The organism is Chelativorans sp. AA-79 (assembly GCF_029457495.1).
Lineage (GTDB): Bacteria > Pseudomonadota > Alphaproteobacteria > Rhizobiales > Rhizobiaceae > Chelativorans.
This window is the reverse complement of the sequence record NZ_CP120361.1, coordinates 3,354,792-3,802,399: the sequence shown is the minus strand read 5'-3', so window position 1 is coordinate 3,802,399 and position 447,608 is coordinate 3,354,792. Positions and strand designations below refer to the sequence as shown.

The window sequence follows — 447,608 nt, the reverse complement described above, 5'->3', positions numbered from 1 at the left end:
CAAGGCGATCTTTGAAGCACGCAACAAGTAAGCCGTGCAGATGGGGCCTTTGACCACGGACCGCGTATTGGGGGGAGCCGCCGTGTTGTTCGGCGCCGTCCTCCTCCTCTACGCCATACCCGCCAATGTGAGAATGATCCCGGGGGCATTGCCGTATCCGGCACTGTTCCCGCAGATCGCGGCCTGGCTCTTCATCGCTCTTGGCCTGATCCAGGTGTTCTTCGTCAATGCCCAGGTTCAGGTGCCGAGCGCGAGGCGGATTCTCTTCTTCGGGCTTGCGGCGGTCCTGACGCTTGCAGCGCTGCTCCTCGTGGATCGGTTGGGCTATCTGCCCGTCATGATCGCGCTGATGGCCGGGGTCGTCTGGATGGTGCGCGAGCGCCGCTGGGCCTGGGTCGCGGTGGTCGTTCTAGGGCTTCCGGTGGGCATCTGGCTGTTGTTCGAACAGGTCCTGCAGCGGCCGCTGCCCTGACCAGCAAAGAGATGGGAAATGCCTGACATAGCAACCATCCTTACGGGGCTGATGGACGCCTTCACGCTCGGCAACCTGTTCTACATCGTGCTTGGCGTGATGTTGGGGCAGATCGTCGGCGCGATCCCCGGTCTCAGCATTCTGATGGCGCTCGCCATCGCCATCCCGCTCACCTATTCGCTCGACACGCTCACGGCCATTTCGTTCCTCATTTCGATAAACAAGGGCGGAACCGTGGGCGGCGCCGTGCCGGCGATCCTGCTCAACACCCCCGGCACGCCGGAATCGGCCGCAACCGCGCTCGATGGCCACCCGATGGCCCAGAAGGGGCAGGGCGGCAAGGCGATGAAATACTCACTCTACTATTCCGTCTTCGGCGACGTCTCCAGCGATATCGTCCTGATCACCGTCTCCGCGCCCTTGGCGCTGGTCGCCCTGAAGATGGGGCCGATCGAGATCATGACGCTGATGATCCTCGCCTTCACCGTCATCGCCGGGCTTGTCGGCAGTTCGATGGTCAAGGGGCTGATCTCGGTCGCGCTCGGCTTCCTCCTCGCCTCCGTCGGCATCGACCCGGCAATGGGGTCGGCGCGCTTCACCTTCGGCATCGTCGACCTTCTCGACGGGATTCCGCTCACCGCGCTTGCCGTCGGCATGCTGGCGGTGAGCGAGATCTTCATCCAGATTTCCGAACATGCCAGCCGCGACAAGGGCGCGGCGAGCGAAAGCGCGCAGTCCTTTCTCGATGCGAAAAGCCAGCGCGTCAGTTTCAAGGAGCTCTGGGCCAACCGGATGGTGGCGTTCCGTGCGTTCCTGATCGGAACCGTCATCGGTGCCATTCCAGGCCTGGGGTCCACGACAGCCGGTTTCCTCTCCTATTCGATCACCAAGCAGTCGGCCAAGGACCCGGAAGCGCTCGGGACCGGCGATCCACGCGGCATCGCCGCCTCCGAGGCCGCGAACTCCGCGGTGGTGGGCGCCAACCTCATTCCGCTTCTCACCCTCGGCATTCCCGGCAATATCGCGGCCGCACTGCTGGTCAGCGCCTTCATCATTCACGGCGTGCAACCCGGGCCGCTTCTCTTCGAGCAGCAGGGCGCGCTGATCTATGCGCTGTTCGGCGCCATGCTGATCGCCAATGCCGCCAACCTCGTCGTCGGCCAGTTCGGGATGCGGCTTTGGGCTTTCGTGGTGACGGCACCGGCGACGGTCGTCTATCCCGGCGCCCTGCTGCTCTGCATCACCGGCATGTACTTCGCCGCCGGCGGCGTGCTCGGTATCGTCATCATGTTGGCGGCTTCGGTGCTGGGCTATTTCATGCGCATCTTCGGCTATTCGATCATTGCCTTCATCGTGGCCTTCGTGCTGACCCCGCAGCTCGAGCGCTCGATCAACCAGACGATGTTGCTGACCCAGGGGGACCTGACGGCGCTGATCAATCACCCGATCGCGATTGCGCTCCTGGTGCTGTCGGCCATTGCGCTGGTCTATCTGGGGCCGGGCAAACGCGGCAAGGCGCTGGAAGCCTAGCGCAGGAAATCATCCATGCTGGCGAGCAGGTTGGCCCGGCCGCGCTCGGGCCTGTCGAGCAACACATAGTGGGTGGTGTTCTTCTCCGCCCACAGCACCACCTCCTCCGCATGCACCAGGTCCCTCATGAACACCTCCATGTCGGTCATCCGGCACAGGCTGTCGAACTCCGGCTTGACGATCATCACCTTGCAGTAGATCTGGCTGGCGTGGACCAGCTTCTCGCCATTGCAGCCCATGCGGTAAAGGTCTTCGAGCATGCCGTTGGGGCTGCGATAGGCGGGCGGGTCGCGATCCTTCGCGGTGGGATCGCCATCGATGAGCGCCTGCCGGAAAGCCTCGAACATGGCGGAATCGCGCCAGGCGTCCTTGTCCTCGATCGGGATCTGCTCGTTCCAGTGCTTGTCCAGGAGTTCCAGCGAATTGAAAGCGTAGTTGCCGAAGCGCTTCTGGTTGAACTGGCCAGGATTGTCGGGATCGTCCCAGACCGAGCCGATGGTGAATTGGGGATGGTCTCCCGCTCCGCCATAGATCATTGTGTAGAGTACGATGTGGCTGACCTTTTCCGGCCAGAGAGCCGCATACATCGCGCAGCAGGTGCCACCGACGCCCCAGCCGAACAGGCCTACTTTCTTCTGGCCGGTCGCGGCGATCAGGTGATTGGCCGCCGCATCGATGTCGCGGGTGATCTCGATGGTGCGCACCAGAGGGTCGGCGCCGGGCACGGGCGGCCGCTCCATCGCCGCCGGGCGCTGCGAGCGCCCGAAGCCACGCGCGTCGACGATGTAGACCACGTGCCCCTTGGCAGCCAGGTCGGCGGCGAGCGAACCGTTTTCCACCGGAAGGTCGAACTCGCTGAGCCCTGGGATGCGCGTGCCGTGCATGAGGATCATCGGCACCCGGTCGGTCCGTTCCGAACGGACTTCGCGAATGGCGATCCTGTAGCCGTCCACTGTCTCGATGTGAAAGTCGCTGCGGGCAATGTCAGGCATGGGCCGGATCCCTTCGGTGATGAAAACGGGCGTGAGTTGCGGCGGTTCAGTCTTCCTCGACGAAGACCTCGTTGCGCTTTTTGCTGACCGCCGGGAACGCAACGACGATGAGGACGATCGCGGCCGTCGCCAGCAGCAGGGCACTCAAGGGGCGGGTGAGGAACACCGTCGGGTCCCCATGCGAAATCAGCATTGCCCGCCGGAAATGCTCCTCCAGCATCGGCCCGAGCACGAATCCCAGGATGAAGGGCGGCACCTCGCATTCGAGCTTGGTCAGAGCGTAGCCGATGATCCCCGCAAGCGCGATCTGGTAGATGCCGAAGGGCGAATTGGTCATCGAATAGGTGCCGATGCAGCAGAAGGCGACGATCACGGGAAAGAGCACGTTGTAGGGCACCTGCAACAGGCGCACCCACAGCCCGATCAGCGGCAGGTTGAGCATCAAAAGCATCGCATTGCCCACCCACATCGAAGCGATGATGCCCCAGAAGAGCGTGGGATTGTTGTTGATGACGCCCGGTCCGGGAACGACGCCCTGGATGATCAGCGCGCCGATCATCAGCGCCATCACGACATTGGAGGGAATGCCGAGCGAGAGCATGGGAATGAACGAGGTCTGCGCGCCGGCATTGTTGGCGGCCTCGGGCGCAGTGACGCCTTCGATGGCGCCGTGGCCGAACTCCTTGGCGTTCGGAGACACGTTCTTCTCGATATTGTAGGCGACGAAGGACGAGAGAAGCGCGCCGCCGCCCGGCAGGATACCCAGAAACGAGCCGATGACCGTGCCACGCACCATCGGTGCGACCATGCGCTTGAGATCGTCCTTGCTCGGTATGATGCGACCGATCCTGGCGATGGTTGCCGTGCGGGTGTTCGAATGCTCGAGATTGCGCATGATCTCGGATATGCCGAACAGCCCCACGGCGATGGCGACGAAGTCGAGTCCGTCCAGGAGCTCGCGTGTTCCGAAGGTGAAGCGGCGCGCGCCGGTATAGATGTCGGTTCCGGTAAGCCCGAGCAGTAGCCCCAGGACGATCATGCCGACGGCCTTGGCCACCGAGCCGGAGGCCAGCGCTATGGAGGAGATCAGCCCCACCAGCATGAGCGAGAAATACTCCGCCGGCCCGAAGCTGAACGCGAGCCGGGTGAGGGGGACGGCAGCGAGCGCAATCAGAAAAGTCGCCGCCGTGCCGGCGAAGAACGACCCGATGCCGGCGGCGGCAAGCGCCGGCCCGGCGCGGCCCTTCTTCGCCATTTCGTGGCCGTCGATCGTCGTGACGGCCGACGCGGCTTCGCCGGGAAGCTTCAGAAGGATCGCGGTGGTCGAGCCGCCATATTGCGAGCCGTAATAGATGCCCGCGAGCATGATGAGCGAACCTTCCGGCGAGAGACCGAAGGTGATGGGCAGGAGCAGCGCGATGGTCGCCAGCGGTCCGATGCCCGGCAGGACGCCGATCACCGTGCCCAGCAGCGCACCGATGAAGCAATACATCAGGTTGATGGGCTGCAGGACGACGGAGAAGCCAAGGCCGAGATTGTTGAAGATGTCCATCCGTCGCGCTCTCTAACCGCCGAACCAGCTGCCGAAGATCGGCAACGGCACATGCAGGCCGACCGTGAAGACGAGGGTGCAGAAGACCCCGATGCCGGCGGCGACGGCCAAGGCTTTCGGCGGTGTCATCGTGCGGCTGGCGGCGCTCGATATGAGGCCGGCGACGAACGTGCCGGGCAGCATTCCCAAGCTCTCAGCCGTTGCCGCAAAGACGACGATGGCGATGGTGAGGAAGATGATCGCGCGCCAGGCGATCTCGCCGAACGGAGTCTCGGCCGTTCTTAGGAAGCTGCGCGCCATCAGGAACAATGCGATGAGCAGCAGAACGCCGCTCAGCATGGCGGGAAAGAAGCCGGGACCCATGCGCACAGGCGTGCCGACCTGCATGGTGGTCAGCGACATGAAGCCGTAGATCAGCGCGAAAACCGCGAAAATCGCCCCTGTTGCGAAGTCTTTCCGATTGAACGACATCGGCCCTCCCCTGCCTCGTGCCTGAAAAACGACCCGCTCATGGACCCCTGCCTCCCGGTGCCCGCCTGGCCGGCTCGATGGCGTTGGGCGAAGTCATCATCTTCAGGCTTGGACCGTCGACTGCTTCCTTGTGGGATTTCATATGGTGAAACCGCGAGAATCCCCGATGTCGCATCACGGGCGAGGGGCTCTAGGTTCGCATCACAATGATGTGGAAGGGATCAGGGGAGCATGGCCGCAGTGCAGATGCAGGAACAAAGGCAGTTTACGGCACGGCTGCGTGCGGGCGAATCTCTGTTCGGGACCTTCGTGAAAATGCCGACCTATCACGCGACGGAAATCCTCGCTTCCGCGGGGTACGACTTCATCGTCATCGATGAGGAGCACGCTCCGATCAACCGCGAATCCATCGATGCGATCATCCTGGCTGCCCGGGCGCGCGGGGTCGCGCCCCTGGTGCGCATCGGCGAGCCCACCGACTTCAACATCATGGCGCAGCTCGATGCCGGCGCTGCGGGCGTCTTCGTCCCGCATGTGAACTCGGTGGAAAAGGCGAGCCGGATAGCCGCAGCTTGCCGCTACGCGGGAGGGCGGCGCGGGTTCTCCAAGACCGGCCGCGCCGGCGATTATGGTGCGGCCGACACCGATGCGCATCTGGCCCATCAGGACGTCCACACGCTCTGTATTCCCATGATCGAGGACCCCGAGGCCATCGATGTGATCGACGAGATCGTGGCGGTCGAGGGCGTTGCCGCACTCTTTGTCGGGCGGGGGGACCTGTCGGTTGCCATGGGCGAGCGCAGCCAGACGGCAAAGCCCGTGCTGGAGGCCACCGACAAGGTGATTGCCGCGGCCAGGAACGCAGGCAAGCCCGTTCTCATGCTCGCCGCCGGCGAAGAGGACCAGGCCGCACTGATGAGAGCCGGTGTCAGGACGTTTCTGACCGGATCGGATCAGGCCTTTCTGCGCCGGGCCGCCGCTTCGGCGCTCGGCACCTGCAGGGCCGTGGCCGCACGCAGTATTTCATCTTGAGGAACGAGACCATGTATGTTGCTTCCGACCCGCGCTCGGCACTGACGCAAACGGCCGGAGACAAGAAGCCGCCCGCCGCCCCGGTCGCGCCGGCGGGCTATTTCGTCTTCGATGAGAGCCACCCTTTCGACGAGGCGGACGGGGTGAAGACCTGGTATGCGCAGGCCGAAAACTTCGTGATTGCCTATTCCGATGCCCGCGCCGGCAGCAGGCTGGTCCGTGCAGAGCAGGCCGACGAATACATGGTCATCCTGCCCGAGCGGGACACGCGGATCACCATCTCCTGGAACGGCACCGAGACCGAGGTCGAGGGCTACTCGATCGTCTTCGTGCCTGGCGGGCCGAGCACGATGACGGTCACGGCCGCGGGGCCCGTCGTGCGGTTCCTGACCCGGAAGGCGGCCGATATCGTCGCGCGTTGCGAGGCGCTGCTGCCTCCTTATGTGCCCGACAAGAACGTTCCCCCGCTGCAACCCTGGCCGGATCCCAGGGGCGGGTTCGAGGTCAGGGCCTATTCGCTCGACGTGCCGCAGGAGCAGGGTCGGTTCGGGCGGATTTTCCGCTCGACCAATTTCATGGTCAATTTCGTCTACCCGCGCCAGGGGCCGCGCGACCGCACGCAACTGTCGCCACACAAGCACGACGATTTCCAGCAGTGCTCGCTCTGTGTCGCCGGGACCTTCATCCACCACATCCGCTGGCCATGGGAGACCGACGCCAACACCTGGCGCGAGGACGATCATGTGACCTGCGGCGCACCCTCGGTGGCGATCATTCCGGCAGTCGCGCTGCACACGTCGGAAGCTGTCGGCAAGGGCGTCAACCAGCTGGTCGATGTCTTCTGTCCGCCTCGCAAGGACTTCTCGGTCCAGCCGGGATGGGTGCTCAATGCGGCAGACTATCCTGCACCGGATGGGCAGGGCGAGTAGCGGAACCTAGGGAGACAAGAAATGCCGGAATTCGAAGCGCCGCCGCGGCCTGCCTTCAATCCTGAGGTCGAGAAGCTCCTGGAAGGGGCGGTCGACCTGCACTGTCACAGCGGGCCGGCCGCGATGCCGCGCATTCTGGACCACCACGACCAGATGATGGAGGCAGGGGAGGCCAGGTTCAAGGCGGTCGTGTTCAAGGACCACTACTATCTCGGCACGCCCCATTCGATCCTGCTGGAAAAGCTGTTTCCGGAGACCGGCGTCCGCCTTTTCTCGGGAATCGTCCTCAACAACGCTTCGGGCGGCATCAATCCATTTGCAGTCGACCATGCCGTCCGGCTGGGCGGCAAGATCGTCTGGATGCCCACCTTCTCGGCCGCCAATCACATCAGCAAGGTGGCGACGGAGGCCAAAGGTTTCCCGAAGGTAGCCGGCGCTCCCGATCCCATACCGCTTTCGGTGCTCGACGCGAACGGCAAGGTGACCGACGAAACCAAGCACGTGCTCGATATCATCGCTGCGGGGGACATCATCCTGGCGGGCGGGCATCTCGGGGTCGATGAGCAGATCCCGATGTTCGAGGAGGCCAGGGCGCGCGGGGTGAAGAAGATGCTCGTCAATCACCCGACCTATCTGATCGGCTGTGAGGATGCCCATATCCGCCAGCTCGTCGGCCTGGGGGTGATGATGGAGCATTCGATCACCCAGTTCATCGAAGGGCGGGGCAAGAAGCACGATCCCGAATTCGCCGTGCACCTGATCGAGGTGGCGGGGGTGGAGAACACCATCTTCAGCTCCGATCTGGGCCTCAAGGGTGCAGCGCGGCCGGTGGACGGCTACCGCATGCTGATCGCGGACCTGCTGCGGCTCAATATGGCGGAGGACGACATCCGCACCATGTTCGGCCGGAACGGCGCCCGGCTCCTCAACCTCGATTGAACACAGGGTCTTCCAACGTCCTTTTCATATTCTGAAACGGCCAAACAAATGATGAGCGGCACTCCCTCGTCGCCCCTATGAAGGATGGTCTACAAGGGAGGGTCATATGAAACCGTTCAGCAAGATCGCCTCGGCGATCGCTGTTGGCGCCATGATGGTGGCAGCCGCCGTTACCGGGGCCGCAGCCGCCTACCCCGAGCGCCAGATCAAGATCATCATCGGCTTTCCGCCCGGCGGAGCCGACACCTTCACCCGCATGATCGCGGAATACATGCAGAACAAGCTCGGCGTGCCCGTGGTCGTCGAAAACGTTCCCGGCGCATCGGGCACCATCGGGGCGACCCAGGTCGTGGACGCGCCGGCCGACGGCTATACGCTGTTCTTCGCCACCAACGGACCGGGCGCCAATGCCAAACTGCTTTATCCCGATCTGCCTTATGACCCGCTGGTCGATCTCGATCCGGTCATCCGGCTCGGCGAATCCACCATGGTCATCACCGCCAATGCCGACCAGCCCTACAGCAATCTCGAAGAGATGATCGCCTATGCCAAGGAGCACCCGGGGGAAATCTCGGTTGCCCATCCGGGCTATGGCGGGCTCGGCCACGTGGCGATGGAATATATCAAGCGTGAAGCCGGGATCGATGTGAACATCGTGCCCTATACGGGGTCGGGCACGCTCATCCCGGACCTTCTCGCCAATCACGTGCAAACGTCGAGCGACTCCCTGCCATCCTATATGCAGCATGTGGAGGCGGGCACCATCAAGTTCCTCGCGCAGCTCGGCCCGAAGCGCAATCCAATGATCCCCGACGTGCCGACCGTGCGCGAAAGCGGCCTCGATATGGAATCCTTCATCTGGTACGGCATCTTCGCCCCCAAGGGCACGCCGGAAGAGGCGGTGAAGGTGCTGAACACCGTCATCACCGAATATCTCCAGACCGACGAAGCCAAGGAGAAGCTCGCGGCGATGCGCATCATCGCGGACCCTACCACGCCGGAAGTGTTGCGCCAGACCCAGACCGACGAGATCGAGCAATGGGGGCCGGTGGTCAAGGATCTCGGCATCGTCATCAAGTAAGATACTCCCACGGCGGACCGTGCGGCGGGGCTTACACCCCGCCGCTTTTTTGATCAGGTGAAGAAGAACCTGAGCGGTGTGCGGCCGGTGATGCAATGGCGCATGGCTGGATCCGGCACCCATTCGGCAAGCTTGGCGAGCGTCTCGGCATAGGTGACCTTGTGCTCGAAGCCGGCGAACGGCCAGTCGCTCGCCCACATCACCCGGTCCCAGCCGCCGGCGGCGACCAGTTCCCTGGCCACCTGGTCGGCAAGCCCGGGCTTCTTGAAGCGGAAGCCGCCGGACATCTTCACCCAGGTCTTGCCGCGGTCCATGGCTGCGAGCGCCGCCTTGAAGCCCGGATCGTTGACACCCTCGTCGGTGTCGATCAACACCATGTGATCGAGCACCACATTGGCGCCGGCATTCTCGATCGCCGCGATGGTGTGGGCGATGCGCTCGGGACGCTCGGTCAAGTGGACGTGCCAGCCGAGATCGGCGCAGCGGCGCAGGATGCGCCGGTAGGGCTCGGAATTGATGTCTGGCGTCGTCTCCTTGGGCCGCCACAGGAGCCGGATGCCGAGAAAGCCCTCGTCCCGGTATTGCTCCAGAATGCGGATGTCCCAGTCGAGATCCGGCATGAGCGTGGCGCGCAGCCGCTTGTGCTTCTTGAGGGCAGCGCGGACGTAATCATTATATGTGCCGTAGATGCTGGCCGCCGAGATGACGCCGAAGGTCACCCCGTTGGCGTCGAGCATCGCGAGGCAACGCTCGATCGAAGCGTCTTCGCCCGGATGGTGCCAGGCGCCGTCGGCAATCGGCATGTCCCGGGTGTAGATATGAAGGTGCGAATCCACCAGCGGTGCGTCCACCTGGGCCGTCATTGTCATTTGTCTCCGATGTCGAGGCCGGTGAGGCGTGCGGCGTTTCGAGATAACATAAGCTGCAGGTCCGCCTCCGAGAAGCCGAGTGAGAGGCAAAGCCGGATCAGCGCCCTCAGGCCCTCCGCCGGCTTGAGGTTGTGCGCCTGCCCAAGCCCGGAGCTGAGGACGACCCGCGACCGGCCGGCGGCGGAGACCACGGCTTGCAGTTCCTCGCCCGTATGGTGCCGGTCCGGGCCGTCGATGAAGGCGGCGGCCGTCAACTCGATGAAGGCCCCGCTTTCCGCAAGCTCATCGAGATCGGCGAGTGTCGCGCCGGCATAGCGGACGGGCTGATTGACCAGGAGCCGCCGCACGCCTGCCTGCCGTGCCGCGGCGAACAGCGGGAGAACCTCGCTGACATGCAGGTGGCCGGAAGCCAGGACCGCGTCGTGTTCGGCAATCAGTTCGAGGATTTCCCTGGCGGGCTCGGTGATCGCGCCTTTCGCATCGATCACGCCCAACGCCTCGCGCGGCCGCATGCGCGCGTCCGCGTCCGAAGGCACGTCCCGATAGGATCGGCGGATATGGTTGGCGGCGGAAATCGTCGGCATCCAGACGATGCGCCCGCCAAGCATCAGCTCGTGCTCCACCGCATAAGGATTGAGCCCGCCGACATAATTGTTGAGCACCACACCGGACAAAAGCTTTACCGGCAGATCGGCGAAGACCGTCTTTTCGAGCGTGCGGGCGACCGGCGTGGTGGGATAATAATCATCGCGGAAGGCGAGGGCGGCTTGGCCCGCTGCCGCGGCTTCCTCCGCCGCTAGATCGTGGGTCAGATGCCGCGCATGGATTGAAGGTCCGCTGCGGCAGTCGAGATCGATCGCTCCGCGCATCAGCGCGTCGACCCGGCTTTCGCTTGCTCCGTCCGTCTCAAGCATACGCCACTCGCTCAAGGATGGAGACCGGCGGGCGGATCGATCCCGATCAGCCGGCAGGCATTGGTAGAGGTCATGGTGCGGATTTCCTCGAACGTGAAGCCGAGGTCGAGACAGAGCTCGATGGCAGCGCGGAAACCCGGCACAGGCCGGGGATTGAAGGTCTGCCCCAGATCGGACCCGATGATCGTATGCTCCAGCCCCGCCGCATCCACATAGGCGCGCAACTGCTCGAATGGGAATTTGCGCGACGGCCCCTCGATCAGCATGCAGGCGCAGTGCTCGAGATAGACGCCCATCTCCGAGAGCTCCTTGAGGTCGTCGATCCTGGCCTCGATCCAATAGGTGGGATGGCTGACCAGCATGCGCGCCACGCCGCGCGCCTTCGCCTCGGCGAAGAGCGGGAACATCTCGCTCACATGCAGATGCCCGCCGCAGAGGACCGCATCATGCGCCGCGATCAGGTCGAGGATGTCCCTGACCTCGGGAAGCAGCCTGCCTTTCGCATCCAGCACGGAAAGGCGGGTCGGTTCGCGCAGCCCCAGCCTTCCATGCAGGTCGTAGCGGAAGGCCGTGGTCAGGTGGTTGTGGGCGCAAAGGGTCGGCATCCAGACCATCCTCGCCCCGAGCATCAGCCCGTGTTCCACCGCGAAGGGATTGAGGCCGCCGAGCTGGTTGTTGAGGGGGACGCCGGACAGGAGGGTAAGGCGCCGCTTCTCATCCCGAAAGCGCTCCAGAACCCGCATGACCGGCGTGTTGGAGTAGAAATGGTCCTTGAAGAGCACGGCATGGAAGCCGGCCTCCTCGGCATCTCTGATCTCCTCCATATGGTCGAGCTTGCGTTCCATGACCGACGGCCCGCTGTGGCAGTGCAGGTCCACCGCACCCTTGAGCAGCGCATCGACGGTTTCCGCGCGGATATCCCTGGCCCGTTGCTGGACGGCCATGTCTGTCCTCCCCTGGCACGAAGCCAACGAAACAGGCCGAAGGCCTCGATGCATCGCCTATCTGATTTCATTTCACATCGTGAAATCCGTTCACAAAGCCGGCCCTCGATTCCTGCGACTTGGTTAGCCTTCGCCAACTTTCCGGGAGGACAGGGGCCGTTATGAGCACAACCGCCACAAAGCTGCGTTACGACGAACATGCCAGGTTGGTCGAACGGCTGGCCGATGCCGAACCCTCCACCCTGCTGATGGTCCTGGTGCAGCTGACCGGCGACATGGCGCTGCTCGATCGCTACGGGCCCATGCTGGCGAAACCGGGCGAATTCAACCACCGGATTCCCGAAGCCGACCTGCGCGAGCTCCTGAGCCGGCTGGCGGGCGTGCTGATGGACGAAACCCATGTGGCGCCCGAGATCGGGCCGACCGAACTGCACGGGATGATGAACGCCTTTTGCCGCGAAGAGGTGTCGGAACGCTATTTGCCGATGCTGTTCGAGGACCTTGGCTTCAAATCGTCTCCCAAGCACATGGAAAACGCCAGCCCAAAGGCGAAGGCCCAGGTGAAGGAGTTCAACGTGCTGGTGATCGGGGCAGGGGCCTCGGGCATCAATGCCGGTATCCAGCTTACCGAAGCCGGTATCCCCTATCAGATCGTGGAACGGCATGACGATGTCGGCGGGGTCTGGCACGAGAACACCTACCCCGACTGCGGCGTCGACAGCGCCAATCACCTCTACTGCTATTCCTTCGCGCTCAACCACAATTGGTCGCGCTATTATGTGCGCCAGGCCGAGTTGAAAGCGTATTTGAAGGACTGCGCCACCCGTTACGGCGTCATGGAGCATATCCGCTTCAGGCAGGAGGTGCTGTCCGTCCGCTTCGACACCACCGACAATCTCTGGCACTGCATCATCCGCATGCCCGACGGCAGCGAACGTGCGGCGACGGCCAATGCAATCATCTGCTCGGTGGGGCAGCTCAACCAGCCCATGATCCCCAAAATAAAGGGGCTGGAGGATTACAAGGGCGAGCAGATGCACACCGCCCGATGGAATCATAGCTACGATTTTGCCGGCAAGAACGCGGCGATGATCGGCACCGGCGCCAGCGGCATGCAGGCGGGACCGGCGCTGGCCAGAATTGCCCGGCACCTGACTATTTTCCAGCGCGGCGCGCCTTGGGTGCTCCCGCGCCACAACTACCACAACCTCGTCGCGGACAACGTCAAATGGGTGCTGGCCAATGTGCCCCATTATGCCCGCTGGTACCGCTTCCTGCTGTTCTGGGCCTATGGCGACGGCATCCACGACGCTCTGATCCGCGACCCCACTTGGAAGGGCGGCAAGCTGGCGATCTCGGAACGCTCCGAAGCCATCCGCAAGCTCTGGACACAGTATATCGACGAGGTCATGGCCGACCGGCCTGACCTCCGCGCCAAGGTACTGCCCGACTACGCCCCCTTCGGCAAGCGTTCGCTCCGTGACAATGGCTGGTTCGAAACGCTGAAGCGCGACAATGTGGAGCTCAACACCGACGGGATCGACCACATTGCGGCAGACGCCATCGTCGACAAGACCGGCAAACGCCATCCGGTCGATGCGATCGTCTGGGCGACCGGCTTTCACGCGAGCCGCATGGTCTATCCGATGGATGTGATCGGCGCGAACGGCAAATCCCTGCGCGAACTGTGGGGCGACGACGACCCGCGCGCCTATCTGGGCATCTGCGTGCCGGGCTTCCCGAATTTCTTCATGACCTACGGACCAAACACGAACCTCGCCCACGGCGGAAGCATCATCTTCCAGGCCGAGTGCCAGGTCCATTACATCCTCAAATGCCTGGAAACACTGTTCGAGACGGGCAAGGCGGCGATGGACTGCACACAAGCCGCTCACGACGCATACAACGAAAAGCTGGACAAGGCGCTGAGCCGGATGGTCTGGACCAACGAGGGCGTGACCAACTGGTATCAGAACAAGCGCGGCCGGGTGACCACGAATTCGCCGTGGCGGCTGGTCGAATACTGGGAACTGACCCGCAAGCCCGATCCCGCAGCCTTCAACTTCATCGGCGAGAGTAACTGACAAATGCAGGAAGAGCCCGACAAGTCCTATATGCTGATCGGCGTATGGAAGCTCGTCAACATCACCAACCGCGACGCCGAGGGCAATATCCTGCGCTCGTCCTACGGGCCGAGGAAGATGGGCCTCATCACCTTCAACGACGATCACCGCATGATGGTGGTGATCTCCGACGGGCGGGAACATCTGCCTTCCAGGCGCGAGCGCGAATATTCGTCCTATGCCGGCACCTATCGTTTCGACGGCACGACATTGGTCACGCGCGTCGACTGTTCCACCGTGCCGGACCGGATGGGGACCGACCAGGTGCGTCCCGCGCGGCTGGACGGCGTGTGGCTGATCCTGACCGCGCCACCGGCGGAAATCGAGGGTGTCATTAACTATCGCGACCTGACGTGGGAAAAGATACACTGAAGGTGACCCGAATGAACCGGAAGACTTGATGCACCCAGGATCGGGAGGCCGGGCACGGGAGATTGGGAGGAAGCATGACATCCTATACGCCGGTTAATTCGGTTCTGCGCACGCTCGAGGTTCTGAAGATCCTCAACCGGCAACGGGTCTCCTCGGTGGATCATATTCACCGGGTGACGGGCCTGCCCAAGCCGACCATCGTGCGCCTGCTCGAAACGCTGATCGCGGCGGGCTACGTCTCCAAGGAGGAGCGCGACAAGGGCTACCGGATCACCTCCCAGGTCACCGCGCTTAGCTGCGGATTTCACGGTGCGCCGCTGGCGGTTGAAACGGGCCGGCCCTGGGCCAAGGAATTGACCCGTGTGCACCGGTGGCCCGTCGCGATCGCGGTGCCGGACGGGAACGCGGTCGTCGTCTGCGACACGACCTGCAGGGACAGCCCGATGGCCCCCTATCACGCGCTCATCTACAAGCGGCTGGGGCTCGTGACCATGGCGCTGGGTCTGGCCTATCTCGCCTTCTGCCCGGCAGAGGAACGCCGGTTGACCATGCGGCTGCTTGAAACCTCCTCGCATCCCGATTCCAAGATCATGCAGTCGCCCGGCATGGTCGAACAGCTCATTCGGACCGCCCAGCAAACGCAATTCGCGGAACGCTCCGGTTCGATGACGTCGGACGCGTCTTCAAGCGTTGCCGTGCCGATCTACGAATACGGCAAGAGCAATATCCTCGCGACCATCGGTATGACCTACTACACCAGCGCCGTGCGCCGTGACGACGTGATCGAGCGTTACGTGCCCCATCTCCAGATGGCATCGGCCGCCATCAGCGAGAGTGTCGTTCGCATGAAAAGGGCACTCGAGGCCGAGAAGGCTGCGTGGTCCGAGGAAGGCAAGGACTGTCCAAAGGCAGCACGCGCCCAGAAGAGCGTGACCGAGCGCGTTTGAAACAGCAACGACGTTCCTGGCGGCGAGCAGATTGCCGGCACGTATCTGCGCTACGGCCAATTCGCGCCTGCGGGTTGTGTGCGCGGCGACCTGTGGGCGCAGGTGGTCGCGAGCCGCAACGCAGAAGCGCAGCGTCAGGACGACGGCGCGATGCAGGACGCCTGATTTGGAGTGCCCTCTGCGCCGTTCGAGCGGATCTACTGATCGAGCCCGACCCGTCTCGCCGCCTTGCGGAACAGTATTTCGGCATCGGCTTCGAACGTGAACGTTGCAAGGAAGTCGTCGACCCGGAAGTTCGGTTTCGACTGCCGGATCAGGGCGGCGAACGTCTTTCCTTCCTCGATGCGTCCGGCCAGAGCCAGGCAGTGCGCCGCGATCGCCAAAATGATGATATGCGCATTGGGGCGCGCAGCGGCCTTGATCGCCCAGTCCGCCGCTTCGTCGAATTGCCCCAGCCTGACATGTGCCATGGCGCGTGCGCCCAGCATTCCGAACAGCAACGGGTCGAACGGGCTCAGGCTGCGCGAATGATCAGAAGATGCTATGGCGGCGGCAGGATCGCCGGATTGCGACTGAACGAAGGACAGAGCGTAGTGACCGAGCGCGAAATTTGGACTGAGGTCGACGGCGCGTTCGAGTTCCGCCACGGCCTGCTCGGGACGCCGGCGCAACCACAGCGCGCGTCCCATCGCCCAATGCGCGGCCGGATCGTGATCGTCGACCATGAGGCTGCGCCCCGCTGCCTCGAAAGCCAGGTCCGTCTCGCCTTCGCGATTCGCCCATTGCTGAAAGGCATTCTGCCAGTGGGTGAAGGAAAGGCCGGCATACGCTCTGGCGAACGTCGGATCGATTTCGCTTGACTGTCTGAAGAATTGCTGGGCGATCTCGTTGTCCGCTTTGGTGAAGCGGTACATGTGCCAGAGTCCCCTGTGATAGGCTTCCCAGGCGTTGAGCGAGTTCGGCGGCTTGAGGATGGCGCGGTTTCTCTCGGCCGTCTCGATTTCGTTGGCGATCGAGGCCACGATCATGTCACCGATGTCATCAAGGACGAGAAAGGCTTCGTCCTGTCCGAGCAGGAACTCTTCCGACCAGACAATGCGGGCCGTGCGGGTTTCGACCAGTTCGATCGCCACCTGCGATTTCCCCCCAAGCTGCCTGAGCACGCCGCTGGCAAAATAATCCACATTCAGTCGCCTTGCGGCGTCTTCGGGTGCAACGCCCTGTTCGGTCAGGGCAAAGACGGATCCGCGCGCGATGACGAACAGGCTTCTCAACTTAGCCAATCGCGTGATGATGTCGTGAGTCAGCCCGTCCGCCAGCCGATTTCCAGCGGCCTCACTGTCCGGCGCCGCGAATGGCAGCACCGCGAGCGAGGCGCGACGGGGTCCCTCGAGAACGCCTTTCGGATCGGGTGCGAATTCTTCCGCCGACACGATGACTTGCCTAGCCGCCGCCTCGGTTGTCGCCGGCGCGACCGTTCCGCTTCGCATTTCCTTCCACGCCTTACGAATCGGACCGATGTCCATTTTCTCGGACTCGAAAAGGCGTGCGATCGCGGCGAGATGATGCTCCGCTTCGTTGGGCAGACCGCATGCGAGCAGCGTTCGCAGGAGGAGAATCTGGGATCGTGGGTCGAAAGGTGAAAGCTCGACCCACTGTTCGGCATAGGGCCGGAGATCGCGCGGGTCGTGCGGCAGGAGGTCGATCAACCGCTCCAGCAGCGCGATATGGCAAGCCCGATAGCGACGGCGCTGGGTTGCCAGCCAGTGATCGAGCTGGGGACTCCGACTAAGATCGAGACCTTCCAGGAAGTCGCCCACGACAAGACCGCAGAGGTCGCGCAGTCGGTCGATGTCCAGCATCTCAAGCCCGGTGCGCATTGCCGCATCGACCGTCAGCGCGTCGACCACGCAGTCGCCGAGGTCGAGCGTGATCAGGTCGTCTCTTGCCGAGATGCGGCTCCGACCAGGTTCGTCGAGGATGGTGCGCAGCTTGCTCAGGCACCAGCGCAGTTCGCCACGGGGGTCGTTGGGAACGTCGCCGAGAAGTTCGCAGAGGCGGCTGCGGCCTACGGGGCGCGGGGCGAGAGCGAGATATGCAAGCAGGGCGCGCACCTTTCGCGAAGGCGGCAGATCCGCAGCCTTGCCGTTCCGGATCACGGCAAGACGGCCGAACATCCGCACAGTGAGCGAGATGGGCGCAGCTTGTTCAAGGGGTTCGGGAATTTCCATGCGCGTTTCCACGCTTCCAACAACGCCTCCACCCTTATCCGGATACTACCACTGCCCATGGCCGATGGCATCATTGCAGTTGATTCATCGGATATCCCGACTCCGTGCACCGGCACGGATCGAGACAGGTGATCAGGGAGGATATGATGACCTCAGACCACTGCCGCGCACTTTCGGCGATCGTCGGCGCCGCATCGGCACCCGAAGGAAGAGCACGTTGCCGTCGTTTCCGGCGGGTTTGGCATGCCCCTGAGCGAAGAATTCGATCGTGACGGCGCAGCTGTTATGGCGCCCGGTACGTTCATCCAGAGAGGCCCATTTCGCCTGGACCGAGGAGGAGACGGTCGTGCAGATCAATGCCGTGGGGCCGTTCGGCGTCGAACATGTCGATCCCAGGGACGATCCGCGCATCAACTGAACGATGCGACCGGGCAGCCAGGGTCAAGCTGTCCGGTCGTCACCCAAACACCCGTTAGGAGATCAGAAATGAAAAGCAGTGAGAACATACGGACCACCGCCGGCAGAGGACGGCTGTTCGACAGCATTCTCGACACGGTCGGCGACACTCCGACCGTCAGGATCAACAATCTCGGCGTCGATCACGCCACCATCTACGTCAAGGCGGAATTCTTCAATCCGGCTGGCTCGGTCAAGGACCGCCTTGCACTCAACATCATCGAAGACGCCGAGCGTCGCGGTCTCCTGAAACCAGGACAGACCGTGGTCGAGGCGACAAGCGGCAACACCGGAATCGGGCTCGCCATCGTCTGTGCGCAGAAAGGCTATCCGCTGGTCGTGACCATGGCGGACAGCTTTTCCATAGAGCGGCGCAGGCTGATGCGGATGCTGGGAGCCAAGGTCGTGTTGACCCCGCGTGCCCTGAAGGGCTTCGGCATGTACCATAAGGCTGTCGAACTGGCCGAGGCCAATGGCTGGTTTCTTGCCCGACAGTTCGAGACCGCGGCCAACGCGGCCATCCACGAGGCAACGACAGCGCGCGAGATCATCAACGATTTTGCCGGTTCCCGCCTCGATTTCTTCGTCACCGGCTATGGAACGGGCGGCACAGTTGCAGGTGTCGGACGTGTCCTTCGACGCGAGCGCCCACAGATCCGGATCGTGCTGAGCGAGCCGGCGAACGCGCAGCTTCTGGGCAGTGGCCAAGCCCAGTCGCGCGGGCCGGACGGTGCGCCCGCGGCCACCCATCCCGCCTTCGAGCCGCATCCCATTCAGGGCTGGACACCGGACTTCATCCCCAATGTGCTCCAGGAAGCCGTCGACAAGCATCTCTATGACGAGGTGGTGCCGATCGCCGGACCCGAGGCGATCAGATGGACCCGGGATCTGGCGAGCAAGGAAGGAATCTTTGCCGGGATATCCGGAGGGGCGACATTCGCCGTGGCCCGTCAGGTCGCAGAACGAGCGCCTGCGGGGTCGGTGATCCTGTGCATGCTTCCCGACACCGGCGAGCGTTACCTTTCGACGCCGCTGTTCGAAGGCATAGAAGCCGAAATGGACGAGGAGGAACTTGCCCTTTCACGTTCGACTCCAGGCTTCCAGTTCGCCGCCTGAGGCGGCACGTACGAGGCATGCCATGGACGAGAAGCGCCAGTCCGCGCCAGTGGTCGTCGAAGAAACACTCGATCCGGATGATTGGCTGGATGTGACGCGCCTCGCCCACCGCGTCGTGGACGATGCCGTCGCCCATCTGCGACATGTGCGTCAGCGGCCCGTCTGGCAGGAGATGCCGAGAGGCGTTCGGTCCCGCTTCAACGAGCCGCTGCCGCGCGATCCCCAGCCGCTCGAAGCGGTGCTGCGGACGGTGGCGGCGGACGTCATGCCCTATCCGATGGGCAACGTGCATCCGCGCTTCTGGGCCTGGTATATGGGTTCCGGCAACGTGACCGGGGCGCTCGCGGACTTCCTGGCAGCGATACAGGGTTCCAATCTGGGCGGCGGCAATCATGCCGCCGCCCTCGTCGATCGTCAGGTGGTCGACTGGTGCAAGGAAATGGTCGGGTTTCCGACGACGGCGAGCGGCACGCTGACAAGCGGCGGGTCTGTCGCCAATCTGATCGGCTTGACGGTCGCGCGCAACGTCAAGGCGGGAATCGATGTTCGCGGACTCGGCGTCGCGGCGATCGAGAAGCCGTTGCGCTTCTATGGTTCCGATCAGATCCACAGCTGTCATCGCAAGGCCGTGGAGACGCTTGGACTGGGAAATCGGGCATTGCGGCGCATCATCACCGATGCCGACTTTTGCATCGACGTCTTCGCACTGCGGAAAGCGATCGCCGAAGATCGCGCGAAAGGCTTTCAGCCTGCGTGCATCATTGCCAATGCCGGTTCGGTCAATACTGGGGCGATCGACGATCTCGAGGCGCTCGCTGCCTTGGCAGCCGAGGAGGGAACCTGGTTGCACGTAGATGGATGCATCGGGGCGCTGATCGCCATCGCGCCGCGAAATCGGTCGCTCGTGGCCGGGCTGGAACGCGCAGACTCTCTGGCCCTAGACCCGCACAAATGGCTCCATGCGCCGTTCGACGTTGGCTGCTGTCTGGTGAAGGACGCGGCGGCGCACCGCGACTCCTTCGCTACGATATCCGAATATCTGGAATCGACGTCGCGTGGTCTGGCCTCGGCCGAATGGCTGCATGAACTCGGCCTTCAGACGTCGCGCAGCTTCCGCGCCCTCAAGGTCTGGATGGCAATGAAGGAGCATGGTGTCGACAAGTTCGGCCGGTTGATCGACCAGAACATCGACCAGGCACGTCACCTCTCGCTCTTGGTCGAGGCAACTCCGAACCTTTCGCTGATGGCGCCGACATCGATCAACATCGTCTGCTTCCGCTTCGATCCGGGCGGCCTGGACGAAGCGGCCCTCAAGACCCTCAACACGGAAATCATGCTCCGGCTCCAGGAGGACGGGGTGGCCGTACTCTCGGACACGACGTTGCGCGGCCGGCACTGCCTGCGCGCGGCAATCTGCAATCACCGAACGCGATACGACGATGTCGAGCTTCTCGTTGCGGAAATCGTGCGGCGTGGAAACCTGCTGGTGGGAATGCGCTGACGAGCCGCCAGTCGGGCGGCTCACGCTCAGTCGCTACGACAACCGGATATAGCGGAAGCAGGCCATGCTTAGAGTTGCCCGGCCTCCTCCAGAATCTTGCGAGCGATGCGGAAGCACTCGACTCCGCAGGGGACACCACCGTAGATCGCGACGATGTGGATGGCGGCGCGGATCTGTTCCTTGGTGACGCCATTGCGCAAGGCGCCGCGGCAATGGGTCTCCCATTCATGCCAGCGGCCGAGCGCCCCGAGCATCGCGAGATTCATGAGGCTGCGCGTCTTCGGGTCGATCGCATCGTCGCCCCATCCAAAACCCCAGCACCACGCTGTCATCGCCTCCTGAAACGGAAGGCTAAAATCATCCGCCGAAGCGAGGTTCTTCTCGACATATTCCGCACCGAGCGTCGCCTTGCGCTGTGCCAATCCCTTGTCGAACAGTTTCTGGTCCATCTGACTCTTCACCTTCCTGATAATGCCTCGTCGGCTATGGTGCCCGTTTTCGTGCCATGCGGGACGGCGGTCCCCATGACGGATTGCCTCGTGTCGATGCGAGGCAATCTTGCCTCCCGCCACGCCGGACGCGGTGGGGGTATTCTCGCGGCGCACAAGCACGCTGCCGGCGCCGATGCGATCTTTCAGGCAAGCCCGCAGTCACTTTCCGAGAGCGGCGCGGGCACGCTCCACGTAGGCCTCGCCGTCGAAGCCGAGCTCCCGAGCCCGGTCGTAGAAGGACTGGTAAGCGGCCTCGGCATATTCCGGGGCGGTGACGCGGTTCACCTCGCTCTGCGGCGCGGTCCAGTATTCGATGCCCGCGGCTTCCATCTCGGCGACGGCAGCGTTGACGTAATCATAGAAGTTGTAGAGCGCCTCGTGCTCGAGATCGTCCATCTCCGCCTGGATTGCCGTGCGCAGGTTCTCGGGGATCGATTCCCATGCATCCTTGTTGATGATGACGACCCAGCCGGTGATCGGCCCGATCTGCCAGTTCTGCACGTTCTCGGCCAGACGCCAGTATTCCTGGCCATTGCCGTAGCAGGTGGAAGTGAACACACCGTCGATGACACCGCGTTCGAGCGCAGGCGGTATCTCCGAGAGCGGCAGCGGTGCCGGCTCCGCCCCGATCGCCTCCATCAGCGCGGCCGTCTGGGGATTGTGGACCCTGAGCACCTTGCCGCGGAAGTCCTCCAGCGTGCGGATCGGCTCCTTCGAGAACAACGCCTGGCTGCACCAGGCTCCTTCGGCCAGAACGACCGCGTTCCAGTTCTCCTCCCACAGCCGCTCCACGTCCTCGCACCAGAAGGCCTCGCAGAGATAGGTGTATTCGGCCATGTTGTTGACGAGGCCAGGCAGGTTGAACAGACCCATGCGCGGGTCGTCGCCCGCCAGATAGGTGTGCAATGCGCCGGACATCGGCACGCGTCCGTCACGCACCGCCGCGGTGATCTGTGTGCCGCCGACCAGCGAATCGTTGAGTGTGACCTGGACCTTCCCGTCGGTCGCCTTGGAAACGCGCTCGGGCACCTGCTCCATCATGGCCGTGTAGAGCGAGTTCGGAGACGCAAGCACGCCCATCGTCAGATCGAAGTCCTGGGCGACGGTCTGTGAGGGCAGGGCCAGCACGGCGGAAAACGCGAAACCGAACGCGACCGAGCGTGCCGCCACGCCGCCGATCAGCCATGCGGATCCGCCGGAACCCGCCTTGTCGAGCTTCCTCGTCATGCTTTTCCTCCCTGTTTTGGTAGAAGGGCGAGCCGGACTGCCCTCCGCTGAAATCGGACGTGATGACAATAATACAATCACACAGGAGATTGCAACGGTTGAAAGCCGATGCTAGCTTCGGTAGGTGTCCCCGCCTGCCGCGCGGCCCCGGCATAAGTATGCGGCTTTGTCGTGTGTTGGCGAAGGGAGCCTGAGCGGGAGGATTTCAGATGCAGCACGCGGAGAAGCGCGCGGACGCGCGCCCGGCATATTCGGGCGAGCCTTCATCTGCCGTCACCCTCATAGACCGCGTCAGCGACGCGACGGGGTATCTCAGCGCGCTCGCGCTCATCGTGATGACCTCGATCGTCTGCTTCGAGATCTTTTCGCGATATGTGCTCAACGATCCCACCTACTGGGGTACGGACATCGCCACCTACATCTTGATCGGCATGACCTTTCTGGGGCTCGCCCAGGCGCAGAAGGCGGGCGACCATGTGCAGGTGGAACTCGTACTCGCCAATCTGGCGGCGGACTGGCGCCGCGTCTTCGAGATCTTCGCCAACTGGCTCGGACTCGTCTTCGTTCTCTTCACCGGCTGGCAGATGGTGATCTTCAATTACCAGGAGTATGTGAACGACACCCGCGACTGGGGGCTGCTGGGCACCCCGCAATGGATCCCGCAGGTTCCCGTCTCCATCGGCTATGCCGCCTTTGCGCTCGCCATCTTCGGGGACATCCTCAGGAGCAGCAAGCCGCACCGTTTCTTTCCCGTGCTGGCGCCGGTGCTTGCGCTCGGCCTTCTCCTGTTCCTTTTCTGGCTAGGCACCAGGCCGGTGGTCCCGCCCGGCTGGCGGCTCGATTACGGTTCGATCGCAATCGTGGGGATGGCGCTGGCCGGCGTGCTCCTCGTCAACGGCCCCAGGATGCTCATGGCAGTGGGGGGCGCGATCGGCGCTTTCGGCCTCCTCTACTGGACGGCCAAAGGAGCGGCCCTGCCTCTGATCGGCCTTCTCCTCGTCGCCACACTTCTCGGCCTGCTGCTCATCGGCGTGCGCGTGGCGCTCACGCTCGGCATCGTCGGGCTGCTCGGGCTGCTCTTCCTCCTGCCGAACCCGCTGCTTTCGGTCCTGGCGGAGCGCTCCTGGAACAGCGTCAACACATTCACGCTCACCGCCGTGCCGATGTTCGTTCTCATGGGCGCGCTGCTCATCCGCAGCGGGGTGACCAGCGAGATGTTCGACGCGCTGACGCGCTGGTTCGGCCGCACGCCAGGCGGGGTGGCGCATGCCACGGTCGGCGCCTCGGCTGTGTTCGCCGCCGTATCCGGCTCAAGCCTGGCCACGGCTGCCACCATGGGCAAGGTCGCCTGCCCCGAGATGACCAAGCGCGGCTACAGCCAGAGACTTACCTTCGGGGTGGTGGCGGCAGGAGCCACGCTCGGCATATTGATCCCGCCCAGCATCGCCATGATCATTTACGGCACGACGGTCGGCGTACCCGTCACCCAACTCTTCGTCGGCGGCATCTTTCCGGGCATGTTGCTGAGCCTCGGCTTCATGGGCGGCGTGGCGGCCTGGTCCGTCCTGCGGCCCACGGCGACGCCGCGCGGCGAGAGCTTCACGCTTGCGGAGAAGCTGAAGGGCACGGCCTCCGTCCTGCCGTTTGCCGTCATCATCCTGATGGTGCTGGGCTCGCTCTATCTCGGCATCGCCACGCCGAGTGAAGCGGGTGCGGTCGGGGTGGCCGCATCCTTCCTCATCTCCCTCCTGCGCCGCATGATTACGATGCGGGCGATGGCGGAGATCGCGCTGGAGACGGTTCGCGTCACGTCCTTCCTGCTGATGATCGTCGTCGGCGCGGCGATCATGAGCTGGGTCTTCGATTTCCTGCGCATCCCGCGCACGCTGGTGAGCTATGTCGAGGCGACCGAGCTTGCGCCATGGATGATCATGCTGGTGATCGCAGTGATCTATGTGGTGCTCGGCATGTTCATCGAATCCATTTCCATGATGCTGATGACGTTGCCGGTCACCTTCCCCATCATCATGTCGCTGGGGCTCGATCCGCTCTGGTTCGGCGTGGCGCTCGTGATCATGATCGAGGTCGGGCTCGTCACGCCGCCGGTCGGCATCATCCTGTTCATACTGCGTGGCGTCGCCGGCAACGTGCCCTTGCGCGAGATCGTCTATGGCGTCCTGCCTTTCGTAGGCATCATGCTGGGGTTCCAAGTCCTTATCTATGCCTATCCAGAGATCGTGACCTGGCTGCCGGAGCGGATGAAATGACGACAGCGGAGCCTCCAGAGACGGGTGCGCTGCGCGGAAAAAACAGGTAATACGGTAAGACAATCCTGTTGCGGCCGGCGAGCGTTCCCCTTTATCGTGCCCAAGGCAATCAGGAAGTACATATGGAAAAGCCGCTCGAAGACTGGATCGGGAAGTCGGAAACGCGCCGTGACGTCCTCACCGTGGATACTGTCGCACGTTTCCTCGCGATGCTTGACCGCGACGATCTCCCGCTTGGCGAGGGCGAACCTGCGCCCCCGCTTTCCCATTGGCTCGCCTTCCTGCCGCGCGAAAAGCAGTCGGAGCTGGGACCGGACGGCCACGCCAAGCGGGGCGGCTTCCTGCCGCCGGTCCATCATCTGCCGCGGCGGATGTGGGCAGGAAGCAGGCTCGATTTTCGGGGCGCCCTGCCGGTGGGAGCGGTGCTCGAGCGCCGTTCGACCATCGCCTCCGTAGAGCGGAAGGAGGGGCGGGGGGGCGAACTCGTCTTCGTCACCGTCCGCCACGAGATCGGCAGGCCCGACGGTCCCGTTCTCGTTACCGACGAGCACGACATCGTCTATCGCGGCCTGCTGCAGGCGGCAGCCGCGCCTGCACAGGAGAACCGGGAGCCGGGTGAATGGCGCCGTTCTCTGATGCCGGATCCGGTCCTGCTCTTCCGCTATTCCGCGCTTACCTTCAATGGGCATCGAATCCATTACGACCGGCCCTACGTCACCGATGTGGAAGGTTATCCCGGTCTCGTCGTCCATGGCCCACTGACGGCCACGCTGCTGCTTGATCTCGTCCGTCGCAGGCTGCCGGCCGCGCGGGTCGAGACATTCAGTTTCCGCGCCGTTTCGCCTCTCTTCGACGGCCGTGAGATGCATCTCAACGGCAATCCGCCGGACGCGGAAGGCAAGGTCGATCTCTGGGCCACGAATGCCGAGGGAGGCCTGGCGATGACGGCGACCGCCTTGGTGGAAGCATGACGCGCCCGCTCGACGGAATTCTCATCGTGAGCCTGGAGCAGGCCATCGCCGCGCCCTATGCGACCCGGCTGCTCGCCGACCAGGGCGCCCGCGTGATCAAGGTTGAACGGCCGGACGGCGGCGACTTCGCGCGCCAGTACGATAAACGCGCGCGGGGGGAGGCCAGTCACTTCGTGTGGACGAACCGCTCCAAGGAGAGCCTGACGCTCGACCTGAAGAAACCAGAGGCAATCACCGCGCTCAAGCGGCTTACGAAGAGGGCTGACGTCTTCGTGCAGAACCTGGCGCCCGGTGCGGTCGACCGCCTTGGACTTGGCCATGAGACGCTGCGCACGGAAAACGAAAGGCTGATCACCTGCGCGATCTCCGGATATGGACAAAGCGGCCCCTACGGCGGGAAGAAGGCCTATGACCTCCTGATCCAGGCCGAGGCCGGTTTCCTTTCCGTCACGGGCACGCCGGAGACGCCGGCCAAGGCGGGAATCTCGATCGCCGACACCGCGGCCGGCGTCTCGGCCTACAGCACTATCCTCGCCGCGCTCCTGAACCGTCACAGGACCGGCAAGGGCGACCACATCGAGATCTCCATGCTGGAGGCCATGGCGGAATGGATGGGCTATGCCATGTATTTCGCAACCGACGGGGCCGAGCCGCCGCCGCGCGCGGGAGCCGGCCACGCGACCATATTTCCTTACGGCCCCTATAATACATCCGACGGCACGGTATTGTTCGGCCTGCAGAACGACCGCGAATGGCAGGCCTTCTGTCGCCTCGTGCTGGAGCGGGAGGATCTCGCGGCGGATGGGCGCTTCAAGGGGAATGCGGGTCGTGCGGCGCACAGAGAGTTGCTCGATCCGCAGATCCGTTCGGCCCTGGCCGGGCTGACGACGGCGGAGGCGATATCGCGGCTCGAGACAGCCAAAATAGGCACGGCGAGCGTCAACGACATGGCTGCGCTGTGGGCACATCCGCAGCTTGCCGCGCGCGGGCGATGGCAGGATGTCGGCCTGCCTGGCGGCATCATCCCGGCCCTTCGGCCATTCTCCGGCGCAGCCTGGCAGCCCCGGCTCGACCCTGTTCCCGCTCTTGGTGAGCATACCACTGCCATTCTCCGCGAGATCGGATTGGGTGAGGAGGAGATTGCCGTGCTGGCAAGCCAAGGAAGCGCATCGTCATGAAAACCCCGCTGGACGAATATCAAGACCTTCGCGAAGCGCTGCGTGCGCTTTGCTCCGAGTTCCCGCCGGAATACCACCGCAGGCACGGCGCCGATCAGACCTATCCGGAGGAATTCGTCGACGCACTGACCAAAGCTGGCTGGCTCGCGGCCATGATCCCAGAAGAATATGGCGGCTCCGGGCTGGGGCTCGTGGAGGCCTCCATCGTCATGGAGGAGATCAACCGGGCAGGCGGCAATGCGGGCCATTGCCACGGCCAGATGTACAATATGGGCACGCTGTTGCGTCACGGTTCTGACGCACAGAAGGAGAACTATCTGCCGAAGATCGCCTCCGGAGAGCTGCGCCTGCAATCCATGGGCGTCACCGAGCCGACGACCGGAACCGATACCACGAAGCTGAAGACCACGGCGGTGAAGAAAGGCGACCGCTATGTGGTCAACGGCCAGAAGGTCTGGATCTCGCGCATCCAGCATTCCGACCTGATGATCCTGCTCGCCCGCACGACACCGCTTGCCGAGGTGAGGAAGAAATCCGAAGGTCTTTCCATCTTTCTGGTCGATCTCAGGGGAGCGATAGGCAAGGGGCTGACGGTGAAGCCAGTCCGCAACATGGTGGGTCACGAGACGAACGAACTGTTTTTCGATGATCTGGAGATTCCCGCCGACAACCTGATCGGCGAGGAGGGCAGGGGGTTCCGGTATATTCTTGATGGACTCAACGCGGAGCGGACCCTGATCGCCGCCGAATGTATCGGCGACGGTTACTGGTTCACCGATAGGGCGGTAACCTACGCGAAGGAGCGGCGGGTCTTCGACCGCCCGATCGGACAGAACCAGGGGGTACAGTTTCCGATCGCTCGCGCCTATGTGAACATAGAGGCGGCGAACCTGATGCGTTTCAAGGCGGCGCGGAGGTTCGACGCGGGGGAGGACTGCGGCGCGGAGGCCAACATGGCCAAGCTGCTGGCGGCGGATGCCTCCTGGGAGGCCGCCAATGTCTGCCTGCAGACTTATGGCGGATTCGGCTTCGCAGAAGAATATGACGTGGAGCGGAAGTTCCGCGAGACCCGGCTTTACCAGGTCGCCCCGATCTCGACGAACTTCATCCTCTCCTATGTGGCGGAGCATGTGCTCGGCCTCCCGCGTTCCTTCTGAAGGACTTGAACCATGGGCGAACGCAATCCGCTTCTTGGGACGGCAAAAGGCACGGAGACAGCGGATCTGGCCGCCTTCGCGGCAGGGGTCGGCTATGAAGCCATTCCCGGTGACGTGATCGCTCGCATCACCGAGCTTTTCGTGGACTGGGTGGGGTCCGCGCTCTCCGGCAAAGGACAGCGGCCGATCCTCGCGCTTGAGCGCTATGCAGACGCAATGGGACCTGCGGACGGCCCGGCGGAGATCCTGACGAGCGGTCGGAGAACCTCGCCCGTTTTCGCGGCCACCGTCAACGCCGCCGCCAGTCACATCTCTGAGCAGGATGATGTTCACAACGGCTCTGTCTTCCATCCGGCCGCCGTCGTGTTTCCAGCGGCGCTCGCGACTGCGCAGGCACTCGGCGCGTCGGGCCGGGATCTCCTCACGGCTTCGGTTGCGGGCTATGAGGTCGGCGTTCGGGTTGGGGAATTCCTCGGCCGTTCGCATTACACGGTCTTCCACACCACAGGCACGGCCGGCGCCCTTGCCGCGGCCGCAGCCACGGGGCGGCTGCTGGGGCTTGACGCGGCGGCCATGCTCCATGCCTTCGGCTCTGCCGGTACACAGGCGGCTGGGCTCTGGGAATTCCTGCGCGATGCCGCCGATTCCAAGCAGCTGCATACGGCCAAGGCCGCAGAGAACGGCCTGATAGCGGCCTGGCTCGCCAAAGATGGCTTTACGGGCGCGAAAAGAATTCTGGAGGGAAAGCAGGGTCTTGCTGCCGGGACGTCGAGTGATGCCGATCCCTTACGGCTTCTCGACCGCCTGGGTGTGCGCTGGGCGGTGACGGAAACGTCTTTCAAGTTCCACGCCTCCTGCCGGCATACGCATCCCACCGCCGATGCGCTGCTTCGGGTGATCGAGCGGCACGATCTCAAACCGGCAGACATCGCCGGCATCGTCGCGCATGTGCACCAGGGCGCAATCGATGTCCTCGGCGCCGTTTCGAAGCCGCGGTCCGTGCATCAGGCGAAGTTCTCGATGGGCGCCACACTCGGCCTCGTGGCGGTGCGCCGGTGCGCCGGACTGGCGGAATTCGCGCAGGTGCTCGAGGACGATGAAGCGCTTTCCTTCATCGAGCGCACGAGAATGGTGCTCGACCCGGAGGTGGACAGCGCCTATCCCGCGCGTTGGATTGGCAAGGTCACCGTATCGACGATCGATGGCCGCGAGCTTCGCGGTCGCGTGGACGAGCCGAAGGGCGATCCGGGGAATACGCTTTCGCGAGACGAAATCGAGACGAAATTCCGCTCGCTCGCTCTTTCCGGCGACGCCGTGCGTGAGCGGGAACTCGGTCCGCTGCTCGATGGGCTCTGGCGAATCGGGAAGATCGAGCGCGTCGAAACCTTGTTGTCTTCACACATGGAAGCATCAAAAACCGCGTGACGTATCGCGCGACTTCCTTGGCCGCCAGAGGCAGGTATGGCGGCCCCGACCGCGGGCGGCCGGGGGGTGTCCCCACCGGCCGCCAATCAGCCGAGGCACGCCGCGCGCGCCTCGGCATGCGTGGTCATTCGCTCGGCCAGCGCGGCTCGGCCACGGCCAATTCTTCCGGGAACACCGTGACCGGTACACCGTCCTGCCACTGGATGATGGTCAGGCTCGCGCCCTCGCGGCGCCCCTTTTCGTCGAAGCTGATCGTGCCGCCGGGATAGTACTCGCTGGGACCACCATCGAGATTGCGCAGCGCTTCGGCCACCGCTTCGCGGTCGCGGCTGCAAGCTTCCTCGAGCGCGGCCTTGAAGATCCAGATGTCGCCGTAGGTGGAGATGGCGTTCTGGGTCATCCAGGGTTCCCCATAGCGCTCGTTGAGCCGCTGGATCAGCTCTTCCTGGCCTTTCACGCCCCAATTGGCGACGGCCGACATCACGCCTTCCAGAAGCTCAGGATCCATCACGTTCAGAACTTCCGGCTCCGCGATGGCGATGCCGAAGGAGATGGTCGGCACATCAACACGAAACTCCTGCATCTTCTGAAGAATGAGATTGGCGTCGGAGATCACGGTCGGCAGGAAGAAGAGGAGATCGGGCCGGCTCGTGCGCACGCGCTGCACCAGCGACGAGGCGTCGGCCAGCGGCGGCGTGAAGACTTCCTCCATGACCACCTCGAGCCCGAGATCGTCGAGCAGGCCGCCCTTCATGCGCTCCACTGACGAGAGCGACGCTGCTGTGTTGTCGGTGATGATCGCCACCGTTTGCGGGCGCTCGCCCGTTTCCCTTTCCGCCAGGTCCATGATGATCGGCAGGGCGATCGAGGCCTGTGCGCCCGCCGTCGCCGAGGTCTGGAAGACATTCTGGAATCCGCGCTCGGTGATCAGGTCCGAATAGGACAGCGTCAGGATCGGCAGGTTTGCCCGCTCCGTCACCTCTGTGACCGCCAGTGTGAACGAGCTGAGATAGGCGCCGGTGGCACCGACCAGGTTCGGGTATTCGGCAACCATACGCTGGGCGGCGTTTGTCGCCTTCTCGACACTGTCGCCGCTATCGATCACGACCAGTTCGAGCTGCGCGCCGTCGAGGCAGGAGATGCCTCCGGCGGCGTTCACGTCCTCGATCCCGAGTTCGGCACCCATCTGCATCACCTGGCCGGGACGGGCATAGATCCCCGAGACGGGAGCGATGAGGCCGATCTGCACCGGCTCCGGCCCGTCCTGGCCTGTAGCAGCCCCGGCCAGCGCCAGGGCGGTAAGCGGCGCAGCCGCGCTCGCAAGAAGAAGCTTTCGCAGGATATGCATTTTCATTCCTCCCTTTCTGCATTCGGGCAGTTACATGCCCAGATAGGCTTGCCGGATGCGGTCGTCGGCCCGAAGGGCTTGGCTGTCGCCTTCGAGGACGACGCGTCCTGTCTCCAGCACATAGCCGTGGTCGGCGAACTGCAGGGCCTCGGCGACACGCTGCTCGACAAGTAGAATGGTCAATCCCGTGTCCTTGCGGATCTCGATGAGCTTGTCGAAAACGAAATCGGCGATGGCAGGCGCCAGACCCATCGAAGGCTCGTCGAGCATCAGGAGCTTTGGCGCTGATGCCAGGCCGCGGCCGATCGCCAGCATCTGCTGCTCGCCACCGGAGAGCGTGCCGGCGAGCTGGTCCGCACGCTCGCGCAGGACGGGCAGCCAGGCGAATATCTTCTCGATGTTCGCCTTCCAAGATTTCCGGCCGGCTTCCGTGAAGGCACCCATTTCCAGATTCTCCAGAACCGTCAGCGAGGCGAATACTTGGCGTCCCTCCGGGACATGGGCGATGCCGAGATGCGGGCGAGCCGACGGGGAGACCTTGAGGAGGTCGTCGCCCTCGAAGCGGATGGTGCCGCCCATCGCGGAGACGGTCCCCGAAATGGTCTTGAAGAGGGTGGTCTTGCCCGCACCGTTCGGCCCGACGATCGAGACGAACTGGCCTGCACCGACGGAGATCGAAACCTCCCGCAGCACCGGTACCTCGGAATAGCCCGATGTGAGCTTGCTGATCTCAAGCATTGGCGGCCCACTTCGCTCCAAGATATGCCTCGATCACGCGCGGGTCCCGGGTGATCTCCTGTGGCTCGCCCTCGGTGAGGAGCTGCCCGTGATCCAGCACCAGGAACCGGTCTACGAGCTGCACCATGGCCTGCATGGTGTGCTCGATGATGACGATGGTGAACCCCGTGGCGGCGAGCTCGCGGATGACCTCGACCACCTCTTTGGCCTCATCGCTGCCGAGCCCTGCGAGCGTTTCGTCCAACAGGAGGATTTCCGGCTGTCCGGCAATCGCGCGCGCAAGTTCCATCAGGCGCAGCTCCTTGGTGGTAAGCGCGGAGGCCACGCGATCGGAGATCGGGGCAAGCCCCACGCGCCTGACGGCCTCACGTGCGATCCGCTCCGCATGCTCCTCGTCCTTCGCCTTCACATAGGCACCGACCTTGACGTTGTTGGCCACGCTCCAGCGCTTGAACGGCCGCATGATCTGGAAGGTGCGCCCGATGCCCGCCTTGCAGACATAATGGGGCTTGCGGCCGGCGAGATCCTCCCCGTGTAGCAGAACCTGGCCGCTGTCCGGCCTTTGGAAGCCGTTCAGCAGGTTGAAGAGCGTCGTCTTGCCTGCGCCGTTCGGGCCGATGATGCCGAGGATCTCCCCCTTGCGCACGGTGAAGCTCACGTCCTGGACGGCCTTCAAGCCACCGAAGCTCTTGGAGACGTTGCGCACGTCGAGCACGATCTCGTCCGACACCCTGCGCGTCGACGCTTGAGCTATGCCTCCGCGGTCTACGATTCCCCCCGTCGCTTGCTCGGAGTCGGGGGCAGAAGAGGAGGGGCGCCATGCGCGAAACAGGTCGCGACCTTTCCAGAAGACGCCCTCCGGCGCGGCGATGATGAGAACGATGATGGCAAGGCCGTAGACGACGCCCTGGATCCCCGGCAGATAGGAGCCGAGCTCGGCATGCAGCACTTCGGCGATCGGGATCAGGAAGGCAGCCCCGATGATCGGCCCCCAGACGGTACCCACGCCGCCAAACATGGCGACCGTCAGCGCCTGCGCGGAGACCAGCATTCCGAAGACGGAATTGGGCGTGATGACGAGGATCACCACCGCATAGAACGAGCCGACGGCGCCGGCAATGGCGCCGCTGAGTGCGATCGCCCTCAATTTCCAGCGCAGCACGTCCACCCCCGCGGCGTCCGCGGCCGCCTCGTTCTGCTTGATTGCGACCAGCGACATGCCGAAGCGCGAGCGCTCGACCCACCGGCTGACGACGACGACGATCGCAAGCAGGCCGAGGGCCAGCACGGTGTAGACCCGGCCGTCCCGGAACTGCATGTAGGCTGCCGGGTTCTCGAGCACGCGCGGGATGGTGATTTCCGGATAGCCGAGCCACTGGAACACGTAATACATGGCGAGCGGATAGGCGAGCATGGACAGCGCGAAATAGTGGCCGCGCAGGCGGAAGGTCGGCAGGCCTATGAGGATGCCCGCAAGCGCCCCGATGAGTGCAGAAGCCGGCAGCATGATCCAGGGAGACAGACCCAGACTGATCTGCGCCAGCACGGTCGCGAATGCGCCCAGCCCGAAGAACGAAGCATGGCCGAACGAGATCAGCCCCGTATAGCCGCTCAGCATGTTCCAGGAGAGCCCGAAGCTCGCCCATACGAGCACAAGGGTTATGATGAGCTGGTGGTACGAATTCGTCACGAGCATCGCTATGACGAGATAGACCGCCGCGAAGACGAAGAACGGTACGAGAGAGCGCACAAAGGCCATCACGTACGCTCCGAGACGCGGCCGAAGAAGCCCTGCGGACGCCAGATCACGATCAGGAGAAAGAAGACGAAGATCGTGGCGTTCTGCAGCTGGGTCGGCAGCACGAGAATGGAAAGCTGCTGCACCAGCCCGATCGCCATGCCGCCCCAGAAGGCGCCTATGATGCTTCCGATCCCGCCGAGCACGACGCCGGCATACATGATGATGACGTATTCAAGGCCGACGAAGGGATGGAAAGGATAGTTGGTGGCGAGCAGGCCGCCGGCTGCCGCCGTCACCGCCGTACCGAGGGCAAAGGCGATGCGGTGGGCGTGATCGACATTGATGCCCATATAGGTCGAGGCTTCCGGATTGTCGGCCGCCGCCCGCAGCGACTTGCCGAGCCGCGAGCGCGAAATCATCAGCCAGAGCGCGAAAATGATGACGGCCGAGATCAGCGCCGCCACGACGCGCGCCTTGTTGAAGAAGACGGCCATCACGTCTCCAAGCGGCAGCATCCACGCGTCGCCCGTGAGCGGTGTCCTCACCGATATGAGCTGTGCTCCGAACAGGATCATGGCGCCGTTCTGAAGCACGAGAGCGATGCCGAGGGTCAGAATGAGCTGGGCATAGTGACCTTCTGCCTCCATTTCCGCCGTACGGATGCCGGTGACCTGACTGATAAGAAGCCGGTGGACGCCATAGCCGAATGCGAAAAGCAGGGGAGCGGCGACGATCACCGCGACATAGGGGCCGACCACGCTGCCGAACAGCGCCTGCACGCCGAAGGTCACGAGCAGATAATAGGCGGCATACATGCCCAGCATCATGAAATCGCCTTGGGCGAAGTTGATGACCCGCATGATGCCGAAGATCATGGCGAGGCCCACGCACATCAGCCCGTAGATCGCGCCCACGAGGATGCCGGTCGCCAGGGCCTGCAGTATGCTTTCGGTAAGTATCTGCGCGTCTGTCATGGCCAGGGCACCTGGACGGTTGTCGCATGGCCGCGACCCTGCCGGCCTTGCGCAGTCTGCAGGGAGAGATGCGCATGGCGTCGCGTGGCCACCGCCCGCCCGTCTTCCCGATACGCCCCTCGTGCCTTTCCTGCCATTCGGCTGCTTCCTCCCATTGCGGCGCGTATATCGACCGTCAACGAACCCAAATCCGCTTCCGCAACTTGCCTCTTTGCCTGCTGCGGTGGGCCTGCGCCCTGTATGCCGCTCTCCCAGGCCAGTTGGCGTCCCGTCCAGTCCGTGCAGCCTCAGGGGCCGGTGATCGTCATGCCGGAATCGATCTTCAGCGTGACCCCGGTGATGCTCTTCGCCTCATCCGATGCCAGGAATACCGCGGCATCCGCGATCTCCTCGGCAGTCGGCAGGCGCTTCAACACGGATTTCCCGGCGCGGCTTTTCCACCCGCTCGCATCGATGACGGAATTGGCGCCAGGGGTCGGCACCGAGCCTGGCGCCAGCGCGTTGACGCGGATCCCGTGCGGCCCGAGTTCGGCCGCCTGTTGGCGGGTGAGGGCGTCGATGGCGCCCTTGATCGAGGTGTAGACGGCGGCGTTCGGAATTGCCATGGACACCGCGATGGAGGACAGGTTGATGATGCAGCCCCCGCCGCGCCGGATCAGGTGCGGCGTGGCCGCCTGAAAGCACCAGTAGACGCCCTTGATACCGACATCGAGCATCTGCGAAGCAATGTCCTCGGGAAATTCGGCCAACGGCGCGTAGTGGAATCGGACTGCATTGTTGACCAGTATGTCGAGCCCGCCGGATGCTTCCGCATGCGCATCGACGGCGTGCCGGACCGCCATGCGGTCCGCGACGTTGCATTCATAGGCGTGGATGTCGAGGCCTTTCGCATCGTCGATCGCCCTCCCCAGAAGGTCGGCATTGATGTCGGCCACGCCGACCCGGGCACCCTCCCGAGCCATGGCAAGCGCAATCGCAAGACCGATGCCACCGGCGGCGCCCGTGACAAATGCGGCCCTCCCCTGAAGGCGACCCATAGCTCCTCCCCATACTGCTTACAGCACCAAGTCACCGGTTGAAGTACTACGATAATACAATCATATTCTGAAAGCGCAACTGGCTTTCCTGCGCCGCGAACACATCCGGACCGGTGGGGAACGGCGCGGGGAGGAATCCGCCGCGCCATGCAGGCTCACCGGATGATGAACGGATTGGCGACGGAGGTCTCGGTGGCGATCCAGACGGACTTCACCTGAAGATATTCCTTGATGGCTTCCAGTCCGCTTTCGCGTCCGATTCCGCTGCGCTTGTAACCGCCGAAGGGCGAGGTGTAGCTGACGGCCCGGTACGTATTGACCCAAATGGTGCCCGCCCGCAGTCGCTCCGACATCTTGAGCGCCCTCGCCATATCCCTGGTCCAGACACCGGCGGCGAGACCGAACTGTATATCGTTGGCGATGCGAACGGCATCCTCGTCGTCCTCGAAGGGGATGACCGCCAGTACCGGGCCGAACACCTCCTCCTGGGCAATGCGCATCCTGTTCGTCACGTCGGTGAAGATCGTCGGCTCCACGAACTGTCCTCCGGGCGCATCGGCAACGGGCTTTCCGCCGAGCACGCAGCGCGCGCCTTCCTCGCGCGCGATGGCAATGTAGTCGAGCACCTTCTTGAACTGGGCCGGCGTGGTGACCGGGCCGACATTGGTATCGGACAGCATTGGGTCGCCGATCTTGGCCGCCCGGGCGACCTCGAGCAGCCGCTCCATGAACCTATCGTGGATCGAGCGTTGCAGGAGCAGGCGCGAGCCCGCGATGCAGGTCTGTCCGGTCGCGGCGAAGATGCCCGAAATGGCGCCCATCACCGCCGCCTCCATGTCCGCATCCTCGAAGACGATGTTGGGCGACTTTCCGCCGAGCTCCAGCGACACGTCCTTGATCTGGCGGGCCGCCGATTCGTAGACCTTCTGGCCGCCGACATCGGAGCCGGTGAAGGCGATCTTCGCGACGTCCGGATGTTCGACCAGTGCCGCCCCGGCATCCGCGCCAAAGCCGGTCACCGTGTTGACGACGCCGGCCGGAAACTCTGCTTTCTCGAACAGAGTCATGAATTCCAGCGTGGAGGCAGAGGTGTGTTCGGACGGTTTGATCACCGCCGTATTGCCCGCCGCAAGCGCTGCCGCCAGTTTCCAGGAAAGCAGGAGCAGCGGGGAGTTCCACGGCGTGATCATGCCGACCACGCCGAGCGGCTCGTAACGAGTGAAGTTGAAGATGCCCGCCTTGTCCGACGGGATGACTGCGCCTTCCACCTTGTCGGCGAGGCCGCCATAATAGCGGTACCATTCGGCCAGGTAGCGGGTCTGCGACAGCATTTCGGCATAGAGCTTGCCGTTGTCGCGCACCTCGATCTCGGCCAAGTGCTCGGCCTTCTCCTCTATCATATCGGCCAGTCGGTAGAGCGTCTTGCCCCGGGTCGACGGCTTGAGCGCGCTCCAGGTCTCGAATGCTTCGCGCGCCGCCGATACCGCCCGGTCGATGTCCTGTTTCGAGCCGCGGGCAATCTTTGCCCAAGGCTGGCCGGTATAGGGGTTGACGGTTTCGAAAAAGTCGCCGGAGGCCGGATCCGTAAATGCGCCCGCGATGAAGTGACCGTAGCGTTCCATGTTTGCCTGCCCTTCGCGATGATTGTGAGTTCGGCAGGGTGGCAGAAAACGCAAAAATCGTCTACCGTATGATTGTATTATTACTTCTTGACTGCGCCCGGCGGGAAGAGGAAACTTCGGGCGAAAGAATGGGAGGAAAAGTCATGAAGTTCGATAAGAACGAATCCAACAAGGCGGCTGCTGTGCAAGAGCGGCAGGCCGGCCTCAGGCCCAATCGCCGCACGGTGTTGGCCACCGGCGCGGCGATCCTCGCAACGCCTTACATTTCGCGGCTGGCGCGAGCGCAGGACGGCATCAATGTGGGCGTGGTGGTCCCGCTGTCCGGCGCCAATGCCCAGTTCGGTGTCAACTCGCGCAACGGTATCGAGATGGTCGCCGAGCAGATCAACGCCAATGGCGGCATCAAGGCGCTTGGCGGCGCGAAGATCAACCTGATCGTTGCCGATTCAACCTCAACGCCGACGACGGCGGCCACCGTCGGGCAGCGCATGATCACGCAGAACAATGTGGTGGCGATCCTCGGCGCCTACGCCTCCTCGCTGACGCTGGCCCTGTCGGAGGTGACGGAGCGGCGGCGCATCCCCCTCATGACCATGTCCTTCTCCGATCAGATCACCGGGCGCGGCTTCCGCTACGTCTTCCAGGTCATCAACAAGGCCTCCACGCTGGGGGCGGCGCAACTGGAGGGAACGGCGAAGATCGCCGGCAGTGCGGGACAGGAGCTCCAGAGCATCGCCATCATGTACGAGGACACCGCCTATGGGAGTTCGCAGGCGGCCGGCCTCCGCGACACGGCGGCGAAGCTCGGCATCAAGGTGATGATGGACGAGGCATATCCGCTCGGCATCACCGACGTCACGCCGCTCATCAACCAGCTGCGCGCCACCGACGCGCAGGCCGTCTTCCCCTGCTCCTATTTGAATGACGGGCTGCAGATCATCCGCTCCATGCGCCAGCAGGACATCAATCTTCCGGTGATCGGCGGCGCCGGCGGCTATGTCATCCCGGATTTCAAGGAAGCGCTGGGAGAGTTCGCCGAGGACGTGATGTCCATCGCGCCGGGCAACTACGATCAGGCACCCGAACTCACGGATGCCTTCAGAGAACGCTACGGTTACTTCATGGTGCATGAGGCGCTCGAGCACGCCGTCTGCCTCGACGTTCTGGCCCAGGCGCTCGAGGTCGCGGGGGAGGCCGATCCGGAGGCCGTGCGCGAGGCGCTTTCGAACACGCGCTTCGAGGGTGGATGGTGTGAGGCCATGCCGAACGATGCGGTGGATTTCGACGAGACAGGCCTCAACACGCTGGCGCGCCCCTTGATGGTGCAATGGCGAGGCGAGGATCTCGTCACCGTCTGGCCGGAAGATCTGGCCAAGGGCGAAGCCGTCTGGACCGGCGCTTGATCCAGCCCGAACGCAGCGATCAGCTCCCGCGCGCCCGGCGCGGGAGCGGTTGCGTACGACAATCGAACTTCGTCGTCTTCGGAGTGTTTCGGTGACCTTCGTTCAAGCTGTAATCGACGGGCTGATGATCGGCGGCGTCTACGCCGTCATCTCCATAGGCCTCACCCTCGTCTTCGGCGTGATGGGCATCATCAATTTCGCCCAGGCCGAGTTCCTCATGCTCGGTATGTTCATCGCCTATTTCGCCTGGCAGTTGCTCGGGCTCGATCCCCTTATTGGCTCCTTTCTTTCTTTCGCGCTGATCTTCGGCTTGGGCGTTCTGGTGCAACGGACCCTCATTCAGCGTGTGCTCAACGCACCGCCGCTGGCCCAGATCTTCGTGACGGTGGGTCTCCTCATCGTCATAGAGAATCTTGCCCTGATCGCCTTCGGCTCGGATTTCCGCTCCGTTTCGACGGCGTATCAGACGATGGCGCTGCGGGTAGGTCCGCTTTTCATCAGTGCGCCGTATCTCGCGGCCTTCCTGATGTCTCTCCTGTGCGGTGTCGCGCTCTGGCTCTTCACCAACAGGACCTGGTATGGGCGCGCCATGCGGGCGACCGCCCAGGATCCGATGGCAGCCCACCTGATGGGCATCAACGCCGACCGGATGCGCCAGATCGCCTTCGGTCTCGGCGTGGGGCTGACGGCTTTTGGCGGTGCAGTGATCCTGCCCTACTTCACCGTGCATCCGACGGTCGGCCAGCAATTTGTGGTGCTGATGTTCACGGTGGTGGTGCTGGGAGGCCTCGGCAGCGTGGCGGGCGCGGTCGTGGGCGGGTTGACGGTTGGCGTTATCCAGTCGGTCTCGACGCTGTTCTTCCCGATCCAGCTCCAGAACCTGGTGCTCTTCATCGTCTTCATCACAATGCTGGCGCTGCGTCCGAACGGCCTTCTCGGAGATGTCCGATGAGGTGGTGGATCGCCGGAGTGGCGGCGGTCGCGGTGGCTGCCGCCGTGCCACTCTTTCTCGACCCGTTCGGCTATGCGATCCGGGTGCTGACGCTGGCGCTGCTCTTTGCGGCATTGGGCCAGGCCTGGAACATCGTCGGCGGACTGGCCAACCAGATTTCGCTCGGCCATGCGGCCTTCTTCGGCCTGGGTGCCTACACGTCAACGCTGCTGCTGATCCATTTCAGCGTCTCGCCATGGCTCGGCATGTTCGCGGGGGCGTTGGTCGCGGCGATTGCCGCCTATCTGCTGAGCTTCCCGACCATGCGCCTGCGAGGACACTATTTCGCGCTCGCCACCCTTGCCTTCGGCGAGGTGCTGCGCATCATCGCGATCTCCTGGTCAGATGTGACGGGCGGTCCTGTCGGCCTCTCGGTGCCCTTCGCGATGGAGGATAGCTTCGCGCTCCTCCAGTTCAGGAGCACCTTGCCCTACTACTACATCATTCTCGGGGCGCTCGTGCTCATCTCCTGCGTCTTTCTTGCCATCCGCCACAGCGCGCTCGGCTACCGGCTCCGGGCGGTAAAGGAGAATGTCGAGGCGGCCGAAGTCATCGGCGTCGACACGACGCGAGTGAAGATCATCGCAGCAGTCGTCTCGGCCGCGCTGACAGCGGTCCTCGGCACGCTCTACGCGCAGTTCAATTACTTCTTCGATCCGGATGCCGTATTCGGGATCGTACCGGTCTCCATCCGTGCGGCGATCGTGACGATTCTTGGCGGCACGGGGACGGTAATGGGGCCCATCGTCGGCGCTTTCTTCATCATCCCCGTCGAGGAACTCGCCAACAGCTATCTTTCCTCCCAGATGGCGGGCCTGTCCCAACTTGCCTTCGGTCTTGTGCTGATTGTTGTGATCCTGATTCAGCCACGCGGCATTCTGGTGCTGATCAGGGACGGAGCGGCACGCTTCAGAAAAGGCGGCGGGGCATGAGCGGACCAATCCTAGAGATTCGCGGGATCAGTAAGCGCTTCGGCGGGCTGCATGCGCTGGACGACGTTTCCTTCGACGTCGCGAAGGGGGAAATTGTCGGGCTGATCGGTCCAAACGGGGCAGGCAAGTCTACGCTCTTCAACACGCTCGTCGGCCTGCATAAACCCACGGCCGGTACCGTGCGCCTGGAGGACGAGAACATCACGGGCCTCAAGCCGCATCGCATAGCTGAGCGCGGCATGACCAAGACCTTCCAGAACGTCGCGCTCTTTGCGGAGACCTCGGTGCTCGACAACGTGTTGATCGGGGCCCTTCTGCGCGAGAACGTCACCGACGCCCGTGCCATCGCGCGAACCTGCCTGGAGCGGGTGGGGCTTGCCGGCGTGGCGGAGAAGGCGGCGAGCGATCTTTCCTTTCCCGAGCGCGCCCGAGTCGAGGTGGCGCGCAGCCTTGCGACGCGCCCGAAGGTCCTGCTGCTCGACGAGGTGATGGCCGCGCTCAACCGCGTTGAAATGGAGGAGATCATGGCACTCATCCGCTCGCTGCGGGAGGACGGCCTGACCGTGGTCGTGGTGGAGCACCATATGCACGCCATCATGTCGCTGTGCGAGCGCATCGTGGTCCTGACTTTCGGCAGGAAAATCGCCGAAGGCTCGCCGGAGGAGATATCTCGGAATCAGGAAGTCGTTCGCGCTTATCTGGGCCGAGAATACGCATGAGGGAGGTTAGGCACGTGCCGGGCGAGCCGCTGCTTTCTATAGAGGACCTTTACGCCGGCTATGACGGTGAGGTGCTGCACGGGATTTCGCTGGAGGTGAGGGAAGGGGAGTTCGTCTGCGTCATCGGCGCCAACACGGCGGGCAAGAGCACGCTCCTGCGCACCATCTCGCGCCTGGTCCCGCGCTCGCGCGGCAGGATCGTCTTCGGCGGAACCGATCTCATGCAGCTCCAGCCTTACGAGGTGCCGAAGCTCGGCATCGCCCATGTTCCCGAAAGCCGCCATCTCTTCCCGGATATGACCGTCGAGGAGAACCTCATGCTTGGAGCCTACCCGGTGCGGCGCGATCCCGGACACGCGCGGCGGCTGGAGGAATGCTTCGATCTCTTCCCGCGCCTGAAGGAAAGACGAAACCAGCGCGCAGGGACACTCTCCGGCGGCGAGCAGCAGATGGTCGCACTTGGTCGCGCGATGATGCTCGGCATGCGGATGCTCATCCTTGACGAGCCGAGCCATGGCCTCGCTCCCATTGTCGTTGACCAGGTGCACGATGCGCTGGTGAAGATTCACGAGAGCGGCACTTCCATCCTGCTGGTGGAGCAAAACACTGCGCTCGCGCTGTCCGTAGCATCACGCGGCTATGTACTGGAATCCGGCCGGATCGTGCTGAGCGATACGTCCCAGGCCCTGCGGGAAAACCCGAAGGTCCGCGAGGCCTATCTGGGCCTATAGGGGAGACTCGACGGCGGTTGGGCGCGGCATTTGGGTTGGATGCCGCGCTTTCTGCTTAGGCGTTCGGATCGGCGTCGAGCCGTACCACCACGCCTTCGAGCCCTTGGGCGGCGGCGGGATAGCGGTCGAGGATGATGGGATCATGGCCCGGAATCACGTTCGACCGATCGCTGGCCAGTTCCCACAGCCGTTCATAGCCTTCGAGCGTGTTGGCTAGGCTGTGCATGATGGGAAACGCACGGCCTTGTTCCATATTGGCGTAGAAATGGCTGGCGTCCGAAGCCACGACGAGCCAGCCGCGCCGGGTCCACACGCGCACGACCTGCAGCCCCTTGCTGTGGCCACCGACATGATGAACCGAAATGCCCGGAGCAAGCTCCGCGGCGCCGTCATGAAATTTGACGCGGCCGGCAAAGACCTTCCGGACCATGGCGACGACGTCCTCTTCCTCGAACGGCGCCTTCAATGCCGAATGGCACATGCACCGGCCGGTGCAATAAGCCATTTCAATATCTTGAAGATGATATTTCGCGTTCGGGAAGAGGTTGTAATTGCCACAATGGTCGTAGTGCATGTGCGTGAGGATCACGTCCTCGATCGAATCGGGGTTGATGCCGATGGCCTTCAGGCCTTCGCCCGGAGAACGCAGGAAATCCCGCTGGCGCTTCCTCGCCATCGCCTCGTCGAACCCCGTATCGACGATGAAAGTGCGCCCGTTGCCCCTGATCGCCCAGACGAAATAATCGAGGGGCATTGGCACGTCATGCGGGTCTCCGCCGACGAAATTGTGGGCTGACCGCGCTGCCGGGTTGTGCGCATAGCGGACGGCGAAGACTTCATAGGGTTCAGGCGACATAGCGTTCCCTCCGTCTGATGTTTCGGCAGCCTGACATGCGGCAACGATCGGGAGGTGTTGTTGTGCGGCAGGGTCGCCGCGTGGCGGAACTCCGCTGCCCCGATCGTGTCCGCCAGTCAGTCGGCTGCCATGAAGTCGAGCTCCGGCATCAGATATGTGCGGAAGAGCTCATAATTTTCGATCATCGGAAAATGCCCGATATTCTCCATTTCCGTATAGCGGCAGCCGCGGATCTCCTTGGCGACGGCCTCGGTCATGGCGGGCGTGCAGGAATAGTCGTAACTGCCCGTGAGCAGGCTTACCTTGCACTTGGACGTATCTATTCCCCTGATGTGCTCGCGCGCGTCGAAATCGAAACTGTAGAACATGACGTCACCGCGATACACCCCGGGGCCAGACTGGGCATAGTACCACCAGTTGTCGCGCTTGCCCGCCTCCGGGCTCTGAGGCGCGTTGAGACCCCACGTGTAGGTTGCCACCAGCTCGCCTCCATGGACGGCCGGGTGATGGAGAAACTCGTTGTAGCGTCCAGGCGCATAGGCTGCACTTTCCAATCCGATGACGCCGCGGATCTCGTCCTGGAACTCGCTTGCGACCCTCAGCATGATCGCGCCGCCCATCGAACAGCCCATGAAGACCGGACGCTCGACCCCGAGCGCCCGCCATACAGCTTCGATCGCCGCCAGGTAATCCTCCGTCGTCAACTCGTAGGCCTGCAGCCACCACCCGGTCGGCGGATCGGAGCGGCCGTGCCACGGCATGTCGAAGCAGATGACGCGGAAGCGGTCCGTCACCTCCTTGTCGTTCATGAGATGGCGGTACTGCCGGCTGTCAGCGCCAGCCGTGTGCAGGCAGATCAGCGGAATTCCCTGGCCCGCCTCCTCGACGAAGACGCGATGCTCCTTTCCTTTGATCGACACCTTCATATAGCGGCCGGTGATGGGCTCGAATTCAGGCATGTTGCTTCCCCACGCTGCGCATCAGGCTCATCATCCGGTGCAACGCTCGCGCGTTCTGCATGGCGACCAGCGTGTCGCCCTCCAGCACGAATTCCGGCACGCGCATGATCATGGCGAAGATATCGTGATAAAGCGGCGGCGGCGTCTCGGAGAGAAAACGCTTCCAAAGATCCATCGGGCCCCTTATCTGGAACTGCGTGCGCGTGTCGAAGCGAGGCGAGGGGATGATTTCCTCGATCCGGCCCTTGCGCACCCGCAGGGCATAGCGACGTTCGCCGAAAGTAAGGCCCATATCCACGTCGAACCACTTGCTGATGACGGCAAGCTCCGGATCCCGGCCCACGGTCTCCCTGAAGGCTTCCATCCAGCCTTCGTCCGGAAAGTTCGTCATTGCTCCTCCTCGCACGCAGCTCGCCGCACTTACCTGCCCCGCAGCACCTCCCCCGCTAGCCAGACCGCCCTGCACATCGACCGAAGAGCGCCCGTGCGATCCGGGCGCTGGGCTGTGCTGCGGCGGACGCGGCAGGCTCAGCCGCCGGCATATTGCTCGTCGGTGACGTGCTCCAGCCACTCCACCACGAACCCGTCATGGCCCTCCTGCATGGATATGTGCGTCATCATGTTGTCGGGGGCCGCACCGTGCCAGTGCTTTTCACCAGGCGGGATCCAGACCACGTCGCCTGCCTTGATTTCCCGGATCGGGCCGCCCCACGCCTGGATCCGCCCCATACCCGCCGTCACGAAAAGCGTCTGGCCCATCGGATGCGTGTGCCACGCCGTGCGTGCCCCCGGCTCGAAGGTGACCACATTCGATTTCAACAACGCCGGCTCGGGTGCTTCTATGACCGGATCCTGCCAGACAGTGCCGGTGAAGGCGCTCGCGGGAGCGCGCCGTGATGGCCTGGAGCCACAGGGTATGATTTCCATATTTCTCTCCTCAGTCTTCCGCCCGATCGCCACGCACGGCGCAACACGCCACCGCATTGCCCAGTCAACAGGCCGGTTGCGCATGTGCATTGGCCGCGCAGTTGGCGCTGAGCCAACGGGAAGGATCGCGCTTCCGTCGGTATGCATCACGAGCAGCTTGCTGCGCGGCACGACATTTTCCGCGCAAAATGCAGTCGCTGAACTTCACCACGCAGCCCGGATGAAGTCAATATGATTGTATTACGAGAACGCGGATCAGTCGTTCCCGCCCGAGCGGTCCCTGATCTCGACCCCGTATTTCTCCTCCTCGAGGGTGACGATCCTGGTGAAATCGGAGTCCGGACCGAGCTCGTCGACGGCCTTCTGCCAAGCGTCAAGCACGGTCCTGCAGGCCTCTAGCGACAGGCCCATGCGCTCCGCTTCCTGCATGAAGAGCTGCACATCCTTGTGCATCAGCCCTGTCGCGAAGCCATAATCGAAAGTGCGCGGCAGGATGGAGTTCGGAAACTTCTGCATGGTGGCGGTATTGCGCCCGCTGCCGGCATTGATGACGTCAACCATGATCTTCGGGTCGAGGCCTGCTTTCGCTCCCATGACGATTGCTTCGGAACTGAGCACCATGGCGGCCGCCGAAAGCATGTTGTTGACGAGCTTCATGGTCTGGGCGAGCCCCGGCGTGTCGCTCACATAGAAGGGCTTGCCGATCGCCTCGAGCACGGGCGTGAGCTCGCTGTAGTCCTCATGCGAGCCGGAGAACATGACCGCCACCGTCCCTGCCCTGGCGCCGCCGACGCCGCCGCTGATGGGCGAGTCAATCCAACGGATTCCGCGTTCCTTCAGCCGCTCCGCGATGCTCGCGGCCATCTTGGGGCCGGTCGTGGAAAGGTCCACCACCCGCTTGATGCTGCTGCCCGAGGCGATCCCGTTCTCGCCGAGCGCCACGGCCTCGACGATCGGCGGGGTCGGCAGGGAAAGGAAAATGGTCTCGACGGTGGAAGCAAGCTCGGACGGCGAGGCAGCGGACTTGGCGCCCTGCTTCACGAAGCCCTCCACCGCGCTCTCCCGTGCGTCGTGGACGATGATGGAAAAGCCGGCCTTCATGATATTCTGGGCCATGGGGCTTCCCATATTGCCCAAGCCGATGAATCCGAGTGTCTCGCTCACAGTTACCTCCAGATTGCGCAATCCCGTCACTCGCCTCACCGCGATACCGCTGGTGGACGCGCCGGAAGCGGGGCAGGCGGGAAGATCGGCGGCCGATCCGGGCAGCAGGAGGTGACTTGTGCCTCTTGCGGCCGCGCCGGCGCCGCAACCCGAAGCGAGAATAGCGATTATGTTACGATAATACAATCCCGCTGCGGACGGATTCGCGCATGGTCATGCCGCTGGCGCAAGCCGGCAAGGGGACGGCCCTTCGAGGGGACGGATGCGTGTCAGGCTGCCGACCCCTGCTTCTTGCTCTGGCGGGCATCCATCGAGAAGGTATGCATGGCCGCGGCTGCTGCCCGGCGCACATGGTTGACGGCAAGTGAGCGTGCCTTCTCCGCGTCGCGCTCGTCGAGCGCCGCAACCAGAGCCTCCAGCTCCTTCAGGCTTTGGTTCCAGCGGTTCGGCGCCTGGAGGGACTGCGCGCGCAGCAGCATGGTGCGCGCGTTCAGGAGGTACAGGGTCTTGCCGAGCGCCTCATTTCCGGTACCCGCGACGAGGCACTCGTAGAATTTGTTCTTCAGGGCGATCCGCTTGGCAGCGGCATCCGCCCGCTTGACTTCTGTGAAGGCTGCATGCAGCGCCTGCCGATCCTCGACCGAGGCATGCTCCGCGAAGAGCTGGGCAGCAAGCCCCTCCAGCACCTCGCGCACCTGGTACACGCCGATTGCCTGGGCGGCGGTGATGCGGGAGACGACCGGCCCCTTGTGCGCGATCACTTCGATCAGGCCTTCCGATTCAAGCTGCCGCAGGGCCTCGCGCACCAAGGTCCTGCTGACGCCGGTCAGCTGGCAGAGATCCCGCTCGGGCATTCTTTCCCCGGGCCTGAACCGCCCAGCCGCGATCGCTTGGCGTATGCTCTCCGTCACACCATGACGCAGAGTCGCAGCGGGCCGGGGGACGAGAAACTCCTGATCGGACGCTTTCACTCCAGTCATGCTCTCTGCAGGCCTTTCCGTATCCGTGACGTCAGGCAGATGCCGACAGACAATTCGGCTATCCTGTTCAAGTTCCGTTTGCCGATTATTCCCCACAGGCATAGGCCTGTCCAGCATAATGGATTTCGTCGTATCGTCATACTCCTTGGGCGCTTTTCTGTGCAAGAGACGTGAGATCATGGTGCAGGTCGCTGGCCGACCCGGCATTCCGATAGGCTTCGTCACGTCTGTCCCATCCTCCTTTTTTCGATGAGTTCTCGTGAGTGCGCGAGCTGCTCTCCCTCCTGCCTCCGCCAGTACTGGCTCGTCGCGGTGGGGGCCTCCGACCGGCATATCGCCTCGCGCCGGCACGAGGCAAAGCTGCGCCTAGCGTATGATTGTATTATCTGAATATTGACAGACAAGCATGCATCGTTAGGGTAAAGCGGCTTACCGGGACAACCGGCAGGCCATCCAGGGAACCATACGGAAACGGGTCGGGAGGAGGTCGTGGATATGCATAGAGTCGACCTGCTGTGCGGTGTCGGGCTGGTTCTTTTCGGGTTCCTCCTCATCTTCCTGGTCATTCCGATGGCGACCGAGGATGGGATGCATTTCGGTTTGCCGCCGACATTCTTTCCGACGCTTCTGTCGACGGGAATGGTGGTCTGCGCGGCCGGGCTGGCGATCCATGCGGCTTACCGCATACGTAGCGGGGCCGAGCGGCGGCCGGTCCCGATTACCGGCTGGAACCTTCTGATGTTCGCTTCCTCCATGGCGCTGGTTGTGACCGGCGTGATCATCATCGATCTGCTCAACATCATCGTCGGCGGCCCGTTGCTGATAGCCGGGTTCATGGTCTTTCTCGGCGAGCGCAATCTCCTGCGCATCCTCGCGACCTCGACCCTGCCGGTAGCGGCCGTTTACTTCCTCGCGATCCATGTATTGCGCACGCCGCTTCCGTGACTGAGCCGCCATGATCGACAACATCACCGTTGCCATTTCCGAGACGCTCACGTTCCTTGTTTTCGCCTATGTGCTGCTCGGGGTGCTGCTGGGCTATCTCGTGGGCGCCCTGCCGGGGATGAACCGGACGACGGCGATCGCTGTGGCCATTCCCTTCACCTTCGCCATGTCGCCGGCCATGGCGCTCTCCTTCCTGATAGGCATCAACAAGGGGGGTGCGGCCGGCTCGGCCGTGTCGGCCATTCTGCTCAACGTGCCGGGCGAGCCATCCTCGGTGGTCACCACCTATGACGGCTATCCGATGAGCCGCAAGGGAGAGGCCAGGAAGGCGCTGAACATCGCCGTCTATGCCTCGGTCGCCGGCGACGTCTTCGCCACGCTGATACTGATCGCGCTCGCCCAACCGATGGCCCGCTTCGCCATCGGGCTCGGCCCGATCGAACTGGCATCGATTCTCATATTCTCCATCACCTTCATTGCGGCCGTCTCCGGCGATTCCTTCTTCAAGGCGCTGATCGCCGGTTTTTTGGGGTTGCTTCTTTCCGCGCCGGGTATCGATTCGGAGACCGGCTTGCCCCGGCTTACTTTCGGCATGGTGGAGCTTTATGACGGGATTCCGCTCCTGGCGGTGGCGATCGGCACTCTCGCGCTTTCGGAAATCCTGATCCAGATCGACAATGGCTGGCGCGGGTCCCATGCCGTACCGCGGGCGAGGCTGGACGCCGAGCGGGCCGCCGGCTCGAAAATGTCGCGACCTGAGCTGAAGCGTGTTTCCGGCGCCGTGATGCGCGGCTCGCTGGTGGGCACCGGCATCGGCCTTCTGCCTGGCCTGGGCGCGACGCTCGCCTCGTTCCTGTCCTATACCTGGGTGCGCAACGGCTCGCGCAATCCGGAGCTTTTCGGCCACGGCGCGCCGGAAGGCGTCGCCGCGTCCGAGGCCGCCGACAATGCAACGGTTCCCGCCGCCCTCATCCCAGTCTTCGCGATCGGCGTGCCGGGAAGCCTGTCGACGGCGCTTCTCATGGGCGCTTTCATGATGCACGGGCTGACGCCCGGTCCGTTCCTCTTCCGCGAGAACGGCGAGATCGTTTTCTCGATCTATATCGGCATGATCATGGCCGCGGTCGCGCTGCTCTTCGTCGGGCTCTCCGGCCAGTATCTGTTCCGGATGATCATCCGGGTGCGCGAGACCGTCATCTACCCCGTTATCATCTTTCTGTGCATCGTCGGCGCCTATATGGAAGGCGGCGGCATGTTCGGCGTCTATCTGATGCTGGTGTTCGGCTTCTTTGGATATTTCATGAAGAAGCTGGACTTCTCCTTCGTCACCTTCGTCGTCGGTTACGTTCTCGGCCCGATGGCCGAGCTGACGATCCGGCAGTCGCTTATTCTTTCCGGCGGCAATGCGGCGATCCTGCTCGACCATCCGATCGCGATCGCCTTCCTGCTGCTGTCCGTTTTTTCCATCTGGCGCTTCACTGTGAAAGGTTTGCGCTCGATGGGAAGGAGCCAGCCGGATACCGGCTGAAGAAACCATCAAGAAACTTGGAAGGGAGGAATGCCCGATGATCGGAATGACAAGACGAACGAATCTCATCGCCATGGCAGCAGCGGCGGGTGCGGGCGTGTTTGCGCTCGCCTCGTCGTGGACGGTACCGGCCGAGGCGCAGGAATGGCCCCAGGACGACATCACCATCGTAGTCGCTTACCCTGCTGGAGGCGGCACGGACTCCGCCATCCGCGCCATGACCGAGATTCTCAGCCGCGAGCTCGGCCAGAACATCCTCGTGCAGAATGTCGGCGGCGCAGGCGGTGGCGTGGCGGCGACGCAGGTGATGAGCCGGGATGCGGATGGCTATACGCTGCTCGCCACGAACTCCACTTCCATCACCTTGGCGCCGCTCGTGGAAAGAACCGCCTACGACATCGACGATTTCGAGCACGTCGCCATTTTGGGTGAGTTCCAGAACGCCGTCTTCGCCAACAAGGACATGCCCTTCGGCACGCTCGACGAGTTGGTCGACCTCGTCAAGAACGAGAACCGGCCGATGACCTATGCCAGCCAGCTGGCCATCGACCGCCTCCTGATGCAGTACATCGCCAAGGAACGGGGAATAGAACTGCTGCCGCTGCCCGTCAGCGGCGGGAACGGCGCCGTCCAGGCCGTGCTGTCGGGCGATGTCGACGTCTCCTTCTCCGGCGGTTCCTGGGCCCCGCTCGTCAATGCCGGCGACGCGAAGGCCCTGTTCGCGGCCTCGCATGGCCGGCTGAAGGTTGCGCCAGACTTGATTTCCATGGGCGACATGGGCTTTCCCTTCGGTGTGACCAGCCATATCTCGCTGCATGCGCCGGCGGGTACGCCTGAGGAGGTGCTGGAGAAGATCTCCGCCGCCTTCGAGCCCGCTGTCGCAGGCGAGCAGGCCCAGAATGTCGGCGAGACGCGGTTCATGGACATGACCTTCCGCGGGCTCGCCGAGGCGCGCGAGGTGATCCGGAAGGAACGCGAGACCTACCAGGCCATTCTCGATAGCCTGGAGCAGGAAGAAACGAGCGAGCAATAGCCGCCGCCATTCTTGGCCGGGCGCGCTGCCGCGCCCGGCCGGCTTTTGCATTCCGCCAGACGCCGGCTCCGCCTCAGAACAGGAAGGAAAGCGTGAGGGCGAGACCGAGTGTGGCCACGAGGATGCGCATCGGCGTCTCAGGCAGATACCCGCTCAGCCACCCGCCGCAATAGCCGCCCACCAGTCCCCCGGCAAGCACGCTCAGGGCCGCCGGAAGGTCGACAAGCCCTGACAGGAAATAGGGCACGATGGAGGTCGTGTTGATGAAGAAGGCGCTCAGATTCTTCTCCGCATTGGCGCTGCGGATCGACGTCACACCCGACATGGTCAGGACGGTGATGAGAAAGAAGCCGAGCCCGGCGGCGAAATAGCCTCCATAGAACCCGGTGAGAAACATGAGAAGGATCGTCAGCAGGCCGCGGCCGCGGTGGCCCACCACCAGACGGCTCACCAGCAGCGCCAGGCGATTTCCAAGCGCAATCGCCACCACCGCCAATACCAGCAGAAACGGCACCACCGCAAGAAAGGCGTCCTGCGGGGACAGGATCAGCGCAAACGAACCCATCAGTGCTCCCACAAGCGCAGGGGCGAGGCGGCGGAGGAAGATCAGCGCGCGCCCGGCGAAGAGGTGCCGGTAGAGCCAGGCGGCCGGAAGCTGTGCCGGCCAAAGGGCCACCGTGCTCGTGGCATTGGCGACCACCGGCGGCAGGCCCGAGGCCATGAGCAGAGGAAAGATGAACAGCTTGGCGCCGCCCGCCAGTGCATTGACGGCACCGCCGAGAAGGCCGGCGAGGATGAACAACGCCAGGTCCGGCATGGTCAGGCCGCGCCTGCTGCGGTGCGGCCGCCCGGCCGGCCACCGCCTGCTTCCTTGACCCGTGCGGACGCACGCATCCTCTCGTGCCGCGGCGGTTCCGCGGTCCGGCTACACGTCATGGACCGATTCCGTCCTCCAGTCCCCGGCACCCGATGCGTCCCGCTGCATATCGGCGGAACGCATACATCTAGCCCTGCTTCCGCCCCTCCTGCTTCTGCAACACGCGCATAGCGACAATGCTGGCGGATTCGATGTGCCTGATGCAGGCGCGCTCGGCGCGCTCGGGATCGCGTGCCGCTATTGCATTGCGGATTTCCTCGATCTCGGCGAGGCTCTCATGGACGCGGCCAGGCTGGTTCATGGTGGTCAGCCGCAAGAGCATGATCCGGTTGTGCAGGGTCGTGAGCAGCTTCTCGATGAAGACATTGCGGCTGCCGCGCATCAGGACCGCATAGAAGCGCGACTTGGCGCCGAGCATGTTCGGACCGAAATCGTCCTTCCCGATATCGGCTTTTAGGGCGTCGACCGCCTCGCTGAGTTCCTTGATCTCCTCGTCCGTCGCGTTGCGCGCGAACTCCCTTCCGGCATAACCTTCGAGCAGTGCCCTCACCGCATAGAGCTGCCGGGCCTCCTCCAGGTCGATGACTGCCACGACCGGGCCGCGCTGCGAGACCGTGTCGACGATCCCTTCGGCCTCGAGTTGGCGCAACGCCTCGCGTATGGAGGTGCGGCTGACACCGATCAGCTCGCACAGTTCCCGCTCGACCAGTCTCTGGCCAGGCTGGAAGCGGCCGCGGAGGATCGCAGTGCGTAACCGGTCCTCCACCATGCGCCGCAGCGTCGTCGGCTGGCTTGTGATCTGCAGGTTCTGGTCGTCCATGGCAAAATCAGCTTTTCGGATCCGGCTCTTCATAGTGCACATCTCGGCGCTATGCCACCTGTGACGGACCGTGATCTCCTTGCACTCGATTTCAAGCCTCTCCCGGCACCGACGCATCGACCAGCGCGCCGGCGCTCGGCAGTTCCGCGATCGCCCAGCATTGGCCGAGCAGACGCTCGACGTCCTCGGCGGAAAGGAGGCGGCATGCCTGGTCGCGGAATTTCTCCTCGAGCTGGGCATTGGAAAGGGGCCGCGCCAGATTGCCGAGCGAATGGGTGAGCGTCTTGGTGAGCACCCGGCCGTCCTGGAATTCTACCGTCATGGCGACCCCGTCCTCGGAGATTGCCGCATCCCCCTCGGCCACTGCGCTTTCGCGCACGCGGCGGATCTCCGGGTCGTTGACCGCCTCATCGGTATATTCCTGCAGGCCCGCCTTGCCGCGCACGAGACCGACCGCCGCGCCGTGCACGACGGAGAATTTGCCTTGCAGCCCCTTTGTGATGTCGCGCTTGCCGCAGAGGTCCATGACAAGCGGCGCCACGCGCAGCCTCACGGCCTTGACCGAACCCGGCGCCAGGCGGTGCTCGTGGTGGAGCTGGATAGCCGCGTCTATCGCCGGGTGGTTGACGATGCCGCAGGGAAACGGCTTGTAGGTATTCTCGCGCAGATCGAAGTCGCGGCCGAGGCCGTCCGTCAGCTTGGAAAGATCATAGCTGGCCGATTGCACCGCGGCGAAGCCGCGCGGCCCTTCGAGCGGATGGATGCCGGAGGTGAAGCCGTTCTGCGCGAGAAGAGCGGCCACGTAGCCGTTCTGCGCCGCACGGCCGGGATGGAAAGGCTTGCCCATGGAGCCGAACATCTCGCGCAGACCCGCTGCCTGCGTGGCGGCAAGCCCGATCGCGTGGATCATCTGCCCGGAATCCAGGCCGAGCAGCTTGCCGATGGCGACGGCGGCGCCAAAGACGCCGCATGTTCCGGTGCTGTGCCAGCCCGCATCATAGTGGGCCGGATACGTCGCATTGCCGACGCGCGACGTCACCTCGAAGCCGAGGATGAAGGCGTGCAGGAAATCCCGTCCCGAGACGGGATTGGCGCTCGCATAGGCAAAGAGCGCGGAGGCGACCGGAGAACTGGCGTGGATATAGTTTTTCGGCGTCGTGTCGTCATAGTCGTGGAAATGCGAGGTGATGCCGTTCATGAGCGCGGCATGAAGAGGGTCCGCCTTCTCCCGCCGGCCAACAATCGCGGCCGTCGGTTTGCCGAAGAACGGGGAGAAGGTCGCGATGGCGATATCGGTCCCTTCCTCCGGCGCACCGCCCATTGCGCAGCCGACGATATTCACGATCGCCCGCCGCGCCTCCGCAACAACATCCTCCGGCAGATCCTCGAATCGGCTGCCAACGATATAGTCCGCCATCTCTTTGGTTACATGCACTCGTCGGCTCCTCCTGGCTGGCAGTTTTGCCTTTCGACGCTGTCGGATGAAACATGCGCGGCAAGCACATCTATCCCAGGATATTATTGACAGTCAACATGATTGTATGATAGTATGCTTAGTGTGATAGCGGGACACATCCTCCAACGATCACACACTGCCCGAGGATCGCAACGGCGCCTTTGACGCGCCAGGGGACGGAAATCGGCACCATGGACAATGATAGAATCCCGGTGGCGCTAATCACTGGCGCCAGCCGCGGCCTCGGCAGGGCGATCGTGCTGAACTTTGCGGCAGCGGGCTACCGCGTGGCGCTCGCCGCCAGGGACAGGGCGGCGCTCGAGGATGTGGCAGGGCGAGCCGAAAGAACAGGCGCGCCCGAAAGCCTTGCGATCACCGTCGACCTGGCCCGGCCTGTTGCGCCGCAGGAGATGGTGAAAGAGACGGTCGGCCGGTTCGGCCGCCTCGACGTGCTCGTCAACAATGCCGGGGACACCAAACGCGGCGATTTTCTGGAGCTCTCCGACGAGGATCACCTTTCGGGCTTCGCGCTGAAATACCACGGCATGGTGCGCAGCTGCCGCAGTGCCTGGCCGCATCTGGAAAAAAGCGGTGGAGCGATCATCAACATCTCCGGCGTCGGCGCACAGACGCCCGAGCCTGCCTTCACCATCGGCGGTCCGGTCAATGCGGCCATCATCAATTTCTCCAAGGCCCTTGCCAAGCGATCGCGCGACGGGCGTCCGCGCGTCAACGTCGTCTGCCCCGGACACATCGTGACCGACCGTTTGCGCAAGCGCATCGCGGCCGTGGCCGAGCGCGAGGGGATCGGCCTGGAGGAGGCGCAGGAAAGGCTGCGCCAGTCGCTGGACATTGCGCGTTTCGGCGAGCCGGACGACATTGCCCGCATGGTCCGCTTTCTGGCGTCCAGCGAGGCGGCCTATGTGCACGGCGCGACCATAGTCGTGGACGGCGGCGCCACGCCCGGCATCTGACGGCATCGGTCACCAACGGAGAAGGTATTCATGGGACAGGCAATCTACGGGTTCGTGGGGCTCGGCAATATGGGCCGGCCGATGGCGCTCAACATTCTGCGGGCAGGCCATGATCTCGTGGTCCACGATCCGAACGACGATGCTGTGGCAGAGCTCGTCCGGGCAGGTGCCAGGCATGCATCCTCGGTTGCCGAACTCGGCGCGGAGGCAGATGCCGTGTTCCTGTCGCTCCCCACGCCCGAGGTGGTCCGGCAGGTCTGTTTGGGCGACGGAGGCCTTTCCGCGGCGAAGCGGACGCGTATCATCGTCGATCTCTCCACCACCGGTTCCGAAACCGAGGCGCAAGTGGCGGCCGGGCTTGCGGCAAAAGGCAAGATCCTGGTCGATTGCCCCGTGAGCGGCGGTGTCTCCGGGGCGGAGGCCGGCCGGCTCGCCCTTATGGCGGCCGGAGAGGCGGAGGCGGTCGAGGCGCTGAGGCCGGTGCTGGAGCTTCTGGGAAAGCTCTTCGTCGTCGGCACGGAGCCGGGCATGGGCCAGTCCATGAAGGTCATCAACAATCTCATGTCGACAACAGCGCTCACCATCTCCAGCGAGGCGCTGGTGCTGGGCGTGAAGTGCGGGCTCGACCCCGACCGCATGATCGAGGTGCTGAATGCCGGCAGCGGCCGTAACAGCGCGACGGAAAGGAAGATTCCCGACAACGTTCTGCCGCGTTCATTCGACTTCGGCTTCGCCATCGGCCTGTCTGCCAAGGATGCGCGCCTGTGCATCGAGGAGGCCGAGCGCCGCGGCGTCGACATGAAGGTGGGCAGAGCCGTCCAGCAGGTGCTGAACGCAACGCGTGACACGCTGGGCGCGGACGCGGACCTCACCACGGTGATCAAACTGGTCGAGGCACAGGCGGGCGTGGAGGTGCGCGGCGCGGCCGCGGGGGAGGGCAAGTAGATGGCTGAGATCGAGAGCGACATCGAGGAGACTCTCGCTCGGTTCGTGACCGGCCTTGCCTATGAGGACATTCCGGAGGCGGTGCGCCATCAGGCCCGGCGCGCCCTCGTCAACATTCTGGCCACCGGTTTCGCCGGCTGCCGCGAGGCGGCAATTGAAAAAGCATTCAAGGTGCTCTCCTCGTACAGCCCGCCCGGAAATGCCGTCCTGGTCGGCCGGGCGGAAAGATGCGATCCGCTGCTCGCCGCCTTTCTGAATGCCATGGCGGCCAATATCCACGACTACGACGACACCCATCCGCGCACGGTGATGCACCCTTCCGCGCCCGTCGTGCCGGCCTTGATGGCGCTGGCGCAGGAACAAAGGACGAGCGGGCGCGCCTTCCTGACGGCCTTCGTTGCGGGCGCCGAGGCCGAATGCCGGATCGGCAACGCCGTCTCGCCCGCCCACTATGCGCGCGGCTGGCACATCACCTCCACCTGCGGCGTGATCGGCAGCGCAATCGCGGCAAGCGCGCTGCTGCGCCTCGACAAGAGGGCGGCGGTCTCCGCGATCGGCAATGCGGCGGTGCAGGCCTGCGGCATGGTGCAGGCGTTGGGGACGATGTCGAAGAGCATCAGCGTCGGCAACGCCGCGCGGAACGGGCTGATTTCCGCGCATCTTGCACGGGAGGGGTTCACCGGGCCGGCGGACGTGCTGGACGGCGAGTTCGGCTTCATCAGACTCTACAGCGACACGCCGAACCCGGAGGAAGTGACAGAGGGGCTCGGCGAGCGCTGGGAATTCGCCTCCAACACCTATAAGCCCTACCCAGTCGGTGTGGTGCTCAACCCGGTGGTGGATGCCGCGCTCGAGTTGCGCGAGCAGGGTCTTGCCGATCCCGCCGCCGTCGAGAGGGTCACCATCCACGCTCATCCGCTTCTGCGCGAGCGCACGGACCGGCCGGACGTCGAAAGCGGCCGGCTTTCTCAGGTGAGCGCTCAGCACGCCTTCTCGATCGCCGTCTTGAAGGGAAGAGCGGGCGTGGCCGAGTTTTCCGATGGCGCCGTCGCCGAGACAAAGGGGCGCCGACCGCAGATCCGCTTCGTCGACGAGGCGGAGCGCGACATCTATTCCATCCAAATGCGGGTGGAAATGAACGACGGGAAGGTGTTCACCGCCGCGGTCGACGGCGCGCGCGGCTCCGCCGCCAATCCTATGAGCGACGATGATCTCTCGGAAAAGTTCCGCAGGCACGCCGAGTCCGTCGGCCTGCGCAACGTGGACAGCCTGCTCGAACGCTTTTGGCGCATCGACGAGAGCGAGGATTGCGGACGTATCTTCGCCGATTGCAGCGCGGAGGTGCGCGCATGACCGCACCCGTGTTGCAGGGTAGACGAGCGCTCGTCACCGGTTCGGTGTCCGGCCTCGGTTTCGCAATCGCAGCAAGGCTGGCCGAGGAGGGTGCCGATGTGGTCCTCCACGGGTTGGTGTCCCCGCGGGAAGGGCAGGTGAAGGTCGACCGGCTCTCGGAACAAACGGGCCGACGGGTCATCTTCGACGGAACGGATCTGGCGGACCCGAACGGCATAGAGCGTATGGTGGAGCGCATCCGCGCTGGGTTTGGCGATCCCGACATCCTGGTCAACAATGCCGTGGTGCGCCATTTCCACGCCATCGAGGACTTCCCCGGGACCGACTGGGAGCGCTCCATGGCCGTGAACGTCAATGCAGCCTTTCACCTGATCAGGCTCACGCTTGCCGCCATGAAGGCGAAAGGCTGGGGAAGGATAGTCAATCTCTCCTCGATCTATGGCAGCCGCGGCGCGGCTGAGCGCATCGACTACGTGACCAGCAAAACCGCGCTCCTCGGCATCACCCGGGCCGTGGCCATCGAGACAGCCGAGACCGGCGTGACCTGCAACGCCGTCTGCCCCGGGTCCGTGCTTTCGGAGCCGATTGCTGAAAAGATCGCCGCCATTGCCAGGCATGAAGGCGTCGCCGAGGCGGAGGCGCAGCGCGCCTATATCCGCAAACGCCACCCGACGGGACGTTTCGTCGAAGCGGAGAATGTGGGTGCCCTGATCGCCTTTCTCTGCGGCCCCCATTCCGCCGACCTCACCGGCGCCACTTTGCCCATGGACGGCGGCTGGCACGTGGCCTGAGCAATTCCAGCGAGGGAACAGCGGCCGCATCGGTGCTCCGTGCGAGCCGTTGTCCGACATCACGTGCTCGATACGGATGCCCGGCTCTGCAAGAATAGGCGCTGGCCGGCTTCAAGGAGACGCCAGCGCTCTCCTTCCCCTGGGGCGGGCATGACCTGGACGAAAGCGACGGGCGAGGCATCGCCCAACGCGGCGGAAACGCAGCTTTGCAGCCGCCTTCTCAGGCGGGAGTGTCCGCGTCGGTACGCGGAATGCGAAACCATCTGTAGTCGTAGCCTCCCACCTCGATGGTGACGGTTCCATCCTTCTCGACGGCAAAGCTGCCGTCGCCGAAGAGATCGACGAGACCGTGCGAGGCAACCTGACCGGGATTGAAAGAGATCCGGTGGGATTTGCCGCTCAGATTGTGGATCGTGAGGACGGAGCGCTCTCCCCAATCATGCCGCAGCGCCAGGATCGCGGCTTGGGGCACCGGCACCAGGCTCCAGGCCCCGAAGACGATCTCCGGCGTTTCGCGTCGCCGGCGGATCAGGTGCTCCATCCAGTTCAGGAGCGAATCGCCGTCGCGCTGCTGGTCGGCGACGTTGACCTTGGGCGGACCCCACCGTTTGCTCTCGACCACGGGCCGGCACAGCTCGTCGGGTGGCGCTGTTGAAAACCCGCCATTTGGGCCCGTCGTCCACTGCATCGGCGCGCGCACGCTCATGCGGCCGGGAATCTCCAGGTTTTCCGCCATGCCGATTTCCTCGCCATAGAACAGAACCGGCGCTCCCGGCAGCGCAAAGGCCAAGCTGTAGGCCATACGTATGCGCGCCTGATTGCCGTTTAGCATTGTCGGAAGCCGGCGGCGGAGGCCTCGGCCGAAAAGCTGCATATCCTCCTTCGGGCCGAACGCGCGGAAGACCTCCTGCCGTTCCGCCTCCGTCAGTTTGTCAAGCGACCACTCGTCATGATTGCGGATGAAGTTGGCCCATGCCGCGTCGGCTGGTAGCGACGGCATGGCCCGCAAATTATGGACCAGCGCCCCCGCATCCTCGCGCACGAGCGCCAGCGCCTGGTTGAGGTTGAAGTTGAGGCACATGTGCAGTTCGTCGCCGCTCTCGTCTCCGAAGAAGCGGCGCACGGCTTCATATTCGAGATTGACCTCGCCCAAGAGTACGGCATCGCCGCGCCGGCGCCCGAGAAAGCTGCGAAGATCGCGCAGCCAGTCGTGTGGCGCGATCTCCATCGGGCGCTCTATCCCCGAGGTCTCGAGGAGAAAGGGGACTGCATCGACGCGAAAGCCGGAAAGGCCGATCTCGAGCCAGAAGCCGACAATCCTGCGGATCTCCTCGCGCACCTTGGGATTGGCGATGTTGAGGTCCGGCTGGTGCTTGTAGAAGCGATGCAGGTAATATTGGCCCGCCTCCTCGTCCCATTCCCAATTGCTGTTTTCCTTGTCGGGGAAGACGAGGTCGCTGGGGCCGCCCTCGGGGATCTCGTCGCTCCAGATGTACCAGTCCCGGTAGGGTGAGTTGCGGTCCGATCGCGCGGACTTGAACCATGGATGTTCCTTGGACGTGTGGTTCACCACCAGGTCCGCGATCACGCGCATGCCACGGTCGCGCGCGGTGCGTACGAATTCAACGAACTCGCCCATGTTGCCCAGAAGCGGATCGACCGAATAATAGTCGATGATGTCGTAGCCATCGTCGCGGTTCGGGCTGGGATAGAACGGCATCAGCCAGAGGCAGGTGACCCCGAGACCGGCCAGATAGTCGACCTGCCTCGCCAGCCCCACGAAGTCGCCGATGCCGTCTCCGTTCCCGTCCTGGAAGGTCTCTACGTCCAGGCAATAGAAGACCGCGTTCTTCCACCAGACGTCGCTCGTGCGGCTGATATCCATCGACGTTCATCCCTTGGCGAAGGCGGGAAGCACCCGGGAACCGAACTCTTCGATGAAATCCCGCTGCTCCACGCCGACGTGGTGGAGGTAAATCCCGTCGAAGCCGAGATCGGCGAAGCCGCCGATCCAATCGACGAAGCGGTTCGGATCCGACGAGATCAAGACGCTCCCACGCATGTCTTCCTTTCGCACGAAGCGCGAGGCTTCGTCGAAATGCTGCGGCAGTTCCAAGTCCCAGCAGACCGGTGGCGCAAAGATGTTCGAACGCCACTGCTCGTAGGCAAGGTCGAGCGCTGCATTCTCGCTGTGGGCATAGGCGAGGTGGACCTGGAGGTAGAGAGGTTTCCCCTCTCCGCCGCCCTCGTGGAATGCGTCGATCATTCGTTGCAGATGCTCGTGCGACTGGTTGACGGTGATCAGACCATCGGCCCAGCTCGCGGCCCATCGCGCGGTCTCCACGCTTACGGCTGCGCCTATCAGCCGGGGCGTCTCGTCTGGCAGGCTCCAGAGCCTGGCTCGGTCCACTTTGATGAGCCCATCATGGCTCACGGTCTCACCTGCGAACAATGCACGCATGACCGCGACGCATTCGGCCAGTCGGTCATTGCGGACGGGCTTTGGAGGCCAACGGTCTCCCGTGATGTGCTCGTTCGAGGCTTCACCGGTGCCGCATGCCAGCCAAAAGCGGCCGGGGAACATCTGGCACAGTGTGGCGGCGGCCTGAGCAACGATCGCCGGATGGTAACGCTGGCCAGGCGCGGTGACCACGCCGAAAGACAGGGATGTGGCTTGCAAACCGGCACCAAGCCAGGACCAGGCGAAGCCGGACTGGCCCTGTCGCTCGCTCCAGGGCGAGAAGTGATCCGACGACATCGCAGCGCGGAAGCCCGCGGACTCTGCCAGCTTAACCGCATCGAGCAGTGACTTCGGGTCGATCTGCTCATGCGAGGCGTGAAAGCCGATAACGGGCATTGACCCTCCGACACATGTTGCCCATCGCCTATGGATGGCGAACGGTGCGCCGCTACTTCGACAAAAACTGCTGGTGCAAGAACGATGACGGCCAAAGTCGGTTCCGGAAGCCGAACACTTGTGCTCGCAGCCCCAGCAATTCTGCTTATGCGTTGACTGCAGGTTGGCGGCGATGCGAGCCTTCCGGATGGTGGGCAGTTTCGGTCTCGCCGCGAGCTGCGGTGAGCTTGGCGATTCCTGGCCGGGTGCCCCTGCTGTTGTGCGATTGCCGTTCGTATCCCTGCTAGTACAACACCGCCTTGAATGGTGCGACGGCGGCGCCGAGAGCGGAAGCATCCCCTTTGATCTCGCTGACGATGAGCTTCGGAAAGGGGCGCGGCACGCCATAGCGGGGGCTGCCGAAAATCCGCGTGCGTGCGATCAGCATATGGGCGAGATCGGGCGGCACCTGCCCCCCGAAGACGATCGCCTGCGGATCGAAGATCGCGTAAATGGCATTGATCAGCCGGATATAGGCCGGTGTGACCTCATCCACCCATTGCGCAACACCCGGCCAGTTGGCCTCGAAATGCTGCCGCATATAGCTGATCGAAGGCACGTCCACGCCGTTCTCGCGCAGGCGCTCGATCAGATATTGCAGCGCCGGCCGGCGTTTGTTTTCCTCCTCGTCATAGATGCCGCTGAACTCACCGGCATTGCCGTTGCCGCCCAGAAGCAGTTCTCCCTCGTGGATCAACCCGCCGCCGAAGCCGTAATTGAAGGAGAGATAGGCAAGGTGCCGCACGTGGCGGCCCGCCCCGAACATGGCTTCGGCGATCGCTCCCGTATTGGCGCCGTTGTGCACCCACACGGGCTTGCCGAAGCGCTCGGCAAGCAGCGGCCCAAGCTCGATCAGAGACCATTCATGGAGGGGGAGGGGGGCGTTGTAGCGCGTGCCGCCCACATGATAGCCGGCAATGGCGAAGCCGACGCCAAGCCAGGCCTCACGGGTGAGGCCGAGTTTTCGCCGCTGCTCGGTCACGTGCTCGTGCACTCGGTCGAGCGACTGGCCCATCGGCTCGCCGGCGAGCGGCACCGTGCTTTGCGCCAGAACGCTCCCGGCCATGTCGATGAGGCAGATGCCGATGATGTCGGTGTTGACTGAAATGCCCACCGAGTAGGCAAAGGCGCCATTGGGCCGGAGTGTAGGGCTGGGCTGCCCGCGGCCGGGCTTCGGCGCTCCCAGCAGCAGCATCCCGCGTTCCGTCAGCTGGTCGATGATGCGGTAGACAGACTGCTGTGTGAGGTCCACATGGGCCGTAATCTCGGAGCGGGAAATGCCAGGATTGCGCCAGATGAGGCGCAGGATGGCCCGCTCATTGGGGGAGGCCACCCCGTTTTCGGTTTCGCGCAGGAAGTGCCGCGCGATCAGCGCCTCGGGATCGTAGCTCATGCGTCGCCTCCATCATGGCCCGGATAGTTACTGGGAGTGTGTAGTAATTTCCAGCTTCGCGGCGATTATGCACTTCTGATGAAGCTCCTCTGAGAAGTCGATGTCGTCGTCCGTCACATATTTGTTACACGTAAAGTGTAAGTAGTGACGTGCGTCATCTGCAGACGCCAGAATTTCGGCTTATCCCCCTTCTGAGGAACAGGAGAACGAAATGCCATTCCCGAAAACCGCGGTCCTCTCGGCCGCACTCATGACGGCTGCCGGCCTGGCGCATGGGGCCGAGATCGAATTCTGGTACGGCAACACGGGCAATGTCGAGACGGCCATTCTCGACGCCTGCGAGGCTTTCAACGCTGCCCAGAGCGAGCACGAGGTGATCTGCGTCGGCCAGGGAGGCTACGAGGTGGGCATGCAGAAGGCGATTGCCGCCTACCGTTCAGGCCAGCACCCCCTGCTCATCCAGTTCTTCGACGCCGGCACGCTTGACCTGATGCTCTCCGGTGCGGTGGTGCCCGTAGAGGAACTCATGCCCGACATCGACTGGGACGGCTACATCGCCGGCGCCCGTGCCTATTACGAAACCTCTGACGGGCGGCTGTTTTCGCAGCCCTATAATTCCTCCACGCTTCTCTTCTACACCAACAAGACCCAACTCGAAGAAGCCGGCATCAACGAGACGCCGAGCACCTGGGAGGAGGTGATCGCCGCCGCCCGCAAGCTCAAGGAGGCGGGGCATGATTGCCCTTTCGTAACCGACGCCCATCCCTGGCGCGTGCTTGAGCAGTTCGCCGCCCGCCACGGTCTGCCCATCGCGTCGAAGCACAACGGCTATGACGGGCTCGACGCCGAATACATCTTCAACCGGGGACTCATTGCCGAACATCTGACCAATCTCGCCTCATGGCGCGGGGAGGGGCTGGTCAGGCTCAATCCCGACACCAAGGCTGGCGACTATGCTGCGGCGTTCAATTCCGGCGAATGCGCGATGATGGAAGGGTCGTCCGGTTCCTATGCGGCGGCCAAGGCGGCTTTCGGCGATCAGTACGAGATTACGGTCACCATGGCGCCGATGTATGAGGGCCACGACCGTCACAACACGCTGGTCGGCGGCGCCTCGATCTGGGTGATGAAGGGCCATGAGGAAGCCGAAATCGAGGCGGCCAAAGCCTTCCTCGATTTCCTTCGCCAGCCTGAACAGCAACTCGCCTTCACCGCGGCCACCGGCTACGTTCCGGTCACCCTCGATGCGCTTGAGGCACTCAAGGCCAGCGGCAAAGCCGACGCGCCGGAATTCGCCACTGCCTCGGTCGGCATCGACACGATGAACCAGCCGGCGACCGAGGACAGCCGCGGCATCCGCCTCGGATTCTATGTGCAATTCCGCGACATCTTCATGGAAGAGGCCCAGAAGGCGTTCAACGGCGACCAGACGATGCAGGAAGCGCTCGACCGCGCCAAGGCGCGCGGCGATGAACTTCTGCGCCGTTTCGAGCAGACCTACCAAGGCGCCAGCCTGAACTGAGCACGCGACTCCCTGGCCGGCGCGCCCGCGCCGGCCACCTTCTTGAGGGGCACTGGATGAGAAATGCCTTCTTCCGCAATCGCTGGCTGCCTTTCTGGCTGGCGAGCCCGCAATTGCTGGTCATGTTTCTCTTTTTCTACCTGCCGGTTTTCCTGGCCTTCTTCTGGTCCTTTCATCTGGAGCGTCCGTTCGGCGGGGGCTCGCAATTCGTGGGCTGGGCGAATTTCCAGCGCGTTCTGGCGGATCAGGAATTCTGGGGCGCACTGCGGCGCACGGTGGTGTACATGCTGCTCGCCTCCGGCAGTTCGATCCTTGTGGCCCTGATCCTCGCACTGGCTGCTGACCGGGCGGTGCGTCTTTCCCCGCTGGCACGCAATCTCCTGATCTGGCCCAAGGCCGTGGCAACCGCTTCGGTGGGCGTGATCTTCCTGTTCATCTTCAACCCGTTCCTGGGCTTGCTTGCGCCCCTGAACGAGGTCTTTCCGGGTATCTGGAACCCGCGCATCAATCCGATGCACACATGGATCATGATCTATATCGCCAACATCTGGTCGGCGATCCCCTTCACCTTCATCATCCTGCTGACGGGCCTGCAGGCCATGCCCGAGACGTTGCACAAGGCGGCGGCGATGGACGGCGCCGGCCCGTGGCGGCGGCTTTGGGACATCCAGCTACCGCTTCTGACGCCGCAACTCTTCGTCGCGCTGGTGCTGGAGGTGGCCGACAGCCTGTCCGGCTCTTTCGGCCTCATCGACACCATGACCCAGGGCGGACCGGGCGGTGCCACCAACATGCTGGTCTACAAGATCTATGTGGACGGCTTCAAAGCCTACGATCTTTCAGGCGCGGCAACGCAAACGGCGATGCTGATGGTCGTCGTCGCCGGTATCACCGCCCTGCAATATCTCCTTCTCGAAAAACGCGTGCAATACGAGCGCTAAATTGATGATTGAAAACACGCGTTCGATCGATCGTGCCGCGACGATCCTGCTCCTCCTGGGTTCGGTGTTCGTGCTTCTGCCGCTGGCCTTCGTGGCGATCACCGCCACCCAGAGCTACCAGGACTTCCTGCGCAACAATTTCTCGCTGCGGCCGGGACTTCACTTGTGGGACAACGTGGCCGCCGTCTGGTCGCTGACGGACCTGCCCCGGCAGATCATGAACAGCGTGATCGTGGCGACGCTGGTCTCGGGCGGCAAATGCTTTCTCGCCTTCACCACCGCCTATGCGGTCGTCTTCTTCAGGACGCGATACGTGCCGCTGGTCTATGCGGCGGTCGTCGCCTCGATCATGTTGCCGATCGAACTGAGGGTTATCACCGTCTATCAGGTGGCATCCAACGTGGCTCTGCCGCTGAACGCGGTCGCCAATATGGGCGGGCTCTGGACCGTACTCTTCGGTACGCCGCTTGACCTGCAACTGAATGCGCTGGACAGCTATGCGGGCATCGCCCTGCCGTTGATGGCGCAGGGCGCCGGCACGCTGATCCTGGTGCAGTTCTTCAAGACGCTGCCGCGTGATCTCGCCCGGGCGGCGACGATGGATGGGGCAGGACCGCTGCGCTTCATGACGGACATGCTCCTGCCGCTGTCGAAGGGCCCCCTCGTGAGCCTCTTCATCTATTTCTTCATCGGCGGATGGGTGGATTACATGTGGCCGCTGGTGGCTGCCTCCTCGCCCGAGATGCAGACGGCCGTCGTCGGCCTGGCGCGGCTGGGACCGGGCATGGAGGAAGACATTCCCAACTACCCCCTCGAAATGACCGGCGCGATCATGGTCACCGTGATCCCGCTGGTGCTGATCGCCCTGACCCAGCGCCGGATCGTGCGCGGCCTGGCCCTTTCGGAGAAATGAGAATGGCGCAAGCATCTCGTGCGGCCGGCATATCGCTCGCCGGATTGACCAAGTCCTATGACGGCACGGTTGTCATTCCCGAATTGAGCGCCGAGATGGCGGGCGGCGAGTTCACTGTGATCCTCGGCCCGTCGGGCTGCGGCAAATCCACGCTCCTGAACATGATCGCGGGCCTGGAGCCCGTGAGCGGGGGCACCATCCGCTTCGGCGAACGTGAGGTGCAGGACTTGGAGCCCAAGCATCGCGGCTGCGCCATGGTTTTCCAGAACTATGCGCTCTATCCGCATATGAGCGTCTTCAGGAATATTGCCTACAGCCTCAAGGTTGCCGGTCTCTCCGAGGTCGAGCAGAGCGAGCGTGTCGGGCGCGTGGCCAAGATGCTCGGGCTTACCGACCTGCTCGACCGCAAGCCGAGCCAGCTTTCGGGCGGCCAGCGCCAGCGCGTGGCCATCGGCCGGGCCATCGTGCGCGAGCCCTCGGTGCTGCTTTTCGACGAGCCGCTCAGCAATCTCGACGCGCAATTGCGCCATGACATGCGCATTGAGCTTGCCGAGCTGCACCGGCGGATCGGCGCAACGACCGTGTTCGTCACGCACGATCAGGTCGAGGCCATGACCCTGGCCGACCGCATTCTTGTCCTGAACAAGGGCCGCATCGAGCAATTCGACACGCCGAGGGAGATCTATCATCGCCCCGCTTCCGAGTTCGTCGCGCGGTTCATAGGCGCCCCGCCCATGAACATCCTGTCCGTCACCGGCAACGGCACCGGGCTCCGGGTGCCCGATGGGCCGCTGCTTGTCCCCTCATCCCGGCGTGGTGACTTCCGCTTGGGGATCCGCCCCGAGGACGTCACGCTTGGCGCCCGCCTCCCGGACGGCATCCCCGTCACGCTCGTCCATCGCGAGGACCTGGGTTCGCACAATGTCGTCACCGTGCGCCTGGACGGCGGGGCTGAGCTGCGCGTCACCCTGCCTTTCGGCAGCGATCTCGACGAGAGCCGCCATCTCTTCATCGTCCTGCCGCGCCACCGCCTGCATCTTTTCGAGCCCGGAAGCGGCCGGGCCATTCGCAATGCCTTCGAGGATATCGGGGCAAGAAAGGAAGAACATGTCTGACTACGTCGACTTCATCGCTGATCCCAAGCGGGGATGCGCCATCGCGGCCCATCGCGGCGCGTGGCATGCCGCATCCGAAAACAGCGTTGAGGCCATCGAGAATGCCATTGCGGCGGGTTATGAGATTGTCGAGATCGACGTCAGGCAAAGCGCCGACGGGCACCTGTTCCTGATGCATGACGAGACGCTCGAGCGCATGGCGGGCCGCGCAGAGGTGGCCGAACGCCTCGGGATCGCGGAGCTGAAGGCCATCCGCCTGCGCGAGGCCGATGGTGGGGAAGGGCGGGCGACGACGAGTGCCACCATCCCGACTTTGCGCGAGGCGCTGGAGGTCGCGCGAGGGCGCATCTTCGTGGATCTGGATTTGAAGGACCGCGATCTGATGCCGCGCGTCATAACAGACGTGGTGGATATGGGCATGGGGTCCCAGGTGGACGTCAAGGCGCGCGTGGACAGCTCCGAGGCGCGGCAATGGCTCGCCGGGATGGGGGACATGCGCGGCGTGCCTTTCATGGCCATGGCGCGCTTTGCGAACGGCAACGCGGCGGAGCTGACCGACGTGCTTGAGGCCATGGCGCCCTTCATGTGCGAAACCAAGTTCGACAGGATCGAAACCATTGCCGAGCGCAAACTGCGCTTTGCCGATGCCCGCATCGCGATCTGGGTCAACACGCTCGATCCGGTTTCCTGCTGCGGCTTGACGGACAGTGCTGCTCTTGCCGATCCTACCCAAGTTTGGGGGCGACTCATTGATGCGGGCGTCAGCGTCATCCAGACCGACGCGCCCGAGGCGCTTCAGTCCTATCTTCGGGAGACCGGCCGTTGACGCCAATTTCCGATGCAGACCTGGAATCGGTGATGGCCGACATGCGGGCGGCGGCGCTCGAGGAGGTACTGCCTCGGTTCCTGAGGCTTCAAAGCGGTGAGGTGCGAGCCAAGACGACCGCCGACGACCTGGTGACGGATGCTGATCTCGGTGCCGAGCGCATGCTTTCGGAGGCGCTTGCCCGTCGCTTCCCCGGCGCGACCGTGATCGGCGAGGAAGCTGTTTCTTCCGATCCGGATCGGCTTGGCCGGATCGGTGCAGCCCCGCTTGCGATCGTCATCGATCCGGTCGACGGCACGTGGAACTTTGCCAATGGCCTACCGATCTTCGGCATGATGGTTGGCTTGGTGGTGGGCGATGAACCGATTGCCGGCCTCATCCACTATCCCTTGACCGCCGATTTCATCCTCGCGCGGCGTGGCGGCGGAGCCTGGCATGTCGCCCCGGATGGCGCACGCCGCCGGCTGGAAGTTGCTCCGCCGCGGCCGATTGCCGACATGTCGGGCGTGGTCTGCCTGCCGCAGCTGGCACCGCATGAGCAGGCCGTGATCGCACCCAACCTGCCGGCCTTTCGGCGGGTGACGAACTACCGGTGTTCGGCCTACGAATACCGGCTTCTGGCCCAGGGGAGCATCGACTTCGTCATGAACGCTTCGCTGCAACCGTGGGATCATGTGGCCGGCCATCTCATTCATCAGGAGGCAGGCGGTCACGCCGCCATCCTGCCAGGGATTGGCTATCGTCCATCGATGACCGAGGGGCGGCTTCTGCTGGCTGCCAGCGAGGTGAGCTGGCGCGAGATAGGCCGCACTCTCGGCCTGTTGCCAGCCATTTCGGGAGGAGCATTTGCGCCTTTGAAGGCATGATCGATGCCGTAGACGGCTCCGCCTGCAAAAAGCTCCATGCGCGATCCGCGAACAAGCGTGCCGCGTTGAATTCGCCGGTGTCCAGGAAGGTTTCGAGCACGTCCCGACAAGGCCCGATATCGATGTCGTTCTGCTTCAACCAGTCCGAGTCGTACTAGAGCGGTTCCGGTTGTGTCTGAATCGAAGGGGGATTCCGATTTCGGAGGTTTTGTGATTCAAGATGCTGGCTGGAGTGGAGGCCAGCATGGGATGACGCGACCTCTTTCGAATGATCTGCGTGAACGTGTTGTTGGGGCGGTCGAGGCCGGCGAGAGCTGCCGGTCGGTGGCGGCTCGTTTCGGCGTTGCCGTCTCGTCGGCGGTGAAGTGGTCTCAGCGCTACCGTGCGAGCGGGTCTGTGGCGCCGGGCAAGATGGGCGGGCACCGCAAGCGCGTGCTGGAGCCGCACCGTGCCTTCATCGCCGAGCGGATCAGCCAGACGCCGCATCTGTCGCTGCACAAGCTGAAGGAAGAGCTGGCGGCGCGCGGCGTGAAGGTGTCGCACGATACGGTGTGGCGGTTCCTGCGCCGCGAGGGGCTTCGGTTCAAAAAACGCTGTTCGCCCTTGAGCAGGCTCGTGCCGACATCGCCCGCCGGCGGCAACGCTGGCGTTCTTGGCAGTCCGGTCTCGATCCGACACGGCTGGTGTTCATCGACGAGACCTGGATCAAGACCAACATGGCGCCGCTGCGGGGCTGGGGACCACGCGGCAAGCGCCTGCGCGGCTTTGCCCCGCACGGCCACTGGCGCACGCTGACCTTCCTCGGCGCTTTGCGCCATGACCGGCTGACGGCGCCTTGCGTCTTCGATGGACCGATCAACGGCCAGTGCTTCCGCGCCTATGTCGAGCAGCAGCTCGTGCCGGTGCTTGAACCGGGCGACATCGTCGTCATGGACAATCTCGGCTCGCACAAGTCGGCCGCCGTCCGGCAGATGATCAAAGCCGCCGGCGCAAGGCTCTGGTATCTGCCCCCATACTCGCCCGACCTCAATCCGATCGAGCAGGCCTTCGCCAAGATCAAGCATTGGATGCGCGCGGCTCAGAAGCGGACCATCGAGGAGACATGGCGGCACATCGGCGGCCTCGTCTCCTTAATCCAGCCCAGTGAATGCAGCAACTACTTCGTCAATGCAGGATACGCTTCCGTCAAAACCTGAAAGGCTCTAGGTGGAGGAGTAGCGGTTTTGTCACGAGGTCCACCATATCGTCACCCGCCCGAAGGCTTTGTCGTATTCGACGATGCTGCAATCATTCTGTCATGGAGCGGTGGCAGAGAACCGCCATGATCGATATTCGGCTTGAAGAAATGACGCGCCGTTTCGGAAGAACGGTCGCGCTCGACGACATCTCCCTCGATTTCCCGGCGGGCTCGTTCACCTCCCTGCTTGGCCCTTCGGGATGCGGCAAGACAACGCTGCTGCGCCTGGTGGCAGGATTCGAGCCGCCCGATGGGGGGCGCGTGATGTTCGATGGCGAGACGATCGCGGATCCTTCGAGCCAGGTGCCGCCGGAAAGGCGTGGTGTGGGTGTGGTGTTCCAGTCCTATGCGCTATGGCCGCATATGGATGTCGAGGGTAATGTCGCCTATGCGTTGACCGCCAGAGGAGTCGCGAGATCCGAGCGGGGGAGGCGGGTTCGTGACGTGCTGGCGACCGTCGGGCTTGATGGGTACGGGACACGGCGCATCGAAGAGCTTTCGGGAGGTCAGCGACAGCGCGTCGCCCTTGCACGGTGCCTGATCGCGGAATCGAAGATCATCCTGTTCGATGAGCCGCTTGCCAATCTGGACATGCATCTGCGCGCCGCAATGGTGGAGGTGTTTCGCGGCATCCATCGCAGAACGGGCGCGACGATGATCTACGTCACCCACGACCAGGCCGAAGCGCTCGCACTTTCGGATCGCATCGCCGTCATGGATGGCGGGCGCATCCTCCAGATCGCACCGCCGACGGAGATCTACGGTTCCCCGGTGCACGAGAAGGTAGCGGGTTTCGTTGGCCGCAGCACCATTCTCGAAGGTGAGTTGGTGGGGACGTCCGGTGGTCTGGCGATGCTGGAGGTTGCCGGACACCGGTTTGCCGCCCGCACCACCGACACGGCGCGAAGGGGGCGCGCGTGTGTGCTTTTGCGCCCGGAAGGGCTGAAGCTTGCCGCCGAAGGCATGCAGGCGAGGGTGATTTCGTCGATCTATCGAGGGCCTGTCCACGAAGTGCGTCTGCAGATATCCGGATCAGATCACAGTGTGGTCCTCGATTGCGTGGATGCGCCGCCGGTCGGTTGCATGATGCATGTGGCAGTCACCGACGCATGGGTCGTCCCGGCGCCATAGCTCAGCGCCAGGGCAGCACGCCTGACGGCAGTCTGCCCGCGAGCCTGTCGAGCGCCGCGAGAAGAGCGACGACCACCACGACGGTCGCGACCGCTATCGCAGCCGCATGGGTGGCGAGGCCGGCTTCTTCCAGGCTGAAGAGAACGACCCCGAGCGTCTCGTTGCCGCTGGACCACAACAGGGCTGAGACGGTCAGTTCATTGAACGCGCTCATGAACACAAGCAGTGCACCGGCTACTGCCGCGGGCGCCGCCAGCGGGGCGCTGATGGAAAGGATCCGGCGAAGCGGTGACGCGCCGAAGACGGCTGCCGCTTCGTCGAGTTCCGGAGGGATCTGTGCAACTGCGCTCGCAACCGGCTTCATGGCAAGAATCAGGAACCGCATCAGATATGCGATCAGGATGATCCATGCTGTCGCATAAAGACTGCCGATGAGCGGCAGGGGGCGCAGGAAAAGGAGGATGCAGGCGATCGCCAGCACGACACCGGGCAGCGCGTAGGGCAATTCGGCGGTCGCGTGAAGGAGCTTGCGGTTGCGTGTGCTGAAGCGCTCCATCACCATGGCCACGGGTATTGTGCCCAGCGAGAGGATAAGGGCGGCGGCGCCGGCAAGCGAAGCGGAATTCCGGAATGCGCGCATTGTCGAGGCCTGCCGCATCAGCACTTCTTCGAAATTGACGAGCGTGAAGGTCTGGAATGTCAGCGGAACGCCGAAGGCCGGCACGACGGAAGTCGTCACCAGTGCCAACCCCGGCAGCAGGAGTATCGCCGTCAGCATCGCCCAACAGACGGCGGTCAGCGGAACGCGCCAGCGACCGAGCGCAAACCGTGTCGCCTTGCCGGTGGCGTAGCGTGCGCGATGCCCTCGCAAAGCGACACCCTGCATGGCGATGCCCACCAGCGCCAGCATGGCGATCAGCACTGAAAGGCTCGCCATCTGCGGAAGCACGCCCGGGCCGAAGCTCGACATCTGGCGATAGATCAGCGTCGAAAGGGTCAGGTAGTTTACCGGTAAGCCGAGCAGCGCGGGGATGCCGAAATTCCCGATCCCGGACACGAAGGCGAGCGCTCCGGCCGCGGCCAGCCAGGGCCGCATGAGCGGCGCGACAATTGTCAGAAAAGCCCTCGTCGCTCCCGCGCCGGATGCCCGGGCCGCCTCGACCAGATCACCAGGGATGCCGACGAGGCCGGCGCGCAGCGTCACAAAGACGATGGGTGCGTGCTGTATGCCGTAAAGAAGGATGATGCCGCCTCGGCCGAGCATCGGGTTGGGGGTTCCGGGGGGAGGTGCCACACCGAGAAGGTTCAGAAGCGTGCTTGAAGGGCCGGTCAGGTGCAGCCACGAAAGTGCCATGACCTGTGGCGCGATGATGAGCGGCAGCAGGAGCAGGAAACCCAATGTCTTTCGCGACGGCAGATCGGTAAGTGCGACGGCGACGGCGAATGGTGCGCCGATCGCGACGGCGAGCACGGCTCCCAGGAATGCAGTGTCGAGCGTGTTCCAGGCCGCCCGGAGCGTGGAGGGTTTCCCCAGCCTGTCCAGGAAGGTGGTGAGATCCAGCTCGCCGCCGGGTGCGATGGCCGCGAGAAGCAGCCTTCCGGTCGGCAGCAGGCTCAACAGCGCGATCACCGCGATCACCACCAGACCTGCCAAGCCTGGCCCTGCGGTTCTCCACGAGCGTGTGCCCCGCAACCTGCTCAAAGGCTGGAATGCGGGGCGCCCTGGAAGAGAGTCGGGAAGCGAAGACATTCACAATGCCGGCGGCGGTGGACCGCCGAGGCTTCCTACTGGCCCATCACGTCGGTGAAGCGTTCCTTGTTGGCCATGTCGTCCTTGAGGGCAGCCTCGGCATCGTAATCAAGCACTTTGATCGCCGAGCGATCCGGGTAGCCTTCCGGCAGGCCCGCATCGGCGCGCGCCGGAATATAACCCTGCCCCACGGCGAGCTTCTGCCCTTCCTCGGAGAGGAGAAAGTTCACGAAGGCCTTGGCGGCTTCCGGATTCTTGGCGGTGGAGAGGATCGCGACCGGCTCGGTGACGGCTGAGACGCCTTCCTTCGGGAACACGAACTCGACAGGGGCCCCCTTTGCCTTTTCGCGGATCGGCATGAAGTCCACGATCATGCCGTAGAGTTTCTCGCCCCCGCTGACCGCCTTCAGCACGTCGCCATTGCCGCCGGACGCCTGAGCACCGTTTTCGGCGAGCGCGGCGTAGTAGTCCCAGCCCTCCTCGAGATTGCTGGTCAGCGTCACGGTATGGATCATCGCGGCGCCCGACGTCAGCGGGCTGGGCATCGCCAGCAGACCCTTCGTCTCCGGCTTGGTCAGGTCGAGCCAACTCGTCGGCACAAGCGGAGCATTGGTGTGGTAGACGATCCCGGTCGTGATCAGCTTGGTCGGGAAGTAGGTCCTGTCCGTGTCGACCAGAGTCTCGTCGATACCCTCGATTTCGGCTTCCGGAAAAGGAAGCAGCCGGCCTTCGGCCTTGAGACCCTCCATTGTGACGATGTCTGCGATCAGGAGCACATCGGGTTGCGGATCTCCCGCTTCGATCTCCGCGGCGAGCTTGGCCATGATGCGTGGCGTGCCGTCACGCACCCACTCCACCGTCACGCCGGGATATTTCGTCATGAAGGCGTCGGCGGTCTGCTGTGCGTCGGTGTTGGGCTGGCTGGTGTAGAGAACGAGCGTTCCGTCCAGCGCGAAGGCCGGCGTCATGCCTGCCGCAACGAGCAGGGCGGTGAGAAGAGCGCGCATTGTGAAACCTCTTGGTAGTTGTGTGACGGCTATCAGCCGCGCTGAATGCGGCGAAGAGGGCTTCCTAGTCTGCTCTCGTAACGGCCGCATGACAGTGTTCCGAGAACCGCGGGGAGAGGATCGTCCACCGCAAGAACGCGCGACAGCCACAGCAGCCGGCCCGGCGATGCGGCATTGAATGCGGATTGGGCGCTCGCCACGACGAGATGATTGCGCTCCCCCTCGGCCAGAAGAGTTGATACACCGCAGAAGTCGTTAACCGGTCATTCAGCGCGCCTGCTTCAGTTTGCGCTAAATGCGAAGCAAGCTGGTCATCAATGATTGCCCGGAAAGACTCTCTCGAAGCCAGGATCCTCCATGATCAGTTTGCTGATCTGAGGAGCGGTCTCTTCGTGTCGATGCCGATAAGCGTCGCATTGTCGAGCCTGATCCTGATTGTGCAGGTTCTTTCCGGCGACACGTTTTCCGCTGCAATCTGGTTTTTGGTCGTGAATGGCATAAACGGCGCGCGGATCGTGCTCGCGCTGTCTCGGCCGGAGGAGGGGAACGCAAATTTCGAAGGCGGCCTGAAGTCGGTTTCACGGCGGCTTCGCCTGTACAGCATCCTCGCACTTCTGTCCGGGTTTGCCTGGTCGTTTCTCGCCGTCCTGACAAACGGCTATGCGATGCCGCAGTCGTCGCTCCACCTCATCATCCTCGCCGGAATTTCGGCCGGCGCTGTCACCTATGGCAATTCCTATGCCAAGCTGTCGATCAACTTCATTACGCCGCCACTCCTGATCCTTGCAGGTTGCCTGTTGGCCAGGGGAAGTTTCGAGAACTACATTCTGACCTTTGCGGTGCTCCTCTTTCTGGGAGGTCTGGTTCGCGGCTCGCTTATCGGGCAAGCCCGTTTTCGCGAGGCGAGTCGTCTCAAGCACGAGGCGGAGCAAGCCGCGATGGAAATGGAACGGATTTCCAGGGAGGATCACCTTACCGGTCTCCTCAACCGGCGGGGTCTCGAACATGCCATCGAGCGGCTTCAGAAGACCGACGGCCCCTTTGTCGCCATGTTGATCGACCTGGATGGCTTCAAGTCCGTGAATGATACTTATGGCCATAAGGTCGGAGATGAACTGCTCGTCAGCATTGCTTATCGAATAAAGGGGAAGGCACCCGCCAAAGCGACATTGGCGCGTATCGGCGGCGACGAGTTCGTGCTTCTGTTTTCGTTGGGGGCACAATCGGTTTCTCCCGCTGCTCTTGCCTCCGCGATCATATCGAGCATCGCCGAACCCTATCCCGGTGCTGGCTCGGTCCAGATTGGCGCATCCATGGGCATCTACCAGTCTGCCCAGCCGGAACTGACGCGGATGCTGTCGCGAGCCGATGTTGCCCTCTATGCGGCCAAACGGCGGGGAAGGAACGAGTATTGTTTCTTCGACAGTCATCTTGAGCGCGAACTCGAGCGCCGGCAATCCATCGAACGTGATCTGCGGTCCGCGATAGAGGCGGGAGACCTCCGCCCCTGGTTCCAGCCCATCATAAATATCGAGACCGAAATCGTGATCGGTTTCGAAGCTTTGCTGAGGTGGTCGCATCCGGTGCACGGTGCCATCTCTCCACCTGAGATCGTGGCGGCAGCACGCGAGACCGGAACTCTGCATCTGCTCACCGAGACCGTCTTTGCGGGCTGTTGCGCTCTCATCGATGGTTTGGCGGCTTCTGGCCGTCGTGAAATTCGTGTCGCCATGAATGTATCCCCACGCGAACTGGACGCAGGCCATATCGATGACATGATACTGGATGGCCTGAAGGCGAGGGGCCTCCCTGCGGCGATGTTCGAGATTGAGATCACTGAAGAGGCCCCGGTAGACAGGGAAAGGGCGGACGAGAAGCTGGGGCGCCTCTCACACGCTGGTATTTCAATCGCGCTCGACGACTTCGGTACCGGCTTCTCCACCTTGGCGTCGCTCAAGGACCGACGGATAAGCAAGGTCAAAATCGACAAGGAATTCGTTTGTGGCCTGGCTGAATCCCGGGAGGATCAACTCTTGGTCAAGGCGGTGATCGACGTTGGAAGAGCACTTGGGATAGACGTTGTCGCCGAGGGCGTGGAGAGAAAGGCCGACCAACAGTTGCTGCGGGCGCTCGGCTGCAAGACGGCGCAGGGCTTCCTGTTTTCCAAAGCGATACCTGCGGAACAGGCGGTCGGCTTTGCAACGATACGCGACTGCTCAGAGCCGCTGTTGCTGTCCCGGGGTTGATGAGGCTGGGGTATGCCCGCCAGCCGGTAGAAGGCTCAAACCCGCAGCGCCACGGCTTCCGGATCCAAACCGAACGCGACGTTGCCCGTCGAGAATGCCTGCCACTGGCTCATGATGCTTTGGGTTCCGTGCTCCACTTGCAGATCGCCAAAGCGATGGCCTTGGTGCAGGCCACGAGGTCTTCGACCGACACACGCTCGTTCGGCTGATGCGCCTGGGTCGGATCGCCTGGCCCAAAGTTGACCGTCGGCGTCTGGCCGAGTGTCGTGGGAAGGCCGATATCGCTGTGGGCGCCGAACCCGGACAGTTTTGGCGAAAGGGAGACATCGGCAACCGCCTGCTGGAAGGTCTCGACAAAGGGATGGTCGGCGGAAACCTCCGCGCAGTCGGCATCGAGAATCCATTCGACCCGAGCCGGGTGCTCGCGCAGATAGGGATCGGCCTGGCAGACGAACGCGACGTGCTCCTCCACCTCCCGCTTGACGTTGCCGCCAAGGCCGAGTGCATCCTTTTCGCTCGGCAGATACTGCACGTCGATGATGATCTCGGCGCGGCCGGCCATGGATGAAGGGTGCTCGCCGGCATTGACCTGGGTGACGATGATCTGGTTCGGAAGGTCCATCAGCGGGTGGTTCTTCCTGGGATCGAACTGCCAGCGTCGGTTGAGGATGTCTATGCCGCCGAGCATCTGTCGGCACAGTTGAACCGCATCGACCGGTCCGCTGGAATACCATGCATTGGGCGTGAGCTCGGCATGTCCGCCGATGCCGTCGATGATGATCCTGCCCCAGAGGATGCCGTGGCAGAGTGGCGCGATGCGGTTCGCGGTCGGTTCCGTCATGATGCCGGCATCGGCCTTGAAGCCGCGATCGACCATGGCGAGCGAACCCATGCCGCCGATCTCCTCGTCGACGACGGTCGTGAAGACCACGTCGCCGGCAAGCTCCACGCCCATTTCCCCGAGCAGTTCCACGGCCATCAGCATCGAGGCCACACCGCCTTTCATGTCCACGGCGCCGCGCCCGCGCACGAAGCCGTCGATCACTTCCGGCCTGAACGGATCGGTGCGCCAATGCTCCCGAGGGCCGGGGGGTACGACATCGATATGACCCGTGAGCATGATCGAGCGCCCGCCGCCGGTACCGCGCAGAATGCCGCCGAGATTGGGGCGACCCTCGAACGTCCTGCCCTTGTTGGCGCCGGGGCGGCCGGCATATTTCTCGTAGAGGGCGGGGCCGTCGGGTTCCCACAGGTCGGTTTCCATGCCGATCTTCTTCAAGCGCTTTTCCAGATAGAGCTGGCAGTCTCGTTCGCCGGGACCGGCCTTGGTCGGATCGCTCATGACGATCGACGGGAAGGAAATGAGGTCACAGAGCGTTTCGACAATCCGCTGCGCATTGTCTTCGACATAGCGGGCAATCTTCTGAGCGTCAGGCATTTCTACCCCCGGGTTTGAGACAAGCGGTCGGCGAGCAGGACCAGGATGAGGAGCAGACCCACGACGCCGACCTGCAGCACCGTGTTGAAGCCCATCTGCAGCATGGCGGTCTTGAGTGTGACCAGAAGGACCACCGCGGCGAAAACGCCGAACACATGGCCCCTTCCGCCGAAGATGGCGACGCCGCCGAGCATTGCGGCTGTCAGCGACTCCAGTTCGAGATTGACGCCGACATTGGGCCGGGCACTGCCGAGCCAAGCCAGAGAGATGAGTGCGGCAAGCCCACTGAGCATGCCGCCCAGCGTGTAGAGCAGCACGCGGACGCGATCGACCGGAATCCCGACGAGGCGTGCGGAGCGCTCGTTGAACCCCATGGCGTATATCCAGCGGCCCCACGAGGTGAAGGACAAGACCAGGAATGCCAGGAGGAAGCCGGGCAGCACGAGCGTCAGGAAAGGCCATGGGACTGGTCCCAGGGAGCCGCGCCCCCAGGGCAGGGACCATGCGGGCACTCCGGGAATGGCGGCGCCGCCGGTGAGCGCCAGCGCGACGCCGGAATAGACGTAAAAAGTACCCAGCGTCACGATCAGTGGGTAGAAGCCGAGTCGCGTGACCAGGATGCCGTTGGCAAGGCCCAGCGCACCGCCGATTGCCACGCACAGCGCCGGCATCCAGGCACCGTCGAGGCCACCAGCGATCGCCATCATCGTCAGAACGGCGGACAGCGACACGTTGCCGCCGACCGAAAGGTCGATGCCTGCGCCGCCGGCCAGGATGATGAGGGACTGGCCGAGCGACACCAGCGCCAGGATGGACGCGAATTGAAGGATGCTGGTGAAGGTATGGGAATTCAGAATCTGCGGCTGAAGGAGTGCGATCGCCGCAAGCAGCACCACCCACAGGAGGGCGAGGACGACCAGCACGGGCTGGGCGCGCCAGGTTGTGAGGAACACGCTCATGCGGGCCTCCGTCCGGGGACCGGGAGGCTCAGCCGCCCGGAAAAGGCATCGAGGCACAGGACCGCGAGGAGCAGCCCGCCGGTCACCACGGTCTGCCAAAGCGACGGGACGCCGACGAGAAGGAGCCCGTTCTGGAGAATGCGGATGAGGAGGACGCCGAGGACCGTGCCGACAAGGCTGCAGCGGCCGCCCAGGATGCTCGTTCCTCCGAGCACCACTGCAGCGATGGCCTCAAGCGCCAGAGTGCTTCCGATCGTCATTTCCACATTGCGATAGGTTGCGACATAGAAAGTGGCCGCAAGCCCGCAGAGGGCTCCGCTGATCACGAAGGCGGAGAATTGGACTTTTCTGACCGATATGCCGGAGAGTCGCGCCTTGGCTTCAGAGTTTCCGATCGCCAGGAGGTGCGGTCCGAAAGGCGTGCGCCGCAGCGCAAACCAGGTGGCCAGATAGGCTGCCGCTATGATCCACGCGGTCAGCGGAACACCAAGGATGTGGGTGGATACCAGCGCGGTGAGGTCCGTCGGCAGGCCGGAGAGCCATTGTCCGCCGAGCCAGAGAAAAATCGCTGTCCGGAAGACGCCGAACAGGCCGAGGGTCGCGACGATGGGCGGTATGCGGCCAAGCACGACCACGGAAGCGGTGATGATGCCGAGGGCTGCTCCGGTCAAAGGACCCGCAAGTGCGGCCGCCGCCGTCGGGCCATTGCCCGCGAGCACCTGGCCGACGGCGATGGCGGCGAGCCCCATGGCCACCCCGACAGACACGTCGATGCCACCCATCGCCAGCAGAAGTGTCATGCCGAGCCCGATCAGCAGGAGTTCCACGCTGTTGCGCAGGATCGTGGACAGGTTGGCAACCGTTCCGAAGTGAGGCGAAACGAGCCAGAAGATCAGGATGGCCGCCAAACATGCAGCCGCGAGGGTGACTTCGCGGCTGCTGAGCGCGGGCATGCTGCGCAGGTTCATCTCAGGCGCTTCAGAAGTCGAAATTGTCGACGTTCTCCGCCGTGAAGACGGCCGGAGCGCCCAGGAGGAGAACGCCCGTCTCGGCGTCGTAGGTAACCGGCTCGTCAAAGCCAGGAACCGTATTCTCCGCCTCGAAGCCCTTTCCGTCGATGAGCTGCTTGCCCGCCCAGACCGTGAGATAGCCGAGCTGTGCGGGATCCCACAGGACGGAGAAGCCGAAAGCACCGCTCTTGATGTAGGAGCGGGCGGTGTTCGGGCTGCAATAGCCGGTACCCACGACCTCGCCGATCTTGTTGGAGGTCTCGATGGCCTGCGCAACGCCGGGGCAGGTGGTGGAGGCGACGGCGACGATGCCCTTCAGGTCCGGGTTGGAGGCCATCATGTCCGTCGCGATCTGAGCCGCACGCTGGGCGGTGCCGCCGGCGAATTGCGGCTCGAGCAGCGTCACGTTCGGGTAGCGCTCGGCCACCCGTTCCTGCATGAAGCCGATCCAGGCATTGAGGTTGGAAGCCGTCGCCTCGCCGGATACGATGCCGATCTTCGCGTCCTCGTCGACGCGCGACACGAGCTCGTCGATGATCGTATAGCCGAGACCCTGGTCGGTCGCTTGTGCCACGTAGACGGCGCGTCCGCTGTCGGGCGCATCGCTGTCGCTGGTGTAGATATGGATGTTCTGCTGCCGCGCCTGCTCAACGACCGGCGCGATGCTCGATGCATCCAGCACGCTGACGGAGATCGCCTCCACGCCCTGCGCGATCAGGTTTTGAACGATTTGCAACTGGTCGATCGGGTTGGTGTCGACGGGGCCGGAATAGATGAACTCGACGCCGAGTTCTTCGGCAGCCCGGTTGCCGCCTTCTTCCATGGCATTGAAGTAGGGGATGCCCACGAGCTGCGGTACGAAGGCGACGCGCGGCTTGTCCTGGGCGAGGGCGCCGGTCGAAAGAACGGCAAGGGCGGAGGCCGAGACCAGTATTTTCAGGAACTTCAACATCACTGCGGTTACTCCTCTGAGGTTTGACGCACGCTTATTGATTGGCTTGTTCGAGCGCCCGTACGTCAGGATGCGCGCCCGTTATGAAGGAGACGATCTCCTCGGGATTCGTCGCCGCGCGCTCGCGCTCGGCGATCTTCCGGCCACGCCTGAAGACGACCATCCGGTCGGCGACCTCGAAGACATCGGAGATATTGTGGCTGATGAGCACGACCGCGCATCCGCGCTCGGCGAGCCGCCGCGTGAGCGCGAGTACCTTGCGGGTCTCGGCCACGGCGAGCGCGGCCGTCGGCTCGTCCATGATGACGAGCTTGGCATTGAGATTGAGCGCCCGACAGATCGCCACGGCCTGCCTTTGGCCGCCGGAGAGCGACCCGACGGGCGCGGTCGGGTCGGAAATATGCGCGTCGAGTTCCTCGAGCAGTTCGGCGACGCGTTCGCGCATGGCGCGGCGGCGCAGCATCGGAAGGCCGACAACGCGGTGGGTCAGCTCACGCCCGAGAAACACGTTCTCTGAGATGGAGAGGTTTTCCGAAAGCGCAAGCTCCTGGAAGATCGTGGCGATACCTGCTTCCGCCGCATCCTTGGGGGAGGAGAAGGAGACGAGCCGCCCTTCCATGCGCAGTTCTCCCTCCGTCTGCGTGTGGGCGCCGGCAAGGATCTTGATGAAGGTCGATTTTCCCGCTCCGTTGTCACCGAGGAGGGCGAGGACCTCACCGGCCCTGATGTCGAGATCGACACTCTGCAGAGCCGTGAGCGCCCCGAAACGCTTGGTGATGTCGCGCGCGGTGAGGAGGGGAGCAGGCAAGGGCTTCTCCTTCGATCAGCGGGTGCCGCTCTCGGAGGAAGCCGTCAGCCAGGACAGGCAGTTCCTCCAGAAGATGCCGTAGCCGGCCCAGTTTCTGAAATCCTCCGGCAGCCAGTGGTGGCCAATATCGGACATCCAGGCGAGCGTTCGCCCCTTGCCGAACCGGCCGGTGACGAGCAGCGGGTGTCCGCCTTCTTCATCGGGCAGGGTCGCCAGGACCTCGACACCGTCCGACTGCTTCACCACCACTTCATTGGCGCCCAGCAGAAGCGGCCATTCACCCTCGAGCCCGGCCAGGATCGGGTGATCCGCCTTCAGGATTTTCGCGCGATAGCCTTCAGGAACCTCGAGGCGGTCGTCATAGGGAAGGCATTCCACCGGCAGGGCCTCTTCTACCGGTGTCCTGCGCCAGCGCGCTTTCCCGTCGATGCCCTGGAAGCTGAGATAGCCGCCGATCATCATGAGACCGCCGCCATTGCGCGTCCATTCGCGGATCAGCTTCAGCCTGTTGGGAACCGGCTTGCCGTGGAGCCAGACATCGGGGTGCAGGAGCAGCGAATTGGCCCCGATGTCGGAGATCATGATCGCATCAAAGGCGTCGAGGCTGCTCATCTCGAAGGGCAGCTTTTCGGCTGCGTCGTGGCTTGGCATGTAAGTCAGCTCGAACTCAGTGCCTTCGAGCGATTTCACGAGATCCTCGGCGCCCAGATGGAAGGTCACGCTGCCGAACTGGTCGAACCCCTTGTAGTGCGTGGCTGACGTCATCCAGCTCTCGCCGAGCAGCAGCACCTTCTTTGTCATTTCGAAACTCCTCTTCACCTGTTCGGCCGGACTTGGGGACCGGCCTGATACTTCACATTCACGCCCTGCGCGGCGCCGCAACCGAGGCCCGTTCGACCAGCCGCACGGGCAGACGTTCGGTCGCGATCTCGACGCTTTCTCCTGTGATCGCGGCTGCCAAACGCTCGAAGGCCTTTCGCCCGATCTCGGCCGTGGGTTGCCTGATCGCGGTGACGGGCGGGTCCAGAAGATGGAGCAGGCCCACATCGTCGAAGGTCACCAGCGACAAGTCGCACGCAACGCGCAGCCCGTGCTCCCGCAAGACCTCGAGAACGCCGAGCGTGATCTCGTCGCTGCCGGCGAAGACCGCGGTCACATCGCGGTGATGCGCGATGATCTCTGCCATGGCTGCGCGGCCGTGCTCTCGCGTATAGTCGTGCTCCAGGCAGCAGACGAGGCGCGCATCGCTGGAGGCGGAAATCGCGTTCGACAGCCCTTGTCGCCTCTCGACCGTGCTCATGAGCTTCGGAGGGCCGCCGATATAGGCGATCGCCCTGTGGCCGGCAGCGAGAATGTGGCTGCCCGCGAGAAAGCCACCTTGCTCATTGTCGGAGAAAACTTTCGCCACTCTGGCGCCTGGTACATCCTCATCGACCAGAACGATGTTGCTGTCGGCCGTGTTGATCGCTTCGGCAAGCGTTCCATCGTCGGCATGGTTGGTGGCAAGCAGGAGCCCGTCGAAGAAGCGGCGCCGGAGCCGTTCGATGAAATCCAGTTCCCTTGCCGTCTTGTTCGCGGTGGAACATAGAAGCAGGCTCAGGTTCTGCTCCTCGGCACAACGGTCCACTGCTGAGGCAAGCTGCGAGAAGAACGCGTTCTGGATGTCCGGAATCGCAAGGGCGAGCATGTCTGTTCGCCCTCGGCTCAAGCTGCGCGCATAGGGATTGGGCCGGTATCCAAGCTCCGCGATTGCCGAGCGGATGCGTTCGGCCGTGGCAGGCGGCAATTCGATCCCGCCGTTGAGAAACCGGGAAACGGTCGCCGGCGCCAAGCCTGCGGCCTTGGCGACATCGCCTAGCTTGGGTGTTTTTCTCGTTACGCCCATATCAACAGGCTGACATACTAAAGCGCTTTAGTAAAGCGATTTAGTATAAGGATGAGACTCAAAAATAGTCAATCTCGTGTTGCGGGGTTTGCCAGGCTGCGGCCTTTCGCGATCGGGCATCGGCCATCCTGCCGAACTCTTCCGTCGCTCAGCAGGAGCGGCAAGTGCGGGGGCGTGGCTGGACTGAAGAGATGAAGCCGAGATGAGGCGTGTGTCACTCTACGGCGGCTTCGGCATCCTCGACTTATAGCGCACATTGACCGTGTCTTCCGACATCTCTTCCTCCGACATTGCATTCGACCGGAAGATTGGCTAGCGGAATTCGTTATCGATTTTCGTTTATAGAATGCAAGACGCGATGGAACACCGTGACCTGCTGTCGGGACTGGTGAGGCTGCATGTCCTCCACCATGCGGCCGAACACGAAATCTACGGCCAATGGATGATCGAGGAACTGGCCAGCCACGGCTACCGGCTGTCGCCGGGCACCCTCTATCCCATGCTGCACAAGATGCAGCGCGACGGCTATCTCACCTGCCGCGAAGAGCGGCGCGGCCGTTCAGTACGCAAGCTCTACCGCATCACTGATCTGGGACGCGAGGGCCTTGAATTGGCGAAGGCGCGGGTTCGGGAGTTCACGGGCGAGGCAATGACCAATGGATGAGACGAGGGTGGAGGCACCTGCACGCACGAAGAATCAGAGGGGTAGTCCCGGCGAGGTCTTTGCCGCCTTCCTGAAGCTGGGGCTGACCTCCTTCGGGGGCCCGATCGCGCATCTCGGTTACTTCCGCGACGAACTGGTCGTTCGTCGGCGTTGGATCGATGAGAAGGGATACGCCGATCTCGTCGCCCTGTGCCAGTTTCTGCCCGGCCCGGCATCCAGCCAGGTCGGTTTTGCGCTCGGGCTTCTGCGCGGCGGCCCGTTGGGCGCCGCGGCCGCATGGACAGCCTTCACGCTGCCCTCGGCCATCCTGCTGGTGCTTTTCGCGCTAGGTGCGGCTGCCTTTGGCGGGCCGGTCGGCTCCGGCATCATCCATGGCCTGAAGGTGGTCGCCGTCGCCATAGTCGCCCAGGCTGTCTGGGGCATGGCCAGAACCCTGTGCCCGGATCGGGCGCGCGCCAGCATCGCGCTCGCCGCCGTGCTCATCATCGTCGTCGTCTCGGGCTCGATCGGTCAGATCACCGCGATCGTGGCCGGCGGTTTGGCGGGGCTATGGCTGTGCCGGTCCAAAGCCGAGGCGATTTCCGGGCACATGACCTTCCCGGTCTCGCATGCGGTGGGGACGATTGCGCTCGTTCTGTTCTTCGCCCTGCTTTTCGGACTACCCGCGCTCGTCGCCGCCACGGATGCGCAGGGGATGGCCGTCTTCGATTCCTTCTACAGAGCCGGATCACTCGTATTCGGTGGAGGGCATGTCGTCTTGCCGCTGCTCGAGACGGAGACTGTTCGAACGGGTTGGGTCTCTGCGGATCAGTTCCTTGCAGGTTATGGTGCCGCGCAGGCCGTACCGGGCCCGCTCTTCACCTTCGCGGCCTACCTCGGCACGGTGCTCGGCCCGGAACCCAACGGGCTTGTGGGCGCGGCGATCGCCCTTGTCGCCATCTTCCTCCCTGGCTTCCTGCTGCTGATCGGTGTCATCCCGTACTGGGATGCCTTCCGTTCGCGCCCGACCGCGCAGGCGCTCATGCGCGGCGCAAACGCGGCCGTCGTCGGTATCCTTGGGGCGGCGCTCTATCAGCCCGTCTGGACCGGCGCGATTCTCGGGCCATATGAGTTTGCGCTGGCACTGACCTGCTTTGTGCTTCTGATGGCATGGAAGGCTCCGCCATGGATCGTGGTCATCGTCGCCGCGACCGGCGGCGTGCTGATCGGGCTTGCCTGAGGTTGAAGCATGGTGGATATCTGCTCCTCCCGATGCCTGGCATGCGCTTCCCGCCGGAGATCAAGGCCGGTCAACCTTGTTGGGAGCCGTTATCGACGATCGATGGCGTAGGCATGGCGCGCTTGATCGCATTATGTCACCAAACCGTTAAACGGCCCGGCTACATGGGGGCAATGGTTTGGCGCATGCCAGACGAAACCCAGCAATATAGCCAGGAGAAAGCGATGACAGAGATCGACCCCGCCACCTTGTCCGCCGATGAGTGGGACGAGCTGAAATTCCCGCGCTCCAAGGAACAGGAGTTCGACCGCGTTGTCGAACGCGCGATTTCTCGCCGTGGGTTTCCTGGGCGGCGTGCTTGCCTTCGGGTCCGGTGCGGCCGTGATGGGAATGGGCCTGCTGGACTCCACCTCCGCGCTGGCTCAACAGACCAGCCGTTTTGCCTTCAAGCCGATCCCCACTTTCACGGACCACACCGTGCATGTGCCCGAGGGCTATTCCTGGAGCAGGCTTGTGAGCTGGGGCGACCCTCTCTTCGCCGAGGCCGAAGGCGATTTCAACAACGAGACCGGCGGCAGCGTCGAGATGGCCGACAAGGTGTTCGGCGAGAACACCGACGGCATGGAACTGTTCGTGGTCGACGGCAACCGCCAGGTGATCGCCGTCAACCATGAATACGTCAACAGCAAGATCAACCTGCCGCAGACCGAAGACGGCGTGCCCACCAGCGCCGATGAGGTGCGCAAGCTCCAGAACCTTCAGGGCGTGGCCGTAATGGAAGTGCGCGAGGGGGAGAATGGCTGGGAAGTCGTCAAGGACAGCCCCTTCAACCGCCGCATCACCCACAACACGCCGATGCGCATTTCCGGCCCCGCCGCCGGGCACGATCTGATGAAGACCGAGGCCGACCCAAGCGGGACCGAGAGCCTGGGCACGTTCAACAATTGCGGCGCCGGCAAGACGCCATGGGGCACCTATCTGACGTGCGAGGAGAACTTCAACGGCTATTTCGGCGCCACCGGCGAGATGCCGACGGACGAGAAGGTCGCCGCGGGCTACAAGCGCTATGGCATCAGCGATGAAGGGCAATACGCCTACGAGAGGTTCGACGAGCGCTTCGATGTCAGCAAGAATCCGAACGAGCCGCACCGCGCCGGCTGGATCGTGGAGATCGACCCTGCGGATCCGTCCTCGACACCGGTGAAGCGCACCGCGCTCGGCCGCTTCAAGCACGAGAACGCCGCCTGCACCCTGGCGCCCGATGGCCGTGTGGTCGTTTATATGGGCGACGACGAGCGAGGCGAGTTCCTCTACAAGTGGGTGTCGCGCGACGTCTATGTGCCGGGCGGCGACACCTCGACCCTGCTCGACGAGGGCACGCTCTACGTCGCCAAGTTTAATGAGGACCAGACCGGCTCCTGGCTCGCGCTCACGCCTGAAGCGACCGGCATGTCTGCGGCCGAGATCTCGATCTTCACCCGCACGGCGGCATCGAATGTGGGCGCCACGACGATGGACCGCCCCGAGTGGGTGGCCGTGAACCCGATGGCGACCGAGGCCTATTGCTGCCTCACCAACAACAGCCGCCGCGGCGCGAAGAGCGACGACGGCTCGATCCGCACCAATGCGGGCGGAGACGCCATGACGGTCAACGCGGTGAACCCGCGCGAGACCAACGAATACGGCCAGATCGTCCGCTGGCGGCCGGGTGGCAACAACCACGCCTCGTCGATCTTCGAATGGGACCTCTACGTCATGGCCGGCAATCCCTCCGTCCACAGCGAGGGCCCCTATGCAGGAAGCCCGAACATCAACACCGGCAACATGTTCAACTCGCCCGACGGCATGGTGATGGATACGACCGGTCTGCTCTGGATCCAGACGGATGGCGACGACAGCAACGAGGGTGACTTTGCCGGCCAGGGCAATAACCAGATGCTCGTTGGCGATCCCGTGACCGGCGAGATCCAGCGCTTCCTCACTGGCCCTTACGGTAGCGAGGTGACGGGGCTCTGCTGGTCGGCCGACCGCCGCACTTTGTTCGTCGGCATCCAGCACCCGGATGCACCCTTTCCGGACGGTGAGGGCAAGCTGCCACGCTCTTCGATCATCGCGATCAAGCGTGATGACAATGCCCTTCTGGGCTAAGAAGGACGCGGATCGCTCCGATTGGACGTACCGTATCTTGCACAGGCGCAAGGTCGCCGATGCGCCGAGTTCGGTCGTTCATCGGTCGTTCAAGTCCAAGGAATACAGCGCCGTCCCATAGACGGACAAGCGGCCGCCGCACCATCGGGCAGCGGCCGTCACTTGTATGCTTCCGTCGCAGCGCCGCCCGCGCCGGACCGCTCGCACGCTCCACTGGCACTCGTAACAAACCCCGGTCGCCTCGTCGATCTGGCGGATGACCGCCAATCGGCTGGAAACCGAGGCCGGGCCGTCGCGGGCCCATATCAGTTCTGTGTAGTGTGCCGATTTGCTCCCCCTACATCCGCACGCCCTCGCATCGGAGTTTACACATCCGGCCTCTCGTGCTATGCACATCATGAATCGGGAACCACAGATATATGGAAAAGAGATTTGCTCTCGCCGCCTTGTCGGCGCTCGGCCAGGAAACCCGGCTCGAAATCTTTCGACTCCTGGTCAGGACAGGGACGGAGGGAATTCCCGCGGGCGAGATTGCCGCGCGGCTGGACGTTGTGCAGAACACGATGTCGACGCACCTGAAGATCCTCACCCATGCGGGGCTGGTGCGGGCTGAGCGCGAGGGCAGGGTCATCCGGTACTTCGCCGACATGACCGGCTTCCGCGACCTTCTCGCTTACCTGATGGAAGACTGCTGCAATGGCGCGCCGGAGCTTTGTCGCCCGGCAATCGAGGCGGTGACATGCGAATGCTAGGAGGTGGTTCCGTGAATGATAGAGTTTACAACGTCCTGTTTCTGTGCACGCACAATTCAGCCCGGTCGATCATCGCCGAATGCCTCTTGAACCGGCATGGTGAAGGCCGCTTCAAGGCCTTCAGCGCCGGCAGCCAGCCCCGCGGCAAGGTGCATCCCTACGCGCTCGATCTGCTGCGCCAGCGGGGCTATCAGACCGCCGGGCTGCGCTCGAAATCCTGGGACGAGTTTGCGAAGCCAGGCGCGCCGAAGCTCGATTTCGTCTTCACCGTCTGCGACGACGCCGCCAACGAAACCTGCCCGGTCTGGCCCGGCCAGCCGATGACGGCCCATTGGGGCGTTCCCGATCCATCCGCTGCAACGGGTACCGAGGCGGAGCAGCGCTTTGCCTTTGCCGATACGATGCGCATGATGCGGCAGCGGATCTCGATTTTCGTCAATCTGCCGGTGGCCAGCCTCGACAGGCTCAGCCTGCAAAATCGGCTGGACGAGATCGGCCGCGACATGCCGAAAGCCGGCTGAAACAAAGACAAGGATCATTATGACCGATCACGTGATCGAGACCGGAGAGGTTGCTCCGGCAGGCATCAGCTTTTTCGAGAAGTACCTGACCATCTGGGTGGCGCTGTGCATCGTTGCCGGCATCGCCCTTGGCCATTTGCTGCCCGGCGTCTTCGGCATCATCGCCGCTGCCGAGGTCGCCCAGGTGAACCTCCCGGTCGCTGTGCTGATCTGGCTGATGATCGTGCCGATGCTGCTCAAGGTCGACTTCGCCTCGCTCGCCCGGATCGGCAACTACTGGCGCGGCATCAGCGTCACGCTGTTCGTCAACTGGGCGGTGAAGCCCTTTTCCATGGCTTTGCTCGGATGGCTGTTCATCGGCTGGCTCTTCCGGCCGCTCCTGCCGGCGGACCAGATCGAGTCCTATATTGCCGGCCTGATCATCCTGGCCGCCGCTCCCTGCACGGCGATGGTCTTCGTCTGGTCGAACCTGACGCGCGGCGAGCCGAACTTCACGCTCTCCCAGGTGGCGCTCAACGATGCCATCATGATCGTCGCCTTCGCGCCCATCGTCGGTCTCCTGCTCGGCCTTTCTGCGATCACCGTGCCGTGGGAGACGCTTCTTCTGTCCGTGGTCCTTTATATCCTGCTGCCGGTCGTCGTGGCACAGGTGCTGCGCAGAAGGCTGCTGGCGACCGGCGGTCAGGCCGGGCTGGACGAGTTTCTCGCGAAACTGCAGCCGCTCTCACTGATGGCGCTGCTTGCCACGCTGGTCTTGCTCTTCGGCTTCCAGGGCGAGCAGATCATCTCCCAGCCGCTGGTGATCGCGCTTCTGGCGGTGCCGATCCTGATCCAGGTCTATTTCAACTCGGGCCTTGCCTATCTGCTCAACCGCCTGTCCGGCGAACAGCATTGTGTCGCCGGCCCCTCCGCGCTGATCGGGGCATCGAATTTCTTCGAGCTTGCCGTCGCCGCGGCCATCGTGCTGTTCGGGTTGAACTCCGGGGCGGCCCTTGCCACGGTGGTGGGCGTGCTCGTGGAAGTGCCGGTCATGCTTTCGGTGGTGTGGATCGTGAACCGCAGCAAGGGCTGGTACGAGCGCGGCGGGACGGTTCGGGCGAAGGCTTGATGCGGCCGCCGCGACGTCGGCATACCTGCTGCGGTGCTCGGCTGGAGCGTCGGGACATGTCTCGGGTGAATGACCATTCACCAGCAGTGAATGGTCATGACCTCCCGGAGCCTGGATCGAGCGGCCGCCAAAACGGTTTTGCCGCCTCATCGATAACCTCCTGTCGCGTTAGGCCGAAGTCGGCGAGGATATGGTCATCCAGTTCCGAAAGATGTCGCCGGTCCGACACGCGTTGCCGCCACTGGCGAAACAGTCTCGGAAAAGTCAGAAATGATGTGAGCGCAGCTAATGTGAGCCTGGATTTGCGGTCAATCCCTGGGGCCACCGTCTCCCGCACTCTCGACGAAACATATGTCATCTTCAGCCTCCTTTGGCGCAACTTCACTCTGCCGGTGCGCCAAGCTGTTCTTCTGCAACAGTGCTAGACCAATTGAGACTTGCATCACAAACGACGATTTCTCAGAATTCGGATGAGGTGATTTTATGCGAGAGAATGAATGGCCAGACGTCTTCCGCCACTCAACGCCCTGCGGGCCTTCGAGGCCGCGGCGCGCCACTTGTCCTTCACCAAGGCGGCCGAAGAACTGTTCGTGACTCAGGCTGCCGTCAGCCACCAGATCAAGGCTCTGGAGGAGATGCTGGGGGTGCGGTTGTTCCAACGCTACAATCGCAGGCTCGAGCTGACGCAGGCCGGCCGCGGTTATCTGCCCCCCCTGTGCGATGCCTTCGACATGATGGCGGCCGAAACAAGCCGGCTTCGGCCTGCCGAGGAGTCCGGCCAGTTGAAGATAAGCACGGTGCAGTCCTTTGCCACCAAATGGCTAATCCCGCGTCTCACGCGCTTCCGTGAAGCTCACCCGGACATCGACCCGATGATCTCGACGAGCCATCGCCTCGTCGACATTGAGTCGGAAGAGTTTGACCTCGCCATTCGTGACGGACAGGGTGCCTATCCCCGCCTGCATGTCGTGCCGTTGATGGACGACCGCGCTTTTCCGGTCTGTTCGCCGCGCCTCCTGAAGGGCTCACACGTCCTGCGCGAGCCGGCTGATCTTAGCCGCCATGTGCTCCTTCACGACCTTCTGGTATCGCGCGAGGAGGACGGACCCAATTGGCGCAATTGGCTGAAGCACGCGCAAGTGGCGGGTGTCGACGCCGAAAAGGGGCCGGCCTACAACGACACGGCCATGGCGCTTCAAGCCGCCGTGGCTGGCCAAGGGGTGGCCCTTGCGCGACAATCCCTCGTGGTCGACGACCTAAGGGCCGGCCTGCTGATCTGCCCATTCGGTCCCGAGATGCCGACACGGTCTTCCTGGTATTTCGTCTGCGCGCCATCGAGCACTGAACAGCCCAAGGTCAGCGTATTCCTGCGGTGGCTGCAGGACGAGGTCGCCCGCGATTTTGGCGAGGGTCGCGGAAGTGTTTGATCCCGGGTTTTGATGGTGCATTGTTTCCAACCGATGGAAGGATGCGCTATGGGCCAGGTTCACCATGGGAGCGCCACAACGACAGCGGCGGTCCGTCGAGCGACACAGCATAGTTCAAGAGAGCCTGAGAGTGCTGGCAAAGCGCTACGGCATCAATCAGAAGACAGTTGCGAAGTGGAAGAAGCGGACCTCGGTCACCGAACTGTCAAACATCGCCAGATACAGTGAGATATACCTGCGGCACAGCACAACAGCTCACGTCGTACGCGGCGCCAGAGGGCAGGATCATGCGGCTTGCGGCCTACAATGTTGAGAATCTGTTCGACCGCGCCAAGGCGATGAACCTCGACACATGGGAGGAGGGCAAGCCAATCTTGGAGGCTTTCGCGGCGCTTAACGCGCTCCTGGGCGAGAGCACCTATCCGGCCGCACGCAAACGCAAAATGGCCGAACTCATGCTCGACCTTGGCCTTGAAAAGTCCGACACCGGACCGTTCGTCATTCTGCGCCGCAACCGCGGCGGCCTGGTGAAGAGGCCCAAAGCCGGCGGCATCGAGATCATCGCCGAGGGGAGGGCGGACTGGGTCGGCTCTCTGGAACTGCGCGATGAGCCGATAACGAGCATGCCATGCACAACACCGCGCGGGTCATGATCGACGTGAAAGCCGATGTCCTGGGCGTGGTGGAGGCGGAAAGCCGTCCGGTCCTCGCTGCTTTCAACAAGGAAATCATAGGCGCCATGGGTGGTACACCGTTCCGCCACGTCATGGTGATCGACGGCAATGACGAGCGCAGCATTGACGTCGGGCTTGTCACACGCGACGGCTATCCCATCGGGATGATGCGCAGTCATGTGGACGACCAGGACGAGAAGGGGAATCCGCTCTTTTCCCGGGATTGCCCCGTCTTCTTCATCACGACGCCGACTGGCAATCCGCTCGTCGTGCTGGTGAATCATCTGAAGAGCAAGGGCTATGGCAGCGTCACCGCCAACAATGCCAAGAGACGGACACAGGCCGAGCGGATCAAGTCGATCTATGAGGAACTGATCGCCGACGGCCAGGAGAACATTGCCGTGATAGGCGACCTCAACGACACGCCGGAGAGTGCCCCGCTGATGCCGCTTCTGACCGACAGCGACCTCAAGGATGCCTTCGCGCATCCGGCCTTCGATGATGGTGGCTGGCCCGGCACCTATGGCTTGTGCAATGCGTCGAACAAGATCGACTATCTCCTTCTGTCTCCCGCGCTCTTCGAACGGATCGAGAAGGGTGGTCTCTTCCGGCGGGGCATGTGGCCCGGCTCACGACCCGTCCGGTGGGAGGTCTATGAGGAACTGAAACGCAAGCAGGACGCGGGCTCCGACCACGCTGCCATCTGGGTCGACATCGACATTTGACCGAATGCGTGAGCGCCAAAGGTGAGCGCAAGACGCGGGATTGACGATCGCACATTATGGCATCTTCGGGGTGGCCTGCGCGTTGCTGATGCTGCACCCGCGCTTTCGGCCGACCGGCATTTCGTGCTCCCGCATGACGATCGGCTTTCTACTCGGAGGTGTCGGCTATGTCGGCAATTTCGTGAGTGCCGCCTTTGCCGTCAAACTGGCAGGAGCCGCGCTCCCGCCACTCATCATCGGCACCATGCCGGTATTTCTCGCAACCGTCGCCAACATGCGGGGTCGTTCAGCACCCTGGCTCGCGCTCGAGCTTCCGCTTGCCTTGAACACGTTTGACGTGGGGGTGGTAAACACTGCAGCGATCAGCGCCGCGAAATCGAGGATAGGCGCGCGATCCTGCTCGGCATTCTGTCGGCGGTCAGCGCACTCGCCTTCTGGATCGTCTACGGCCTGGTGAACGCGTTCGTCATGCGCGCCGGCGATTCTCCTGACGGCCTCCAATGGACGGGTTTGCAAGGGATGGGTGCGGCTTTGGGATGCTGGCTGCCCCGGTTGCCGATACGCGGCGGCTTCTCGCTCGCTTGATCAGCAATTTCGGCCCCACACACGTCATTTGAACGTACCGCACAGTGCGACGATAAAACATGATGGCAATTGTCAACTTATCTTGATCAAAACCGCATAAGTGCTAAACATCAGCCGGCGCGTCTCTCGCGAGATGGTAGGCGCGCATTCATGTTCCTCGTTCTCGCTTCCAGGCGGTCTTGTCCTCGCAGGACGGTGATCGACAAGCGGAACACCAGTCTGTCGGTGACACGTCCATAGGGCATCTCTCATGACTACTTTCGCTTCAACTCCCCCGCGCCGCCCCAATCTTCCGGAATGGAAGTTCACCGTCGTCGAGTCGCTCGACGTCGCGCCGCGCATGCGCCGTGTGGTGCTCACCGCCGACAATCTCGACACGTTCGACTACAAGCCCGGGCAGGCGTTGGTGATGCAGGTGCCGCTGGCGGATGGAGAGACCGGACGCCGTGACTACACGATCCGGTCATTCGACAAGGCTGCGAAGCGGCTGGCCGTCGATTTCGTCCTTCATGGCACGACACCCGCTCCGACCTGGGCGTGCAACGCAAAGGCCGGCGACGAGATCGTCGCACGCGGCCCACGCGGCCGTACGGTGTTCAACCCGTCCGCCGACTGGCATGTGCTTTGCGGCGACGAAACCTGCATTCCGGCGATCCTGCATATCATCGAAGACATGCCGGCAGGCACGCGCGCCTTCGCCTTCATCGAGGTGTCTGGCGCCGAGGACGAACAGGAATTGACGACGCAGGCCGACGCGAAGATCGAATGGATCCACCGCAACGGGGTCCATGCTGGCCCGAGTTCGATCATGCTCGACCGCATCGCCGGATTCGAGTTTCCCGAAGGCGACGGTTATGCCTACCTTATCGGCGAGACCAGCAATGTGCGGGCCCAACGCCACCATCTGATCGGACGCGGGTTCACTCGCGACAGGATTTCTTCTGAAGGCTACTGGCGGCCCGGTCGCATCGGTGGCCACGACCACGTCGAGGACTGAGTGCGCCTCCGTCTCCTCGCTCCAGCTCCGGTCTAGTGTTCATGCTGTGCCGTATGGGCAGACACCAGAGTGCCGGGCACGGCCATCAGAATAAAAAGGTGCAAGTATGGGATCGCGGCATCTGACCATCGGCCTCAGCCTGACGGCCACATGGCGCAAGGGCATCCGCCCGCTTGATGAGGCGGACGCGGAAGCCTCGAAGAAGGGAAGCATCGGCTTCAATGTCGAACTGGCGAAGATGGCGGAGAACGCCAAGCTCGACTTCGTGTTCAAGCCGGACTTTACCGGCGGTGCGCCCTCGGGCGGCAAGGATCGAGCCGACGGTGCCAGGCCTCGTCCGGCAGCCGACAGGCCGGAAAACGCGGCTGTCGGGCTCGACCCCCTGTTGATGCTCGCCGCGCTTTCACAGCAGACAGAAAGGATCGGCCTCGTCACCACCGCGTCGACCACCTTCAATCCGCCCTACCAGGTTGCGCGCCAGCTTCAGTCGCTCAACTGGATGAGCAATGGTCGTGCGGGCTGGAACATCGTCACCTCGATGGATGGCGCACAGAATTTCGGCGATGAGCCGATGCCCACACCCGAAGTGCGCTACCGGCGCGCAGCGGAGTTCACCGACGTCGTGCGCGATCTGTGGAACAGCAACCAGTTCGACGGCGAATCCACACCCATCAACCACAAGGGCGAGTTATTCGCTGTGCGTGGGCCGCTCAGCATTCCGGCGCACCCGGCAGGGCGAATCCCTCTGTTTCAGGCGGGGGCGTCGGATGCGGGTCGCGATTTCGCGGCGTCCGTCGCCGACGCGATCTTCGGCGCGATTCCTGACCTTGCGGCAGGCATCGAACTGCGCGCCGATCTGCGTCGTCGTGCCGAGGCAAAAGGCCGCTCGCCTGACGATATTCGCGTGCTGCCGGGGCTGTATTTTTTCCTGGCGAAGACGCGGGAAGAAGCGCGCGAGCTGCATCGACTGGGCCACGCCCATCTCGGTCGCGACAAGCGCGTCGAATCCGTCAAGTCGATCATCGGGCTCGATGTCAGCGAACTGGATGACACGGATCGTGTAACGGCGTCCATGCTGCCCGATCCGCAGATGAAGGTGCGCAGCCGGACCCATGCGGACCTGCTGCACCGTTTCATCGGCGAGAACGAGCCGACCGTGGAAGAACTGCTGACGCGGCCGGAAGTGGTCGGTTCGGCGCACTGGGTGTCGGTCGGAACAGTCGACGACGTCATCCGCGAGATCGTCACATGGCATGAGGCAGGCGCGCTCGACGGTTTCATTGCGCTTCCGGGCGGCTCATGGGGCTCGATGCGGCTATTCTTTGACGAACTGATGCCGCGCCTGAGTGAAATGGGATTGTTCCGCAAGGAATACGAGGGCTCATCCCTCGGTGCGCATCTCGGCATCAGCCGGGAAGTGTGACCAGCTTACACTGCACCGCCGCACTCCCTTGAAGCCGCTTTGGCGGCTTCAAGCAGTAGCGCGAAGTGGTCTTCGGAACGCGCCGCATCGATGAGGGACACCGTTGTGACCACACAGGCGATCTCTCCCTGGGCGTCGAAAACCGCAGCCGCTTTGCCGGTCAGGGACGAAAACAGATGCTCGCTGAGTTCGGCTGCACCCGCCTGGCGGATGACATCGAGCGCCGCGGTGTCTGGCGGTTCGCCGCGGAAGTTCACGGGTTGCTGGCGGCGCGCGGCATCCACCTTTCCAGGCGGCATGAAGGCCTGAAAAACCAGTCCACAGGCGGTATTGTCCACTGGAAGGACATCGCCCAGCATCACCGTGCTGATCGAGAAGTACGCGCTGCGATACCAGCGCACGAGCGTTGGCCCACGCTCTGTCCAGATTGCAACCCCGGCGCTTGCCGCGAGCGACCCCGAGAGCTTCTTCATATATCCGGCCGCGACCTCCACCGGCTCGATCCGGCGCAGCGCACCGATGCCGACGCTGAGCGCGGCAGAACCGAGGTCGTAGCGGCCGCTTTCCGGATCCTGCGTGGCAAACCCCTCGGCGATCAGGCTCCGAAGATAGCGATGCGCGGTCGATGCGCTCATGCCGGTTTCTCTGGAAACCTCGCCCAGCGTCATCGGCCCTTTCGCGCTGGCAAGCACCTTGAGAAACCGGCCGGCAATAGCCACGGACCGGATCACGCCCGAACGTTCCGAAGGTTGCGGTGTGTCAGCGGTGATCGGCGGTTGGCTGATCAAGGGTGCCAATCCCTCGCTGCCTGCTCTCCAAGCAGAGAACGGGCCGATCGGCCCGAGGGCATCATCATCTCAAACGGCAACCGACTCTTCCCTGCTTCCCATCATTCCATCGCCATAGCACGCGCCGCCAGCCATCAAAACTGTTGCACAGCGGGTACATTTGTCAGGTCGCCATCTGGGATGGCGGCTAAAAGTTGACTTTTAGAATCCATTTTGCAATGTGGAAGAACAATGAGTTCTGCAAGCCAAGGTCCCTCCCCAGCCAGCTTCTCCAGCCGACTTTTTGGGGGCTTCATGTCGACTACCTCTTCAAATGGCCTTCTGCGCAGCGCCAGCGCGTTGACGATTCTCGTCGCTTCAACCTTGTCCACATCCGCGCAGGACCAGCGGAACGCGACGGTGCTTGAAACAATCACGGTCACCGGCGAGAACATCATACGCAGCATTTTCGAGACCGCTTCCTCGGTCACTGTGGTCACAGAGGAGGAACTTGAGAAGAATGTACAGGAGAACACCGCCAAGGACGTGTTGAACGATGTGCCGAATGTGTTCGTGCCGAACACGGTCGGAGCTGGGACGATTCGTGGGCAGGCTATCGAAGGGCCAAATACGGGTGCAACGGCGTTCTACGGCGGTACGGTTCCGCGCGCGACGATCAATGTCGATGGTCACTATATCAGCTTCAACGAACTCTATTTCGGCGACACCTCGGTGTGGGACGTCAGTTCGATGGAGGTGTTCCGCGGGCCGCAAACGACGTCACAAGGCGCAAACAGCATCGCAGGTGCGATAATCATCAACACAAACGATCCCACCTGGACACCGGAGGCGTCCGTTCAGGGCAGTGTCAGCAGCAACAAGGGACGACGCTTGTCGCTAATGGCCTCGGGGCCGCTGATCCAAGATGAACTTGCAGGTCGTATCGCGCTCGACTTCTATGGGCGCGACAGCATTATCGACTTCGTCAATCCTGCCTTCGACCCGGGCGATGCAGACCCCAATTTCTCGGTGAAGAACGGCAGGGCGAAGCTGTTGTGGACGCCGTCGGCGCTGCCGGGCTTCGAAGCGAAGCTCACCTACAATCATGCCGAGTCGACGGGACCTCAGTCGGAGTCTATTGCTTACCCGTTCCGCGGTTTCGAGAGCGATTCGACTGCCATTCCCAGTTGGGACAATAGGTCAGACACAGGCATTCTCGACCTCAGCTACGAGATGGAGAACGGCGTCAAGCTGTTCAATCAGACGCAGTATACGGCGACCGATATCCGCCGTCTCTACAATCCTTCCGGCAATGGTGCTGCGGAGATCGATCAAACTGATTTTTCGAACGAAACCCGCGCCACTTTCGAGGCAATGGATGGTCGTTTGACCGGTGTCGCCGGCCTGTTCTATCGCATCGTCGAGGCGGACGAGGCGTTGCACTTCCTCGGCGGCATTGACTTCCGCGACAGCAAAGAGAGCCTCGGCATCTATTCCGAGATGACCTACCGGCTGACTGACAGGTGGTCTGTTACGGGAGGGCTGCGCTATCAGCGCGATTCTATGACCCGTACCGGGAACTACGCAGGGACGCCTGTCGCATTCGAGGGGACGTTCGACGATATCTTGCCGAAAGTATCGATCGCCTACGACATCACACCGGATGTGACCGTGGGCGCCCTCGTCAACCGCGGCTATAACCCCGGCGGCGTGTCACTCGACACCACGCGCGAAATGTTCGTCCCGTTCCGCAAGGAAACGGTCTGGAACTATGAACTGTTCGGTCGTGCCAGCCTGCTCGACGGCGACTTGGTTCTTACCGGAAACCTCTTCTACAGTGACTTCCGTGATGCACATCGCTATTCACGCACGTATATTCCGGAGATCGACCTGGAGACGAGCGCAACGCTCAATGCGGATCGCGCCCATTCCTACGGCGTCGAACTGGGGGCAAGCTGGAGCGTTTTAAGCAATCTACGTCTCAACGGTTCGCTCGGCTTGCTGCACACTAAAATTACGAGGTTTACCGATTCGACTGCCGACTTCGAGGGCAACGAGTTTGCCAAATCGCCGGGATACATGATCGGCTTCGGTTTCGACTGGGATATCAGCGAGCAGTGGAACCTCGGCGGCAACATCCGTCACGTCGACGGTTATTTCTCCGATGATGCCAACACCATCGGTTATGCCGTTGATCCGTATACAGTTGCCAACGTCAACGTTTCTTATCAGCCATCCGACAACGTCAAGATCTTCGGCTATGTGAAGAACATCTTCGACGAAAGAGCAGCAACGTCGATCGGCGGTCGCGCCAGCGTCATCAGCGCCAGCATCGTGCAACCGCGCACTTTTGGTGCCGGTATGCGCGTCAACTTCTAGGCCGCCCGACGCTACGTTGCGGCCCGAGTGGATGAGAAGTTCGGTTCGGGCTGCGACCTCCAGCTTGCTCGGGATGACAGGCTCAGCCTGACAGGCTTTCGGGTCGAGAATCTTGAGTGCGCCATCATGGAACGGCATGACTGCCGGAATTCGCGGGATTTATCGTGTCCCTTCTTGCTTGCAATGATCTGACTGTATCCTATTCGCCTGCCGCCCGGCCGGTGCTTAACGGCGTCTCGGTCAAGTTTTCCGCCAGACGCTTCACAGCACTGGTCGGGCCGAATGGCTGCGGGAAGTCGACGCTCATCAAGACGATCATGGGCTTCCTTCCGACATCGTCCGGAACGGTCTCGCTGGACGGCAAACCTGTGCTTGGCACCGGCCGCAAGGAACTGGCGAAGCGGGTGGCCTATCTTCCGCAGGAAAATTATTGCCCCGATTACATCACGCTTGGCGAACTCGTCGAGCTGGGCGCCTACGCGCGCTATTCGCTGTTCGGGGGACCCGATGAAAAAGACCGGGCACTATTCGCAGACGCGCTTGCCACTGTCGGGCTGGAGGACATGGCGTCGAAGCCGGTAAACGCTTTATCCGGCGGACAGCGCCAGCGTGCATGGATAGCGATGATCCTCGCGCAGGATTCGGACGTGATCCTGCTCGACGAGCCGGTCAATCATCTGGACGTGCGCTATCAGTATTCGATCCTCACGCTGATCCGGTCGCTGACGCAGCGCGGCAAGACCATCGTTGCGGTGCTGCACGACCTCAACCTGACGGCAGCATTCTCCGACGAGGTGGTAATGATGTGCGAGGGCAGGATAATCGCGCATGGCACCACGTCCGAGTCCATAACCTCCAGCAATGTCCGCCGCGTCTTCGATTTCGATGCCGACATTTTCCGGCGCGGCGAGCGGCTGGTCTGCCTGCCGCAAAGCGTGGACACAGCCGTCTCATGACGCGGCTCCGCTATCCCGCAATCGCGGGCACGCTGTTCATCGTGGTCGCGGCGCTGCTTGCGAACCTTTCCTTTGGTCCGTCGAAAATCGACCTCATCAGCGTTGTCACGGCGCTCGTTGCGTTCGATGCCGACGATTACGATCACTTTGTCGTCGCCTACCAGCGGTTACCGCGTGCGCTCATCGCAGTCTTCCTCGGCGCGATGATGGCCTGCGGCGGCGCTGTGCTTCAGGGGCTAACCCGCAACCCACTGGCGTCTCCGGGCATTCTGGGCATCAATTCTGGCGCGATGCTGTTCGTCATCGTCGGGGCTTTCATCTTCAACCTGCCGCCCGAATGGCAGGGCGTCGCCGCCATCGCGGGCGGTTTCTTCGGCTTCATCAGTTGTCTGTTCGTTACTCGCATGACCGGCATGTCGAAGGATCCGCGCGGGCTGGCCCTCATCCTGTCCGGTGCCGTGCTGTCGATGCTCTACAGCAGCGTCGCCAATGCGATCATGCTGGCAAGCCCTTCGCGCCGCAGTGATTTTCTGAGCTGGGCATCGGGCAATATCAACCACGTCTATGTGGAGCGGCTGATCGATTTCTGGTGGCTCGGCGTGCTCGGGCTCGGCGTCCTGATGATGTTTGCCCGGCCGCTGACGCTGGTGACGCTCGGCCGCGAAAAAGCGGCTTCCGCTGGCGTGGACGTTTCGCGCGTCACCTGGATATCGGTCTGCGTCGTGGTGGTCTCTGTCAGTTCCGCTGTCGCCATCTGCGGTCCTATCGGATTCGTCGGGCTGGTGACACCACATATCGTGCGCCCGCTCGTCGGTGCCTCCTTCACCCATGCCCTGCCTGCGAACGCCCTGCTCGGCGCCGCGATCTGCCTGCTTGCCGACCTGACGGCACGGACGGTCTTCGCACCGCACGTCCTGCACACCGGCATCATGATGGACCTGTTCGGCGGGCTCACCTTCGCCATCATCGTTAAGCGCTACTACCTGTCGCCCGGCGTGCGGGAGGCCAGCCGATGATCGTCACCAGAGCACTCGACGGCCGCCGTGTCGTGCTCTTCGAAAGCGGGCTGAAGGTCCGCGTCGGTGATCTGGCGGCGCTTGGCGGCCTTCTCACTGCCATTCTCGCTGCTGCGATCGTCTCGCTGACGACCGGCACCACGCCGATTACGCTCGGCGATGCCGCAGCCTCGCTGTGGCGGGGGCCGGATAGCGGCGACCTGTCCTTCGCGATCTGGGACGTGCGCCTGCCGCGGATCCTGATGGGCGTGATGGTCGGCGGCTCGATCGCGTTGACCGGCGCGATGCTGCAATCGCTGTCGCAGAACCCGCTGGCCGATCCTGGCCTGCTCGGCCTCAGCCAGGGCTCGATGACGGCGCTGATGGTGATCTTCGTCCTGTTTCCGGCGACACCGCAAGGTGTTCTGCCGTTGGCTGCGCTCGGTGGCGGGCTTGCGGTCGGCGCGCTGCTGATCTTTCTTGTCGGGCGCGGCAATGCCGGCGGCATGGCGATCCTGTTGATGGGCATCGCGGTCGAGACATCACTGTCGTCGATGACATCAATCCTCGTTCTCTACACCCCGCCGGAAGTGTCGCTGGCGCTGGCCGAGTGGATGGCCGGGTCGCTGTTCCGCTCGTCGTGGGACAGCCTAGCCACCTTCACGCCGTGGTTCGCGCTCGGCGTCCCGGCCATCCTGTTACTCGGCCGTTCGCTGCGCAGCTACGACATGGGCGACCAGGTGGCGATGTCCCTGGGTGAGAACCTGCCTTTCTCCAAGCCGATCATCCTCGTCACCGCCGTTCTGCTGACCTCAGCGGCCGTCTCCGCCGTCGGCCCGCTCGCCTTCCTCGGCGTGATGGCGCCGCATCTCGCCAATTTCATCAGCCCGACATCGGGACGGGCCCGGCTGATGCTGTCGGTAGCCGTTGGCGCACTGCTGGTCGTCTGCGCCGACATGATGACGCGCGGATTCGCCGGAGACATCCCGCTGCCGACCGGCCTCGCCATCGTCATGCTCGGCGTGCCGATGTTCATCGTCACGCTGCGACTGCGCGCCATGCGCCGCATGCGCGGTCAGTAAAAGGAAACGGATATGAGAAAGCTCGTCACAACCATGGCCGTCATGCTGCTGGCCACCACTGCGGCATTCGCTCAGACCCGTGAGGTCATCGACGACGCCGGGCGGACGGTGCAGATACCTGAAAAGCCGCAGCGCATCATCGCCATGCACGAGGCACTCATCGCCTTGCCCTTGATCGAACTGGGATTCGATGTGATCGGCGTCTATGGCCGTGCCGACGATGGCGCCAGCATCTACGATGTCGATTTCATCAAAAGCGTGTTCGGCGACGATCCGTCGCTGCAAATCGGCGGCATCGGACCGGTCGGCGATATCGATCTGGAGAAGCTGCGCGCCCTGAAACCCGATCTGATCGTCGGCATGGGGCGGCAGTTGGCACAATCGGAAATTCTCTCGGCAATCGCCCCCGTCTATCTTCAGACGACGATGGCGGGAAGCGAGTCGGGCTTTTCCATCGAGGAGCAACTGGCGAAAGCGTTCGGCCGCACCGCGGTGTTTGATGTCAAGCGTGCGTCCTATCTGGAGCGTGTCGAGGAAGTCCGCGCAAGCCTGCCCGAGGATCCACGTGGAAAAACCTATCTCGCCATTATAGTCTTTGACCAGATCAGCGCCGTACGCGACGTCTCAGGGGCGATCCAGGCGATCCGCGATCTCGGCTACGAGCCGTATGACTGGGCCAATCGCGTCACCAACGAGCCGGCGAAGAGCCGCGGCTTCGCGGTGCCGTTAAGCTCCGAGGAGTTCGCCCTTCTCGACCCCGATCTTCTGGTCATCATGAACAGCTATATGAGCGCCGATCATAGCGAGGGCGGCATTCGCGCCCGTCTCGACGCCATTGCGCCGGGCTGGAGCCGTTTCATGCGAGCGGCGAAAGAAGACCAGATCGTTTTCCTCAATTCCGCCGAGGTCGCGACGCCCACCATTCGGAGCGCGCTGCACACGCTTGCCGCGTTCGAGGAATGGGGTAGGTGATAGGGCTCCCCCATCGCCGCACGTTCGCAAATACGGCACGGCCTGAGGCTGTCACACCGGAGCTACCAGCCCCACCTCGATTGCTTTTGCCAACATCGGCGCTCGATATCGAGACGGAGCGTGCGATCCAGCACGGGACTATCCGGAATTTTGCGCGTGAGGCCAAGCGATTGCAATTCATGTCATTTTGAAATTGAACTGGTTAATTAATGCTAGTATTGTATTGATATGGATATACGAGACCTCGAGATTTTTCTGGCGGTGGCAGAAAGCGGCAGTATAACGCGAGCGGCCGAGATGCTCGGCTGCTCGCAACCGCACGTCACGCGCACCATCCAGCATCTTGAGGTCGAGCTGGGTCTGGCGTTGCTGGAACGCGTCGGCCGCCGGGTCGTCTTGTCGGACGAGGGATTGGCCTTCGAGGGCGAGGCCCGGCGCATGGTGCAGGCTTTCGTCGGCCTGGCGGACAGGGTGCGCGATGCGGCCGCGGGGTCCGGCAGGGTGCTTCGCATCGCGGCGATCCCCGCTATTTGTTCGACCCTGTTGCCGCTTGCACTGGCTCGTCTTGCGATTGAGACTTTGCCGGAAATCCACCTCGTGCAGGTGCCGGCGAACGGCGTTGCCAAGCAGGTGCGCGACGGCATGGCCGAGATCGGCCTGTCGAGCCTACCTCTCGATACGCCTGGGCTGAAGCTCGTGAAGCACTACACCGCCCCCGCGGCGGCCGTGCTGCACCAGGACGATCCCCTTGCTGGGCAAACGCAGGTGAAGCTGGACGACTTTGCCGGACGGCGCCAAGTTACAATGCTTGACCCGATGCGCTTCCAGCGGCAGGTCGGTCTGGCCTTTGCCGCGCGCGGCGTGACCGGCGCCGGCTATGTGCGTACCAACGCGGCATCAAACGCGATCCAGGTGGTGCGAAGCATGAAGGCGATCGCGCTGCTGGACCCGATCAGCGCGTGGACGGTCGACAACTCCGACCTTGCCGTAAAGCCGGTGGATAGGGAGGTTCCTTATCACTGGGGCGTCGTTGCCGATCCGCAGCGGCCGCTTCATCCGCTCGTCGAGGAACTTCTCGATCACCTCGAGGCCATCGCGCGGGAGCGTATCCCGGCTTTCGTCTCCTTCGATCCCGACGACGACAGCGCCGACGCAGGCCCGCCGCCCGCGAGACAGGAAGATTAAGGAGCCTGCCCTCATGAAGCGCAATCAGGACGGGCTGGCCGCGCTCGCCGGACGGCTGGCCGAAGACATGGAACTGCTGGAGCTGCCCGGCAAGCCGTGGGTGCCGCGCAGAAACGGAGTGCACGACGTCGTCGTAATCGGCGCCGGCATGTGCGGCCTTGCTGCGCTCGCGCGGCTGCGCCTCGGCGGCATAGACAACGTCGTCGCGCTCGATGCGGCACCGGAAGGGCTGGAAGGTCCGTGGGTCACCTTCGCGCGGATGCAGACGCTGCGCTCGCCGAAGCAGCTCGCCGGCCCGGCGCTGGGCCTGCCTGCATTGACCTTCCGCGCCTGGTACACCGCTGCCTATGGCGGCGAGCCGTGGCAGGCACTCGATAAGATCCCGCGCGATATCTGGATGGATTATCTCATCTGGTTCCGTCGTGTGCTGGCACTTCCGATCCTCAACGAGCACCGCATGACCGGCATCGCCTTCGACGGGGATCTCATTGTCCTGGACGTGGCCACGCCATCAGAGCGGAAGCGCTTCCTCTGCCGGCATCTGGTACTTGCGACAGGGCGGTCGGGTCTCGGCGGGGCCATTGTGCCGGAGTTCCTGGAAGACATCGACCGTCGCTTCTGGTCTCATTCGGCAGACCCGATCGACTTCGATGCGCTGAACGGGCGCCGCATTGCCGTCATCGGTGCCGGAGCCTCCGCCATGGACAATGCGGCCACGGCGCTGGAGGCGGGGGCGGCAAGCGTCGACATGCTGATCCGCCGCCGCGAGATGCCGCGCATCAACAAGATGACGGGCATCGGCAGCCAGGGTGTCGTACACGGTATGCACATGCTGCCGGACGCGTGGAAATGGCGTTTCTTCGACTACACCGCAACGACCCAGACGCCTCCGCCGCGTTCCTCTACATTGCGCGTTTCCCGCCACTCGAACGCCGCCTTCTATCTGGGTTGCGCCATCGATTCGGCCCGTGTCGAGGGCGAGGAACTGGTCTTGAACACCAGTCTCGGCGAGCGGCGCTACGATTTCCTGATCGCGGCGACCGGATTCGGCAACGATTTCACCGGCCGGCCGGAATTCGATGCGATCGCGCCCCACATCAGGACATGGTCTGACGGGCGCTATTCGCCCGATATGGGCCCGCCGCGCGGCAGCATGATGGAAGCCCCCGATCTCGGTCCGGGATTCGAGTTCCGCGAGAAGGTCGCCGGCGCGTGCCCGGGACTGGCGCGGATTCACTGTTTCAACGACGCGGCGATGCTGACGCACGGAAAGGTGTCGGGCGACATACCGGCCGTCAGCGCGGGCGCCGATCGACTGGTTCGGCATATCACGGCGGCACTGTTCGAGGCCGATGCCGAAAGGCACTTCGCCAATTTGCAAGCCTATGACATTCCGGAACTTCAGGGTGACGAGTGGGTGGATTCCTCACCCGCCATGACCCGGGCGCGAGAGGAGGTGCCCCAGCCATGACGGGCGATGCGATCGATTTGGCCCTTGGCTTGGCGCCGGGCAGCCACCTCTATGAACTGCGCATGCTTCGTCCGGAGTTCGTGAGCGGTGCGGAGGCCTGCCGTGCGGCGGTTCTCAATCCGGCGACCACTCACGGGCTTGTGCCGGAACTGCGCGCAGCGCTCGCCGCTCGAATGGCCCGCGCGAATGCCGACGCAACGCTGACGGCACAATACGACGCGCTTACCGCTCCCGCATTAGAGGCATTGGCTGCGGGCGCTCCGCCGGAAATGTTGAACGAGCCGGAAGCGAGCATGGCCAGACATGCCGATCTCGTCACCGGTACGCCTGCCGTCGCGATGGCGGCAGACCTTGAGCGGCTTTCGGCCGTTGGTCTCGACAATGCGCAGATCGTCGCGCTCAGTGAACTGATCGCCTTTGTCAATTTCCAGACCCGGATCACGCAGGGTCTGCGCCTGCTTGGAAGCCCGTGATGATGCCAACCATTCGCATTCGCCAGCTCGTATGGCACCCCCATATTACGCCCGTCGAGATCGATGAAGCCACACCCGAGCAGCTCGAGGCGATGAAGGTGACGCCCTCTGCCAAGAAGGTCTCGCCCTATGTGCGCACGCTGGCGCATGATCCCGAGAGCTATGTCGCCCGCACGGTTCTGTTCAACGCGATCATGTACGCGGAAGGCGGCCTGCCGCGCCCTGAGCGCGAGCTGGGCGCGCTGGGAGCCTCGGTGGTGAACGGGTGCAAATACTGCGCCATGATCCATGGCAGGCAGCACGCAAAGCTGACCGGAAGCGACGATGTCGTCACCGCACTTTGGTACGGACGGGTCGATCTGCTTTCTGTCCGCGACCGCGCGATCTGGGAGTTCGCCGTTGCGCTATCACGCACACCGTCGCAAGCGACGGCCGATCACGTTGCGGCGTTGCGCGAAACCGGGATGGGCGATGCCGAGATCGTCGATCTCATTCACGCCGTGTCGATCTTCGGATGGGCTAATCGGCTGATGCATATTCTCGGTCACGCCGTCCTGCCGGAAAAGGCATGAAAAAGCCCCGATGCAGCGCTGCACCGGGGCTAAAAAGGAACCCCCGTCGCTTACTGCGCGGCTGGCCTCATATCAAAAGCACGAACCCAGTCGTCGCCCCGCGCGTCCCATTCGATGCGGTTTGACACGCCGAATGTGGCGGGCATCAGGTAGAGGAAGAGCGCGGCCGCTTCATCGCACATCAACTTTGTGGCATCGGCATAGAGCGCGTCGCGCTTTTCTTTGTCAGTAGTGACGCGGGCCTCGTCGAGGATCTTGCCGAATTCGGCATTGTTCCAGTAGTCGTAAACGTTACCTGGAGCGAACATCGTCAACATTCCGTCGGCATCGATGGTCGGCCATGCCAGTCCCTGAACGGCTATCTGAGCGAGATCACGCGCACGAAGCTGCTTGTTCATGAAGGCGCCGAATTCAATCTCGGTGATCTTCATGTTCAATCCGACTTCCTGAAGCTGCGCTGCAATGATTTGGGTAACCTCATCGCCCTGCAGGTAAGTGGCGGTCGGCACCTCGATCTCGATTTCCTGGCTCAGGTCAACGCCAGACTCCTGCAGCAGTTCACGCGCCTTTTCCGGGTCGTACGGGTAACCCTCGAGGTTCGGATTGTAACCGACATACGGTTCGGACAGGAGCTGACAGGCCGACACGGTAGCCTTACCATCGAAGATCGCGTCAACGATGCCCTGCTTGTCGACGGCATAGTTGAGGGCTTGGCGGAAGGCCCGGTTTTCCATCGGCGCCTTTTGATGGTTGATCTTACCCAACATCATCCGGATCGAGTCGATCGCGTCAGCCGTGGCCACGCCTGAGCCGTTGACCCGGTCCAATTCGGTCGTAGGAATACCGGTAACGAGGTCGATCTCGCCTGCCAGCAGCGCGGCAATGCGGCTGCCTGTCTCCGGAATCGTGCGGAAGATCACGGTTTCGAAAGCCGGCGCTTCACCCCAGTAGTCCGGATTGATCTCCAGCGTGATGTGGTCGCCCGGCACGTTTTCGGCGACCTTGTAAGGACCGCCCGACATGGTTTCCGTAGCCGGATTGTGGGTCTGCGCCCATTCCGGCGGCAGCAGGAAGAACATCGAGAGCTGGTCGGCGAATGCCGGATAGGGCTCCGACGTCTTGACATCGATGGTCAGGTCATCAACGACGATGGCCTCCGACACAAGGGAGAACCAGCCGGCGATGCGGGCGCCGACCGCCTCGTCGAGGACCCGGTCAAGGTTCCACTTGACGGCTGCAGCATCGATCTTCTCGCCATTTGCAAAGGTCGCACGGGGTGTCAGCTTGAAACGCCAGGTGGTATCGTCGACCATTTCCCACGATTGCGCCACGGATGGCTGCAGCTTCAGGTCCGGGCCGCGCAGGATCAGCGCCGGATAAATGTGGCTCAGCACGCTAAGGTCAGATCCGACAGATGCGGACATGTGCGGATCGAGCGTATTGACCGCGACGCGCAGGGCGATCGTCACCGTGTCGGCGTCCTGGGCGTTCGCCAGAGGCATGGACATGAAGAGGCCGGCGGCGCCGGCCAGCAGAAATGTACGCGTTTGGTGAAGCATTGGCATGTCTCGCTTTGGGTGAAGGTTACGGGTGATGTCGGCTCATGAAAGGACAAGATGGTCGGGTGAGACCTCGCGCAGTGCCTGCTCGGGCTTCGGGCCGTGAACGGCGAGATTGAACTTGACATGGCGGCGCTGCCGCTCGATGCGTGGATCGGGTACCGGGATCGCGCTGAGCAACGCCTGTGTGTAGGGATGGCGCGGATCCTCGAAAAGCTGCTCCGCCGGCGCCATTTCCACGATGCGTCCGCGCAGCATGACGGCGACGCGATGGCAGAGATAGCGCACCATCGACAGGTCGTGCGCGACGAACAGGTAGGCCAATCCCATCTGTTCCTGGAGGTCCTGGAAAAGATTGATGATCTGTGCCTGGATGGATACGTCGAGCGCGGTGATCGGCTCGTCGGCCACGATAAAGCTCGGCCGCAGCGCAACCGCCCTTGCGATGTTGACGCGCTGGCGCTGGCCGCCTGAAAATTCGTGCGGATAACGCGACATGAAGGACGGGTCTAGCCCGACGAGCCGGAACAATTCGGCGGTGCGGTCGCGTCGTTCGGCCCTGGAGCTTTTCGTGTGGATGAGGATCGGCTCTTCCACGAAGTCGCCCACCGTCATGCGCGGGTTGAGCGCCGAGTAAGGGTCCTGAAAGACGATCTGCATTTCCTGCCGGAAGCGCTTCATTTCCGAAGGTTTGAAGCCGGTTATGCTTTCGCCCTTGAAACGGACCTCGCCGGAGGTCAGCGGTTCGAGCTGGAGGAGAACCCGGCCGGTCGTGCTTTTGCCCGAACCGGATTCGCCCACCAGACCCAGCGTTTCGCCGGGCGCGATGTCGAAGCTGATGTCGTCGACGGCCCGCAGGGAAAATCCGCCGCCGAACAGCCGCTTCCGGCCACCATACTGCTTGACCAGGTTGCGAACCGCGACGAGCGGCTGGGGAACGGCCGTCATGCCTGTGCTCCCTCGCGCTTCGCCAGCAAGGCCGGGAGATTGTACCATGCCGCGACCAGATGGCCCGGAACGCTGCCGTCAACCTGCCGCAGCGGCGGCACCTCCTCGAAGCAGCGCGGCGTGGCGAACTCGTTGCGGGGGGCGAACGGATCGCCCTTCGGCGCGGCAAGCAGGTCCGGCGGCTGGCCGGGTATCTGATAGAGCCGCCTTGTGCTGCGCGTCTGCCCGTGAGGGAGGGAGCGCAGCAGACCCCAGGTGTAGGCGCTGTGCGGCTTGTGGAAGATCGGATCGGCCGGGCCGCGCTCCATGATCCGGCCGCCATACATCACCTGCACGGTGTCGGCGAGGCCGGCCACCACGCCCATGTCGTGCGTGATCCAGATGACGGTGGTGCCGAACTTCTCCTTCAGGTCGCGCACGAGATCGAGCACCTGCGCCTGCACGGTCACGTCCAGCGCAGTGGTCGCCTCGTCGGCGATTAGCAGCTGTGGGCTGCAGGCAATGCCGATAGCGATCATCACCCGCTGCCGCATTCCACCCGAGAATTGGAAGAGATAGTGGCCGATGCGATCCTCCGCGAAGGGAATGCCGACCAATTCGAGCAGTTCGATGGCTCGCTTGCGTGCTGCCGGTTTCGACAGGTTCTCGTGGCGGACGAGCGGTTCGCAAAGCTGCCGTTCGACCGTGAGCACCGGGTTTAGCGCCGTCATCGGGTCCTGGAAGACGAAGCCGATCTGCTTTCCGCGAATATCCCGCAACTCGCGCTCGCTCATCGTCAGGAGGTTGCGGCCGCGAAACAGGACCTCGCCGGAAACGATCCGCCCCGGCGGTCGCGGCAGCAGACCGAGCATGGCAAGCGCATGGACGCTCTTGCCCGAGCCGCTTTCGCCGACGATCCCCAGCGTCTCGCCTTCCTCCAGCGTATAGGAAACGTCGTTGACGGCGTGCACTGTCCCAGCCGGCGTGTCGAAGACCACGCTCAGATTACGGACTTCCAGGAGCGGTGTACCCATCACAGGTTCCTCTGGCGGGGATCGAAATAGTCGCGCAGCCAGTCACCCACCAGGTTCACGCTCAGAACCGTCAGAACGATGGCAAGACCGGGGAAGGTGACGACCCACCAGGCTGTGTTCATGTAGGTGCGCCCGTCGGCAAGCATGCGGCCCCAGCTCGGGGAAGGAGGCTGAAGCCCGAGCCCGAGGAAGCTCAGCGCGGCGTCCATGATGATAATGCGCGCGAGTTCCAGCGTGGCGACGACGACGGCCGGGGTGACGATGTTGGGAAGGATATGACGGAACATGATGCGCGCGGTGGATGCGCCGATGGCGACCGTCGACAGCACGAATTCCCGCTCGCGAACGGCCAGCACCTGGCCGCGCACGATGCGGGCGTACCGTATCCAGCTCGTGAGGGCGAGAACGATGACGAGATTGGTCATCGACGGGCCGAACGCCGCAACGACAAGCAACGCCAGAAGCATCAGCGGCAGCGCAAGCTGGATGTCGACCAGCCGCATCAGGATCGTATCCGTGATGCCGCGCAGATAGCCCGCAACGATGCCGAGGACCACACCGACGATGCCGCCGAGGATCACCGCCATGCCCGCGATCGCCAGCGTCGCGCGCGAGCCGTAGACAACACGGCTGAGGATGTCCCGGCCGAGCTGGTCGGTGCCTAGCGGGTGCGCGCCGGGGTTGAACAGATCGGTCCAAGTCGGCGCCTCGAGCCGCGCAGTCAGGCTGCTCTTGACCGGGTCGTGCAGGCCCAGCCATGGCGCGGCCAGCGCGACGACGACGAAAAGACAAAGGATCGTCCAGCCGAAAAGTCCGGCACGCGAGCGAATCAGGGCGGAGAAGAACTGTTTCACGTCTGATGTCCTATCGGCGCTCGCGTATGCGCGGATCAAGGAAGCCGTAAGCGAGATCGATCAGCAGGTTGATGGCGACGAAAATGAAGGCGATCAGCATCACGCCGGCCTGGATCACCGGAAAATCCTTGGTCTCGATCGCCTGGATGATGAGGCGCCCGATGCCCGGCCACGCAAAGACTGTCTCCGTGACGACGGAACCGCCGAGCAGCTCACCCATGATGATGCCGATCATCGTCACCACCGGGATCAGAGCGTTGCGCGCGACGTGCCAGACGAAGATGGTGCGCGGCATCAGGCCCTTGGCGCGGGCGGTGCGTACATAGTCCTCCCGCAGCACGTCCAGCAGGCTCGACCGCAGCAGGCGCGCGATCGACGCGCAGACGAAGATCGCCAGCGTCAGTGCCGGCAGGACCGTGTGGGCGAGCGTGCCGCGGCCGCCCGTCGGCAGCCAACCGAACTCCACCGCGAACAGCAGGATGAACATGATGCCGAGCCAGAAAACCGGCGTCGCCTGCCCCAGAAGGGCGAAGATCATCACCACCAGCTCCGCCAGCCTTCCGCGATTCAGGGCGGCGATGGTGCCGGCCACCAGCCCCAGCAGCGTGCCGAGGATGATTGCCGAAAACGCAAGCTCCAGTGTTGCGGGCATGCGTTCCAGCACGACCTCCATGGCCGGGCGCTGGAACTGGAACGACATACCGAAATCGCCCTGCACGATCATCGCAAGGTAGTGGAGATACTGCTCGACCACCGGCCTGTGCAGACCGAACTGCTCGCGCAATGCATCGAGTTGCGCTTCGGTAGCGCCGATCGGTAGCAACAGCGTCGCGGGATCGCCCAACACACGTGTCACGAAGAAAACGATCGTCAGGACACCCCATACCGCTATGAGGGCCTCCGCGATCTTTGACAGGAAATATCGAGCCATCCCGGTCTCTTCAGAACTTAGCCGGCACTGCGCGCCAGGAAATCGCGCGCAGCGGAAATGACGATGTCGTTCGCCTCGACGTGGACTGCATGGTTTGCGCCCGGCACCTCGAAGAGTTCCGCATTCGGCACTTGGTCGGCGATCAGCCTGGAGTGGTTCGGCGTGCAGATCCAGTCTTCCGCCCCGACGATCACCAATGTGGGGACCTGTATCTCGGGAAGCCGGTCTCGCAGGTCGTAGCTGCGCTCCTTGAACAGCGCGTTGTGGGTTTCGGCGTGCAGATGCATCGTGCGGGTGCGCTCGAGAGCCGCGTCCGGATCGAATTTCTCGAAGTAGAGCGGCTGCAGAGCAAGCCAGATCAACCGCAGTTCGGTGTCGTCGACCACCGTGTCGGAAAACATCTTGCGCAGCATCCCCTCGGATGCGCTTGACGCCTTGTGCAGCCGCGCGCGGAATGTTTCGAAGGCGTCGTCCTCGTTGTGGTGGCTGGGCGCGGTTCCCCGCAGGATGAGCCGCGAGAGCCCCTGCGGGTACTTGACCGCATAGGTGAGCGCGATCATACCCCCGAAAGAGCCGCCTTGAAGGATAATCCTGCGGCCGCCGCACAGCGTCTGCCGGAACGCCTCGACGTCGTCGGCAAGCTGCTCGAACGTATAAGGAGGCGTGAGGCTGGTCTGGCCGCAGCCGCGCTGGTCGTACGCGATCAGTCTGTAGGTGTCCGACAGCGCGGACCAGGCGTTGAACTCGCCGTGGCGGTCGCCGATGCCGCGCCCGCCGTGCAGCGCGATGATCGGCTCGGCGTCGGCGGAACCGGCCTCGTCATAGACGAACGTTGCGCCGTTCAGTGCGACAGTAGGCACGAAGCGTCCTTTCAATAGGAGAGCGGCAAACCGCAACCGATGTTCCCGGACCGCCGACAGTCGCCGGAGCCTCTTCTTGTTCCCTAAAATAAGAACCTCATATGGCGCCAATTTCAAACAAAATTTTTCTCTTCTGCGATGATTCTTTGAACTGAAGCGAAAAATGCAAAGAAATCAGCGCCCGGCTTCCGACGGATAGGTGACGTGGCTTTCGGTGATGGCGCGCAGGCGCTCCGCGTCGCGCAGGCGCAAGGCTTCCACCATCTCGAAATGTTCGCGTGCGGAGCGTTCGAGGCGGGTCGGGGTATTGTTCGCGCGTTGAACCGAGATCGGAACGCGCAGGCGCAGATCCCAGATAATCTCCACCATCACCTGGTTCTTGCAGGAGCGCAGCAATTCGCGATGGAACGCATGGTTCGCTTCGTCCTGCTGCAGTACGGTGCCGGATTTGATGGAATCGGCGAAAAGGCTTGCAAGGTATGACAATTTGGCGATTGAGTCGTCGCTGATATTGGCCACGAGATTGTCGCAGACCGACATTTCCACATAGGCGCGTGCCTGCATGATCTCGCGCACGGCAGTCTGGTCGACCGACGGTACGTAGTAACCCCGGTTCGGGACGTGCTGGACGATCTTCCGCGTCTGGAGCTGCTCGAGCGCGTGCCGGAGGGACAGACGCGTGCAGCCGTACCGCTCCTCCAGATCGATCTGCTTCAGCCACATGCCAGGCGCCAGAACGCCCTGGTAGATGTCGCGCTCGATGATGTCGGCAAGGCGCCCCTGGGTCGAAGTCGTTTCCTGCTTCATGCATGTCTCTTTTGTTGAATTGTCACTCTAGCACGCGTGGATCGGCTTGACAGTCCCCAAATTTGGCGCCAATTTCTGCAACAGGAGCACCTGTCGGTCGCTTCGCTGCTAACTTTAGGCCCGCGCTCCCTGCGGGGCCAATGCGAGGACGCTTTCCTTTGTCTCAGGACAACTCCCAGCCCTCTTCCGCCCGGTTGCGCGTCGGCGTCGATTCGGGCGGCACCTTCACCGATGTCTGCGTGTTTGACGAAAGCACCGGCGACGTTCTGGTCTGGAAGGTGTCCAGCACGCCGCGCGACCCCTCCGAAGGCATCGCTACAGGTATCGAGCAGGCGCTCGGGGAGTTGGGCGGCGAGGCCGCTCGCGGGGCGGTAGCCTATTTCGGTCACGGCACGACGGTCGGTACCAATGCGCTGATCACCGGCAACGGTGCCGACACCGGCCTTATCACCACCGCCGGTTTCCGTGACATCCTTGAAATACGGCGTCAGAAGCGGCCCGATCTCTACGATTTGCAGACAGTGAAGCCGCCAGTTCTCGCCAGCCGCGACAAGCGGCTGGAGGTGCGCGAGCGCATCCTGTTCGACGGCACGGTGCAGACCGAGCTGAACGAGGGCGACGTACGTGCGGCGGTTCGCAAGCTGAAGCAGGACGGCGTCGGCGCCGTGGCGATCTGCACGCTTTTCTCCTTCATCGAGCCGAAACACGAGGCGCGTATCCGCGCCATCGTCGAGGAGGAGTATCCCGGGGCCTTCATCTCGGTCTCGCACGAGATCGCGCCCGAGTTCCGCGAATATGAGCGCCTGTCCACCACGGTGGTCAACGCCTATCTCGGGCCGATCATGCGCGCCTATCTGGATCGTCTCACGCCGCGTCTGGAGGCCATCGGGGTTCATGCCGAGCCGCATCTCACGCAGAGCAATGGCGGCGTCATCTCCTGCGAGACGGCCAAGGCGCAGCCGGTCCGCACGGTGCTGTCCGGACCGGCCGCGGGTGTGATGGCGGCTTTGACCATTGGTCGCTCGACAGGCTACGACAACCTCATCACCTTCGACATGGGCGGCACGTCCAGCGACGTGTCGCTGATCGATCGCGGTCGTCCGCAGATGGCCAACGACATCGAGGTTCACGGCTACCCGCTCAAGGTGCCGATGTTGGACATTCACACCGTGGGCGCCGGCGGCGGCTCCATCGCGTATGTCGACAACGGCCTTCTCAAGGTCGGCCCGCGCTCGGCAGGCGCATCTCCGGGACCAGTGTGCTACGGCCTCGGCAATGACGAGCCGACTGTCACCGACGCCAATGTCGTGCTTGGGATACTCAACCAGACGCACCTGCTCAACGGCCGCATGGCGATCGATGCTTCCGCTTCCCGCGCGGCGGTCGAGCGGCTGGCCGAAAAGCTCGGCATCGGTGTCATGGACGCGGCGCAGGGCATCATCCGCGTCGTCGTCGCCAACATGGCCAAGGCCATTCGCGTCATTTCGGTCGAGCGCGGTTACGATCCGCGCGACTATGTCATGCTCGCCTTCGGTGGCGCCGGCCCCATCCATGCTGCCCGCCTCGCAGCCGAGCTCGACATTCCGCGTGTCATGATCCCCAAGCATCCCGGCATCATGTGTGCCCTGGGGCTGTTGCAGTCCGACCTGCGCACCAATCTCGCCCTGACGCGGATGATGGCGCTCGGGTCGGATTCGCTTGCACCTCTGGAAGCCGGCTTCGCTCAACTTCGGGAGCGCGCCGACGACTGGTTCGCAGCCGAGAAGATTCCCGCTGGCGATCGCCGCCTCAACCGTGCCGTCGACATGCGCTACGGCGGACAGGGCTACGAGCTGACCGTGGATTGGCCGGAGGATGCTTCTCCCGAGACGGTTCTCGATGCGTTGCGCCGGAACTTCGAGGACGCGCATCGCCAGCTCTACGGCTATGTCGCCGACGAGGAGCCGATCCAGATCACGACCCTGCGCGCCGAGGCGATCGGCCTGGTTCCGAAAGCCGAGCAGAAGTCTTATCCGCCGGCAACCGGCGACGTCGCTGCGACCGTCATCGGCACGCGCAGCGTCTGGCTGCCGGAAATGGGTGCAGTCGTCGACGTGCCGCTCTACGATCGCGAGCGCCTCCAGCCTGGCCACGTGGTCAAAGGGCCTGCCGTCATCGAGCAGATGGATTCCACCACGCTCGTGCTGCCGGCGCAGGCCGCCACCGTCGACGCCTATCTCAACCTGATGCTCGAGGCCTCCGGATGAACAAGCTCCTCTCAGTCTCGGAAACCGCGTCCGTGCAACTCGATCCCGTAACCACGGAGGTCGTCGGCAGCGCGCTGATGACGATTGTCGAGGAAATGGGCAAGGCCATCGTGCGCGCCGCCTATTCGGCCAACATCAAGGAGCGGCAGGACTGCTCCACGGTGATCTTCGACACTGAAGGCCGCACGCTAGCGCAGGCCGAGCGCATTCCCGTGCATCTGGGCTCGCTGCTCGGCATCTCGGAATGGGTGATGAAGAATGTCGATCTGTCGACGGTCGAGCCGGGCGACGTCTTCATCGGCAACGATGCCCATACCGGCGGCGGCACGCATCTCAACGACATCGTCTTTCTTGAGCCGGTCTTCTTCGAGGAGAGGCTGGTGGCGTGGGTAACGAACCTCGCGCATCACTCCGACTTCGTCGACCGCGGCCACGACCATATCTATCAGGAAGGTCTGCGCATTCCGCCGATCCGCCTCTACCGCAAGGGCGTGCTGCAGCAGGATATCATGGATCTGGTGCTGCTGAACTGTCAGGTCCCGCACGAGCGCATCAACGATTTCCGCGCCCAGATGGCGGCCAATCGGCTGGGCGTCCAGCGATATCAGGCACTGTGCTCAAAGTACGGCGAGCATGTCGTGCGCGCGGCAGGTGCCGAGGTGCTGGACTACGCCGAGCGCAAGACCCGCACCGGCATCGCCACCATCCCGGACGGCGTGTACTTCAACGAATGTCGTTTCGATACGCCCTCCTACGACCAACTGCTTGACCTCAAGGTGAAAGTCGAGGTCAAGGGTGACGAGATTACGATCGACCTGCGCGACAATCCCGCGCAGGTTCGCGCCGGCATCAACATGGTCTACACGGCCACGCTCGCCACGGTCTATTTCGCCGTCAAGTCGCTGGTTGATCCGGGCATTCCGGCCAATTCCGGCTTCCATCGTCCCATACACGTCATTGCGGATGAAGGCTCCGTCTTCAACGCGGTCTCGCCCGCAGCCGTTTACACCCGCACCGACATCGGTCAGCGGCTGGTGGACATGATCTTCGCAGCGCTTTCCGCCGCCATCCCCGAGCGCATCTGCGCGGCCTGCACGGGCGGTGGCCTGATGACGTTTTCGGGCATGCACCCGCGCACCGGCCGCTTCTACGTCTATAACGAGATGTGCGGCGGCAGCATGGGCGGACGCGCCGCGCAGGACGGGCTTGACGGCGTGCAGGTGCACACCACCAACACCGCCAACATTCCCATCGAGGCGCTCGAATTCGAGCATCCCGTCATGGTCGAGCGCTATGAGCTGGTGCAGGACTCCGGCGGCCCCGGCAAATGGCGCGGCGGCATGACGATGCGCCGGCAGATCCGCGTGCTCGACCATACCGCGACAGTCAATGCCGGCGGCACCAATTCGATCATCCCGCCGTGGGGTCTGTTCGGCGCCCATGACGGTCGCACCACCAATGTCGAGCTGGGCGAGGGCGTTGCGGCGCTGAAGAACCGCAACGGCCGCGTCGGTCCGGGCCGGACGCTGGCGATGGTCGCATCGTCGGGTGGCGGCTACGGCAACCCGAAGGAGCGCGACCGCGACCTCGTCCGGCGAGACCTGAAAGAGGAGCGCATCTCGCTTCAGGCCGCCCGCGACATTTACGGGCTGGACGTCTGAACGATGCGGGTGGCAATTCTCGGGGCAGGGGGCGTCGCGCTCGCAATGGCGGCCATGCTCGAGCAGGCCGGCCACACGGTGGCGGTCTGGTCGCCGTCGGGAGCGAGCATCGGCGAGCTCGCGACGTCCGACCTTGTCACTACCGGCGTCATCGAGCACCGGTTGCGTGTTGCCTTCGTGCCTACGGCCGCCGAAGCGGTGAAGGAGGCGAATGTGATCATCGTCGCCTTGCCTGCCAACGGCCATCGCAACGTCTTCGACGCTGCGCTGCCGCATGTCGCGCCCGGCCAGACGGTCATCGTCAGCGCGCAATTGTCGATGGGCGCGCTCTATCTCGCGCAGCGTCTCGAACAGCGCGGGGTGGACGTGACGGTGATCGCATTTGCTACCACCGTGCTCATGGGGCGCCGCTCCGGCCCGGATACCGTCGCCATCGGCGGTATCCGCAACCTTCTGGAGATCGCGGTCCTGCCCGAGCATCGGGCGTCGGAGGGGCTGCAGACCTGCCGCGCGCTGTTCGGCGACCGCTTCCGGCTTGCCGCCAACCTTACCGCGATCGCGCTCAGCAACCTCAATCCGCCGATCCACATGGCGAGCGCCCTGTGCAACTTCACCCGCATCGAGAAGGCCGAGTACTGGGCCAACTACGACGCGATCACGCCGTCTGTCGCGCGCTTCATCGAGGCGCTCGACGCCGAGCGGCTGGCGGTTGCCGCTGCGCATGGCGTGTCGGTGCGCAGCGTCGAGGATCACTACCGCCTGACCTTCGGCTTTGCGGAAGGCATGAGTGTTGCCGAGATGGCGGCGGCCGTCCACGAAAAGCGCAAGGGGCCCCCCGGTCCGACATCGCTCGAAACCCGCTTCGTCACCGAGGACGTGCCCTTCGGCATCGTGCAGGTGATCGACCTCGCAAGGGAAAAGAGCGTGCCCGTTCCGCTTCACAAAGCCGGGGTGGCGATCTTCTGTGCGCTCTACGGGCGGGATTTCCGTGCCGAGAACGACCTCCTTCCGGCCATACACCGATAGTCACCGGATCTGCAGCACGTCCACGGGGCGCTCGTCAATGATCTCTTCCATCGAGAAGAAACCGGTGACGGTTGCAAGGTCGAAATCGGTGGTCAGCCGCTTGTAGAAGGCGTCGTAGCCCTTCATGCCGCGCGTCACCACCTTGACCAGATAGTCCCAGTCGCCGCCGATCCGATAGAAGCCGGTGACCTCCGGCAGCCGCTCGACATGGCTGCGGAAGCGGGTCGCCCATTCGACGGAGTGGTGGCGGGTGCGAATCATCACGAAGACGGTGAGGTCGAGGCCGAACGCCTCCAGGTTCACTCGCGTCTGCATGTCGCCCAGAATGCCCTCGGCCCGAAGCCGCTGAAGCCTGCGCCAGCAGGCGTTTTGCGACAGGCCGACCCGCTCCGCCAGCTCGCGCTGGGACAGCGAGGCGTCCTTTTGCAGCTCGCGCACGATCTTTCGATCAATCATATCAATTGTGGGAAAATTATCGTTCATATGAACGATAATAATGTGTTCATGGCTCAAAACAAGTGAGGTTTCTTCGCTTCAGCGGTGATATTGAAAGAAAAATCCCTTGGTATGGAGATCATTGTGAGCCTCGCCGCTGAAAACCCGTCCCCGCTAGCCGATTTCCGCGCGAGGCTTGCGGCCGAGAGCGCAGTCGCCGTCTTGCGCAGAGGGCTGATCGGCGAAGACGCGGTTGTGCCGGGGCCGTTCGGTGAGAAGCGTCTCGTCTATGCCGACTATGTCGCGTCCGGCAGGGCGCTGATGCAGGTCGAGGAGTTCGTACTGCGCGAGTTGCTGCCCTATTACGCCAACAGCCACACGGAGGCGTCCTTCTGCGGCGGCTATGTCACCCGGTTGCGCCGCGAAGCGCGCGCTACCATTCTCCGCTTCTGCAATGCCGGCGCCGCGCACGCGGTGATCTTCGCCGGCAACGGTGCCACGACCGGCATCAATCGCCTCGTAAATCTTTTGGGCGTCCGGCAGACCGCTGCCGCGGGTGCCGGCGCACGCGTCATTATCGGCCCCTACGAGCATCATTCCAACATACTGCCGTGGCGCGAAAGCGGGGCGGAGATCGTCGAGATCGAGGAGGCGCCCGGTGGCGGTCCCGATCGCGACCGCCTGGAAGCCGTGCTTCATCAGCCCTCGGCGCCGGAATTGACAGTTTGCTCCTTTTCGGCCGCCTCCAACGTCACGGGCATCGTCGCCGATGTCCGCGCCATCTCGCGGCAAGTGAAGGCGGCCGGCGCGCTGATGGTGTGGGATTATGCCGGGGCGGGGCCATATGTGCCGATCGACGTGGCCGATTACATCGACGCCGTCGTCGTCTCACCGCACAAATTCGTCGGCGGCCCCGGCGCCTCGGGCGTCCTGATCGTGCGGCGCGATGCCGTCGTGGCCGACAAGCCGACATGGCCGGGCGGAGGCACGGTCTCCTTTGTCTCGCCCTGGGGGCACGATTACAGTGCCAGCCTTGAGGCGCGGGAGGAGGCGGGAACGCCGAACGTCATCGGCGACATCCGCGCCGCTCTGGCCTTTCTCGTCAAGGAGGCGATCGGTGCGGACTTCATGGCAGTGCGCAACGAATGGCTCGCCGGCCGTGCAATGCGACGGCTTCTCGACATACCGAATCTCGAGATGCTCGGCTCTACGACCGCCACGCGCCTGCCGATCTTCGCGTTCCGTATCCGCGACGGGCACGGCGGGCATGTGCATCAGCAACTGGTGACCCGGATGCTGAGCGACCGTTTCGGTATCCAGGCCCGCGGCGGCTGCGCCTGCGCCGGACCCTACGTCCATCGCCTGCTGGGCATCGACGAGGTCCGCTCCAACGGGCTGCGGGCGGCGATCCGGTCGGGGCAGGAGATCGAAAAGCCCGGCTTCACGCGCTTCAATCTTAGCGTGCTGCTTTCCGACGAGAAGGTCGACTATATCCTCGATTCGATCGCTACTCTTGCGGACGATGTGGGAGCCTACGTTCCCTTCTACGAGGCCGATCCCGCGCGCGCGATATTCTCGCCACGGGGCCCGTAAAGAAGGGGAAACTGCAGGCGGGCTCAGCCGAAGCACTGGGATTGGCAAGCTCGACAATTCCTCGCCTTCGCTGATTAGCCGCGTCGGGTTATGGCCGCAGTGAAGTGGCTTGGAACAACGTTCCTCTTGTTCAGTGACGGACCCGAAGCCGCCGGATGCTGGTCAGCCAGCCATTTGCGGCCTTCAAGCGGCAGTTCTGCCACGAGTACGCCGTCGACTTGCCCGGCCATGCCGATCACGCAGAGCTTGCGCGATGCTTCGGCGCTGACCGACGAGTAGAAGCGCGGTATTTCCCATGTTGCAAGTCATGCATCGCCCCCGGGATTTCAATTGATGTGCGTCCCTGGTCTTCGGGAACGCTTGATGATCTCGAGGAAGGACGGGTGGACTTTGGTCTTTATACCGATGATCCATTGCCCCCAGGCTTTAAATTTCAGCCATTGTTTAAGGAAAACTATGTCTGCCTCGCTCGGCGCGACCACCCAACATCGTGATAGCGGCGGAAGAGTGACGAGTGCTGAATTGGCTGGGTTTCCGCGCGTGCTCCTCCGCCACCCGGACGGCACGGGAACAGATTGGAAGATATTCTTGCCAGCCATGGGCAATCGGCAGCAGCTGGCAACTTTGTAACGCCCTATTTTCTCTATGGCCCATTGTGGCTGACTCCGACCATGTCCTATGTATGCCACGACGCGTGGCGGAACAGGTCGCTGGCATCGCGAAATTGCACCTCATCGATTTCCCGGAAGCCGAAGAATTCGCTTATTGCATGGTGTGGCATGATCGATCCTCCGACGATTCTTGCCTGCGCTGGGTTCGCGAACGCGTCGTCTCCGTTTTGAGCTGAAATGAACTTTGTGCAGCCAATTTCCCCACTGAGAGACATGCAGAACGGGAACGCTCTTGTGCGGACTCTGTCGAACTTCCGCAGAGATTCAACTCAAGTTCTATGCCTTCAAATTTTCTTGGAGAACACGCAAAGAGTCGCCCAACAAGCCGGCGCCCCCCTTTCGAGATTGCTCCCTCTTTCAAGAGACACGCGCGGCGAGCCCCATCAAGCGATGGCGCCTTCGAATTCCTCTGCCGCCCTGCCAGCGGATGCCGCAGCCGCCTCGCGCGCATAGCGTACCGGGGATACACCCACGCTTCGCGCGAAGGCCACGCTGAAGGCGCTGGCCGAGCTGTAGCCGACTTGCCGGGCAATTACGCTCACGCTCAGCTCCCGCTTACGCAGGAAGTCCTTGGCCAAAGTCAGCCGCCACGCTGTCAGGTACTCCATCGGCGCCATTCCCACTGCGCTCTGGAATCGGTCGTGGAAGCCCGATCTCGACACCGCCGCCTCACGCGCCAGTTCTGCCACCGTCCAGCCGCGCCCGGGCTCCGCATGCATGGCCCGAATTGCCACTGCCAATCGCTCGTCCGACAGGCCGCGCAGCAACCCCGGGGAGTTGCCCGGTTCGGCTGTTGTCCGCAACGCCTCGATCAGCAGCACTTCAAGGAGATGCTGCAACACGACCTCCCGCCCCGGCTTATTCCCCACAGCCTCCTCGCCCAGCAACTGCATCAGCATGGCCAGGCGGTGCTCGCCACGCACGACCACTAGTTTGGGCAACAGCGAGGATAGCAAGACCGCATCCTCGGACTGGAAGATACAGTAACCGACAAGCGCCCGCATATCGGTCGGACCATCGACGCTGCCGACGCGATATCCGCCTCCGGGCAGGATTACCGGATCTGTCACCATGTCCTTGTCGCTGCTGGGCACAGCGCTCCACATCATGAAGTCCTGCGCCGAAGGGATGAGGATGAAGTCGCCTGCATTGACGATCACCTCGCCGCTCTGGTGATCCCAATAACGCACGCTCCCCTTGAGCACGGCGACGTAATAGGGATTGGGCGACTGCGTCCGCCGCACTCGCCACGGTCCTGAGCCAGTGACGCACTTGGAGAACGGCGCGCCCGGGTGCAGTAAACCGATAATCTGCGCTAGGGGATCGGCCATTATGGACTCGCACGAAATTTTCTTGGACGTTTGAATATAGAACGTCCAGACGCCCATGGCCATGTCCTGTTGGTCCAATCAGCAACAGGATCAGATCATGACCTCAAACTCCCGCATCGCCCTCGTCACCGGCGCCAATCAAGGCATCGGGCTCCAGATCGCAACCGACCTCGCCGCCAGCGGCCTCACCGTGCTGCTCGCCTCGCGCAACCTCGAACGCGGCAAGGCCGCAGCTCAAACCATCGACGGAGATGTTCAGCCCATCCAACTCGACGTGACCGACAAGGCTTCGATCGATGCCGCGTTCGCACAAGTCGAACAGCAGTTCGGCCGCCTCGACATCCTCATCAACAATGCTGCCATTTCCCGCGCCAATAGTCAGGAAAGCGAGACCATGCACGACTACATCCAGCGCTCGCGCGCGACGCTGATTTCGCTCGATGAAGTGCGCACCATATGGGAAACCAATGTCTTCGGCGTCCTCGCCGTCACCCAGGCCTTCGTTCCCCTGCTGCGCAAATCGGAAGCCGCACGCATCGTCAACGTCTCAAGCGCCCTCGGCTCGCTCACCATCAATTCCACGCCCAATCCCTATCGGGCGACATTTAATCCGGGCTATGGCGCCTCCAAAACCGCGCTCAACGCCATTACCTTGGCATTTGCCATCGATCTCGAATCCGAAGGCATAAAGGTCAATGCGGTGACCCCAGGTTTCACCAGCACCGCGCTCAACAATTACGAAGGCACCGAGACCGTCCAGCAAGGGGCTGCCGAAGCCGTTCGTGTCGCCCTCAGCAGCGAAGACCCAACCGGTACCTTCACCGGTTCGGTCAAGGAAACCTACCCTTGGTAGTCGGCCCGGAGACGGGAGCGGGCGTCAATCGGGGTGCCGGAATCCGTAGCCGATCCTGTAAAAGAAACGTCCCACCACGGCGCCGTTCTTTCGCACCGCCTGCCGCTCGACCGGGCCGATGGTCTCAAACCATGCGGACAATCCGTCATCGGAAACGCCGGCTTCCTTGACGCTGACCATGATTACGTCGCGTCCGTCGGAGGAGCGGTTGGAAAACCAGGTGTCGAACATGAGGCCGTTGCGGCCGAAAAGGTTCTGACTTGTAACGTTTTCCAACGCGGCCGGCCCTGTGCTGTAAAAGCCGAGCTCGCTCGCGATGTTGTAAGTGTCCATGCCGACAAGCAGCGGCGGTTGACCGGTTTCGGCTTCCACGCTCGCCTTGATCCGCTCCGCCTCCGCGCCAAATTCTTCCCAGGCCACTGGCAAGCCGCGCAGCTTGCCGGTATGGCCGATCAAGGGCAGGCCCAGAGCGACGTAGTGAAACAGTAGCGTGAACGCCACAATGCTGACCGCCGTGGTGATCTGCAGGGAAGCCATGAAACGGGGTTTGTCGCCCTTCTTTATTGCTTTGGCAACCACATTGGCCATGGCAGGCACCAATGCCAACCAGACCGGCCCAGTCCAGTTGAGCTTGACTGAGTGGAACAGGCTGTAGAAGACGAAAACCGAAAGCGGCGCCAGTGTGAAGACGATGACGAACATGCCGGCTTCCCGCAGAAAAGTCCTCGCCGGGAGCCGGACCATCCGGCTGCCTGCATGTCCGGCAAGGGAGATCCCGATCGGGCCCAGCAGCGCCGCCATGAACAGCACCAGGGTAGGCATCGAAAATTCAAGGTCGTCCTGGAACCATCGCCTGCTTCCCTGAAAGTGAAAGGAAGCCCAGTCGTGGTTCGCGTTCCATGCAATCACCGGGGTAAACAAGACCGCCACCACGCCCGCGCAGAGGTAAGGCCATATTGTGAGGAGCCACCGTCGAGACTGCGGATGGACGAGCAGATAGACCAGCGTCGCAGGGCCCAGCAATGCAATCGTGTATTTCGACAGCATGCCAAGGCCCACGCAGAGTCCGGCGCCAAGCCAGGCCTTGGCATCTTTCGCCCGCAACGCACGCTCCAGGAAATACAATGCTCCCGCCCAGGCGGCCGTAAGCGGTGCATCAGGCGTGGTCAGGATCCCGATGAGGAAATAGAACGGGAAAACCGACAGCAGCATCAGAGCCAGAAACGCGGCAGTCTGTCCGAAGAGATTCTTCGTAAGCCGAAACATGAAATAGGCGGTCGTCAGCCAGGTGAAGGTTGCCACGATGCGAACGCCGAATTCGGAATCGCCGAAAACGGACGTTCCCAGCCATATCAGCCACGCCACCATCGGCGGATGATCGAGGTAACCCAATGCGGGATGCTGGGCGTAGTTCCAGTAGTAAGCCTCCTGAGGGATCAGGTCTATGCTGCCCTGATAGACGATCCTCAGGGCCACGGCGTAGACGGCTATGGCGAAAGCCGCCAGTCTCCATCGGGCCGCTGAAGACAGGAACCGGTCATTCCTGAATACATAGAACTCGTTGCCGATGTAGCTGACGACCCCGCCGCCCGCGATGCCCGCAATCACCACGGCGAAGAAGGGAAGACCGAGATCGGTCGCCGCCGCGATGAAGCCGCCGCGCAAGGCAATGGCCATGGCCGACACGAGAATGAACCGCGCGAACTGCGATTTCTCCCGCGGACGATCCTGGAACGACCATTTCATGTGACCAAGATAATTGAACGCCGCCGAGATGCAGAAGCCGGAGACATGAGCGATGGCGATGCTGGTGCCGAGAGACTGCAGAACCGCGACCACAAGAAAGTCCATGAGGAACCCGGCCATGCCGACCAGCGCAAAGCGATGCATGGCGACCGCTGAGGTGGTGCCCCTGGAAAACCGCAGCAGTTGGTTGATGTAGGCGATCGTCTGACTGGCGCCTATTTTCGACGTTCCATGAACCCTGTCGGAAAATGAAATCGGCACCTCGCATACCCTGATGCCGTCGCCGCCGGCGACTATCGCCTCCAGTCCGATCTTGAATCCTTCCGCATCCGCGCCCGCAGCCAGGAGACATGTTCGTCGTATCGCGAAAAAGCCCGACAGCGGATCCTGGATATCGGTAAAGGGCGCCGCGAGCGCTGCGCCGAGGCGCGAAAGCGCCTGGCGCGGGAAGGGCCAGTCGACCGTTGCACCACCGGCAACATACCGGCTGCCGATCGCTATGTCGTATTCGCCTGAAGCTACGGCGTCCACGAGGGAAGTAATCGCTGAAGCCGGATGGCTTCCATCCGCATCGAGCACAACGACAATCGGAAATCTGGCGCTCAACGCCGCGGCACGGACATCTTTGGCCAACCCGCCGCCGCCAATGTTTCCAAGTAGGCGAACGGGTCGATCCTTCTCCCAGCAGGCCACCCTTTCGCGCGTACCATCGGTCGACCCTCCATCTGTGACGATGATTTCAAAATCAAAGCGCCCGCCGATATTCTCGATGATGGCGCGCAAGGTCCGGTCGATGTTCTCCGCCTCGTTCAACGTGGGGACGATGATTGAGACGGACGACTGGCGGGTATGAACGTCAGGCGACGGTCTCGGATGAGAATTCATACAAGACTCCAGGTGGAATTGGCCGGCGCGCGATCGGTGATCGGGCCGCGCTGCCGCCTAGACCTAGCCGGCTTCCCGACCGGACGGTGTTAAGTCTTGTTGAGCTTTGCTTGGATTTGTTGCGCCCGGACCGGGATGGATCCCGGCCACGCAGGCCGCTTTCCCGCGAGCCAATGCTCGCGGGTGCCGACGGTTATTTCGCGACTGTCCGGGAGGTGCGATTTTGAGCCAATCGCGGATTGATTGACGTCTATGTCTTGTCAGGATTCCAGAGGGGCAATTGGCCATCGGGAAATGCATAGACGTGCCGACGCGGGTTTCCGGACCCGTCGGCGGTGGGGATCTTGCCAACCTTAATCGGGTGCCCGTTACAGATCCCTTGTGCCTGGGCTGCTTCCAGAAGCAGCCTCTCCATCTGTCCAACAGATACTCCGTCAGCTTGCATCAATTGTAAGATGAGCGGGTCGTCCAGGATGTCGGCTATCGTTATTTCATCATGGACCATGAGTGCCTCCGGGCGTGATTCGCCCTAGATGAAGACAGCGAAGAGCTTTGCGATGTCAAAACCGCGACAAAACCGAGGCGTTCAGTGAAGTTTTTGTTTCCGAACCTCGGTGCTGGTGGCACGGCAGATGTCGACCTTGGTTTCCGATCGGGTTTAACCCGCGCAAGAAATCTACGGGTGTAGGGAATTGTACATTGGCCGCAGTTGGAGCGGTTGCATGCGGGCGGATTTTATCACTTTCTGCTAAATTCGAATGAAAAAACCAAGAACAATAAAATTAAATCATCACATATTAGGATGGAATATTCTATAAAAAAGTCAGATGAACTTGGGTTATCGTGGAAATCACACATAAAACTTTGATCAAGAAGGATTGCATTAAATCTGGCGCTTGTTCGGCATTTCTCGCGTCTTTTATCTTCTTAACATAACTAAACAACTTGCACCTGTAACTTCGGGTGTGTTTCTGCGACAATGAAGCACGAGATCCCAGCCATCGCCGATCACGCTTTGCAGAGAAAACACATGACAGTTCACCATCGCGGCGCGCCGGAAACCGTGTTCCGTATTCTTCTCGTCGAGGACGACGAGGAGATGGCCGCCATGGTCGTTGAGATGTTGCGGGAGAACGGTCTGGAGGCTGTTGCGGTTGGCTCAGCCGCCAACATGGACGCCGCCATGAGAAAGCAATCCTTCGATCTGGTTGTGCTTGATGCCATGCTGCCTGGCGAAGACGGCTTCAGCATCTGCCGCCGGCTGCGGGCATCATTGACGATCCCGATCGTCATGCTCACGGCGCTCGGCGATGAAATTAACCGCATTGTCGGTATCGAGCTCGGCGCGGACGATTACGTCACCAAGCCGTTTCATCCGCGTGAACTCATCGCGCGCATCAAAGGCCTGTTGCGGCGCGCGTCCTATGGAGCCGATCAGTCCTTGCGACAGACCCCAATGCGCTTTGCGGGATGGCAGATCGATCCGATCCAGCGGCAACTCATCAATCCGGAAGGTGTGCACGTCTCGATGACCACGGCCGAGTTCGATATTCTTCTCGCACTCTGCCAGAATCCGGGACGGGTCATGACGCGTGAGCAGCTTCTGCGGCTGACCCACGCCGGCCTTGCCGGTTCGGTCGAGCGCAGCATTGATGTTCACATCAGCCGCGTCAGGCAGAAGATTGAGCAGAATGTCCGCGAGCCGTCCTTCATCAAGACGGTCCGTTTGGGCGGCTACATGTTCACCCCGAAAGTCGAGGGCTGCTGATGAGCAAGCGCTTTAGGGGCGGATCGATTCGTCGCCAGATCGTGGCCCTGGCCATCGGCCCGATCATTTGCCTCGTCATCCTGAGCGCGATTTCCGATTGGTTGCTGCGGGAAGACCTGGAGAGCATCTCCTATGCCCGGGCGACGGCATCGAAGATCGAGTCGATCATCGATCTGGTACGCGCGTCCACTTCCCCCGGGCAGAAGGCGGCGATCCTCGATGCGTCAGCAAGGACGGGGTTGCGGGTGGAGGAAGTTGCAGTGGCGGAGCTTTCCCAAAGCGAAACGGGCATTTCCTCCGAGGATGTCCGCCACACGGTGCAGGAGAATCTACCGGTCGGCTTCACGACGTCCTTTCGTTCGGAGACCGCAACCGGAAGCCTTCGCGATGTGCTGGTCGTCGGGGTCGACGAGAACCGGGCCTTGGCGTTTTTGCCCGCGCCGCCTCCTCCCGATGCATGGATCAGCGACCATGAAGTGATCATCGTGCTGGAACTGATGGGTCTAGTCCTGCCGGTGGCTCTCTTGTCGCTCTACGCGGCGCGGGTGATTGCGGCTCCCCTTATTGAATTCGCGAAGGCTGCGGAAACGTTGAAGCCCGACGACGGGCCGGACAGGCCTTTCAAAGAACGTGGCGCGGCCGAAATCAGGACATTGGCGAAGTCCCTCAATGACATGCGTAGCCGGGTCCGTCACATGATCGATGATCGCACGCGCATGTTGCGCGCGATTAGCCATGATCTTCGTACACCGTTGACCCGTCTGCGTCTGCGCGTGGAGCGATCGACGCAGCCGGAGCTCAAAGCGGCGCTGCTCAAGGACATCTCCGCTTTGAGCGATATGATCAACGATACGCTGACCTATCTCAGCAAGGATATGGCGTCTGAGAAGCCGGTGAATGCCGATCTTCCCAGTCTGTTGGCGACCGTGTGTTCTGACTTTTCCGATATCGGCTTCAACGTGACTTATACCGGACCGGAACGTTTCGCCTATCGCTGCAAACCGCGATCGCTGGCGCGCGCGGTCACCAATCTCGTCGAAAACAGCACCAAGTTCGCTGGCCATGCCATGGTGGAATTGTCAGTCCCCGAAAATGGAGCCGTGCGCATAAGCGTCATTGATGAGGGCCCGGGCCTTCTCGGCAGCTTGCGGACCCTTGTGCTGGAGCCCTTTTTCAAAGCCGATACCGCACGGACACCGGCCAGTCGCACCGGGTTCGGACTCGGGCTTTCGATCGTCGACGACATCGTGCGGGCGCATGGCGGCACGCTCGAACTTCTGAACAGGGTGCCGCATGGGCTTTTGGCACAGATCGAACTTCCCGCCGCGGGAGATGTGGCAAGCGATGCCACGTTCAATTCGTCGGCCGGTGAGCTTGCCCACGCTGAGTGATCCAGCAAAGCGGTGATAGTATTGCGTCAATGAGGCGCAAGTGAAGGAAACGAGCAACCCAAAACCAGATTCCAGCTTACGGTAGAGATAGGCTGATGGGCAGTGCGAGGTCGTGGTGAGCACTGTTGTGTTTGTCGCCCGCGATCATCGACGCCGTCGGTCGATGTACCGTGGGGGCAATACTGCATCCGGGTCGCTCCGCCCGCATGCGACGAAACAACTCTCAACAAGAGAAAACCCAACCCAACGACAAAATCGGAAAAAGTGCAGCTAGGCAGGCCCATTGATGTGTCGCCACGCCTCCAGGATGCGGCAGGCTATATCTCGGCTTCTAGCGGTTGAGATGAAGTCTTTATCAAGCGAAAGCTGCACCCAGACTGCGCAACGCAAACATCGGAGCAGAAACTGACGTGAAACAGATCGAAAAACCCCAAAAGAGCCTTGCAATGGGACGCCGCAGTTTTCTGGGTGGCGCGGCCGTGCTTGGTGTTGGTGCCGGATTGTCCGCGCCCGCCATTGTCTCCCGCGCCGCCGCGGCAGAGCCTTCGGTCATCGCGTTGCGAGACCAGGACCTGCCATTCATCGCCACGGAAGAGACCTATACCACCGACGAACTGATAGCGCTGAACGCGATTAACGATGAACATGTAGAGTACCTCGAGGAAACCGGTCTTGCCGAACTCGGCCCTGGCCGCATCGGTGCAATGGACGTGGCGGGGATCAATGTTCAAATCCTCTCCGCACATACGCCGGGCGTGCAGAATGTCCCCGGTCAGGAAGGCATCGATTTTGCGTATCGGCTCAACAAGATGATCGCCGATGGCCCGATGGCCACCTATCCGGGGCGATTCCAGGCCTATGCAACCTTGCCGCTGCAGGACCCGGAGGCATCAGCGGACGAACTGGAACGCGCCGTTCGGGAAGATGGTTTTGTGGGGGCCATGACCAATGGTTTCATTGGCAACAAATTCCTCGACCACCCCGATTTTGAGCCCATTCTGGCGCGTGCCGAGGCACTTGATGTGCCGATATACCTGCATCCAGGTTTCCCACCCGATGAAGTCTTCGATATTTACTACCGCACTACGCGTCCGGGGTATGACCAGGAGTTCCAAAACTACATTTTCAGCGGTTCAGGATATGGATGGCACCAGGAGGTGCTTACTCAATGTCTTCGACTGATCATGACTGGGGTGTTCGACAGATTCCCTAAACTGCAGATGATTATCGGCCATATGGGAGAGGGCCTTCCGTTCTACTACGAGCGTATCGTGGGAGATATGAGCGAGTCGACCGAAGATGCGCTGAATAAAACTCTCGAGCAGTACTTCAGTGACAATTTCTGGTACACAACCAGCGCGTTCTTCCAGGATGAGCTGCTTCATCTTTTGTTGAGGTACATCAGTGTGGATCGAGTGATGTTTGCAACCGATTACCCGTTTGCAGACATGAAGCAAGGAACAGACTGGTTTCGGGCAGTCGATCTGCCACGCGAGGCCAAGGAAAAAATTGCGTTCCGAAATGCAGAAAAGCTGTTCGGAATAAAGGTCTGACGCATCCGCCTCGCCGGCGTTGCGGACAGGCGTCGCCCCGTTCATCCGCCGCCGAGGGGGGCCGATGGGTGCGAGGCGCCGAACCCGATCGCGACAAGCGCCGCGTGTTCCTGCTGATAGCCGGACCCCGCAACCACCTTTACTTGATTAGCAACTTCGCCAACATCGGCCGGCCCCATGGGCCGGCCGTCCGGCGCCAAGTTATGAAGGGCGCGCCCTCCCGCAACCACTCTACAGCACGCTGGACTACGCTGTGCCTCGACTCGATGATTCAGATCAGGCCAAGATCGCTTCTGGGGCGGCCGCTTTGCTCCCCCATCGCCGCCGCTTGCAGCGATCAATTCCTTGACGCCGGCCAGTCCAGCCTCGCGAGCCGTCATTGCAATCCCTGCCAGGCTCGATCCCAGAGGGCTATGAAAAGCAGCGTGCCCTGCAGCGGATTCAGTATCCAGGGGAGCGGATATGATCCCTGCGTAGTTGCAGCATCAAGGCAATCACGCCTGCACCCAGGAGAGGCCGAATGCGAGCAGGAAAAATACCACGAGCGGATTTCGCATACTGTGTCGATCTTGGTGGTTTGCCGCGGACCAACTATCGGCGGTCCGATCCGTTCCCATCGCCGCCCTTGACCAGTGCTGAGATGGCGAAGTCACAGTCTTGCACTGCCGGCGAGTTTTGCAGCTCCATGCCTGTCACCTTACCTCTAATAGGACGTCTGAGGATCTGCTGTGCCATTCATTCTCCCGACGGCTCCGATTGCGTTGCGGAGGTGCGCTCGAAACCCAGCAGCCTCACGAGCAGCCATCTCAGCCCGTCCTTCAAGCGCTCCAAGACACTGAACAGCGATGGCACGAAGAGCAGTGATAAAAGCGTGGATAGCAACAGGCCCCCAATCACCGCGATCGCCATAGGGGCGCGGAACTCTCCGCCGGCGCCCTGCGCGAGCGCCGAAGGCACCATTCCCGCCACCATCGCCACTGTTGTCATGACGATGGGGCGGGCCCGCTTGTGGCCGGCATCCATCATCGCCGAAACACGGTCGGAACCATGCGCAGCCGCCTGTAGCGCGAACTCTACCGGCATGATGGCTTCGTTGTCACGATCCCCATCAGCATCAGAAGTCGGCGGCACGAACTCTGTTGGAAGCGACGTCGCTGAATCGATCGACGCCGCGAAGACGACGAGGCCCGCGATCAGGGTGATCGCGCGATGCCGGAGCGTCCATGCCAGGATTCGCATATAGCTCCGCGTGATCCAGCCATCACGCTCCTGGCGCCCGCTGCCGCGGCTATTGAGGAAATAGGCCGCGAACATCGGCGTGATCAGGCGTGCGGTTAGCAGCGAAAAGAGGACCGCCACTGCGACCGTGATCCCGAACTGCTTGAAGAACTGCCCAGCAATGCCGGACATGAAGCTGACGGGAGCGAACACGGCAACGATGCTGAAGCTGATCGCAATCACAGTCAGGCCTATCTCGGATGCCGCCTCCTCGGACGCCTCGTAGGCGGGCTTGCCCACGCGGATTCGGCCTCGGCCTGCGCGACTTGCGACCGCAGAGCGGCGTCGTCGAGACGTGCAAGCACCTCGCCCGCCTCGACACGATCTCCGAGAGCGGCGGCGAGTTCCTCGATCGCGTATCCCCCTGTTTCGGGGATGCTCGTTATCGAAAGATCACGAATACAAGCTCTGTCAGCAGAATGGCCGTCCATGGAAAGATGTAGAACGCGCTGAGCGGCAGGATGGCCGGCATCGGCTCGACCTCCCCAGCCTCGTCCGTGGACCGCCTGAGGAAGGACATCGCGGCGGGCCCCCAGGCCGTCGTCACCGCAACAAACGCCGTGGCGACTACGGCGGCGTAATAGGGGTCGAGGATACGGGCGAACACCGGAAAGAGCAGGGCACCGACGGCGGCGCTGCAGGAGATCACCAAAACGCCCGCAAGCAGCATCGGCGGCGAGACGTTCGCCAGCATGTGCAGCGGCACGCTCATAATGGCGTAAGTCAGCACGATACTCATCGTCGGGCCCAGAAGCAGCGCGGTCAGGGCCGTCTCGGGGAACGCCCTGGGCCCCGCGACGGGAATCCAGGCCATCCGTGTGGCGCCTCCCAACAGATAGGCAATGACTATGACCGGCACGTGATCGTCTGTGAGACCGGGTACGAGGGCCAGGAGTGCGGCCTGGATGCCGAAGGCTGCACTCACGATGATGAGGATGAGGACGACGATTGTCGTCTCCCGCTTGGCGAAGCTGCTGATGGAGACCCTGGGTGTTTCCTGGTCCTGCGCCGGAGGCTTCGGCGATCCGAAGCCTGCTCGGGAAAAGAACCGCCGTGCAAGGTAAGACGCGACAAGCGGCCCGAGAAGAACACCCAGCATCATCATCCCGCGTGCACTCGCCTCGGGATCGGCAAAAGCGGGCTGGAGCAGATCGGCGATAGGTGGCACCTGCGCAGGCGGATTGAGGTTGTAAGGCGCGCCGAGGAAGGAAAGCGGGCCTGTCAAAATCGCCGTCTCCAGCGGGCTGGGTCCCGCCTGCGCGACCAGATAGGCAGCGGCGAGCTGCAACCCGAACAGCGCAATTCCACCGCTAAGAAAGACCCCGAACGCGGGCAGACCCGCCGCAAGCACGCGGCGTGTCAGGTGTAGTCCCATGTTGGTCGTGAGGAGAGCGATGAGGAAATCGACCTCAGTACCTTGATGCGGCACCTCGATGTTCCAGCCAAACCCGCGCCCGCAGAGGATGAGGAAGGCGCCGATGAGACCGGCGGCGAGCGGTATCGGCAAGACTTCCCTGAGAAACTGCAGGTGTCGCGTAAGAGCTTGAACGAGCAGGAAGATGGCTCCGGCAACCGCGACGGCGGCATAGAAGGGGATGGGAACTGTGGTCATGAGTCGAAATAGGAGGCGAAAATGGTGAACAGGCTGAAGCCGCCGATGAGGAACGCAGCCGAGAGCCTGGTGTCCTCGGCCACCTCATGCGCCTGCTTCAGCATTTCTTCGACCGCGGCGATCAGCAGGATACCGGCGGTGAAGGCGAGGGCGGTCAGCTGCAGCGCCTCGCTCCGGTCCCGCAGCAGCCAGTAGCCAAGGCTTGCACCGGCCAGGGAGGGAAGTATCAGGGATGCTGCGACGAGCAGGCGGCGCCCGCGCGGTTGTCCCTTGTTCTTGAAATTTGCCGCAGTGGCAAATCCTTCCGGCAGGTCGGCCATGCTTTGCCCGAGTCCGAGCAACAGCGCGAGCTGCAAGGACAGGACCGAACCAACACCGATCATCAGCCCGTCACTGAAAAGGTCCACGGCGACTGCGGTATAGATCATCCAGGCGCCGGCGCTTTCCTCCCCGCCGGCCGACCGTTCGATAAGCCATTCGAGCAGGATGTAGAATGCTCCTCCGAGACACAGGCCCAAAACAACTGCCCACGGCGGCGCCGCTCCGCCGAGGCTCTCCGGTAAGAGCTCGACTGCGACGACTGCGAGGACGACGCCCGAGGCAACGTGCAAAGCTCGGCTCAACGTCCGTCGCGACGTGCCGGTCAGCTCAGCCAGCACGGTGCCGACGACCATTCCCCCTGCAGGGAGTAGCGCCAGAAGGAGGACGTTCAGATACTCAGCCATCCCTGTCAAACTGCCGCAGCAGTACCGCGTTCCCCCGAACCTCCGCTGCCGCACCTCGATCGCGCTTCACACGTATCGTGGCCGGTCGCCGTTGCCTCTGCATGATCAGGCTTGCCCGCAAGAGTTTTTCTTGTTGGCGCGTGTGACCTCAACTATTTCAGGTGGCGGCCCAAGCGGAACGCCGACCACTGCTCGTCCAGATCGCAAATAAGCTTCCCTCATGCATGGGAATCGGAAGTGGGGCCATGATGACATTTCGCCTGCAGCGGCCAGGCCGAGCGCCGCCGGCAGAAGCCGGAAACGGGCGGCGAGATTCCATGCGCTCAGGATCCCGAGATTTGCGTTTCCTTGCACTTCTCCTGACACCAGCTCCTCCTTCCGTTGCGATACTGAACCGGTTGCCACTCCCAATGTTCCTCGAAGCGATGAGCGGGCCCGCTCAGGCTTCCGAATAGGCGATGGCCGACAACGGTGCGTACGCTGCCCGGCGGCTTTCGAGCCGCGTGTGCTGCAAGACGGTCGACAGATCGGAGGTGATGACGCTCGACAGGACGTGTCGAGGGGACCTTCTCCGGTGGTTGTGCAATTCACCCGCCTCGACAATGCGGCACCAGCCGTCGCGGTGCATCACGCCTTGCTGACGTCCGACCTTCCACCACTCACGCAGAAGCGTCAGCAGGTCCGGCGACAGCATGGCGTTGCGATAGCGCCCGCCCTTGCCGCGCTCGACCCTGAGCAGCATGCGCTCGCTGTCGACGTCGGCGACCTTCAGCGTCGACACCTCGGCGACGCGTAACCCCGCTGTGCGCCCGCGTGTCGGTTATTGCCAACCGCGAATATTTATTCTCAAAGCAGACACACTATTGCGATGGGAACGCGGTGCGCAATATTCTGACGTGCCTTGTTCGCGCGATGGCGGATTACGCGCGCGAGGCTTCGACATGCTGATGCGGCCTCGACGCCAACACACCCGACGCAGTCTAATGATGTTCCCGGACTTGCATTAGCACGTGTTCCAGCCCTCGAGTCGACCGCTCGAGCGAGGGCGCCATCAGGTAGGACGTCGCTGCCTTTTCCATATAGCGTAAACTCGTCATCCAAGAGGTGTTGTATTTCTGGGCTTATTCCAACATGCGGAACAGCTTCGGATCGGGCTGGCGGCCTGCTGTCTTGCCGCCTAGAGGGGAAGGGTCACCTAGAGGAGGCTCGTAGACACGAGTTAGGGCGGCATAGCGGGAGTAAGTCATATGTTCAAGAACTATTTAGCCAGCGCAACACTCGGTCTGGTAGCGCTCGGGTTTGCTGCGTCAGCGGCGGTTGCGCAAGATTATCCGGATCGGCCGATCACCCTCGTCGTTCCGTTCGCCGCCGGCGGCGGCACGGACATCCTGGCGCGCAAGGTCGCCGACGGTATCTCCAAGAGCCTCGGCCAGCCGGTGGTTGTCGAGAACAAGCCGGGCGCAGGCAGCCTGATCGGCATCCAGTACGCCTCTCAGCAGAAGCCGGACGGCTACACTTTGCTGATGATGTCCTCGTCCTACGTGACCAACGCCGTCCTCAGCGAGGAGAAGCCGTACGATCCGGCCGTCGACTTCGAGCCGGTCACCATGGTCTCGATCTCGCCAACGGCGCTCGTAGTCCATCCGAGCGTCAACGCCGAGAACCTCAAGGAGTTCATCGACCTCGCCAAGAGGGAACCGGGATCGGTCAACTACGGCACCTTCGGCGACCGCTCGCAGCCGCACCTGTCGTCCGTTTTGTTCGGTGCGGAAGCCGGCCTTGAGATGAACGCAATCCCTTACAACGGCGGCGGCCCGGCCGTGACCGCGGTTGTCAGCGGCGAAGTTGACATGCTGATGCCGACCATCATGCTGGTGCAGCCGCATGTCGAGAGCGGCGCCCTGCGTGCCCTGGCGATAGCCTCGTCCGACCGCAGCCCGCTCGCGCCTGAAGTCCCTACCTTCGCAGAAGCCGGCTTCCCGTTCGAGATGGGTACCTGGTTCGGCATCGCGGCTCCGGCCGGCACCGACGCCGAGATCGTCAAGACGGTTTCGGATGCAGCAATAGCGTTCCTGACAACCGACGAGATGCGCAAGGAGATTGAGGGCGAGGGCTCCGTACTGCTGGCGCTCGACCCGGCCAAGACTAAGGACTTCATCATCAACGAGATCGATCGTTGGACAAAGGTCAAGGAAAGAGGCCTCTTCTAGCGAACGTCAATTCGGGCGGCCTCAGCCGCCCGGTTTGCTCTACGGATATAACCATGACAACGCGACTGACTGGCAAGATCGCTGCAGAGCGCATCGCTGCGCTCGACATTCCGCGCCCGTCGCAGGACATCACCGACACCTTCAGGACCATCGGCTGCGATACCTCGATGGTGTCGGACGTGATGGACAAGCTGGGCCTCGTCGGCGCGGTCGCCGCGTCACAGTTGCAGCCCACCATTCACGGCCAGCCAATCGTTGGCCCGGCGGTAACGGTCCGCCACGAACCGCTGCGCGGAGACGGAAACCCGCACCAGCGCGCGGCGGCAGGCTTCAACGGCATGGCCGAGATGGAGGCGCATAACCTCGCCAAGCCCGGTGACGTTATCGTCATTCAGGGCGTGGCGGGCCTCTCCAATATGGGTGGTGTTTCCTCGACCATCGCGCAGCGCCAGGGCGTCATCGGCGCCATCGTTGACGGCGGCATCCGCGACCTCAATCTGTCGCGGGAAATCGGCTTTCCGAAATGGGCAACCGAGGTTAGCCCTATCACCGGCAAGTGGCGCGTACAGACCACGGAAATCAATGGCCCCGTCAGCATCTGCGGCCTGCGCGTCAGTCCGGGCGACCTGATCGTTGCCGACGACACGGGCGTCTGCATCGTGCCGCACGAGCATGCGCGCGCCGTCGCCGAAGGCTGCCTGAAGATGTTCGAACTTGAAGGCCGCCGTATCGAAGCCGTCCGCGCAGGCGCGCATATCGCCGACCTGCCGAAGGCCTGAGTTGCAGAGCCACGGTGTTCGCTCGCGGTCCGGGTGAACAGCGGTGTACTAGCGGAGGACCAGACATGCTGCGGTTTTTACTGCGCAGTGCGGACGGGCTAACTGCCCTTCTATTCGTCGCGTTCGGCCTCGCGGTCGCCTGGGGCGCAACCAGCTATTCACTCGGAACCCCAGGCCGGATGGGGCCGGGGTTCTTTCCGTTCGTCCTCGGCAGCCTGCTCACCTTACTCGGCCTTGGCGTCTTCGTCTCCGGTTGGGTGAAGCGCGAGCCCGGCGAGTTCGGTCCGACGCCTTGGCGGGCGATCGTCTGCATCACCGCTTCTGCCGCCGCTGCCGGCGTATTGCTGGAATCGTTCGGGCTTGCGCCGGCGGTCATCGCATCGACCTTCATGAGCGCCCTGTCGGAGCCGCGCGCAAACTGGCTGCGCGTCGCCGCCGTCTCGATTGCTTTGGTCATCTTTGCGTGGCTTGTTTTCATCGTCGGGCTCGATCTGCGCCTACCGATGGTGAGGTTCTGACGACATGGAGTTCATAGACAATCTCGCGCTCGGATTCTCGCATTCGCTGGCGCTGCACAACATCCTCTACTGCTTCACCGGCGCGCTGCTGGGCACCGCCATCGGCGTCCTGCCGGGGCTAGGGCCGCTTGCAACCATAGCGATGCTCCTGCCGCTGACGTTCACGCTCGACCCGATCTCGGCGCTGATCATGCTTGCTGGCATCTACTACGGCGCGCAATATGGTGGCTCCACCACGGCGATCCTCGTTAACCTGCCGGGCGAGAACTCGTCAGTCGTCACCGCGATCGACGGTTACCAGATGGCGAGACAGGGACGCGGAGGTGCGGCGCTCGCAACCGCCGCACTTGCTTCAGTGCTCGCCGGCACCCTGGCGACCATTTTCATCGCCAGCTTCTCGCCACTCCTCGCCAGGGCCGCGCTGTCTTTCAAGTCGCCCGAGTATTTTTCACTGATGATCGTCGGCCTGATCGCGGCGGTGATCCTCGCCAACGGATCGATCATCAAGGCGCTCGGTATGGTCGTGATCGGCCTAATCCTTGGCACCGTCGGCACCGACCTCAACAGCGGCGTAACCCGCTTCGGCTTCGGCAGACTGGAGATGATGTCCGGCCTGGAATTCGTCGCCATCTCGATGGGGCTGTTCGCCTTTGCAGAGATCATGGTGAATGTTGCGCAGAAAACTTCAGGAAAGACCGATCTCCACAGCGTATCCCGTTTGTGGCCGTCGAAGGAAGATTTCCGCCTCGGCACGCCGGCGGCAATCCGCGGCACGCTACTCGGCGCCATCCTCGGTATCCTGCCGGGCGGCGGCGCGGCGCTCGCCTCCTTTTCTGCCTACTCGCTGGAAAAGAAGGTCGCTCGTGATCCGTCGGCGTTCGGCCAAGGTGCGATCCAAGGCGTAGCAGCTCCGGAAGCGGCCAACAATGCTGCGGCGCAAACGTCGTTCATCCCAATGCTGACGCTTGCCATTCCGTCTAACGGCGTGATGGCGCTTATGATGGGTGCGATGATGGTGCACAATATCGTCCCCGGCCCGATGATCCTGACCCAGAACGCGCCGATGTTCTGGGCGCTGGTTACGTCGATGCTGATTGGCAACGTTATTCTGGTATTGCTCAACCTGCCGCTCGTCGGTCTGTGGGTGAAGCTGATCAGCGTGCCCTATACGGTGCTCTATCCCGCGATCCTGATGTTCTGCCTGATCGGCCTCTACGGCATCGAGAATTCGAGCTTCAATGTCTATGTCGCTGCGGTATTCGGCCTCGTCGGTTTCCTGCTGTCGCGGCTGAGGTGCGAGCCGGCGCCGCTGCTGCTCGGCTTCATCCTCGGCCCGCTGCTGGAGGAAAACCTGCGCCGCTCGCTGCTCTTGTCGAAGGGCGATTTTTCGATCTTCATCAGCCGGCCAATCTCGCTGTTGCTGTTGCTCCTGGCGGCCGTGCTGCTTCTGTCCACGATACTGCCCAACCTTCGTAAGAAGCGCGAAGAAGCCTTCGCGGGGGATTGATTCCTGCCCAACCCTCACACGATCGGCCTGGAGCGCTTGTTGCTGCCGCTGCGCTCCCCTTCCATCACTGCTCGCTCGCTCACCGAAATGGACGACGGCGTGGCCTGCAGCCACTCAAGAATCTCCTGAGCGGTTTCCTTCAGTTCATCGGCAAGCCTGCACTTCCCGTTCTCGTGCAAGGTCGAGCGGAAAAAAGTGCAGCCTATTGTCGCCGCCACGCGGCCCGTGGGGTGGAGAACCGGTACGGCTATCGTGTTGGTTTGGGGATCCGTCGTAAGGTCGCGCTCGGCCCAGCCCTGGCGACGGTAGATGTCCATGTATGGCTCGATGAACATGCGGCCGTCCTTGTCGAGGCGGCTGAGCAGTTGTTCGCGCTCGTCGTCCGGGCAGAAGGCGAGATAGGCGCGGCCATGGGCCCGGTGCAATATGCTGAGCCGTCGGCTCATCGTTGAGTGCGTATGCGACAAAGGACTGCGCGAAATGGTCGAATAGCGCACCACCATGTGCTCGAAATCGAGGACTGCCAAGGCCGCCGGCCACAGCACGCGTTCCGTTAGGCTGTCGAGGCGTGGCGCTGCGGCCTCAACGAGCCTTGCTACCGCGTTGTAGCCGTCGCTGAGCGCCAGAACGCGAGAGGACAGGCAATAGCCGGCATTGCGCTCCAGCCGTGTGACATAGCCGCGGCTCTCCAACACTTTCAACATCCGCACGATCGTTGGCTTGGGATATCCGGTCCGGGCATGGATCTCGCGCACGCGCAGCGGCCCAAGGTGGTTCATTGCTTCGAGGATGGCCAACCCTTTTTCAAGCGAAGTTTCGGAGGACATCGTCACCGTCAATAAGTTGAGTTGTTCCAGATTGCGGAACGTTCCCGCATCAAGCTCTTCTTCCACGACATATCCGCGTTAAGGAGAACAATCATATCACAGTAGGGATAATTCAAGATGAAGCTGGGAACCATCCTTCATAACGGCCGCCGGGAGCTCGTCGCGGCGCTTGCCGAAGACAAGGTGGTGCTCTTGCGTTCTCTGCTCGACGAGGCGGGCTTGGGCCAGGCGGGGCAGTCGCTGAACGATTTCATCGAAGCAGGCGATGCTGCGCTCGCTGCCGCCCGTATCATTCTGTCGCGCCCCGACCTTCCTGAGGGCTCGGTGCTCTCCGCTGCGGATCTGGACTGGCTAGCGCCCCAGCCGCGCCCCAGCAAAATCCTTGGTGTCGCCTTCAACAACATGGGTATCCGCAAGGCTGCGTTCCGAGATCCGGGCGTGCCGAATTTCTTCCTCAAAGCTCCGTCCTCGCTGACGGGACACCGCAAGCCCATCGTCATCCGGAAGCACTACGGCGAAACGATCCCCGAGCTGGAACTTGCTGGCATTATGGGTAGGCGCCTCAAGGATGCCACCGTCGAGGAGGCCCGCGCCGCACTGTTCGGGTTCGGCATTATCAACGATATTACGTCGCACGGCATGAAGTTCCAGCTTGACTCAATTTCGACCTCCCGCGCCTCTGACCTGTTACGCCCCTTCCATCTCAATTGGCGGCGCCAGCATGGGGAGGATGACCGCGACGTCCACTACGTCTACCATGCTCGCTCCAAGGCGACAGATACGTTTGGCCCGATGGCGCCGTGGATCACAACGGCCGACGAGGTTGAAAATCCCAACAATCTTGCCGTTACCGGCTGGTTCAACGGTGAAGTATTTGCTGAGGACACGACCTCCAATTACCGCTTCAAGGTCGAGGAAGTGGTCGCCGAAGCATCACGCTATTTCACGTTGGAGCCCGGCGACATGTTCTGCTTCGGCACCTCGGCGCGTGGCAACGAGAAGTTTCCCCACGGGCATCGCAGCGTGAACCTCCATGAACTGCAGGGCGAAGTGGTCGTGGAGATCGCCGGCCTCGGCCGTCTTTGCAATCCGGTCGTTCTGGAATAGGCCATGCTGATCGATCTGCGCAACGCCGCCCTGTCCGATCGCGGGCTGATGAACGCCATAGTCGCCCCGCGCCCCATCGCGTGGATCGGCAGCCAGGATGCATCAGGGCGGGGCAATCTCGCCCCGTTCTCGCATTTCAACGTCGCGTCCAGCGCCCCGCCGGTCATCTCAGTGTCGATGAATACGCCCGACGACCGACCGCGCAAGGACAGTCTCGCGAACATCCTGGAGACCGAGGTCTTCTCCGTCAACCTGGTCAGCGAATCCTTGCTGCATCGCATGGTAGCGACGTCGACGGCCCTGCCAAAGGGAGTGGACGAGGCGGGCGAATGTGATGTTGCCACCGAGCCTTGCGACTTCATCGCCGCTCCGCGCGTAGTAGAATCCCCGGCGACGCTCGAATGTCGCCTCTACCGCGTGATCGAGATCGAGCCGGAGCGCGAGGACGACACGAAGAGCAGCCTCGTCCTCGGCCGCGTTATAGGCATTGCCCTTCGCGATGACTGTCTCGACGAACGCTCCCGCTTCGACCCTCAAAGAGCTGCGCTTGTCGCGCGCTCCGCTGGTATCCATTATCTGACTATTCGCGACACGGTGCAGGTATCAGCGCCGTTCAAGCGGGCAGGGAGCTGACCATGAAGCCGACCGAGCACGCCTACAGCCTCTTCGATGAGGACACCACAAAGGCGCAGCTTGAAGGCGGCGGCATCGTCGTTCGCCGCCTTCACGCGCAAGAGAACGCTGAGGGCCTGACGACGCCGTCGGGCTGCGAGTCGATACTGATTCTGATGGGCAGCAGTGCGCTCGTCGGTGGCCAGAGGATAGCAGGGACGCGCCAGCTCGCCATCCTTGCTCCCGATGCCTCCATCGAATTGGAAAGAGAGACGCTTGCCTGGCTGATTTCGGCTGTGATGGACGCTGCACCATTCACCCGCCTCGCCGCGCTTCCTGAGATTTTCGACATGGATGGGCTGCAGCCGCCTGCGGATAATCCCCGCCTGAAGATGCTGCAGACCGACGCGATGAGCATCAACTGGGTGCGCTATCAGGGTCCGCGTGACCGGCGCCAGCTTTCGCCCCATTCGCATGCCACTTTCGCGCAAGGCTCCCTCGCTCTGGAAGGCCGTTTCATCCATCATCTGCGCACACCGTGGGGAAAAGATGCCGACGGCTGGCGCGAGGATGTGCATTTAGCTGCGGATTCACCAAGCCTAACGACAATCCCTGCCGGCGTTGAACACACGACCGAGGGCGTGGACGGTGATTGGCATCTGCTGATCGATCTTTTCGAGCCCCCGCGCCGTGACTACATCGAACGCGGATGGATACTCAACGCAATGGATTACCAGCCAACCTCCAAGTGATCGAAGGCGAACCATCCCCCATGCTCACCGCAGTCCGCCCCGTACACATTGCCGTGGCGCCGAATGGTGGCCGCAGAACCAAGGCAGACCATCCTGCCTTGCCAATCGGCCCAGCCGAACTCGCACGTACTGCCGCCGAGATGCCTGCTGCCGGTTTTCGGTTAAGCTAGCATCGCTTGCTCCTTGAACTCGACGGGGCTAAGGTAGCCCAGTGTCGAGTGGCGTCGCCGAGGGTTGTAGAAGCGCTCGACGTAGTCGAACACATCCGCCTTGGCGTCATCCCTCGTCCTGTAGACCTTCCGCGCGGCGCGTTCGGTCTGAGCGACGAGAAGAAGCTTCTCCATCACAGCATTGTCCCAGACGTTGCCCGACCGGCTCATTGAGCAGGTGATGCCGTGATCGGCCATCAGACGCTGGAACTGCTCGCTCGTATAACCGGATCCTCGTCGCTGTTGTAGCGTATGGGCGGTGCTTTCGGCATCGCCCTTTCTCTTGGATGCTTCCGCCTGGCGGTTGGGCATATGTGGTGACAAAACGTTGCGTTGCTTTGTGCCTGCTCCTCGCGGGCATGCAGGGGTGGAGGCGAGCAGGTTGAATACCTGCTCACTCAGAAGGGACAGGACCTGAAGCCGGTCATCATTGCGCTGACGGAGTGGGGCGACAAATGGGTACGACCCGGTCCGGTCGTTTTCGAGACCAGCGCTGATGGTCAACCCGTCGCCCTTCAACTCCGCCACGTTGGCGATGGCAAAGGGATTGCGGTCTCCGATGTGGGCGTCAGACGACGCTAGCCATTTGTTGCGCCTCTTTACCGCCGAGGCGCTCTGCTACAGTTTGTTACACACCGATCACACAACGTTTTCGAACCGGCTCGATCATGGAGCGATCAAATCAGGAGATCCCCATGAAGCTCGCCAAATTGTTCTTACCGGCCCTTGCGGCCTTCGCTCTCTCGACAGGCATGGTTTCGGCCAACCCGGGCATGACGACAGCATCCGTCAACATGCGCATGGGCCCCGGAACGCAGCATCCGGTGATCGTGGCGATTCCACAGAGCCAGCCTGTCACCATTGTCGGCTGCACTTCCGGAGCCGTGTGGTGTGATGTCGTCTGGGCAAGCTATAGGGGATGGGTATCGGCCGGATACATACACTACTATACGACCCCAACCACGCCGGTTCCGGTTACGACCATCTATCAGCGGCTCCCCGTGGTCACCCCCTGGGCCGACGCGCGACGCGACGCCCGTGTTCAGTATCGGGTGGAACGGCGTTGGGACCGTTGGCTGGGCAACGAATAGTCCCGCCGCCGCAAACTGCTGAAACGACTGGCCAGGCAACGCGGTCGGAACGGAAATGCTGTTCCGACCGCCCCGCCATCGCTTGAACGTTAGATCGGTACTGTGACGGTAGTGCGCTCAATCCCACTTTGTTGGATCGCCATGAGTGTCTAGCCCGGCGGCGCCGCCATGGGCCGGAGGAAGTCGTTCGCGGTGGCTTCTACGCTGGAGAAAACGTCCGCCGCATCTCGAGCTGTGATATTGCGCTGCGGCGCCAGCCGGCGTTCGCCAACGCGCCGTTGCACAGAGTCTCGGGAACCACTGCGGGAATGCTCCAATGGCCCGGCTGCCTCGCAATGATGGCCCTCGTCATTTCGCTTGCAAGACCTTTCCCACGCTCGTCGGGGGCAACCGCCATAGACATGATCCGGCCCTTGCCCTCCTTGAACGAGTATAGAGCTGCCGCCGTGCCGGCGGCGTTGGCAAACCCGCACAGATGGGGAGCGATCGAGACGATCGATTCTGTGGCGATCTGCCATGGCAGATCGCGTGGAAGAAGCGGAGCAATGATTTCCAATGCGGCATCGGGCGCGCGGGTGTGCCACCCTGGTCTGACCACCGACGCCCCTGCGTGTTCGATTTGATAGCCATCAGTCGCCTAGCCACCTTGAAGCCGTGATTTTCGTAGAGTCGGATCGCTGCCGCATTCGTCGCGATGACCTCGAGCCGCATCACTTGATCGGCGCGTGCACGAGCATCAGCGAGCGCCCGCGTGACGGCGCTGTGTCCAAGCTGCCTTCCACGATGAGACTTTTGAAAGCCCAGAGCGGCAAGCCTCGAAACCTGCCCGCGCCGCGCAACGAGCATGACGCTGATAGGCTCTCCGGAAGGCGCTTCGATAACGTAGCTGCTCGCAAGATCGATGCCGTCCACGCCGATCATCCGAACGACGCTGTCTTCCGTGAAGGTGATCGGCACGAGGTAGCCCTCGTAGCCGCGAGGCCCGACAGATCGACCTTCATCGCGGGTTTGAAGAGCAAATCAGGCACGGTTGTTTCACTGCTGATCAACTTGGAGAATCCTTCGGAAATCATTGAGGATTACTTCGCGCGCGGCAAACAGATTTTCCCTCACGCGCGGAAATCGGTGACGCATGACGAAAATGCCGTAGATGTCGTTCTGCCGGTCAATCCATGGCCAAGTGCCCAAAGCGCCCGGACTGGACACCAATAGACACCGCCCGAAATGATCCGCTCGCTCACACCAATTCCCCAACGCATAGCCGTCGACGGCGTACAGATGCCCTCCGGCCGATATCCCACCTCCTCGCGGCTCAGAAGGGGATATTCCCGGTCGGGGTTCGCCTTCATAGGGGCTCCATCCAGCACACCCTGGAGGGCAGTAGGTCAGTTCGACGTCAGCGGTCTGAAGCGTTTCCATCTGTTCAACAGCGCGTTCTGACAGAATGCGCGAGCCGCCAAAGACACCGCCATTGGCGAGCATCGTCAGAAACCGCCCGTAGTCGGCCGCGGTGGTCATCAGTCCGGCCTGAATGATGGGATTCGTGACGGCGTCGGGATCAATATTGGGATGGAGCGGGTGGGTCCACCAACTCCGGGTCATGCCGAGAGGACCGGCAAGACGCTCCTGAAAGATCTCCTCCCAATGCTGCCCGGTAATCTGCTCAACCAGGGCGCCCGCAATCTGCATGGCGCCGCTTCCGTACTTGAACACTGTCCCCGGCGGATCCTCGAGCGGCCGGCCCAATATGCGCGCGGCCGAATCGGCCAGCGAAATGTCCGGCGGTTGAGTCAGGTCCGCGAAGCTCTCGATGCTTCCCTGTCCCGTGGTGTAAGACAACATCTGGCGTAGTGTGATCTGGCCGGCCTCAGGCGCGCCAGTCGCCATGCGCAAACCGATGGGTTCGTCGAGGGAAAGCCGCCCTTTGTCAACGAACGTCATGACGAGTGCCGCAGCGACCCATTTAGACGCAGAAGCGACCGGGAGTGGCTCGTCAATGTCGATTTCGCCGGCCACCTCCTGATGAACCAGCCGCCCGTTTCGATAGACTAGTGCGGCAACGCCTTGCGCCCCGTCATCCTCCACGATTGCTTGAAGCGCTGCGGTCAAGCGGGCCCGAGATGCCGGAAGATCACCGACGTCCGATGCGGCTGCGGGCGTAAGTAGGAGCGTGACAACCGCCGCCGCTAACGCGCGCCTGTTCATCGGCGAAGATCCTGCGCATTCTGGCGGAACAATTGCAATTCTCCAGAGTCGATCACGCCGTTCCCGTCCGTGTCGGCGTAGGCAAATACATAGGAAGGACCGCCGACGAACTCTTCATGGCTCATCCGATCATCGCCATTGCGGTCGAAAACCTGCAGGAACTCATTCAAACGTTCGCCGATCTGCTGCCGCGCCAGAGGACGGCGCGGAGCATCGGAATTGTCCAGATAGCCGTCGCGGTTTCGGTCCAGTCTGTCGAACAAAGTGGACCGAGCCTCCTGGAATTCATCTCTGGTCACTTGCCCATCGCCGTTTAGATCGGCGCGCGTGAGCATTTGAGCAGTATCCAGTCGTTGCGCGAACGCTGGATTGGCGGCAGATAGAGCGCCCGCGCCCACCACGATGGCGAGAGCGGTGCAGCGTAGAGAGAGCTGTGTCATTCGAGGTACCTCCATGCGTGGAGGCAATGAATGACAGACATGCGCCCGTCGCTGACGAATGAACCGTGTCCTATTGCAACAAAGTGTAACACCGGCAATTCGCTCTTGATCGGAACGCGAAGTTGGCAAGAGTTCAAGTACTGCAAGTAACAGGCCTGACCATGTCCGAAAGCAGCTTGATTGCCATCGTCGAGGATGATCCCGAGATCAGAACCCTGGTCGCAAACCTTCTTTATCGCGAAGGTTTCGAGGTCAGCCAATGCGAGGGTGCCGACGAACTCGACCGGCTGCTGAACCGCCGTCGTGTCGATCTGGTGCTGCTCGACTTGATGCTCGAGGGCGAAGACGGCCTGTCGATCTGTCGCCGGCTCCAGAACGCCGAGATCAAGATTCCCGTCCTGATGGTGACCGCAAAGGGTGACGACGTCGACCGGATCATCGGCCTGGAATTCGGGGCCGATGATTATCTGCCCAAGCCGTTCAATCCCCGAGAACTCATAGCGCGCGTCCGGGCGATCCTGCGACGGACTCGCGACGTGCATCGTCCATCGGCCATGGCCAGACGCGTCTTCGCTTTCGCCGGTTGGGAACTCGATGCAGGTTCACGCGTGCTCCGCGATCCGCGCGGAAATAACGTCGAGTTGACGGGTGGGGAATTCGACCTCCTTCTCGCCTTGGCAAGCCATCCGCAGCGCGTTCTGACGCGGGATCAACTTCTCGACTGGACACGTGGTCGGGACGCCAACCCCTACGACCGCACAATCGACGTGCAACTCAGCCGGCTCCGGCGCAAGCTCGGTGATGATCCGAAGACGCCAACAATGATCCGAACGATCAGAGGCGGCGGATACCTGTTCGCGCCCCCGGTCGAAGAACTGCGGCGATAAATATGGCCAGCGTCTTCAACAGCCTGCTCTTTCGCATTGGCGCCGTGTTCCTCCTTGCCATGCTGACGCTGCAGACGGCGATCCTTGCAGCGGTCCTCTGGCCCGACGGCAGACCGGCCGTGTTCCGTCTCATCGACCCGATCGAGGTGGCGGAGATCGCAGATGCGCTGGAGACGGTCGATCCCGCCCAGCAGGCCCAGGTCCTGGCCGCCATCAACAATGGCGCGACTATCGTCGAGCTGCTGCCCGGCTTTCCCCGGAATGCAGGTGATGCCGGTGGGCTGCGCGCCGCGCCACGACTTGAGCAGCAGTTTGCCGAGTTTGCCTCGGAGCTGGAGGGACGGGAACTCCAGGTCCAGATCCGCGAGGGCTATTTCTCCCGCGACGCCGACCTCCTTCAGGGACCGATCCGGCTGCTGGTCGAACTGCGCACCGGCCAGGTGATTGCGATCGAGCGTGCCCCGATCGTCCTTCAAACCATCGCCTCCCGCTATCTCGCCGTGGCCGGCGTGATTGCGGCTACATTGGCGATCCTTCTCATCATTCTGGTCTGGCAGGTCGTGCGGCCCGTCTCGCGTTTGGCCGAGGCCACCCATGCCTTTCGTGACGATACCCGCGCGCGGGACGTTCCGGTTTCCGGGGCGGGCGAACTCCGGGAACTCGCAGGCGCCTTCAATGACATGAAGGCGCGGATCAGCGGTCTTGTCGGCGAGCGGACCCGGGTTCTCGCGGCTATCGCCCATGATCTCCGCACCTACATCACACGGCTTCGCCTGCGGGTGCATTCTGTTGCCGACAGCGAGCAGCGGGACAAAGCGGTCGCGGATCTCGAGGAAATGTCGCAACTCCTTGATGATGTCCTGATGTTTGCCCGCAACGACGCAGCAGATGGCGAAGAATTACCGGTGATCGACGCGCAAGCAGCCGCGAACGAATACGTGGAGATACGTCGAGAGGCAGGAGATCCGGTCATCCTGGAGGCCACTGAGGGGCCGCTATACTGCCGCTGCGCCCCGCTCGCCTTCCGACGCATTCTGAGCAACCTGATCGACAACGCGATCCGGTATGGGAGGCGGGCGCGATTGAGGGTGCAGTTGACAGAAGATGTGGTCCTGACTGTCGATGACGACGGCCCCGGCATCCCCGGCGACAAAATTGAGGCGATGACCGAGCCCTTCGAACGGCTCGAACCATCGCGCGGACGGCGAACGGGAGGGGCCGGACTCGGATTATCGATCGTCAAGGCGCTGGTCGAGAGCCACGGCGGTTCCCTTGTCCTCGCGAACAGGAGCGACGGCGGGCTACGGGCCCAGGTTCATCTCGTTGCAGTCTCGAATGCAGACGATTAGTATAAATCGGATATCTGAGTTTCGAAGCAAAAGACTATAGACGACCTGCACAGCGAACCATTGCGCGATTTGGCAGCTCGCATTCCCGGTCGATGACAAACGATCGGTGCTTACCCCGCTGCGAAACGTTCACCCTGGATCATATTGAGCGCGTTACACCACCGTCGACGGCGGATGTTCTGGCCAGTGATATAGGCAGCGCCGTCCGAGGCCAGAAAAGCCATCGTGGCCGCAATTTCGGCACTTGTGCCATAGCGCTTCATCGGGACACCCTCGCGCCGTTCCTCGGTTTCCGGAAAGCTATCGATCCAACCCGGAAGCACATTGTTCATGCGGATGTTCTGGCCAGTGATATAGGCAGCGCCGTCCGAGGCCAGAAAAGCCATCGTGGCCGCAATTTCGGCACTTGTGCCATAGCGCTTCATCGGGACACCCTCGCGCCGTTCCTCGGTTTCCGGAAAGCTATCGATCCAACCCGGAAGCACATTGTTCATGCGGATGTTGTCAGCCGCATAGGCATCCGCGAAGATTTTGCTGAAAGAGCGAGCCCTGCCGCGCGCGACGGCAGAGGTAGGGACCATGTCCGACTGCTCAAATGCCCAAGCCGTCGAAATGTTGATGATGGCGCCGGATTTCTGCCGCTGCATGACCGGCGTAACCAGACGGGTCGGCCGTACTGCATTCAGAAAATAGACATCGATGCCGGTGTGCCAGTCCTCGTCGGTCAGTTCGAGGATCGGCCTACGGGGGCTCGATACGGCCCAATTATCCAGCGTCGCATCGACCAGTCGCTGAAGATCACTGGACGACTGGTTGGAGCCAGTTATGCCGACTCCACCGAGTTCCTTTGCGAGCGCCTCGCCCCTACCTGAAGAAGACGGGATCGCCAGATTGAAGCCGTCGGCCGCAAGGCGGCGAGCTGTCTCCGCGCCCATCCCGCTACCACCTGCCGTTATGATCGCCGCTTCTTCAATCATCACTTGCGCTCCTGCCATTGCTTTCCATGTCCGACCTATTGGTCGGGACGTGCCCGGTCAGTATTAGTCAACTGCCCATCTACGACCCGATCAAACGTGCCCGAAACAACCTGCAGCCGTCCGGCAGACGAGATCGGACAATGCCGCGAAATCCGGCCTCCGCCATCCATTCGCGATACTGGCTGTCTGTGTAGGATTCCCCCTACCGACAGAGATTCAGGAAGGTGAGATTGAGAAAACACCGTCTGGTGGCCCCAGACGGTCGTTATCGATCACGCCCCACCCGGCAATCACAACCTCGCCTCCCGGTGTGAGGCAACGTGCTGCATTCAGGATCGATTGCCGCGCCTGGTCCGGTGGCAAAACCTGAACGACCGCCTTCAGGATCGCGAGATCGTGCCGACCGGACGAGGGTGCGGCAACTATGTCGCCTTCTTCCACGGACACGTCTCCGACGCCATACTCTGACAGGATGGTTCTCGCGGCGGCAGCGACCGCCGGAAGCTCCAGCAGCGTCGCGGTGATATGCGGCCACCGCTCGCGGATACCTACCAGCACCGTGCCTGGACCTCCGCCGATGTCGATCACCGATCCAACCGCAGACAGATCCATCTCGCGCGCGAGATTTCGACCGAATGTCAGCGCTTCTGGCGCGATGTTGCGGCTGAAAGCGGCGGCGGCCTCGGGATCGGTCTCCGAAAAATCATGCAGGGCCACCGGCCGGTTCTCTCGCAAAGACTCCGCCGTAAGAAGGTCCGCGCCCCAGAGTTCGCGCAACAGTTCATGATCGCCACCGCGAAAGGTCGGTTTGGACGCATCTAGAAATGCGGACGCTTCGGGCCCGTTGCGGAACAGACCGTCCCTGACTTCGAGAAGACCAATACTGGCAAGCGCGTAGAGCAAACGCGACAGGCGATCAGCATCTATCGCGAGTATGCCATCGAGGTTGCGCGCAGTCGCAACTCCATCACCGATCGTAGTGAAGATCTCGAGCTCCAGAGCTGCACGCAGCGCCAAGGCAGGAGGCACTGCTGCGATGAGCTTTTCGATCCTTCAAAACTCACCATGTATCGCTGTCCCCGCTTCGGTTGGCCATGGGTCGGCGTCCACACGGCACTGGAATCGCAGTTGGCTGTACTTCCGGCCACCCGCCCAACACATCCCCGCCCACCCCTAGTTCGGCAGTGGATAATGCAGGCATATACCTGCACTTGACGTGCAGTCAAATACCTGCATTATTGGGTTCATGACCAACACGACTGAACCAACGGACACAGACAGGGTCTTCAAGGCGCTCGGCGACCCGACCCGACGAAAGCTGCTTGATCTGCTCGTGGAGCGGAACGGGCAGACGCTTGGCCAACTCTGCCAAAACCTCGACATGGCGCGGCAGTCCACCACACAGCATCTCGGAATTCTGGAAGACGCCAATCTGATCAGTACGGCAAAGCGCGGACGCGAAAAGCTTCACTTCATCAATCCGGTGCCGCTGCACGAGGTCTACGTTCGCTGGGTCCACAAATTCGAACAGCAGCGGCTCGCCCTGCTGCACGATCTCAAACACGAACTTGAAGGAGACGGGAAATGAGCAAGGAAACGACCAGTTTCGTTTATGTGAACTATATTCGATCAACACGTGAGAAAGTGTTCGAGGCCATTACGCGCCCGGAGCTCGCCCGACGCTACTGGGCCATGAAAACGTGTCCGACTGGCAAGTCGGTTCCGAGTGGCAACATGTCCGGGACAATGACGAGCGCACAGTGGAACTCGTCGGCGAGGTCGTCGAGATCGCCCCGCCTTCCCGCCTTGTCATCACCTGGGCCAATGCCTCGCAAGCCAATAATCCTGACGCCTACAGCCGGGTCACATTTGACGTCGAGGATTACAACGACATGGTCAAGCTGACCGTTTCGCATGACGAGCTCGAAGCCGGGAGCGGAATGGCGCAAGGCGTGAGCAAGGGATGGCCGGCGGTTCTCTCCAGCCTCAAATCCTTCCTCGAGACAGGCAGCGGGCTGGACATCGTCAACAAGTCCTAGAACCAGCTTCTCCGGATTCGGGCGATCAGAACAGATTACCCGGCTCCGGAGAGGCAAACGAACCTCCCACTCAGATCAGGAGAATAGCCTTGAGCACATTGTTCAAGGGCGGCTGCGCTTGCGGCGCCCTGCGCTATGAACTTGCCGGCGAGCCGGTGTTCCAGAACCATTGCCAATGCCTCGACTGCCAGAAGCTAAGCGGCACGGGGCATGGGTCCTATCTCAGCTTTGTCGGACGATCCGAGGCAAAGATCACCGGCAACGCTTCCGTATGGCGCGTGACCGCTGACAGCGGCAGTAAGAAATCTTACGCGTTTTGTCCGACCTGCGGTTCGCCCGTCTACATCACCTTCTCGGCCATGCCCGACCTGATCGCGATCGCGGCGACGAGCCTTGATGATCCCAGCCAGTTCCGTCCCGGAGCGCTGACCTACAGCGTACGGGGTCACCGCGTGGGACCCAATCGACCCCGAGCTTCAGCACTTCGAGCGCATGCCGAGCTGAGTTGTACTTCTCAGAGGGACGCCCCGATTCCGGCGCGTCCCGCAACAGAAAGGACCAGCGATATGAATTCGGACAGAAACTACGAGACCAGATTTACAGTCAACAAGGACCCGCTGACGGTATTCAACTCCATCATCGATACACGCAAATGGTGGAGCGGTGACATTGAAGGAGGCACAAAACAGCTCGGCGACGTCTTTACCTATCGCTACAAGAATCTCCACTACTCGAGGCAGGAAATAGCGGAGCTTGTTCCGGGAAGAAGCGTCAAGTGGAATGTCCTCGAAGTCTCACTCAATTTCGTCGAGGACAAGACGGAATGGGCAGGGACAATGATCATTTTCGACATCATCGAGCATGGCGGCACGACCGAATTGGTGTTCACCCATATCGGGCTCAAGCCCACTGCCGAGTGCTACGACATGTGCTCCGATGCCTGGAGTGCGCTCATTCAAGGGAGCCTCAAGGAACTGATCGAGACCGGATCGACGAACCTGCTTGAACTCGACGCCGCAAGCTGAGACGAACTTGCTTCTGACCATCTGAAGATATGGCTGGGACGGTCAAAGCAATGAAAATGCGTCTAGCAGAACTGCGATCGCCGGCCGTCAGGCCCAGCGGCCGGCGCCGGATTATGCAAACGCTGAGGCGCGAAGGTGACATATATGGAAAACGAGCGGCGCTACCACTTCAGCAAATCGCTCTTTCAGTCCTCTGCGCCATTCTCTCATATTGTAATTGCCGGCGGCCTCGGACAGGTATCCGGCATCATTGGCCAGCGCCGTGATGACGGTGCTCTCGTCGCGCCTGATATCGGTCCGCAGGTCCAGATGATGTTTGAAAATCTCGATCTAGTTCTGAAGGAGGCCGGTGACCTGCTCCCCTGAATGTACCCATTCATAGGCTAGCCCTGTTCACGTTGTGGTCCATTGCGGACCGGGTTGCAAATTCGTTCGGGGTGAGCCCCTCGAGGCTCGTGTGCGGTCGGTGCAGATTGTAGTCGATGCGCCAGGCCTCGATGATCTCGCGGGCATGATGGTAGCTGCGGAATAAATGCTCATTGAGACACTCATCCCTTAGCCGGCCATTGAAGCTTTCCACGAAGCCGTTCTGCATTGGTTTTCCCGGCGCGATGTAGTGCCATTCGACGCCGCGATCCTGCTGCCAGGCGAGCATGGCGTTTGACGTCAGCTCCGTGCCGTTGTCGCGGACAACCATGCAGGGGTAGCCACGCCGTTCGGCGATCGCATCCAGTTCGCGTGCGACACGTTCGCCCGAGATCGAGTTATCGACCACCGTCGCCAGGCATTCCCGGCTGAAGTCGTCGATCACGCACAGGATGCGGAAGCGGCGTCCGTCAACCAACGTGTCCGACACGAAGTCGAGGCTCCATCTCTGGTTTGGATCCTGCGGGATGGCCATCGGTGCTCTTGTGCCCAGAGCCCGTTTGCGGCCGCCGCGTTTTCGGACCGTCAGCCGCTCTTCCTTGTAAATCCGGTAGAGCTTCTTCCAGTTCACCGCGACGCCCTCCCGCTTCAAAGCAGGTGCAGGCGGCGGTAGCCGAACCGCCGTCGCTCCGATGACAGCTCCCGCAAACGTTCTCGCAGAGCAGCATCGTCCGGCCGGCTGGATATGTATCGGTAGACGCGCGGCGCAATGCCAACCAGGTCGCACGCCCGCCGCTGCGAGTAGCTCGTCTTCTCGACTGCCCAACTCACGGCATTCCTCCTCGAGCCGGGCGTCAGAAGTTTTTGTCAGCATCTCGCGGAGCGTCGACACATCCATCATTGACTCCGCCAGAAGCTTCTTCAGGCGTGCATTCTCCTCCTCCAGCGCCTTCAGCCGTTTGGCCTCCGACACCTCCATGCCGCCATACTTCTTGCGCCAGGTGTAGAAGGTCGCATCCGAGATGCCATGCTTGCGGCACAACTCGCTGGCCGTCATGCCCGCCTGATGCTCCTTCAGAATGCCGATGATCTGTTCCTCCGAGAACCGTGATCGTTTCATTGCCTGTCTCCTTTTGTTGAGGAACAGGCTAACCCAAAATCGGGAACATCTCAGGGGAGCAGGTCAATGCAGATGCGATATTGCTTTTGAATGAAAGATTTCCGGGACCTAGTAGCACCCCGCCGGGCCTAGTTGTTAGACAAGCGGTTTAGCCCTTCGCACACTTAGCCCACCCATCGCATCCAAGCCCACGCCTACTGCAACCCAGAATGCAACCCCACGTGCTCCACGCATGAGCGCGCCTATAGGGCGCAAGACCTAACCACCTGCAGTTTAAGGAAAATTTTGGTAGCGGAGGAGGGACTCGAACCCCCGACACAAGGATTATGATTCCTCTGCTCTAACCAACTGAGCTACTCCGCCCCGGGGAGGCTGCGGCGGCGACGCGCCGGGCCGGTGCCTTCGAAGACGCGCGGATATAAGGTTGTGCGATAAAGGGTGTCAAGCCGGTGCGTGATTCCGTCACGCAATTTCCGCAGCCGGCGTCCGCCGGGACAGAACCGATCGAGCCGTGGTCGGCGGGGCGTGAGGACGAAAGCCGCCAATCTTTCCGGCCGACAGGGCGAAAACGGTACTTGTTCGCCTCCGATACCGGCTATCGGCGCCCTGCGGGCTTGAGTTGCGGCGCCAGCGTCGATATGTGTCGTCGAGCCAATCATGTGAAGATTAGATGAAGCCGCGTATCGCCGTCCTGGGGTGTGGGTATTGGGGATCGAACCACATCCGCACACTGAAGTCGCTGGGCGCCCTCCACGCCGTCTCCGATGCCAACCGCGCGAGAGCGGAAGGTTTCGCCAGCGAGCAGGACTGCCGTGCCATCGATCCCGACGACCTGTTCCAGGATGAGGAGGTCGATGCGGTGGTGATGGCGCTGCCGCCGCAGTTCCACGCCGAAAACGCCATCAAGGCCGTACGGGCGGGGAAACACGTGTTGGTCGAGAAACCCATCGCGCTCACCGTGGCCGACGCGAAGCGGGCGGTGAAGGCCGCGCATGAGGCCCGTCGCGTCTATATGGTCGGCCATGTCCTGCGCTTCCATCCGGCCTTCGAGAAGCTGAAGGCGCTGATCGATGCCGGAGAACTGGGCGATGTGCGCTACATCCATTCGCATCGGCTCGGCCTCGGCAAGTTCCACACGGAGAATGACGCGCTGTGGGACCTCGCCCCGCACGACCTCTCCATGATCCTGGCCATCACAGGGGCACCGCCGGTCGAGGTGCGCGGGGAGGGGGCCGCACTCCTCGACCATCTCAGCGATTTCGCCCACCTCCATATGCGCTTCGCAAGCGGGCTCAGGAGCCATCTCTTCGCCTCCCGCCTCAACCCCTATCGCGAGCGGCGCCTCACGGTGGTGGGAAACAAGGCGATGGCCGTGTTCGACGATGTGGAGCCCTGGGACCGCAAGCTTGCCATCTATCGTCATGCCGTGTGGCAGGACAGTGGCCAATGGGCCTTCACCACCAACGAGCCCACCTATGTGCCCGTCGAGGAGGGCATGCCGCTCACGCGTGAGCTGGAACATTTCATCGATTGCGTCGAGCACGACAGGGTGCCGCGCACCACCGGTGAGGAGGCGGTCGAGGTCCTTCGCATCCTCACCGCCGGCACCATCATCCACAGCCGGGACCAGGGTGAGTTCCTCGCCCAGCAGGCGGGGCAGTAACGGGCCGATCGCTGCTTCCTTGCTCTTGGATCACAGCCGATCTCGGCCTCGGCCGCGTGAGCGACGACGGCCTTGCGGACATGCCTCACCGTCGCCACGCCCGCTTCGCGTCTGGCCATTGATTGGTTTGGGAAGCGGGGCGCACCGTTCACGCCACAAAATTAAAAAGGCGCTCCCAATGCGCCCCGCCGGAGTCTGTCCCGACCTCGGCCGATCACTCGGACCCTTCTCCTTCCCGGCTGCACCCGATGAAGGGGGTGGTCTTAGCCGGGCCGGAGGAGAGCCCTGGCGGCTTCTCCGCGGTTTCCGCGATGCCGTCTCTCACCCAGCATCCGTTTTTCCGGAAACGGCGTCTCACACCCACCGCCCCGGCACCGCCGGCCTGTCGCGGGCCCTCGGATCCCCGGGTTCCGATCCTGGGGAGGGAGGTTTCCGCCGCCCTCCCGAACACCCGGTGCGCATCCGGTTCCCGCGAGAGCGATGGGGCAAGAATAAACCGGGCGGAGGGAGTGGGGAGAAAAACAGTGCGATGAGCGAGTGGCGAAACAGAGAATAGCGAGTAGGAACAGAGGGTTGGCGGGCGAGAAAAATTCCGGAGGGGCGGATTCCATCCCCGTTTTGGGCGGGATGCAGGCTCAGTGCCGGTGCTCCTCATCCTCAATGCCTGCGACGCGGGAGATGGTCAGGCATAGATCCTCGGGCTTGAGTCCCAAGACTTCATGACTGAATGGTGATCGAGGACGCCGGGATCTCAGGCGTTGTTTGGCGCCTGCAGACCGTGGGGATCGGACTCTGGGGGAGTATCCTAACCCGGCCAACTTACGCCGAAAGCGTCTCCAGGCGGGAGAGCAGGGCTTCGGCTTCCGCGCGGCGCTCGGAACGCTCAATGAAGCCGCCGCCCAGGACGCGGGCGTCGTTGGCCTCGTCCGAATAGAGCACGCAGGCCTGGCCAGGCGCCACGCCTGCCTCGCCCTCGTGCAGTTCCACCCAGGTGGCATCGTCACGGTGGTGGAGGGTGGCGGGCGCGGGCGGGCGCGTGGAGCGCACCTTGGCGAAAACCTCCACGCCGTCCTCAGGGAGCGCGCCGAGCGGCGCGTCGCCCAGCCAGTTCACCTGGCGCAGGAAGAGCCGTCGCGTCTCCAGCGCCTCGCGCGGGCCCACGACCACGCGCGCGCGCTCGGCGTCGAGATGCACGACATAGAGCGGCTCGCCAGCGGCGATGCCGATGCCGCGGCGCTGGCCGATCGTGTAGCGCAAGATGCCCTCGTGGCGGCCGAGCACACGGCCGTCGATATGGACGATCTCGCCCGGATTGGCTGCACCCGGCTTCAGCTTCGCGATCACGTCGGAATACTTGCCCTGCGGCACGAAGCAGATGTCCTGGCTGTCCTGCTTGGCGGCGACGGAAAGGCCCATCTCCTCGGCGACGGTGCGCACCTCGGGCTTCGACATGCCGCCGAGCGGAAAGCGCAGATAGTCGATCTGCTCCTGCGTCGTCGCGAAGAGGAAATAACTCTGGTCGCGGTCCGCATCGACAGGCCGGTAAAGCGCACGGTGCAATCCGTTGGCACGCGAGCGGATGTAATGGCCGGTGGCCAGCGCGTCCGCGCCGAGCTCCCGCGCAGTTTCCAGAAGGTCGGAAAACTTCACCGTCTGATTGCAGGAGACGCACGGGATGGGCGTTTCGCCCGTCGCATAGCTTTGCGCGAAGGGATCGATGACGGCCTTGCGGAAACGCTCCTCGTAATCGAGCACGTAATGGGCGATGCCCAGGGTCTCGGCCACGCGGCGGGCATCGTCGATGTCCTGACCGGCGCAGCACGAGCCCGGCCGGTGCGTGGCCGTGCCATAATCGTAGAGCTGCAGCGTGACGCCCACCACCTCATAGCCTTCCTTTGCCAGAAGGCCGGCCACCACGGAGGAATCGACGCCCCCGGACATGGCGACGACGACGCGCGTCGCTTCGGGTCGTCCCGGAAGGTCGAGGCTGTTCATGACTTAAATTCCAATCTGCTCGCACGCTAAATGGCAACATGGCCGGGCGAGGTCAAGACGGCGCGATGAAGACATAGGCTTCCCGCGCGGCGTTTCTTTGCATTTGACTCAAGATGCAAATCAATTCCTAACGCGGGATTCACTTCCGTTACGTTAGCATTACCAGGCGTTTAGGCAAATCTTAAAAGCTGTGGCCTTATCGTCTCAGCTAGGTCTTGGTTCAGTGTAGAGAGTACGATGACCGATCTGGTTCGACCGCGCGTGAAATATGTCATTGGGCCCGACGGCAGCCCGCTCACGATTGCCGATCTGCCGCCGTCCAATACGCGCCGTTGGGTCATCCGCCGCAAGGCGGAGGTGGTGGCTGCCGTGCGCGGCGGCCTTCTGAGCCTGGAGGAAGCCTGCCAGCGGTATCGTCTCACGGTCGAAGAATTCCTCTCCTGGCAGGCATCCATCGACGAATACGGCCTGCAGGGACTCAGGACCACGCGCATTCAGCAATATCGCCACTGAAGGCGGACAACCGCCGTCAGCTCGCCGCCAGTTCTGCCGCGATCTTTCCCACATCCCGCAAAACCGCCTCGCGATCGGCCGCGGACATCCGGGGCGCATCGAAATAGGCGGAGACGATGAGCGCCTTACGTTCCGGCGCCCAGGCGACGGCGATGTCCCCCGTCACGCTGCGGCTCGTTCCGGTCTTGTCGCCGATGCGCCATCCCGCCGGGAAACCGGCGCGCAGGCGCTTGTCGCCGGTCCTGCTGCCGATGAGCCAGCCGGAGATCCGCTGGCGCGAGGCGTCCGAGAGAGCATCTCCGAGAACGATCTTCTGCAGGTTGCCCAGCATGGCCCTGGGCGTCGTGGTGTCGCGAACGTCCCCGGGCGGCACATTGTTCAAGTCGGGCTCGTACCGGTCGAGCCGTGTGATCTCGTCGCCGAGCGACCGGGCATACTCCGTGACCGCTTGCGGGCCTCCCAGGGCCTCGAGAAGGAGATTGGCAGCGGTGTTGTCGCTCATGGCGACCGCCGCCTCACAAAGCTCGGCGAGCGTCATTCCGAGCTCGTCCGCGTGCTCCTCCGTCACCGGCGACCAGGGCAGAAGCTTCTCCTCGCCGTAGACGATGCGGCGCTCGAGATCCTCGTCACCGGTATCGACCCGTGCCAGAACGGCGGCCGCCGCGAGAAACTTGAAGGTGCTGCACATGGCGAAGCGCTCGTCGCCGCGGTGCATCGCAAGCGTCTGGGTGTGGGTGTCGAACATGGCGACACCCAGCCTGCCACCGGTCCTGGATTCGAGGGACGCGAGACGCCCGCTATGGATCTTCGCGTCGGGGAGGGCACGGGTCGGGGCCGGGAGGAGAGCAATGAGAGCCGGGGCCGCCAACAGCACGCGTCTGGAAATCGCCATGTCCAACCTTTCTGAAATCAGCGGGATAAAAAATGGATTCCCGCAAGGAAGGAGCACTTCGGGGCGATTTTGCGGCCTTGGCGACTGAAGGTCAAATCGGGAGAGGGGCGTGCGATCCGGCCGCCGGCGGGCCAGCTGGCGGAGCGTTCGGCGGGAGATCGCAGGCGGAGTCCTTCAGCCCGCCGCGGCGCGGGCACCGTCGCTGTCACGCTTGCCGTCGCGTGTTTCCAGCGCCTCGGCTTTCCTGAGCTCGGAAGCGACCTCGGCGAGGTCATGCTCGGCCTGCTCCTTCTGCTGCGTCAGTTCCGCCTGCGATATGCGCAGGTTGTCGCGGCGCAGCCGCGCGGCCTTGGCGAAGGTGGGATAGGCGAAATGGTTCTGATCGGTAATGCCGGCCTTTGCCTCCTCGGCGGCGACCTGGGCGTCGAGCTCGGCCGCCATGCGCTCGAACTCGGCGATCATCGCATCGAGCTGGGCGATGCGGCGGCGCTTCTCGTTCACCTGAAATTGTTTCAACCGAACCAGATTTTCACGTGACTTCATCACAAACTCCCAAAAACGCGTACGCACACCCCGCCCAAAACCGATCACCCCACCTGGCGCAGGGCGGATCCGGCCCCATTTGGAAAACAAAATCCTAAAATTTGCCGCCGGCGGTAACCATTCGTTTACGGGCGTTGTTAATCATAAGGCCCATGGCTTAAGGCACGGTAAAAATTTCGGGGCGTTTGCGTGGGTAGCCGAGGGCCTGATTCGAATGCCCGTATGCGACGAAACGCCCTGCAGGGCTGGAGCTGGAGATCATGACGGTGATTCAATGTTTTGATTCAACAAGGTGCCAGCAAAAGCTAAAAAAAGCGATTAGCGCTTTGAGGGGCGAATCAGATATTGTTAACCATTAACTGGCAGCTTCCGATGCAGGTGGTCATTGCTCCGCGCCGGATGCTTGCCGGTCCCGGTCGGCGGCGGAAAGGGGAATAAGATGCGCGTTTTGTTGATTGAAGACGACAGTGCGACGGCACAGAGCATCGAATTGATGCTCAAGTCCGAAAGCTTCAATGTCTATACGACCGATCTCGGCGAAGAGGGCGTCGATCTCGGGAAGCTGTATGACTACGACATCATCCTTCTCGACCTCAACCTCCCGGACATGTCCGGCTACGAGGTGCTGAGGACGCTGCGCCTTTCCAAGGTGAAGACGCCGATCCTCATCCTTTCGGGCATGGCGGGCATCGAGGACAAGGTGAGGGGCCTTGGCTTCGGCGCCGACGACTACATGACCAAGCCCTTCCACAAGGATGAACTGGTGGCTCGCATTCATGCCATCGTGCGCCGCTCCAAGGGGCACGCCCAGTCGGTCATCACCACGGGCGACTTGATCGTCAATCTCGACGCCAAGACCGTGGAAGTAGCCGGGCAGCGGGTGCATCTCACCGGCAAGGAATATCAGATGCTGGAGCTTCTCTCCCTGCGCAAGGGCACGACGCTCACCAAGGAGATGTTCCTCAACCATCTTTATGGCGGCATGGACGAGCCGGAGCTGAAGATCATCGACGTCTTCATCTGCAAGCTGCGCAAGAAGCTGGACACGGCGTCCGGCGGCCAGAACTATATCGAGACCGTGTGGGGCCGCGGCTATGTGCTGCGCGAGCCCGAGGAGATGCGCGTGAGCGCCTGAACCGCGGCATGCGCGATCCAAAAACCCGGCAAATGCCGGGTTTTTTGTTGTGTCCGTTCCTGTTCGCCGGGCGCCGCCCTCAGGCGGGAACCTGGGATTCCCGGATGCCTTCCAGAAGCTGCGGCCGGGTGAAGGGCTTCATGACATAGCCCTGCGCACCTGCGCGCTTCGCGCGCATGAGGAGGCCGACATCGAACTCGCACATGCACAGGAGGACGACGGGCCTGTTCTCCTCGCCCAGTGCATTCAGGCGGGCGATGAGCTGGCAGGAATCCATGTCCGGCAGCCGGTGGTCGACGATGACGATCTCGGGCATTTCGTGGGCGCAGATGTCGAGCGCCTCGCGCGCCGTGGCAGCTTCCGCCACCAGCATCCCGGGGCCGGAGAGGATCTTCTTGGCCACCATGCGGATCACGCTGGAGTCGTCGACGAACAGGCAGCGCTTCATCATCCTGGTCCGGTTAGGCTCGCGCCCATCAGGAAATTCGCTAGCAGAAGCCGGTAAAGGGCGAGCCAACGGATATGGTAAAATTCCTCTAAGCGGCCTTTACCACGATCTCCTCGGGGGAGGCGTGGATGGAGATGTTCATCCCCGTCTCGCGCGCGAGCAGGAGCGTATAGTAGAACTGCACGCTGTGGGCGTCGATGGGCTCGTCGGGCTGGCGCCCCGCATGCAGGTCCAGGAATTTGGGCGGCACGCGGACCATGGGCCCGTGCGCGGTGATGGTGAAGACGGGCGCCGTCTCGAGGCTCTCCAGCCGCACGCTCAACTTGCCGCCGCGCGGGATGGCGGCATTGGCGATCAGGATGAGGTTCAGGAGAAGCTTGACCTTGTTCTTGGGCAGGAGGGCGCGGGCGCCGTTCCATTCGAGGTCCGGCTTCTCGTTGCGGATGAAGGCGGTGGCCACCGCCTCCGCGTCGCCGGTGTCGATCTGCATGCCCGCCGACCCCGCCGCGCCGAAGGCGATGCGGGCGAACTGCAGCCGTGCCGACGCGTTGATCGCACTGGTGCGGATGAGCTGCATGGCATCATCGTCCGTGCCGCCCTCGTCGAGCAGTTCCAGGCCGTTGTTGATCGCCCCCACCGGGGAAATGATGTCGTGGCAGACGCGGCTGCACAGAAGTGCGGCGAGGTCGGGCGCACTGAGGGTGAAAATATCCGTCATCTTTCAACCGTCCCTATGGCAAATCGCAACGACGCGCGGGGAGAACCCGTTCACGAATCACAATCCCCAGAATGATATCCTTGGTTACACATGAGCGGGTTCCGGGCAACAAAGCGTGGAGATGAAAAGCCCACGAACAGCCTCCGGCGCTCCGTCCGGGCGAGGCATCGGCGGAACGGGCTTAATGGTTGAAAAAGAATTACGGCTTACTCTCAAATCGTTCGGAATCGGGGGCGGTGTCGGCGAACCACGCGAAGCGTGGCGTGCAGTCGCTTACAAGGAGATGAAACCGATGCTTTCCAGCTTGTTCAGTCGCGCTCGGGCGCGCTTTGCCCTTTTGTCCCTGGCGGTGCTGGCGGCGGCGACTCTTCTGCCGCAGCCATCCGCCCGCGCTCAGGACAACGGCTATACGATGGAAGAGATCGTCGATGCCGGAAACAATTTCTTCGGCGCGACCACGGGCGGCCTGGCGACGCTGGTGGAAAAGATCTTCTCCACCTACGGCCTTCCCAATGGCTACGTGCTGGGGCAGGAAGGTTCGGGCGCGCTCGTCGGCGGCCTCACCTATGGCGAGGGCACGCTCTACACCAAGAACGCCGGCGATCACGCCGCCTATTGGCAGGGGCCGTCGATCGGCTGGGATTTCGGTGGCCAGGGGTCGCGCGTGATGATCCTGGTCTACAATCTGGACCGGGTCGACAGTCTCTACAGGCGCTTTGCCGGTGTGGCGGGCTCGGCCTATCTCGTGGCCGGCCTCGGCTTCAACGTGCTGAAGAACGGGCCGGTGCTCATCGTGCCGATCCGCACCGGCGTGGGTGCCAGGCTGGGCGTGAATATCGGCTATCTCAAGGTGACGCCGCGGCCGACCTGGAACCCATTCTGATGGGAGTCGTGCGCGGCACTGGATTTGCCGCTGCCCGCCGTGGCACAATCGAGACCCAACGCGCCGGATCCGCCACTCGTGATTGAGAACGTCCTGTCCTTCATCCTCGGGTTCCTCGCCGCCGCCGGGCTGGCGCTGCTCGTGGCACCCGTCCTCTGGCGGCGGGCGGGAGAACTGATGCGCCGACGCGTCGAGGCCTCCATCCCGATGACGCGCGAGGAACTGGAGGCGGAGATCGACGGTGTCAGGGCCGGTTACGCCATGGCAGTCCGGCGCCTCGAGATGAAGATCGAGGCGCTGCACGGGAAGACGATAGACGATTTCGTGGAGATCAACCGCCTGCGTGAGGAGATCAGCAGCCTCCAGGATCTGAATGCCGAGCGCGACGCGGCCATTTCCGGGCTCGAGGCGGAGCGGGGCGAGCTCGAGGCGCGCCTGGCCGAGAGGGACGTGGAGCTGCGGACGATGGGCGAAAAGCTGGCGCAGATCGAGAGCCAGATCCGCGAGCGCAAGAGCGAGGTGGAGGAATTGTCCCGGCTTTATGAGGAATCGAGCCTCACCGCCAGCATGCGGCAGGTCGAGCTCGTGGGCCGGGAAGCCGACATCGAGCGCCTCAACGATTCCATCAATCTCCTGCGCAACCAGCGCAAGGAGGCCGACCGGGTGATCCGGGACGCGATGGCCGAAAAGGCCAAGGCCGAGGAAGCGTTGCGCATCGAGCGGACACGCGCGGCGGAATTGGAACGCAAGCTCGACGGGATGATCGCCGCGCTTTCCAGCCGCGAGGAGAAGCTCGACCGCCGCGAGACTGAGATCGCCCGCTTGAAACAGAAGCTCGACGCCGCCGGCGGCGGAAATCCAGGCCCCGCCGATGAGGCGGATGACGAGACGGCGCGGCTGGAAGCCCGCGTGGCCCAAGTCTCGCAGGAGCTCTCATCCCTGCTGAAGTCCAACGGAAAGGGCGGAAAAGGAGCGGCGTTCGGCATGCGGAAGTCCGAAACGGAGAGGTTGCAATCGCGCCTTACCACGCTCATGCGTGAGAACAGGAAGCTGCGCGCGGAGCTTGCCGGAGCCGCCTCGGTGGAGGGGACGGGCGACCAGGCCCTGCGGGAGCGCATCGCCGACCTGGCAGCCGAGGTCGTCAATCTCACGGCCACGCTGGAAGGACCGGCATCCCCGATCGAGAAAGCCCTGGCGCTGGAGATTCCAAGCCAGCAAGGCGAGCGGCCGCCCAGCCTCGCCGATCGCGTGAAGACCCTGCGCGGAAGTGCGGCGGGATAGCTGCCGCTTTCGGAGATTCGCATCTCCACAGCCGTCGTCTACCGCCACAGCCTGTGTAGGGCGATGGCCGTTGCGGCGGCGACGTTGAGGCTGTCGAAATCCTCACGCATGGCGATGCGGACGGAAGGCAGGCGTTGCAACAGCTCCGCCGACAATCCCGGTCCTTCGGTACCCAGCAGGAGCGCCGTGCGTGGCGCGCGCTCGATGGAGCCTATCTCTCGCCTGCCGCCGGGGCTCAGGGCGAGAACCTCGAAGCCGCCGGCCTCCAGTGCGCCGATCAGTGAGGATGCGCTTCCCCCCTTCGCAAAGGGAATCTTCAGGGCTGCGCCGACGGAAACGCGGATCGCCTTGCGATAGAGCGGATCGCAGCAATCACTGTCCAGAAGCACCGCGTCGGCGCCGAAGGCGGCAGCGTTGCGAAAGATCGCGCCCATATTGTCGTGGTTGGCGATGCCGCCGAGCGCCACCACCAGGGCGCGGTCGGGCAGGCGCGCGATCAAGGTTTCCGCGCTCTCTGCCTCGCCGCGCAGGCCGATCGCGAGTACGCCGCGATGCATGTGAAAGCCCGCGATGGCGTCGATGACGGCGCTGCTTGCGATATACACGGGGACGTTCTCGGGGACGCGGGCGAGCAGGTCCTCCATGCCCGCTGTGCGGTTTTCGAGGAGAAGTACGGATTCGGCGGCGAAGCGAGAGGTGGAGAAGAGCACGTTCAGCACCACTTTGCCCTCCGCGACGAAGCGGCCTTGCCGCCCGACCAGATCGCGCTCGCGGATGTCGCGATAGGCGGCGATGCGCGGGTCGTCGGGATCGTCGATGCGGATGAGCGGGCGTGACATTTCAGGCGCCACGGGCCATTTTAGCCATGGCAACCAGCGCGGGCCGCACCTCGGCGGCATCCCTCAACGGTGCTTCGAAGAAGACGCGCTTGACCTCGTCGCCCTTCGCCAGGTCGATGCCTTCCGGATCGATGCCGGTCAGCACCCATCTGCCGCGCCCGGCTCCCGTAAAATGGGCGGCGTAGTTCTCAACTGCGTCCGCATGGTCCTCGTTCATGTGGTCGACGGCGCGCTGCTCCATGTCGAGAAACGCCTGCAGCGGAACGTCCGTCAAAAGCTCCTGGCGTGTCAGCCGGTAGGCGCGGGCAAAGCCGCCATTGAGCAGGGCGCTTTCCGGCACGAGCCGGAAGAAGGCGAAGTCGGGAAAGTCGGCGTAGAGCTTGCCCTTGGGATGACGGTTCAGATAGCGTCGCGCGGCATGGGCCTGCTCCGGCGTGCCCGCTTCGAGTTTCTCCGCGCGCGCCTTGATGGTCAGGCGCGGATGGGCGAGGGGATCGCCCTTTCCGGGCTCGCCCACCAGCAGGGAGCAGCGCGGGTCGGCCGCAAGCGCCCTGGTGTGGGCGGAAAGCCCGGAAACGAGGATCAGCGGCGTGCCGTCCATATCCGTGGCCACCGCCACGCGCGTGGCCAAAGGCGCACCGTCGGCGGGGTCGAGCGTGGCAAGCGCGCCGAAACGGGCGGCGCGCGACAGCGTCTTTGCCAGACGGATCGCCGCGGCATCCGTCTCCAGGATCGGATCCTTCTTTTCCTCTTCCATGTCTGCTCCTGTTCCGCAGCCCGCAATTGCCGATCCGGCGCGGGTTACGCAAGCCATTTTCGCGGGCATTCGCCGATGCGCGAGCTGATGCGTTTCCATTGGGCGGCATGGGGATGCCACCCTAGTTAACGTGCCGAGGATAAGTGGCCGGGCGTTGCCCGTCACGATACCAACAAGCAAAGGGCGCTCGGAACGATGTTCGACGTGATCGTGGTCGGTGGCAGCTATGGCGGCCTTGCGGCAGCACTTCAGCTGGGACGCGCGCGCCGCCGTGTTCTGGTGATCGACGAGGGGCAGCGGCGAAACCGCTTTGCCGAGAGTTCCCACGGCTTGCTCGGCAATGACGGCGGCTCGGCCGGCGAGATCGTCGCCCGCGGCCGCGCGGAGGTGATGGCCTATCCCTCTGTCGAGTGGAAGCAGGGTCGGGCGGAGAGGGCGGGGAAAACGGATACGGGGTTCCTGGTCGGCACTGCCGACGGCGAGACCTACGAGGCAAGGCGGCTGATCCTCGCCGGCGGTGTCGTCGACGACCTGCCGCAGGTTCCCGGTCTTTCCGAGCGTTGGGGCAAAAGCGTTTTCCATTGCCCCTATTGCGATGGATATGAACTGGACGGAGGCCGCATCGGCGTACTCGCCTCCTCGCCCGCTACCATGCACCACGCCCTGCTGCTCCCTGAATGGGGCAAGACCACCTTCTTCCTGAACGGCGTCTTCGCGCCGAGCGAGGAGGAGCAGGCGCAACTTCTGCGCCGTGACGTGGCCATCGAAACCGGACTGATCGAGAAGATCTCGGGCGCGGCGGACGTGGTTCTGCGCGATGGGCGCGTGTTTTCGCTCGCCGGCCTCTTCACGGCGACCATCACGCACCTTTCGAACACCCTCGCCGAGCAGCTCGGCTGCGAACTGGACCAAGGCTCCGTCGGCACCTTCATCAAGACGGATTCCATCAAGGAAACCTCGGTGCCCGGAGTCTTTGCCTGCGGCGATGCAGGCCGGCCGGCGGGCAGCGTGGCGCTTGCGGTGGGCGATGGCACCTTGGCAGGGATTGGGGCGCACAGGTCGCTGGTGTTCGGGGAGGATTAGGGCGATACGCCTGTTTTCGGGGCGGCGCCGCTGCCCCGAACTCGTCGACAGGAACGTGGAGAACGCCAGCCTTCCTGCCCAACCGCTATCTTCGCAGCACGGCCTTGAGAACGTCGCGCACGCCGATGGCGCCGACGAACCGGGAGGCTTCGTCGAAGAGGGCGACGGGCGCGGTCTGCGACTGCTGCATTGCCTGCATCACCGTCTTGAGCGGAGTTCCCGCACGCGCCCAGTAGACCTTGGGCTGATCTTCGGGCAGAGGCTCCATATTGTCGCAGGAGATCCAGATGGCGGGCTTGCCGTTGCGCTCCGCATCGATCACCAGCATGTTCTCGTCCGTCTTGAAGCGGGTGGTGCGGCGCAGGTCGAGCCACAGCCATCCTTCCCCCGCATGCTCCAGGTCCCGCACGTCGCGCATGATGTTCCAGGCCGTGAGCACCGAGAGCGGATTCACATTGGCGATGAAGTCGCGCACGTAATCGTTCTCGGGCTTGAGCACGATGTCCTCCGGCGTGCCGGTCTGCACGATGCGCCCACCCTCCATGATGGAGATGCGGTTGCCGATCTTCAGCGCCTCCTCCAGATCGTGGCTGACGAAAAGGATGGTCTTCTTCAACCGCGCCTGGAGTTCCAGAAGCTCGTCCTGCAACTTGGTGCGGATGAGCGGGTCGAGCGCGGAGAAGGGCTCGTCCATCAGCAGGATCGGTGCTTCCGTGGCGAAAGCGCGAGCAAGGCCCACGCGCTGCTGCATGCCGCCGGATAGCTCGTGGGCGTATTTGTCGGCCCAGTCTTCCAGGTGCACCAGTTCGAGCTGCGCCATCACGCGCTCCTGCCGCTCCGCAGCCGGCACGCCGGCGAGCTCCAGCCCCAGCCCCACATTCTGCGCCACTGTGCGCCAGGGCAGCAGCGCGAACTGCTGGAACACCATGGCCACGCATTCACGGCGGATCTTGAGGAGCTCTCCCTCCGGGCAGTTCACCACATCGGCCGACCAGTCGCCGTCATGCACGATCACTTCGCCGCGCACGACCCTGTTCAGCCGGTTGACGGCGCGCAGCAGCGTGGACTTGCCGGAGCCGGAGAGGCCCATGAGCACGGAGATTTCGCCCTTTTCGACAGTGAGATCGGCTCCCGCACAGCCCAGCACCGCGCCGGTGCGCTCCAGGATCTCGGCGCGGCTTCTGCCTTCATCGACGAGCTTCAGCGCCTCGGCGGTCTCCTTCTCCTCGCCGAAGATGATGTCGACATTGCGAAACTCAACGGCCGGGGTCATCGGTCGCTCTCCCGGCCGATCCGCGCCATCCGGTCGAGGATGATCGCCAGCACCACGATGGCGAGGCCCGCCTCGACGCCCAGCGGAATGTTCACCGAGTTGAGTGCCCGCACCACCGGCTTGCCGAGGCCGTCGGCACCGATCAGGGCCGCGATCACCACCATGGACAGGGAGAGCATGATGCACTGGGTGAGCCCGACCATGATGGAGGGGAGGGCGGCCGGCAGCTCCACCTTCCACAGGAGCTGGCGCTTGGTGGCGCCAAAGGCCTGGCCCGCCTCCAGCATCGGCTTCGGCACGGAGGTGATGCCCAGATAGGTGAGGCGGATCGGCGCCGGCGAGGCGAAGATCACGGTGACGATGAGGCCGGGTGCCGCGCCGAGGCCGAAAAGGATGAGCACGGGAATCAGATAGACGAAAGTCGGCAAGGTCTGCATGAGATCGAGGATGGGCCGCAACGCCTGGTAGACACGCTCATTGTGCGCGGCCCAGATGCCGATCGGCACGCCGATCGCCATCGACACCGCCGCGGCGGCCACGACCAGCACGAGCGTCTCGATCGTCTCGGTCCAGAGACCCTGATTGATGATGAAGGCGAGGCCGACGACCACGGCGAGCGCGAGCTTCCACGACCGCTGCAGGGCGTAGGCGAGGGCCGCCAGAAGGAGGACGACGAGGCTCGGCGGCAGCCACAAGAGCAGCGCCACCAGATTGTCGAGCACCGCCTTCAGGCCGTCGGCGAGCGTGTCGAAAAACCATGCGAAATTGACGGTGAGAAAGTCGAAGAATGCGCGCCCCCATCTGCCGATGGGAATTTTCCAGGCCGCTATCCATTCCGTTACGGGATCCATTGGGTCGGTGATGTCCTCATGCGGTTATCGGGGAGGGGCGGCAGCCCTGCCGGGAAGGCAGGGACACCTTCTCGGGCTAGAGCCCCAGATGCGTCTTGACGGCCGCAAGCCCGTCCTCGCCGGCGAAGGTGGTCACCCCTTCCAGCCACGGCTCCAGCGTCTCGGGATGCGCCTCGAGCCATGCCGCGGCAGCCGCCTGCGGCTCCTCGCCTTCGTCGAGGATGGCACCCATGATCTCGTTCTCCATCTGCAGGGAGAAGACGAGGTTCTCCAACAGCTTGCCAAGATTGGGGCATTCCTCGGTGAGGCCGGTCCACACATTGGTGTGGACGGTGGCGCCTCCATAGTTCGGGCCGAAGACGTCGTCGCCGCCTTCCAGATAGGCCATGTCGATGTTGGCATTCATCGGGTGCGGCTCCCAGCCGAGGAACACGATCGGCTCCTCGTTCTGCACGGCGCGGCGCACCTGCGACAGCATGCCGGCCTCGGAGCTTTCCACGATATCGAAATCGCCGAGCCCGAACGTGTCGTTCTCGATCATGTCGAGGATCAGCCGGTTGCCGTCATTGCCGGGCTCGATGCCGTAGATCTTGCCGTCGAGCTCGTCCTTGAACCTGGCGATGTCGGCAAAGCTCTTGAGGCCGGCGTCGTAGGCGTATTGCGGCACCGCGAGCGTGTATTTGGCCCCTTCGAGATTGGTGACCACCGTCTCAACGGAACCGTCGTCCCGGTAAGGCGCGATGTCGGCCTCCATGGTGGGCATCCAGTTGCCGAGGAAGACGTCGACATCCTTGTTCTTGAGCGAGGCGTAGGTGACCGGCACCGAAAGCACCTGGATGTCCGGCTCGTAGCCGAGCCCTTCGAGCAGCACCGCGGCCGTGGCCGTGGTGGCCGTGATGTCGGTCCAGCCGACATCGGAGAACGTGACCGTGCGGCAGGATTCGGGCTCGGCGGCAAAGGCCGGGCCGGCCGCGAGGCCCGCCATAAGGCCGAGAGCGGCGCTCAATTGTCTGATGCAGGACATGACGTTCTCCCCTTGAAAGTCTAGTCGGCCGAAGCCCATGTTTTTGACGCGCTTCGATTTTCCCGCAAAAGCAAGCACCAATTCCGGATGCATTCAAGCACAAAGAAGCAGCAGCACGTTTGCGTGCGAACGTCTTGCGGCGATATGCAAACTGCATTCCAAGCTTTTTGCGCCCGGCGGGGCCTTTAACCTTCTTCTACAAAGACCTTTTCGACGCGCCCGCGGACGAAGCCGGCATTGTGGAGCGGCTGAAAACCGCCTATCTGGAATGAAACAGGCGCCGCAAGGGCGTCCATGATCTTTCACCGAGGGGGCACTGGTGCTCGATTCGATCGTCGGTTTCTTCACGCGTGTCTTTGCCGCCATCGGACGGGGAATCGGCCGGCTCGTCTACTGGCTCGCCTGGCCGTTCGCGGCGCTGGGCCGCTGGTTCGTCCACCGCGGCTGGATCGCGCGCGGCGTGGTCGGCGGCCTGCTCGTGCTCTTTGTCGGGCTCTACATCTATTTCTTCTGGCAGACCCAGCTCTGGACGGGCTTCAACCCGGATTACGTGCAGGCCTACAGCCTGGAAAACCGGCGCGCCGCGCCGGGCGAACAGGTGGCGGCGGAAGGCGGGCAGGGAGCGCAGAGCTGCGCGCCTTCCGCGATCGCCGCCGTGGCGGCCGATCTCACCGACTTCAACGTCAACGAGAACGCCTGGATCTCGTCGATGATCCTCTACAAGCTCGGCTTTTTCGGGCTCGACTGGGACGATACGCCCTTCTTCGACAACAAGGCCTCCTTCCAGCGCGGCGTGAACCAGGCGGTGCGGCGAACGACAGTGGAACTGGTCGACGCGCTGGGGCGCGTGCGCGGCACCTCGCAGATCGACAGCGACCTGCAGAAGGCACGCGAGAACATGCAGTTTTCCGAGGACGCCTGGTATTTCGGCCTCAACCCCTTCGGCCCGAAGACGCCGACGCCGAGCTTCTACCGCACGGCGATCGCCTCGCTCAGGAGCTTCAACGACCGGCTGCAGAACTGCAACGCCACTTTCGACGCGCGCGCCGACAACCTGATCCAGTTCCTCGACCGCATCGCCGGCGATCTCGGCTCCACCTCCGCCATCCTGCGCGAGCGTTCGGAAAACTACAATGCTGGCTGGTTCGACACGCGCGCGGACGACCGCTTCTGGTTCGCCTATGGGCAGCTCTATGGCTATTACGGGCTCCTGCACGCCGCGCGGATCGACTTCGATGAGGTCGTCGCCCAGCGTTCGCTGGGGCCGCTCTGGGACCAGACGGAGAGCCAGTTCCGCGCCGCGCTCAACATCACGCCCTTCATCATCTCCAACGGCCGGGAGGCCGGCTGGATCATGCCGACGCACCTCGCCACCATGGGCTTCTACATCCTGCGCGCGCGGTCGAACTTGGTGGAACTGAGGGATGTGCTGGACCGGTGAGGGGAGCGAATAGGGAAACATCGAGCAGCGAATAGAGACGGTTGACGGCACAGAAACCAGCCAAACCTCGCTGCTCGCTGCTGTCGCATTTCCGGTATTTTTCGCCTCTTTCGAAACGTTGCCGTGGCGCGGCGCGGGGCTTATTGCTTGGGCGGCGACATGTGGGAGAGGTTCATGGCCGAAGTGAAATCCGACATCGAGATTGCCCGTGCGGCGAACAAGAAGCCGATCCAGGAGATCGGCGCCAAGCTCGGCATACCGCCGGAGCATCTCCTTCCCTTCGGCCACGACAAGGCAAAGGTCTCGGCCGACTTCATCGCCGAGGCACGAAAGCGGCCGGACGGCAGACTGATCCTCGTCACCGCCATCAATCCCACGCCCGCCGGCGAGGGCAAGACCACGACGACCGTGGGCCTCGGCGACGGGCTCAACCGCATCGGCAAGAAAGCCGTCGTCTGTATCCGCGAAGCCTCGCTCGGCCCCTGCTTCGGCATGAAGGGCGGGGCGGCGGGCGGCGGCTATGCGCAGGTGATCCCCATGGAGGACATCAACCTTCATTTCACCGGCGACTTCCACGCCATCACCTCGGCGCACAACCTGCTGGCGGCCCTGATCGACAACCACATCCACTGGGGCAACGAGCTCGGCATCGACACCCGCCGCGTGACCTGGCGGCGCGTGATGGACATGAACGACCGGGCGCTGCGCCAGATCGTCTGCTCGCTGGGAGGCGTTGCGAACGGCTATCCGCGCGAAGGCGGTTTCGACATCACCGTCGCCTCGGAGGTGATGGCGATCCTGTGCCTCGCCACGGATCTGCGCGACCTGGAGAAGCGTCTCGGCGAGATCATCGTGGCTTACCGCCGCGACAAGAGCCCGATCCGTGCGCGCGACCTCAAGGCGGACGGGGCGATGGCCGTCCTGCTCAAGGACGCGCTGCAACCCAATCTGGTGCAGACCTTGGAGAACAATCCCGCCTTCGTGCATGGCGGCCCCTTCGCCAACATCGCGCATGGCTGCAATTCGGCGATGGCCACCACGACCGCGCTCAAGCTCGCCGACTATGTGGTGACGGAAGCCGGGTTCGGGGCGGATCTCGGAGCCGAAAAATTCTTCGACATCAAGTGCCGCAAGACGGGGCTCAAGCCCGCCGCGGCGGTTATCGTCGCCACGGTGCGCGCGCTCAAGATGAACGGCGGCGTGAAGAAGGAGGACCTGGGCATCGAGAATGTCGGGGCCGTGACGAAGGGCTGCGCCAATCTCGGCCGCCATATCGAGAATGTGAAGCAGTTCGGCGTGCCGGCCATCGTCGCGATCAATCATTTCCACTCGGACACCCCGGCCGAGATCGAAGCCGTGAAGGCCTATGTGGCAAACCAGGGAGAGGAGGCGGTGCTCTGCCGCCACTGGGCCGAAGGCTCGGCCGGCGTCGAGGACCTGGCGCACAAGGTGGTGGCACTCGCCGAAAGCGGCATGCCGCAATTCGCGCCGCTCTATGGCGACGACATGCCTCTCTTCGACAAGATCAATACGATCGTGCGGCGCATCTATCGCGGCTCGGGCGCGGTGGCCGACAACAGCGTGCTGGCCCAACTCCGGCAGTGGGAGGAACAGGGCTACGGACGCCTGCCCGTGTGCATGGCAAAGACCCAGTATTCCTTCTCGACCGACCCCGATCTGCGCGGCGCGCCGGTCGACCATGTGGTGCCCGTGCGCGAGGTCCGGCTTGCGGCCGGCGCCGGTTTCGTGGTCGCCATCTGCGGCGAGATCATGACCATGCCCGGCTTGCCCAAGACACCGTCGGCGGAAAGGATTTTCCTCAATGAAGCCGGGTACATAGAAGGGCTGTTCTAAAGTCTGAAGCAGGTGAATGAGCGCGCCGCCCGAGGCGGCGCTCCATCGTCTCATGCCGAGACGGCGAATTCCGCCATCGTGCCGCACCCGAGTGGAATTGCGATTACGTGGCGAGCGGGCCGGAATCTTCGTCCAAAGGCCACCGAACGGCGTCCGGGGAAACGGAACCTGCGTTCCGCCGGCCTTCGAGGATGCGGAGCCTGGGGCGGGTGGGCTCTGCCCTGCGCATCCTTTCCGCTCTCTCGGGCTGGTAGTGGATCGCGGTGAGACGGAGGATCTCGACGAGCACGGCGCTGCGCGGGAGCAGCACTGCCTCGCCCTCGCGAAGACCGAGAAGCGCAAGGCCCCGCATGGTGGTAACGGGCAGGAGGATGCCCACCGCTCCGGCCATCCGGTCACGGCTCAGGATGCGCGTCTCCGGCAGGCCGCATCCGACCTGAAAGCTGATGCGGCTGTTGAGCGTGGCTATGTCTTCCGGCAGATCCTCGCTCGCCACCACCCGCGCGGCGGCGAGCTTCTGGCGCAAGAGGCGCATCATCGCCCCGTCCTGTTCCTCGTGCTGCTCCAGCAAGTGCTGAAGGAGATCGAAGTCCCTGGTCGTGAGTATACAGTTCCGCTTCTTCGACACGGCAGTCTCCGCACGCGGGCATCGGCCAGCGCCTCGGCGCCGGGCGGCCATCGCATCTCTTCGAGGTGGGATTCATCCCCTGCACCAGCCCGCGGGCGGCGCAGGGGCTACCTGCCTGCTTGCAGTGTGCCTGCGAAGAAGAGGAGCCTGAGGTTCATGGACCGTCCATGTGTTCGGTCTTGTCGATATGTGTGACCGTCAGGCGGTGCACGCGGCCGTCGCGCGCGGTCCAGTCGATCGCCTGGCCGACCGAAAGCCCGATCAGCGCCGTGCCCACGGGCGTGGTCACGGAGATCTTGTTCTGCGTGATGTCGGCCTCGCCGGGATAGACGAGCGTGACTGTCTGCGGCTTGTCGTCGGCGGTGTATGTGAGCGTGGAGCCCATCCGCACCACGGTTTCCGGCACGGCCGCATCCTCGACGACCCGCGCGCGCTCCAGCTCGCCGATCATGGTCTCGGCCAGCGCCGGGTCGCGGTCCTCCATTGCGTTGGCCAGCCCCAGAAGCCGGTCATGGTCCGTCCTGGAAATCGTGATGCTTGGCTTGCGCTTCTTCTGCATAGGTTCACCCGTTGCGCCGGGGAACGAACGCCCGGCCCTGATTCTTGTTCTTGCTGGATGCGCCTTGGAAATCGCTGTCTTCGCCGCCGATCAAAGACAGCCTTCGCACGCCCCGTGGTCCGGGGGCGCACTGCCCGAACCCGGGGTCAGTGTCCGGCGATCGGACACACCCTGAACAAGAAGGATCGGCGAAGGTTGGTCATGCTCATGGATTAAAGTTGGGCCAGAGGCCTCGCCTTGTCAAGGACGGCGCACGAAGGGGGTCTGCCGCAGGCGGTCGAAGCGGAAGCCCTCCGGCATGGCCGCGCGCAGCATCATCATCTCGCCGATCGTCTCGTGGGTGAGCAGGCCCACGAGCCTGCCGGCGCTGTCCACCACGGCGACGGCGGGCGCGCTCTTCTCCTGCATCAGCCTGAAGCCGTCGGTCAGGCTCTGGCGGCGGTGGACGCTCGGCACGTCGGTGCGCATGACGCTCACCACGGGTGCATCGGGCCCGGTCTCCTTCAAGGCCGCGATCATGTCGTTGCGCGTCAGCAGGCCTGCGAGATGGCCATCGGCATCGAGCACGGGGAACTCGCTCTGCGTGGTCGCCAGCAGGCGGTCGATCGCCTCTGCGATGGTCGAGGAGCGGTCGAGGGAGGCGAATTCCGTCACCATCACGTCGCCCGTCAGCACGCTGTTGGCGATGTCGCGGATCTGCGCATTCTGCGCCTCTGCGGCGGCCGCGAGGTAGACGAAGATGGCGATGAAGATCAAAAGCGGGTTGTAGAGGAGGCCAAGGAAGCCGAAGAGGAAAGCGAGGCCCTGGCCGATACTGGCAGCGATCTGGGTCGCCCGCGCCCAGGTCATGCGCGTGGCGAGAATGGCGCGCAGAACGCGTCCGCCATCCATCGGGAAGGCGGGGATCATGTTGAAGAGCACGAGGAAGATGTTCACGCCGGCGAGCCGCACGAGGAAGTTCACACGCGGGTCCTCCACCTGGAGCATCTGCTCCACACCGACCGTGCCGCCGAGCGCGATCAGGATGACGGCGGCGATCACGACGTTCACCAGCGGGCCTGCCACGGCGATCACGAATTCCTGGCCGGGCTCCTCCGGCATGCGTTCGAGCCGCGCCAGACCGCCGATGGGCAGGAGCGTGATGTCGGGCGTCCTGATGCCGTAGCGGCGGGCAGCCAGCGCGTGGCCGAACTCATGCAGCACGACGCAGGCGAAGACGGCGATGATGAAGGCTACTCCTTCCCATGCCGCCGCCGTCCCGCCGATGCGGTAATGCATGAACCAGATCCAGACGAGGAGCAGCAGGAACGTGACGTGCACGCGCACCACCGTGCCGCCGAATTTTCCGATATTGAACGACCAAGTCATGGTGCCGCGCCCCCTGCCGGTTTGATGGCGGATTACATATTAAGGGACATTTGGTGCAGGGAAACTATTTTCAAGCGAACGGCGGCAACGGAGATGAAATGCGCTTCGACACGGGCGAGATGATCGGGACGGCGACGACCGTCGTCAAGGACATGAAACGGTGGCCGGAAGCGGTGCTGCCGGCAATGGTGATCGGCATCATGGGCCTCGGGCTCTTCGCCTTCCTCTCGATCGCGGACGAAATGGGCGAGGGCGAAGTCAGGGCCTGGGACGAGTGGCTCTTCCTCGCCTTCCGCAACCCGGCCGATCCCGATGATCCGCTCGGACCGCCCTGGCTCGAGGAGGCGGCGCTGGAGGTCACCGCGCTCGGCGGCTATACGCTGATCATCCTCACGCTCGCCGCCGTCTTGGGACTGCTCCTCGTCACGCGGCGCTACGGCCCGGCGCTCTACGCCTTCCTTTCGGTCGGCTCGGGCGCGCTGGTTTCGAGCCTGTCGAAGCAGTTCTACGACCGCCCGAGGCCCGATCTCGTGCCGCAGCTCGACATCGTGCACACCGCGAGCTTCCCGAGCGGGCACGCATTGGTGACCACGGTCGCCTATCTGACGCTTGCCGCCCTGGTCATCCGCTTCTTCGACGATCTGAGGGTGCGGCTCTATGTGGCCGGCGTGGCGGTCTTCGTTTCCCTGATCGTGGGAATCAGCCGCGTCTATCTCGGGGTCCACTGGCCGAGCGACGTCGCCGCCGGCTGGGCTCTGGGGGCGGCCTGGGCGAGCCTCGCCTGGCTCGTCGTGGCAGCGCTGCAGTTCCTGCGGAGGAGACGCACGGCCCGCTCGGAAGAATGAGGAAAGCGGTTGCGCGAATATCGGTTCGCCGCTATGGAAAGGCCATGAGCACGGTTCAGAACGCAAAGCTTTGGTGGTGGGCCCGCTAACGAGCGGCCGGCGCCAGCATGAGCGTTTGAACTTCGACGATGGCCGCAGGTGAAAACCGGGCGGCCATTTCTACTTTCGGGCTTCCCGGCGGCACCGCGAAACGGGAGCAGGAGATGAGCTTGGAAGTCTTGGAAGACGGCAGCGAGCGCTTCGTCACGGCGGGTGGGGTCGCGATCACCCGTTCGCGCAGTGAAGTGCCTTATGGCGGCGCGATCGACGCCTATATCGACGCGCTCGACAGCCGTCGCGGCGCAGTCTTCTCCTCCAACTACGAGTATCCGGGCCGCTATACGCGCTGGGACACGGCCATCGTCGATCCGCCGCTGGTGATCTCGGCGCGCGGCCGCGCCATGCGGATCGAGGCGCTGAACAAGCGCGGCGAAGTGATGCTGCCGGCCATCGCCGGCGTGGTCGAGGCGCTGCCGGAGGTGACCATGGCCGTCACGGAGGCGCGGCTGCTCACGGTCGACATCTCCGAGCCGACGGAGATCTTCGCGGAGGAGGAGCGGTCCCGCGTTCCCTCCGTCTTCTCCGTGCTTCGCGCCATCACCAATCTCTTCCACACCGAAAACGACAGCAATCTCGGCCTCTACGGCGCCTTCGGCTACGATCTCGCCTTCCAGTTCGACCCGGTGAAGCTCCGCCTCGATCGGCCGGGGAGCCAGCGCGACCTCGTGCTGTATCTTCCCGACGAGGTCCTCGTGGTCGATCACTACACGGCGAAGGCGTGGCACGACCGCTACGACTATGCGGGCGAGGATTTCTCCACGGCAGGCCTGCCGCGCGAAGGACGCGAGGAGCCGTTCCGGAGGGCGGCGAACGTGCCGCCGCGCGGCGACCACGAGCCCGGCGAATATGCGAAGCTCGTGGAGAAGGCCAAGGAGAGCTTCCGGCGCGGCGACCTCTTCGAGGTGGTGCCGGGGCAGATGTTCTTCGAGCAGTGCCAGAACCCGCCCTCGGCCATCTGCCGCAGGCTCAAGCAGATCAATCCCTCGCCCTATTCCTTCTTCATCAATCTCGGCGAGCGCGAGTACCTCATCGGCGCCTCGCCGGAGATGTTCGTGCGTGTCTCCGGCCGGCGCGTCGAGACCTGCCCGATCTCCGGCACCATCAAGCGCGGCGACGACGCGATCTCCGATTCGGAACAGATCCTGAAGCTGTTGAACTCCAAGAAGGACGAGTCGGAGCTCACCATGTGCTCCGACGTCGACCGCAACGACAAGAGCCGCGTGTGCGAGCCGGGGTCGGTGCGTGTCATCGGCCGGCGGCAGATCGAGATGTATTCGCGCCTGATCCACACGGTGGACCACATCGAAGGCCGGCTGCGCGAGGGCATGGATGCTTATGATGCCTTCCTCAGCCACGCCTGGGCCGTGACGGTGACAGGCGCGCCGAAACTGTGGGCCATGCGCTTCATCGAGGAGAACGAGAAGAGCCCGCGACACTGGTATGGGGGGGCGGTCGGCATGGTGCATTTCAACGGCGACATGAACACCGGCCTGACGCTCCGCACCATCCGCATCAAGGACGGCATCGCCGAGGTGCGCGCGGGGGCGACGCTTCTCTTTGATTCCAATGGCGAGGAAGAGGAGGCCGAGACGGAGCTCAAGGCTTCCGCGATGCTTTCGGCCATCCGCGACGCTGGGAAGACGAATATGGCAAACGAAGCGAGAGAGACAGCGCGCGTGGGCGAGGGGGTGAAGATCCTCCTGGTCGACCATGAGGATTCCTTCGTTCACACGCTCGCCAATTATTTCCGGCAGACGGGTGCGGAGGTGACGACCGTGCGCACGCCGGTGGCCGAGAGCGTCTTCGAGCGCGTGAAGCCGGATCTCGTGGTGCTTTCGCCGGGGCCGGGCACACCGGAGGATTTCGACTGCACGGCGACCATCAGAAAGGCGCGCGGGCGGGACCTGCCGATCTTCGGCGTGTGCCTGGGCCTTCAGGCGCTCGTGCAAGCCTATGGCGGGGAGTTGCGCCACCTGCACGAGCCGATGCACGGCAAGCCATCGCGCATCCGCACCGGTCACAACAGCCTCGTCTTCTCCGGCCTGCCGCAGGAGGTGACGGTGGGGCGCTATCACTCGATTTTTGCCGACCCGGTGCGGCTGCCGAAGCCTTTCGTGGTCACGGCGGAGACGGAGGACGGCGTGGTGATGGCGATCGAGCACGAGAGCGAGCCGGTGGCGGCGGTGCAGTTCCACCCCGAATCCATCATGACGCTCGGCCACAATGCCGGCATGCGCATGATCGAGAACGTGGTGGCGCATCTGCCGCGGAAAGCCAAGGTGAAGGCGGCGTGATCATGCCGCTTTCCTTTCACTCCAAAGCAATGCCGGCCGCGTAGCCGATATGCCGCAGACTTCCAAAATCCGCCGGCTGTCCACCTGGACCATCCTGGTCGGCACGGCCATCCTGGCGCTGAAATTCCTTGCCTGGTGGCTGACGGGGTCCGTGGCTCTGCTGTCGGACGCCATGGAGTCCATCGTCAATGTCGTGGCGTCGCTGGTGGCGTGGTATGCGATCCGCGTCTCCTACATCCCGGCGGACGAGAACCATCCTTTCGGACATCACAAGGCGGAATATTTCTCAGCCGTTCTGGAAGGCGTGCTGATCGTTCTTGCCGCGCTCCTCATCCTGCGCGAGGCGGCCTATGCCTTCTTCACGCTGCACACGATCGCGGCGCCGGGCCCGGGCCTTGCCGTCAATGCCGTTGCCGCCGTGGGCAACGGCCTCTGGGCGATGGTGCTGATCCGCGAGGGGCAGAAGGCCCGCTCGCCGGCGCTCGTCGCGGACGGGCGACACCTGTGGGCGGACGTGGTCACCTCCGCCGGCGTCATCGCCGGCCTTCTTCTGGCGCTCGCCACCGGATGGCTGTGGCTCGACCCGCTGATGGCGGTGGTCGTGGCCGTCAACATCATCTGGCACGGCTGGAAGATGCTGAGTTCCTCCGTACAGGGGCTGATGGACGTTGCCGTCGATCCCAGGGATCTCACCGAGATCGAGCGGATCATCGGCGAGAACAGCGACGGCGCGCTGGAGTTCCACGACCTGAAGACGCGGGAAGCGGGCCGCGCCCGCTTCATCGAGTTCCATCTGGTGGTGCCGTCGGAGATGACGGTCGAGCGCTCACACGACATCTGCGACCGCATCGAGCATGCCCTGAAAAGGGAGATACCGGGAACGAGCGTCGTCATCCATGTCGAGCCGGAGCACAAGGCCAAGCATGGATAGCAGGGCTCACTCCGCCTTCCTGGCCTGCATTTCCTCGAAACCTGTGACCGCCTTTTGCAGGTCCTCCGGGAAATCCTCCATCTCCATGACCTTGCGGATCTCGATCGTCTCGTTCGGGCTGCCGGGGCAGCGCTTGGCCCATTCGATCGCTTCTTCGAGCGAGCCGACATCGATGATCCAGTAGCCGCCCAGCACTTCTTTCACCTCCGCGAACGGGCCGTCCGTCACCTCGGGAAAGCCCTTCGCGAAGGAAACCCGCGCGCCCATGGAGGGCGGGTGCAGGCCGTCTGCCGCAACGAGAACGCCCGCCTTCTGCAGTTCCTCGTTGTAGCGCATCATGGGCCCGACGGCTTCGGCCTCCGGCAGAGTGCCGGGCTCCGCAGTCTCGTAGCCGCTGGGGATCATCAGCATCATATAACGCATTATCCTCTCCTATCGTTTCTGCCCTGCAAAGACGCCACCCAGCCATGCGCTGGGCAGGGCAGTCAGCACCAGCGCGACAGGATACCACTGCGAGCCCATATGCCACATGGCGACGGCGCCGACGATGCTCAACACGAGACCGATGGCGCCGAGGATCATGGCGTGCAACATCGGCCGAGCCGGGGCCAGTCGCGCCGCGATATAGCAGCCGAGAACGGCGAAGATCACCCGATAGGCGAGGGCGAGCAGATACAATCCGTCGCTCATCCCTTCGCCCCAGGGGGGGAAGACGCCGGCCGCATGGAGGATCTGGTCCATCCCGACCGACAGGCCGACGGTGGTTACGAAGCCCAGAAGAATGGCGCCTGTGCTGCGAAGGGGTGCCCCCTCCGGTGCGTGGCAACGAGGTCCGTGCCCATCGATTCCCTCCTTCGTCCGGGCGCCCGCCGCCCGTCTTGCCGCAAAGACGAAGAAGAGGGCGCTGTCCGACAGCGCCCCTCGGAAAAATTTGGGAAGAAAGGGGGAAATGAGCTGCGCGTGCCCTGCAGCTTGAGTCCGGAAATCGACCTAAGTCTTTGGCGTTTCTAGGGAGTCACCATGCGCCGGCTCCTTCGCACTTTCGTTCGGGTCGGATCTGGCTGGCGACCTCCTCACAACGAGCCCTGTGCGGCGCGAACGCCCAAACACATCGGTCACCCGCCCACGGTATAGGTGAGCACCACCCCGCCGGTCTTGAGCGGGCGCGTGCCTATGAGGGTCATCTTGACCTGTTGGTCCTGCGGCTTGAACAGCGGATTGCCCCCGCCCAGCACCACCGGCGCGAGGCAGATCCGGTATTCGTCAACGAGCCCCGCCTTGAGGAGGGTATCGAGCAGGTCTGCGCTGCCCATTACATAGACGTCCTTGCCTTCCTCCATCTTCAGCGCCCTGACCGCCTCCGCAGCCTCACCCTTCAAGAGCCGCGTGTTGTTCCACGTCGCCTCTTCGAGCGTGCGGGTTGCCACCGCCTTCTCGATCGAATTCATCATGTCGGCAGTCGGGCCGGTCGCCTTGCTCCAGTGGCCGGCCATGCCCTCATAGGTGCGCCGTCCGAAAAGCAGCGTGCCGATCTCCTTGCCCTGCTCGAGCGAGAAAGCCGCCAGTTCATCGCCCCAGACAGCCTCGTGAAAGGCGAGATCCCACGGGCTCTTGCCCTCGAAATAGCCGTCGAGCGTCATCAAGTTCCAAACCACCAATCGTCTCATCGCTTGTCTCCTTCTTTCCTCTGGTCAGTTGGTATTGCTTGTGTGTTCGGTGATCGCCGAGATGATCCGGTCCCAGTCTTCGGGGTGCAGCTCGTGTCCGCCTCCCTCGATCCTGACCAGTCTGGCTCCATCGACTTCAGCGGCCAGGGCCGCGCCGTATTCCGGCGGGAATACCGGATCGGCCGTGCCGTGAATGACGAGAAGGGGCGGCTTCATCTCGTGCAGCCGATTCCGCCATGCCTCGCCGACATCGAAGAGGATGCTGTGATTGGTGGCGCTGAGATAGCCGCCTGAGCGGTCGAAGTCCTGTTCGATGAAGGTTCTGGTGCGGGTTTCATCGAAAGGATGGGCCGTGCCCGCAGTCAGGCGCGCATCGTCGACCAGGTACGCGACCGCGTCTGCCCGGTCCGACCAGTCCACCTCCAGGTTCATGTGTTCCAGCCAGGCCTCTCCGCTCGCAGGGAGATGGGAGGTGTCTACCCCGAGAGGCGAAGTGCTGATCGCCGTCAGGGAACGCACGCGTTCCGGCTTCTTCAGCGCAGCCCCTTGGCCCACCATGCCACCGAGGGAAAAGCCGATGATATGGGCGGCGGAAATCCCGTAGCCGTCGAGCACGCGGAACACGTCATCGACCGCATCGCCGTAGCCATAGCCCGGCTGGCCGGGCGGATATTTCGTCGAGAGACCGCTATCGCGCTGGTCATAGCGAATGACAAAGCGGCCGTGCTCGGCCAGGCGCCGGCAGAATCCTTCAGGCCACCACAGCATGGATGCCATTCCGCCCATGATCAGAACCACCGGGGGGTGGGACGCATCGCCGAATGCCTCGGTGGCAAAGTCGACACCGTCCGCGCGGATCGTTCGGAAGCTCATGAGTCCCCTCCCTTCCGGGGCTGGTCGATGAAGCCGCCGGCGGGCGCTTCATGCGGAACGTTCCAGCCGAAATAGACCTCCGCCTCGACGATCTTGCCGTCGCGCATGGTCAGGACTTCCGTGTTGCGGAAGCGCCGGCCTGTAGTCGCCGTCCCTTCATAGGTCACGAAAACCTTGTTGCCGTCCTCCACGAGGCGGACGAAGCGGAAATCGGAGATCGTCTCGCTGCCCGGCCAGCAGCGCTCGAAATAGGTCCGCCGGTCGATGCGGTTGTCGAGCGGACTTGTGAAGTGAAAGTCCTCGGCGATCACCGCCTCGATGGCTGCACGGTCCTTGTCGACGTAAGCCTGATAACTCCTGCGGGCGATGTCCGTCAGATCCTTCATGGCATCCTCCTATCCGTCATTTCGCAAGGGGGGTCGTGCGTCGGAAAACCTTCCCTCGCACTCTTTCTCTTGACTTCCCTCACGCTCGATTGCATTTTGCAACTGGTTGCAGACTAGTCAAACCGATCCTGTTTTGCAACCGGTTTTTTGGAGAATGCGAAATTGGCTTCCGACAGGCAGGAATCCGCCGCCCACCGTTCGGGCTGTCCCATCAATCTCACGCTCGAAGTGCTGGGGGACAAATGGTCCCTGATCATCGTGCGGGACATGATGTTCGGGAACCGCCGTCATTTTCGCGAATTGCTCTCGCAGAACGAAGAGGGGATCGCTTCCAACATCCTGGCGGACCGGCTGAAGCGCCTGCTTGCGGAAGGCGTCATCTCCAAGGAGGACGATCCGAGCCATAAGCAGAAGGCGATCTACAGCCTGACGGAGAAGGGCATCGAGCTCTTGCCCATCTTCGCGATGATCGGCGCCTGGGGTCGGAAGTGGCTGCCAGTCACGGAGGCGCTTTCCATCCGCGCGCAGCTTCTGGAGGAGGGCGGGCCGGCGCTCTGGGAAGACTTCATGGAAGAGCTGCGCCAGGAACATCTGGGCATCCCGGCGAAGCCCAGGTCAGGGCCGGGTGTGCGCGAGAGGTTGCACGCGGCCTATGAGGAGGTGGTGGCGCGGAATGCGGCTGCGCCCGCCTAGAGATACGAGGTTACCTCCGGCGGCCGATCCCAGGCATCGTGCCGGCCATCCTCATAGATGATGGGCGCGTGCGCCAGCTCTTTGTCGGTTGCGTCATCGAGGCAGACGATGTTCACCGCGTAGAACGCACCGCCCATGATGTCGAAATCGGCGCTGCCGAAGGGATGAACGCCGCAATGCCGGCAGAAGACGTGGCGGATCATCTTCTCGCCGAAGCGATATTCCGTCAGCGCGTCCTCGCCTGAAAGCAGCTCGAAGTCCTCCGGCGGCGCGAAGGCTTTCCAGAAACGCGTCTTGAGGCAGGAGGAACAGTTGCAGCGGAAACTGGAGGTCCACCAAACGCCCGGCCGAGGCGGCTTTGAGCGCTCGCCCTCCGGCGCGAGATCAAGGTTGGCAGAAAAGCGAACTGCACCGCAGTGGCAGCTCCCGTGATAGGTCTTTTTCATTCCGTTCCTCCTTGCCTGGCGATGTAAACCTCGAGGCGGTCGATGCATTCCGACCAGCCTTCCGCATGGCCGTCACGGCTCTCGACGGTCGGGAAGGGCGACTGATGGAAGGTGAGCCGCGTGCCGGCTTCCGCCTCCTCGAAGGTCACGGTGATGAGTGTGTCCATCGCGTCCTCTTCTTCCCACATGAAGTTGAAGACGATGTGGTGCGGCGGCACGATCTCGCGATAGATCCCATGCGCCCAATAGTCCTGCCCCTCCGGCGAGCGGATGCAACTGCGCCATGCGCCGCCCTCGCGGAAATCGGCTTCGACCGAAGGAACAGAGAAATCCTTTGGACCCCACCAGCGGGCGAGATGCTCCGGCGTGGTCCAGGCCTCGAAGACGAGGGCCGGGGGAGCGTCGAAGATCCGTGTCAGTGTGAGAGCGATCCCGCCGCTGGAAGCCCTGGTTCTCTGGTTCATCGCTGTCCCTTTCGTTCTTGAACGAGGAGCAAAATGCCGGTGTGTAGGCGGGGCTCAGCCGGCCATCGCAGGCAGGCAGTCCGCCAGATTGTCCAGCGTCGCGTTCCAGCCGTCTTCGTGCCCGTCGCGCGCGGCCGTAGAGGCGAAGAAGGCCTGGTGCAGCGTGAGGCGTGTCTTTCCCGCTTCTTCTTTCAAGGTGACCGTCACCACTGTTTCATGGCCGGGCTTGCCGGTCTCGTCGTGCCAGGCGTGGGTGAAGATGATGCGCTCGGGTGGCGTGACCTCGCGATAGGTGCCGCTCAGCCAGTGGTCTTGCCCGTCAGGCGAGCGCATGCAGGTCTTGAACCAGCCGCCGGTGCGGATATCGCCCTTGGAGAAGGGAAGGGTGAAGCCTGTGGGGCAGCACCAGCGGTTCAGGTGCTCCGGCCTGGTCCATGCATCGAAGACGACAGCGCGCGGCGCATCGAAGAGGCGGGAGATATAGAGCTCGGCATCGGATTGCCGGGCAGTCGCGGCATCAGGCATCATTGGAAGTCTCCTTCTGCTGGATTTCCTTGAGATAGTTGTCGAGTCTGTCGAAGCTGCCTTCCCAGAACTGGCGGTAGCGCTCGGCCCAGTCCGCAACTTCCTTGAGCGGTCCGGCCTCCAGCTTGCAGGGCCGCCACTGCGCGTTGCGGCCGCGCGAGATGAGGCCGGCACGCTCCAGCACCTTCAGATGCTTCGAGACGGCGGGGAGGCTCATGTCGAAGGGGGCGGCAAGCTCGTTCACCGTGGCCTCGCCCGCAGTGAGCCGCGCGATGATCGCCCGGCGGGTGGGGTCGGCAAGAGCGGCGAAGGTGGCGCTGAGCTGGTCCATTTGCGTCTGTATTTTTCCGATAAGTTAATTAACCATATGGTTTATTACAGAAGGGTGTATGCCTGTCAAGCTGCAAAGGAGTATCTTGCGTCGCAAGCCTGCCTCGGCTATCAAGGCGGCCATGTCACGCGCCGCGCACAGCAAGCCGTCGAGCTCCGCCGCCTTCTTCGGCGGGCCTGTGCGTGCGCTATCCTCCAGCCTTCTTCTTCTCGGCCTTATCGGCGATCGCCGGGTCCGTTGAAGGGGCGCCCGGCGGTCGATCGCCGGCTGATGCATGCTCCTTCCCGTTTTGAGAATCTGGATTGAAGCCTTGACAGGCGGCCCTTTGCATCGGAGCAACGGGTGCCGCCCGGAGTGACCCAAATGGACGCCATGAACGAGATTTCGCACCGCAGCGCGCGCAAGGGCATGCCGAACGCCCAACGCAAATATCAGCCTTATCCGCAGATCGACCTTTCGGACCGCACCTGGCCTTCCAAGCGCATCGAGAAAGCGCCGGTCTGGTGCTCCGTCGACCTGCGCGACGGCAATCAGGCGCTCATCGACCCGATGGGGCACGAGCGCAAGGCGCGCATGTTCGGGCTGCTCCTCGAGATGGGCTTCAACGAGATCGAGATCGGCTTCCCTTCAGCCTCGCAGACGGACTTCGACTTCACGCGCTGGGCGATCGAAGAGCACAATGTATCCGACGACGTCTCCCTCCAGGTGCTGGTGCAGTGCCGGCCGGAGCTGATCGCGCGCACCTTCGAGGCGCTGGCGGGCGCCAAGCACCCGATCGTCCATTTCTACAACTCCACCAGCGAGTTGCAGCGCCGCGTCGTCTTCGAGAAGGATGTCGCCGGCATCAAGACGATTGCGACCGACGCGGCGAAGATGATCACGGACATGGCGGCGAAGGCCGCCAAAGAATCGGGACATCCGGGCTACCGCTTCCAGTATTCGCCGGAAAGCTTTACCGGCACCGAGCTCGATGTGGCCCTGGAGATCTGCAACGCTGTCATCGAGATCGTAAAACCGACGCCCGAGGATAAGCTGATCATCAACTTGCCGTCCACGGTGGAGATGTCGACGCCGAACATCTATGCCGACCAGATCGAATGGATGTGCCGGCAGCTCGACCGGCGCGACAGCCTGATCGTCTCGCTCCATCCCCACAACGACCGGGGCACGGCGATCGCCGCCACCGAGCTCGGCCTGATGGCGGGGGCGGACCGGGTGGAAGGCACGCTGTTCGGCAATGGCGAACGCACGGGCAATGTCGACATCGTCACGCTCGCGCTCAACATGTACACGCAGGGCGTGGATCCCGAGCTCGACTGTTCCGACATCGACCGCATGAAAGATATCTACGAATATTCCAACCAGCTCCGCATCCCGGAGCGGCATCCTTATGTGGGCGAACTGGTCTACACGGCCTTCTCCGGCTCCCACCAGGATGCCATCAACAAGGGCATGAAAGCCTACCGCAAGGCCAACAAGGAGCTGTGGGAGGTGCCTTACCTGCCCATCGATCCCGCCGATGTGGGCCGCACCTACGAGGCGATCATCCGCATCAACTCGCAGTCGGGCAAAGGCGGCATCGCCTATGTGCTGCAGGCCGATTACGGGCTCAACCTGCCGCGCAACCTGCAGGTGGAGTTCCGTGAGGACATCCAGGCCATCACCGATGCCGAAGGCAGGGAACTGCCCTCGAAGAGCATTCACGACCGGTTCATCGAGCTCTATGTCGAGCAGCCGGGCGCCCGCCTGAAATTCCTCGACCACCAGACTTTTCCCGACTCGGAAAGCAAATCGCGCCGCGTTGTCGAGGCCACCATCCTCGACAATGGGGTGGAAAAAACCATCACGGGGGTGGGCACGGGGCCGATCGACGGCTTCATCAACGCGCTTTCGCGCCATGTCGGCGTCGACATGACCGTGCTGGATTATTCGGAGCATTCGCTCCAGCGCGGCGCCGATGCGGCGGCGGTGAGCTATGTCGAGGTCGAGCATCCGGGCGGAAGGCTGTTCGGTGTCGGCATCAACACCAACATCACCACCGCCTCGCTCGAAGCGGTGGTGTCGGCCGCCAACCGCATCATCCGGTGAGCGGCGGACTTCATGTGAGCGCAACGGGCGAGGGCGGCCCCGCCCTCGTTCTCCTGCACGGCTTCGGCGGCACGCATCGGGTGTGGAACGGCGTGCGCGCCGGTCTCGGCGGGAATATCCGCGTCCTTGCCTATGATCTGCCGGGCCATGGCGGCTCGCTGCCGGTCCCGGAGGCGGGCGGCGCCGGTACCGTCGCCAAGGCCGTGCTCGCCGATCTCACGGCGCGCGGCGTCGAGCGGTTCCATGTCGGCGGCCATTCCTTCGGCGGCGCCGTTGCTGCCCTTGCGGCGCTTGCCGAGCCTGGACGCGTCCTTTCCATCTCCCTCTTCGCACCCGGCGGCATCGGCCCGGAGATCGACGCTCCTCTCCTGCGCGACTATGCGGAAGCGGCCACGCGGGAGGCGCTCGTCCGCTGCCTGTCCGCCATGACGGGCCGCGGCCCGCTTCCTGAAGGACTGTTGGCGGATGCGCAGGCGATGCGCGCCGTACGGGGCCAGATGGAGGCGCTTGCGCGGCTTTATCCGCTCATCACCCGTGACGGGCGCCAAGGTGTCATCGCGCGGGAAAGGCTCGCCTCCCTGCCCATGCCGGTTCGTGTCGCATGGGGAGGGCAGGACAGGGTTCTTCCCGTGCGGCAGGTGGAGAACCTCCCGCCGCATTTCCTGCCGCACATCTTTCCCGAACTCGGCCATATGCTGCCGGTGGAAGACCCCGGGGCGATGGCGCAGATCCTGCTCGCCGCGGTGGAGCAGTAGGCGCTCTTTCCCCCGCCGCGGCCGTGCGTAACCGGTACCAAGCCCAATCGTGTGATGATTTTCCTAGATCTCCGTGCTAACCATGGACCAGGCATAAACCGCTCGGGAGAACCACGATGAGCGAGGCTGGCCAGAACGCCGCACCCGGTGCGAACCGGCTCGCCGAGGCCGTGCGCGAGATGAAGACGGCCGCCGCCGATCGTGAGGATGTGGTGGTCGAGATGCGCGAGGCCACGCGCACGAGGCTGGAACTGCTGGCGCAGGAACTGCAGCCTGTGTTCGCCGAGGTGCCGGAGGACGATCCCGCCTTCGATTTCGTCATCTCCACGGGCCAGCAGCCGCGCTTGTGGATCGATGCCGTCGCCCATGTCGTCATGGGCCCCGACCGGCGCACCTACCGCTTTCTGCGCGACACCCGGCTCGGCCGTGTGGTGCTGGCGGAATCGACGGAGATCAAGCCCGTTGCGGAGCAGGTCACGCGCTATATCGCCGAGCGGATCGTGGAGCGCCAGCGGATGGTCGAAGGCGAGGTGATCGCGATTCCGCGCAAAGTCGAGGAAGAGCAGGCCGAGGAAACGCCTGCGGCCCGCAAGCCCGGCGCCGCAGGGGCGTTTTTCAGCGCGTTCTTCCTAGTGCTGGTCGGCGGCACGATCGGTGCCGCCGGTCTGATCTTTTTCTTGTGGGACCGCTTCCCCGAACTGCACCAGTTCCTGCAGCGGCCATAGGCCTGCTTCAAGCCGGAGCGCGGTTGGACGAGACGAGCCATTGGGACGAGAGCTGCACGACGCCGCTTCCGGCTTCGGCCACACCGCGCCGGGTGAGTTGCACCTGCCAGGAACCTGGAGCACCCATGATCTCCAGCAGGTTGTAGTGCGCGGCCGGAAGCGCGGCGCCATGGGCCTGGCCTGCCGCCGCGACCCCGACCACCGGCACGCTCACGCCATCCTTGCCGTCGATGCGGTGCACAGTCGGCTGGTGGGTGTGCCCGTGCAGGACGAGCTCGGCCCCGTGCCGCCGCACCATCTTCTGGAACCGGGAGATGCCGAACAGCCGCTTGTGCTGGCCCGTGGCGCCCCGCACCGGGGGGTGGTGGATCAGGATCACGCGGAAGAGATCCCGCGCCCCGGCCTCGTCCAGAAGCTCGCCCGCGCGGCCCTCCTGCTTCTCGGTGAAGTAGCCGCTCGCCAGGAAAGGGGCGGTCGCCCGCGCCGAGGAGAGGCCGATGAGCGCAACCGGCCCGCGCACGCGCATATAGGGGAACTGCCCGTGCTCGGTGATCGGCGCCGCCCCGTCGGCCGCCATATAGGCGCCCCAGGCGCGGCAGGCCTTGTCCAGCGCGCGCGGCACATAGGCGTCGTGATTGCCGGGAACGACAGAGACGTCGCGGGGGATGCCCAGTTCCTTCAGCCACAGCCGCGCCAGCTCGATCTCCTTGTCCAAAGCCAGGTTCACCAGGTCGCCGGTGAGCGCGATGTGATCCGGCTCCATGGCCAGGATGTCTTCGCTGATCAGGTCGATGATGCCGTTGTCGAGGTTGACGCGGCGCCTGCGGTGCCAGTTGATATAGCCGGTAATGCGTTTCGAGATGAGTTCACGATAGGTAAGCTTGGGGAGGGGCCCCAAATGGATATCGGAGAAATGCGCCAGCCGAAACATGATGCGTGTCTAAAACACCCCAGCGGGTCTTACCAGTCCTCGGCCGGCGTCCAATGAGCGCGCCTCGGCGCATGGAGCCGCGCAGCGCCGAACAGATGCGGTTGCGCGTAAAACTCTTTCACCTGTGGAACTTGTTCCGCCGGCCCATGACGCTCGGCGTGCGCGGCGTCGTCTTCGAGCCGGCGCTGCGCGAGGTCTTTCTCGTCCGCCACACCTATGTGGCAGGCTGGCATTTCCCCGGCGGCGGCGTCGAGCCTGGCGAGAACATGCTCACCGCACTCACCCGCGAGCTCCGCGAGGAGGGCAATATCGCGCTCACCGGCATGCCGGAGCTCAGGTCCATCCATTTCAACCGCCATGCGAGCCGGCGCGACCATGTGGCCGTCTACCTGATCACGCGCTTCGAGCAGAGCAGCGCCCGCAAGCCCGATCTCGAAATCGCCGAAGCCCGTTTCTTTCCCCTCGATGCGCTGCCTGCGGAGACGACCGAAGGCACGCGCCGCCGCCTCGCCGAAATCTTCGACGGAACGGAGATCACGGCGGACTGGTAAGGCCATCACGGCACTTACGCCGCCTCTGCGAATCTCTCCCGGTTATGGGGCGCGCCGTAGTTCAGCTCCGGCCCCAGCGGCACGATGCCGGTCGGGTTGATGGTCCTGTGGCTCCCGTAATAGTGCGCCTTGATGTGATGCATGTTCACTGTCTCGGCCACGCCCGGAATCTGGTAGAGCTCGCGCAGGTAGTTCGACAGGTTCGGATAGTCGGCGATGCGGCGCAGGTTGCACTTGAAGTGGCCGGCATAGACCGGATCGAAGCGCACCAGCGTGGTGAAGAGCCGCCAGTCGGCTTCCGTCAGGCGGCTGCCCGCCAGATAGCGCTGCCGCGACAGCCGCTCCTCCACCTGGTCCAACGCGGCGAACAGATCGCGAAAGGCTTCCTCATAGGCCTCCTGCGTCGTCGCAAAACCAGCACGATAGACGCCGTTGTTGATGTTGTCGTAGACGAGTTCGTTCACCCGGTCGATCTCGCCGCGCAGATCCTCCGGGTAGAAATCGAGAGAGGCGTCGCCCCACTCGTCGAAGGCCGTGTTCATCATGCGGATGATCTCGGCGGATTCGTTGCTGACGATGGTTTCCGTCTTGCGGTCCCACAGCACGGGCACGGTCACACGGCCTGAATAGCGGGGATCGGCCCTGGTGTAGATCTGGTGCAGAAAATCGAGGCCGTAGAGCTCGTCGCCCGTCGCCCCGTCCTCCTTCCTGAAGGTCCAGCCATTCTCGCCCATGAAATGGTGGACGACCGAGAAGGAGATCACGTCGTCCAGCTTCTTCAGCTTGCGGAAGATCAGCGTGCGGTGCGCCCAGGGGCAGGCATAGGAGACATAGAGATGGTAGCGGCCGGGCTCCGCCTTGAAGCCGCGCTCCCGCCCTTCGGCCGGCTTCCCGTCTTCCGTGATCCAGTCGCGGAACCGCGATTTCGACCGCTCGAAGCGGCCACCGGTTTTCGAGGTGTCGTACCATTCGTCATGCCAGACGCCGTCGACGAGCAGGCCCATCGGTTTTTCTCCCTTTGTCTCCTGAACCCATTTAGGGGCGAACGCTCTCATTCCCAAGGGTGACGGGGTGGACGCATCGTCAACAAAATCCATCCCGGCCCGCCCGGCCGCATCAATTCTGTGGACGGCGGGAGCGTTTGGTGATAGCGGAACGGCGCTTTTGGAGACGAAGCAATGATCAGGTTCCTCGTGGAGCGACGACGAAAGGATTGAGCGCCCGAAGAAGGGCCCGCTGCCGTGGCGCGCTCGCGCTGCAGATAATCCTTTCCTGCTCGTTGGAACCTTGCCCATGTCCCTTGCCGACATCGTCTTCCTGCCGGAGGATCCGGCGCACGACCATGAAATCGAAGAGATCAACGCCGAAGCCTTCGGTCCCGGCCGCTTCGCCAAGGCGGCTTACAGGATCCGCGAGGGCGGGCCGCACGAGCGCGCGCTCTCCTTCGTGGCCCTTCACGAGGGAAAGGTGGTCGCCTCGGTGCGGCTGACGCGCATCGTGGCGGGCGAGGGCAGGGCGCTGCTGCTCGGGCCGCTGGCGGTGCGGCCCGTCTACAAGAACAACGGCATCGGCAAGAAGCTCGTGCGCATCGCGCTCGAGGCTGCGCGCGAAGCGGGAGCCGGCGTGGTCGTGCTTGTGGGGGACGAACCCTATTACGGGCCGCTCGGCTTCAGAAGGGTGCCCAACGGCCAGCTCGCCATGCCCCGGCCGGTCGATCCAGGCCGCCTGCTCGCGGCGGAACTCCAGGACGGCGCACTCTCCGCGTTGCACGGCATGGCGATGCATGAGGCCGTGGTGGGGCAGAGCCTTCCGACCCTGCTTTCCCCTCCGCCGCCGATGGAGACATTGCTTCAGCGCGTGGGCTGATGAAACAAGCCGGTGTTACGGTGGGCCAAGCCTATATGGAGATTACCGCCCCTCGCGGTACCACATCGCGCCGATGGCGAGCAGCAGGAGGCCGAGCCCTAGGAAGCCGGCGAAGAGCGGCACGCGCCGGACGGACTTCAGCACGCTGTCATTGGTGGTCCGCAAGCCGATCCAGTCGCGGCCGGCGGCCACACTGGCATTGGCGCGCACGGGCACGATGTTGGGCAGGCTGACGCCGGTCATCCCGCCGGAGAGGCGGCGCACGCTGCCGCCGCTTTCCTCGGCCACGGGGCGCAACACTTCCTCGGTGGATATGGTGTCGGCGAATTCCGGCGCGTTGATCGGGCCCACATGGGCAAGAGCGGTCAAGTCGCCGTTGCGGACCTGATAGAGCCCGATCTCGTCCGCCTCCATCGTGCCGTCGAAGAGGCCGGGTTCGCTGGCCACCAGCGGCATTTCGCGGGTCGCGCCTGATGGCGCGGTCACCGTCGCCGGGCCGGCCTCGTCGGCCATGGTCTGGCGGGTTACTTCGAGCGTCATGCCGCGTCCGGCGGCTGTCAGCCGCTCCTCTTCCAGCTCCGGCTCCTTCATCAGCCAGTGGGCGATGCGCCGGTAGAGCGAGACATAGGGGCCACCGCCCTGATAGCCGCGTGCCCAGAGCCATCCCTGGTCGGAGAGGAACATGCCGACGCGCCCTTCGCCCTCGCGTGCAAGCAGGAGCAGCGGCCGCCCATCCGGCCCCTGCATCACCGCCTGACCCTCCGGACGGTCGATGCCGATGATGCGGAACCAGCGGCTCCACTGCGGCGGCTCGGCCTGCGAGCCGTCGAGCGCGCGGGTCACCGGATGGCGCTTGCCGGTCTCGCTGAGGCGTGGATAGAAGCCCGTCTCCATCACTTCGCCGGTGGGAAGGGCCGGAAGTGCCGCGATCAGCGGCGTGCGCGCGATCGACTGGTCGCCGGCGAATTCCGGCCCCGCGGCGATGAGAAGCGCCCCGCCGTTCTGCACATATTCGGCGATGTAGTCGTAATAGAGGATCGGCAGCACGTCGCGATGCTGGTAACGATCGAAGATGATCAGGTCGAAATCGTTGATCTTCTCCACGAACAGCTCCCGCGTGGGGAAGGCGATCAGCGACAACTCGTTGATGGGCGTGCCGTCCTGCTTCTCCGGTGGACGCAGGATCGTGAAGTGCACGAGGTCGACCGACGCATCGGACTTCAGGAGGTTGCGCCAGGTGCGCTCGCCAGAATGCGGTTCGCCTGAAACGAGCAGGACGCGCAGGTTCTCGCGGATGCCGTCGACCAGCGCGACAGCGCGGTTGTTGGTGTCGGTGATCTCGCCTTCCTCGACCGGGATGCGCAGCTCGACGATGTTGCGGCCGGCCGTGGGCAGCGTGATCTCCAGGGGGATCTCCTGTCCGATCGGCGCCTGGTCCACCAGCGCCAGCTCGCCGTTGACGTAGACCTCCACTTGCGTGGCGCCGGTCTCCTCAGCCGAATCGAGCACGCGATAGGTCATCTCCATCGGCTGGCCGACGATGCCGAAGCGGGGCGCGCGCTCGAAACGGATGCGCCGGTCGCGCTCGTCCTCGTCGCCCGTGACCAGTGCATGAAGCGGCCCGGAGAGGCCGGAGGCGTTGGCCGGCGTGTCGTGCACCTGGCCGTCGGTGATCAGGATGGAACCGGCCACGCGTGAGGGCGGCACGTCGCGCAGCGCGCCTGAAAGCGCACCGAAGAGGCGCGTCTCGGTGCGCTCGTCGGCGGCCGCGCCCCGACCGGCCTCGACCATGCGGACTTCGAACTGGTCGAAGGCCTGCAGGCGCTGCGACAGCGCTTCCGCCGCCTGCCGGGTGGTCTCGGCACGGTTGCCGATGTCCTGGCTCTGGCTCTCGTCCACCACGACGGCGACCACGCTCTTCAGCGGCTCGCGCTCCTCGTCGAGCAGGACGGGATTGGCGAGCGCCAGCGCCAGCGCGGCCAGTGCGCCGAGCCGCAGCAGAGCGCCGCGCCGGCCGAGAAAAAGGCTCAGCACCATCAGAAGCGCGAGCGGAACGAGCACCGCCGCAAGCACGGGCCAGGAGAAAAGCGGCTCGAAGCTGACGGACCAGTTCATGCTACTGTCCCAACCTTTCGAGCAGCACCGGCACGTGCACCTGGTCGGACTTGTAGTTGCCGGTGAGCATGTACATCATGATGTTGACGCCGGCTCTCAGCGCCAGGATGCGCTGCATGGGATCGGCCGGAACGGTCGGCAGAAGCGGACCGCCGCTGCCGTCGATCGCCCAGGCGCCGGCAAGGTCGTTGCCGGTGATCATGATCGGCGTCACGCCGTCGCCGGTCCGCACAGGCCGGTCGGCGCGGCTTTCGGCGTTGGCCGAAGCCTCGACCCAGAGTGCGCTGCCGCGGTAGCGGCCGGGGAATTCCGGCAGGATGTAGAAAGCCTTCGTCAGCACGTGGTCCTCCGGCACGGGCTCCAGCGGCGGCACGTTGAGGCCGGAGAGGATGTCGCGCAGGCGCTGCGTCTCGGGGCTCACCGAGCCGGAGGAACCGAAGCCCGCTGCATATTGGTCGCGCGTGTCGAAGAGCACCGTGCCGCCTTGCTGCATATAGGCGTCGATGCGGGCGATCGCGTCTTCGGAGGGCATGGGGGCGCCGGCGTCGATCGGCCAGTAGATCAGCGGATAGAACGACAATTCGTCCGTGGTGATGTCCACGGGCGCGGGATCGCCCGGCTCCAGCGCGGTCTTTTCGGCCAGGAAGCGCGAGAGGCCGAGGATGCCTGCGCGGCTCACCGCGTCCACGGAGGAGACGCCGGTCACCACATAGGCGATGCGCGTGGCCGAGATCGCATCGATCGCGTCCTGGTCGCCGGGTTGCGGCGCGTCGGCCTGCGCCAATGCCCGATCCGGCGCCATCAGGCCGAGAAGGACGACCGCCGCGAGGATCGCGGAGGCTTTCGCCGCCGTCCGAGCGCGGCCGGGCCGGCGCTGGAGAAGGCCGCCCAGCCACAACACGGCGAGCGTGTCGATGGCCAGCAGCGCGAGGGCTGCCGCCATGAGCGGCCCCTTGAGCGGCCGCGAGGTGTCGAAAGCGTAGCTCGACTCGCTCATGGCCACGGGGGCAGCGGGCCGGGCAAGGGCGGCGAGCGCCGTGCCCGGTGCGAGCAGATTGTGCGCCACCACGCCTTCCTCGGAGCCGTAGAAGCCCGGCGGATGGGCGAGCGTCACCGGCGTCTCTTCGCCCGGATTGAGCGGCTCGGCCTCGGGGCTGGGCGGCACGAGGGCGCCTGTGGCGGAGATCAGGCGATAGGGCGCAAGCTGTCCGCCGGGCCCGTCGGCACCGGCCGCGATGCTCCCCTGGTTGCGCGAAAGCTGCACGATGCGCCGCAGCATCTCCACGAATGTGCCGGAGATCGGCAGGCTCGACCAGGTCGCCTCCGGCGTCACATGGAAGAGGATCACCCGCCCGTCGCCGCGCGGCGCGCTGGTCACCAGCGGTGTGCCGTCGGCGAGATTGGCCCAGGTGCGCTCGACGATGTCGGCCGACGGCTCGGCCAGCACCTGGCGGTTCACCATCACGTCGCGGGGCGGTGCCAGATCGGAGAACGGGCCGCCGGCGGGGAACTCGGTCACCGGCTGTGGCTCCGACCAGGAGAGGGTGCCGCCAAGCGAGCGCTCGCCCGTGCGCAGGCGCACCGGCAGAAGCTCCTCGTCCTCTTCGGCCGCTGCGAGCCGCGGGCCCGCGAAGCGGATCAGCGTGCCGCCGCCTTCCATCCATTCGACGAGGCGCCCGCGGACCGAATCCGGCAGTGTGCCGATATCGGCCATGATGATGGCGGCTGGCCGCTGCTCCAGGAGCTGCGGCACGGCTTCCGTCAGTTCCTGGCTCGAAGGCTCGATGAGGTCCGCATAGGGGCCGAGCGCGCGTCGGATGTAGTAGAGCGACGAAAGCAGCGGCTGCGCCTCGTCCGCTTCGGTCTGCGCGAGCAGCCCGACCCGGCGGCGGCGGGCGTTCTCGTCGAGGAGCCTGAGCGCGCCCGCATGGTTCTCGCCGTCGAGGCCGATCGAGGTGAAGTCGTTGCGCAGTTCGAAGGGAACGCGCATCTCGCCCGTCGCCTCGGTCTCTCCCGGTCCGAAACCGATCAGGGTCTCGGCGATGCGCCGGCCCTGCTCGTCGGAGGCATAGGCGGTCACCTGCCGCGGCCCCGTGTCGCCCGCGGGGCGCACCGCCGTCACCGTGAAGCGCTCGGGCTCGTTTGCGCTGGCGGTGAGCGCGACCGTGGCAAGGTCGTTCGGCCCGATCCACAGCACGTCGGAGGGTCCGGCCGAGAAGAGGTTCTGAAACGCCGCCTCGTCGCCTTCGGCCGCCAGCCCGTCCGTCAAGAGCGCCAGCGTCGCGCCCGGCATCTCCCCGAGTGCCTCCGCCACGCGGCCGTAGATCGCCGGCCGGTCCGGCGGCACCGGACGCGGCTCGGCGGCGTTCAGCCGCTCCAGCGCGGTGTCGGGGTCGAAGGGCCCGATATCCTGCGCGGGCTCTTCCGCGGTCAAGGCCAGCACGACGGGCGTGCCTTCCGCGCGCGCATCCGTGATCAGGCGGGCGGCCGTCGCGACGCGCCGGTCCCAATCGGGCGCGGCCGCCCACCCATTGTCGAGTGCCACGGCGAGCCCCTGTCCGCCCACGGCCATCCTCTCGCGCGGATTGAACACCGGATCGGCGAGCGCCAGGATCACCAGCGCGGCAAGCGCCAGCCGCAGCAGGGTCAGCCACCAGGGGCTCTTGTGCGGCGTCTCCTCGCGCCTGACGATGCGGGCCAGGATGGCGAGCGGCGGAAACGTCTCCTGCTGCGGGCGCGGCGGGGTGAGCCTCAACAGCCACCAGATCACCGGCAGGGCGAGGAGCCCCCAAAGGACCATCGGCGCGCCGAAGGAGAGCGGCAGAAAATTCATCGGCCGGCGTCCATTTCGGCCGTCATCGCCGTGTGTACGCGGATGAGGGCTTCGGAGGCCAGCCGGTCGGTGTGGTTGACGGTGTAGCTCCAGCCGAGCTTCTTGCACCAGCCATCCAAGGTCTCCCGGCGGGCCAGGTAAAGCCGGCGATAGTCTTCGCCGAGCGTCTCGGCGCGGCCGAAAGTGAGCTTCTCGCCCGTTTCCGGATCGCGGAACTCCGTGCGTCCGGCATAGGGGAAATTCTCTTCCGCCGGATCCGCGACCTCGATCAGATGCGCCCGCGCGCCCGAGCGCGCAAGCGTGTCGAGCCACCGCATCGTCTCTTCCGGCGGATCGAGGAAGTCGCTCGCGATCACCACGTCGGAAAAGCGGCGCACCTGCGAGAGATCGGGGCGGCCGGCGCCTGGTTCCGCATGGGCCACATACTGCGCCAGCCGCTCGGCCCCGTTGCGCGCGGCGAAGGGATCGGTCAGGCCCGGCCAGGCGATGCGCTCGCCGCTGCGCGACAGAAGTTCGGCAAGCGCCAGGGCCAGCACCAGCGCGCGCGATTCCTTCGACACTTCGGCCAGCGTGGAGCGGTAGAGCATGGAAGGGGACTGGTCCGCCCAGAGCCATACCGTGTGCGCGGCCTCCCATTCACGGTCGCGCAGGTAGAGATGATCGTCGCGGGCGGAGCGGCGCCAGTCGATCTGCGACAGGGCCTCACCCTCCACATAGGGGCGGAACTGCCAGAAATTCTCGCCGATGCCGCGCCGCCGCCGGCCATGCCAGCCGGCGATCACATTGCCGACGATGCGGCGGGCCTGCACGAGGAGATCGGGCACCAACGAAGCCCGCGTCCGCGCACGCACGAGCGCATCCTGCGTCGTGACGGGAGCGGTGACTTCGCCAATTCTCGCCATTCGGCCTCGCAGTCTCAGAGCGTCTTCACGAGCCGGGCGATCACGTCGCGCACGGTCATGCCCTCCGCACGGGCGGCGAAGGTGAGCGCCATGCGATGCTGCAGCACCGGTTCGGCGAGCGCGCGGACATCGTCGACCGAAGGTGCCAGCCGGCCCTCATACAGGGCGCGGGCGCGGGCGCAGAGCGTCAGCGCCTGGCTCGCGCGCGGGCCGGGGCCCCAGCTCACATGGCGGTCGGTCTCCGGATGGCCAACGCCCGGGCGGGCAGAGCGCACCAGCGCCAGGATCGCCTCCACAACGCTTTCAGGCACGGGCATGCGGCGGATGAGCATCTGGATCTCCTTGAGCCGCTCCGGCGTGAGCACATTCGACGGGCGGGCTTCCTCCACGCCCGTCGTCTCCAGGAGAATGCGCCGTTCGGCATCGAGTTCCGGATAGAGGATGTCGATCTGCATCAGGAAGCGGTCGAGCTGCGCCTCCGGCAGCGGATAGGTGCCTTCCTGCTCCAGCGGGTTCTGCGTCGCCAGCACGTGGAACGGCGCGGGGAGGTCGTAGCGCTGACCGGCCACCGTGACGTGGTATTCCTGCATGGACTGGAGCAGTGCGGACTGGGTGCGCGGGCTCGCGCGGTTGATCTCGTCCGCCATCAGGAGTTGCGCGAAGATCGGGCCGGGCAGGAAGCGAAAGGAGCGGCGGCCCTTCTCGTCCTGGTCCATCACCTCGGAACCCAGGATGTCCGACGGCATCAGGTCCGGCGTGAACTGGATGCGGCGCGCATCGAGGCCGAGCACGACGCCCAGGGTCTCCACCAGCTTCGTCTTGGCAAGGCCCGGCACACCGACAAGCAGCGCATGGCCGCCGGCCAGAAGCGCCACCAGGGCACGTTCCACCACGGCTTCCTGGCCGAAGATCACGCGGCCAACACCCTCGCGGATCCGGGCTATGTCGGCGAGCGCGGCCTCGGCCTGCGCTATCATCTCGTTTTCGCTTGCGGGCTCTTGGCCTGTCTTGTCCCTGGCGACGATGCTCATGCGGCGTTGTCCTCGCGCTTTGCCGGAGCGGCAACCATTGCGATATAGAGCACTTGAATCGCAGCGTGCCGCATCGCTACGAACTTAGATGAGTCCGCATGGCTGACAAGCCGGACAACAGTGACTATTTCGTGACCATGGCCAGAGAAAACACCCACGGCAGGACGGGCAGCGGGGACCTTGCGAAAGCCGCCGATGCGGCGTCGCTCTCCGCGCTGGTCTCGCGCGCGGCGCGCGCGGGGAAGGGCGCGGCCCCGGTGGAGCGCTGGAATCCGCCCTTTTGCGGCGATCTCGACATGGAGATCAGGGCTGACGGTACGTGGTTCTATCTCGGCACTCCGATCGGCCGTATGCCGCTCGTCCAGCTCTTCTCCTCGGTCCTGCGCAAAGATGAGGACGGCAAGGCCTACCTCGTCACGCCGGTGGAAAAAGTCGGCATCCGCGTGGAGGATGCGCCTTTCATCGCGGTCGAGATGGCCGTCACGGGGGAGGGCGAGGCGCGGGTGCTCACCTTCCGCACCAATGTGGGCGACGTGGTGGAGGCCGGGCCGGACCATCCGATCCGTTTCGAGGAGGAGCCGGCGACCGGCGGAGTGAAGCCTTACATCCTCGTGCGCGGGCGGCTCGAGGCGCTTGTAGCGAGGTCAGTGATGTATGAGCTTGTCGACCTCGGGGAGGAGGTGGAGGTCGGCGGCCGCCCGATGTTCGCGGTGCGCTCGAAGGGGGCTGTCTTTCCTGTCATGCCCATGGAGAAGCTGGAGCATTCGGGCATATGAGCACGCGGGACGTCACACATTTCTCCGCCGCGGATTTCCGCCGACGTGCCGCCGCACAGGACGCCGGTATCGTTGCCGATCTCTACGGCGACCACCGCCTCAACCCGGATCTGAAACAACTTTTCCTGCACGAGGGGCTGCATGATGCGGCCGTGCTCGTCCCCGTCGTCGATCACGCGGAAGGTGCCACGGTCATCCTCACCGAGCGATCTCCCCGGCTGCGCAGCCATTCAGGCCAGATCGCCTTTCCCGGCGGGCGCATAGACCCCACCGACACCTCCCCGGAATTTGCGGCGCTGCGGGAGGCAGAGGAGGAGATCGGCCTCGAACCCTCGCTGGTGGAGGTGGTCGGCCGCATGCCCGACTATGTGACCGGCAGCGGCTACCGCATCCGCCCGGTCCTCTCGGTCGTGCGGCCCGGCTTCGCGCTGGTACTCAACGCCGACGAAGTGGAGGACGCCTTCGAGGTGCCGCTTTCCTTCCTCATGGATCCGGCCAATCACCGGCGCGAAAGCCGCATCTGGCAGGAGAGGGAACGTTTTTACTACACGATGCCTTACGGCGAACGCTTCATATGGGGAATAACCGCCGGCATCCTGCATATGCTCTATGAAAGGCTCTATGCCCGATGAACACGATCGCTGGTTCGCCCTGGCTCGAGCAGCGGGGCCTGCAGGCCCTGCTCGCCGTCCTCAACGATGGGGGGGAGGAGGCCCGCATCGCCGGCGGGGCGGTGCGCAACGCGCTGCTCGGCCAGCCGGTGACCGACATCGACATCGCCACCACCACCGTGCCGGACGAGACGATCCGAAGGGCGGAGGCGGCGGGCTTCAAGGTGGTGCCCACCGGCTACGACCACGGCACGGTCACCGTCATTGCCAAGGGTATCCCGTTCGAGGTGACGACGCTGCGTGCCGATGTCGAGACCTTCGGGCGGCATGCCCGCGTGGTCTTCGGGCGCGACTGGAAGGCGGATGCGCAGCGGCGCGACTTCACCATCAACGCGCTCTACGCGGAAGCCGACGGCCGGGTGGTCGATCTGGTCGGCGGGCTCGCGGATCTCGAAACGCGCACATTGCGCTTCATCGGCGAGGCGGAGACGCGTATCCGCGAAGACTATCTGCGCATCCTGCGTTTCTTCCGCTTCTTCGCCTGGTACGGGTCCGGACGTCCGGACGCGGAGGGGCTGAAGGCCTGTGCGCGGCTGAAGGACCGGCTCTCCGGCCTCTCCGCCGAGCGGGTCTGGACAGAGCTGAGAAAGCTCCTCGGCGCTCCGGATCCATCCCGCGCGCTGCTCTGGATGCGCCAGACCGGCGTGCTGACGGAGGTGCTGCCGGAAACGGAGAAATGGGGCATTGACGCCATCCATTCGCTCGTCGAAACCGAGCGCGGGCTCGGCTGGCCCGTGCAGCCGCTGCTCAGGCTCGCCTCAATGGTCCCGCCGGATGCGGAGCGTCTGGAAAAGCTCGGGGAGCGTCTGCGCCTCTCGAAGGCGGAAACGGCGGCTCTCGTCTCCTGGGCGGAGGCCCCGCGACCGGACCCCGCGCTCAAGGAAGCGGAATTCTCGAAGCTCCTCTACCGGAGCGATCCGCAGGGCGTTGCCTGGCGCCTGCAGCTGGGCCTCTCCTCTGCGCGGGCTCGCGCCGTCGAGGACGACAAGGCGCTCATCGAAACTGCGGGGTATCAGCGGTTGCTCGACATTGCCGCGCGCTGGCAAAGGCCGGTCTTCCCCGTCCGCGGGAAGGATCTCCTGCAACTCGGCTTCGAACCGGGGGAGGCGCTCGGCGCGAAGCTCACCGAACTCGAGGAAATGTGGGTCGCTTCGGATTTCACGCTTTCGCGCGAGGACCTGCTCGGGAAAGCCGAAGGGCGCCCGTAGGCGCCCTTTCTGCTGGTTTGTTCAGGCCGCGTCCTGTTGTTCGGAGATCCGGGAGCGGATCGCCTCGATCATGCTTTCGCGGATAATGGTCTCTCCGTGCACCTCACGCATATGCTCCACGGCGCGGCGGATCACCTCCGCCTCCTCTTCATGACGCGTGTGCCACTCGCAGCCGGGGACAAGCGATCCGCAATGAAATTCCTTCATTGTCCAACTCCTCCGTCTAATGGGCTTTGAACCATAGCACGATATCTGGGTTTCCGTCCGCCCAGGACAAGGTCACGATTTGTATTTTTCGGCGGTGGCCGCAATCTCCTGGTGCAGCCATGTCTTGAAATCCTTTACTTTTTTCGGCTCCGGTCGGTTCTTCGACGTCACCAGGAAATAGCCGAAACCCGTGCGCGCCAGCGCCTTGAACGGCCGTACGACGAGGCCCGTCGACAGCGCATGGTCGGCAAGGGTCTGCCAGGCGAGCATTACCCCCTGGCCGGCGATCGCCGCGTCAAGCGCCAGCGCGGCGTCGGTGAAGCTGTCTCCTTCCCGAAGATCCTTCTCGCTCAGGCCGAAGGGCGCCAGCCAGGTGTCCCAGCTTATGGCGGAGTTCGCATCGCGCACGACCGGAACCTGCAGGATATCGCGCGGCTCCCCGAGACGCTCCGCCAGAGCCGGTGCGCAGACCGGGAAGACCTCCTGCGTCAGCAGCAGTTCCATATCCACCCCAGGCCAGCGGCCTTCGCCCACGCGGATCGCCAGGTCGACATCCGACGTGTCGAGATTGACGAGCGCCACCGAGGCGTCGAGCCGGATGCGCAGGTCGGGATGAAGGGCGGAAAAGCGGGAAAGCCGGGGCACCAGCCATTTCGACGCGAAGACCGGCGCCACCGAGATGGTCAGAACGGTGGCGGTCTCCCGCCGCGACAGCGCGACCGCCTCGTCGAGCCGATTGAACCCGTCGTTGAGAAGGTGCGCAATCTGCTGGCCGAACGCGGTGGGCTGCATGCCGCGCCCTCTGCGGTCGAAAAGCGTTCGCCCGAGCTGCTTCTCGCAACGGATGATGTGCTGGCTGACCGCGCCGATGGTGACGCCGATCTCCTCCGCGGCCGCCGCAAGCGAACCAAGCCGTAGCACGGCTTCTACCGCCCGCAACGCGTTGAGATGCACCCGGTTCAGATTGTTCATATAGATTTTCTATAACAAGACGCAGGTAATCTCCATTGAAAACATACCTGATCGGCAGAAGTATCCCGGATGAGGGCCCGGAGGACAAGTCCATGCTGCAATTTTTCTTGACCGTTCTGGAGGCCATGCGCAAGCGCCTCTCCAACCCGCCGGCGATGCAGGACGACGGCGACGTCGAGGCATGGCGCCGCGATCCGCTCTCCCATCCGGCCATCGCCGCCATGAATCAACGGGAGCTGGCGGACCTGCCGTTCAAACCACGCAGCGGAAAGTGCTGACGTCTTCGCGCGATACGCCTATTCTGCCGCTAGCCGCCGTTCCAGGAAGCCGCCGGATTGGCGCTTCCAGAGCTGGGCGTAGAGGCCGCCGCGGCGGATGAGGTCCTGGTGCGTGCCTTCCTCCACGATGCGGCCGCCGTCGAGCACGATCACCCGGTCAAGCGCGGCCACGGTGGACAGGCGATGCGCGATCGCCACCACGGTCTTGCCCTCCATCAGGTTTTCGAGGTTCTCCTGGATGGCCGCCTCGATCTCCGAATCGAGCGATGAGGTCGCCTCGTCGAGGATGAGGATCGGCGCGTTCTTCAGCATCATGCGGGCAATGGCGATGCGCTGGCGCTGGCCGCCGGAAAGCTTCACGCCACGCTCACCCACATGGGCGTCGTAGCCCGTGCGGCCCTGGGGATCGCGCACGCCCAGGATGAAGTCGTGCGCGCGGGCGCGCTTCGCGGCAGCGATGATCTCGGCGTCGCCGGCGCCCGGCCGGCCGTAGGCGATGTTCTCGCGGATGGAGCGGTGCATCAGCATCGGGTCCTGGCTCACCACCCCGAACTGGCTGCGCAGCGAGGCCTGCGTCACCTCCCGGATGTCCTGCCCGTCGAGCAGGATGCGCCCGCCCTCGACGTCGAAGAGGCGCAGCATCAGGTTGACGATCGTGGTTTTTCCCGCGCCGGAAGGCCCCACCAGCGCCACGCGCTCGCCGGCGCGGATGTGCAGGGTCAGTCCCTCGATGATGCCGCGCTCGCGTCCGTAATGGAAGGAGACGTCCTCGAAGCGGATGTCGCCTTTCGCCGGCGGCATCGCCTGCGCGTCCGGCGCGTCGCGGATCGCCGGTGCGCGGGAGACGGTGCCGGTGGCATCCTGCACGGTGGCATAGGAGCGGATGAGGCCGTTGATGTTGAACATCACATAGCCCGACATCTGGTTGAGCCTGAACATGAGGCCCATCACCGTGGCGATCTCGCCGGTGGTGGCGCCGCCGTTCATCCAGCTCGTCACCGCAAGCGCGCCCACGGCGGTGATCATGATCCCGTTGATGATGGCGACGGCCGCGCGGACGCGGGTGATCGCCCGCGCGAGGGCCCAGACGGCGTCGAGCAGGTTGGCCATGCTCTCGCGCACATAGCCGTGCTCGCGCCGGCCGTTGTCGAAGAGCTTGACCGCCATGATGTTGGTGAAGGCATCCACCATGCGGCCGTTCATGGCGGAGCGCTCGTCCGCCGTCCGCCGCCCGGCGCGGCGCAGCGGCGGCAGGAGGAGGCGCGCCACCGCCAGATAGGAGGCGAACCAGAGGACGAGCACCACCGCCATCAGCGGGTCGAGCGTTGCCAGGATCGTACCCGCCAGTACGAAAAAGGTGAGGAAGCTCCACATGGTCTGGAGCGTGGCGGTGATGAAGTCGCCCGTGGCCTCGCTTCCCTGCAGGATCTTGGTGGCGATCCGGCCGGCGAAGTCGTTCTGGTAGAACTCGTAGGGCTGCTCCATCACCCGGCGGAAGGCCTGCCAGCGCACGCGCTGGTAGAAGGCCGGCGAGATGACCTGCTGCTCCACCACCGTGTTGCCGATCATCACCGCCGCACGCACGACGAGCACGAAGAAGGCGAGGGCGGCGAACTGCGGCCAGTGTTCTGAAATCAGGGCGGCCGGCGAAGTCCGGTCGAGCAGATCGACCAGCCAGCCGAGCCCCCAATAGAGCCCGGCATCGACGGTGGCTGAGAGGGCACCTGTCACGAGAAGCAGGACGAAAGGCCATCTGGCCTGCTTTGCGAAGAAGAGGATGAACGCCCGCGCGTTTCCGGGCAGCACCTCGCGGTCGGTATCGCCGAAGGGGTCGATCACCCCTTCGGCGCGCCGCCACAGAGGGTCGGCCCTGTCGCCTCTCAGATCCTCGTCCGCATTCACTCGGCTGCCTCCGCGGGCTCGATCTCCAGGAAACCGCCCGACTGGCGCCGCCAGAGCTGTGCGTAGATGCCGCCGGCGGCGATCAGCTCGTCGTGCGTGCCCTGTTCGACGACGCGGCCGGCATCCATCACCACCAGCCGGTCCATGGCGGCGATCGTGGAAAGGCGGTGGGCGATGGCGATCACGGTCTTGCCCTCCATCAGGCGGTAGAGATTCTCCTGGATGGCGGCTTCCACCTCCGAATCGAGCGCGGAGGTGGCCTCGTCCAGGATCAGGATCGGCGCGTCCTTGAGCATCACGCGGGCGATGGCGATCCGCTGGCGCTGGCCGCCGGAGAGCTTCACGCCGCGCTCGCCCACATGAGCGTCGAAACCTCGTCTGCCCTTAATGTCGTGCAGGCCGGGAATGAAATCCAGTGCGGCGGCGTTTTCCGCTGCGCGCCTCACCATCTCCTCGTCGGCATCCGGCCGGCCATACAGGATGTTGTCGCTCACCGACCGGTGGAGAAGGGACGTGTCCTGCGTCACCATGCCGATCTGCGCGCGCAGCGAATCCTGTGTGACCTGCGAGATGTCCGTCCCGTCAATCAGGATGCGCCCGCCTTCGAGGTCGTAGAAGCGCAAGAGCAGGTTGACGAGCGTCGACTTGCCCGCGCCGGAGCGGCCGACGAGGCCCACCTTCTCGCCCGGCCGGATCGTCAGCGAAAGGTCTTCGATCACACCGCCCTTCTTACCGTAGTGGAAACGGATCTTCTCGAAGGCGATCGCGCCCTTCGCGACCGTCAGCTCCTTTGCGGCCGGCCTGTCCTCCACCGCGCGCGGACGCGAGATGGAGCCGATGCCGTCCTGCACCGTGCCGATATTCTCGAACAGCATGGTCATTTCCCACATGATCCATTGCGACATGCCCCATAGCCGCATCACCAGCGCGATCACCACCGCGACGGCGCCCACCGAGACGACCTCGTGGAGCCACAGCCAGAGCGACAGGGCGCCGACCACGAAGAGGCAGAGCGAATTGAGCATGTAGAGCAGGCCGTAAAGACCGGTGATCAGCCGCATCTGGCGGAAGACCGTGTCGAGGAAGCCTGTCATGCCGTCGCGCGCATAGGATGCCTCACGGCGCGCATGCGAGAACAGCTTCACCGTCTGGATATTGGTGTAGCTGTCCACGATGCGACCGGTCATCAGCGAGCGGGCGTCGGCCTGCTCCTGCGCAACCTTCCCCATGCGCGGGATGAAGCGGCGCAAAAGCAGGGCATAGCAGATGAGCCACACGACAAGCGGCCCGGCGAGCCGCAGGTCGGCCGAGGCTGCGATCACCAGCATGCCGGTGAAATACACCGTGACATAGTTGAACACGTCGATCAGCTTGATCACGCATTCGCGCACCGCGAGCGCGGTCTGCATCATCTTGGTGGCGATGCGTCCGGCGAACTCGTCCTGGTAGAAGGCCATGGACTGGTTGAGCAGGTAACGGTGCACCTGCCAGCGGATGCGCATGGGATAGTTGCCCATGAGCGTCTGGTGCAGCACCAGCGAGTGCAGCCACACGATGACGGGCAGGAAGACGAGCACGATCAAAGCCATGCCCGCGAGCTTCCAGCCCTCCGTCTGAAGGAACGTCGCCCGATCGTGCTGCGACAGCCAGTCGACGATGTTGCCGAGGAAGGAGAACATCCAGACCTCGGCAATGGCGATCATCGCGGCAAGCACGGCGGAGGCGGCGATATAGGGCCATGCACCCCTGGTGAAGTGCAGGCAGAACGCCACCAGCGTCTTCGGCGGCTGCAGCGGCTCCTCGGCCGGGAAGGCGGCGAGGCGTTTTTCAAACCAGTCGAACATCATTCGTCCTCGAAAATTCTCACCGGTGCCCCTTGCGCGGCGTGAGCGGCGCGCCGGGCTTGCTGTTCCTGATCCGGGGCATGGCCTGTTCCTGAAGAGGCGGTTTTCTGCTGCCCGCGTCGGTAGGAGCCTTCTGTCCCGGATGACTCAATTGTGGCTTTCCGCCAAGCGCTGCAGCGAAGGCTCCTGACAGGGTCTTGGCGGGAGCCTTGCCGCTTGCGGCGGGGGGAAGAGCGGTTGCGGCCGAAGCGGCCGGGATTTCGAGCGCCTTGCGCTCCTTGGGGAATTTGGCAGACATGAACGAATCCTCGAAGACTTCCGGAAAGGGTTCCGGCGGATCCGCTCGTGCGTCTAAGAAGTCGGGAGAAGCTTCGGAACGAAAACCGCCGTCAGGCCGCGCGCCCGGTCCAGGGCCGCGGGCAGATAAGGGAGACCATCCGGATATCCATGTCTGCCTCTGACGGTTTACGTTAAGCTCGCGGGCGTTATATCCATTAGGGCTGCGGATGGCCAGAGCTTTTGTGGAGGCATTTTCGCCTCCATCCATTCCTGTGTCCTCCGTGCGACACCTGGGAACGAGATGACGCAACAGGGCTTCCGTATCGCACTCTTTCAACCCGACATCCCAGGCAATACGGGCGCGATCCTGCGCCTTGCCGCCTGCCTCGGCGTGGGCGTCGATCTCATCGAGCCGGCGGGCTTCGATCTCTCCGACCGCGCGCTGAAGCGGGCCGGGATGGATTATCTGGAACTTGCCGCGCTCTCCCGTCATCCCTCGTGGAAGGATTTCGACGCCTGGCGACGCAAGGAAGGGCGGCGGCTCGTCCTGTTCTCCACCGCCGGAACCGTGCCTTACCACGCCTTCTGCTTCCGCGACGGCGACATCCTCATGTTTGGCCGCGAATCGGCCGGCGTGCCTGAGGATGTGCACAAGACGGCCGACTACCGGCTTGTCATTCCGATCAAGGAAGGAACGCGCAGCCTGAATGTCGCGATGAGCGCCGCGATGGCCTGCGGCGAAGCGGTACGCCAGGTTCGCTGAAGAGATATGCGTGGGGCGGGGCGGTGTCTCGGCTTTCTTCATGAGAGAGCCGCTACGGCCTCAAGCTAGGTTGAGGTCAAGGCTCCGTTTGCCGAGCTTCCAAAACCCAACAGGACGCAGCCTTAATCCGCGCTGGGCAGGCGGCGCATGGTGAACTCGATCACGTTGCCGGGGCGCTCGGCCCAACTCTCGATCTCGGTCCAGTAGGCCTGCTTGGGCCAGCGCTCCAGCCACTCGCGCGCCTTGGCGCGGGCGGCCTCACGCGGCAGCGAGAAGGTCTCGCGCACGAAGCCGTCGCGCGGCAGGCGCGCGCCTTCGGCCTGGGCGCGCTTCTTTTCGAGGGTGCGTTTCAGGCCCTCGAGCGGCGGTTTGGCGGGTACGCGCACGAAAGAACTCCTTGACCCGACAGACAAGAAGATTAGGGATCGGCGGGTGGAATTGCGAGTCATTTGTGGCCGCGCGTTTGCCCGGACAGGCGCGGAAGGATTTCCCATGGGACGACCTGACATCCCGGCCGGATTGCCCGACCGGATCGAAGAGAAGAAGGAAACGGCGAAAGCCTGGTTCGAAGCGCTGCGCGACCGCATCTGCGCCGGCTTCGAGGAACTGGAGGATGAATTGTCCGGCCCGCATGCGTCCTATGCCGCCGGCCGGTTCGACCGCAGCCCATGGCAGCGCGAAGAGGGTGCGGGAGGCGGGGGCGTGATGTCCGTGATGCACGGCCGCGTCTTCGAGAAGGTGGGCGTTCATACCTCGACCGTCTACGGCGAATTCTCGCCGGAATTCCGCAAGCAGATCCCGGGCGCCGAAGAGGATCCGCGCTTCTGGGCCTCCGGCATTTCTCTTATCGCGCACCCGCAGAACCCGCATGTGCCGACCGTGCACATGAACACGCGCATGGTGGTCACCACGCGGCAATGGTTCGGCGGAGGGGCCGATCTCACCCCGATGCTCGAGCGCCGTCGCAGCCAGGAAGACCCGGATACGATCGCCTTCCACAAGGCGATGCGCTTCGTGTGCGACCGGCATGCCGGCGTTGCCGACTATGAGAAATTCAAGGACTGGTGCGACGAGTACTTCTTCCTGCCGCACAGGAACGAGCCGCGCGGCATCGGCGGCATCTTCTACGACTGGCTGAAAAGCCCGGAGGAGAAAGGGGGCTGGGACGCGGACTTCGCCTTCACGCAGGATGTCGGCCGCGCCTTCCTCGTTGTCTACCAGCACATTGTGCGGAAGAACTTCAACACCAACTGGACCGAGGCCGACCGCGAGGAGCAGCTCGTGCGCCGCGGGCGCTACGTCGAGTTCAACCTGCTCTACGATCGCGGCACGATCTTCGGGCTGAAGACCGGCGGCAACGTCAACTCTATCCTCTCCAGCCTGCCGCCCGTGGTGAAGTGGCCTTGAGCGCCATCAAGGCCGCAGCGTCGCGAGCTTGAGCCCGAAGCCGACGAAGACCGCGCCGGTAGCCGCCTTCAGCCAGCGCTGCACCCAGGCCCTGCGGCCCAGTCCCTTGAGGGTGGAGAAGAGCAGCACGAGACTTCCGAACCACACCACGTTGGTGAGTGCGTGGACCGTGACCAGCGCAAAGCCCCATTTGGCGGCATCCGCGCTCAACGGGATGAATTGTGGGAAGGCGGCGAGATAGAACATGGAGACCTTCGGATTCAGCGCATTGGTGAGGAAGCCTTCCGCCACCGCGCGGGCAAGCGTGCGCCGGCGTCGGGCAGGCGTCACCGTGGCGGGCGTAGCGATGCCTTTCCATGCCTGCCAGAGCGCCTTCACGCCGATGAAGCAGAGATAGGCCGCACCCAGCATCTTCACGATGAAGAAGAGTTCGGCCGACTGCACCAGGAGGATCGAGATCCCCAGGATCGACAGCGTCCCGTGCAGGTAGAAGGAGGCGAAGAAGCCCGCGATGTTGGCGAAGCCCGCCGCTTTTCCCGACGTGGGAACGGTCTTGGCGATCAGCACCCCGTTCGGTCCCGGCGAGATGACGAGGAGGGCGGCTACCAAAGCGAAGGCGGCGATATCAAGAAGTGTCATCGGGGGTGTCCTTCTACTCCAGCCACGCGGTCACGAATGTCTCGCTGGCATGAATATCGGTGGTTTCCAGCCGGCCGGGCCCGAGATTCTCGAACTTGTGCGGCGTACCGGCCGGTACGACGAGGATTTGTCCGGGTTCGGCGTCGATCGCCTCGCCGCCAAGCGTGAAGCGGACGCACCCCTCCCGCACGATGAAGGTCTCGGGATAGGGATGGGTATGCAGACGAGGGCCGGCGCCGATCCTGTCGCTCGAAAAGAAAATGACGGAGATGCCCGCCCCGGCGCCGCGGCCTTCCCATTCGCCGTGCCAGCGGTCGGGTGCGTCCGCCCAGGCGTCCCGGTTGATCACATGTGCCATGTCGGGCACCATATTGCGGCCCTGTATTCCTGTCGAGAAGCGTAAAACGCCGAGAAGAATCCATGTTGCGCCCCCCAGGCTCCCGCGATGCCCGCCTCCCGCAAACCGGTGTCAGCACGCTCGACTACGAGCTTGCAGGCGAGATGGCGGCCTCGCTCGGGGCTGCCGGCCAGCGCGCGGAGGAATGCCTCGCGCGGCTGGCCGCTCATGAAGGAGGGGAGGCGGAGCGGAAGGACCTCCTGCGCGCGGCGGCGGATGCCGTCTACGCCTATTTCATCCAGCGCGAGCTCTGCGGCCTGAAGCGTCACGACGACGTGGTGCGCCAGCTGGCCATACCCCGTTCCGTGCTGGCGCGCCTCGGCGCCCGCTAGCTAAAGCGCCTGGTCCTCAGGCTTTCCGGAGAGCGTGGCGATCACGGACTTCAGGCCCGTCAGGAAAGCCTCGCGTTCTTCCGCACTCAGCTTCGCAAGCGCCTGCCCGTTCACGGTCATGGTCGCCTCCATCACCGCCGGCAGCTTTTCTCGCGCGGCCGGGCTCAAGGTGATGAGGGTCGAACGCCGGTCTTTCGGGTCGGGTCTGCGCTCGATCAAGCCGTCGCGTGCCATGCGCGCGAGTGTGGCCGCCATTGTCGGCTGCTCGGTGGAGGCCACCTGCGCAAGCTGTTTCTGAGTCATCGCCTCGCCATCAGCGAGGGCAAAGAAGACGGGCAGTTGACCGGAGGAAAGACCCAGCGATTTCAGTCGCCGGTCGATGGCGCGGGCAAAGAGCCGTGCGGCCCAGTTGGTGAGATAGCCTGCGGATTCCCGGCGGTTCAGCGACATATATATAGCTTGCTATGTAGTTGGATCGTATGCTATGTATTCCATCGTTCGCAACAGCTCGCAAGCAGGAGTGTCCAAATGCCCGCGCGATCCGCCCTTTCCCGTGTCCATGCTGCGGCGGGCATGTTCGCTTTTGCCCTGATCTCGACATTTCTCGCCGCTTCGGCGTGCGCGGAGACAAGTGCTGACCCCGTGCTGATCGCCGCCGTCAAGCGCGCGATCGCGTGGGCGCTTCTTCTCCTCGTTCCCGCCTTGATCGCAACCGGTGGGAGCGGCTTTGCCATGGTGGGAGGGCGTCCCGCCGGCCTCGCCGCCGTAAAGTTCAGACGGATGCGCATCGTCGCCGGCAACGGCCTCCTGGTGCTTGTTCCCGCGGCACTCTATCTCGCCTGGAAGGCCGGGCAGGGCGCATTCGACACCGGGTTCGTCGTCGTGCAGGCGATCGAGTTCGTGGCCGGCGGGACGAACCTCCTCTTCATGGGCCTCAACATCCGGGATGGGCTGGCCATGACGCGCCGCCGCCGCATGCGCCCGGCAGGCTCCGGACCTTAGCGGCCGCGGAGTTTGCCGGATGCAGCTCGGCGCGCGCTGACGGACGGCGGCATTTTCCCCGCGACAATCTGCCCTGTCTTCCGCGGGCGTCTGGACAAGTCCAGGCGTCGAGCATAGAAACCAACGCCAATTGCCGGGGGAACGGCCTACTCGTCGCAGCGAATCCCGATGGGAAGGCGTGGTTTTTCCCCGCTTCTCCCGGCAGGCATGAGGTGAAAGGACCTAGAGCCCCGTGAGCGATATCGATTCGACCCATATCCCGGAACACAGCCGACGGGACTTCCTCTATGTGGCCACCGGCGTGGCCGGCGCCGTAGGTGCTGCCGCCGTCGCCTGGCCGTTCATCGACCAGATGCGCCCGGATGCTTCCACGCGCGCCCTTGCCTCCGTCCGGGTGGATGTCTCGGCCGTCGAGCCCGGCATGTCGCTGACGGTGAAGTGGCGCGGCCGCCCGGTCTTCGTGCGCAACCGGACCGAGCAGGAGATCGAGGAAGCCAAGCAGGTGCCGCTCGACCAGCTCAAGGACCCGATCGCGCGCAACGAGAACCTGCCGGCCGACACGCCGGCGACGGATCTCGACCGCTCGGCCGGCGAGGGCAAGGAGAACTGGCTGGTGATGCTCGGCGTCTGCACGCATCTCGGCTGCGTGCCGCTCGGCCAGGCGGGTGATTTCGGCGGCTGGTTCTGCCCCTGCCACGGCTCGCATTACGATACGGCAGGACGCATCCGCAAGGGTCCCGCTCCGGAGAACCTTCACGTTCCGACCTATGCATTTGTTTCCGACACGGTCATCGAGATCGGCTAAGGCGCAGGGAGAGAAATTTCGATGAGCGGTGGACACTCGACCTACACACCCAAGAGCGGCATCGGGCGCTGGATGGATTCGCGCCTTCCCCTGCCGCGCCTGATCTATGATTCCTTCGTCGCCTATCCCGTGCCGCGGAATCTGAATTACGCCTACACCTTCGGCGGCATCCTGACGCTGATGCTGGTGGCGCAGATCCTCACCGGTGTCGTGCTCGCCATGCATTACGCCGCCAACACCGGCGTCGCCTTCGCCTCGGTCGAAAAGATCATGCGCGACGTCAATTCCGGCTGGCTGCTGCGCTACCTGCACGCCAATGGCGCATCGTTCTTCTTCATCGCCGTCTATGTGCACATCTTCCGCGGCCTCTATTACGGTTCCTACAAGGCGCCGCGCGAACTTCTTTGGATCCTGGGCTGCATCATCTACCTCCTCATGATGGCCACCGCCTTCATGGGCTACGTGCTGCCCTGGGGGCAGATGAGCTTCTGGGGCGCCACGGTGATCACCGGATTCTTCACGGCCATTCCGGTCGTGGGCGACTGGATCCAGCAGCTTCTCCTCGGCGGCTTCGCGGTGGACAACCCCACGCTCAACCGCTTCTTCTCGCTGCACTACCTCCTGCCCTTCATGATCGCGGGGGTCGTCGTGCTCCACGTATGGGCGCTGCACGTGACGGGCCAGACCAACCCGACCGGCATCGAAGTGAAGCAGAAGACCGATACGGTGGCCTTCACGCCCTATGCGACCGTCAAGGACGGCTTCGCCATGGTCGTGTTCCTCCTGGTGTTCGCCTATTTCGTCTTCTACATCCCGAACTATCTCGGCCATCCGGACAACTATATCGAGGCCAACCCACTCAAGACGCCGGCGCATATCGTGCCTGAATGGTACTTCCTGCCCTTCTACGCCATCCTGCGCGCCATCACCTTCAACATCGGCCCCATTGATTCCAAGCTCGGCGGCGTGCTCGCCATGTTCGGCGCCATCGCGGTCCTGTTCGTCGTCCCCTGGCTCGACACTTCGAAGGTCCGCTCGGCGGTCTACCGCCCTTGGTACAAGCTCTTCTTCTGGCTCTTCGTGGCCGATGCCATCTTCCTGGGCTGGCTCGGCTCGCGGCCCGCGGAAGGCGTCTATGTCGCGCTGGCGCAGGTTTCGACCCTCTACTACTTCGCCTTCTTCCTCGTCATCATGCCGGTGCTCGGCCTGATCGAGACGCCGCGCCGGCTGCCCAATTCGATCACGGAGGCGGTGCTGGAGAAGAACAAGGTCGGCGCCACGGCGGCCCAACCCGCCGTGGAGCGCTAAGCGATGCGCAAGGGGATTTTTGAAATGAAACTGTTTCTCCGCGCTTTTGGCGCGCTAGGGCTTGGTCTTGCGCTCGCCACCACTGTTGCGGTCGCCCAGGAACACGAAGAAGGCGGCACGCCGCACTACCCGCTGAAGAAGCCGGAGCCGCAGGAATGGTCCTTCGCGGGTCCTTTCGGCACCTATGACAAGGGCCAGTTGCAGCGCGGCTTCAAGGTCTATCGCGAGGTCTGCTCGGCTTGTCACGCCATGAGCATGGTTCCCTTCCGCAACCTGGAAGACCTGGGTTATTCGGAAGAGCAGGTACGTGCGATCGCCGCCGAATACGAGGTGCAGGACGGCCCGAACGAGGCGGGCGACATGTTCACCCGTCCCGCCACGTCGTCGGACTATTTCCCGTCGCCCTTTGCCAATCCCGAGCAGGCGGCCGCCTCCAACAACGGTGCGGTTCCGCCGGATTTCTCGCTGATCGCGAAGGCCCGTGGCGTCGAGCGCGGCTTTCCCACCTTCATCTTCGACATCTTCACCCAGTATGCCGAAGGCGGAGTGGACTACATCCACGCGCTGCTTACCGGCTACGAGGAGGCTCCCGAAGGGCATGAGGTGCCCGAAGGCACCTACTACAATCCGTATTTCATCAGTGCGGCCTCGCTCGCGATGGCGCCCCCGCTTTCGGACGGCCAGGTCGCCTATGAGGACGGCACGCCAGAGACGGTGGACCAGTATGCGCGCGATGTATCGGCCTTCCTGATGTGGGCGGCGGAGCCGCATCTGGAGGCGCGCAAGCAGGCCGGCTTCACCGTGATGATCTTCCTCGTCCTGTTCGGCGGGCTCGTCTATCTCACCAAGCGGAAGATCTGGGCCGAACTGCACTAGCAAGATCCATCAGCCGAAATAATGAAAAGGGCGCCACGCGGCGCCCTTTTCATTGAGGCTGGAACGGGTCACAAAGACACGAACGGGGCTTTGCCGATGAAACAGTCGCTCGAAGAGACGCTTCTTGCCGCGATCCGCACGATTCCCGACTATCCGAGGCCGGGAATCCTCTTTCGCGACATCACGACGCTGCTCGGAAACGCACGCGCCTTCCGCCGCGCGGTGGACGAGCTCGTCCACCCCTATGCGGGCTCCAAGATCGACAAGATCGCCGGTATCGAGGCGTGCGGCTTCATTTTGGGCGGTGCCATCGCCCACCAGCTTTCCTCCGGCTTTATTCCCATCCGCAAGAAGGGCAAGCTGCCACACGAGACCGTACGCGTGGCCTACAGCCTCGAATACGGACTGGACGAGATGGAAATGCATATCGATGCCGTCTCGCCCGGAGAGAAGGTGATCCTCGTGGACGATCTCATCGCCACGGGAGGCACGGCGGAGGCGGCCGTGCGGCTTCTGCGGCAGATGGGTGCCGAGATCGTCGCCGCCTGCTTCGTCGTCGACCTGCCCGATCTCGGCGGCCGCGCAAGGCTCGAGGCCCAGGGGGTCGACGTGCGCACGCTGATTTCCTTCGAGGGGGACTGAGAGCAGGGCAGGCCGATGGCTAGGCCTCAGGCGGGGAAGGATGTCCCGCGCTGTTCACCCGGTCTTGAGCAGCACTGAGTTGTCGAACGCCAGCACCGTCTCGTTGTCGCCGTTAAAAGCTCCCGCATTCAGCAATAGGAGTTGCCAGCCGGGCCGGGACCCCAGAGGCCGACGGCCGGTGAGTGTCCGGATGAAAGTGATCGTGTCGCCTGCATAGACCGGCTTCGGCCATTTCAGGTTGGAAAAGCCGGGCGAGGGGCCGAATTCGGGGCGCGGCCCGGGACCGTCCCAGGCCACCTTCCGGGCGCGGTCCATATCCATCAGATTGTAGCGCATCCACATGGCACAGGTGTGCCAGCCGGAGGCGCAGAGGGCGCCGAAAATGCTCCTGCCGGCCGCCTCCTCGTCGATGTGGAAAGGCTGTGGGTCGTGTTTTGCCGCGAACTGCTTGATCTCCTCCGCCGTGAAGGTATGGCTGCCGAGCCTGATCGTCTCGCCGATCCTCAGAAAGGAGTCGAGGCTCATGCGGCATCTCCCGGATCTCGCAGGTCGAACAGGATCGGGTTCTCGCATTCGATGACTGTCTCGCCGCGCTGGTTCGTGACCACGTGGCGGAAGGTCACCAGCCCAAGGCCGGGCCGGGACCTGAGCCGCCGGCGCGAAAGCACGGTGGAACTCCCGGCGAGCGTATCGCCGGCCAGAACCGGCTTCCGCCATCGCATTTCGCTGATGCCGGGTGACCCCTGGGAGGCAGAGTCGAGCAGGAAGGCATCGCACATCATGCGCATGAACACGCAGGAGGTGTGCCAGCCCGAGGCTGCCAGCCCGCCGAGCAGGCTTCGCCGGCCGGCCTCTTCGTCCAGATGCATTGGCTGCGCATCGAATGCCCCGGCGAATTCGATGATCTCCTCGGCGGTGAGCGTGCGGGAGCCGAGGTCGAACACCCGGCCCTCCTCCATGTCCTCATAGGCCAGTCGGTTGCGTGCCATGCTGGAAATCCCTCGCGAGCACAGGGCACCAGACCCCGTCCTCATCTTCCCGACTTTATGCCCGGCACGGGATTCGTCAAAGGCGGGACCCCGGGGGGGCGCGCGGCGCATCCGGGCTCCGGAAGAGCCGAAGGTCAGGCCGCCGCGGACTGAGGTGCGCGCAGGGCCTCGAGGATGTTCTGCGGCGAGGAAACACCGTAGGGGTCGGTGTCGCAATTGTCGGAGAAGCCTTCCTCCTCGAACCACATCTCGACCACACCGTCGTCAATGACGGCCGCGTAGCGCCAGGAGCGCATGCCAAAGCCCAGATTGTCCTTGGCGACCAGCATGCCCATCTTGCGGGTGAATTCGCCGGAGCCGTCCGGGATGAGCCCGACGTTTTTGATGTCCTGGGCGCGGCCCCAGGCATTCATCACGAAGGCGTCGTTGACGGAAACGCAGTAAATCGCGTCGATTCCTTCCGCCTTGAACTCCTCGTGAAGTTTCTCGAAATCCGGAAGCTGGTAGGTCGAGCAGGTCGGCGTGAAGGCGCCGGGCAGCGAGAAGAGGATCACGCGCTTGCCGGCGAAATAGTCGGCGCTGGTCTTGTCTTCCCAGCGATACGGGTTCGGTCCCTCGATGGATTCGTCGCGGACGCGCGTGCGGAAAGTGACCTGCGGAACTTTTCTTCCGAGCATATGTGAGCTCCTTAAAGCACAAAATCTTGCAGGCCCCCCGGGAGAGGGGCGTGCAATTCTGAAACATTGGTTGGTTGGCGCCGTGGGAGGCGAACGCCATACGCGCCGAATTAAACATTCGCCTGTGACGATGCCAAGACGCCGCCGCTCGAAAAATGCTGCATGCGCGTAAAAGTCACAAGTTTTGCTGCGGCTGCGAAATCGGGCCGCGTGGCGCCTACACGTTGAACTTGAAGAGCATGATGTCGCCGTCCTGCACGACATACTCCTTGCCCTCGTCGCGCGCCTTGCCGGCGTCGCGGGCCGCGGTCTCGCCGCCCAGCGTTACGTAATCCTCATAGGCGATGGTCTGCGCACGTATGAAGCCGCGCTCGAAATCGGTATGGATCACCCCTGCCGCTTGCGGCGCCTTCGAGCCCTTCTGTACGGTCCAGGCACGCGTCTCCTTGGGCCCGGCGGTGAAGAAGGTGATGAGATCGAGGAGATCGTAGCCGGCACGGATCAGCCGGTCGAGGCCGGGCTCGTGCAGGCCCATGGCCTCCAGGTATTCCGCCGCTTCGTCATCCGAGAGCTGCGCCACCTCCGCCTCGATCGCAGCCGAGATCACGACCGTCCCGGCGCCTTGGGTGACCGCCATCTTCTCCACCGCCGCCGTATGCTCGTTGCCTGCCGCCGCGTCTCCCTCGGTGACGTTGCAGACATAGAGCACCGGCTTCGATGTGAGCAGGTTGAGCGAGCGCAGGACGCGCGCGCCCTCGGCATCCAGCTCGGCGGAGATGAGCCGCACGGGCTTGCCGTCCTGCAGCAGAGCGAGCGCCCGCTCCATGACCGGCAGCACGGCCATAGCCTCCTTCTCCTTGCCGGTGGCGCGCTTGCGCGTCTGGACAATGCGCCGCTCCAGGCTGTCGAGATCGGCCAGCATCAGCTCCGTCTCGACGGTGTCGGCGTCCGCCACCGGGTCGATGCGGCCCTCGACATGGGTGATGTCATCGTCCTCGAAGCAGCGCAGCACATGCACGATCGCGTCCACCTCGCGGATATTGGCGAGGAACTGGTTGCCCAGCCCTTCGCCCTTGGACGCGCCGCGCACGAGGCCGGCGATGTCCACGAAGGAGATGCGTGTCGGTATGATCTCCTTCGATCCGGCGATCTCGGCGATCTTCTTCAGCCGTTGATCGGGCACCGCCACTTCGCCCGTATTGGGCTCGATGGTGCAGAAGGGATAGTTTGCGGCCTGCGCGGCGGCCGTCCTGGTCAGCGCGTTGAAGAGCGTGGACTTGCCGACATTGGGCAAGCCGACGATGCCGCATTTGAAACCCATGGAATATCTGTCCTGTGGAAGCCGTTCAAAGAGTGTTGGCAGGGCTATGGGCGAAGGGATCGACGATCGTCAAGCCCTCGATGGCCTGCCCGTCCTGCAAATCTTCGGAAAGGAAGTAGCGCCGACTTTTCGTCTATATGTTTTTGTCTCGTATAAAGCAGCACGTTTGAGTCGATGAAGACACTACCGGCGCGCATTGCGCTCTTCCGCCGTGGGCATGCGGCCGTCCTCCATCACATCCCACTTGGGACCAGCGAGAAAGCGCTCAAGAGCCTTGAGCTGAGGATTGCGCTCTTCGCCTTTTTCGCCATTGGCTGCGATCACCGCCTCGATGCGGGTGGCGCGGTGCAGCTCATCATCCATGGAAATGGTCACGTTCTTCATCGCCGTCTCCGAACAGCTTCACGAACTCACGAAAACACGAACTCGTGAGGAAATATAGGCTCAGGAGACATTCCGATCATTGCGCCGGTGCGCAAACTCCACTCCGCTCTTATTCCTTCCCAAAGAGCTTTTTCAGCATGGCGGCCATGGGACCGCTCTCGGGAAGCTTGGCGGGAGCATTCTTCGTCCGCGCCTGGCGGATGTGGCTCTGGCCCTTCGGCGCGGGCTTTGCCTCCGCCGCCTCCACATCGCCGCCCCTGCCTTTCACGGCAAGGCTCACGCGGTTCATGAAGCCGGAATCGTCGCCGTCCGCCAGCAGGCCGATATTGTCGGCCAATGTGTCGAGCAGCGGGTCGAGCCATTCGTGGTCGGCCTTGGCGAAATCGCCCAGCACATGGCCGGTCACCCGTGCCTTGTCGCCTGGATGGCCGATGCCGATGCGCACGCGGCGGTAGTCCTGCCCGCAATGGGCGTCGATGGATTTGATGCCGTTGTGGCCGCCCGAGCCTCCGCCGCGCTTCACGCGCACCTTGCCGGGCGCCAGGTCCAACTCGTCATAGAGCACGATCAGGTCGGCCGGCGAGAGCTTGTAGAAGCGCATGGCCTCGCCGACCGCCTGGCCGGAACGGTTCATGAAGGTCTGCGGCTTGACGAGCAGCACCTTTTCGCTGCCGAGCCGGCCCTCGCAGACGAGGGCGCTGAACTTCTTCGACCAGGGCGAAAAGGAATGGCGGCGGGAAATGGCGTCCGCCGCCATGAAGCCGACATTGTGCCGGTGGCCCGCATATTGCGGGTCGGGATTGCCGAGCCCAGCGATGAGAAGCATGGAACGCCTCCCTGGAGCATCTGCAGCCGGGCGGGAACACTCCGGGGCTGCACAATACGGCGCATGAACGGTTGGGGCGGCTGCGAGCGCATTCCGCCCCAAATGAGGAGAGGAGATTACTCCTCGCCTTCCTCCGCCTCCTCCGCGGCAGCTTCGCCGCCTTCGGCTTCCTCGGACTTAAGGCCGGCCGGAGCCGCGACCGTGGCGATGGTGAAGTCCCGATCCGTAATGGTGGGCTTCACGCCTTCCGGCAGTGTCACTGCGGAGATGTGCACGGAATCGCCGATATCGAGCCCAGTCAGGTCGACCTCGATGAAGTCGGGAATGGAGGTTGCCGGGCAGGTGAACTCCACCTCGTGGCGCACGATGTTGAGCACGCCGCCGCGCTTGATACCGGGCGCCTTCTCGTCGTTGGTGAAGTGAACGGGCACATTCACGGTCACCACCGTGTTGCGGCCCACGCGCAGGAAGTCCACATGCATGGCGAAGCCGCGCACCGGATCGAGCTGGTACTCCTTCGGCAGGACCTGGATTTTCTCGCCGTTCACGTCGATGGTGGCGATGGTGGTGCGGAAACCGCCGGCGTGGATGCGCAGGAACAGTTCCTTGTAGGGAAGCACGATGGAGAGCGGGGGCTTCTTGTCGCCGTAGATCACGGCGGGAATCTTGCCGCTGCGCCGAATTGCCCGGGCGGACCCCTTACCGACCCGTTCGCGCGCCTCGGCCGTCAGTTCATAGGACTGGTGGCTCATGGCTTTACCTTTCTTTTATGGAGCGCTTCCGGGAGACGTCGAAAACCGGTCCCGAAAACGAGAAAGCCGCCTTCAGCGCTCCCGCGCCGGGCCGGCCTCCATCCGCACTGCCTCCAAGGGTGTCCGCGCGGACGGCGGGTCTATAGCGCAAGGCCCGCCCGGGCGCAAGGCAGGTGAGCAGGCTCCGGCTGCGCGCCGGCTACTTCGTCTCCAACGGTCCCATCCCGTTCAGATAGCGCTCCAGGGCGAGCGCGGTCTCGCGGTCCAGGCCGAGCAAAATGACGCCATCGCGCTCCACCGGCAGTCCGGCCGTCTCGTCCAGGACCTCCCAGCTGTCGTCGGGCGTCTGCACGGCCTTGAAGCGCTTCTCCGTCGTCTTGGGTTCCATCGGGCTCATCTCCATCCTGATTGCAGGACCGAAAGGGCGGACAAAAGGCCATCAGAGCAAGCGCAGCCGCGGCTCCTGCGGTCTGCACGAACGGCAGGGAAAGGCTCGGGCCGAGATGGTCGGCTCCGACAGCCACGAGAACGGCGAGGCCGGCCGTTCCGGCACCGAGGCCGGCAAGCAAGGGGAGCGTCCTGCCGAAGCCGTGCAGCGAAGCGAAACCGCCGATCGCAAGCATCACCGGCCCGGGCGCCATCAGAATGAGCGCACAGGCGGCCAGCACCTGAAGCATGGCTGTCGATAGGAGCGGCGGGATGGTCACGTGGCGCCCTGTTCCGTTCAAGCAAGCCAGCCTTTACCGATGGCGGACTGTCTCACGCAGCAGATGCTTGCACATCCTGCATTTGTAGGAGATCGTAGAGCCGCAGACGCGCCGAGCCGGAGGGGCGAGAGCTTCGGAGCCATGGAGACATTGCCGCCGCAGGACCTGTCGAGGCTCATCGGCTCGATCTATGATTGCACGCTCGATCCCGGCAACTGGGATCGAACGCTCGCCGAGATCGCCGAGGCGCTTCTCGCGCATTCGCTCATCCTGTCGCTCAACGACTTCTACGGCGACCGTATGGTGATCGACAGGAGTGTCGGCTGGGAGCCGCACTGGCTGGCGGAGCGGACGAAGCACCTGCCGGAAATCCATGCGGTGCTGGCGCGTTGGCTCGCATCCTGCATTTCGCTGGACGAGCCCTTCGTCGCTTCACGCGAGCTTATGCCGAGCCAGGCAGAAGCCTCTGCCTATTTCCGCAACTGCCTCGAGCCGCAGGGCATCGTCGACATCAGCCATTTCTTCCTGATGTACACGCGTACGCACTTCTCGGAGATCGTCGTCGCGCGGCATCGGCGCGCCGGCGTGATGACAGATCGCGAGATTGAGCTAGGCAAGCTGCTCCTGCCGCATCTCAGGCGCGCGGTGACGATCAGCAGGATTTTGGACGCCCGCGCCATCGAGCGGGCGCGCATGGCCCAGGCCCTCGACGCGCTCGCTTGCGGTGTGCTGCTGACGGACGAGCACGGCGCGATCCTGCACCCCAACCGTGCCGCCGAACGCATGCTGCGCGAAGGGACGGGGATTCAGGAATGCGGGGGCATGCTGGAGGCAAAAGCTCCATCGGCCGCACGCGAACTGCGCAGCGCCATCAGGCAGGCCGCGCAGGACGAGGCGGGGATGGGCAGGACAGGTCTTGCCGTCCGGCTCACGGATTCCGAGGCACCGCCGCTGTTTGCCCACGTGCTGCCGATGGCCGGGGGGACCTGCGCGCGACCTTCAACCCGGAAGCGGCGGCCGCCGTGTTCATCGCCGGTGCGCCGGACGAAGAAGATGAGGCGGAGGTGATCGCACGGGCCTATTGCCTGACGCAGGCGGAGACGCGCGTGCTCGCAAGCCTGCTTTCCGGCAGGACGCTTGCCGAGACCGCCGGTGCTCTCGGCATAGCGGCGACGACCGCGCGAACGCATCTCGACAACATCTTCGCCAAAACCGGTGTGCGCCGTCAGGCGGAACTGATGCGCCTTGCCCGGCAGCTTGAGCCGCCGGTGATTTCGGGGGCGCACGCCCGCCGGCCGGCATAGACCGTGCGGGCTGTGCGCCGGAAAGGGCGCCGTGCTATGTCGCCCGGGAAGCCCATACGGAGATTCGACCATGGCCCTGCGTATCGTCCGCCTCGGCACGCCGCGTCTTGCGCGGGAGGGAACGCGCATCGGCACCGTCAGGCGCCCGCCGCGCGGCGTGCGCAAGGAGCGCTATGCCGCCGACGACTGGTTCGACGTCTGGTATCCGGAGCTTTCGCCCAGCCCCGATCTCGTGGCGCGCGCCCAGGCGGCGAAGACGGAGAGCGAATGGAAGGCGTTCGAGCGCGCCTTCAGAGCCGAGATGAACGAACCCGGCGCCCGGCACACGCTCGACCTCCTGGCAACGCTTTCGCACAATGCCGATTTCTCCATCGGCTGCTATTGCGAGGACGAGGCGCGCTGCCATCGCTCGGTGCTACGCACGCTTTTCCTCGAGCGTGGGGCGAAGGTCGAATAGCGGCAGTGCAGCCTCAGTTGAACAGGCTCGAGACCGATTCCTCGGATGCCGTGCGCGAGATCGCCTCGCCGATCAGGTCGGCGATGGTGACGACGCGCACATTGCCGGCCGCCTCGACGGCGGAGGTGGGTTGGATGGAATCGGTGATCACCAGTTCCCGCAGCTTCGAGCCGGTGATGCGCGCCACGGCCCCGCCCGACAGGACGCCATGCGTGATATAGGCGGTCACGCTGGTGGCCCCGTTGGCGAGCAGCGCATCCGCGGCATTGCACAGCGTGCCGCCGGAATCGACGATGTCGTCGATCAGCAGGCAGTCGCGGCCGCGCACGTCGCCGATCACGTTCATCACCTCGGATTCGCCCGGCCGGTCGCGCCTCTTGTCGACGATGGCGAGCGACGCATCGATGCGCTTGGCAAGTGCGCGGGCGCGCACCACGCCGCCCACGTCGGGCGAGACCACCATCACGTTTTCAAGCTTGTAATGCGCCTTCACGTCGCGCGCCATCACAGGCACCGCATAGAGGTTGTCCGTCGGAATGTCGAAGAAGCCCTGGATCTGCCCGGCATGGAGGTCGAGCGTCAGAACGCGGTCCGCACCCGCCTGGGTGATCAGGTTCGCCACCAGCTTGGCCGAGATCGGCGTGCGGCCCGAAGTGCGGCGGTCCTGCCGGGCATAGCCGAAATAGGGGAGAACCGCGGTGATGCGCCGGGCCGAGGAACGCCGAAAGGCGTCGATCATGATGAGCAGTTCCATCAGGTGGTCATTCGCCGGATAAGAGGTCGACTGCAGGACGAACACGTCTTCCCCGCGCACGTTCTCCTGGATCTCGACGAAGATCTCCTGGTCGGCGAAGCGGCGTACAAGCGCCTTGCCCAGGGAAATATTGAGGTAGCGGGCGACGGCCTCCGCCAGCACCCGGTTGGAATTGCCCGCAAAAAGCTTCATGGAGTGATCCTGGCCAGCGCCTCGTTTCATGCGGGGCTTTAAGCGGCGAGACCGGCTATTGCAAGCGCCAATAGCCGATCCGGCCTTCAACAGTCCGGGCTTTGCCCCGTTTGTTCATGGCAGGGATAACCAAGGGTTGCGTCCGCCCTGTTGATTGCACCCGAACGGTCAGCTCCGGGCCTGTCCGCCCTGTAGCCACGCCGCCAGCTCGTCGATCGTGCGGTCGGCGATCGCCTCCATGTTGGCGCCGGTGACGGCCGTCCAGCCTTCGCCCGTTCCCGTCGCCTTCTCCTGCCCCTGGATCCTGTGCAGGCGATTGCCGGCGGGGTCGAGCACGTCCCAGACGAAGATCACCGAGGTTCCTTTCTCGTCGCTGATGGTCGAGAAATAGCCCTTCACGACAAGCGTGGCGCCCTGGGCTTCGGGCGTGATCGTCAGTCCGCGTTGGCCGGCGCGGCTGGACAGGCGGGAGGAGAGAGGGGAGACGGTTTCCGGTGCCGCGCCGATCACGGGCGCGAACTCGATGCGCGCGTCGCGGGCGACGGCGGCGACCTGCTGTCCGGTCTGCGCGCCCACCGTGCTTTGGTCGGAAAGTGTCGTCGTGGTCGCCGCCCCGGGTGCGGTCCGGCTTCCGCTGTCCCTGGGCGCGGCTGAAAGGTCGATCGCGTCCGTTCCGCTGCATCCGGCGGCCGCCGCCGCCAGTGCCAGGATCCAAGCTGCCGTCTTCAAGCGCGCCATCCTCTCTTCCCGCGATGAAAACACCCCCACATGCAATATGTCACCTTATGATCAAATCGAGATGTCACCTTATGATCAAATCGAGTCCGTGGCGAGAAAGCATTGCGGGCGCGGAGTCGGTGGTGAGATAGGTGCGTCCCAGGCACATGGCCGTGCCCGAATCCGAATCCATGATGATCATGTGGGCGAACAGCGTCATGTCTGGGGCGATCGGCTCGGGACTGCCCGCGTAGAACATCTGCGGGTCCATCCAGGAGGGCGAGAAACGGGCCCCCAGCGAATAACCGCAGGCGTTGAGCCGGTGGCGCGTCAGATCGTGCGCCTCCATGACCTTGGCATGGGCGTCGAAGACATCGCCGAACGTGTTTCCCGGCACCATTGCCTTTTCGCAGGCGATGAGCGCCGCCTTCGCCGCGTCGAACAGTTCCTGGTGGCGCTTTGTGGCCCTGCCGGTCAGCACCGTCTGCATCATGGCGGCATGATAGTGGTGATAGACGCCGGCCCATTCCAGCGTGATCTGGTCGTTCTTGACGAGCTTCCGCCGCCCGGCCTTGTAGCGGCAGAGAAGGGCGTCCGCACCCGAGCCGATGACGAATTCGTTCGCCGGATAGTCTCCGCCGCCCTGAAAGACGGCGCCTTGCATCGCCGCGAGGATCGCCGCCTCGTCGCCGCCCTGCTTGATCAGGGGGAGGGCGGCGTCCAGGGCATCGTCGGCGAGTGCGGCCGCGCGTTTCACCTTCTCGATCTCGGCCGGGCTCTTGAGCAGCCTGAGCCGCGCAATGAGATCGGAGGCGTCCTCGATCTTGCCGAAGGTCTGCAATTGCTCGTCGAGCAGCTTGCCGTTCTTGGCCGTCAGCCCGTGCGTGTCGTATTCCACGCCGATGCGCATGCCGAGCAGGTCGAGATCGTTCAAAAGGTTGCGCAATTCCGCCGCTGGGTTGACGCCGTGGCGGTCGTTCCACACCATGATGTTGTCTATGATGGAGGTGCTGCGCGCCTGCCTGAGATCGGCCGACCGCGTGAGCAGGACCATCGAGCCGTCGGCCTTGACCGCCAGGCACTGGAAGAAGCAGAAGCCGAACGTGTCGTACCCCGTCAGCCAGTACATGCTCTCCTGGGCGAAGAGGAGCAGCGCGTCGAGCTTCCGCTCCGACATCTCGATCACGAGGCGGTCGCGGCGAGCATCGAATTCGGCGCGTTCGAAATGCAGGGCCATCAGAATTCCTCCAGGCAAATCGCCGAGATCTGGCGTCCGTAATCCGGTTCGCCGCGATGAGTGGTGCGGCGGTAGGAGAAGAAATTGTCCTCCTCCGCGTAGGTGCAGCGGCCGAGGGTCCCTGCCTTTACCCCGGCCCGGGCCAGCCGGTCCAGAGTGTAGAGTTTGAGGTCGAAGAGCGCGTGTCCGGGCTTGCCGGACAGCCGGAAATAGCGGGCGTTTTCCGCGTCGGCGCTGGTGAAGCGCTCGATATATTCCGGGCCGACTTCATAATTCTCCTGGCTGATCGACGGTCCGAGCACCGCCGTGATCCGCTCGCGGCTGGCGCCGAGCCGCTCCATGGCGGCGATCGTGTTCTCCAGCACACCCGTCAGCGCTCCCTTCCAGCCGGTGTGTGCGGCGCCGACCACACGGGCCTCGCCGTCCGCGAAGAGGACCGGGCCGCAATCGGCCGCAAGCACGCCGAGCGCCAGCCCCGGCTGCCGCGTCACCATCGCGTCGGCATTGGGGCGGGAATTCACGGGAAAGGCCTCGTCCACCACCACGACGGCGGCTGAATGGCATTGGTGGACCGTGACCAGATGCTCCGCCGGCGCCCCCATCCATGCCGCCACCCGACGCCTGTTCTCGCGCACCGCGTCGGGAGAATCGCTCGAACCGAGCCCGACATTGAGGCTGCCGAAGATGCCTTCCGAGACGCCGCCCGAGCGGGTGAAGAAGCCGTGCCTCACGCCGTTTGCGCCGTCGAGGAGGGGCGACCGGAGAGGCTCCGGCTTTGTCTTGTCCAGCATGCGCTGCCTTCTGTCCTGGTTGCGGAGCGCGGATCGTGGGGCAGGGGAGCATGCAAGTCAATCCACGACAAAGGCGGCGGAGCAGCCTGGCGAGCAGTTGAAAGGCGAGGAGAGTTGAACTAAGTTCAATGAACTAAGCTAAGGCCAGGCCATGCGAACCGTCAACATCCATGAAGCCAAGACACATCTTTCCCGCTTGGTGGAACGTGCCGCAAATGGCGAGCCGTTCATTATTGCCAGGGCGGGAAAGCCGCTGGTGAAAGTGACAGGACTGGAAGCGCCTGCCGCCGACGAAGCCGGTCGGCTGGGATTTCTCGGCGGCCGGTTCAGGATACCCGATGATTTCGACCGTATGGGAGAGGAAGAAATCGCGGAACTCCTCAGCGGCAAACAGTGAAGTTTCTCCTCGACACTCGGTTGCTGCTTTGGGCGGCGGACCAGCCCGATCATCTCTCAAAGGCGGCCCGCGAGATATTGGAGAACACCTCGAACGAGCTGATCTTCAGCGCGGCAAGTCTGTGGGAGGTCTCGATCAAGTCCGGGCTCGGCCGTGCGGATTTCCAGGCCGATGCTTGGGTTCTGCGCCGCGGGCTGCTCGATCACGGCTATGTCGAGCTGCCGATTACCGGCGCGCACGCCGTAGCCGTGCGTGCTCTGCCGTCCATCCACAAGGACCCTTTCGACCGTATTCTAGTTGCTCAGGCAATGGTCGAGGGCATCACGCTGCTGACCACCGACACATATGTGGCGGAGTACCCCGGACCGGTGCAGCGGGTGTAGCCAGGATGCCGGCCTAAAACGGCGGCACCTCCACACCCGTCGGCAGCACCGCCATCGCCTTGAAGAGTGTGCCCATCTCGTGAAGTCCCGCGAGCCTTTCGACTTCGCCGCGGATGCGCTCCTGCTCCTGCGGGTCTTTGCCGGCGCCGAGCCGGCCAGCGCGTTCCAGAAGCCCCAGCCCCAGCAGGAATTCGCCCTGCGTCATCAGCCGTGTGACGAGCCCGTGCGTCCGCGCAACCTGGCCCAAGGCGGAAAAATCCACATGGGCCGTCAGGTCCGCTTCGCCGGGATGTGCCAGAACATCGTCAAACGCATGGCGCCGCACGGCCTGCAGCGTCTCGCCCAAGGCGGGGCCTTCGTAGCCGTAGTCGATGAAAAGTCCTGCGCCGCCCGCTCGCGCCAGACGTTCCGCGATCATGTCCATCAACGCTTCCCGGGCGGGTGCTGTCTCGAAGATCGTGCCTTCCGGCGCTTTCTCCGCATCCTTCGGCAGGAGCGAGGGATCGGGTGCGCCCGGGCCGGCCTTGAAAGCGAGCGCCCCGTCATCGGTCTGCCCCACCTTGCGCTCGCACCAGCCGGCAGGCACCTTTACATACTGTTTTACCGGCACGGCGTCAAAAAGCTCGTTGCCGGTGATGAAGAGCGGTCCTTCCGGCAGGTCGTCCACCCGGGAGAACCATTCCGGTGCCGCCGGCGCCTCCACGAGCGTCTCCTTCTGGACCGCCGCAAGACGGGGGCTCGTCTCGACCATCGCAAAGCGATGCGCGGCCACGAAATTCGGATCGAGACGGGAGAGGGTGCGCAGCATGTCCTTCATCAAGGTGCCGCGGCCGGGCCCGATCTCCGCGAAGACCGCATGGCCGGGCGCGCCGCAGGCCTTCCAGGCGGTGTAGAGCCAGACGGCGAGAAGCTCGCCGAACATCTGGCTCACTTCCGGTGCGGTGGTGAAGTCGCCGGTAGCGCCGAAGGGCTCGCGCGTCGTGTAGTAGCCGTCCTGCGGGTCGAACAGGCAGAGCGCCATATAGACGTCCACACCGATCGGCCCCGTGGCCTCGATGAGGCGCTGGATTCGCTGGCTTAGTCTGCTCATGTCTCCTGCCGCGCCGCCGCCGGCGCGCGTGCCGTCAGCATCGCCCAGACGCCCGCCGCCACCATCGGCATCGAAAGCACCATGCCCATGGTCAGCCAGCCGCCTGCGAGATATCCGAGCTGTGCGTCCGGCACGCGGAAGAACTCCACGAAGATGCGCGCCAGCCCGTAGCCGCAGATGAAGGCCCCGCCCACGAAGCGCGGCGTCTTGAGCTTCAGCCCGCTATGGGTCAGGAAACGCAGGACGAGGAAGAGCACCAGGCCTTCGAATGCGGCCTCGTAGAGCTGGCTCGGGTGACGCGGCAGCGGCCCGCCATCGGGGAAGACGACACCCCAGGGCATGTCGGTCGGCCGCCCCCACAGCTCCGAATTGATGAAGTTCGCCACCCGCACGAGCCCGAGGCCCACGGGCGTGCCCGCCGCGATCGTGTCGAGCATGCTCCAGGGATTGATGCCGCGCTTGAGTGAGAACAGCACCATCGCCGCGATCGTGCCCAGCATGCCGCCGTGGAAGGACATGCCGCCCTGCCAGATTGCGAAGACGTCGAGCGGACTGGCAAGATAGCGCGGCAGGTCGTAGAAGAGCACGTAGCCGAGCCTTCCCCCCAGCACGACGCCGGCGGCCGCCCAGATGACGAAATCGTCGAGATCCTCGGGTTTCATGGGCGGTGTGTCGTTCGCCCAGAGCCGCGGCGTGCTCACGAGCCGCTTCGCATACCACCAGGCAAAGAGGATCCCCGCGACATAGCCAAGGCCGTACCAGTGGACGGCGAGCGGGCCCAGCCGGAAGATCACCGGATCGATGTCGGGAAAGGGCAGGGCGGTCAAGGGCAGGAGTAGATAGTCGATCAAGCATGCCTCCCGTCGATTGACCCTGGTCGCGGCGCGAAGCTATGCGAAACCATTGTGGCGCGGTCAAGCCCGCTCCATTCAGGAAGCCGCTTGCATTCGCCGCCGGGTCGTCTTACCTCAAACGGGATCAGGAGCACCGACATGACCAACGGCCCCAACCGGATTCTCGACGAATTCGCCAAGATGGTGACGGACGCGGCCGGTGCCGCCCAGGGCGTGCGCCGAGAGTTCGAGACCATGTTCCGCTCGCAGACGGAGCGTATCCTCAATTCCATGGATCTCGTGCAGCGCGAGGATTTCGAGGCCGTGCGCGAGATGGCCATCAAGGCGCGCGAGGAGAACGCGGCCCTTCTCGACCGCATCGCGGCACTGGAGGCCAAACTCGCGGCAGGTGCGGCCACCGAAAGCGGCGAGAGCCCGGCTCGATCCACGCGCTCCAAAAAATAATTTCCGCTGCCGCCAGCCTGTGTGCAACCGCAAAAAATGCTGGCACCAGAGTCGGTTAGGCGGCACTCTGAATCGAGTGCGGAACGCGGCTATCCACACCGGAAGCGCAGGCCGGCAAAAAAGGACTGGTCACGCGTTGCGCGATCAATAGACTGAATTTGCTGCATGATTCGAAATCATGCGCCAGGCTGGGGCGGGCCTGTCGTGTGTCCTTGTGTGTTCAACTTCGCTCCGCTCAGTGTCGTACTCGGTCGCGTGCCTTGAACCGCATGTGTCACATGGCGGGCGTCGGACGGCGCTCCCCAAGAATGGGAAAGCAGATTTATGAGCCTTCTTGAATTCGACATGTCCCGCGGCGCCCATCCTGTGGACGTCATCGAGCATGTCGCCCACTCGAACGACTGGAGCTTCGAGCGCAACGGCGATGACGAGATCGCGATCTCCGTTGCCGGGACATGGACCGATTACCACGTTTCCTTTTCCTGGATGGAGGAATTCGAGGCGCTGCACGTCGCCTGCGCCTTCGACCTGAAGGTGCCCGAGCAACGTACGCTGGAGGTCATGCGCCTCATCTCGCTCATCAACGAGCAGATGCTGTTCGGCCATTTCGACCTCTGGGAGCGCGAGGGCGTCGTCATGTTCCGGCAGTCGCTGGTGCTGGCGGGCGGACTCGAGCCCACCGGCCAGCAGGTGGAGGTGATGCTCAACAGCGCGCTCGAAGCCTGCGAATGCTACTATCAGGCCTTCCAGTACGTCATCTGGTCGGGCACGGGCGCGCAGGAAGCGCTCAACAGCGTGCTGTTCGAGACCTTCGGCACTGCCTGAGGCTTACAATGGAACGGGCGCCGGAAATCGTCTATGCCGACTTCGAAAAGGTCGACATCCGGGTGGGCACGGTCGTCGAGGCCGAGCCCTTCCCGGAGGCGCGCAAGCCCGCCATCAAGCTGAAGATCGATTTCGGGCCGGAACTCGGCATCAAGAAATCGTCCGCCCAGATCACCGTCCACTACACGCCGGAACAACTCGTCGGTCGACAGGTGATGGCTGTCGTCAACTTCCCGCCGCGCCAGATCGGCAAATTCATGTCGGACGTGCTCACTCTCGGTTTCGCTGACGAGCAGGGCGCGGTCGTGCTCGCATCCGCCGACAAGCAGGTGCCCAACGGCAGCCGCCTGCATTAGCAGGACGCGGGCAGATTGTGCCCTTGGCGCACAATCCTCTTCCAGAGCATCGAACGGCCTGGGACGCGCCGATACGTCATTTCCGTGGGAGAGCCGCCCTCCGGCCCCTATATAACAGCCGGTGCGTCGGGAAGACGCGGCAAAGGCAGGGAGTGGCGATTGGAAACCAACATCGAACTGACGGCGAGCGCCCGGCTCTTTGCGGAGCGGGCGGGGCTTCTCGACCGGCTGGAAGCGTTGCGGCTCGGCGAATGGGTGGCCAAGGGCGATCTCGTCGAACTCACCGGCGCCGGCAAGCCGGAGACCTTCGCCGTGCTCGCGCGCCACATCCGCGCCGGAAAGGACGGCCGCTGCACGCTCGTCCTGCTGCTCGACCATCCGATCCGCTCGGCATAGGGCATTCGGCGCCGGGCGTGACCGCCCGGGCCTGTCGCGAACACCTGTCTTCGCACGTTCCGCTGCCCGGCCGCGCGACCCTGCGGTCACTGCAAGGTGACCAAGTGCGGAATTCGTGCCTCCTTGCGTCGTGTCGGCAGGTATCTATTTTCGCCCCGGTATCCTGCATATACCGCCCCGGGTCGGGTCCTCCCAAGCCGGTCTGGAGCGGTCCAGCTTTGAGGAAATTCTATGTCACTTAAGCTCAATGTCGTTATCGGCAGCACCCGTCCCGGCCGCGTCGGACCGGCCATCGCCCAATGGTTCAAGGATTTCGCGGCGGCGCACGGCAAGTTCCAGGTCGAACTGGTCGATCTCGCCGATTTCCATCTGCCGCTTCTCGACGAGGCGTCGCATCCCAGGCTGCAGCAATACGAGCATGAGCATACCCGCCGCTGGTCGCGGAGCGCGGCATCGGCCGATGCCTTCGTGTTCGTCACGCCGGAATACGACTATTTCCCGCCCGCAAGCCTCGTGAACGCGGTGCAGGCCCTCAATCTCGAATGGGCCTACAAGGCCGCCGGCGTGCTGAGCTATGGCGGCATCTCCGGCGGCCTGCGCTCATCGCAGGAACTGCGTCAGCTTCTCGCCAACGTAAACGTCCACGCCCTGCCGCAGGTGGTTCCTGTCCCCATCTTTCCTCAGTTCATCAACGACGAGGGCGAGTTCCGCCCCAACGAGCAGATGACCGATGGCGCGAAAGGCATGCTCGACGAGTTGCACAAATGGGCGACGGCGTTGAAGACACTCCGGCAGGATCAGGAAGAGCGGCAGAACGAGGCCGCCTGACCGCGAGCACATGCTCGCCGATTCGTGGGCCGAAGCGGCAGCTTCGGCCCTCTTCCTGTACGCCGACACGCCCCCTCAATCGAGATAGCGAAAGCTCTCCGCTCCATCGAAATGGCGAATCCGGATATGGGCGATCGCCGCCGGATCGATCAGCCGCGCATTGACCGCCATGTGGCTTGCGCTCACCTTTTTCACCGGCTCCCAATGAGTCGTACAGCCGCAGATGGGGCAGTGGTGGAATTCCAGGTTACGGTCGCCCCAGGCATAAGGGACCGTCTCGCCGGCGCCTCGTAGAAAGGTCACCTGGCTCGGATGGTAATAGCCCCACAACGTTCCCAGCCGTCGGCAAACAGAGCAATTGCAATCGCATAACCAATCGGGCTCTGCCGACACGTGAACCTTGACGGCGCCGCAATGACAGGTTGCTTCAAGCATGTCTCGCCTGCCCTCCTTCAAGCCGGCACGCGCACCACGACGCGCAGACCGCCGAGCGGCCCATCCTCCAGCATGATATCGCCGCCGTGGCTGCGGGCGATGTCGCGCGCGATGGAGAGGCCGAGACCGGTGCCGCTTTCATCCTGGTTGCGGGCCTCGTCGAGCCGCACGAAGGGCTTGAACACCTCCTCGCGCTTGTCCTCGGGGATGCCCGGGCCGTCGTCGTCCACCGTGACCAGCAGTGTTCCGTCGCGGTGGCGCGCCTTCACCTCGACGCGTGATGCATAGCGGAACGCGTTGCTCACCACGTTGGAAAGCAGGCGCGAGAAGGCGTTGGGGCGCACATGCACCTCCGCCTTGCCGGAAAGCGAGGAGGAGAAGGCACAGCCGCGCATCCTGGCCTCATCCTCCATCTTGGCAAGGAAGGCGGCGAGGTCGAAGCTGCCGGCTTCCTCCTGCGCCTCGCCGCGCGCGAAGGCGAGATAGCCTTCCAGCATCAGGCGCATCTCCTCGATGTCCTGGTCGAGCGCCTTGATGTCGGACTTGTTGCGCGCGAGGGCGAGCTGCAGCTTGAAGCGCGTCAGGATGGTCCTCAAATCATGGGATACGCCGGTCAGCATGGCCGTGCGCTGCTCGATCTGGCGCTCGATACGTTCGCGCATCAGCAGGAAGGCGCTGCCGGCGCGGCGCACCTCCTCCGCTCCGCGTGGGTGGAAATCGCTAGTCGGCCGCCCCTTGCCGAAGCTCTCGGCGGCTTCCGCAAGCTGCAGGATGGGGCGGATCTGGTTGCGCAGGAAGGCCACCGCGATCGCGATCAGCACCAGCGAGGTGCCCACCATCCACAGAAGGAAGATATGTGTGTTGGAGGCATAGGCCTGGCTGCGCCGGGCGAAGACGCGCAGCACCTTGTCCTCGAGCTGGATGCGGATCTCGACGATGTTGGAATCGCCCACCGTGTCCAGCCAGAACGGCCGGTTTATCTGTCGCGTGATCTCCTCGCTCAACGTCTGGTCGAGGATGGAGAAGAAAGGTTTGGGGCCCGGCGGGGGCAGGGGATCGGGCGGCTCGATGCTGATCCTGAGCGCCAGCCGTTCCTGCGCGATGCGGATGACATTGGCGTAATTGTCGTCCTGCGGGTACGTCTCGATGATGTCGATGACAGCGGCGATGTCGCGGGTGACGGCCTGGGAGAGACGCTGCGTCACCGTCTGCCAGTGGCGCTCCATGAAGACGAAGGCGACCACGGACTGCAGCAGGATCATGGGTGCGATCACGATGATCAGCGAGCGCGCGTAGAGCCGCTTGGGCATGTAGTGCGACACGACCCGCCAGAAGCGCCGCCAGCCGCGGCGTATGACGATGGCCGCGCGGCGCAGGCGGGCCGCTCCTTCGCTGCCCTCGGACCATGGGAGATCGTATTTCGCCATTCGCACCTTCCGTTTACCCACCGAGACGAGGCGGCCCGGCAGTCTAGCCGCCTTTGCCTATAGCGTCACGGCGAGGCGAAATCGATCTGGCGGTGCATGGCGGATATGGATATGGACCAGCTCTCGGCAGAGGGAGGGGCATCATTCGGTCGCTGGACCCGGCTGCCGCTCCTCCTCTGGCTCCAGGCGCGTGGCCTATTCCACGGGATCGTAGGAAAGGCTCCAGCCGGGCGAGCAAATCCAGCACCTGGCCGGATCGGCCGGCCGTCGCCAGACAAGACTGCGTACGAATTCCGCACCCGAGCGCCGAAAGGCGTTTTGCAGCCTCTCTTGCTCCGCCTCGTCCGAGACGCCCGCACTGCCATCCGCATGAATGAAATAGGCAGCGCAGATGTGGAATGCGCCGAAGCCGGAATCCTTTCGCTCCACGAGGAAGGCCGCGCCGTGCCTTGAGAAGCGGGGACCTGCCGGCCGGAACGGCTGGCCCGGCACGCCGAGAGGGAAAACAAGGCGTCCGCCCGGGGCGAGGTGCTCGATCCAGCGCTCCTGCGGAGCCAGGACCGCGAAGTTCACATAGATGCGGTCGGCCGGTTCCCGCGGCCATGCCGCGGCATCGTCGACGACGACCTCGACATTGGGGAAATGGCTGAGAGCCGTGCGCGCGGTGCGCGCCAGCACCTCATCGATTTCGACTGCGATCACGCGGCCCTGAGGTCCGACGAGCTCTGCAAGAATTGCGGAATAATAGCCGGTGCCCGCGCCCAGGTGGACCACGGTCTGTCCCGGCCTCGGCGAGAGTGCGTTCAGAAGGCGCGCATGAAGCGATGGGCCGCCATTGTTGACGCCGCGCCATGAAGACAGCACGAACAGGACATCCTGATAGGCATAGACCGGATCGTTCGACGGGAGATTGGCCGGCGCCGTCGTAAAGTCGACGATCTTCCAGGGTTCCGATCCAAGGAAATTCTCGCGCCGCACCGTGCGGAAGGCGTGTTCGAGCGCGGCATTGCCGGCAACGCCGGCGACAGCAAGGATCTGCCGCGCAAAGGCAGTGCGCACCATTGCAAGTTCTTCCTCGGTCATGGCCTCCATGCCTATGCGAGAAGTCGGTCGTGGAGATTACTGCGCAATCTTGAAAAGACTGCAACCGGTCGGGAAAACGGATTCGGCGCCGCAGTTCTGTTCCACCCTCAGGCGACAGGCGACGTCGCGCACGGCTGCCGCCGGGCGGGAATGCTGGACCGCGTCCGCCGTACAGGAAGGGAACCAATCCGCCGCGACGGCACTTGGGAAGCAGTTGCAGAGACGTGTCATGAACAAGCAGAAGACATTTCCCGCCCTTCTCGTGGCGGCCGGTGCGGCGGGCATGGTGGTCCTGCTCGCGGTCATCGGGCTGCTGGTCGTCTACACGGGCGCCTATAACGTCGCCGCAACGGAGGAGCACCTGTCCCCGACCCGCTGGGCGTTCGACACGACGCTCCGCAGTTCGGTCGAAAGCCGCGCGGAGGGCGCTGCTGCGCCGGAGAACATCACGCAGGAGATGATCGCGGCGGGCGGGGCTGAGTACAAGGCCGCATGCCAGCACTGCCATGCCGGCCCGGGCGTGGAACGGGCGGAATGGGCAAGCGGCATGCGGCCGAGACCTCCCCATCTCACCGAGGCTGCCGCCGAATGGGAGTTCCAGGAGGTCTACTGGCTCGCCAAGCACGGTATCAAAATGACGGGCATGCCAGCCTTCGGGCCGACACATGACGACCAGACGCTCTGGAGCATTGCCGCCTTCGTCAAGCAACTGCCGGCGATGACCCCCGAGGAATACGCTGCCATCGGAGACTCCGCCGGAGAAGGCGGGACCGGAGGCGGGCAAGCGCACTGACTTGGTGACGAGAACGATGCAGATGTCTTACTGGCGCTTCGCTGCTATGATCGCCACGTCCACGGTGGTCATGTATGGGCTCATGTACCTGAACACCTATGCGCTGGAGCACGTGTTCTGGAGCGAGACGCGCGCCTGGATGGCCCTGCTGATGGGCGCGACCATGGCGGTCATCATGCTCGCCTACATGCTGGGCATGTACAAGAAGAGGGCGGTGAACCTTGCGATCTTCGGCGGCTCTGTCGCTCTCTTCGCTCTTTCGCTCTGGCTGGTGCGGAGCCAGGCCACCATCGGGGACATCGAATACATGAAGGCAATGATCCCGCATCACTCGATCGCGATCATGACGAGCGAGCGGTCCCAGATCTCCGACCCGCGCGTGCGCAAGCTGGCGGACGAGATAATCGAGGCACAGGAGCGGGAGATCGCCGAAATGAAGTACCTTATCCGCGATCTCGAGGCGCGGGACTGATGCGCTCTCGCTCCTCCCGAGGGTTGGCATCCCTTCTCGCGCTCATCCTCGCATCCGGCCTCTCCGCGTGCGGTGAGAGTGACGCGCCGGACGATGAGCTCCACCCGGTCCGCTCCCACGAGGTCCCACGCGTCGTACCGGCAGGCGAAGCCGTGTCCGGCCTGCACATCCCGACGCTCGATCCCGAGACGATGAACGACGCTGAGGTTTCCGCGGCCATCGGTCCGGGCTCCCGCTGTGAATTCCGGTACACCAGTTACGGCAGACCCATACTGGCCGTGAAGGCCACACCGGACGGGGCGGCGGAAGGAGCGGTCAAGCTCGGCGGGAATCTGGTGGTCCTGAGGTCGCCGTCGAGTTCCGGCGAATTGCTGTTCTCCGCCGATCAGGTGCGGATGAGCCTGTTGCCGGATGGAGAGGCAAGTCCCGGCGAGACGCCGGAAGAGGCGACGTCGGTCTTCGAGGTGGGCGATAGTCTACGGGTCGGATACCGCGGATACTATCGGTGCACCGGGTGATCCGGACGGCGCATTCCGAGCGTGATACCCGGTGCGCCCGCTCAGAGAATCAGTACCGCAGAGCTGCCGTTCCCAACGGTAGAGGACATCCGGCTCGCGCTCTTCGTTGTCGTCGCCGTCGGTTTCGCGGATCGCCCTAAAGCCTCGTGCCTCGTAGAACTGTCGCGCGATGGCGTTTTTCTGGAATGTCCAAAGCTGCAGGCTGGGCGAAGCCGCTTTTGCCGATTTCAGGAGGGCGTCGCCTGCGCCCTTACCCCGATGTTTCGGCAGGATGTAGAGGTGGTCGATCCAGCCTTCGCGGAAGGCGATGAAACCGACAATGCCGCTCCCGATTGCACCCCATACTTCGCATTCCGCGAAGACACGGTCTCGGAAGAAACTGCGATCCTCTTCCGGAGTGTGGAGACCTGCCAGCCAGGGCAGCCGCTCGTCGAACGCGGTGCGAAGGATGATTGCGGCGTGGTCCATTTCGTCCAGAGAGAGGCGACGCAGTCGATGTTGCATGCACTGCCTCCGGCGCTGCCCCCTACTCCACGCTCAGGCGATAACCGATGCCGCGCACGGTCTGCAGCCAGATGGGATTGGCCGGGTCGCGTTCGATCTTGCGGCGGAGCCGGTTTATCTGCACGTCGATCGTGCGCTCGCCCACCTCCGAGTCCTCGCCCACCAGTTCGTGCCGCGGGATCGTCTCGCCGGCGCGCTCGGCGAAGATGGCCATGATCTCGCGCTCGCGCTCGGTGAGCTTCAGCAGCTCGCCGGCGCGCTTCAGCTCCCGTCGGGTGATCTGGAAGGTGTAGGGGCCGAACACGATCTGCTCCAGCTTGGGCGTGGTGGGTTGCCCGCCCCGGCGCAGGATGTTGTTCGCCCGCAGCACCAGTTCGCGCGGATCGAACGGTTTCGCAAGATAGTCGTCGGCGCCAGCTTCCAGCCCGCTCACGCGGCTGTCGGTCTCCGAAAGCGCCGTCAGCATGAGGATCGGCACGTCGCGCTCGCCGCGCAGGCTCTTCGTCAGCGTCACGCCGTCCTCGCCGGGCATCATCACGTCGAGGATGATCAGATCGAAGTCGAGCCCGGCAAGCTTGCGGCGCGCCTCGGCGGCATTGGCCGCCACGCTCACCCGGAAACCCTCCTCGCTCAGGAAGCGCTTCAGCAGCGTGCGGATGCGTGTATCGTCGTCGACGACGAGCAGATGGGGCGCATCGTCCGACGGCGCGTTGACCTCTGCGCCCAGTTCCTCGTGCGTCATCATGGTTTTGTCCCTCCCTCACCCACGTGGCCATTGCCCGCCGTCCGGTCGAGCTGCACCCTGAGTTCCGAATTCACCATTGCCCTCAAGAACCGTTCCAGAGCGGCTCGATCGCTGATTCCGGCCTCCTCCAGTGCAGAATGGATGCGGCGGGACTGTGGCAGCGCCAGCTCCACCGCAAGGGCGTGCCCCTTCTTCGTCGCGTAGAGCTCGCGCTGGCGGCGGTCGCGCGGACCTTGCACCTGCACGATATAGCCGGTGTCGATGAGCTGCTTCAACACGCGCGCCAGGCTCTGCTTGGTGATCCTGAGGACCTCCAGCAGTTCGGCGACGGTCAATCCCGGCCGGCGGTTCACGAAGTGCAGCACCCGGTGATGCGCGCGCCCGAAACCGTAGCTTGCGAGGATCTCGTCCGGATCGGACGTGAAGTCCCGATAGGCGAAGAAAAGCAGCTCGATCAGGGTGAAATCGAGGTTGTCGGCCACCGGCTGCGGCTCATGGTGTTCCGTCGGCTTCATGGGGCTTTTCATCGCTCTTATCCAGGCTGCCCAAAATTACGTCAGCCATATTGACATATTTTAGGCAGCTTTGTAATTTCTGCCAAGCTTTTCGCCTTATAGCGAACAAAAAGAGCGTGTTGAGGTTGTTTTTTCGGAACTTTGCAAGGGTGTGCCTGCAGACCGGTACGGCCTAAAAGGTTTGCCTCAGGACGCAGTGTTCCGGCATAATCCGGTTTTCGCCCGGACTTCTTGGGCATTTTCAGGGCAACGGGGCCCGAAGGAGACTTAGGATGGCATCTGTTCCTTTCGACCAGCTTGACGGCTTTATCTGGATGAACGGCGAGTTCGTACAGTGGGCGGATGCCAGGATTCACGTACTCACCCACGGTCTCCACTACGCAAGCGCGGTGTTCGAGGGCGAGCGCGCCTATGGCGGCCAGATCTTCAAGCTGACCGAACACACGGAGCGGCTGCACGAATCCGCGCGCCTCATGGGCTTCCGCATCCCCTATACGGTGGCTGAGATCGATGACGCATGCCGCCAGCTTCTCGCCAAGCAGAACCTGCAGGACGCCTATGTGCGTCCCATCGCCTGGCGCGGCAGCGAGATGATGGGCGTTTCGGCGCAGAACAACCGCATCAATCTCGCCATCGCCATCTGGGAATGGCCGAGCTATTTCGATCCGGAGCAGCGCCTGAAGGGCATTCGCCTCGACATCGCTGAGTACCGCCGGCCGGACCCGCGTACGGCGCCGTCCAAGGCCAAGGCGTCGGGTCTCTACATGATCTGCACGCTCTCCAAGCATGCGGCAGAGGCCAAGGGCTACAACGACGCCATGATGCTCGACTGGCGCGGCCAGGTGGCCGAAGCCACCGGCGCCAACATCTTCTTCGTCAAGGACGGCAAGCTGCACACGCCCGATCCGGACTGCTTCCTGGATGGAATCACCCGGCGCACGGTGATCGATCTGGCGCGCCGGCGCGGCCTCGAAGTGGTCGAAAGGACGATCCAGCCGGAAGAACTCACGGATTTCGAGCAATGCTTCCTCACGGGCAGTGCCGCGGAAGTGACGCCGGTCGCCGAGATTGGGCCTCACACCTTCCAAGTCGGTGAAATCACTCGTCTTTTGATGAATGATTATTCCGAGGAAGTGCGTCCGCGCCAGCGGCTCGCGGCCGAATAGAACACGCCGCGCTCGCGCAGTCGTGCGCGGGCGCGAGCCCCTCCTTATTTGACTTTGGCCGGATTCGGCGTTTCATGGTGAGCGCCGGCACGAGGCCGGCTATTTGAGGAGAGGGCTAAGATGGAAGCATTTGTTCCCATCCTTGTTCAGGCCATATCCGGCGTTGTCGCCGGTGAGGCAGTTGGCGCAGCGTTCAAGAAAGCGGCGATGAGTCAGCTGCCGATCATTCTGAGCGGCATCGTCGGCGGCGTTGGGGGAGGCGCCTTGCTGTCTGGTATGGGTGGTGAGGCAGGCGCGTTGAGCGGTGTGCTTGGCCACGTGGTCGGGGGCGGCGCAGGTGGCGCCATCCTTACCGGCATCGTCGGCGCGATCATGAATTCCATGAAGAAGGCCTGACGCCTATTTGCCAATTGTTGCGGACGGGCGGCTTGGCCGCCCGTCCGTGTTTCAGGCAGTGGACTATAGGAGTGTGCGGTTCCGCCATTGTCTCACGGCGAAGCGCGATTGCCCTGTTTTCCCCTATTGCCTTATTGCCCCATTTCCCTATTCCCTTGTTCCATGAGTATCAGAGCCGGCATCATCCCCGTCACGCCGTTCCAGCAGAACTGCACCATCCTGTTCGACGAGGGGGAGAAGCGCGGTGTGGTGGTCGATCCGGGCGGCGAAGTGGACCGCATCCGCGAGGCCATCGAACAGGCGGGTCTTGCCGTCGAGGCGATCTGGCTCACGCACGGCCATATCGACCATGCCGGCGGCGCCATGGATCTGAAGGAAGCGCTCGGGGTGAAGATTCTCGGGCCCCATGAGGTCGACCGCGAGCTTCTCCTCAATCTTGAGGCGCAGGCGCGCATGTTCGGGCTTTCCGATCCTGTCCGTGACGTTGCGCCGGACCGTTTCCTCGATGAGGGGGAGGGTGTCTCCTTCGCCGGCCACGAATTCAAGGTGTTCCACTGTCCCGGCCATTCGCCGGGCCATATCGTCTTCTATAACGAGGCGGCGAAGTTCGCCCATGTGGGCGATGTGCTCTTCCACGGCTCCATCGGTCGCACCGATCTGCCGGGCGGCGACCACGCCGCGCTCATCCGTTCCATCAAGGAGAAGCTCCTGCCGCTCGGCGACGATATCGGCTTCCTCTGCGGCCATGGGCCGGGCGGCCGGTTCGGCGAGGAGCGGCGGACCAACCCGTTCCTGGTATAAGGGGAAAGCAGGCGAGGCTCAAAACAGCGCCCGAAGGCGCTGTTTTCCTTTGCCGCATACATGCGACGCCGGGCTGCTTCACCCGCTGATCTGTCAGCCGATATTGCAGAAGTGGCGGCGGCCGTCATAGCCCATATAGGTGCCCGACTCCGGATCGAAGCTGCGGTAGCGGATGCTGCAGGCGCGGTACCACTCGCGCGTCCAGGGCTCGGCGCCGTAGTGGACCGGGGCAGGCCGGTAGACGGGCGCCGGACGGTAATAGCCGGGGTCGCGATAGACAGGCGCCGGTCGGTAATAGGTTGGCGGATCGATATAGACCCGCTCCGTGCGTGGCTGCGCCAGCACGCCGCCCACGATGGCGCCGACGGCAAGGCCGGCGAGGCCGGCGGCGAGCTCGTCGCCGCGATCGCGATGATGGTGGCGCCGCCAATGGTCGTGCGCCTGGGCTGCCGGAAGCGCGGCGAGCGTGGTCGCCGCCACGGCGACACCGAGAATGGCACTCTTGAGGATCCGGTTCATCTTCGTCTCTCCTGTATCGCGCGATCGCCTGATCGAGCGCTGATGCCGGGATGCTATGATCCCTTAGCTGAACGGCATCTGAATGGTAAACGCGGCAGGATGTGGGCCGGGTTCCCGACCTCCGGTCACATTCGGGTGCGGTGTGACACAAAGCGAAGAAGACAAATAAAAACGCCGGCTCGAAAGCCGGCGCCGCGGAATTCTCCGGCCGCTCGGCGGCCGTCGGTCGATCAGCCGAGGGCGAGATTGACGGCCTTCGGTCCCTTGCCGCGCTTGTCCGGCTCGGTGTCGAAGGTCACCTTCTGGCCGTCCTCGAGGCCCGGCAGGCCGGAAGCCTGCACGGCGGAGATATGCACGAAGACGTCCTTCTGGCCATCATCCGGCGTGATGAAGCCGAAACCCTTGGCATGATTGAAGAATTTCACGATACCGCTCTGGGACATGGGAAGGGATCCTTTTCTCCCGGTCAATCAAAGTCTGCGGACCATAGTCTTTCGGGCTATGGCCCAGGGTTCCTCGGTCGTTTACTGGGGGAGAAGAAACAGTCAGCTCGCGTGCGATCCTGCCGGACTTCTTGTGCCACGCGACTTCCCGGAAGCCTTTCTCGTGTCTATTGCCGGGGCATGCTATTCCAGTCTCCGGGCCGGCAAATGCCCGAACGGCGAAAAGTTTCCCTCATTTTCTCATTTGCGGCAAGCGAAAGTTTTGTGTCGGACTTCGGCACGGGGCAGGGGCCTGATCGCCGCCGCCGCATAAGAAAAAGGCGCGGCAGGATGCCCGCCGCGCCTCTCGATCATCGGCCGCTCGAAAGCGGCATGCGGCTTATGCCGCCGAAAGGTTCACCGCCTTCGGGCCCTTGCCCATACGGTCCGGCTCGACGTCGAAGGAAACCTTCTGGCCGTCGACGAGCGAGCGCATGCCGGAAGCCTCGACAGCCGACACATGGACGAAGACGTCCTTCTGGCCGTTATCGGGCGTGATGAAACCAAAGCCCTTGGAGGCGTTGAAGAATTTGACCGTGCCGGTCTGGGACATGGGAAACTCCTTTTCCCGTTCGTAAAGTGGCGTCTGTACGGCCTGTACAGGTTCGCCGTCGCCGCGAGTTAAGATGTCGGGAAAAGGTCGTCCAAATAAGCGTCCAGTTCTCCGGGTCTGCAATCCCCGGGGCGTCACGCTTTATCGCATGGAAACGCGTCCGAAGCAAGGCTCGTCCTGGGCTTTCGGCTACACGCTACGCTTGAACCAGAAAGCTTCCGTGATGCGGTCCATGCCGATGCGTTCATAGAAGCGCACCGCATCGGGCACGGAAACCAGGAAGAGCGCCACCCGCGGCCCGATCTGCCGCCGCGCCTCCTCCAGCAGGCCCTTGCCGATGCCAAGTCCCTGCGCGGAGGCCGCGACGGCAAGCTCAGACACGTAGCAGCACCAGGCGGAATCCGTCACGCCGCGCGCCACGCCCACCAGCGGCTTTCCCGGCTGGTCGAGCCTGGCGGTTATGATCAGGCCAGCCTGTTCGAGCATGGTCTTAAGCCGCGCCTCGTCATCGACCGGGCGCATCGCGCCGAGGCCGGATTCGACGAGCACGCGGCGGAACTCAGCCACCTCCAGTTCCTGTTCCCGTGCGTAGATGACATGGGGCCGTTCGCTCATGGATGCAGATTGTATGATAAAGAACCGTCTGGAAAGGGATTTCCGCTACCGCAGCAGCGACCGGCCCGTGGGCGAGAGCCGCGATATCGTGAGCGGCGCATTGGCGTGTCCGCCGAAGCCGTCCGCCATCGCTTCCTGCCAGCCTCGCGAGGCATGGAGATGTGCGGAGAAGGCCCGCTGCGCGGCTTCGTCCTCGAAGCGCGCGATCCACACGAAGACGCGTTCCTTCCCGCGCACCGGCAAGCGGGGAAAGGTGTTTTCGCTTTCCTCGGTCACGAGACACGTGCCCTCGGCCGCCCCCGCGTCCATGAGGACCGGCAGAAGCGTGCTCGCAAAATAGGCGGGGAAGGCGTCCGCCCGGTGCGGTGCCAGCGGGAACACGGAGACCGTGAAAACCGCCGCCGTCTTGTCCGGGGCGCCCCACGCCGACCGTTCGCGACCGTCCAGCGCGAAAGCCGCTCCGTCGGCCGCCGGCCGCAGGAGCAGCACGTCGTCGAAGCGGTTCATGGTGGCGTTGGCGGCATTCCGGTGCTCCGCCCAGACCGGCCCGCCATAGAAGGCTGTGAGCGCCGCCCTCCGGCTCTCCATGCCGGCAAAGCCGCGCAGCCACACGAAGTCATCGGGCCGGTCGAGGTCGCGGAACTGGCCCAGAACCGCCATGCCGCAAGCTTCCTGGCTTTCCACCAGATGCCGGTCGAAGATGGCGATCAGGTCCTCGCGCTGGCCGGGATGGAGGAGATAGCGCCGCAGCTCCACCACGTTCTGGTGCGTCGGGGTTCCGGTCCTGCCGGATCTCACTTGTATGTCTGCGGTCATCGTCGGCTCCGTTTGCGCAGACAATGATAGCAGCCCACTCCTGTCAGCATGTCGTCAGGAGCCGATGACCCGCTGTTCCCTCCAGCGTCCTTAGCGGTCCGACGCCAGCAATTCGCGCAGAATTCCCGCCACATGCTGCACCGCCTGATCGCCGTCGCGCCGCTTGTGCCATGCCAGATGCAGCGGGAATCCGTCCACGGCGATCGGCGGTTCAAAGGCCGCGAGGCAGTCGCGTTCCCGCGGCATGCAGCGGCTGGGCAGCATCGCGATGAGGTCCGATCCCTCCAGAAGCTGCGGCACGATCGAAAAATTGGGCACGACGACAGCCACCCGCCGCGCAAGGTTGCGGGCGGCCAGCGCTTCGTCCAATGGCCCGGTCATGTGTCCGCGCCCGGAAACCAGCACATGTGGATAGGCGATCCAGCTTTCGAGGTCGAAACCCGGAGCCGCCGGATGGTCCCTGCGCATCGCGACCACATAGTGCTCCCGCAGCAATTCCTCGCGGCGGAGGGCCGCATCATGCGTGGTGAAGACCGAGGCCGCGAGGTCGATTGCGCCCTTGGCCAGCATGTCCAATGCCTGCTCCGCGCCGCGCCACGTTTCGACGACGAGATCGATCCCTGGCGCGCTTTCCCTCAGCCGCTCGTGCAGCGGCCCCACAACGAAGACGGCCGGATAGTCTGCCATGAGCACGCGCACGGTCTGGCGCAGTTCGCTCAGCGGAATCTGGGGCGGGGCGATCACCGCCTGGACTTCCGCGAGCAGGTTCTTCAGCGGTTCGCGCAGGCTTTCCGCCCTGGGCGTCAGCCGCATCCCTCCCTTCCCGCGCTCCAGAAGTGCGTCGCGAAAGAGATGCCGGCAGCGCTCGAGCGCGCTCGATGTGGCGGGCTGCGAGAGCCCCAGCCGATCTGCCGCACGCGAGACATGGGCTTCTTCCAGAAGCGCGTCGAGGACCACCAGCAGGTTGAGATCGATGGAACGTAAATTCATGAAATGGATAATGACATATATCGGATATTAATTGGAAGAATTCTTATAGCGCCTGCATCTTCCCTCCATCACCAAATGGAGGTTGCCATGACGAAGACGCTGATCCTGCTTTTTCACCATGATCTCTCACGCTCCCGCGCCAATGCGGCCCTCGCCGCCGCCGCCGGCTCGGTGCCCGGCACGGAGGTGGTCGATATGCAAGCGCTCTATCCGGCGGGCGAGATCGACGCTGGCCGCGAGGCGGCCCGCCTGCTCTCTGCCGACCGGCTGGTGCTGCAGTTCCCGCTGATGTGGTATTCGGCGCCGCCGCTTCTGAAGGCGTGGCAAAACGCGGTGCTCACCCGCATGTATTATATCGCCTACGAGGCGGAAGGCCGGAAATTCGAAGGTACACCGCTCAAGCTTGCGGTTACTGCGGGCAATGTGCCGGAAGCCTATTCACCGTCGGGCATCAACCTGTTCCCGTTGGATGAGATCCTGAAGCCGCTGCGCTCGATGGCGAGCCGCTATGCGCTCCCCTGGTCAGATCCCTTCCTGCTCTACCGGGCGGACAAGCTTTCCGACGGAGCACGGGAAGAAGCCGCTCATCGTTACGTTGCCGAATTGCGCGGATGGATCGCCGAAATCACGCCCGCCGAGGCGCCCGCCCGATCCCGGCAACTCGTCCCGGTGCAGGGGTGATCGTGATGTCCCTCCCTCAGGAAAGCCCCGCCGGCGACCGCTCCCATCGCATTGCGCCACGCCATTTCGCCCATGCGGCCCGGCTCGTGCCGGTTCTCCTCTTCGCTCAGTTCTTCACGGCTGGTCTCTCCCTGTTCCAGGACGCCGCGTTCTGGGAGTGGCACGCCGTTCTGGGCGCGCTGGCCGCCGTGCCGATCCTGGCACTGTTCATCTCGACGCTGATCGTGCGCAGCGTCCGGCCGCTGCGCTGGTGGGTGGGATGCCTTGTGCTGCTCTATCTCCTGCAGATCGTCTACATCGTCGCCGGTCAGAATTCCGGCTCCGGCGTCCTGCAGGCGATGCATCCTTTCAACGGGAGTCTGCTGCTTGCCGCCGCGCTCGTCATCGTCGCCAAGGTCGAGCGCAGTCATAAGGGATGATGCGAGAGGGGGCTTCGCGCTTTGCGGCGCTTCGTGCTAGCGGTTCATGGCCGGAGTGAAACGGGAGAGGGCGGTGAGGGAGCTTCTTTTGCTGCGCCACGCGAAGTCGAGCTGGGAGGATCCCGCGCTCGAGGATTTCGACCGCCCGCTGGCCGAGCGTGGAGAAAGGGCCGCGCCGAGGATGGGTCGTGAGATCGCGGCGCGCGGCTGGGTGCCCGACCGGGCCCTCGTCTCCTCCGCCTTGCGCACCCGCCAGACCTGGCGGCTGGTCGGGGCGGAATTGGGCGAAGCCGCTCCCGTCGCGGATTACGATTATTCTCTCTATATGGCCTCCGCGGACGTGATCCTGAAAGCCATCAGGACCGTTCCCGAGAATGTCCAGCGTCTCCTCGTCCTCGGCCACAATCCCGGCCTGGAGGAGTTCGCGCGGATGCTGGCCGGCCCGGGCTCAAAGCGGCCGGCCCTGAGGCGGATCGAGGAGAAATTCCCCACCGCCGCGCTGGCACGGTTCGAGTTCGAAGGGCCCTGGCCGGCCCTCGGCTCCGGAGGCGCCCGGCTCACCCACTTCCTGCGGCCGAGGGATTTCGCCTCCTGACAGCCTCCTGTCAGCAACGTCGCGGCGGAAGGTCCGGGGCGACGCGCCGCCTCTTCCCATTTGCGCGGTGAGCCTCCATATTCGGCGCCATGGCCAATTCCTCAGACAAGAAGCACGGCGGCTTCGCGGAGCAGCCCCAGCCTCCGCTTTCCGGCACGCCGCTCTCCGGCTCCATCTCCGATTGGGCCGCAGAGCTCACGCGCGAGGCCGAGAAGCCGGCGAAACCCAGGAAGAAGATCCCCGAGCGCTCCGCCGCTCCGGGCAAGACCGCGCGCGGCACCTCCATGGGCGGCGCTGCAACCGCCAAGGAACGCGCGGCCGCGGGGCTCATGCCTGTCGCCGGTCTCGACATGACGTTGGAGGAGGCGGAGGGCCTCGCCCCCGGCGGGGTGACGGCAACCGTCGCAGCGCTGTCGAGGCTCATCGAAGGCGGCGACCCGAATCTCAAATCCGCCTGGGTGCCCCACCGTCCCGCCCGTCCGGAAAAATCCGAGGGCGGCATCCCGTTCCGCATGGCGTCGGAATTCCAGCCCGCGGGCGACCAGCCCACGGCCATCCGCGACCTCGTCGCCGGCGCCAACGAGAACGAGCGCACGCAGGTGCTCTTGGGCGTCACCGGCTCGGGCAAGACCTTCACCATGGCCAAGGTGATCGAGGAAACGCAGCGTCCGGCGCTCATCCTCGCCCCCAACAAGACGTTGGCCGCCCAGCTCTATGGCGAGTTCAAGTCCTTCTTCCCGGACAACGCGGTCGAGTATTTCGTCTCCTATTACGACTACTACCAGCCGGAGGCCTACGTCCCGCGCTCGGACACCTTCATCGAGAAGGAATCCTCCATCAACGAGCAGATCGACCGCATGCGCCACTCGGCCACCCGCGCCCTGCTCGAGCGCGACGACGTCATCATCGTCGCCTCCGTCTCCTGCATCTACGGTATCGGTTCTGTGGAAACCTATACCGCCATGACCTTCCAGATGTCGGTGGGCGACCGGCTTGATCAGCGCCAACTTCTCGCCGACCTCGTGGAGCAGCAGTACAAGCGCCGCGAGGCGGATTTCGTGCGCGGCTCCTTTCGCGTGCGCGGCGATACGATCGAGATCTTCCCCGCCCACCTGGAAGACCGCGCCTGGCGCATCTCGCTCTTCGGCGACGAGATCGAGACCATCACCGAGTTCGACCCGCTCACCGGCAAGAAGACCGACGATCTGAAGTCGGTGAAGATCTACGCCAACTCGCACTACGTCACCCCGCGCCCGACCCTCAACCAGGCCATCAGGCAGATCAAGCAAGAGCTGAAGCAGCGGCTGGTCGAGCTCGAAGCCGCCGGCCGCCTGCTCGAGGCCCAGCGCCTCGAACAGCGTTGCCGCTTCGATCTGGAGATGCTGGAGGCCACCGGCTCCTGCGCCGGCATCGAGAACTATTCACGCTATTTGACCGGCCGCGCCCCCGGCGAGCCGCCGCCCACGCTTTTCGAATACGTGCCGGACAACGCGCTGGTCTTCGTCGACGAATCCCACGTCACCATCCCGCAGATCGGCGGCATGTATCGTGGTGACTTCCGCCGCAAGGCCACGCTGGCCGAATACGGCTTCCGCCTGCCGTCCTGCATGGACAACCGGCCGCTGCGCTTCGAGGAATGGGACGCCATGCGCCCGCCCACCGTCTGCGTCTCCGCCACTCCTGGAAACTGGGAGATGGAGCAGTCCGGCGGCGTCTTCGCCGAGCAGGTCATCCGCCCGACCGGCCTCATCGACCCGCCGGTGGATATCCGCTCTGCCAAATCCCAGGTGGACGACGTGCTGGGGGAGATCCGCGAAACCACGCGCGCCGGGTACCGCACGCTGGTTACGGTGCTCACCAAGCGCATGGCCGAGGATCTCACGGAATACCTGCACGAGCAGGGCATCCGCGTGCGCTACATGCATTCCGACATCGACACGCTGGAGCGCATCGAGATCATCCGCGACCTCCGCCTCGGTGCCTTCGACGTGCTCGTCGGCATCAATCTGCTCCGCGAGGGCCTCGACATCCCCGAATGCGGCCTCGTCGCCATCCTCGACGCCGACAAGGAAGGCTTCCTGCGCTCCGAAACCTCGCTCATCCAGACCATCGGCCGTGCCGCGCGCAACGTGGACGGCCGCGTCATTCTCTATGCCGACAACGTCACCGGCTCCATGGACCGCGCCATCGCGGAGACCAACCGCCGCCGCGAAAAGCAGCTCGAGTTCAATACCGCGAACGGCATCACCCCGGAATCCATCAAGAAGAACATCGGTGACATCCTCGGCTCCGTCTACGAGCGCGACCATGTGCGCGCCGAGGTCAGGGGCGCCAAGGGCGAGGATTTGAACAATCTCGTCGGCAACAATCTCGCCGCCCACCTCGAGCACCTCGAAAAGGCCATGCGCGACGCGGCCGCCGACCTCGATTTCGAGGAGGCCGCCCGCCTGCGCGACGAGATCAAGCGCCTCAAGGAAACCGAGCTGGCCGTCATGGACGATCCGCTCGCCCGCGACGCCGGCGTGGAGAACACCCAGAAGAGCAGGCGCGACAGGGCGAAGGGAAGGCCCCCTCGACAAGCTCAGGGGGAGGGGCACGGTTCGAGCGGCGGCGCCAAGGAGCGCGACGCCTCCGGCCAGCCCCTCTTCCGCAAGCCCCACCTCGACGACATGGGCACTTCGGGCGCGCATGCGGTTCCCGCCGGCAAAACGCTCTTCCGCAAGAACACGCTCGACGAGATGACCGTCGGCCGCACGGAAAAGCCCGTTGGCAAGGCGCCGCCGGTTCGCCCCCATCCCGACCCTGTCGAGGGACCGGGCGAACCGAGGCGCGGCAAGATTGGCGCTGGCTCCTACGAAGAGCCGGTTGACGAGCGCCGGCGCAAGCGCCGCCCGGCAAAGACGGGCCGGCCGGGGCGGTAGCGCGACCTTCCTCTAAAGATCGAGCGGGGCGTTGGGGATCGGAAGATTGCCCGTGTTCTTCAGGACCAGCGGCGAATCCAGCCCGTCGATACGGACCACGACAAGACGCAGCTCCCACACGCCGCCGGTGCGCAGGGCCTGCGAAATGACCCTTCCGGAGCCCTTGCTGCCGGTGATGGGGATGCTGAGAGCCGCCGCGCCGCCGCCGTCCGCCTGCATATTGATGCCGCCGCTCACCCAGAAGGCCGGTTCGATACCGTCACCGAGCATCGCCTTCACCCCGGCATCGTCGCGCACGGTCTCCATCGTCATCCGATAAGCCACACTGTTCTTCAGCGCCAGCGGAAAGCTCATCACTGCGAAGGCGCAAAGCCCGATCACGGCGATCCAGGCGATCAGCCCCGCAATCGCCCATTTGCGCTGCACGCGGCGGAAGTGCTCCGCGTCGCGCCAGACACGGTTGCGCCAGGCCCAGCGGCTGCCCTGCGCGCCGAGGACGAAGATCATGACGATGTTGACCAGCGGCACGAACATCAGGAGTGCGATGAAGACGCTGTTGCCGATGCCCCAGATCCAGTTGAGCAGGAAGGCGCCCCAGTTCCAGCGGTCGAGCTCGGCGGGAATTTCGGCCGGTTCGTTGAGCGGCTGGCTGGCCATGCAATGGGTCCTGGTCTTCGTGGCTGGCGGGGCGTTCCGTCCGCGGTATTCATCGTGGCCGAACGGCACGCTGTCAATGCGTGGCGGGGAGCCGTCCCGCCCGCTGGGGGAGGCGGGCCGCGCGCCGGCATGTGCGACGGCGCCCATCGGCCCGGAGGTGGAGGAAGGCAGTCGCCGGACCTGCAGCGCGGGACAAAGACATTATTTTCAGCGGCGTCTTGTTTCCGACATCTCCGACGCCTATGTTCCTACATATCGATCTTGCTTGTCGAACTTTGTTTCTGGCGCAAACACGCCGTACGCGATCTTCCTCTTCAAAATCGATCTGAACCGCTCGCCAGCCTCGGGCGTGGTGAGCAATCTTCTGTGACCGATTGAAAGGAAATCGTCATGAGCACTGGAACAGTAAAGTTCTTCAATTCAACCAAGGGCTTCGGCTTCATCGCCCCCGATGATGGTGGTGCGGATGTTTTCGTCCACATCTCCGCCGTCGAGCGCTCCGGCATGCAAACCATCGCGGAAGGTCAAAAGCTCAGCTTTGACGTCGTGAGGGACAACCGGAACGGCAAGAATGCCGCCGAGAACCTGCAGGTTGCGTAGGTTTCATCTTCTGTCCGTGACCACGGATGTACTGGCACGGATTGCGGAGATGAAGAAGAGAGGTCGGGCTCGCGCCCGGCCTTTTGCTTCTTGAGAACGGAAGGATGAGACAGCATGAGCGACGTCATCACCCAGCATAACCTGTTCCGGCCCACGCGGTCGAAGGCCGAGACCAAGGCCGATATCACGGACAACACCGCCCGGGCCATCATCGACGCCGAGGCGGCGAGCCGCGAGGCCAAGACCGCACGGCTTCGCAAGGCACGGCTGGAGCAAGAAGAGAGGGCGGCTGCGGTCCCGGCTCCGGCCAAGCAGCGCCGAACGAAGACCGCAGCTCCACGGCGCGCCCGGTCTTCGACCTAGCAAGATCAAGCCGCCTCCGACCCCTGTCCGGACTGCATCAACTTACGATCGCCGCATTTTGAGTCGCAACTCTCCCGGTCGGAATCATCGAGGAGCGACACAGTGCAGGCAATCGCAGCGATCGTCATTGCCTCATTGACGGCAGGAGTGGCGCATGCGGAAGGCCGCATGGCGCAGGTGAACGAGGTTCCGGCGCAGGCGGGGCCGCCGGCAGGTTACGATCCCGTGGCCGCCTTGTCCGAAAAACATATCGACACCGGCCCGCTCGTCCTTCACCTGAAGGAGCGGTATGCCGACCGTCTGGCGGGGATGTATTTCGAGCGCGAGCGCAACAGGATCGTGGTGCGGCTGACCGGCCATGCGGCAGTGGCTCCGGAAACGCACCAAATCAGCGGCGAGCGCATCGAAGTCGTGTTCGAGCCGGGCGCGCTGCATACATTCACTGAACTGATGGCGGTGATGGAGGGCGGCCGCGCGACCATCGAGCGGACGCTGCCGACGGCCCACGGCCGCTACGTGGATGAGAGAACCGGCGAGATCGTCATCGGCGTCGAGCCGGACGACATGGCCGGCCTCGCCGCCGGCGAAGCGCTGGCGGAAGCCCTGGGGGCTCCGGTCCGGATCGAAGCCGAGGAGCCGATGGTCCTCCAACCTGCCATCCTCGACATAGGCGGGACTGGCGCGGACTAGGTCCCCACCGGGTCGAAGGTGACGACGGGCTCCGCATCCATTCCTGCTCCTCTTCGAACGGATTCGACGCCGGGCTGGTTAGGCAGCGTGCCGTCGGCCGTCATATGGGCAAGCGGGCGCTGGACCGGGCAGAGGAACCCTGATCTATCCGCCCCGCGGCCGGGCACCGTCTGTCGTCGCGAACGGCGCCCGAACCGACCGCTTGCGCGCGAAGGACCCCCGGCAGGCTCAGGCGGTGTTTGCGTGCCTGCCCACGTCGTCACTCGGCGGCTTGGATGCTGATCTCGATGTGCAGATCGTAGTCTTTTCCCCTCTGTCGCCATCGCTCCAGGATGGTCTTTCTCAGATGTTGGGCTCGAGCGCGAGCATGTTTGGTGTCGCTGCCGCGGTAGAGGATGAGCACCTCCCGACGTTTCTTGCGTAATTCCGGGAAAAGTGGCTCCAACTCGCCCATCGCCTTGGCGGTGAGGTCGGCACGGCCCGCCTTGAAATCCTCGTCCCTCGCAGTGACGACAAGGCGGTCGAGCGAAATTCCAAAGTCGATCTGAGTCGATTCGCCTGCCGCCACCCGTACCAGGTGTGGGTTTCGGGACCTCAATTTGTAGCCACGGGGCAGTGTGCGGATGTCCAGGTTGAGGAGCAGCTCGGATTCACCTCGCCGGCTCGGGATGGCGGCGCAAGTCACCTGATAGCGACCATTCTTGCTGGTCGTAACCTGGTGGCCGCTGCCCGTAACGATGCGCACGCCCCTCACGCCGGATTCTCCTTTCTCCCGAACGCCGTTCTGGTTGAGGTCGTCGAAAACGGCGCCGGTAAGCGAGGCGCATTCGGCCAGATGGATATTGTCGTTAAAAGCCGCAAACAGGATGATTGGCCACGCCATAGCGAGTGCCATTGCTTCACCTTTCGTATGTGGTGTTTCCTCTGCTGTGACAGACAACCTCTGGTCGAGAGTGGTTGTGTGCCCTGGAAACGCGTCGACAACGGAAGAACACGCCCGATATTGGGGCGTGTTCTCCGGTCAGTGCTTGGAGCCGGGCTTGTTCGCTTCCAACTGGTCGAAGATGGACAGGCGTATTTCTCTTACGGTGTTCGCCGCTTCGATCAGCACGTCCTTTTCATCCTTCCCATGATGCTCTTTGGCTACGATTTGCAGCCCGTCTGCCGCTGCTTTCAGAGCCGTAAGGGTGACCAGTCTCAGGTCGGAATTTGTGGCGCTGAGTCTCGCCAGCAACTCGACGAGAATGGCAAGCGAAGCCATGCTCGACACTTCCGGACGGATAGCGTCGTCGATATTGCGTTTCATTGCAGAGGAACCGTTTGAATAACCGATTGCCGCCTGGGCGGCGCTTCAGGAATTCAGATCAGTTGCAAGGGAGGGGGGACAGGCGGCGCATGAGTATACGCCTTGCCGGCTTTGGAATAGATGAAACGGACCACCTGCAGTGGTGCAGGATGCACTGCATAGACCGCGGCGCATAAACCGATAAAGGCATGACAGTGGGCATTCTTGCCGTGGTCATGATCTTCTTTGTGGGAAGTGGTGTGTTCGTCGTGCTGAGCCGCGCCCGCATGGTCATGGCCAGCTCCGTGATCCTCGTGAGCATGAACGTGGCCCGGGGGGGCTGGGTCGAAACGCGGGGCAGTCTGGCCGACGTGGCTCTGAAGAAATGCGAACACAAAGAGAATAGCGACAGCCAGATCCGATACAATCCTTTTGCGCGACGTTCTGGCTCGTTGGGATTGCACGATTTTCAGGTGCCCGAGATTTGGATGAGTGATTCGCGCAAGTATATCAAGGAGAGGAGCGTGCTGTATTCGAAAAAACCATCATTTTGTGAAATGGCTTCCAGGCACGCGGCCATGTCCTTCAGGCCGGCCCACATGCCGGCGCACTGATCTTAACAGTTGCTGGGAATGCCGGACCCAAATGACGAGGGTTGCGGCCTGTTGCGCCAAGGTGACGGAGGGCTAGGCGTTCAATCTCGATCGTCCTCGAAGGGATCGCGTGCCGGGCTGGTCGGCAGCGTGCCGTCCGCCATCCTCTTCCTGTGGTGGGCGAGCGAGCACTGAATCGAGCAGAGCACGCCGTGACCCGACCAATAGGCCGGACCGTGGTCCATTCGACCCTTGTGGTAGGCGAAATCGGGCGTGCCCAAGGCCTTGCCGCATTCCACGCATTTGAACTTCTCCGGCCGCGCGAGCATGGCGTCTCCTTCACCACTCCTTCTAACGCCGGAGCGGCAGGCGCTCAACAACGTCGTGATTGACGTTTACGTAAAGAGAAGAAATATTGTTTTCCTGAATGCTGGCCGAAGGGCACCTTCGCCGCTAGCTTGTCGACAAGCCGGACATGGAGGAGCGAAGAGATGTATCGCGCGCCCGTCGATGACATCGCCCGAACCCTGAATGCGATTGGGCTGAAGGACATTCTGGACAAAGGGCTCGTGGAAGGCCTCACGCCCGACCTCGTGGAGGCGATTCTGGCGGAAGCGGGCCGCTTTGCCGGCGAGGAGATCGCGCCGCTCGCCCGCACCGGCGACGAACAGGGCGCACGGGTGCAGGACGGCGATGTCACGACCCCGCAGGGCTGGCCGGAGCTTTACCGCAGGTGGTGCGAGGCTGGGTGGAACGCGCTTGCCGCGCCGGCCGAATGGGGCGGGCAGGGCCTGCCCATGATGCTCTCGGTCGCAGCACTCGAAATGTGGAATTCCGCCTCCATGGCCTTCGCGCTGGGGCCGACGCTTACCATGGGCGCCATCGAGGCGCTGGAGCGGCATGCGACGGACGCGCTGAAACAGGCGTATATGGAAAAGCTCGTCTCGGGCGAGTGGATGGCCACGATGAACCTCACCGAACCGCAGGCGGGGTCCGATCTGGGCGCGCTCCGCACGCGGGCCGAGCGTACGGAGAACGGCACCTACCGCATTTTCGGCCAGAAGATCTTCATCACCTTCGGCGAGCACGATTTCACGGACAACATCGTGCATCTGGTGCTGGCCCGTCTGCCGGACGCACCGGCGGGAACCAAGGGCATCTCCCTTTTCCTGGTGCCGAAATTCCTCGTGAACGAGGATGGCAGCCTTGGCGCGCGCAACGACGTCTTCTGCGCCTCCATCGAACACAAGCTCGGCCTCCATGCCTCGCCCACCTGCACCATGATCTATGGCGACGGGAAGTTCGGTGATACGCCGGGGGCGATCGGCTGGCTGGTGGGCGAGGAGAACCGGGGGCTTGCCTGCATGTTCACCATGATGAACAACGCCCGGCTCGCCGTCGGCATGCAGGGCGTGGCGGTGGCGGAAGCAGCCTGCCAGAAGGCGCTTGCCTATGCGAGGGAGCGCCGACAGGGCCGGGCGCCGGGATGGAGCGGAGAGGGCATGAGCCCCATCGTCGCGCATCCGGATGTGAAGCGCATGCTGCTCACGATGAGGTCGATGACGGAGATGGCGCGTGCCATCGCCTATTCCTGCGCCCACGCGGTGGATATGGCCCGTTTCGGCGAAGCGGATGGCCGAGCGCACTGGCAGCAGCGCGCCAACCTGCTCACGCCGCTTGCAAAGGCCTTCCCGACCGATATCGGGGTCGAGGTCGCCTCGCTCGGCGTCCAGGTCCATGGCGGCATGGGCTTCATCGAGGAGACGGGCGCGGCCGTCCTCTATCGCGATGCGCGCATCGCCCCCATTTATGAAGGCACGAACGGTATCCAGGCGATCGACCTCGTCACGCGAAAGCTGCCCCAGTCCGGCGGCGAGCATGTTCGCGGCTACATCGCGGAACTGCGCCGGGCCGCGGAGACGGTGCGCGGCGCGAACATGCCGGAGCTCGGCGGCGCGGGATCCCGCCTCGCCGCCGCCCTCGACGACCTGGATGAGGCGACGCAGCACCTGCTGCGCCTGTTGGACGGCGGGGAAACCGAGGCCGCACTCTGCGGTGCCACGCCTTACCTGCGGCTTTTCGCGTTGGCGGCCGGCGGCGTGATGGTCGCGCGCGTGGCAGTCTCCGCAGCCGATGCGAAGCTGGCACGGCTTTGCCGCTTCATCGCGGAAAACCAGCTGGCCGAGACGGCGGCGCTCAAATGGTCAGTTGTTGATGGATCGGAAGGCCTGCTTGCCGCTGCCGGCAGCCTGGAGGAGGTATGATGAGCGAGCATGTCCTGGTCGAGCGCCGGGAGGCGGTCCAGATCATCCGGATGAACCGGCCGGAGAAGAAGAACGCCATCACGAGCGCCATGTATTCCCGTATGGCCGAGGCTCTTGCCGAAGGGGACGACGATCCGGCGGTGCGCTGCCACGTGTTCCTCGGCGTGCCCGGTGCCTTCTCGGCGGGCAATGATCTCGCCGATTTCCTGGCCGTCGCCACGGGAGGGGGAGCCGATCTGGGCGCCTTCGAGTTCTTGGTGGCGCTTGCGGGGAGCCGCAAACCCGTCCTGTCCGGCGTGGACGGCATCGCGGTCGGCATCGGCACGACCCTGAATCTCCACTGCGATCTCACCTTCGCGACGCCCGAGACGATCTTCAGGACGCCCTTCGTGGATCTGGGGCTCGTGCCCGAGGCGGCGTCCAGCCTTCTCGTGCCGCGCATTCTCGGCCATCAGCGCGCCTTCGCGCTGCTCGGCCTTGGCGAGGGGCTGAGTGCCTATGACGCGCTCGCCGCCGGCCTGATCCACCGCATCGTGCCCGCGCCGGAGCTGGAGGAAGCCGTGCTGGTCGAGGCGGACGCCGTCGCAGCCAGGGCGCCGGAAGCGCTGATGATCACGCGGGATCTCCTGCGCGGTTCGCGCGAGGAGATCTTCGCCCGCATCCGCGAGGAGGCGGAGCATTTCCGCGACCGGCTCCAGTCGGACGAGGCGAGGGCGGCGCTCATGGCGTTCATGGAGCGGAGGAGTGGGTAACGGCGGTCGTTTCGAACTCGGTCGAGTTGATCAATGTTGACCGCTCCGCCAGCTTCCGTCATCGAGGCGGCTTTCCCAAGTTCGTCAGTGCTCAGGTCGGTTTCCAGGCTCCTGCTCGATGATGCGCAGCTTTCCCACGGTCAGCCGGTCTACGTGAAGCGAGCGGATGCGTGCCTTTCCGATCGCAAGCCGGCCGATCGCGAAGGCTCCGATGGCAAGCGCTCCCGTCGCGAGCGCACCGATCGCCATCGCCCGCAGGGCGGTCGCTTTTGGGGGACTGGTGCGGGGAACGAGCATTTCCGGTCTCCGTTTGGCTCTCCAACACCCTTTGCGGCATCGTGTTCCCGATTCCTACGGGTAAAGCCGCGTCTTTAGCCAGCTTCCATCACCCTCCCGCGTGAAGATGATCCGGTCATGCAGCCGGAAGGGGCGATCGTGCCAGAACTCGATGCTCATCGGCTTGATGCGGAAGCCCGACCAGTAATCCGGCCTTGGAATCTCCCCCACGGCAAACTTGGCCGTGTATTCCGCGACCGCCTTCTCCAGGGCAAAGCGGTTCTCGAGCGGTCGCGACTGTTTCGAGGCCCAGGCGCCGATGCGGCTGCCGCGCGGGCGCGAAACGTAGTAGGCGTCCGCCTCTTCGCCGGTCACCTTTTCCACAGGGCCGCGCACCCGCACCTGCCGGCGCAGGCTTTTCCAGTGAAAACACATGGCCGCCTTCATGGAGGACAGGATTTCCTGTCCCTTCGTGCTCTCGAAATTGGTATAGAAGACGAATCCTCGCTCATCGAAGCCCTTGAGCAGGACCATGCGTATGTTCGGCATTCCGTCCGGATCCACCGTTGCGAGCGCTGTCGCGTTCGGGTCGTTGGGTTCGGAGCGTTCCGCGTCCTGGAGCCATTTCGCGAACAGGCGGAAAGGTTCCCCTGCTTCCGTAAAGTCGACCTGTTTTAAGTCATTTTTCATAATCATGCGGCTCACTTCGTTTCATTGGGAGATTGCCGATTGTCTGGAACGACGCAAGAGGCAGAAACCGGCAGACGTTTGGCTCTGCGCGCCCTCGGAAGGGCCGCGGCTCTTTTCATCATATCCGTTTCTATGCAGGCTTGCGTCATTGGCGGCAAGAAGGCCTCGCTTGACACCGTGCTGACCACCGGTTCGGTGACGGAGCCGGCTCGTGTCTTCCCGGACAAGGGACTGGCAGCGGACGGCCGCGCGATCCTCTCCGCTCTCTCGTCGAGCCCCGACGAGACAGCCGGCCTGTCCTGGGAGAACCCGGAAAGCGGCGCCCGCGGCCTCATCACCGCCTATAGCGCGCGTGAGGAGGAGAGCGGTGACTGCCTGGCCTTCATGACGACGCGAGAAAGTTTCGACGGTGTCGGTCTGTACGAGGGCAAGGCGTGCAAGGATGCCGCCGGCGTCCTGCGCATGCGCGCCTTCGAGCAGCAGTAGGGCCGGCACTCCACTGGAATTCGCCTGCCCCAATGCGCATATTAGCGGGCGGAAGCGGAATCCATCGGCATAACAACCCGTTGCGGCGCAGTCCCGCCGCCATTGGGCAAGGCAGATATGAAAGACCCTTATGAAGTGCTCGGCGTCTCCAAGAGCGCGTCGGCAAAAGACATAAAGGCGGCTTTCCGCCGCCTGGCGAAGAAGTACCATCCCGACCAGCGGCCGGACGATCCGCAGGCGAAGGAGCGTTTTGCCGAGGTCAACCAGGCCTACGAGATCCTGGGTGACGAGAAGAAGCGCAGCGCTTTCGACAGCGGCGAGATCGACGCCGCCGGCAAGCCGCGCTTCCAAGGCTTCGAAACGGCCGAGGGCGACCCGTTCGCCGGGTTCCGCCGCGCGGGCGGCGGCCCGGGGCGCACCCATTTCGAGTTCCGCACGAGCGGTGCCGGCGGTGATGCCGGCGACATCTTCAGCGAGATCTTCGGCCAGGCCTTCCGCGGCGCGCAGGGCACGCGCAGCGCGCGTCCCGAGGGGTTGGGCGACATCAACGCAACGCTCGACGTGAGCGTGGAGGACATCGCCACGGAAGCCAAGGTGAACGCGGTCTTTCCGGACGGCCGGCGCATCGCCGTGAAGCTGCCGCGCTATGTCGAGGATGGCCAGACGATCCGGCTCAGGCGGCAGGGCGCCGAGACGTCCTTCGGCGAACGCGGTGACGCGCTGGTGACGTTGCGCCTGCGCCCGCATCCGCTCTACAGGGTGGAGGGCCGCGATCTTCATGTCGACCTGCCGGTGAGCCTGCGCGACGCGGTTCTGGGCGCCAAAGTGGCCGTGGAAACGCCGACCGGCCGGCTGGCGGTCAAGGTGCCCGCCTGGTCGAGTTCCGACCGGACCTTGCGTCTCAAGGGGCGCGGCCTGCCGCTGAAGAGTGGCGGCAACGGCGATCTGTATGCCCATGTGCGCATCATGCTGCCCCAGGGCGGTGACCCGGCACTGGAAGCCCTCTTCCGCAAGGCAGAGGCCTGACGCCGGGATCACGCCTGCGGAATGCGGCTGACGACAACTTTGCCTTGCACATCTCGCCGGCGGGCTTCCCCGGCCCCGCGCTTGATGCCATGCTGCCGCTGTGCGATACGGCGTCCGCCGCAATTGAGTTCGGAGAATCGACATGGCAGGTGGCAATGGCCTGATGGCCGGCAAGCGGGGGCTCGTTCTGGGGGTTGCCAACAACCGCTCGATCGCCTGGGGTATCTGCAAGGCGTGCGCCATGGAGGGGGCCGAACTCGCGCTCACCTATCAAGGCGACGCGCTGAGGAAGCGGGTCGAACCACTTGCGGCCGAACTCGGTGCGATTGTGGTGGGCCATTGCGACGTCACCGACCCGGATTCGGTCGACGCCGTCTTTTCCGAGGTGGAGAAACGCTGGGGCAAGCTCGATTTCGTCGTCCATGCCATCGCCTTTTCCGACAAGGACGAGCTGACCGGCCGCTATGTCGAGACCACGCGCGAGAACTTCCTGCGCACGATGGATATCTCCGTCTATTCGCTGACGGCGGTCGCCAAGCGTGCCGAGGCGCTGATGAGCGAGGGCGGTTCCATCCTGACACTCACTTATTACGGTGCCGAGAAGGTGATGCCCCATTACAATGCGATGGGCGTGGCCAAGGCCGCACTGGAAGCCAGTGTGCGCTATCTCGCCGTCGATCTCGGCGGCGGCAACATCCGCGTCAATGCCATCTCGGCCGGCCCGATCAAGACGCTTGCCGCTTCCGGCATCGGCGATTTCCGCTACATCCTGCGCTGGAACGAATACAACTCGCCGCTGAAGCGCGTGGTGACGATCGAGGAGGTGGGCGACACGGCCGTCTATCTCCTGTCGCACCTCTCGCGCGCCGTCACCGGCGAGGTGCTGCATGTCGATTCGGGCTATCACGTGGTCGGCATGAAGGCCGTGGACGCGCCCGACATCTCCGTGGTCGGCGAGTGATCAACTGATTCTGTCGGGGGCAGCCGCCCCGTCGCGAGGGCAATCGTGTTTCCGCTCCTTTACATCGTGCGCCACGGCGAGACCGACTGGAACGCGGAAGCACGCCTCCAGGGGCAGGCGGACACCGACATCAACGAGCGCGGGCGCGCGCAGGCGGACCGCAACGGGAAGCGGCTTTCCGAACTTGTCGCGGATCCTTCCTCGTTCGATTTCGTGGCCAGCCCGCTCCGCCGCACCTGCGAGACCATGGAGCGCGTGCGCATCCAGCTTGGCCTCCCGCCTGCCGGTTTCCGCACGGATCCGCGCCTGAAAGAGGTGCATTTCGGCGGCTGGCAGGGCTTCACTTATATGGAGCTCGAGGCGCGCTCGCCGGGCTGCACCGGGGAGCGTGCCCGGCGCAAGTGGCACTTCCTGCCGCCCGGTCCGGGTGCTGAGAGCTACGAGACGCTGGCGTTGCGCGTGCGGTCGTGGCTCGACGATCTCGACAGGCCTACGATCTGCGTCACGCATGGCGGGGTCATCCGCACCGTCTTCCATTGGATCGAGGGAATGCCGGGCGAGGATGCGGCAAGCCTCGATATCCCGCAGGACCGGATCCTGCGGGTCGAGGATGGCAAGCTGGAGTGGCTGTAGCCGCCTTTGCGGGGAGGCTGGCTATTCCGGCAGGAACATGTCGGTGATCTGCCGCTCGCCCTTGTCGTTCTCCTGGTAGGCGAGGACGACCTGCACTCCGTCGCTGATGGCGCTCATATCGATCTCCGCCGGCAGCTTGTAGGTGGAGCCGTCGTCGAGGGTGATCGTCATCGCCTGCGGATCGACTTCGGTGATCTTGCCTTCCGTATCGGCGGCAAGGGCTGGGGCGGCAAGGAGCCCGAGAACAAGCGCGGCAACTGCGATTCGCATCATCGATACCTCATTCAATATGTTCGAGCGGGATCGGCACAACTAGCAAAAGTACACGTCGCAAATGTGTCCAAACTGGCGCAAGCCGCGGTTTGACCGCATCCGCAAAGCGAAATAGAAGCATGGCGGCCCCCATAAGGGGAAGGAAGCTTAAATGTCGCACAACACGTTCGGTCATCTTTTCCGCGTCACGACCTGGGGCGAGAGCCACGGGCCCGCGATCGGCTGTGTCGTGGATGGCTGTCCGCCGGGGATTCGCTTCACGCGCGCGGAGATCCAGGCCGAACTCGACCGGCGCAGGCCGGGCCAGTCGCGCTTCGTCACCCAGCGCCGCGAGCCGGACGAGGTGAAGATCCTCTCCGGCGTCATGGAGGAGGGAGACGGCCTGGTGACGACCGGCACGCCGGTCTCCATGATGATCGAGAATGTCGACCAGCGCTCGAAGGACTACGGGGACATCGCCGAGCGCTATCGTCCCGGCCATGCCGACTACACCTATGAAATGAAATACGGCCTGCGGGATTACCGCGGCGGCGGCCGGTCTTCAGCCCGCGAGACGGCCATGCGCGTGGCGGCCGGCGCACTCGCCCGCAAGGTCCTGCCCGATGTGGTGATTCGCGGCGCGCTCGTCGCCATGGGCGAGAAGCGGATCGACCGCGCCAACTGGGATTGGGACTTCGTGAAGGATCCCGAGAACCCGTTCTTCACCCCCGATCCGGCATCGGTGCCCGTCTTCGCCGAATATCTAGACGGCATCCGCAAGGCCGGCTCCTCCGTGGGCGCGGTCATCGAGGTGGTCGCGGAAGGCGTTCCGGCCGGTCTCGGCGCGCCGATCTACGGAAAGCTCGACCAGGATATCTGCGCCTATCTCATGTCCATCAACGCGGTGAAGGGCGTGGAGGTCGGCAACGGCTTCGAGGCCGCCCGGATCCGGGGCGAGGAGAACGCCGACGAGATGCGCGCCGGCAATGACGGCAGGCCGCGCTTCCTCTCCAACAACGCAGGCGGAATCCTCGGCGGCATTTCGACGGGGCAGCCGATCGTCGCGCGCTTCGCCGTGAAGCCGACCTCCTCGATCCTGACACCGCGCCGGTCGGTGGACCGCGGCGGCGCGGAAGTCGACGTGGTGACGAAGGGCAGGCACGACCCCTGCGTCGGCATCCGCGCGGTGCCCATCGGAGAAGCGATGGTGGCGTGCGCGATAGCGGATCATTATTTGAGGCATCGGGGGCAGACGGGGAGAGGGTGAATGATGAAGAGCGAATAGTGAGTAGCGAATAGGGGAAAGTTCAACTCCGGCTTTTTCAAATAGCTGCTTCTTTGTTCCATTCACCATTCACCATTCACCACTCGCTTTTCGCTTTTCGCTTAAGAGGTCGATCTACATGCCCTACGATCAGAGACAAGTCGTCGAGGCCCTGCGCGCGTTCGAACGCGGCGAGATCGTCGTCGTCATGGACGATGACGGCCGCGAGAACGAGGGCGACCTGATCGTCGCCGCCGTGCATTGCACGCCGGAGAAGATGGCCTTCATCGTGCGGCATACATCCGGCATCGTCTGCGCGCCCATGCCGCGGGACGAGGCGCGCAGGCTCAACCTCGCGCCGATGGTGGCCGAGAACGATGCGCCGCATCAGACCGCGTTTACGGTCAGCGTGGACTTCAGGCACGGCACGACCACCGGCATTTCCGCCGACGACCGTACGCTCACCGTGCGCAATCTCGCCAATCCCAATGTCGGCAGCGCCGATTTCGTTCGGCCGGGCCACGTCTTCCCCCTCGTGGCGCGCGAGGGCGGCGTGCTCATGCGCTCCGGCCACACGGAGGCGGCGGTGGACCTCTGCAAGCTTGCCGGCCTGCCGCCGGTGGGGGTGATCTGCGAACTGGTGAACGACGACGGCAGCGTGATGCGCGGCCCGCAGGTGACCGCCTTTGCCGAGAAGCACGGGCTGAAGCAGGTGTCGGTGGCCGATCTCATCGCCTATCGCCAGCGCCAGGAAACCCTGGTGGAGCGGATCGCGACGTTCCCGGTGACGACCCCGGTCGGGCCGGCGACGGCCCATGCCTACACGCTTCCCTGGGAGGTCATGCAGCACCTCGCCGTCGTCTTCGGCGATATCCGCGACGGCCAGGAGGTGCCGGTGCGGCTTCATACGGAAAACGTGGTGGAGGATGTCTTCGGCACGGAAGGGCGGCTGCAGAAGGTGATGGAGCGCATGGGCGGGCGCGGCGTGCTGGTCTATCTGCGCGAGGGGTCGGTGGGCGTCGCCCATCAGCAGCGCCGCCGCGTGGGCGGCGAGGAGCACGACGAGGCGGTGAGGCGCGAAAGCGAATGGCGCGAGATCGGTCTCGGCGCGCAGATCCTGAAGGATCTCGGCATCGCCTCGATCCGGCTCATCGCCTCCCGTGAGCGCCACTATGTCGGCCTCGAGGGCTTCGGGATCGAGATCGCCTCGACGGAGATCCTGTAGAAAACCCACCCGCGGTTGCGGGTGGGCTCGCGTCATCGCTGTAGCTGGCCGGCCCAATCTTCAGGCCGCGGCGGCCTCGGGAATTGCTTCGGGCGCCGGCCGCCCGAGGATGCGCTGGCCCAGGAGGGCTGTCGCAAAGGCGATCCCGCCGGCCGCGACGGACACCCAGAAGCCGCTCTGCGCGCCGAAGGCATCGATCACATAACCGGAGATGAACGAGCCGACGGCCATGCCGATGAAGATGCCGGTCATCGCCCAGGTGATGCCTTCGGTAAGCTGGGAGGAGGGCACCAGCCGCTCGATCAGCCCGAAGGCGGTGATGAAGGTGGGCGAGATCGAGGCCCCGGCCAGGAACAGCATCAGCGCCAGCAGGGGAATGCCGTTCACCCACAGAAGTGGCAGGGTGGTGAGCATGGCCACCGCGTTGGCGATGAGGAACTGCCGGCCGAGCGATGCCTTGAGCGTCAGCGTGCCGAACACGAGGCCGACCACCAGCGAGCCGCCGGCATAACCGGCCAGCACGAAGCTTGCCGCGCCTTTCTGGCCGAGTTCTTCCGAAAAAGCGATCACCGTCACCTCGGCGGTGCCGAAGATCGTGCCGACCGCGATGAGCGTGAAGGTGAGGATCTGAACGGCGGGAACGCCGAGTGCCGACCGGCTGGCTTTCGCCTCCGTGGCGGGTTGGACGGGCGGTTCGGTGGACTTCTGCGCCACGAACAACGCGGTGCCCACCGCCAGGAACAGCGTCGCCGCCAAAGGCCCGGCTTCGGGGAAGAGACTGACGCTGAGGCCGATCGCCAGCACCGAGCCGGCCATATAGACGACCTCGTCGAGCACGGATTCGAAGGCGAAGGCCGTGTGAAGCTTCGGCGTGCCGTGATAGAGCCCGGTCCACCGCGCCCGCACCATGGCCGGCATGCTCGGCATAGCGCCGGCGAGGAAGGCGGAGAGGAACAACGTCCAGTAAGGCCACCTGAAATGGGTGGCGAGCAGCAGCGCGGTGAAGGCAGCGACCGAAATGGCCGTTGCCGGCGTCAGGATCCGGCTCTGCCCGTAACGGTCGACGAGCCGCGAAATCTGCGGCGCGGCAAAGGCGTTTGTAAGCGCGAAGGTGGCGGAGACCGCACCGGCCAGCCAGTATTCACCGTGGCTTTGGGAAAGCATCGTCACGATGCCCATGGTGGCCATGGCGACGGGCAGACGCGCCAGAAAGCCGGCGGCGGCGAAGCCCTTCGCCCCCGGCGCCTGGAAGATTGCACCATACGGATTCGGCATGGGATGGAGTCCTTCTTCATACGGGACGCCACTGACATACGAGGCGTATGTGGATGAAATAATTGCATACGCGACGTATGTCAACTAAATATATACGCATCGTATGCTCAAAGGAGTGAAATGGCGCACAAACCTCGCAGCGAAATGATCGCGGAAACCAGGGCCAAGCTGTTGGCGGCCGCGCGCCACGCCTTCGGCACCGTGGGCTATGCGGAGGCGTCGATGGACGATTTCACGGCGGCGGCCGGCCTGACGCGCGGCGCCCTCTACCACCATTTCGGTGACAAGAAGGGTCTTCTGGAGGCCGTCATCAAAGAGATCGATGCCGAGATGAACGAGCGTCTCTGCACCATCTCCGCGCGTGCCCCGGATCCGTGGCAGGGCTTTGTCGATGAATGCATCGCCTATGTGGAAATGGCTCTGGAACCGGAGATACAGCGCATCGTGCTGCGGGACGGACCCGCGGTCTTGGGAGATCCCTCCACATGGCCGAGCCAGACCGCGTGCATCACCTCCCTCACCACAAACCTGAAGCGCTTTGTCGAGGAGGGAAGGATCGCGCCCGCCGACCCGGAGGCACTGGCGAGGCTCATCAGCGGCGCGACCTTGTACGCATCCCTGTGGATTGCCAATTCGGCGGATCCGGAGGAGGCAACGCGAAAGGCGGTCGAGGCGTTGAAGGTGTTCCTGGACGGGCTGCTGGTGAAGAAAGCGGATAGCAGATAGCGATTAGCGAGACGGGGGCTGGGGTGACACCCCACTCCCCGCCCGAACCATCTATTCGCTATTCGCTATTCGCCATTCACCGAATCCCTGTTGAGGCGTCATTCTCCGCGTGGCCAAACCGCCTGCCGGCCCTTATACCGGGCCCATGGCCACGCGATTATACACCCACCCCGTCTATCTGGAGCATCTGACGCCTCCAGGGCATCCCGAACGGCCCGATCGCCTGCGCGCGATCGCCAAGGTGCTCGCGCATGACGTTTTCGCTCCGCTGGACCGCGTCGAGGCGCCGATGGCTGACGAGACGGCCATCCTGCTCGCCCATCCGGAGACCTATGCCCGCCGGATCAGGGCGGAGATCCCGCACGAGGGGCTGGCGCGGATCGATGCGGATACCGTCGTCGGTCCCCGCAGCTGGGATGCCGCGCTGACTGCGGTCGGCGCCGCCACCGCCGCGGTGGACGACGTGTTCGAAGGGCGCGCCGACAACGTGTTCGTCGCCGCCCGCCCGCCCGGCCACCATGCGGAGAAGGACCGGGCGATGGGCTTCTGCCTCTTCAACAACGCCGCAATAGCCGCGCGCCACGCGCAGAAGGCGCATGGGGCCGAGCGCGTGGCCATTGTCGATTGGGACGTGCATCACGGCAACGGCACGCAGGACATCTTCTGGGACGATCCTTCCGTTCTCTACTGCTCGACGCATCAGATGCCGCTTTATCCGGGAACGGGCGCGGCCTCGGAGACCGGGGCGGGCAACATCGTCAATCTCCCGCTTGCGCCGGGTTCCGACGGGGAGGCCCTCCGCGAGGCTCTGGAAAGCGTCATCCTTCCCCGGATCGATGACTTCCGCCCCGACATCATCATTATTTCGGCGGGTTTCGATGCCCATTACCGCGATCCGTTGGCAGAGCTCAATTTTACCGAGCGGGACTTCGGCTCGGCCACGTCCATGCTGATGGAGCGTGCCGGGCGCTGGTCCGGCAACCGGCTTGTCAGCCTACTGGAAGGCGGTTACGACCTTGAGGGACTGGGGCTGTCCGTGGCCGCCCATGTCGGGTGCTTGATGAAAGGATGAAGCATGAACACCGGAAACGATACCGCCGGGACAAATGACGACATCAAGGCCATGAGCTTCGAGCAGGCGCTGGAGGCGCTGGAGAACATCGTCAACGACCTGGAACGCGGCGACGTGCCGCTGGAGCAGTCGATCCGCATCTATGAGCGCGGCGAGGCGCTGAAGGCCCATTGCGACCGCCTCCTGAAAGCGGCGGAGGACAAGGTGGAGAAGATCCGTCTTTCCCGTGAAGGCGTACCCGTCGGTACTGAGCCGCTCGATCAGGCCTGATGGACGGACCGTCGCCGCGAGGGGGGTGGCTACCACTTTAGAAGAGGTCTAAGCTCCGCCGGTTTCGGTGCGAGGAATCCATCCATGAGTTTCTTTCCCGGCAAGGACCCGGAACCGGGTGACGCGCTCTCCTGCGACGCGATCGAGACGCTGATCGTGCCGCGCACCGCCGATATCGGCGAGTTTCAGGTGCGCCGTGCGCTTCCTTCGTCCCGTCGGCGCCTGGTGGGGCCCTTCATCTTCTTCGATCGCATGGGCCCCGCCATCCTGCGGGCGGGCCAGGCGCTCGACGTGAAGCCGCATCCGCATATCGGGCTCGCCACGGTCACCTATCTCTTCGACGGGCGCATCCGCCACCGGGATTCGCTGGGCACCGAGATGGTGATCGCGCCGGGCGACCTGAACCTGATGACGGCCGGCCGCGGCATCGTGCATTCGGAGCGTACGCCCGAGGAGATGCGCGGCGGGCCGCTTTCGGTTTCCGGCCTCCAGACCTGGCTGGCGCTGCCCGACGGCGGCGAGGAGGTGGACCCCACCTTCTCCAACACGTTGCGCAAGGATCTTCCGGTGATCGAGGCCGAAGGCGTGTCCGGCCGCGTGATCATCGGCCGTCTCCATGGCCTGCGCGCGCCGGTGCGGACGGCGACGGAGACGCTTTACGCCGACATACGCCTCGAGCCCGGGGCCCGTTTCCAGATCCCGGCAGACGCGGAGGAGCGCGCCATCTATGTGCTGGACGGCACGGTCGGGATCACGGGCGACGAATTCCCGTCCGACCGGCTGCTCGTGTTCCGTCCGGGAGACGAGATCGTGGTCGGCACGGGAACAGGCGCACATTTTATGCTGTTTGGTGGTGCAGCCCTTGGCTCGCGGCGCTATATCTGGTGGAATTTCGTTTCTTCCTCTAAGGAACGCATCGAGCAGGCGAAGGAGGAATGGCGCACGGGCCGCTTCGACATCGTGCCGGGCGACGAGGAGGAATTCGTGCCCTTGCCCGAGCAATGAGACGTGCGGGAAGGCGCCCCTGCGACCACAATTCAGCCACGCGAGAGCTTATGTCCAAGACCCAAGATGAGAACCGGCAGGGTGTCAAATCGCCGCCCGAAACGCCGCTACTGGATCGCATCCGCTTCCCGTCCGACCTGAAGCAGATCCCCGAGGAGGACCTGCCGCGGCTTGCGGAGGAGTTGCGCGCGGAGGTGATCGACGCCGTCTCGCAGACGGGCGGGCATCTTGGCGCCGGCCTGGGCGTGGTCGAGCTTACGGTGGCGCTCCACCATGTGTTCGACACCCCGCATGACCGGCTGATCTGGGACGTTGGCCACCAGGCCTATCCGCACAAGATCCTGACCGGCCGGCGCGACCGCATCCGTACGCTGCGCCAGGAGGGGGGGCTGTCCGGCTTCACCAAGCGCGCCGAGAGCGAATACGATCCCTTCGGCGCCGCCCATTCTTCAACCTCCATTTCAGCCGGGCTCGGCATGGCCGTGGCGCGCGATCTGTCGGGCGGGCAGCGGCACGTGATCTCCGTGATCGGCGATGGCGCGCTCTCGGCCGGCATGGCCTACGAGGCTATGAACAATGCCGGCGCGCTCGACGCTCGGCTGATCGTCATCCTCAACGACAACGACATGTCGATCGCGCCGCCCACCGGGGCCATGAGCACCTATCTGGCGCGTCTCGCCTCCGGCCGCACCTATCAGGGCATCCGCGACGTCGGCAAGAAGCTCACCTCCCATCTGGGCAGGGCCGTCGACCGCGCCATCACCCGCGCCGTCGAGCACGCCCGCGGCTACGTGACGGGCGGCACGCTCTTCGAAGAGATGGGATTTTTCCATATCGGCCCGATCGACGGCCATGACCTGGAAGCGCTCGTACCGGTGCTGCGCAACGTGCGCGACCACGGCACCGGCCCGGTGCTGATCCATGTGGTCACCCAGAAGGGCAAGGGCTACCCGCCGGCCGAAGCGGCTGCGGACAAATATCACGGCGTCGCCAAGTTCGACGTCATCACCGGCGCCCAGGCGAAGTCGCCTGCGGGCGCGCCGAGCTATACGAAGGTCTTCGCCCAGGCCCTTGTCCAGGAAGCGCGGGAGGACGAGCGCGTCGTCGCCATCACGGCGGCCATGCCGTCGGGAACCGGCCTCGACCTTTTCGGCAAGGAGTTCCCCGAGCGCATCTTCGACGTGGGCATCGCCGAGCAGCATGCGGTGACCTTCGCGGCCGGCCTTGCGAGCGAGGGGTACCGTCCTTTCGCCGCCATCTATTCCACTTTCCTGCAGCGCGGCTACGATCAGGTGGTGCACGACGTGGCGATCCAGAACCTGCCGGTCCGCTTCGCCATCGACCGCGCCGGCTTCGTGGGGGCCGACGGCGCCACCCATTGCGGCGCCTTCGACGTCACCTATCTCGCCACCCTGCCCAACATGGTGGTGATGGCGGCCGCCGACGAGGCGGAGCTAAAGCACATGGTGCGCACGGCCGCCGTCCATGACGAGAGCCCGATCGCCCTCCGCTATCCGCGCGGCGAAGGCGTGGGCGTGGCGATGCCGGAGCGCGGCGAGGTGCTCGAGATCGGCAAGGGCCGCATCCTCCGCGAAGGCAGCAAGATCGCGCTCCTTTCGCTCGGCACGCGGCTCGCCGAATGCCTGAAGGCGGCGGACGAGCTGGAAGCTGCCGGGCTTTCGACCACCGTTGCCGACGCACGCTTCGCCAAGCCGCTCGACGCCGGTCTCGTCACGCGCCTTGCGCGTGAGCACGAGGTGCTCGTGACGGTCGAGGAGGGTTCCATCGGCGGCTTCGGCGCGCATGTCCTGCATTTCCTCGCCCATGGCGGCCTCCTGGAAAACGGGCTCAAGGTTCGCCCGCTGGTGATGCCGGATCTCTTTATGGATCAGGCGAAGCCGGAGAAGATGTACGCCGATGCCGGGCTCGACGCCGCCGGCATCGTGCGCACGGTCTTCGCCGCGCTCGGGCAGACGGAGCAGGCGGCGCGGGCGTGAGGGCACGTTGCCCCTCACTTGCGATTTCTAACACTTAGCCTCCGCTTCGCTCTGGCTAAGATGTCGAAATCGCTTTTTCTCCCACAAGGGGAGAGATAACGCTTGCATCGACCTCTCTGCCGATCGCCAACGCAATCATTTTGCGGAAGCGACGGCGTAGCACAAGTGAGGGGTAAACCTCCCAGCTTGCTATGCGATGCCCCATCATTCATTGAACAGTCCATGGCTGCACCGACCTCCTCCCGCATCCGCCTCGACCAGCTTCTGGTCGAGCGCGGGATATTCGAGACCCGGGCGCGGGCCCGGGATGCCGTACTGCGCGGTACGGTTCGCGTGGGGGGCATGATGGCGGAGAAGCCCGGCCAAGCCGTTGCCGCCGATGTGGAAATCGCGGTCGACGACCCGGCCCGCCGCTATGTCTCACGTGCGGCGCTGAAGCTCGTCCACGGGCTCGATGCTTTCGGCCTCGATCCCAAGGGCGCGGAGGCTCTCGATGTCGGCGCCTCGACAGGCGGCTTCACGCAGGTGCTTCTGGAACGTGGTGCAACGCATGTCACGGCCATCGACGTCGGCACGGGCCAGATGGACCGGAGGCTGCGCGAGGATTCCCGCGTCACCTGCCTCGAAGGCGTGAACGCCCGCCATCTCACGCTCGAGGCGATCGGTGGCCGCAGGCCGGATTTCCTCGTCTCCGACGTCAGCTTCATCTCGCTGAAGCTCGCGCTGCCGCCGGCGCTCGAAATGGCGGGGCAGGGCGCACAGGGGCTCTTCCTCGTCAAGCCGCAGTTCGAGGCAGGCCGCGAGGCGATCGGGAAAGGCGGGCTCCTGCGCGAGCCGCAGATGGCGGAGGAGATCGCCCGCGACATCGCCGCGTGGCTCGGGACCAACCAAGGCTGGCGGAACATCGGCCTTGCCCCGTCTCCCATCGAGGGTGGCGACGGCAACCGCGAGTTCCTGCTGGCCGGGCGGAAGGCATGAGCGTCCGTCTCACCATCGACGCGTTGGGCGCGCAGGGCGACGGCGTTGCGCATACGCCGGAGGGCCCGGTCTATGTGCCCTTCGCGCTACCCGGCGAGGAAGTCCTCGCCCACGTGGAGAAGCAACGCGGGACCCTGCTGGCGGTCGAAAAGCCGTCACCTGTTCGGGTCGATCCGGCGAGCCCGCATTTCGGCGTGTGCGGCGGCTGCTCGGTGCAGCATATGGCGCCAGCGGCCTATGCGGAATGGAAGCGCGAAAAGGTGGTGCGCGCACTCCGGACCCGGGGCCTTCCCGAAAATGTTGAATCGCTCGTCCTCTGCCCGCCCGCCTCCCGCCGGCGCGTCACCTTCACGGCGCGGGCGGCAGGCGGGCGCGCTCTTCTGGGCTTCAATGCGGCGCAATCCCACCGGATCGTGGAGATCGAGTCCTGCCCGGTCGCGGCACCGCAGATCGTCGCGGCCCTTCCCGACCTGCGTGCGCTGGCGGCTCTGATCGCGATGGGGCCGAAGCCGTTCCACGTCACGGTCACCGCCACCCGGACGGGCCTCGACATCGCGACCGAGGGCGCGGCGGAGAGGCTTGGCGAGCGTAAACGCCGGCAGGCGGTGGATCTCGTCCTTGCCAGGGGATTCGCACGGCTTTCCGTCGGCGGCGAAGTGCTGGTGGAGCGCGAAAGGCCGGTGGTGCTGTTCGGCGATGTGCCGGTGGCCGTTCCCGCAGGCGGCTTCCTGCAGGCGGCGGAACAGGCGGAGCAGGCGATGGCCGGCCTTGTCACCGCGCATCTCAAGGGCGCGAAGCATGTCGCGGACCTCTTTGCCGGCAGCGGCACCTTCGCGCTGCGCCTGGCCCGCGAATCGCGCGTGCATGCGGCCGAGGGAGACGCCGCGGCTCTCGCGGCGCTGGAGGAAGCGGCGAAACGCGCCATCGGCTTGAAGCCGGTCTCCGTGGAAAAGCGCGACCTGTTCAACCGGCCTCTCTCTGCCAAGGATCTCGACCGTTTCGACGGCCTGGTGTTCGATCCGCCGCGCGCCGGAGCCGAGGCCCAGTGCCGCCAGATCGCGCGCTCGACCGTCGCGCGCGTCGCCGCCGTCTCCTGCAATCCCGGCACGCTGGCGCGAGATCTCGCGATTCTCGTCGAAGGCGGCTACGGCGTCGTAAGCATCACGCCCATCGACCAGTTCCTCTGGTCGCCGCATGTGGAGGTGGTGGCGTTGCTGGAGCGCGGGAAACAGCGCGGCTGAAGCAGCCGGTGAATCACCCGGCGATTCAGAAGCAGTAGAAACGAAGAGGTAGAGCGGCGGCGAGCGCATGCACTTCAGGAGGATTGGTCTGGTTGTCTAGACCTCTGTTCCGCCAGAAAGGATGCGATTCACATAGGCGGGCACGATCTTGCTGGCGGGGCCGTGAACGGCTTCATCGAAGCTATAGACGTTCTCCGACGGTTCGAGGTTGAGTTCGACCGTGCGCGCGCCTGCACGGGCGGCTTCCTCCACGAATTGCGCTGCCGGATAGACGCTGCCGCTCGTGCCTATCGACAGGAAGAGGTCGCAGGTGGACAGCGCTTCGTAGATGCGGTCCATGTGATAGGGCATCTCGCCGAACCACACGACGTCGGGCCTGAGCGCACCCGGGATCCCGCATCCCGGACAGGAAAGGTCCGTGGAAAGCGGCCCCCGCCATTCGTGGCGCGCGCCGCATCGGGCGCAGAGCGCCTTCGCCAATTCCCCGTGCATGTGGATCAGGTTCTTAGATCCGGCGCGCTCGTGCAGATCATCGATATTCTGGGTAACCACCAGCACGCTGCCACGATGCAGGCATTCGAGCTCGGCGAGGGCGAAATGGGCGGCATTGGGCTCGACCCGCGGCAACTGGCTGCGGCGATCATTGTAGAAGGCGTGCACCAACGCCGGATTGGCGGTAAACCCCTCGGGTGTCGCGACCTCACGAAGATCATATCGCGACCAGATGCCGTTCTTGTCGCGGAACGTGTCCACACCCGATTCGGCTGAGATTCCGGCCCCGGTCAGGATGATGACGGAACCCGCCATGGTCACGCCTGCGTGCCGCCCACCGTCATCTGGTCCATCCTGAGATGCGGCTGGCCCACGCCCACCGGCACGCCCTGGCCCGCCTTCCCGCAGGTGCCGATCCCGGTGTCGAGCTTCATGTCGTTGCCGAGCATGGAGACCCGCTTCATCGCGTCCGGCCCGTTGCCGATGAGTGTCGCGCCCTTGATGGGGCGGGTCACCTTTCCGTCCTCGATCATATAGGCTTCGGTGCAGTCGAAGACGAACTTGCCGGAGGTGATGTCCACCTGCCCGCCGCCGAAGGAGACGGCATAGATGCCCTTCTTCACGGATGCGAGGATCTCTTCCGGCGTCCTGTCGCCGCCCATCATGTAGGTGTTGGTCATGCGCGGCATGGGCACATGCGCGTAGGATTCGCGCCTGCCATTGCCGGTCGGCCGCATGCCCATCAGGCGGGCATTCAGGCGGTCCTGCATGTAGCCCACCAGCTTGCCGTCCTCGATCAGCACCGTCCGGTTGGTGGACGTGCCCTCGTCGTCGATGGTCAGCGAGCCCCGCCGCTCGCCGATCGTGCCGTCATCGACCACGGTCACGCCCTTGGCTGCCACCTGCTCGCCCATCAGGCCGGCGAAGGCGGAGGTCTTCTTGCGGTTGAAGTCGCCCTCGAGCCCGTGGCCCACCGCCTCGTGCAGCATCACGCCCGGCCAGCCATTGGCGAGCACGATGTCGAAGGTGCCGGCGGGCGCCGGGGCGGCTTCCAGGTTCACCAGTGCCTGGCGCAATGCCTCTCCGGCAGCGAAACGCCACGAATCTTCGGCGACGAACTCGCCGAAGCCCTTGCGGCCGCCCATCCCGTAGGAGCCGCTTTCCAGCCGGTCGCCATCACCGACGACCACGGAGACGTGCATGCGCACCAGCGGGCGGATGTCGCGAGCAAGCTGCCCATCGGCGCGCAGGATCTCCACATGCTGCCAGGAAGCGGCGAGCGACGCCGTCACCTGGCGCACGCGCGGGTCCTTGGCGCGCAGCCACCCGTCGATCTCCTGCAGGAGCTTGGCCTTCTCCTCGAAACCGGGAGCGGCAATGGGGTTTTCCTCGCCGTAAAGACGCTGATTCGTGCCCGCGGGCGGCGCGGCAAGCGTGCCGGAATAGCCCTGCTTGACGGCGGCAACGGCGTCGGCCGCCCGCCTGAGCGCTGCCTCCGAAAGCTCGCTCGCATGGGCGTAGCCCGTCGCCTCGCCGGCGACCGCCCGCAGGCCGAAGCCCTGGTCGGTGTTGAAGCTCGCCGTCTTCAGCCTTCCGTTGTCGAAGACCAGCGCCTCGCCTTCGCGGTATTCCATGAACAACTCGCCGTCATCCGCGCCCGAGATGGTTTCCGAGACGAGGGACTTGAGCTTCTCGGGCGAACAGTCGAAGGACTCGATGAGGGAACGGGGCATGGGCGGTATCCTCTGATTTACCCACGGCTCTTGTTTGAAACGCTGGCGGCGTGTCGATGTTCAGGCATGGATCCTCGGGTCAAGCCCGAGGATGACGAGGACAAGGAGGTCTCCGCAAGTCTCCGGCGTTGGCGATTAGCGGAAACCTTTCTGCCTTCGTCATCCTCGGGCTTGACCCGAGGATCCATGCCTGAACCGTCCCACGCTACCGGCGATCAAGTTGATGGACCGTGGCCCTACACATGTAGAGAGAAGAGACGGGTTGATCCAGCCCCAAGCCGATCACGAGGCGGCGGAAATGCCCTTGGCGCGATTTATCGCGGCAGTGCGTCGAAGCCTTCTCCGAAGCCGTTGAGGTCGACGGGAATTCCGATCCCTTCCTCCGGCGTCTGGAAGACGATGAAGGTGGCAGACTCTCCGGTGCGCAGGGTTTCCAGCAGCTCTTCTTCCAGGATCACCTCGGCGTAGCAGCCGTCCTGGAAGCAGCGCACGAAGTAGGCCCTGCCGATATCCTTCCCGTCCACATTGAGGCCGAGCCCGTTGGGAAGCAGCACGCCGAGCGGCGCAAGCACACGCAGGATCTCGGCCTTGTCGTCGGCCGTGCGCAGCACGACGACGGAGAGGCCCACTTCCGGCCGGTCCTCCGCCACGACGTTCTGCATCATCGCGCACTGCTCGCTCGAAGCGCCCGCGGGCGTGTCGCAGACGATCGACCACGCGCCATGTGTGGAGCGCACATTGCCGTTTTGTTGCGGCTGCTGCTGCTGGGCCGCGGCGGGCAGGGCCGCGGCCAGGGTCAGGGCGATTGCCGCCACACGTGCCAACAGAGGCATGGAACCTCGCTTTCTCTCGAATCGCGCCAATCTATCGCGGCGCGCGCCCGGCAGGAAGGGCGGCGCTGCCGGATCGACGCAGCCTGTCTGTTTGCGCGACACATTTCCCCAGGAATCGGACGGAACTGGGGCGCGGTCCGGTTTCTCCGTCAATCGGCGCCCGCGCCTGCCGCCAGCGCAAAAATGCCGCATCTGAGGCAAGATGCCTTTCTTGCGGTTCCGAAGAGAGTATGATTTGAACGCGCCGATAAGAGCCAGGAATCTCAACAGGGCTTTCCCGCGCCGCCGCATTTTGCCATACGGCATGCAAAGCGGCTGCAGGAGGCGCGTTGATCGGGAGATGACGAGGGTGATGAAGAGATTTGCAGCAGGCCTTGGGGCGCTGTCGCTTTCCGCCACCGGTGCTTTGGCGGCACAGCCGGCACCTTGGGAGATGCAGTTCCAGGATGCCGCCACGAGCATCATGGAAGAGATCGTCTGGTTCGAGAGATACACGCTGTGGTTCGTCGCCCCGATCGTGCTTCTCGTGATGGCGCTGCTTGCCTGGTGCATCATCCGCTACCGCGCTGGCGCCAATCCCGTGCCGTCGCGCACCAGCCACAACACGCTCATCGAGGTCCTCTGGACCGTCGGGCCCGTGGTGGTGCTCCTGTTCCTCGCCGTTCCCTCCTTCCAGCTCCTCACCCGGCAGTACACGCCCGACGAGGAGCCCGCGCTGACGCTGAAGGCCACCGGCGTGCAGTGGTACTGGGATTACGAGTACCAGGATCCGGAAAACCCGCTGAGCTTCACCTCGCTGCTCCTGCAGGACGGTGACCGGGCCGAGGCCGGCAAGGAGGACATCGCCCAGTATCCCCGCCTCCTGGCGGTGGACAACGAAGTGGTCGTGCCGGTGGACACCACCGTGCGCGTGCTGGTGACCGGCAGCGACGTGATTCATTCCTTCGCCATGCCGTCCTTCGGCATCAAGGTCGACGCGGTGCCCGGCCGCATCAACGAGACCTGGTTCAAGGCCGATCGCGAAGGCCTCTATTACGGACAATGCTCGGAGCTCTGCGGCAAGGATCACGCCTTCATGCCGATCGCGATCCGCGTCGTCTCGCAGGAGCAGTTCCAGACCTGGTACGCAGCCGCGCACGAAGACCTGGCGGGCGCCAACCGCGCGCTGATGGCGTCGATCGACAGTGGCAAGGAAGAGGACAAGATCGCCGCGGCCGAGTAACGGCGGGCGATCCGGGGATAATTGGAGCGGTAGGATATGGCAGGCGCTGCAGCATATGGCGACCACGACGACCACAGGCCGAAGGGCTGGGTCCGCTGGGTCTACTCCACCAACCACAAGGATATCGGAACGCTCTACCTGATCTTCGCGATCATTGCGGGCGTCATCGGCGGTTTCCTGTCGGTGATGATGCGTTGGGAGCTCGCAGAGCCGGGCATCCAGATCTTCCACGGCCTTGCCTCCATGGTCTACGGCTACGAGGGCGCCGCCGCCATCGATGCCGGCAAGGAGATGTACAACGTCTTCACCACCGCTCACGGCCTGATCATGATCTTCTTCATGGTGATGCCGGCGCTCATCGGCGGGTTCGCCAACTGGATGGTGCCGATCATGATCGGCGCGCCGGACATGGCTTTCCCGCGCATGAACAACATCTCGTTCTGGCTGCTGCCGCCCGCCTTCATCCTGATGCTCCTGTCCATGTTCGTGCCCGGCGCTCCGGGCAGCTTCGGCGCCGGCACGGGCTGGACGCTCTACCCGCCGCTCTCGACGGCAGGTCAGCCGGGTCCCGCGGTGGACATGGGCATTCTGGCCCTGCACATCGCCGGCGCTTCCTCCATCCTCGGCGCCATCAACTTCATCACCACCATCTTCAACATGCGCGCCCCGGGCATGACGCTGCACAAGATGCCGCTCTTCGCCTGGTCGGTGCTGATCACGGCGTTCCTGCTGCTTCTGTCCCTGCCCGTGCTGGCCGGCGGCATCACCATGCTCTTGACGGACCGCAATTTCGGAACGGCCTTCTTCGCGCCGGCTGGTGGCGGTGACCCGATCCTCTACCAGCATCTCTTCTGGTTCTTCGGCCATCCCGAGGTCTACATCCTCATCCTGCCGGGCTTCGGCATCGTCAGCCACATCATCGCGACCTTCTCGCGCAAGCCCGTCTTCGGCTATCTCGGCATGGCCTATGCGATGGTGGCCATTGGCGCGATCGGCTTCGTGGTCTGGGCGCACCACATGTACACGACGGGCCTGTCCCTCGACACGCAGCGCTATTTCGTCTTCGCCACGATGGTCATCGCCATCCCCACCGGCGTGAAGATATTCTCCTGGATCGCCACCATGTGGGGCGGCTCCATCTCCTTCCGCGTGCCGATGCTGTGGGCGATCGCCTTCATCTTCCTCTTCACCGTCGGCGGTGTGACGGGGGTGCAGCTCGCCAATGCCGGCCTCGACCGGGCGATGCACGACACCTACTATGTCGTGGCGCATTTCCACTACGTGCTGTCCATGGGCGCCGTCTTCGCCATCTTCGCCGCCTGGTACTACTGGTTCCCGAAGATGACCGGCTACATGTACAACTCCTTCGTCGCCCGGCTGCATTTCTGGATCACCTTCATCGGCGTGAACCTCATCTTCTTCCCGCAGCACTTCCTGGGCCTCTCGGGCATGCCGCGCCGCTACATCGACTATCCGGATGCCTTCGCCGGCTGGAACCAGGTTTCCTCCTACGGTTCCTATCTCGCGGCCATCGGCGTCCTGGTGTTCCTGTACGGCGTCGTCGAGGCCTTCGCGAAGAAGCGTGTGGCGGGTGCCAATCCTTGGGGCGAGGGTGCGACCACGCTCGAATGGCAGCTTCCTTCCCCGCCGCCCTTCCACCAGTGGGAAGAGCTGCCGAGGATCCGCTAGGGAAAACAACGCGCGGCCTGGAGCGACGTCCCGGCCGCGCTAGCTATGGGCAGAACCGGAAAGACAACGGGACAGATGACACTGGTCGAGCGCGAGCACATTCATGAGGACGCAGTGCGCCTTTCCGAGGCGACGGCCGGCGACTTCATCGCGCTGCTCAAGCCGCGGGTCATGTCGCTCGTCGTCTTCACGGCCTTTGTGGGAATGGTGCTCGCCCCGGCCAGTCTCAATCCGTTCCTGGCCTTGATCGCGATCCTGGCGATCGCGGTCGGCGCGGGGGCGTCCGGCGCGCTCAATATGTGGTATGACGCCGATATCGACGCGGTGATGGCGCGCACGGCCGGCAGGCCGGTGCCCGCCGGCCGCGTGGCCCCGGGCGAGGCGCTCGGCTTCGGCCTCTTCCTTTCCGCCTTCGCGGTGATGACGCTCGGCCTGATGGCCAACTGGCTGGCGGCGAGCCTGCTCGCCTTCACCATATTCTTCTACGTGGTGGTCTACACGATGTGGCTGAAGCGCTCGACGCCGCAGAACATCGTCATCGGCGGGGCGGCGGGCGCGCTGCCGCCGGTCGTGGGCTGGGCCGCGATAACGGGGACAGTCAGCGTCGAGAGCCTGGTTCTCTTCCTGATTATCTTTCTCTGGACGCCGCCTCACTTCTGGGCTCTGGCGCTCTTCAAGAGCAGTGACTATGGCCGTGCCGGCATCCCGATGATGCCCAATGTGGCGGGGGCCGCGTCCACGCGCCGGCAGATCTTCGTCTATGCCGTGCTGGTTGCCGTCAGCGGCGTGCTGCCCGCGGTGCTCGGCTTTGCGAGCCTTCGCTACGGCGTCGTGGCCGCGGCGCTGGGCGCGGCCTTCGTCTGGTATTCCTGGCGCGTTCTGGCGGGCAGGGGGGCGGATGGATCGATGCGCCCGGAGAAGGCGCTGTTCGGCTATTCGGTCGTCTATCTCTTCGCCATCTTCGCCGCCCTTCTCTGCGACGGGCTTTTCGCGCGGTTCGGAGGCTGAGATGCCCGAGGAGGACCGCGTGAAGCCGACGGAGGCCCAGCTCAAGGCGCGGCGCAACCGCTCGATCGCGATTGCCCTGGCGCTGGCCGCTTTCGTGATCATCGTGTACCTGGGCAGCATATTGAAGCTCGGGCCCGGCATTTTCGACCGGGGGATGTGAGGACACATGACGAGCCCTGGAAAACCCGCACCCGCGCGTGATCGTCGGAACCTCGGCGTGGCTGCCGTCTGCGCGGGCGTTTTCGTGGGCATGGTGGGCATGTCCTATGCCGCCGTGCCGCTCTACCGGCTCTTCTGCCAGGTCACCGGCTATGGCGGCACGACCCAGCGCGTCGAGCAGTATTCCGACAAGATCCTCGACAAGACGATTGTCGTCCGCTTCGACGCGAACACCAGCGGCGTTCCCTGGGAATTCCAGCCCAAGCAGCGCGAGGTCACGCTCAGGATCGGCGAGACGCAGGAAATCTCCTACACGGCCCGGAACCTGGCGGCCAAGGCCACCACCGGCACGGCCACATACAATGTGACGCCCGAGATGGCCGGGGCCTATTTCAACAAGATCCAGTGCTTCTGCTTCACCGAGCAAACGCTCGAGCCGGGGCAGAGCTACGACATGCCGGTCCAGTTCTTTGTCGATCCGGAGATCGTGAACGTGCCCGAATTGAAGAACCTCAAGGCGATCACGCTTTCCTACACTTTCTATCCGAAGCATCCCGAAGCGGTCGAGGCGCCGGCGACGGATACTTCAAAGACCCAGAAGCTCGGGGGATAAAATGGCAGAAGCCCACGCAAAAAAACATGACTATCACATCATCGATCCGAGCCCATGGCCGTTCATCGCCTCCGTCGGCGCTCTGATCATGGCGCTGGGCGCCATCGCCTGGATGAAGGCGGCGCAAGGCAACTCGTTCCCGCTGCTGGGCATCGATCTCGCCGGCGCCAGGTTCTGGATCTTCCTGATCGGCCTGCTGATCATCCTCTACACCATGTTCTCCTGGTGGAGCGACACCATCAAGGAGGGCCAGGAGGGGCACCATACGCGGGTCGTCTCGCTGCATCTGCGCTATGGCATGATCATGTTCATCGCCTCGGAGCTGATGTTCTTCGTGGCGTGGTTCTGGGCCTTCTTCGATGCCAGCCTTTTTCCCGGCGATCCGGTACAGGTGAGCCGTGCCGAGTTCACCGGCGGCACCTGGCCGCCCCATGGCGTGGAGGTGCTCGATCCTTTCCACCTGCCGCTCTACAACACGATCATCCTGCTGCTATCGGGCACGACGGTGACCTGGGCGCACCACGCACTGCTCGAGGACGATCGCAGGGGGCTTGTCGCCGGTCTTGCGCTGACCGTGGCGCTGGGCGTGCTTTTCAGCTGCGTGCAGGCTTACGAATATATGCACGCGCCGTTCGCATTCCGCGATTCGATCTATGGCGCGACCTTTTTCATGGCGACCGGCTTCCACGGGTTCCACGTGATCGTCGGCACGATCTTCCTGGCGGTCTGCCTGCTCAGGGCCATCGCCGGCCAGTTCACGCCGCAGCAGCATTTCGGCTTCGAGGCAGCCGCCTGGTACTGGCACTTCGTCGACGTGGTGTGGTTGTTCCTCTTCGCCTTCGTCTATGTGTGGGCGTCGGCGGGTGCCACGATCGCGCACTGAGGAGCGGGTTCATTCGCTACAGAGGGGCGGCCGCGGAAGGGCGGCTGCCCCTTGTTTTTTGAAGGTGTGCGTGATGAGTGAAGACAAGGCCGTATGGCCACCGGTGGATCCGGTCCGCGCCGGACTTTCCGGCCGCTGCCCGCGCTGCGGCGAGGGCAGGCTCTTCTCCGGCTTTCTCACGGTGGGTCGGCGCTGCGCTAATTGCGGGCTGGACTACAGCTTCGCGGACGCCGGCGACGGCCCGGCCGTCTTCGTCATCCTCATCATCGGTTTCATCGTCGTCGGGCTGGCGCTCTGGATGGAGGTTTCCACGAATGCGCCCCTGTGGCTCCATTTCGTGCTCTGGATCCCGCTGATCCTCGTGCTGTCGCTGACGGCGCTCCGGTTGATCAAGGGGCTCCTGATCGCGCTGCAATACCGCAACGAGGCGGCGGAAGGGCGCCTGGATCAACCCGAATGAGCATCGAGCAAAAGGCGATGGGCCGGCGGAGCTGGGTGCTGCTGGCATTCAGCATTCCCGTTTTTCTGCTGCTTCTGGCCTTGGGCACGTGGCAGGTGCAGCGCCTGCATTGGAAGGAAGGGCTCCTGCAGCGCATAGACGAGCGGATCGCCTCTCAGCCGGTACCGTTCGACGAGATCGCCGCGCTCTATGATCGCGGTGAGGACATCGACTACCGCCCGACCGTGCTTTCCGGCACGTTCCTGCACGGGGCCGAGCGCCACTACCTGGCCACCTGGGAGGGGCGATCCGGCTTCTTCGTGCATACACCGCTCGAACTGGCGAACGGGAAATACATCTTCGTCAACCGAGGCTTCGTGCCCTATGACCGCAAAGACCCTGGTACGCGGGCCGAGGGCCAGGTGGAAGGCGCGGTCGAGATCGGCGGGCTCGCGCGCACGGCGCCGGCGGAAAAGCCGTCCTTCATCGTGCCCGACAACGATCTCGCCAAGAACATCTTCTATTGGAAGGACCTCGCGGCGATGACCCGCTCGGCCGGTCTCGATCCGGCGGAAGTCTATCCCTTTTATGTGGATGCGAACGACGCGCCCAATCCCGGCGGCTTGCCAGTGGGCGGCGTGACCCTCATAAACCTGCCGAACAACCACCTGCAATATGCCGTCACCTGGTATGGTCTGGCGTTCGCGCTGGTCTGCGTCCTGGTCGCCTGGTTCCGCCGCGGGCGGGGAGGCGGTCGCCCGCAAGCTTGACAGGGACCGCCCGCCGCCCCCACTTTCCGGGCGGCAAGAATAGGGGAATTGGATGGGCTCACAGAAGCAGAAGCTGACGGTGCGGTTGTGCGGGCCGCGCGGCTTTTGCGCCGGCGTCGACCGGGCGATCCAGATCGTCGTGCTCGCGCTCAAGAAATACGGCGCCCCGGTCTATGTGCGCCACGAGATCGTGCACAACCGCTATGTTGTGGAAGGCTTGCAGGAGCGCGGCGCCGTCTTCATCGAGGAGCTGGACGAGATTCCGGACGATCATCGCGAGCGGCCGGTGGTGTTTTCCGCCCATGGCGTGCCCAAATCCGTTCCCGCGGATGCTGTGGCGCGCAATCTCTTCTATCTCGACGCCACCTGCCCGCTGGTCTCGAAGGTCCACAAGCAGGCGATGCGCCACCAGCGGCTCGGCCGCCACGTGCTTCTGATCGGCCATGCCGGCCATCCGGAGGTGATCGGCACCATGGGGCAACTGCCCGAGGGCGCCGTGACCCTGATCGAGACCGTGGACGACGCCGCCCGCTTCACCCCGCCGGAAGGGGCCGAACTCGGCTTCGTGAGCCAGACGACGCTTTCCGTGGAGGACACGGCGGGGATCATCCGTGCGCTGGAAGCGCGGTTCCCGCATATCCAGGCGCCCGCAGCCGAATCCATCTGCTATGCCACCACCAACCGGCAGGATGCCGTGAAGGCGGCCGCTCCGGGCGCGGATATGTTCCTCGTCGTGGGCGCCCCCAACTCGTCCAACTCCCGCCGCCTGGTGGAAGTGGCCGAAAGGGCAGGGGCCAGCCGCGCCTTGCTGGTGCAGCGTGCGTCGGAAATCCCTTGGGGCGAGATCGGCCCGCTCTCGGTGCTCGGCCTCTCGGCGGGCGCATCCGCGCCCGAGATCATCGTCGACGAGATCATCGACGCCTTCGCCGAACGCTACGACGTCACCGTCGATCTCGCCGTGACGGCCGAGGAGCTCGAGAACTTCCCCGTCATGCGGGCGCTGCGCGACGTGGAACTGACCAAGGCCGACATGGCCTTCGTCAACGGCGTGGGATAGGAGTGGCTGTGCTGATGACCCCCTCTCTTGCAAATTCTAGGGGCTTGGCTTTGCTAAGTCCAAGAATTTTCTTTCTCCCCCGCCAAGGGGGAGATAAGCGATTTCAACATCTTAGCCGAAGGCCAAGTGTTAGAAGTCGCAAGAGAGGGGGCACGGCGCTCACTTCATTGGCCATGCATCCCGGTCTCCACTAGGACGGTATTTCAAGATGGCCGTCTACACCGACATCTCCGAAGAAGAACTCGGCGCCTTTCTCCGCCAATACGCGGTGGGCGGTCTGCTGTCCTACAAGGGCATCGCCGAGGGAACGGAGAACTCGAACTATCTTCTGCACACCACTGCCGGCGCCTTCATCCTCACGCTCTATGAGCGGCGGGTGGAGAGGGCGGATCTGCCCTTCTTTCTCGGGCTCATGGAGCACCTGGCGAAGAAGGGCGTCTCCTGTCCGCAGCCGGTCGCACGGCGCGACGGCGGCATCATCGGCGAGCTTGCCGGCAGGCCCGCCGCCCTCATCACCTTTCTGGAAGGGATGTGGATGCGGCGCCCGACGGTGCAGCACTGCCATGCTGTCGGCAAGGCGCTTGCCGGGCTGCATCGGGCCGCGGCCGACTTTCCGTTGCGGCGGGCCAATGCGCTCGATCCGGAAGGCTGGCAGCGGCTCTGGGACGGCACGAGGGCGCGCGCCGATGAGGTGGAGCCCGGCCTGGCGCGGGAAGTGGAGGCGGATTTCGCGGCTGTGGAACACGGCTGGCCGAAGGATCTGCCCTCGGGAGTGATCCATGCCGACCTCTTCCCCGACAATGTCTTCTTCCTGGGCGGAGAGGTTTCGGGGCTGATCGACTTCTATTTCGCCTGCAACGACCTGCTCGCCTACGATATCGCCACCTGTCTCAATGCCTGGTGCTTCGAGAAGGATATTTCCTACAACATCACCAAGGGGGGCGCGCTTCTCGCCGGCTATCAGAGCGTGCGGCCGCTGGAGCAGGCCGAGATCGACGCACTGCCTCTTCTGGCGCGCGGTTCAGCCCTGCGCTTCATGCTGACGCGGCTGCACGATTGGCTCACCATTCCCGACGGCGCTCTGGTGAAGAAGCGCGATCCCATGGAATATCTGCGCCGCCTGCGCTTCCACCGCCAGGTCGAGGCCGCGTCCGAATACGGGGTGGTCGTCGCGTGAAAAGGATAGAGATCTTCACCGACGGCGCCTGCTCGGGCAATCCGGGGCCGGGCGGCTGGGGCGCGGTGCTGCGCTACAACGGCGCCGAGAAGGAGCTTTCGGGCGGCGAGGCGCAGACGACCAACAACCGCATGGAGCTCACGGCGGCCATCGAGGCGCTGAACGCCTTGAAGGAACCCTGCGAGGTCGATCTGCACACCGACAGCAACTATCTGCGCGACGGCATTTCCGGCTGGATCGAGGGCTGGAAGCGCAATGGTTGGCGGACGGCCGACAGGAAGCCGGTCAAGAATGCCGAGCTCTGGCAGGCATTGGACGAGGCGCGCCGCCGCCACAAGGTGCATTGGCACTGGGTGCGCGGCCATGCCGGCCATCCGGAGAACGAGCGCGCCGACGCGCTGGCCCGCGCCGGCATGGCCCCGTTCAAGAAGAAGCGCCGCGCGGCGGCTCCTCGGACCGGCCCTTCGCAGGAGGAAGAAGAGGCGCTGCGCAAGGCCCGCGTCGAGCGCCGAAGGGCGGGGGCGCAGGCCGCCGCGCTGAAGCGCGGGGAGTCGTAGCCGCGCTCCGCCGATCGGCGATGCGTCGACGCGCTCAAGCGGTTTGAAGCTGTTCGAGAATGCGCGCGGCGCCGCTCGTGACCGCCTGGCCGCGCGCTTCCTCCAGGTTGAGCGATTTCACGATGCCGTCCTCGACGATCATGGAATAGCGCTTCGAGCGCACGCCCATGCCGCCGGCCGACATGTCCTGCTCGAGGCCGAGCGCGCGTGTGAACGCTCCATTGCCGTCGGCCAGGAAGACGAGCTTCCCCTCCGCCCCGGAGAAACGCGCCCAAGCGGCCATCACATGGTGGTCGTTGACGGCGACCACGGCCACCGCATCCACGTCGCGGGCGAGGATCGCGTCATAGTTCTCCACGAACCCCGGCAGATGGCTGTTGCTGCAGGTCGGCGTGAAGGCGCCGGGCACGCCGAACATCACGACCCTGCGGCCGGCGAAGTAATCAGCGGTGCTGATGTCTTCCGCGCCTTCGGCGCCTGCCTTCTTGATCGTGACGTCGGGCAGCCGGTCGCCAATGGAAATCGTCATGCGAGGTCTCCTGCAGGATGGAATGGGATCGGGCTTTCCGCCCGGGGCGGGCGGCACCATAAGTGCTTCGTCAGGGCAGGGCAATTTGCCCGGCGACGGCTTCCTGGCCGGCCGTCAGCGTGTAATCGATGCGCAGGGCGGCTCCTTTCGCCACCGCGTTGAGGAGGTTTGCGGAAAAGACCGCCCTCCGCCCGTCGCGGCGCTTGAGTTCGGGCATGGCAATCTGCACGCCCTCGGGCGGCGCGAGGAACAGCGCCGGCTCACCGGCATCGTCAGGCAGGTTCACCTCGAACTCGACCTGCGCGTCGTGGCGTTTAACCTCCTCTACCCGAAAGCCGGGGCGGGGTTCCTCGGGCAGGGCGGCAAAGGCGCTCTCGACTGTGGCCGCATCGCCTGCATTCTGCGGATCGGCCCCCGCATCGAAGGAGAAGGGCACCTCGACCGGGATGCAGATCTTCTCGCAAATGCCGAGGAACACGCTGCCCTCTATGATGCCGGCCATGCCCGCCCGCGGAAAGGTGAAGACCACGGGCAGCGCGGTGGAGCCTTTGTAGCCCGCCCAGGTGGCGTAGCGGTCGCTGATACGCTGAGGCGCGGGGAAGAGCATCTGCACGCTGCCCGCATCGGAACCGGGCGCGAGGTTGATCTCGGGTGGAACGCCCGCTTCTCCCGGATTGCGCCAATAGGTCTTCCAGCCGGGATCGAGCCGTATCTCCAGGGCGCCGCGAAGCGCGCCGTTGCTGTCGCTCAATCCGGAGCTCACGATGCGTATGGCGCCGCCTTCGCTCTCGATCCAGGCGCTCGAGGCGGCCGCGGCGGGAGCGGCGAGGGCGAGGAGCAGCGAAAGGCTTGTCAGGGGTCGAAGCATGGCTGGACAATGGCTTCCGGAGGCGTCGATTGCAACGCGCGAAATGAGGTTGCATCCTCATATTGGCGTGAACGCGGAGATCGCGAATCGTCTCATGTCTTTCAAGCTTCACTGAAAAGAGTTAGGGTTGGCGCATGATACAGAAGATCGGCGCGGACAGAGTTGGCGAGGCCGCCACACTGCAGGACCATTTCCTTGTCGCCATGCCCGGCATGCGCGACGAAAGGTTCTTGCGCTCGGTGATCTATCTGTGCGCCCACAATGCCGACGGCGCCATGGGCATCATCATCAATCGCAGCCAGGAGCTCGGCTTCACCGATATATTGGTGGAGCTCGGCATCCTTGATCGCAGTCAGTCGATCCGCCTGCCGCCGCGTGCGCGCAACATGGCCGTGCGCAGCGGCGGGCCGGTGGACCGCAGCCGCGGCTTCGTGCTGCACAGTGGCGACTATGTGGTGGAATCTTCCATGGCCGTGTCGGAGAAGGTCTGCCTGACCGCGACCATGGATATCCTGCGGGCCATATCGGCGGGCCGCGGCCCCAGCCAGGCGCTGATGGCGCTTGGCTATTCGGGCTGGGGGGCGGGCCAGCTCGAAGCCGAGATCGCGGACAATGGCTGGCTTGCCTGCCCCGCTTCCCCCGAGCTTCTCTTCGAAGCCGATATCGACACGATCTACGACCGCATCCTAGCCTCGATCGGCATCGACCTTCTGCATCTGAGCGACGTCGCCGGCCACGCCTGAGCGGCCACGGCGCCGGCTGCGGCCTTGGCGCACCATGGGTACGCGGGTCGCGCGCGGCGATCCGGAGAGCGAACACGTCCCACTTGAGCGTCCGCGCCCAGACCTTCAGGCGCTTCATCCTCGGTTTCATCCCAGGAGATTCGCATGCCCCGGGAGCGCCCGCAAATGGATTGCGATCGGCCGCCAGCGAAGAGCGGGCCGATCGGACGTCAGCTCGCGGTGACCGGATTCTGGTCCGCCAGGAGCTTCAGGCTTGCTTCCGCGTCCGCCGGCGTGCCGAAATGGAAGCTCTGCGCGTATTCGCAACCGACCTTGCGCAACTGCTCGATGTCGCGCTCGTCCGACACGCCTTCGGCAACGACGGAAAGGCCGAGATCATGCGCCATGGTGATCATGGATTTGAGCAGCATGTTGCCCTTGGAACTCGGGTCGTTGAGGAAGGTCCTGTCGATCTTGATCGTGTCGAAGGGGAAGCGGGTCAGGTAGGAGAGGGACGAATAGCCTGTTCCGAAATCGTCGAGGGAGAGCCCGATGCCGAGCTGCTTCAGCTTGGCCAGCACGTGCGCCGACTGTTCCGGATTGTCCATGACGATGGATTCGGTGAGCTCGAGCCGGAAGCAGCGCGGTTTGATGTTGGCCCGCGCGATGATCGAGCGCACATCGCCCACGAGATCGCGCCGGATGAACTGCCGGCTCGACAGGTTGACCGACATGAAGAGCGGCACGTCGCCGAGCTGCTTCTGCCAGGAATAGAGGTCCTCGGCAGCCTGCTGCATGGCGAAGAGGCCGAGCTGGACAATGAGGCCCGAGCTCTCCGCGATTGGGATGAAGTCGGCTGGCGGGATGGTGCCGCGGCGGGGATGGTCCCAGCGCAGCAGGGCTTCGAAACCGGCCACGCTGCCGTCCTCCAGCCGCACGATAGGCTGGTAGGCGACGCGCAGTTCCTTTCGGTCCACCGCCCTGCGCAGGTCCGATTCCATTTGCAGCCGGTCCGTGCCGATGGAGCGGAAGGCGGGACGGAACGGCTCGATGCGGTCCCCTCCGAAGCGCTTGGCCTGGTACATGGCCAGTTCGGCGTCCTTGATCATCTCTTCCGCCGAGGTCTGCGCCACGGTCCAGGAGACCAGCCCGATCGAGGCGGTGAGGATGATCTCCCGCTTGGCGAAGGTGATCGGAGAACGGATGGCGAGCCGCACCGCATCGGCAACCGCCGCGATCTGGGCCGGCTCCTGCTCGGAAAGCAGCATTATCGCGAACTGGTCCCCCGCCACGCGCGAGAGGGAATCCCCCGGCTTCAGGAGACGGTGCAGCCGCCTGGCGATGGTGAGGAGGATCGTGTCGCCGGCGGAAATACCGAGCTCGTCGTTCACGTGCTTGAAGCGGTCGATGTCGACGACGAGCACGGTGGGCCGGATCTTGCGTTCCCGTCGGGCCATCGCGATGGTCGCGTCCAGCCGGTTGAGGAAGAGCTCGCGGTTGGGCAGTCCCGTCAGATTGTCGTGCACGGCATCGTGCAGCAGGCGCTCCTCGGCCTTCTTCTGCTCGGTCACATCCACCATCGTGCCGACGCAGCGGATGACCTCGCCGTCGGAGCCCACCACGGGCCGGGCCCTGAGCGAAAGCCAGTGATAGTGCCCGTCGGCGCCGCGCAGGCGGAAGCTCTGCGCGACGCGTCCCCTCCTTTGCTCCAACACCATGTCGAGCGTGGTGCGGAACGTGTCGCGGTCGTCCGCGTGAAGCAGCGGAAGCCAGCTTCGCGCGGGCCCATGCAGCGTGTTCGCAGCCAAGCCGAGCTGTTTGCTGATATCGGGCTTTGTCGTCACCCGGTCGCGCAGCACGTCCCAGTCCCAAACGACGTCTCCTGAGCCGCTGATGGCGAGCGCCTGGCGCTCCATGTCGCTGAAGAGGCCCTGGAAGATGGCGTTCCCGGAAAGCGCATGCTGCATCACCGTAAAGCCAATCAGGAGCACGATCAGGATGAGGCCGCCGCTGATCGCAGGCTGCAGGATGTCGTTGTCGAGCATGCCCGTCACCGCCATTCCGGCGCCGGTGAGCCAGACGAGAACCATGAGCCAGCTCGGCACCAGCATGATCGCCCGGTCATAGCCCTGGAAGCCGAGATAGACGATCAGACCGAGGCCCACCACGGCAGTCGCGGCGAAGGAGATCCGCGCGATGCCCGCCGCGATCGGCGGATCGAAGACGGCGACGCCCGCTATGGCGACGAGGCCCAGGATCCAGGCGAGCATGCCGTAGCTGAAATGGTTGTGCCAGCGGGCGAGGTTGAGATAGGCGAACAGGAAGACGACGAAGGTCGCCGCCAACGCCACCTCCGTGCCCGCGCGCCAGAGCTGCTCGCTTCCCGGCGAGATCTCGATGATGCGGGACAGGAACCCGAAATCGATCGAGATATAGGCGAGGATGGCCCAGGCGAGCGCGGCGGTGGCGGGGAACATCGATGTGCCCTTGACCACGAAGAGCACTGTCAGGAAGAGCGCCAGCAGGCCGGCGATGCCGATGACGATGCCCCGGAAGAGCGTGTAGGAATTGACCGTGTCCTTGTAGGCGGCCGGATCCCAGAGATAGATCTGCGGCAGGTTGGGCGAGGAAAGCTCCGCCACGAAGGTGACCACCGTTCCGGGATTGAGCGTGACGAGGAACTCGTCCGCGTCGCTGCTGGGTTGGCGGTCGAGCGCGAAGCCCTCCGAAGGCGTGATCGCGGCGATGCGCTGGGAGCCGAGATCCGGCCAGACCAGGCCCGAGCCGACAAGCCGGAAATGCGGCGCCACGATAAGGCGGTCGAGCTGCTCGTCCGTCGTGTTGGCGAGCGCGAACACCGCCCAATCTCCGCTCGAGCGGCCGTCCTGTGCCTCGACCTCGATTCGCCGCACGATGCCATCGGCGCCGGGCGCGGTCGAGACCTGGAAGTTCTCGCCCTGGTCGCGGTGGATCTCGACGGCCTTCGAAAGGTCGAGGGCGACATCTTCGCGGGAAATCTTGATGGGCTCGACGGCCCCGGCCGGTGCGGTGCCGAAGGCGAGCACGAGCCATGCAAGCATGGCCATCGCCTTCAGCATTGGCGGTTTCAAACCCAGCAAACTCAACCCCGTCTCGATGGTTGCTGATGCTCCCCGGCGATCAGCGCATAAAGATGATGGTCCTGCCACACGCCATTGATGCGCAAATAGGACCGCAACAGTCCTTCGCGCTGGAATCCGGCTTTTTCAAGCAGGCGCATCGAACGCGCATTGCTGGGAATACAAGCCGCCTCCAGCCGGTGCAACCTCAACCGGTCGAATGCAAAGGGGATAACCAGCTGGAGCGCTTCGAGCATCAGGCCGTGGCCGGCATATCGCTCGCCCATCCAGTAGCCGATATTGGCGGACTGGGCCACGCCGTGCCGGATATTGCTGAGGGAAAGACCGCCCGCGAGCCGCCCCTCTGCTTTCTCGAACAGGAAGAAGGAAACGCCGGTGCCCTGGTCATAGTCGTGTCGGCTGCGTTGCAGGCGGTGGCGGAAGGAAGCCGCCGACAATTCGTCGGGCGTCCAGCGCGGCTCCCACGGTTCGAGGAAGGCGCGGCTTTCGGCGCGGAGCGTGGCCCACTCCTCGTAATCTTCCCGCTCCGGCATCCGCAGGCGTACCCTCTTGCCCTCAAGCGCCGGCAGGTCGCGGCGAAAGAAGGGGAGCTGGAACATGCGGGGCCGCGGGGACCTAGACCGCGAGCTTTCGCAGCACCGGGCGCGGCGTCGTCAGCGTGTCGCGGATGCCCTCGAACGCCGCCAGGGATCCGACCGGGCCGATCGCGGTGACGGTGGGTTTGGAGGAGAACAGGCGCGCGGAAAGGCCCGCCAGACGTTCCACCGTCAGGCCCGCCAGGCGGTCCATCAACTCCTCCATCTCGATCGGCCGACCGTAGAGGAGGAGTTGCCGTGCGATCTGCGAGGCGCGGCTCGCCGGACTTTCCCGCGACATCATCAGGCCCGCGCGGTACTGCGCCCGCGCGCGGTCGAGTTCGGCCTGGTCGATGCGGTCGCCGGCCTTCTGGAGCTCGCCCAGGATGACCGGCATCAGTTCGCCGAGATCGCTCTGGCCCGTCGCCGCGTGAACGCCGAAGATGCCGGTGTCCGAAAAGCCCCAATGGAAGGCGTAGACCGAATAGCAGAGGCCGCGCTTCTCGCGCACCTCCTGGAACAGGCGCGAGGACATGCCGCCGCCCATGATCATGGAGAGCACCTGGGAGGCGTAGAAGTCGCGCACGTGATAGGCGCGGCCCTCGAAGCCGAGGATGATCTGCGCGTCCATCAGGTCGCGATGCTCGCGATAATCGCCGCCGACATAGTGGGAATATTGCGGGACGGCGGTTTCGGCCCTGTCTCGGAAGCTGCCGAGCCGCGCCTCGACCTCGCGCACGAACTCGTCATGACTGACGCCGCCCGCGGCCACCACGACCATCCGGTCTGCCCCGTACTGGCGTTCCAGGAAGCGCCGGAGTTGGTCGGACGTGAAGGATTCCACCGTTTCCGGGGTACCCAGGATCGAGCGGCCTATCGCCTGGTGGCGGAAGGCCGTCTCGGTGAAGCGGTCGAAGACCGCGTCGTCAGGCGTATCGTGCGCGGCGCCGATCTCCTGCAGGATCACGTGCTGCTCGCGCTCGAGTTCGTGGGAGTCGAACTTGGAGTCGGTGAGGATGTCCGCCAGGATGTCGATGGCGAGCGACATGTCGTCTCTCAGCACCCTTGCGTAGAAAGCGGTCGTCTCCACGCTGGTGGCGGCGTTGATCTCGCCGCCGACATCCTCGATGTCGGTGGCGATCTGAAGGGCCGTGCGCTTGCTCGTGCCCTTGAAAGCCATGTGTTCGAGCAGGTGGGCGATGCCGTGTTCATCGTCCCGCTCGTTCCGCGACCCCGATTTGACCCATATGCCCAGCGCAACCGACTCGAGATGCGGAAGGGTTTCGGTTGCCACCGTCAAGCCGTTCGACAGACGACTTACTTCTACGCCCATATGCTACTCGCTTTCTATCCTCCCGCCCTTGCGTGGCGGCTGATGTGATCTTCCACCATTTTCAGGTCCGAGGGAAGGACCGTGTAACTTTCCCGCCCTTCCATCAGGTTTCCGAGCCATGCGGGAAGGGCGGGCGAAACGCCGCAAGCGTCGGAAACGGCTTGCGGAAACTTCGCCGGGTGTGCCGTGGCGAGAACGACCATCGTTTCGCCCGGACGGGCCTTCTCGCGCGCGACCTTGAGCGCCGTCGCCGTATGCGGGTCGGCGAGATAGCCGCTCTCGCGCAGCGTTCCGGCGATCGTGTCGGCCGTCTCCCCCATATTGGCCCGCCCTGCATCGAAGGCGGAGCGGATGCCGGCAAGCGCGCCCTCCCTGATGGTGAACCCGCCCGATTGCCTCAGGCCATCCATAGAGGCGCGGATTTCCTCCGCCTTCCTGCCGGATGCCTCGAAGAGCAGCCGCTCGAAATTCGAGGAAATCTGTATATCCATCGATGGCGAAGTTGTGACGACGACGGAGCGCGTGGCGTATTCGCCCGTCTCGAGCGTGCGCGCCAGGATATCGTTCTCGTTGGTCGCGATCACCAGCCGGTCGATGGGAAGTCCCATGCGCTTGGCGGCATAACCCGCGAAGATGTCTCCGAAATTTCCCGTGGGCACGGTGAAGGAGACCGCCCGGTCCGGCGCGCCGAGCGACACCGCCGAAGTGAAATAATAGACGATCTGGGCCATGATGCGCGCCCAGTTGATCGAGTTCACGCCCGAAAGCGACATTCGGTCGCGGAAGGCGTGGTCGTTGAAGAGCCCTTTCACGAGGGCCTGGCAGTCGTCGAAATTGCCTTCCACGGCGAGCGCCTGCACATTCGCGGCCCCCGACGTGGTCATCTGCCGCTGCTGCACGGGCGAGATGCGTCCATGGGGGAAGAGGATGAAGACATCCGCCCGCGCCGATCCGGCGAAGGCGTTGATGGCGGCTCCGCCCGTATCGCCCGAGGTGGCCCCGACGATGGTCACGCGCCGGCCGCTTTCCGTGAGCACATGGTCCATGATGCGCGCGAGGAACTGCATCGCCACGTCCTTGAAGGCGAGCGTGGGCCCATGGAAGAGCTCCAGCACGAACTCGCCCGGCCCGGTCTGGACGATGGGGCAGACCGCCTTGTGGCGGAAGGTGGCGTAGCTCTCCTCGGTGATCCGTTTCAGCACCGCGTCGGGGATCTCGCCGCCGATGAAGGGCCGCATCAGCGTGAAGGCCGCCTCGGCATAGGGAACGCCACGCAGCGCGCGGATCTCGTCAGGGGAAAACCGCGGCCATTCGCGGGGGACATAGAGGCCGCCGTCGCGCGCCAGCCCCATGAGAAGCACATCCGAGAAGCCCAGCACCGGAGCCTCGCCGCGTGTGCTTACATATTCCATCGCCATTCGTCCGCTCCGCGATTTCCAGGGTAGACAGGAGAAAACAGCAATCAGCCAGTCGAAATTTCTCCGCGACGTTGGTATAGAACAGCCACCTTGTTCTAGGAAAGTGCAGATCGGGGGCTTCCATTTGCTTTACAGGATTCTTGTTTCGGGGGTGATCCTCGCGGGTTCGGTTCTGCTTTCTGCCTGTCAGTCGGGGGGATCCGGCGTCCAGCCGGCCGAGCCTCCGGCCGATGCGGTGCGCGAGAGCGAACTCAGGGCCTATTGCCCGCCAGTGAGCCTGCGTGACGGCACCGCATTCTACACCACCTATGAGCGGGGCGGTGAAGGGGACCCCGACCGGGTCATCTATCTCTCTTCGATCGCCGAGACCACGCGCGCCTGCAAATACGGGCAGGGGGCAGGCTCCGTGACGGTCGCCATCGCCGGCAAGGTGGTCCCCGGGCCGAAAGGCCGCGCGGGGAATGTGACCCTGCCGATACGCATCGTCATGCTGCGGGGGACGGAAGTCATCCACTCGCAGCTCTACAATCATCCCGTCGCCGTTGCCGACGTTTCCGGCGCGACGCAGTTTGTGCTGACGGTGCCCGATATCCCGGTGCCCGGCGGCATCGACCGCGGCGTCACGCTCATTGCCGGCTTTGACGAGGGGGGCGGGCGGTAGGCCTGTCTGCCGCCGCCGTCCGGCTACCCTTCCTCGGACCACTCCGATAGCGCTGCGACGGTGCTCCTGAGATCGGCCATGCGGCTGATCGTGGTTTCCGCGCCCGCTTCCATCAGCATGGAAGCGTGGCCCGGATGGCTGTGGGAGGCGCCGGTGAAGCCGATGACGCGCATGCCCGCGGCCCTCGCGCCGGCGATGCCGTGCACGGAATCCTCGATTACGATCGTGTTGGCCGGGGCCGCCCCCATCTTTTCCGCCGCGTGGAGGAAGACGTCCGGCGCGGGCTTCGGCCGCTTGGTGGGCGTGGCGAGCGAGGAGAAGATGACGCCCTCGAAGAGCGGCGCAAGCCCCGTCCGCTGCAGCATGGCCGCGATGCGCTCTTCCTTCGAATTGGAGCAGATGCATCTGGCCGTCGGCAGGGAGGCCACGGCCTGGGCCGCGCCGGGGATGGCCTTCACCTCCGCCCTCAGCCGCTCGTCCACCTTCGCCTCGGCCCTGTCGAGAAGGGAGGCCTGGAACAGCATCTGCGCTTCCTTCTCGATATGCATCAGGATGTCCCGGAAGGTGAGGCCGGAATAGCGCTCGGCCAGTTCCTCCGCCGTGATGTCGTGGCCCGCCTCGCGCAGCATCTCCGCTTCGACGCGGGCGGCGACGATTTCCGAATCGACCAGCACGCCGTCGCAATCGAAGATGACGAGATCGGGTTGGGGCATGGCGAACACTTCTCGGAGAGGGAGGAAAGATGCCGGGGAGATAGACCCGCAGCGCGGGCGGATCAACCGGCACGTCGCCAGAACGCCTGCTTCCGGCATTTTTGTCGCGCCTTACGGAATATTTACCCTCCTCGGTAACCATAACGGCAAGTTAAAGATTTGAGTCGAGGTTTGCGTATGTCCGCTTTGCGTCCTCTCGAGGAGCTTTCCCCGTTTCCTGCCAAGGCCGATTGGCTGGACACCATCCTGAGGGGCGACTGCGTCTCCGTTCTCGAACGGCTGCCGGAGAAATCGGTGGATGTGGTCTTCGCCGATCCGCCATACAACCTGCAGCTCGAAGGCGCCCTGCACCGGCCGGACCAGTCCCTGGTGGACGCCGTCGACGACGCGTGGGATCACTTCGACAGCTTCGCCGCTTACGACGCCTTCACGCGCGCCTGGCTTCTGGCAGCCCGCCGCGTGCTGAAGCCCGCAGGCACGATCTGGGTCATCGGCTCCTACCACAACATCTTTCGCGTCGGCGCGATCATGCAGGACCTGGGCTTCTGGATCCTCAACGACATCGTCTGGCGCAAGACCAATCCGATGCCGAATTTCCGCGGCCGCCGCTTCCAGAACGCGCACGAGACGATGATCTGGGCCTCGCGCGACCGCAACGCCAAGGGCTACACCTTCAACTACGAGGCCATGAAAGCGGCCAACGACGACCTGCAGATGCGGTCGGACTGGCTGTTCCCGATCTGCACCGGCAAGGAGCGCCTGAAGAACGCGGCCGGCAGCAAGGTCCACCCGACGCAGAAGCCGGAGGCGCTGCTCGCCCGCGTTCTCCTGTCCTCCACCCGGCCGGGCGACGTGGTGCTCGACCCGTTCTTCGGCTCGGGCACGACGGGTGCGGTGGCGAAGCGCCTCGGCCGCCATTTCGTGGGCATCGAGCGCGACCCGGATTACATCGCCGCCGCCAGCGAGCGCATCGCCGCCGTGGAGCCGCTGGACAAGGCGGCGCTTGCGCCGATGATGGCCAAGCGCGAGGAGCCGCGGATCGCCTTTGCGAGCCTCGTCGATTCCGGCCTCGTCAAGCCCGGCACCCAGCTTTATGACAGCAAGCGGCGCTGGGCGGCCCATGTGCGGGCCGACGGCACGCTCGCGGTCGGCCCGGAGACGGGCTCGATCCACCGCCTCGGCGCCCGTGTGCAGGGGCTCGACGCCTGCAACGGCTGGACCTTCTGGCACTTCGAGGAGGCGGGTGCTCTGAAGCCCATCGACGAATTGCGCCAGGTCGCCCGCCGGAGCGTGCAGGCAGTCGGGGCGTAGAACGCTCTGAATGCGCCGGCGCCCTGCTAAACCTCCACGCCGAACCGCCGCAAATCCTCCTTAAGCGTCTCCGTACTGACGAACTGCACGGCCTGCCAGCCGGCGGCCTGCGCGCCGGCCACGTTGAGGGCGTTGTCGTCGATGAAGAGCGTCGCCGCCGGCTCCAGGCCGAAGCTTTCCGCGTGGTGCTCGTAGATGGCGCGGTCGGGCTTGATCAGCCTGATCTCGCCAGAGACGGTGACCCCGCGCGGCCTTTCGAGGAACGTGAAGCGCCTGCGTGCCTCCTCGAATGTGTCGGAGGCGAAATTGGTGAGCATGGTCACGTCGTGACCGGCGTCGATCAGGCCTTCCAGGATCGCGACCGAACCCTCATAGGCGTGTGGGACCATCTCGTGCCAATGGCGCCGGAAGGCACGGATATTGTCCTCGTGCACGGGATGAAGCGCGATCAGCGCCGTTTCGGCGTCTTCCCATGCGCGGCCGCGGTCCTGCTCCAGGTTCCACTCGTGGGTGCAGACATTGTCGAAGAACCAGCGCCGCTCCTCCACATCGGGGATGAGCCGGGAATAGGGGATCTCGGGATCGTAATGGATGAGCACCTTGCCGATGTCGAACACGATGTGGCGGATTTCGCTCATTGGGTAATCGGTCTCCTTGCCTTGGTGGCGCCGGGTATAGCGGCTTCGATCGCCTTTTTCATGACGGTCGGCAGGGCTTCCCCGAGGAGTTCTTCGGGCGCCGACCACCAGTGGCCGGCGGGCGCGGCGAGCCCCTCGACCTCCGCCCGGAAGACGGAAAGATGGAGGGCGAAATGGGTGAAGACATGCGCCACAACCCCGCAGCCTCGCCAATCGGCGGGAAAGGGGGCGGCGGCGGCATCGCGCGCGCCGTCCTGCCTCGCGTTCCATGCCGTGGTCGGCACCTCGGTCATGCCCCCGAGCAGGCCCTTCACGGGCCGCTGCCGCAGGAGCACCGCCCCGTCCGCCCGGACGGCGACGAAGGCCGCGCCCTGCCGGGTCGGCTTCTCCGCCTTGGGCGCCTTGATCGGGAACAGTTCCTGCATGCCGCGTCCCCGTGCCACGCAATCGGCTGCCACCGGGCACAGGATGCAGGACGGCCGGCGCGGCGTGCAGATCGTGGCGCCGAGATCCATCATCGCCTGGGCGAAATCGCCGGGCCGCGTTTCCGGCAAGAGCGCCGCGACGATCTCGCGGATTTCGCCCTTGGCGGCGGGCAGCGGCGTTTCGATCGCCCTTAGCCGCGTGATCACGCGCTCCACGTTTCCGTCCACCACGGCGGCCGGCCGGTCGAACGCGATCGCCGCGATGGCCGCCGCCGTGTACTCGCCGATGCCGGGCAACGCCTTGAGAGCGCCTTCCGTGGCGGGAAAGGCGCCGTCATGGCGTTCCGAAACGGCCTCGGCGCATTTCTTCAGGTTCCGCGCACGCGAGTAATAGCCGAGACCCGCCCAGGCTTTCATGACATCGTCGATGTCGGCGGCGGCCAGCGCCTCGACGGTCGGCCAGCGTTGCAGGAACCTGTCGAAATAGGGTTTCACCGCGCCGACAGTCGTCTGCTGCAGCATGATCTCGGAAAGCCACACGCGGTAGGGATCGGGCCGATGTCCCCGCCGGATCTGATCCGGCGGCATGCGCCAGGGCAGGCGGCGGTGATGCCGGTCGTACCAGGCGAGCAGGGCATCGCCCACCTGGTTCCCGGCCTCCGTTTCCACCGCCGTCATTCGCTGTGTCATAGCTCTGCGTGATGCGTTACATTGCGCCCGAACGAGGAACAGCACATGACAGGGAAGATGCGCGCAGGCAATCCCGTACCCGTGAGCGATCTGGCGAGCGCGTTGCTCGATCCGGTCCTGCGCCGCCGCGCGGGTCTTTCCATCGACCTCGTCCAGTCGTGGCCGGAGATCGTCGGCGAACGTCTCGCCGGCCGCACACGGCCGGAGAAGATCGCCTGGCCGCGCCGGCTCCACGAGGAGGACCCGTTCGATCCCGCCACCCTGATCATCGCCTGCGAGGGGACGGCAGCGCTCCACGTGCAGCACGAGACGGGCGAGATCATCGCCCGCGCGAACGCCTTTCTCGGCTTTGCCGCGATCGGGAGGGTGAAGATCGTGCAGAAGCCCATCCCCGTGGCAAGGCCGGAAAAACGGCCTCCGGCGCGCGCCCTCGAAGAATCTGAACGGGAGAGGCTCGCATGGCTCACCCGGAAGATCGAGGACGATGGACTGCGCGAAAGCCTGGAGAGGCTCGGCGCCAGCGTCCTTGCCGCGCGCAAGAAGCCACCGCTCGCGAAGTCGTGAGCATCCTGCGGCAATTAGCATTTGGCCTCATGTTCAGGATGCCTTATTTCAGTTCGACTTTCGCACCATTTATCGACGCAGGGACGCTGGAGACCAGGTGATTCGCATGACTGAGACGACGACGCGCAGACGCTTTCTCGCAACCGTGGCCGCCCTTCCGGCGCTTTCCCTGCTGGGTGCATGCAGCGATGGCGGAGATGGAGAGGCCCGGGCGGACGAGGCGATCATCACTGGATCGACCGCTCCCGAGCCTGCGGGCACCGTGGATATGGAAAAGCTCCTCCAACCCGGTGCACTGCCGGAGAAGGCCCTCGGCCCCGAGGATGCGCCGGTGACGATCGTCGAATATGCTTCGATGACCTGCAGCCACTGCGCCAGTTTCCATGCCCACACATTCCCGGCGCTCAAGGAGAAGTATATCGACACGGGCAAGGTGCATTTCATCATGCGCGAATTCCCGTTCGACCCGCGCGCCGAGGCCGGTTTCATGCTCGCCCGCTGCGCGGAGGACAAGTATTTTCCGATGGTGGACGTGCTCTTCAAGCAGCAGAACAATTGGGCGCCGGTGCAAGATGCCCGCGCTGCATTGTTCAATATCGCGAAACTTGCCGGTTTTTCACAGGAGTCCTTCGAGGCTTGCTTGACGAACCAGAAGCTTCTGGACGATGTGAGGGCTGTACGCGCGCGCGGCGCCGAGTTCGGCGTGGAGGCCACGCCCACCTTCTTCATCGACGGGAAGAAGTATTCGGGAGCAATGTCGATTGAGCAGATGTCGGCGATCATCGATCCTCTGCTTTAACGCGGCCGGCATCGGCAACGATCTTTCCGCGCGCCGGGATGTGCGCGCATGAAGTTCACGAAGCTCCGTCTTCTCGGCTTCAAGTCCTTCGTGGAGCCGGGCGAGTTCGTGATCGAGCCGGGCCTGACGGGCGTCGTCGGGCCCAATGGCTGCGGCAAATCCAATCTCGTCGAGGCCCTGCGCTGGGTTATGGGCGAAAGCTCGTACAAGAACATGCGCGCCTCCGGCATGGACGACGTGATCTTCTCCGGCTCCGCGACCCGGCCGGCGCGCAACACGGCCGAGGTCACGCTTTTCCTCGACAATGCGGACCGAACGGCGCCCTCCGCCTTCAACGATGCCGACGAACTGCAGGTCTCCCGCCGCATCGAGCGCGAGGCGGGCTCGGTCTATCGCATCAACGGCAAGGAGGCACGCGCCCGCGATGTGCAGCTCCTCTTTGCCGACCAGTCCACCGGCGCGCGTTCTCCCTCCATGGTGGGGCAGGGGCGCATCGGCGAATTGATCCAGGCCAAGCCCCAGGCCCGCCGAGCCCTGTTGGAGGAGGCGGCGGGCATTTCCGGCCTCCACACGCGCCGCCACGAGGCCGAGCTGCGCCTTCGCGGGGCCGAGCAGAACCTGGAGCGGCTCGACGACGTGGTGCGCGAGCTCGAAACGCAGATCGAGAGCCTGAAGCGCCAGGCGCGCCAGGCCTCCCGTTTCAAGAACATCTCCGCCGAGATCCGCAAGGCCGAGGCCATCCTGCTCCATCTGCGCTGGTCGCAGGCCAAGGAGCAGGAGGCCGAGGCGAAGTCGGCGCTGTCGCAGGCGACGGCCCTGGTGGCCGAGCAGGCGAGCGCGCAGATGGAGGCCGCCAAGGAGCAGGCGATCGCCGCGAAGAGGCTGCCTGACCTGCGCGAAGCGGAAGCCGCCGCCGCGGCGGCTCTCCAGCGGCTGACCATCGCCCGCACGCAGGTCGAGGAGGAGGCCCGTCGCGTGCGCGGGCGTGTGGGCGAGCTTTCCAAGCGGGTCGAACAGCTCGATGCCGACATCGCCCGCGAGGAGCAGATGGTCCGCGACAACGCGGATGTCCTGAAACGCCTGGAGCTCGAAGAGGAAACCCTGCGCGAGGCGGAAGCCGGCGGAGGAGAGCGCGAGGCGGAGCTTCTCGCCGCGCTGGAGGAGGCTGCCACACTCCTGGCGGAGAGGGAGGACGCGCTGTCGGCGCTCACCGCCGCCAAGGCGGAGGCCGCGGCGACCCGCGCCCAGGCCGAACGCGCGGTGCGGGACGGAAACGAACGCCGTGATCGGCTGGCCCGCCAGCTTGAGGCGGCGGACCGGCAGCTCGGCGAGATCGCGGCCGAGATCGGCAGGCTTCCCGATCCGGCGGAAAAGCGCGGGGAATTGGAGGAGGCGGCCGCCGCGCAGGATGCGGCGGAAGAGGCCGTGGCTGCGGCCGAAACGGCTGTGGCCGATGCGCGCGCGGCGGAAGCCGCGGCCCGCCCGCCGGTGGCGGAGGCCCGCGCGGAACTGCAGCGGATCGAGACGGAATCGCGCACCCTCGCCAGGATCCTGAATGCCGGCGGCAATGATCTTTTTCCCGCCGTGCTCGAGCAGGTGCGTGTGGAGCGCGGTTTCGAGACGGCGCTGGGTGCGGCGCTCGGCGAGGATCTGGACGCGCCGCTCGACCCGGCCGCTCCCGCCCATTGGGGCGATGTCGAGCCCGCGGCCGGCGACCCGGCCCTGCCGGCGGGTGCGCGGGCGCTGAGCGACGTCGTGCGGGCGCCGCGCCAGCTCGCGCGCAGGCTGGCCCAGATCGGCATCGTGGATGCGGCAGACGGCGCGCGGCTGCAGCGGGACCTGAAACCCGGGCAGCGCCTGGTGAGCCGTGACGGTGCGCTGTGGCGCTGGGACGGCTTCATGGCGAGCGCCGATGCGCCGACGGCGGCGGCCCAGCGGCTTGCCCAGAAGAACCGGCTGGCCGAGCTCGACGGCGAGGCGGTGGCCGCGACGCGCAGGCTGCGCGAAGCCGAAGAGGCGCTCGCGCGGGCCGAGACCGCCGTGAAATCCGCTGTGGAAGCCGAACGGGAGGCGCGGGAGCGCCTGCGCGAGGTGCAGCGCGCCGTCACCGTTGCGCGTGATGCGCTGGCCGCGGCGGAGAAGGCTTCCGGTGAGCTTGCGAGCCGCCGTACCGCGCTCGAGGATGCTCGCGCCAGGCTTGTCGAGGAGCACGAGGAAGCGCAGCAGGCAGTGGCCGAAGCGGAGGCCGCACTTGCCACCGCTCCGGAAATCGCCGCACTTCAGGCACGGCTCGACGGCGTGACGGCCGAGGTCGCTCAGGCGCGCGGGAAGGCAGCGGAAGCGCGTGCTGCCCATGAGGGGCTGAAGCGGGAAACCGAAGCGCGCCAGCGCCGCCTCGCGGGCATCGCCGAGGAGCGCGACCGCTGGAAGTCCCGCGCGCAGAACGCGGACCAGCAGATCGCAGCCCTTTCCGAAAGGCGCGCGGAGGCGGCTGCCGAACTCGAAGACCTCATGGAAGCGCCCGACGAGATCGAGGCCCGTGGCCGCGCGCTCCTCACCCAGATCTCTGAGGCCGAGGCCCTGCGCAAATCCGCCGCCGACCGCCTGCAGGAAGCCGAGAATCGCCAGGCGGAGCTAGACAAGCGCGCGAACGAAGCCGTCCAGGCTCTTGCTTCTGCAAGGGAAAGCCGGGTTCGGGCGGAAGAACGCGAAGCCGCCGCGGAGGATCGGCGCAAGGACGCGGAGGCCCGCATCCAGGAAGCGCTGAACGTCCCGCCGCATCTCGTCATCCGCCAGGCCGAACTCAAGCCCGACGACCCGCTGCCCGATGTGGCGGAGGTCGAACGGCGGCTGGAGCGGCTGAAGATCGAGCGCGAGCGGCTGGGCGCGGTGAATCTGCGCGCGGAGGAGGAGCAGAACGAGCTTTCGGAGCGCCTCGACACCATCGTCTCCGAGCGCGAGGACATCATCGAGGCGATCCGAAAGCTACGCCAGGCGATCCAGAACCTGAACCGCGAGGGCCGCGAGCGCCTGCTGGCGGCGTTCGACGTGGTGAACGCCCAGTTCCAGCGCCTGTTCACGCATCTCTTTGGCGGCGGCACCGCCGAACTGCAGCTCGTCGAGTCCGACGATCCGCTGGAAGCGGGGCTGGAGATCCTCGCCCGCCCGCCGGGCAAGAAGCCGCAGACCATGACCCTTCTTTCCGGCGGCGAGCAGGCGCTGACGGCGATGGCGCTGATCTTCGCGGTGTTCCTCACCAATCCCGCGCCCATCTGCGTGCTCGACGAGGTCGACGCGCCGCTCGACGACCACAATGTCGAGCGCTTCTGCAATCTGATGGACGAGATGGCGCAGTCGACCGAGACCCGCTTCGTCATCATCACGCACAATCCCATCACGATGGCGCGCATGAACCGGCTCTTCGGCGTGACCATGGCCGAGCAGGGCATAAGCCAACTCGTCTCCGTCGACCTGCAGACGGCCGAACGCTTGCGCGAGGCGAGCTAGGCGCTACGGCGCCGCTTCAGCGCCGTCGACCGGCTTCGTGGCCGTGCTGAACGGCGACGCCGTTTGGCGACGCATTTGGCCGAAGAGCAGGAACGTCCTATTATGGCGGCACGGTATCCTCGTGATTGCCGAGCGATGACCGGGACGGCGAAGGAGCAGCGAAGTGGAAGACACCAAGACCGAAGTCCTGGCCCTTGCGGGCGAGCTCTCCCTGGCGTTGAAGGGGCTCCACCGCGCGCTCATCCATGCCGAAGCCGGCGAGGACGCGACGCTGCAAAACCCCTATACGCTGCTCTTCGCCGTCATCGGCGATCCGCGTTTTGCCTGGACGAGCGGGCTCTCGCAGCTCATCGTCCGGCTGGACGAGATGCTGGCGGACGGTGAAATCTCCTCGCCCGCCGACCTTCTCCCGTTCCGCGAGGAAGTCGCCCGCCTGCTGGGCGAGGAGGAAGGCGAGAGCGCCGAATTCCGCCTGCGCTACCTGAACCTGCTGCACAAGGCGCCCGATGTCGCGCTCGCCACCGGCAGCCTGCGCCAGGTGCTGGCGAAGCTGCCGGCCAAACCGGAATAGCGGCAGAGCATCTTTCAGCCGAGCGATCCCGCTCTAGCTCTCGCTCCACACCGCAAGCTCGTTGCCGGCCGGATCGGTGAAGTGGAAGCGCCGCCCGCCGGGGAAGGGGAAGATCGGCTTCACGATGCGCCCGCCCGCCTCTTCCACGCGCCGCAGCGTTTCCTCCAGCTCGTGCGAGTAGAGGACGGGCAGCGGCTTGTCGCTGCCCTCCAGCGGGCTGCCGAAGAAACCGCCGTCGAGCCCCTCGCTGAAAGCGGAATAGCTGGGGCCGTAATCGGTGAAGGTCCAGGAAAACGCGTTGGCATAGAAGGCTTTCACGCTGTCGAGCGAGCCGCCGGTCGCCGGCATCTCAAGATAGTCGAGCTTTCCCGTCTCGCGCATCGTATCGCTCCTTGTTCCTGATATGTTCCATTCTGCCGCTCTCTTCCTGCCGCGTCAAGGGAGGTTTGGAAAACCAAATCGATTCAGTTGAAAGACGCGGACCATCCCGCCTTGCCATATCCGCGGACGGCCCTTATCGCTCATGTTGCGGTGCGGGAGGCGCCGCGCGATCTGTGGGGTTGCCATGACCAAATGGGTGTACAGCTTCGGGGACGGCCAGGCCGAGGGCAGGGCGTCCGACAGGAATCTTCTGGGCGGCAAGGGGGCCAATCTGGCCGAGATGTGCAGTCTCGGCCTGCCGGTGCCGCCTGGCTTCACCATCACGACCGAGGTCTGCACCCATTATTACGCGAACGGCCAGAACTATCCGGCCGAGCTGGAAGCGCAGGTGAACGGGGCGCTGCAGGAGGTGGGCCGCATAGCTGGCCGCCGCTTCGGCGATCCCGAGCGGCTTCTTCTGGTCTCCGTGCGGTCGGGTGCGCGCGCATCCATGCCCGGCATGATGGACACGGTGCTCAATCTCGGGCTCAACGACCTGACGGTGGAAGCGCTGGCGGCCGACGCCGGGGATGCGCGCTTCGCCTATGACAGCTATCGCCGCTTCATCCAGATGTATGGCGATGTCGTGCTGGGCCTCGACCACGAGGTGTTCGAGGAAATTCTTTCGGACGAGAAGGCGCGGCGGGGTTATGATGTCGACACGGAGTTCTCCGCCGACGAGTGGAAGGAGGTCGTCGGTCTCTACAAGGAGCGGGTGGAGAGCGAACTTGGAAAACCGTTCCCGCAGGACCCGCGCGAGCAGCTATGGGGGGCCATCGGCGCCGTCTTCTCGAGCTGGATGAACCCGCGCGCCATCACCTATCGCAGGCTGCACGAGATCCCGGAGAACTGGGGCACGGCCGTGAATGTCCAGGCCATGGTGTTCGGCAATATGGGCGACACCTCGGCCACCGGCGTCGCCTTCACGCGCAACCCGTCGACGGGCGAGAAGGCGCTCTATGGCGAGTTCCTGGTCAACGCCCAGGGAGAGGACGTCGTGGCGGGCATCCGCACGCCGCAATGCCTCACCGAGGCCGCGCGCCGCGAGGCGGGCTCCGACAAGCCCTCGCTCGAGAAGGTCATGCCGGAGGCCTTCGCGGCTTTCGTGGAGATCGCGGAAAAGCTCGAGAGCCACTACCGCGACATGCAGGACCTCGAATTCACCATCGAACGCGGCAAGCTCTGGATGCTGCAGACCCGTTCCGGCAAGCGCACCACCAAGGCCGCGTTGAAGATCGCGGTGGACATGGCGAATGAAGGGCTGATCTCGAGGGCCGAAGCGGTCTGCCGCATCGATCCCGCATCGCTCGACCAGCTTCTCCACCCGACCATCGATCCCGCCGCCAAGCGCGACATGATCGCCGTCGGCCTGCCGGCTTCGCCCGGCGCGGCAACGGGCGAGATCGTCTTCACGTCCGACGAGGCGGAGGGAATGGCCGGCCAGGGCAAGCGTGTCATCCTCGTGCGCGTGGAGACGAGCCCGGAGGACATCCATGGCATGCATGCGGCCGAGGGCATCCTCACCACGCGTGGCGGCATGACGAGCCACGCGGCGGTGGTTGCGCGCGGCATGGGCAAGCCCTGCGTTTCCGGCGCGGGTACGTTGCGCGTGGATTTGCGCATGGGCACGATGACGGCCATGGGCCGGAGCTTCAAGCGCGGCGACGTGATCACCATCGACGGCTCGACGGGCCAGGTGCTGGCGGGGGCCGTGCCGATGCTGCAGCCGGCACTCTCCGGCGATTTCTCCACCATCATGAGCTGGGCGGACGAGCTGCGCCGCATGAAGGTGCGCGCCAATGCCGAAACACCCGTCGACGCCCGCACCGCGCATTCCTTCGGGGCGGAAGGGATCGGTCTCTGCCGCACCGAGCATATGTTTTTCGATGACGAGCGCATCCTTGCCATGCGCGAGATGATCCTTTCGGATACGGAGAGCCAACGCCGCGCGGCGTTGGCCAAGCTCCTGCCCATGCAGCGCGCCGATTTCGTCGAGCTGTTCGAGATCATGGCCGGCCTGCCCGTCACGATCCGCCTGCTCGATCCGCCGCTGCACGAGTTCCTGCCGCGGGGCGAAGCGGAGATCGCCGAAGTGGCGGCGGCCATGGGCGTGGATGCGGAAAAGCTGCGCCAGCGCACCGAGAGCCTGCACGAGTTCAACCCGATGCTCGGTCACCGCGGCTGCCGGCTCGCCATATCCTATCCCGAGATCGCGGAGATGCAGGCCCGCGCGATCTTCGAGGCCGCGGTGGAGGCGGGGCAGAAGACCGGCGCGCCCGTGGTGCCCGAGATCATGGTGCCCCTGGTCGGCATCGCCTCGGAACTCGCCTTCGTGAAGGCCATCGTCGACGACGTGGCGAAGAAGGTGCAGGAGGAGCGTGGAAACGCGATCGACTATCTCGTCGGCACGATGATCGAACTGCCGCGCGCCGCCCTCAATGCCGGCGAGATCGCCCGCGCGGCGGAGTTCTTCTCCTTCGGGACAAACGACCTGACGCAGACCACCTTCGGGATCTCGCGCGACGATGCGGGAAGCTTCCTGGAAACCTACCGCGGGAAAGGCATCATCGAGCACGATCCGTTCGTCACGCTGGATGTGGATGGCGTGGGTGCTCTCGTGCGGATTGCGGTGGAGAAGGGCAGGGCCGCCCGTGAAGGCGTGAAGCTCGGCATTTGCGGCGAGCACGGGGGCGACCCGGCCTCGATCGTGTTCTGCGAAGAGGTCGGCCTCGACTACGTGTCCTGCTCGCCCTTCCGCGTGCCCATCGCACGCCTTGCTGCCGCGCAGGCAGCCTGCAGGAAGGCCTGAAAGCGTATATCAGGAAAGCCTGCGGAGGCTCTTCACCACGTCGGCATAGGCGATGGCGACACGCGCGATCGTCATGTCGCTGGTCTCGGCGTCCTCGATGCGAAGCGGCCCGCCGTCGGTTGGCTGGGCGACAAGGGCCAGCTTGCGGCCGCCGTCCGAATCGAGCGCCACGGCCGCGAGCCAGTCATATCCCGACACGCCGTCCATCCGCATGCGGAACAGGAGCTCGCCGCCCACCCGTTCCAGGGCTTGGCGTACGGCACCTTCGAAGCCGAGTTCCAGGAAATTCTGATGCCGGAGAGCCAGTTCAAGCTCGACGATTTCCAGTGACGGAGAGGCGCTTTCGTCCTCCAGTAAGTCTGATCCCATTGCCTACCATCGCTTCCCCCGGCCCATAAGTCACTCTAAATGAACGAAGATACAGTAAAGTTCCGTGTGCTCCTTATAACGATTCGGGGCTGGCCGTGATCTTTCTGGAGATCGGTCGCAATCGAAGGAGCCGGCCTTCGCCGGTAAAGCGGCTGGAGTGGCCGGGGGCCGATGAGGCGTTTTGACCGCTCCTTCGCAAACCGATAAGAAGCGCGACGGAGTTTGGGTGGAAATCTATGCCGGCAGTACTGGAACGACGCGTTTCGTCGGCCGCGCCATGGTCGCGAAGGTTTGGCGCCTTTGCGGTGGCGCTCTTCCTGACCTCGGCCATTTCCCATCGCTTCCGGCTCATCGACACCGTGCCGTTTCTCTGGCTGCTTGGCTTGTGCTTCCTCCTGGCGGTGCTCGGCCTGTCAACGGCCATCCTCGCATTCGCGCAGATGTGGCGGCGCGGGGTGGGCGGCCTCGGCACCGCGACACTCGGTGCGCTTCTTTCCCTGGTGGCGCTCGGTCCCTATGCGGTCTCCGCATATGGTTTCTCCGTCAACCCGCCCCTGAACGACGTTTCCACCGATCCCGCCCGCCCGCCGCCGCTTGGCTTCGCCACGGCCCTGCGCGTGCCGCCCATGACCCCGGTCACCCCGCCGACGGCTGAAGGCGTCATCCTCCAGGCGGAAGCCTATCCGGACCTGAGCGGCCGGCTCTATGAGCAGGCCCGCGAGATCGTCGTGGAAAGGGTGATCGCGCTCATGCGCGACCGCGGTTGGCAGGTCGTCGCGCCGGTGCGGCCGGACGATGCGACCGACACCGTCGTGATCGAGGCCGTGGCGCGCTCCTATCTGCTGGGCTTTCCGTCCGATGTCGCGGTGCGGATCGAGGACCGGGGCGAGGCGACCTATGTCGATATGCGGTCGGCCTCGCGCTACGGCCGTCACGATCTCGGGGAAAATGCGGTTCGGATCAGGCGCTTTCTCAGCGATCTCGATGAGAGCGTCCAGACCCGTCCGTTGCTGTGACCCTATATAGGCAGGAAGACGGCATCGAGAGACGGGGCGCCCTGCGAGCGGACTCGTCCCCGCGCCGCCAGATCCTCCAGATGGGCAAGAACCGAAAGCGCTGCCGCGCCATGCAGGCGCGGATCCGTATCGCGATAGATCGCCCGGACGACCTCCGCGATCGTCCTGTCGCCGGCGGCAAGCCGCTCCAGGATCGCGCGTTCCCGCATTCTCCGATGGGTCTTCAGCCCGCGCAGGAACTGCTGTGGCCTTGAGACCGGGCCGCCGTGGCCGGGCAGAAGCAGGCGATCGTTCCGGGCGATCAGCTTGTCGAGCGAGGCCATATAGTCCGCCATGGCCCCATCAGGCGGCGCCACGATAGTGGTCGACCAGGCCATCACATGGTCGCCGGAAAAGGTGATCCCCGTCCCCTCGAGGGCGAAGGCGGAATGGTTGGCGGCGTGGCCGGGCGTATGGACCGCCCTGATCGACCAGCCATCCCCCTCGACGAGCATGTCGTCCGCGAGGGCGATGTCGGGATGGAAATCGAGGTCGGCACTCGCATCGAGCGGGCTGACCTCGCCGATCGCCAGTGGACGCGCCGGGCGATGCGGGCCCTCTGCCGCGATTCGGGCGCCGGTGATCTCGGCCAGGCGGCGGGCGAGCGGGGAATGATCGCGATGCGTGTGGCTGACGAAGATGTGGCTGACCGGACGGCCGCCGATGGCCTGCAGCAGCGCTTCCAGCTGTGCGGGGTCGTCCGGGCCCGGATCGACGACGGCGAGGGCGCCGCCACGGTCGACGAGATAGGAATTCGTGCCGTGGAAGGTGAAGGGGCTCGGATTGCGCACGGTGATCCGCTTCACGCCCGGGGCGATGTCGACCGGCTCGCCGTAGCGCGGTTCGAAATGCGTGTCGAATTCGAGCGCCATTGCCGTTCCTTCTCGCATGGGGAGCGTGTTGCCGCCTACCACGGAACCGACTATAGAAGAACGCGCGTTTGAACAAACCATTCTGCAAGGAGGCTCCATGTCGCAGGCGATCGCTTCTCGACCGCTCGTTTCCCTCGCCATGCCCGAAACGGGTGCCGCGCGTCTTTTGACGCAGGGCTTCCTCGTCCTCGCCGGGACGCTCGTCCTGACCTTGTCCGCCAAGACGAAGGTGATGCTCGGTCCCGTGGACCTTTCCCTGCAGACCCTCGCGATTCTCCTGATCGCCGCTTGCCTCGGCACCCGGCTCGCGGTCGCCACGCTCCTGCTTTATCTGGCCGAAGGCGCGATGGGGTTCCCGGTTTTCCAGAGCACGCCGGAAAAGGGCATCGGCCTTGCCTATATGGCCGGCCCGACCGGCGGTTACCTGATCGGTTTCGTCGTCATGGCCGCCATCGCGGGCTACGCGGCCGACCGTGGCTGGGATCGCAACATCGTCAAGCTCTTCGGGGCGATGCTTGTGGCCGAGGTCGCCATGATGGCGCTCGGCTTCGGCTGGCTCACCGTACTCATCGGTACGGAGAAGGCCTGGACCTTCGGTGTCCTGCCCTTCATCGTGCCGGACCTGATCAAGGTGGCGCTCGCCGCCTGCCTCGTGCCGGCAGGCTGGGCCGCCCTGCGCGGCTTGGGGATCGCCCGCTGAGGTTCCTTCACGGACGGATATAGAAGACAAGGCCATGGGCGAGGAAATTCGCCCATGGCCTTTTCGCTGGCTGAGGGTTGTGAGACATGGCGGTTCTGGTGACGGGCGGCGCCGGCTATATCGGCAGCCATATGGTGTGGGAACTGCTCGACCACGGCGAGGAGGTCGTGGTGCTCGACCGCCTCTCCACCGGCTTCGATTGGGCCGTGCCCGAGGCGGCCGAACTCGTGGTCGGCGATATCGGCGATCAGACGCTGGTGGAAGAGACGATCAGGCGGCGCGGCGTGGACGCGATCATCCATTTCGCGGGCTCCATCATCGTCCCCGAATCGGTCGCCGATCCCTTGGGCTACTACTTCAACAACACCGTGAAGTCGCGCGCGCTCATCGAGAGCGCCGTGTGCTGCGGCGTGAAGCACTTCATCTTCTCTTCCACCGCCGCCGTCTACGGCACCCCGCGCACGAATCCGGTGACGGAGGAGGAACTGCTTCAGCCGGAATCACCCTACGGCACCTCCAAGCTGATGACGGAGATCATGCTGCGCGACACCGCCGCCGCGCACGACTTCGCCTATACGGCGCTGCGCTACTTCAATGTTTCGGGCGCCGACCCGAAGCTGCGCACCGGCCAGTCGACCAAAGGTGCCACGCATCTGATCAAGGTCGCCTGCGAGACCGCCACCGGCAAGCGCCCTTCCATGGATGTCTTCGGCACCGACTATCCGACGCCGGACGGCACCTGCGTGCGCGACTACATTCACGTCTCGGATCTCGTGAATGCGCACTATCTCGCATTGCGGCGCCTGCGGAGCGGCGCCGGCAGCCTGGTTGCCAATTGCGGCTATGGCAGGGGCTATTCGGTGCTGGAAGTCATCGATGCGGTGAAGCGCGTCTCGGGCAAGGACTTCAACGTGGTCGAAAGCGGCCGGCGTCCGGGCGATGCGGTCGCCATCGTGGCGAGCGCGGAACGCTGCGTCTCCGAACTCGGCTGGCGGCCGGCCCATGACGATCTCCAGGAGATCGTCAGCCACGCGCTCCGCTGGGAGGAGGCCCTGGCCAGGCGCAACCGCTTATGACCCGCGCCAGACAGTCCTGAGCATCAGTTCCAGGTCGAGCCGTACCGACCAGTTCCGCAGATATTCCGCATCGGTTTCCGCCAGCAGAACCGGCTGGGACATGTCGATGCCGCGCACCTGGGCGAGCCCCGTGATGCCTGGGGCGGCCGCGAGCACGCCGCGCCGCGCGCGCTCGCGGATGAGCTCTTCCTGCGTGGGCAGGCAGGGGCGAGGGCCCACGACGGCCATCTCGCCCCTGAGAACGTTCCACAGTTGCGGCAGCTCGTCGAGCTTCGTGCGCCGCAGCACCTGGCCGACCGGTGTCACCGCGCTCTTCTGTGCTTCATGGGTGGGAACCGCAGGCGTGCCGGCCGCCATCGTGCGCAGCTTGTAGCAGCGGAAGGGCGCACCGTTTCGCCCGATCCGCGTCTGTACGAAGATCGCCGGCCCCGCGGAGGTGACGCGGATGAGCGCTACGGCGACGAGGATCACGGGCAGCGCCACCACCAGGCCGGGGACCGCCACGGCCAGGTCTATCATGCGCTTGATCTGCCGCGCGCGCCTGTTCTGCGGAAGCATCGGCTCGATCACCGGACCGGCGAATGGCGTTTCCTCGTTCACGCCCGGCGCCGCAGATCCTTGCCCGAAGACAGCGCGGACAGATCGGGCACGGCGGAGGGCCGGCCGCTTTCGATGAGGCCGAAGAGGACTTGGCGCATGGCCGCCACGTCGCCATGCTCCAAGGCGAGCTTCAACTGGGCGACCATCGCGGGTATCTGGTCCGTCTTGCCGAGCTGCTGCGCCGCGCGCAGGATCTTGGGATGCCGGGTCGTGCTCACGCCGCTCGGATCGTAGAACAGCTCCTCGTGCAGCTTCTCGCCGTCGCGCACGCCGATCGTGACGACCTCGATGTCGCCGTCGGGATTGTCCTCGTTGCGCACGCTGAAACCCGCGAGCATGATCATGTCTTCGGCGAGCTGGCGGATCTTGATCGGCTCTCCCATGTCGAGGAGGAGGATGTCGCCGCTGCGCGAAAGCGCCCCCGCCTGCACGATCAGCTCGGCGGCTTCGCGCACGGACATGAAATAGCGCGTCATCTCCTCATGCGTGAGGGTGACCGGGCCACCGGCTGATATCTGCTCCTTGAACAGCGGCACCACGGAGCCGCTGGAGCCGATGACGTTGCCGAACCGCACGGAAGAGAAGACGCGGCCTTCGTTCCGACGGCAGGCCTCCGTGCCGTAATGGCGCACGATGAGCTCCGCCCACCGTTTGGTCGCGCCCATCACGCTGCTCGGCCGCACGGCCTTGTCCGAGGAGATGAGGATGAAGTTCCTCACATCGCTCGCGCAGGCTTCCTCCGCCAGCGTCAGGGTGCCGAAGACATTGTTCCGCACGCCCTCGAGCGGATTGCCCTCGACGAGGGGGACATGCTTGTAGGCGGCGCAATGATAGACGGTGTGCACCTCCTGCTCGCAAAGCGTATGGCGTACGAGACGTGCATCGCAGATCGAGCCGAGCACCGGCACGACGGGGAAGCTGCCATAGCGCCGCAGCTCCCGCTCGATCTCGTACAGGCCCAGCTCGTTCATCTCGAACAGGACCAGTTTCGCCGGGTTCGCCTGGGCGACGGTGCGGCACACCGCCGAGCCGATGGAGCCCGCGGCGCCGGTGACCATGATCACTTTGCCTTCGACGCTCGACTGCATCAGCGCGGGATCGGCCGGCACCGGCGAGCGCCCCAGAAGATCGTCGATATCGATGTCGCGGACATAGCTGACGAGATATTTGCCCGCCGCCACGTCGGCGATCGACGGCAGCACCCGGATCTTGACCGGGAACCGGCCGAGGCGCGCCACCAGGTCCCGCCGCCTGCGCGTGCTGGAGGAGGAGGCCGCGATGATGACCTCCTGCGCCTCCGTGTCGGCCAGGAGTTCTTCCAGTTTGGTCGACGGATAGACCCGGATCCCGACGATTTCCATGCCGTGCAGGCTGCTGTCGTCGCTGACGATGCCGACCACGTGCCGGTCACCCGAAGCGCTCAGCGCATCGGCAAGCTGCACCGCCGCGTCGCCGGCGCCGTAGATCAGCACGCGGCTCCTTTTTGCGGGATTGGCGATGCTGCCGTTGAGCAGCCATTTGATACCGAGCCTGCTGCCGATCACGCCGACGAGACTGCCCGCCCAGTAGAGGACGGCGATCGTGCGCGGCACGCCCTCGGCGCCGTAGGAAAGCGTGATGAAGACGAGCCCGACCCAGGCGAGGGTGGCGAAGGTGACGGCCCGGATCATCGTCCAGATCGCCCGTTCCTGCAGATAGCGCAGCACGGCGCGATAGAGCCCCATGCGGATGAAGATGGGAATGGCGATGGCCGGCGCGGCCAGGATGAAGAGCGTCTGCTCGAAATTCGGGACGAAGAAGCGGTTGAAGCGGAAACAGAAGGCAAGCCAGATGATCGCCATCAGGCCGACGACATCCGCCAGGAGCAGCATGATCCGCTTCGTCCGGCGCGAGCGCATGTGGAGCCACTCGACCGCCCCTCTCAATCGCATATCACACCCTCGGTCAGTCGCATGCAAATCAACGGAGATGCCTGCGGGCGCGCTCCGTTCCGGTCCCTAACGGCAGATCGTCCTAGCAGCAAACCCGCCGGAGGTCGATCAATTTGCGTTACGGCCGTTTGCAGGAAAAAGCTCTATATTGTGTATATTTCCCGGGCGCCGAAGCGGCCATGGCTTTTGGCCGTTGCGCCCCATCCGCGAAACCAATATATGAGCGGCTCCGGCAGGCTCTGCCTGCGTTGGGGCGTAGCCAAGCGGTAAGGCAGCGGTTTTTGGTACCGCCATTCCCAGGTTCGAATCCTGGCGCCCCAGCCAAAACGGGCGGATTGCCCTGATCTTGTCCGGCCAATCGGCTGCGACCTGCCCCAGTTCTCAGCTTTGCCAGGCCGCGACGATATCGGTCTGCGGGAAATCATCTCCCTTGAAGAGCAGCGGCAGATTGCGGGTCTTCGCCAGCGCATACGCAAAGAGATCGCCGAAGTTGAGCGACGCCGGATGGCCGTTCCGCTTGCCGTAGGAAACAAAAGCCTCATAGGCGGCCTGCGTCTCCTCCGGTCCGGGAGGGACGATTTCGAAGAGAGGATCGTTGAGGAAGCGGTCGAGTGAAAGCACGCCGGGGTGGCCACGTCGGCCATACATAACCATTTGAGCTTCCACCACTGAAACCGAACTGACAAGCACTTTTCCGGCGTCCTTCATGGTCTCGACGAACAGCGGGCGTTCGGGCTCGGCGAGTTGAACGGCTATGATCGCCGACGTATCGGCGACGATCACTTAGGCAGCCCCCATTCGTCCCATTCCAGAGGGTCAAAGGCATCGGGGCGATCGGGTATGCGATCGATGTCCGCGAGATATGCCGCCAAGCGACGGTCGATTTCACTGCGTTCCACATCACGGCCGGAGATTGAAGATTCCTCCGCCTTCACGAGCTTGGCGACGGGCTTGCCGCGATTGGCGATGATGACCTCCTCGCCGGCCGCGGCCGTCTTCACGAGCTCGGAAAGCCGGTTCTTCGCTTCCAGGATATTGACCTGCATGGGTGCGCTCCATAATTCCTGGCCAACAAGGCTAGCATAATTAGCCAGAAATGTGGAGTGCCGCGCCCGCTCGTCAATCCTATGCCTCGATCAGCCTGCGCAGTTCCTGCACCTTTTCCTCCAGCAGCTTCTGGTCGGCGCGCGTCTCCACGTTGAGGCGCAACAGCGGCTCGGTGTTGGAGGCGCGCAGGTTGAAGCGCCAGTCGTCGAAGGCCATGCCGAGCCCGTCGATGGTCTCGAGCGCCGGGTTGAAGCGCTGGTAATGACCCGCCACCCTGTCCTGCACGGCCTTGGCGTCCGCCACGGTGAAGTTGATCTCGCCGGAGCAGGGGAAGGCGGCGATGCGCTCCTCCAGCGTTTCGGCCAGGCTGACCCCGGTGGCCGAAAGCTCGCAGACCACGTCGAGCCAGGCGAGCATGCCCGAATCGCAAAAAGCGAAGTCGCGGAAATAGTGGTGCGCGCTCATCTCGCCGCCATAGACGGCGTTCTCCTCGCGCATCATGCGCTTGAAATAGGCATGGCCCGTGCGGCAGGCCTTGGCGACGCCGCCCGCGCTCTCCACCACGTCGATCGTGTTCCAGGTCAGCCGCGGATCGTAGAGGATGGTGCCGCCCGGCGCCTTCTTGAGCAGGCGCTGGGCGATCATGCCGACGAGATAATAGCCCTCCACGAAGCGGCCCTTGTGATCGTAGAGGAAGCAGCGGTCGAAATCGCCGTCCCAGGCGATGGCGAGGTCCGCGCCGTGGTCGATGACGGCCTGGCTGGCCTTCTGGCGCTTCTCCGGCAGCAGCGGGTTCGGCACGCCGTTCGGCAGCCACGGATCGGGATCATGGTCGATCTTGATGAAGGTGAAGGGCAGGTGCTTTTCCAGAAGATCGATCACCGGCCCGGCGCAGCCATTGCCGGCGTGGCAGACGATCTTCATGGACTTCAGGTCCTGCCCGGCGACCTCTTCCAGCAGGCGCTCGATATAGAGATTGCGGTCGCAGATCGGGTGAAGCGTGCCACGCTCCGCGTAGCTCCGGGCCGTCGGGAACACCTTGTCGGAGCGCAGCAGTTCCTCGATGGGGTCGAAGGCGTTGTCCGGCGTGGCCGCCGCAGCCCCTTCCAGCACCATCTTGATGCCGTTGTAGTCGGGCGGGTTGTGGCTGGCGGTCACCATGAGGCCCGCATCCGCGCCCGAGTGGGCGGTGTGGAAATAGACCTCTTCCGTACCGCACTGCCCGACTGGAAGCACGTCCACGCCGCTGTCCAGAAGCCCTTGCGTCAATGCGCCGGCAAGCGCGGGACTGTCGAGCCGCATGTCGTGGCCGACCACGACGGATTTCGTGCCCAGCGCCTCTTTCGTCGCCTGGGCGAAGCGGTAGGCGAAGGGGGTGTTGATCTCTTCCGGGATCCGGCCGCGAACGTCATAGGCCTTGAAGGGAGCACTCATGCGTTTCCTGTCTCCTGGTCTGGCGCGCAGATAGCTATGTGTTAGATGTGAAAATTGTGCAACGCAAACGCCAAGCGGCCCGCCCAAGTCACCGCGTGTAACAATGCCTGCGACAGAGTGAACGTTCCTTTTCCTTGCGAAAAGCACGGCGGGTTGCGAAAAGCACGACGCGCCTTCGGCGCGGCGCAATCGGATTCTCAGGGGCAAGGCAGGACGGCATGCAGTTCATCGATCTCGGCAAGCAGCGCGAGCGCATCCAGGAGAAGCTGGAAAAGAGGCTGGCCAAGGTGCTGGCGGAAGGGCGCTACATCCTGGGTCCCGAGGTCGCCGAGTTCGAGGAGAAGATCGCGGCCTATCTGGGCGTCAAGCACGCGGTCGCCTGCGCCAACGGCACGGATGCGCTGCAGATCCCGCTGATGGCGAAGGGCATCGGGCCGGGCGACGCCGTGTTCGTGCCGAGCTTCACCTTCGCGGCCACGGCGGAAGTGGTGGCGCTGGTGGGAGCCGCGCCGGTCTTCGTCGACATCGACCCGGACACTTACAATATCGATGCGGCGAGCCTGGAGGCCGCGATCGCCGCAGTGCGGGAGAAGGGTGAGCTTGCGCCCAGGGCCGTCATCCCGGTCGACCTCTTCGGCCTCGCCGCCGATTATGCCGGCATCGCACGGATTGCCGAGCGCGAGGGCCTGTTCGTCATCGAGGATGCGGCCCAGGCGACGGGCGGCTCCCAGGGCAACACCATGTGCGGCGCCTTCGGCGACGTGGCCGGCACGAGCTTCTATCCCGCCAAGCCGCTCGGCTGCTACGGCGACGGCGGCGCCATGTTCACCAATGACGGGGAGCTCGCCGAGATCCTCCGCTCCGTCGCCTTCCATGGCAAGGGCCGCAGCCAGTACGACAATGTGCGCGTCGGGCTCAATTCCAGGCTCGACACGATGCAGGCGGCGATCCTGATTGAGAAGCTGGCCATCCTGCCGGAGGAGATGGAATTGCGCCAGAAGGTCGCAGCGCGCTACAGCGACGCCCTGGGCGACGTGGTGAAGGTTCCCGTGATCCCGTCGGGCAACCGCTCGGCCTGGGCGCAATATGCGATTGAGACGCCCGCGCGGGACGCGGTGAGGGCGGCGCTCAGGGAGGAAGGCATCCCTTCCGTCGTCTACTACGAGAAGCCGCTGCACGTGCAGGAGGCCTATGCCGCCTATCCGCGCACGCCGAAGGGCCTGCCGGTCTCCGAGAGCCTCCCCGCCCGCATCCTCTGCCTGCCCATGCACCCCTATCTGTCCGAGGCGGAGCAGGACCGGGTCGTCGCCACGATCCGCCGCGCGGCGCGGGAGGCCTGACTTCTCCTCTTCTATACCAAGTGCTCTGACCGATGGTGGTGCGTCGACGTTCGGGCATGGGTTGCTCGGGTCAGCCCGAGCATGACGAGGAGAAGAGGTTTTCCGCGAATCGCCGAGTGGCACTTGGCGGATGCATCCCATGCTCTCGTCATCCTCGGGCTGACCCGAGGAACCCATGCCTGAACGGTCAACCGGCAAAACGGTCGAAGTAAAGGGCCGTTGCCCGTAAGCACCGGAAGAACTTTCCGCTTTCACAGCGAATGGCGCAAAACATGGGGGCGATCGGGAAGCGCGTTTAGTTTTGGTCGCCTTGTGATCGCTCTTGCAGCAATGGTATTGCGACTAACCGGCGCGTTCCCGGAATGCGCCCAAATCGCAAGAAGGTACCACCATGGCGGCACAGCTTACCCACCTCCAGCGTCTCGAAGCCGAGTCGATCCACATCATGCGGGAGGTTGCGGCGAATTTCTCCAGGCCGGTGATGCTTTATTCCATCGGCAAGGATTCGTCGGTGCTGCTTCATCTGGCGATGAAGGCCTTCCATCCGGCCAAGCCGCCATTCCCGTTTCTCCACGTCGACACGACGTGGAAATTCAAGGAGATGACCGCCTTCCGCGACCGCATGGCGGCGGAATTGGGCTTCGATCTCCTGGTGCATATCAACGAGGAGGGCGTGCGCGACGGCATCAACCCGTTCGACCACGGCTCCAACGTCCACACCCACATCATGAAGACCGTGGCGCTGCGCCAGGCGCTCGACAAATACGACTTCGACGCGGCTTTCGGCGGCGCGCGCCGCGACGAGGAGAAGAGCCGCGCCAAGGAGCGCATCTTCTCCTTCCGCACGGCCAATCACAGCTGGGACCCGAAGAACCAGCGGCCGGAGATGTGGAACATCTACAACACCCGCGTCGCACCGGGCGAATCGATCCGCGTATTCCCCCTCTCCAACTGGACGGAGCTCGACATCTGGCAGTACATTCTGCAGGAGGAGATTCCGATCGTTCCGCTCTACTTCGCCAAGAAGCGGCCGGTCGTGGATCGCGGGGGCATGACGATCATGGTCGATGACGAACGCATGAAGCTCATGCCTGGGGAAAAGATCGAGGAACGTGTGGTGCGGTTCCGCACCCTTGGCTGCTACCCGCTGACGGGCGCCATCGACTCCTCGGCCGCGACGCTCGAGGACATCGTTTCCGAGATGCTGACGGCGCGCACCTCAGAGCGCCAGGGCCGCCTCATCGACCGCGACGAGGCCGGCTCGATGGAAAAGAAGAAGCGCGAGGGATATTTCTGATGCTGACCGCCGACGCCGCAAGCGCGCTTCTCGAGCCCGAGGCCGAGAGCGCCGACATCCGCTCCTACCTCGCATCCCAGGAGAAGAAGACGCTCCTGCGTTTCCTCACCTGCGGTTCCGTGGATGACGGCAAGTCGACCCTGATCGGCCGCCTGCTCTACGACACCAAGCTCATCTTCGAGGACCAGCTCGCCGCGCTCGAGCAGGATTCCAGGAAGCACGGCACGAATGGCGGCGAGATCGATTTCGCGCTGCTGGTCGATGGGCTGGAGGCCGAGCGCCAGCAGGGCATCACCATCGACGTCGCCTACCGCTTCTTCTCCACGCCCCGGCGCAAGTTCATCGTGGCGGACACGCCCGGTCACGAGCAATACACGCGCAACATGGCGACGGGCGCTTCGTCGGCCGATCTCGCGGTGGTGCTGGTGGATGCCCGCCAGGGCGTGCTGCAGCAGACGCGCCGCCATTCCATCATCGCTTCGCTGCTCGGCATCCGCCACATCGTGCTCGCCGTGAACAAGATCGATCTCGTCGATTTCGACGAGGAGGTCTTCGCGAGGATCGTCGCCGACTACGAGTCCTTCGCGAAGGATCTCGGCTTCGCCTCGGTCGTGCCGATCCCGATGTCGGCGCGCGACGGCGACAACGTCACGCGTGCCTCGGAGCGTACTCCCTGGTACGCCGGGCCGTCGCTTATCGAGCATCTGGAGACGGTGGACATCGAGCCGGCGGCCGATGCGAGGCCCTTCCGCTTTCCCGTGCAGTATGTGAACCGGCCCAATCTGGATTTCCGCGGCTTTGCCGGGACCGTCGCTTCAGGCGAGATCGCGGTGGGCCAAGATGTGGTGGTCGCCAAGTCGGGCCGGCGCACCCGCGTCAAGCGCATCGTCGCCTATGACGGCGACCTGGACAGCGCCGTGCAGGGCCAGGCCGTCACGCTCGTCCTGGAAGACGAGGTGGAGGTCTCGCGCGGCGAGCTTCTGGTCGCGCCGGATGCGCGGCCCCATGTGGCCGACCAGTTCACCGCCAACATCGTCTGGTTCGACGAGCATCCCCTGATGCCCGGCCGCATGTATCTGCTGCGCACCGAGACGGACCAGGTGAGCGCCACCGTCTCGCATCTGAAGCACCGGGTGAACATCAACAATTTCGCCCACGAGGCCGCGAAGTGCCTGGAACTCAACGCGGTGGGCGTCTGCAATCTTTCGCTCCAGTCGCCCGTTGCCTTCGATCCCTTCGCGGAGAACCGCTCGACCGGCTCCTTCATCCTGATCGACCGGGTGACCAATGCCACGGTGGGCGCGGGCATGATCCTGCATCCGCTGCGCCGTGCGGCGAACATCCATTGGCAGGCGCTGGATGTGAGCAAGTCCTCGCGCGCGGCCCTCAAGCACCAGAAGCCGGCGGTGCTGTGGTTCACCGGGCTTTCCGGCTCCGGCAAGTCGACCGTCGCCAATCTCCTGGAAAAGAAGCTGCACGCGGCCGGCCGCCACACCTATATTCTCGACGGCGACAATGTGCGCCACGGCCTCAACCGAGACCTCGGCTTCACCGAGGAGGACCGGGTGGAGAACATCCGCCGGGTGGCCGAGGTGGCGCGCCTGATGGCGGATGCGGGTTTGATCGTGCTCGTTTCCTTCATCTCGCCCTTCCAGGCCGAACGCCGCATGGCGCGGGACCTCATGGCGGAGGGCGAGTTCGTGGAGGTGTTCGTTGACACGCCTTTCGAGGAGTGCGCGAAGCGCGACCCGAAGGGGCTCTACGCGCGGGCGCTCAAGGGCGAGATCAAGAACTTCACCGGTGTCGACTCGCCTTACGAGGCGCCGGAAAACCCGGATGTCCACCTGCGCACGGCGGCCCGTTCGCCCGAGGACATGGCCGATGAGCTGGAGAAATGGCTGCAGGAGCGCGGCTATTGCTGACCGAGACCTCTTTGGTTTCCGACGAAACCGCCCTTCTCGCCCTGTTCGAGGATCTGGCGCTTGCCGCCGGCCGCGAGATCATGGCGCATTACGAAGCCGGCGTGAGCGTCGAGCGGAAGTCCGACGCCTCGCCGGTGACGGAGGCCGACCGCGCCGCCGAGCGCGTTATCCTCGAAGGCCTGCGCGCCACCGTCGCGGGCACGCCCTGCGTTTCGGAAGAGGAGGCCTCGGGCGGCGTTCTGCCGGCCTGCGGCGACGAGGGCTTTTTCCTGGTCGACCCGCTCGACGGCACCCGCGAATTCATCGAGCGCCGGCCGGATTTCACCGTGAACATCGCCTATGTGAAGGCAGGTGCGCCGGTCGCGGGCGTGGTCTACGCGCCCGCGCGGGGGCTTCTCTATTCCGGGCGGCCGGGCGGGGCCTTCGAGGCCGAATGTCCGGACGGCGCGATCGCGAGCCGCCGCGAGATACGGGCACGGGCGCGCGGGAACCCGCCCGCAATCGTCGCAAGCCGCTCCCATCTGACACCGGAGACGGAAGCCTTCATCGCCCGCTATCCGGGCGCGGAGACGGTCTCCATCGGTTCTTCGCTGAAATTCTGCATGCTTGCGCGCGGCGATGCCGATCTCTATCCGCGCTACGGCCGCACCATGCAATGGGACACCGCGGCCGGCGATGCGGTGCTGCGCGCCGCCGGCGGCCGCACGCTCACGCTCGACGGCGAGCCCTTCACCTACGGCCCGAAGGGCGGGGAGGGGCTCGAAGCCTTCGCCAACCCGTTCTTCATCGCCGAGGGGCGGGCTCGGGATTAGAGCATGATCCCGAAAACCGGCATCCACTTTTCGGCATCATGATCCAGGCGTTGGTCGTGCTTCGACGTTCAGGCATGGATCCTTGGGTCGAGCCCGAGGATGACGAAGTGGGGATGTTCGGCGCAAAGCTCCAGCGTTGGCGATTGGCGAGGGCATCTATGCCCCTCGTCATCTTCGGGCTTGACCCGAGGATCCATGCCTGAACACCTCCACAGGCGTCTTCTTGAACGCCGGCACCCCGGCGGGACGCCGCCTCTTCTCACATCTCGTTCGCCCAGGGTGGATTGGCGCCGGCGCGCGAGACGGTGACGGCGGCGACGCGCGTGGCGAAGGAGAGCGCGTCGCGAACGACATCCGTCGTGAGCGAGCCTAGTCGCTCCTTCGTCAGCGATCCCGATTTCCGCAGTGCGGCGAGCACGCCGGCATTGAAGGAGTCGCCGGCACCCACCGTGTCCACCACGTCCACATTGAGCGCGCTGATGACGAAGCTTCCCCCGCGCCAGTAGGCGGCCGATCCCTTGCCGCCGCTCGTGACGATCACGAGCTTCGTGCCCGCGGCGAGGAGCACCTGCGCGGCCTCCCCGGACGAAGCCGGCCCGCCGAACCAGGCGAGGTCCTCCTCCGAGATCTTGATGATGTCGGCGATGGCCATCATGCGCCGCATGCGTGCCTTGTGCGCCAGCGGGTCGCGGATGAAGGCCTGGCGGATGTTCGGGTCGAGCATGATCACGCGGGAGGCGCTCTCGCGCGTCATCAGCGCCTCGTAGGTGCTGCCGCAAGGCTCCGTCGCAAGGCTGATCCCGCCGAAGAGCAGCGCCTCCACCGCGTCGTCCGGATCGGGCAGGTCGGCCTCGAAGAGCATTCGTCCGGCGGAGCTCTCGTCGTAGAAGAAGTAGCTCGCCTGGCCCTGGTCCAGCGAGACGAAGGCGAGCGTCGTCGGGCGGCTGGAAATGACCGCGTGGCTGAAATCGACCTTGCTCGCGCGCAGCGCGGCCTGGAGCTTCGCGCCGAAGAGGTCGTTGGAGAGGCCGGAGAAAAAGGAGACCGGCACGCCGAGGCGCCCGAGGGCGACCGCGCTGTTGAAAAGCGCCCCTCCGACATGCGGAGCGAATGCGGCCTCGCCCTCCGCCGTCTCGCGCGGCAGCATGTCGATCAGCGCTTCTCCGCAGCAAAGGATCATCCTGTCTTCCCTCCAAATCCGAATCACGCAGCCGGCCTGCTATAATCCTATGCTGCTCATTGTGCACCGGAAACAAGGCGTTGCGCCAGCACGCTGAAGGCCCAGCATACTCAGGGCGATGTGCCCCGCGCCAGTTCCTGCACGACCAACCCCTTGAGCCTGAGGGCAAGCGGGGAGAGCGGCCGGCTCCTGAGCGAGAGCAGGTGATAGGGATCGACGACCAGCGCCTCGCGGATCGGCAGGATCGCCAGGCCAAGCCCGCCGCCGTTTCCCCCCAGGAGGTCCGAGACCTCGCGCGATAGCGGTGCGATGGCATCGGAGGTGACGAGCAGCGCGATCATGGCGAGCAGCGATGTCGTGTGGATGATGTTCGGCGGGATGCTGCCGCCCGCATCGATGAATGCCCGCTCCACGGCAACGCGAACGGGCGCGCCAACCGACTGCAGGATCCATTCGTAGCCGCCGAGATCGATGATCGACATCGCGTTGGCGCCGGCACGCGGATGGTCCCTGCGCACCACGAGATCGACGATTTCGCTGCGTCCGCTGGAGATCATGAAATCGCGCGGGTCGAAGGGCGGCGGCACCCGGCCCAGCACGAAGTCGAAGTGGCCGGCCATCAGGTCGCGGATCAGCGCGTCGCTGGGAGCCACGTCGATATGCACGTCCGCGTTGGGCGAGGTGGCCTTCAGCTTCTGGATCGCCGGCATCACATAGCCGACGGCCGCGCCGGTGACCGCGCCCACCCGCACGCGCCCGCCTTTTCCCTGCTTGAACTCCTCCACCTCGACGATGGCCGCGCGCACTTCGGTGAGAAGCGTGTCCGCGTGACGGGAAAGGAGCCTGCCCACCTCCGTCGGGCTCATGCCTCTCGCGTGGCGCTCGAAGAGGGGAGCGCCGACGAGCCGCTCGATCTCCCGCAGCATCCGCGAGGCCGCGGGCTGGGTCATGGAAAGGGCGGCTGCGGCCGGGCTCATCTGCCCATGCTCTGCTACTGCCGCGATGAGGCGGAAATGGCTCAGCTTCAGCCTGGAGGCGGGATCTCTCTGCATCTTCTTAGTATACCACTTCCGGTATGTGAAAGGACAAAAAATGCATTTGATTGGTATGAACCTCGTCCAATAGGTTCGCCGGCGGATCGGGTGATCCAGTTCTTTCTTGCACACCACCGCCGGGCACGGTCAAATGTTGCCGCATGGGGCCGTGCCCTGTGGCTTTGGGGAGGAATAAAATGAAAAGAATCACATCCATTTTCGCTTCGCTCGCACTGGGGGCGGCTCTCTTCACCGGCGCCGCCCAGGCGCAGGACAAGGGCCTGATCGGCATCGCCATGCCGACCAAGTCTTCGGCCCGCTGGATTTCGGACGGCAACTCGATGGTCGAGCAGTTCAAGGCGGCCGGCTACGAGACCGATCTTCAATACGCCGAGGACGACATCCCCAACCAGCTCGCCCAGATCGAGAACATGATCACCAAGGGCGTCAATGTGCTGGTGATCGCGGCGATCGACGGCACCACGCTGTCGAACGCGCTGGAGAATGCGGCCGCGGCCGACATCAAGGTCATCGCCTATGACCGCCTGATCCGCGACAGCGAGCATGTCGACTACTACGCCACCTTCGACAATTTCCAGGTGGGCGTGCAGCAGGCGACCTCGCTGGTCGACGGCCTGAAGGAGCGCTTCCCGGACCAGAAGCCCTGGAACGTCGAGCTCTTCGGCGGCTCGCCCGACGACAACAACGCCTATTTCTTCTATGACGGCGCCATGTCGGTGCTGCAGCCCATGATCGATTCCGGCGAGATCGTCATCCCGTCCGGCCAGATGGGCATGGACACGGTGGGCACGCTCCGCTGGGACGGCGCGGTGGCGCAGTCCCGCATGGACAACCTCCTTTCCGCCTATTACACCGACAAACAGGTGAGTGGCGTGCTTTCGCCCTATGACGGTCTTTCCATCGGCATCCTCTCCTCGGTCAAGGGCGTGGGCTACGGCTCGGGCGATCTCAAGATGCCGATCGTCACCGGCCAGGACGCCGAAATCCCCTCGGTGAAGTCGATCCTTGCCGATGAGCAGTATTCCACCATCTTCAAGGACACGCGCGAGCTCGCCCGCGTGACCGTGGGCATGGTCGATGCGCTCTTGCAGGGCGGCGAGCCGGAGATCAACGACACCGAGACCTACGACAACGGCGTCAAGGTCGTGCCGTCCTACCTCCTGAAGCCCGTGCTGGTCGACAAGTCCAACTGGGAGGAGATCCTGATCGGCAGCGGCTACTACACCATGGATCAGGTTCAATAATCTAACGAGCGAACTCGGCCCGAAGAGGGCCGGGTTCCCTTGAGTTAAATGGTTTGCAACAGCCCCCTCTCTTGCGATTTCTAACACTTGGCTTCGCTAGATGTTGAAATCGCTTTCTCCCCCGCCAAGGGGGAGATGGCGTACTGCAGGCTTGCCGCTATCACTCGCCAGGGTTTTGCGATTGGCAGAAGCGGTGATGCAGGCGTTATCTCCCCCTTGGCGGGGGAGAAAGCAAATTCCTGGGCTTGGCGAAGCCAAGTCCTTGGAATTTCCAAGAGAGGAGGCAATGGTATGGAAGTCTCCATGGAACCCATTCTGGAGATGCGCGGCATCACCAAGAGCTTTCCCGGCGTGAAGGCTCTGGACGACGTCAACCTGAAGGTGGCGCATGGCGAAATCCATGCGCTCGTCGGCGAGAACGGCGCCGGCAAATCCACACTGATGAAGGTGCTCTCCGGCGTCTATCCGGCGGGCTCCTATGAAGGCGAGATCGTCTTCGAGGGGCGGCCCGTGGCCTTTTCGGGGATCGCCGACAGCGAAGAGGTCGGCATCATCATCATCCACCAGGAGCTCGCGCTGGTGCCGCTCCTGTCGATCGCCGAGAACATCTTCCTCGGCAACGAGGTCGCGCGGGGCGGGGTGATCGACTGGCCCGAAACGAACGCGCGCACCGAGGCGCTGCTGCGCAAGGTCGGGCTGAGGGAGAAGCCCTCCGCCCGCGTGGACACGCTGGGCGTCGGCAAGCAGCAGCTCGTGGAGATCGCCAAGGCGCTTTCGAAGGAGGTCAAGCTTCTCATCCTCGACGAGCCCACGGCCGCCCTCCAGGAGGAGGACAGCCAGAAGCTCCTCGACCTCCTGCTCGAATTCAAGGCGCAAGGCATCTCCTCCATCCTGATCTCGCACAAGCTCAACGAAGTGAGCCGCGTGGCGGACACCATCACCGTGCTGCGCGACGGCAAGACGGTCTCCACGCTCGACTGCCACCGGGAGACGATCAGCGAGGAGCACATCATCCGCGACATGGTGGGCCGCGACATGGCGCACCGTTACCCCGAGCGCACGCCGAAAATCGGCGAGACGCTCTTGGAGGTGTCGGACTGGAACGTCTGGCATCCGCAGCAATCGGACCGGCAGGTGATTCGCGGCGCGTCGCTGCGCGTGGCGGCCGGCGAGGTGGTGGGGATCGCGGGCCTGATGGGCTCGGGCCGGACGGAGCTTGCCATGAGCCTCTTCGGCCGCAGTTACGGCCGCGACATTTCCGGCTCCGTCAGGCTGCGCGGCAAGGAGATCGACGTCTCCACCGTCAACCGCGCCGTGGCCAACGGCCTTGCCTATGTGACCGAGGACCGAAAGGCCCTCGGTCTCGTCCTGGAAGAGAACATCCTGCGCAACACCACGCTCGCCAACCTGATGCGGGTGGCGAAAAACGGCGTCATCGACGATGCCGAGGAGCGGCAGGTGGCGGAGCGCTACCGCAAGGCCCTGGGCGTGCGCACGCCGAGCGTTTTCCAGAAGGTGATGAATCTCTCGGGCGGCAACCAGCAGAAGGTGGTGCTGGCCAAATGGCTTTTCACCGAGCCGGAGGTGCTGATCCTCGACGAACCGACGCGCGGCATCGATGTCGGCGCGAAGTTCGAGATCTACGGCATCATCAACGAGCTTGCGGGGCAGGGGAAGGGGGTCGTCATGATCTCCTCCGAGATGCCGGAATTGCTCGGCATGTGCGACCGCATCTATGTCATGAACGAGGGCGCGATCGTCGGCGAACTCGCGGCGAGCGAGGCGAGCCAGGAGAAGATCATGTCCATGATCGTGAGGTCATAACGAAATGTCAGAACTGTCCGCTCGTCAGAGAAAGGCGGCCGAGGTCAAGGTGGAAAGCGCCACGGCCACCATCGGCGGCCATCTCAAGACCCATGTGCGCGAATACGGCATGCTGCTCGCGCTGGTCGTCATCATGGCCTTCTTCCAGGTGGTGACCGACGGCACCTTGATGCGGCCCGTCAACCTCACCAATCTCATCCTGCAGAACAGCTACATCGTCATCATGGCGCTGGGCATGCTGCTCGTCATCGTGTCGGGCCACATCGACCTGTCGGTCGGCTCCGTGGTGGGCTTCGTGGGCGCCGTGGCGGCGGTGATGCTCGTGCATTACGATCTACCGCCACTCCTCGTGGTGGTCGCCTGCCTTGTGCTGGGAGGGCTGATCGGCGCGGCGCAGGGCTACTGGATCGCCTATTGGCGCATTCCCTCCTTCATCGTGACGCTCGCCGGCATGCTGGTCTTCCGCGGCCTCACGCTGTGGGTCCTGGAAGGGCAATCCGTAGGCCCGTTCCCGCGCTCGTTCCAGCTTTTGAGCACCGGCTTCGTTCCGGACGTCTTCGGCGTCGGCCGGCCCAATGTGACGGCGGTCCTGCTGGGGGCGGCGACGGCGGCGATCCTGGTGTTCATGGCGGTGCGCAACCGCCAGCGCCATACGAAATATGGCACCGAGGACGAGCCCTTCGCCTTCTTCGCCGCCAAGAACGGGCTGATCGCCGCGGCCATCATCTTCCTTTCCTATCTGCTCGCCACCTATCGCGGCTTCCCCAACGTGCTCATCACCATGGCTGTGCTGACGGTGGCCTACACCTTCCTCACCAACTCGACCACGATCGGCCGCCGCATCTATGCGCTCGGCGGCAACGAGAAGGCGGCGAAGCTCTCGGGCATCCGCACGGAGCGGCTCACCTTCCTGACCTTCGCCAATATGGGCATGCTGGCCGCCCTTGCCGGCCTGATCTTCGCCGCCCGCCTCAACACGGCCACGCCCAAGGCCGGCGTCTCCTTCGAGCTCGACGTGATCGCCGCCGTCTTCATCGGCGGAGCGTCCATGTCCGGCGGCGTGGGCAAGATCGTGGGGGCCGTGGTCGGCGCCTTCATCATGGGCGTGATGAACAACGGCATGTCGATCCTCGGCATCGGCATCGACTATCAGCAGGTCATCAAGGGTCTCGTGCTGCTCGCGGCCGTGATCTTCGATGTCTACAACAAGAACAAGGCGGCTTGAGCGAGGAAAGTGGCATGCATCTTTCGCAGTTGAAGAAGGGCGGCGTGGTCTGCCGCCGGGGAACGGACGCGCGTCTCGTCAAAGGCGCGGCGAGCACCTACGCGCTCGCGATGGAAGCGATCGAGGCGGGAGAGGCACTTTCTGCGGCCATCGACAGGCACGGGGTGGGCGAGGCCGTGGATCTGCAGAAGCTCGCTGCCGAAGGCGCGCTCGACGTTCCCGTGCGCCACCCCGATCCGGCGCATATGTTCCTGACCGGCACGGGCCTCACCCATCTGGGCTCGGCCTCCGCGCGCGATGCCATGCACGCCGAAGCCGACACCGCCGGCATGACCGATTCCATGAAGATGTTCCGCATGGGGATCGAGGGCGGCAAGCCTGCAGCGGGCAAGGAGGGCGTGCAGCCGGAGTGGTTCTACAAGGGCACGGGGACAGCGGCCGTGGCCTCCGGCGACCCGCTCGTCTCGCCCGACTGCGCGCTCGACGGCGGCGAGGAGCCGGAGATCGCCGGCTTCTACCTGATCGGCCGGGATTGCCGGCCGTTCCGGGTGGGGTTCTCTCTTGCCAACGAGTTCTCCGACCATGTGACGGAGCGCATCAACTATCTCTATCTGGCGCATTCCAAGCTCCGGCCCGCCTCCTTCGGCCCCGAGCTTCTGGTGGGGGATCTGCCGAGGGACATCCGCGGCACCTCACGCATCCTGCGCGACGGCAAGGTGGTCTGGGAGAAGGAATTCCTCTCCGGCGAGGACAACATGTCCCACACGATCGCCAATCTGGAGCACCACCACTTCAAATACACGCTCTTCTGCCAGCCCGGCGACCTGCACGTGCACATGTTCGGCACGGCGACGCTCTCCTTCGCGGAGGGGATTTCCTGCGGCGAGGGCGATGTGTGGGAGATATCGGCGCCCGATTTCGGCCTGCCGCTGAGAAACCCGCACAAGCGGGAAGGGAAGCGCGAGACGAAGGTCACGGCGCTTTAGAAACAGATGCTTGAAGGACCTGGCCCCTCATCACCCCTCTCTGGCCTGCCGGCCATCTCCCCCTCAAGGGGGGAGATCGGCTTTCGCGAGGGTTTTCGCCAATCGTCGGCCTTGAAGGATGGGCGAAGCCGAGCGGCCGGGGTGATCTCCCCCCTTGAGGGGGAGATGGCCGGCAGGCCAGATGGGGGCGCGACGGCCGCTAACCTTCCATTTCTACCAGCATACTGAACCCACACTCCGGACGGCGGACCCGGAAAGGAACTCACCCATGAGCGCATTCACCCCAAAACCCTGGCCGAGGAAGCTCCGGTCCCATGAATGGTTCGGCGGCACGTCGCGCGACCACATCTATCATCGCTCCTGGATGAAGAACCAGGGCCTGCCGGCCGACCTCTTCGACGGCCGGCCGGTTATCGGCATCTGCAACACCTGGTCGCAGCTCACGCCCTGCAACGCGCATCTGCGCGACCTTGCCGAGCGGGTGAAGCACGGCATCTACGAGGCCGGCGGCCTGCCGCTGGAATTCCCGGTCTTCTCCACCGGCGAGAGCGCCCTGCGCCCCTCGGCCATGATGTTCCGCAACCTTGCGGCCATGGATGTGGAGGAGGCGCTGCGCGGCAACCCGCTCGACGGCGTGGTGCTGCTCGGCGGCTGCGACAAGACCACGCCGGCGCTTCTCATGGGTGCTGCGAGCACCGACCTGCCTGCGATCCTCGTTTCCGGCGGGCCGATGCTCAATGGCTGGTTCCGCGGCGAGCGCGTCGGCTCCGGCACCGCGCTCTGGCAGATGTCGGAAGCCATCAAGGCCGGCACGATGAGCCGCGAGGATTTCCTCGACGCCGAGCAGGCGATGAGCCGCTCGCCGGGCTCCTGCAACACGATGGGCACCGCCTCCACCATGGCCTCCATGGCGGAGGCGCTCGGCATGGCGCTCTCCGGCAACGCCGCCATTCCCGCCGTCGACAGCCGCCGGCGCGTGATGGCGCATCTGTCGGGCCGGCGCATCGTCCAGATGGTGAAGGACGACCTGAAGCCCTCCGATGTCCTCACCCGCCAGGCCTTCGAGAACGCCATCCGCGTCAATGGCGCGATCGGCGGCTCCACCAATGCCGTGATTCATCTTCTGGCGCTTGCCGGCCGCGTCGGCGTGGATCTGACGCTGGACGATTGGGACAGGCTCGGCCGCGAGATCCCCACCATCGTCAACCTCATGCCGTCGGGCAAATACCTGATGGAGGAGTTCTTTTATGCGGGCGGCCTGCCGGTCGTCATCAGGATGCTGGGCGAGAGCGGCAGGCTCCACAGGCAAGCGCTCACCGTCTCCGGGGGGCCGATATGGGAGGAAGTCAAGGACGTCAAGAACTGGAACGACGATGTCATCCGGCCGGTCGAGCGGGCGCTGACGCCGCATGGCGGCATCGCCGTTCTGCGCGGCAATCTCGCGCCCAGGGGCGCGGTGCTGAAGCCCTCCGCCGCTTCGCCGCATCTGATGCATCATCGCGGCCGCGCCGTGGTTTTCGAGGACATCGACGACTACAAGGCCAAGATCAACGACGAAACCCTCGATGTGGACGAGAGCTGCGTGCTCGTGCTCAAGAACTGCGGACCGAGGGGCTATCCGGGCATGGCGGAAGTGGGCAATATGGGCCTGCCGCCAAAAGTCCTGCGCAAGGGCATCACCGACATGGTGCGCATCTCCGACGCCCGCATGTCCGGCACGGCCTATGGCACCGTGGTGCTCCACACCTCGCCTGAGGCGGCGGTCGGCGGCCCGCTCGCGATCGTTCGCAATGGCGACATGATCGAGCTCGACGTGCCGAACCGCCGCCTTCACCTCGACATCTCCGAAGCGGAGTTGGAGAGACGGCTGGCGGAATGGCGCCCGGTCGTCACGCGGCCGGAAGGCGGTTACGCGCAGCTCTTCCACGACCATGTGCAGGGCGCGGACACCGGCGCGGATTTCGACTTCCTGAAGGGTTGCCGCGGCAGCCCGGTGGGCAGGGATTCGCATTAGAATTTGTGATCTGGGGTCCGGCGAGGCCAGGCCCCCTCTCTTGCGATTTCTAACACTTAGCCTCCGCTTCGCTCCAGCTAAGATGTTGAAATCGCTTTCTCTCCCGCAAGGGGGGAGAGATCGCGGCACCGCCGTCTCGGCCAGTCTCCAGACATGGAGATTTGCAAAGACGGTATTGCAGCGCGCCTATCTCCCCCTTGGCGGGGGAGAAAGCAAATTCTTGGTCTTGGGCGAAAGCCCAAGTCCTTAGAATTTGCAAGAGAGGGGCCGTGCGTCCAACCATTGAGAGAGAGGGAGACATTCATGGCCACCAAAATCGCCGTCGTGGGCATCGGCAAGATCGCCCGCGACCAGCATCTGCCGTCGATCGGGCGCTCGGCCGAGTTCGAGCTTGCCGCCGCCGTCAGCCGGCATGGTCGGGTGGAAGGTATAGACAACTATACAAATCTCGAGACCATGCTGCGCGAGCGGCCTGACATCCCGGCCGTCGCCCTCTGCGTGCCGCCGGTTCCCCGCTACGAGATGGCGGTGGCCGCGCTCAAGGCGGGCCGGCACGTGCTGCTCGAAAAGCCGCCCGGCACCACCGTGGGCGAAGTGGAAGCGCTGATCGAGCTTGCGCGCCGGCAGAACGTGACCCTGTTCGCCACCTGGCATTCGCGGTTCGCGCCCTGCGTCGAGCCCGCCCGCACGTGGCTGGAGGGCAAGCAGATCCGCCATGTCGAGATCGTCTGGAAGGAGGACGTGCGGCGCTGGCATCCCGGCCAGGACTGGATCTGGGAGGCCGGCGGTTTCGGCGTCTTCGATCCGGGCATCAACGCGCTTTCGATCCTCACCGCCATTGTGCCGCCGGTCTTCGTTACCGCGGCGACGCTCGAGACGCCCGAGAACTGCCAGACGCCCATCGCCGCGAAGCTCGCCATGCGCAGCCTCGCGGGCTTCGATGTCGCCGCCGATTTCGACTGGCGGCAGGAAGGCCCCCAGACCTGGGAGATCCGCATCGAAACCGACCAGGGCCTGCTCGTGCTGGCCGACGGCGGCAGCCGCATGTCGGTCGACGGCGGCGAGCATCCGGGTGGGCTGGAGGCCGAGTATGACGGCATCTATCACCGCTTCGCCGCGCTTTTGAAGGCGGGAGAAGGCGATGTCGATCTCGCCCCGCACAAGCTGGTGGCCGATGCATTTCTTCTCGGCCGAAAGGTGGACGTGGGGCCTTTCCACGAATAGATAAGGCTCCATCCCCCGTCAGTCATCATGGAGTGTCCCCATGTCTCAGAGCTTCAAGCCACGCGGAAAACACCTGATTGCCGGCGAGTGGGTGGGAGGCGAGAAAACCTTCTCTTCCGATCCGGTGACGGGGTCGTCGCACGACTTCGCGGTGGGCACCGCCGCCGAGGTCGACCGCGCGGCCAAGGCCGCGGAAGAGGCGTTCTGGACCTATGGCGCCACGAGCCGCGCGGAACGCGCCGCCTTCCTCAACGCCATCGCCGACGAGATCGAGGCGCGCGGCGAAGCGATCACCGAGATCGCCACGCAGGAATCCGGCTTGCCTGAGGCCCGCATCAATGGCGAGCGCGGCCGCACCACCGGCCAGCTTCGCCTCTTCGCTAGCCATATCGAGAAGGGCGAGTATCTCGACCGCCGGCATGATCCGGCCAATCCGGAGCGCCAGCCGCTGCCCAAGCCGGACCTGAAGCTGATGCAGCTTCCGATCGGCCCGGTCGGCGTCTTCGGCGCGTCGAACTTCCCGCTCGCCTTCTCGACCGCGGGCGGCGACACGGCGTCCGCGCTGGCCGCCGGCTGCCCGGTGATCATCAAGGGCCATCAGGCCCATCCCGGCACGGGCGAACTCGTGGCGGAAGCGATCGATGCGGCGGTGAAGAAAACCGGCCAGCATCCCGGCGTCTTCTCGCTCATCCAGAGCAATATCCGCGAGGCGGGCGAGGCGCTGGTTATCCACCCGCTGATCAAGGCCGTCGGCTTCACGGGCTCCACCGGCGGCGGGCGCGCGCTCTTCAACCTGGCGCAGGCGCGGCCGGATCCCATTCCGTTCTACGGCGAGCTCGGCTCGGTCAATCCGCAGTTCCTGCTGCCGGCGGCGCTCGCCGCGCGCGGCGAGAAGATCGCGCAGGGCTGGGCCGCCTCGCTGAGCATGGGCGTCGGCCAGTTCTGCACCAATCCCGGCGTGGCGATCGCACTCGACGGCAGCGATGTGGAGGGCTTCCTCGGCGCGGCGCAGACCGCGCTGGAGCAGATCACCGACCAGCCGATGCTGACGGCGGGGATCGCGAATGCCTATCGCAGCGGGCGCGACAAGGTGGTGGGCCTGAATTGCGTGCGCGCGCGGCTTGCTTCCAAGGCGGAAGGCCGCAATGCCGGACCGGACCTGCTGGAGACCACGGGTGAGGAGTGGCTTGCGAATCCCGAACTGCACAACGAGGTGTTCGGCCCGTTTGGCATCGTCGTGCGGGCGAAGGACGAGGACGAGATGCGCGAGATCGCGCGCCGCGTTGAAGGCCAGCTCACCCTCACGCTGCACATGGACGAGGCCGACACGGCGCTTGCCGCCTCGCTGATGCCGATCCTGCAGAGGAAGGCGGGCCGCCTCATCGCCAACGGCTTCCCGACTGGTGTGGAGGTGAGCGATGCGATGATGCATGGCGGGCCGTACCCGGCGAGTACCAATACCTCCACCACCTCCGTCGGCACGCTGGCGATCCGCCGTTTCTTAAGGCCGGTGGCCTTCCAGGACATGCCGGCGAGCCTGCTTCCCGAAGACCTTCGCAGCGTCTGAGGACGGCGGCCCATGGCGCCTTTCTGCGCGGCGGTGGATTGGGGCACGACCAATTTCCGCCTGTGGCTTCTCGATGCCGGGGGCGGTGTGCTCGCCGAGCGGTCGAGCGGGGAGGGCATGCGCGCCTGCCTGTCTCCGGACGGGTTCGGACCAAGCCGCTTTGAACCGGTATTGGAGGCGCACCTTCAGGCGCTAGGCACCGAGCCCGACCTGCCGGTGATCGTGGCCGGCATGGCCGGCGCGCGCGGCGCCTGGCGCGAGGCTGCCTATCGCGACGCGCCTGCAAGCCTCGAAGGTCTCTATGCGGATGCCGTGAAGGTCGATGGACCCGACCGCGACGTGCGCATCCTCCCCGGCGTCTGCCAGCGCGCGAAGGGCCGCGAGGACGTCATGCGCGGCGAGGAGACCCAGCTTGCCGGCGCCTGGGCCGAAAGCCGCATGTCCGGCCTCTTCTGCCTGCCCGGCACCCATTCCAAATGGGCGCTGGTGGAGGAGGGGCTGCTCGTCGACTTCACCACCTACATGACCGGCGAGCTCTTCGCCGTCATCGGCCAGCATTCCATCCTGCGCGATATGGTCGCTGCGGGGGAGGGCGACAGCGCCTCGCCCGCCTTCAGGGAAGCCGTGGGCGAGATGCTGGAGGGCGCGGGCCTCACCGGAAAACTCTTTTCCATCCGTGCGGCGTCGCTGCTTGCGGGCGATGGCGCACCGGACGCCAAGGCGCGGCTATCGGGCCTGCTGGTCGGGGCCGAGATCGCCGCCGCGCGGAAGGATCTGCAGGAGCGGGCGGAGGTCATGCTGATCGCAGGCGGCACGCAGGCGCAAGCCTATGAGACGGCGCTCGCGATTGCCGGCATCGGCTGCCGCACGCTGGACGGACAGGATTTGGTGCGCCGGGGGCTTTACAGCGCCGCCTCGGCGCTTTGGCCGGAAAGGAGAGCCGCATGAGCAGGACAACATGGCCGAAACTGAAACGCGACCTCGTCGCCATCCTGCGCGGGTTGAAGCCGGAGGAAGCGGAAGGAATCGTAGGAGCCTTGCTGGAAGCGGGTTTCGAGGCGATCGAAGTGCCGCTGAACTCGCCCGAGCCTTTCCGCTCCATCGAGATTGCCCGCAAACTGGCGCCCGCGAATGTGCTGATCGGCGCCGGCACGGTGCTAACGGTCGAGGACGTCGACCGCCTCCGCGAGGCGGGCGGCGACCTGCTCGTCAGCCCCAATGTGGAGCCTGCGGTCATAGGGCGCGCTTCCGGCCACGGCATGGTCACCATGCCCGGCGTCTTCACGCCGACCGAGGCGTTGGCGGCGGCGCGCGCGGGTGCCTCGGCGCTGAAATTCTTCCCGGCCTCCGTGCTGGGGCCGAACGGCATCAAGGCCATTCAGGCCGTCCTGCCGGCCGAGGTCCCGGTGGGTGCGGTGGGCGGCGTTTCCGAGGTGGATTTCGCGGCCTACAAGGCCGTCGGCATTCGCACCTTCGGTCTCGGCTTCAGCCTTTACAAGCCGGGCGCGAGCGCGAAGGACGTGGCGGAAAAGGCGCGCGTAGCCGTTGCGGCCTATGACGCGGTGTTCGAATCCCAGAGCTGACGCAACTCAGAAGAATCGCGCCCCGTCACGCCCCCCTCTGTCCTGCCGGACATCTCCCCCTCAGGGGGGAGATCGGCTTTCACCGGAGGTTTCGCCAAACGTCAACGCCGCAGAAAAGCGGCGGCACTTCGGCCAGCGTAATCTCCCCCCTTGAGGGGGAGATGTCCGGCAGGACAGAGGGGGGGCGCGAAGGAGCGCGGCCTTTCCTGCATTACACCCGCCGTCAGATCGTCCAGCCGCCGTCCACGGCATAGGCTTGGCCGGAGGTGTAGGTAGCCGTGGCGAGATAGACGGCGAGATCCGCGATCTCCTCGGGCGTGCCCAGGCGGCCCATCGGCTGGCGGGCGATGAAGGCTTTTCGTGCGCCCTCGTAGTCGCCGGTGGCCTTGAGCCGCTCTTGCAATGATGGGCTTTCCACGGTGCCGGGGCAGATCGCGTTGCAGCGGATTCCTTCCGCCACATAGTCCGCCGCGACCGCCTTGGTGAGGCCGATGACGGCTGCCTTGGTGGTGCCGTAGGCAAAGCGGTTCGGCACGCCCTTGATGCTGGAGGCGACCGACGACATGTTGATGATCGCGCCGCCGCCGCGCTCGATCATTCCCGGCAGCACAGCGCGGATTGTGCGAATCATCGCCTTCACATTGAGGTCGAAGGCGAATTCGAGTTCCTCGTCCTTCATCTCCAGGATCGAGCCGCCATGCACCACGCCGGCGCAGTTGAAGAGCACGTCCACCGCGCCGATCTCGGTGACCAGGGCCTTCACGGCGGCGTCGTCGAGCACGTCGAGCTTGCGCGTGAGAATGCCTGCCTCACCTTCGAGCTCGGCGAGCAGCTTATCGTTGATGTCGGTGGCGTAGACCACGGCGCCTGTGCGGGCGAAGGCCAGCGCACTGGCGCGGCCGATGCCCTGCGCAGCGGCGGTGATGAGGACGGTTTTTCCTTGCAGGCTGGTCATGGAATCCTCCGGGTGAATAGTGAACGGGATAGCTCAGGCGTTGAAGTCCGTCTCTCTTGGAGAGCGCCTTTTCTTTTCGCTATTCACTGCTTCCTTCTCTCAATGACATAAATTTTCCGCGCAAGCACCACTTCACCTCCCCGGCAAAGGCAACCCTAGCCGCTCGCCTTGACGCGACGCAGGCATCGATCCGCCAGGCGCAGCGGGCGTCTCATTCGGGACGGGGTTCGGGCTGGGGCATTTCGTCGGTTTCGGCCGCATCTTCGGTGCGGGGGTCGAAGACCGGAGCGGCCACGGCGGTGTCGGCGACGGTGACGAAATCGGCGCTGTGGCTCTCGGCGGGCCTCGGCGTGCTGCGCATGCGCATCAGCGCGAAGGCGGCAAGCAGCAGGAACACGAGCGCCACATAAAGGAAGAGGCCCCCCGGTCCCATCATTGCCATCGCGAGCGCGCCGGCGAGCGGGCCGAACACGGAGCCCAGCCCGTTCACCAGCAGCAGCCCGCCGGAAACCTCCACGAAGCTTTCGGAGGTGATCAGGTCGTTCACATGGGCCACCGACAGCGCATAGACGGGGAAGGAAAACACGCCGAAGGCGAAAGCCAGGGGCAGGATTCCGGGGTTCCAGAACCGGCTTGCCAGGAACAGCCCGATCCCGGTCACGGCTGCCAGAATGGAGATGATCGTGGTGACGACCCGCCGGTCGAGCCTGTCGGACAGGCGGCCGAGAGGCCACTGCGACAGCGCCCCGCCCAGGACGGTGACGCCGATGAAGACGGCGATCCGTGTCGTGCCGAGCCCGACATCGGCGGCGAAGACCGGCCCCAGCGCCCAAAACGCGCCGTTGCTCAGCCCCACGACGAGGCATCCGAGCGCACCGACCGGCGAGAGCTTCACGAGCCGGATCGGGCGAAGTCTCACCTCGGCGGGCAGTGGGGGCTGGGCCGAGGAGGTGAGGGCGATGGGGATGGCCGCGACGGAAATGATGATCGACGTGAGCGCGAAAAGCGGAAAGAGCGCGGGATCGTAGAACGGAATCAGGACCTGGCCGCCGATGATGGCCACGAAGGTCAGCGTGGTGTAGATCGAGAAGATCGTCCCGCGCGTGCGGTTCTCGGCCTTCTCGTTGAGCCAGCTTTCGATGACGAGAAAGAGCGCTGCGATGCAGAAGCCGGTGATCGCGCGCAGCACCCACCACACCCACTGCTCCACCGTCAGGACATGAATCAGAGGCACCACGGAAGCGGCGGCGACCATGGCCGTGAAGACGCGGATATGGCCGACATGGCGGACCAGATGCGCCGTGGTGAGGCAGCCGCCCACGAATCCCACGAAATAGCTCGATCCCATCACGCCGATCGAAAAGGGCGGGAACGCCTCGATTCCGGCCCGCAGCGGCAACAAGGTCGTCTGCAGGCCGTTTCCGGCGAGCAGGACAGTGGCACTGAGCAGGAGGGCGCCGAGTTGAGCGAGGATTCCCAGCAAGATATCTCCTTCGGCCTTTCGTCTTCCCTGGGCGCCAGAGAGCGGCGGTCTCTGGTTTAGCCCATCAACATATCGGCGGGGAACGCAAGCACGGGCTCATCGATCCCGCCAGCCGGGACCAGTCGATTCGTACCGCCGCCGGCCCGGACCTGCATACTGCAGACCGGGCCGGCTTTCTCAAGCCAGGGAGGTTCGCTGCCGGTTCAACCGGAAGGGCGAAGCCGGATGCCGTTGGTCTTCATGAAGAATGGTTGGTACGCGCTTGCAAGACCCCGCCAGCGGGCCCATGCCGGCGGGGGATCGCGTCGATTGCGTCAGAAGTTGGTCGTGGCCTGGCAGGTGGTCAGGCCGATGACGAGTTGATCTTCGGCTTCGCCACGGTGGATGAGATGGCTGCATTGGGCCGTCGCCTCGATCCGCAGCGATCCGGCCTCGCCTTGCACACCCGCCTGATCGGTCTGCTGCGCGCCGGCCTCTGTGGAGCCGGTCTGCAAGGTCTCGTCGTCCGCCTGGGATGCAGCGGCTGTCTCGGCATTCGGCAGGGAAAGCGTGCCGCTTTCGGTGAACTCGGTGGTGACCGTCGCGGCATCCGGACCGGCGGGCGTGAAGCCTGTGACCTCGACCTGAAGCGAGTAGTCCTGCACCGGCTGGCCGTTGCCCATGCCCGACATCATGCCGACCGCGACCCGGCTGAAGCGCAGCATGTCCTCCTTGCCGAGCGTAGCCGTTGAAAAGCCCAAGCGTTCGTCGCCGCGATAGACCTCGTTGGTGACGGAGAAAGTGGCCTCCTCGGCGATGTTGTTGCTGGTCCATTCGATCAGGCGCTGGAAGTCGCCCGCTTCGATGGCCTGCGTGGCCTCCTGTTCCATGCTGTCGAAGAAGTTCCTGACCTCGTCTTCCGTCAGGTTCTGCCCCTGTTGCTGTGCTGCGGCCTGGCCCGTCAGGATGAGCAGGCTTGCCGCCGTACCCGTCAGGATGGCGCGGATAAGTTTCTTCATGCTGATCTCCCGTGAACTTGCTTGCGGAATGACTGCCGTGCAGCCTTCGCGACGTTTGCGGACGGGATGCGTCCGCATTGTCCGAACCAGAGCCGTGCCGCTCTGTTCCGGCGATGTCGGGGAAGTTTTTCAAGGCCGTCTGAGCGCGGTACGCCCCGGCCTCTCTCGACCGGATGTCCTCCTTTCGTGAAACAGATCCGCGTCGCCGTGGTTTGGAGGCGGATGGGAATTCCCGGATCCGCGGTTCCCGCCGGTCTGCTCTTCCTGGCCTGCCGCACCCGCTCTTGCGGGGAACGGGAGCCGAAGGGAGGCTGCGGTGCTCAGCCACCGCCCAACCTGAATGAGGTGGCACAATGATTCCGCAGGAACAGGGTCGGCCCTGCAATTCCGCGCAAGCCGGCGCGAGCGGCAAGGCGAAGGCCGCGCTCTGCGTGCTCCTCCTCCTGGCCAACCTGCTGCCCGGCGGTTTCGCGGCCGCCCAGACGGAAAGCGTTGTGACAGGTCCCCTGGATCGCCTGCGCCAGGATGCGCTCTCACGCGTCAACGAGGTGCGCCGCGAGCGCGGACTGGAAACGCTCGACCTGACGGACCCGCTGAACGCCGCTGCCCAGGCCCACGCGGAAGATATGGCCAGGCGCGACTATTACAGCCATGTGTCGCCCGAAGGTGAGGACGCGCAGGACCGCTATATCGAACATGGCGGCAGCCGATGGCGCTTCGTCGCGGAGAACATAGCCACCTGCGAAGGATGCCCGGCGCCGCCCGACATCGCGCGGGTGCGCAGCTTCCAGGAAGGCTGGATGCAAAGTCCCGAACACCGGCACAACATCCTCGCGCACGGGCTCGAGGGGTTCGGCTTCGGCATAGCCGCATCGGAAGGGCGGATCTATGCCGTGCAGACCTTTGCCGGCGCCGGCACCCCGCCCGGCCTGGAGGCCGGGGAGCAGCCTGCTCCGCTCGCGCCCGCACAGCAGCTCGACGAGGCGGTCGCCGCGGTAAACCGCGCGCGCGAGGAGGAGGAACTGCCGCCGCTCGAGGCGAGCGAAGCGCTGACGACGCTTGCGGAGCGCCTGCTGGCCGGCGGCTCCGGCGACCGGCTGATCGACCGCTCGGCCGAACTTTTCGAACTCCTGCCGGGCGAGCGCGCCGAGTGGCGCAGCCTCAACGTCCTTGCTGCCGCCTGCGGAGGCTGCGGGACCGCGCCCGTTGCCGCAGACGTGCGTCACTTCACGGACCAGTGGCTCTCCGATCCGCAACACAGGCAGGCCCTGCTTTCCCGCGAGGCGACGCATCTCGGCTTCGCCATGGAGGCGAATGGAGAAGGGCGCAAGGCTGCCGCCGCCGTCGTCGGCCAGCATCTCTAGACGGGCTCCGGACCGCGTGGTGAACCCCGGAGGGGCGATCCATCACGCGCCTGGCATCAGCTCCGGCCGGCGGGGTTTTCTTTCACCCTCGGTTTCCGGAGCCCACCTACCACCTGACGCGAAAGCCGAGCGTGCCCTTGATCGAGTGGCTGTCGCCGAAATCTTCCAGGCTCGTCTTCGCCAGCGCTTCGCCATAGACAGAGTACTTGTCGTAGGCGAAATTCACTGATCCACCCAGGCCCAGGCCGCCCCAGAGGGCTTGGTTTTCGCTTTTCAGGCCGACCTCCGCGACGTCTACGGACGATTCGCCGTCGAAATCGTAGTAGATGTTTGCGATGCCGTAGAGATGTGTGCGGCTCGTCTTGCCCTCCGCGTCCTGCCACTCCGTCTGCCGATCGAGAGTGATGCCGAGACGTCCGACAAGGCTCTCGCTCCGGTCGAGCGACACCGCCGAGCCGAACGGGTCGACGAAGTCGTCGAACTCGACGGAGGAGTAGGAAAGCTGCGCCTGCGGCGTTGTCGACCAGAACGGCGTCAGCGCAATCTGCTTGCCTGCCTCGATGCTGAGCGCATAGCCGAACCCGTCATTTCCTTTGACCAGGTTCATCCCGGCCGTGCTTGAATGAAGGTCGCCGTCGTACCAGGTCACCTCGGCCTGCCCATCCACATAGAAGCCGTTGCTGCCATACCAGGTGAGCGTGCCGCCGGCACCGATGCCGGAGGCTTCGATCGAGCCGTCGCCATAAGCGGATACCACGTCGGCCGAGAGGGTGCCGTAGTGGAGGCTGAGGCCACCGATGAGGCTGCCGCTCGGCGCGGTCACAAGCGGCATGTCGACGCCGGCCTTCAACTTCCATACGGAGGCGTCGTAGTCAGCTCCGCTGGTCGCGGTTTCCGGTTCGAAGCTCCCACTCAGGCCCTGGATTTCCGCCCAGAGGCCGATGCCTGGAGCCACCCAGATCTCCTTGGAAGGCGTGTCGGCGCCCTGTGCAAGCACGGACCAGGATCTGTTGCCGAAGCGCTGCTGGATCGTGCCCAGCTCGTTGAACACCTGGAGGCTGCCCGCATAGGCCTCGTAGATCGGTACGCCGGCCTGATAGAGCGGCTCGGTCGGTTCATCGGGATCAGGACCCGGATCAGGATCGGAAATGAGCGCGGAGCGGAGATACCAGTCACCATCCGTGGGATCGCTCACCCCGTTCTTGTAGAGCCGGTAGGCATAGGCGCCGGCAACCACGGCCTGCTCGCCTTGGAACAGATAGGTGCCCTGCAGGGCGAAGGCGCCATCTGAGACACCTCCGACATCGATGATCTTGATGCCTTCCACAGTCGGCGCACCGGTGCCCCCCAGGTTGATCAGGTGGACATTCGTGGAACCCGACGTGGCGCCGGAGATCACCAGCAGGTCGGTCTGCGAGGAGTCGCCACCAAGCACCGATTCGATCTCGATCGTACCGCCGTCGCCGACATAGTCGCCATCGATTGTGAGCCTGCCGATCGAGTTGCCGGGTGCGATCACGCCGCGATTCGTCGTGAGGCCGGCCACCGTGCCTATCCCTTGCAGGCGGCCGCCGGCGAGCACATCCACGGTTCCACCGAGGCTGCCATTGACCGCGAGCGTACCGCCCGAAACGGTGGTGCCACCCGAAAAACCGGAGGCGTCGCTGGTGAGGACCAGCCTGCCGGTTCCCCGCTTGATCAGCGCACCGGTGCCGGTGATGTCGGAATCCAGCAATGCTTCGTCGGTGAAGTCAGCGACGAGGTCGCCCGCCAGATTGATCGCGCCAGCCTCGATGGCGCCGGCCCTTCCGCCCGTGCCGATGTTGAGAAAAGAACCGGCGGAGATGTCGATCAGCGATGCCGCCAGCGTGCCCCCGTCTGCGACGGTGACCGTCCCGGACGTATCCAATGGTCCGAGCGGGCCACCCAGCGTCAGCTCGTCCGCGATCTGCCATTGAGATCCGTCGCCGGCGATGATCGCTGTCGAGGTCGACCCGGCGTTCGCCCGTACAGTCGCATCGCCCAGGGTTTCGAAAACCCCGCCGTCCGTTATCATCAGTTCGGCTGCTGCGATGCTCGAAAATACCTCTGTCCCGTGACCGTCGGTGATTTTGGATCCGTCGCCGCGCACCTGTACCGTGCCGTCGTTCAACACGAAGCCGATTGTGGAGGAGACCGGGACGTTGAGCTTGGCACCCCCTGAAACGATCAGATTGCCGCCGATGATTTGCACGGAGTCGCCGGCCTCGAATGTGCCGCCGGCAATCTCCAGACCACCCGTGGAGGATGCGCCGACATTGAGGTTCCCCCCGATCGCGCTGCCGGTTCCGGTGAGGGTCAGCCAGCCGTCGCCTTGTTTCCAAAGCCCGCCGGGTCCGGAAATGATGCCGGAAAAGCTGGTGTCTCTGTCGTCGAGGCCGATTTGCAGCGAGGTCTGGTCACCGAGCAGCACCTCGCCGCCGCCATCGGGCCCATCCGCAAGCGATCCGAGCTCGATCGCGATGGCGTCGGCGAAGGCCAGCGTGGCGTCCCGGTTGACCATATAGGAGGAGGAACCGGACCCGGCTTCGTTCGAGCCGAGGGTAAGCGTCCCTTCCATGATCCGGGTGGCCCCGGAATAGTCGGCGTTTCCCGTCAGTGTCAGGGTGCCGGCGCCGTTTTTGATCAGGCCTCCGATATCCGAAAGCACCCCGCTTGCGGTGAATGTGGTGCCGGCGGCCGTATCGAAAATTCCGTTGGCCTGAAACATCATGTTTCGGTCGCTGGTGAAGGTTGCTGTGGTCGACAACGCGCCGCCCGAAAACACGATGCCGCTCGTGTCGCCGAGATTGGCGGCCGAGGAGATCGACAGGGCGCCGCCGGAAAGCATTGTGCCGCCGGTATAGGTGTTCGTGCCCGCAAGTGTCAGCGTCCCGCTTCCGACTTTCGCCAGCGATCCGCTGCCCGAGATCTCCCCCGCAAAGGTCGTGCTGGCGTTGTTTCCGCCGACGGCGAGCGTATTCGAGCCGAGCGTGACCCCGCTCATCGCACTCGCGCTGGCGATGGAACCGACCGAGGCGATCGATGAATTGCGATCGGATATGTCCAGCCGGCCATCATCGGTGAACGTGAATGCAGCGGAGAAAGCGGACGAAAAATTGTTGAGCGAAACGACCCCGCCTGCCGAGGTCGTTATCACCGCGGTTCCGCCCTGTGAACTCCCCCAGAAATTGAGGGCTCCGGCGTTGTTGATCGTGGCACTGCCGGCATTCGAGAGGTTCTGGAACTCGACCATGCCGCCCGCCAGGACGTTGATCGTCGCGGTCTGCGCCGACCCCTGCAGGAAGTGCAGTCTTTCGCTGGAAACGTTGAATGTGGCGCTGGAGCCCGCCTGGATATCCATGCCGCCGGTCAGGGTGACATGGCCCGCACCGGTCTTGTTGAAAACATAGGCTTGACCGTCCTGGATGCGGAACGTGCCGAGACCTAAATCGCCGTCCAGTGTCACCGTATTCTGTTGCGATGTCCCGAACGTCGCCGTTCCCGTGCCGAGGGATGGTGTTCCCCCGGCCCAGTTGCCGCCGGTGCTGTAGTTGTCGTCTGGTATGGCAGCGCCGCTCCACGTGGCGTCCTGTGCCAACGCCGGAGCGGCGGCAAGCAGGGCCGCCAGCGCCGTGCTCCCGAGCAAGTATGGACCGCGAGGCCGCGGCGCACGCACGGGCGCCTGATGGAATGCCCTCGCGGCACGCATTTGCCGACGCGACCACGATACCGGCCCTTGCCGGCTCTCTCGAGAATCGATTTTCACGAATGCCCCCTCAATATTCCGCAGTTCTTTTATAGTCCCAATTGAATTGTTGTCTGATGCAGTGTTGCAACAGATTCATGGAAATGGTCCATCGGGAAGGACTGCTCGATGAAGCTGTGCGACGCCACCGAAGGGGAGCATCCCGGTTGGCCGGCAGCCCGTCGTGCGTGCCGACACGAACTGCTTCACCGGATGACGGAATCAATGAAGCGCGGGGCGGGATGATGCCATCGGGCCGGGTTTTACCTGAGCATATTCGACCCTGTTTCTCCCATTTTCCTTGGCATGTCGCAACGTTTGCTCGGCGGCCCGGACCAAGCCGTCGTAATCGATCTCCTGCTCGAACAGGATGGCACCGATGCTGACGCCCAGGGGCCGTGCGATGCCGCCAAGCCGAAAGCGGGCTTCAGAAACCGTGGTGCGGATTCGTTCGGCAACCGCTTCCGCATTCTCGCGTGTCGCGCCCGGCAGGAAGACTCCGAAACGGTCGCCTCCGAGCCGGCCAACGATATCGTCGCTTCGGACCGAACTGCGGATAATCTCCCCCACCGCGCGCAAGGCACGATCTCCTGCTCGTTGTCCGGCAGTTCTGTTGAGTTCGGACAATTGGTCGACGTCGACGATGAGAAACGAGCCTTGTCTGCGTCCCGCGCGGGAGCCGACGAGCGTCGGGTGAGCATCCACCAAGGCTGAAAACAAGGTGCTGTTGAGGCAGGATGTCAGGCTGTCGCGGCCAATCGTGTTCTCGTAGTCGCGCCTGAGATCGGCGAGGCTGCGAGCCTGTTTTCCCGTGGCATAGAGCGCCGCTGCAATGAAAACGCTCGGCAACAGAACAGCAAATGCGAGCCATTTCACATCTGCTTCCATACCGGCCGTGCTGGAAAGCAAAGCATAACAGCCGGTCGAAAAGACAAGCCAGGCAAGCGTGCCCGCAACGGCGAGAAGGATGGGATTTCCCCATATGCGGTTCGCGACGGCTTTCAACCAGTTTCGCACTCCTACCTCCGGTGTCGGCTGGGGAGCACAGGCCTATGCGGCGAACGTAAAGTAAGGCCTAGCTGGAAAGGACGCATTTGATTGATCGCCAAAAAAATGGATGGCGCAGCCTCACGGGTCGCACCGCCGTCGGCAGGAGGCTCATGCGGGCCGGTACGGACGGTGGGAGGCCGCTGGTTATCTCGGGATATCCTCGAGCGCTTGAGATGCTCACGGAACGCCACCCGGACCATGAGGCCGAGGTGGCGACGCGTTCACCAGCGACAGAGCGGGGATGCGGCAACGTGCTTCATTGCCGAGGCGATGTGCCGTAAGTCGTTGATTTACTGGTCGGAGTGGCAGGATTTGAACCTGCGACCCCCTCGTCCCGAACGAGGTGCGCTACCAGGCTGCGCTACACTCCGTGACCAGACGGCGGGCTTATAACTGCCGAGCGGGCGCTTCGCAAGCCGAAAGGTCGGCGACCGCCGACTTAATCTCCCGCCGCGCCTCAGTAAGGGCTCTCGACATCGCCCGTCTCCACATAGACCGACTTGATCTGGGAGTAGTGGTCGAGCGCCGCAACGGCGTTCTCGCGCCCGAGGCCTGAATTCTTCACCCCGCCGAAGGGAAGCTCCACCGGCGTGAGGTTGTAGGCGTTGATCCAGCAGGTGCCGGCCTGGAGCTCGCCGACCACCCGGTGGGCGCGCGCAAGGTCGCGCGTGAAGACGCCGGCGGCAAGGCCGAATTCCGTGCCGTTCGCCCGCGCGATCACCTCCTCCTCGCTGTCGAAGGCGAGCACGCACATCACGGGACCGAATATCTCCTCGCGGGCGATGCGCATATGGTCCTCGACTTCGGTGAAGATGGTCGGCTCGACGAAGAACCCGTTCTCGAAGCCCTGTAGGCGGGGAGCGGAGCCGCCGAGAAAGAGCCGCGCGCCCTCGGCTTTGCCCGCCTCGATATAGGACATCACGCGTTCGCGCTGCGCCTCTGAAACGAGAGGCCCGAGATGGGTCTCCGGATCGAGCGGGTCGCCCAGCCGGATGGCGCGCGTGCGCTCCGTCAGCCGGCCGAGGAAACGCTCGTAGATATCCTTCTGCACGAAGACGCGCGTGCCGTTCGAGCAGATCTGGCCGGTGGAATAGAAGTTGCCGAGCATGGCCCCGCCCACCGCGTTCTCCACATCCGCGTCCTCGAACACGATGAGGGGAGACTTGCCGCCGAGCTCCATGGTGGCGTGCTTCATGTGCCCGCCCGCGAGCGAGAGCACCTTCCGGCCCGTGGCCACGGAGCCGGTGAGCGACACCTTCGCCACGCCGGGATGGCCGACGAGCGCCGCGCCCGCCTCGCCGTCGCCCTGGACGACGTTGAACAGCCCGTCCGGGAGCCCCGCTTCGGTCAGGATTTCGGCGAGGGCAAGGGCCGAGAGCGGCGTGTTCTCGGAAGGCTTGAAGATCATGGCGTTGCCCGCCGCGAGTGCGGGAGCCGCCTTCCACGCCGCGATCTGGATCGGATAGTTCCAGGCGCCGATCCCGACGCACACGCCGAGCGGCTCCCGCCGCGTGTAGCCGAAGGGGCCGCCGAGCTCGATATGCTCGCCGTTGTGGGCGGCGACGGCGCAGCCGAAGAATTCCAGCGCGTCCGCCGCCGAGGCGGCGTCGGCGACGCGGGTCTCCTGGATCGCCTTGCCCGTATCCAGCGTCTCGAGCTGCGAGAGTTCCTCGTTGCGCTCGCGCAGGATCTCCGCCGCGCGGCGCAGGACGCGCCCGCGTTCCATCGGCTTCAGCCGCGCCCAGGAGGCCTGGGCCTCCCGCGCCGATTCGACGGCGAGTTCCACGATGTTCGGCGTCGCCAGATGCAGCCGGGCGATCGTCTCTGCGGTTGCGGGATAGACGACCTCGAGGGCCGCGCCGCGCGTATCCTCCACGAAACTGCCGTTGATGTAGTGCGAGGCCTGGGGCTGGGCGCGCATCTCTGCCTCCTGCGAATGCTAGCGGTCCGAAACCTGCCAGCGTGGATTGATCCATGGCTGCTGATTTGAAGGAGGCAGGAGCGGTTTGTCCAGAATATGATCGGCTGCCTTTTCGCCCACCATGATGGAGGGCGCATTCAGATTGCCATTGGTGATGCGCGGGAAGACGGAGGAATCGGCGACCCTCAAGCCCTCGACGCCGATCACCCGGAGTTCGGGGTCGATCACGCTCATGGGGTCCTCGCGCGCGCCCATGCGGCAGGTGCCGCAGGGATGATAGGCGCTTTCCACGTGCTCACGGATGAAATCGTCCAGCGCCGCGTCGGATCGCACGTGATCCCCGGGCGAGATCTCGTGGTCGCAATAGGGTTCGAAGACCGGCTGCGAGAAGATCTCGCGCGTGAGCCTTATGCAGTGGCGGAAATCGGCCCAGTCCTCCTCGTGCGACATGTAGTTGAAGCGGATCTTCGGCGGCGCCTGGGGATCGGGGGAGGCGAGGGTGACCGCCCCGCGCGACTTCGACCGCATCGGCCCGACATGGGCCTGGAAGCCGTGCATCTCGGCCGCGGCCTTCCCGTCATAGCGGATCGCGGCCGGCAGGAAATGGTACTGGATGTCGGGATAGTCCACGCCCGCGCGCGAGCGCACGAAGGCCGCCGCCTCGAAATGATTGGTGGCGCCGAGGCCCGACTTGAAGAGCAGCCATTCCGCGCCGATCCGCGCTTTCGAGAAGAGGCCCAGGTTGGAATAGAGCGTGATCGGCTTGCGGCAGGCCTGCTGGATGTAAAGCTCCAGATGGTCCTGCAGATTCTGCCCCACGCCCGGGCGGTCCGCCACGACATCGATGCCGAACTGCCGCAACGCCTCGGCGGGGCCGACGCCCGAGAGCATGAGCAGCTTCGGCGAGTTGATGGAGGATGCCGCGAGGATCACCTCACGCCGTGCTTTAACGACTTGAACCGAATTGCGAGCTTCGACCTCTACGCCCGTCGCCCGTTGATTCTCGATTCGAACGCGCCGCGCGAAGCCCCTGACGAGACTCACGTTTCGCCGCTTCAGCGCGGGCTTGAGATAGGCGTTGGCGGCCGACCAGCGGCGCCCCATATGGATCGTCTGCTCCATCGGCCCGAAGCCCTCCTGCTTCGAGCCGTTGTAATCCTCCGTCACCTCGAACCCGGCCTCGCGGCCGGCCTCGATGAAGGTCTGGTAGAGCGGATTGAGGCGCGTGCCGCGCTGCACGTGCAGCGGCCCGTCCGTGCCGCGCCAGCCGTCCTCCCCGGTCTTCGCATTCTCCATGCGCTTGAAATAGGGAAGCACGTCGGCGAAGGCCCAGCCCGCAGCACCCGCTTCCGCCCAGTGGTCGAAGTCGCGCGCGTGCCCGCGCACATAGACCATGCCGTTGATGGAGGAGGAGCCGCCGACCACCTTGCCGCGCGGCGTGGCCAGCACGCGCCCGGAAAGATGCGGCTCCGGCTCCGTGCGAAAACCCCAGTCGTAGCGGCGCATGTTCATGGGGAAGGAGAGGGCGGCCGGCATCTGGATGAAGGGCCCGAGATCGCTGCCGCCATACTCGATGACGATCACCGAATGTTTTCCGCTTTCCGAAAGCCGGTAGGCGAGCGCGCAGCCTGCCGAGCCCGCCCCGACGATGACATAGTCGGCCTCAGGCATGGCGGCTCTCCCCGAGGCGGAGCGACAGATAATCCTCGACCAGGGCGATGGCGGAGTCCGCATCGGGCGGCCCGTCCTTGAGGGCCCGGCGGATATAGAGGCCGTCGATCAGGGCGGCGATGCCTTCGGCCGTGCGTTCCGCATCCGCCGCGGCCATTGCCGGCTTCAGCGCATGGACGAGATTGGAATGGAGCCGGCGCGCATAGATGCGCAGCAGCCGCCGGAGCGACGGCGCGCGCTGCGCTTCCACATAGAAGGCGAGCCAGGCCGCGATGATCTCCGGCCGGAACTGCTTGGGCGAAAAATTCACTGCGATGATGGCGCGCACGCGCTCCCGTCCGGAAAGTCCGGCCGTCGCTTCGCGCAGGTCGCGCCCGAGTTCGGAGAGGATATGGCGCATGGTGGCGCTCAGCAGGTCTTCCTTGGCGCCGAAATAGTGGTGGGCAAGGGCAGGGGACACACCCGCCCGCCCCGCAATGTCGGACATGGTGACGTCCAGCGAGCCGCGCTCGCCGATGGCGAGGATGGCGGCGTCGATGAGCGCGCGGCGGCGCAGGGGTTCCATTCCAAGCTTGGGCATGAGGCGAGATTATTTTTGATTGAGCAATCAATCAAGAAAAATTCGAGAGCCATGGAGGCGGACGTCTCGTCCGGCGTTAACCTGCCGTCGCGGGATGGGCGCATCCCCCGCGACCACCGTCGCACGATGTGGTATCGTCCGGATGCGAAGGAGGAGAGGATGGGGAGATTCGGACCGCATTTCCGGCAGGTGTTCGCGAGATGATGCCGGTGGCGATCATCACGGGCGGGGCGTCGGGGATCGGCTTGGCGGTTGCCGAGCGCCTGCTGGACGATGGTTGGAAGGTGGCGGTGATCGATGCCGACGGAGCGGCACTCATCGACGCGGAAGATCTTCTCGGCGGCGAGGAGGCGGTTTTCCTTTCCGCCGACGTGACGGACGAGGACGAGATCGCGGAAGTCTTCAATCAGGCGGTGGACACGCTGGGACCCGTCACGGCGCTGGTGAACGCCGCCTGCGTGAAGCGCCACGCGCGCTTCGAGGAGACGAGCGCGGAGCTGTTCCGGCAGGTGCTCGAGATCAATCTGGTGGGCTCCTTCATCGCCGCCGAAGCCGCGCTGGAGCGGATGGGGCATGAGCTCGCCGTCGTCAACATGGTTTCCGTCAGCGCGCTGCGCGCCAACAGCGGCGACACCGCCCATGGCGCTTCGCAGGCCGGCGTGAAGATGATGACGGAGGTGATGGCGCTCGAGCTTGCCGGTCGCGGCGTGCGGGTCAACTGCGTGGCGGCCGCCCCCATCGAAACCCCGGACGTCGCGTTCGGCCCGCATGGCGGCCGGCAACGCGCCTGGCTGGAGCGCACGCCGCTGAGCCGTGCACCGAGTGTCCGCGAAGTCACCGCGGCGGTGGCCTACCTCCTGTCGCCCGAGGCCGGTTCGGTCACCGGTCACACGCTGGTGGTCGACGGCGGCTTCTCCGTGTCCGGCCTGCTGCCCGGCGACTGATTTCGCGAGGGCGCGGCCTGGAGGTGGCGAGCTAACTCACGCGGTTGCGCGCCACCGTGAGGTGGGGGAAGCCGGGATTGTCGCGAAGCGCCAGGTCGCCCGTCACCGGCTCGGCCCAGCGGTGGCCGACGATGGCGCCGTCCCTGGCCGCCTCGATGATGTTGTCGGTGATCGTCGCCGCGCCCCCGCCTTCCACGACCGAAACGGCGATCCCGGTGCCCGCCCTGCGGATGACGTTGCCCGAAGCGATCACGTTGCGCACGAACGGTCCCCAGCCGATCTCGATGCCCCAGACCGGCGCATTCTCGATCACATTGCCGATGACGGTCGTGTCCGCCTCCGCCGCGATGCCGGTGCCGAACCCCGGCGCATCCTTCTCGTACGGTCCCGTCCTCGAAAGGTTGCGGACGATATTGCCCGTGCAGGCGGCCATCCGGCCGCCCTCGTTGAAATTCACCATGGAGATGCCGTTGGCGGCACCGTCCACGATGTTGGAGCCGATGACCGCGCCTTCATAGGAGAACTCGCTGTAGAGCGCCGTCTCGCCGGAGCGCAGGCAATGGTTGCCGGTGATGACGGCGTTGCTGCCGCCATTGGAGCGGATGGCCGAGAAGGCGCAGTCTGACACGTGGTTGCCGGTGATGGCGACCTCGTGCGCCTGGTAGGTGTTGATGCCGTTGCCGTGCTGTCCCGTGCCGCCGAAGGTGGCTCGTATCCGCGCAATGCGGTTGTTGGTGACCCGCGTGCCATCCGGGGCCGGTCGCGTGCGGTGGACGAGGATGCCGCCATTGTCGCAATCGGTAACGGTGTTCGCGTCGATCAGCAGCCCCGCGGCATCGATCGAGTAGATGCCGACATCGGCAGCCCGCGTGATGGCCGTGTGCTCGATGCGGCCGGCAGCACGTTCCAGCGCGACCGCGCTGCTGGCGCTGTCGACTATTTCGCAACCGTCGATGGCAAGGGCGCGGACGCCGCGCAGGTCGAGCAGCGCCTTCACACCATCGGCAAGGCCGTTTCCGGCGCCGTCCAGCACGATGCCGGTGAGCGCGATATGCTCGGTCTCCCGCCCACGCAGAAGCGCGCCGCCGCCATTCACGAGCCGGGTTGCACCGGACACGCCGAAAAGCCTTACCCGGGCGGGCAGGTCGATGTCCGAGAGCGTGTAGATGCCGGGCGGCAGGAAGATCGGCAGGTTCTCCGCGCTTGCGCGCTCCAGCATGGCGGCAAATGCCTTGCCCTGGTTCTCCGCCGCTCCCGGCCGGATGCCGAATTCCTCCGCGTTGAGAGATCCCCGGACGGCCTGGAGTGTTTGCTGCGCGAATCCCACCCTGGGCATGGCGAGGCCCATGACGGCAAAGCCGGCGCTGGCTTTGAGGAATTTGCGTCTGTTCATCACGGTACCCGAGCGTTTGCCGGAGAGAGCATGATGCACGGCGGCAAAGATTGGGTGAAGAGTGGCTGCCCTGATTTTGATCGCTGGTGAGATGGCAAGGTTCAGGCATGGATCCTCGGGCTTGACCCGAGGATCCATACCTGAACGTCGAAGACGCGCCAGCGATCAGGTGCCTACTCCTCTTCGAGCTTCACCGTGAAATCGCGGAAGAAGGCTGCGGCACCCTCTTCGTCGATCTCGCCGGCGGCCAAGGCCATGGTGAGGGTGTAGACGACCCCATCGTCGGCGGTCATGCGGTATCCGTTCAGGAGCAGGAACGTACCTGCCGCGACAATGGCCGTGCGCTTGTTGCCGTCGACGAATGCATGATTGCGGGCAGGGCCGAAGGCATAGGCAGCCGCCAGATTGAAAACATCCGGCTCGCCGTAGGCTGCCTTGTTCTCGGCGCGGGCCAGTGAATGGCGGAACCTCAGTCGGCTTCGCGTCCGGGCAGGTCCTCGAAGGCTCTGGCCGCCCAGGGCAGGGCGGAGCGGCACCAGATCTGCCGCTTGGGCGCGAGTTCCCGGCGCTGGCGGATGCTGCCCCAGCGGATGCCCCAGTCCTGCGCCTGCGGGTCTTCGCCGCTGGTGAAGAGAGGCGAACCGCAGTCCGGGCAGAAATATTGGCGGCGCATCCTGCCGCTCTCCGCCGTCTTGAGATAGACCTTGGGTGGGCGGCCGGTCAGGCGGATGTTGCTGGGAGAAGCCGTCACCGTCACGCGGTAGGGCGAGCCCGTGAGTCTCTGGCAATCGGTGCAGTGGCAGATGGAGACCCGCTCGGGATCGATCTCCGCCTCGTAGGTGACGTAACCGCAGTGGCACTGCCCGTCGACTTTCATCGACTTATCCTCTGGTGGATAGGTTTGCCAGATCAGGTTAGCCCATCGCAACGGCTTAGAACCACCCTTTTCTCCAGAAGTAATAGAGCGGGAGCACGGCCGAAATCGCCATGACGCCGAGTGTGAGAGGATAGCCCCACCGCTCGTCGAGCTCGGGCATGAACTGGAAGTTCATGCCGTAGATGGAGGCGATGAGCGTGGGCGGCATCAAGCCCACGGCAGCGACGGAGAAGATCTTGATGATAGCGTTCTGCTCGACGGAGATCAGGCCGACGATGGTGTCGAGCAGGAAAGTCACCTTGTTCGACAGGAAGTCTACGTAGTTTTCCAGCGACCTCGCATCGCGCTCGAGCGAATCGAGCCGGTTGCGCATCTCCTTGCGCGGCGGACCACCCTCCATGTTCGCCCGCATATAGGCGAGCAGCCGGCTGATGCCCGAAAGGCTTTCGCGCACTTTCGAGAGGAAGGCGCCCAGACCACCGATCCGCGTGAGCGTGCGCCGGAACTCCAGCGTGCTCATCGGGCGCTCGTGCTCGCGGCGGTGCAGGATCGCGTTGGAAGCCGCCTCGATCTCCTCGGTCGCTCCTTCCAGGATGTCGGCCAGCCGGTCGGTGATCGCCTCGATCAGCCCGAGCAGGACGGATATCCCCGTGCAGTCGGCCTCGATCAGCCCGTTGCCCGCCTTCGTCGCGCGATTGATGAAGAGCGAGAACGCCTTGGGCTCGCTGTAGCGCACGGTGACGAGGTGCTTGCCTGCGAGCACGAAGGACACGGGCGAGACCGTGCGATGGTTGCTGTCCGTGGCGTGGAGCACCGGCGTGGTCAGATACTGCACGCCGCCTTCCATGTAGAAGCGGCTCGATTCCTCGATCTCCACCATGTCCTTGTCGGTGGGGACGGGAGAGCCGATCCAGCCTTCGACGGCTTTGTCTTCCTCGGCGGTCGGATTGAGCAGGTCGATCCAGAGTGCCTTTGCAGGAAGGGGTTCGCCCGGCTTCAGGGCCGCGCCGGCAATACGATCGCCTTCGAGTGTGTAGACTTGGATCATGGCCTTTGGCGTCCGCGGGAATCGATGCCCGGAATGACTTATGCGGGGGAAAGGTTTGCGATCGGTTCAAGAAGCCGGTCGACGAGCCGCTCGGCCGCTTCCGCGATCACCGTGCCCGGCGGAAAGATCTCGGCCGCACCGGCCTGGCGCACGGCCTCGAAATCGTCGGGCGGGATAACGCCGCCGGCGACGATCGGGATCTCGTCGCGGCCGAGCCTCTCCAGTGCCTGTTTCAGCTCCGGGATTAGCGTGAGGTGCCCGGCCGCGAGGGAAGAGACGCCGATGACGTGCACATCCTTCTCGTCCGCGAGATTCGCGACCTCCTCCGGTGTCTGGAACATGGCGCCGACGGTGACGTCGAAGCCCAGGTCGCCGAAGGCGGTGGCGATCACCTTCTGGCCGCGGTCGTGCCCGTCCTGGCCGATCTTGGCGATCAGGATGCGCGGCGCGGAGCCGGTCTTCTCGCGGAAGGCCGCGACCTTCTGCTCGGCCCTTGTGGCGGCCGCGTCTTCACCGATTTCCTTGCGGTAGACGCCGGAGATGGTGCGGATATCGGCCACATGCCGGCCGAAGACCTTCTCCAGCGCACGGGAAATCTCGCCGACGGTCGCCTGCGCGCGCGCGGCGCGGATGGCGAATTCGAGCAGATTGCCGCCCTGTTCGGCGGCCCTGGTGAGTTCGTCCAGGGCGCTCTCGGTCTTGGCCACGTCGCGCGTGCCCTTGAGCTGCTGCAGCTTGGAGAGCTGGCGGGCGCGCACCTCGGCATTGTCGATCTTCAGCACGTCGACCTCGATGTCCGCTTCCGGCCGGAACCGGTTGACGCCGATGACGGGTTGTTCGCCGGAATCGATGCGCGCCTGCGTGCGCGCGGCCGCTTCCTCCACGCGCAGCTTCGGCACGCCCTTCTCGATGGCCGCCGCCATCCCGCCGAGGCTTTCCACCTCCTCGATATGCACGAACGCGCGGGCGGCAAGGTCGTGCGTCAGCCGCTCGACGAAAGCCGAGCCGCCCCAGGGGTCGATGCTGCGGGTGGTGCCGGATTCCACCTGCAGCACGACCTGCGTGTTGCGAGCGATGCGGGCGGAATGGTCCGTGGGCAGCGCCAGCGCCTCGTCGAAGGCGTTGGTGTGGAGCGACTGCGTGTGGCCCTGGGTCGCCGCCATCGCTTCGATCATCGTGCGCACGATATTGTTGTGGGGATCCTGTGCGGTGAGCGACCAGCCGGAGGTCTGGCAATGGGTGCGCAGCGCGAGCGAGCGCGGGTCCCTGGGCGAAAAGGTCTTCTTGACGAGCGCGGCCCAGATGAGGCGCGCCGCCCGCATCTTGGCCACTTCCATGAAGAAGTTCATGCCGATGGCCCAGAAGAAGGAGAGCCGCGGCGCGAACCGGTCGATATCGAGGCCGGCGGCGAGACCCGCGCGGATATATTCGATGCCGTCGGCGATCGTGTAGGCGAGTTCCAGGTCCGCCGTCGCGCCCGCCTCCTGCATGTGGTAGCCGGAAATGGAGATGGAGTTGAATTTCGGCATGTGCTCCGCCGTATAGGCGAAGATGTCCGAGATGATCCGCATGGAGGGCTTGGGCGGATAGATATAGGTGTTGCGGACCATGAACTCCTTGAGGATGTCGTTCTGGATGGTCCCGGCAAGGTCCTTCTGGGCGACGCCCTGTTCCTCCGCCGCCACGATGTAAAGAGCGAGGATGGGCAGCACCGCACCGTTCATCGTCATCGACACGGTCATCTCGTCAAGCGGGATGCCGTCGAAGAGCTGGCGCATGTCGAGGATCGAGTCGATCGCCACCCCGGCCATGCCGACATCGCCCGCCACGCGCGGATGATCGCTGTCATAGCCGCGATGGGTGGCGAGGTCGAAGGCGATCGACAGCCCCTTCTGGCCGGCCGCGAGGTTGCGCCGGTAGAAGGCGTTGGACTCTTCCGCCGTGGAGAAGCCGGCATATTGGCGGATGGTCCAGGGGCGCTGGACATACATGGTCGGGTAGGGGCCGCGGATGAAGGGCGCAAACCCCGGCCAGGTGTCGAGCCAGGGCAGGTTGCCGATATCCGCCTTGCCATAGGCGCGGCGGATGGCGATCCCCTCCGGCGTCTGCCAGCGGTCCTTGGGCCATTCCGTTTCCGTCCTGGCCGGCGGCGACCAGGGCAGCGCCGAAAAGTCCGGGATCATGCCGGCTCTCCGAGGCCCTCGTCGATACGGGAGGCGGCAAGCGGAATGCAGGCCACCGCTCCGTCGGTGGGCACCGGCTGGCGCTCGGCGGGAAGGGTCCCGAAAGGGCGCTCCTGCGCGGCCTTGTAGAGCGTGGTTCCGACGATGTTGCGCTCGCCCTCGCGGAATTCCGCGAGGCGCTTGGCGCGGGCGGCGGCGACGCGCCGCTGGATGTGGCCGGCCGCAAGGCTGCGGAGCACCCCGCCTTCCTTCTCTATCTGGCGGAACTCCTCCCAGGCTTTCTCGCAAAGACCGGCCGTCAGCGCCTCGATGGCGCCGGAGCCGGCCGCCGGATCGGCCACGAAGTCGAGCCGGCTTTCGCCCGCCAGGATGAGCTGCGTGTTGCGCGCGAGCCGGCGTGCAAAGCCATCCGGAAGCCCATGGGTGATGGTGTGCGGCAGCACCGAGATCGAATCGGCGCCGCCCGTCGCCGCCGTGAAAGCGGCGATGGTCGTGCGCAGCACGTTCGTTTCGGGGTCCCGCGCCGTCATCATGCGGTAGGAGGTCTCCGCATGGACCGTCACGGGCGCGGGGTCGATGGCGCAGGCCTCCAGCATGCGCGTCCAGAGCTTGCGCAGCGCCCTGATCTTGGCCGTCGAGAGGAACTGGTCCTGGTCGACGCTGAGCGCGAAGCCGATATGCGGCACGGCATAGACGAGCGGCTGCCGCGCCTGCTCGAACATCCTCAAATGCGAGACTGCGGAAGCGAGCATGATGCCGAGTTCCTGGGCCTCCGTGGCACCCGCATTGTGGAAGACGCGGCCGTCGGCCTCGAGCAGGATGCCCGGCAGCGACAGCACGAAATAGCCCGCGAGCGACTGCGGCATGGAGGCTTCCAGCGCCTCGATGGACATGCGCAACCGGCCGGTCCCCGCGAAGAGCGAGGCGGGATCGATGCCGAAGGAGAGGCTGAGCCGCTCCGGATCGACCTTGTGCTTCTTGAGCGCGCCCGCCAGCCAGTCTACGGATGCGCGGCTCTGCGGATGGACGTCGATCCTCAGATGAACGTCTTCGAGCGGCAGGCCGGCGAGCGCCGTCTCCAGCGCCTCGGGCGTGCTCTGAAGACCATAGCGGAAGGCGTTCGGCGCGCCGGCGAAGATGATGGAGAGCCCGGTTGCGCCCTGGGCGAGATCCTCCTTTGCCTGGGCGTTCGCCCGCGCCGGATCGGGATCCTCCATGCGCTGGACCACCCGCCAGGGGGAAACCGGGTCGACACGGGTGAGCGGGGATGCTCCCTCCGCGCGTTCGTAGAGCGGCTCGATCGGCAGCCGGTCGTCCGTATGACGGACCAGGGAGGAATAGTCCGTGTCCTTGCCCAGCGACTTGGCGACGAGCTCCAGCCACTGCCGGCGATCGACGGCCGGGAAATCCGCGTTTGTCAGGATCGACCGATCCATCATGCCTCCCCTCAATTCATACGGCACAATGAGTTTAGGATGAGCGGGGGCTTGCTGCAATGCACCTTTGCACCAAAGAGGATTTCTTTCCTCGCGGCGAGCGGACAAGAATGCATTGTGGGATGCATCCGCGCTGACTATACCAGTCACCTTGACTTTTGATCGACGCCGGTCGGGTGTCGGTGTTCAGGCATGGATCCTCGGGTCAAGCCCGAGGATGACGACGGCGTAAAGGCGATTCCGCTAGTCACCAGTGTTGGAGATTTGCGGAGACCTCCCCTCCTCGTCATCCTCGGGCTTGACCCGAGGATCCGTGCCTGATCGCCGAAACGTCACCAGCGGTCGAGAATTTGAGTCGCTGATTTTGAACCCGGACCCGAAATGTGGGGAGAGCGATGGCTGATCAGGACAGCATTTTCGTCGGAGCAAGCCGGAACAAGGACAACAGCTATCAGCGGCCGGAAGAGCTGCTCCTGAAATATGCCAATCGGCACGGGCTGGTCACAGGCGCCACCGGCACCGGCAAGACGGTGACGCTGCAGATCCTGGCCCAGGGCTTTTCCGATGCCGGCGTCCCTGTCTTCTGTGCCGACGTCAAGGGGGATCTCTCGGGCATCGCCATGCCGGGCGAAGGGAAGGATTTTCTTCTCAAGCGGGCGGCGGATGTGAAGCTCGATCCGTACACCTTCGAGGCCTGCCCGGTGATCTTCTGGGATATCTTCGGCGAGAAGGGCCACCCGATCCGCGCCACCATCTCGGAGATGGGGCCGCTTCTGCTCTCGCGCCTCATGAACCTCACGGAAGCGCAGGAAGGTGTCATCAACATCGCATTCCGCATCGCCGACGAGGAGGGTTTGCTGCTGCTCGACCTCAAGGACTTGCAGGCGCTGCTTTCGAACGTCGCCGAGCGGGCCGACGAGATCTCCGCGAAATACGGCAATGTGAGCAAGCAGTCGGTGGGCGCGATCCAGCGTTCGCTCCTGATCCTCGAGCAGCAGGGCGGGGAGCACTTCTTCGGCGAGCCGGCGCTGAGGATCGCCGATCTGATGCGCACCACGCGCGATGGGCGGGGCCTGGTGAGCGTGCTCGCCGCCGACAAGCTGATGATGAACCCGCGCCTTTACGCGACCTTCCTCCTGTGGCTGCTTTCCGAGCTGTTCGAGGAGCTTCCGGAGGTGGGCGATCCGGACAAGCCGAAGCTGGTCTTCTTCTTCGACGAGGCGCATCTCCTCTTCGACGAGGCGCCGAAGGCGCTGGTCGACCGGGTGGAGCAGGTGGTCCGCCTCATCCGCTCGAAGGGCGTCGGCGTCTATTTCGTCACGCAGAATCCGCTCGACGTGCCGGAAACCGTGCTGGCCCAGCTTGGCAACCGCATCCAGCACGCGCTGCGCGCCTACACGCCGCGCGAGCAGAAGGCAGTGAAAACGGCGGCCGACACCTTCCGCCCCAATCCGGATTTCGATTGCTTCGCGGCCATCACGCAGCTCGGGGTGGGCGAGGCGCTGGTCTCCACGCTGGAGGCCAAGGGCATCCCCTCCGTGGTGCAGCGGACGCTGATCCGCCCGCCGTCCTCGCGGCTTGGGCCGATCACCGATGCGGAACGCCAGTCGCTCGTCCAGGGGAGCCCGGTCGCCGGCCAGTACGACAAGACGATCGACCGCGAATCCGCCTTCGAGCTTCTGCAGAAGCGCGCCGACGCGAAGGCGGCGGAAAGCAATGCGGCGGAAAAGGAGCCCGAACCGGCACAGCAGCAGGGCGGCGGTTGGACCCTGCCGGATTTCGGCGGCGGCAACCGCACCTCCGACCGCAGGACTTCGAGCCGCAGATCCTACCAGCGCCAGACGGTGACGGAAGCCGCGATCAAGTCGGTCGTCCGCTCCGTGGGCACCACGCTCGGCCGCGAGCTCATCCGCGGGATCCTGGGGAGTTTGACGCGGAGGCGGTGAGGGGTGCCTCTACCCGAGGCCCGTGGCGGCTGCAGCCCCCTCTTGCGATTTCTAACACTTGGCCTCCGCTTCGCTTCGGCTAAGATGTTGAAATCGCTTTCTCCCCCGCCCAGGGGGGGAGATAGGGAGGGCGCGGACCTTGGCGCAGGTCGCCAATGCCTGCGATTGGCGGAAGCGGTGATGCCGGCGGCGTTTTCTCCCCCTTGGCGGGGGAGAAAGCAAATCTTGGGTTTGGCAAAGCCAAGCCCTTGGAACTTGCAACAGAGGGGCCTCCGCTCCACAGAGCGCGAACGCCGCAGGCCTACACCGTCCGCAGCCCGTCCGTCACCAGCACCGGCGTACCCTCCGGTACGCGGTCGTAGAGATCGATCACGTCCTGGTTGATCATGCGCACGCAGCCGGACGAGACGGACTTGCCGATCGACCACCATTCGGGCGAGCCGTGGATGCGGTAGAGCGTGTCCTTGCCGTCCTGGTAGAGGTAGAGCGCACGGGCGCCGAGCGGGTTCATGATGCCCGGCTCCATGCCGCCGCGCCATTCGCCGGTGGCCTTGTCGTACTCGGTCCGGTACTTCTCGAGTTCCGGCTGGCGGTCGATCATCTCCGAGGGCGGATGCCATTTCGGCCACATCGCCTTGCGCTCGATCTGCGCGCGGCCCGCCCAGGCAAAGCCCTCGCGGCCCAGCCCCACGCCGTAGCGCAGTGCGCGGCCATAGCCGCGCACGAGATAGAGGAAGTGCTGGGAGGTGTCGACCACCAGGGTGCCCGGCGCCTCGCCGGTGGGGTCGGGGACCTCCTGCCGCAGATAGCGCGGGTCCATCTTGGAAACCGGCACGGCCGGGATCTCGTAGCCGCTGTCCACCATCGCCGCATACATCCCGTCGCCGGATGCCGGCTCGATCGGCGGAAGCACGGGCGGCGGGGGCGCAGGGCGGAAGGACACGGTCGGGACCGAGGGCACGCTCACGCAACCCGAAAGAGAAGCGGCACCGATCACGGTGGCCGACAGGAAGGCGCGGCGGGAGATGGTACGGGAAGAGGTTTCGTCGGGTCCGGGCATGATCTGAGGCTCAGTTAAGAGAAGCGGAAACGCGGCGGCGTGCCGTCGGCAAAAACATGTCGGCTAATACTCTGGTCAGCGAATGACTTCATGGTCGAGCAAATCCAACCTTGTCGTGGCGGAGGCAAGCTGCAAACTGAATCGGAACGACATTGTTCGCCGCCTATTGCATTTCTGCAACGCTCTCGGCGGTCACGGATGCGTCACCGCGCCGTGAGCAGGCCTTCCAGCGACGGCAGGATGAGCTGCGGCGGCTGCTCGAGATATTCGTCCGGCTGATTGCTGCGGTTTATCCAGACGGTGCGGAAGCCGTATCTGGTCGCGCCCGCAATATCCCACCGGTTGGACGACTGGAAGGAGATCGTGTCGGGATAGGCGCGCAGCGCCGTGGTCGCCAGCTCGTAGACGGCGGGGTGCGTTTTGAACTTGCCCGCCATGTCGGCCGAAAGGACGTCGTCGACCATGGTGTCGAGCGCGGATGACCGGAGCGCCGCCTCGATCATGGCCCGCGAACCGTTGGAGAGGATCGAGAGCCGTGCACCGCCGGCTTTCAACGCTGAAAGGACGCCGGGTACTTCGGGATAGCAGTCCAGGTGCCAATAGGCATCGAGCAGCTTCTGTTTCACCGCCGGGTTGGCGGCGGGCACCTTCCGGAAGGCGAAGTCCAGGGCGCGTTCGGTCAGCGTCCAGAAATCGGCATGCTCGTCCATGAGCGTTCCGACCCACGAATATTCGAGCTGCTTCGCGCGCCAGACCTCCGAAAGGACCTGCCCCTCCGGCCCGATCTCGGCCGCATGGCGGCGCACGGCCGAGTGCACGTCGAAGAGCGTGCCGTAGGCATCGAAGACGAAGGCCGAAAAGCGCATTTCCATATGTCCCGCGTGGCGGCAGTTCATCCCATGCGCCGGGCAGGGTCAAGAAGCTGGACCAATACTCACAGGAGCTTGGCGCCAGCACGCCGGCGTGGTCGTCGAACGGGCATGTGGCGCCTCGGCGGCCATCGTCAAGGCGGGTGACCGGTGGCCAAAAGGAGCGACATGCTCTAAGGAAGCCTGGTCGTCGATCCGTCGGGCCGCCATTGAGAGATGATCAGGGGCGGTTGCCAAAACGGGCGGCCCACCCCATCTGCGGATCGTGGATTTCAACCACTGTTATGAGGGAGACGAACATGGCCTTTGAACTGCCGGACCTGCCCTATGACTACGAGGCACTTCAGCCTTATATGTCCAAGGAAACGCTGGAATTTCACCACGATAAGCACCACAAGGCCTATGTGGACACCGGCAACAAGCTGGCGGCCGAGGCCGGGATGGACAACCTCTCGCTCGAGGAGATCGTCAAGCAGTCCCACGGCAAGAATCAGCCCCTCTTCAACAATGCCGGGCAGCACTTCAACCATATCCATTTCTGGAAGTGGATGAAGAAGGGCGGCGGCGGCAAGAGCCTCCCCGGCGCGCTCCAGCAGGCTTTCGACAGCGATCTCGGCGGCTACGACAAGTTCCGCGCCGATTTCATCAATGCCGGCATGACGCAGTTCGGTTCGGGCTGGGCCTGGGTCGCGTTCAAGGACGGCAAGCTCCAGATCATGAAGACGCCGAACGGCGAGAACCCGCTGGTGCACGGCGGCACGCCGGTCCTGGGCGTCGACGTGTGGGAGCACTCCTATTACATCGACTATCGCAACGCCCGCCCGAAATATCTCGAGGCCTTCGTCGACAATCTGATCAACTGGGATCACGTCCTGGAGCTCTACGAGAAGGCGCGCGGCTGACCGAGCCTGAGGACCCTGACGAGAACCCGGCCAAAAGCCGGGTTTTCTTTCGTGTTTCCGCGGAAGGCCGCCTCACGAAAGCGTGATCGAATCTGACCGTAATTTTAAAATTGTCGGTGCGGACGGATGGTTATGGTTGGCGCGGTCGAATCCCGGAGAACGCAACTTATGAAAAAATTTCTGCTTTCGCTTTCCGCCGTCCTTCTGACGACTGCCGCGGTCACGGCCGCCGATGATCCGGTTCAGGTCCGCAAGGCGCTGATGGACGCGGTGGCGGCCTCGGCCGGCACCTCCGGCGCGATGCTGAAGGGGGAACTCGAATACAATCCCGCCGTGGCGAAGGCCGCGATCGCGACCTTCAACGGGGCGGCCCAGGCCTATGGCGATTTCTTCCCCGAAGGTTCGGACGCGGGCGAGACGACGGCGTCCCCGGCCGTTTGGGAGAACCCCGAGGGCTTCCAGCAGGCGCTCGCAAAGTTCCAGTCGGATGCCGCGGCGGCAATGCAAGCGGCGGGCCGCCAGGGCCCGGCCGATCTAGAGGCGTTCAGGGCGGCGGTCATGCCGGTGCTGTCCAACTGCAGCGCCTGTCACGAGAATTTCCGCGTACAGAATAACTAAGAAGCGATGCGCCGCGCATGGGTTCTCGTCCCCGTTGTGCTGATTGCAGCAGCGGGGGCGGCTTTCTGGCTCCTCACGGCACCGCAGCGGCTCGACGGTGCGGCGGTGGCCGCTCCGCAGCCGGGCGATTCCGCGCGTGGCGAGCGCATCTTCTGGGCGGGCGGGTGTGCATCCTGCCACGCCCGGCCGGGTGCCGAGGGCGATGCCCTTCTCGAACTCGCCGGCGGAGAAAAGCTGGAGACGGACTTCGGCACCTTCGTGGCGCCGAACATTTCGCCGGACCCGGAAGCGGGCATCGGCAGCTGGACCGAAGCGGATTTCGCCAACGCCATGATGCGCGGGGTTTCGCCCGCGGGCGAGCACTATTATCCGGCCTTTCCCTATACATCCTACGAGCGGATGGAGCCGCAGGACGTGGCCGACCTCTTCGCCTTCATGAAGACGCTGCCGCCGGTGGCCGAGGAGGCGCCCGGCCATTCCCTCGCATTCCCCTATACGTTCCGCCGCGGCATCGGCTTGTGGAAACTGCTGTACATGCATCCCCAGCCGGTCGTGGCGCTTGGCGAGGATGCTTCGGACCCGGCGCGCCGCGGCCGCTATCTCGTGGAAGGGCCCGGCCACTGCGGCGAGTGCCATACGCCGCGCAACGTCATGGGAGGGCCGGAATATGGACGCTGGCTCGCGGGCGGAGAGGCGGTGGAAGGGGAAGGCAGCGTTCCCAACATCACGCCGGGCGGCCAGGGCATCGGCTCGTGGTCCGAGAGCGACATCGCCTATTATCTCGAAAGCGGCTTCACTCCCGACTTCGATTCCGTCGGAGGTTCGATGGTGGAGGTGCAGAAGAACATGGCACGGCTACCCGCCGAGGACCGGGAGGCGATCGCGGCCTATCTGAAGGCGGTGCCGGCGGTGGAAAGCGCGAATAGGGAATAGCGAACAGGGCAGTTGACGGCGCAGCGACGGCCCCGCCAGCTACTCGCTCATCCCAACCGCCTTCAACGTGAACGCATAGCTCAACGCCGTTTCCTCGAGCCGCGAGAAGCGGCCGGAGGCGCCGGCATGGCCGGCATCCAGGTTGACCCTGAGCTGGATCGGATTGCCGCTGGTGCTGTGGTCGCGCAGGCGCGCCACCCATTTCGCCGGCTCCCAATAGGTCACGCGCGGATCCGTCAGCCCGGCAAGAGCGAGAATGGCCGGGTAGGGCTCGGCGCGCACATTGTCGTAGGGCGAATAGGCGGCGATGGTCTCGTAGTCCTCCTTGCTCGCGATCGGATTGCCCCATTCCGGCCATTCGGGCGGGGTGAGGGGCAGGGTGTCGTCCAGCATCGTATTGAGCACGTCGACGAAGGGAACCGCCGCCACCAGCGCGCGGAAATCCCTCGGCGCCATGTTCGCCACGGCGCCGATGAGCATGCCGCCGGCGGAGCCGCCTTCGGCGACCAGCCGGTCGTGGCTCGTATATCCCTGCGCCACGAGATGGCGGGCACAGGCGATGAAGTCGGTGAAGGTGTTGATCTTCCTCTCCCGCTTGCCGTCCTCGTACCAGGCGAAGCCCTTGTCCTTGCCGCCGCGGATATGGGCAATGGCATAGACGAAGCCGCGGTCGACCAGCGACAGCGGGTTCGTGCGGAAGGAGGCGCTGATGGTGATGCCGTAGGCGCCGTAGCCGTAAAGGAGACAGGGGGCCGAGCCGTCGAGCCTGAGGCCGCGGCGATGGACGAGCGAGATCGGCACCTGCTCGCCGTCGGGTGCGGTCGCCATCAGCCGGCGCGTCACATAGTCTTCCGGATCGTGGCCGGAAGGCACTTCCTGCGTCTTCAGGAGAGTGCGCTGGCGGGTACGCATATCGTAGTCGAATTCCTGCCCCGGCGTCGTCATGGAGGAGTAGGCGAAACGGAACGTGTCGGTGTCGTATTCGTAGACGCCGTAAAGAGCGAGGGAATAGGCCTCTTCCTCGAAAGCGATCATGTGCTCCTCGCCGGTTCCGCGCTCGCGCACGACGATGCGCGGCAGGCCGTCCTTGCGTTCGAGCCGCACGAGGAAATCCTTGAAGGCGAGGAAGGACATGATGAGCCGCCCGGGCTCGTGCGGCACCACTTCGCGCCAGTTGGCCGGCGCGGGATCGGCCGCAGGCGCGGTCATGATCTTGAAATCCTTCGCGCCGTCGCGGTTGGTGAGGATGAAGAACTCCTCGCCCGCCGGCTCTATGTCGTAGCGGATGCCGGGCTCGCGCGCGGCGATGACGCGCGGCTCGGCATCGGGATCGTTGGCGGGCAGGATGCGGTATTCGCTCGTCTCGTGGTCGTGGATGGAGATGAAGATCCAATCGTCGAGCCGGCTGCCGAAGACATGCATGAAGAAGCCGGGATCGGCCTCCTCGTAGATCAGCCTGTCCTCGGCGGCATCGCTTCCGACCGCGTGGAAGAGGATCTTGGAGGGCCGGTGGTTGTCGTCGAGCCGGGCGTAATAGAAGCCGCGGGTGTCGGCGGTGAAGGTGCCGGAGCCGTTCGTACCCTCCACATGGTCGTCGAGGTCGCGCTTGGTCGAGAGATCGCGCAGGCGCAGCGTGAAAAATTCCGAGCCCTTGTCGTCGGTGCTCCACAAGAGATAGCGGTGGTCGGGCGAATGGCCGACCCCGCCGATGTGGAAATAGCTCTTGCCCTCGGCCTCGGCGTCGCCGTCGAGCAGCACGTCCTCCGCGCCGCCCCCGCGCGGGATGCGGAAGAAGCGCGGATGTTCGCCGCCCTTGCGATAGGCGGTGCCGTAGGCGAAAGGACCGTCCTTCATCGGCACGGAACTTTCATCTTCCTTGATGCGGCCCTTCATCTCGGCGAAGAGGCGCTTCTGCAGCGCCTTCGTGTCCTCCATCATGGCTTCGTGATAGGCGTTCTCCGCTTCGAGATGCGCGCGGATCCCAGGGGCGAGGCTCGACGGATTCCGCAGCACCTCCTGCCAGTTCTCCGCCCTGAGCCAGCTGTACTCGTCGGTACGGGTGAAGCCGTGGCGCGTATCGGTGACCGGGCGCTTCTCGGCCTCTGGAGCGGGCAGGGCGGGAAATGCGGGGCGGGGGGACATGGGGAAACTCCTGAATATACCTGACGAAGTACTCGAGGCTGGCAAGCTGCGGCCCCCTCTCTTGCGATTTCCAACACTCAGCTTCCGCGTCGCTGCAGCCAAGATATTTGAAATCGCTATCTCTCCCGCAAGGGGAGAGATAGCGCCGGCACCGCTGTCTCCGCTCATCTCAGACGGTTGCGACTGTCGGAAGCGACGTTGCAGCGCACCTATCTCCCCCCTTGCGGGGGAGAAAGCAAATTCTTGGGCTTGGGCGCAAGCCCAAGTCCTTGGAATTTGCAAGAGAGGGGATCCAGCGCAACGGGGACTATTTCTCCTCGAACTTCAACGCAGTACCGTTCATGCAGTAGCGCAGGCCGGTGGGCTGCGGCCCGTCGTCGAACAGATGGCCGAGATGGGCGTCGCAATCGGCGCAGCGGACCTCCGTCCTTGTCATGAGGAAGGACCGGTCCTTGTGGAGCGTGACCGCGTCGTCCTCCACGGGGGCGTAGAAGCTCGGCCAGCCCGTGCCGGAATCGTATTTCGTCCCGGACGGGAAGAGCGGGCGCCCGCAGGCCACGCAACGATAGAGCCCCTCGCGCTTGTTGTCCCAATAGGGGCCGGTGAAGGCGCGCTCGGTGCCGTGTTCGCGCGTAACGTGATACTGCTCGGGCGTCAGTTCCCTGCGCCACTCCTCGTCGGATTTCCGGACTTTCGGCCGCGTCTCGCCTGCCATTGCTGATCTCCATTGCGTTTGCCGGTATGTAGGTGCCGCCGGCGCCTTTTTGCAGTCTATCCCGTTGGATCGCGTGCAACCCGTGAATATCCTGCCCTATTGTCGCACTCACCTTGCCCGTACGCACATGAACGTCTATGTCACCACCACGATTGGGGGATGCGACCGCGTATTCCCGCGCAGAGGGGCGCAATCAAAGCTAAGGGGAACCTATGGCGGCAGACGGGCAGTGGCTGACTTTTCTTGCTCTGGTCCTGCCGTTTCTGGGTGCAGCAGCAGCTCCCTTTCTCACCCGTGCCCTGGGCCACAACGCGGCCTGGGTCCTGGCCCTCGTTCCCGCGTTCCTCTTCTACCATTTCGCCGGCTTCCTAGGCGCGGTGGCCGATGGGCAGGCGATTGCAGGCGGATATCCCTGGATCGAGAGCCTCGGCGTCGACTTCTCCTGGTATCTGGACGGCCTTTCGCTCACCTTCGCGCTCCTGATCACCGGCATCGGCACGCTGATCGTGCTCTATTCGGGCGGGTATCTGAGGGGGCATCCGCATCAGGGCCGCTTCTTCTCCTTCATCCTCATGTTCATGGGGGCGATGCAGGGCCTTGTGGCGGCCGATTCGTTCCTGACACTCTTCGTCTTCTGGGAACTCACCTCGATCACCTCCTTCCTGCTGATCGGCTTCGATCACGGGCGCGAGCCGGCGCGGCGCGCGGCACTCCAGGCGCTGATCGTCACAGGCGCCGGCGGGTTGGCGCTGCTTGCGGGCCTTCTGGTCATCGCGCAGGCGACGGGCGCGAACTCGCTCTCCGCGCTTCTGGAGAGCGGGGGCGCATTGCGCGGATCGCCGCTCTATCTTGCGGCCCTTATCCTGGTTCTCGGCGGCGCATTCACCAAATCGGCGCAGTTTCCGCTCCATTTCTGGCTTCCGAACGCCATGGAAGCGCCCACCCCGGTCTCGGCCTACCTGCATTCGGCCACGATGGTGAAGGCGGGCATCTATCTGCTGATGCGGCTCAACCCCATCATGGGAGACACGCTTCTGTGGGAGACGATCCTGCCCGTCTTCGGCGGCACGACGCTCATCGTCGGCACGCTGCTGGCGCTGCGCCAGACCGACCTCAAGCTGATGCTCGCCTATACGACGGTGGCCTCGCTCGGCCTTCTCGTGATGCTGACGGGATTCGGCTCGAAAATCGCGGTCGAGGCGGCGGTGCTCTATCTGGTGGCGCATTCCATGTTCAAGGGCGCTCTCTTCATGGTGGCCGGCATCGTCGACCATGAGACGGGCACGCGCGACATCACGAGGCTGGGCGGCATAGGCCGCGCGATGCCGATCACCTTCGGGGCGGCCGTGTTCGCGGCGCTGTCCATGGGCGGGTTCGGTCCCTTCTTCGGCTTCCTGGCGAAGGAGGAGATCTATGCCGGGCTTGGCTTCGGCAGCGGCTGGAGCATGCTTTTCACGCTGGTCGCCATCTTCGGCAATGCGCTGATGTTCGCCATCGGCTTCGCCGTCGCGCTGAAGCCCTTCACGGGCAGGGCGGTTCCGACGCCGAGGACAGCCCACGAAGGCCCGGTGCTGCTCTGGCTGGGACCGCTGGTGCTCGCGCTTGACGGTCTTCTGATGGCGATCTTCTCCGCTCTCAGCCACCGCTTCGTTTCGAGCCCCATGGCGAGCGCGGTGGCGGGCGAACCCGTCTCCGTTTCGATCTCGGTCGTTCCCCATGTCGGCCTGCCGCTGCTGCTCTCCATCATCACGATTGCGCTCGGCGTCGTCTTCTACCTGACGCTCGGACGCGGCCGCGCCGCGATGGCGGGGCTGCTTGTGGCGATCGGCTGGGGGCCGGACCGGGGCTTCGACCAGTTCGTGCGCGGAACCATCCGCATCTCGGCATCGGTCACGGCTGTCGTGCAGAACGGCCGTCTCGACGTCTATATGACAGCGGTCTTCATCTTCCTGGCGGCAGCGCTGCTGGTGCCGATGATCGCCTTCGGGGAACTGCCGGCCATGCCGGACTTCGTCCCGCTGCATTTTTACGAATGGACGGTGCTCGCCATCGCGGTCATCGGCCTTGCTGCCGTGGTCTATGCGCGCGACCGGCTGACGGCCATCGTCTCGCTGGGCATCCAGGGATTCGCGGTGGCGCTGCTTTTCATGCTGCTCGGCGCGCCGGACCTTTCCTTCACCCAGTTCATGGTCGAGACACTGTCCGTCGTCATCCTCGCCCTCGTCATGACGAGGCTGCGCCTCTCGCCCACGGACCACCGTCCCTTGGGGCAGAGGACGCTGGACTTCTCGGTTGCAGCACTCTGCGGAGCGGCGCTGGGCATGCTGCTCCTGCGCATAACGCAGATCCCCTTCAACCCCGCGCTCAGCGAATTCTTCGCCGCGAACGCCCGCGTGATTGCGCACGGGAGGAACATCGTCAACGTCATCATCGTGGACTTTCGCGGCCTCGACACGCTGGGAGAGATCGCGGTGGTGATGATCGCCGGGCTCGCCATCCTGGCGCTCGTGCGCATAAAGGCCGGCAAGACCGCGAAAGCGGGGTAGAGCGGATGGAGATGATTGCACTCTTTCACACCCCCCTCCGGCCTGCCGGCCATCTCCCCCTCGAGGGCGCAAACGGCGCTGGCCGGCCCGTTTGGCCGAGTACGTCAACTTCAATACTTCGGTGTCCGTCATCATGCGTACGCTGATCTTCCGCACCACCGCGCCTTATCTGGCGAGCCTGATGGTGCTCTTCTCCATCTTCGTGCTCCTGCGCGGTCATAACGAGCCGGGCGGCGGCTTCATCGGCGGGCTGATCGCGGCCTCCGCCTTCGCCATATACGGCATCGCCTGCGGGGTCTCCCCGGTGCGACGTGCGCTCTATTTCCATCCAATGTCCATCTCGGCCTTCGGCCTGCTCGTCTCGGCCTGTTCCGGCATCGTCTCGCTGTTCGCGGGCGTGCCTTTCCTGACGGGGGTGTGGACGGAAATCTACCTGCTTGGCCAAGCGGTCGACATCTCGACCGTGCTGTTCTTCGACATCGGCGTCTATCTGGTTGTCGTCGGCTCGATCACATCGATCGCGCTCGCGCTGGAAGAGAGGGAGCACGCCTGATGGAAGCGATCCTGGCCGTGACCGTCGGCATCTTCTTCGCCGTCGCGATCTATCTGATGCTGTCGAGGCACATCATCCGCATCCTGCTCGGCGTATCCATCTTCGGCAACGCCGTGAACCTCACCATCTTCACCTCCGGGCGCGTGGTGCGGGAAGTCCCGCCCATCATTCCCGTCGACTTGGACGTTCCCGCGGGCGTTACCGCCAATCCGCTGCCGCAGGCGCTGATCCTGACGGCGATCGTCATCTCCTTCTCCTTCTTCGCCTTCCTGCTCGTTCTCGCTTTCCGCACCTACCAGGAGCTCGGCACCGACGATACGGACGGCCTGCGCGTGGCCGAGCCCGAAGGCGAAGAGCTTCCACCCCTGGGGTATTGAGATGGCGGTCCAAGCACACGAAACGGTGGATCTTTCAGGCGCCATGGTCCTGGCGCCGACCAGCCCGGCCGACTGGCTGGTCATCGCGCCCGTGGCGATTCCGCTCGTCTTCGGCGCGGTGCTTCTGATCTTCCGGCATGAGACCAGGCTGCAGGCCGGCATCGCGATCGCCGGGCTGATCGCCACCCTGGCAGGCAACGTGCTCTTGCTGTCGCACATCCTCGACCACGGGCCGGCGGTCATGACCATGGGGCGCTGGCTGCCGCCCTTCGGCATTTCGTTCGCCGCCGACATTCTGGGCGCCTCCCTTGCCCTCGTCGCAACGCTGGTCGCGCTGGTCTGCGCATTCTATTCCACGGCCGACATCGGCATGATCGGGCGCCGCTACGGCTTCTATCCCTTTCTCCTGCTCATGATGGCGGGGGTGGGCGGCTCGTTCCTGACCGGCGACATCTTCAATCTCTATGTCTGGTTCGAGGTCTTCCTTATCTCCTCCTTCGGGCTTCTGGTGCTCGGGTCGGAGCATCGCCAGCTCGATGGTGCCACGAAATACGCCATCCTCAATCTGGTGGGCACCACCTTCTTCCTGACTGCCACGGCGCTTCTCTACGGTGCGTTCGGAACGCTCAACATGGCCGATATCGCGCGCAAGGCCGACAGCGTTCGGGAGGCCGCCCCGCTCACCACGCTCTCCGTATTCTTCCTGCTCGCCTTCGCCATGAAGGCGGCGGCCTTTCCCGTCAATTTCTGGCTGCCCGCCTCCTACCATACACCTCGCATCGTCACGGCTGCGCTGTTCGGCGGCGTTCTGACCAAGGTCGGCGTCTACGCGCTGCTGCGCGTGCTCGTGATGCTCTTCCCGCCGGAACGCGCGCTTCTTTCGGGCGTGATCGCCTGGGTGGCCGCCGCCACGATGATCGTCGGCATCATGGGCGCGCTGTCGCAGACGGATTTGCGCCGGGTGCTGGGGTTCGTGGTGATCTCCAGCGTCGGGATCATGTTGGCAGGGCTTGCGCTCGGAACCGGGGAGGGGCTCGCCGGGACCGTGTTCTACGCGTTCCATTCCATGATCGTGATGGCCGCCCTCTACCTGCTTGCGGGCATCATGAACGGGTTGGGGGGCAGCTACTCGCTGCACACGCTTTCCGGCCTCTATGCGCGCCATCCGCTGATCGCCGCCTTCGCCCTCGTCCTCATCCTCGCGTCGGCGGGCCTGCCGCCCGCCTCCGGCCTCTGGCCGAAGGTGATGCTGGTGAGGGCTTCGCTCGATGCCGGCCAGGGATGGCTTGCCTTCGCCATTCTCGCCACCGGCTTCCTGACGACGCTGGCGCTCGGCCGGGTCTTCATCCTGGCCATCTGGCGGCAGAGGGATGATCAAGCTCTTCTCGAGACGGCCTCACCGTTCCATGGCTACCTGACCCTCGCCATCCTGACCGTGCCGGTGCTGTTCATGGGCCTCTACCCCCAGCCGGTGATCGACATCGCCGAGCGCGCGGCCGGAGGCATCCTCGACGCCTCGTCCTATATCGGCACGGTGTTTCCCGAGGGGGCGCTACCATGAGGCTCTATCTCATCAACATCCTGCTGGCGCTCGTCTGGACGGCGGTGACCGGCTCCTTCGCCCCGGCCAACATCGTCTTCGGTTTCCTGCTCGGCGCCGGTGCGCTCTACCTCATCCGTGAACAGGTGGGCTCGCTCGGCTATTTCCGGCGCGGTGTCAAGCTTACTGCCCTAGCGCTGCTCTTCCTCTACGAACTGGTGCTTTCGGCGTCGCGGGTGGCCAAGCTCGTGCTCTCGCCGCGCATGGAACTGAAGCCCGGCATCTTCTCCTATCCGCTCACCGTGGATCGGGATTTCGAGATCACGCTGCTTGCCAACCTGATCACGTTGACGCCCGGCACGCTGTCGGTCGACGTTTCCGAAGACCGCAAGACCCTTTACGTCCACGCCCTCGACTGCTCCGACGTGGCGCTTTTGCGCAGGGACATCGCCCAGGGCTTCGAGCGCAGGATCATGGAGGCATTTCGATGATAACGGGTGAGACCTATCTGGCCTTCGCAGAGCTTGCCGCGCTCGGCATCCTCAGTTTTTCATTCCTGCTCGCCGTCCTGCGCGTGCTGCGCGGGCCGGCTCTGCCCGACCGCGTGGTGGGGCTCGACATGCTGGTGACGATCGCGATCGGCTTCATCGCCGTGATCGGCATCCGGACGGGCTATACGCTTTATCTCGACATCGCCATCGCGCTTGGTCTCGTCGGCTTCCTCGCGACGGTGGCCTTCGCGCGATTCGTGATGAGCCGCCGCTATGAGGAGGAGTTCACCTCGCCCGATCCGCTCGGGCTTTACGGGGAGGAGCGCGAGTGATCGAGCTTTTCCAGAACCTTTTGGTGGGCACGCTGATCCTCATCGGCGCCTTCTTCGCCTTCGCGGCGTCGATCGGACTCCTGCGCCTGCCCGATCTCTACACCCGCATGCACGCGGCGTCGAAGACGGGAACCCTGGGCTCGGGCGCCATGCTAATTGCGCTCGCCGTCTATACGGAGGACCATGCGACGGCATCGCGGGCGCTGGCGGCGATTGTCTTTCTTCTTCTTACAGCGCCGATCTCCGCACATCTTCTGGCCAAGGCAGCCTATGCGGCAGGATATCGGCTCTGGAGCGGCTCAGTACATGACGACATGGCCACGGAGAAGGTTTCGGACGTTGAGCGGCCGGACGAAATATCTTGAGCAGTTCTTTGCGAGTTGAAACATCCTTCCATACTTAGGACGTAATTCGCCTGTATCGTATTCTGTATTTCGACACTCGCGAATTTCCGCCAGACGGGCTGCTGCGGCACTTTGGCTATTGAAATCATTACTAGCCGGCACTATTTCCAAGGTGCGTCGGCCCGATGGCTGGTTCCCAGCTTCATTGCAAATCGAAACAAGTATAGCGGCTGTAAAATACAAAAGTGCATGAAAAAAATTGTGAGTTGACGCGTTATATCGGGTGGTGGATACCCCTGTCCCCACTGGACAATCGTGCCGGTTAGATTAATGAGATCGGTTTCAAGGGGAAGAGGAATGTACAAGGACGCAGGTGGGGGCAACATTACGCTGGGGCAAGATATGGAAATGGATGATCTGACTACAAAGAATGATGATGTGCTTATGGAACTGACGGCCGATGTTGTCGCTGCTTATGTCAGTAACAATCCGGTTCCGGTTTCTGAACTCTCAAATCTGATTGCGGACGTGCACGCGGCCTTGGGGAGGGTTACGCGCACCACCGAGCAGGTTGCGACCGAAAAGCAGAAGCCGGCAGTAAATCCGAAGCGCTCGGTGCACGACGAGTACATCGTCTGCCTGGAAGACGGCAAGAAGTTCAAGTCGCTCAAGCGACATCTCATGACACATTATGGCCTGACGCCGGAGCAGTACCGGGAGAAGTGGGGTCTCGATCCGAGCTATCCCATGGTCGCTCCGAGCTATGCGGTCGCCCGCTCGCAACTCGCCAAGAAGATGGGTCTCGGGCGCAAGCGCAAAGCCAAATAACGCAAAGACATCTCTTTCGAGAGAAAAGCAGCGGCGCCGTCAGGCGCCGCTTTCTTTTTGCCTTGCTCTCCACCGCCGTCGCATGGGGCGCGGCCTTATCCTCTCCTCCTCACGCGCCGGTCTGAGGCGGTCGTAAGCCTGCTTGAGCGCGATGTGCCGGTTGAGGTCATAGCTCCAGTGACGACGCGCCCCCTTGAGGCGCTCGCGCTCGATGAGCCTGCCGAGGCGGGCGAGGAGCGCCGTCCGCTCCTTGCCCGTCGTCGCCAGCGCGGCGCTCAGATCGATCCCGGAGATGAGAAAGAAGGCGGCGCACTGCCGCGCTTCCGAAACCTGCTGCGCCTTCTCCCGGCGGAAGGCGTGCACCTCTTGTTCCAACATGCCCATGCATGGTCTCCCTTTGATTGGTCGCCACAGTCTGGGCCTGGCGCGGCAGGTGGGGAGAAAATTCGGCGAAAAAAATCTCTCGGAAAACAAAAAAGCCTTTTTGAACAGCTGGTTGGGTTCAGCCATCGGGAATATTTGTTCTCTTTTTGTTCCCCTACGTGCCGACGCGGGATATAAGGAAAATATTCCTCGATCAAGAAGGGGGCATTCCGTGCGATCCAACGCCGCAAGCCAGTTGCAGGACAAGAACGAAAGGAGAGAGGGGAGAGCGTGCGTGGCAGCGCCGGTCGGCCTGCTGCTGCCCAGGTTGAGCCCCGTCAGCGAGGAGAGGGTGACCGACATCTGCGAATGCGTGATGGACATCGTGGCGGCCCTCTTCAACGTCAGTGGGAAGGAATTGCGGCGCCCGGGGCGGAGTTCGATCAGCGTGACCCGGGTGCGGCAGATCGGGATGTATATCGCCCATGTGGTGCTGCGCCTGAAGATGGCCGAGATCGGCCGCGGCTTCGGACGCGACCGCAAGACGGTTCAGCACGCCTGCCATTTCGTCGAGGACATGCGCGACGACGAGGATTTCGACAGGATCATCCACTTGACCGAGCGCGTGACCGTGGCGGCGTTCCGCCACACGGAGGTGATGCGATGAAGCGGCCCATGAACGATATCGGGGATACCGCGCGCCAGAAGCTGCGGGTGGTTCGCTTCCTGTCGGCCGGCGCCGCGCATGCGCGCCCCGCTGCCGGCCGCGGCACGGTTCTGCTCGATGGCGGCGAGCGGGGCACGATCTCGGCGAGCCTGGGCGCGCTGTCGGCCCTGGCGCGGGAGGGCCTCGTCGCCGAAGCCGGCGGGTTGCTCTCGCTTTCGCAAGAGGGCCGTGCCCTCGCGATGCGCGACCGGCATCCGCAGGAGCCCTTCCGTGCCCAGCACCTGGAGCTCGGCACCCGCATGGTCGCCATGGAAGGCGGCGAGCAGGTTGTGCCGGCGAATCTGGCGGAATCTCCACTCGCCCAGCTTGCCCGGCGGCGCGTGCGCGGCGGCCAGCCCTTCCTGGAGGAGGGCGAGTTCAGGGCGGGCGAGAGGCTGCGCGCCGATTATACGCGCGGTCAGATCATGCCTCGTCTGGGCGCGAACTGGAGCGAGGCGGTGGCGAGCGGACAGCGCGGCAGCAGCGAGAACGGTATCGCGGATCTTACGGACGCCGCGCTCGCGGCGCGCCGGCGGGTGGACGACGCACTTACTGCGGTGGGGCCGGAACTGGCCGGCGTCCTCATCGATGTCTGCTGTTTCCTGAAAGGGCTCGAGAAGGTGGAGATGGAGCGCGCATGGCCGGCGCGTTCGGCGAAAGTGGTGCTGAAGGCGGCGCTCGGAGCGCTCTGCCGCCACTACGAGCCGCAGCCCCGCGCCCGGCGCCGCACGATCCTCCACTGGGGTGCGGAAGGGTACCGGCCGTCGCTGCGCTGACCCGAACGGCGCGGCCCGGATCAGGCCGCGCTCATCGCCGCACCTGCTTCCTCCTTCATGCGCTGGATCATGGCGCGCAGCCCGTTTGCGCGCTGCGGCGTCAGATGCTCGTCGAGGCCGAGCGCGCGCATCGTCTGCTCCGCATCGGTTTCGAGGATCTCGCTTGCCCGCCTGCCGCTGAAGAGCGCGAGCATGATGGCGACCAGCCCGCGCACGATGTGCGCGTCCGAATCACCCTGGAAGGTGATCACCGGATCCGGCCCTTCGCCGATCCGCGTCAGGAGCCAGACCTGGCTCACGCAACCGCGCACCTTGTGCTGATCGTCGCGGGCGGTATCGGGATAGGCCGGCAGGTCGCTGCCGAGCTCGATGATGTAGCGGTAGCGCTCCTCCCAGTCGTCCAGGAAGGCGAAGTCGTCCCGAATGGTATCGATGCTCGTGATCATGGCCCGCATATAGTGGCTCGGGTCCGCTGCGTCACGGGGAAATCCCGATTTGGCCGCCCGGGATCACCGCGCGGCCGGAACGCCTTTCTCGGCGGGAACGGGTTCGCGGGGGAGGATGTGGGCAGGCTCGGCATCGTGCGCCGCCTCCTCGATCAAGGACTGGGCAAGCCGCACGCCCTCCCTGGCTTGAGCGGCAATCGCGGCGAACACCACCGTCGCCGTCGCGCATATGTCGGGCCGGCGCTCGCAGATGGAGGTGAGGCCGGCGGGCGTATCGCGGGCTGCGGAAAGCGCCTGCGGCGGACGGGCCTCTCCTTCCTTTGCCGTTTCGCCGCTCAGGTCGATCGGCAGAACCAGGAACAGGAGCGACAATCCTGCGACGGAACGAACAAGCAGCCCCATTTTTCCTCGTGTCCTCGAAAGTTCCACTCGGTACCCGCCTTCAAAGCCATGGAAGCCCTTCAAATTTGCCTAAAATTTTCGGCGAACACGCAAAGAAAGCCGGAGTGAAAGCCTTCGAATCAAGTTTTCTTCAACACCGTGGGATTACAGCAACGGCACCCTAACCATTCATCCGATTGAAAATGCTGGAAAAAACAGCGCCAAGGCTCTCGCCGACGGTTGTTTTCCCGCTCCCGGAGAAGCCTGGATCCGGCGACCGTTTGTTAACCATGACCGTAATCGAGGCTGCGGAAAACCCGCATACAGGCGCCGATGAGCCCCCTGCCGGGCAGGCGTTTATCCATTCCTTAAACGGTGGGTGCGAGGGTCGGCCAAGAACGAGAGCCCCGACAAGCGGACAAGAATAGAGCGCGTCGAGTTGAACACGAGAGCGTCCCAGAAAGCAGACCTGCCCCTTCGGTTGAAGGACGCCTGCGAGCGCCTGCTGCATCCCTCCGTCGCCGCCGGCGAGGAGCGGGAGAGGCAGCTGCGGCTCGTTCAGGTGCTGCTGGCCGCGCCGGTGCTGGCGGCACTGGCGACGGCCGAAATCGCCGTGCGGCAGGTCGGGATGGCCGGGTCGCTGGTCGCCGTCGCACTGGTCTTCGGGCTCGGCCTCCTGGTGCCCCTTGCATTGATCGCCACGGCAAAGCGGCAGCTCATGGAGCCGTTGGCACTGCTGCTGGCACCGCTGGCGCTGGGAGCGCTTCTGGCCGCCGCGGGCGGCCCTGCCTCCCCATTGGCCGTTCTCTCCGCGGCGATTGCGATCGAAGCCGGCTGGATCGGCCGGACGCGGCGCGCGGTCGCCTTCGGTCTCGCTGCCGCCGCCGGTGCGGTGGCCATCGGCGCCGGCATTCCCGCCGCCTTTGCCGCGGGCACGGTTGCGCCCTCGGCCTGGCAATGGCTGGTCCCGCTCGTCTATGCGACGACCCTTCTGGCGCGTTTGCATTTTGCCGCTCCCGCTTCGCAGGAAGTGGCCAGCGAACCGCCAAGCCCCGCCCTGGAGGAGATGGTCGGCACGGCGGTCCTGCGCCTGCAGGCTTCCGGCGACGTGACCTATGCTTCGTCCAAGGTGGAGGCTCTGTTGGGGGTCGCCCCGGAAATGCTGATGGGCACGGGGCTTTTCGACCGTATCCATGTGGCCGATCGGATCGCCTGGCTTTCCGCGCTCACCGATATCAGGGAAGGCGCGGGCGCGCGCCTGGTGGGCATGCGGGTGCGCGTGCCGGCGAAGAAGCCCGGCCTGCCGGCCCAGGCCCTCTACCGGAATTTCACCTGCGACCTCATGGGCGAGGCGGGCGAAGGACGCGTGATCGCTCTCCTGCGCCAGGATGCCGACACGGCCGCGCTCGAGCAGACCCTGGCCGAGACGCGGCGCATGGCGGAACTCGCCATGCATTCGAAAGACCAGATCCTCGCCTCCGTCAGCCATGAGCTGCGCACGCCGCTCAACGCGATCGTCGGCTTCTCGGATATCCTGGCCAACGAGATGTTCGGCAAGTTCGCCAATGACCGGCAGCGCGAATATGTGGAGATGATCCGCGAGGCCGGCAATCATCTCCTCTCGGTGGTGAACGCCATCCTGGACGTCTCGAAGGTCGAATCCGGCGCCTACGGGCTGCAGGCCGAGAGCTTCTCATTCGAGGATGCCGCCCGCTTCTGCGTGGCGATGGCCGCACAGCAGGCCGAGGCGAAGCCGCTACGCCTGAAGGCCGAGATCGCCAAGGATATCGGAGCGGTGCACGGCGACCGCAGGGCGGTCCAGCAGGTTCTCATCAACCTGCTCTCCAACGCCGTGAAGTTCACGCCGGCGGGCGAGGTGAAGCTGACGGCCAGGCGCAGCGGCGACCGACTCGAATTCACGGTCAGCGATACGGGTATCGGCATCTCCGCCGAGGATCTGGAACATGTGGGCACGCCCTTCATGCAGGTCCGGAACGATTACACGCGCAAATGCCAGGGGACGGGGCTGGGCCTCGCCCTGGTGAAAGGGCTGGTCAGATTGCAGGGGGGCGGCATGAGCATCGAAAGCGCTCCCGGCACGGGCACGCAGGTCCATATCTCTTTGCCGGCGGGGCCGGTTGACGCGGAGCACGGGACGGAAGAGACCGGCATCGTGCACGGTGGAGCGAACTGGAACGGCGGGTGGTACGATGACACGTTACGCAAAACGGCCTGACGCAAAGCGGCAAAACAAGCGGGCGGGCTGGCTGCGGGCCGGGATATCCGGCGTTGCAAGCGCGACCGCCCGCAATCCTGTCGCCGTCGGCGGCACGACGGCGTTCCTGGTTTCCCTCGCATTCGTTTCGGCCAACGCGGTGTTCTATCAGCCGCAGGTGCATCCGAACGCTTTCCTGTCGACCCGGGAGCTCGGTCCCAGGGCATTGCCCGATGCCGCGCCGGAACATCCGCATCCCCGCGCGGCGCCGCGGGACGTCCGTCAGGTCGATCCGTTGCCCGATGCAGGCGCGGGCGAGGAAGCCGACCCCGGTTCGACCGGCTCCGTGCCCGTCCAGGCCGATGGCGACGAGACCGTCCGCTCGGTGCAGGACGTGCTGAGCGACCTGGGCCTCTACCGCGGACCGATCGACGGAATGGCGGGGCCGCAGACCAATGCGGCGATCGAAACCTACCGCCGCGTCGTCGGCCTCGATGAGGGTCATCAGATCGATGCCGCCCTTCTTAACCAGCTCGGATTGGGCAGCGGCGGGCAGTCGGCCCCGGCGCCGGCCGAGCCGGGCACTGATCATGGCGTGCAGACCGCTTCCGCCGAGGCGGGCGATGCGACGATCCGCAGGATCCAGGCGGGCTTGAAGGCGTTCGGCAATGATGGCATCGAGATCGACGGCATGATGGGCGCGCGGACAGAGCAGGCCATCCGCGAGTTCCAGTCGCTGTTCGGGCTTCCCGTCACCGGGGAGCCGGACGCCGTGCTGGTCACCAAGATGAAGGAAATCGGACTGATCAACTGACCGCCGCCCGTTCCGGGCGCGGGTCGCCTGCAGGAGTCGGAAAATGCGCCTCACCAGCGACTTCTGGGTTTCCGCGCTGGTCAAGCGCATTTTTTCGGATGGAGGTTTTGCGGCCGTCCGAAGGCGCGGTGCCGGCGGAGCGGGAGCCGTCTTCATCATCCGGCGCACGAGGCTGGGTGAACTGGAGCTCTATGCTCCGGCACCGCAGACGAGCTATGACGAGGCCAAGCCGAGCGACCGTCAGTTTCAGCTGGTCCTGGCCACCACGGACGAAGACGAGGTCGAGACGCGGCTTGGGCGCGAGATGCGCTTCGATCCCGACGTCTGGGTGGTGGAGATCGAAACCGCGGCGGATCTTTCCGGCTACCTGGAACTGATCAGCCCGTAGGCACTGTCGAGCGGCGGACCTCGTCCTCGCCGTCCTCCTCCTGCCAGTCGAGGATCTTCTCGCGGGCGACTTCGATCGCCAGCGCATCATACCGCACGCAGAACAGGCGGATCGCGGCAGGACTCGTGACCTGGGCCGGATAGGCCGCCAGCGTCAGCAGCAGCGCCTGTTCGGGGGAAAGCGCGAGCGCCCTCAGCGCCAGAAGCAGGTCGGAATAGGTGGCACCGTCGACGAGGCCGCGGGCGCGAGAGGTGCGAAGCCCGAGGGCGCTGGCGAGCTCCTCGGTGAAGCGCCGTGTATCCCCCGACAGTGCGGCATCCCGCAGCGGAAGGTAGGGAGAAGCGGGCACCGGCGTCCCGGCGCCCTTGCCGGGCCCGTCGCCCATGAGCGTGCGGAGCTGGTCGCGTACGGCCTCGAGCGCGCTCGGCTCTTCTGTCGGGGAAGCGTCGGTTATGGGCGCAGGCCCCTCCGGCTCGGCACGGGCCAGCAAGGCGCGGATCAGGGCGGCCACGACCGGGTTGAGGCCGTTGCGCCGGGCGATGGCGCGCGCATGCGGAACGCCGTGATGGGCGATCAGGGCGATGAGGTCGACATCGTTGAATGCCCGCGAGTGGACGAGGAGGGGGGCCGCGATCTCCACCGGCTCCTCGGCGAGGCGGCGGACGAGGAGGCGGGGCGCGGGATCGCAGTCGCGCAGCGCGGCGGCGGCGAAGCGGCGCGTTTCGGGCGGAACGGACTCGAGCAGGCCGAGAGCGAGGTCGTCGAGCTGCGCGGCCTCCTGGCGCGTCGGGTGTGACAGGGACGAGAACGCGGAAACGGCGGCACGGAAGACGTGCTCGCTAGGACGCGGCCCCCGTTCCAACGCAATATGCCTGAAATCCGCGACTGACACGCAACTACACGCCCGGGATCTGGAAGTCATAGCGAAGCCGCCGCATCCCCCGCGGCGAACCCCCATCCAGTGCAGGGTAGCTGCAATGCGTTAGCGAGCCATTAACCGCAAAATTAAGGATAATGTTCACCACAGGCGCGTGGCGCTAAGGAACTGTTAACCATAACCTGCGTTGATCCCGGCTGGGGCGTCCGCGTATCGAGTCCGGCATTAAGCAGGAATCCGAGAGATGGCGACTATCCTACCCTTCCCGCAGCGCGCGGTGCGGAGGACCGGCGATCGGCCTCCGGCCGACAGTGCGGTGATCATCATGTTCACCGGTGTGCGATACGAAAGACGCGACGGCGAGGACGGACGGGCCCCCGCAACCGCATCGCCGCAGGACCTCCGGCAGAACAGTTCGAGCTAAAGGCTCTCATCCAGAGCGACGGGCCGGCAGCTGAGATCGCCGAGGAAGGCATCGACGACGCCCCGCCAGGTGTCGTCGGGCAGGAAGACCCGCACGAGCACGATCCCTTTCTCCGCGCTGGTTTCGACGAAGACGGACCGGCCAAGCTCGTCGGGAACGCCGCTGCGCACCTGTTGCATCTGCGCGGAGTTGAGCGCGACGAAATCGAGCGCGCTGCCGCTCCCCGCCCGGTCGCTGACGCTGAAGACGTTGAGGCCGTTGTCGTCGTAGATCGAAAGCGACCAGAAGGGCACAGCCCCGGACGACCGGACATGGACGGGGCCGTCACCGAGGTCGAAGCGGCAGGCCGTTGCGACGAGGAACGGGTTCTGCGTCGCCGCGGGTTCCCCCAGCGCGTCGGAGTCAAGCTGCACGACGGCATAGGGTGCGGCAACGGCCGAAAGGCGCGACCAGATATCCCGCTCCGAATAGGCCGGCAGCATGAACAACACCACCAGATGCACGATCGCGGCACCGACGAGGCCGAGCAGGACGGCATAGACGAGCTTAAGCATCGCAGCCCACCCGGACGATCTGAGGAAGCGCGAGTTCGGTAAGCTGCAGGCCGGCCGACACGGGGGTGTCGAGCAGGGTGAGGACCAGATGCATCGCGCCCGCTCCGGTGACGGCGAGCCAGTTGTCCGGCTCCGGGTGAGGGGAGACGGTGATGGTGAGGGGCTGATCCGGCCGCCGCAGGATCATCTGTGAATGGAGCGCGGAGATCCGGCGCCCGAGAGGCGGGAGGGGCTTGCCTGTGGCGTCGGTTGCATGAAGCGTCCACAGGCGCGCGCCGGGCACCGGCCCCTGGACGCGGTAGGTGCAATCGCGGCTCAGCGCCTGGCCCGCCGAATCCCGCACGGCGGTGAAGACGATGCCCTCCGAGCGTCCGAGCGGAATGCCGCCTTCGCGGGCGAAGCGCGCGCGCGAATAGGGGTCCGCCTGTGGCGTTCCGGCGTCCGGGAAGGCCGTCCATGGACCGGCGCCGACCGCCCCCACGGGCGAGGCGGTTTCGAGGAACGCGGAGAGGCTGCCCGCGCCGCCACCGATCGCAATCACGAGCACGAGCAGGGTGAGCAAAGGCGTCTTCAGCATCGAAATCCGTTTCGGAAAGGCTCTATCGAATAGGCAAAGATAACGGCAGACGCAACTTTGCGGGACAAACCGGCATGCGGTGCGCTCAAAGGGCGGATAGGGTTTCGGGATCCCTGGCCGGCTCGAGCGCCGGCGCCTCCCGGAAAAGCCCGAGCATGCCATAGAGCAGGTTGCGCGTGGCGAGCGGCATGCTCGGTGCCGGCAGGCGCAGGCCGCCTTCACCGGCCTCCGGCTGGGCCGCGGCGACGGCTTCACCGTCTTCGGCCGGCAGCGGGTTCTCGATGCCGGGAATGGGCTTGAGCTCGATATTCTGATGCGCATAGGCCATGAAGCGCTGCCAGACCATGGCGGGCAGGGTGCCGCCGGTCATGTCGTGGGTGGGGCGGTAGTCGTCATTGCCCAGCCAGACGGCGGCGACGTAGTCGCCGGTGAAGCCCACATACCAGGCATCGCGATAGGACTGGGTGGTGCCCGTTTTTCCGGCGGAGCGGATATTGGGAAGCGCCGCGCGGCGCCCGGTGCCGCGCTCGGGCACCTGGACGAGCATGCTGTTCATGGAGGACACGGCCTGTTCGGAGAGCACGCGGCGGGGCGGCGGCGCATCGCTGCGGAAATCGTAGATCACCTTGCCGGAATGGCTGCGCAATTGCAGGATGCCGTGCCGTGTTCCGACATAGCCGCCATTGGCGAAGACGCTGTAGCCCGTCACCTGGTCCATGACGGTCATGCCCGAGGTGCCGAGCACCATGGTCTTGTGGCCGTTGAGCGGGGTTTCCACACCCATGTCCTTCACCAGCTTCTGGATGACGTCGATGCCGAGATAATCGCGCGCAAGCCGCACGGGAACGGTATTGTAGGAGCGGGCGAGCGCGGTGGCGAGGTCGACGCGGCCCGCGAAGCTGCGGCCGTAGTTCTGCGGCGACCAGTTGCCCCAGGAGATCGGGGCATCGGAAACGACGGTTTGCGGCGTCAGCCCGGCCTCCATGGCGGCGGCATAGACATAGGGCTTGAAGGAGGAGCCGGGCTGGCGGGCCGCCCGCGTGGCGCGGTTGAACTGGCTCTGGCCGTAGTCGCGCCCGCCGACGAGCGCGCGTACGGCGCCGTCCGTACCCATGAGCACGATCGCGCCTTCCTCGACGTCGTAGTCCTTGCCGTATTGGCGCAGGTGGAACTCGAGCGATTCCTCGACCGCCTTCTGCAGGTCGAGATCGAGGGTGGTGCGCGCGACGAGCGAGTGTGTGGCGCCCTTGGGCACGATCTTCTTCACCTCCTCGAAGGCCCAGTCGAGGAAATAATCAGGCGCCTCGCGCTCGCCCCGGTCGACGGCGCTGGCGGGATTGAGGCGGGCGGACAGGACCTGGCCTTCCGTCAGGAAGCCCGACTGGATGAGATTGGTGAGCACCTCGTTGGCGCGGGCGCGCGCCGCCGGCAGGTTGATATGCGGCGCATAGCGCGACGGTGCCTTGAAAAGGCCGGCGATCATGGCCGCTTCCGCCAGCGTGAGGTCCTTCACCTGCTTGTTGAAGTAGAAATCCGCCGCCGCCGCGATGCCGAACGAGCCGCCGCCGAGATAGGCGCGATCGAGATAGAGCTGAAGGATCTCCTTCTTCGAAAGGTTCGTCTCGAGCCAGAGGGCGAGAAAGGCCTCCTTGATCTTGCGCTCGACGGTCCGCTCGTTGGAGAGGAACAGGTTCTTGGCGAGCTGCTGCGTGATCGTGGAGCCGCCCTGGACGACCGAGTTGGCGCGCATGTTTTCGGCGAGCGCCCGGAAGAGGCCGACGAAATCGATGCCGAAATGCTCGAAAAAGCGCCGGTCCTCCGTGGCCAGAACGGCCTTGATGACATGATCGGGCATCTCGTCCACCGGCACCGAATCGCGCTGCCGGATGCCGCGCTGGCCGATCTCGTTGCCGTATCGGTCGAGGAAGGTGACGGCGTAATCGTCCTGCGCGCGCCAGTCGCCCGCCGTCTCCTGAAAGGAGGGGGTGGCGAGCGCCAGCATCACCACCGCGCCGGCGGCAAGCATGGTGAGGCCTTCGCTGAAGAATTCGGCGGCCGCGCGCTTGCCGCCGTAGACCCGGAAGCGGCGGAAGAAGATCGTGAGATCTTCCCAGAGCTCGGACGCCTTGAAACGTGCCTCATAGAGGGTGGAATCGATCCACGCGTCGATGTCGAGGAATATCGTGGCCCTCGGCGCCTTCCCTTTACTCGGTTTACGCTTCTCTTCCATGACGAGGCCGCCCGGCGTCTTTCCCATCATTTTTATTTGCCGCACAACGGCGCAACGGCAAGGTATGCGCGAGCCTACCCCGCCTCAACTTAACACATTCCGTCGCGGAAGGGTTGATTCAGGTTAAATCACGAAGCATGAACTTTCCGTGTCGGGTATAGGAATTTAGTCCTTGACACCGTGACGGTGGTTTGGTAGGGTTCAGGCATCGTCGGAAAAGTGGGTCTGGCGGCCGGGCTTGAAGGGAAGGAGCCTGGGAGGCGGACCCGCCCCGGCATCGCAATCGACGAGCGTCGCGCCGCATGGCCCGGCGCTTTTTTTGTGCCGATTTCCTGGAGGACACCATGCGATACGGTTCGGCAGCCGCCCAGCGGACGGCGATGCGCGCGCTTTTCGAAGGTGCGCCGGCGACACTCGACTTGCTGGCGCGCGCCGGCGGGCGCACGGAGGCCTTTCTGGTGCGGGTCGCCCGCGAGGAGGGGTGGAAGGAACCCGCCTTCGACGTGGACCCGGAGGCGCTTGAGAAACGGCTGGTCACGCTTTCGGACCGGCTGGTGGGCGACCTGGAGGCCGCGAGCGCGGAGGGCCGCGCCGCAGGCAGCTACGACAAGCACCGCATCGATGCGCTCGCGGCCATGCTGAAGATGGTCGAGAAACTGGGCGAGATGACCCGCCTGCCCGAACGCGCCGCAGAAAGGCAGAACAGAAGCGATGCAGACCTGGCCGCCGCACTCTCCCTCATCGATGCCCGCATCGTGGAGCTCGCTTGTGCGCTCGCAGCAAGCATGGGCGGCGGGGAAGCTGACGGGGGAGGCGGCGCAGCGGATTCTTTCTGAGTGGGTGGGCTCCGCGCGCCTGCCGCAATATCCGGTCGGGGCGCGGCTGAGGGACGCCTGGCTGGTGATGGGCGGGCGCGGCTCCGGCAAGACGCGGCTCGGCGCGGAATGGGTGAATGCGCTGGTGCGGAAGCTTCCGCCGTTCGCCGAGCACCGCTACGGGCGCATCGCGCTCGTGGGCGAGACGCTGGGCGACGTGCGCGAGGTGATGATCGAGGGGTCGTCCGGGATCCTTTCCATCTCGCGCGACGGCCCGCCGCGCTACGAGCCGAGCCGGCGGAGGCTCGTCTGGGACAACGGCGCGGTTGCGCAGGTGTTCTCCTCGGAGGACCCCGACAGCCTGCGCGGGCCGCAGTTCGAGGCCGCCTGGTGCGACGAGGTGGCGAAGTGGAAGAACGCGGAAGCCTGCTTCGACATGCTGCAGTTCGGGCTGAGGCTCGGGCAGCGGCCGATGCAGCTCCTCACCACCACACCGAAGCCGGTGCCGCTGATCCGGCGGCTGGTGGCGAGCCCGGACGTGACGGTGACGCGGATGCGCACCGTGGAAAACACCGCGCATCTCGCAGCCGCTTTCCTGCGCGCTGTGGAGCGCAATTATGCGGGCACGAGGCTCGGCCGGCAGGAACTCGACGGCGAACTGATCGAGGACCGCGAGGACGCGCTGTGGAACCGGGCCGAGCTGGAGGCCGCGCGCGGCTGGGGCGAGGCGAGGGCGATGCGGCGCACCGTCGTGGCGGTGGACCCGCCGGCGACGAGCCGCCGGACCTCGGATGCCTGCGGCATGGTGGTGGCAGGGCTCGACGAGAACGGCATCGGCTGGGTGCTGCACGATGGCACGATGCGGGCAGCGAAGCCGCAGGAATGGGCCGCGCGGGCGGTGGCGCTCTACCGCCGCTTCGAGGCCGATGCGATCGTGGCCGAGGTGAACCAGGGCGGCGACATGGTGGGCAGCGTGCTCGGCGCGGTGGACGCCATGGCACCGGTGAAGCCGGTGCGGGCGAGCCGCGGCAAATGGGTGCGGGCCGAACCGGTGGCCGCACTCTATGCGCAGGGCCGGGTGCGCCACGCGCAGCGCTTCCCGGATTTGGAGGACGAGATGTGCGACTTCGGCACGGACGGGCTGTCGGGCGGGAGATCGCCGGACCGGGTGGACGCGCTGGTGTGGGCGGTGACCGAACTGATGCTGGGGCGGGCGGCGGAGCCGCGGATACGGGATTTCGCCTGATGGGCTGCAGGCGGCGAACCCCTCACTTGCGATTTCTAACACTTAGCCTCCGCTTCGCTCCGGCTAAGATGTTGAAATCGCAAGTGAGGGGGAGATAGGCGCGTACAAGCGCCTCCGCATTCCTTGACGTTGGCGATTGGCGGCAAGGCTGGTGCCGGCGTCTATCTCCCCTTGGCGGGGGAGAAAGAAAATTCCTGGGCTTGGCCAAGCCAAGTCCTTGGAATTTGCAAGAGAGGGGGGCTTCGAGCGCTGAATGCCCTCAGATTTTTCCCAACAATCAGGAAACTCCATATGGCTTGGACATGGCCCTGGGCACGGCGTCCGGGAGGCGGGAACGCGTCTGTCGAACGGAAGCAGGCGGGCGGATACGGTTTCGTGGCGCTGCATGCGCAGGGCGAGCCGCTCTGGACGCGGCGCGACTATGTCTCGCTTTCCCGCGAAGGCTTCATGCGCAATCCGGTTGCGCATCGCGCGGTGCGCATGATCGCCGAGGCGGCGGGTTCCGTGCCCTGGCTCCTTTATGCGGGAGAAGAGGAGCTTTCCGAGCATCCGCTGCTCGACCTCCTGGCGCGGCCCAACCACCGGCAGGCGGGGCCGGGCTTCATGGAGGTGCTCTACGGGCATCTCCTGCTGTCCGGCAACGCTTATGTCGAGCTGGTGGAGGCGGGGGCGGGGGCGCGCGAGATGCACCTCTTGAGGCCCGATCGCGTGACGGTGGTGCCGGATGCGAATGGATGGCCCGTGGCGCTGGAGCACCGGGCGGGCAGCGTGAAGCGGCGCGTCTCGCTGGAGGAGGACGGGACAGGGGTGCATCTGACCCTCTTCCACCCGCTCGACGACCATTACGGCTTCGCGCCGCTTGCCGCAGCACTCATGGCGCTGGACATCCACAACGCGGCGGCGCGCTGGACCAAGGCGCTGCTCGACAATTCGGCGCGGCCATCCGGCGCGCTGGTTTATGCGCCGAAGGAGGGCGGGAACCTTTCCGACGAGCAGTTCGACCGGCTGAAGGCGGAACTGGAGCAGGGCTATGCGGGCGCGGCGAAGGCCGGACGGCCGCTGCTTCTCGAAGGCGGGCTCGACTGGAAGGTGATGAGCCTCAGCCCGAGGGATATGGATTTCATGGAGGCGCGGAACGGGGCGGCGCGCGATATCGCGCTGGCGCTCGGCGTGCCGCCCATGCTGCTCGGCATCCCCGGCGACAACACCTATGCCAACTACCAGGAGGCGAACCGGGCATTCTACCGGCTGACGGTGCTGCCGCTGGTCGGCCGCATCGCCAAGGAACTCGGAGGGTTCCTGGCCCCGCGCTTCGGCGGGGACGTGCGGCTGTGGCTCGACGCCGACCAGGTGGAGGGGCTCGCGGCAGAGCGCGAAGCGCTGTGGGCGCGGGTGAACGACGCCAGCTTCCTCACCGACGACGAGAAGCGCGAGGCCGTGGGGTACGGCTCCCATGGCGGGTGAGAGCGCATGTCGGGCGGGAGAACAAGGCGCGGGTACGGCGCCGGAAAGAAAAGATCGATGGCGGGGTCAGTGGAGAGATGAACAGGAAGGATCCACCAATGACCGGACTGGGCGAAGCGGCCTGGCTGTGGGCCGTCAAGATGATCGGCGCGGTCGCGGGTTCCGCGATCTCCCTTGCTTACATCCTGCCGCCGGGGCGGCGCGAAGCGGCGATCCGCTTCGCGGTGGGCGTGGTGTGCGGCCTCGTCTTCGGCGGCACGGCGGGGCTGAAGATCGCGACGGAGCTCGGCATCGCCGGGAGGCTGGCGCCGGGCGAACTCGTGCTCATGGGTTCGGCCGCCGCGAGCCTGTGCGCCTGGAGCGCGATCGGCTTCGTCATGCGCCTGCTCGGCAATGCGGGGCGCGGTCAGCAGGAAGCAGCGAGGGATTGAACGGATGAGGATGAAGATCGCCGGCGGACCGGACGAGCGGAAATATTCGAGCCTCGACGTGGAGCAGGTGGAGGCGGACGGGACCTTCTCCGGCTATGCGAGCCTGTTCGGCCGGGTGGATCTCGGCCGTGACCTGGTGGAGCGGGGCGCCTTCTCCGAGTCGATCACCAAACGGGGGGCGGGCGGGATCCGCATGCTGTTCCAGCACGATCCGAACCAGCCGATCGGCGCCTGGCGGGAGATCCGCGAGGACGAGCGCGGGCTCTTCGTGCGCGGCAAGCTGGCCACCGGCGTGGGCCGGGCGCGCGAGGTGTTGGAATTGATGCGGGACGGCGCGCTCGACGGGCTCTCCATCGGCTTCCGCAGTCAGCAAGCGGTGAGCGAGCCGCGCACGGGCATCCGCCGCATCAAGAAGGCCGATCTCTGGGAGATCTCGGTCGTGACCTTCCCCATGCTGCCGGAGGCGCGCGTGGAGACGGTGAAGGGGCGGGGCGACCTGCCGAGCCCAAGGGAATTCGAGCGCTGGCTCACGCGGGATGCGGGGCTGACGCGAAGCGAGGCCAAGACGGTGATTGCACGAGGCTTCGCTCACCTCCTGCGCGAGCGGGACGCCGCGCCGGGAACACCGGAACGCCTGGCGGCGACGATCCGCCGGGCAACGAAACTTCTGCAACAACGGGATTGAACGATGACCGACGCAAGGAACAGAGGCGTCCTGGAAGTGAAATCGGCCGGGGCAGGTGACGAACTCGCCGGCGCATTCGCGGAGTTCATGACTTCCTTCGAGGCCTTCAAGGAGGCGAATGACGAACGGCTGAAGAAGATCGAGCGCCGCTCGGCCGATCCGCTGACGACGGAAAAGGTGGAGCGCATCTCGGCCGCGCTCGACGAGCAGAAAAAGGCGCTCGACCGGCTGGTGCTGAAGAAGGGGCGTCCTGCCCTGGGACGTGAGGGAATGGGCTCGCTCGCGCATCTGGAGCACAAGCAGGCCTTCGAGGGCTATATTCGCAGTGGCGACGACCGGCAGCTTCGGGCGCTGGAGGAGAAGGCGATGTCCTACGGCTCAAGCCAGGACGGCGGCTATCTCGTGCCGGAGGAGACGGAGGCCGAGATCGGCAAGCGGCTGGCAGCGATTTCGCCGATCCGCTCCATCGCCTCGGTGCGCCAGGTCTCGACCGCGGTCTTGAAGAAGCCCTTCGCGGTGAGCGGCCCGGCGACGGGCTGGGTGGGCGAGACGGCGGCGCGGCCGGAGACGGCGTCGAGCATGCTCGACGAGCTTTCCTTCCCGACGGCGGAGCTCTACGCCATGCCGGCGGCGACACAGGCGCTTCTGGAGGACAGCGTCGTCGATCTCGACGCCTGGATCGCCGGCGAGATCGAGACTGCCTTCGCCGAGCAGGAGGGTGCGGCCTTCGTTGGCGGCGACGGCGTGAACAAGCCGCGCGGCTTCCTCGACTATCCGCAGGTGAACGACCTCACCTGGAGCTGGGGCAATGTCGGCTATGTGGCGACCGGCACGGACGGCGCCCTGCCGGTGGAAGCCCCCGCCGACGTGCTGGTGGACCTCGTCTACATGCTGAAGGCGGGCTACCGCCAGAACGCCGACTGGGTGATGAACCGCAAGACGCAGGCGGCACTGCGCAAGCTCAAGGACGGCGACGGCAATTATCTGTGGCAGCCGCCGGCAGCACCCGGCAGCCGCGCCATGCTGATGGGCTTCCCCGTGGTCGAGGCCGAGGACATGCCGGATATCGGCTCGGGCACGATCCCGATCGCCTTCGGCGACTTCGCGCGCGGATACCTGGTGGTGGACCGCACGGGCGTTCGCGTGTTGCGCGACCCGTATTCGGCCAAACCCTACGTGCTGTTCTACACGACCAAGCGCGTGGGCGGCGGCATCCAGAACTTCGAGGCGATCAAGCTTTTGAAGTTCTCGGCGGGGTAGGGGAGGCAAACCCCCTCTCTTGCGATTTCCAACACTTGGCCTTCGGCTAAGATGTTGAAATCGCTTTCTCCCCCGCAAGGGGGGAGATATCGCCGGCATCGGCCTTGCTGCGCATCTTCCGCGTTGGCGATTAGCGGAGACGGCGGCGCAAGCGTCTATCTCCCCCTTTGCGGGGGAGAAAGCAAATTCCTGGGCTTAGGCGAAGGCTAAGTCCTTGGAATTTGCATGAGAGGGGGCGCGGCCGCATGCCTCGCCCCCGATCCTTTCCCTTGAATCAACACATGAAGAGAGGCGTTCATGACGCTGTTCCGAACGGCCGATCCCGCGGTCGACCCGATCTCGCTCGGCGAGGCGAAAGAGCATATGCGCGTCGGCCATGACAGCGAGGACGCGTTGATCCGCGGACTGATCGCCGCCGCGCGCCAGGAGGTGGAACGGGCGACCGGCACGGCCCTGATCAACCAGTCCTGGCGGCTTCTGCTCGACGGCTGGCCATGCGACGACGTGGTGCATCTGCGGCGCACGCCGGTGCGCGAGATCCTTTCGATCACGGTTTTCGACGCGGAGGGGGCCGGCTCGGTGCTTTCTCCCGAGCACTACCAGCTCGACGGGATCTCGGCGCCGGCGCGGCTGTTCCTGGCGAGGAAGCCTATGCCGGGGCTGAAACTCAACGGCATCGAGATCGATTTTTCCGCCGGCTTCGGCGAGGCGGGGACGGACGTGCCGGACCTGCTCAAACGGGCGATGCTGATGCTGGTCACCCACTGGTACGAGTTCCGCGGCGTCTACGGCACCGAGAGCCAGCCCGTTTCCTTTCCCGACGAATACCGCCGGCTGATTGCCGCCTGGCAGACGCCGAGGCTCTGATGAAGAGGCTCGTGATCGATCCCGGCCGCCTGCGGACGGAGCTCGTGCTTCAAGCGGCGGCAGTGGTGGAAGACGGCGCCGGCGGGCATACCGAAAATTGGGGCGAGGTGGCGCGTGTCTTCGCCGAGGTCGTGCCTCTGCGGGCGGAAAGCCGCTTCGGCGTGGCGCAGTTCCTGGAGACTGCGACGCACCGCGTGATGCTCCGGCACCGGGCGGATGTGCGAAGCGGCATGCGATTCCTGAAGGAAGGGCGGGCTTTGGAGATCGTGACGGTCGAGGACGCGGACGGGACGGGCCGGTATCTCGCCTGCCTCGTGCGCGAGGAGGGGCGATGAAGCTCAGCATGCAGTTGACGCTCGACGGGCTGGTGCGGGCCATGCGCGTGAAGGCGCACGAGCTCGCGGATGCGGTGGAGAGCGGCGGGCACCCGCGGGACGAAGCAGGCAGACGGCCCGAACGCCGCGCCGGGATGCGCAGAGGAGACGAGGATGACGGCGGCGACACTTGACCTGCAGGAGGCGGTGTTCGCCGCGCTGAAGGCGGACAGCGCGCTTGTGACGGCCCTTGGCGGTGCGAAGTTCCATGATGTGACGCCCGCCAATCTGAATTTTCCTTACATCACCTTCGGCCGCACCAGCACCTATGACTGGAGCACGGGGACGGAGGAAGGCAGCGAGCATCTGTTCACGCTGCATGTCTGGTCGAAGCAGAAGGGGCGGCGGGAGGCGCTGGCGCTGATGGAGCGCGTGCGCGCGGCGCTGCACGAGAAGGATCTGGCGCTTTCGGGGCACGATCTCGTCAACCTGCGGCTGGAGTTTTCCGACATCCGATTCGACGAGGATCTCGCGGTGTTCGACGGCAGCATGCGGTTCAGGGCTGTGGTGGAACTGCCGTAGCGCCCGTGCTTCCCGTGCGAACACAATTCACACCAAAGGGAGACCATCATGGTCGCGAAGAAGGGCAAGGACCTGCTCCTGAAGCTCGACGAGGACGGGCTTGGGAGTTTCATCACGGTGGCGGGGCTGCGGACCAAGCGCCTCGCCTTCAACAGCGAGACGGTAGACGTGACGGATGCGGATTCGGCCGGGCGCTGGCGCGAGCTGCTTGCCGGCAGCGGCGTGCAGCGGGCTTCCATCGGTGGTTCCGGCATCTTCAAGGATGCGCAGTCTGACATGGCGGTGCGCGCCCGCTTCTTTGCCGGCGAGATCGCGGCGTGGCAGTTCGCGATTCCCGATTTCGGCGTGGTGGCGGGGCCGTTCCAGGTCACCTCGCTCGAATATGCGGGCAATCACGACGGGGAGGTGACGTTCGAGATCGCGCTGGAATCGGCGGGTCCGGTGAGCTTCGAGGTGGCGCCATGAGCGTGAACCGCCGGCGCGGCGAGATGGCCGCTAGGCTGGACGGGCGCGATTACCGGCTCTGCCTGACGCTGGGTGCGCTGGCCGAGCTGGAGGCGGCCTTTGCGGCGGAAAACCTGAACCAGCTTGTCGAAAGATTTGGAACGGGCAGGCTCTCCGCCCGCGACATGAGCGCCATTATCGCCGCCGGCCTGAGGGGCGGCGGGCACGAAGTGAGCGAGAACGAGGTGCGCGACATGCATTGCGAGGGTGGGGCGGCAGGCTTCGCCCGGCTCGTGGCCGAGCTTCTGGCCGTGACCTTCGGGGCCGAGGCGGGAGGGGAGACGGCGACGCGCCCTTAGAAGCCGCAGCGGGGCCGAGGGCGCCTTTCCCTTGGGAGGAGGTGATGGGCGCCGCCTTCGGCCTGCTGCGGCTCGCCCCCGCTGCGTTCTGGGCCATGACGCCCATCGAGTTCAATGCAGCGCTTCAGGCGCTGGGGCTGAGGCGCGGGAGTGCGCCGGGGCGCGACGAGCTTCACCGGCTCATGCGCCTTTTCCCCGACAATCCGGAGAAAACCGATGGCAGATGAGGTGAGGGTGCCGATCGTCGCCGACACGGCACCGTTCGAGGCTGCGCTGGAGAACCTGGCGACGCTTTCGGAAACATTCGGGACGCAGCTTACGGGCGCGCTGAAGAGCGCGGCGACAAGCGGGAAATCGCTTGACGACGTGCTGCGCAGGATCGGGCTCAACCTGGCGGGCATGGCGCTGGAGCAGGGGCTGAAACCGCTGCAGGGAATTGCGGGCTCGCTGTTTTCGGGGCTGCTCGGAAGCATCCTGCCTTTCGCGAAGGGTGGAGTCGTGCCGTTCGCGAGCGGCGGTATCGTCTCGGCCCCCACCTATTTTCCCGCTGGAAGGAACATCGGCCTGATGGGCGAGGCGGGCGCGGAGGCGATCCTGCCGCTGCAAAGGACTTCCGATGGACGGTTGGGCGTCGCTGCGGGTGGGGGAGGTGGCGGAGCGCAGATCGTCTTCAACGTGACGACGCCGGATGCCGCTTCCTTCCGCAAGTCCGAGGCGCAGATCTCGGGCATGCTGGCGCGTGCCGTCTCGCGCGGGACGCGGACGCTGTAGATCGGTGACCGTCTACCAGCGCAGGCGAGGCGGCGACGTTCAGGCATGGATCCTCGGGTCGAGCCCGAAGGATGACGAGGAGGAGAGGTTTCCGCAAACCTCCGATGCTGGCGAGCAGCGGAAGCGCTCCATGCGTTCGTCATCCTCGGGTTCGACCGAGATCCATGCCTGAACGGTCCCAACTCCGCGACGGTCGCGGTATGTCAAACAAATTCAGGAACTCTCATGAACAGTTTTCACGACGTGCGCTTTCCGCTCGGCGTCTCCTTCGGCGCGACGGGTGGGCCGGAGCGGCGCAACGAGATCGTGCAGCTCACCTCGGGCCGGGAAAAGCGCAACGCGCGCATGGCGCATTCGCGCAGGCATTACGACGCGGGGACCGGTGTGCGCTCGCTCGAAGACCTCTACGAGGTGATGGCCTTCTTCGAGGCGCGGCGCGGCTCGCTGCATGCGTTCCGCTTCCGCGATCCGTTCGACATGAAATCCTCCGCGCCGCACCGGGCGCCGACCGCCTTCGACCAGGAGATCGGCATGGGCGATGGAGCAACGAGCCGATTTGTGCTCATGAAGACTTACGGCGTGGGAGAGGATGCCTATCGGCGCGAAATCACGCGGCCCGTGGCCGAGACCGTGCTGGTTGCGGTGGCCGGCGTGCCGAAACAGATCTCGGCCGACTATTCGACCGATCCGGAGACGGGTGAACTGGTCTTCTCCGCCGGCGCCATACCGGCGGCGGGAGAGAAGATCACCGCCGGCTTCGAGTTCGACGTGCCCGTGCGCTTCGACACGGAACGGCTTTCGGCGTGCGTGACGGCGTTCCGGGCCGGTCAGATCCCCTCGATCCCGCTGGTGGAGGTGCTGTGATGGCGAAGATTCCGGCCGCGCTTGCGGCGCATCTGGGAAAGGAGGTCACCACGCTCTGCCATTGCTGGCGGCTGACGCGCGGCGATGGCCAGGTGATGGGCTTCACCGACCATGACCGGCAGATCGCCTGCGACGGCACGGTGTTCATGCCGGAGACCGGGCTTTCGGCGACCGAAGCGCGGCGCTCGCTGGGGCTTGCCGTCGACACCGTGGATGTCGAGGGGGCGCTCTCCTCGCTCGACATCGGCGAAGGCGATGTCGTCGCGGGTCTCTATGACGGGGCGACGGTGGAGACGCTGCTCGTCAACTGGCAGCGGCCGGAGGAGTTCGCGCGGCTGAGGCGCGCGGTGATCGGGCAGATCGCGCGACGCGACGGGCGCTTCGTGGCGGAACTGGAAAGCCCGGAACGGGCGCTCGACCAGACAAACGGCCGCACGGTGCGCAGGCTCTGCGATGCGGAGCTTGGCGACGGGCGCTGCCGCGTGAACCTGGAGGACGGCCGGTGGAAGGGGGCGGGCACGCTGGTGTCGACGCAGGGCAACAGCATTGCCGTCTCCGGGCTCGAGGCGTTCGAGAGCGGCTGGTTCGCGAACGGGATCCTGACCTGGACTTCGGGCGCGAGCGCCGGACGGCGGGAACGGGTCTCTGCGCATCGGAAGGACATCGAAGGGACCGTGCTCGACCTCTGGCGGGACACGGCGGCGGCCGTCGCGCCGGGCGATGCCTTCACCGTGACCGCCGGCTGCGACAAGCAGTTTTCAACCTGCAGGGCGAAATTTGCCAACAGCGCCAATTTCCGCGGCTTCCCGCATCTGCCGGGGAACGACGTCGGCTATTCTTATGTGGTGGAGGGGCAGGTCTTCGACGGCGGCCCTGTCGTGGAATGACCGAGGACATGGCTGCGCCGGCAGCGGTGATCGCGGCAGCGCTTTCCTGGCTCGGAACCCCTTACCGGCACCAGGCGAGCCGCAGGGGCGTGGGCTGCGATTGCCTGGGCCTCGTCCGCGGTGTCTGGATGGAGCTCTATGGCGGCGAGCCGGAGCCGCCCGGCCCCTACAGCATGGATTGGGCCGAGGCGAGCGGCGAGGAACGGCTGCTCGACGCGGCCAGGCGGCACTTCATCGAATGCGGGAGGGCCGATCTCGTACCGGGCAGGCTCGTGCTCTTCCGCTGGCGCCAGCACTTGCCGGCCAAGCATGCGGGCATTCTGGTGAGCGGGGATGCGTTCATCCACGCCTATGAGGGCCGGGGCGTCGTGACCTCGGCGCTCGTGCCGCAGTGGCGTCGGCGCATCGCCGGGGTTTTCGCTTTTCCGTAGATTTGGCCAATGGAGTTACCTCTCTCTTGCGATTTCCAACACTTAGCCTGCGGCTAAGATGTTGAGATCGCTTTCTCTCCCGCAAGGGGAGAGATAGGCGTCCTGCGCCATCGCCTCGGCAAAATCACCGGCGCTGGCGATTGGCAGGAAAGTTGATGCCGGCGTTGTCTCTCCCCTTGCGGGAGAGAAAGCAAATTCCCGGGCCTGGCGGAGCCAAGTCCTTGGAATTTGCGAGAGAGGGGGAACCCCCGGCAGCCCCTAGCAACGGAGTGAATGATGGCGACCATCCTTCTGCAGGCGGCCGGTGCGTTCCTGGGCGGCGTGTTCGGCCCGGTCGGCACGGCCATCGGCTCGGCCGCGGGCGCGATAGCCGGCTATATGGTCGACCGGGCGCTGATCACGGGCACACAGCGTTACGAGGGACCGCGGCTGACGTCGGCGAGGCCGTTCACAGCCGAGGACGGCGCGCCCCTGCCGCGTCTCTACGGCACGGTGCGCACGAGCGGCACGCTGATCTGGGCGACGCGGTTCGAGGAGAAGAGCACGACGAGCCGGCAGGGCGGCAAGGGAGGCGGGCCGAAGGTCACCGACTATTCCTATTTCGCCAACGCGGCCTTCGCGCTTTGCGAAGGCGAGATCGCCGGCGTGCGCCGGATCTGGGCCGACGGCAAGGAGGTGGACCGGGGCGAGGTGGAGATCCGCGTCTATCCGGGCTCGGAGCACCAGCCGGTGGACCCGCTGATCGAGGCGAAGCAGGGAGAGGGCAACGCGTCTGCCTATCGCGGCACGGCCTATGTGGTGATCGAGCGCTTTCCGATCGACGATTACGGGAGGCGCATCCCGCAGTTTCAGTTCGAGGTGATCCGTCCCGTGGGCGAGCTCAACCGCCGCATCAGATCGGTGGCGCTCATTCCCGGATCGACGGAATACGGGCTCTCGCCGAAGCTGGTACGGCTGCAAAGGGGTCTCGGCGAGACGGAAGCGGTGAACCGCCACGTGCTGACCGCGGCGACCGATTTCGAGGCCTCGCTGGACGAATTGCAGATGCTCTGCCCCAACCTCGAGACCGTGTCGCTCGTGGTCTCCTGGTTCGGCACGGACCTGCGCGCCGGCGAATGCAGGATCAAGCCGATGGTGACGCAGGACGACCCGGACGGGCTGTCCGCGGACTGGCAGGTCTCCGGCGTGAGCCGGGAAGAGGCGGAGACCGTTTCGCGCAACGACGGCAAGGCCGCCTATGGCGGAACGCCCACGGACCGCTCGGTGATGGAGGCGATCGGGGCGATCCGCGAAAGGGGTCTGAAGGTGGCGCTCTACCCCTTCATCATGATGGACGTGCCGGCGGACAACGCACTGCCGAACCCCTATGGCGGGGGCGCGCAGCCGGCCTATCCATGGCGCGGCCGCATCACCTGCCATCCGGCGCCGGGGAGGGCCGGGACGCCGGACAAGACGGCAGCGGTGCGGAACGAAATCGTCGCGTTTGCCGGGACGGCCATGCCGGCGCAGTTCCGGCGCAGCGGCGAAACGATCCGGTTCGACGGCAATTCCGGCGAATGGAGCTATCGCCGGTTTCTCCTGCATTACGCCCATCTCGCGGAGGCGGCGGGCGGGGTGGACGCCTTCCTCATCGGTTCGGAACTGCGCGGACTCACGACGCTCAGGGACGGGGCGAACCGCTTTCCCTTCGTGGAACTGCTGGTGGAACTGGCGGCGGAGGCGCAGGGCATCCTGGGCGATGCGACGGCGATCACCTATGCGGCCGACTGGAGCGAGTATTTCGGCCACCAGCCGGCGGACGGCTCGGGCGACGTCTTCTTTCATCTCGACAGCCTGTGGGCGCATCCGGCGATCGATGCCGTCGGCATCGACAACTACATGCCGCTCTCCGACTGGCGCGACCAGGACGTGGACGGCAGCAATCCCGACGGTTTCACCGGGCCCTACGATCCGGATGGCCTGCGGACCGCGATCGCCGCGGGCGAGGGGTTCGACTGGTACTATGCGAGTGCCGCGGACCGGGCGGCGCGGCGGCGGACGCCGATCATCGACGGTGCCCATGGCAAGCACTGGGTGTACCGCTACAAGGACCTCGCCGGCTGGTGGTCGAACCGCCACCATAACCGCGTCGGCGGCGTGGAGCAGGCCACGCCGACCGCCTGGGTGCCGATGTCGAAGCCGATCCATTTCACCGAGCTCGGCTGCGCGGCGATCGACAAGGGGCCGAACCAACCGAACGTCTTCGGCGATCCGAAGTCAGCCGAGAGCGCGGTGCCCTATTTTTCCAACGGCGGACGCTCGGATCTCGCGCAGCACCGCTTCCTGATGGCGCATTATCGCCATTGGGAGGACGGGGGACCGGCGGCCAACCCCGTCTCGCCCGTCTATGGCGGGCCGATGGTGGACGTGGGCGGCATCGGCATCTGGGCTTGGGACGCCCGGCCTTTCCCGGCTTTCCCGCTGCAGGGGAATGTCTGGGGAGATGGCGACAACTGGTGGAGCGGGCATTGGCTGAACGGCCGGCTGAGCGGCGTTCCGGTCGAAGCGCTTATCGAGGCCATCCTGGCCGATCACGGGCTGCCGCCCGCCGACACGTCGCGGGCGGACGGCATGGTGGCGGGCTACGTGGTGACAAATCCCACCACCGCGCGCGCGGCCATCGAGCCGATCGCCACGCTCTTCGGCATCGCCGCGATGGATGGCGACCAAGGGCTCGTCTTCGCCACGGAAGGCGCGGGTGCCGGAAAGGCGGTGGCGCTGGAGGAACTGATGCTGGAGGACGGACGCGAGACGGTGGAGCGCGTGCGCCAGCCGGATCATGATCTGCCGGCGCTGGTGCAGATCGATTTCACCGATCCGATGAACGAGCACCAGTCGGCGACGGCGGCGGCCGACTATGTGGGCGCGAAGGGGAGCGGCACGAGCTTCTTCTCCTTTCCGGGAGCGCTTGCCGTGGGCGAGGCCGAGAGCCTCGCACGCAATCTCCTGCGGCGAAGCTGGGACGGGCGGGAGCGCGTGACTTTCGCCGTGCCTGGAGCCGAAAGGCGCATCGACGCGGGAAATGTCCTGCGCTTGCCGGGGGAGGCGGAGGGACCCGACTACCTGGTGGAGGAGGTGGAGGACGGGCTCGCCCGGCTCGTGAAGGCGCGGCGGATCGTGCGCGTTGCGGCTCCGCCCGCGAAGAATGTGCCGGGTCCCGGCGGTGGTTCCGGCGGCGTGTATGTTCCGAGCAAGCCTTATGCGCTGTTCCTCGATCTGCCGTCGCGCTCGTCGCAGGACGCGCCGCAGGACCAGTTCCGGCTTGCCGTGCGGGCGGCACCCTGGCGGACGCAGGCCGTGCTCGCTTCGCCGGAGGAGACCGGATTTGACCTGCGCGGGACGACGGCGAGCAGGGCGGTGATCGGCCTGCTGCGGCAGGCCCTGCCCGCCGGGGCGGCGGAAGGGCGGTTCGACCGCTCCATCACGCTCGACGTGCGGCTGCTGGACGGAGAGCTCCAGAGCATTTCGCGCCTGCACATGCTGAACGGCGGGAACGCCGCCGCCGTGCGGTCGATGGCGGGCGCGTGGGAGATCCTCCAGTTCGAGGAGGCGGAGGAGATCGAGCCTTCGGTGTGGCGGTTGAAGGGGCTTCTGCGCGGACAGCTCGGCACCAGCGATGCGATGGCGGCGGGGGCGGAGGCGGGCGCGCCGTTCGTCTTCCTCGACGAGGCGGTGGCGCCCGCGGGGCTGAAGCCCGAGGAGATCGGGCTCGAGCTCAACTGGCGCATCGGACCGGCGGGCTACGACATCTCGGACGAGTATTTCCTCCGCGTCCCGGCCGAGGGCGGAAGGCAGGCGCTGCTGCCACTCTCGCCGGTGCATCTGCGGGCACGGATGCACGCTGGCGACCTGCATCTGTCCTGGATCAGGCGCGGCCGCGTGGATGCAGATAGCTGGATGGGAGAGGACATCCCGCTCGGCGAGGAGCGGGAGCTCTACCGGATCGGGATCGGGCTGCCCGGTGGGGCGAGCGTGAGAACCGCGACCGCCGCCGCGCCGGCCTGGGTCTACACGGCTGCGATGATGGCGGCCGACTTTTCCGAACCGCCGGCGGCGATCGAGGTGTCCGTCGCCCAGTCGAGCGCGCTCGTGGGGGCGGGCCTGCCCGTCAGGCGGACGGTTCCGCTCGCCTGATGAATTTCCAACCGAAAAGGAGCATGGGAATGACAGAGACGAAACCCTGGTATCTTTCGCGCACCATATGGGCGTCGGCCGTGACCGTGGCCACGGCGGTGGGCGGCCTGTTCGGCTTGCCCGTGGCGGAGATCGACGGCCAGACGCTCACGGAAACGCTTCTGCAGGCGATCACGGCCATATCGGGCCTCGTGGCCATTTTCGGACGACTTTCCGCCGAGACCCGGATCGGCTGAAACAAGGCCCCGCGCGGGAGACCCCGTGCGGGGCTTTCCGTCGCCAGTATGGTTGAAATTCGCCAATTGTTCATTCCCCATTCAGCCCCGTTGGGTTAGACAGGGGACCATGAAAAAGATCCGTTCCAAAATCCTGTGGCTGACGAATGCGGGTGTCGCGCTGGGGCTTTTCGCCACCAGCGCCTTCGCCCGGCCGCCCCTGCTTCTCGCGCAGGGCGCACCGGACTGCTATGCGATCGGCCAGCAGATCGCGGCCGAGCAGGGCGGCACGCTGGCCGGCGCCTCGGCGGAAACGCAGGGCGGGAGCACCGTCTGCCGGATCGTCATCCTGGTTCCGGCCAAGGACGGCGAGCGGCCCAGGCGGGTGGAAGTGACCGTTCCGGCGCGATAGCCGATCGATGTTTCAAGGCTTTTCAGGATTTTTAGGCGGTTGAATCCATGCGCATTCTGGTTGTCGAGGACGACAAGGACCTGAACCGGCAGATCAGCGCCGCATTGGAGGACGCGGGGTATGTGGTGGACCGCGCCTTCGACGGCGAGGAGGGGCATTTCCTGGGCGATACGGAGCCCTACGACGCGGTGGTGCTGGATATCGGCCTTCCGCAGATGGACGGCATCAGCGTGCTGGAGCGCTGGCGCCGCGACGGACGGACGATGCCGGTGTTGATCCTGACCGCGCGGGACCGCTGGAGCGACAAGGTCTCGGGCATCGATGCAGGCGCGGACGACTACGTCACCAAGCCCTTCCACATGGAGGAAATCCTGGCGCGCTTGCGGGCGTTGATCCGCAGGGCGGCGGGGCATGCCTCGCCGGAACTTTTCTGCGGGCCTTTGCGGCTGGACACCAAGGCGTCGAAGGCGGATGTCGACGGGGTGCCGCTCAAGCTCACCTCGCACGAATACCGGATGCTTGCCTATCTGATGCACCACAAGGGCTCCGTCGTCTCGCGCACGGAGCTGGTCGAGCATCTCTATGACCAGGACTTCGACCGGGATTCGAACACCATCGAGGTCTTTGTCGGGCGTCTGCGCAAGAAGCTCGGCATCGACCTGATCGAAACCGTGCGGGGGATGGGGTACCGCATGCGCGAGCCGAATGGCTGACAGGGCGCGTGGCGGGCAGGGGCGTCCGCCGTCAACCTTCGGGGCGCGGCTCAAAGCCCTGCCGCGCATGCTGACGTTCCGCGTCGTCGCGTTCTCGTCCATCTGGGCGATCATCGCGCTCGTGGTGATCGCGACCGTGATCTCGACGCTTTTCCGGCAGGTGAGCGAGCGGGGCTTCGACAATGTGCTTTCCGCCCATCTCTTCAACCTGATCGCCTCCGTGAGCGCCACGGACGACGGCCGGCTGGTGGGCAGCCCCAATCTGGGGGACCTCCGGTTTTCCGAACCTCTGTCGGGCTGGTACTGGGCCGTCGAGCCGGTATCGGAGGCGCTGCGCAACCGGCTTCACTCCCCCTCGCTCGTGATGCCGGTCAATTCGCCTTCCACGGACGAGGTGCCGTTCGACCGCGAGTTCCGGCGCAGATATCTCGAGGAAGGGCCCGGCGGGGAGCAGATCGAGGTGCTGGAGGCGGAGATCGTGCTCGACCAGCTGGACCGTGTCGCCCGCTTTCGCGTGATGGGAAACCGGAGCGAACTGGAGCAGGAGATTTCCGACTTCGCCGGCCGGCTTTACGCCTATCTCGCCATTTTCGGCCTCGGCATGATCGCCATCAACGTCTTCGCCATCTTGGTGGCGCTCAAGCCTCTCGGCAGTATCAGGCAGGCGCTCGCCAGCATACGCGCGGGAACGGCCGAGCGGCTTTCCGGCCCGTTTCCCGTGGAGATCGCCCCGCTTGCGGAGGAGACCAACGCGCTCATCGAGAACAACCGGCGCATCATCGAGCGGGCGCGCACGCAGGTGGGCAACCTGGCGCATTCGCTCAAGACGCCGCTTGCGGTGCTGATGAACGAAGGCAGGACGCTCGGCGGCGACAAGGGGGGGCTGATCACGAATCACGCCGAGGGCATGCAGAAGCAGATCGACCACTATCTCCAGCGCGCCCGCGCCGCCGCCCAGCGCAACACGCTTGCCTCGCGCAGCCCGGTGAACCAGACACTGGCGCGGATGGCCAGGGTGGCGGAGAAGCTCAATCCGGACAAGCGGCTGGCCGTGAAGATGCCGGAAAGCGAAATCGTGTTCGCCGGCGAGCGCGAGGATCTGGAGGAGATCACCGGCAACCTTCTGGAGAACGCGATGAAATGGGCGAGCGGGAAGGTGGTGCTGTCGCTCGGCCTTGTCCAGGCGGACGAAGCGGGGCCGCGAAGCTTCCGCGTCGTGATCGAGGATGACGGCCCGGGGATTCCGGAGGACCAGGCGCGCCAGGCGCTGAAACGCGGAAGACGGCTCGACGAGAGCAAGCCGGGAACCGGCCTCGGCCTGTCGATCGTCGCCGATCTGGTGGAAGAATACGGAGGCACGCTCTCACTGGAGAGGTCGAAGCTGGGAGGGCTGAAGGCGGAGGTGTCGCTGCCGGCGGCATGAGAGGCGAATAGGGAAGGGATTCCCGGATGGACAAAATTCGGTCAAACATGGTCTGTAGTCGCGACGCGGCTTTGCGGCGGAGGGTGAAAACGGCATGAGGGTATCGGCTATTGCCATCGTGACGGCGTTCCTGCTTTCCGGTTGCGCGGTGGGCGGCTTTTCGCGATCGGTGGACGTCACCGCATCCTCGGAGCAGGGCTCCGTGCGCGCCATTGGCGGCATCGTTGGCGGTGGCCTCGTGATGGGGCAACTGGGCGCTGGCCTGAACCGGCGCGAGCGCCTTGCGGCAATCGACGCCGAATATCGGGCGCTGGAATCGGCGCCCGCCGGGCAGCCCGTCAACTGGAGCGACGAGCGCACGAGGCACAGCGGCGCCGTGACCGCTGCGCAGCCATATCGTGTCGGGTCGCAGGATTGCCGGCCTTATTCCCATTCCGTGACGGTGGACGGCGGAAAGCGAAGGGCACGCGCGACCGCTTGCCGCAACCCGGATGGAAGCTGGACGTTGCTCGACTAGAGCAAGCGGTCGCAGCGGAGGGGTTTCAGTTCCCGTCTGCCTGAAGCAGTTCCTCATTCTGATGCGGATCAAGGCGGGCATCGGTCTCTGCGGATAGAGCGGCGGCAAAAAAGCCGCATCCGGCGGCGGTTGGCACCGGCGGGCAAGACGGATATTGGAACCATCATGCTGTTTTGGGTTTTCGCCGCATTCCTGACCCTCGCCGCCGCGCTGGCGGTGATGCGGCCGTTCCTGCGTGGTGGCACCGAGCCAGCCGCGGGCAGCAAGCATGATCTTGCCGTCTATCGCGATCAGCTTTCTGAACTCGAGCAGGAGGTGAAGCGCGGGCTGATTTCCGAAAGCGACGCCGCGGAGGCGCGCACGGAGATCGGACGGCGCATTCTGAAGCTCACCCAATCGTCTTCCGACGATGATGGAAAGGAAGGGCAAGCACGCGGGAAACTGGTGCGCGCCGTCGCTATGGGGGCGGTGCTTGCCGTGCCGGTGTTGAGCTGGGGACTCTATTCCCTGCTGGGCTCTCCGGGGATGCCGGCCATGCCGCTGCAGGCGCGTCTCGAGCAGGATCCGGCCCAGGCTTCGCTGGAGGAACTGATCGCGCGCGCCGAGGCCTATCTGGCCGAACATCCGCAGGACGCGCGTGGCTGGGAGACCCTTGCGCCTGTTTATGCGCGGATCGGGCGCTATGCCGATGCAGTCGCCGCCTACCGTCGGACCATGGAACTTGCGGGCGCCACCGCCGATCGCGAAGCGGGGCTGGGCGAGGCGATGGTCGGCGAGAGCGGCGGGGTCATCACCGCCGACGCGGAGGCTGCCTTCAACCGCGCCCTGACGCTGGAAGAGGGTAACCCCCGGGCCCGGTTCTTCATCGCGATGGCAAGGGCGCAGGAAGGGAACGCCGACGAGGCGCGCGCCATCTGGCAGGATATGGCGAGCGGGTTGCCGGAGGAATCGCCGTGGAAGGCCGCGGCAGGGCAGGCCCTTGCCGGGCTTTCGTCGGCACCGGCGCAGGTCTCTCCCCCCGATGGCCCGTCCGAGGAGCAGGTGGCCGCCGCGCAGGAGATGGCGCCGGAAGCGCGGCAGGATATGATAGAAGGCATGGTGGCGAGCCTGGATGCCAAGCTGCGCGAGAATCCGGATGATCCGGAGGGATGGCGCCGGCTGGTGCGCTCCTACGCGGTGCTGGGAAGGCAAAGCGAGGCCGCGGATGCGCTGGACCGGGCTCTCGCCGCCCTGGGGCCGGAAACGCCGGAGGGAAGATCGGTGGCGCAACTCGCCGAGACGCTCGGCATCGAGGGCAAGCAGGTGAAGAAGTGACGCGCAAGCAGAAGCGGCTGGCGATCATCGGCTCAGGCATGGGGTTTCTCGCCCTGGCGGCGGGCCTGACCTTCTATGCGCTGGGACAGCAGACATCCTATTTCTACATGCCAGCCGACCTCCTGTCGCAGTCTGCGGCGGCGGGCGAGCGCATCCGTCTCGGCGGTCTCGTCCAGAAAGGGTCCATCGAGCGCGGCGAGGCGACCCATGTCCGCTTCGTCGTGACCGACAGCGAGAACGAGGTACCGGTCGTCTATGACGGCATCCTGCCCGATCTTTTCCGCGAGGAGCAGGGGGTCGTGACCGAGGGCGTGATGGGCTCGGACGGCGTTTTCGTCGCCGACACGGTACTCGCCAAGCACGACGAGACCTATATGCCGCGGGAGGTCGCCGACCGGCTGAAGGAGGACGGCCTGTGGCAGGAGCAGTGAGGACGAGGCGATGAGCGTCGAACTCGGCCATTTCGCCCTGGTGCTGGCGCTTGCGCTCGCGCTGGTGCAGGCCTGCGTTCCCATGATCGGCGCGCGGATCGGCAGTTCCCCGCTCATGCGGATCGGGGAGCCGGTGGCGATCACCGGCTTCGCGCTGATCGCCATGGCCTTCGCCGCGCTCGTCCTGGCCTATGTCCAGTCGGATTTTTCCGTCGTCAATGTGTGGGAGAACTCCCACTCGGCCAAGCCGCTCCTCTTCAAGATCACCGGCACCTGGGGCAATCATGAAGGTTCCATGCTCCTGTGGGTGCTGATCCTTTCGCTCTTCGGCGCGTTCGTGGCAGCCTTCGGCCGGAATCTTCCACCGACGCTGCGGGCCAATGTGCTGGCCGTCCAGGGGCTCATCGCCGGCGCTTTTCTCCTGTTTATCCTTTTCACCTCCAATCCGTTCATCCGTCTCGAACCCGCGCCGATCGAGGGGCGCGACCTCAATCCCATCCTGCAGGATGTGGGGCTCGCCATCCATCCGCCCCTGCTCTATCTCGGCTATGTCGGCTTCTCCATCGCCTTCTCCTTCGCCGTCGCGGCACTGATCGACGGCCGCATCGATGCGGCGTGGGCCCGCTGGGTGCGGCCATGGACCCTCGTCGCCTGGGCCTTCCTCACGGGCGGCATCGCCATGGGATCCTACTGGGCCTATTACGAGCTCGGCTGGGGCGGATTCTGGTTCTGGGACCCGGTCGAGAACGCTTCTTTCCTTCCCTGGCTTTCGGGAACCGCGCTTCTGCATTCGGCCATCGTGATGGAAAAGCGCTCGGCGCTGAAAATCTGGACGGTGCTCCTGGCGATCCTGACCTTCTCGCTGTCCCTGCTCGGCACCTTCCTCGTCCGCTCGGGCGTGCTCACCTCCGTGCATTCCTTCGCCACCGATCCGACGCGCGGCGTCTTCATCCTGGCGATCCTGATGTTCTTCATCGGCGGCGCGCTCGCGCTCTTCGCGATCCGCGCGGCCGCGCTCGCCCCCGGAGGGCTGTTCCACCCGATCTCCCGCGAAGGCGCGCTTGTCCTCAACAACCTCCTGCTGACCACCGCGGCGGCGACAGTGCTCGTGGGCACCCTCTATCCGCTCGTGATCGAGGCGGTGACGGGCGAGAAGATCTCCGTCGGAGCGCCTTTCTTCAACCTGACTTTCGTGCCCCTTTTCCTGCCGCTGCTGATCGCGGCTCCCTTCGGGCCGCTGCTCGCGTGGAAGCGGGGGGATGTCCTGGCGGCGGCGCAGCGCCTTCAATTCGCATTCTGGGCGGCCGGCGCCTGCGCGCTTGCAAGCTATGTGCTGGTCGACCGCGCCTCAGGCCTGGCGGCGCTCGGTATCGCGCTCGGCTTGTGGCTCGTCTTCGGTGCGGTGACGGACCTCGCGCTCAAGGCCGGTGTGGGCAAGGCCGGTTCCGCGGCCGCACTGCGCAGGGTGGCCGGCCTGCCGCTCTCGATTTTCGGCACGGCGCTCGCCCATGCCGGCCTCGGCGTGACGGTGCTCGGCATCGTTTCGGTAACGACCCTCGAGGCCGAGCACATCCTGGTTATGCAGCCCGGCCAGACCACGCAGATCAGCGGCTATACGCTGCGTTTCGAAAGCCTGCGCCCCTACACGGGACCGAACTATACGGAGGAACAGGCGGTCTTCGCGCTTGGCAACAATCGCGGCGGGTCATTCGGGCAGATCGTCTCCTCCAAGCGCTTCTACACCGCACGCGGCATGCCCACGACGGAAGCGGGCATCAGGACCATGGGCCTGAGTCAGCTTTATGTCTCGATCGGCGATCGTGGCGCGAACGGTCTTGTGGTTCGCATCTGGTGGAAGCCGCTCGTCACGCTGATCTGGGGCGGCGCGCTGGTGATGATGGCCGGCGGCCTTGTCTCGCTCATGGACCGCAGGCTGCGCGTCGGCGTGCCGGCAAGGCGCAGGAAGCCCGTCACGGCGGGCGAGGAGGCCGCATGAAGATGCGGGCGGAGCCGCTTGCCCTGGCGCTGATGCTCGGGCTTTCGGGCATGGCGGCCGCGGTGCAGCCGGACGAGATGCTTGCGGACCCGGCACTGGAGGCGCGTGCGCGCAATCTCTCCGCCGAGCTGCGCTGCATGGTCTGCCAGAACCAGTCCATCGACGATTCGGAGGCAGAGCTTGCGCGCGACCTGCGTATCCTCGTCCGCGACCGCATAGAGGCGGGCGACAGCAACGAGGAGGTGCTGGACTATGTCGTCTCGCGCTATGGCGAGTTCGTGCTTCTGAAGCCGCGTTTCAGCGCCCGGAACGCTGCATTGTGGGCGACACCGGTTCTTTTCCTGCTCGGCGGAGGTGTTCTGGCCGTCGTGACGCTGCGTCGGCGGGCCGGGGCGCGGCCGGCGAGACTTTCGGCCGAAGAGGAGGCGGCGCTCCGGGACGTCCTGAAGGAGCGGGACTGACACCGCGCAAGGCGCAAACATGCCGTCACGATCGCCGCGGGCCGATGAAAATCCGCGTCTTTCCTGCGAAATCTGCCGAATTCAGCCAAACATTACGAAAGTTTCATGCCTCGGAAATGGCATCGTAAGGTGCTTCCGCCTATTTCAGGTGACGAACGGGATGTAAAACGTCCTTGAAACAAGATTCCAAAGGCATGAGGAGCTGGTTCGTCATGAGTGCAGACAACAAAGTAACTTCGAAGACACGCAGCCGTCTCGTCGCGGCCGTGGCCTCTCTGGCGATCGCCGGAGCAGTCGGACTTGGCGCCGTCAGCACGGGGACGGTTCCCGTCTTTGCCGATCCCGTCAAGCTGGAAAGGCCCGTCCAGGCGCCCAGCTTCGCGGATGTCGTCGATGTGGTCTCGCCGGCGGTGGTGAGCGTGCGCGTGTCGGGCGACACGCCGGAGCCGGGCAATGTGGCCACCCCCTTCTTCGACATGCCGGGTTTCGACAACCTGCCGCCGAACCATCCGCTGCGTCGCTTCTTCGATGATCTCCAGAGGCCCCGCGGCGAAGAGCGGCGCGGCCCGCAGCGCCACCGCGTCCGGCCCATCGCGCAGGGATCCGGCTTCTTCATTTCCGATGACGGCTATCTCGTGACCAACAACCACGTTGTCGAGGGCGGCAACCAGTATACGGTCGTGATGGATGACGGTACCGAGCTTCAGGCGGACCTCATCGGCACCGATCCGCGCACGGATCTCGCCGTGCTGAAGGTGAAGGGCGACCGCGAATTCACCTATGTGAGCTTTGCCGATGACGACGCTGTGCGCGTGGGCGACTGGGTCGTGGCGGTCGGCAACCCCTTCGGTCTCGGAGGCACGGTCACGGCGGGCATCGTCTCGGCGCGCGGCCGCGAGATCGGCGCCGGCAACTATGACGACTTCCTGCAGATCGACGCGGCGGTGAACCAGGGCAATTCCGGCGGTCCGACCTTCAACCTTTCGGGGCAGGTGGTTGGCGTCAACACCGCGATCTTCTCGCCGTCCGGCGGCAATGTGGGCATCGCCTTCGCCATTCCCGCCTCTCTCGCCAAGACCGTCGTCCAGGACCTGATCGACGACGGCGCGGTGGAACGCGGCTATATGGGCGTGAGCATCCAGGACGTGACGCCGCAGATCGCCGATTCGCTCGGGCTCGAGGAGGCCAAGGGCGCGCTGGTCAACAGCGTGAACGATGGTGACCCCGCGGCCAAGGCCGGCATCAAGGCCGGCGACGTGGTGATCGCCGTCGACGGCAAGCCCATTGCGTCCCCGCGTGAGCTGGCACGCACCATCGCCTCCATGGATCCGGGCAAGGACGCAGCCATCACCGTCTGGCGGAACGGCAAGTCCCAGGACTTCGAGGTGGCGCTCACTGAAATGCCCGCACCCGATCAGATGGCCTCCGCGGCACCCGGCGCGCCGTCGGACGAGAGCGGTGAACCGGCGAGCTTCGGCCTGACGGTTTCACCGGCCGAGGAAGGCGAGGGCCTCGTCGTCACCGATGTCGAGCCGGGCAGCGTGGCAGAAGACAACGGCATCCAGCCGGGCGACGTCATCCGCGCCGTCAATTCGCAGGCGGTGAATTCGGCCGGGGACATGAAGAAGGCCGTCGATGCCGCTTCCAGCGCCGGCCGGGGCGCCGTGCTCCTGCAGGTGGTGCGCGATGATGCCAACCGCTTCGTGGCACTGCCGATCGGCTGATCGGCCGCCTCGGCGGCAAACGCATAGTCGCCTTCGGCGGTGGCGGGAAAGCCCGCCGCCGCTTTTGCGTGGCGCTGCTGGAGCGGTGCGGCCCGGAACGTGTAAGATCGCACCATGAAGATTCTGATCATCGAAGACGACCGGGAAGCCGCGGGCTTCCTGAAGAAGGCCTTCTCCGAGGCCGGACACACGGCCGATGTGGCCGCAGACGGCGAGGCGGGCTTCGTCCTGGCCGACGGCGGCAATTACGATGTCTTCGTGATCGACCGCATGTTGCCGCGGCGCGACGGCCTGTCCGTGATCGCCGGGCTCAGGGCGAAAGGGAACGCCACGCCGGCGCTCATCCTATCGGCCCTGGGCGAGGTCGACGACCGCGTGACGGGCCTGCGTGCGGGTGGCGACGACTATCTGACCAAACCCTATGCGTTCTCCGAGCTTTTGGCCCGCGTCGAAGTGCTGAAGCGACGTGCGGGCGCCCGCGACGTGGAGACCGTCTATCGCGTTGGCGACCTGGAACTCGATCGCCTGTCTCACACGGTGCGCCGTGGCGGCCAGGAGATCACGCTGCAGCCGCGAGAATTCCGCCTGCTCGAATATCTCATGCGCCATGCCGGCCAGGTGGTGACGCGCACCATGCTGCTGGAAAACGTCTGGGATTATCACTTCGATCCCCAGACAAACGTGATCGACGTGCATATTTCCCGTCTGCGCGGCAAAATCGAGAAGGGGTTCGAGAAGCCTCTCCTCCATACGATCCGCGGTGCCGGCTATATGCTTCGAGCCGACCAGTCTCCATCCCACGTCCCCGACAGCCTCTAGCGCCATGGCCACCCTTTCGGCCATCATGAAGACGACCGCCGCACGGCTTTCGGCACTCTACCTCGTGCTGTTCGCCGCCTGTGCGGTGATGCTGGTCATCTATGTCAGCTCCCTGTCCACCCGCATGCTGGTGGCGCAGACGCAGGATGCGATCGGCGAGGAAGTGGCCGGCCTTGGACGTGCCTATCAACGCGGCGGGCTGCCGGGACTCGTGCGGCTGGTGGAGATCCGCGCCCGCCAGCCCGGTGCCAATCTCTACCTCATCGCCGACCCCAGCGGCTTCATCCTGTCCGGCAATGTCGAGAGCATCCAGCCCGGCGTCCTCGATTCGCCCGGCTGGATCGAGACCCCGTTCTTCTATCGCCGCTTCGGGGAGCGCAATCAGCAGCTCGCCGAGGAGGATCACAAGGCGGTGGCGCAGGTGATCCGCCTGCCCAACCGGATGATTCTGCTCGTCGGGCGCGACCTCAGTGAAGGGGAGCAGTTTGGTCGGGTCGTGCGCCGCGCGCTCGCCGTGGCGCTCGCGATGATGGGGCTGGGTGCGTTCCTCATCTGGTATTTTGTCGGGCGTCGCGCGCTCAGGCGCATCGACAACGTCTCGGAGGCGAGTCGGCAGATCATGGGCGGCGATCTTTCCCGGCGCTTGCCCGTGACCGGTGCCGGGGACGAATTCGATCGGCTCTCGGAGAACCTCAACGCGATGCTCGACCGCATCGCCGGCCTCAACGAAGGCCTGAAGCAGGTCTCGGCGAATATCGCGCATGATCTGAAGACGCCGCTCACGCGTCTGCGCAATCGTGCCGAGGCGGCGCTCAGCAGCGACGCGGGCGTGGCCGCGACGAAGGAGGCTCTGGAACAGACGATCGCCGAATCCGACCAGCTCATCCGCACCTTCAACGCCATCCTGATGATCTCCCGCCTGGAGGCGGGCTATTCCGCCGAGAGCACGGCCGGGGTCGATCTCGGCGCGATCCTGTCCGATGTGGTGGAACTCTATGAACCCGTGGCCGAGGAGATGGGGGTGGAACTGAGGGCAGAGACGGCAGAAAGCATACAGATCGACGGCAATCGCGAGCTCATCGGCCAGTCGCTCTCGAACGTGGTCGACAACGCTATCAAATATTCAGCCGGCTTCGGCGAGCACCCGACCGTCTCGGTATCCCTGCGCGAGGAGGGGGAGACCGTGCGGCTGACGGTCGCCGACAACGGGCCGGGCATTCCGGAGGAGGACCGTGAACGGGCCACCGAGCGCTTCGTGCGGCTGGAGGCGAGCCGCAGCCAGCCGGGCTCGGGCCTGGGCTTGAGCCTCGCCAAGGCGGTGATGACCTTCCACGGCGGCCGGCTGGAACTTTCCGGGGAGGGCGGTGGGCTCACTGTTGCGATGATCTTCCCGACGGGCAAGAATGGATGAACGCAACGAAAGTGATTGATGGCAAAGAAGACCATGGAAGGTAAGCGGTCGGCCTCCATGCCTGTTGATCCGTCGCGCAGAAGAGATGACGGCTCAGCCTGGTTCGGCGTGCCCGCGCGCAAGCTCCTCCCCCTCGATGCCGCGCATGCGGAGGAGGAAGTGCAGTCGCTTGCCGAGGCCGCGGCGGCGCAGGACTGCCCGCGTCTGGCGGCGCTGCTCGCCGCCGGCGGCCCGCTGAGGGACTTCCTCGGCGCCGTCTTCGATCTCTCGCCCTATCTGCGCGATTGCGCGCGGCGTCTGCCCGGGAGCCTGGAGGCGCTCTTCGACCAAGGGGTGGAGGCGCGCCTTTCGCGCCTGAACGAGGAGATCGGGGCTGCGGGCCTGGCGGAGGGCGCGAGCGAGGCGGCTCTGATGAAGACGCTGCGCCGGTTGAAGCAGGAGGCGCATCTTCTCATTGCGCTCGGAAATCTGGCAGGCGAGGCGGATGCCTCCCGGACGGTCCTGCGGCTGAGCCTGCTGGCGGAAGCCTGCGTGCGCGCGGCAACCGACTTCCTGCTGCGCGATGCGCACCGTCAGGAAAAGCTTCGTCTTCCCGATTCCGGCCATCCTTCGAAGGACAGCGGCTGGATCCTGCTGGCCATGGGCAAGCTCGGCGCGCGCGAGCTCAACTATTCTTCCGATATCGATGTCATCGTCCTGGTCGATCTCACCGCACCCGCCATCACCGATCCGCTGGAGGCGACGGAGCTCTTCGTCCGGCTCACCCGCCGTCTGGTGCGCATCCTGCAGGACCGCACCGAGGACGGCTACGTCTTCCGCACGGATCTGAGACTGAGGCCCGATCCGGGGTCCACGCCGCTGGCCCTGCCGGTTGAAGCCGCGCTCAACTACTATGAAAGCCGCGGCCAGAATTGGGAACGCGCGGCGATGATCAAGGCGCGCGCGGTCGCCGGCGACGTGAAGGCGGGCGAGCGCTTCCTTGCCGAACTGCAGCCCTATGTCTGGCGCAAATATCTGGACTATGCCGCGATTGCCGACGTGCATTCGATCAAGCGTCAGATCCATGCGCACAAGGGCCATGGCGAGATCGCCGTCGCCGGCCACAACGTGAAGCTTGGGCGCGGCGGCATCCGCGAGATCGAGTTCTTCGTGCAGACCCAGCAGTTGATCGCGGGCGGGCGCTTTCCCGAACTGCGGGGCCGCGAGACGGTGGGGATGCTGGAGGAGCTTGCCGAGCGCGGATGGATCACGGCCGATGCGAGGGAAGGTCTGGTCGCCCAGTACTGGTTCCTGCGCGATGTCGAGAATGCGTTGCAGATGGTGGCCGACGAGCAGACCCATCTCCTGCCGGACACCGAGGAGGGTCTGGAGCGCATCGGCCGTCTGCTCGGCTTCCCCGGCGGCGAAGACTTTGCAAAAACCTTCAGCGCGGCGCTGCACACGGTCGAACGCCACTACGCGGCCTTGTTCGAGACCGCGCCGCAGCTTTCGCGCGGGGTGGGCAATCTGGTCTTCACCGGCGACGGGGACGATCCGGGCACGCTGGAAACGCTTTCCGAACTGGGCTTCGAGCGCGCGAGCGACATCTGCCGGGTGATCCGCGGATGGCATTTTGGGCGCTACCGCGTCACCCAGTCGGCCGAGGCGCGGGAGCGCCTGACCGAACTGACACCTGCACTGCTGGAAGCCTTTGGCCGCACCCGGCGCGCCGACGAGGCGCTGCTGCGCTTCAACGAGTTCCTCGCCGGACTGCCGGCCGGCATACAGCTCTTCTCCCTGCTGCAGTCGAATCCGCGGCTCCTGCAACTGCTGGCCACGATCATGGGCGCGGCGCCCAGGCTTGCGGCCGTCATCACGCGCAGGCCGCATGTCTTCGACGGGCTTCTCGATCCCGCGCTGCTGTCGGAACTGCCGAACCGCGCCTATCTGGCCGAGCGGCTCGAGACCTTCCTCTCCGGCGCGCGCGCTTTCGAGGAGCAGCTTGATCGCCTGCGCATCTTCGCCGCGGAGCAGAAATTCCTGATCGGCATGCGGCTCCTCACCGGCAGCATCGACGCCACGCGCGCGGGCAAGGCCTTCTCCGATCTCGCCGATCTCACCATCGGCGCCGCCTTCGAGGCGGTAGAGGACGAGTTCGCGCTGACGCACGGGCGGGTGAAGGACGGGCGCGCGGCGATCCTGGGCATGGGCAAGCTCGGCAGCCGGGAGCTGACGGCGGGCTCGGACGTCGATCTGATCCTGCTCTACGATCATGCACCCGAAGCCGAGGAGTCGGACGGCAGGAAGGCGCTCGCTCCCTCGCACTACTACGCCCGGCTCACCCAAAGGCTGATCGCAGCCGTCTCGGCGCCGACGGCCGAAGGCGTGCTCTACGAGCTCGATTTGAGATTGCGCCCGTCCGGCAACAAGGGGCCCGTGGCGACGCATATCGAGGCCTTCCGCAAATACCAGCGCACCGATGCCTGGACCTGGGAGCACATGGCGCTGACACGGGCGCGCGCCGTGGCCGGCGACGCCTCGCTCTGCGCCGAGGTTCAGAAGGAGGTGCAGGCGATCGTCGCCATGCCGCGCGGTCCTGCTAAGTTGAAGCGCGATGCTGCCGAGATGCGCGCCCTCATCGAAAAGGAAAAGCCGGCCAGGAATATCTGGGACCTGAAGCTTATCCCAGGTGGCATCATCGATCTGGAGTTCATCGCCCAGGTGGCGGCACTCTCAGGCCATTGCACAGCCGAGCCGCGGCCTCCTAATACGGGCGAGGTGCTGGCCGCGCTCTCACCGGATTTCGCCGAAGGCCAGACTCGTGGCGAACTGGTCGAAGCCTACCGGCTCTATATGACGCTCACCCAGATCGTGCGCCTGTGCCTCACCGGCCCGCTCGACCCCGATGACGTGCCGCCCGGCCTGGCTGACATCCTCCTGCGCAGCGTCGACCTGCCGGATTTCGCCGTGCTGGAGGCGGATATCAAGGAGACGGCGAAGCGGGTGAGGGGCCATTTCGAGCGGCTGCTGGGGAAGGGCTGATGGACACCCGCGGCCCCTTTTGACGTGACCGCCTTGCAGGTGAACGGCGCAAATCGGCAAAACGGTCGAATGAAGGAGCCGCTGGTATTTACCGCTCCTCGGGCCCGAGCGTCCTCAGGATCGGATGCTTGCGAGCCATCGGACCTGCTTTTCGATAAAGGAAGCGGAACCGGCCACGAGAGCGGAATGTTCCGCTACGCTGCCGCCCTCGATTGGGCCGGCTGCACCGGCAGGCGCACGCAGACGATGGTGCCCACGCCTTCGGCGGAGCGGATGCGCAACGCGCCGCCATGAAGCTCGGTGAGCGAGCGGGAAATCGCTAGCCCCAGGCCCGAGCCGTTGTGGCTGCGCGAATACTGGTTCTCCACCTGTTCGAACGGTCGGCCGAGCTTCTTGAGCGCTTCGCGCGGGATGCCGCAGCCCGTGTCCTGGATGGTGAACATGAGCGAGCGCGAGACCTTGCGCGCCTTGAGTGTGACCTTGCCGCCCTGGCCCGTGAACTTCACCGCATTGAAGAGCAGGTTGATGAGGACCTGCTTGACCGCGCGCCGGTCCGCATAGAGCGACAGCGAATCCGGGATGTCGGTCGTCAGCTCGATGTTCTTCTTGTCGGCTTGCAAGGTGACCACCCTCATCGTCTCGCGGATGAGGGGTGAAAGGTCGATATTCTCCCGGTGGATGGAGAACTGCCCGGCTTCGATCTTGGACATGTCGAGGATGTCGTTGATCACGCCCAGGAGATAGCTGCCGCTCGAATAGATGTCGCTCACATATTCCTGGTAGCGCTCCGAGCCAAGCGGTCCGAACAGCCCCTGTTGCATCAGTTCCGAGAAGCCGATGATGGCGTTGAGTGGTGTCCTGAGCTCGTGCGACATATTGGCGAGGAATTCCGATTTCGCCCGGTTGGCGGCCTCGGCACGTTCCGTCTCGCGCATATATTTGCGGTTGAGCTCCACGAGCTCCTGGCTACGCTCCTGCTCGGCCCGGCGGGCGATGGAGAGATCCTGGATCGTCGCCATCAGCCGGCGCTCGCTTTCGACGAGTTTCTCCTGATGCTGCTTGAGCTGGGTGATGTCGGTGCCCACCGAGACGGTGCCGCCGTCGCGGGTCTTGAGCTCCGTCACCTGCAGCCAGCGTCCGTCGGCGAGCTGGCGCTCATAGGTCACCCCGTCCTGCTGGCTGGCGGATCCGGTCAGCCGCCGCTCGTAGCGCACGGCGTTCATGCGCGCCTCGATCTCCCCGCGATGAAGGCCGGGAAGCACCTCCGCCGCATCGAGCCCGGTGCTCTTCAGGTAACGCGAGTTGCACATCACCAGCCGCTCGGCCGCGTCCCACAGCACGAAGGATTCGGTGATGTTCTCGATCGCCGTGCGCAGCCGCTGGTCGGCAGCTTCGGATTGCTGCACCAGCGTGCGCTGTTCCGTGACATCGACGGCGATGCCGATGAGATGGATCTCCGGCGCGTCCGGGTCCACCACCTGCGCCCGTGCGCGCACCCAGATCCACTGTCCGTTCGCATGGCGCATGCGGAAGATCTGGTCGACCTGCTCGATCTCGCGCGCGACGATGCGGTTGGCCGCCCCGAAGAGGTCGCCGTCGTCGGGGTGGATGAGGCTCGCCACGTCGCCGAAGGAAAGCATGATGTCGGCGGCCTCGTAGCCCAGCATCTCGTACATGGAGGCCGACCAGTACATCTTGCCGCGCGCCATGTCCCAGTCCCACAGCCCGCACTTGCCGCGCACCAGCGCCAGATCGATGCGCTGGTGCGCCTCGAGATAGATGCGGTCGGCGGCCTGCGCTCGCGCGGCCTGGCTGAAATAGGCATAGAGGATCGCCATCAACACGCCGGCGGTGAGCGCGAAGAGCGTGACATTGAGCGAGACCGTGCTGCGCCATTCGGCGAAGACGGCGTCGCGCGGGGCGAGCGCCACCGCGGAGCCGCTTCCGTCCGGCAGCAGGCTCACTGCGGCGAACCACGTCGCCGCGCCGATCTGCACTTCGAGCACGCCGGCCCTCTCTCCGAACATGAAGAGCGGCTGCCCGCCCGAGACAAGGCTGTCGAGCGAGCGGCCCTTCATCTCCCGGCCGCCCGGCGAGGTGGCGGTCACCATGAATTGCGGGTCGGTGAGCGCCAGCACCCAGCCGCCGTCAGCGCCGGCACGCAGCACGGCCTCATCGATCAAAGTCTCGGCGGCGCCCGGCCGGGCGAGGCCTTCCGCGCCGGCGATCTGCAGCGACTGCGCAAGGTTCTGTGCGGCGAGACCCAGATGCCGCCTGGTTTCGCGTTCGATGTCGTCGTGCCAGTTCATCAGTGAAAGCAGTCTCGCTGCCGCCACCACGAAAAGAAAGATCACGATCAGGAAGGGGATCGCCCGACGCAGATAGGGCTCGACGGCAAGCAGGCGTTCATAGGCCGGCGCGGCGATGATCTTCGCATTGCCGGCGACTTCCGTTTCCTGCTTGGACCTCCCGCGCCTGGAGAACAGGGCGGTAGGCAATGCCCACGCATACGCGCTCGCCATCCCGACGGGCCCTCGTTTCTGCTTTCTTACCCCTTGACCGATCCGCGAACGCGTACCTGCGAATCATCCATAAGGAATCAGAGGTGATTCGCCTTGTCCAGTGGGGGCGAAAATTGATTCGGTCGAGAACAAGCTACGCCAGCGTCCGCTCCACGATGTCGCGCAGGTCGCGCGAGAGCTCGGGCTGCCGCGCGATTTCGGAGAGCGCGGCGCGGGCCTGTTCCTGCCGGTTCTTCTCCAACGACCGCCAGGAGCGGAAGGCGATGGCGAGCCTTGCCGCGACCTGCGGATTGTGTGCCTCGACGCGCAGGATCGTCTCGGCGAGCAGGCGGTAACCTTCCCCGTCGGCCCGGTGGAAGCCGGTCTGGTTACTCGAAGCGAAGCCGCCGACGAGCGAGCGGACGCGGTTCGGGTTCGTAATGGAGAAGGCGGGGTGGGCCATCAGCCTGCGCACCAGATCCACGGTCCTGTCGCCGGGGATCGTTGCCTGCACGATGAACCACTTGTCGAGCACGAGCGGGTTGTCGTGATAGCGCTGCTCGAAGGCCGCGAGCGCTTTCTCCGCCGCCCCGCTTCCGGGGAACTGGTGGGCAAGGACGTTGAGCGCGGCGGCGCGCTCGGTCATGCTCTTCGCCTCCTCGAACTGGCGCGCGGCAAGGGCCGGATCTTGGGCGGCTGCCGAGAGATATTCGAGCAGCACGTTGCGCAGCGCACGCCGGCCGGCGCTTGCCGCATCCGGGCTGAACGGCCCATCATCCTGCAACGCGTCATACACCTTCGCGAAAACCGCCTGCGCTTCGCCCGCGATCGCCTCGCGCAAGGCTTCGCGTGCGGCGCCGATCGCGTCCGGGTCGATATTGTTGCCGATCTCGCGGGCGATGTCGGCTTCCGCGGGCAGGGTGAGCGCGAGCGCGCGATAGGCCGCTTCCAGGTTCTCGTCGGCCGCGATCTCGGCCGGATAGCCGAGCAGCGCCGCCTCGAAATTCGGTGTCTTTCCGCCGCGGATGCGCGTTGAAGCCTCGATCAGCGCTTCGGTGAACAGGGTGTTGAGCGCCTGCCAGCGCGAGAAGAGATCGCTGTCGTGCCGGGCGAGGAAGAGACGGTCCTTCGGCCGCATTTCCAGAGCGAGCGTGATGGGCGCGGAGAAGCCGCGGTTGAGCGAGATCACAGGCCGGGCGCTGACACCTTTGAACAGCACCGTGTGCCGCCGCTTGCGCAGGTGTATCACACCGTTCTCCACCGCGGCGCCTTCCGCGCTGTCATACTCCATGTCCTGCCCGTTCGGCCCCACCAGGCCGAAGGCGAGCGGGATATGCATCAGGCGCTTGCGGGATTCGGAGGGCGTCGGCGGCACGGACTGCTCGATCTCCAGCGTGTATTCCTTCGCCCGCGCGTCGTAGCTCGTGGAAACCGTGACATTCGGCGTGCCCGCCTGGTGGTACCAGAGCGCGAACTGGGAGAGGTCCTTGCCCGATGCCTCCTCGAAGCAGGCGAGGAAGTCCTCGATCGTGACCGCCTGCCCGTCGTGCCGCTCGAAATAGAGATCCATCCCGGCGCGGAAATCTTTCGCGCCGAGCAGTGTGTGGATCATGCGGACGACCTCCGACCCCTTCTCGTAGACCGTCGCCGTGTAGAAATTGTTGATCTCGCGGTAGCGGCGCGGGCGCACGGGATGGGCGAGCGGTCCCTGGTCCTCGGGGAACTGGTGCGCCTTCAGCGTGCGCACCTCGGCGATGCGCTTCACCGCGCGCGAGCGCTGGTCGGCGGAGAATTCGTGGTCGCGGTAAACGGTCAGTCCTTCCTTCAGGCAGAGCTGGAACCAATCGCGGCAAGTGATTCTGTTGCCTGTCCAATTGTGGAAATATTCGTGGGCGATGATGGCCTCGATATTGGCATAGTCCATGTCCGTCGCCGTCTCGGGGTCCGCCAGCACGTATTTGTCGTTGAAGACGTTGAGGCCCTTGTTCTCCATTGCACCCATATTGAAGTCCGACACGGCGACGATGTTGAAGACGTCGAGGTCGTATTCCCTGCCGAAACGCTCCTCGTCCCAGCGCATCGAGCGCTTCAGCGCGTCCATTGCATAGGCCGCGAGCGGCTCCTTGCCGTGCTCGACATAGATGCCGAGCTTCACCTTGCGCCCGGAGGCTGTGACGAACGCGTCATGGATGCCGCCGAGGTCGCCTGCGACCAGCGCGAAGAGGTAGGAGGGTTTCGGGAAGGGATCGTGCCAGACGGCATAGTGCCAGCCATCGCCGAGTCTGCCGTTCTCGACCGGGTTGCCGTTCGAAAGAAGCAGCGGGGCTTCCTTCTCCTTCGCCTCGATGCGCACGCGATAGGTGGACAGCACGTCCGGCCGGTCGAGATAATAGGTGATGCGGCGGAAGCCCTCCGCCTCGCACTGGGTGCAGTAGACGCCGTTCGAGAGATAGAGGCCCATCAGCGCCTTGTTGGCCGCCGGCGCGATGATCGTGACGATCGTGATCTCGAACCGGTCCGCCTTCGGCAGCCTCCTGATCGTCAGGCTGTCGGGCGTCGCCTCGTGGGAGCCTTTCACGGCGGGCTTTCCGCCGACGAGAAGCTCGTCGAGCGCGAGGCCGTCGCCGTCGAGAACAAGCGGTGCGTCCTTCGCCGCGCCTTCGCGCCGTTCCACCGTGAGCGTTGCCGTCACCCGTGTGCGCTCGGGGTCGAGGCGGAAAGTGAGATCCGTCTCGACGATGGCGTAATCGCTGGGGCGGTAGTCCTCGAGGCGGAAGACCTGGCCTGTGTCGGTGCGCATGCGTTTCTCCCTATGGCCGTCCCGGAGCGCGATTGGCCCAAGATTTTCGACCGTGGCTCTTTACACGATGCGGACCGTGGACAAAACTGCCGCCACTGCTAAGTCTCCAATTTCCACGTCACTCGCAAGGAATTCGCTATGACGGTTCTCACACCGAAATTCGGCATGGGCGCTTCCGTGCTGCGCAAGGAAGATGAGAGCTTCATCACCGGCAAGGGGCGCTACACCGACGACATCTCGCCGTCAGGCGCTCTTCACGCCTATGTCCTTCGCTCGCCCGTCGCCAAGGCGAAATTTTTCATCGCTTCGGTCGAGGCCGTCCGCTCCGCGCCGGGTGTTCGCCTCGTGCTGACGGGAGCCGATACGGAGCATCTGCAGGACCTCAAGGCGGCGGGAATGCCCGAGCAGCCGGATGGAGGCAAGGCGCCGAGCCGGGACATCCCGATCCTTTGCCGCGATCGCGTTCAGTATGTGGGTGACGCCGTCGCCTTCATCGTGGCGGAGACCCGCCAGCAGGCGCAGGATGCGGCGGAACTGATCGAGGTCGATTACGAGGACGAGGAGCCGACGGTCGGCACGGCCGAGGCGCTTCTGGACGGGGCGCCGCTGGTCTGGCCGGAGCTCGGCACCAACGAGGCCTTTCTGTATCACGTCGGGGACAAGGACAAGACCGAAGCCGCCTTCGCCGAGGCCGACAGCGTGGTGAAGATCGCCTTCGTCAACAACCGCCTGGTGGCGAACTATATGGAAACGCGCTCGGCCCTTGCCGAGTGGCGCGACGACGAAAACCGGTTCGTGCTGACCACCGGCTCCCAGGGTGTGCATTCCATGCAGGCGATCCTGGCGGGCACGCTGGGCATTCCGGTCGAGCAACTCCGGGTCATCACGCCGGACGTCGGCGGCGGCTTCGGCACCAAGGCATTCGTCTACCGTGAATATGCGCTGGTGCTGGAGGCGGCGAAGCGGCTCGGCCGCCCGGTCAAATGGACCTCCGACCGCAACGAGCATTTCCTGACCGACAGCCAGGCGCGCGACAACGCCGTGACCGCCGAGATGGCGCTCGACGAGGGCGGGCGTTTCCTCGGCCTGCGCATCGAACTACTGGCCAATATGGGCGCCTATATCCACCAGTTCGGGCCCTATATCCCGACCGGCGGCGCCTCCATGGCCACCGGCGTCTACGATATCCAGGCGATCGACGTGACGGTGAAGGGTGTCTACACCAACACCGCGCCGGTCGATGCCTATCGCGGGGCGGGGCGGCCGGAGGCCGCTTTCCTGATCGAGAAGCTGGTGGAGGAATGCGCCCGCCGGATGAACATGCCGCGCGAGGAGATCCGCCGGCTGAACTTCATCAAGCCGGAGCAGTTTCCCTACCGCACGCCCACCGGCAGGCTTTACGACCGTTGCGAGCTGGACGGGCACATGACGCTCGCCATGGAGCGCGCCGGCTGGGCGACGTTCGGGGAGCGGCTCGAGGAGGCGAAGACGCGCGGCCGGATCCGCGGCATCGGCATGTCCACCTACATCGAGGCCTGCGCCTTTCCGGGCTCCGAGCCCGCCTATCTCACGCTCAACGGCGACGGCTCGGTGACGCTCGCCATCGGCACGCAGTCGAACGGCCAGGGCCATGCGACCGCCTATGCGCAGTTCGTGGCCGAGAAGCTCGACCTCGACATCTCCAGGATCCATGTCCATCAGGGCGATACGGATGTGCTGAAGGCGGGCGGCGGCACCGGCGGCTCGCGCTCCATCCCGATCGGCGGCATTTCAGCCTCCCGCGCGGGCGAGAACCTTGCCGAGAAGATCAGGAAGATCGCCGCCGACGAGATGGAGGCCTCGCCCGCCGATATCGAGCTGGTCGACGGTGTGGCGCGCATCGTCGGCACCGACCGGCAGATGGACTTCGCCTCCATCGCCAAGGCTGCGAAGGACCCGGAGGACCTGAAGGGTTTCGGGGATTTCGAGCAGCCGGAGCCCACTTATCCGAACGGCACCCATATCTGCGAGGTGGAGATCGATCCCGGCACCGGCAAGACCGAGATCGTGGCCTACACGGTGGTGGACGACTTCGGCGCGACGGCGAACCCGATCCTGCTCGCGGGCCAGATCCATGGGGGCATTGCCCAGGGAGTGGGGCAGGCGCTGACGGAAGAGACCATCTATTCGCAGGACGGCCAACTCGTGACGGCCACCTTCATGGACTACTCCATGCCGCGGGCAGACCTTCTGCCGCTCATCCATTTCGAGACGCGCAACGTCCCCTCCACCACCAACGCGCTGGGCATGAAAGGCGCGGGCGAAGCCGGCACCGTCGGCTCCACCCCCGCCGTGCTCAACGCCGTGACGGATGCGCTCTACCGCGCCTATGGCATCTCGCATATCGAGATGCCCACCACGCCCGCGCGCGTGTGGCAGGCCATCGCGGAGGCGCAGGCCGCGCGATGAAACCCGGATCGGTCGAGCCGGCTGCGCATTGCGGCCGGCTTTTCCTTCCCCGCGAAGGGGAGGATAGGTGATGGCGGTCGCCGTAAGCGAACTCGACACGGAGCGCAGGCCTCTGGTCGGGATCGCCCTCAAGATCATATCGGTCTCGATCTTCGTGGCGATGTCGTCGCTCATCAAGTCGGCCGGCCCCGTACCGGCGGGGCAGATCGTCTTCTTCCGCTCCTTCTTCGCCATCCTTCCCATCATCCTCATGCTCTCCTGGCAGCGTGAGCTTGCGACGGCCTTCCGGACGAAGCATCCGGCGGGGCATGTGATGCGCGGGCTCGTCGGTGTGGCTTCGATGGGGCTCGGCTTCTTCGGGCTGACGCGGCTGCCGCTGCCCGACGCCATCACGCTCAACTACGCCCAACCGCTGCTCGTCGTGGTGTTCTCCGCCATTTTCCTCGGCGAGGCGGTGCGGATCTACCGTTGGAGCGCGGTCGTCATCGGCTTTGCGGGCGTGGTCATCATCGCCTGGCCCAATCTCACTCTGCTGACCGGCAGCGGCCCCGGCCTCGAGGCCGACCAGGCGGTCGGCGTGATCGCCATCCTGCTCGGCGCGGCATGTTCCGCCGTCGCCATGCTGCTGGTGCGCAGGCTCGTGCTGACGGAGAAGACGCCCACCATCGTCATGTGGTTCTCCGTGACGGCGACGATCGTCTCGCTCGCCACCATTCCCTTCGGCTGGGTGTGGCTGACGCATTGGCAGTTCCTGGCGCTCGCGGGCGCCGGCATCTGTGGCGGCGTGGCTCAGATCCTGATGACGCAGTGCTACCGCCACGCCGAGCTCTCCACCATCGCGCCCTTCGAATATACCTCGATGATCCTCGCCATCGCCGTCGGCTATTTCGCATTCGGCGACATACCGACCGTCTACACGCTGGTCGGCGGCCTGATCGTGGTGGGGGCGGGGCTGTTCATCATCTGGCGCGAGCGCCGGCTCGGGCTGAAGCGCGTGGCGGCGCGGCGTTTTGTGCCGCCCAGTCCATAAGGGACGGGGAGCAGGGATGGGGCAGCATGTTTCTTTCGCCCTACCGCCCCATTGGTCGGAGCTCACCCCTCCAACTCCCTCAGCCTCATCTTGATGGCCAGGAAATCGCGCCAGGTGAGTTTCTTGTGTGCGGGATTGCGCAGGAGATAGGCCGGGTGGAGCGTCGGCATGGTTGCGATCTCCATCCCGCTTTGGGTCCTGTGGACCGACCATGTGCCGCGCATCCTCATGATGCCGGTCTGCGTGCCGAGCAGGAGCTTGGTCGAAGGATTGCCCAAGGTGACCAGCACTTTCGGCGCGACCAGCTCGACGTGCCGCTCGATGAAGGGCCGGCAGATCTCCGTTTCGAGGGGCGAGGGGTCGCGGTTGCCGGGGGGGCGCCACGGAATCACATTGCTGATATAGGCCGATGTCCGGTCGCGCCCGATCGCCGCGAGCATGCGGTCGAGCAACTGCCCGGATCGCCCGACGAAGGGCAGGCCCTGCAGGTCCTCGTCCCGGCCCGGCGCCTCGCCCACCAGCATGAAATCCGCTTCGGGGTTGCCGTCGGCGAAGACCAGGTTCTTCGCCGTATGGCGCAGGTTGCAGCCGTCGAAGTCGGCCAGTATCGCCTTCAACTCGTCGAGCGTCCTCGCTTGCCGCGCCAGTTCGCGCGCGCGGGCGGCCTGGGCTTCGTCGGGAATGGCGGCGGGCTGCGCGGGCCTGGGCACCGGCTGGGCCGGCGCCGCTGGTGCCCTGGCGGGGGCAGGCGCATTGCCAGCCGCTGCGAGATCGGCAGGCCGCGTCGCCTCGGGAGCGGCCGCGCGGGAGCTTCGCTCCTCGAAACGGTTCGACGGCTCTTCGGTGAGCGGCTCGTCCACACCGGCGTCGGCGTAGAAGGAGAGCAGCTCGCGAAGGCCCGCAGGGTCGAGAGGCGTGGTCGGGATCATGTCCCGGTTTTCGCTCGCCGGAGCGTGCAATGCAAGCCTGTGCCTCAAGAGAAGGGGATGCGCGGATCCTGCACCAGATGGAACTGGTAGGTGGGTGTAAGGTCGGTGATGAGCATGGAGAATGTGGCCGTCTCCTTGGGATCCACCTTGCCGTCGCGGAAGAGCAGGCGGTCATGGGGCTCGAAGTCGCGGCTGTAGGAGGCGAAGGCGTCTGCGGACACCGTGCCTGCCTCCGCCTGCGCCTGGTCGAAGGAGAGGCCGTCGCCATAGACGCTGGGTTTGCCCAGGTGAACCTGCAGCTCGTACGAGAATTCGACCCAGGCGAGCCCGCTCGCATTCACCGTCTCGATCCGCAGGTAGAGCGCCATGCCGGGCCGCCGGGACTCCGCCTGCGGCGCCCCGGGTCCGTCCTGGCGGATGACGACGACCACGGCGCTGGCGGAATAGAGCTCCTGGATGAGCACAACCGGGTCGGCGCGTGTGCCGCTGCCGCGGACGGCAAGGATACGAAAGCCGCCGAGCTCGTCTGAGAAGGAGTAGCCGCCGGCAAGCCAGCGCCCATCGTCAGCCGGCCCCGCGCCCAACAGGAGGGCTGCGGAGACGAGGGCGGCAAATCGCGCGATGCTTGGCATGGCCTGGGTCTCCCGCGCGTCGGGCGTACAGGCTCCGCGCCGGCGAGCGCAGGTGATTGTAGGCCGGCAAGGCCGGACTTGGTAGTGCCTCGTCCGGCCGAAAGAGCACCCTTTGTCAGACCCTGAGCGTCAGGAGCGCATACCAGGCGAACCGTTTCACGAAGGGTATTGCCAGAACCACGGAATCGACCGCCTTGCCGGCCGAATAGACGACCTCCGACATGCCCGGCGGCGCCAGCGCGCTTCCGACGGAGCACAGGCCGAAATAATCCACCCGGACGCCGCTGAAATAGCGGCGGGCCAGCGCGAAATCCGACACCAGCAGGGGATGTTCATCAACGGTGCGGATGTCCGGTGTACGCCTCCGGTAGGCGTTCAGGAGGGGATTGTGTCCCATCGGCTCGTAAAAGCTCGCCACCCCGTTCGGCTTCAACACCCGCGCCACGTCGGAAAAGCACCGGTCCAGATCGAGATGATGGATGATCCCGCGTCCATACACCAGGTCGAACCTGTTGTCCTCGAAGGACATGTCTTCCGCATTCATCGCGAAGAACGCGGCGTTGGCGTTCCCAAGCTCGCGCGCCCGTTCGTTCGCCTTGGCCACGGCAACATCCGAAATGTCGATTCCTGTCAGAGAGCGGCAGATGTCGGGGAGCCGCAAGGAGTACAGGGACCATCCGCCATCGGAACAACCGTATTCAAGAACATCCGCGTCTTTCGAACGGCGTATTATTTCCTCGTCCTGGCGTTCTGCGCCGTGGCGTATCGTTCGATACCACTTGTCAAGGTATTTTCTTGGGTCTTCCTCCTGGCCGAACCGGATATTGTGAAATTCTCTTTCTCGATTGACGACGGATTCCCTCTCATTCTGCATGACGAAGTTCTCTCCGCGGCAGATAGACAAAATTGGCGTAGGACGTGTGCACAAACCAGTCTTCGCGCAGACGGCGATCCTCCCGCGCGAGGCGCAATTGTATCCAAGTCTATGCATGCCAGCGCAAGTTGAATTGCGTTTACGTTTGAACAAAACCGTGATCCCGGCGCTGGTGCTCATTGCGGGGCCATGGGTGGTTTCGCCGTCTTTGGCTATGCGCTATAGCCGGCTTGAGACCGGCAAGCCGTCGCAAGCCTTGGAGGAATGGATGAGCGAACGCGAAAGCATGGAATTCGATGTGGTGATCGTCGGTGCAGGGCCGGCGGGGCTTGCGGCATCGATCAGGCTGAAGCAGCTCGATCCGGAGCTTTCCGTTGTCGTGCTCGAGAAGGGCGGCGAAGTTGGGGCGCACATCCTCTCGGGCGCGGTGGTGGATCCGATCGGTATCGACCGGCTCCTGCGCGATTGGCGCACCGAGAAGGATCACCCGTTCAAGACCCCGGTCACCGACGACCGGTTCCTGGTGCTGGGGCCGGCAGGCTCCATGCGGCTGCCCAATCTCCTGATGCCGCCGCTGATGAGCAATCACGGCAACTACATCGTCTCGCTCGGCAATGTCTGCAAATGGCTGGCCGGGCACGCCGAGGCGCTGGGGGTGGAGATCTATCCGGGCTTCGCCGCCGTCGACGTCCTCTACAATGAGGAGAACGCCGTCATCGGCGTCGTCACCGGCGACATGGGCGTGGAGCGCGACGGCTCGCACGGTCCTGCCTACCAGCCCGGCATGGCGCTTCTGGGCAAATATGTGCTGATCGGGGAGGGCGCGCGCGGCTCGCTCGCCAAGCAGCTCATCGCCCGCTATGCGCTTGCGGAGGACCGCGAGCCGCAAAAATACGGCATCGGCCTCAAGGAGCTGTGGGAGGTGAGGCCGGAGAAGCACAAGCCCGGCCTGGTGCAGCACTCCTTCGGCTGGCCGCTCGACCGGCAGACCGGCGGCGGCTCCTTCCTCTATCATTTCGACGAGAACCTGGTGGCCGTCGGCTTCGTCGTCCATTTGAACTACAAGAACCCCTATCTCGCGCCTTTCGAGGAGTTCCAGCGCTTCAAGACCCATCCCGCCATGCGCGGCACGTTCGAGGGTGGCAAGCGCATCTCCTACGGCGCGCGCGCCATCACCGAGGGCGGCTGGCAGTCGGTCCCGAAGATGAGCTTTCCGGGCGGGCTGCTGATGGGCTGCTCCGCCGGCCTGGTCAATGTTCCCCGCATCAAGGGCTCGCACAACGCGGTGCTGTCGGGAATGCTCGCCGCCGAGCACGTGGCGGAGGCGCTCGCGGCAGGGCGCGCCAATGACGAGCTCTCCGCCTACGAGGACGCCTGGCGCGGCTCCGATATCGGCAGCGATCTCAAGAAGGTGCGCAACGTCAAGCCGCTCTGGTCGCGCTTCGGGACCATCGTGGGCGTGGGGATCGGCGGCATCGACATGTGGTGCAACTCCCTCTTTGGCTTCTCGCCGCTGGGCACGCTCGGCCACCGCAAGGCCGACCACGAGACGCTGGACGCCGCCGAGAAGCACGAGCCGATCGACTACCCCAAGCCCGACGGCGTGCTCACCTTCGACCGCCTCTCCTCGGTGTTCCTGTCCAACACCAACCACGAGGAGGACCAGCCGGTGCATCTGCAGGTGAAGGACATGGATCTCCAGAAGGCGTCCGAATACGGCGTCTATGCCGGGCCTTCCACCCGCTACTGCCCGGCCGGCGTCTACGAGTGGGTCGATGCGGAAGGCAATTCGCTGGCCGGCGGGCCCGGCGCCGCCGAGAAGGGCGGAGCCGCACCGAAAAGCACCGAGGCCCGCTTCGTCATCAACGCGCAGAACTGCGTGCACTGCAAGACCTGCGACATCAAGGACCCCAACCAGAACATCAACTGGGTGCCGCCGCAGGGCGGCGAGGGTCCCGTCTACCAGAATATGTGAGGGCCAGGGGGCGCCGGTTTGCAGCCCGGCCGCCCTCGCTTCTACGCGGAGGCCTTCGCCGTCGCCGGACCAGTCAGGAGCCCGCGCAGGACTTGTCCCACCGGGCGTTCGAAGATGTGGTAGGACAGCATCGCCACCACGATGCAGGCGACGAGTGCCGTGAGGATCGCCGAGGCGCTTCCGTGCCCCAAGACCTTGCCGACGATGCCGAGCACGATCCCGTGCGTCAGGTACAGCGAGTAGGACGCATCACCCAGCTTTTCCAGCGGGCGCAGCGCATGCGCCGGAAATGCGCCGGCGCGCTCGATCGCGACGAAGCCTGCGACGATCGCCAGAGCGGGCAGCCCCCAATAGAGGATGCGCCACTCAGGCGTGTCGCTGCCGACGCCCAGTGAAAGCAGGCCGGCAAAGCCTGCGATCGCGAGCCCCGATCCGAGCGGGGCGCTTTTGAAGAAGACCGCGCGCGAGAGCAGGAGACCGAAGACGAACTCGACCAGCAACTGGTTCATGTAGAAGTGCGGGATGGTCGGCTGCGGCTGGAGCGCCCAGCCGGCGACGGCCAGCCCCATGATGATGACGGCCGACGCCAGGATGGGGCGGCCGAGCCAAAGCCCCAGTGCAAAGAGCGCGTAGAAGAACATCTCGTAATTCAGCGTCCAGCCGACGACCACCAGCGGCCAGACCTTTCCCTCCGGATCCTCGGAGGGGATGAAGAAGAGCGACGTGAACAGCCTTGGCAGGTCGAAGGTGAAGGTGGAGAAGAGCCCCGGCACCAGCGACGCGGCGCACATGGCAAAAGTGACCGCCCAGTAGAGCGGCACGATGCGGATGATGCGCTTGGTCATGAAGCGGCCCGGACCGTCGCCGAGCCCGACAGTGCCCATGATGAAGCCGGAGATGACGAAGAAAAGGTCCACGCCGGCTGCGCCCAGGGTCCATTCCGAGGGCGACAGGTGGAAGAACACGACCGCCAGGGCCGCGATCGCACGCAAGACCTGAATCGAACGCAGCTGCACCATGGATGACGTCCTCGCTGACATCACCTCGCCCATTCGAATCCCCGGCAGGCAGCTTGGCCCGGCATTCACCGCGCCGCAACCAAAATAATGTTGCGGTGCGGCAAAAAAGAATGCGGGCACGTGACCGCGTGTGGCTTCAGCGTACCGCTTGCAGCGCTGCAACGGAGGCCTGCAGGGTCTGGCTGCCTTTGAGCTGTGGAAGCACGTCGAACTCCAGGAGCACCGGCAGGTGGTCCGAGCCGGCATCGTCCAGCCTGCGCGTCGCGACCACTGCGATGCGGCCCTTCACGAAGATGTTGTCGATCGGCAGGCCGGCCACGCGCCGCAGCCGGTTTGGCAGCGGCTGCGCGAGCCAGGTCGGCCCGATATGGCGCAGGCGGGTGAGACCACCCGCCGCGGCAAGCTGCTCGGCGGCGGCGCTCCAGGAGACCGCATTGAGGTCCCCGGCCAGGATGGCGGTTGCTCCCATTTTCCTCTTCAGCGTCGGCGTCACATGGGTGAGCTGCCTGGACTGCTCGAAGGGCCACGGCCAGCCCAGATGGATGGCCGCGATGTCCACCGCCGTGCCGCCGAAACTGACCGTGGCGATGGCCAGAGCCCCCTTGTTGAAGCACTCCGCCCGGGATGGATGCAGGAACGGCCGGCGCGAGAGGATGGCGACACCGCCGACGCCCGGCCGCGAACAGAAGAGGCTGTGCGGATATGCCTTCTCGATCAAGGCCAGTTCGCGCCGCCACATGGCCGACACCTCCTCCAGCGTGATCACGTCCGGCTGGCTGCGGCCGATCAGCGACAACACCTCTTTCGGGCTGCTGTTGTCATAGCGCAGGTTGAGCTGAAGCAGCCGGTAACGGGCGACATCCGGCGGGGAAGCCTCTGCGGGGCCGCCGGAAAGCCGCTGGAGAAGCGGGACATCGAGGACGCTGGTGAAAGCGGCCACGGCCAGCGCGAGGGCGAGCAGGCCGTGCGCGCGCCAGGAGGCGAAGAACAGCAATGGCAGGGACAGCACGGCGAGCAACACCGCCAGATGTGCACGGAGATGGGCGAAGCTGTCGAAGGCGGGGTGCAGGTGCTTTAGGAAGCCAAGCACCAGCGGCACCGAGACGCAGAAGGCCGCTGCCATGGCGATGGCGGCAAGGCGGGAGGTGCGGCGCTGGCTGCTCATGCCGATGCTCTAACGGTGCAAATATGGCGGGGGCAAGGGCAAAATGCCTCCCCCCGAGCCCGCAGGTATCGGTTGCCGTTTGCGAGCTCCGCTTCGTGATTCACACGCGAAGGCGAGTTGCCGGAGAAGAAGAATGGCTGTAGCGTCCCCCAGCTTCCCGAGAGGCTCTTCAATGGCACGCTGCAACCCCGAAAGATCCGCTACGCCGTCCGACGTGCTGCCCTTCCTGCGGGCATGGCTCTCGAATCCGTGGCGCGTCTCGGCCATAGCGCCTTCGAGCTCCGCGCTCGCGGACCTCATCACCAGCGAGATCGGCCCCAAATCGGCGCCTGTCCTGGAGCTCGGCGCCGGAACCGGTGTTTTCACGCGCGCGCTTCTCAAGCGCGGGCTGGCGCAGGAGGACCTCACGATCATCGAACTCGGCCCGGATTTCGTGACCTTGCTGCGCCAGCGCTTCCCCAATGCCCGCATCCTGCCGGTGGATGCCGCGCGCCTTGCCCAGGCCGGCCTCTACGAGGGGGCTCCGGTCGGTGCGGTCGTAAGCGGACTCCCGCTTCTTTCCATGAGCCCGCGCAAGATCATGGCGATCGTCGCCGGCGCATTCTTCTACATGCGTCCCGGCGGCTCCCTCTACCAGTTCACCTATGGTCCGCGCTGCCCGGTTCCGCGTCCCATTCTGGACCGGCTGGGCCTGAAGGCGGTACGCATCGGCCGGACGATGCTGAACGTGCCGCCCGCTTCCGTCTACCGCATCACGCGCCGCAGTCCGCTGCACGGCCCAGGCGCGGCTTGACGGCCTACTGGAACGCCGTCTCGGAGAAGCTGCGCAGCTTGCGCGAATGGAGGCGCTCCGGCGGCATCTCCGCCAGCTTCTCCACCGCGCGCATGCCGATCTTCAGATGCTGCGCCACCTGCCGCTTGTAGAAATCCGTGGCCATGCCGGGCAGCTTCAATTCGCCGTGCAGCGGCTTGTCGGAGACGCAGAGCAGCGTTCCGTAGGGCACGCGGAAGCGGAACCCGTTGGCCGCGATCGTGGCCGATTCCATGTCGAGCGCGATGGCGCGCGATTGGGACAGCCGCTGCACCGGGCCGCGCTGCTCGCGCAGCTCCCAGTTGCGGTTGTCGATGGTCGCGACGGTGCCGGTGCGCATGATGCGCTTCAGCTCGTATCCGGAAAGCCCCGTGACCTCTGCCACCGCCTCCTGCAGCGCCACCTGCACCTCGGCCAGCGCCGGCAGCGGCACCCACACCGGCAGGTCGTCGTCGAGCACGTGGTCCTCGCGCACATAGGCGTGCGCGAGCACATAGTCGCCCAGCGCCTGGGTGTGGCGCAGCCCGGCGCAGTGGCCGAGCATCAGCCATGCATGGGGACGCAGGACGGCGATGTGATCGGTGATCGTCTTCGCGTTGGAGGGGCCGACGCCGATATTGACCATTGTGATGCCGCCGTGATCGGCCTTTCTGAGGTGATAGGCGGGCATCTGCGGCAGGCGCGACAACATCACGTCCGGCGGCGAGCTCTCGCCGGCCATGGTCACGATGTTGCCGGGCTCCACGAAGCACTCGTAGCCTCCGCCGCCCTGCGCCATCAGCTCGCGTGCGAGGGCGCAGAACTCGTCGATATAAAACTGGTAGTTCGTGAAGAGGACGAAGTTCTGGAAATGCTCCGGCAAGGTCGCGGTGTAGTGCGAGAGGCGGTGGAGCGAATAGTCGATGCGCTGCGCGGTGAAGGGGGCAAGCGGCATCGGGTCGCCCGGCCCCGGCTCGAAGGTGCCGTTGACGATGTCGTCGTCCATGGAGTTCAGGTCCGGCACGTCGAAGAGGTCGCGCAGGGGGCGCTTGAGATGGTTCGCGACGGCGCCTTCCACATAGGTGTCCTTCAGGAAGGCGAAATGCAGCGGGATGGGCGTCTCCGATTCGGAGACCGTCACCTCCACGCCGTGATTGCGCATGAGGAGCCCGAGCTGATCGACGAAGTAGCTCTCGAACAGGTCGGGCCGGGTGACCGTGGTCGCATAGGTGCCGGGTGCCGGTACGTGCCCATAGGCCAGCCGCGTGTCGATCTGGGCGAAGGACGCGGTCGAGAGACTCACCTCGGGATAGAAGGCGCGGTAGCGGCGGTCGCTTTCGCCGCTTTGGCCGATGCGGATGAACGCCTCGCGCAGGAAGGCGGTGTTGCGTTCATAGATCTCCTTCAGGGCCTCGACGGCCTCGCGCGCGTCGCTGAAGGACCGGCGCGCCACCGGTTCGGGGCTGGAGATGGTTTCGATGGGTTGAGGGTAGATTCGCTTTTCCATGTCCCATTATAGGGATTCTGGAGGGCGTTTTCGAGGTCGGGAATCACCGCGACCGCTGCAGGCTGACCAGCAGAACGAATCCGGCGCCGGCCGTCTTCTTTTCGTAGAGCCCGCCGCCGGCTCCATCTGCCCCGCCCATCAACATCAAGGGAAGCGCGAGTACGGAAAGAACCATGGCCGCTCTCGCCATCAGATGAAACAGTTCCGCGAGATTGAGGTTATTTGTCATGGTTCTGCCCTGCCGCCCGTATTCCGTTGCCGATGTCGCCGTCCATTGATGGGAGTGCCGTCCGCCTGGGACCGTGAGGGCATACTGCCGCGGCGGCGCTGAACCGGTGCTGAGATCACCATTCATCCGCGGTTCAAGATTATTGATCGGTTTTTAGTTCGATGAGTATTGAACGAAACCGTCCGTTGTCCGTAGTTCTTTCGTGTCCAATCCAGGAGAAAAGGCTCATGACGACACAGACCAAACCCATCGAGCTGCACTATTGGCCCACGCCCAACGGATACAAGATCACCATCATGCTGGAGGAGCTCGGGGTTCCCTACGAGGTCCGCTACGTGAATATCGGCAAGGGCGACCAGTTCAAGCCAGAGTTCCTGAAGATCTCGCCGAACAACCGAATGCCGGCCATCGTCGACCCGGAAGGGCCCGGCGGCGAGCCGATCTCAATTTTCGAGTCCGGTGCGATCCTGCAATATCTCGGGCGGAAATTCGGCCGCTTCTATCCGGCCGACGAGCGGCAGCGGGTCGAAGTCGAGCAGTGGCTGTTCTGGCAGATGGGAGGGCTCGGCCCGATGGCCGGGCAGGCGCACCATTTCCGCAACTACGCGCCCGAGAAGCTCCAATATGCGATCGAGCGCTACACCAACGAATGCAATCGCCTCTATGGCGTGATGAACAAGCGGCTTGCCGTTCGCGAGTTCCTGGCCGGCGACTATTCCATCGCCGACATGGCCTCCATCGGCTGGACGCGATCCTACGAGAACCAAGGGCAGGACCTGAACGAGTTCCCCAACCTGAAGCGCTGGTTCGAGACCATGATGGCGCGGCCTGCCGTGCAGCGCGGGATCGAGGTCGGCCAGGAGCACCGCCGCAACATCGCCAATGACGAGGAAGCCAAGAAGGTGCTCTTCGGCCAGAGAGCGCGCTGAACGCGCATCCGACGAAGGGGCGGGCGCGGGCCCGCCCTTCGCCCTTGCGGCTACATGCGCGTCCAGGTCTCGTTGCGGCAGATCAGGCCGCCGAGCACGCAGCCGCCCATCCTGAAGGAATTGCCGTCGAGGCTGCCTTTGCCCTTGTAGGTCTTGTCGCTGGCGGGATCCGTCACCGTACCCGTATAGCTCCCGCCGCCCGCGGCGCTGAAACGGCCGATCTCTTTTCCCGCATGCGGCCCCGTCTTCATGGTGATGCAATAGGCGCCGCCGCAATCGGCGATCTCCGCCGTGCTGCCGGAGCGGGTTCTCCATTGCCCTTCGATCGGATCGGCAAAGGCCGCCCCGGTGGCGGCGAGCAGAAGGCTCGCCGCAAGCATCGGTTTCAGCATCGTTCTCCTCCCTGTGACCGCCAGGCGGACGGTTCTCCGCCTATGACGCGCACGTAAGAGTAAACCGACTTTGGCCCGCTTGGAAGACAGGGACCTGCCCCGCGGGAAGGCCGCCGGAGACCGGGGCGGGCGGGGCAGTCCTTCATCGCCGGCTGCCGGCGTGGTTAGGAAAGGGTTGCTTCGGAATTTACCATTTTAGCTCCGCGAAGGAGAAGAAACTGCAGCGTTGCGGGCAATTCCATCCTTAACGGAATCCGGCCGTTTACCGATTGTTTTCGCTTTATTTTCCGCACGTTAATCAAGCCGCTTAACGGCCGTTTCAAGGCTCTCTGGCATTCTGCGAACCATCGAAGGCACCGCGAAAAGAACAAATGGCGGGCTGCTCTCAGGAAGAGAAACAGGGACATTTGAACTATGGCACGTTTCAACATTCATGAGGCTGAATCGGGCGCCATCGGCGCGGGCGCCCAGGCCGACATTCTTTTCCAGCTCGGCATCATGTATGCGACCGGCCGCGACTGCGACGTGGACCTGGTCGCCGCGCACAAATGGCTGAACATCGCGGCCATCAAGGGATCGGCGAGCGCGGCCAGGATGCGCGCCGAGCTCGCGGCCACCATGACGAAGGCGGATATCGCCCGCGCGCTGCGCGAAGCGCGGGAATGGATGACGATGCACTGAATTCCTGGGGAAGTGAGGGGCGCGGCGCACCGGTGGGGGCGCCGAAGGAACGCCGTGGCGGCAGGACGGGCCGCCGCGGCGTTTTGCTTTTCGTCCCGTCGGCTCACGCCTCGAACCGCACCAGTACGGCCCCGTCATTGACCTGAGCGCCTTCGGAAGCGATCTCGGCGATCACGCCGTCATGGGGGGCGGTGATGGTGTGCTCCATCTTCATGGCTTCCAGCACGAGGAGAGGCTGGCCCTTCTTCACGGCCTCGCCCGCGGCTGCCCGCACGAGCTTGACCAGCCCCGGCATCGGCGCGCGCAGGCTGTCGCCGGCGGCATCGTGCTCGGCGAGAAGGAGCGGGTCGGCGAGGCGGAACGTGTGGCTCGCCGCGCCCTCGAAGACGGTGAGGTGACCCGGCCAGGCGGCGATGCGCGGCGTGGCCTCGGCGGAGAGCTGGAAAGTCTCCGCGTCCCCTCCCTCGCGCCGCACGGCGAAGCGGCCCTGGCCGTCGCCGGTGATGGCGAAGCTCAGCGCCTGCTCGCCGTGATGCAGCGTGCGGCGGTGGGTGAGCGGGTGGAAATGCCCGTAGGCCGATATCGCGTCGAAGGGATCGGGCGCCTCCGGCGTGAACCGTGCGCCTGAGGCCGCGAGCGCGGCAAGGGCGGCCGTGCGGGGCGCGGGCTCGGGCAGGGCGGTGAGCGTCGCCTGCCTCCGGGCGATGAGCCCGGTATCGAGACGGCCGGCGGCGAAATCCGGATCGCGCGCGAGCCGCGCCAGGAAGGGCGTGTTGACGGTTGCGCCTGCGACCTCCGTCTCATCCAGCGCCGTTGCCAGGGCGGCGAGCGCCGTCGCGCGGTCTTCCGCGTGGACGACGAGCTTGGCGATCATGGGATCGTAATAGGGCGAGACGGCGTCGCCCTCGCGCACGCCGGTCTCCACGCGGATCGCGGCGTCCGGTACATCCTCCGGGAAGCGCAGGTGGTGCAGCGTGCCGGTGGCGGGCAGGAAGTCGCGCGCGGGATCCTCGGCATAGATGCGCGCCTCGAAGGCGTGGCCGGAAAGGCCGATCTCCTCCTGGGCGAGCGGCAGGGCCTCGCCGGCGGCGACGCGGATCTGCCATTCCACGAGGTCGATGCCGGTCACCATCTCGGTGACGGGATGCTCCACCTGCAGGCGGGTGTTCATCTCCATGAACCAGAACCGGTCGGGCTTCAGGCCCTTCGAGGCATCGACGATGAACTCGACGGTGCCGGCACCGCGATAGCCGATCGCCAGCGCGGCTTTCACGGCGGCCTGGGTCATGGCCGCGCGCATGGCGGCGGTCATGCCGGGGGCGGGGGCCTCCTCGATCACCTTCTGATGGCGGCGTTGGGCGGAACAGTCGCGCTCGAACAGGTGGACGACATTGCCGTGCCGGTCGCCGAAGACCTGCACCTCGATATGGCGGGGCGTCTCGACGAGCTTTTCCACCAGCACGTGGGAATCGCCGAAGGCGGCCTTGGCCTCGCGCCTGGCGGCGGCGAGCGCATCGGCGAACTGGTCGGGATCGTCCACGCGACGCATGCCCTTGCCACCGCCGCCCGCGCGCGCCTTGATCAGCACGGGATAGCCGATCTCGCGTGCCTTGGTGGCGAGCACCACGAGTTCCTGCGCCTCGCCGTGATAGCCGGGCACCACGGGCACGCCGGCCTTCTCCATCAGTCGCTTGGCGGCGTCCTTGTGGCCCATGGCGCGGATGGCCTTCGCCGAGGGGCCGATGAAGACGAGGCCGGCCTTCTCCACCGCCTCCACGAAATCCGGGTTCTCGGACAGGAAGCCGTAGCCCGGATGGATCGCCTCGGCACCGGCCGTCTTCGCCGCCTCGATGATGCGCGCGCCGTCCAGATAGCTGTCGGCGGCGGCCGCCCCGCCGATAGGCACGGCCTCGTCGGCAAGGGCCGCGTGCATGGCCCGCGCGTCGGCATCGGAATAGACGGCAACGGTGGAGATCCCCATGCGGCCTGCCGTCCGCATCACGCGGACGGCGATCTCGCCGCGATTGGCGATCAGGATCTTTCTGAACATCCGGCCTCCTGTCCACTGAGCACGGTCGGTGATTTGCACGATCTATAGCGCGCGGGGAGGGCGGCGTCATGGGCTGGGAACAGGCGGGCACGCTTCATCCTCGCCACGCCCGCTTTCGCGTCTGGCCATTGTCAAAGAACCTGGGAAGCGGGGCGCGTTGTCCACGCCACTCAATTAATTTTTTAAGGCGCTTCCAACGCGCCCCGCCGGAGTCTGTCCCGACCTCGGCCGATCACTCGGACCCTTCTCCTTCCCGGCTGCACCCAATGAAGGGGGTGGTCTCTGCCGGGCCGAAGGAGAACCCTAGCGGCTTCTCCGTGGTTTCCGCGATGCCGTCTCTCACCCAGCATCCGTTTTTCCGGAAACGGCGTCTCACACCCACCGCCCCGGCACCGCCGGCCTGTCGCGGGCCCTCGGATCCTCAGGTTCCGATCCCGGGGGAGGGAGGTTTCCGCCGCTCTCCCGAACACCCGGTGCGCATCCGGTTCCCGCGAGAGCGATGGGGAAAGAATAAGGGAGGCCGGAGAGGTGGGGAGAAAAAAATTGGAATGAGCGAATGGCGAAACAGCGAATGGCGAGCAGGAACAAAGGGATGGTGCTGCAGAAAAGATTCTGAGGGGCAAATTCCATCCCCGCCTTGGGGCCTTCGGACAGCGGCGCGTTGCAAGCGAGCGGCGTTTCTCCTAACGCTTTTCCCATGGCGTGACGGCGAGGTGCAGGGATGAGGGTGTTGACGATCGCGGCTTTTCTTGCCGCCCTGGCGGGCGCGGCGCATGCCGACTGGAAGCCGGTCGAGAAGGTCGTGACCTATCCCGTCTCCGGCCAGACCGGCATCGAGCTCTACCGCTCGATCGGGGAAAACGGGCCGAAGGTGGGCGTCGGCCGGGCGATCGCCTATACGGATTTCGACCTGAAATGGTCGCGCGACTACCAGCCCCGCAACGGCGGCTGCGTGCTCGCCTCCGCAAAGCCCTTCCTCACCATCACCTACCGACTGCCCAAAGTCTCCGGAAAACTGCCGCCCGAAACGGGCCGGCTGTGGGAGGCCTTCATCGCAGGCGTCGAGAAGCACGAGCGGGTGCATGGCGAGATCATCCTCGACATGGTGAGGAAGATCGAGGCCGTGTCCGTCGGGCTCACGACCTCGGACGACCCCGACTGCAAGAAGATCCGCGAGGCGCTGACGCAGAAGCTCGGCGAATTGTCCCAGGAGCAGCGGCGGAAAAGCCGGGAGTTCGACAAGGTGGAGATGAGCGACGGGGGGAATGTGCACCAGCTGGTGTTGAGGTTGGTGAATGGGGAGTGAGATGGGGTACCTGTAGGAAGACACCCCCCGCATACCGCCGCGTCGTCTCCTCATCGAACCCGACGAGAATCACCTTCTCCGGCAATTCATTCCCCTCCAGAAACGCCGCCACCGTCTGCACCGCAATCCGCGCCGCCTCGTCCTTCGCGTACCCGTAGACGCCGGTGGAGATGGCCGGGAAGGCGACGGACTTGCAGCCATGGTCACGCGCCAGCTCCAGCGAGCGACGGTAGCAGGAGGCGAGCAGTTCCGCTACGCCTTCTCCGCCGCCGTGCCAGACCGGGCCGACCGTGTGGATGACGTGGCGGGCAGGCAGCCGGTAGGCTTTGGTGATCTTCGCGTCGCCCGTCTGGCAGCCCCCGAGCCTGCGGCATTCCTCCAATAGCTCGGGGCCGGCGGCGCGGTGGATCGCGCCGTCCACGCCGCCGCCGAGCAGCGAGCGGTTGGCGGCGTTCACGATGGCGTCGGCTTCGATCTTCGTGATGTCGCCGGTGACAGCAAGCATGCGGCCGGTGACGGGCATGGCGGTCCTCCTTCGCGGGGTGTCCGTGTTTCGCCGGCGGGTCACGCTCGCCGCTCTCGCGCGAGTTTCAGCATCAGCTCCGGCCAGATGCGGAAGGTGTCCCGGCGCCCGCCCGCCTGCGCTCACGATGGCGCGGAGGGGGTCGGGGCGCGCAAATTTTTGCGCCCTCTCCCGCCGCATGGGAACAGCGGCCGGTCCCGGTCGTTAGACGCATACATAACACCGGGAGCAGCTCGAATGAATTCCATTATCTATCTGATCGGGCTCGTTGTCGTCGTCCTGGCGATCCTTTCCTTCCTCGGCTTGGCATAGGAGGGCGCGATGGCGACGACACCGAGAAACGACAAACAGACGGAAACCGGCCGTGCGGCATCCCAAACCGCCGACACGCTGCGCTCGAAAGCCTCCGAATTTGGCTCCGAGGCGAGGCACGAGGCGGGCGCGAAGGCGGAAGAGGTGCAGCACCGGACATCCGAAAGCCTGCACAGCTTCGCCGAGGCGATCCGCTCGGCCAGCGACGAATTGAGGAAGAAGGACGAAGGCCCCGCCGCGCGGCTTCTCGGCGAGGCGGCCGGCGGGCTGGAAGAGCTTTCCGGCACGCTCGGCCAGAGGCGGCTGGAGGACATCGTCAACGATGTCCGCGACTTCGGCCGGCGCAATCCGACCGCCTTCATCGCCGGCTCGGTGCTGGTGGGCATGGCGCTCGGCCGTTTCGCGCGCACCGGCATGGGCGACGGTTCGTCCGGTGACGCCGGAAACAGAAGGGGAGGTGGACGATGAGCACCCGAGAAGACCCGCGCGGCATCACGACGCTCTTCTCCGACCTGGCGAACAACGCGACGCGCCTCGTGCAGGCGGAGTTCCGGCTGCTGCGCACCGAAATGTCGGAGAAAGTGGGGCAGGTGAAGAACGGCCTGGTGGAGATGATCGCAGGCGCGATCTGCCTTCTGGCCGCCCTTCTCGTTCTGCTTCAGGCGCTGGTGGTGGCGCTGGCCGAAATGGGCCTCGGCACCAGGTGGGCCTCGCTGGCCGTCGGCGTCGTGGTGGCCATCGTGGGCGTGATCCTCGTGCGCATCGGCACGTCGAACATGTCCGAGTCCAATCTTATGCCCGAGCGCACGCAGCACCAGCTTGGCGACGATGCGCGGGCCGTGAAGGATCAGATGCGATGACAGGCAAATCAGCAGCCGAGCTGGAGCGCGAGGCCGAGGCGGCGCGCGCCGGCATCATCCAGACCGCAGAGGCGATCCAGAGCAGGATGACGCCGGGGCGGATGATGGATGACCTCAACGACTACTTCAAGAACTCCGACGGCGCGACGGCGTTCAACAACCTGAAGACGCAGGTGAGGGACAACCCGCTGCCGCTGGCCCTGATGGGCGCGGGGCTTGCCTGGCTCTTCATGGGCGGCGGGCCGAAAAGCCGGGACCTCGCCGACACGGCCGGCGCCTACACCCGCCCCGACGGGCAGGCAGACGGCGATCTCGCCTCCGACGAAGTCTGGAAGGGCGCGCCGGGGCTCGGCGATCCCACGCTGGGCGCGGGGCTTTCGGGAACCGGGGAAACGGGCTCGCAGGAAAGCGCCGGCGGGGCGATGCGCTCCGCTACCGGCAAGGCAAGCTCGGCCTATGCATCGGCGAGCGGGAAGGTCTCCTCCGCCGCCGGCTCGGCCGCCGAGAGCGCCAGCCATGCCGGCGAGAGAACCGCCGAGGCAGCGCGCCGCGCCTCCTCGCAGGCGCGCCATGCGGGAAGCCGCGCGCAGCGCATGTTCTCCGACACGCTCGACCAGGAGCCGCTGATCGTCGGCGCGCTCGGGCTGGCCGTGGGTGCTGCCATCGCCGCCATGCTGCCGCGCACCAGGGTAGAGGAAGAGTATGTCGGCCCCTACGCCGAAAAGGCCCAGGAGAGCGCGAAGGAAGCCATGAGCCGCGGCACCGAAAGCGCGAAGAACGTGGCCAACGAGGCGTTCCGCGCCGGCGAACGGGAAGCCGAAAGGCAGACGCAGAAGCAGACGGGGTCGTCAGCTTCCTCGTCCGGCGCCTCGACCGGCACGAGCGGCAGCCCGGCGGCGGCGAAACCGGCCGGAAGCTCGTGGGACAAGGGCGCGCAGGCGAGCCCGGCAACCAGGGAACCGGCGAAGAAGAGCTGAGGCGGCGCCCGCCGCCTCACATCCTGAACACACCGAATTTCGTTTCCTCGACGGGCGCGTTGAGGGCGGCCGAGAGGCTGAGCGCCAGGACCTCGCGGGTTTTTGCCGGGTCGACGACGCCATCGTCCCAGAGCCGGGCGGAGGAATAGAGCGGGTGGCCCTCGCGCTCGTATTTTTCCAGGATCGGTTTCCGGAACGCGGCCTCTTCCTCGGCTGACCAGGAGCCGCCCTTGCGCTCGATGCCTTCGCGCTTGACGATGGAAAGCACCGTGGCCGCCTGCTCGCCGCCCATGACGGAGATGCGCGCGTTCGGCCACATCCACAGGAAGCGCGGCGAGAAGGCGCGGCCGCACATGCCGTAATTGCCCGCGCCGAAGGAGCCGCCGATGATGGCTGTGACCTTCGGCACCTTCGCGGTGGCGACGGCGGTGACGAGCTTGGCGCCGTCCTTGGCGATGCCGCCGGCCTCGTATTTGCGGCCCACCATGAAGCCGGTGATGTTCTGCAGGAAGATCAGCGGGATCTTGCGCTGGCAGCACAGCTCGACGAAATGCGCGCCCTTGAGCGCGCTTTCGGAGAAGAGCACGCCGTTGTTGGCGAGGATGCCGACGGGCATGCCGTGCAGGTGGGCGAAGCCGGTGACGAGCGTCGTGCCGTAATTCTGCTTGAACTCGTCGAGCTCCGAGCCGTCGACGATGCGGGCGATCACCTCGCGCACGTCGTAGGGCTGGCGGACATCGGCCGGGATGACGCCGTAGATCTCTTTGGCGTCGTAAAGGGGCGGAATCATTTTCTGAAGATGGAGCCCGATCGTCTTCTTTCGATTCAGATTTTTGACGATGCGCCTGACGATGGCGAGCGCGTGTCCATCGTCCACCGCATAGTGGTCGGCGACGCCGGAAAGGCGCGTGTGGACCTCGGCGCCGCCTAGCTCCTCGGCCGTGACCACCTCGCCGGTGGCGGCCTTCACCAGCGGCGGGCCGCCGAGGAAGATGGTGGCGTTGCCCTTCACCATCACGGTCTCGTCGGACATGGCCGGCACATAGGCGCCGCCCGCCGTGCACGAGCCCATGACGCAGGCGATCTGCGGGATGCCCTTCGCCGACATGGTGGCCTGGTTGTAGAAGATGCGGCCGAAATGGTCGCGGTCCGGGAAGACCTCGTCCTGGTTGGGCAGGTTCGCACCGCCCGAATCGACCAGATAGATGCAGGGCAGGTTGTTCTCGAGCGCGATCTCCTGCGCGCGCAGATGCTTCTTCACCGTAAGGGGATAGTAGGTGCCGCCCTTCACGGTGGCGTCGTTGACGACGACCATGACCTCGCGCCCCTCCACGCGGCCTATGCCGGCGATGAGGCCGGCCGACGCGATATCGCCCTCATACATGCCGAAGGCGGCGAACTGGCCGATCTCCAGGAAGGGCGCGCCGGCATCGAGGAGTTGCGCCAGGCGCTCGCGCGGCAGCAGCTTGCCGCGGGCGGTGTGGCGGGCGCGGGCTTCGTCCGAGCCGCCGCGCTCGATCGCTGCCGCCTTCTCGGCCATGTCGGCGACAAGCGTCTTCATGCGCGCCTCGTTGGCGCGGAAGGTGTCGGAGGAGGGGGAGAGCTGGGATTGGATGGTCGTCATAGGCTCCTCAACGGATCAGCTCGATCTTGCAGTCGATGTCGAGATCGGCCCAGATGCGGTCGGCGGTGACAGCGATCCCGCCCAGGCGGACCGCGGTGGCGATACAGGCGCGGTCCCCGAGCGAAAGCCGGCCTTTGGGAGCCTTTGCATACAGTTGCCCCGCCAGGATTGCGAGATCCTGGCTGAAACCCGCTACTTCGACATTGCTGTGTCGTACATAATCGAGCGCGATCTGCACCGGAACGCTTCGCTCCGCGCATTTAGATACGATTTCAGCGAGCGTGACGCTGCTGATGATTCCGCCGCGAGCCAATCGGGCGGCTTTTTCCAGGCCCGGCTCGCCAAAGATGATGGCCAGTATGGCGGACGTATCGATAACATGTGGTGTCATTCGAGGGGCGGCAATCCATGCGCCTTGCGCCATTCATTTGCCTCTTGAAGCTCCCTCCGGGCTTCTTCCCGGCGCTCCGCGATCAGCTCATCAACAACGCTGACGCCGGGATTCTTCGCCCTGAACTCCTTGGCGAAAGCCTGGACGCGCTTAAGCGCTACCGCTGGAGATACGATCCGAAATTCTCCCTCGACGACCTCCGCGGTGACGGTGTCGCCCGGCTCCACCATCATGGCCGCGCGCATCTCCGCCGGGATAACGATGCGGCCGGCACTGTCGATCTTAAGGCGCGTATGGGCGACCGACCGCAATTGATCGGTAGGCGTTTCGAAGCTCTGCGGCTCCTCGGAGAAGCCTTTTGGCCTGGGCATGTCCGCCTCCTGTCATTGAAGAACAGAATGCCATCTTTCCGCACGGATGGCAAATACGTATGCATGTGGCATTTATGGAACCGTTGCCATATCAGAGCGTTTCCCCCACCATCTCCCGTCCAATCAGCCAGCGCCTGATCTCGCTCGTTCCGGCGCCGATCTCGTAGAGCTTGGCGTCGCGCAGGAGGCGGCCGGTGGGGAACTCGTTGACATAGCCGTTGCCGCCCAGAAGCTGGATGGCGTCGAGGGCCATGCGGGTGGCCTGCTCGGCGGCATAGAGGATGCAGCCGGCCGCATCCTTGCGCGTGGTCTCGCCGCAGTCGCAGGCGGCGGCGACCGCGTAGACATAGGCCCGGGCGGCGTTGGCGGTGACGTACATGTCTGCGAGCTTGCCCTGGACGAGCTGGAATTCGCCCACCGCCCGGCCGAACTGCTTGCGCTCGCGCACATAGGGCACGGCGGCATCGAGGCTGGCGGCCATGATGCCGAGCGGGCCGCCGGAAAGCACCACGCGCTCATAGTCGAGGCCGGACATGAGGATCTCGACGCCGCGGCCCTCCTGCCCGAGCACGTTCTCGAAGCACACCTCGACATCCTCGAAGACGAGTTCGCCGGTGTTGGAGCCGCGCATGCCCAGCTTGTCGAGCTTCTGGGCGACCGAGAAGCCAGGCATGGTGCGCTCGACGAGGAAGGCGGTGATGCCGCGCGAGCCGGCCTCGGGCTCGGTCTTCGCGTAGACGACGAGGGTGCCGGCGTCCGGCCCGTTGGTGATCCACATCTTCGAGCCGTTGAGCACGAAGCGGTCGTTCTTCTTCACGGCCCTGAGCTTCATGGAGACGACATCGGAGCCGGCCCCGGTCTCGGACATGGCGAGCGCACCGACGGTTTCGCCCGAACAGAGGGCAGGGAGGTACCTTTCCTTCTGTTCCGGCGTGCCCCAGCGGCGGATCTGATTGACGCAGAGATTGGAATGCGCGCCGTAGGAAAGGCCGACCGAGGCCGAGGCCCGGCTGATCTCCTCCATGGCGACCACATGGGCGAGATATCCCATGCCGGAGCCGCCGAAATCGGGCTCGACGGTGATGCCGAGCAGGCCGAGGTCGCCCATCTCCTTCCAGAGATGGGCGGGGAAATCGTTGTCGTAGTCGATCATCGCCGCGATGGGCGCGATCCGCTCCCGGGCGAAACGCTGGACCATGTTGCGCAGCGCATCGATCTCCTCGCCCAGCCTGAAATTCATGGCCGTCATGTACATTCGTTCCTCCCCTCAAGCCTCGGCGCCGACGAGGCGCAGCGTCATGGTGTGATAGGTATCCGCCACCTCTTCGACGGAAAGCCTCTCGCCCGGCCGGAACCAGACGATCACGCCGGTGATCATCTGGATGATGGCCATGGCGGTGAGCGGGGTGTCGTCGATGCGGAAGCAACCATCCTCCGCCCCCGCGCGCAGGATCTGCCTGAGTTCCTTCTCGTAGGCGCCGCGCAGGCGCAGGATGGCGGTGAGGCGCTCGGGCGAGAGGCTTCTCAGCTCCATATTGCTCATCTGCGTGGAATGCCTGCGCGCCACATGGAAACGGATGTGGTTGTCGACAAAGGCGGCCAGCTGCGCGGCGGGATCCGCGGCGCGGGGCCGCGCGGCCTCCCAGGCGGCGGCGAGCCCCTCCATATGCTCGCGCATCAGCGCATAGAGCAGGTCCTCCTTTGTGGGGAAGTAGCGGTAGAGGGCGGCCGGCTGCACGCCCACCTCGCCGGCAAGCTGGCGCATGGACATCGCCTCGAAGCCGTGTCGCGCGATGAGCAGCACCGCCGCTTCGCGGATTGCCGCCTCGGTCCTTTCTCCCAACGAACCCGCAGTGCGCGCCATGCCGTCTCCCCAAGCCTTCAGCAAGGAAAGAATAGAACGTTCGTTTAATTCACGCAACGAAAGCCGGTTTCGCCGCGGGAAAGGTGGGATGGGCGGTCGGCCTGCCATCGGAACCGAAGGCCGGCACACGTCATTGAGCCTATGGAATGTTTCAACGCAAAGGAGTCCTGCCATGGCCACGTTGACCAGGGAAGGCGTGCACCGCATTCTGGGTCCGGTGGACAACGCGCTTCTGGCGGAGATCGCTGCTGTCGACTGCTCCGAGCAGGAGCTTGCGGAAGCCCATGCCTGGGTCATGAACGACGAGGCGCTGGTGAATGACTTCCGCCCGATGCCCAACGGCAGGGTGGCGGAGCTGGTGGACATCCTGTCCCGCCGTTTCGGCCCCGGCGGCGAGGAGGACATGGCCTGAGGGCCGGCAGCCGCGGGCGCTCGGCCCGGGAGAGGGAGAACGACATGCCCCGTTCCAGGATCCGCCGCACGATGTACAACATCGCCGCCGACGACCTCGCGGCGGTGCGGGATTTCTACGCGAACCTCCTCGACATGGAGGTGATCTATGACAGCGACTGGTACAAGGTTCTGGTGCCGAGGGAGGGGCCGCGTTTCGAGCTCGGCATCATCGCCCGCAGCAGCGAGGTGGCCCCCGCCGTGGCCGCGCGGCCGCCGGGCGGAGGCTACCTTACCTTCGTGGTGGAGGAGGTTCTGGTCGCCTTCGAGCAGGCCAGGGCCATGGGTGCGGAGATCCTCGAACCGCCGACGGACCTCTTTTACGGTCAGCGCCGGCTGCTCCTGCGTGACCCTGCCGGCACGCTTCTCGATATCTCCTCGCCCGTCCCCCAGACGACGGCGTGAGGCCGCCTGGCTGGAACGAGGATAGCCGGCGATTCGGTTGGCTGTCCCTGAGCCGGCTGGCAGGCAGTGCGGACGTTGGATGCATGACCCGCATTCGCGGCGCGCTTTTCGTTTGCGCCCTTGTCTCCTGCATTCAGATTCGGCCGAGAAAGATTACGTTGTCGCGGACCATGGCTGTCTGGCCGTTCGGCCCCGTGGCTTGTCGCTCGACGGTGTCGACGCGCAGACGGGCCCAGTCCCGGTCGCTCAGCGCGAGAGAGGCCAGCGACGCTTCGGCGTCGGGAAAATGCATGTCGGGCGGCGCCGAGGACCACGGTGAGCGGGAGGCATGTTCGACGATGAGCAGGTGCCCACCCGGCGCAACGGCCCCCGCGGCCCGCCTCAGAACGGCCGCGCGTGGAAACGCGACAGGTGATTGCAGGAAGCTTGCGGTGACAAGTCCGAACTGCCCTTGCGGAAAGGACTCCGACAGGTCGTGCTGCTCGAAGGTGATGCGGTCTTCCACGCCGGCGCGCCGCGCGTTGGCTGCAGCATAGCCAAGCGCCGTGGACGAGATGTCCACCGCGACGACCGTCCAGCCCTGGCGTGCCAGCCAGACGGCATCGTCGCCCCTGGCGCAGCCGAGTTCCAGCGCGCGCCCGGGCATCAGGGGTTGGGCGCATTGCTGGAGCGCCATTCCGGGCTTGCCGCTCGATCCGGGTGAAGAGCCCCGGTAGCGTTCTTCCCAGAACCGTTCGGCGTCCGTCCCTTGCATATCCTCAATTCCCTTGCTCATTTTTGTGCGCGCTCCTCATAGCCATGGATCAACGAGTGATGGGCGCCGCCTGCCGCCATGACGCCGGCGGCGGCAGCGAGCGTCGCGTTCGCCATCGGGCTGGCTGCATCCCCCGCGGCGAAGGCACCGGGCACGGAGGTCTGCTGCCGGCCGTCCACGGCGATGAACGGTCCGGTCGGACCGTCCTTGAAGGCGCAGCCGAGCCTTTCCGCCAGGTCGCTCGCGGGCACCGTCTGCGGCGCGACGAACAGGCCGCAGAGTTCGACCGTTCTGCCATCGGCAAGGCGGACGGCCTCGAGCGCGGGGCTTGCGCCGAGAAGTTCCGCCACCGGTGTCGGCTCGATCGTCACGCCGCGCGCCGCGAGACCTGCCTGTTGGTCCGGCGTGGGCACGAAAATGCCCTGGGTGAACAGCGTTGTCGGTCCCCAGTCCGGCACCAGCATGGCCTGATGGAGGGCCGTGTCGCCGCTGACCAGAACGCCCAGAGGGCGCTGATCCAGTTCGTAGCCATGGCAGTAGGGACAGTGCAGAACGCTGATCCCCCAGCGTTCTTGCAGACCAGGAAGCGCGGGCAGAATGTCCCGGACGCCCGTTGCAAGGATGAGGCGCTTGGCGACCTCTTCCCGGCCATTCGTCAGCGACACGCGGAACCCTTGATCGACTGGAGCCGCATCCACGGCTTCGCCTTCATAGCGCTCCACCGTCCCATAGGCGGCAAGCTGCTGAGCGGCCGTCGCGATGATGGCGGACGGTGGCTGCCCATCCTGCCCGAGAAACCCGTGCGAGGCGTGGGCAAAGCGGTTGCGGGGACGCCCGGCGTCCACCAGCAGAACGCGTCGCCGGGCGCGGCCCAGCTGCAAGGCCGCCGCCTGCCCGGCGAAGCTCCCACCGACAATGAGGACATCGAAAACCATGAAAATACTCCGGTTATGCATCTTATTAAGTTACGTGAACTGCCCGGAGGTCGTCAACTCATAAAACTCACATTGTTACGAGAAAAGCGCGGTGCTACATATCGGTGCGAACCGGAAAGGACGGAACCGATGCCACGCGACAGCCGCATGTCCCGCATGCTCCATGTGCTGATACACATGGACCGGCACGTTGAGCGCGCCACCTCGGAGGAGATCTCCAGGATGCTGGGAACGAATCCCGTCGTGGTGCGCCGGATGATGTCCGGCCTGCGCGAAAAAGGCTACGTCACCTCCGAAAAGGGCCATGGCGGAGGTTGGGAGCTGGCCTGCAGCCTGGACGCCATTACGCTGCTGGACGTCTATCGGGCCATCGGCGAACCGCCGCTGTTCAGCATCGGTCCACATGCCGATCATCCCGACTGCCTTGTCGAGCAGGCGGTGGACGCGCGTATGGAAAAGACGTTGGGCGAGGCAGAGGCCTTGCTCATGGCGCGGTTCGGGACGATCACCGTCGCCGATGTGGCAGATGATTTCGAGCGGCGTCTGGCGAGCCGCTCGGCGCGGGCCGGTGCGGATGGGGTCTGCTCGGACACCTAGCCATTGAAACCGCGGCAAACGCGCAGAACCTTCGCTCCGGGTCTTGCTGCGGCCCGGACAAGATCAGCCCCGCCGCGCCGCCTCCAGCGCCGCGCCCAGTTCCTCTTCGAAAACCGCGATCTCGGCCTCAGGCGCCACGCTCACGCGGATGCAACGGTCGAGGCGGGGAGCCATGGGCTTGCGCACGAAGACGTCGCGCTCGCCGAGCGCCTGGAGCACCCGCATGGCGAAGGCGCCGTCCCCGCGGCAGTCGATCGTCACGAAATTCGTGGCGGAGGGAAGGGGGAGAAGGCCGTGCGCCTCGGCGATGCCGGCGATGCGCCGGCGGCATGCGTCGACGGAATCGATAACCCAGCGCAGATGCGCCTGGTCGGCGGTCGCGGCAAGCGCCGCCGCCTGCGTCATGCGCGTGATGCCGAAATGATTGCGCACCTTGTCGAAGGCGCGGATGACCTCGGCCTCGCCGATCGCATAGCCGCAGCGCAGGCCCGCGAGCCCGTAGGCCTTGGAGAAGGTGCGCATGCGCAGCACATTGGGCCGCGAAGGGTCGAGCGGCGGAAGGGCGGAGGCGGGCGCCGTCTCGCTATAGGCCTCGTCGAGCACGAGCAGCGTGGTTTCGGGAAGCGCGGCGATGAAGCGCTCGATCTCGCCTGCCTCCCACCAGGTGCCCATGGGATTGTCGGGATTGGAGAGATAGACGATGCGGACATCCTCGCGCCGTGCCGCCTCGAGAAGCCCGTCCAGGCTTTCCCGGTCGCTCTCGTAGGGCACGGTGACGAGCCGGCCGCCGAAGCCCGCCACGTGGTAGTTGAAGGTGGGATAGGCGCCGAGCGAGGTGACCACGGGATCCCCCGGCTGCACATATTGGCGCACAACGAGTCCGAGCAGCCCGTCTATGCCTTCGCCCACCGTGAGATTCTGCGCCGGCACGCCGAGAATGGCGGAGAGCGCCTGCCTGAGCTCGAAACTGTCCGGATCGCCGTATTTCCACATCTCCGGCGCGGCTGCCCGCATCGTCTCCACCACCCGCGGCGAGGGGCCGAAGCCGTTCTCGTTGGCGCCGAGCCGCGCCCGGAACGGCCGGCCGCGGGTACGCTCCTGCGTCTCCGGGCCGACGAAGGGGACCGTGGCCGGCAGGCTTTCGACAAGCAGGGTGAGGGAAGGGCGGCTGGGCATGAAGGCGTCTCACATCTTTCGCTCTGGAACCGGACGGGCGTGATCCGGTGAGCATACGGGCCGACGAAGTCTTTGTGGAGCCGGCGCATGCAAAGATGACGGGCCGAAACCTCGACCCGCTGATCCCGACGACGATGGTGGCTGTTCTATCTGAGCGAGCCTGACGAACCTTTCGCCGCGGCGGAGGCTGGCCCGCAACCTCCCGTCCGGAGCCGTTGACGGTCAGCTCTTCTTCTGTCGAATGGGGACGACCTTTCCCTCCGTGGCCGTGAGCCGGGCGATCATGGCGAGCGCATCCTGACGCATGAAGGGCTTGCCGATCATCGGGGCATGACGGAAGGCCTCCGGAAGCCCGTCGCGCTCATAGCCGGTCAGGAACGAAAACGGGACGCCCCGGCGGGTGAGTTCCGCGGCGAGATCGCCCACCTGCTCGCCTGACAGGTTGGCGTCGAGCAGGGCCGCATCGTAGCCGCCTTCCGCGATGAGTTGGTGCGCCTTTTCCGGCGTGGCGGCCGGTCCCACGACGATGCAGCCCGCCTCCGAGAGCGTGGAGGCGATGTCCATGGCGATGAGCGATTCGTCCTCCACGACGAGCACGCGCTTGCCGCCGAGATCGGGAAGGGCTTCCTTCTCCGTGCGGGCGCGGGGGGACATCGCCTTGAGCGGGTCCATGAAGCCGCCGCCTTGCGGCTGCGCGCGATCGGGGATCGGCAGCATGATCTCGCACCGCACGCCCTCGGCGCGGTAATGGATGGAGACCTCGCCGCCATGGGCTGCGAGGCTCTTCTCGATCAGCGACGTGCCGAAACCGCGCCTGGTGGGGACCTCCACGGGCGGACCGCCGCTCTCCTGCCAGACGAGGAGAAGGCTGCTCCCGGCCGCG

The 447,608-nt window shown here is 64.6% G+C and carries 444 protein-coding genes, 3 tRNA genes and 8 pseudogenes (2 of these 455 cut by a window edge); 253 read left to right on the top strand and 202 right to left on the bottom strand.

What is annotated here, in order from left to right; translation table 11 throughout:
- The 3 genes in view from PVE73_RS18690 to PVE73_RS18680 are tightly spaced (at most 54 nt apart) and all read left to right on the top strand, a layout consistent with a single transcriptional unit that may run on beyond the window.
- A protein-coding gene (locus PVE73_RS18690) for a tripartite tricarboxylate transporter substrate binding protein (RefSeq protein ID WP_277363685.1) crosses the window boundary here: on the top strand, positions 1-31 show its final stretch. 935 nt of this gene lie to the left of the window's left edge; 31 of the gene's 966 nt are visible here — the last part of the coding sequence; its start codon lies off the left edge, out of view; its stop codon occupies positions 29-31.
- 54 nt (positions 32-85) lie between these two features.
- Positions 86-472, top strand: a complete 387-nt coding sequence (locus PVE73_RS18685) for a tripartite tricarboxylate transporter TctB family protein (protein WP_277363684.1) — start codon at positions 86-88, stop codon at positions 470-472.
- A gap of 18 nt (positions 473-490) precedes the next feature.
- Positions 491-2,002 carry a tripartite tricarboxylate transporter permease gene (locus tag PVE73_RS18680; RefSeq protein WP_277363683.1) on the top strand — a complete coding sequence of 504 codons (1,512 nt, stop codon included), beginning with the start codon at positions 491-493 and terminating at the stop codon, positions 2,000-2,002.
- Here PVE73_RS18680 and PVE73_RS18675 read toward each other — a convergent pair.
- The 3 genes from PVE73_RS18675 to PVE73_RS18665 are packed head-to-tail and all read right to left on the bottom strand — an operon-like array spanning position 1,999 to position 5,017.
- On the bottom strand, positions 1,999-2,994 hold the full coding sequence (locus PVE73_RS18675) for an alpha/beta hydrolase (protein ID WP_277363682.1): 996 nt from the start codon (positions 2,992-2,994) through the stop codon (positions 1,999-2,001). The genes PVE73_RS18680 and PVE73_RS18675 overlap by 4 nt on opposite strands.
- Before the next feature lie 46 nt (positions 2,995-3,040).
- The gene (locus PVE73_RS18670) at positions 3,041-4,546 is read right to left on the bottom strand and encodes a tripartite tricarboxylate transporter permease (RefSeq protein WP_277363681.1); all 1,506 of its coding nucleotides are present in this window, start codon (positions 4,544-4,546) and stop codon (positions 3,041-3,043) included.
- A gap of 12 nt (positions 4,547-4,558) precedes the next feature.
- Positions 4,559-5,017, bottom strand: a complete 459-nt coding sequence (locus PVE73_RS18665; protein WP_277363680.1) for a tripartite tricarboxylate transporter TctB family protein — start codon at positions 5,015-5,017, stop codon at positions 4,559-4,561.
- A 231-nt stretch (positions 5,018-5,248) separates the two neighbouring features.
- Between PVE73_RS18665 and PVE73_RS18660 the strand changes: the two genes are divergently transcribed.
- From PVE73_RS18660 to PVE73_RS18645, 4 genes are all read left to right on the top strand, one after another.
- Positions 5,249-6,049 (top strand): aldolase/citrate lyase family protein, encoded by an 801-nt coding sequence (locus PVE73_RS18660; RefSeq protein ID WP_277363679.1) that lies wholly within the window; start codon positions 5,249-5,251, stop codon positions 6,047-6,049.
- A gap of 11 nt (positions 6,050-6,060) precedes the next feature.
- Positions 6,061-6,978: a hypothetical protein gene (locus PVE73_RS18655; protein ID WP_277363678.1), complete on the top strand. Its 918-nt coding sequence runs from the start codon at positions 6,061-6,063 to the stop codon at positions 6,976-6,978.
- A 21-nt stretch (positions 6,979-6,999) separates the two neighbouring features.
- Positions 7,000-7,917 carry a DUF6282 family protein gene (locus tag PVE73_RS18650; RefSeq protein ID WP_277363677.1) on the top strand — a complete coding sequence of 306 codons (918 nt, stop codon included), beginning with the start codon at positions 7,000-7,002 and terminating at the stop codon, positions 7,915-7,917.
- A gap of 106 nt (positions 7,918-8,023) precedes the next feature.
- Positions 8,024-8,998: a tripartite tricarboxylate transporter substrate binding protein gene (locus PVE73_RS18645; protein ID WP_277363676.1), complete on the top strand. Its 975-nt coding sequence runs from the start codon at positions 8,024-8,026 to the stop codon at positions 8,996-8,998.
- Positions 8,999-9,051: 53 nt separating this feature from the next.
- Here PVE73_RS18645 and PVE73_RS18640 read toward each other — a convergent pair whose 3' ends face one another.
- The 3 genes from PVE73_RS18640 to PVE73_RS18630 are packed head-to-tail and all read right to left on the bottom strand — an operon-like array spanning position 9,052 to position 11,725.
- Positions 9,052-9,861 (bottom strand): amidohydrolase family protein, encoded by an 810-nt coding sequence (locus tag PVE73_RS18640; protein ID WP_277363675.1) that lies wholly within the window; start codon positions 9,859-9,861, stop codon positions 9,052-9,054.
- Between the two features lie 2 nt (positions 9,862-9,863).
- The gene (locus PVE73_RS18635) at positions 9,864-10,781 is read right to left on the bottom strand and encodes a DUF6282 family protein (RefSeq protein ID WP_277363674.1); all 918 of its coding nucleotides are present in this window, start codon (positions 10,779-10,781) and stop codon (positions 9,864-9,866) included.
- An 11-nt stretch (positions 10,782-10,792) separates the two neighbouring features.
- The gene (locus tag PVE73_RS18630) at positions 10,793-11,725 is read right to left on the bottom strand and encodes a DUF6282 family protein (RefSeq protein ID WP_277363673.1); all 933 of its coding nucleotides are present in this window, start codon (positions 11,723-11,725) and stop codon (positions 10,793-10,795) included.
- 161 nt (positions 11,726-11,886) lie between these two features.
- Here PVE73_RS18630 and PVE73_RS18625 point away from each other — a divergent pair, with 161 nt between their 5' ends.
- From PVE73_RS18625 to PVE73_RS18615, 3 genes are all read left to right on the top strand, one after another.
- Positions 11,887-13,809, top strand: coding sequence for an NAD(P)/FAD-dependent oxidoreductase (locus PVE73_RS18625; protein WP_277363672.1), 1,923 nt, complete (start codon positions 11,887-11,889; stop codon positions 13,807-13,809).
- Between the two features lie 3 nt (positions 13,810-13,812).
- Complete coding sequence (locus PVE73_RS18620; RefSeq protein ID WP_277363671.1) at positions 13,813-14,220, top strand: lipocalin-like domain-containing protein; 408 nt, start codon at positions 13,813-13,815, stop codon at positions 14,218-14,220.
- A 74-nt stretch (positions 14,221-14,294) separates the two neighbouring features.
- Complete coding sequence (locus tag PVE73_RS18615) at positions 14,295-15,167, top strand: helix-turn-helix domain-containing protein (RefSeq protein WP_277363670.1); 873 nt, start codon at positions 14,295-14,297, stop codon at positions 15,165-15,167.
- Positions 15,168-15,364: 197 nt separating this feature from the next.
- Here the strand turns inward: PVE73_RS18615 and PVE73_RS18610 are convergent, their stop codons facing one another.
- On the bottom strand, positions 15,365-17,398 hold the full coding sequence (locus tag PVE73_RS18610; RefSeq protein ID WP_277363669.1) for a transcriptional regulator: 2,034 nt from the start codon (positions 17,396-17,398) through the stop codon (positions 15,365-15,367).
- 268 nt (positions 17,399-17,666) lie between these two features.
- Here PVE73_RS18610 and PVE73_RS18605 point away from each other — a divergent pair, with 268 nt between their 5' ends.
- From PVE73_RS18605 to PVE73_RS18595, 3 genes are all read left to right on the top strand, one after another.
- On the top strand, positions 17,667-17,816 hold the full coding sequence (locus PVE73_RS18605; RefSeq protein WP_277363668.1) for a hypothetical protein: 150 nt from the start codon (positions 17,667-17,669) through the stop codon (positions 17,814-17,816).
- 68 nt (positions 17,817-17,884) lie between these two features.
- On the top strand, positions 17,885-18,970 hold the full coding sequence (cysK, locus tag PVE73_RS18600; protein ID WP_277363667.1) for a cysteine synthase A: 1,086 nt from the start codon (positions 17,885-17,887) through the stop codon (positions 18,968-18,970).
- A 22-nt stretch (positions 18,971-18,992) separates the two neighbouring features.
- Positions 18,993-20,471, top strand: coding sequence for a pyridoxal-dependent decarboxylase (locus PVE73_RS18595; RefSeq protein WP_277363666.1), 1,479 nt, complete (start codon positions 18,993-18,995; stop codon positions 20,469-20,471).
- Between the two features lie 68 nt (positions 20,472-20,539).
- Here the strand turns inward: PVE73_RS18595 and PVE73_RS18590 are convergent, their stop codons facing one another.
- Complete coding sequence (locus PVE73_RS18590) at positions 20,540-20,920, bottom strand: carboxymuconolactone decarboxylase family protein (RefSeq protein WP_277363665.1); 381 nt, start codon at positions 20,918-20,920, stop codon at positions 20,540-20,542.
- A gap of 201 nt (positions 20,921-21,121) precedes the next feature.
- Complete coding sequence (dctP, locus tag PVE73_RS18585) at positions 21,122-22,189, bottom strand: TRAP transporter substrate-binding protein DctP (protein WP_277363664.1); 1,068 nt, start codon at positions 22,187-22,189, stop codon at positions 21,122-21,124.
- Positions 22,190-22,398: 209 nt separating this feature from the next.
- On the opposite strand from dctP, the gene PVE73_RS18580 reads away from it, so the two are divergent.
- From PVE73_RS18580 to PVE73_RS18560, 5 genes are all read left to right on the top strand, one after another.
- The gene (locus PVE73_RS18580; RefSeq protein WP_277363663.1) at positions 22,399-24,456 is read left to right on the top strand and encodes a TRAP transporter large permease subunit; all 2,058 of its coding nucleotides are present in this window, start codon (positions 22,399-22,401) and stop codon (positions 24,454-24,456) included.
- 122 nt (positions 24,457-24,578) lie between these two features.
- Positions 24,579-25,427 (top strand): MaoC family dehydratase N-terminal domain-containing protein, encoded by an 849-nt coding sequence (locus PVE73_RS18575; protein WP_277363662.1) that lies wholly within the window; start codon positions 24,579-24,581, stop codon positions 25,425-25,427.
- The gene (locus PVE73_RS18570; protein ID WP_277363661.1) at positions 25,424-26,605 is read left to right on the top strand and encodes a CaiB/BaiF CoA-transferase family protein; all 1,182 of its coding nucleotides are present in this window, start codon (positions 25,424-25,426) and stop codon (positions 26,603-26,605) included. Before PVE73_RS18575 ends, PVE73_RS18570 begins: the two co-directional genes overlap by 4 nt.
- Positions 26,602-27,762, top strand: coding sequence for an acyl-CoA dehydrogenase family protein (locus tag PVE73_RS18565; RefSeq protein WP_277363660.1), 1,161 nt, complete (start codon positions 26,602-26,604; stop codon positions 27,760-27,762). Before PVE73_RS18570 ends, PVE73_RS18565 begins: the two co-directional genes overlap by 4 nt.
- Positions 27,763-27,774: 12 nt before the next feature.
- Complete coding sequence (locus PVE73_RS18560) at positions 27,775-29,187, top strand: MmgE/PrpD family protein (protein ID WP_277363659.1); 1,413 nt, start codon at positions 27,775-27,777, stop codon at positions 29,185-29,187.
- Between the two features lie 124 nt (positions 29,188-29,311).
- Here the strand turns inward: PVE73_RS18560 and PVE73_RS18555 are convergent, their stop codons facing one another.
- The 6 genes from PVE73_RS18555 to PVE73_RS18530 all read right to left on the bottom strand — a co-directional run bounded on the left by PVE73_RS18555 (position 29,312) and on the right by PVE73_RS18530 (position 36,647).
- On the bottom strand, positions 29,312-30,535 hold the full coding sequence (locus tag PVE73_RS18555; protein WP_277363658.1) for an ABC transporter substrate-binding protein: 1,224 nt from the start codon (positions 30,533-30,535) through the stop codon (positions 29,312-29,314).
- Between the two features lie 30 nt (positions 30,536-30,565).
- Entirely contained in the window at positions 30,566-31,273 is a 708-nt protein-coding gene (locus tag PVE73_RS18550; RefSeq protein ID WP_277363657.1) for an ABC transporter ATP-binding protein, read from the bottom strand.
- Entirely contained in the window at positions 31,266-33,032 is a 1,767-nt protein-coding gene (locus tag PVE73_RS18545) for a branched-chain amino acid ABC transporter ATP-binding protein/permease (RefSeq protein ID WP_277363656.1), read from the bottom strand. Before PVE73_RS18545 ends, PVE73_RS18550 begins: the two co-directional genes overlap by 8 nt.
- Positions 33,032-33,988, bottom strand: a complete 957-nt coding sequence (locus PVE73_RS18540) for a branched-chain amino acid ABC transporter permease (protein ID WP_277363655.1) — start codon at positions 33,986-33,988, stop codon at positions 33,032-33,034. The genes PVE73_RS18545 and PVE73_RS18540 overlap by 1 nt, the downstream gene beginning before the upstream one ends.
- Before the next feature lie 287 nt (positions 33,989-34,275).
- Positions 34,276-35,025, bottom strand: a complete 750-nt coding sequence (locus PVE73_RS18535; RefSeq protein ID WP_277363654.1) for an SDR family oxidoreductase — start codon at positions 35,023-35,025, stop codon at positions 34,276-34,278.
- A 155-nt stretch (positions 35,026-35,180) separates the two neighbouring features.
- A complete protein-coding gene (locus tag PVE73_RS18530; RefSeq protein ID WP_277363653.1) occupies positions 35,181-36,647 on the bottom strand; it encodes an aldehyde dehydrogenase in 1,467 nt (488 codons plus the stop codon).
- A 143-nt stretch (positions 36,648-36,790) separates the two neighbouring features.
- Here PVE73_RS18530 and PVE73_RS18525 point away from each other — a divergent pair, with 143 nt between their 5' ends.
- The 5 genes from PVE73_RS18525 to PVE73_RS18505 all read left to right on the top strand — a co-directional run bounded on the left by PVE73_RS18525 (position 36,791) and on the right by PVE73_RS18505 (position 41,423).
- The gene (locus tag PVE73_RS18525) at positions 36,791-38,050 is read left to right on the top strand and encodes an ABC transporter substrate-binding protein (protein ID WP_277363652.1); all 1,260 of its coding nucleotides are present in this window, start codon (positions 36,791-36,793) and stop codon (positions 38,048-38,050) included.
- Between the two features lie 91 nt (positions 38,051-38,141).
- On the top strand, positions 38,142-39,002 hold the full coding sequence (locus PVE73_RS18520) for a branched-chain amino acid ABC transporter permease (protein ID WP_277363651.1): 861 nt from the start codon (positions 38,142-38,144) through the stop codon (positions 39,000-39,002).
- The gene (locus PVE73_RS18515; RefSeq protein WP_277363650.1) at positions 38,999-39,973 is read left to right on the top strand and encodes a branched-chain amino acid ABC transporter permease; all 975 of its coding nucleotides are present in this window, start codon (positions 38,999-39,001) and stop codon (positions 39,971-39,973) included. Before PVE73_RS18520 ends, PVE73_RS18515 begins: the two co-directional genes overlap by 4 nt.
- Complete coding sequence (locus PVE73_RS18510) at positions 39,970-40,692, top strand: ABC transporter ATP-binding protein (protein WP_277363649.1); 723 nt, start codon at positions 39,970-39,972, stop codon at positions 40,690-40,692. The genes PVE73_RS18515 and PVE73_RS18510 overlap by 4 nt, the downstream gene beginning before the upstream one ends.
- 29 nt (positions 40,693-40,721) lie before the next feature.
- Complete coding sequence (locus PVE73_RS18505; RefSeq protein ID WP_277367506.1) at positions 40,722-41,423, top strand: ABC transporter ATP-binding protein; 702 nt, start codon at positions 40,722-40,724, stop codon at positions 41,421-41,423.
- Positions 41,424-41,478: 55 nt separating this feature from the next.
- On the opposite strand, the gene PVE73_RS18500 is transcribed toward PVE73_RS18505, so the two are convergent.
- The 6 genes from PVE73_RS18500 to PVE73_RS18475 all read right to left on the bottom strand — a co-directional run bounded on the left by PVE73_RS18500 (position 41,479) and on the right by PVE73_RS18475 (position 46,183).
- Positions 41,479-42,279, bottom strand: coding sequence for an N-acyl homoserine lactonase family protein (locus PVE73_RS18500; protein WP_277363648.1), 801 nt, complete (start codon positions 42,277-42,279; stop codon positions 41,479-41,481).
- A gap of 116 nt (positions 42,280-42,395) precedes the next feature.
- Entirely contained in the window at positions 42,396-43,238 is an 843-nt protein-coding gene (locus PVE73_RS18495; protein ID WP_277363647.1) for an alpha/beta hydrolase, read from the bottom strand.
- Complete coding sequence (locus tag PVE73_RS18490) at positions 43,231-43,629, bottom strand: hypothetical protein (protein ID WP_277363646.1); 399 nt, start codon at positions 43,627-43,629, stop codon at positions 43,231-43,233. Before PVE73_RS18490 ends, PVE73_RS18495 begins: the two co-directional genes overlap by 8 nt.
- A gap of 137 nt (positions 43,630-43,766) precedes the next feature.
- Positions 43,767-44,165, bottom strand: a complete 399-nt coding sequence (locus PVE73_RS18485) for a cupin domain-containing protein (RefSeq protein ID WP_277363645.1) — start codon at positions 44,163-44,165, stop codon at positions 43,767-43,769.
- A 255-nt stretch (positions 44,166-44,420) separates the two neighbouring features.
- On the bottom strand, positions 44,421-45,329 hold the full coding sequence (locus PVE73_RS18480) for an NAD(P)-dependent oxidoreductase (RefSeq protein ID WP_277363644.1): 909 nt from the start codon (positions 45,327-45,329) through the stop codon (positions 44,421-44,423).
- 269 nt (positions 45,330-45,598) lie between these two features.
- Positions 45,599-46,183, bottom strand: coding sequence for a GntR family transcriptional regulator (locus tag PVE73_RS18475; protein WP_277363643.1), 585 nt, complete (start codon positions 46,181-46,183; stop codon positions 45,599-45,601).
- A gap of 621 nt (positions 46,184-46,804) precedes the next feature.
- On the opposite strand from PVE73_RS18475, the gene PVE73_RS18470 reads away from it, so the two are divergent.
- Genes PVE73_RS18470 through PVE73_RS18460 form a run of 3 tightly spaced genes read left to right on the top strand, consistent with a single transcriptional unit; the run spans position 46,805 to position 49,815 of the window.
- Positions 46,805-47,254: a tripartite tricarboxylate transporter TctB family protein gene (locus PVE73_RS18470; protein ID WP_277367505.1), complete on the top strand. Its 450-nt coding sequence runs from the start codon at positions 46,805-46,807 to the stop codon at positions 47,252-47,254.
- Positions 47,255-47,264: 10 nt separating this feature from the next.
- The gene (locus tag PVE73_RS18465; RefSeq protein ID WP_277363642.1) at positions 47,265-48,782 is read left to right on the top strand and encodes a tripartite tricarboxylate transporter permease; all 1,518 of its coding nucleotides are present in this window, start codon (positions 47,265-47,267) and stop codon (positions 48,780-48,782) included.
- A gap of 46 nt (positions 48,783-48,828) precedes the next feature.
- Positions 48,829-49,815 carry a tripartite tricarboxylate transporter substrate binding protein gene (locus PVE73_RS18460; protein WP_277363641.1) on the top strand — a complete coding sequence of 329 codons (987 nt, stop codon included), beginning with the start codon at positions 48,829-48,831 and terminating at the stop codon, positions 49,813-49,815.
- A gap of 73 nt (positions 49,816-49,888) precedes the next feature.
- Here PVE73_RS18460 and PVE73_RS18455 read toward each other — a convergent pair whose 3' ends face one another.
- The 3 genes from PVE73_RS18455 to PVE73_RS18445 all read right to left on the bottom strand — a co-directional run bounded on the left by PVE73_RS18455 (position 49,889) and on the right by PVE73_RS18445 (position 52,947).
- On the bottom strand, positions 49,889-50,632 hold the full coding sequence (locus PVE73_RS18455) for a sulfite exporter TauE/SafE family protein (protein ID WP_277363640.1): 744 nt from the start codon (positions 50,630-50,632) through the stop codon (positions 49,889-49,891).
- 187 nt (positions 50,633-50,819) lie between these two features.
- Positions 50,820-51,512, bottom strand: a complete 693-nt coding sequence (locus PVE73_RS18450; RefSeq protein ID WP_277363639.1) for a GntR family transcriptional regulator — start codon at positions 51,510-51,512, stop codon at positions 50,820-50,822.
- Between the two features lie 91 nt (positions 51,513-51,603).
- Positions 51,604-52,947, bottom strand: coding sequence for an MmgE/PrpD family protein (locus PVE73_RS18445; RefSeq protein ID WP_277363638.1), 1,344 nt, complete (start codon positions 52,945-52,947; stop codon positions 51,604-51,606).
- A 212-nt stretch (positions 52,948-53,159) separates the two neighbouring features.
- On the opposite strand from PVE73_RS18445, the gene PVE73_RS18440 reads away from it, so the two are divergent.
- The 4 genes from PVE73_RS18440 to PVE73_RS18425 are packed head-to-tail and all read left to right on the top strand — an operon-like array spanning position 53,160 to position 57,031.
- Positions 53,160-53,942, top strand: a complete 783-nt coding sequence (locus PVE73_RS18440; RefSeq protein ID WP_277363637.1) for an SDR family oxidoreductase — start codon at positions 53,160-53,162, stop codon at positions 53,940-53,942.
- Between the two features lie 30 nt (positions 53,943-53,972).
- A complete protein-coding gene (locus tag PVE73_RS18435; RefSeq protein ID WP_277363636.1) occupies positions 53,973-54,887 on the top strand; it encodes an NAD(P)-dependent oxidoreductase in 915 nt (304 codons plus the stop codon).
- The gene (locus PVE73_RS18430) at positions 54,888-56,240 is read left to right on the top strand and encodes an MmgE/PrpD family protein (protein ID WP_277363635.1); all 1,353 of its coding nucleotides are present in this window, start codon (positions 54,888-54,890) and stop codon (positions 56,238-56,240) included.
- Positions 56,237-57,031, top strand: a complete 795-nt coding sequence (locus PVE73_RS18425; RefSeq protein ID WP_277363634.1) for an SDR family oxidoreductase — start codon at positions 56,237-56,239, stop codon at positions 57,029-57,031. The genes PVE73_RS18430 and PVE73_RS18425 overlap by 4 nt, the downstream gene beginning before the upstream one ends.
- Positions 57,032-57,251: 220 nt before the next feature.
- Here the strand turns inward: PVE73_RS18425 and PVE73_RS18420 are convergent, their stop codons facing one another.
- The 3 genes from PVE73_RS18420 to PVE73_RS18410 all read right to left on the bottom strand — a co-directional run bounded on the left by PVE73_RS18420 (position 57,252) and on the right by PVE73_RS18410 (position 61,320).
- The gene (locus tag PVE73_RS18420; RefSeq protein WP_277363633.1) at positions 57,252-58,916 is read right to left on the bottom strand and encodes an alpha-amylase family protein; all 1,665 of its coding nucleotides are present in this window, start codon (positions 58,914-58,916) and stop codon (positions 57,252-57,254) included.
- A gap of 6 nt (positions 58,917-58,922) precedes the next feature.
- Positions 58,923-59,888 carry a TIGR03885 family FMN-dependent LLM class oxidoreductase gene (locus PVE73_RS18415; RefSeq protein ID WP_277363632.1) on the bottom strand — a complete coding sequence of 322 codons (966 nt, stop codon included), beginning with the start codon at positions 59,886-59,888 and terminating at the stop codon, positions 58,923-58,925.
- A 283-nt stretch (positions 59,889-60,171) separates the two neighbouring features.
- Complete coding sequence (locus PVE73_RS18410; protein ID WP_277363631.1) at positions 60,172-61,320, bottom strand: ROK family transcriptional regulator; 1,149 nt, start codon at positions 61,318-61,320, stop codon at positions 60,172-60,174.
- Between the two features lie 211 nt (positions 61,321-61,531).
- Between PVE73_RS18410 and PVE73_RS18405 the strand changes: the two genes are divergently transcribed.
- The 8 genes from PVE73_RS18405 (at position 61,532) to PVE73_RS18370 (ending at position 69,871) form a co-directional block, all read left to right on the top strand.
- Positions 61,532-62,842, top strand: coding sequence for an extracellular solute-binding protein (locus tag PVE73_RS18405; RefSeq protein WP_277363630.1), 1,311 nt, complete (start codon positions 61,532-61,534; stop codon positions 62,840-62,842).
- Between the two features lie 56 nt (positions 62,843-62,898).
- On the top strand, positions 62,899-63,783 hold the full coding sequence (locus tag PVE73_RS18400) for a sugar ABC transporter permease (RefSeq protein ID WP_277363629.1): 885 nt from the start codon (positions 62,899-62,901) through the stop codon (positions 63,781-63,783).
- A 4-nt stretch (positions 63,784-63,787) separates the two neighbouring features.
- Positions 63,788-64,696, top strand: a complete 909-nt coding sequence (locus PVE73_RS18395) for an ABC transporter permease subunit (RefSeq protein ID WP_277363628.1) — start codon at positions 63,788-63,790, stop codon at positions 64,694-64,696.
- The gene (gene ugpC / locus PVE73_RS18390) at positions 64,693-65,811 is read left to right on the top strand and encodes a sn-glycerol-3-phosphate ABC transporter ATP-binding protein UgpC (protein WP_277363627.1); all 1,119 of its coding nucleotides are present in this window, start codon (positions 64,693-64,695) and stop codon (positions 65,809-65,811) included. Before PVE73_RS18395 ends, ugpC begins: the two co-directional genes overlap by 4 nt.
- Positions 65,804-66,637, top strand: a complete 834-nt coding sequence (locus tag PVE73_RS18385) for a glycerophosphodiester phosphodiesterase family protein (RefSeq protein ID WP_277363626.1) — start codon at positions 65,804-65,806, stop codon at positions 66,635-66,637. The genes ugpC and PVE73_RS18385 overlap by 8 nt, the downstream gene beginning before the upstream one ends.
- Positions 66,634-67,503 (top strand): inositol monophosphatase, encoded by an 870-nt coding sequence (locus PVE73_RS18380; protein ID WP_277363625.1) that lies wholly within the window; start codon positions 66,634-66,636, stop codon positions 67,501-67,503. The genes PVE73_RS18385 and PVE73_RS18380 overlap by 4 nt, the downstream gene beginning before the upstream one ends.
- Before the next feature lie 249 nt (positions 67,504-67,752).
- Positions 67,753-68,699, top strand: a protein-coding gene (locus tag PVE73_RS18375; protein WP_277362644.1) for an IS630 family transposase whose coding sequence is annotated in 2 segments (ribosomal slippage) — positions 67,753-68,089 and positions 68,089-68,699 — 948 coding nt in all. Because the reading frame shifts where the segments join, the coding sequence is not laid out codon by codon here.
- 125 nt (positions 68,700-68,824) lie between these two features.
- Entirely contained in the window at positions 68,825-69,871 is a 1,047-nt protein-coding gene (locus PVE73_RS18370; protein ID WP_277363624.1) for an ABC transporter ATP-binding protein, read from the top strand.
- Between the two features lies 1 nt (position 69,872).
- Here the strand turns inward: PVE73_RS18370 and PVE73_RS18365 are convergent, their stop codons facing one another.
- A complete protein-coding gene (locus PVE73_RS18365) occupies positions 69,873-71,525 on the bottom strand; it encodes an iron ABC transporter permease (protein WP_277363623.1) in 1,653 nt (550 codons plus the stop codon).
- A 131-nt stretch (positions 71,526-71,656) separates the two neighbouring features.
- The gene (locus tag PVE73_RS18360) at positions 71,657-72,628 is read right to left on the bottom strand and encodes an ABC transporter substrate-binding protein (protein ID WP_277363622.1); all 972 of its coding nucleotides are present in this window, start codon (positions 72,626-72,628) and stop codon (positions 71,657-71,659) included.
- A gap of 398 nt (positions 72,629-73,026) precedes the next feature.
- On the opposite strand from PVE73_RS18360, the gene PVE73_RS18355 reads away from it, so the two are divergent.
- Positions 73,027-74,874 (top strand): EAL domain-containing protein, encoded by a 1,848-nt coding sequence (locus PVE73_RS18355; RefSeq protein ID WP_277367504.1) that lies wholly within the window; start codon positions 73,027-73,029, stop codon positions 74,872-74,874.
- Between the two features lie 109 nt (positions 74,875-74,983).
- Here PVE73_RS18355 and PVE73_RS18350 read toward each other — a convergent pair whose 3' ends face one another.
- The 7 genes from PVE73_RS18350 to PVE73_RS18320 are packed head-to-tail and all read right to left on the bottom strand — an operon-like array spanning position 74,984 to position 81,872.
- Positions 74,984-76,312, bottom strand: coding sequence for an ArgE/DapE family deacylase (locus PVE73_RS18350; RefSeq protein ID WP_277363621.1), 1,329 nt, complete (start codon positions 76,310-76,312; stop codon positions 74,984-74,986).
- A gap of 2 nt (positions 76,313-76,314) precedes the next feature.
- Positions 76,315-77,271 carry an ABC transporter permease gene (locus PVE73_RS18345; RefSeq protein WP_277363620.1) on the bottom strand — a complete coding sequence of 319 codons (957 nt, stop codon included), beginning with the start codon at positions 77,269-77,271 and terminating at the stop codon, positions 76,315-76,317.
- Positions 77,268-78,239: an ABC transporter permease gene (locus PVE73_RS18340; protein WP_277363619.1), complete on the bottom strand. Its 972-nt coding sequence runs from the start codon at positions 78,237-78,239 to the stop codon at positions 77,268-77,270. The genes PVE73_RS18345 and PVE73_RS18340 overlap by 4 nt, the downstream gene beginning before the upstream one ends.
- A gap of 10 nt (positions 78,240-78,249) precedes the next feature.
- Entirely contained in the window at positions 78,250-79,233 is a 984-nt protein-coding gene (locus PVE73_RS18335) for an autoinducer 2 ABC transporter substrate-binding protein (RefSeq protein WP_277367503.1), read from the bottom strand.
- Positions 79,234-79,267: 34 nt separating this feature from the next.
- A complete protein-coding gene (locus PVE73_RS18330) occupies positions 79,268-80,041 on the bottom strand; it encodes an ATP-binding cassette domain-containing protein (protein ID WP_277363618.1) in 774 nt (257 codons plus the stop codon).
- A 15-nt stretch (positions 80,042-80,056) separates the two neighbouring features.
- Positions 80,057-80,842: a glutamine amidotransferase gene (locus PVE73_RS18325; RefSeq protein WP_277363617.1), complete on the bottom strand. Its 786-nt coding sequence runs from the start codon at positions 80,840-80,842 to the stop codon at positions 80,057-80,059.
- A gap of 58 nt (positions 80,843-80,900) precedes the next feature.
- Complete coding sequence (locus tag PVE73_RS18320) at positions 80,901-81,872, bottom strand: LacI family DNA-binding transcriptional regulator (RefSeq protein ID WP_277363616.1); 972 nt, start codon at positions 81,870-81,872, stop codon at positions 80,901-80,903.
- Positions 81,873-82,284: 412 nt separating this feature from the next.
- On the opposite strand from PVE73_RS18320, the gene PVE73_RS18315 reads away from it, so the two are divergent.
- The 6 genes and pseudogenes from PVE73_RS18315 to arsB all read left to right on the top strand — a co-directional run bounded on the left by PVE73_RS18315 (position 82,285) and on the right by arsB (position 88,338).
- Positions 82,285-82,590: a PadR family transcriptional regulator gene (locus PVE73_RS18315; protein WP_277363615.1), complete on the top strand. Its 306-nt coding sequence runs from the start codon at positions 82,285-82,287 to the stop codon at positions 82,588-82,590.
- Positions 82,583-83,809, top strand: coding sequence for a chromate efflux transporter (chrA, locus tag PVE73_RS18310; RefSeq protein WP_277363614.1), 1,227 nt, complete (start codon positions 82,583-82,585; stop codon positions 83,807-83,809). The genes PVE73_RS18315 and chrA overlap by 8 nt, the downstream gene beginning before the upstream one ends.
- Before the next feature lie 224 nt (positions 83,810-84,033).
- A pseudogene (locus tag PVE73_RS18305) lies at positions 84,034-85,957 on the top strand (PhoX family phosphatase).
- Positions 85,958-86,376: 419 nt separating this feature from the next.
- A complete protein-coding gene (locus PVE73_RS18300; protein ID WP_277363613.1) occupies positions 86,377-86,709 on the top strand; it encodes a metalloregulator ArsR/SmtB family transcription factor in 333 nt (110 codons plus the stop codon).
- 11 nt (positions 86,710-86,720) lie between these two features.
- Entirely contained in the window at positions 86,721-87,230 is a 510-nt protein-coding gene (locus PVE73_RS18295) for an arsenate reductase ArsC (protein WP_277363612.1), read from the top strand.
- 64 nt (positions 87,231-87,294) lie between these two features.
- Positions 87,295-88,338 (top strand): ACR3 family arsenite efflux transporter, encoded by a 1,044-nt coding sequence (arsB, locus tag PVE73_RS18290; protein WP_277367502.1) that lies wholly within the window; start codon positions 87,295-87,297, stop codon positions 88,336-88,338.
- A gap of 94 nt (positions 88,339-88,432) precedes the next feature.
- Here arsB and PVE73_RS18285 read toward each other — a convergent pair whose 3' ends face one another.
- Positions 88,433-88,696 (bottom strand): DUF1127 domain-containing protein, encoded by a 264-nt coding sequence (locus tag PVE73_RS18285; protein ID WP_277363611.1) that lies wholly within the window; start codon positions 88,694-88,696, stop codon positions 88,433-88,435.
- 139 nt (positions 88,697-88,835) lie between these two features.
- Here PVE73_RS18285 and PVE73_RS18280 point away from each other — a divergent pair, with 139 nt between their 5' ends.
- The 6 genes and pseudogenes from PVE73_RS18280 (at position 88,836) to PVE73_RS18255 (ending at position 94,169) form a co-directional block, all read left to right on the top strand.
- On the top strand, positions 88,836-89,765 hold the full coding sequence (locus tag PVE73_RS18280; protein ID WP_277363610.1) for a transcriptional regulator GcvA: 930 nt from the start codon (positions 88,836-88,838) through the stop codon (positions 89,763-89,765).
- 48 nt (positions 89,766-89,813) lie between these two features.
- Positions 89,814-89,967 (top strand): annotated as a pseudogene (locus PVE73_RS18275) (IS481 family transposase); the annotation flags it as partial.
- Between the two features lie 85 nt (positions 89,968-90,052).
- A complete protein-coding gene (locus PVE73_RS18270) occupies positions 90,053-90,418 on the top strand; it encodes a hypothetical protein (RefSeq protein WP_277363609.1) in 366 nt (121 codons plus the stop codon).
- Positions 90,394-91,164, top strand: coding sequence for an endonuclease/exonuclease/phosphatase family protein (locus tag PVE73_RS18265; RefSeq protein WP_277363608.1), 771 nt, complete (start codon positions 90,394-90,396; stop codon positions 91,162-91,164). Before PVE73_RS18270 ends, PVE73_RS18265 begins: the two co-directional genes overlap by 25 nt.
- 835 nt (positions 91,165-91,999) lie before the next feature.
- A complete protein-coding gene (locus tag PVE73_RS18260) occupies positions 92,000-92,746 on the top strand; it encodes a siderophore-interacting protein (protein WP_277363607.1) in 747 nt (248 codons plus the stop codon).
- A gap of 106 nt (positions 92,747-92,852) precedes the next feature.
- Entirely contained in the window at positions 92,853-94,169 is a 1,317-nt protein-coding gene (locus tag PVE73_RS18255) for an NtaA/DmoA family FMN-dependent monooxygenase (protein WP_277363606.1), read from the top strand.
- A gap of 5 nt (positions 94,170-94,174) precedes the next feature.
- Here the strand turns inward: PVE73_RS18255 and PVE73_RS18250 are convergent, their stop codons facing one another.
- On the bottom strand, positions 94,175-94,954 hold the full coding sequence (locus tag PVE73_RS18250) for an IclR family transcriptional regulator (RefSeq protein ID WP_277367501.1): 780 nt from the start codon (positions 94,952-94,954) through the stop codon (positions 94,175-94,177).
- Positions 94,955-95,251: 297 nt separating this feature from the next.
- Here PVE73_RS18250 and PVE73_RS18245 point away from each other — a divergent pair, with 297 nt between their 5' ends.
- The 9 genes from PVE73_RS18245 to PVE73_RS18205 all read left to right on the top strand — a co-directional run bounded on the left by PVE73_RS18245 (position 95,252) and on the right by PVE73_RS18205 (position 105,021).
- Positions 95,252-97,315, top strand: a complete 2,064-nt coding sequence (locus tag PVE73_RS18245; RefSeq protein ID WP_277363605.1) for a TonB-dependent receptor — start codon at positions 95,252-95,254, stop codon at positions 97,313-97,315.
- Positions 97,316-97,479: 164 nt separating this feature from the next.
- Positions 97,480-98,271, top strand: coding sequence for an ABC transporter ATP-binding protein (locus tag PVE73_RS18240; RefSeq protein ID WP_277363604.1), 792 nt, complete (start codon positions 97,480-97,482; stop codon positions 98,269-98,271).
- Positions 98,268-99,287: an iron ABC transporter permease gene (locus PVE73_RS18235; RefSeq protein ID WP_277363603.1), complete on the top strand. Its 1,020-nt coding sequence runs from the start codon at positions 98,268-98,270 to the stop codon at positions 99,285-99,287. The genes PVE73_RS18240 and PVE73_RS18235 overlap by 4 nt, the downstream gene beginning before the upstream one ends.
- Complete coding sequence (locus PVE73_RS18230; protein WP_277363602.1) at positions 99,284-100,348, top strand: iron ABC transporter permease; 1,065 nt, start codon at positions 99,284-99,286, stop codon at positions 100,346-100,348. Before PVE73_RS18235 ends, PVE73_RS18230 begins: the two co-directional genes overlap by 4 nt.
- Positions 100,349-100,360: 12 nt before the next feature.
- Positions 100,361-101,320 carry an ABC transporter substrate-binding protein gene (locus PVE73_RS18225; RefSeq protein ID WP_277363601.1) on the top strand — a complete coding sequence of 320 codons (960 nt, stop codon included), beginning with the start codon at positions 100,361-100,363 and terminating at the stop codon, positions 101,318-101,320.
- A gap of 228 nt (positions 101,321-101,548) precedes the next feature.
- Positions 101,549-102,505, top strand: coding sequence for a LysR family transcriptional regulator (locus PVE73_RS18220; RefSeq protein ID WP_277363600.1), 957 nt, complete (start codon positions 101,549-101,551; stop codon positions 102,503-102,505).
- A gap of 13 nt (positions 102,506-102,518) precedes the next feature.
- Positions 102,519-103,976, top strand: coding sequence for an NAD(P)/FAD-dependent oxidoreductase (locus PVE73_RS18215; RefSeq protein ID WP_277363599.1), 1,458 nt, complete (start codon positions 102,519-102,521; stop codon positions 103,974-103,976).
- Entirely contained in the window at positions 103,973-104,449 is a 477-nt protein-coding gene (locus PVE73_RS18210) for a hypothetical protein (RefSeq protein ID WP_277363598.1), read from the top strand. The genes PVE73_RS18215 and PVE73_RS18210 overlap by 4 nt, the downstream gene beginning before the upstream one ends.
- Positions 104,449-105,021: a peroxidase-related enzyme gene (locus PVE73_RS18205; protein ID WP_277363597.1), complete on the top strand. Its 573-nt coding sequence runs from the start codon at positions 104,449-104,451 to the stop codon at positions 105,019-105,021. Before PVE73_RS18210 ends, PVE73_RS18205 begins: the two co-directional genes overlap by 1 nt.
- A 50-nt stretch (positions 105,022-105,071) precedes the next feature.
- Here PVE73_RS18205 and PVE73_RS18200 read toward each other — a convergent pair whose 3' ends face one another.
- The 7 genes from PVE73_RS18200 to PVE73_RS18170 form a co-directional block, all read right to left on the bottom strand.
- Positions 105,072-106,580 carry an ABC transporter substrate-binding protein gene (locus PVE73_RS18200; protein ID WP_277363596.1) on the bottom strand — a complete coding sequence of 503 codons (1,509 nt, stop codon included), beginning with the start codon at positions 106,578-106,580 and terminating at the stop codon, positions 105,072-105,074.
- Between the two features lie 42 nt (positions 106,581-106,622).
- A complete protein-coding gene (locus tag PVE73_RS18195) occupies positions 106,623-107,528 on the bottom strand; it encodes an ATP-binding cassette domain-containing protein (RefSeq protein ID WP_277363595.1) in 906 nt (301 codons plus the stop codon).
- Complete coding sequence (locus tag PVE73_RS18190) at positions 107,525-108,541, bottom strand: ABC transporter ATP-binding protein (protein ID WP_277363594.1); 1,017 nt, start codon at positions 108,539-108,541, stop codon at positions 107,525-107,527. The genes PVE73_RS18195 and PVE73_RS18190 overlap by 4 nt, the downstream gene beginning before the upstream one ends.
- Positions 108,541-109,395, bottom strand: a complete 855-nt coding sequence (locus PVE73_RS18185; protein ID WP_277363593.1) for an ABC transporter permease — start codon at positions 109,393-109,395, stop codon at positions 108,541-108,543. Before PVE73_RS18185 ends, PVE73_RS18190 begins: the two co-directional genes overlap by 1 nt.
- A 10-nt stretch (positions 109,396-109,405) precedes the next feature.
- A complete protein-coding gene (locus PVE73_RS18180; protein ID WP_277363592.1) occupies positions 109,406-110,326 on the bottom strand; it encodes an ABC transporter permease in 921 nt (306 codons plus the stop codon).
- Between the two features lie 17 nt (positions 110,327-110,343).
- Positions 110,344-111,186 carry an alpha/beta hydrolase gene (locus PVE73_RS18175; RefSeq protein WP_277363591.1) on the bottom strand — a complete coding sequence of 281 codons (843 nt, stop codon included), beginning with the start codon at positions 111,184-111,186 and terminating at the stop codon, positions 110,344-110,346.
- Between the two features lie 174 nt (positions 111,187-111,360).
- Positions 111,361-111,993 carry a GntR family transcriptional regulator gene (locus PVE73_RS18170; RefSeq protein ID WP_277363590.1) on the bottom strand — a complete coding sequence of 211 codons (633 nt, stop codon included), beginning with the start codon at positions 111,991-111,993 and terminating at the stop codon, positions 111,361-111,363.
- Positions 111,994-112,151: 158 nt separating this feature from the next.
- Between PVE73_RS18170 and PVE73_RS18165 the strand changes: the two genes are divergently transcribed.
- Genes PVE73_RS18165 through PVE73_RS18155 form a run of 3 tightly spaced genes read left to right on the top strand, consistent with a single transcriptional unit; the run spans position 112,152 to position 116,926 of the window.
- Positions 112,152-114,239 carry a hydantoinase/oxoprolinase family protein gene (locus PVE73_RS18165; RefSeq protein WP_277363589.1) on the top strand — a complete coding sequence of 696 codons (2,088 nt, stop codon included), beginning with the start codon at positions 112,152-112,154 and terminating at the stop codon, positions 114,237-114,239.
- Positions 114,236-115,900 (top strand): hydantoinase B/oxoprolinase family protein, encoded by a 1,665-nt coding sequence (locus PVE73_RS18160; RefSeq protein ID WP_277363588.1) that lies wholly within the window; start codon positions 114,236-114,238, stop codon positions 115,898-115,900. The genes PVE73_RS18165 and PVE73_RS18160 overlap by 4 nt, the downstream gene beginning before the upstream one ends.
- Before the next feature lie 3 nt (positions 115,901-115,903).
- Positions 115,904-116,926 carry an NAD/NADP octopine/nopaline dehydrogenase family protein gene (locus PVE73_RS18155; protein WP_277363587.1) on the top strand — a complete coding sequence of 341 codons (1,023 nt, stop codon included), beginning with the start codon at positions 115,904-115,906 and terminating at the stop codon, positions 116,924-116,926.
- Here the strand turns inward: PVE73_RS18155 and PVE73_RS18150 are convergent, their stop codons facing one another.
- Positions 116,927-117,409, bottom strand: a complete 483-nt coding sequence (locus PVE73_RS18150; protein ID WP_277363586.1) for an Lrp/AsnC family transcriptional regulator — start codon at positions 117,407-117,409, stop codon at positions 116,927-116,929.
- A 96-nt stretch (positions 117,410-117,505) separates the two neighbouring features.
- Here PVE73_RS18150 and PVE73_RS18145 point away from each other — a divergent pair, with 96 nt between their 5' ends.
- Both PVE73_RS18145 and PVE73_RS18140 read left to right on the top strand, forming a co-directional pair.
- Positions 117,506-118,954: an aminotransferase class V-fold PLP-dependent enzyme gene (locus PVE73_RS18145; protein WP_277363585.1), complete on the top strand. Its 1,449-nt coding sequence runs from the start codon at positions 117,506-117,508 to the stop codon at positions 118,952-118,954.
- Positions 118,955-119,109: 155 nt separating this feature from the next.
- Positions 119,110-119,448 (top strand): LysR substrate-binding domain-containing protein, encoded by a 339-nt coding sequence (locus tag PVE73_RS18140; RefSeq protein WP_277363584.1) that lies wholly within the window; start codon positions 119,110-119,112, stop codon positions 119,446-119,448.
- Positions 119,449-120,008: 560 nt separating this feature from the next.
- On the opposite strand, the gene PVE73_RS18135 is transcribed toward PVE73_RS18140, so the two are convergent.
- Positions 120,009-121,013 carry an AraC family transcriptional regulator gene (locus tag PVE73_RS18135; RefSeq protein WP_277363583.1) on the bottom strand — a complete coding sequence of 335 codons (1,005 nt, stop codon included), beginning with the start codon at positions 121,011-121,013 and terminating at the stop codon, positions 120,009-120,011.
- Here PVE73_RS18135 and PVE73_RS18130 point away from each other — a divergent pair.
- Positions 121,012-121,809, top strand: coding sequence for an SDR family NAD(P)-dependent oxidoreductase (locus PVE73_RS18130; RefSeq protein WP_277363582.1), 798 nt, complete (start codon positions 121,012-121,014; stop codon positions 121,807-121,809). The two genes, PVE73_RS18135 and PVE73_RS18130, sit on opposite strands and share 2 nt — an antisense overlap.
- 24 nt (positions 121,810-121,833) lie before the next feature.
- On the opposite strand, the gene PVE73_RS18125 is transcribed toward PVE73_RS18130, so the two are convergent.
- Both PVE73_RS18125 and PVE73_RS18120 read right to left on the bottom strand, forming a co-directional pair.
- On the bottom strand, positions 121,834-124,338 hold the full coding sequence (locus PVE73_RS18125) for a glycosyltransferase family 39 protein (RefSeq protein ID WP_277363581.1): 2,505 nt from the start codon (positions 124,336-124,338) through the stop codon (positions 121,834-121,836).
- 352 nt (positions 124,339-124,690) lie between these two features.
- The gene (locus PVE73_RS18120) at positions 124,691-124,945 is read right to left on the bottom strand and encodes a hypothetical protein (RefSeq protein ID WP_277363580.1); all 255 of its coding nucleotides are present in this window, start codon (positions 124,943-124,945) and stop codon (positions 124,691-124,693) included.
- Positions 124,946-125,470: 525 nt separating this feature from the next.
- On the opposite strand from PVE73_RS18120, the gene PVE73_RS18115 reads away from it, so the two are divergent.
- From PVE73_RS18115 to PVE73_RS18105, 3 genes are all read left to right on the top strand, one after another.
- Positions 125,471-126,208: a response regulator transcription factor gene (locus tag PVE73_RS18115; RefSeq protein ID WP_277367500.1), complete on the top strand. Its 738-nt coding sequence runs from the start codon at positions 125,471-125,473 to the stop codon at positions 126,206-126,208.
- Positions 126,208-127,599 carry an ATP-binding protein gene (locus tag PVE73_RS18110; RefSeq protein ID WP_277363579.1) on the top strand — a complete coding sequence of 464 codons (1,392 nt, stop codon included), beginning with the start codon at positions 126,208-126,210 and terminating at the stop codon, positions 127,597-127,599. The genes PVE73_RS18115 and PVE73_RS18110 overlap by 1 nt, the downstream gene beginning before the upstream one ends.
- A 410-nt stretch (positions 127,600-128,009) precedes the next feature.
- Entirely contained in the window at positions 128,010-129,152 is a 1,143-nt protein-coding gene (locus PVE73_RS18105; protein ID WP_277363578.1) for an amidohydrolase family protein, read from the top strand.
- Between the two features lie 735 nt (positions 129,153-129,887).
- Here the strand turns inward: PVE73_RS18105 and PVE73_RS18100 are convergent.
- From PVE73_RS18100 to PVE73_RS18085, 4 genes and pseudogenes are all read right to left on the bottom strand, one after another.
- Complete coding sequence (locus tag PVE73_RS18100) at positions 129,888-130,670, bottom strand: efflux RND transporter permease subunit (protein WP_277363577.1); 783 nt, start codon at positions 130,668-130,670, stop codon at positions 129,888-129,890.
- Between the two features lie 142 nt (positions 130,671-130,812).
- Complete coding sequence (locus PVE73_RS18095; protein WP_277363576.1) at positions 130,813-132,042, bottom strand: sodium/glutamate symporter; 1,230 nt, start codon at positions 132,040-132,042, stop codon at positions 130,813-130,815.
- A complete protein-coding gene (locus PVE73_RS18090) occupies positions 132,039-132,716 on the bottom strand; it encodes a ZIP family metal transporter (RefSeq protein WP_277363575.1) in 678 nt (225 codons plus the stop codon). The genes PVE73_RS18095 and PVE73_RS18090 overlap by 4 nt, the downstream gene beginning before the upstream one ends.
- Before the next feature lie 661 nt (positions 132,717-133,377).
- Positions 133,378-133,569 (bottom strand): annotated as a pseudogene (locus PVE73_RS18085) (tyrosine-type recombinase/integrase); the annotation flags it as partial.
- A gap of 445 nt (positions 133,570-134,014) precedes the next feature.
- Here PVE73_RS18085 and PVE73_RS18080 point away from each other — a divergent pair.
- The 4 genes from PVE73_RS18080 (at position 134,015) to PVE73_RS18065 (ending at position 137,781) form a co-directional block, all read left to right on the top strand.
- Entirely contained in the window at positions 134,015-134,977 is a 963-nt protein-coding gene (locus PVE73_RS18080) for a tripartite tricarboxylate transporter substrate binding protein (protein WP_277363574.1), read from the top strand.
- Between the two features lie 53 nt (positions 134,978-135,030).
- Entirely contained in the window at positions 135,031-135,756 is a 726-nt protein-coding gene (locus PVE73_RS18075; protein ID WP_277363573.1) for an RraA family protein, read from the top strand.
- Between the two features lie 65 nt (positions 135,757-135,821).
- Entirely contained in the window at positions 135,822-136,274 is a 453-nt protein-coding gene (locus tag PVE73_RS18070) for a tripartite tricarboxylate transporter TctB family protein (RefSeq protein ID WP_277363572.1), read from the top strand.
- 4 nt (positions 136,275-136,278) lie between these two features.
- Positions 136,279-137,781: a tripartite tricarboxylate transporter permease gene (locus tag PVE73_RS18065; RefSeq protein ID WP_277363571.1), complete on the top strand. Its 1,503-nt coding sequence runs from the start codon at positions 136,279-136,281 to the stop codon at positions 137,779-137,781.
- A gap of 14 nt (positions 137,782-137,795) precedes the next feature.
- On the opposite strand, the gene PVE73_RS18060 is transcribed toward PVE73_RS18065, so the two are convergent.
- Positions 137,796-138,674, bottom strand: a complete 879-nt coding sequence (locus PVE73_RS18060) for a helix-turn-helix domain-containing protein (protein WP_277363570.1) — start codon at positions 138,672-138,674, stop codon at positions 137,796-137,798.
- A gap of 51 nt (positions 138,675-138,725) precedes the next feature.
- Here PVE73_RS18060 and PVE73_RS18055 point away from each other — a divergent pair, with 51 nt between their 5' ends.
- The 4 genes and pseudogenes from PVE73_RS18055 to PVE73_RS18040 all read left to right on the top strand — a co-directional run.
- A complete protein-coding gene (locus PVE73_RS18055; protein ID WP_277363569.1) occupies positions 138,726-139,715 on the top strand; it encodes a fumarylacetoacetate hydrolase family protein in 990 nt (329 codons plus the stop codon).
- 3 nt (positions 139,716-139,718) lie between these two features.
- On the top strand, positions 139,719-140,348 hold the full coding sequence (locus PVE73_RS18050) for a flavin reductase family protein (protein ID WP_277363568.1): 630 nt from the start codon (positions 139,719-139,721) through the stop codon (positions 140,346-140,348).
- A 2-nt stretch (positions 140,349-140,350) separates the two neighbouring features.
- A complete protein-coding gene (locus tag PVE73_RS18045; protein WP_277363567.1) occupies positions 140,351-141,079 on the top strand; it encodes a hypothetical protein in 729 nt (242 codons plus the stop codon).
- A gap of 20 nt (positions 141,080-141,099) precedes the next feature.
- Positions 141,100-141,219: pseudogene (locus tag PVE73_RS18040) on the top strand (3-keto-5-aminohexanoate cleavage protein); the annotation flags it as partial.
- Positions 141,220-141,240: 21 nt separating this feature from the next.
- Here PVE73_RS18040 and PVE73_RS18035 read toward each other — a convergent pair.
- Positions 141,241-141,522 (bottom strand): annotated as a pseudogene (locus PVE73_RS18035) (IS3 family transposase); the annotation flags it as partial.
- Positions 141,523-141,983: 461 nt separating this feature from the next.
- Between PVE73_RS18035 and PVE73_RS18030 the strand changes: the two are divergent.
- Positions 141,984-142,379, top strand: coding sequence for an SH3 domain-containing protein (locus PVE73_RS18030; RefSeq protein WP_277363566.1), 396 nt, complete (start codon positions 141,984-141,986; stop codon positions 142,377-142,379).
- A 1,035-nt stretch (positions 142,380-143,414) separates the two neighbouring features.
- Here the strand turns inward: PVE73_RS18030 and PVE73_RS18025 are convergent.
- Positions 143,415-144,584, bottom strand: coding sequence for a serine hydrolase domain-containing protein (locus PVE73_RS18025; RefSeq protein WP_277363565.1), 1,170 nt, complete (start codon positions 144,582-144,584; stop codon positions 143,415-143,417).
- Positions 144,581-145,024: a hypothetical protein gene (locus PVE73_RS18020; RefSeq protein ID WP_277363564.1), complete on the bottom strand. Its 444-nt coding sequence runs from the start codon at positions 145,022-145,024 to the stop codon at positions 144,581-144,583. Before PVE73_RS18020 ends, PVE73_RS18025 begins: the two co-directional genes overlap by 4 nt.
- Before the next feature lie 161 nt (positions 145,025-145,185).
- On the opposite strand from PVE73_RS18020, the gene PVE73_RS18015 reads away from it, so the two are divergent.
- Entirely contained in the window at positions 145,186-145,911 is a 726-nt protein-coding gene (locus tag PVE73_RS18015) for a response regulator (RefSeq protein ID WP_277363563.1), read from the top strand.
- A gap of 2 nt (positions 145,912-145,913) precedes the next feature.
- Positions 145,914-147,260, top strand: a complete 1,347-nt coding sequence (locus tag PVE73_RS18010; RefSeq protein WP_277363562.1) for an ATP-binding protein — start codon at positions 145,914-145,916, stop codon at positions 147,258-147,260.
- 110 nt (positions 147,261-147,370) lie between these two features.
- Here PVE73_RS18010 and PVE73_RS18005 read toward each other — a convergent pair whose 3' ends face one another.
- The 3 genes and pseudogenes from PVE73_RS18005 to PVE73_RS17995 form a co-directional block, all read right to left on the bottom strand.
- Entirely contained in the window at positions 147,371-147,592 is a 222-nt protein-coding gene (locus tag PVE73_RS18005; protein WP_277367499.1) for an SDR family oxidoreductase, read from the bottom strand.
- A pseudogene (locus tag PVE73_RS18000) lies at positions 147,587-148,240 on the bottom strand (SDR family oxidoreductase); the annotation flags it as partial. The pseudogene PVE73_RS18000 and the gene PVE73_RS18005, both read right to left, overlap by 6 nt.
- Positions 148,241-148,453: 213 nt before the next feature.
- Positions 148,454-149,254 (bottom strand): methyltransferase, encoded by an 801-nt coding sequence (locus PVE73_RS17995; RefSeq protein WP_277363561.1) that lies wholly within the window; start codon positions 149,252-149,254, stop codon positions 148,454-148,456.
- 229 nt (positions 149,255-149,483) lie between these two features.
- Between PVE73_RS17995 and PVE73_RS17990 the strand changes: the two genes are divergently transcribed.
- From PVE73_RS17990 to PVE73_RS17970, 4 genes are all read left to right on the top strand, one after another.
- On the top strand, positions 149,484-149,825 hold the full coding sequence (locus tag PVE73_RS17990) for a helix-turn-helix domain-containing protein (protein WP_277363560.1): 342 nt from the start codon (positions 149,484-149,486) through the stop codon (positions 149,823-149,825).
- A gap of 112 nt (positions 149,826-149,937) precedes the next feature.
- A complete protein-coding gene (locus PVE73_RS17985) occupies positions 149,938-150,276 on the top strand; it encodes an SRPBCC domain-containing protein (RefSeq protein ID WP_277363559.1) in 339 nt (112 codons plus the stop codon).
- 89 nt (positions 150,277-150,365) lie between these two features.
- The gene (locus PVE73_RS28265; protein WP_346772375.1) at positions 150,366-151,301 is read left to right on the top strand and encodes a GFA family protein; all 936 of its coding nucleotides are present in this window, start codon (positions 150,366-150,368) and stop codon (positions 151,299-151,301) included.
- A 144-nt stretch (positions 151,302-151,445) separates the two neighbouring features.
- On the top strand, positions 151,446-151,667 hold the full coding sequence (locus PVE73_RS17970) for a Rid family hydrolase (RefSeq protein WP_277363557.1): 222 nt from the start codon (positions 151,446-151,448) through the stop codon (positions 151,665-151,667).
- Positions 151,668-151,677: 10 nt separating this feature from the next.
- On the opposite strand, the pseudogene PVE73_RS17965 reads toward PVE73_RS17970, so the two are convergent.
- Positions 151,678-152,787: pseudogene (locus tag PVE73_RS17965) on the bottom strand (IS3 family transposase).
- 286 nt (positions 152,788-153,073) lie between these two features.
- Positions 153,074-153,150 (bottom strand) — tRNA-Met (locus PVE73_RS17960).
- 307 nt (positions 153,151-153,457) lie between these two features.
- Between PVE73_RS17960 and PVE73_RS17955 the strand changes: the two genes are divergently transcribed.
- Positions 153,458-154,450, top strand: coding sequence for a Gfo/Idh/MocA family oxidoreductase (locus PVE73_RS17955; protein ID WP_277363556.1), 993 nt, complete (start codon positions 153,458-153,460; stop codon positions 154,448-154,450).
- A gap of 819 nt (positions 154,451-155,269) precedes the next feature.
- On the opposite strand, the gene mnmA is transcribed toward PVE73_RS17955, so the two are convergent.
- Positions 155,270-156,445, bottom strand: a complete 1,176-nt coding sequence (mnmA, locus tag PVE73_RS17950) for a tRNA 2-thiouridine(34) synthase MnmA (RefSeq protein WP_277363555.1) — start codon at positions 156,443-156,445, stop codon at positions 155,270-155,272.
- Between the two features lie 237 nt (positions 156,446-156,682).
- Between mnmA and PVE73_RS17945 the strand changes: the two genes are divergently transcribed.
- Complete coding sequence (locus PVE73_RS17945) at positions 156,683-156,958, top strand: DUF1153 domain-containing protein (protein WP_159587124.1); 276 nt, start codon at positions 156,683-156,685, stop codon at positions 156,956-156,958.
- A gap of 16 nt (positions 156,959-156,974) precedes the next feature.
- Here the strand turns inward: PVE73_RS17945 and bla are convergent, their stop codons facing one another.
- Both bla and PVE73_RS17935 read right to left on the bottom strand, forming a co-directional pair.
- Positions 156,975-157,850, bottom strand: coding sequence for a class A beta-lactamase (gene bla / locus PVE73_RS17940; RefSeq protein WP_277363554.1), 876 nt, complete (start codon positions 157,848-157,850; stop codon positions 156,975-156,977).
- Positions 157,851-158,024: 174 nt separating this feature from the next.
- Positions 158,025-158,393, bottom strand: coding sequence for a flagellar export protein FliJ (locus tag PVE73_RS17935; RefSeq protein WP_277363553.1), 369 nt, complete (start codon positions 158,391-158,393; stop codon positions 158,025-158,027).
- Positions 158,394-158,832: 439 nt separating this feature from the next.
- On the opposite strand from PVE73_RS17935, the gene ctrA reads away from it, so the two are divergent.
- Positions 158,833-159,528, top strand: a complete 696-nt coding sequence (gene ctrA, locus PVE73_RS17930) for a cell cycle two-component system response regulator CtrA (RefSeq protein WP_277363552.1) — start codon at positions 158,833-158,835, stop codon at positions 159,526-159,528.
- Between the two features lie 79 nt (positions 159,529-159,607).
- Here the strand turns inward: ctrA and PVE73_RS17925 are convergent, their stop codons facing one another.
- Complete coding sequence (locus PVE73_RS17925; RefSeq protein ID WP_277363551.1) at positions 159,608-159,976, bottom strand: response regulator; 369 nt, start codon at positions 159,974-159,976, stop codon at positions 159,608-159,610.
- A gap of 88 nt (positions 159,977-160,064) precedes the next feature.
- Positions 160,065-160,694, bottom strand: a complete 630-nt coding sequence (locus PVE73_RS17920) for a histidine phosphotransferase family protein (protein ID WP_277363550.1) — start codon at positions 160,692-160,694, stop codon at positions 160,065-160,067.
- A gap of 292 nt (positions 160,695-160,986) precedes the next feature.
- On the opposite strand from PVE73_RS17920, the gene PVE73_RS17915 reads away from it, so the two are divergent.
- Together PVE73_RS17915 and PVE73_RS17910 are read left to right on the top strand one after the other, a co-directional pair.
- Positions 160,987-161,577, top strand: a complete 591-nt coding sequence (locus tag PVE73_RS17915; protein ID WP_277363549.1) for an EipA family protein — start codon at positions 160,987-160,989, stop codon at positions 161,575-161,577.
- A gap of 78 nt (positions 161,578-161,655) precedes the next feature.
- A complete protein-coding gene (locus PVE73_RS17910; RefSeq protein WP_277363548.1) occupies positions 161,656-162,858 on the top strand; it encodes a hypothetical protein in 1,203 nt (400 codons plus the stop codon).
- Positions 162,859-162,896: 38 nt separating this feature from the next.
- On the opposite strand, the gene PVE73_RS17905 is transcribed toward PVE73_RS17910, so the two are convergent.
- Together PVE73_RS17905 and PVE73_RS17900 are read right to left on the bottom strand one after the other, a co-directional pair.
- Entirely contained in the window at positions 162,897-163,697 is an 801-nt protein-coding gene (locus PVE73_RS17905; RefSeq protein ID WP_277363547.1) for an RNA methyltransferase, read from the bottom strand.
- 1 nt (position 163,698) lies between these two features.
- Positions 163,699-164,454, bottom strand: coding sequence for a DUF2470 domain-containing protein (locus PVE73_RS17900; RefSeq protein ID WP_277363546.1), 756 nt, complete (start codon positions 164,452-164,454; stop codon positions 163,699-163,701).
- Between the two features lie 195 nt (positions 164,455-164,649).
- Here PVE73_RS17900 and PVE73_RS17895 point away from each other — a divergent pair, with 195 nt between their 5' ends.
- Entirely contained in the window at positions 164,650-165,537 is an 888-nt protein-coding gene (locus tag PVE73_RS17895; RefSeq protein ID WP_277363545.1) for an NAD(P)/FAD-dependent oxidoreductase, read from the top strand.
- Between the two features lie 85 nt (positions 165,538-165,622).
- On the opposite strand, the gene choV is transcribed toward PVE73_RS17895, so the two are convergent.
- From choV to PVE73_RS17880, 3 genes are all read right to left on the bottom strand, one after another.
- The gene (gene choV / locus PVE73_RS17890; RefSeq protein WP_277363544.1) at positions 165,623-166,810 is read right to left on the bottom strand and encodes a choline ABC transporter ATP-binding protein; all 1,188 of its coding nucleotides are present in this window, start codon (positions 166,808-166,810) and stop codon (positions 165,623-165,625) included.
- The gene (gene choW / locus PVE73_RS17885) at positions 166,807-167,661 is read right to left on the bottom strand and encodes a choline ABC transporter permease subunit (RefSeq protein ID WP_277363543.1); all 855 of its coding nucleotides are present in this window, start codon (positions 167,659-167,661) and stop codon (positions 166,807-166,809) included. Before choW ends, choV begins: the two co-directional genes overlap by 4 nt.
- Positions 167,662-167,737: 76 nt before the next feature.
- Positions 167,738-168,685: a choline ABC transporter substrate-binding protein gene (locus tag PVE73_RS17880; protein ID WP_277363542.1), complete on the bottom strand. Its 948-nt coding sequence runs from the start codon at positions 168,683-168,685 to the stop codon at positions 167,738-167,740.
- Between the two features lie 319 nt (positions 168,686-169,004).
- On the opposite strand from PVE73_RS17880, the gene PVE73_RS17875 reads away from it, so the two are divergent.
- Both PVE73_RS17875 and PVE73_RS17870 read left to right on the top strand, forming a co-directional pair.
- Positions 169,005-170,126 carry a DUF2333 family protein gene (locus PVE73_RS17875; protein WP_277363541.1) on the top strand — a complete coding sequence of 374 codons (1,122 nt, stop codon included), beginning with the start codon at positions 169,005-169,007 and terminating at the stop codon, positions 170,124-170,126.
- A gap of 174 nt (positions 170,127-170,300) precedes the next feature.
- Positions 170,301-171,980: a formate--tetrahydrofolate ligase gene (locus PVE73_RS17870; protein ID WP_277363540.1), complete on the top strand. Its 1,680-nt coding sequence runs from the start codon at positions 170,301-170,303 to the stop codon at positions 171,978-171,980.
- Between the two features lie 103 nt (positions 171,981-172,083).
- Here the strand turns inward: PVE73_RS17870 and PVE73_RS17865 are convergent, their stop codons facing one another.
- The 3 genes from PVE73_RS17865 to PVE73_RS17855 all read right to left on the bottom strand — a co-directional run bounded on the left by PVE73_RS17865 (position 172,084) and on the right by PVE73_RS17855 (position 174,535).
- Positions 172,084-172,608 carry a nucleoside-diphosphate kinase gene (locus PVE73_RS17865; RefSeq protein WP_277363539.1) on the bottom strand — a complete coding sequence of 175 codons (525 nt, stop codon included), beginning with the start codon at positions 172,606-172,608 and terminating at the stop codon, positions 172,084-172,086.
- Positions 172,609-172,762: 154 nt separating this feature from the next.
- Positions 172,763-173,167 (bottom strand): nucleoside diphosphate kinase regulator, encoded by a 405-nt coding sequence (gene rnk, locus PVE73_RS17860; protein WP_277363538.1) that lies wholly within the window; start codon positions 173,165-173,167, stop codon positions 172,763-172,765.
- 240 nt (positions 173,168-173,407) lie between these two features.
- Positions 173,408-174,535, bottom strand: a complete 1,128-nt coding sequence (locus PVE73_RS17855) for a site-2 protease family protein (protein ID WP_277363537.1) — start codon at positions 174,533-174,535, stop codon at positions 173,408-173,410.
- 98 nt (positions 174,536-174,633) lie between these two features.
- Between PVE73_RS17855 and PVE73_RS17850 the strand changes: the two genes are divergently transcribed.
- From PVE73_RS17850 to PVE73_RS17840, 3 genes are all read left to right on the top strand, one after another.
- Positions 174,634-175,380, top strand: coding sequence for a phosphatase PAP2 family protein (locus tag PVE73_RS17850; RefSeq protein ID WP_277363536.1), 747 nt, complete (start codon positions 174,634-174,636; stop codon positions 175,378-175,380).
- A gap of 203 nt (positions 175,381-175,583) precedes the next feature.
- Complete coding sequence (locus PVE73_RS17845) at positions 175,584-177,773, top strand: anthranilate synthase (protein WP_277363535.1); 2,190 nt, start codon at positions 175,584-175,586, stop codon at positions 177,771-177,773.
- Between the two features lie 49 nt (positions 177,774-177,822).
- Positions 177,823-178,704, top strand: a complete 882-nt coding sequence (locus PVE73_RS17840) for a cation diffusion facilitator family transporter (RefSeq protein ID WP_277363534.1) — start codon at positions 177,823-177,825, stop codon at positions 178,702-178,704.
- A gap of 6 nt (positions 178,705-178,710) precedes the next feature.
- Here PVE73_RS17840 and PVE73_RS17835 read toward each other — a convergent pair whose 3' ends face one another.
- The 5 genes from PVE73_RS17835 to PVE73_RS17815 form a co-directional block, all read right to left on the bottom strand.
- Entirely contained in the window at positions 178,711-179,127 is a 417-nt protein-coding gene (locus tag PVE73_RS17835) for a YciI family protein (protein WP_277363533.1), read from the bottom strand.
- 9 nt (positions 179,128-179,136) lie between these two features.
- Positions 179,137-179,394, bottom strand: a complete 258-nt coding sequence (locus PVE73_RS17830; protein WP_277363532.1) for a hypothetical protein — start codon at positions 179,392-179,394, stop codon at positions 179,137-179,139.
- Between the two features lie 425 nt (positions 179,395-179,819).
- Positions 179,820-180,371 (bottom strand): dihydrofolate reductase family protein, encoded by a 552-nt coding sequence (locus tag PVE73_RS17825; RefSeq protein ID WP_277363531.1) that lies wholly within the window; start codon positions 180,369-180,371, stop codon positions 179,820-179,822.
- A gap of 24 nt (positions 180,372-180,395) precedes the next feature.
- Positions 180,396-181,244: an alpha/beta hydrolase gene (locus PVE73_RS17820; protein ID WP_277363530.1), complete on the bottom strand. Its 849-nt coding sequence runs from the start codon at positions 181,242-181,244 to the stop codon at positions 180,396-180,398.
- Positions 181,241-181,630, bottom strand: coding sequence for a nuclear transport factor 2 family protein (locus tag PVE73_RS17815; RefSeq protein WP_277363529.1), 390 nt, complete (start codon positions 181,628-181,630; stop codon positions 181,241-181,243). The genes PVE73_RS17820 and PVE73_RS17815 overlap by 4 nt, the downstream gene beginning before the upstream one ends.
- Before the next feature lie 162 nt (positions 181,631-181,792).
- On the opposite strand from PVE73_RS17815, the gene PVE73_RS17810 reads away from it, so the two are divergent.
- On the top strand, positions 181,793-182,323 hold the full coding sequence (locus PVE73_RS17810; protein WP_277363528.1) for a helix-turn-helix domain-containing protein: 531 nt from the start codon (positions 181,793-181,795) through the stop codon (positions 182,321-182,323).
- On the opposite strand, the gene PVE73_RS17805 is transcribed toward PVE73_RS17810, so the two are convergent.
- Genes PVE73_RS17805 through PVE73_RS17790 form a run of 4 tightly spaced genes read right to left on the bottom strand, consistent with a single transcriptional unit; the run spans position 182,320 to position 184,089 of the window.
- On the bottom strand, positions 182,320-182,769 hold the full coding sequence (locus tag PVE73_RS17805) for a GFA family protein (RefSeq protein WP_277363527.1): 450 nt from the start codon (positions 182,767-182,769) through the stop codon (positions 182,320-182,322). The genes PVE73_RS17810 and PVE73_RS17805 overlap by 4 nt on opposite strands.
- Positions 182,766-183,233 (bottom strand): SRPBCC domain-containing protein, encoded by a 468-nt coding sequence (locus PVE73_RS17800; RefSeq protein WP_277363526.1) that lies wholly within the window; start codon positions 183,231-183,233, stop codon positions 182,766-182,768. The genes PVE73_RS17805 and PVE73_RS17800 overlap by 4 nt, the downstream gene beginning before the upstream one ends.
- A 54-nt stretch (positions 183,234-183,287) precedes the next feature.
- The gene (locus tag PVE73_RS17795; protein ID WP_277363525.1) at positions 183,288-183,761 is read right to left on the bottom strand and encodes an SRPBCC domain-containing protein; all 474 of its coding nucleotides are present in this window, start codon (positions 183,759-183,761) and stop codon (positions 183,288-183,290) included.
- Entirely contained in the window at positions 183,751-184,089 is a 339-nt protein-coding gene (locus PVE73_RS17790) for a metalloregulator ArsR/SmtB family transcription factor (RefSeq protein WP_277363524.1), read from the bottom strand. The genes PVE73_RS17795 and PVE73_RS17790 overlap by 11 nt, the downstream gene beginning before the upstream one ends.
- Positions 184,090-184,497: 408 nt before the next feature.
- Between PVE73_RS17790 and leuA the strand changes: the two genes are divergently transcribed.
- The 3 genes from leuA to PVE73_RS17775 all read left to right on the top strand — a co-directional run bounded on the left by leuA (position 184,498) and on the right by PVE73_RS17775 (position 187,657).
- A complete protein-coding gene (leuA, locus tag PVE73_RS17785) occupies positions 184,498-186,177 on the top strand; it encodes a 2-isopropylmalate synthase (protein ID WP_277367498.1) in 1,680 nt (559 codons plus the stop codon).
- 14 nt (positions 186,178-186,191) lie between these two features.
- Complete coding sequence (locus PVE73_RS17780; protein ID WP_277363523.1) at positions 186,192-186,932, top strand: alpha/beta fold hydrolase; 741 nt, start codon at positions 186,192-186,194, stop codon at positions 186,930-186,932.
- A gap of 116 nt (positions 186,933-187,048) precedes the next feature.
- A complete protein-coding gene (locus PVE73_RS17775; RefSeq protein WP_277363522.1) occupies positions 187,049-187,657 on the top strand; it encodes a hypothetical protein in 609 nt (202 codons plus the stop codon).
- Positions 187,658-187,664: 7 nt separating this feature from the next.
- Here PVE73_RS17775 and PVE73_RS17770 read toward each other — a convergent pair whose 3' ends face one another.
- Positions 187,665-188,588 (bottom strand): metallophosphoesterase, encoded by a 924-nt coding sequence (locus PVE73_RS17770; RefSeq protein ID WP_277363521.1) that lies wholly within the window; start codon positions 188,586-188,588, stop codon positions 187,665-187,667.
- 53 nt (positions 188,589-188,641) lie between these two features.
- Here PVE73_RS17770 and PVE73_RS17765 point away from each other — a divergent pair, with 53 nt between their 5' ends.
- Positions 188,642-189,139, top strand: coding sequence for an NUDIX domain-containing protein (locus PVE73_RS17765; protein WP_277363520.1), 498 nt, complete (start codon positions 188,642-188,644; stop codon positions 189,137-189,139).
- Positions 189,140-189,153: 14 nt separating this feature from the next.
- Here PVE73_RS17765 and PVE73_RS17760 read toward each other — a convergent pair whose 3' ends face one another.
- Positions 189,154-190,143, bottom strand: a complete 990-nt coding sequence (locus PVE73_RS17760) for a glutathione S-transferase family protein (RefSeq protein WP_277363519.1) — start codon at positions 190,141-190,143, stop codon at positions 189,154-189,156.
- 289 nt (positions 190,144-190,432) lie between these two features.
- Between PVE73_RS17760 and PVE73_RS17755 the strand changes: the two genes are divergently transcribed.
- Positions 190,433-191,005 (top strand): N-acetyltransferase, encoded by a 573-nt coding sequence (locus tag PVE73_RS17755; protein WP_277363518.1) that lies wholly within the window; start codon positions 190,433-190,435, stop codon positions 191,003-191,005.
- Between the two features lie 42 nt (positions 191,006-191,047).
- Here the strand turns inward: PVE73_RS17755 and PVE73_RS17750 are convergent, their stop codons facing one another.
- From PVE73_RS17750 to PVE73_RS17735, 4 genes are read right to left on the bottom strand one after another with little or no spacing between them, the layout of a single operon-like run.
- Positions 191,048-193,120 carry a hypothetical protein gene (locus PVE73_RS17750; protein WP_277363517.1) on the bottom strand — a complete coding sequence of 691 codons (2,073 nt, stop codon included), beginning with the start codon at positions 193,118-193,120 and terminating at the stop codon, positions 191,048-191,050.
- A gap of 1 nt (position 193,121) precedes the next feature.
- On the bottom strand, positions 193,122-195,953 hold the full coding sequence (locus PVE73_RS17745) for a DUF4159 domain-containing protein (RefSeq protein WP_277363516.1): 2,832 nt from the start codon (positions 195,951-195,953) through the stop codon (positions 193,122-193,124).
- Positions 195,950-196,855: a DUF58 domain-containing protein gene (locus tag PVE73_RS17740; protein ID WP_277363515.1), complete on the bottom strand. Its 906-nt coding sequence runs from the start codon at positions 196,853-196,855 to the stop codon at positions 195,950-195,952. Before PVE73_RS17740 ends, PVE73_RS17745 begins: the two co-directional genes overlap by 4 nt.
- A gap of 14 nt (positions 196,856-196,869) precedes the next feature.
- Complete coding sequence (locus PVE73_RS17735; RefSeq protein WP_277363514.1) at positions 196,870-197,886, bottom strand: MoxR family ATPase; 1,017 nt, start codon at positions 197,884-197,886, stop codon at positions 196,870-196,872.
- Positions 197,887-197,984: 98 nt separating this feature from the next.
- Between PVE73_RS17735 and PVE73_RS17730 the strand changes: the two genes are divergently transcribed.
- From PVE73_RS17730 to PVE73_RS17720, 3 genes are read left to right on the top strand one after another with little or no spacing between them, the layout of a single operon-like run.
- Positions 197,985-198,662, top strand: coding sequence for a DUF1285 domain-containing protein (locus PVE73_RS17730; RefSeq protein WP_277363513.1), 678 nt, complete (start codon positions 197,985-197,987; stop codon positions 198,660-198,662).
- Positions 198,659-199,294, top strand: a complete 636-nt coding sequence (locus PVE73_RS17725) for a CoA pyrophosphatase (protein WP_277363512.1) — start codon at positions 198,659-198,661, stop codon at positions 199,292-199,294. The genes PVE73_RS17730 and PVE73_RS17725 overlap by 4 nt, the downstream gene beginning before the upstream one ends.
- The gene (locus PVE73_RS17720; protein ID WP_277363511.1) at positions 199,291-200,541 is read left to right on the top strand and encodes a CCA tRNA nucleotidyltransferase; all 1,251 of its coding nucleotides are present in this window, start codon (positions 199,291-199,293) and stop codon (positions 200,539-200,541) included. The genes PVE73_RS17725 and PVE73_RS17720 overlap by 4 nt, the downstream gene beginning before the upstream one ends.
- Before the next feature lie 21 nt (positions 200,542-200,562).
- On the opposite strand, the gene PVE73_RS17715 is transcribed toward PVE73_RS17720, so the two are convergent.
- Positions 200,563-200,748 (bottom strand): DUF1059 domain-containing protein, encoded by a 186-nt coding sequence (locus PVE73_RS17715; RefSeq protein ID WP_277363510.1) that lies wholly within the window; start codon positions 200,746-200,748, stop codon positions 200,563-200,565.
- Positions 200,749-200,820: 72 nt separating this feature from the next.
- On the bottom strand, positions 200,821-201,720 hold the full coding sequence (locus tag PVE73_RS17710) for a LysR substrate-binding domain-containing protein (protein WP_277363509.1): 900 nt from the start codon (positions 201,718-201,720) through the stop codon (positions 200,821-200,823).
- Between the two features lie 92 nt (positions 201,721-201,812).
- On the opposite strand from PVE73_RS17710, the gene PVE73_RS17705 reads away from it, so the two are divergent.
- Positions 201,813-201,998, top strand: coding sequence for a hypothetical protein (locus PVE73_RS17705; RefSeq protein WP_277363508.1), 186 nt, complete (start codon positions 201,813-201,815; stop codon positions 201,996-201,998).
- A gap of 18 nt (positions 201,999-202,016) precedes the next feature.
- Here the strand turns inward: PVE73_RS17705 and PVE73_RS17700 are convergent, their stop codons facing one another.
- The 3 genes from PVE73_RS17700 to PVE73_RS17690 are packed head-to-tail and all read right to left on the bottom strand — an operon-like array spanning position 202,017 to position 206,042.
- Positions 202,017-203,900 (bottom strand): ABC transporter ATP-binding protein, encoded by a 1,884-nt coding sequence (locus tag PVE73_RS17700; protein ID WP_277363507.1) that lies wholly within the window; start codon positions 203,898-203,900, stop codon positions 202,017-202,019.
- On the bottom strand, positions 203,897-205,744 hold the full coding sequence (locus PVE73_RS17695) for an ABC transporter ATP-binding protein (RefSeq protein WP_277363506.1): 1,848 nt from the start codon (positions 205,742-205,744) through the stop codon (positions 203,897-203,899). Before PVE73_RS17695 ends, PVE73_RS17700 begins: the two co-directional genes overlap by 4 nt.
- A gap of 19 nt (positions 205,745-205,763) precedes the next feature.
- Positions 205,764-206,042, bottom strand: coding sequence for a hypothetical protein (locus PVE73_RS17690; RefSeq protein WP_277363505.1), 279 nt, complete (start codon positions 206,040-206,042; stop codon positions 205,764-205,766).
- A gap of 282 nt (positions 206,043-206,324) precedes the next feature.
- Here PVE73_RS17690 and PVE73_RS17685 point away from each other — a divergent pair, with 282 nt between their 5' ends.
- Positions 206,325-206,786 (top strand): tRNA (cytidine(34)-2'-O)-methyltransferase, encoded by a 462-nt coding sequence (locus PVE73_RS17685; protein ID WP_277363504.1) that lies wholly within the window; start codon positions 206,325-206,327, stop codon positions 206,784-206,786.
- A gap of 122 nt (positions 206,787-206,908) precedes the next feature.
- Here PVE73_RS17685 and PVE73_RS17680 read toward each other — a convergent pair whose 3' ends face one another.
- A complete protein-coding gene (locus tag PVE73_RS17680) occupies positions 206,909-207,172 on the bottom strand; it encodes a hypothetical protein (RefSeq protein WP_277363503.1) in 264 nt (87 codons plus the stop codon).
- 106 nt (positions 207,173-207,278) lie between these two features.
- On the opposite strand from PVE73_RS17680, the gene hemF reads away from it, so the two are divergent.
- Positions 207,279-208,193 (top strand): oxygen-dependent coproporphyrinogen oxidase, encoded by a 915-nt coding sequence (hemF, locus tag PVE73_RS17675; protein ID WP_277363502.1) that lies wholly within the window; start codon positions 207,279-207,281, stop codon positions 208,191-208,193.
- Between the two features lie 6 nt (positions 208,194-208,199).
- Here the strand turns inward: hemF and PVE73_RS17670 are convergent, their stop codons facing one another.
- The gene (locus PVE73_RS17670; RefSeq protein ID WP_277363501.1) at positions 208,200-208,832 is read right to left on the bottom strand and encodes a LysE family translocator; all 633 of its coding nucleotides are present in this window, start codon (positions 208,830-208,832) and stop codon (positions 208,200-208,202) included.
- A gap of 13 nt (positions 208,833-208,845) precedes the next feature.
- On the bottom strand, positions 208,846-209,190 hold the full coding sequence (locus PVE73_RS17665) for a cupin domain-containing protein (RefSeq protein ID WP_277363500.1): 345 nt from the start codon (positions 209,188-209,190) through the stop codon (positions 208,846-208,848).
- 62 nt (positions 209,191-209,252) lie between these two features.
- Here PVE73_RS17665 and PVE73_RS17660 point away from each other — a divergent pair, with 62 nt between their 5' ends.
- A complete protein-coding gene (locus PVE73_RS17660; RefSeq protein WP_277363499.1) occupies positions 209,253-209,561 on the top strand; it encodes a DUF6665 family protein in 309 nt (102 codons plus the stop codon).
- Here PVE73_RS17660 and PVE73_RS17655 read toward each other — a convergent pair whose 3' ends face one another.
- Positions 209,562-210,011, bottom strand: coding sequence for a MarR family transcriptional regulator (locus PVE73_RS17655; protein WP_277363498.1), 450 nt, complete (start codon positions 210,009-210,011; stop codon positions 209,562-209,564).
- 78 nt (positions 210,012-210,089) lie between these two features.
- Here PVE73_RS17655 and PVE73_RS17650 point away from each other — a divergent pair, with 78 nt between their 5' ends.
- The 5 genes from PVE73_RS17650 to PVE73_RS17630 all read left to right on the top strand — a co-directional run bounded on the left by PVE73_RS17650 (position 210,090) and on the right by PVE73_RS17630 (position 214,194).
- Positions 210,090-210,563 (top strand): hypothetical protein, encoded by a 474-nt coding sequence (locus tag PVE73_RS17650; protein ID WP_277363497.1) that lies wholly within the window; start codon positions 210,090-210,092, stop codon positions 210,561-210,563.
- A 232-nt stretch (positions 210,564-210,795) separates the two neighbouring features.
- On the top strand, positions 210,796-211,368 hold the full coding sequence (petA, locus tag PVE73_RS17645) for a ubiquinol-cytochrome c reductase iron-sulfur subunit (protein ID WP_277363496.1): 573 nt from the start codon (positions 210,796-210,798) through the stop codon (positions 211,366-211,368).
- 21 nt (positions 211,369-211,389) lie between these two features.
- Positions 211,390-212,676: a cytochrome b N-terminal domain-containing protein gene (locus tag PVE73_RS17640; protein ID WP_277363495.1), complete on the top strand. Its 1,287-nt coding sequence runs from the start codon at positions 211,390-211,392 to the stop codon at positions 212,674-212,676.
- 3 nt (positions 212,677-212,679) lie between these two features.
- Positions 212,680-213,552, top strand: coding sequence for a cytochrome c1 (locus PVE73_RS17635; RefSeq protein ID WP_277363494.1), 873 nt, complete (start codon positions 212,680-212,682; stop codon positions 213,550-213,552).
- Between the two features lie 96 nt (positions 213,553-213,648).
- On the top strand, positions 213,649-214,194 hold the full coding sequence (locus PVE73_RS17630; protein ID WP_277363493.1) for an adenine phosphoribosyltransferase: 546 nt from the start codon (positions 213,649-213,651) through the stop codon (positions 214,192-214,194).
- Between the two features lie 54 nt (positions 214,195-214,248).
- Here the strand turns inward: PVE73_RS17630 and PVE73_RS17625 are convergent, their stop codons facing one another.
- The 8 genes from PVE73_RS17625 to PVE73_RS17590 all read right to left on the bottom strand — a co-directional run bounded on the left by PVE73_RS17625 (position 214,249) and on the right by PVE73_RS17590 (position 219,531).
- The gene (locus tag PVE73_RS17625) at positions 214,249-214,719 is read right to left on the bottom strand and encodes a MaoC family dehydratase (RefSeq protein WP_277363492.1); all 471 of its coding nucleotides are present in this window, start codon (positions 214,717-214,719) and stop codon (positions 214,249-214,251) included.
- The gene (locus PVE73_RS17620) at positions 214,716-215,183 is read right to left on the bottom strand and encodes a MaoC family dehydratase (protein ID WP_277363491.1); all 468 of its coding nucleotides are present in this window, start codon (positions 215,181-215,183) and stop codon (positions 214,716-214,718) included. Before PVE73_RS17620 ends, PVE73_RS17625 begins: the two co-directional genes overlap by 4 nt.
- Before the next feature lie 134 nt (positions 215,184-215,317).
- The gene (locus PVE73_RS17615) at positions 215,318-215,860 is read right to left on the bottom strand and encodes a peroxiredoxin (RefSeq protein WP_277363490.1); all 543 of its coding nucleotides are present in this window, start codon (positions 215,858-215,860) and stop codon (positions 215,318-215,320) included.
- Positions 215,861-216,077: 217 nt separating this feature from the next.
- Positions 216,078-217,181 (bottom strand): redox-regulated ATPase YchF, encoded by a 1,104-nt coding sequence (gene ychF / locus PVE73_RS17610; protein ID WP_277363489.1) that lies wholly within the window; start codon positions 217,179-217,181, stop codon positions 216,078-216,080.
- Positions 217,182-217,364: 183 nt separating this feature from the next.
- Positions 217,365-217,565 (bottom strand): hypothetical protein, encoded by a 201-nt coding sequence (locus PVE73_RS17605; RefSeq protein WP_277363488.1) that lies wholly within the window; start codon positions 217,563-217,565, stop codon positions 217,365-217,367.
- Positions 217,566-217,674: 109 nt separating this feature from the next.
- A complete protein-coding gene (pth, locus tag PVE73_RS17600) occupies positions 217,675-218,391 on the bottom strand; it encodes an aminoacyl-tRNA hydrolase (protein ID WP_277363487.1) in 717 nt (238 codons plus the stop codon).
- Between the two features lie 116 nt (positions 218,392-218,507).
- Positions 218,508-219,143: a 50S ribosomal protein L25/general stress protein Ctc gene (locus PVE73_RS17595; protein WP_277363486.1), complete on the bottom strand. Its 636-nt coding sequence runs from the start codon at positions 219,141-219,143 to the stop codon at positions 218,508-218,510.
- A 199-nt stretch (positions 219,144-219,342) separates the two neighbouring features.
- A complete protein-coding gene (locus tag PVE73_RS17590; RefSeq protein ID WP_277363485.1) occupies positions 219,343-219,531 on the bottom strand; it encodes a hypothetical protein in 189 nt (62 codons plus the stop codon).
- A gap of 115 nt (positions 219,532-219,646) precedes the next feature.
- Between PVE73_RS17590 and PVE73_RS17585 the strand changes: the two genes are divergently transcribed.
- The 4 genes from PVE73_RS17585 to PVE73_RS17570 all read left to right on the top strand — a co-directional run bounded on the left by PVE73_RS17585 (position 219,647) and on the right by PVE73_RS17570 (position 221,611).
- Positions 219,647-219,832 carry a hypothetical protein gene (locus tag PVE73_RS17585; protein ID WP_277363484.1) on the top strand — a complete coding sequence of 62 codons (186 nt, stop codon included), beginning with the start codon at positions 219,647-219,649 and terminating at the stop codon, positions 219,830-219,832.
- 159 nt (positions 219,833-219,991) lie between these two features.
- On the top strand, positions 219,992-220,918 hold the full coding sequence (locus PVE73_RS17580) for a hypothetical protein (protein WP_277363483.1): 927 nt from the start codon (positions 219,992-219,994) through the stop codon (positions 220,916-220,918).
- The gene (locus PVE73_RS17575; RefSeq protein ID WP_277363482.1) at positions 220,873-221,154 is read left to right on the top strand and encodes a helix-turn-helix transcriptional regulator; all 282 of its coding nucleotides are present in this window, start codon (positions 220,873-220,875) and stop codon (positions 221,152-221,154) included. The genes PVE73_RS17580 and PVE73_RS17575 overlap by 46 nt, the downstream gene beginning before the upstream one ends.
- Positions 221,155-221,224: 70 nt before the next feature.
- Positions 221,225-221,611: a DUF488 family protein gene (locus PVE73_RS17570; protein WP_277363481.1), complete on the top strand. Its 387-nt coding sequence runs from the start codon at positions 221,225-221,227 to the stop codon at positions 221,609-221,611.
- A 13-nt stretch (positions 221,612-221,624) separates the two neighbouring features.
- Here PVE73_RS17570 and PVE73_RS17565 read toward each other — a convergent pair whose 3' ends face one another.
- The 4 genes from PVE73_RS17565 to pgeF all read right to left on the bottom strand — a co-directional run bounded on the left by PVE73_RS17565 (position 221,625) and on the right by pgeF (position 225,302).
- Positions 221,625-222,557: a ribose-phosphate pyrophosphokinase gene (locus PVE73_RS17565; RefSeq protein WP_277363480.1), complete on the bottom strand. Its 933-nt coding sequence runs from the start codon at positions 222,555-222,557 to the stop codon at positions 221,625-221,627.
- Between the two features lie 168 nt (positions 222,558-222,725).
- A complete protein-coding gene (locus tag PVE73_RS17560; RefSeq protein ID WP_277363479.1) occupies positions 222,726-223,295 on the bottom strand; it encodes a hypothetical protein in 570 nt (189 codons plus the stop codon).
- 64 nt (positions 223,296-223,359) lie between these two features.
- Positions 223,360-224,511, bottom strand: coding sequence for a Xaa-Pro peptidase family protein (locus tag PVE73_RS17555; RefSeq protein WP_277363478.1), 1,152 nt, complete (start codon positions 224,509-224,511; stop codon positions 223,360-223,362).
- Positions 224,511-225,302 (bottom strand): peptidoglycan editing factor PgeF, encoded by a 792-nt coding sequence (gene pgeF, locus PVE73_RS17550; RefSeq protein ID WP_277363477.1) that lies wholly within the window; start codon positions 225,300-225,302, stop codon positions 224,511-224,513. Before pgeF ends, PVE73_RS17555 begins: the two co-directional genes overlap by 1 nt.
- A 151-nt stretch (positions 225,303-225,453) precedes the next feature.
- Between pgeF and PVE73_RS17545 the strand changes: the two genes are divergently transcribed.
- Both PVE73_RS17545 and PVE73_RS17540 read left to right on the top strand, forming a co-directional pair.
- Positions 225,454-225,699 carry a type II toxin-antitoxin system prevent-host-death family antitoxin gene (locus PVE73_RS17545; protein WP_277363476.1) on the top strand — a complete coding sequence of 82 codons (246 nt, stop codon included), beginning with the start codon at positions 225,454-225,456 and terminating at the stop codon, positions 225,697-225,699.
- Complete coding sequence (locus tag PVE73_RS17540; RefSeq protein ID WP_277363475.1) at positions 225,696-226,082, top strand: type II toxin-antitoxin system VapC family toxin; 387 nt, start codon at positions 225,696-225,698, stop codon at positions 226,080-226,082. The genes PVE73_RS17545 and PVE73_RS17540 overlap by 4 nt, the downstream gene beginning before the upstream one ends.
- A gap of 13 nt (positions 226,083-226,095) precedes the next feature.
- Here the strand turns inward: PVE73_RS17540 and PVE73_RS17535 are convergent, their stop codons facing one another.
- Together PVE73_RS17535 and lgt are read right to left on the bottom strand one after the other, a co-directional pair.
- Positions 226,096-227,172, bottom strand: coding sequence for a class I SAM-dependent methyltransferase (locus PVE73_RS17535; protein WP_277363474.1), 1,077 nt, complete (start codon positions 227,170-227,172; stop codon positions 226,096-226,098).
- Positions 227,169-228,023, bottom strand: coding sequence for a prolipoprotein diacylglyceryl transferase (gene lgt, locus PVE73_RS17530; protein ID WP_277363473.1), 855 nt, complete (start codon positions 228,021-228,023; stop codon positions 227,169-227,171). Before lgt ends, PVE73_RS17535 begins: the two co-directional genes overlap by 4 nt.
- A 141-nt stretch (positions 228,024-228,164) precedes the next feature.
- On the opposite strand from lgt, the gene PVE73_RS17525 reads away from it, so the two are divergent.
- The 5 genes from PVE73_RS17525 to PVE73_RS17505 all read left to right on the top strand — a co-directional run bounded on the left by PVE73_RS17525 (position 228,165) and on the right by PVE73_RS17505 (position 230,875).
- Complete coding sequence (locus PVE73_RS17525) at positions 228,165-228,470, top strand: accessory factor UbiK family protein (protein ID WP_277363472.1); 306 nt, start codon at positions 228,165-228,167, stop codon at positions 228,468-228,470.
- Positions 228,471-228,794: 324 nt separating this feature from the next.
- Positions 228,795-229,295 carry a YbjN domain-containing protein gene (locus tag PVE73_RS17520; protein ID WP_277363471.1) on the top strand — a complete coding sequence of 167 codons (501 nt, stop codon included), beginning with the start codon at positions 228,795-228,797 and terminating at the stop codon, positions 229,293-229,295.
- A gap of 8 nt (positions 229,296-229,303) precedes the next feature.
- A complete protein-coding gene (locus tag PVE73_RS17515) occupies positions 229,304-229,651 on the top strand; it encodes a tRNA-binding protein (protein ID WP_277363470.1) in 348 nt (115 codons plus the stop codon).
- Between the two features lie 159 nt (positions 229,652-229,810).
- On the top strand, positions 229,811-230,047 hold the full coding sequence (locus tag PVE73_RS17510) for a hypothetical protein (RefSeq protein WP_277363469.1): 237 nt from the start codon (positions 229,811-229,813) through the stop codon (positions 230,045-230,047).
- Positions 230,048-230,278: 231 nt separating this feature from the next.
- Complete coding sequence (locus tag PVE73_RS17505) at positions 230,279-230,875, top strand: NADPH-dependent FMN reductase (protein WP_277363468.1); 597 nt, start codon at positions 230,279-230,281, stop codon at positions 230,873-230,875.
- A 75-nt stretch (positions 230,876-230,950) separates the two neighbouring features.
- On the opposite strand, the gene PVE73_RS17500 is transcribed toward PVE73_RS17505, so the two are convergent.
- The 3 genes from PVE73_RS17500 to PVE73_RS17490 all read right to left on the bottom strand — a co-directional run bounded on the left by PVE73_RS17500 (position 230,951) and on the right by PVE73_RS17490 (position 233,820).
- On the bottom strand, positions 230,951-231,178 hold the full coding sequence (locus tag PVE73_RS17500; RefSeq protein ID WP_277363467.1) for a glutathione-dependent formaldehyde-activating, GFA: 228 nt from the start codon (positions 231,176-231,178) through the stop codon (positions 230,951-230,953).
- 149 nt (positions 231,179-231,327) lie between these two features.
- Positions 231,328-232,737 (bottom strand): ATP-binding protein, encoded by a 1,410-nt coding sequence (locus tag PVE73_RS17495; protein WP_277363466.1) that lies wholly within the window; start codon positions 232,735-232,737, stop codon positions 231,328-231,330.
- A gap of 195 nt (positions 232,738-232,932) precedes the next feature.
- The gene (locus PVE73_RS17490) at positions 232,933-233,820 is read right to left on the bottom strand and encodes a methyltransferase domain-containing protein (RefSeq protein ID WP_277363465.1); all 888 of its coding nucleotides are present in this window, start codon (positions 233,818-233,820) and stop codon (positions 232,933-232,935) included.
- A gap of 229 nt (positions 233,821-234,049) precedes the next feature.
- On the opposite strand from PVE73_RS17490, the gene PVE73_RS17485 reads away from it, so the two are divergent.
- The 3 genes from PVE73_RS17485 to PVE73_RS17475 are packed head-to-tail and all read left to right on the top strand — an operon-like array spanning position 234,050 to position 235,603.
- A complete protein-coding gene (locus PVE73_RS17485) occupies positions 234,050-234,613 on the top strand; it encodes a cytochrome c (protein ID WP_277363464.1) in 564 nt (187 codons plus the stop codon).
- A 22-nt stretch (positions 234,614-234,635) separates the two neighbouring features.
- Entirely contained in the window at positions 234,636-235,085 is a 450-nt protein-coding gene (locus tag PVE73_RS17480) for a DUF305 domain-containing protein (RefSeq protein ID WP_277363463.1), read from the top strand.
- Positions 235,085-235,603, top strand: a complete 519-nt coding sequence (locus PVE73_RS17475; RefSeq protein ID WP_277363462.1) for a DUF6692 family protein — start codon at positions 235,085-235,087, stop codon at positions 235,601-235,603. Before PVE73_RS17480 ends, PVE73_RS17475 begins: the two co-directional genes overlap by 1 nt.
- Here PVE73_RS17475 and PVE73_RS17470 read toward each other — a convergent pair.
- From PVE73_RS17470 to PVE73_RS17460, 3 genes are read right to left on the bottom strand one after another with little or no spacing between them, the layout of a single operon-like run.
- Positions 235,562-236,107, bottom strand: coding sequence for a GNAT family N-acetyltransferase (locus PVE73_RS17470; RefSeq protein ID WP_346772374.1), 546 nt, complete (start codon positions 236,105-236,107; stop codon positions 235,562-235,564). The two genes, PVE73_RS17475 and PVE73_RS17470, sit on opposite strands and share 42 nt — an antisense overlap.
- Before the next feature lie 22 nt (positions 236,108-236,129).
- Positions 236,130-236,852, bottom strand: coding sequence for a response regulator transcription factor (locus tag PVE73_RS17465; RefSeq protein WP_277363461.1), 723 nt, complete (start codon positions 236,850-236,852; stop codon positions 236,130-236,132).
- The gene (locus PVE73_RS17460) at positions 236,849-237,367 is read right to left on the bottom strand and encodes a MarR family transcriptional regulator (protein WP_277363460.1); all 519 of its coding nucleotides are present in this window, start codon (positions 237,365-237,367) and stop codon (positions 236,849-236,851) included. The genes PVE73_RS17465 and PVE73_RS17460 overlap by 4 nt, the downstream gene beginning before the upstream one ends.
- A gap of 272 nt (positions 237,368-237,639) precedes the next feature.
- On the opposite strand from PVE73_RS17460, the gene PVE73_RS17455 reads away from it, so the two are divergent.
- The 3 genes from PVE73_RS17455 (at position 237,640) to PVE73_RS17445 (ending at position 239,730) form a co-directional block, all read left to right on the top strand.
- Positions 237,640-238,533 (top strand): branched-chain amino acid aminotransferase, encoded by an 894-nt coding sequence (locus tag PVE73_RS17455; RefSeq protein ID WP_277363459.1) that lies wholly within the window; start codon positions 237,640-237,642, stop codon positions 238,531-238,533.
- Positions 238,534-238,653: 120 nt separating this feature from the next.
- Entirely contained in the window at positions 238,654-238,929 is a 276-nt protein-coding gene (locus tag PVE73_RS17450; RefSeq protein WP_277363458.1) for a hypothetical protein, read from the top strand.
- 162 nt (positions 238,930-239,091) lie between these two features.
- Positions 239,092-239,730 (top strand): MBL fold metallo-hydrolase, encoded by a 639-nt coding sequence (locus tag PVE73_RS17445; RefSeq protein ID WP_277363457.1) that lies wholly within the window; start codon positions 239,092-239,094, stop codon positions 239,728-239,730.
- A 93-nt stretch (positions 239,731-239,823) separates the two neighbouring features.
- On the opposite strand, the gene PVE73_RS17440 is transcribed toward PVE73_RS17445, so the two are convergent.
- From PVE73_RS17440 to PVE73_RS17415, 6 genes are all read right to left on the bottom strand, one after another.
- A complete protein-coding gene (locus PVE73_RS17440) occupies positions 239,824-240,249 on the bottom strand; it encodes a BA14K family protein (RefSeq protein WP_277363456.1) in 426 nt (141 codons plus the stop codon).
- 230 nt (positions 240,250-240,479) lie between these two features.
- Positions 240,480-240,692 (bottom strand): cold-shock protein, encoded by a 213-nt coding sequence (locus tag PVE73_RS17435; protein ID WP_277363455.1) that lies wholly within the window; start codon positions 240,690-240,692, stop codon positions 240,480-240,482.
- 379 nt (positions 240,693-241,071) lie between these two features.
- Positions 241,072-241,284 carry a cold-shock protein gene (locus PVE73_RS17430; RefSeq protein WP_277363454.1) on the bottom strand — a complete coding sequence of 71 codons (213 nt, stop codon included), beginning with the start codon at positions 241,282-241,284 and terminating at the stop codon, positions 241,072-241,074.
- A gap of 189 nt (positions 241,285-241,473) precedes the next feature.
- Positions 241,474-241,899, bottom strand: coding sequence for a GNAT family N-acetyltransferase (locus PVE73_RS17425; RefSeq protein WP_277363453.1), 426 nt, complete (start codon positions 241,897-241,899; stop codon positions 241,474-241,476).
- Positions 241,900-241,944: 45 nt separating this feature from the next.
- Positions 241,945-242,715, bottom strand: coding sequence for an NIPSNAP family protein (locus PVE73_RS17420; protein ID WP_277363452.1), 771 nt, complete (start codon positions 242,713-242,715; stop codon positions 241,945-241,947).
- 90 nt (positions 242,716-242,805) lie between these two features.
- Positions 242,806-243,705 (bottom strand): LysR family transcriptional regulator, encoded by a 900-nt coding sequence (locus PVE73_RS17415; protein ID WP_277363451.1) that lies wholly within the window; start codon positions 243,703-243,705, stop codon positions 242,806-242,808.
- A gap of 87 nt (positions 243,706-243,792) precedes the next feature.
- On the opposite strand from PVE73_RS17415, the gene PVE73_RS17410 reads away from it, so the two are divergent.
- From PVE73_RS17410 to uvrB, 4 genes are all read left to right on the top strand, one after another.
- Complete coding sequence (locus tag PVE73_RS17410; RefSeq protein WP_277363450.1) at positions 243,793-244,386, top strand: NAD(P)H-dependent oxidoreductase; 594 nt, start codon at positions 243,793-243,795, stop codon at positions 244,384-244,386.
- A 5-nt stretch (positions 244,387-244,391) separates the two neighbouring features.
- The gene (locus PVE73_RS17405; RefSeq protein WP_277363449.1) at positions 244,392-244,805 is read left to right on the top strand and encodes a DUF6220 domain-containing protein; all 414 of its coding nucleotides are present in this window, start codon (positions 244,392-244,394) and stop codon (positions 244,803-244,805) included.
- Between the two features lie 73 nt (positions 244,806-244,878).
- On the top strand, positions 244,879-245,400 hold the full coding sequence (locus tag PVE73_RS17400; RefSeq protein WP_277363448.1) for a histidine phosphatase family protein: 522 nt from the start codon (positions 244,879-244,881) through the stop codon (positions 245,398-245,400).
- 89 nt (positions 245,401-245,489) lie between these two features.
- Positions 245,490-248,321: an excinuclease ABC subunit UvrB gene (uvrB, locus tag PVE73_RS17395; protein ID WP_277363447.1), complete on the top strand. Its 2,832-nt coding sequence runs from the start codon at positions 245,490-245,492 to the stop codon at positions 248,319-248,321.
- 12 nt (positions 248,322-248,333) lie between these two features.
- Here uvrB and PVE73_RS17390 read toward each other — a convergent pair whose 3' ends face one another.
- Positions 248,334-248,978: a cytochrome c oxidase assembly factor Coa1 family protein gene (locus PVE73_RS17390; protein ID WP_277363446.1), complete on the bottom strand. Its 645-nt coding sequence runs from the start codon at positions 248,976-248,978 to the stop codon at positions 248,334-248,336.
- On the opposite strand from PVE73_RS17390, the gene PVE73_RS17385 reads away from it, so the two are divergent.
- The 4 genes from PVE73_RS17385 to PVE73_RS17370 all read left to right on the top strand — a co-directional run bounded on the left by PVE73_RS17385 (position 248,959) and on the right by PVE73_RS17370 (position 250,631).
- Positions 248,959-249,348 (top strand): hypothetical protein, encoded by a 390-nt coding sequence (locus tag PVE73_RS17385; protein WP_277363445.1) that lies wholly within the window; start codon positions 248,959-248,961, stop codon positions 249,346-249,348. The two genes, PVE73_RS17390 and PVE73_RS17385, sit on opposite strands and share 20 nt — an antisense overlap.
- A gap of 20 nt (positions 249,349-249,368) precedes the next feature.
- On the top strand, positions 249,369-249,578 hold the full coding sequence (locus tag PVE73_RS17380) for a cold-shock protein (RefSeq protein WP_277363444.1): 210 nt from the start codon (positions 249,369-249,371) through the stop codon (positions 249,576-249,578).
- A gap of 114 nt (positions 249,579-249,692) precedes the next feature.
- Entirely contained in the window at positions 249,693-249,941 is a 249-nt protein-coding gene (locus PVE73_RS17375; protein WP_277363443.1) for a hypothetical protein, read from the top strand.
- 102 nt (positions 249,942-250,043) lie between these two features.
- Positions 250,044-250,631: a hypothetical protein gene (locus tag PVE73_RS17370; protein ID WP_277363442.1), complete on the top strand. Its 588-nt coding sequence runs from the start codon at positions 250,044-250,046 to the stop codon at positions 250,629-250,631.
- A 259-nt stretch (positions 250,632-250,890) separates the two neighbouring features.
- On the opposite strand, the gene PVE73_RS17365 is transcribed toward PVE73_RS17370, so the two are convergent.
- Entirely contained in the window at positions 250,891-251,526 is a 636-nt protein-coding gene (locus PVE73_RS17365) for a hypothetical protein (protein WP_277363441.1), read from the bottom strand.
- Positions 251,527-251,652: 126 nt separating this feature from the next.
- A complete protein-coding gene (locus tag PVE73_RS17360) occupies positions 251,653-251,937 on the bottom strand; it encodes a hypothetical protein (protein ID WP_277363440.1) in 285 nt (94 codons plus the stop codon).
- Between the two features lie 188 nt (positions 251,938-252,125).
- Between PVE73_RS17360 and PVE73_RS17355 the strand changes: the two genes are divergently transcribed.
- On the top strand, positions 252,126-252,530 hold the full coding sequence (locus tag PVE73_RS17355) for a hypothetical protein (RefSeq protein WP_277363439.1): 405 nt from the start codon (positions 252,126-252,128) through the stop codon (positions 252,528-252,530).
- An 80-nt stretch (positions 252,531-252,610) separates the two neighbouring features.
- Here the strand turns inward: PVE73_RS17355 and PVE73_RS17350 are convergent, their stop codons facing one another.
- Entirely contained in the window at positions 252,611-252,838 is a 228-nt protein-coding gene (locus tag PVE73_RS17350; protein ID WP_277363438.1) for a hypothetical protein, read from the bottom strand.
- A gap of 162 nt (positions 252,839-253,000) precedes the next feature.
- Between PVE73_RS17350 and PVE73_RS17345 the strand changes: the two genes are divergently transcribed.
- Together PVE73_RS17345 and PVE73_RS17340 are read left to right on the top strand one after the other, a co-directional pair.
- Positions 253,001-254,773, top strand: a complete 1,773-nt coding sequence (locus tag PVE73_RS17345; protein ID WP_277363437.1) for an acyl-CoA dehydrogenase — start codon at positions 253,001-253,003, stop codon at positions 254,771-254,773.
- On the top strand, positions 254,773-255,525 hold the full coding sequence (locus tag PVE73_RS17340) for a crotonase/enoyl-CoA hydratase family protein (protein ID WP_277363436.1): 753 nt from the start codon (positions 254,773-254,775) through the stop codon (positions 255,523-255,525). The genes PVE73_RS17345 and PVE73_RS17340 overlap by 1 nt, the downstream gene beginning before the upstream one ends.
- An 84-nt stretch (positions 255,526-255,609) precedes the next feature.
- Here the strand turns inward: PVE73_RS17340 and PVE73_RS17335 are convergent, their stop codons facing one another.
- Both PVE73_RS17335 and pdxH read right to left on the bottom strand, forming a co-directional pair.
- A complete protein-coding gene (locus PVE73_RS17335; protein WP_277363435.1) occupies positions 255,610-255,822 on the bottom strand; it encodes a hypothetical protein in 213 nt (70 codons plus the stop codon).
- A 54-nt stretch (positions 255,823-255,876) separates the two neighbouring features.
- Positions 255,877-256,491 carry a pyridoxamine 5'-phosphate oxidase gene (gene pdxH / locus PVE73_RS17330; protein ID WP_277367497.1) on the bottom strand — a complete coding sequence of 205 codons (615 nt, stop codon included), beginning with the start codon at positions 256,489-256,491 and terminating at the stop codon, positions 255,877-255,879.
- 39 nt (positions 256,492-256,530) lie between these two features.
- Between pdxH and PVE73_RS17325 the strand changes: the two genes are divergently transcribed.
- The 4 genes from PVE73_RS17325 to PVE73_RS17310 all read left to right on the top strand — a co-directional run bounded on the left by PVE73_RS17325 (position 256,531) and on the right by PVE73_RS17310 (position 259,597).
- Entirely contained in the window at positions 256,531-256,977 is a 447-nt protein-coding gene (locus PVE73_RS17325) for an RT0821/Lpp0805 family surface protein (RefSeq protein ID WP_277363434.1), read from the top strand.
- 117 nt (positions 256,978-257,094) lie between these two features.
- The gene (locus PVE73_RS17320) at positions 257,095-258,003 is read left to right on the top strand and encodes a J domain-containing protein (protein ID WP_277363433.1); all 909 of its coding nucleotides are present in this window, start codon (positions 257,095-257,097) and stop codon (positions 258,001-258,003) included.
- A 142-nt stretch (positions 258,004-258,145) separates the two neighbouring features.
- Complete coding sequence (gene fabI / locus PVE73_RS17315; RefSeq protein ID WP_277363432.1) at positions 258,146-258,964, top strand: enoyl-ACP reductase FabI; 819 nt, start codon at positions 258,146-258,148, stop codon at positions 258,962-258,964.
- Between the two features lie 45 nt (positions 258,965-259,009).
- On the top strand, positions 259,010-259,597 hold the full coding sequence (locus PVE73_RS17310) for a histidine phosphatase family protein (RefSeq protein WP_277363431.1): 588 nt from the start codon (positions 259,010-259,012) through the stop codon (positions 259,595-259,597).
- A gap of 21 nt (positions 259,598-259,618) precedes the next feature.
- Here the strand turns inward: PVE73_RS17310 and PVE73_RS17305 are convergent, their stop codons facing one another.
- Positions 259,619-259,870, bottom strand: a complete 252-nt coding sequence (locus PVE73_RS17305) for a DUF1344 domain-containing protein (RefSeq protein WP_346772373.1) — start codon at positions 259,868-259,870, stop codon at positions 259,619-259,621.
- A 151-nt stretch (positions 259,871-260,021) separates the two neighbouring features.
- Between PVE73_RS17305 and aroC the strand changes: the two genes are divergently transcribed.
- Complete coding sequence (gene aroC, locus PVE73_RS17300) at positions 260,022-261,116, top strand: chorismate synthase (protein ID WP_277363430.1); 1,095 nt, start codon at positions 260,022-260,024, stop codon at positions 261,114-261,116.
- A 136-nt stretch (positions 261,117-261,252) separates the two neighbouring features.
- Positions 261,253-262,338, top strand: coding sequence for a 3,4-dihydroxy-2-butanone-4-phosphate synthase (ribB, locus tag PVE73_RS17295; RefSeq protein ID WP_277363429.1), 1,086 nt, complete (start codon positions 261,253-261,255; stop codon positions 262,336-262,338).
- A gap of 60 nt (positions 262,339-262,398) precedes the next feature.
- Here ribB and PVE73_RS17290 read toward each other — a convergent pair whose 3' ends face one another.
- Complete coding sequence (locus PVE73_RS17290; protein ID WP_277363428.1) at positions 262,399-263,613, bottom strand: MFS transporter; 1,215 nt, start codon at positions 263,611-263,613, stop codon at positions 262,399-262,401.
- A 120-nt stretch (positions 263,614-263,733) separates the two neighbouring features.
- On the opposite strand from PVE73_RS17290, the gene PVE73_RS17285 reads away from it, so the two are divergent.
- The 7 genes from PVE73_RS17285 (at position 263,734) to PVE73_RS17255 (ending at position 270,902) form a co-directional block, all read left to right on the top strand.
- On the top strand, positions 263,734-264,339 hold the full coding sequence (locus PVE73_RS17285) for a TetR/AcrR family transcriptional regulator (RefSeq protein ID WP_277363427.1): 606 nt from the start codon (positions 263,734-263,736) through the stop codon (positions 264,337-264,339).
- Between the two features lie 145 nt (positions 264,340-264,484).
- Positions 264,485-265,411, top strand: coding sequence for a histone deacetylase family protein (locus tag PVE73_RS17280; RefSeq protein ID WP_277367495.1), 927 nt, complete (start codon positions 264,485-264,487; stop codon positions 265,409-265,411).
- A gap of 3 nt (positions 265,412-265,414) precedes the next feature.
- Positions 265,415-265,681 (top strand): exodeoxyribonuclease VII small subunit, encoded by a 267-nt coding sequence (locus PVE73_RS17275; protein WP_277363426.1) that lies wholly within the window; start codon positions 265,415-265,417, stop codon positions 265,679-265,681.
- Positions 265,682-265,765: 84 nt separating this feature from the next.
- On the top strand, positions 265,766-266,686 hold the full coding sequence (locus PVE73_RS17270) for a pirin family protein (RefSeq protein ID WP_277363425.1): 921 nt from the start codon (positions 265,766-265,768) through the stop codon (positions 266,684-266,686).
- Between the two features lie 50 nt (positions 266,687-266,736).
- The gene (gene dxs, locus PVE73_RS17265; RefSeq protein ID WP_277363424.1) at positions 266,737-268,683 is read left to right on the top strand and encodes a 1-deoxy-D-xylulose-5-phosphate synthase; all 1,947 of its coding nucleotides are present in this window, start codon (positions 266,737-266,739) and stop codon (positions 268,681-268,683) included.
- 222 nt (positions 268,684-268,905) lie between these two features.
- Entirely contained in the window at positions 268,906-269,661 is a 756-nt protein-coding gene (locus tag PVE73_RS17260; RefSeq protein ID WP_277363423.1) for a TlyA family RNA methyltransferase, read from the top strand.
- Complete coding sequence (locus PVE73_RS17255; protein WP_277363422.1) at positions 269,658-270,902, top strand: class I SAM-dependent RNA methyltransferase; 1,245 nt, start codon at positions 269,658-269,660, stop codon at positions 270,900-270,902. Before PVE73_RS17260 ends, PVE73_RS17255 begins: the two co-directional genes overlap by 4 nt.
- Before the next feature lie 96 nt (positions 270,903-270,998).
- Here PVE73_RS17255 and cobB read toward each other — a convergent pair whose 3' ends face one another.
- The 3 genes from cobB to PVE73_RS17240 all read right to left on the bottom strand — a co-directional run bounded on the left by cobB (position 270,999) and on the right by PVE73_RS17240 (position 273,960).
- Entirely contained in the window at positions 270,999-271,709 is a 711-nt protein-coding gene (gene cobB, locus PVE73_RS17250) for a Sir2 family NAD+-dependent deacetylase (RefSeq protein ID WP_277363421.1), read from the bottom strand.
- Between the two features lie 2 nt (positions 271,710-271,711).
- Positions 271,712-273,127, bottom strand: a complete 1,416-nt coding sequence (gene tldD / locus PVE73_RS17245; RefSeq protein WP_277363420.1) for a metalloprotease TldD — start codon at positions 273,125-273,127, stop codon at positions 271,712-271,714.
- 314 nt (positions 273,128-273,441) lie between these two features.
- The gene (locus PVE73_RS17240; protein WP_277363419.1) at positions 273,442-273,960 is read right to left on the bottom strand and encodes an invasion associated locus B family protein; all 519 of its coding nucleotides are present in this window, start codon (positions 273,958-273,960) and stop codon (positions 273,442-273,444) included.
- Positions 273,961-274,312: 352 nt separating this feature from the next.
- On the opposite strand from PVE73_RS17240, the gene coxB reads away from it, so the two are divergent.
- The 11 genes from coxB to rnhA all read left to right on the top strand — a co-directional run bounded on the left by coxB (position 274,313) and on the right by rnhA (position 283,534).
- Positions 274,313-275,182, top strand: a complete 870-nt coding sequence (gene coxB, locus PVE73_RS17235) for a cytochrome c oxidase subunit II (protein WP_277363418.1) — start codon at positions 274,313-274,315, stop codon at positions 275,180-275,182.
- Between the two features lie 36 nt (positions 275,183-275,218).
- Positions 275,219-276,871: a cytochrome c oxidase subunit I gene (gene ctaD, locus PVE73_RS17230; protein WP_277363417.1), complete on the top strand. Its 1,653-nt coding sequence runs from the start codon at positions 275,219-275,221 to the stop codon at positions 276,869-276,871.
- A gap of 75 nt (positions 276,872-276,946) precedes the next feature.
- Positions 276,947-277,879: a heme o synthase gene (locus tag PVE73_RS17225; RefSeq protein WP_277363416.1), complete on the top strand. Its 933-nt coding sequence runs from the start codon at positions 276,947-276,949 to the stop codon at positions 277,877-277,879.
- 1 nt (position 277,880) lies between these two features.
- The gene (locus tag PVE73_RS17220; RefSeq protein WP_277363415.1) at positions 277,881-278,039 is read left to right on the top strand and encodes a hypothetical protein; all 159 of its coding nucleotides are present in this window, start codon (positions 277,881-277,883) and stop codon (positions 278,037-278,039) included.
- Positions 278,040-278,045: 6 nt separating this feature from the next.
- Positions 278,046-278,651 carry a cytochrome c oxidase assembly protein gene (locus PVE73_RS17215; protein WP_277363414.1) on the top strand — a complete coding sequence of 202 codons (606 nt, stop codon included), beginning with the start codon at positions 278,046-278,048 and terminating at the stop codon, positions 278,649-278,651.
- 1 nt (position 278,652) lies between these two features.
- The gene (locus tag PVE73_RS17210; protein ID WP_277363413.1) at positions 278,653-279,534 is read left to right on the top strand and encodes a cytochrome c oxidase subunit 3; all 882 of its coding nucleotides are present in this window, start codon (positions 278,653-278,655) and stop codon (positions 279,532-279,534) included.
- A gap of 73 nt (positions 279,535-279,607) precedes the next feature.
- The gene (locus PVE73_RS17205; protein ID WP_277363412.1) at positions 279,608-279,994 is read left to right on the top strand and encodes a DUF983 domain-containing protein; all 387 of its coding nucleotides are present in this window, start codon (positions 279,608-279,610) and stop codon (positions 279,992-279,994) included.
- Complete coding sequence (locus PVE73_RS17200) at positions 279,991-280,743, top strand: SURF1 family protein (protein WP_277363411.1); 753 nt, start codon at positions 279,991-279,993, stop codon at positions 280,741-280,743. Before PVE73_RS17205 ends, PVE73_RS17200 begins: the two co-directional genes overlap by 4 nt.
- A 52-nt stretch (positions 280,744-280,795) precedes the next feature.
- Positions 280,796-281,800 (top strand): 4-hydroxy-3-methylbut-2-enyl diphosphate reductase, encoded by a 1,005-nt coding sequence (gene ispH / locus PVE73_RS17195; protein WP_277363410.1) that lies wholly within the window; start codon positions 280,796-280,798, stop codon positions 281,798-281,800.
- A gap of 208 nt (positions 281,801-282,008) precedes the next feature.
- A complete protein-coding gene (locus PVE73_RS17190) occupies positions 282,009-282,977 on the top strand; it encodes a homoserine kinase (protein ID WP_277363409.1) in 969 nt (322 codons plus the stop codon).
- Positions 282,974-283,534, top strand: coding sequence for a ribonuclease HI (rnhA, locus tag PVE73_RS17185; RefSeq protein ID WP_277363408.1), 561 nt, complete (start codon positions 282,974-282,976; stop codon positions 283,532-283,534). Before PVE73_RS17190 ends, rnhA begins: the two co-directional genes overlap by 4 nt.
- Before the next feature lie 34 nt (positions 283,535-283,568).
- Here the strand turns inward: rnhA and PVE73_RS17180 are convergent, their stop codons facing one another.
- Together PVE73_RS17180 and PVE73_RS17175 are read right to left on the bottom strand one after the other, a co-directional pair.
- Positions 283,569-284,063, bottom strand: a complete 495-nt coding sequence (locus tag PVE73_RS17180; RefSeq protein WP_277363407.1) for a peroxiredoxin — start codon at positions 284,061-284,063, stop codon at positions 283,569-283,571.
- A gap of 70 nt (positions 284,064-284,133) precedes the next feature.
- A complete protein-coding gene (locus PVE73_RS17175; protein WP_277363406.1) occupies positions 284,134-284,931 on the bottom strand; it encodes a protein-disulfide reductase DsbD domain-containing protein in 798 nt (265 codons plus the stop codon).
- Positions 284,932-285,065: 134 nt separating this feature from the next.
- On the opposite strand from PVE73_RS17175, the gene PVE73_RS17170 reads away from it, so the two are divergent.
- Positions 285,066-285,674 (top strand): YqgE/AlgH family protein, encoded by a 609-nt coding sequence (locus tag PVE73_RS17170; RefSeq protein ID WP_277363405.1) that lies wholly within the window; start codon positions 285,066-285,068, stop codon positions 285,672-285,674.
- A 209-nt stretch (positions 285,675-285,883) separates the two neighbouring features.
- Here PVE73_RS17170 and PVE73_RS17165 read toward each other — a convergent pair whose 3' ends face one another.
- The 4 genes from PVE73_RS17165 to thrC are packed head-to-tail and all read right to left on the bottom strand — an operon-like array spanning position 285,884 to position 292,092.
- Positions 285,884-288,733 carry a sensor domain-containing phosphodiesterase gene (locus PVE73_RS17165; protein WP_277367494.1) on the bottom strand — a complete coding sequence of 950 codons (2,850 nt, stop codon included), beginning with the start codon at positions 288,731-288,733 and terminating at the stop codon, positions 285,884-285,886.
- A 41-nt stretch (positions 288,734-288,774) separates the two neighbouring features.
- The gene (locus tag PVE73_RS17160) at positions 288,775-289,371 is read right to left on the bottom strand and encodes a GNAT family protein (RefSeq protein WP_277363404.1); all 597 of its coding nucleotides are present in this window, start codon (positions 289,369-289,371) and stop codon (positions 288,775-288,777) included.
- Between the two features lie 16 nt (positions 289,372-289,387).
- On the bottom strand, positions 289,388-290,680 hold the full coding sequence (locus PVE73_RS17155; protein WP_277363403.1) for a pitrilysin family protein: 1,293 nt from the start codon (positions 290,678-290,680) through the stop codon (positions 289,388-289,390).
- A gap of 14 nt (positions 290,681-290,694) precedes the next feature.
- Positions 290,695-292,092, bottom strand: coding sequence for a threonine synthase (thrC, locus tag PVE73_RS17150; protein ID WP_277367493.1), 1,398 nt, complete (start codon positions 292,090-292,092; stop codon positions 290,695-290,697).
- Between the two features lie 130 nt (positions 292,093-292,222).
- Between thrC and PVE73_RS17145 the strand changes: the two genes are divergently transcribed.
- Entirely contained in the window at positions 292,223-292,759 is a 537-nt protein-coding gene (locus PVE73_RS17145; RefSeq protein ID WP_277363402.1) for a hypothetical protein, read from the top strand.
- A 23-nt stretch (positions 292,760-292,782) separates the two neighbouring features.
- On the opposite strand, the gene PVE73_RS17140 is transcribed toward PVE73_RS17145, so the two are convergent.
- The gene (locus PVE73_RS17140; RefSeq protein WP_277363401.1) at positions 292,783-293,472 is read right to left on the bottom strand and encodes an HAD family phosphatase; all 690 of its coding nucleotides are present in this window, start codon (positions 293,470-293,472) and stop codon (positions 292,783-292,785) included.
- A 177-nt stretch (positions 293,473-293,649) separates the two neighbouring features.
- Between PVE73_RS17140 and PVE73_RS17135 the strand changes: the two genes are divergently transcribed.
- Entirely contained in the window at positions 293,650-294,783 is a 1,134-nt protein-coding gene (locus PVE73_RS17135) for a site-specific DNA-methyltransferase (protein ID WP_277363400.1), read from the top strand.
- Positions 294,784-294,809: 26 nt separating this feature from the next.
- On the opposite strand, the gene PVE73_RS17130 is transcribed toward PVE73_RS17135, so the two are convergent.
- Entirely contained in the window at positions 294,810-295,421 is a 612-nt protein-coding gene (locus PVE73_RS17130) for an HAD-IA family hydrolase (RefSeq protein ID WP_277363399.1), read from the bottom strand.
- Positions 295,418-296,524: an A/G-specific adenine glycosylase gene (mutY, locus tag PVE73_RS17125; RefSeq protein WP_277363398.1), complete on the bottom strand. Its 1,107-nt coding sequence runs from the start codon at positions 296,522-296,524 to the stop codon at positions 295,418-295,420. The genes PVE73_RS17130 and mutY overlap by 4 nt, the downstream gene beginning before the upstream one ends.
- Positions 296,525-296,581: 57 nt before the next feature.
- On the opposite strand from mutY, the gene PVE73_RS17120 reads away from it, so the two are divergent.
- The 4 genes from PVE73_RS17120 (at position 296,582) to PVE73_RS17105 (ending at position 301,977) form a co-directional block, all read left to right on the top strand.
- Complete coding sequence (locus tag PVE73_RS17120) at positions 296,582-297,100, top strand: DciA family protein (protein WP_277363397.1); 519 nt, start codon at positions 296,582-296,584, stop codon at positions 297,098-297,100.
- 106 nt (positions 297,101-297,206) lie between these two features.
- Positions 297,207-297,899: a DsbA family protein gene (locus tag PVE73_RS17115; protein WP_277363396.1), complete on the top strand. Its 693-nt coding sequence runs from the start codon at positions 297,207-297,209 to the stop codon at positions 297,897-297,899.
- A gap of 48 nt (positions 297,900-297,947) precedes the next feature.
- Complete coding sequence (smc, locus tag PVE73_RS17110; protein ID WP_277363395.1) at positions 297,948-301,406, top strand: chromosome segregation protein SMC; 3,459 nt, start codon at positions 297,948-297,950, stop codon at positions 301,404-301,406.
- Positions 301,407-301,569: 163 nt separating this feature from the next.
- Positions 301,570-301,977 carry a hypothetical protein gene (locus PVE73_RS17105; RefSeq protein WP_277363394.1) on the top strand — a complete coding sequence of 136 codons (408 nt, stop codon included), beginning with the start codon at positions 301,570-301,572 and terminating at the stop codon, positions 301,975-301,977.
- A 33-nt stretch (positions 301,978-302,010) separates the two neighbouring features.
- Here PVE73_RS17105 and PVE73_RS17100 read toward each other — a convergent pair whose 3' ends face one another.
- Positions 302,011-302,358 (bottom strand): VOC family protein, encoded by a 348-nt coding sequence (locus PVE73_RS17100; protein ID WP_277363393.1) that lies wholly within the window; start codon positions 302,356-302,358, stop codon positions 302,011-302,013.
- A 184-nt stretch (positions 302,359-302,542) separates the two neighbouring features.
- Here PVE73_RS17100 and ppdK point away from each other — a divergent pair, with 184 nt between their 5' ends.
- Entirely contained in the window at positions 302,543-305,206 is a 2,664-nt protein-coding gene (ppdK, locus tag PVE73_RS17095) for a pyruvate, phosphate dikinase (RefSeq protein ID WP_277363392.1), read from the top strand.
- A gap of 9 nt (positions 305,207-305,215) precedes the next feature.
- On the opposite strand, the gene PVE73_RS17090 is transcribed toward ppdK, so the two are convergent.
- Positions 305,216-305,575 carry a hypothetical protein gene (locus PVE73_RS17090; RefSeq protein WP_277363391.1) on the bottom strand — a complete coding sequence of 120 codons (360 nt, stop codon included), beginning with the start codon at positions 305,573-305,575 and terminating at the stop codon, positions 305,216-305,218.
- A 236-nt stretch (positions 305,576-305,811) separates the two neighbouring features.
- Here PVE73_RS17090 and PVE73_RS17085 point away from each other — a divergent pair, with 236 nt between their 5' ends.
- On the top strand, positions 305,812-306,591 hold the full coding sequence (locus PVE73_RS17085) for a DUF1499 domain-containing protein (RefSeq protein WP_277363390.1): 780 nt from the start codon (positions 305,812-305,814) through the stop codon (positions 306,589-306,591).
- Between the two features lie 2 nt (positions 306,592-306,593).
- Here PVE73_RS17085 and PVE73_RS17080 read toward each other — a convergent pair whose 3' ends face one another.
- Positions 306,594-307,502 carry an MBL fold metallo-hydrolase gene (locus PVE73_RS17080; RefSeq protein ID WP_277363389.1) on the bottom strand — a complete coding sequence of 303 codons (909 nt, stop codon included), beginning with the start codon at positions 307,500-307,502 and terminating at the stop codon, positions 306,594-306,596.
- 97 nt (positions 307,503-307,599) lie between these two features.
- Here PVE73_RS17080 and PVE73_RS17075 point away from each other — a divergent pair, with 97 nt between their 5' ends.
- Complete coding sequence (locus tag PVE73_RS17075) at positions 307,600-308,202, top strand: biotin transporter BioY (RefSeq protein ID WP_277363388.1); 603 nt, start codon at positions 307,600-307,602, stop codon at positions 308,200-308,202.
- Between the two features lie 86 nt (positions 308,203-308,288).
- Complete coding sequence (gene galE / locus PVE73_RS17070; RefSeq protein WP_277363387.1) at positions 308,289-309,278, top strand: UDP-glucose 4-epimerase GalE; 990 nt, start codon at positions 308,289-308,291, stop codon at positions 309,276-309,278.
- On the opposite strand, the gene PVE73_RS17065 is transcribed toward galE, so the two are convergent.
- Together PVE73_RS17065 and PVE73_RS17060 are read right to left on the bottom strand one after the other, a co-directional pair.
- On the bottom strand, positions 309,273-309,797 hold the full coding sequence (locus PVE73_RS17065) for a sugar transferase (RefSeq protein WP_277367492.1): 525 nt from the start codon (positions 309,795-309,797) through the stop codon (positions 309,273-309,275). The two genes, galE and PVE73_RS17065, sit on opposite strands and share 6 nt — an antisense overlap.
- Positions 309,798-309,874: 77 nt before the next feature.
- Positions 309,875-311,809, bottom strand: a complete 1,935-nt coding sequence (locus PVE73_RS17060; RefSeq protein ID WP_277363386.1) for a nucleoside-diphosphate sugar epimerase/dehydratase — start codon at positions 311,807-311,809, stop codon at positions 309,875-309,877.
- A gap of 249 nt (positions 311,810-312,058) precedes the next feature.
- Between PVE73_RS17060 and PVE73_RS17055 the strand changes: the two genes are divergently transcribed.
- Positions 312,059-312,133: transfer RNA gene (locus tag PVE73_RS17055), tRNA-Gln, on the top strand.
- Between the two features lie 57 nt (positions 312,134-312,190).
- Here the strand turns inward: PVE73_RS17055 and PVE73_RS17050 are convergent.
- The 3 genes from PVE73_RS17050 to PVE73_RS17040 all read right to left on the bottom strand — a co-directional run bounded on the left by PVE73_RS17050 (position 312,191) and on the right by PVE73_RS17040 (position 314,290).
- On the bottom strand, positions 312,191-312,592 hold the full coding sequence (locus PVE73_RS17050; RefSeq protein WP_277363385.1) for a type II toxin-antitoxin system VapC family toxin: 402 nt from the start codon (positions 312,590-312,592) through the stop codon (positions 312,191-312,193).
- Positions 312,589-312,855, bottom strand: coding sequence for a type II toxin-antitoxin system prevent-host-death family antitoxin (locus PVE73_RS17045; RefSeq protein WP_277363384.1), 267 nt, complete (start codon positions 312,853-312,855; stop codon positions 312,589-312,591). Before PVE73_RS17045 ends, PVE73_RS17050 begins: the two co-directional genes overlap by 4 nt.
- A gap of 79 nt (positions 312,856-312,934) precedes the next feature.
- On the bottom strand, positions 312,935-314,290 hold the full coding sequence (locus PVE73_RS17040) for a phosphomannomutase (protein WP_277363383.1): 1,356 nt from the start codon (positions 314,288-314,290) through the stop codon (positions 312,935-312,937).
- 218 nt (positions 314,291-314,508) lie between these two features.
- On the opposite strand from PVE73_RS17040, the gene PVE73_RS17035 reads away from it, so the two are divergent.
- The 4 genes from PVE73_RS17035 (at position 314,509) to cysQ (ending at position 319,661) form a co-directional block, all read left to right on the top strand.
- Positions 314,509-315,630 (top strand): DegT/DnrJ/EryC1/StrS aminotransferase family protein, encoded by a 1,122-nt coding sequence (locus PVE73_RS17035; protein WP_277363382.1) that lies wholly within the window; start codon positions 314,509-314,511, stop codon positions 315,628-315,630.
- A gap of 391 nt (positions 315,631-316,021) precedes the next feature.
- Positions 316,022-316,927, top strand: coding sequence for a sulfate adenylyltransferase subunit CysD (gene cysD, locus PVE73_RS17030; RefSeq protein WP_277363381.1), 906 nt, complete (start codon positions 316,022-316,024; stop codon positions 316,925-316,927).
- Positions 316,927-318,849, top strand: a complete 1,923-nt coding sequence (cysN, locus tag PVE73_RS17025) for a sulfate adenylyltransferase subunit CysN (protein WP_277363380.1) — start codon at positions 316,927-316,929, stop codon at positions 318,847-318,849. The genes cysD and cysN overlap by 1 nt, the downstream gene beginning before the upstream one ends.
- Positions 318,822-319,661 carry a 3'(2'),5'-bisphosphate nucleotidase CysQ gene (cysQ, locus tag PVE73_RS17020; RefSeq protein ID WP_277363379.1) on the top strand — a complete coding sequence of 280 codons (840 nt, stop codon included), beginning with the start codon at positions 318,822-318,824 and terminating at the stop codon, positions 319,659-319,661. Before cysN ends, cysQ begins: the two co-directional genes overlap by 28 nt.
- A 259-nt stretch (positions 319,662-319,920) precedes the next feature.
- On the opposite strand, the gene PVE73_RS17015 is transcribed toward cysQ, so the two are convergent.
- Both PVE73_RS17015 and PVE73_RS17010 read right to left on the bottom strand, forming a co-directional pair.
- The gene (locus tag PVE73_RS17015) at positions 319,921-320,841 is read right to left on the bottom strand and encodes a carbohydrate kinase (protein ID WP_277363378.1); all 921 of its coding nucleotides are present in this window, start codon (positions 320,839-320,841) and stop codon (positions 319,921-319,923) included.
- Between the two features lie 110 nt (positions 320,842-320,951).
- Positions 320,952-321,893, bottom strand: a complete 942-nt coding sequence (locus PVE73_RS17010) for a LysR family transcriptional regulator (RefSeq protein ID WP_277363377.1) — start codon at positions 321,891-321,893, stop codon at positions 320,952-320,954.
- A 179-nt stretch (positions 321,894-322,072) separates the two neighbouring features.
- On the opposite strand from PVE73_RS17010, the gene chvE reads away from it, so the two are divergent.
- The 9 genes from chvE to PVE73_RS16965 all read left to right on the top strand — a co-directional run bounded on the left by chvE (position 322,073) and on the right by PVE73_RS16965 (position 333,563).
- Positions 322,073-323,140: a multiple monosaccharide ABC transporter substrate-binding protein gene (gene chvE, locus PVE73_RS17005; RefSeq protein ID WP_277363376.1), complete on the top strand. Its 1,068-nt coding sequence runs from the start codon at positions 322,073-322,075 to the stop codon at positions 323,138-323,140.
- Between the two features lie 303 nt (positions 323,141-323,443).
- A complete protein-coding gene (gene mmsA, locus PVE73_RS17000) occupies positions 323,444-324,964 on the top strand; it encodes a multiple monosaccharide ABC transporter ATP-binding protein (protein WP_277363375.1) in 1,521 nt (506 codons plus the stop codon).
- A gap of 4 nt (positions 324,965-324,968) precedes the next feature.
- Positions 324,969-326,189, top strand: a complete 1,221-nt coding sequence (gene mmsB / locus PVE73_RS16995) for a multiple monosaccharide ABC transporter permease (protein WP_277363374.1) — start codon at positions 324,969-324,971, stop codon at positions 326,187-326,189.
- Between the two features lie 14 nt (positions 326,190-326,203).
- On the top strand, positions 326,204-327,175 hold the full coding sequence (gene araD1, locus PVE73_RS16990; protein WP_277363373.1) for an AraD1 family protein: 972 nt from the start codon (positions 326,204-326,206) through the stop codon (positions 327,173-327,175).
- Between the two features lie 268 nt (positions 327,176-327,443).
- Positions 327,444-329,189, top strand: a complete 1,746-nt coding sequence (gene araD / locus PVE73_RS16985; RefSeq protein WP_277363372.1) for an L-arabinonate dehydratase — start codon at positions 327,444-327,446, stop codon at positions 329,187-329,189.
- A 303-nt stretch (positions 329,190-329,492) separates the two neighbouring features.
- Entirely contained in the window at positions 329,493-330,413 is a 921-nt protein-coding gene (locus PVE73_RS16980) for a Gfo/Idh/MocA family oxidoreductase (RefSeq protein WP_277363371.1), read from the top strand.
- A gap of 40 nt (positions 330,414-330,453) precedes the next feature.
- A complete protein-coding gene (locus PVE73_RS16975; protein WP_277363370.1) occupies positions 330,454-331,980 on the top strand; it encodes an aldehyde dehydrogenase (NADP(+)) in 1,527 nt (508 codons plus the stop codon).
- Positions 331,981-331,992: 12 nt separating this feature from the next.
- On the top strand, positions 331,993-332,928 hold the full coding sequence (locus PVE73_RS16970) for a 2-dehydro-3-deoxygalactonokinase (RefSeq protein ID WP_277363369.1): 936 nt from the start codon (positions 331,993-331,995) through the stop codon (positions 332,926-332,928).
- On the top strand, positions 332,925-333,563 hold the full coding sequence (locus PVE73_RS16965; protein WP_277363368.1) for a 2-dehydro-3-deoxy-6-phosphogalactonate aldolase: 639 nt from the start codon (positions 332,925-332,927) through the stop codon (positions 333,561-333,563). The genes PVE73_RS16970 and PVE73_RS16965 overlap by 4 nt, the downstream gene beginning before the upstream one ends.
- Before the next feature lie 223 nt (positions 333,564-333,786).
- Here PVE73_RS16965 and PVE73_RS16960 read toward each other — a convergent pair whose 3' ends face one another.
- The 3 genes from PVE73_RS16960 to PVE73_RS16950 form a co-directional block, all read right to left on the bottom strand.
- Positions 333,787-334,518, bottom strand: coding sequence for an SDR family oxidoreductase (locus tag PVE73_RS16960; RefSeq protein ID WP_277363367.1), 732 nt, complete (start codon positions 334,516-334,518; stop codon positions 333,787-333,789).
- Between the two features lie 211 nt (positions 334,519-334,729).
- Positions 334,730-336,001 carry an MFS transporter gene (locus PVE73_RS16955; protein WP_277363366.1) on the bottom strand — a complete coding sequence of 424 codons (1,272 nt, stop codon included), beginning with the start codon at positions 335,999-336,001 and terminating at the stop codon, positions 334,730-334,732.
- Positions 336,002-336,315: 314 nt separating this feature from the next.
- Positions 336,316-336,999: a hypothetical protein gene (locus PVE73_RS16950; protein WP_277363365.1), complete on the bottom strand. Its 684-nt coding sequence runs from the start codon at positions 336,997-336,999 to the stop codon at positions 336,316-336,318.
- A gap of 353 nt (positions 337,000-337,352) precedes the next feature.
- Here PVE73_RS16950 and PVE73_RS16945 point away from each other — a divergent pair, with 353 nt between their 5' ends.
- Positions 337,353-338,363 (top strand): CAP domain-containing protein, encoded by a 1,011-nt coding sequence (locus tag PVE73_RS16945; RefSeq protein ID WP_277363364.1) that lies wholly within the window; start codon positions 337,353-337,355, stop codon positions 338,361-338,363.
- 106 nt (positions 338,364-338,469) lie between these two features.
- Here PVE73_RS16945 and PVE73_RS16940 read toward each other — a convergent pair whose 3' ends face one another.
- The 6 genes from PVE73_RS16940 to betI form a co-directional block, all read right to left on the bottom strand.
- Positions 338,470-342,030: an autotransporter outer membrane beta-barrel domain-containing protein gene (locus PVE73_RS16940; RefSeq protein WP_277363363.1), complete on the bottom strand. Its 3,561-nt coding sequence runs from the start codon at positions 342,028-342,030 to the stop codon at positions 338,470-338,472.
- Between the two features lie 321 nt (positions 342,031-342,351).
- Positions 342,352-343,134, bottom strand: a complete 783-nt coding sequence (locus PVE73_RS16935; RefSeq protein WP_277363362.1) for a GGDEF domain-containing protein — start codon at positions 343,132-343,134, stop codon at positions 342,352-342,354.
- Positions 343,135-343,473: 339 nt separating this feature from the next.
- Positions 343,474-343,550: transfer RNA gene (locus PVE73_RS16930), tRNA-Pro, on the bottom strand.
- 86 nt (positions 343,551-343,636) lie between these two features.
- Positions 343,637-345,100: a betaine-aldehyde dehydrogenase gene (gene betB / locus PVE73_RS16925; RefSeq protein WP_277363361.1), complete on the bottom strand. Its 1,464-nt coding sequence runs from the start codon at positions 345,098-345,100 to the stop codon at positions 343,637-343,639.
- Positions 345,101-345,118: 18 nt separating this feature from the next.
- Positions 345,119-346,771 carry a choline dehydrogenase gene (gene betA / locus PVE73_RS16920; protein WP_277363360.1) on the bottom strand — a complete coding sequence of 551 codons (1,653 nt, stop codon included), beginning with the start codon at positions 346,769-346,771 and terminating at the stop codon, positions 345,119-345,121.
- A complete protein-coding gene (gene betI / locus PVE73_RS16915) occupies positions 346,764-347,351 on the bottom strand; it encodes a transcriptional regulator BetI (RefSeq protein WP_277363359.1) in 588 nt (195 codons plus the stop codon). The genes betA and betI overlap by 8 nt, the downstream gene beginning before the upstream one ends.
- 200 nt (positions 347,352-347,551) lie before the next feature.
- Between betI and PVE73_RS16910 the strand changes: the two genes are divergently transcribed.
- Complete coding sequence (locus PVE73_RS16910; RefSeq protein WP_277363358.1) at positions 347,552-348,295, top strand: SDR family oxidoreductase; 744 nt, start codon at positions 347,552-347,554, stop codon at positions 348,293-348,295.
- 31 nt (positions 348,296-348,326) lie between these two features.
- On the opposite strand, the gene PVE73_RS16905 is transcribed toward PVE73_RS16910, so the two are convergent.
- From PVE73_RS16905 to PVE73_RS16880, 6 genes are all read right to left on the bottom strand, one after another.
- Positions 348,327-349,691 (bottom strand): TIGR03808 family TAT-translocated repetitive protein, encoded by a 1,365-nt coding sequence (locus tag PVE73_RS16905; RefSeq protein ID WP_277363357.1) that lies wholly within the window; start codon positions 349,689-349,691, stop codon positions 348,327-348,329.
- A gap of 170 nt (positions 349,692-349,861) precedes the next feature.
- Positions 349,862-350,206 (bottom strand): type II toxin-antitoxin system death-on-curing family toxin, encoded by a 345-nt coding sequence (locus PVE73_RS16900; protein ID WP_277367491.1) that lies wholly within the window; start codon positions 350,204-350,206, stop codon positions 349,862-349,864.
- Positions 350,158-350,565 carry a GFA family protein gene (locus PVE73_RS16895; protein ID WP_277363356.1) on the bottom strand — a complete coding sequence of 136 codons (408 nt, stop codon included), beginning with the start codon at positions 350,563-350,565 and terminating at the stop codon, positions 350,158-350,160. The genes PVE73_RS16900 and PVE73_RS16895 overlap by 49 nt, the downstream gene beginning before the upstream one ends.
- A gap of 55 nt (positions 350,566-350,620) precedes the next feature.
- Positions 350,621-351,613, bottom strand: coding sequence for a magnesium transporter CorA family protein (locus tag PVE73_RS16890; protein ID WP_277363355.1), 993 nt, complete (start codon positions 351,611-351,613; stop codon positions 350,621-350,623).
- A 38-nt stretch (positions 351,614-351,651) separates the two neighbouring features.
- Positions 351,652-353,796 carry a methylmalonyl-CoA mutase gene (gene scpA, locus PVE73_RS16885; protein ID WP_277363354.1) on the bottom strand — a complete coding sequence of 715 codons (2,145 nt, stop codon included), beginning with the start codon at positions 353,794-353,796 and terminating at the stop codon, positions 351,652-351,654.
- Positions 353,793-355,235 (bottom strand): methylmalonyl-CoA mutase family protein, encoded by a 1,443-nt coding sequence (locus PVE73_RS16880; protein ID WP_277363353.1) that lies wholly within the window; start codon positions 355,233-355,235, stop codon positions 353,793-353,795. The genes scpA and PVE73_RS16880 overlap by 4 nt, the downstream gene beginning before the upstream one ends.
- A 392-nt stretch (positions 355,236-355,627) precedes the next feature.
- Between PVE73_RS16880 and PVE73_RS16875 the strand changes: the two genes are divergently transcribed.
- Entirely contained in the window at positions 355,628-357,178 is a 1,551-nt protein-coding gene (locus PVE73_RS16875) for a helicase HerA-like C-terminal domain-containing protein (RefSeq protein WP_277363352.1), read from the top strand.
- 301 nt (positions 357,179-357,479) lie between these two features.
- Here the strand turns inward: PVE73_RS16875 and PVE73_RS16870 are convergent, their stop codons facing one another.
- Together PVE73_RS16870 and PVE73_RS16865 are read right to left on the bottom strand one after the other, a co-directional pair.
- Positions 357,480-358,238, bottom strand: coding sequence for a L,D-transpeptidase (locus PVE73_RS16870; protein WP_277363351.1), 759 nt, complete (start codon positions 358,236-358,238; stop codon positions 357,480-357,482).
- Between the two features lie 203 nt (positions 358,239-358,441).
- Positions 358,442-359,104 carry a haloacid dehalogenase type II gene (locus PVE73_RS16865; protein ID WP_277363350.1) on the bottom strand — a complete coding sequence of 221 codons (663 nt, stop codon included), beginning with the start codon at positions 359,102-359,104 and terminating at the stop codon, positions 358,442-358,444.
- 302 nt (positions 359,105-359,406) lie between these two features.
- On the opposite strand from PVE73_RS16865, the gene PVE73_RS16860 reads away from it, so the two are divergent.
- The 3 genes from PVE73_RS16860 (at position 359,407) to PVE73_RS16850 (ending at position 361,560) form a co-directional block, all read left to right on the top strand.
- Positions 359,407-360,009 (top strand): superoxide dismutase, encoded by a 603-nt coding sequence (locus PVE73_RS16860; RefSeq protein ID WP_277363349.1) that lies wholly within the window; start codon positions 359,407-359,409, stop codon positions 360,007-360,009.
- Positions 360,010-360,177: 168 nt separating this feature from the next.
- A complete protein-coding gene (locus tag PVE73_RS16855; protein WP_277363348.1) occupies positions 360,178-360,627 on the top strand; it encodes a cytochrome c in 450 nt (149 codons plus the stop codon).
- Positions 360,628-360,633: 6 nt separating this feature from the next.
- Positions 360,634-361,560 (top strand): cytochrome c, encoded by a 927-nt coding sequence (locus tag PVE73_RS16850; protein ID WP_277363347.1) that lies wholly within the window; start codon positions 360,634-360,636, stop codon positions 361,558-361,560.
- Positions 361,561-361,599: 39 nt separating this feature from the next.
- On the opposite strand, the gene PVE73_RS16845 is transcribed toward PVE73_RS16850, so the two are convergent.
- Both PVE73_RS16845 and msrB read right to left on the bottom strand, forming a co-directional pair.
- Complete coding sequence (locus tag PVE73_RS16845) at positions 361,600-363,702, bottom strand: S9 family peptidase (protein WP_277363346.1); 2,103 nt, start codon at positions 363,700-363,702, stop codon at positions 361,600-361,602.
- A gap of 307 nt (positions 363,703-364,009) precedes the next feature.
- On the bottom strand, positions 364,010-364,417 hold the full coding sequence (gene msrB, locus PVE73_RS16840; protein WP_277363345.1) for a peptide-methionine (R)-S-oxide reductase MsrB: 408 nt from the start codon (positions 364,415-364,417) through the stop codon (positions 364,010-364,012).
- Positions 364,418-364,629: 212 nt separating this feature from the next.
- Between msrB and PVE73_RS16835 the strand changes: the two genes are divergently transcribed.
- From PVE73_RS16835 to PVE73_RS16800, 8 genes are all read left to right on the top strand, one after another.
- Complete coding sequence (locus PVE73_RS16835) at positions 364,630-366,963, top strand: putative monovalent cation/H+ antiporter subunit A (protein WP_277363344.1); 2,334 nt, start codon at positions 364,630-364,632, stop codon at positions 366,961-366,963.
- A gap of 133 nt (positions 366,964-367,096) precedes the next feature.
- Positions 367,097-367,516, top strand: coding sequence for a Na+/H+ antiporter subunit B (locus PVE73_RS16830; RefSeq protein ID WP_277363343.1), 420 nt, complete (start codon positions 367,097-367,099; stop codon positions 367,514-367,516).
- Entirely contained in the window at positions 367,516-367,893 is a 378-nt protein-coding gene (locus tag PVE73_RS16825) for a Na+/H+ antiporter subunit C (RefSeq protein WP_277363342.1), read from the top strand. Before PVE73_RS16830 ends, PVE73_RS16825 begins: the two co-directional genes overlap by 1 nt.
- Before the next feature lies 1 nt (position 367,894).
- The gene (locus tag PVE73_RS16820) at positions 367,895-369,454 is read left to right on the top strand and encodes a Na+/H+ antiporter subunit D (protein WP_277363341.1); all 1,560 of its coding nucleotides are present in this window, start codon (positions 367,895-367,897) and stop codon (positions 369,452-369,454) included.
- Complete coding sequence (locus PVE73_RS16815) at positions 369,451-369,924, top strand: Na+/H+ antiporter subunit E (RefSeq protein ID WP_277363340.1); 474 nt, start codon at positions 369,451-369,453, stop codon at positions 369,922-369,924. Before PVE73_RS16820 ends, PVE73_RS16815 begins: the two co-directional genes overlap by 4 nt.
- Complete coding sequence (locus PVE73_RS16810) at positions 369,921-370,256, top strand: cation:proton antiporter (RefSeq protein WP_277363339.1); 336 nt, start codon at positions 369,921-369,923, stop codon at positions 370,254-370,256. The genes PVE73_RS16815 and PVE73_RS16810 overlap by 4 nt, the downstream gene beginning before the upstream one ends.
- Positions 370,253-370,621, top strand: a complete 369-nt coding sequence (gene mnhG, locus PVE73_RS16805) for a monovalent cation/H(+) antiporter subunit G (RefSeq protein WP_277363338.1) — start codon at positions 370,253-370,255, stop codon at positions 370,619-370,621. The genes PVE73_RS16810 and mnhG overlap by 4 nt, the downstream gene beginning before the upstream one ends.
- Before the next feature lie 381 nt (positions 370,622-371,002).
- Entirely contained in the window at positions 371,003-371,428 is a 426-nt protein-coding gene (locus PVE73_RS16800) for a MucR family transcriptional regulator (RefSeq protein WP_277367490.1), read from the top strand.
- Between the two features lie 39 nt (positions 371,429-371,467).
- Here PVE73_RS16800 and PVE73_RS16795 read toward each other — a convergent pair whose 3' ends face one another.
- Positions 371,468-371,806, bottom strand: coding sequence for a cytoplasmic protein (locus PVE73_RS16795; protein ID WP_277367489.1), 339 nt, complete (start codon positions 371,804-371,806; stop codon positions 371,468-371,470).
- 280 nt (positions 371,807-372,086) lie between these two features.
- Here PVE73_RS16795 and PVE73_RS16790 point away from each other — a divergent pair, with 280 nt between their 5' ends.
- Positions 372,087-372,458 carry a helix-turn-helix domain-containing protein gene (locus tag PVE73_RS16790; RefSeq protein ID WP_277363337.1) on the top strand — a complete coding sequence of 124 codons (372 nt, stop codon included), beginning with the start codon at positions 372,087-372,089 and terminating at the stop codon, positions 372,456-372,458.
- 8 nt (positions 372,459-372,466) lie between these two features.
- Positions 372,467-373,273, top strand: coding sequence for a DUF6456 domain-containing protein (locus tag PVE73_RS16785; protein WP_277363336.1), 807 nt, complete (start codon positions 372,467-372,469; stop codon positions 373,271-373,273).
- A 20-nt stretch (positions 373,274-373,293) separates the two neighbouring features.
- Here the strand turns inward: PVE73_RS16785 and PVE73_RS16780 are convergent, their stop codons facing one another.
- Together PVE73_RS16780 and PVE73_RS16775 are read right to left on the bottom strand one after the other, a co-directional pair.
- Positions 373,294-373,719 carry a SufE family protein gene (locus PVE73_RS16780; protein WP_277367488.1) on the bottom strand — a complete coding sequence of 142 codons (426 nt, stop codon included), beginning with the start codon at positions 373,717-373,719 and terminating at the stop codon, positions 373,294-373,296.
- 63 nt (positions 373,720-373,782) lie between these two features.
- Positions 373,783-374,121: a DUF5330 domain-containing protein gene (locus PVE73_RS16775; RefSeq protein WP_277363335.1), complete on the bottom strand. Its 339-nt coding sequence runs from the start codon at positions 374,119-374,121 to the stop codon at positions 373,783-373,785.
- Positions 374,122-374,539: 418 nt separating this feature from the next.
- On the opposite strand from PVE73_RS16775, the gene PVE73_RS16770 reads away from it, so the two are divergent.
- Genes PVE73_RS16770 through PVE73_RS16760 form a run of 3 tightly spaced genes read left to right on the top strand, consistent with a single transcriptional unit; the run spans position 374,540 to position 377,517 of the window.
- Entirely contained in the window at positions 374,540-376,336 is a 1,797-nt protein-coding gene (locus tag PVE73_RS16770) for a PAS domain-containing sensor histidine kinase (RefSeq protein WP_277363334.1), read from the top strand.
- Positions 376,311-377,129, top strand: a complete 819-nt coding sequence (locus PVE73_RS16765; protein WP_277363333.1) for a peptidoglycan-binding protein — start codon at positions 376,311-376,313, stop codon at positions 377,127-377,129. Before PVE73_RS16770 ends, PVE73_RS16765 begins: the two co-directional genes overlap by 26 nt.
- A 43-nt stretch (positions 377,130-377,172) precedes the next feature.
- A complete protein-coding gene (locus PVE73_RS16760; protein WP_277363332.1) occupies positions 377,173-377,517 on the top strand; it encodes a DUF1491 family protein in 345 nt (114 codons plus the stop codon).
- Here the strand turns inward: PVE73_RS16760 and PVE73_RS16755 are convergent.
- The 4 genes from PVE73_RS16755 to PVE73_RS16740 form a co-directional block, all read right to left on the bottom strand.
- Positions 377,507-378,379, bottom strand: coding sequence for a hypothetical protein (locus tag PVE73_RS16755; RefSeq protein ID WP_277363331.1), 873 nt, complete (start codon positions 378,377-378,379; stop codon positions 377,507-377,509). The genes PVE73_RS16760 and PVE73_RS16755 overlap by 11 nt on opposite strands.
- Before the next feature lie 435 nt (positions 378,380-378,814).
- Positions 378,815-379,372 (bottom strand): DUF1254 domain-containing protein, encoded by a 558-nt coding sequence (locus tag PVE73_RS16750; RefSeq protein WP_277363330.1) that lies wholly within the window; start codon positions 379,370-379,372, stop codon positions 378,815-378,817.
- Positions 379,365-379,949: a DUF1214 domain-containing protein gene (locus tag PVE73_RS16745; protein ID WP_277363329.1), complete on the bottom strand. Its 585-nt coding sequence runs from the start codon at positions 379,947-379,949 to the stop codon at positions 379,365-379,367. Before PVE73_RS16745 ends, PVE73_RS16750 begins: the two co-directional genes overlap by 8 nt.
- Positions 379,950-380,034: 85 nt before the next feature.
- The gene (locus PVE73_RS16740; protein ID WP_277367487.1) at positions 380,035-382,179 is read right to left on the bottom strand and encodes a penicillin-binding protein 1A; all 2,145 of its coding nucleotides are present in this window, start codon (positions 382,177-382,179) and stop codon (positions 380,035-380,037) included.
- A gap of 344 nt (positions 382,180-382,523) precedes the next feature.
- Between PVE73_RS16740 and PVE73_RS16735 the strand changes: the two genes are divergently transcribed.
- The 31 genes from PVE73_RS16735 to PVE73_RS16585 all read left to right on the top strand — a co-directional run bounded on the left by PVE73_RS16735 (position 382,524) and on the right by PVE73_RS16585 (position 412,229).
- A complete protein-coding gene (locus tag PVE73_RS16735; protein WP_277363328.1) occupies positions 382,524-383,015 on the top strand; it encodes a hypothetical protein in 492 nt (163 codons plus the stop codon).
- 4 nt (positions 383,016-383,019) lie between these two features.
- Complete coding sequence (locus PVE73_RS16730) at positions 383,020-384,240, top strand: terminase family protein (protein ID WP_277367486.1); 1,221 nt, start codon at positions 383,020-383,022, stop codon at positions 384,238-384,240.
- A gap of 291 nt (positions 384,241-384,531) precedes the next feature.
- The gene (locus PVE73_RS16725; RefSeq protein ID WP_277363327.1) at positions 384,532-385,704 is read left to right on the top strand and encodes a phage portal protein; all 1,173 of its coding nucleotides are present in this window, start codon (positions 384,532-384,534) and stop codon (positions 385,702-385,704) included.
- A gap of 98 nt (positions 385,705-385,802) precedes the next feature.
- Complete coding sequence (locus PVE73_RS16720) at positions 385,803-386,135, top strand: DUF6107 family protein (RefSeq protein WP_346772372.1); 333 nt, start codon at positions 385,803-385,805, stop codon at positions 386,133-386,135.
- A gap of 10 nt (positions 386,136-386,145) precedes the next feature.
- The gene (locus PVE73_RS16715; RefSeq protein WP_277367485.1) at positions 386,146-386,820 is read left to right on the top strand and encodes an HK97 family phage prohead protease; all 675 of its coding nucleotides are present in this window, start codon (positions 386,146-386,148) and stop codon (positions 386,818-386,820) included.
- 3 nt (positions 386,821-386,823) lie between these two features.
- Entirely contained in the window at positions 386,824-388,080 is a 1,257-nt protein-coding gene (locus PVE73_RS16710; RefSeq protein WP_277363326.1) for a phage major capsid protein, read from the top strand.
- A 297-nt stretch (positions 388,081-388,377) separates the two neighbouring features.
- Positions 388,378-388,947 carry a head-tail connector protein gene (locus tag PVE73_RS16705; RefSeq protein ID WP_277363325.1) on the top strand — a complete coding sequence of 190 codons (570 nt, stop codon included), beginning with the start codon at positions 388,378-388,380 and terminating at the stop codon, positions 388,945-388,947.
- Complete coding sequence (locus PVE73_RS16700) at positions 388,947-389,282, top strand: phage head closure protein (RefSeq protein ID WP_277363324.1); 336 nt, start codon at positions 388,947-388,949, stop codon at positions 389,280-389,282. Before PVE73_RS16705 ends, PVE73_RS16700 begins: the two co-directional genes overlap by 1 nt.
- Complete coding sequence (locus PVE73_RS16695; RefSeq protein ID WP_277363323.1) at positions 389,279-389,455, top strand: hypothetical protein; 177 nt, start codon at positions 389,279-389,281, stop codon at positions 389,453-389,455. Before PVE73_RS16700 ends, PVE73_RS16695 begins: the two co-directional genes overlap by 4 nt.
- Positions 389,436-389,843 (top strand): DUF3168 domain-containing protein, encoded by a 408-nt coding sequence (locus PVE73_RS16690; RefSeq protein ID WP_277363322.1) that lies wholly within the window; start codon positions 389,436-389,438, stop codon positions 389,841-389,843. Before PVE73_RS16695 ends, PVE73_RS16690 begins: the two co-directional genes overlap by 20 nt.
- A 48-nt stretch (positions 389,844-389,891) precedes the next feature.
- Entirely contained in the window at positions 389,892-390,308 is a 417-nt protein-coding gene (locus tag PVE73_RS16685) for a phage major tail protein, TP901-1 family (protein ID WP_277363321.1), read from the top strand.
- Entirely contained in the window at positions 390,305-390,646 is a 342-nt protein-coding gene (locus tag PVE73_RS16680; RefSeq protein WP_277363320.1) for a gene transfer agent family protein, read from the top strand. Before PVE73_RS16685 ends, PVE73_RS16680 begins: the two co-directional genes overlap by 4 nt.
- Before the next feature lie 44 nt (positions 390,647-390,690).
- Complete coding sequence (locus PVE73_RS16675; protein ID WP_277363319.1) at positions 390,691-390,873, top strand: phage tail assembly chaperone; 183 nt, start codon at positions 390,691-390,693, stop codon at positions 390,871-390,873.
- A complete protein-coding gene (locus PVE73_RS16670; protein WP_277363318.1) occupies positions 390,863-391,417 on the top strand; it encodes a phage tail tape measure protein in 555 nt (184 codons plus the stop codon). Before PVE73_RS16675 ends, PVE73_RS16670 begins: the two co-directional genes overlap by 11 nt.
- Positions 391,418-391,642: 225 nt before the next feature.
- Positions 391,643-392,281, top strand: coding sequence for a DUF2460 domain-containing protein (locus PVE73_RS16665; protein WP_277363317.1), 639 nt, complete (start codon positions 391,643-391,645; stop codon positions 392,279-392,281).
- On the top strand, positions 392,281-393,168 hold the full coding sequence (locus tag PVE73_RS16660; protein WP_277363316.1) for a DUF2163 domain-containing protein: 888 nt from the start codon (positions 392,281-392,283) through the stop codon (positions 393,166-393,168). The genes PVE73_RS16665 and PVE73_RS16660 overlap by 1 nt, the downstream gene beginning before the upstream one ends.
- A gap of 8 nt (positions 393,169-393,176) precedes the next feature.
- Positions 393,177-393,599: an NlpC/P60 family protein gene (locus tag PVE73_RS16655; RefSeq protein ID WP_277363315.1), complete on the top strand. Its 423-nt coding sequence runs from the start codon at positions 393,177-393,179 to the stop codon at positions 393,597-393,599.
- Positions 393,600-393,875: 276 nt separating this feature from the next.
- Positions 393,876-397,772, top strand: a complete 3,897-nt coding sequence (locus PVE73_RS16650; RefSeq protein WP_277363314.1) for a glycoside hydrolase/phage tail family protein — start codon at positions 393,876-393,878, stop codon at positions 397,770-397,772.
- 29 nt (positions 397,773-397,801) lie between these two features.
- Positions 397,802-398,008, top strand: coding sequence for a hypothetical protein (locus tag PVE73_RS16645; protein ID WP_277363313.1), 207 nt, complete (start codon positions 397,802-397,804; stop codon positions 398,006-398,008).
- Between the two features lie 109 nt (positions 398,009-398,117).
- Positions 398,118-398,399 carry a hypothetical protein gene (locus tag PVE73_RS16640; RefSeq protein ID WP_277363312.1) on the top strand — a complete coding sequence of 94 codons (282 nt, stop codon included), beginning with the start codon at positions 398,118-398,120 and terminating at the stop codon, positions 398,397-398,399.
- Between the two features lie 47 nt (positions 398,400-398,446).
- Positions 398,447-399,112 carry a response regulator transcription factor gene (locus PVE73_RS16635; protein WP_277363311.1) on the top strand — a complete coding sequence of 222 codons (666 nt, stop codon included), beginning with the start codon at positions 398,447-398,449 and terminating at the stop codon, positions 399,110-399,112.
- 67 nt (positions 399,113-399,179) lie between these two features.
- On the top strand, positions 399,180-400,535 hold the full coding sequence (locus tag PVE73_RS16630; protein WP_277367484.1) for an ATP-binding protein: 1,356 nt from the start codon (positions 399,180-399,182) through the stop codon (positions 400,533-400,535).
- Positions 400,536-400,629: 94 nt separating this feature from the next.
- Positions 400,630-401,052 (top strand): hypothetical protein, encoded by a 423-nt coding sequence (locus PVE73_RS16625; protein WP_277363310.1) that lies wholly within the window; start codon positions 400,630-400,632, stop codon positions 401,050-401,052.
- Between the two features lie 165 nt (positions 401,053-401,217).
- Positions 401,218-402,366 (top strand): c-type cytochrome biogenesis protein CcmI, encoded by a 1,149-nt coding sequence (ccmI, locus tag PVE73_RS16620; protein WP_277363309.1) that lies wholly within the window; start codon positions 401,218-401,220, stop codon positions 402,364-402,366.
- Positions 402,363-402,797, top strand: coding sequence for a cytochrome c maturation protein CcmE (gene ccmE / locus PVE73_RS16615; protein WP_277363308.1), 435 nt, complete (start codon positions 402,363-402,365; stop codon positions 402,795-402,797). Before ccmI ends, ccmE begins: the two co-directional genes overlap by 4 nt.
- A gap of 10 nt (positions 402,798-402,807) precedes the next feature.
- Positions 402,808-404,793: a heme lyase CcmF/NrfE family subunit gene (locus PVE73_RS16610; protein WP_277363307.1), complete on the top strand. Its 1,986-nt coding sequence runs from the start codon at positions 402,808-402,810 to the stop codon at positions 404,791-404,793.
- Positions 404,794-404,795: 2 nt separating this feature from the next.
- Positions 404,796-405,254, top strand: a complete 459-nt coding sequence (locus PVE73_RS16605; protein ID WP_277367483.1) for a cytochrome c-type biogenesis protein — start codon at positions 404,796-404,798, stop codon at positions 405,252-405,254.
- 212 nt (positions 405,255-405,466) lie between these two features.
- Positions 405,467-406,978 carry a Do family serine endopeptidase gene (locus PVE73_RS16600; protein WP_277363306.1) on the top strand — a complete coding sequence of 504 codons (1,512 nt, stop codon included), beginning with the start codon at positions 405,467-405,469 and terminating at the stop codon, positions 406,976-406,978.
- A 114-nt stretch (positions 406,979-407,092) separates the two neighbouring features.
- Positions 407,093-407,797, top strand: a complete 705-nt coding sequence (locus tag PVE73_RS16595; RefSeq protein ID WP_277363305.1) for a response regulator transcription factor — start codon at positions 407,093-407,095, stop codon at positions 407,795-407,797.
- Positions 407,798-407,801: 4 nt separating this feature from the next.
- A complete protein-coding gene (locus tag PVE73_RS16590) occupies positions 407,802-409,208 on the top strand; it encodes a HAMP domain-containing sensor histidine kinase (RefSeq protein WP_277363304.1) in 1,407 nt (468 codons plus the stop codon).
- Positions 409,209-409,265: 57 nt separating this feature from the next.
- A complete protein-coding gene (locus tag PVE73_RS16585; protein WP_277367482.1) occupies positions 409,266-412,229 on the top strand; it encodes a bifunctional [glutamine synthetase] adenylyltransferase/[glutamine synthetase]-adenylyl-L-tyrosine phosphorylase in 2,964 nt (987 codons plus the stop codon).
- Positions 412,230-412,423: 194 nt separating this feature from the next.
- Here the strand turns inward: PVE73_RS16585 and PVE73_RS16580 are convergent, their stop codons facing one another.
- Together PVE73_RS16580 and pepN are read right to left on the bottom strand one after the other, a co-directional pair.
- On the bottom strand, positions 412,424-414,751 hold the full coding sequence (locus PVE73_RS16580) for a PAS domain-containing sensor histidine kinase (RefSeq protein WP_277363303.1): 2,328 nt from the start codon (positions 414,749-414,751) through the stop codon (positions 412,424-412,426).
- A 133-nt stretch (positions 414,752-414,884) separates the two neighbouring features.
- A complete protein-coding gene (pepN, locus tag PVE73_RS16575) occupies positions 414,885-417,530 on the bottom strand; it encodes an aminopeptidase N (protein ID WP_277363302.1) in 2,646 nt (881 codons plus the stop codon).
- A 138-nt stretch (positions 417,531-417,668) separates the two neighbouring features.
- On the opposite strand from pepN, the gene PVE73_RS16570 reads away from it, so the two are divergent.
- On the top strand, positions 417,669-419,978 hold the full coding sequence (locus tag PVE73_RS16570) for a xanthine dehydrogenase family protein molybdopterin-binding subunit (protein ID WP_277363301.1): 2,310 nt from the start codon (positions 417,669-417,671) through the stop codon (positions 419,976-419,978).
- Positions 419,979-420,048: 70 nt separating this feature from the next.
- The gene (locus PVE73_RS16565; protein ID WP_277363300.1) at positions 420,049-421,008 is read left to right on the top strand and encodes a DMT family transporter; all 960 of its coding nucleotides are present in this window, start codon (positions 420,049-420,051) and stop codon (positions 421,006-421,008) included.
- Positions 421,009-421,070: 62 nt separating this feature from the next.
- Here PVE73_RS16565 and PVE73_RS16560 read toward each other — a convergent pair whose 3' ends face one another.
- The 3 genes from PVE73_RS16560 to PVE73_RS16550 form a co-directional block, all read right to left on the bottom strand.
- Complete coding sequence (locus tag PVE73_RS16560) at positions 421,071-421,937, bottom strand: uracil-DNA glycosylase (RefSeq protein WP_277363299.1); 867 nt, start codon at positions 421,935-421,937, stop codon at positions 421,071-421,073.
- Positions 421,938-421,981: 44 nt separating this feature from the next.
- Complete coding sequence (locus PVE73_RS16555) at positions 421,982-422,569, bottom strand: hypothetical protein (RefSeq protein ID WP_277363298.1); 588 nt, start codon at positions 422,567-422,569, stop codon at positions 421,982-421,984.
- Positions 422,570-422,684: 115 nt separating this feature from the next.
- A complete protein-coding gene (locus tag PVE73_RS16550) occupies positions 422,685-423,623 on the bottom strand; it encodes a class I SAM-dependent methyltransferase (protein WP_277363297.1) in 939 nt (312 codons plus the stop codon).
- Positions 423,624-423,711: 88 nt separating this feature from the next.
- Here PVE73_RS16550 and PVE73_RS16545 point away from each other — a divergent pair, with 88 nt between their 5' ends.
- The gene (locus tag PVE73_RS16545) at positions 423,712-425,418 is read left to right on the top strand and encodes an electron transfer flavoprotein-ubiquinone oxidoreductase (protein ID WP_277363296.1); all 1,707 of its coding nucleotides are present in this window, start codon (positions 423,712-423,714) and stop codon (positions 425,416-425,418) included.
- Between the two features lie 41 nt (positions 425,419-425,459).
- Here the strand turns inward: PVE73_RS16545 and PVE73_RS16540 are convergent, their stop codons facing one another.
- Together PVE73_RS16540 and PVE73_RS16535 are read right to left on the bottom strand one after the other, a co-directional pair.
- Positions 425,460-426,437, bottom strand: a complete 978-nt coding sequence (locus PVE73_RS16540; protein ID WP_277363295.1) for an acyltransferase — start codon at positions 426,435-426,437, stop codon at positions 425,460-425,462.
- A gap of 136 nt (positions 426,438-426,573) precedes the next feature.
- The gene (locus tag PVE73_RS16535) at positions 426,574-427,602 is read right to left on the bottom strand and encodes an endonuclease/exonuclease/phosphatase family protein (RefSeq protein ID WP_277363294.1); all 1,029 of its coding nucleotides are present in this window, start codon (positions 427,600-427,602) and stop codon (positions 426,574-426,576) included.
- A gap of 172 nt (positions 427,603-427,774) precedes the next feature.
- On the opposite strand from PVE73_RS16535, the gene PVE73_RS16530 reads away from it, so the two are divergent.
- Complete coding sequence (locus PVE73_RS16530) at positions 427,775-428,395, top strand: methyltransferase domain-containing protein (protein WP_277363293.1); 621 nt, start codon at positions 427,775-427,777, stop codon at positions 428,393-428,395.
- Between the two features lie 4 nt (positions 428,396-428,399).
- On the opposite strand, the gene PVE73_RS16525 is transcribed toward PVE73_RS16530, so the two are convergent.
- Together PVE73_RS16525 and PVE73_RS16520 are read right to left on the bottom strand one after the other, a co-directional pair.
- Positions 428,400-429,899, bottom strand: coding sequence for an AMP nucleosidase (locus tag PVE73_RS16525; protein WP_277363292.1), 1,500 nt, complete (start codon positions 429,897-429,899; stop codon positions 428,400-428,402).
- Positions 429,900-429,942: 43 nt separating this feature from the next.
- Positions 429,943-430,128: a hypothetical protein gene (locus PVE73_RS16520; RefSeq protein WP_277363291.1), complete on the bottom strand. Its 186-nt coding sequence runs from the start codon at positions 430,126-430,128 to the stop codon at positions 429,943-429,945.
- A gap of 227 nt (positions 430,129-430,355) precedes the next feature.
- Between PVE73_RS16520 and PVE73_RS16515 the strand changes: the two genes are divergently transcribed.
- Positions 430,356-431,057: a glutathione S-transferase N-terminal domain-containing protein gene (locus PVE73_RS16515; protein ID WP_277363290.1), complete on the top strand. Its 702-nt coding sequence runs from the start codon at positions 430,356-430,358 to the stop codon at positions 431,055-431,057.
- A gap of 50 nt (positions 431,058-431,107) precedes the next feature.
- Here PVE73_RS16515 and PVE73_RS16510 read toward each other — a convergent pair whose 3' ends face one another.
- Complete coding sequence (locus PVE73_RS16510; RefSeq protein WP_277363289.1) at positions 431,108-431,449, bottom strand: DUF2147 domain-containing protein; 342 nt, start codon at positions 431,447-431,449, stop codon at positions 431,108-431,110.
- Positions 431,450-431,863: 414 nt separating this feature from the next.
- Between PVE73_RS16510 and PVE73_RS16505 the strand changes: the two genes are divergently transcribed.
- Positions 431,864-432,130: a sel1 repeat family protein gene (locus PVE73_RS16505; protein ID WP_277363288.1), complete on the top strand. Its 267-nt coding sequence runs from the start codon at positions 431,864-431,866 to the stop codon at positions 432,128-432,130.
- 103 nt (positions 432,131-432,233) lie between these two features.
- Here PVE73_RS16505 and PVE73_RS16500 read toward each other — a convergent pair whose 3' ends face one another.
- Positions 432,234-434,180 carry an acetyl/propionyl/methylcrotonyl-CoA carboxylase subunit alpha gene (locus PVE73_RS16500; RefSeq protein WP_277363287.1) on the bottom strand — a complete coding sequence of 649 codons (1,947 nt, stop codon included), beginning with the start codon at positions 434,178-434,180 and terminating at the stop codon, positions 432,234-432,236.
- A gap of 721 nt (positions 434,181-434,901) precedes the next feature.
- Here PVE73_RS16500 and PVE73_RS16495 point away from each other — a divergent pair.
- Entirely contained in the window at positions 434,902-435,486 is a 585-nt protein-coding gene (locus PVE73_RS16495) for a DUF922 domain-containing protein (protein ID WP_277363286.1), read from the top strand.
- Positions 435,487-435,535: 49 nt separating this feature from the next.
- Here PVE73_RS16495 and PVE73_RS16490 read toward each other — a convergent pair.
- Positions 435,536-436,009, bottom strand: a pseudogene (locus PVE73_RS16490) (O-acetyl-ADP-ribose deacetylase); the annotation flags it as partial.
- Positions 436,010-436,330: 321 nt separating this feature from the next.
- Between PVE73_RS16490 and PVE73_RS16485 the strand changes: the two are divergent.
- From PVE73_RS16485 to PVE73_RS16475, 3 genes are read left to right on the top strand one after another with little or no spacing between them, the layout of a single operon-like run.
- Positions 436,331-436,789 carry a hypothetical protein gene (locus tag PVE73_RS16485; RefSeq protein ID WP_277363285.1) on the top strand — a complete coding sequence of 153 codons (459 nt, stop codon included), beginning with the start codon at positions 436,331-436,333 and terminating at the stop codon, positions 436,787-436,789.
- Complete coding sequence (locus tag PVE73_RS16480; RefSeq protein ID WP_277363284.1) at positions 436,786-437,181, top strand: phage holin family protein; 396 nt, start codon at positions 436,786-436,788, stop codon at positions 437,179-437,181. The genes PVE73_RS16485 and PVE73_RS16480 overlap by 4 nt, the downstream gene beginning before the upstream one ends.
- Positions 437,178-438,158 carry a DUF3618 domain-containing protein gene (locus tag PVE73_RS16475; RefSeq protein WP_277363283.1) on the top strand — a complete coding sequence of 327 codons (981 nt, stop codon included), beginning with the start codon at positions 437,178-437,180 and terminating at the stop codon, positions 438,156-438,158. Before PVE73_RS16480 ends, PVE73_RS16475 begins: the two co-directional genes overlap by 4 nt.
- A 16-nt stretch (positions 438,159-438,174) precedes the next feature.
- On the opposite strand, the gene PVE73_RS16470 is transcribed toward PVE73_RS16475, so the two are convergent.
- From PVE73_RS16470 to PVE73_RS16450, 5 genes are all read right to left on the bottom strand, one after another.
- A complete protein-coding gene (locus PVE73_RS16470; RefSeq protein WP_277363282.1) occupies positions 438,175-439,782 on the bottom strand; it encodes a carboxyl transferase domain-containing protein in 1,608 nt (535 codons plus the stop codon).
- A 7-nt stretch (positions 439,783-439,789) separates the two neighbouring features.
- Complete coding sequence (locus PVE73_RS16465) at positions 439,790-440,206, bottom strand: type II toxin-antitoxin system VapC family toxin (RefSeq protein WP_277363281.1); 417 nt, start codon at positions 440,204-440,206, stop codon at positions 439,790-439,792.
- Positions 440,170-440,544 carry an AbrB/MazE/SpoVT family DNA-binding domain-containing protein gene (locus PVE73_RS16460; RefSeq protein WP_277363280.1) on the bottom strand — a complete coding sequence of 125 codons (375 nt, stop codon included), beginning with the start codon at positions 440,542-440,544 and terminating at the stop codon, positions 440,170-440,172. The genes PVE73_RS16465 and PVE73_RS16460 overlap by 37 nt, the downstream gene beginning before the upstream one ends.
- A gap of 91 nt (positions 440,545-440,635) precedes the next feature.
- The gene (locus tag PVE73_RS16455) at positions 440,636-441,799 is read right to left on the bottom strand and encodes an isovaleryl-CoA dehydrogenase (RefSeq protein WP_277363279.1); all 1,164 of its coding nucleotides are present in this window, start codon (positions 441,797-441,799) and stop codon (positions 440,636-440,638) included.
- A 12-nt stretch (positions 441,800-441,811) separates the two neighbouring features.
- Positions 441,812-442,408 (bottom strand): TetR/AcrR family transcriptional regulator, encoded by a 597-nt coding sequence (locus PVE73_RS16450; RefSeq protein WP_277363278.1) that lies wholly within the window; start codon positions 442,406-442,408, stop codon positions 441,812-441,814.
- 172 nt (positions 442,409-442,580) lie between these two features.
- Here PVE73_RS16450 and PVE73_RS16445 point away from each other — a divergent pair, with 172 nt between their 5' ends.
- Both PVE73_RS16445 and PVE73_RS16440 read left to right on the top strand, forming a co-directional pair.
- Complete coding sequence (locus tag PVE73_RS16445; protein ID WP_277363277.1) at positions 442,581-442,820, top strand: hypothetical protein; 240 nt, start codon at positions 442,581-442,583, stop codon at positions 442,818-442,820.
- A 44-nt stretch (positions 442,821-442,864) separates the two neighbouring features.
- The gene (locus PVE73_RS16440; protein WP_277363276.1) at positions 442,865-443,263 is read left to right on the top strand and encodes a VOC family protein; all 399 of its coding nucleotides are present in this window, start codon (positions 442,865-442,867) and stop codon (positions 443,261-443,263) included.
- Positions 443,264-443,396: 133 nt separating this feature from the next.
- Here the strand turns inward: PVE73_RS16440 and PVE73_RS16435 are convergent, their stop codons facing one another.
- Together PVE73_RS16435 and PVE73_RS16430 are read right to left on the bottom strand one after the other, a co-directional pair.
- Entirely contained in the window at positions 443,397-444,038 is a 642-nt protein-coding gene (locus PVE73_RS16435; RefSeq protein WP_277363275.1) for a class I SAM-dependent methyltransferase, read from the bottom strand.
- On the bottom strand, positions 444,035-444,952 hold the full coding sequence (locus PVE73_RS16430) for an NAD(P)/FAD-dependent oxidoreductase (RefSeq protein ID WP_277363274.1): 918 nt from the start codon (positions 444,950-444,952) through the stop codon (positions 444,035-444,037). The genes PVE73_RS16435 and PVE73_RS16430 overlap by 4 nt, the downstream gene beginning before the upstream one ends.
- Before the next feature lie 129 nt (positions 444,953-445,081).
- On the opposite strand from PVE73_RS16430, the gene PVE73_RS16425 reads away from it, so the two are divergent.
- Entirely contained in the window at positions 445,082-445,549 is a 468-nt protein-coding gene (locus PVE73_RS16425; RefSeq protein WP_277363273.1) for an Rrf2 family transcriptional regulator, read from the top strand.
- 63 nt (positions 445,550-445,612) lie between these two features.
- Here PVE73_RS16425 and PVE73_RS16420 read toward each other — a convergent pair whose 3' ends face one another.
- Both PVE73_RS16420 and PVE73_RS16415 read right to left on the bottom strand, forming a co-directional pair.
- On the bottom strand, positions 445,613-446,725 hold the full coding sequence (locus tag PVE73_RS16420; protein ID WP_277363272.1) for a pyridoxal phosphate-dependent aminotransferase: 1,113 nt from the start codon (positions 446,723-446,725) through the stop codon (positions 445,613-445,615).
- Positions 446,726-446,947: 222 nt separating this feature from the next.
- Positions 446,948-447,608, bottom strand: the 3' portion of a protein-coding gene (locus PVE73_RS16415) for a PAS domain S-box protein (protein WP_277363271.1). 1,952 nt of this gene lie beyond the right edge of the window; the window shows 661 of its 2,613 coding nt (coding positions 1,953-2,613); its start codon lies beyond the right edge, outside the window — the gene reads right to left on this strand; its stop codon occupies positions 446,948-446,950.

Coding starts and splice junctions, on each gene's coding strand:
- PVE73_RS18680 (WP_277363683.1), top strand. CDS start 491: ATGCCTGACATAGCAACCATCCTTACGGGGCTGATGGACGCCTTCACG.
- PVE73_RS18675 (WP_277363682.1), bottom strand. CDS start 2,994: ATGCCTGACATTGCCCGCAGCGACTTTCACATCGAGACAGTGGACGGC.
- PVE73_RS18670 (WP_277363681.1), bottom strand. CDS start 4,546: ATGGACATCTTCAACAATCTCGGCCTTGGCTTCTCCGTCGTCCTGCAG.
- PVE73_RS18665 (WP_277363680.1), bottom strand. CDS start 5,017: ATGTCGTTCAATCGGAAAGACTTCGCAACAGGGGCGATTTTCGCGGTT.
- PVE73_RS18660 (WP_277363679.1), top strand. CDS start 5,249: ATGGCCGCAGTGCAGATGCAGGAACAAAGGCAGTTTACGGCACGGCTG.
- PVE73_RS18655 (WP_277363678.1), top strand. CDS start 6,061: ATGTATGTTGCTTCCGACCCGCGCTCGGCACTGACGCAAACGGCCGGA.
- PVE73_RS18650 (WP_277363677.1), top strand. CDS start 7,000: ATGCCGGAATTCGAAGCGCCGCCGCGGCCTGCCTTCAATCCTGAGGTC.
- PVE73_RS18645 (WP_277363676.1), top strand. CDS start 8,024: ATGAAACCGTTCAGCAAGATCGCCTCGGCGATCGCTGTTGGCGCCATG.
- PVE73_RS18640 (WP_277363675.1), bottom strand. CDS start 9,861: ATGACGGCCCAGGTGGACGCACCGCTGGTGGATTCGCACCTTCATATC.
- PVE73_RS18635 (WP_277363674.1), bottom strand. CDS start 10,781: ATGCTTGAGACGGACGGAGCAAGCGAAAGCCGGGTCGACGCGCTGATG.
- PVE73_RS18630 (WP_277363673.1), bottom strand. CDS start 11,725: ATGGCCGTCCAGCAACGGGCCAGGGATATCCGCGCGGAAACCGTCGAT.
- PVE73_RS18625 (WP_277363672.1), top strand. CDS start 11,887: ATGAGCACAACCGCCACAAAGCTGCGTTACGACGAACATGCCAGGTTG.
- PVE73_RS18620 (WP_277363671.1), top strand. CDS start 13,813: ATGCAGGAAGAGCCCGACAAGTCCTATATGCTGATCGGCGTATGGAAG.
- PVE73_RS18615 (WP_277363670.1), top strand. CDS start 14,295: ATGACATCCTATACGCCGGTTAATTCGGTTCTGCGCACGCTCGAGGTT.
- PVE73_RS18610 (WP_277363669.1), bottom strand. CDS start 17,398: ATGGAAATTCCCGAACCCCTTGAACAAGCTGCGCCCATCTCGCTCACT.
- cysK (WP_277363667.1), top strand. CDS start 17,885: ATGAAAAGCAGTGAGAACATACGGACCACCGCCGGCAGAGGACGGCTG.
- PVE73_RS18595 (WP_277363666.1), top strand. CDS start 18,993: ATGGACGAGAAGCGCCAGTCCGCGCCAGTGGTCGTCGAAGAAACACTC.
- PVE73_RS18590 (WP_277363665.1), bottom strand. CDS start 20,920: ATGGACCAGAAACTGTTCGACAAGGGATTGGCACAGCGCAAGGCGACG.
- dctP (WP_277363664.1), bottom strand. CDS start 22,189: ATGACGAGGAAGCTCGACAAGGCGGGTTCCGGCGGATCCGCATGGCTG.
- PVE73_RS18580 (WP_277363663.1), top strand. CDS start 22,399: ATGCAGCACGCGGAGAAGCGCGCGGACGCGCGCCCGGCATATTCGGGC.
- PVE73_RS18575 (WP_277363662.1), top strand. CDS start 24,579: ATGGAAAAGCCGCTCGAAGACTGGATCGGGAAGTCGGAAACGCGCCGT.
- PVE73_RS18570 (WP_277363661.1), top strand. CDS start 25,424: ATGACGCGCCCGCTCGACGGAATTCTCATCGTGAGCCTGGAGCAGGCC.
- PVE73_RS18565 (WP_277363660.1), top strand. CDS start 26,602: ATGAAAACCCCGCTGGACGAATATCAAGACCTTCGCGAAGCGCTGCGT.
- PVE73_RS18560 (WP_277363659.1), top strand. CDS start 27,775: ATGGGCGAACGCAATCCGCTTCTTGGGACGGCAAAAGGCACGGAGACA.
- PVE73_RS18555 (WP_277363658.1), bottom strand. CDS start 30,535: ATGCATATCCTGCGAAAGCTTCTTCTTGCGAGCGCGGCTGCGCCGCTT.
- PVE73_RS18550 (WP_277363657.1), bottom strand. CDS start 31,273: ATGCTTGAGATCAGCAAGCTCACATCGGGCTATTCCGAGGTACCGGTG.
- PVE73_RS18545 (WP_277363656.1), bottom strand. CDS start 33,032: ATGGCCTTTGTGCGCTCTCTCGTACCGTTCTTCGTCTTCGCGGCGGTC.
- PVE73_RS18540 (WP_277363655.1), bottom strand. CDS start 33,988: ATGACAGACGCGCAGATACTTACCGAAAGCATACTGCAGGCCCTGGCG.
- PVE73_RS18535 (WP_277363654.1), bottom strand. CDS start 35,025: ATGGGTCGCCTTCAGGGGAGGGCCGCATTTGTCACGGGCGCCGCCGGT.
- PVE73_RS18530 (WP_277363653.1), bottom strand. CDS start 36,647: ATGGAACGCTACGGTCACTTCATCGCGGGCGCATTTACGGATCCGGCC.
- PVE73_RS18525 (WP_277363652.1), top strand. CDS start 36,791: ATGAAGTTCGATAAGAACGAATCCAACAAGGCGGCTGCTGTGCAAGAG.
- PVE73_RS18515 (WP_277363650.1), top strand. CDS start 38,999: ATGAGGTGGTGGATCGCCGGAGTGGCGGCGGTCGCGGTGGCTGCCGCC.
- PVE73_RS18510 (WP_277363649.1), top strand. CDS start 39,970: ATGAGCGGACCAATCCTAGAGATTCGCGGGATCAGTAAGCGCTTCGGC.
- PVE73_RS18500 (WP_277363648.1), bottom strand. CDS start 42,279: ATGTCGCCTGAACCCTATGAAGTCTTCGCCGTCCGCTATGCGCACAAC.
- PVE73_RS18495 (WP_277363647.1), bottom strand. CDS start 43,238: ATGCCTGAATTCGAGCCCATCACCGGCCGCTATATGAAGGTGTCGATC.
- PVE73_RS18490 (WP_277363646.1), bottom strand. CDS start 43,629: ATGACGAACTTTCCGGACGAAGGCTGGATGGAAGCCTTCAGGGAGACC.
- PVE73_RS18485 (WP_277363645.1), bottom strand. CDS start 44,165: ATGGAAATCATACCCTGTGGCTCCAGGCCATCACGGCGCGCTCCCGCG.
- PVE73_RS18475 (WP_277363643.1), bottom strand. CDS start 46,183: ATGCCCGAGCGGGATCTCTGCCAGCTGACCGGCGTCAGCAGGACCTTG.
- PVE73_RS18470 (WP_277367505.1), top strand. CDS start 46,805: ATGCATAGAGTCGACCTGCTGTGCGGTGTCGGGCTGGTTCTTTTCGGG.
- PVE73_RS18465 (WP_277363642.1), top strand. CDS start 47,265: ATGATCGACAACATCACCGTTGCCATTTCCGAGACGCTCACGTTCCTT.
- PVE73_RS18460 (WP_277363641.1), top strand. CDS start 48,829: ATGACAAGACGAACGAATCTCATCGCCATGGCAGCAGCGGCGGGTGCG.
- PVE73_RS18455 (WP_277363640.1), bottom strand. CDS start 50,632: ATGCCGGACCTGGCGTTGTTCATCCTCGCCGGCCTTCTCGGCGGTGCC.
- PVE73_RS18450 (WP_277363639.1), bottom strand. CDS start 51,512: ATGGACGACCAGAACCTGCAGATCACAAGCCAGCCGACGACGCTGCGG.
- PVE73_RS18440 (WP_277363637.1), top strand. CDS start 53,160: ATGGACAATGATAGAATCCCGGTGGCGCTAATCACTGGCGCCAGCCGC.
- PVE73_RS18435 (WP_277363636.1), top strand. CDS start 53,973: ATGGGACAGGCAATCTACGGGTTCGTGGGGCTCGGCAATATGGGCCGG.
- PVE73_RS18430 (WP_277363635.1), top strand. CDS start 54,888: ATGGCTGAGATCGAGAGCGACATCGAGGAGACTCTCGCTCGGTTCGTG.
- PVE73_RS18425 (WP_277363634.1), top strand. CDS start 56,237: ATGACCGCACCCGTGTTGCAGGGTAGACGAGCGCTCGTCACCGGTTCG.
- PVE73_RS18420 (WP_277363633.1), bottom strand. CDS start 58,916: ATGGATATCAGCCGCACGAGCGACGTCTGGTGGAAGAACGCGGTCTTC.
- PVE73_RS18415 (WP_277363632.1), bottom strand. CDS start 59,888: ATGCCCGTTATCGGCTTTCACGCCTCGCATGAGCAGATCGACCCGAAG.
- PVE73_RS18410 (WP_277363631.1), bottom strand. CDS start 61,320: ATGAGCTACGATCCCGAGGCGCTGATCGCGCGGCACTTCCTGCGCGAA.
- PVE73_RS18405 (WP_277363630.1), top strand. CDS start 61,532: ATGCCATTCCCGAAAACCGCGGTCCTCTCGGCCGCACTCATGACGGCT.
- PVE73_RS18400 (WP_277363629.1), top strand. CDS start 62,899: ATGAGAAATGCCTTCTTCCGCAATCGCTGGCTGCCTTTCTGGCTGGCG.
- PVE73_RS18395 (WP_277363628.1), top strand. CDS start 63,788: ATGATTGAAAACACGCGTTCGATCGATCGTGCCGCGACGATCCTGCTC.
- ugpC (WP_277363627.1), top strand. CDS start 64,693: ATGAGAATGGCGCAAGCATCTCGTGCGGCCGGCATATCGCTCGCCGGA.
- PVE73_RS18385 (WP_277363626.1), top strand. CDS start 65,804: ATGTCTGACTACGTCGACTTCATCGCTGATCCCAAGCGGGGATGCGCC.
- PVE73_RS18370 (WP_277363624.1), top strand. CDS start 68,825: ATGATCGATATTCGGCTTGAAGAAATGACGCGCCGTTTCGGAAGAACG.
- PVE73_RS18360 (WP_277363622.1), bottom strand. CDS start 72,628: ATGCGCGCTCTTCTCACCGCCCTGCTCGTTGCGGCAGGCATGACGCCG.
- PVE73_RS18355 (WP_277367504.1), top strand. CDS start 73,027: ATGCCGATAAGCGTCGCATTGTCGAGCCTGATCCTGATTGTGCAGGTT.
- PVE73_RS18350 (WP_277363621.1), bottom strand. CDS start 76,312: ATGCCTGACGCTCAGAAGATTGCCCGCTATGTCGAAGACAATGCGCAG.
- PVE73_RS18345 (WP_277363620.1), bottom strand. CDS start 77,271: ATGAGCGTGTTCCTCACAACCTGGCGCGCCCAGCCCGTGCTGGTCGTC.
- PVE73_RS18340 (WP_277363619.1), bottom strand. CDS start 78,239: ATGAACCTGCGCAGCATGCCCGCGCTCAGCAGCCGCGAAGTCACCCTC.
- PVE73_RS18335 (WP_277367503.1), bottom strand. CDS start 79,233: ATGTTGAAGTTCCTGAAAATACTGGTCTCGGCCTCCGCCCTTGCCGTT.
- PVE73_RS18325 (WP_277363617.1), bottom strand. CDS start 80,842: ATGACAAAGAAGGTGCTGCTGCTCGGCGAGAGCTGGATGACGTCAGCC.
- PVE73_RS18315 (WP_277363615.1), top strand. CDS start 82,285: ATGGAACACCGTGACCTGCTGTCGGGACTGGTGAGGCTGCATGTCCTC.
- chrA (WP_277363614.1), top strand. CDS start 82,583: ATGGATGAGACGAGGGTGGAGGCACCTGCACGCACGAAGAATCAGAGG.
- PVE73_RS18300 (WP_277363613.1), top strand. CDS start 86,377: ATGGAAAAGAGATTTGCTCTCGCCGCCTTGTCGGCGCTCGGCCAGGAA.
- PVE73_RS18285 (WP_277363611.1), bottom strand. CDS start 88,696: ATGACATATGTTTCGTCGAGAGTGCGGGAGACGGTGGCCCCAGGGATT.
- PVE73_RS18280 (WP_277363610.1), top strand. CDS start 88,836: ATGGCCAGACGTCTTCCGCCACTCAACGCCCTGCGGGCCTTCGAGGCC.
- PVE73_RS18270 (WP_277363609.1), top strand. CDS start 90,053: ATGCGGCTTGCGGCCTACAATGTTGAGAATCTGTTCGACCGCGCCAAG.
- PVE73_RS18265 (WP_277363608.1), top strand. CDS start 90,394: ATGCACAACACCGCGCGGGTCATGATCGACGTGAAAGCCGATGTCCTG.
- PVE73_RS18260 (WP_277363607.1), top strand. CDS start 92,000: ATGACTACTTTCGCTTCAACTCCCCCGCGCCGCCCCAATCTTCCGGAA.
- PVE73_RS18255 (WP_277363606.1), top strand. CDS start 92,853: ATGGGATCGCGGCATCTGACCATCGGCCTCAGCCTGACGGCCACATGG.
- PVE73_RS18245 (WP_277363605.1), top strand. CDS start 95,252: ATGTCGACTACCTCTTCAAATGGCCTTCTGCGCAGCGCCAGCGCGTTG.
- PVE73_RS18235 (WP_277363603.1), top strand. CDS start 98,268: ATGACGCGGCTCCGCTATCCCGCAATCGCGGGCACGCTGTTCATCGTG.
- PVE73_RS18230 (WP_277363602.1), top strand. CDS start 99,284: ATGATCGTCACCAGAGCACTCGACGGCCGCCGTGTCGTGCTCTTCGAA.
- PVE73_RS18225 (WP_277363601.1), top strand. CDS start 100,361: ATGAGAAAGCTCGTCACAACCATGGCCGTCATGCTGCTGGCCACCACT.
- PVE73_RS18220 (WP_277363600.1), top strand. CDS start 101,549: ATGGATATACGAGACCTCGAGATTTTTCTGGCGGTGGCAGAAAGCGGC.
- PVE73_RS18215 (WP_277363599.1), top strand. CDS start 102,519: ATGAAGCGCAATCAGGACGGGCTGGCCGCGCTCGCCGGACGGCTGGCC.
- PVE73_RS18210 (WP_277363598.1), top strand. CDS start 103,973: ATGACGGGCGATGCGATCGATTTGGCCCTTGGCTTGGCGCCGGGCAGC.
- PVE73_RS18205 (WP_277363597.1), top strand. CDS start 104,449: ATGATGCCAACCATTCGCATTCGCCAGCTCGTATGGCACCCCCATATT.
- PVE73_RS18200 (WP_277363596.1), bottom strand. CDS start 106,580: ATGCTTCACCAAACGCGTACATTTCTGCTGGCCGGCGCCGCCGGCCTC.
- PVE73_RS18195 (WP_277363595.1), bottom strand. CDS start 107,528: ATGACGGCCGTTCCCCAGCCGCTCGTCGCGGTTCGCAACCTGGTCAAG.
- PVE73_RS18190 (WP_277363594.1), bottom strand. CDS start 108,541: ATGGGTACACCGCTCCTGGAAGTCCGTAATCTGAGCGTGGTCTTCGAC.
- PVE73_RS18180 (WP_277363592.1), bottom strand. CDS start 110,326: ATGGCTCGATATTTCCTGTCAAAGATCGCGGAGGCCCTCATAGCGGTA.
- PVE73_RS18170 (WP_277363590.1), bottom strand. CDS start 111,993: ATGAAGCAGGAAACGACTTCGACCCAGGGGCGCCTTGCCGACATCATC.
- PVE73_RS18160 (WP_277363588.1), top strand. CDS start 114,236: ATGAACAAGCTCCTCTCAGTCTCGGAAACCGCGTCCGTGCAACTCGAT.
- PVE73_RS18155 (WP_277363587.1), top strand. CDS start 115,904: ATGCGGGTGGCAATTCTCGGGGCAGGGGGCGTCGCGCTCGCAATGGCG.
- PVE73_RS18150 (WP_277363586.1), bottom strand. CDS start 117,409: ATGAACGATAATTTTCCCACAATTGATATGATTGATCGAAAGATCGTG.
- PVE73_RS18140 (WP_277363584.1), top strand. CDS start 119,110: ATGCTGGTCAGCCAGCCATTTGCGGCCTTCAAGCGGCAGTTCTGCCAC.
- PVE73_RS18130 (WP_277363582.1), top strand. CDS start 121,012: ATGGCCATGTCCTGTTGGTCCAATCAGCAACAGGATCAGATCATGACC.
- PVE73_RS18135 (WP_277363583.1), bottom strand. CDS start 121,013: ATGGGCGTCTGGACGTTCTATATTCAAACGTCCAAGAAAATTTCGTGC.
- PVE73_RS18120 (WP_277363580.1), bottom strand. CDS start 124,945: ATGGTCCATGATGAAATAACGATAGCCGACATCCTGGACGACCCGCTC.
- PVE73_RS18115 (WP_277367500.1), top strand. CDS start 125,471: ATGACAGTTCACCATCGCGGCGCGCCGGAAACCGTGTTCCGTATTCTT.
- PVE73_RS18110 (WP_277363579.1), top strand. CDS start 126,208: ATGAGCAAGCGCTTTAGGGGCGGATCGATTCGTCGCCAGATCGTGGCC.
- PVE73_RS18095 (WP_277363576.1), bottom strand. CDS start 132,042: ATGACCACAGTTCCCATCCCCTTCTATGCCGCCGTCGCGGTTGCCGGA.
- PVE73_RS18090 (WP_277363575.1), bottom strand. CDS start 132,716: ATGGTCGTCGGCACCGTGCTGGCTGAGCTGACCGGCACGTCGCGACGG.
- PVE73_RS18080 (WP_277363574.1), top strand. CDS start 134,015: ATGTTCAAGAACTATTTAGCCAGCGCAACACTCGGTCTGGTAGCGCTC.
- PVE73_RS18075 (WP_277363573.1), top strand. CDS start 135,031: ATGACAACGCGACTGACTGGCAAGATCGCTGCAGAGCGCATCGCTGCG.
- PVE73_RS18070 (WP_277363572.1), top strand. CDS start 135,822: ATGCTGCGGTTTTTACTGCGCAGTGCGGACGGGCTAACTGCCCTTCTA.
- PVE73_RS18065 (WP_277363571.1), top strand. CDS start 136,279: ATGGAGTTCATAGACAATCTCGCGCTCGGATTCTCGCATTCGCTGGCG.
- PVE73_RS18055 (WP_277363569.1), top strand. CDS start 138,726: ATGAAGCTGGGAACCATCCTTCATAACGGCCGCCGGGAGCTCGTCGCG.
- PVE73_RS18050 (WP_277363568.1), top strand. CDS start 139,719: ATGCTGATCGATCTGCGCAACGCCGCCCTGTCCGATCGCGGGCTGATG.
- PVE73_RS18045 (WP_277363567.1), top strand. CDS start 140,351: ATGAAGCCGACCGAGCACGCCTACAGCCTCTTCGATGAGGACACCACA.
- PVE73_RS18030 (WP_277363566.1), top strand. CDS start 141,984: ATGAAGCTCGCCAAATTGTTCTTACCGGCCCTTGCGGCCTTCGCTCTC.
- PVE73_RS18025 (WP_277363565.1), bottom strand. CDS start 144,584: ATGAACAGGCGCGCGTTAGCGGCGGCGGTTGTCACGCTCCTACTTACG.
- PVE73_RS18020 (WP_277363564.1), bottom strand. CDS start 145,024: ATGACACAGCTCTCTCTACGCTGCACCGCTCTCGCCATCGTGGTGGGC.
- PVE73_RS18015 (WP_277363563.1), top strand. CDS start 145,186: ATGTCCGAAAGCAGCTTGATTGCCATCGTCGAGGATGATCCCGAGATC.
- PVE73_RS18010 (WP_277363562.1), top strand. CDS start 145,914: ATGGCCAGCGTCTTCAACAGCCTGCTCTTTCGCATTGGCGCCGTGTTC.
- PVE73_RS18005 (WP_277367499.1), bottom strand. CDS start 147,592: ATGAACAATGTGCTTCCGGGTTGGATCGATAGCTTTCCGGAAACCGAG.
- PVE73_RS17990 (WP_277363560.1), top strand. CDS start 149,484: ATGACCAACACGACTGAACCAACGGACACAGACAGGGTCTTCAAGGCG.
- PVE73_RS17970 (WP_277363557.1), top strand. CDS start 151,446: ATGGAAAACGAGCGGCGCTACCACTTCAGCAAATCGCTCTTTCAGTCC.
- PVE73_RS17955 (WP_277363556.1), top strand. CDS start 153,458: ATGAAGCCGCGTATCGCCGTCCTGGGGTGTGGGTATTGGGGATCGAAC.
- mnmA (WP_277363555.1), bottom strand. CDS start 156,445: ATGAACAGCCTCGACCTTCCGGGACGACCCGAAGCGACGCGCGTCGTC.
- PVE73_RS17945 (WP_159587124.1), top strand. CDS start 156,683: ATGACCGATCTGGTTCGACCGCGCGTGAAATATGTCATTGGGCCCGAC.
- bla (WP_277363554.1), bottom strand. CDS start 157,850: ATGGCGATTTCCAGACGCGTGCTGTTGGCGGCCCCGGCTCTCATTGCT.
- PVE73_RS17935 (WP_277363553.1), bottom strand. CDS start 158,393: ATGAAGTCACGTGAAAATCTGGTTCGGTTGAAACAATTTCAGGTGAAC.
- ctrA (WP_277363552.1), top strand. CDS start 158,833: ATGCGCGTTTTGTTGATTGAAGACGACAGTGCGACGGCACAGAGCATC.
- PVE73_RS17925 (WP_277363551.1), bottom strand. CDS start 159,976: ATGAAGCGCTGCCTGTTCGTCGACGACTCCAGCGTGATCCGCATGGTG.
- PVE73_RS17920 (WP_277363550.1), bottom strand. CDS start 160,694: ATGACGGATATTTTCACCCTCAGTGCGCCCGACCTCGCCGCACTTCTG.
- PVE73_RS17915 (WP_277363549.1), top strand. CDS start 160,987: ATGCTTTCCAGCTTGTTCAGTCGCGCTCGGGCGCGCTTTGCCCTTTTG.
- PVE73_RS17905 (WP_277363547.1), bottom strand. CDS start 163,697: ATGTCACGCCCGCTCATCCGCATCGACGATCCCGACGACCCGCGCATC.
- PVE73_RS17900 (WP_277363546.1), bottom strand. CDS start 164,454: ATGGAAGAGGAAAAGAAGGATCCGATCCTGGAGACGGATGCCGCGGCG.
- PVE73_RS17895 (WP_277363545.1), top strand. CDS start 164,650: ATGTTCGACGTGATCGTGGTCGGTGGCAGCTATGGCGGCCTTGCGGCA.
- choV (WP_277363544.1), bottom strand. CDS start 166,810: ATGACCCCGGCCGTTGAGTTTCGCAATGTCGACATCATCTTCGGCGAG.
- choW (WP_277363543.1), bottom strand. CDS start 167,661: ATGGATCCCGTAACGGAATGGATAGCGGCCTGGAAAATTCCCATCGGC.
- PVE73_RS17880 (WP_277363542.1), bottom strand. CDS start 168,685: ATGTCCTGCATCAGACAATTGAGCGCCGCTCTCGGCCTTATGGCGGGC.
- PVE73_RS17870 (WP_277363540.1), top strand. CDS start 170,301: ATGGCCGAAGTGAAATCCGACATCGAGATTGCCCGTGCGGCGAACAAG.
- rnk (WP_277363538.1), bottom strand. CDS start 173,167: ATGCAGAAGAAGCGCAAGCCAAGCATCACGATTTCCAGGACGGACCAT.
- PVE73_RS17855 (WP_277363537.1), bottom strand. CDS start 174,535: ATGACTTGGTCGTTCAATATCGGAAAATTCGGCGGCACGGTGGTGCGC.
- PVE73_RS17850 (WP_277363536.1), top strand. CDS start 174,634: ATGCGCTTCGACACGGGCGAGATGATCGGGACGGCGACGACCGTCGTC.
- PVE73_RS17845 (WP_277363535.1), top strand. CDS start 175,584: ATGAGCTTGGAAGTCTTGGAAGACGGCAGCGAGCGCTTCGTCACGGCG.
- PVE73_RS17840 (WP_277363534.1), top strand. CDS start 177,823: ATGCCGCAGACTTCCAAAATCCGCCGGCTGTCCACCTGGACCATCCTG.
- PVE73_RS17835 (WP_277363533.1), bottom strand. CDS start 179,127: ATGCGTTATATGATGCTGATGATCCCCAGCGGCTACGAGACTGCGGAG.
- PVE73_RS17830 (WP_277363532.1), bottom strand. CDS start 179,394: ATGAGCGACGGATTGTATCTGCTCGCCCTCGCCTATCGGGTGATCTTC.
- PVE73_RS17825 (WP_277363531.1), bottom strand. CDS start 180,371: ATGAGACGATTGGTGGTTTGGAACTTGATGACGCTCGACGGCTATTTC.
- PVE73_RS17820 (WP_277363530.1), bottom strand. CDS start 181,244: ATGAGCTTCCGAACGATCCGCGCGGACGGTGTCGACTTTGCCACCGAG.
- PVE73_RS17815 (WP_277363529.1), bottom strand. CDS start 181,630: ATGAAGGATCTGACGGACATCGCCCGCAGGAGTTATCAGGCTTACGTC.
- PVE73_RS17805 (WP_277363527.1), bottom strand. CDS start 182,769: ATGAAAAAGACCTATCACGGGAGCTGCCACTGCGGTGCAGTTCGCTTT.
- PVE73_RS17800 (WP_277363526.1), bottom strand. CDS start 183,233: ATGAACCAGAGAACCAGGGCTTCCAGCGGCGGGATCGCTCTCACACTG.
- PVE73_RS17795 (WP_277363525.1), bottom strand. CDS start 183,761: ATGATGCCTGATGCCGCGACTGCCCGGCAATCCGATGCCGAGCTCTAT.
- PVE73_RS17790 (WP_277363524.1), bottom strand. CDS start 184,089: ATGGACCAGCTCAGCGCCACCTTCGCCGCTCTTGCCGACCCCACCCGC.
- leuA (WP_277367498.1), top strand. CDS start 184,498: ATGCCGAACGCCCAACGCAAATATCAGCCTTATCCGCAGATCGACCTT.
- PVE73_RS17775 (WP_277363522.1), top strand. CDS start 187,049: ATGAGCGAGGCTGGCCAGAACGCCGCACCCGGTGCGAACCGGCTCGCC.
- PVE73_RS17770 (WP_277363521.1), bottom strand. CDS start 188,588: ATGTTTCGGCTGGCGCATTTCTCCGATATCCATTTGGGGCCCCTCCCC.
- PVE73_RS17765 (WP_277363520.1), top strand. CDS start 188,642: ATGAGCGCGCCTCGGCGCATGGAGCCGCGCAGCGCCGAACAGATGCGG.
- PVE73_RS17760 (WP_277363519.1), bottom strand. CDS start 190,143: ATGGGCCTGCTCGTCGACGGCGTCTGGCATGACGAATGGTACGACACC.
- PVE73_RS17755 (WP_277363518.1), top strand. CDS start 190,433: ATGTCCCTTGCCGACATCGTCTTCCTGCCGGAGGATCCGGCGCACGAC.
- PVE73_RS17750 (WP_277363517.1), bottom strand. CDS start 193,120: ATGAACTGGTCCGTCAGCTTCGAGCCGCTTTTCTCCTGGCCCGTGCTT.
- PVE73_RS17745 (WP_277363516.1), bottom strand. CDS start 195,953: ATGAATTTTCTGCCGCTCTCCTTCGGCGCGCCGATGGTCCTTTGGGGG.
- PVE73_RS17740 (WP_277363515.1), bottom strand. CDS start 196,855: ATGGCGAGAATTGGCGAAGTCACCGCTCCCGTCACGACGCAGGATGCG.
- PVE73_RS17735 (WP_277363514.1), bottom strand. CDS start 197,886: ATGAGCATCGTCGCCAGGGACAAGACAGGCCAAGAGCCCGCAAGCGAA.
- PVE73_RS17730 (WP_277363513.1), top strand. CDS start 197,985: ATGGCTGACAAGCCGGACAACAGTGACTATTTCGTGACCATGGCCAGA.
- PVE73_RS17725 (WP_277363512.1), top strand. CDS start 198,659: ATGAGCACGCGGGACGTCACACATTTCTCCGCCGCGGATTTCCGCCGA.
- PVE73_RS17720 (WP_277363511.1), top strand. CDS start 199,291: ATGAACACGATCGCTGGTTCGCCCTGGCTCGAGCAGCGGGGCCTGCAG.
- PVE73_RS17715 (WP_277363510.1), bottom strand. CDS start 200,748: ATGAAGGAATTTCATTGCGGATCGCTTGTCCCCGGCTGCGAGTGGCAC.
- PVE73_RS17710 (WP_277363509.1), bottom strand. CDS start 201,720: ATGAACAATCTGAACCGGGTGCATCTCAACGCGTTGCGGGCGGTAGAA.
- PVE73_RS17705 (WP_277363508.1), top strand. CDS start 201,813: ATGCTGCAATTTTTCTTGACCGTTCTGGAGGCCATGCGCAAGCGCCTC.
- PVE73_RS17695 (WP_277363506.1), bottom strand. CDS start 205,744: ATGTTCGACTGGTTTGAAAAACGCCTCGCCGCCTTCCCGGCCGAGGAG.
- PVE73_RS17690 (WP_277363505.1), bottom strand. CDS start 206,042: ATGTCTGCCAAATTCCCCAAGGAGCGCAAGGCGCTCGAAATCCCGGCC.
- PVE73_RS17685 (WP_277363504.1), top strand. CDS start 206,325: ATGACGCAACAGGGCTTCCGTATCGCACTCTTTCAACCCGACATCCCA.
- hemF (WP_277363502.1), top strand. CDS start 207,279: ATGGGACGACCTGACATCCCGGCCGGATTGCCCGACCGGATCGAAGAG.
- PVE73_RS17670 (WP_277363501.1), bottom strand. CDS start 208,832: ATGACACTTCTTGATATCGCCGCCTTCGCTTTGGTAGCCGCCCTCCTC.
- PVE73_RS17665 (WP_277363500.1), bottom strand. CDS start 209,190: ATGGCACATGTGATCAACCGGGACGCCTGGGCGGACGCACCCGACCGC.
- PVE73_RS17660 (WP_277363499.1), top strand. CDS start 209,253: ATGTTGCGCCCCCCAGGCTCCCGCGATGCCCGCCTCCCGCAAACCGGT.
- PVE73_RS17655 (WP_277363498.1), bottom strand. CDS start 210,011: ATGTCGCTGAACCGCCGGGAATCCGCAGGCTATCTCACCAACTGGGCC.
- PVE73_RS17650 (WP_277363497.1), top strand. CDS start 210,090: ATGCCCGCGCGATCCGCCCTTTCCCGTGTCCATGCTGCGGCGGGCATG.
- PVE73_RS17640 (WP_277363495.1), top strand. CDS start 211,390: ATGAGCGGTGGACACTCGACCTACACACCCAAGAGCGGCATCGGGCGC.
- PVE73_RS17635 (WP_277363494.1), top strand. CDS start 212,680: ATGCGCAAGGGGATTTTTGAAATGAAACTGTTTCTCCGCGCTTTTGGC.
- PVE73_RS17630 (WP_277363493.1), top strand. CDS start 213,649: ATGAAACAGTCGCTCGAAGAGACGCTTCTTGCCGCGATCCGCACGATT.
- PVE73_RS17625 (WP_277363492.1), bottom strand. CDS start 214,719: ATGAGCCTCGACTCCTTTCTGAGGATCGGCGAGACGATCAGGCTCGGC.
- PVE73_RS17620 (WP_277363491.1), bottom strand. CDS start 215,183: ATGGCACGCAACCGACTGGCCTATGAGGACATGGAGGAGGGCCGGGTG.
- PVE73_RS17615 (WP_277363490.1), bottom strand. CDS start 215,860: ATGCTCGGAAGAAAAGTTCCGCAGGTCACTTTCCGCACGCGCGTCCGC.
- ychF (WP_277363489.1), bottom strand. CDS start 217,181: ATGGGTTTCAAATGCGGCATCGTCGGCTTGCCCAATGTCGGCAAGTCC.
- PVE73_RS17605 (WP_277363488.1), bottom strand. CDS start 217,565: ATGAAGAACGTGACCATTTCCATGGATGATGAGCTGCACCGCGCCACC.
- pth (WP_277363487.1), bottom strand. CDS start 218,391: ATGCTTCTCATCGCTGGGCTCGGCAATCCCGACCCGCAATATGCGGGC.
- PVE73_RS17595 (WP_277363486.1), bottom strand. CDS start 219,143: ATGAGCCACCAGTCCTATGAACTGACGGCCGAGGCGCGCGAACGGGTC.
- PVE73_RS17590 (WP_277363485.1), bottom strand. CDS start 219,531: ATGGAACCCAAGACGACGGAGAAGCGCTTCAAGGCCGTGCAGACGCCC.
- PVE73_RS17585 (WP_277363484.1), top strand. CDS start 219,647: ATGGTCGGCTCCGACAGCCACGAGAACGGCGAGGCCGGCCGTTCCGGC.
- PVE73_RS17580 (WP_277363483.1), top strand. CDS start 219,992: ATGGAGACATTGCCGCCGCAGGACCTGTCGAGGCTCATCGGCTCGATC.
- PVE73_RS17570 (WP_277363481.1), top strand. CDS start 221,225: ATGGCCCTGCGTATCGTCCGCCTCGGCACGCCGCGTCTTGCGCGGGAG.
- PVE73_RS17565 (WP_277363480.1), bottom strand. CDS start 222,557: ATGAAGCTTTTTGCGGGCAATTCCAACCGGGTGCTGGCGGAGGCCGTC.
- PVE73_RS17560 (WP_277363479.1), bottom strand. CDS start 223,295: ATGGCGCGCTTGAAGACGGCAGCTTGGATCCTGGCACTGGCGGCGGCG.
- PVE73_RS17555 (WP_277363478.1), bottom strand. CDS start 224,511: ATGGCCCTGCATTTCGAACGCGCCGAATTCGATGCTCGCCGCGACCGC.
- pgeF (WP_277363477.1), bottom strand. CDS start 225,302: ATGCTGGACAAGACAAAGCCGGAGCCTCTCCGGTCGCCCCTCCTCGAC.
- PVE73_RS17545 (WP_277363476.1), top strand. CDS start 225,454: ATGCGAACCGTCAACATCCATGAAGCCAAGACACATCTTTCCCGCTTG.
- PVE73_RS17535 (WP_277363474.1), bottom strand. CDS start 227,172: ATGAGCAGACTAAGCCAGCGAATCCAGCGCCTCATCGAGGCCACGGGG.
- PVE73_RS17525 (WP_277363472.1), top strand. CDS start 228,165: ATGACCAACGGCCCCAACCGGATTCTCGACGAATTCGCCAAGATGGTG.
- PVE73_RS17520 (WP_277363471.1), top strand. CDS start 228,795: ATGAGCCTTCTTGAATTCGACATGTCCCGCGGCGCCCATCCTGTGGAC.
- PVE73_RS17515 (WP_277363470.1), top strand. CDS start 229,304: ATGGAACGGGCGCCGGAAATCGTCTATGCCGACTTCGAAAAGGTCGAC.
- PVE73_RS17505 (WP_277363468.1), top strand. CDS start 230,279: ATGTCACTTAAGCTCAATGTCGTTATCGGCAGCACCCGTCCCGGCCGC.
- PVE73_RS17495 (WP_277363466.1), bottom strand. CDS start 232,737: ATGGCGAAATACGATCTCCCATGGTCCGAGGGCAGCGAAGGAGCGGCC.
- PVE73_RS17490 (WP_277363465.1), bottom strand. CDS start 233,820: ATGACCGAGGAAGAACTTGCAATGGTGCGCACTGCCTTTGCGCGGCAG.
- PVE73_RS17485 (WP_277363464.1), top strand. CDS start 234,050: ATGAACAAGCAGAAGACATTTCCCGCCCTTCTCGTGGCGGCCGGTGCG.
- PVE73_RS17480 (WP_277363463.1), top strand. CDS start 234,636: ATGTCTTACTGGCGCTTCGCTGCTATGATCGCCACGTCCACGGTGGTC.
- PVE73_RS17475 (WP_277363462.1), top strand. CDS start 235,085: ATGCGCTCTCGCTCCTCCCGAGGGTTGGCATCCCTTCTCGCGCTCATC.
- PVE73_RS17470 (WP_346772374.1), bottom strand. CDS start 236,107: ATGCAACATCGACTGCGTCGCCTCTCTCTGGACGAAATGGACCACGCC.
- PVE73_RS17465 (WP_277363461.1), bottom strand. CDS start 236,852: ATGATGACGCACGAGGAACTGGGCGCAGAGGTCAACGCGCCGTCGGAC.
- PVE73_RS17460 (WP_277363460.1), bottom strand. CDS start 237,367: ATGAAGCCGACGGAACACCATGAGCCGCAGCCGGTGGCCGACAACCTC.
- PVE73_RS17455 (WP_277363459.1), top strand. CDS start 237,640: ATGGCATCTGTTCCTTTCGACCAGCTTGACGGCTTTATCTGGATGAAC.
- PVE73_RS17450 (WP_277363458.1), top strand. CDS start 238,654: ATGGAAGCATTTGTTCCCATCCTTGTTCAGGCCATATCCGGCGTTGTC.
- PVE73_RS17445 (WP_277363457.1), top strand. CDS start 239,092: ATGAGTATCAGAGCCGGCATCATCCCCGTCACGCCGTTCCAGCAGAAC.
- PVE73_RS17440 (WP_277363456.1), bottom strand. CDS start 240,249: ATGAACCGGATCCTCAAGAGTGCCATTCTCGGTGTCGCCGTGGCGGCG.
- PVE73_RS17435 (WP_277363455.1), bottom strand. CDS start 240,692: ATGTCCCAGAGCGGTATCGTGAAATTCTTCAATCATGCCAAGGGTTTC.
- PVE73_RS17430 (WP_277363454.1), bottom strand. CDS start 241,284: ATGTCCCAGACCGGCACGGTCAAATTCTTCAACGCCTCCAAGGGCTTT.
- PVE73_RS17425 (WP_277363453.1), bottom strand. CDS start 241,899: ATGAGCGAACGGCCCCATGTCATCTACGCACGGGAACAGGAACTGGAG.
- PVE73_RS17420 (WP_277363452.1), bottom strand. CDS start 242,715: ATGACCGCAGACATACAAGTGAGATCCGGCAGGACCGGAACCCCGACG.
- PVE73_RS17415 (WP_277363451.1), bottom strand. CDS start 243,705: ATGAATTTACGTTCCATCGATCTCAACCTGCTGGTGGTCCTCGACGCG.
- PVE73_RS17410 (WP_277363450.1), top strand. CDS start 243,793: ATGACGAAGACGCTGATCCTGCTTTTTCACCATGATCTCTCACGCTCC.
- PVE73_RS17405 (WP_277363449.1), top strand. CDS start 244,392: ATGTCCCTCCCTCAGGAAAGCCCCGCCGGCGACCGCTCCCATCGCATT.
- uvrB (WP_277363447.1), top strand. CDS start 245,490: ATGGCCAATTCCTCAGACAAGAAGCACGGCGGCTTCGCGGAGCAGCCC.
- PVE73_RS17390 (WP_277363446.1), bottom strand. CDS start 248,978: ATGGCCAGCCAGCCGCTCAACGAACCGGCCGAAATTCCCGCCGAGCTC.
- PVE73_RS17380 (WP_277363444.1), top strand. CDS start 249,369: ATGAGCACTGGAACAGTAAAGTTCTTCAATTCAACCAAGGGCTTCGGC.
- PVE73_RS17375 (WP_277363443.1), top strand. CDS start 249,693: ATGAGCGACGTCATCACCCAGCATAACCTGTTCCGGCCCACGCGGTCG.
- PVE73_RS17365 (WP_277363441.1), bottom strand. CDS start 251,526: ATGGCACTCGCTATGGCGTGGCCAATCATCCTGTTTGCGGCTTTTAAC.
- PVE73_RS17360 (WP_277363440.1), bottom strand. CDS start 251,937: ATGAAACGCAATATCGACGACGCTATCCGTCCGGAAGTGTCGAGCATG.
- PVE73_RS17355 (WP_277363439.1), top strand. CDS start 252,126: ATGACAGTGGGCATTCTTGCCGTGGTCATGATCTTCTTTGTGGGAAGT.
- PVE73_RS17350 (WP_277363438.1), bottom strand. CDS start 252,838: ATGCTCGCGCGGCCGGAGAAGTTCAAATGCGTGGAATGCGGCAAGGCC.
- PVE73_RS17345 (WP_277363437.1), top strand. CDS start 253,001: ATGTATCGCGCGCCCGTCGATGACATCGCCCGAACCCTGAATGCGATT.
- PVE73_RS17340 (WP_277363436.1), top strand. CDS start 254,773: ATGAGCGAGCATGTCCTGGTCGAGCGCCGGGAGGCGGTCCAGATCATC.
- PVE73_RS17335 (WP_277363435.1), bottom strand. CDS start 255,822: ATGCTCGTTCCCCGCACCAGTCCCCCAAAAGCGACCGCCCTGCGGGCG.
- pdxH (WP_277367497.1), bottom strand. CDS start 256,491: ATGAAAAATGACTTAAAACAGGTCGACTTTACGGAAGCAGGGGAACCT.
- PVE73_RS17320 (WP_277363433.1), top strand. CDS start 257,095: ATGAAAGACCCTTATGAAGTGCTCGGCGTCTCCAAGAGCGCGTCGGCA.
- fabI (WP_277363432.1), top strand. CDS start 258,146: ATGGCAGGTGGCAATGGCCTGATGGCCGGCAAGCGGGGGCTCGTTCTG.
- PVE73_RS17305 (WP_346772373.1), bottom strand. CDS start 259,870: ATGATGCGAATCGCAGTTGCCGCGCTTGTTCTCGGGCTCCTTGCCGCC.
- aroC (WP_277363430.1), top strand. CDS start 260,022: ATGTCGCACAACACGTTCGGTCATCTTTTCCGCGTCACGACCTGGGGC.
- ribB (WP_277363429.1), top strand. CDS start 261,253: ATGCCCTACGATCAGAGACAAGTCGTCGAGGCCCTGCGCGCGTTCGAA.
- PVE73_RS17290 (WP_277363428.1), bottom strand. CDS start 263,613: ATGCCGAATCCGTATGGTGCAATCTTCCAGGCGCCGGGGGCGAAGGGC.
- PVE73_RS17285 (WP_277363427.1), top strand. CDS start 263,734: ATGGCGCACAAACCTCGCAGCGAAATGATCGCGGAAACCAGGGCCAAG.
- PVE73_RS17280 (WP_277367495.1), top strand. CDS start 264,485: ATGGCCACGCGATTATACACCCACCCCGTCTATCTGGAGCATCTGACG.
- PVE73_RS17275 (WP_277363426.1), top strand. CDS start 265,415: ATGAACACCGGAAACGATACCGCCGGGACAAATGACGACATCAAGGCC.
- PVE73_RS17270 (WP_277363425.1), top strand. CDS start 265,766: ATGAGTTTCTTTCCCGGCAAGGACCCGGAACCGGGTGACGCGCTCTCC.
- dxs (WP_277363424.1), top strand. CDS start 266,737: ATGTCCAAGACCCAAGATGAGAACCGGCAGGGTGTCAAATCGCCGCCC.
- PVE73_RS17260 (WP_277363423.1), top strand. CDS start 268,906: ATGGCTGCACCGACCTCCTCCCGCATCCGCCTCGACCAGCTTCTGGTC.
- PVE73_RS17255 (WP_277363422.1), top strand. CDS start 269,658: ATGAGCGTCCGTCTCACCATCGACGCGTTGGGCGCGCAGGGCGACGGC.
- cobB (WP_277363421.1), bottom strand. CDS start 271,709: ATGGCGGGTTCCGTCATCATCCTGACCGGGGCCGGAATCTCAGCCGAA.
- tldD (WP_277363420.1), bottom strand. CDS start 273,127: ATGCCCCGTTCCCTCATCGAGTCCTTCGACTGTTCGCCCGAGAAGCTC.
- PVE73_RS17240 (WP_277363419.1), bottom strand. CDS start 273,960: ATGCCTCTGTTGGCACGTGTGGCGGCAATCGCCCTGACCCTGGCCGCG.
- coxB (WP_277363418.1), top strand. CDS start 274,313: ATGAAGAGATTTGCAGCAGGCCTTGGGGCGCTGTCGCTTTCCGCCACC.
- ctaD (WP_277363417.1), top strand. CDS start 275,219: ATGGCAGGCGCTGCAGCATATGGCGACCACGACGACCACAGGCCGAAG.
- PVE73_RS17225 (WP_277363416.1), top strand. CDS start 276,947: ATGACACTGGTCGAGCGCGAGCACATTCATGAGGACGCAGTGCGCCTT.
- PVE73_RS17220 (WP_277363415.1), top strand. CDS start 277,881: ATGCCCGAGGAGGACCGCGTGAAGCCGACGGAGGCCCAGCTCAAGGCG.
- PVE73_RS17215 (WP_277363414.1), top strand. CDS start 278,046: ATGACGAGCCCTGGAAAACCCGCACCCGCGCGTGATCGTCGGAACCTC.
- PVE73_RS17210 (WP_277363413.1), top strand. CDS start 278,653: ATGGCAGAAGCCCACGCAAAAAAACATGACTATCACATCATCGATCCG.
- PVE73_RS17205 (WP_277363412.1), top strand. CDS start 279,608: ATGAGTGAAGACAAGGCCGTATGGCCACCGGTGGATCCGGTCCGCGCC.
- PVE73_RS17200 (WP_277363411.1), top strand. CDS start 279,991: ATGAGCATCGAGCAAAAGGCGATGGGCCGGCGGAGCTGGGTGCTGCTG.
- ispH (WP_277363410.1), top strand. CDS start 280,796: ATGGGCTCACAGAAGCAGAAGCTGACGGTGCGGTTGTGCGGGCCGCGC.
- PVE73_RS17190 (WP_277363409.1), top strand. CDS start 282,009: ATGGCCGTCTACACCGACATCTCCGAAGAAGAACTCGGCGCCTTTCTC.
- PVE73_RS17180 (WP_277363407.1), bottom strand. CDS start 284,063: ATGACGATTTCCATTGGCGACCGGCTGCCCGACGTCACGATCAAGAAG.
- PVE73_RS17175 (WP_277363406.1), bottom strand. CDS start 284,931: ATGCTTCGACCCCTGACAAGCCTTTCGCTGCTCCTCGCCCTCGCCGCT.
- PVE73_RS17170 (WP_277363405.1), top strand. CDS start 285,066: ATGATACAGAAGATCGGCGCGGACAGAGTTGGCGAGGCCGCCACACTG.
- PVE73_RS17165 (WP_277367494.1), bottom strand. CDS start 288,733: ATGCTTGCATGGCTCGTGCTCGCCTTCGGCACCGCACCGGCCGGGGCC.
- PVE73_RS17160 (WP_277363404.1), bottom strand. CDS start 289,371: ATGTTCCAGCTCCCCTTCTTTCGCCGCGACCTGCCGGCGCTTGAGGGC.
- PVE73_RS17155 (WP_277363403.1), bottom strand. CDS start 290,680: ATGGGCGTAGAAGTAAGTCGTCTGTCGAACGGCTTGACGGTGGCAACC.
- thrC (WP_277367493.1), bottom strand. CDS start 292,092: ATGGAATATGTAAGCACACGCGGCGAGGCTCCGGTGCTGGGCTTCTCG.
- PVE73_RS17140 (WP_277363401.1), bottom strand. CDS start 293,472: ATGCCCCAACCCGATCTCGTCATCTTCGATTGCGACGGCGTGCTGGTC.
- PVE73_RS17135 (WP_277363400.1), top strand. CDS start 293,650: ATGTCCGCTTTGCGTCCTCTCGAGGAGCTTTCCCCGTTTCCTGCCAAG.
- PVE73_RS17130 (WP_277363399.1), bottom strand. CDS start 295,421: ATGAGCGAAATCCGCCACATCGTGTTCGACATCGGCAAGGTGCTCATC.
- mutY (WP_277363398.1), bottom strand. CDS start 296,524: ATGACGGCGGTGGAAACGGAGGCCGGGAACCAGGTGGGCGATGCCCTG.
- PVE73_RS17120 (WP_277363397.1), top strand. CDS start 296,582: ATGACAGGGAAGATGCGCGCAGGCAATCCCGTACCCGTGAGCGATCTG.
- PVE73_RS17115 (WP_277363396.1), top strand. CDS start 297,207: ATGACTGAGACGACGACGCGCAGACGCTTTCTCGCAACCGTGGCCGCC.
- smc (WP_277363395.1), top strand. CDS start 297,948: ATGAAGTTCACGAAGCTCCGTCTTCTCGGCTTCAAGTCCTTCGTGGAG.
- PVE73_RS17100 (WP_277363393.1), bottom strand. CDS start 302,358: ATGCGCGAGACGGGAAAGCTCGACTATCTTGAGATGCCGGCGACCGGC.
- ppdK (WP_277363392.1), top strand. CDS start 302,543: ATGACCAAATGGGTGTACAGCTTCGGGGACGGCCAGGCCGAGGGCAGG.
- PVE73_RS17090 (WP_277363391.1), bottom strand. CDS start 305,575: ATGGGATCAGACTTACTGGAGGACGAAAGCGCCTCTCCGTCACTGGAA.
- PVE73_RS17085 (WP_277363390.1), top strand. CDS start 305,812: ATGCCGGCAGTACTGGAACGACGCGTTTCGTCGGCCGCGCCATGGTCG.
- PVE73_RS17080 (WP_277363389.1), bottom strand. CDS start 307,502: ATGGCGCTCGAATTCGACACGCATTTCGAACCGCGCTACGGCGAGCCG.
- PVE73_RS17075 (WP_277363388.1), top strand. CDS start 307,600: ATGTCGCAGGCGATCGCTTCTCGACCGCTCGTTTCCCTCGCCATGCCC.
- galE (WP_277363387.1), top strand. CDS start 308,289: ATGGCGGTTCTGGTGACGGGCGGCGCCGGCTATATCGGCAGCCATATG.
- PVE73_RS17065 (WP_277367492.1), bottom strand. CDS start 309,797: ATGATAGACCTGGCCGTGGCGGTCCCCGGCCTGGTGGTGGCGCTGCCC.
- PVE73_RS17060 (WP_277363386.1), bottom strand. CDS start 311,809: ATGCGATTGAGAGGGGCGGTCGAGTGGCTCCACATGCGCTCGCGCCGG.
- PVE73_RS17045 (WP_277363384.1), bottom strand. CDS start 312,855: ATGCAGGTCAATATCCTGGAAGCGAAGAACCGGCTTTCCGAGCTCGTG.
- PVE73_RS17040 (WP_277363383.1), bottom strand. CDS start 314,290: ATGAGTGCTCCCTTCAAGGCCTATGACGTTCGCGGCCGGATCCCGGAA.
- PVE73_RS17035 (WP_277363382.1), top strand. CDS start 314,509: ATGCAGTTCATCGATCTCGGCAAGCAGCGCGAGCGCATCCAGGAGAAG.
- cysD (WP_277363381.1), top strand. CDS start 316,022: ATGGCGGCACAGCTTACCCACCTCCAGCGTCTCGAAGCCGAGTCGATC.
- cysN (WP_277363380.1), top strand. CDS start 316,927: ATGCTGACCGCCGACGCCGCAAGCGCGCTTCTCGAGCCCGAGGCCGAG.
- cysQ (WP_277363379.1), top strand. CDS start 318,822: ATGGCTGCAGGAGCGCGGCTATTGCTGACCGAGACCTCTTTGGTTTCC.
- PVE73_RS17015 (WP_277363378.1), bottom strand. CDS start 320,841: ATGATCCTTTGCTGCGGAGAAGCGCTGATCGACATGCTGCCGCGCGAG.
- PVE73_RS17010 (WP_277363377.1), bottom strand. CDS start 321,893: ATGCAGAGAGATCCCGCCTCCAGGCTGAAGCTGAGCCATTTCCGCCTC.
- chvE (WP_277363376.1), top strand. CDS start 322,073: ATGAAAAGAATCACATCCATTTTCGCTTCGCTCGCACTGGGGGCGGCT.
- mmsA (WP_277363375.1), top strand. CDS start 323,444: ATGGAACCCATTCTGGAGATGCGCGGCATCACCAAGAGCTTTCCCGGC.
- mmsB (WP_277363374.1), top strand. CDS start 324,969: ATGTCAGAACTGTCCGCTCGTCAGAGAAAGGCGGCCGAGGTCAAGGTG.
- araD1 (WP_277363373.1), top strand. CDS start 326,204: ATGCATCTTTCGCAGTTGAAGAAGGGCGGCGTGGTCTGCCGCCGGGGA.
- araD (WP_277363372.1), top strand. CDS start 327,444: ATGAGCGCATTCACCCCAAAACCCTGGCCGAGGAAGCTCCGGTCCCAT.
- PVE73_RS16980 (WP_277363371.1), top strand. CDS start 329,493: ATGGCCACCAAAATCGCCGTCGTGGGCATCGGCAAGATCGCCCGCGAC.
- PVE73_RS16975 (WP_277363370.1), top strand. CDS start 330,454: ATGTCTCAGAGCTTCAAGCCACGCGGAAAACACCTGATTGCCGGCGAG.
- PVE73_RS16970 (WP_277363369.1), top strand. CDS start 331,993: ATGGCGCCTTTCTGCGCGGCGGTGGATTGGGGCACGACCAATTTCCGC.
- PVE73_RS16965 (WP_277363368.1), top strand. CDS start 332,925: ATGAGCAGGACAACATGGCCGAAACTGAAACGCGACCTCGTCGCCATC.
- PVE73_RS16960 (WP_277363367.1), bottom strand. CDS start 334,518: ATGACCAGCCTGCAAGGAAAAACCGTCCTCATCACCGCCGCTGCGCAG.
- PVE73_RS16950 (WP_277363365.1), bottom strand. CDS start 336,999: ATGAAGAAACTTATCCGCGCCATCCTGACGGGTACGGCGGCAAGCCTG.
- PVE73_RS16945 (WP_277363364.1), top strand. CDS start 337,353: ATGATTCCGCAGGAACAGGGTCGGCCCTGCAATTCCGCGCAAGCCGGC.
- betB (WP_277363361.1), bottom strand. CDS start 345,100: ATGCGCGCCCAGCCCCAGGCCTCGCACTACATCAACGGCAGTTTCGTG.
- betA (WP_277363360.1), bottom strand. CDS start 346,771: ATGCCTGAGGCCGACTATGTCATCGTCGGGGCGGGCTCGGCAGGCTGC.
- betI (WP_277363359.1), bottom strand. CDS start 347,351: ATGCCCAAGCTTGGAATGGAACCCCTGCGCCGCCGCGCGCTCATCGAC.
- PVE73_RS16910 (WP_277363358.1), top strand. CDS start 347,552: ATGATGCCGGTGGCGATCATCACGGGCGGGGCGTCGGGGATCGGCTTG.
- PVE73_RS16895 (WP_277363356.1), bottom strand. CDS start 350,565: ATGAAAGTCGACGGGCAGTGCCACTGCGGTTACGTCACCTACGAGGCG.
- PVE73_RS16890 (WP_277363355.1), bottom strand. CDS start 351,613: ATGATCCAAGTCTACACACTCGAAGGCGATCGTATTGCCGGCGCGGCC.
- scpA (WP_277363354.1), bottom strand. CDS start 353,796: ATGATCCCGGACTTTTCGGCGCTGCCCTGGTCGCCGCCGGCCAGGACG.
- PVE73_RS16880 (WP_277363353.1), bottom strand. CDS start 355,235: ATGATGGATCGGTCGATCCTGACAAACGCGGATTTCCCGGCCGTCGAT.
- PVE73_RS16875 (WP_277363352.1), top strand. CDS start 355,628: ATGGCTGATCAGGACAGCATTTTCGTCGGAGCAAGCCGGAACAAGGAC.
- PVE73_RS16870 (WP_277363351.1), bottom strand. CDS start 358,238: ATGCCCGGACCCGACGAAACCTCTTCCCGTACCATCTCCCGCCGCGCC.
- PVE73_RS16865 (WP_277363350.1), bottom strand. CDS start 359,104: ATGCGCTTTTCGGCCTTCGTCTTCGATGCCTACGGCACGCTCTTCGAC.
- PVE73_RS16860 (WP_277363349.1), top strand. CDS start 359,407: ATGGCCTTTGAACTGCCGGACCTGCCCTATGACTACGAGGCACTTCAG.
- PVE73_RS16855 (WP_277363348.1), top strand. CDS start 360,178: ATGAAAAAATTTCTGCTTTCGCTTTCCGCCGTCCTTCTGACGACTGCC.
- PVE73_RS16850 (WP_277363347.1), top strand. CDS start 360,634: ATGCGCCGCGCATGGGTTCTCGTCCCCGTTGTGCTGATTGCAGCAGCG.
- PVE73_RS16845 (WP_277363346.1), bottom strand. CDS start 363,702: ATGTCCCCCCGCCCCGCATTTCCCGCCCTGCCCGCTCCAGAGGCCGAG.
- msrB (WP_277363345.1), bottom strand. CDS start 364,417: ATGGCAGGCGAGACGCGGCCGAAAGTCCGGAAATCCGACGAGGAGTGG.
- PVE73_RS16835 (WP_277363344.1), top strand. CDS start 364,630: ATGGCGGCAGACGGGCAGTGGCTGACTTTTCTTGCTCTGGTCCTGCCG.
- PVE73_RS16830 (WP_277363343.1), top strand. CDS start 367,097: ATGCGTACGCTGATCTTCCGCACCACCGCGCCTTATCTGGCGAGCCTG.
- PVE73_RS16825 (WP_277363342.1), top strand. CDS start 367,516: ATGGAAGCGATCCTGGCCGTGACCGTCGGCATCTTCTTCGCCGTCGCG.
- PVE73_RS16820 (WP_277363341.1), top strand. CDS start 367,895: ATGGCGGTCCAAGCACACGAAACGGTGGATCTTTCAGGCGCCATGGTC.
- PVE73_RS16815 (WP_277363340.1), top strand. CDS start 369,451: ATGAGGCTCTATCTCATCAACATCCTGCTGGCGCTCGTCTGGACGGCG.
- PVE73_RS16810 (WP_277363339.1), top strand. CDS start 369,921: ATGATAACGGGTGAGACCTATCTGGCCTTCGCAGAGCTTGCCGCGCTC.
- PVE73_RS16800 (WP_277367490.1), top strand. CDS start 371,003: ATGGAAATGGATGATCTGACTACAAAGAATGATGATGTGCTTATGGAA.
- PVE73_RS16795 (WP_277367489.1), bottom strand. CDS start 371,806: ATGTTGGAACAAGAGGTGCACGCCTTCCGCCGGGAGAAGGCGCAGCAG.
- PVE73_RS16785 (WP_277363336.1), top strand. CDS start 372,467: ATGAACGATATCGGGGATACCGCGCGCCAGAAGCTGCGGGTGGTTCGC.
- PVE73_RS16780 (WP_277367488.1), bottom strand. CDS start 373,719: ATGATCACGAGCATCGATACCATTCGGGACGACTTCGCCTTCCTGGAC.
- PVE73_RS16775 (WP_277363335.1), bottom strand. CDS start 374,121: ATGGGGCTGCTTGTTCGTTCCGTCGCAGGATTGTCGCTCCTGTTCCTG.
- PVE73_RS16765 (WP_277363333.1), top strand. CDS start 376,311: ATGACACGTTACGCAAAACGGCCTGACGCAAAGCGGCAAAACAAGCGG.
- PVE73_RS16760 (WP_277363332.1), top strand. CDS start 377,173: ATGCGCCTCACCAGCGACTTCTGGGTTTCCGCGCTGGTCAAGCGCATT.
- PVE73_RS16750 (WP_277363330.1), bottom strand. CDS start 379,372: ATGCTTAAGCTCGTCTATGCCGTCCTGCTCGGCCTCGTCGGTGCCGCG.
- PVE73_RS16745 (WP_277363329.1), bottom strand. CDS start 379,949: ATGCTGAAGACGCCTTTGCTCACCCTGCTCGTGCTCGTGATTGCGATC.
- PVE73_RS16740 (WP_277367487.1), bottom strand. CDS start 382,179: ATGGAAGAGAAGCGTAAACCGAGTAAAGGGAAGGCGCCGAGGGCCACG.
- PVE73_RS16735 (WP_277363328.1), top strand. CDS start 382,524: ATGCGATACGGTTCGGCAGCCGCCCAGCGGACGGCGATGCGCGCGCTT.
- PVE73_RS16725 (WP_277363327.1), top strand. CDS start 384,532: ATGGCTTGGACATGGCCCTGGGCACGGCGTCCGGGAGGCGGGAACGCG.
- PVE73_RS16720 (WP_346772372.1), top strand. CDS start 385,803: ATGACCGGACTGGGCGAAGCGGCCTGGCTGTGGGCCGTCAAGATGATC.
- PVE73_RS16715 (WP_277367485.1), top strand. CDS start 386,146: ATGAAGATCGCCGGCGGACCGGACGAGCGGAAATATTCGAGCCTCGAC.
- PVE73_RS16710 (WP_277363326.1), top strand. CDS start 386,824: ATGACCGACGCAAGGAACAGAGGCGTCCTGGAAGTGAAATCGGCCGGG.
- PVE73_RS16705 (WP_277363325.1), top strand. CDS start 388,378: ATGACGCTGTTCCGAACGGCCGATCCCGCGGTCGACCCGATCTCGCTC.
- PVE73_RS16700 (WP_277363324.1), top strand. CDS start 388,947: ATGAAGAGGCTCGTGATCGATCCCGGCCGCCTGCGGACGGAGCTCGTG.
- PVE73_RS16695 (WP_277363323.1), top strand. CDS start 389,279: ATGAAGCTCAGCATGCAGTTGACGCTCGACGGGCTGGTGCGGGCCATG.
- PVE73_RS16690 (WP_277363322.1), top strand. CDS start 389,436: ATGACGGCGGCGACACTTGACCTGCAGGAGGCGGTGTTCGCCGCGCTG.
- PVE73_RS16685 (WP_277363321.1), top strand. CDS start 389,892: ATGGTCGCGAAGAAGGGCAAGGACCTGCTCCTGAAGCTCGACGAGGAC.
- PVE73_RS16680 (WP_277363320.1), top strand. CDS start 390,305: ATGAGCGTGAACCGCCGGCGCGGCGAGATGGCCGCTAGGCTGGACGGG.
- PVE73_RS16675 (WP_277363319.1), top strand. CDS start 390,691: ATGGGCGCCGCCTTCGGCCTGCTGCGGCTCGCCCCCGCTGCGTTCTGG.
- PVE73_RS16670 (WP_277363318.1), top strand. CDS start 390,863: ATGGCAGATGAGGTGAGGGTGCCGATCGTCGCCGACACGGCACCGTTC.
- PVE73_RS16665 (WP_277363317.1), top strand. CDS start 391,643: ATGAACAGTTTTCACGACGTGCGCTTTCCGCTCGGCGTCTCCTTCGGC.
- PVE73_RS16660 (WP_277363316.1), top strand. CDS start 392,281: ATGGCGAAGATTCCGGCCGCGCTTGCGGCGCATCTGGGAAAGGAGGTC.
- PVE73_RS16655 (WP_277363315.1), top strand. CDS start 393,177: ATGGCTGCGCCGGCAGCGGTGATCGCGGCAGCGCTTTCCTGGCTCGGA.
- PVE73_RS16650 (WP_277363314.1), top strand. CDS start 393,876: ATGGCGACCATCCTTCTGCAGGCGGCCGGTGCGTTCCTGGGCGGCGTG.
- PVE73_RS16645 (WP_277363313.1), top strand. CDS start 397,802: ATGACAGAGACGAAACCCTGGTATCTTTCGCGCACCATATGGGCGTCG.
- PVE73_RS16640 (WP_277363312.1), top strand. CDS start 398,118: ATGAAAAAGATCCGTTCCAAAATCCTGTGGCTGACGAATGCGGGTGTC.
- PVE73_RS16635 (WP_277363311.1), top strand. CDS start 398,447: ATGCGCATTCTGGTTGTCGAGGACGACAAGGACCTGAACCGGCAGATC.
- PVE73_RS16630 (WP_277367484.1), top strand. CDS start 399,180: ATGCTGACGTTCCGCGTCGTCGCGTTCTCGTCCATCTGGGCGATCATC.
- PVE73_RS16625 (WP_277363310.1), top strand. CDS start 400,630: ATGAGGGTATCGGCTATTGCCATCGTGACGGCGTTCCTGCTTTCCGGT.
- ccmI (WP_277363309.1), top strand. CDS start 401,218: ATGCTGTTTTGGGTTTTCGCCGCATTCCTGACCCTCGCCGCCGCGCTG.
- PVE73_RS16610 (WP_277363307.1), top strand. CDS start 402,808: ATGAGCGTCGAACTCGGCCATTTCGCCCTGGTGCTGGCGCTTGCGCTC.
- PVE73_RS16605 (WP_277367483.1), top strand. CDS start 404,796: ATGCGGGCGGAGCCGCTTGCCCTGGCGCTGATGCTCGGGCTTTCGGGC.
- PVE73_RS16600 (WP_277363306.1), top strand. CDS start 405,467: ATGAGTGCAGACAACAAAGTAACTTCGAAGACACGCAGCCGTCTCGTC.
- PVE73_RS16595 (WP_277363305.1), top strand. CDS start 407,093: ATGAAGATTCTGATCATCGAAGACGACCGGGAAGCCGCGGGCTTCCTG.
- PVE73_RS16590 (WP_277363304.1), top strand. CDS start 407,802: ATGGCCACCCTTTCGGCCATCATGAAGACGACCGCCGCACGGCTTTCG.
- PVE73_RS16585 (WP_277367482.1), top strand. CDS start 409,266: ATGCCTGTTGATCCGTCGCGCAGAAGAGATGACGGCTCAGCCTGGTTC.
- PVE73_RS16580 (WP_277363303.1), bottom strand. CDS start 414,751: ATGGCGAGCGCGTATGCGTGGGCATTGCCTACCGCCCTGTTCTCCAGG.
- pepN (WP_277363302.1), bottom strand. CDS start 417,530: ATGCGCACCGACACAGGCCAGGTCTTCCGCCTCGAGGACTACCGCCCC.
- PVE73_RS16570 (WP_277363301.1), top strand. CDS start 417,669: ATGACGGTTCTCACACCGAAATTCGGCATGGGCGCTTCCGTGCTGCGC.
- PVE73_RS16565 (WP_277363300.1), top strand. CDS start 420,049: ATGGCGGTCGCCGTAAGCGAACTCGACACGGAGCGCAGGCCTCTGGTC.
- PVE73_RS16560 (WP_277363299.1), bottom strand. CDS start 421,937: ATGATCCCGACCACGCCTCTCGACCCTGCGGGCCTTCGCGAGCTGCTC.
- PVE73_RS16555 (WP_277363298.1), bottom strand. CDS start 422,569: ATGCCAAGCATCGCGCGATTTGCCGCCCTCGTCTCCGCAGCCCTCCTG.
- PVE73_RS16550 (WP_277363297.1), bottom strand. CDS start 423,623: ATGAGCACCAGCGCCGGGATCACGGTTTTGTTCAAACGTAAACGCAAT.
- PVE73_RS16545 (WP_277363296.1), top strand. CDS start 423,712: ATGAGCGAACGCGAAAGCATGGAATTCGATGTGGTGATCGTCGGTGCA.
- PVE73_RS16540 (WP_277363295.1), bottom strand. CDS start 426,437: ATGGTGCAGCTGCGTTCGATTCAGGTCTTGCGTGCGATCGCGGCCCTG.
- PVE73_RS16535 (WP_277363294.1), bottom strand. CDS start 427,602: ATGAGCAGCCAGCGCCGCACCTCCCGCCTTGCCGCCATCGCCATGGCA.
- PVE73_RS16530 (WP_277363293.1), top strand. CDS start 427,775: ATGGCACGCTGCAACCCCGAAAGATCCGCTACGCCGTCCGACGTGCTG.
- PVE73_RS16525 (WP_277363292.1), bottom strand. CDS start 429,899: ATGGAAAAGCGAATCTACCCTCAACCCATCGAAACCATCTCCAGCCCC.
- PVE73_RS16520 (WP_277363291.1), bottom strand. CDS start 430,128: ATGACAAATAACCTCAATCTCGCGGAACTGTTTCATCTGATGGCGAGA.
- PVE73_RS16515 (WP_277363290.1), top strand. CDS start 430,356: ATGACGACACAGACCAAACCCATCGAGCTGCACTATTGGCCCACGCCC.
- PVE73_RS16510 (WP_277363289.1), bottom strand. CDS start 431,449: ATGCTGAAACCGATGCTTGCGGCGAGCCTTCTGCTCGCCGCCACCGGG.
- PVE73_RS16505 (WP_277363288.1), top strand. CDS start 431,864: ATGGCACGTTTCAACATTCATGAGGCTGAATCGGGCGCCATCGGCGCG.
- PVE73_RS16500 (WP_277363287.1), bottom strand. CDS start 434,180: ATGTTCAGAAAGATCCTGATCGCCAATCGCGGCGAGATCGCCGTCCGC.
- PVE73_RS16495 (WP_277363286.1), top strand. CDS start 434,902: ATGAGGGTGTTGACGATCGCGGCTTTTCTTGCCGCCCTGGCGGGCGCG.
- PVE73_RS16485 (WP_277363285.1), top strand. CDS start 436,331: ATGGCGACGACACCGAGAAACGACAAACAGACGGAAACCGGCCGTGCG.
- PVE73_RS16480 (WP_277363284.1), top strand. CDS start 436,786: ATGAGCACCCGAGAAGACCCGCGCGGCATCACGACGCTCTTCTCCGAC.
- PVE73_RS16475 (WP_277363283.1), top strand. CDS start 437,178: ATGACAGGCAAATCAGCAGCCGAGCTGGAGCGCGAGGCCGAGGCGGCG.
- PVE73_RS16470 (WP_277363282.1), bottom strand. CDS start 439,782: ATGACGACCATCCAATCCCAGCTCTCCCCCTCCTCCGACACCTTCCGC.
- PVE73_RS16465 (WP_277363281.1), bottom strand. CDS start 440,206: ATGGCGCAAGGCGCATGGATTGCCGCCCCTCGAATGACACCACATGTT.
- PVE73_RS16460 (WP_277363280.1), bottom strand. CDS start 440,544: ATGCCCAGGCCAAAAGGCTTCTCCGAGGAGCCGCAGAGCTTCGAAACG.
- PVE73_RS16455 (WP_277363279.1), bottom strand. CDS start 441,799: ATGTACATGACGGCCATGAATTTCAGGCTGGGCGAGGAGATCGATGCG.
- PVE73_RS16450 (WP_277363278.1), bottom strand. CDS start 442,408: ATGGCGCGCACTGCGGGTTCGTTGGGAGAAAGGACCGAGGCGGCAATC.
- PVE73_RS16445 (WP_277363277.1), top strand. CDS start 442,581: ATGGCCACGTTGACCAGGGAAGGCGTGCACCGCATTCTGGGTCCGGTG.
- PVE73_RS16440 (WP_277363276.1), top strand. CDS start 442,865: ATGCCCCGTTCCAGGATCCGCCGCACGATGTACAACATCGCCGCCGAC.
- PVE73_RS16435 (WP_277363275.1), bottom strand. CDS start 444,038: ATGAGCAAGGGAATTGAGGATATGCAAGGGACGGACGCCGAACGGTTC.
- PVE73_RS16430 (WP_277363274.1), bottom strand. CDS start 444,952: ATGGTTTTCGATGTCCTCATTGTCGGTGGGAGCTTCGCCGGGCAGGCG.
- PVE73_RS16425 (WP_277363273.1), top strand. CDS start 445,082: ATGCCACGCGACAGCCGCATGTCCCGCATGCTCCATGTGCTGATACAC.
- PVE73_RS16420 (WP_277363272.1), bottom strand. CDS start 446,725: ATGCCCAGCCGCCCTTCCCTCACCCTGCTTGTCGAAAGCCTGCCGGCC.